Below are 461,373 nucleotides of genomic sequence, written 5' to 3'. Positions count from 1 at the left end.
AGCTGCTGCACCGGGATGCCCAGCCCTGCGGAGAGGGCGTGGAGCTGCTTGCCGACGAGCGTCGTCACTTCGTCGTTGCGGATGCGTGCGACGTTGGACTTGCTGAGCTCGTGTCCGCGTGCCTTGGCTCGGTTTGCGACATCGATGTCAGACCAGCCGTTGGCTTTCTTGGCCTGCTCGATGAGGGCTCCGAGTGGGTGCTTTGCGTTCACGATGATCAGTTCAGCCTCTCGCTCATGCGACGTCTAGGAGTGCGGCCACCTGCCCAGGAATGATGGCGGCCACTAACCGGATTGAACTCTACTTTCCCATCGCTGCACGTCAGCCCACCACGTGCGCAAATGTAATCGACTTGCCACTTGCGCTATGGACACCGGCGTGCCTACTATTTCCAGGAATCCTGGACACCACGGACCAATTGAGGTAACTTCAATGACGCAAGTAACGCCCATCCGAATCGGGGAGCTGTACATGATCCTTCAGGACCGAAAGCGCCTCGCACGGCTGATGGCTATCCAAGACGTCTCCCAGCGAGAGTTGGCCCGAGCCGCGGGCTGGAAGGCCCACTCGTACTTGGGCCGACTTCTGAAGGGGGAAGTGAAGACCTTGGAGCCAGAGCCCGCGCTCCGCATTGCGAATTACTTGCAGGTCGCTGTCGATGATCTTTTTTTGGTCAAGGTGGACAGCAATCCTGGGAAACATGCCCAGGAACGCAAGAAGCAAGCGGCATGAAAAAGGCCCTCGCCTGATGCCACAGGACGAGGGCCACGACACAGAAGGGAATCCAATGTCTGTCATCCAGAATAGCCGCACCCTCCGACTGGACAGTGACGAAGCGGTCACGGTCATCGAGTACGGCGTCGGTGTGGACGGTAAGCACCTGGCGATCGTGGAGATCGACGGGGACCTCGAGTACGAGGACGGTCTCGGTTCGTTGCGTCTCGCGGTCGAGACATCGCGTCTGGTGGTGGCCGCATGAACGCCATCGACATCCCGGGACAGTCCCCGTTCGACGCCATCCGTCAGGTCCGCTCTGACGGCTCGGAATTCTGGTCCGCCCGCGACCTCTGCAAGGCCGTCGAATACGAGACCTGGCGCAACTTCGCTGCCGCCATCGACCGGGCGATCCTCGCTGCAAAGAACTCCGGCGCCAGCTCCACGGAAGAGTTTGTGCAGGTCACCCAGCTTGTCGACGCCGGCAATCTGGGGAAGAACTCCCGCGAGGACTACGAACTCTCCCGCTTCGCCGCCTACCTCGTCGTGATGAACGGTGACCCCCGCAAGCCTGCCATTGCCTCCGCGCAGTCCTACTTCGCGATCCGCACCCGGCAGGCCGAGGTCGTGGAGTCCAAGCTCGCTACCGCACTGGACGTGTCCAAGCGGCAGATGGAACTCATGCAGCTCGCACAAGGGCTCATCGACCCGCGCCACCTCGAAGCGAAGGCACGGCTCGTCCTGGCCCGCGCGCTCGGCGAGGCGCCGGAGCTCGACCCCGCGACGACGCCGCTCTACGCGCAGACCTACCTCGAGGAGAAGGGCCTGACGCGCGACGAGGTCAAGTCCGTCTCGCCCGTGTTCGGTAAGCGACTCAAGGCGATGTACCAGCTGGAGCACGGCGAGGATCCGAAGCAGTACCCGCTCGAAACGAAGTCGGGGCAGATCCGTCCGGTGAACGCCTACACCGAGGCCGACCGCGACCTGTTCGATCGAGTGTGGGCGAAGTACTACGGCGGTGCGGCATGAGCATCCGAGACGAACTCGCCAAAGTCATCGCGGTGGCGCTGGCGGAAACGAACCCGAGCGGACTCGGAGCATTCGACGAGCTGTCGCCGAACCGGCAGAAGCAATTGCTGAGCAGAGGCGGGCACGCAGCCGACACAATCCTCGCCCGCTACGCCGTCGTCGAACTCCCCGAGCCAGACGGTGATGGCACGTGGCTGCGAGGTTCGGTCTACGCCATCGATGGCGAGGTCGAGCACTTCATACGCGGGATGGCCAGTGTCGTACGAAGCCCAAAGGCAGCACGCGCCGTAGCGGCAGCCTTCCTCGCCGCCGCGAACCGAGCGGAGGCACAGTCATGAGCGGGCAGTTGGGTCCGAAGTTGCTCCTCAACGCTCTCGAAGCGGCCGAACTCCTCGGAGTCTCGGACACCACCATCCGTGAACTGTGGGGTGCAGGACACCTCAAGTTCGTGCGCATCGGTAAAGGCCGGAAGGTGACCCGCGCTGAGCTGGAGCGGTTCATTGCTGAGCGTGAGGAGTTCGCGGCATGAGCCGTGCCCGTGTGTCCCTGTTGCTGGCCGCAATGTCTGCCGGCGCTGTCCTCGTCAACTTCGTCCCGTGAAGGGGAATCCCATGAAGCTCACTGTGAACAGCCCGAACTATTCGAAGCATGGCGCGGAGATCCTGTCCGTGTGCAAGAAGGCGGAAGACGAGTCCGGTGGTGTGTGGCGCGTCGTGTACGTCGATGGTGCTACCGATGTGTTGCTCGGCGACGCGATCCTGGTGTCGGCATGACGGCCCGGCCGGATCGGAATGCGATCCGCGGCAGCGTGTTCGCGTTGCCCGTGTCGCTGCTGGTGTGGATGGTGGCGGTGGCGGTCACGTCGATCCTGCTGGCGGTGACCGCATGAGCATCCGAGACGACCTCGTTGACCTTATTGTGCAGGCAGATGCTGACGTTGACGAGAGGTCGTTCCCCGACCGGATCATCGACGCGATCCTCGCCCGCTACGCCGTCGTCGAACTACCCGCCCTGAGCGAGCCTGACGACGACGGCCAGATCTACACCTACGTAGCCGACCTGCGCATCGACACGTCAGGCCCCGGCGGCAACGAGGTGTTCCTCCCGGGAGGGCACCGGATTTCGCCCTCCTGGCTGCGTCAAGAAGCCGCTGACTACCTCGCTGCCGCGAACCGAGCGGAGGCCGCTGATGTGGACCTCTGAATACCGCGCCCTACTCCGCGCCATCCGCTGGTTTCTGGTCGCCGCAGAAATCGAGCGTGCCTACAAACCCATGCCATCGGATCTACCCCGAACCAATGGCATGGCCGATGCCTGACCTTGCTTTCTCTCTGACTACCGGTGGCCCCGTACGGGGATGCGGGGCCACCGGTCATCACTCGAAGGACCACACCATGACCCTCCCGATCTACCAACAGGTTCGCCGCGATGTGCCGTGCGAATGGCTGTGCGACGACGAACAGGATGAGCCGACACCGCCGTCCCAGTGGGACACCTACATCGGCTACGTCTGGGCCACCGCACTCACGGCCATGATCGTCGGCCTCGAATACATGGCCCTGATGGGGGTGCAGCCGTGACCGATCCGATGACACCCGAAGGCCGCGCAGAACTGCGGAAGCTTCTCGCCAAGGCCACTGATCGTCCGTGGATTGCCGAATACAGCGGGCCGACCGGGAACTGCGTCATCCCGCACGATGCCCAATCGACCCTGGAGGCAGTGGCCTTCACACGAATCCTTCCGGCCTGGCACGACGCCGAGCTGATTGCGGCCGCGGTGAACGCCCTCCCGGCGCTCCTCGACGCACTCGACCAGGCTGACGACCACGCCAAGTTCCTCGAGTCAGTTGCCGATATCAACGACACGCACGCGGGACTTTGGCAAGCCCGCGCCACGAAGGCTGAGGCCGCGCTCGACCGCGTGCGCGAGCTCTCGGAAGAAGGGAAGTGCTGGGGCGGGGCCGACGCGATCGAGGAGTTCATCCGGCGCCTCGACGAGATCCTGGACGGTGACTCGTGACCCCGCCGCAGTTGGATGCCGGCGCCGCCCGCGAATCCGCCGATCGGCTCGCCAACCTCGCCGACACCCTCGCGATCAAGGCCGTCGAAGACTCCACCCACCGCATGGCCTGGCTGCAAGAAGCCGAACTCGCCGCCCTCACCGCCTGCCACATGCGCACCTACGCATCACTCGTCGAAGGCGACGACTTCACCGAACCACAAGGAACCCGACCATGACTACCATTGACTTCACCTGGTCCACCCCAGAGTGGACCGAATCGGACTCCGACGCTCTCGACGCCGCGATCATCGCCGAACGTGAACGGTCCGTCGTGGGCCGATGCGTTGGCTGCCTGCGCCCCTTCCCGTCCTCCAAGTTCGGGGTTCACGGAACGGTTGAGCACGGAGGGCGCAGCCGTTGTCGAACCTGCTACAAGCGAGCGCAGCGGCGAGGTGAGTTCTGATGACCGCGATCCTGTGTGACTGCGGTGATTGCCGCCAGTGCCGGCGGGCAATGGGATTCGACCGTCCCGCACCCGTCGAGCCGGTGAAGCTGTCGGAGTCGACTCTGCGTCTGCTCGCCGATCTGGACAAGCCGAAAACGGAACGCTCCGAATCGAAAGACCGGCCCAAGGCTGTCGTCCGGCACCGCCCCACCGCTCCTCGTCGTGACTACTGCAAGAAGGACCTCCACAAGATGGAGGGCGACAATGTGCGGGTTGCGACACGCCCAAACGGTCGTGTGACCCGCGAGTGCCGTGAATGCATCCGGGATCGAATGCGTGCCCAGCGTGGCGCGACGCCCCGCGTTACCGAGAAGCCCACTCCAGTGCCCTGTGTGGAGTGCAGCGAGCTGATTGGTGCCCGCCGCAACGGATACGCGGGATGGGTGCTGGCCGGGTCTGACGGCAAGTGTGAACTGTGCGTGGACCGACCGAAGTATGAGGCGTTCCTCGAGAAGTATGCGGCGATGACGTCGGAGGAGCGTACGGACAAGGTGCGCAGTGCGGCGTTGAAGGCCCGAAAGCATCTGTCGCGCATCTTGAAGGACGGTCGGGCTTATCACCCGGAGTCCCCTGGTCATGGTGGCGGGCAGTCGTATTTGAAGTACGGGTGCCGCTGTGAGCCGTGTGTGGCGTGGAAGACCGAGGACAACCGTAAGCGCCGGGAGGCGTCGTGACGACGTTTGCGGGCCGCCATGTGTGTGCGAGTGAGTGCACGTGCGCTGGCCCTGCCCCAGGTTTCCCACAGCACGAGTCGGGCTGTGGACGCGATGACGACAGAACTCCGGGCCGGCACTGCTGCAAGGCCCCCATTCGATGCGAGAACTGCTGCGAGGAGCGGGACATGAACAAGTTTCACGATGGTCACAACGTGGGGACGGTGGATACGGATCCATGGGATGGGCGGGTGATCCTCGAGTGGTCGTATGACGAGGTGTTGCAGACGCGGGTGTCGTGGTCGCCGGATGCTGCGGAGTTGTATGCGAAGGCTGTGTTGGCTGCGGTTGCGGAGGTGCGGCGATGAACCTGTGGCAGTGCAATGCGTGCAATGCGATCCGTCAGGCCCCGTGCGGGCGTGTGTGTCTTCCCGCTGATCATTACGACCCCCGCGATGCGCGTGAAACCGCGGCGGTCCTGGACTTCGAGGACGGTTTCCATGAGTGATGTCGAGCAGATCGTGAAAGATCTCGCCGCGATCACCGCGGTGAAGAAGATTCTCGCGGACGCCGAGAAGGAGCGGAAGGCGGCGCTGCAGGAGCAGTTGTCTCGCGGCACTGTGTACGCCTTCGCCGGTGAGCAGGAACTTGGGTATGCGTCGGTGCCGAAGCCTTCGAAGCAAAAGCCGAGCATCGATGTCGTCAATGAGGCGGAGTTGTTCGCCTGGATGGTCGATCAGTTCGGCGACGAGGTCATCGAGACCAAGGTGCGGCTGACCGAGCAGGGGTTGCGGTCACTTTTTTCGCACGTTGAATCGGCGATTGCTCTCGCGGAACCGTTCGAGCCGACGCTCCCCCCTGGCGTAGAAGTGACCACACCGGAGCCTCGTCCTGCGACCCCGCGGTTCGTGCCGGCGAAGAACGTCGTCGAGCTGGTGCGCGGCATGGCTCAGCGTGGCGAGTTCTCGTTCACGTCCCTCCTCGAGATCAAGGAGCGACCATGAGCCAGAAGTTCGCCACCGATTACATCGACGTCGCTACCCGCATAGTGGAGTTCCGAGAGAAGTACCCCGACGGGTCGCTGCAGCCCGCTGTGATCGAGAAGCCGTACAGCATTGAGGAGATCGGCGGCCAGACGTACATCGTCGTGGTGGCAGCCGCGTACCGCAACGCTGAGGACACCCGTCCGGGCATCGGCATGGCGTACGAACTGTTCCCCGGCAAGACGCCGTACACCCGCGGTTCCGAACTGCAGAACGCCGAGACTTCAGCGTGGGGTCGTGCAATCGTCGCGGCCTTGGCTGCTGACACGAAAAAGGGCATCGCGTCGGCTGAGGAGGTGCGGAACCGCCAGGCGGAACGTGAGGTCACGTCGAAGCCGGAGTCGCCGGCGGACAAGGCTCGCGCCACCCTGCTGGAGACTCTTCGGTTCAAGCAGATTGCCCCTGCTGAGGCTGCCGAGATGTTCGTCGAGCAGAACCCTGGTGACACTCTGCGGGGCACGTCGAATGTGGCGGCGATCCAGAAGCTCATCGACCACTACCGGAGCCAGTCATGAACCCGGTAGCGATCGAAGAAGCCATCCGCGACTGCGCGAACCGTATCGCCAAAGGCGTGACGGTGTGCTCGAACCGGTACTCCGAGTTCCTCGACGCCGACCGCGCATACGACCAGGCGTTCGCCCGTGCCTACATCGAAGCGGATGGGGCTGCGCATGAGCGGAAGTACATCGCTGAGTTGGCGACGGCTGATGAGCGTGCGAACCGGGATCTCGCGGATGCCGCGTACAAGTATGCGGATCGCACCGCGAAAGCGCTTGAGGCTGAGTTGAGGGCGTTGCAGTCGGTGGGTGCTTCGGTTCGCGGCATGTATCAGGTGGCTGGTCGTGGCGAGTCGTAAGACGGGTCCCTCGTCGGCGCAGGCGGATCTTGTGTCCGCCCGCGCCGGCGGGGTGTGCGAAGCCATGTTCGTTGAGGACTGCAACGGCCGTACCGAGCAGATGCATCACCGGCGGGCCCGGGGCATGGGCGGCAGCCGCAAACAGGACACGAATTCGCCGGCGAACCTTCTGTACATCTGCGCACCGTGCCACATCGCCATCGAATCGTTGCGGGCGGTCGCTCGTGCCAGAGGTTTGCTGATTTCCCAGCACAACACGGACCCGGTGTCGCATGTCGGGGTGTGGCGCCGCGGGGAATTGGTGCTGTTGGACGACTTTGGCGGCATCACGTGGCAGGGGGTGCCGTTTTGATGGTCTCGTGCCCGGTGTGCAAGCGGTTGGCTCCGGTGGGTGAGGAGTCGGGTCGGGTGTTTCGGCATCGCGACGGCATCAACAACGTGTGCGTCATGACAGGCCGGCGCTACCCAATCGAGAACGTCAGGAAGGAGGTGGCGTAGTGCCACGCATCCGCACGGTGAAGCCAGAGTTCTTCCGATCGCCGTCGACAGCGAAAGCATCGTTCCCTGCCCGGATCCTGTTCGAGGCGATGTGGTGCTGGGCTGACGATTTCGGGATCGGCGAGACGAATCTGTACGGTCTGCTCGGTTTCGCGTTCTGTGATGAAGATCAGATCACTGTCTCTGAACTTCAGAGTCTTCTCTCTGAAGTTCATTACGCCTACGACGTGACGTTCTACGAGGTCGATGGACGGCAGTTTTTCGCCATTCCGACGTGGGATAACCATCAGAAGACGCAGCGGCGTGCTGGTCGGCGGAACCCGAACCCGGATCATCCGAATGCCCGTCCTGACCTGCGTTTTCAGGGAAGTAAGGAAAAGCGAGGAACTTCAGAGTCAACGCAAGGAAGTTCAGAGCGTACGCAAGGAAATTCATTCCCTGGAACAGGGGAACAGGGGAACAGGGGAACAGGGGAACAGAAACGTGCGTCGGCTTCGCCGAGCGCATCGAAGTCCCCGGAGCAGATCGCTACGACCAACGCGTACGAGCGAGTCGGCAAAGCACTCAACTACGTGGCTGTCCTCAAGATCGCCAAGTGGGCCATCCACGACCGCGGCGAAAGCAGCGAAACCGTAGAGGACGCCATCGTCGCCCTCTACGAGATGGGCAAGCCCATCACCAAGCAGCTCCTCGGCCAATACCTCGACGGCCATCTCCCACGACCAGGGCTCCGACCACTCGAGGGCGGCATGTCTCGAGCTGACCAGAAAGTCCAAGGCTGGCTCGACATGGGCGCCCGACTCACCTCTCAGAACGAACCGAAGGGAATCGCATGATCACCGACCGCGACATCGCGACCGCCACCAAAGTCCTCGCGAAGTGCTCCGCGAACGACCCGTGGTTCCCGAACGGTGGCGAGGCCACGATCATGGCGTGGGCTGAATGCTTCGCCGAATCCGGCCTCTCCGAAGAAGACTTGCTTGCCGGTGTGGCTCGGGCGTATCGGATGGCTGAGGACGGGTTCCGTCCGTTGCCGGCCGCGATCGTCAAGCACGCCCGTGCCGCGTATTTCGAGCAGTTGCAGTCGTTGCCGGAGGAACGCCGTCAGGTGATGGAGGAGGCGAATCACATCCTGCAGGACATGGGGATCGCCCCGCCTGATGCGCACAGGTTCGCTCGTCGGGTGGCGTTGGGTCGTTCGACGCCGTTCCGGTTGACGGATGAGCAGGACGCCGAGTTCCGGCAGCGGCTCGCGCAGCGGCAGGCACTGCAGGCGGATCCGCGGAAGGCGATCGTCGGCAGCTCGTGGTTCAAGGGGGCCGCGAAGTGACTCGTTCTCGTGCATCCGCTAAGGCCGCCGGCGCCCGCTTCGAACGCCTCATCGCAGACGGTCTCGCCGAGGCTCTCGACGATGACCGCATCGACCGGCGCGTCAAGACCGGCGCGAAGGACCGCGGTGACATCGGAGGCGTCCGCATCGGCCACCACAGGCTCGCAATCGAATGCAAGGACACTGCCACCCAGAAACTCCCCGAATGGACCCGTGAAGCCCAATTAGAGGCCCGCAACGACGGCGCCCTGATCGGCGTCGTCATCGCGAAACGACGAGGAACCACCGATCCCATGTCCCAGTGGGTGCATCTCACTGTCGGTGATCTCGTCCGGTTGATCCGAGCATTCCAAGTCCCCGAACCCACCCACCCGCCGTACACGCCCGGTGATCTCGCGCCCGCCCGCTACAAGGAGACCCAGCCATGACGATCTGCTCCACATGCCAGTCCGAATGGGGCGGCGCGAACACCTGCCACTGCTCCGGATGCCACACCACCTTCACAGGAATCACCGCATTCGATGCACACCGCCGTGGAGGGCAGTGCATTCCCGCTGAATCAGCCGGTCTCACGCTCACAAAAAGGGCGTACCCCTGCTACGGGTACCCCTCGGACGATTCGGGCGCCTGGTGGGCCGACAGTGCCGAAACCGAAGGCGGACAACTCACGATCGGAACCCGGCCATGAAGACCGTTGTCACCATCGCGGGTGTCACCACCCTCTGCACCGCAGGCTGGCTCACATTGGCCGCCATCGTGTGCGACATGGCCGGCACCGCCCTCATCCACCTCGGAGAAGACGAATGAGCGAGCTCGAGTTCAAGCCCGGAACCATCCGCCGCATCGACTGGATCATCGACGGCTACGTGTACGGCGAATACGACCTGTTCGAGTGCGGGGCGCGTATTGGACGCACGCTCACGGCAAACGTCAAGTCGATCGGAGGGGACGAATGAGCAAGTATGCGATCCGCATCTGTGGCGGCGACTACGGCTTACTCGACCGTCGCGATCCCTGCGCGAGCACCCTGCACAACTGGCCTCTACCGGCCGGGTACGTCGATGCCGCCGAAATGGCTGCATCCCGCCTCGCACACGGTTGGGGAAACCCGAAGTGCCCTGACTGTGGCCTATACGGGTGGACACCCGGCCAATTTAAAGGCACCGCGGCGGAATCGGTGGAAGTGAAGGTGAGGCCATGAGCACGGAACGTTTGGAGTCGGGTCTCGCTGTGACCGTCCGGCAGATCGACGAACTCACCGCCACCATCGGACGAGTGCGTGCAGTCGTTGACCAACTCCACGTCGAACGCGATGTCTATGTCCGGCTCGGGCAGCACGGCATTGCCCAACTCCTCGGCACGTACGCATCGATGTTCGACAAGGCGATAGGAGACAAGCCATGACCGCGCCCCGTGACCTCGCCGACGCCCAAGCCCGCCTCGACGCCACCGAAGCCGCCCTCGCCGGACTGGTCCACGAAAACAACGAACTGCGCGCCGAAGTCCGCCAACTCGCCGACGAAAACGAGTTCCTTGACAGCGCGCTTGAGATGAACATCATGCACGCCGAGAAGTGGCAGCAACGGGCACTCGAAGCCGAGTCCTCACTCGCCGAACGCAACGACAGCTACGACCACCTCGCACGCAACTACCGACAACTCCGCGCCGACATCAACCGCATGATCGCCAGCCACAAAATGGCCGCCGAATACTCGGACAACGAGGCGCTGAGACGCGCCTACGGGCGCATTGCAGGGGAGTTGGCTCACGCCCTCGAACGGCCACTCGAAGGAGACAAGCCATGACCGCGTACTGCCCGAACAAACTCCCCGGCAACGCACACACCTGCCTGTGCACCGCCCTCGCACACCACCCCGGCGGCCACCTGTGCGCCTGCGGACACACCTGGGGCGACCCCTGGCACACCATGACCTACGACCAGCAACGCGCATGGCTCGGACTACCCACACCCGAACCAATCCCCACCTACATGGACGTCGCCCGCGCCATCAGCGCAGCCGTCACCCTCCTCGGAGACCTGTGCAGCGTCGAAATCAGACCCGGCGAATGGGACTTCACCGAAATGGGCCGCAAAGCGGTCGACGGATTTCTCAAGCAGATCGAGCAGGAGGCGTCATGACCCACACCCTCGAGCTCTACCGCGCGAAGGACGGTTGGCGGTGGCGACGACGCGCCAACAACCACAAGATCGTGTCAGACAGCGGTGAAGCCTACGTCGACCGCCGAGACGCCATCCACGGAATGCACCTTGCGAACGGTGACTGGCGCGACTGCCGACTCATCGACGACGCCGACAACCTCACACTCACCGACGCCGACATCGACGACGAGGAACGACCATGACCGACCGGGACGGCTACTACCTCCCACGCCACGACCAGGACAAGCTCATCGAACTCCTCGACCAAATCCCCGACCTCATCGAAGACCTCACTATCGCGATTTCGCGCCAAGACCGCATCGCCGGCGGCGGCCCCCGCACCCGCAACGGATCCGACGAACAACCCATCCCCATCGGCCTCCACGCCATGGAAGCCGCCGACCTCCTCCACCACACGCTCACTGCCTGGACCAACCACGTCTGCGAACAACGCAACTACCCGCGACCACGCAACGACACACTCACCCTCGCCGCCTGGCTCAAACGATGGATCATCGCCCTCGCCCTCACCGAAGGCAGCGAAGAAGCACCCCACGACATCCGCCTCGCCGTACGCCAAGCACGACAAGCCGTAGACCGCCCACGCGAAAAACACATCGAACGACCACCAGACGAATCACTCGACGCCGTAGGACTCACCAAGGACGAACTCCGAGAAGCCATCTACGCCCGCACCGGTCAACGCATCCCCCGCAAACACATCGACAACTGGATCAGACGAGAACACATCACCACCATCGAACCCGGCTACTACTCGCTACCCTCAGCACTCGACTACCTCGCACGGCGAGACCAGGAGAAAATGAGCGCATGAACGCCATCGAACAAGGTGCCCGCGCCCGCGTATGGGACCACGACTTCAACCTCATCGGCGAAGTCCAACCCAGTGCGATACAAGACGAAGAGGGAGTCATCACCCTCGACAGGAATGACCCCATCGCCAAAGCGCTTACCTCGAAAACCGCAGCACCGAAGTGGCTGACCGTCGACAGCCGAAGCGGGCGATGGACCGGAAGGCTTCGGTTCACCGAGCGCACCACCCGCAACCCGAATGTCACCTTCACATTTGAGCCGCTGCCTCCCGACGAATATGGTCGGCAATGGTCCCAGTGCGCACAGTGCGGTGACGTCATCTACGACGGAATCTGGATACCCGAATCAGATCTCAACGATCTCGTTCGAATCCACAACACGCATTGCGGCACAACCACGTGACCAGCAGTGAGCCAAGCGTGTGATACGCTTCGCGCGAAGCCGAGTGTGACCGACAAGGTCCCTCGGCTTTCGTCGTCGAGAGGGGACACCCGATGATGCTCCGACCCTGGATCCACACACTCCTCACCACCCTCGCCATCCTCGGCATCAGGTACACACGATGAGCATCACCGAACTCCACAATCGATTCGCTGACCTCAACGCACGACTCAGACGCGCACGATTCGACAACGATGACGAAGCAATCACCGTCATCGAAGCGGAGATGAATCGCATCCTCGACCTGTACAACGCAAGTCGTCCACCCTCGCAGCAGCCATAGGCGCTCGGGTGGCCGCGGCCCCGCGCTGATCCAAGGGTGGTGACAGCGCGGGGCCACCAACCATCAAAGGGGTGACGATGAGCCGAGCATGGGCCGGCGGATCAACCCGCCAATGGCGCAACCAACGCCAACGAGCACTCAAGCGAGACAACCACCGATGCGTCCAATGCGGAGCATCAGCAGAAGAAGTCGACCACATCCTCAGCAAGCAAGAGGGTGGCACAGACGAACTACACAACCTGCGTTCCCTGTGCAGACAGTGCCACATCCCGTACACCCGCCAACAATCGGCAGTAGGCCAGGCAAGGCGTAGCCCTAAGAGGCTACCTCCCTGTCACCCCGGCCTGATATGAAGATCAGACAAGAAGGCCCGACGAGTGTTGGAGCACTCGCCGGGCTGATGCCAACCTGATGGAAGCAGGCTGACATGCCCAGTCTTACATGCCAGACCGACGGATGTGAACGCCCCATCCTCGGCCGCAAACTCTGCGCAACCCACTACAGCAAGTGGTACCGAACGCAGCGGAAGTACACCATCGTGTGCCTCGGATGTGGAGAGACCGTGAAGGTCCCCCGAAACACCTCCACCACATGCTCCCGGGAATGTGCTGCGACAGTAGCCAACGCCGCATCCCAATTGGCGCAAGCGAGCAATGGAACCACCACGAGACTGACCCAATGCGAATGGTGTTGGGAACTGTTCGCAGCTACCTCGATCAAGAAATTCTGCAGCGATACGTGCGCCAACAATTCGGCGACCGAGCGCGCAAGACTTCAACGCTCACCCCTGCGAGCGGCCATAGAAGATGGAGACCACGACACTGCCATAGCCCTCATCGGAGCCAGGGCAGACCGAACCGAACGGGGGTGCTGGGAGTGGCCTAAGGTACGAGACGGGTACCCCTATATCCGAGTGGGGAAGAGGGATATCGGCCTACATCGGATGGTCCTCGAGATCAAAGAGGGGCTCCCCCTGGGGGTGCAGTCAGCGCACCACATATGTGCCAACACCAAGTGCGTCAACCCCGACCATTTACAGCCTGTGACCCACAGGGACAACACAGCTGAGATGCTGGCCCGCCGCACCTACCTCGACCGCATCGAAGAGCTTGAGGGGGCACTGATGGCCCTCGACCCCAATCACCCACTCCTCGATCGGGTAAGGGTGGCCTAAGACCCTCCCCTGGTGGGGGTTCGGCCACCGGAGGGCATAGGGACCGCCGGTCTGTAGGAGTTCCAAACCGTTCTCACCCGCGTACACGAGGAGGTGCCTCATGCCCGTGCCTGGACGGAAACCGTCGGCCGACGGCCAGAAGCGCCACCGCGGCAAGTCGGACGTTGACTGGGTCGAGGTCCCGGACGTGCCGTACGACGGTGAGCGCCCGAAGCTGCCGACTACCCGAACTGTCGTCACCCGCGACGGTCAGGAGAAGGTGCGGCTGCAGACGATGACCCGCAAGTGGTGGGACACGATCTCCCGGATGCCGCACTGCGTTATGTGGACCGACTCGGACTGGATGTTCGCGATCACCACCGCGATGGTCGCTGACGCCGCGTACTGCGGGATCGCCTCGGCCGCGGTCGAGCTCCGCAACCGCGAGAAGGTGCTGGGGACGACCGCGGACTTCCGGCGGGACCTTCGGATCCGGTATGTGCCAGTGGAGGAGAAGTCGGAGCCGGCGAAGGTGACGAACATTGATCGCTTCCGAAACCTCTGAGCTTCCGCCCGGCTACTGGCTGGATCCGGAGACCGGTGCATGGATGACGATTCCGTGGCCGGCCGATGAGGACGACAAGGCGTTCCTGATCGAGAACTCCCTCGGCCCGGATCTGATCGATTGGGCGGAGTGGCGCACGGACGAACCTGGCTTGGTCGACTATCTGACCGGAAAGCCGTGGCGGTTCACTGCGGGGCAGGCCCGGTTTCTGATTCTCTGGTACGCCTACGACCCGCAGCGGGGTCGCTGGTTGTATCGGTCGGGTGTGAAGCGTGGCGCGAAGGGAACCGGCAAGGACCCGTTCGGTGGCGCACTGTGCGACATCGAGCTCGTCGGCCGCTCACAGCTGGTGTTCGACGAGGACACCGAATCGTGGACCGGTCAGCGGCACATGCTGCCGTTGGTGCAGATCGCCTCGAACTCGGAAGCGCAGTCGAAGGACACCCTGCGGATCGCGAACGCGATGTTCAACCATGAGGCCCGCGAGTACTTCGGCATCGACTGCGGTGAGACCCGCACGATCCTGAAGGATGGTGGCCGCCTCGAGGTGCTGACGGCGTCGGAGCGCACGTCGGAGGGTGACCCGGCGACGTTCATTCTGCTGAACGAGTCGCATCACATGACGGAGTCGTCTGGTGGGCACAAGCTCGCCGCGGTGGCTCGTCGCAACGTCGGTAAGTCTCCGGCCACCTTGCAGGCCCGGATCTGTGAGATGACGAATGCTCACCAGTCGGGTGGGGATGCGGTGGCGGAGCGCACGTTCGAGGCGTGGCAGGCGCAGGTGTCGGGGCGCGCGAAGCGTCGGGACATCCTGTACGACAGCATCGAGGCGGATCCGTCGACGGATCTGTACGACGACACGGCTCGGATGCGAGCCTTGTCGCAGGCTTATGCGGACGCTCCGTGGGCGGACCTCGAGCGGTTGTCGGACGAGATCCTCGACCCTCGCACGTCGGTGGCGGATTCGATCCGTTACTACCTGAACGGTCTGGCCGCGGCGGAGGACGCCTGGATCGATCCGCGCAAGTTCGATGCGTTGGCGCGGCCGGAACTGTCACTCGCTGACGGCGATCAGATCGCGATGTTCCTGGACTGTTCGAAGTCTGAGGACGCGACTGGTCTGGTCGCGGCCCGGTTGTCGGATGGCCTGGTGGTGACGCTCGGCATGTGGCAGCGCCCGCACGGCGACCGCGGCAAAGGATGGTTGGCGCCACGGCACGAGGTCGATGCGGTGGTTCGTCAGGCGTTCGCAGCGTGGCGCGTGGTGTGGTTCGGCGTCGATCCGTCGCCGGCCCGCGACGACGAGAACGAAGCCTTGTACTGGGCGGAGACGATCGACGGTTGGCATCGGGACTTTCACCGGAAGGTGAAGGTGTGGGCCACCCCCGGCGCGCAAGGACATTCGGTGAAGTTCGATATGCGCCTGTCCGAGCGTGGCGGCAAGGAACGCAACAAGTTGTTCACCGAGCAGGCCGAATTGGTGCAACGCGCCATCGATGAGGACGGTTCGTTGATGCATGACGGGGATCCCGGGTTGCGGACGCACACCCACAACGCGAAACGGCGTCCGAATCAGTGGGGGATCACGTTGGGCAAGGAGAACCGTGATTCGAAGCGTCTGGTCGATCTGGCGGTGTGCATGGTCGGTGCCTTGTTGGGTCGCCGGTTGGCGTTGAACAGCACGAAGATCCGTTCTGGGTCTCCGGGTAGAGGGAAGGTTGTGGTGATGTGACTGCTCCTGCGCTGATCCGCAGCTCACTTCTGTCCGGTGACGAGGCGGAGCTGACGCGGTACCTGTTCGATCGCCTCGGGAAGTTCCGGGGCGAGAACGAACTGAAGGAGTCCTACTACACGGGCACCCAGTTCGTGAAGCAGCTCGGGATCGCGATCCCGCCGCAGATGCAGAACGTGCGCACCGTCTCGGGCTGGGCCGGCACCACCGTTGATGTGCTCGAGGAGCGTCTCGACTGGCAGGGCTGGATCGAAACCGACGTGGACCTCGGGCTGTCGGAGATCTACCGGGCGAACGACCTTGATGTCGACTCCGGCCCTGGGCATCTGGACGCTCTGGTGTACGGCATCGCGTTCGCGGTTGTCGGTTCCGGCGCTGAAGGGGAGCCGTCGCCGCTGGTGACGGTGGAGTCCCCGAAGGACGTGACGGGCATCTATTCGCCGCGGACCCGACTGCTGTCCTCTGCCGTCAAGCAGTGGGTGGACGAGGAAGGCCGCGTAATGGCGGCGACCTTGTACCTGCCGAATGAGACGGTGCACGTCGAACGCAAGACCGACGGCGGGGCGTGGCATGTCGTCGATCGCGATGAGCATCGGCTCGGTCGGGTTCCGGTGGCGCGGATCGTGAACCGGCCTCGTGCCGGCGCTTTGGGTGGCCGCTCGGAGATCACCGAGGCGGTCCGCTACTACACCGACAATGCGGTGCGCACGATGCTCGCGATGGAAGTCAACCGCGAGTTCTACACCTCGCCGCAGCGCTACGTGCTCGGCGCCGACGAGGACGCGTTCGTGGATCAGGCCGGGAATCCGGTCCCCGGGTGGCAGACCATCATGGGCCGTGTTCTCGGGTTGGGCCGCGACGAGAACGGTGATGTCCCGGAGGTGGGGCAGTTCCCGCAGTCGACGCAGGGCCCGTATGTGGAGTCGGTGCGGTTGATGGCGCAGCAGCTCGCTGCCGAAGCCGGTATCCCGTCCACTTACCTCGGCATTGCGACGGACCAGGCGTCCTCAGCGGATGCGATCAAGGCGCTCGAGGCGCGGCTGGTGAAGCGTGCTGAACGTCGTCAGGTGCTGTTCGGCAAGGCATGGCTCGAGGTTGCTCGCCTGTGCCTGCTGGTCCGTGACGGTGTTGTTCCTGCTGAGTTCTCGTCGGTGTCGACGAAGTGGCGGGACGCATCGACACCGACCCGGTCGGCGGCCGCAGATGAAGCGCTCAAGTACGCGTCTGCGGGCATCGTGCCGCCGGAGTCGACGGTGCTGCTGGACCGGGCGGGATTCTCTCCGACGGAGCAGCGGCAGATCGCCGCGGACCGCCGGCGCCTGAACACCCAGCTGGTGATGCAGAACTTGGCGAACGCCGCGGCGAACGTGGATTCGGAGGCGCAGCAGTTGGCGGCGAGGCGTGTCGATGCTGACACCGAATGAACGACAGAAGATCCTCGAGCAGCTGCACACCTTGGCTACGGCTGACGTGGTGCGGCTGTGGCGGGCCTCGTCCGGCGCCGACCTCGATTCGCAGGCGTTCCGTGAGCTGATCGTCCAGGCGTATCCGGAGATCGCTTCGCAGTACGCGACGATCGCTGCGGACCTGGCGACCGAGTGGTACGACGCGTCCGGACCGGAGTTGTCCTATCAGGCGACACCGGCCCCGGCTGCTCCGGTGGAGCAGTACGCGGCGAACGCGCGATTCGCGCTGACCGCGACCGGGGAGATCGCGTTGACCCACCTCACCGGCGCGGTGCAACGTGCGGTGTGGAACGGTGCCCGGGACACGATCGCCACCAACGTGGAGATCGAGGCCGGTGCACGATGGGCGCGGTATGCGTCTGCCAATGCGTGCGCGTTCTGCCGTGTCATGGCGAGTCGTGGCGCTGTGTACGCGTCCGAGGCGGCTGCGACCACGGTGGTTGGCCGCGGCAAGGAGATGTCCGCGTCCGACCGTCGCGCTCGAGCTCGCGGAGAGACCCGGGACAGCCGACGCAGGTTCATCGCCGGCGGCCGCCGCAATCGTCGACCAGACGGCCAGAGTCTCGGCGACAAGTACCACAACTCGTGCCGCTGCATCTCCGTCGAGGTGCGGCCAGGCAAGTCGTACGAGCCGCCATCCTACGTCGAACGGTGGCAGCAGGACTACATCGACGCGTCCCGGGCTGTGCAGCCCGGCGCCGGCGCAGGCGATTTGAAGGACATCCTCGCTCACATGCGTGCCAACACGAACGTGCGCCGCTAACAGACTTCCCGCACTCGCGGGGCTACGCCCACATCCAGCGGTCAATGGGTGGTTCATGCCGACGGGCTTACGGAAAGGGAACCAACGATGAGTGAAGAGCAGGACCCGACACCGACCCTCGAGGGGGACGAGTTCGAGCCGATCACCTCGCAGGAGGACTTCGAGAAGCGTCTCGGATCCAGGCTGCAGCGTGAGCGGGCGAAGTATGCGGACTACGACGACCTCAAGTCGCGGGCTGCGAAGCTCGACGAGATCGAGCAGGCCAATAAGTCCGAACTCGAGCGTGAACGTGAGCAGCGTGAAGCGCTCGCCCGGGAGAACGAGGAACTTCGGCTCGGCAAGCTGCGATCCGACATCGCAGCCGAGAAGGGTGTTCCTGCCGCGCTGCTGACCGGTTCGACGAAGGAAGAGATCGAAGCGGCAGCGGAAGCGCTCATCGAATTCCGTAACGAGGCAACCAAGCCTCGATCCCCGAAGCCGGACCCGTCGCAGGGTCGCGGTGACAACAACACCCCCAGCGGCGACTGGCTGCGTGACAGCCTCGCCCGGAAACCCTGAGAGGAACCACAATGGCCGGATACGCCAACGTCCTCGGCCGGGCCGACCTCACCGATGTGCAGGTCCCCGACCAGGTCATCAACGAAGTTCTGCAGGAAGCGCCGTCGCAGTCGGCGATCCTGCAGCGTGCCCGCACGGTCCGCATGTCGTCGAAGAAGACGAAGCAGCCCGTTCTCGCATCGCTGCCCGACGCCTACTGGGTCGACGGCGACACCGGTCTGAAGCAGACCACCAAGAGCGACTGGGACAACATCGTCATGACGGCCGAGGAACTCGCCGTCATCGTGCCGATCCCCGATGCTGTCGTCTCCGACGCCGGTGTGCCGCTGTGGGACATGGTGCGGCCGCTGCTCGTCGAGGCCATCGGCAAGAAGGTCGACCAGGCATCGATCTTCGGTGTCGACAAGCCCGCCTCGTGGCCCACTGCTCTCGTCCCCGCGGCGATCGCTGCCGGCAACGTGATCGAGGAAGGCACCAACGCCGACATCGGTGCTGACGTCGCAGCTCTCGCCGGCCTGGTCGGTGACGACGGATTCTCCGTCAACGGCTTCGCTTCCCGTCCGGGTCTGCAGTGGAAGCTCGTCGGCCTCCGCAGCGCGCAGGGCGCCAGCATCTACACTCCCGGCCAGTCCCTCGCGGTCGGCCAGCCCAGCGGCCTGTACGGGTACCCGCTGAACGAGGTCACCAACGGTGCGTGGGATTCGGACGCTGCGACTCTGATCGCCGCGGACTGGAACAAGGTGATCGTCGGTATCCGCCAGGACGTCACGTTCGACCTGTTCTCCGAGGGCGTCATCTCGGACGCCGACGGCAAGGTCGTGCTGAACCTGATGCAGCAGGACTCGAAGGCTCTGCGCGTCGTGTTCCGCGTCGGCTTCCAGGTCGCGAACCCGCTGACCCGCCTGAACCCCACCGCGGCCTCGCGCTACCCGGTCGGCGTTCTCACCCCCGCCGCTGTCACCCCGTAATCGGGAGGAGACGTCATGAAGATGATCTCTCCGCAGGGTGAGGAACTCGAGATCCCCGGCGCCGGCCGCCGATCGCTCGAAGCGCTCGGATGGTCGGTCGTGGGAGGCGAGCCAGAAGCCCCGAAGCGGCGGACGAGCACTCGGAAGAAGTCCAACGACGACGAGGAGTGATCGATGGCCGCAGTGCATTTGACACCCGACGACCTGGCACCGTTCGCTCCGGATATCGATACGGAGAAGGCTCAGGTGATGATCGAGGATGCGATCGCTACTGCGGCTGTCATCGCTCCGTGCATCCTCTCCGAGGATTTCGTGCATGAGGCCGCGGCGAAGGCGATCCTGCGAGCTGCGATTTTGCGGTGGAACGATTCGGGTAGCGGGGCAGTGACTCAGGTGTCGGCTGGTTCGTTCCAGCAGACCATCGACAACCGCAACCCGCGCAAGTCGATGTTCTGGCCTTCGGAGATCGTGGATCTGCAGAAGCTGTGCAACATCTCCCGTTCCGGGAAGGCGTTCACGGTCGATACGACACCGCCGGTGCCGTTGCAGCATCCTCTCTACGGCGCGATGGTCAACGGTCCGCAGGGTTGGGCGCCGGGGGAGACATGAGCTTCCCACTACGGTTCCCGATCGAACTGGAACGATACGACGGCGGTGGTGAGGACGAGCTCGGTAACGAAGTCGAGTACTGGGGTGCTCCCGAGGAACACATGGTGTTCGGGTGGGAGCCCCCCGTGTCGGCGGAGCCCGAGTTGGCCGGCCATGACCGGGTGATCGTGGATATGAAGCTGTACGCGCCGCGGTCGTTGAACCCGGGGCCGAAGGATCGTCTGCATCTCGATGGGCAGCGGTTCGAGGTGATCGGATATCCGCAGGATCCGAACAACAATCCGTGGTGGCAACCAGGTTTGGTGACGATCCTCCTTCGCAGAGTGGAGGGCTGATGGCGAAGCAACTTCGTGTTACCCACGCCGAAGGTGTGGACACCTTCCCTGACGAACCGGCCTTCGGGGTCGAAGAAGGTGTCCTGCTGGTGTTCTCCGATCGCCGCCAGAACGTGGTGGTGAAGGCCTACAACCGCGATGTGTGGGCGTACGCCGAATACGAGGAGGCGTGATGGCAGGTCGTTTTCAGTGGAGACCTGGTGCGCTCTACGAGATCCGGCGCCTTACCGGTGTGCAAGCCGAGGTGGAACGCCACGCATCCCGCATCGCCACCGCAGCCGGTGCGGGGTTCTCGTGGTCGTCTCGTCAGGGTGCGAAACGCCCCCAGGGTCGGTGGCGTGCCATCGTCTACCCCGACACGTGGGCAGCCCGGCGACGAAACGCCACACAGAACACCCTCGTCCGTGCTCTCGGTGGTGGTCGTTCGTGAACAACTACGGCACCATCCCCGCCGCACAACCCGTCGTCGTGGCTGCCTTGAAGGCAGGTCTGCAGCGGCATGGTGATGCGGCGACGGTGGGCACCAAGTTCCGGGAAGGCCGACATGTTCGGATCTCCCGGATCGGTGGTGACGGCACGTTCGCGACCGACACCGCAGGGTTCCTGTTCGAATGCTACGACCCCAACGAGGCCGCGGCGGAACGGCTGTCGCTGCTCGTCGAACGGGTCATGAAGGAATCACGCGCCCAGTATTTCGCCGGCGGGTTCATCACCGGCTGGCGTCGCACGAACGGGCCGGTGAACTTTCCGGATCCGGACACGTCGAATCCTCGTTTCCAGTTGACCGGCGATATCACCGTCCTCATCGACTGACAGTTCTCTACCCCCCTAGGCCCGGTGCAACGTATGCCTGAAAGGGGCAATCAATCATGGCTGTGAACGTCAACAATGCGTTCGTCGGCACCCCGCCGATCGACGGCGGTGTGTTCTTCCGAGCGCCGCAGGGCACCGATCTTCCGACCGACTCGCTCGAGGCGCTGGACCCCGCATTCGCGGACCACGGTGCGGTCGGCGAGAACGGTGTCACTGTTGCGCAGACCCGCGACAACACCGACATCAAGATGTACGGCGGCAAGACCTTCATCAACGTCCAGACGAGCTACGACGAGCAGGTCACGATCACCCTCCTCGAGGATGACAACGAGGCCGTTCTGCGGTCCGCGTTCGGTGATGCCAACGTCGAGGTCACCCCGGCGACCACGACCGCCGGCACCAAGAAGGTCATCTACCACACGGCGGATCCGTTGCCGATCTCCAGCTTCGTCATCGACTCGATCTCGGGTTCGAAGACGAAGCGGTATGTCATCGAGAACGGGCAGGTGGTGAACGTCGCGGAGATCGTCGACGTCCACAACAACGTCACTTCCCGCACGATCACGGTGAAGACCTACGCGCCGACCTCCGTGGAGCTGCGCGGCGGCAACGTGGTCGAGTACCGCGACGACGGACGGTTCGCTCCCGCGGGCCCGTAATGATCTCACCCGGAGGGGTGCGATTACCCCCTTTGCACCGGGCCGCCCCCCCGGGTGGGCCTAAAGGCCCGGTGCGCATATCTCTCATACGTTCGAACGAAAAGGCCTGGTGCAATGGCATTCCGTATCACCCCCGCTCACGACGCGTCGAAGCAGATCGAGTTCGAGATCCCGCGTGAGGACGGCACGATCCTGACCTTCAAGGTCCGCAAGCTGCATTACTTCTCCCCGGACACACAGTCCGAGTACAACGAATGGTTCGAGAAGCAGGTCAAGGCCAAGAAGGCCACCGACCGGGCCTGCACCCTCAAGCTGCTCGAGATGCTCGTCCCCGAACACTACGAGGAGCTCAGCAAACTCACGAACGGTGAGCTCGCCGAGATCTCGAAGTACTGGGAGGAGCAGTCCCGGGTGAACCTGGGGGAATCCGAGCCCTCGCAAGACTCCTAGACGATCGGGAGCTTTGCGGGGCGCTGCAGTTCGACCTCCTCGAGCGCGGGCTGTCCCTCGACGATTTGGGGGACACCCTCTCGTGGTGGGATCTGTATGTGATGCTGCGCTGGCACCGGCATGATTCGGCGGTGTCGCGGTTGAAGTTCCCGGAGACGTGGTGGCGCACCATCGAGGTGGATCTGGCTGCGTTGCAGGTTGATGCGCTGCGGGGTGGGAATTGGCAGCGTGGCGGCGGCCAGGGGCAGAAACCGGACCCGATCCTGGGGCCGTGGCCGACCGATCAGGAAGCCGTGTCGGCGGAACCGGCCAAGCCGAGGATGACCGCGACCGAGATCCGCGACGAGCTCGCCAAACGGCGTGCACTGCGCGAATCCCGTGCCGGGTGACTGTGAAACAATCCCGACATGAAACGCATGATTCCGGCATTGCTGATCGCAGTTGTCGCCCTCACAGCGTGCGGGGAAGATGAACCTGACTGGGAAACGCAGGCTCAAGCAATGTGCCTCGAAGCGGTCGCGGACAAAATGAAGGATCCGAACTCGACCGAATTCAGGAACGTGACCGTGGAATATGCAGGCGACGCGGCCACGATCAATTTCGAGAACGAGGACGGCACAACCGACGAAGACGTACAAGGCGAGTACTGGAAGGTGCTCGGCGAGGTGAACGCCAAGAACGGCTTCGGCGCAATGGTTGGATTCCGTGACTTTGAATGTGAGGCCAACAAGTACGAAGGCCGAGACATGGACACGGGCTACGTCAACGTCGCGAAACGTTGAGGTAGTGGTAAACCCAGATAACTGAATAGAAAATCACAAAGAGAACCCCGGAAGGCGAATACGCCACTGGGGTTTTCTCATGCGCGAAGGAGGCCTAATGGCGGGCACCGAACTGGGTACCGGCTACATCTCCATCGTCGCGGAAACCAACCGCATCCCCGGTCAGCTGCGACAGGCGTTCTCCGGCGCAGGCAGCGTTGGTGAGGCTGCGGGCCGCGACGCCGGTGGTCGCATGTCCGGCGCCCTCGGCAAGGCACTGAAGATCGGTGCGGGGACCGCAGCCGCGGCGATCACCGGCACTCTCGGTGTCGCGATCACCAAGGGCATCGGACGCCTCACCGCCATCGACGACGCACAGGGCAAACTGTCCGGCCTCGGCCATTCAGCGCAGTCCACCGCGAAGATCATGGACTCGGCGCTCGACTCCGTTCGAGGCACCGCCTACGGACTCGGTGACGCCGCCACAATCGCCGCTTCCGCTGTCGCCGCTGGCATCAAGCCCGGTGCAGAGTTGACGAAGTACCTGTCGATGACAGCTGATGCCGCGGCAATCGCCGGCGTTGGTTTGTCGGAGATGGGGGGTGTGCTGAACCAGGTCCAGACCGGCCAGGTCGCCTACACCGACAGCCTCAACCAGCTGTCGGACCGCGGTATCCCGATTTACCAGTGGCTCGCCGAAGAAGCCGGTGTCGCAGCCGGTGAAGTCAAGGACATGGCTTCCGAGGGCAAGATCTCCTCGGAGATGTTCTTCGCAGCGATCCAGAAGAACATCGGCGGCGCCGCACAGGAAGCCGGACAGACTGTCACCGGCGCCATGCAGAACGCGGGCGCCGCCCTGGGTCGCTTCGGTGCTGTGGTGGCAGGGCCAGTGTTCAATCGGGCCGCCGGCGGATTCGGCAGCATCACCGAAGCGATTGACGGTGCGACCGCGGCGATCACGCCGTTTGTCGACAAGTTCGATCGCTGGCTGGACTCGGACGGTATTCCGAAGGCTCAGGAATTCGGTCGCACTATCGCTGAGATGTGGGGCGAGTTCACCGGCTCCGGTCTCGTGGTGGGATCGATCACCCAGGTCAGTGCCACGTTTGGAGAGTTGCTCGATACCGGGCGTGAGTTGGCTCCAGCGATTCAGGCGATCGTCGAGTCTCTCGTGCAGGCGTCGGCCGCAGTGGGTGTGTCGACGTGGCAGGTGTTGCTGAATACGCTGGATGCTGCCGCGCAGGTCGCTGATGCGGTTCTGGTTCCGGCGCTGTCCACGCTGTCTGAGTTGATGGTCGAGAACCAGGGAGCAGTTACTGCCCTGGTGCTTGCGTTTGCCGCATTCAAGACGTTGCCGGCGTTGGGCGCTGCCGCGGCGGCAGCGTTCGCTCCGCTGCGGACGTCGCTGGCTGCGACGTCGACATCGACGGCTGGGGTTCGGGCGTCGTTCGCTGCGATGCGCGGCGATTTCCGGAATCTGTCTCCGCAGATCGGTCGTGTGGGCGCTGCGATGCGTGCGCTGGGGAACAACTCGGCGACCATCCGAAACATGCAGAACGCGTTCATCAACTCGTCGACTGCTGCAGGTGGTTTCGCCGGTGCTATCCGTGCCGGTGTGACCCCGGCTCTCGGCGGGTTGCGGGCCGCGGCGTCGGGCGTCCGGAATCTGTTCTCCGGTGGCCTCGGCATCGGGTTGGCTATCGTTGCAGCGACGCAGTTCGTCGGCGCGATGGACGACATGGAGGATTCGCAGAACGCGAACCTCGAGTCCGCGAACAAGCTCGCTGAGGCTCAGCGTGACGTCGGGAAGGCGCTGCAGGAGAGCCGCGGAGTCATCAACGAGGACGTCTTCGACGCGCTCACCCAGCAGATGGAGACCTACCGCCAGGGACTGGAGCGCACCGCGTCCGAAGCCCCAGGGTTGATGAATGACATCACCAACTGGGTCATGCCGAAGTGGGAAGACGGCATGTCGCTCGGTGAGCGGTGGGATGCCTGGTGGGGTGGCGCGAACGACGACCTGCAGGAAGCCGGCCGCGTCGCTGAAGAGACCGCTGACGCGCTTCGAAAGGTCGGTGCGTCGAACCGCGATATCGCGGATGCGATGTCCGGCTCGGATCTTGGGTGGAGCAGCTTCCTCGAAAAGATGCGTTCGGTTGGTGGCGCATCCGATGAGGCGATTGAGTCTCTCGAGCGGCAGCGTGAAGAGCTGCAGCGACAGCAGGGAGCTGCACGGGATCTCACCCCTGGCATTGGAGAGCTCGCTGACAGCTTCAAGACCCTGGCTGATTCAGCAGCTTCGGCTGATGACAAGTCGAGCGCGCTCAAGCGAACGTTGGACATCCTCGCGGGGGTGCCGCCGTCACTCGGCGACGCCATGCAGGATTACAACGAGCTCGTCCGGGACACTGCTGAGGCTACGGCTGAGGCGTGGGACCAGTCGAAGGGGTGGGCTGATGCCCTCATCGGCCAGAACGGTTCTGTCGATACGAGCACCGAGAATGGTGCGAGGCTCCGCGATTCGATCCTGGATATCAAGAACGCCACCGCTGACGTAGTTGCGTCGGGCGGCGATCTGGATGCCACGCTCGCGGCGAACGAGGACATGTTCCGTGCCCTCGCCGAATCGGCGGGCTTATCGTTCGACGAGATCATGAAGATCGCCGCGGCCGAGGGATACCTTCCGGAGGCGTTCGATATCGGCGTCCGACTCGACGGCGATGGTGCGGTCGTTGCTGGTCTCGATCTGATCAGGACTTACCTGGAGAATTTTCCGGACAAGCCGATCGAGATCGACCCGGCTGATATCGATCCGCAGGTTCTTGCCACCTTGCGGGAGATGGGCTTTGAGGTCGAGAAGCTCCAGAACGAGAACATCCGGATCTCTGCGGATAACAGTCTGGCTATCGCGGCGTTGGACGCGGTGCTCGACAAGGTTCATGAAGTGGGCGGCGAGTCCGCTGTACCGGAGATCGGCGCCGACGACACGATGTTCCGCATCGTCGACCAGAACACTCTGGACTCGCTCGGAAACATCGACCGCACACAGGTCTCCCCAGAAATCGGGGCGATCATCGACCAGTTCCTCGCAGGTGAGAGTGTCACCCTCGAGAAGCTGGCAGCACTCGACACCTCGAAGGCCAACCCCGAGGTCCTGCTGCAGATCCAGCAGGCCCTCGCGAACGCACAGGTCGTCAACGCGGCCATCGACGACGCGGCCCGGAAACGGACCGCCGAGATCGCCGTACAGTTCGCAGTCGACTACGGCGCAGCACGCAACGCCAACCCCGGCTTCGTCGGCCCACTCTCGGTCACACCCCGCGCAAACGGTGGTATCGACCGCCTCCCCGAGAATGCACGCATCGAACCGGGCCGCGGCGCCGGACTGGTGCAGTGGGCCGAAGGCGAAACCGGCGGTGAAGCGTTCATTCCGCTGGCCGAGTCAAAGCGGGCACGTTCGACGGCGATCCTCGGGGACGTCGCAGAACGGTTCGGTTATCGGCTCGAGAAGTTCGCCGACGGCGGTATCCGACGAGCATTGGATGCGGCGACCGCAGGCAACGGCATCAAGTACGTGTGGGGTGGGACCGGCCCGAACGGCTGGGATTGTTCGGGTTGGGTCGGTTACCTGCAGCAGATCCTGATGGGCGCGACCCCATCGGAGGCTGCAGGGCGACGGCTCTACACCACGTACTCGCTGCTCGGTGGATCCACAGCCGGGCTGCAGCCGGGCTCCGGTCCCGCCGGGACGGTGTTCGTTGTCGGTACGTCGGACGAGCATATGGCGGCCACGCTCAACGGTCAGCCCGTCGAGTCCGGTGGTGCACATGGCACCTCGAGGATCGGCCCGCCGGCGGTGGGGGCGTTCGACTCGCAGTTCCACAGCATCTTCCATCTGCCGAACGAAATGATCGACGGCGGCACGGAAGGTATCAGCGGTATCGGGGCGTACGCGGTCGAGCGTGAGCCGTGGACCGAGAAGGACCAACTGGATCTCGAATCGGCTCGTATCGCTGTGCAGCAGGCCAAGGAGGCACGCGACAAGACGTACGCGAACGAGAAGAAGTCCGACGCCGACAAGGCACAAGCGGATCTGAAAGTGCAGCGCGCCGAACTGAAAGTCCGCGAACTGGAGAACAAGCGGGACGGTGTCGGGGTTGCTTCGGCGATCTCCACGGAACCGGCCCCGCCTCTCACCGGCGACATGGACGAATCGGCGATCCAGCTCCGGCAGGCGGAGATCTCCGTCCTGGATGCACAGTTGGCGCGCGACAAGGTCTACAACGATCCGGACTCGACCTCGCTCGACAAGGAGAAGGCAGACCTGCAGGTGCACTCGGCGAAGAACTCGCTCGAGGAAACCAAGAAGCGCATCGCTGAGGAAGAGGAAGAACTCGCGACCGGCGGCGGCAAGGACGGATCGTCCGGCGGCGAGTTCTCACTGAAGGACCGGCTGAAGAAGTTCGGTTCGGATGTGTTCGGGATCATCGTGGACTCTGTCATCGAGCAGGCCTCACCGTTCGGTGAGTCCCGCTGGTTGTCTATCCCGTTCCCCGACTTCACGCCCCCCAAGGAGGGGGAGACCGTCAGCAAGAAGGGCGGCAAGAAGTCGAAGGACTCGGACAAGAAGCCGATCGACGAGTTGAGCATCCCGGCCAACTTCCCGGGCGCAGACGAGCAGCTCGGTTTCGATCCGGGGCAGGGCATACCGAAGTGGGTGCAGCAGCATCTGAAGAAGTTGCCGTTGAAGGTGTTCGATACGGGCGGTTGGTTGAAGCCGAACGAGATGGCAATCAACCTGTCGAACAAGCCTGAGCCGATCTTCAACAGTCCTCAGCAGTTGCTGCAGTTCGCCGGCGCCCAGTTGGACTCGTTGGTGCCGGCCGCCGGTGGTGGCAACGACTACTCGGTGCACATCTACAGCCCGCATTTCGTGAACGAGTCGAAGATGATGCGCGCTGCGCGTGACAAGCAGGAGTTGGCGCGGATGCGCAATGGAGGGAGGCCGTTCTGATGCTGTCGTCGATGACCATCAACATTCATGGGCAAGATGGCAGCTTCTGGCCGGTCCACGGTGAAGACGAGGGCGCGGAAGGTGTAGTCCTGGGACAGGGGCAGGTCAAGGGCTTGTTCCCTGTCCCGGGCCGCACCTTCTGGAAGTCCACGCAACGTCAAACCGGCGGCACCATGAAGGGCCTGTGGTACGACCCGCGGGACCTTCTGCTCGGATTCCATATTTCGGCGCAGCGAGTTCGGGGTGGGGACCAAGAGGACATCATGTCCAGGTTCCGTCAGGCTCTCGATTGGCGTGAGGATCAGTGGGATCACGATGCGTCGCTCGCGAAGATCGAAGTGATCGCACCTTCGGGTTCGCAACGCTGGCTGGATATCCAGCTGTACGAGATGGACGACTTCAATCCTGATATCGATCCGCTCGTGACGCAGCACGCGAACCGGGTGTTTCCGTTGCGGGCTGGGATGCCGTTCTACTACGAGGAACCCGAGATCACCGCGGTGGAGTTCACCACGGACGGTGTGAAGTACATCGAGGTCGAAAACCCCACCGACCAGCCGATGTTGCAGAAGTGGAACGGCACCCGCGGCAACTGGTCCCTGCCGGACTTCTCATGGGAGGGTCCGCCGTACAACCGGCGTCCCGGGGTGTCGAAGATGACGGGCCGCGACGACAGTAATCGGATGATCGCTTTGCCGGCGATCGGCACGCTCGAGGGCGGCGTGACCGTCGACTTGGACGGCCAAGAGTTGATGATCCGGGACGCGGGCAATACGAACCTGCTCGGCCGGATGCCGGTCCCGGGCAGGTTCTTCGAGTACTGCATTCCCCCGAAGACGCAACGGCAGTTGCTTCCGGTGTCGGTGACGAACGTGCCGGCCGGTGGCGCCCGCATGGAACTGATCCAGCCGCGCTGGTGGTCGGAACCGATAGGTGGCCAGTGAGATTGAGGAGGTGACTCGTTGACTGTTATCGACCAGGAACTATCGCTCGAAGAGCAGTGCCGGGCCATCTGGAACGCGACACAGGAGCACGCCCGCAAAGAACAGCGTCTCCGGGAGATCCCGCCGCTGGTACGCCTGTGGGACGGCGAGATGCGGCTGCAGCACGTCGTGCAGGCCGAGTATTCGGTGCAGGCCGAATTGATCGATGGCGACTCGGGTGTGTTCGAGATCAAGCATCCGTTCGATCATCCGGTCGGGCAGTGGCTGTGGGACGAGCACGGCCGGCTGGAGCGTGGCGAGAAACGCAACGTCAACATCACCATCGACTACTGCGAATCCCGCCTGTCGGGGCTGCTCGAGTATGTCGAGCTTGAAGGTGACGAGGATGGGGACCAGGTCATCACGGCCCGGTTCCTGTCGGACTATGAGCGGCTCAAGTGGTATCACGTCTGGGCCAATCCGTGGCTGCCTGAGTGGATCCAGTTTCCGCGGATTTTCATCTCGGCTGGTCCCGCGACCTGGCTGTTGTCGCTGATTCTCGATCTGCAGCTGCAGCGTGAACGCGAGTCGACGTGGGCGCTGCCGTCGGATCCGATGGACCCGGCGCAACGCACCGACCTGAACCAGTCGACGTGGTCGATGGTTGTCAAGCCGATCAGCTTCGCGCAGGCCATGAACGACGGTGTGCTCTGGTCGATCGCGGCCTCGCGGTTCAAGAACTTCCATGAGTTGGCGCAGCCGATCATGCAGGACTCCGAAGTCTCGCCCGTGATCCGCTGCTATCTCGAGGGTGATCCGCCGCCGTGGCCGGGTGCGAACCTGCGTCACGGCACCCGGGTCGTCAGCTTCGAGGACCGGTCCGGTCGGTTCACCACCGGTGCTGCGACCGGAGGCACGATCTGGGACGGATTGATCCGGACCATCTCCGAGTTCGTCGGGGACTTCATCGATTCGACGTCGAAGCTCGCAACGGACACGACGATCCCGGTGGAGTACTTCGAGCCGGGGAACCGGCGGCCGGCCCGCGGTATGCCGCTTGCGGTGTGGCGGGACGGTGAGATCACCGGACTGGATACGTACCGGATGCGTAAGACCGGGTCCAAGGGGATCCAGGTCATCACAGGCGGGCACTCGATGCCGGGGGTCGCCTAGCCCCCCTGGGGAAACCTAGGGGGGCTAGGCGATCTCGAATCTGCCAATGAACTAATAAACGCAACGATTCAGCTAGCCGGCGATTTGCTCGCGATGATTCCTGGCGTCCCTCCGGTTGGCGGAGCCGCTTCGGCGATCTTGATGCCTTTCGTGGAGGACACGATCTTGGCGTGGATGGTCGCGAGAAGCGCGGCCCGGGCGAACAATCAGGGCTGGACGAGGTACTTCGAGTACTTGTCGTCGGATGGTTCGAAGGCGTACACGATTTCGTCGCTGATGGTGCTGCGTGCTGGTTTCTGGGCGACAAGATCGTACGAGGCCCACGAGTTCTCGGCGCGAGACGGGGCACCCTTCCTGATTGGTGAGACCGGGCACGTGTGGCTGTCCGACCGGGCGGGTTACACGGTGCGCGGTGACAAGACCGGACGCATCTATGTCGACCGGGTCCACAAGGTGCAGTTGTCGTGGGATCGCGAGACCCCACCGACCTGGACGATGACGATCGGCGACGGCTCCGAGCTCGAGGATCCAGTGGCCCAGGCATGGCGCAAGTTCGAAGCCCTGGTGTCTGCGTTCCAGCAGCTCGGGTTCTAGGCAGGAGCACTCTTGGACATCAGCGAATACCCGCCTATCGAAGGCAAACGATTTGACCAGTGGGAACCATGGAGCGGGCGCGGGGTTCCGACCCGCGAGAACTGCGACGAGTCGAATCCCCGGACCCGGTTCCTGTGGATGTTCACCGCGGCGCCGGGGCAGAAGGGTGCTCCGCTCATCATGCCCGTCGAGTTCTACGAGATGCAGTCGTATCACATGTGTGTCCTCGGGGCCGGTATCAAGTCGGAGCCGGAGTTGAAGTGGCGTCCGCCGAAGAACATGGTGGCGAACCAGTGGGGTGCACAGGGCGAATGGGTGGACAAGGACGAGCCTGACGTGCCGCAGCAGACGATGGCCGACATCGTCGCGAAGCTTCCCCAGCAAGACAAGGCAGAACTGAAAGAACTCATCAATTCCAAGCTCGGTATGGAAGATGTGGCGGATCCGGCGGTGCCGTCGGGCTGGTTGCGGGTCGATGATCTCGCGCAACGCCTGAGTCTCGATGTGGATCGGGTGCGGGATTTGCTCGCCGACTTCGGTATGGAAGTCAACGCGTTCGATCTGGTGTCACGTGACATTTCGGAGCGCATCACAGCACACCTGGGGTTGACGTGAATCCGGATCCGGATCTGATTCGGATCCCGATGCTGGCACGAATGTTGGGTGTGTCGCGCCAGGTGTGTGAGGACGCGGTGATGGCGGCGGGCCTCGATCCGGTGACGGGTGTGCACCGCACTCGCGTCGAGCAGGTCCGCGAAATCGTCGTCGAATGGATCAGAGAGGGCAGAATCTGATGACTAATCGATATTGGCCTCTCAAACGCGGCCACGTGGTCACCTCCGGTTTCGGGCCCCGATGGGGCGGAATGCACTTCGGCGTCGACTTCGGATGGGACGGCGGCTCCGGTGGTCTACCCATCTACGCCGTGCAGGGCGGCACCGTCGTCAACGTCGGACCGGCTTCCGGGTTCGGGCAGTGGATCGTGATCGACCACCCCACCGAGGACGGCTCGGGCACCACGGTGTACGGGCACATCATCCCCGAGGTCCGCTACGGCCAGCGCGTCGAAGCGGGCCAGCGGATCGGGCACATCAATCCGGACTCCCGCACGAACGGCGGCGTCGCTCCGCACTTACACCTCGAGTGGCACCGGGCCGTGTGGTCACCTCCCGGCCCGAATCGACTCGACCCACTCCCACTCCTCGCCGGGGCGCTGTTCCCGGACGAGGTGCCCCCGGCGCCGGCACCCACTGCGCAGCGTGAGGGTTACTCCGACTACGTGCGGGAAGGGTTCGCGCAACTCGTCCCGCCGAAGGGAAACCGATGACCATCTACGGCATCGACATTTCGAACCATCAGCGTGATTTCGACTTCGCGGCGGCCAAGCGAGAAGGATTTGTCTTCGCCACCCACAAAGTCACCGAGGGCGACGGCTACCGCGACCCGTACTGGCCCCGCGCCCGAGACCAGATGCGCCAGCACTTCCGGGGCCTGTTCGGCGGATACCACTTCGCACGCAACAACGTCGACGTGAACCGTCAGGCCGACGCACTCCTCGCACACCTTGGCGACCCGAGCATTCCGGTGCAGCTCGACTACGAGGACACCAGCAACCGAGGCTCCATCGACAATATGAAGGCCCTCATCCGGGCCATCGAAGAGCGCGGGATGCGGGTGTTCGCGAACTATCTGCCTCGCTGGTACTGGACCGGCCACATGGGCGCACCCCGACTGGACGGCACGCCGCCGATCTGGAACAGCCACTACGTGAACGGAACCGGCTACGCCTCCGTCCTCTACCCGGGCGACGGGCACGCCGGATGGGCCGAGTTCCACACCGGCGCACCCCCGGTCGTCCTCCTGCAGTTCTCCGAACGCGGACAGGTCGCCGGCCAAGCCGTCGACGTCAACGCCTTCCGAGGCACCGAGCACGAACTTCGCGCGCTGTTCGGCAGCGCCCAACCCAAGGGGGAACCCGTGGCAGACATCGTCGAGCAGGGAGCAGGGCAGCTGCATCCGCAGCCGGGCCGCCTGCGCCCGATCAACCGGCAGCAGAACGTCAACCCGTCGACACGTACCCCGGCCGAGCCGTGGCCCTACGACATCTGGTGCGACATCTGGAACGAAACCGTGTTCGACGGCTACGACATCCGCCCCGAATACGCCGACGTCCCCGACGACGTCGGCCGCTCCCTCGTGGCGCTGGTGCAGACCGTCGCGGCGCGGCAGGTCCGCATCGAGTCCAAGCTCGACCAGTTGCTCAACCGGAAAGAGGGCGCATGATGACGTTCGCAGAGATCCGCAAAGCGATCATCGCCGCGGCAGCACTGATCGCCACCGGCGGCCCGCAGCTGCTCGTCTACGGCGACCTCCTGCCCCAGTGGGCGGCCATTGCCATCACGATCACCACGATCATCGCCGGCATCATCGGCGTCTGGGCGGTGCCGAACAAGCCGCTCGCCGCGAAGGTCGGGCAAACCATCGACTCACTGCAGGATCTCGCGCCGATCCTCCGGCAGATCGTCCGCGAGGAAGTCCGGCCGACGCCGGTAGCCGCACCCCAGGGCACGAGCCCAGCCATCACACACGCCAGCGATCTGCGGGAGCAGTACGTCGATCCATTCATCCGCAGGGGGTAGCGCATGGAGCAGTTCTCGGCGTTCTTCACCTCCGACATCGGCCTCGGCGGCATCCTCTCGGCAGTCATACTGCTCATCATCTTCGGCGGCCTCGTCCCATGGAGGCAGCACCGAGCTGCACTCGCCGAGAAGGACCGGCAGATCGAAGAGCACCGCGAAGACAAGCTGGTGCAACGCAAGATCATCGACGAGCAGGCGTCTCAAATCTCCCTGCTCATCCCGAAGATCGAACTGTCGGTGCACATGGCCGAAACGCTGAAAAAACTCGGTGCAGGGGAGGGGCTGTGACGTGGTGGAGAAAGAAGCAGAAGCCCGAATCCACGGCGGTGAAGAGGGCGCGGGCGGAGCGGATCGTGACCGAGCAGCGGCTCGAGCAGGTGCAGGCGCAACGCGAGTATGTGGAGCGCTTGGCCGAACTTGCGGAGAAACACATCAGGGTGAACGGGTTTGGTGCGTCTGCCGCGGCGGCGATGAGGAGGCGGAACGCATGAGACGGATCATTCTGCCGGTGGCTGCGGTCGCCTGCGGTGTGGTGGTTGCGGTGTTCGATCCGCAGGAGGAAGCCCGCATTCTGCTGACGACCATGACAGTCCTGGCGTGGCTGTTTGTCGCACTGTACGGGTTCCGTTCTCCGTGGCGCACCACCGAGGCCGGCAAGACCCTGATGTACACGGCGGCCGCTCTCGGTCTGATCGGGCTGCAGCTGATATCGGTGTGGTGGCTCGGCGACTACACGTGGCGCAACGAAGTACGAGCTGTCACCGTCATTGTGCTGTTGCTGGCGTTGCTGCATCGGCTGATTGTGCTGTGGGAGTTCCAGCATGAGGACGTTGAGGAGGAGCGGTGACTTCACCTGATGGCGCCTCACCCGACGGATCGCTGGGCGTAGGAGCATTCGCTGCTCGGCAGGCGCAGACCGAAGAACAAGCGAAGAACGAAGCCACCAACGGAGCTTGGAAAGGCTCATGGAACGGCGCCCAGAACAACATGAAGTCGGAGTTCATCTCCGCACCCCTGTTCAACGGTGAAGTGGTTCGCCTCGACAACCGGATCGACGAGGTCGTGTTCGGATCAGAGCGGGCTTTCCTCTACACCTACTCGGAATCCGATGTGTGGGAGAAGCATCCGGCCGCGTACAAAGTCGTGGTCGATGCTTTTTCTGGATCGTCCGGTGGCCGCAACGGCGTAAGCAACACCCGAGGTGGCGCCGGCGGATACAGCGGTGGGTGGGACCGAGCCACGTTCACCGGATCCGAACTGGAAGACCTCCCAAATGCGGTGTCGGTCACCATCGGTCCCGGCACCACCGGAGGTTCCCCGGAGCAGGCTGGTTCAACATCGTTCGGAAGCTACCTGACCGTTTACGGGGCCACCGCCGACAACTACGGTTCCGGTGCACGCACCTACAAGATTCGCGGCGGTGACGGCGGAAACGAAACCCTCAACGGCTCGGCCGGTGGTAACGGACCCTTCAACCCCGGTGGATCCGGTGGACTCCGAACCGGAGGCAACGGCGGTAACGGCGGGCATGGTTTCAGCGTCGGCGTAGGGCAGATCGGTGTCGGCTCCGCTGGCGGCGGCGGTGCTGGAGGCACCAGCATCTTCGGCCGCGGCGGCAACGGCGGACATGGCGGATGGCCATCTGCGCCCGGAGGCGGAGGTGGTGGTGGATACGGGGGCGTCGGCACCGGAGGAAACGGCGCCGCGGGTGCCGTGTTCGTGACGGTGTATGTGGCGGACGAACTCGGTGTTGCCCCCTCGACCCCCACGAACCTCGCGATTGCCAATCTGACGGCGACGTCAGCGAAGGTGACGTGGACGGCGTCGATCGATGACGTGATGGTCAAGCACTATGTGCTGTTCCTGGACGGCACACGTTATGGGGTGGTCAACACCACGTCGAATGACTTCGTGAACTTGACGCCCGCGACCACGTACACCGTCAGAGTGCAGGCCGTCGATCTCGGTGATAACGCTTCGGAATTGTCGGCCCCCCTGCAGTTCACCACTTTGGTGTGAAGGAGATTGTGTTGCCGACAGCAAAAATCGTGGCGGACGGTATCGCAGGGTTCGCCGGTCTGGCGACCTTGTACCAGATCGACCCGCCCATTCAAGGAACCGACCACATCATCGTTTACCACCGTCCCCGCATCTACGGTCAGCCCGGGCAGATGACAGTGGTGTTGTCGACCCCAGACGGCGGTGTGTACGGGCGGGAAGTGCGTGCTCAGCCCGGCACGTACACCACGGACGAGCCGAATCACTATCTAGCGCTGCAGTTGGCCGGCGGTTATTCGCTCGTTGGGCCTGGCGCGGAGAACCCTCCAGAATCGGACATGTTCGACCCGGCCGCGCACACAGTGACCGAAGTCAACGACTACCTCAACAACGCCGACCCTGCCGAGCAGGCGCGGGTTTTGGAAGCAGAGCGTGCCGGCAAGGCCCGCAAGGGAATTCTGGGAGGAAACTAGATGGCAGGCTACTCCCCGGTGCGCGAGAACCTGATCCTCACTCGCGGCGCCGACTTCATCCACATCTACCGCAAACACCCTTCAGATCCGGACTTTCCAGCAGGAACGACAGCGGAAATCGTGATCACCAAATCGAATGCGATGAACGCAGAAGTGTTAGCAACCTGGCCGGCCGAGGACGTATCCGCCGATGAGGTGTCGTTCTGGGTGCAGTCCACATCGACGGATGCGATCCCGGACCGGCCAGCACCGTCATGGCGTCTGCTGGTGCACTATCCGCCGCCGATCGACGGCGCGGAGATTCAGGACTGGTGCTGGTACCGCGGCACGGTCAAGCGAGAACAGTAGGAGACACCCATGGCGAAGATGACCAATGCGTTCCGCGAATCCGTGGCCCTCGCCGCGACCGCTCAGGGCGCATATATCAGCTTGCACACATCAGATCCGACGACGACCGGCAACGGAGAGGTCACCGGTGGCACACCGGCGTATGCACGGAAACAGACAACTTGGACCGGTGGCGCTTCGGATGGCAGCGTGGTGGGCACCGAGGTGTCGTTCGATATTCCGGCAGGAACATACACACACATCGGGTGCTGGACGGCAGCGACAGGCGGCACTTACTTGTGGTCGCAGGCGATCAACGGCATCACGTTCCCCGGTCAGGGTGTGCTGAAGATTTCACCGATCTTCCAGGTTCCTCAGGGGTCCTGATGACGTACCCGGGTCTTCTTACCTTCCCGGGGTCGTTGACGTTCCCGGGTGGCTGGTCGTTGGTGTGGCCACCTCCAGGGGTTGTGTCGATGTCGGTGGCGAAACGCCCCCTGGTAGGGGTATCTGCAGCATCGCGGGGCACGGTACCTTCGGTGATGCCGTGGCGTCCGAAACTCGACATCGAGATCCCCGTGTCGATTGGGGTCTCGGCGACTGCGATCGGGGTGATGTCGGCTGCTGTGACGATTCCGCTGGATATGCGGGTCGACTATGTGGCGGACGCGATCGGCGGGTCGGTGGCGATGACTGTGGATGTGTCGTTGCCTGTTGAGGTCGGGTTATCGAGTTTCCCGAGTTTCAGCCCGGTCGTGGATATTCCGGTCGAGGTGCAGGCGTGGACGACGATCGCGGGGAGCTCGGACACATTCAACCGTGCCGATGGCGCGTTGGGCGCGGGGTGGCAGTCGTTTTCGATGGCTCCGGTCATTGCTGGCAACAAGGCTCAGGCTGGCTCCGGCGGCAGCAACAACACCACGAACATACACGCATCGCTCAATTCGGTGTCGCTACCTGGGATTGACCAGGAAGTGCAGTTCACCATTGTTGCTCCGACGGGCACGCTCGACGCCGATCGTGGTGTGGGAGCGATCGTTCGCGGCACCGGTATCACGCAGCGCACCTATGTGGTCGGAGGTGTCACCGGTTCTGCGGCATACATCAACACCTATCAGAACGGTACTGCGACGCAGGTTGCGAACCGCACCAGCTTGACGTTCTCGGCTGGGAACACGCTCGTGTTTCGTGTCCAGGGCAACAAGTACGCGCTGCTGCGAGACGGTGTGGAGATTTTGGTGTGGACCGATTCGAGCAATGCGTTCCCGGTGGATTCGACGTTCACCCGGTGGGGGTTCGAGGTGGCGAACGTCAAGTCGTTTTATTCGACGTCGTACGGCTACGCGGTTGACACGATTTCTGGCCGAACTATATGAGCGAAGGGGCCGTGATGGCTTACAGCAAGTTTCATTCGCAGTGGCGGGACCGGCCGAACTATACGACGCCGGTCACTGCGGCGGCGCTCGATCATATTGAGGAAGGGATCGTTGAGGCGCATCGCCTGGCCGAGGCCGGCGCCGGCGGGGGAGGCGGTGGGATCTTCCTCGACTCCGACGGCGTCCCCTACTTCGATACCTCGGCCACCGGTGGTGGCTCGATTGCTCTGGACGTCGACGGCGTCCCCTACGTGACGGGAGTCTGATCCATGACATCACCAGGTACTCGGCCGGCGTCACAGCGCCTGGTCACCGAGGAGACCGTCGACGACCACATCACACGGGTCGGGGATTCCACTTATGGGCGGGCGTTCCCTGCCTCGCAGACCATCGGCTATGCGAACGGCAACGTCACCTCTGTGACCGAGGACGGCATCACCACGACGTACACGTACAACGCGGACGGCACGGTCGACACCGACACCCGCGCCGGGGTCACCCGCAAGTACACATACACGAATGGCAACCTGACCAAGATCGAGGTGCAGTAACGATGGACCCTGTGACCCTCGGTATGGCGAAGGCTGCCGCAAAACGCAACCACGCCCCACTCTTCACCGAAACCCAATACCGCCGCCGTGGTGGCCCACGCGACATCTTCTTCATCGGCTCGTCCTCGATCGCTCGTGGTTCCGAAGCGTCCTACGTCGGGCACAACAAGGTCGGGTTTGGGTACTTCACCGACGCCGCCTACGTCGGATGGGCGCAGATCCAATCGAACGGACTGTGGCGATACGCAGGGCAGGCCGCGACCGGTGGATACTCCGCGATGCAGGTACGTGACGAGCACCTACCCGTCGCGATGGCAGCGAAGCCGTGGGCGTGTGTGGTGCACTGCGGGCAGAACAGCATCGACATGTTCGCTGACACTCTTGCCGCACTCGATACCGTCTACACCCAGCTGATCGCGGCGAACATCATGCCGATCATCGTCACAGTGCAGCCCCTCGACAACATCGTCGACGCGTCGCTCGTGAACAAGCTGAACGTGTGGCTGCGCCGTCGCGCACGCGAACTGGGTGTTCCGCTGATCGACTCACACAAACTGTTCACCGACCCCGCCACGAACAAGTGGCTTCCCGCATACAGCGACGGCGACAGTGTGCACTCGAACGCGGCCGGAGCGAAGGCGTTGGCGAAACTCTTCAACGACACACTCGCGCCGTGGCTGCCCACATTCGGGGCGTTCGACTTCGCGCACTCCGAACCCGACGCCTCACTACTGATGCAAAAGCCGATCATGATGAACAAGGTCGGCACCTTCGTCGAGTCCTGGTCGGGCAGCCTCGGCACCGGGGCTGTAGTGACGCAGGCCGATCATGCCGACGTCGCTGGAAAACTGTTGACGATCACCTATGACGGATCAGGTTCGGGAGTCACTACATTCGTTGGCGCCACTCAGACGCTTGTGGCGGGACGCAGGTACCGACTCGGATTCAAGTCCAAGTTTGTCCGTCCCGGTGCAGGTCGAATCACGTTCCGGCTCGCGCAGCAGCCCGTGTCCACGGAGGACAAACTTTTCGGGTTCCGAGTGGAGCAAGGGTACGAACTCGGCAGTTACGTGCAGGAATGGACGATGCCGGCGGGGTTGTCGTCGTACACGTTCCGGCCTGCCTTCACGCTCGATAACTCGCCCGCATCGGGAACGGTGTTTCAAATGGGGCAGTTCACGTGGCAAGACCTGACCGGTCAGGGAATCGTCTAGGGCATTGCATCGCGGCTCAGCCAGACAAAAGTGACTGAGCCGCGATGCGCTCGAGCGCCTAGACGGGTAGGGGCTTCTTCGCCTCTGCCGGGACGCCGGCGTACAGGGTGTGGTCCTCGCAGTCGCTGCGCACCACCGAACATGCGCCGACAATCACGCCCTCGCCGATGGTGACGCCGGGAAGGACTGTCGATCCCACAGCGATCCGGGAGCCGTCACCGATGGTGATCGGCGATCCGAAGCCGCGCCCCGACCGCCGCTTAGGGTCGGAGCTGTCGTGGTCCGATGTCAGGAACCGGGCGTCGGCTCCGATGGAGACGCGTCGGCCGATTGTGATTCCCTCTCGGGTATCGAACATCACCCGGTAGGAAACCACAGTCCCCGGACCTATCCGCACGTTGCTCGACTTGAATATGACATGCGCGCGGATGATGGCCCGGCGGTCGATGCCGGGAATGAAGAGCCGCAGTAGCTGTGTGCGGATTCGGGCGGGGAAGATGAATAGTCCGAGTACATCGTTCACGATGAACAGCCACAAGACCGAGTGGTGATCGCCGGCCTCGCGCCACAAGACTTCGCGAATTTTGGAGGCGAGGTTCATCACTGCGAAATGCGGATGGGGTATTCGGACTCAGCGACGGCGGCGAGTACCGCTTCACTGAAAGGCTCCGGTGCGAGGTCAGGGTTCTGTTCTGCGACTGTTCGGAGAAGTGACCATGCGCGGTCGAGTGCCATCCCTTCTCTGATCGGGATAGCCAGGTACGGAGCAAGCTCGTGGTCAGTCATGTACCGGATTGTCCCGCATCTACGCCGAGTCGCAATCCGAAGCCGCTCGTAACGCATCCCGCGGCCCCGCATGAAATGACCCCCGTTCTCTTCGGAGAGCGGGGGTCATTCGTCGTCTCGGAACCAAACCAGCAACCGTCGCGTCCAACCTCACATGAACGTCGACGAGGTTCGCGACCTACTGTCCGTTATGGGGATGCTCGAGCACTTAGGAATGAGGAGCGCGGGCGGTGCTTCCCGGAACCGTAGTCCCCACCGCCCGCGCAGCGAAGAGTCTACGACGACGCACCGACACTCACCTCCTCAGCAGCCTTGATCCACCGTCGCACCGTCGTCTCGGTCACCCCGACTGTCTTTGCGACGGCGCGCTGAGACATGTCGGTGGTGGCGAGCAGCTCAAGCGCCCAGGCGCGACGGTCGACTGTCTCGGGTTCCGATTCGGGTGCGACCTCCTCGACTACCGGCGGCGCAGGCTCGACCTCGGGGACGTCGCACTCGGGTCGCACCTCCTCAGCCTGTGACAGCTGGACGGCAAGGTGAGGTGCGACCAGAAGGCACAGCGGCGGCACGACCGACACCGCGGCGGCGGCGAAGGGGGGCAGCGGCCCCGGCGGCAGCAGCTGAGTCGCGACGGCTGCGACCATGGACATGAGAGTGCCGGCGGCCAACAGCGTCCAGGCGTAGCTGCGGCCGGTGTCGAGTCTCAGGACGCCGCGGGTTGCGACGATGGTGAGTCCGTCGACTATGAGCGGCCATGCGTGGGCGGCGTAGGTGCCGTAGCCGGCGCGCTCCGCGAGGTCGACGAGTTTGGTGTAGGACAGCCCGAATGCGAGGACCGCGATGGCGATCGTCGCCCAGCTGTCGATGGTGTGGACACGTTTCATGGGTTCCTCCGGGGAAGAGCGAAGGGAGACGAAAGTTGTCACGGAGTTGTCACAACTCACGCCACATGAGCAAGGTCCAACCTGTGCCACACGGCGAATAACACCAGGTGGCGGCATCACACTATGCCGCACTACGGGTATCGAATGGACTTAAAATCCGCACAGTGTGGGTTCGAGTCCCACTGGGGGCACAGGTCCGGGGTCGTCCCCGATGCATCCGCTACCGCTCTCGCTATCCGCTACAACAATTTGCCGTAGCGGATAGCGAATCTTGTAGCGGATGCACTGGTGGCGAACAGTTCGGCCGGCGACTATCCCGAGGGCAACCTCTGCTGCTCCTCGTGTCGTGACCGGTGCAGGACCTCCATGAGCTCGTGTTCGAGCGCCACGAACTCGCTCGACACGCACGTCTCCAGGGTTCGAGGTCGGGGCAGGTGCACACGCACCTCGTGCTGCACCCGCGTCGGTCGCGGACCGAGGACGACGACCCGATCGGACAGCAACACCGCCTCGCGGACGTCGTGCGTCACCATCAGCACCGTCCACCGATGCTGCTGCCACACCTGCTGCAACCACAGTTGCATCTCGGTGCGGGTCAGCGAATCGAGTGCGCCGAACGGCTCGTCGAGCAGGAGCACGTCGCGCCCCTGCAGCACCGTGCGTGCGAGCGACGCGCGTTGACGCATACCGCCCGACAGTTGGTGCGGGGCAGCGTCCTCGAAGCCGGCCAGGCCGAAGGTCGGCAGCAGTTCGCGGGCGCGGGCACGAGCGTCGGATCGCTGTACACCCTGCACCTCGAGCCCGAGTGTGCAGTTGTCGAGCACCGTCCGCCACGGGAACAGCAGGTCCTTCTGCGGCATCAGCGCGACCTGCGCGGGTGCCGCGGGGGAGTCGCCGACGAGAACCTCTCCGGTGTCGGGTTGCTCGAGTCCCGCGACGATCGAGAACAGCGTCGACTTGCCGCACCCACTCGGCCCGATGAGGGACACGAACTCGCCGGGCTCCACAGCACAGTCGATGCCGTCGATCACCGCCCGGTCGCCGTACGACTTGTGGACCGAGGCCACCGTCACCGCATTCATCTCTCACCCCTCGTGAGCGCCCACGGCGCGACCATCCGTTCGACGACGAACGTCAGCGCGTACAGCAGGAGTGACAGAGCAGCGGTCACCACTACGGCAGCGAGCACGAGATCGGTGCGGAACGAGTTCTTCTGCGTGCTCATGTAGATGCCCAGACCGGATGTCGCGCCGACGTATTCGGCGAACACCGCACCCACGACGGCGTAGGTGATGCCGATCCGCAGGGCGGTGAAGAAGCGGGGGAGCGCGGATGGCAGGCGCACGTAACGGAACTGCTGCCACCGCGACGCGCCCATACTGCGTAGCAACGCGCCCGCCTCCCGGTCGGCCGCCGCGAACCCTTCGAGCAGCCCGATCGCGACGGGGAAGAACGTCACCAGCGCGATGACGAGGATCTTCGGTAGCAGTCCGAAACCGAACCAGATGATCATCAACGGCGCGATCGCGATGATCGGCAGGGTCTGCGACACCACGAACAACGGCACGAGGGCCCGCCGCAACCAAGGCGAGAAGTCTACGACGATCGCGAGGGCCCACGCCAGTGCCAGCGACACGGCGAACCCGACCATCGTGACCTGCAGAGTGGACCAGGCGTGCCCGGCGATGTCGACGCGATGAGACCACCCCTGCGTGAGAACGCGTGCGGGGGAGGGCAACACCTGCGGGCGGACACCGCTCACCACGACGTACGACTGCCAGATCGCGACCAGAGCCCCGGCGATGAGCAGCGCGGGAAGGAGCCGACGTGCGCGGCCGATGCTATCGGTCTTCGAGGTAGTCATCGGTGACATAGGTCGACCAGTCCGGCTCGGTCGTCAACGGGCTGCCGTCGGGTCCGGACAGCACGCCGTTCTCGTACAGGAACCGGGCATAGCCCGACCATTTCCCGGCGTCGAGGACTCCGACGGCGCCGGAGGCGTCACGCATGTACTCGGCGGCGAGCATGCGCTGGCTCTCGTAGACGAGTTCCTCGTCGGGGAAGGCCCCGGGGTTCGCCTCGAGCAGCGCCCGGGCTCCACGATCGGGGTCGTCGGCGGCGATCCGGTAACCCTGGTGCAGCGCCTGCACGAAAGCGCGTGCCTGCTCCGGGTTCTCCGTCATCCAGTCCTCGTTGCCGTCGACGACGATCGCGTACGCGTCGGGGAAGCCGTAGTCGGTGAAGCCGAAGTACCGCATGGGCAGGCCGCGGTGCTCGGCCTCGAGACCCTCCCACGCCAGGTACGACACGGTGAAGTCGGCGGTCGACGAGTAGACGGCCTCGTACGACGACGTCCCGAGCGTCACGTTCTCGAACTCACCGCGACCACCGTCGTTGCGGATCACTTCGGCGAGCATCTCGTCCTCACCAGGGTTGGCGAAGCCCGCGAAGGTCTTGCCGTCGAGATCCGCCGGCCGCGTGATCTCGGCGTTGTCGGCCCGCACGGCGATCCCCGTCGCCCAGTGCTGCAGCGGTGCGAGGACCGCGACGGTCCGGGACCCGGCGGCTCTGGCGATGGTCGATGTGGCGTGCGTGGAGATTCCGAACTCGGCGCTACCCGCGTCGACGAGGGTGTCGGGGGTCGCGTTGTTGTACGGCAGGATCTCGACGTCGAGACCCGCATCGGCGAACAGACCTTCCTGCTGCGCCACGTACAGGCCGGTGTGATTGGTGTTGGGCGTCCAGTCCAACGCGAATCGGATGGTGTCGCTCCCGGAATCGGACGAGCACCCGACGACCGCGGAGAGTGCGGCGACGAGGGTGAGCAGTCCGGCGAGAGTCCGCCGCGCCTTCACTGCGCGGGCAGGGGACGGATCGATGTGGGTACAGGCGTGGTCATGTCGGGACATCCCTTCGTCAGCATTACCTGGTCAGGTTCGACGGGTGTGATCTCAGCCCCGCTCGTGCGGAGCACCCCGTGTCACGGGCGACCCTAGCACCATGCCCTCCTGGGGCCGCCGGGACGGGAGCAGAACGGAAGATGTGACCCGAAGTTACGGAAATGCCCAGGTCAGGATGTCACCCTCACATTTCACCCGCAACGGAAGGATCGAAGATCCCGACTCTTCGAGTGATGGTCCCTGCCACCTCCCCCGAACGGCAGGGACCGTCGCTCTGCGCATGTCTCTCCCTTGCGCGGACGATGAAGGGCCGTCGGTGAACTCCGACGGGTCCGTTCTTCTGTTGTTTCCGTAGACCCGACTCCCGCAACGGTGTTCAATACGCACGAACCGATCGGGGGATGGGATGCGCGCAATGATGGGCGCCGCGATGGCTGCGGCGGTGATGGGAAGTGTCCTGACGGCATCGGTGGTGTCGGCGGAGACGAGCGGACGCACCGAAATGCCGTATGACTCGTCGGCGCCGCTGGCCGGCGAGGTGCTCGGGTCCGTGGTGTCGATACCCGTGCCGCTGCCGGCGGAAGCGGGACCGCGACCCGCCGCGTGCGACCGGTTGTCGTATCTGCGGTGGCGGTCGGCCGACGGACCGGAGAGTTCGGCCGACGCCGACCGGATCCTCGTCGCCCAGCCCGGGATCTTCGAGGGAGCGGGCGCGTTCGAGAGCGTCGCGCGCAACACCGTCGTCGCGGCCGCGGCCCGTGGTGCCCACGTCGAGTTCTGGGCACTCGACCGGCGATCGAACTGCCTCGAGGACCACACCGGTACCCGGGCGGCACTGCGGACGGGTTCGCTCGACACCGCGACCGACTACTACTTCCGCGGTGCCGAAGTGGACGGGCGACGATTCGCCGGCCACGCGAGCGGCGCCGACGTCGCGTGGCTCTCGCATGTCGGCATCGAGCAGACGCTGCGCGACCAGTACGACCTGCTGCGTCACGAACTCTCCGACCCGGAACTGCGGAAACGGAAAGTGTTGTGCGGCGGACATTCTCTCGGTGGTTTCATCACCGGCTACTTCGCGGAATGGGACTTCGACGGAGATCCCGCCACCACGGGCGACGCCGGTTACAACCAGTGCGGCGGGTACTTTGCGCTCGATACGGTGATCGAGGCGGGAGCGCCCTCCCCCGGGCAGAGTGCCCTCCCGGATCTGCCCGAAGCGGTCTCGGCGCCAGTCGATGCGTTCTTCGGCTCCATCTCGACGGCATCGCCGGTGCTGGCACTTCCCACGGTCATCAATCCCGAGACGACGAATCTGCTCGCACTCACCGGACTCGCCGCGCGACTGGACCCGGACAGCACCGACGGCATTGTCCCGCGCATGCCCGACAACCCGAACATCGACTGGACGTTGCGCACTCTGTTGTCGGGGGACTACGCGATGTTCGCGACGGGCGACCCGGATGTGCGGACGTTGAACGCGACCAACGAGGCGGTGCTCGGCGCGATCCTCGACGACAATTCGCAACCGCTGGGGTTCCTGCAGGTGAGCGTCGGATTCATTACCGGGGCGCCCGTGCGCGACAAGCTGTTTCCTGTTCCCGCCACGCCGGAGGTGCTCGGGTCGGGATTCTTCGGCGATGCGCTCAAGGCGTCGCCGGCGGTGTTCGCGGATCCGGGAGTCGTCTACCGGTGGCTCGACTACGACGAGGTGGGCACTGGGGCGTCGTCACCCGACGAGGCGCGGTACACCGATCGGGGGAGCGAGGTGACGTCGATCGCGGAGCTGGCGCGGAATCTGTCGGAGCCACCACTGGATTTCACCGAGTGGTACTTCCCGTCGAGGCTTCCGTTCGACCTCGCATCGGCGACCCGCTTCGAAGGGCATCTCCACCGCGACGGTGTCGCGCGCAATCCTGTGGTGACGCTGGTGGCGAGCGGCGGGATCCCGTTGCCGGAGAGGGATCATCCGAACGAACGCAGGTGGGTGCTGCCCGGATACAAGCACATCGATGTACTCACTGCGGCCGCTGATCAGAACGACGGGCGGCCCGAGCAGGTATCGCAGACGCTCGCCGACTTCGCAGCCGACCGAGTCGGTAGCTTCACAGTCGGATGAGGCGGGATCAGGCGCCGCGCGCGGAGAAGATCGAGGTGTAGTCGTGGGGACCGCCCACTTCGGCGACAGCGGTGACGGGTTCGGTCTCGGCGTCGGTCTCCGGAGTGGTGGGCGCGAGGAAGAGGGGTCCGTCGAATTCTTTGTTCTGGCTCATGGCCGTCCTTTCGGGTGCGGCCGGGTAGACCCGGCCGTGGGGCAGTGCGAAGAAGAGGGGCCGCGGTACACGCGGCGGGGAACTCTCACGTCCGGTTCGGAACCTTCGGGCACTGTGGTGCGAGGTTGCTCATCATGTGCGAGCCGAACGATGTCTCCACCCTACACCAGAAGGTTCGCGCGACGTTTGACCGGCGAGTCGCGTGGGAAGACACTCGGCATGGCTACCTACAGAGTGATCGACCCGACCGGGAACGTCGTGGATACCAAGGAAATCGAGAGCGCGGACGACGCGCACGCCTGGTTCGTCGACCAGCGCGCCGACAACAGCGAACTCGGCTGGCGTATGGAGGCGCAGAACGAGCAGGACGGTACCTGGCACTTCTTCGACGACACCGAAGGCACCTCCTCGAAGTAGTCCCGGCAGCACCCCGTGAGAGCGGGGTGCTGCACGCACCGACACAGCGCGGTGCCGGTAGTCGCAACTACCGGCACCGCGCAGTTCAAGGGCTACTTCTTGAAAGCGTCCTTGACGTTCTCGACGGCGTCCGAGACCTTGTCGCCTGCCTGCTTCAGACCGCTGGAGGCCTGGTCGCCGCGACCCTCGGCTTCGAGATCACGATCGCCGGTCGCCTGACCGGTGTTCTCCTTGATCTTGCCGCCCGCTTCTTCTGCCTTGTGCTTTGCCTTATCGACGAAGTCGGCCATGGGGTCCTCCTGTGTCATCGAACGTTGCTCTGACGGAGTACCCCACCCGAACAGCCTGAAACCGAACACGACCGGCTCGTCCGTGTCAGACTTCGACACAGACAGCCAGGAGGAGACCGATGTCGCATCCCACCAACTCCGGTCCCGAGAACAACGACCCGATCGGGGACGCGCCCGACGCCGATCCCGAACTCGTCCGCGACGGGCCGGTGCAGCGCCGGCGTTCGGCGGGTGCGGTGATCGCAGCCGTCGCGGTGGTCGTCGTGATCGTCGTGCTGCTCGTAGTTTTCCTCTGAACAGAGCCGTTCACCGAGCAACGCGGGGTTCACAACCAGTCGCGGCGCTTGAAGAGCACGTAGAGAACGATCGCCGACACGACCATGATCCCGACCCCACTCATCAGTCCCCAGGCCTCGCCTACTCCGGGATAGGGCACGTTCATGCCGTACCAACCGGTGACGGCCGTGGGGACGGCGATGATCGCGGCCCATCCCGTCAGTTTCTTCATGACGATGTTCAGGCGCGCGTCCTGCAGCGACAGGTTCGTCTCGAAGACGGTGTTCACCATCTCGCGCAGTGAATCGGTCCACTCTGCAGCACGCATCACGTGGTCGTAGAGGTCGTTGTAGGAACTGTCGAGTTCGGGGTGGTGGTTGCTCTCGGCGCGGGTCCGCAGGACGGCATTGACGACCTCGCGCATCGGCAGCACGACCCGCCGGAGCTGCACGAGTTCCTTGCGGAGCCGGTAGACGCGTCGCTGGATCTGCCGGGTGGAGGCGCCGTCCTCGAAGAGGCAGTCCTCGAGGTCCTCGGCGGCGTCGTCGAGTTCCTGGATGGTCTCGAACTGCCCGTCGACGACCGTGTCGAGCAGGCCGTGGATCAGCGCACCCGGTCCGTACTGCAGCAGGTCGGTGTTCTCGTCCCACCTGCGCACCGCCTCGTCGATGTCGAAGGGAGTGCCGCGGCGAACGGTGACGACGCCGCGGGGCAGGACGAAGGCGGAGATCCGGGTGGTGCGGAGCCGGGACTCGTGCGCCTGATTCTCGTCCTCGGAATCCGGAAACAGGTGTGTCGCGTAGACCGTGAGGAAGGTATGGGTGGCGTAGCGGGTGGCCTTCGTGCGCTCGCCGTGTGCGAGCGAATCCTCGACGGCGTGCGGGTCGAGGTTCCATTCCTCGGCGAGTTCGAGCAGAGCCGTGTGCTCGGGATTCCACAGATCCACCCAGACGAGGGCCTCGGGATCGGCGAGATGCTCCGAGACGGCTGAGAGCGGGAAACCTTCGTCGGCGAGTTTCCCGTGGGCCCACCGCCGGGTCCGGATGGAGTTGTCGTATCGGTCCGTCACCTCGGCAGTGTCCCCGAAATCGGCGGGCTTCACACCGCGTTCCCGTCACGACCGGGCTCACACGACAGGACGATGCTCGGTGTCCACCAATCGCAGCACCTCGTCGACGAACCCGAGGTCGATCCGTGGCCGATCGTCAGGCCGCAGACCCTGTTCGATCCGTACCCGCATCGAGGTGAGCGTGGCGATCACGTGTGGCCCGCCGTCGGTCAGATAGCGCACCATTCCGCGCGCCGCGCACGCGTCGACCACGACGGCCAGGGTCTCCTCGGCCTCCTCGATGCGTCCGGCCGCGTGCAGGCAGGAGGCGAGCAGACGGTGGGCCTGCAGGTGGGCGCGGGGACGCGAGGTGGTGCGCTGTACCCACATCCGCGCCCATCCGACGGCCTGTTCCGACGCCTCGGGCTCCCCGTTCTCGCTGAGCAGCCGGATCGCGGTGGAGTCCTCGATCTGGAGGGTGATCTCGACGGTTCCGTCGGGGTGGGGTGTGGTGTTCTCCGGCATCGTGCGTGTCGAGGGGCCTGGAGTGGCGATTCCGAGCCGGACCCGTTCGTTCTCGATGCGTGCCCGCAGGCGCGGCAGGTCGTGCAGCGCCGCGACCCGCAGTCCTTCGGTGAGCAGGGCGACGGCTTCCTCCCGGTTGCCCTGCAACATCTTCAGGCGCGCAGCGGTACCGAAGCGAGCGATGAGGAAATCCGTTCCACCGCCTTCTATTCCGAGCAGGTTGCTCTCGTCGAGCAGTGCTTCGGCCTCGGCGGTCCGTCCCTGTTCGTAGAGCAGCTCTCCGAGCATGGCAGCGGCGAGACGCCCTCCGTGGGTGTGGATTCCGCCGTTTCGTCGCGCTCGGCGCAGCGCTGTGCGGAAGTACTTCTCGGCCGAGGCGACGTCGAGTCGTTCGTTCGCGGCGATGCCGCACAGGCACTGACCGTAGATCGACGCGAACGGTCCGCGGGTCTCGCGGTGGTAGGGCTCCGCCCATTCCTGCCGCCGGATCGCTGAGGTGAAGTCGAAGCGGAAGATGTCGGCGTACGAGGCGAAGTCGGCTGCGGCCGCCACCACCCACGGGTGCACGGAGGTCGGATTCTCCAGGCACGGCGCGATGAGTTCGTAGATGCCGTCGATGCGGTCGGAGTTCATCAGGATCGACGCCTCGACGGCATCCGCCTCGATGTGGAGTGCTTCGACGTCGTAGCTGTCCGTCACCCCACGGTCGAGCAATTCCCTTACTGCCGCGAGGGTTCTGCGGCATCGGTCCAACCGCAGCAGCGCACTGTTCGCCCAGGCCTGCGTGAGCAGCAGGCGCGGATCGTTTGCGACGGCCCGCGGCGGCAGTTTGTCGATCAGGGCGAGCAGCGTGGCGATGTGCCCGTGCTCCATCAGGTACATGCCGTCGTCGGCGAGCAGGTCGACGGCGAAGTCGGTGTCGTTGGCGGCGAGGGCGTGGTCGACGGCCTCCTGCAGCATGCGGTTGCGGGCGAACCAGTCGGCGGCGGTGCGATTCAGGTCCGCGACCTTCTCGGGATGGTCGCGTTCGAGACGTCGACGCAGAAAGTCGAGGAACAGGTGGTGATAGCGGAACCACACGCGTTCGTCGTCGACGTGCCGCAGGAACAGGTCGCGTTCCTCCGCCTCCTCGAGCATCGCCTGGCTGCGCGGATCGCCCGTGAGCGCCGCGGCGAGGCTGCCGCTGATCGATTCGGTGATGCTCGTCGCGAGGAGGAATTCGTACATCCGGGGTTCGAGACCGGCCAGCACGTTGTCGGCGAGGAACTCACCGATCGCGTGGTGCCGACCCGTGATGTTCTCGATGAGCCACGACGGATCGTCGCTGTCGCGCAACGACAACGACGCGAGCTGCAGGGCTGCGGCCCAGCCCTCCGTGGTGCGGGTGAGATCCTCCACGTCCTCGGGGCCGAGGTCTATCCCGCCGATGTCGCGCAAGAAGGCGTTCGATTCGTCCACCCCGAACCGCAATGCCGTCGAATCGACCTCGACCAGCTCGTCGCGAACACGCATGCGGCTGAGCGGAAGTCCGGATCGGTTGCGGCTCGTCACCACGAGCTGCAGGTGATGGCATCCGCGGTCGAGCAGGAACTCGAGGGCAGCGACGGTCTCCGTCGACGTGACGCGGTGCCAGTCGTCGATCACCAGCGTCGCCGCGGTGTCGGTGCGGTGCAACTCGTCGATGAGCGTGCACAGTACGTACCGTTCGGCCTCGTCGCCGTGCGCGTCGAGGATCTGGCCCAGTTCGCGCGCGAGGACCGGCCGGATCTGCTTCATGGCCTCGACGAGGTGCGCGAGGAACCACAGGACGTTGTTGTCGTCGCTGTCCACCGTCAACCACGCGACCGGCACTCCCTCGGCGGCGAGTACGTTGCGCCACTGCGTCGCGAGGGTGGACTTACCGAAGCCGGTGGGGGCGTGGATGGCGACGAGACGGCGTCGTCCGCCTGCCCGCAGGAACGAGATCAGACGGCTGCGTTCGATCAGGGGACGTGAGGTCGAGGGCGGCCGGAACCTGGTCGACGGTGCGGTGGACGGACCGGTGCGTCCCGAGACCGTGGACGACCGGCCGGAGACCGTCGAGGCCGGTCCGGTGAGCGGTGGCGCCGAACGCGGCGGGAGCGGGCCGGACGGCGGTGACCCGGGCAGCGCCATCTCGTCGATGGGCAGGTTGTGGGCGCGCTGGACGTCGCGGAGCAGATCGCCGAACTCGGCGGCCGTCTGCGGCCGGTCCTCGGCATCGGTCGCCATGCCGCGCTCGAGGGCCTCGCACACGTCGTCGGGGATGCCCTCGCCGCGCAGGTCGGGGACGGGCTCGGAGGTGATGCGCACGAACTGCGCGACGATCTTCTCGCCCTCCTTCCGCTCGAAGGCGGCGTGACCGGTGATCGCCGCGAACAGGGTCGCGGAGAGGCCGTAGACGTCGGCGGCCGGAGTCGCGGCATGACCGCGCAGCACCTCCGGTGCCGTGAACGCGGGGGAACCGGTGATCTCACCGGCAGTGGTGCGGAAGCCGCCGCCGACGCGGGCGATACCGAAATCCGTCAGCTGCGGTTCGCCGTACTCGGTGAGCAGGATGTTGCCGGGCTTGATGTCGCGGTGCAGGACGTCGGAACGATGCGCCGTCTCGAGTGCACCGGCGACCTTCACCCCGATCCGGACCGCCTCCGGCCAGGCGATCGGTCCGTGCCGCCGGATGCGGGTGTCGAGAGAGTCGTGCGGGTGATAGTGCATCACCAGATAGGGCAGGCCCGTGTCCGTCGCGCCGGCCTGCAGCACGGTGACGATGTTGGGGTGGCCGGAGAGCCGCCCCATCGCGCGTTGCTCGCGTAGGAAGCGTTCGAGATCGGCGGGTTCGGGGGAGCGGCGCAGCACTTTCACCGCGACGTCGCGGTCGAGTTCGGCCTGCCGGCAGCGGTAGACCACACCGAAGCCGCCGCGGCCGATCTCCACGGCGTCGGTGAAACCGGCATCGTGCAGCGCGCGCACGATGTCCGTCTCTGCGACGTCGACAATCGGCGCGCGCTGAGTGGCGGCCGGATCGTTCTCGGTCATCGGCGCAATCACCTCGGGAAGCCGTTTCCCCAGGATAGTCTCGAAATGTGCACGCCCGCCGCAGATCGTGCGTCGCCCCTGTTCTAACGTGGTCCGGCCGGACCACGGTGCCTCACCGGGAACGGACGAAACGACACTGCGACCAGAAGTGGGACATAGATGAAGAAGACTCTCGCGGCGCTGTTCGGTGCAGGTGTGGTCCTGCTTGCGGCGGCGTGTGGATCCTCGGACGGATCCGACTCGGCCGAGGAGACCACCACCACGACGAGCACCTCGGCTTCGGCGGAGGCCGGCACCTCGGGCACCAGCGTCGAACTCGGTAAGAGCTACGAGGAGAACTGCGAGGCTCTGCTGCCCTACCTCGACGAGCTCGAGGAGTGGGGCCAGGACCGCGTGGCAGCGGCCCAGGCCGTCGCCGACGCCCAGCAGCAGCTCCCGGCCTGGCAGGATCTCAGCAAAGAGGAGCAGGCCGACACCCTGCGTGCCATCGAGAACGCCGGAAAGGGCGAGTGCTGACGGTCGAGTGGTGATCGACGAGTTGTACGACAGGTTGAGGCGCTTCCCGGATGTGGAAGCGCCCAACCTGTTCGCCGTCGACGGGGCCGATCGCTTGCTCCTCGACGAAGCCGCGCCCGCACTGGAATCCGCAGCGCCGGGCACGATCGTGGTCGTCGACGACCAGTACGGCGCCCTGACCCTGGGTGCGGCCGTCCGGTTCGGCGCGGAGCGGATCCGGGTGCATCAGGACTCGGTGGTGGCCGAACGCGCCCTGGCTGCGAACGCCGAGCGTGAGGATCTCACCGACCGCTACCGTTCCTGCGGACTCGACGCGGACCTGCTCGCCGGTGCCCGAGTGGTACTGCTGCGTCTTCCCCGTTCGCTGTCGGCGCTCACCGAGATCGCCGAGATCGTGGCCCGCCACGCCGACCCCGAGGTCGTCGTGTTCGCCGGTGGCCGCGACAAGCACATCAGCCTTGCGATGAACGACGTCCTCGCTGCGTCCTTCGCAGAGGTCCGCGCGTCGCGGGGACGGCAGAAGTCGCGTGTGCTCACCGCGCGCCGAGCAACGCCCGGACCGGCCTCGTATCCCGTCCGTGAGAGGCTCGACGAACTCGGCCTCACCGTGGTCGCGCACGGGGCCGCCTTCGCCGGCCCGCGCCTCGACATCGGTACCCGTTTCCTCCTCGACTTCTTCCCCCGTCTCGACTTCCCCCGTAACGACACGGACGAGCAGATCGCGGTGGACCTCGGCTGCGGCACCGGCATCCTCGCCGCGATGCTCGCCCGGCAACTGCCCGACGTTCGCGTGATCGCGACCGATCACTCCGCCTCCGCCGTCGCCTCCGCCGCGGAGACGGCCGCCGCGAACGGGCTCGCCGACCGGATCGACACGCTCCGCGACGACGCCGCGAGTTCGATCGCCGCCGGGTCGGTCGACCTCGTGGTGTGTAATCCGCCCTTCCACATCGGCGCCGCCGTGCACACCGGCGCGGCCCACAAGATGTTCGACGCCGCAGCCCGGATCCTCCGCCCGGGAGGACAGATGTGGACGGTCTACAACCGCCACCTCGACTACCGCCCCGCGCTGTCGGGCATCGTCGGGCCGACCCGCGTCGAGGGCCGCAACCGCAAGTTCACGGTGACCAGGTCGGTACGGAGCCGGTAGAGTCCGATTAGTCCGAGCTTTCTCGACGAAACGGGAACTCGTGAGGTTACTGCCTCGTTGAACGGACAGAAGCGACCACGAGAAGGGAAGTGCACGGTGCGCACCACCAGTAACCCGGTGTTCCGCAACCTGCCCAAGCAAGAGGGCGGCGGATACGCCACGTTCGGCTCTGCGACGGCGGGCGCCGCGCAGGCCACCCAGCAATTCGGTCAGCCCCAGACGGATCCGTGGGCACGTCCCACCGACCAGCGGACCATGACGATCGACGATGTCGTCACCAAGACCGGCATCACGCTCGGCGTGCTCGCCGTCTCGGCACTCATCTCCTACGTCCTGGTCAACTCCAACGTCGGCCTGGCAGCTCCGTTCGTCATCGGCGGCGGTCTGATCGGCCTCGTCCTGGTGCTGGTCGCGACGTTCGGCCGCAAGATGGACAACCCGGCGATCGTCCTCGCCTACGCGGTGGCGGAAGGCTTCTTCCTCGGCGCGCTGTCGTTCATGTTCACCGACATCACGTTCGGTGGCGCCGGCGGCGCGACTCTGATCGCGCAGGCCGTCCTCGGTACCTTCGGCGTGTTCTTCGGCATGCTCGTCGTGTACCGCACCGGCGCCATCCGCGTCACGCCGCGCCTGACCCGCATGATCGTCGGCGCCCTCGTCGGTGTCCTGGTCCTGGCGCTGGGCAATCTCGTCGCCGGCTTCTTCATCGACGGTGGCCTGGGCCTGCGCGACGGCGGCCCGATCGCCATCATCTTCAGCCTCGTGTGCATCGGCATCGCGGCGTTCAGCTTCCTGCTGGACTTCGACTCCGCCGATCAGCTGATCCGCGCACAGGCCCCCGAGAAGGCCGCCTGGGGCGTCGCCCTCGGCCTGACCGTCACCCTGGTGTGGCTGTACGTAGAGATCCTGCGACTGCTCAGCTACTTCCAGAACGACTAGCAGTACGCCATGAAGACCCCGGACCACGGTCCGGGGTCTTCGTCGTTTCTCAGGGGGTGTTTTCCCGGGGGTGTACACCTTCACCCTGTCGGAAAGCCACGACGTGGGAACATGGAGTCATGCGCATTGCGGATTCCGTCATCGACCTCATCGGAAACACCCCCCTCGTCAAGCTCAACACGGTGGTGAAACCCGGATCGGGGCTCGTAGCGGCGAAGATCGAATACCTCAATCCCGGCGGCAGCTCCAAGGACCGTATCGCGGTGAAGATGATCGATGCGGCCGAAGCGTCGGGCGAACTGAAGCCGGGCGGGACGATCGTCGAGCCCACCTCCGGCAACACCGGCATCGGCCTGGCCCTGGTCGCGCAGCAGCGCGGCTACAAGTGCGTGTTCGTGTGCCCCGACAAGGTCGGCGAGGACAAGCGCAACGTGCTGCGGGCCTACGGTGCCGAGGTGGTCGTGTGTCCGACCGCGGTCCCGCCGGAGCACCCCGACAGCTACTACAGCGTCTCCGACCGTCTCGCCCGTGAGCTCCCCGGTGGCTGGAAGCCCAACCAGTACTCCAACCCGGGGGGCCCGGCGAGCCACTACGAGACCACCGGCCCGGAGATCTGGAACGACACCGACGGCAAGATCACGCACTTCGTCGCTGGCGTCGGCACCGGCGGCACCATCTCGGGTACCGGCCGGTACCTCAAGGAGGTCTCCAACGGTGCGGTGAAGGTCGTCGGCGTCGACCCCGAGGGCTCGGTGTACTCGGGCGGCACCGGCCGGCCGTACCTCGTCGAAGGTGTCGGTGAGGACTTCTGGCCCTCGGCCTACGACCCGTCGATCCCCGACGAGATCATCGCCGTCTCCGACGCCGACTCGTTCGAGATGACCCGTCGCCTCGCCCGCGAGGAAGGCCTGCTCGTCGGTGGCTCCTGCGGCATGGCCGTCGTCGCCGCACTGCAGGTTGCCGAGCGCGAGGGCCCCGACGCGGTCGTTGTCGTGCTGCTGCCCGACGGTGGTCGCGGCTACATGTCGAAGATCTTCAACGACAAGTGGATGGCCAGCTACGGCTTCCTCCGCGCGCCGCTCGACGGCAAGCCCGACGACTCCACCGTCGGCGACGTGCTGCGCGGCAAGAGCGGCGACCTGCCCGACCTCGTGCACACCCACCCGTCCGAGACGGTGCGCGACGCCATCGAGATCCTTCGGGAGTACGGCGTCTCGCAGATGCCGGTCGTGGGTGCCGAACCGCCCGTCACCGCAGGTGAGGTGGCTGGTTCGGTCAGCGAGCGCGAACTGCTCAGCGCCGTCTTCGAAGGTCGCGCGAATCTCGCCGATCCGGTCGAGAAGCACATGAGCCCGCCGCTGCCGAACATCGGCGTGGGCGAGTCGATCGACTCCGCCACGAAGGCGTTCGGCGACACCGACGCGCTCATGGTGATCGACGACGGCAAGCCCGTCGGTGTCATCACCCGCCACGACCTGCTCGGATTCATCTCTCAAGGCCGATAGGACACAGATCTTCATGACAGACCAGAACCAGCACGGTTTCGCGACCCGCGCCATCCACGCCGGGTACGAGCCCGACCCCCAGACCGGTGCCGTCAACGTGCCGATCTACGCGTCGTCGACCTTCGCCCAGGACGGCGTCGGCGAGATGCGCAACGGCTTCGAGTACGCCCGCACCGGCAACCCCACCCGTCGTCCCCTCGAGGCGAACCTCGCCGCGCTCGAGAACGGCACCTACGGCCGGGCGTTCGGCTCGGGCATGGCCGCTACCGACTGCCTGCTCCGTTCGGTGCTGCGTCCGGGCGACCACCTCGTCATCCCCAACGACGCGTACGGCGGCACCTTCCGTCTCATCGACAAGGTGTTCACGCAGTGGGGGATCGAGTACACCCCGGCCGCGATCAACGACGCCGACGAGGTGCGCGCGGCCGTGCGCCCGAACACCAAGCTCGTGTGGGTGGAGACGCCCACCAACCCGCTGCTCAACATCGGCGACATCTCGGCGCTCGCCGACATCGCGCACGAGGGTGGTGCCAAGCTCGTCGTCGACAACACCTTCGCGTCGCCGTACCTGCAGCAGCCGCTCACCTTCGGTGCCGACGTCGTGCTGCATTCGACCACCAAGTACATCGGTGGTCACTCCGACGTCGTCGGTGGCGCGCTGGTGACGAACGACGAAGAGCTCGACGCCGCCTTCGCGTTCCTGCAGAACGGTGCGGGCGCCGTGCCGGGCCCGTTCGACGCCTTCCTCACGCTGCGCGGCATCAAGACGCTCGCGGTGCGGATGGAGAAGCACTCCGACAACGCCGAGAAGCTCGTCGACTTCCTGTCGGGACATTCCGCCGTGACCAAGGTGCTGTACCCGGGTCTCGAATCGCATCCGGGCCACGAGTACGCGGCCAAGCAGATGCGTCGCTTCGGTGGCATGATTTCCGTGCGCCTCGCCGGTGGCCGCCAGGCCGCGCTGGACTTCTGCAAGCGCACCGAGATCTTCACCCTCGCCGAGTCGCTCGGTGGTGTGGAGTCGCTCATCGAGCATCCGGGTGCGATGACCCACGCCTCCACCGCCGGGTCGCTGCTCGAGGTCCCCGAGGATCTCGTCCGGCTGTCGGTGGGTATCGAGGACGCCGCCGACCTGCTCGCCGACGTCGAACAGGCGCTCGGCTGACACACCGGTCGTAGAAGACAGGAGAAGAAGGCGTCCCGAAGGACGCCTTCTTCTCGTGTCGATCGGGAAAACACCGACGGCGACGTGCGGAAGGAACCGCATAGCCCCCGGAAGCACTGCCGGGCGCCGTACGATCACGTGGTGACGGACAACGAACATCCCGAATCCGCCCTGTGGGACACCGTGCTCGACACGGTACGGCGCCATGGACCCATGACGATCGACGAGGTGGCCGATCATCTCGAGGAGCACGGATTCGGCTCGGCCGAGCAAGTGATGATCGATCTCGAACAGTCGGAACCGCATCCGCTGTTGATGTGGTTGTCCGACGACCGTGTCGCGGCGACGGATGCGCTGTTCGAGGGCAGGATGCTCACACACCGCCTCACCGCGGACGAACTCGACCGGCACGCGATCCCGGTCGACGACATCGAACCGCTCCTGCTGCTCGTCTCCGAGGACGACGAGTTCGATCTCGTGCAGCCCGGTGGATTCGAAGCTGCTGCCACGCAAAACGATCCGGATTCGGATGAGATCGTCCGCAAGGAGACGATCGTCTTTCCCGAAGGAGCCCTGGCGGGTCACGAGGCGGGAGACCTGCTCGCACTCACCGTGCGGGACGGTCGCTTGTCGTTCGCTCCGGTCGACGACGAAGTCCGAAGTAGTGAGGCCGAATTCGTGCACGCGCTCGAACAGGCCATCGCCCGCCAGCAGGTGGCGAGCCTCGGGGGCGCCTTCCTCGACGTGCTCGCCGATGTACCGGACGCGTTCTCCGCGCCGTCCCTGCCGCTCGGGGACTTGCTCGCCGGAGCCGGTCTGGTCCGCAGCGGAGACCTGGTGGCACCGAACGGTTTCGACTTCGACGGATACTCCGACCGGGCAATGTTCGAGATCTATGCCGAACAGCTCGGGATCCCCGTCGACGCCGTGCCCGGCGTGGCCCTGTTCGCGTCGCTGGTCGAAGCCCTCGAACGCGGCGACGACGCCGAACTCGACGAGCGTTTCGCCGTGGGAAAATCCGGTCTGTACTCGGTGCTGTCCGATCCCGAGATCGCCGAGACCGTCTACGACGAACTGGTGGGGGAGAAGCTCGCGCCCGAGGCGATCGAACAGGCCGCGCTGTGGCTGCTCGACCATGCGCCGCGACGTGCGGCGGGGGCAGCGCACTGGATCGCCGGTCGCGCGGCCGAATCGACCGGACGCCTCACGGAAGCCGAACGGCACTACGAGCGCTCGGCCGACCTCGACTCCGCCTTCGACCTCCCGTTGTTCGACCTCGCGCGCTTCGCTTCCGATCGCGGGGACGCGATACGGGGGCTGTCTCTGCTCGCCCGGGTGCCGGGCGGCGACGAACATCCCCTCCACGAAGTGCTCGAACGGTACCGGCCGAAGGAGGTCCCGGGGCTCGGCCGCAACGACCGCTGCTGGTGCGGGTCGGGCCGCAAGTACAAGGCGTGCCATCTCGGGCGCGCCGAGCACTCGCTCGAGGAACGCTCCGACTGGCTGTACATGAAGGCGGCCATGCACGCCCTCGAACCCGGATGGGCCGAACAGCGGGTCGCGCTGGCGGAGGCGCGTTCCGGCTACGGGGACGACGACGCGGTGGCCGAGGCCGTCGCCGATCCTCTCGTCGAGGACGTCCTGCTCTTCGATGCCGGCGCCTTCGCGGATTTCGTCGAGCGTCGCGGTGAGTTGCTGCCCGAGGACGAGGCCGAGCTCGCCCGCTCGTGGCTGGCGGTCGAGCGTTCGGTCTTCGAGGTCGAGGCGAGTGCGCCGGAGGAGTCGCTCACGCTGCGCAACGTCCGTAGCGATCGGGTGGTGGAGGTGTCCGCGCCCTGGCTCGCGGGTGAGGTGCCCGCCGGGACGTTGCTGTGCGCCCGTGTGATGCCGGTGGGGGAGGACCGGTGGGTGATGCCCGGCGGCTGCGAACCGGTGACGAAGGATCAGCGGGACACGCTCGTCACGCTGCTGGACGAGGACGCGGTCGATGCGGTGGACATCATGGACGTCCTGACCCAGCCGGACGCCGCAGACTTCTATCCGGAACCGTAACTCCGGACCCTCAGGAAGCACCGGTCCCACTGGTCCCAGTACTAGAACGTGTTCTTGAATATATGTGATAAGAACATCCGGAAGCCGCACTGGTGATCGACCTCACAGCTACGGTGAGAGCGGTTGATGGATGGATGTGGGGGTAGCGGATGTCGGTGGACCCGTCTGCGGTCATCGTGGCAGTGGCTACGGCAGCAAGTGCGCTCGTTCAGGGCGTGGACCTACCAGCAGAGATCAAGGATCAGATCAACGGGGCGATCGAGTCGTTCGAGGCAACTGCCGAGAACGCCGACACGGATGTGGCGAATCTCGTCGCGTCCTTGCCGGAACCGATGCAGCAGGGAGCACAACAGGCGGTCGCGGATGCGACGACGGCGGTCGCGGGAGCGATCGAGCCGCATCTGCCCGAGGACGCGGCCGCGGCCCTGCACCCCGCCGATCCGCAAGCAGCTCCGCCCGCTCTGGCGCCCGAACCGCCGGCCGCGCGTCCCGGGCCCTTCGGAATACCGGTCCAACCCCCGGCGACCGGTGTGGTCGGGAACCCGCAACCCGGTCCCACGATCCCGGGCACCGGGATCACGTTGCCGTCGATCCCGGCGATCCTTCCCGGAACGCGACTCGCACCCATCGGTGCGATCGCAGTGTTCGCGCCGTGGCTGAAGAAGGCCGGCGAACTGTGCGAAGGGGTCTCCGCGCCGGTCCTCGCGGCCCTCTACTCCGCCGAGAACGGTTTCCGGTACGGCCCGACCGCGCCGGTCTCGCCGGTCGGCGCCCGCGGCCCGGGACAGTTCATGCCCGGCACCTGGGACCAGTACGGCAAGGACGCCGACGGTGACGGCAAGGCCGACGTCCTCGGCATCGCCGACCCGGTCATGGCGTCGGGCAACCTCCTGTGCGACAACTACAAGCTCATCGACGACTGGAAGAAGCGCGGACTGGTCGAGGGCGACACCCTCGATCTGACCCTCGCGGCCTACAACGCCGGCGTCGGCGCGGTGAAGCGCTCGGGTGGCATGCCGTCCGGTCATCCCGACTACGAGAACCAGACGAAGCCCTACGTCGCGAAGATCCGCGCGACCGAGCACGTCTTCGCCCGCATGCTCTCGCCGTTCCTGGGTCTGGGTATCGGAGGCGGAGCCGGCGACGTCGGTAATCGCATCGTCGACCTTGCCTTCAAGTACCTCGGCCTGCCGTACGTCTGGGGTGGCGGCAATATCAACGGGCCGTCCGGCGGCGGTTTCGACTGCTCCGGCCTGACGTCGTACGCGGTCTTCGCCGCGACGGGCATCACGCTGCCGCGCACGTCCGAGACACAGTGGCACATCGGCACCGAGGTGCCGCTGTACGCGGCGCGCCCCGGCGACCTGCTGTTCGGCAACTGGCAGGCCGGGGGACCGGGTCACGTCGCCATCTACATCGGTGGCGGGCAGATGGTGCACGCACCCACCACCGGCGACGTCGTGCGGGTGGGGCCGGTCTTCCCCGACATGAAGGCGCGGCGCATCTTCTGGCACCTGCCGTGAACACGCGAAAGGCCCGACCGAGAGAATCCGGTCGGGCCTTTCGGCTGCAGAGGGACTGCCGCGGTGCGGCACTCGGCGATCAGCCGCGGTAGGGTTCCGCGCTCACCAGTGTCACCTTCATGGTGTTGCCGTTGGGCAGCGTGTACTCGCGGGTCTCGCCGACCTTCGCGTCGATCAGGGCGCCACCGAGGGGCGAGCTGGGGGAGTAGGTCTCGAGCTCGCTGTTGCGGGCACCTTCTTCGCGGGTCGCGATCAAGAACGTCTCCGTGTCGGTCTCGTCGCCGGCGTAGTAGACGGTGACGACGGAACCGGGGAGGGCGACACCCGACTCGGTCGGAGCGACGCCGACCTTGGCGGTGCCCAGCAGCTCCTGGAGCTGACGGATACGGGCTTCCTGCTGGCCCTGCTCCTCGCGGGCCGCGTGGTAGCCACCGTTCTCCTTGAGGTCGCCTTCCTCGCGACGCTCGTTGATCTCGGCGGCGATGACAGGACGATTCGCGATGAGCTGGTCCAGCTCGGCCTTGAGCCGGTCGTACGACTCCTGCGTCAGCCAGGTCACCTGGGTCTCGGTCATCCTCGATCACTTCCTTCGGGTTGGAGCCCCCGGCTCCGTGGACAAGTCGTGCACATGCAACGACCGCGACAGCACGACCCCCGTCGTCCCCCCTTGTTGTCAGGCTGAACGGAAGTCGTACTGTCTGTTGATGCTCTTATGCAGCAATACACGGCCCCAAAGGGTGGAACCGTGTATCCGGCTATTTTAGCATCACTATCGTCGCTGCTCCGGAAAAGAGCAGGAAGCCGCTGGTCGCGGTAGATTCCTAGGGTGCGCGGAGGTAGTCGGGAGCCTCGGTGCTGCAGCCGTAGGTATCGCCCATTCCGGGGCGTTGTGACGTCTTGACCGTGGATGTCAGCACGACCGTCTGCGAATCGGACGCCGGGATGAGGACCTCGCGCCGTCCGGTCTCGCTGCCGTCCTTCGACCGCGCCCGGATGATGCAGACGGCATCCTCGGACGGATCGTCCCGTGTGACCTTGAGCTGGATGTCGATGGTGCTGTCGTCGATGATCTCGAAGGCGAGGACCTCCGACTCGATCGGAGCCGAGTTGTTCTGGAACAGCACGAACGCCACGACGAGCCCGGCGAGCAGACCGGCGATGGTGAAACCCCAGCGCTTGCCGCGTGTCGACACGCGGGGCCCGGGGTACCGGGAGGAGGGGTACCGGTCGGTGGGCAGGGTGTTGCTCATCACTTTGCTTTCACAGCGGAACGATGGATCGGGCGTCGCCGCAGGGTCACGGCTGACGTCGGAATTATCAGGTGGAACTATAGAGGACGGATCCGTAGCGACCGCGACGCGGGCGCAGGGTCGGTTCCGGCGAAGCAGACGACGTGAGGTGGAGGAATACACGTGAGCGGACTACGGCTCATGGCCGTGCACGCCCATCCCGACGACGAGTCGAGCAAGGGCGCGGCCACGATGGCCCGGTACTCGGCCGAGGGACACGAGGTCCTGGTGGTCACGCTCACGGGCGGAGAGCGCGGCGACATCCTGAACCCCGCCATGGACGTGCCCGGCATTCGCGAACGCATGAGCGAGGTGCGTCAGGAGGAGATGGCCGAGGCCGCCCGCATCCTCGGGGTGCGGCACCAGTGGCTCGGCTTCGTCGACTCCGGACTGCCCGAGGGCGACCCCAAGCCTCCGCTGCCGGAGGGCTGCTTCGCTGCGATCCCGCTCGACGAACCGGTCCGCCGGCTCGTGCAGTCGGTGCGCGAGTTCCGCCCCCACGTCATGACCACCTACGACGAGAACGGTGGCTACCCGCATCCCGACCACATCCGGTGCCACGAGGTGTCGGTCGCGGCCTACGAAGCGGCCGCGGATCCGGATTTCCATCCCGAGCTGGGCGAGCCCTGGGCGGTGAGCAAGCTCTACTACTCGCACGGTTTCATCCGTAAGCGGCTCGAGCTGTTCCGCGAGGAGTACGAGCGTCGCGGGGAGCCGTTCCCGATGGAGCAGTGGCTCAACAAGTGGCGCACCGAGCAGGGCGACATCATGGGGCGCGTGACCACCCAGATCACCTGTGGCGACTACTTCCCGAAGCGCGACGACGCGCTGCGGGCCCACGCCACCCAGATCGACCCCAACGGATCCTTCTTCGCGGTGCCGTTGGACATCCAGCAGAAGGTGTGGCCGACCGAGGAGTTCGAGTTGGCCAAGACCCGCGTGAGCACGGTACTTCCCGAGACGGATCTGTTCGCGGGCATCGAGGACGGACAGGGCAAATGACGATAGGCACGCTCGCGGTCGATGTTCTGGCCGTCGAGATTCTGGCCCAGGAGCCGACCGGCCCCGAGTTCGGCAAGGCGTCTCCGCTCGGACTGGCCATCGTGGTGGTCCTGCTGGTCGCGACCGCTCTGCTGATCTGGAACATGAACAAGCGGCTGAAGAAGCTGCCCGAGAACTTCCAGCCGGAGCATCCCGAACCCGACCAGGCCGTGGACGACGGCACGCTGCCGGGTGCGATGCCCGGCGGAGCCGAGGAGAAGGCCGGCGGCACGAAGGCCACCGGTCCGGAACGTCCGGAACCCACCAAGGGAAGCTGACGACCGGCCGTCACCGGCGGTGCTCCTTCCGTAGCGTGGGGGCATGGCGAACCGACTGGCCGACGCCCTGAGCCCTTATCTGAGGCAGCACGCCGACAATCCGGTCCACTGGCAGGAATGGGGCGACGACGCGCTCGCGGAGGCGCGCGAGCGCGACGTGCCGATCCTGCTGTCGATCGGGTACGCGGCCTGCCACTGGTGTCACGTCATGGCACACGAGTCGTTCGAGGACGAGGCCACGGCCGCTGTCATGAACGAGAACTTCGTGTGCATCAAGGTCGACCGTGAGGAACGGCCGGACATCGACGCGGTCTACATGAACGCGACCGTCGCCATGGCCGGTCAGGGCGGATGGCCGATGACCTGCTTCCTCACCCCCGACGGCTCGCCTTTCTACTGCGGCACGTATTACCCGAACACGCCGCGCGGCGGCATGCCGTCTTTCGTCCAACTTCTCGAGGCCATCACCCAGACCTGGCGCAACCGGCGCGATGAGGTCTCGCAGGCCGCCGACGCCGTGGCCACCGAACTCCGTCGCAGCAGCGGGGGACTGCCCGTCGGGGAGGCCGCTGTCGAGGCGGTCCTGCTCGACGCGGCGGCCGCTGCGATCGCCACCGACGAGGATCGCGAACACGGCGGCTTCGGGGGCGCACCCAAGTTCCCGCCGTCCAACCTGCTCGAGGGCCTGCTGCGCGGATACGAGCGCACGCGCTCCGCCGACACGCTCGGTCTCGTCGAGCGCACGACCGACGCGATGGCGCGAGGTGGGATCTACGACCAGCTCGGTGGCGGTTTCGCCCGCTACAGCGTCGACTCCGCCTGGACGGTGCCGCACTTCGAGAAGATGCTCTACGACAACGCGCTGCTCCTACGGCTGTACGCGCACCTCGCGCGGGTGACCGGCGCGGAACTGCCGACGCGGGTCACCCGGGAGACCGCCGAATTCCTGCTGCGCGACCTGCTCACCACCGACGGCGGATTCGCCTCGGCGCTCGACGCCGACACGGACGGGGTCGAGGGCCTGACCTACGTGTGGACCCCCGATCAGCTCGTCGAGGTGCTCGGCGCGGACGACGGCCGGTGGGCCGCGGAGGCCTTCACCGTCACTCCCGGCGGAACCTTCGAACACGGCACCTCGGTGTTGCAGCTGCTCGACGAGCCCGACGATCCGGCCCGTCTCGCCGACGTGCGGGCACGCCTGTTCGCGGCCCGGCAGGATCGCGCGCAACCCGGACGCGACGACAAGGTCGTCACCGCGTGGAACGGCTTCGCGATCACCGCACTGGCAGAGGCCGGCATCGCACTGGGCGAACCCGCCTGGATCGACGCGGCGGCGAGGTGCGCGCGGTTCCTGCTCGACCGGCACCTCGTCGATGGACGACTGCGCCGCGCGTCGCTCGGAGGTGTCGTCGGATCTCCGGTGGGCGTGCTCGAGGACTACGGAGCACTCGTCACCGCGCTGCTCGCCGTCCATCAGGGGACCGGGGATCGGAGCTGGGTCGAGCGCGCGCGAGAACTCGCCGACGTCGCGCTCACGCAGTTCGCGGATCCGGAACGTCCCGGGAGCTGGTTCGACACCGCGCACGACGCCGAATCGCTGGTCGCCCGGCCGCGCGATCCGGTCGACGGGGCGACGCCGTCGGGGGCGTCGCTGATCGCCGAGGCGTTGCTCGGTCTGTCCGCGCTGGTGCACGACGACCCCCGCTACGCCGATGCCGCCGCGCTGTCGCTGTCGGCGGCCTCGATCCTGCTCGAGAAAGCGCCGCGTGCCGGAGGGCACTGGCTGACCGTGGCCGAGGCGTCGGTGCGCGGTCCGCTGCAGGTCGCCGTCGCGGGTGGCGGCGCACTCCTCGACCTCGCGCGCCGGCTCGCACCGGGGGGAGCGATCGTGGTGGGCGGCGAACCCGACTCGTCGCCGCTGCTCGATGGTCGGCCGCTCGTCGACGGAGCATCCGCGGCCTACGTGTGCCGGGGCTTCGTGTGCGATCGGCCGGTGACGACGGAGACGGATCTGCGCGAGGTGCTCGCCGCGCTCTGACTCGTCGGGGCCAGGCGGTGCCAGGGGCGGTGAATCGGTGCGCTCGGTCCTCTACTTCGAGGGTCTAGCTGCTCACGGCGGCTGCGACCGCGACGTTCGGCGACTCGATGCCGTTCTGATCGAACGCCTCGAGCACCGCGCGGGTGAGACTGCGGCGGATCGCCCACTGCTTGCCGGCGCGCACGCGCACGGTCAGCCGCAGCGTCACCGCACCCGCCGTCACGGAGTTGACCCCGAGCAGTTCGGGCTTCTCCAGGACGTCGGGTGCGATGTCCTCGCGTTCGACGCCGTCGAGTACGGCCCGCATGGCGATCTGGCAGGCGCGGTCGACATTGGAGGTCGGTGCGATGGGTACGTCGATCACGGAGACCGCGTGGCCCTGGCTCATGTTGCCGACGCGCAGGATCTCGCCGTTGCGGCAGAACCACAGGGTGCCGTCGATGTCGCGGACGGTCGTCACGCGCAGGCCGACCGACTCGACGGTGCCCACCGCGTCGCCGAGGTCCACCACGTCGCCCACACCGTACTGGTCCTCGAGCAGCATGAACATGCCCGAGATGAAGTCCCGCACGAGGTTCTGCGCACCGAAACCAAGAGCAACGCCGGCGATACCGGCCGAGGCGATGAACGGCGCGACGTTGAAGCCGAGCGTGTCGAGCGTCTGCAGCACCACCCAGACGAGCACGACGACCGACACACCGGACTTGAATACCGAGCCGATCGTCTGGGCACGCTGGATCCGGCGTTCGCGCGCGTAGGGATCACCGATGGCGCGTTCGGCGCGTTCCTGCAGCGGTGCGAGGAACGATCGGCGGGGCTTGCCGGATTTCTCACGCGGCTTCGTCATGCGGTCGATCAGTCGGTGGAGGACGAAGCGGAGCACGATCGCGACGACGATGTAACTCACGATCGCGAGCGGCCGGTGGATCAGCCAGTCCCTGTTGGTCTCGGTCAGTTCGAAGGCGAGCAACGGAATAGACATCCCCCGCGAGTCTACAAACGGGTGCCGGAGGCTTCAGGTGGTGTGAGAAGTTGCACGAAGCGGTCGGTGAGGTTTCAACCGAGAATCACGAGCCACACCGCTATCGCGTGACACAGTGCCGCGATGACCGTGGCCGCGTGAAAGAACTCGTGGTGCCCGAAGGTCGCGGGCCACGGATCGGGCCAGCGGGTCGCGTAGAGGATCGCTCCTCCGCTGTAGAGCAGCCCTCCGACCAGCAGGAGCAGCATGGGAGCGAGACCGACTTCGGCGACCAGCTGTCCGGCAACGGGCACGATGGCCCATCCGAGCAGCAGATACAGCGGCACACCGACCCAGCGCGGCGCCGTAGGCCACAGCATCTTCAGGGCCACGCCCGCCAGCGCGCCCGCCCACACGACGATCAGCAGCGGTCGCCCGGACTCCGGGGGCAGGGCGAGTGTCGCGAACGGGGTGTAGCTGCCGGCGATGAACACGAAGATCATCGAATGGTCGGCGCGCTTCATCCACACGCGGGACCGGGGCCCCCAGTTCAGGCGGTGGTAGAGCGCGCTGACGCCGAACACACCGCACACGGTGAGGCTGTAGATCGTCGCGGGGAGTACGGCGTCCGGGCGGTCGGCGAGGAAGGCGGCGGCCGAGACGAGGGTGACGCCGGCGATGACGGCCACACCGAAGGCCCAGGCGTGGATCCATCCGCGCATCCGCGGTTTGACGGGTAGTTCCTCGAGGCCGAGTGCCGTCATGCGTGCGCTCCTCTCGGTACCGATCAGTAACCTACGCACCCGTAGGTTTGTTCCGTCGTCACGTTACAGCCCGTGAGGGCGCTCCGGGAGACTCTGTGACCACCGACGCGACCGTCCGTACGCCTGGGCGTAATGTGACTCGCGTGGTGATGACGGGGTGAGCGTCCGCGGACTGCTGTACCGGCTCTACGAGCGCAGGCTGCTGAAGGAACTCGACGGAGCACGGCATCCGCGACACGTCGCGGTCATGTGCGACGGCAATCGGCGTTGGGCGCGCGAGAACGGCTTCACCGACGTCAGTCACGGCCACCGCGAAGGTGCCAAGAAGATCGCCGAGCTGCTGAGCTGGTGCGACGCGGCCGGTATCGAGACGGCGACGATCTACCTGCTGTCCACCGAGAACCTCCGGCGCGACCCGGAGGAGCTCGATGCTCTGCTCGAGATCATCTCCGACGTGGTGGAGGAGATCTCCGCGCCCGGCCAGAACTGGGGCGTGAAGATCGTCGGCACCACCGACCTGCTCCCGGCCGACCACGCCAAGCGGCTGCACGAGGCCGCGGCCGGCACCGCGGGCCGGACGGGCACGCACGTCAACGTCGCCGTCGGGTACGGCGGTCGCCAGGAGATCGTCGACGCGGTGCAGTCGCTCCTGCGGGTGCGCTACGCGCAGGGGTTGCGTGGAGAAGAGCTCGTCGAGTCCGTGACGGTCGACGGTGTCGACAGCCACCTCTACACGTCCGGTCAACCCGATCCGGACCTCGTGATCCGTACCTCCGGCGAGCAGCGACTGTCCGGATTCCTGCTCTGGCAGTCCGCCTACTCGGAGATCTGGTTCACCGAGGCGTACTGGCCCGAGTTCCGCCGGGTCGACTTCCTGCGCGCGCTGCGCGACTACGCCGCCCGGCACCGCCGGTTCGGCGCCTGACGGCACCCGCCGGTTCGGCGCCTGACGGCACCCGCCGGTTCGGCGCCTGACGGCGCCCGCCGGTTCGGCGCCTGGAACAGGGCCGAGCGGCGGGGCGCGTCAGAGCTTGCGCAACCGGAGCCGGTTGATGGCGTGATCCGAGTCCTTGCGCAGGACCAGGGTCGCGCGGGGACGCGTCGGCAGGATGTTCTCCACCAGGTTCGGCAGGTTGATCGAGTGCCAGATCTCCTTCGCGGCACTCATCGCGTCCCGGTCCGACAGGTTCGCGTAGTGGTGGAAGTGCGCCTCGGGATCCGCGAAGGACGTCTTACGCAGCGCGAGAAAGCGTTCCACGTACCACTTCTCGATGTCCTCGATACGCGCGTCGACGTAGATCGAGAAGTCGAACAGGTCGGAGACCATCAACCGCGGACCGGTCTGCAGCACGTTCAGGCCCTCGATGATGAGGATGTCCGGCTGCCGCACGATGTGGTACTGACCCGGGATGATGTCGTACGAGATGTGGGAGTAGATCGGCGCCGCAACCTCTTTCGCTCCCGACTTGACCTCGGTGACGAACCGCAGCAGTTTGCGCCGGTCGTAGCTCTCGGGAAAACCCTTGCGGTGCATGATGTTGCGCCGCACCAGTTCCTTGGTGGGGTAGAGGAACCCGTCGGTGGTCACGAGATCCACCCGCGGGTGATGGTCCCAGCGTGCCAGCAACGCCTGCAGCACACGGGCCGTGGTGGACTTGCCGACCGCCACCGAACCGGCCACACCGATCACGAACGGCACCTGCTGGTCGGGATGCTTCTCCCCGAGGAAGGTCGCGGTCGCGGCGAACAACCGCTGCTTCGCTGCGACCTGCAGGTGGATCAACCGGGCGAGGGGGAGATACACCTCCGCGACCTCCGCGAGGTCGATCTGCTCGCCCAGGCCCCGAAGCCCGATGAGTTCGTCCTCGGTGAGGACGAGGGGAGTCGACTTCCGCAGCGTCCGCCACTGCTTGCGGTCGAACTCGACATACGGGCTCGGTTCGTTCAGACGAGCCATCGGCACGGCTTCCCGGTGGCGCGGCGGATGCGGCGTTGCATGTCCATGTAACGGATTGTGCTCGCTGACACAGGAGGATGCCTCCCCGGGGTCCCCACCCCGGCGGGTTCTCCCGTGTCGGGTCGCCGACGAGCGACTACGCTCGGCCGGTATGGGAGCCGACGACTTCGTGAACGAATATCTGCTGCTGGGCCTGGCTTTCGACCGGCTCGAGGACGGGTACGTCGACGCCTACACCGGCGATCCCGCGCTGCGGCGGAAGGTCGAGAACGCCCCGACCCCCGATCCCCGTGATCTATCACACACCGCGCGACGCCTGCGGGACGAACTTCCCGGTGCGGCACTGTCCGACGAGCGCACCCGTTTCCTCGACGTGCATCTGCGCGCCCTCGACTGCTCGGCCCGCAAGTTCGCGGGGGAGGAGATCGGTTTCGTCGACGAGGTCGAGGCATACTTCGACGTCCGCATCGCGCCCGGCGACGAGGACACCTACCGCGACGCGCACCGTCGCCTCGATGCGTTGCTGCCCGGCACCGGATCGCTCACCGAACGGATGCAGGCCCACCGCAAGTCCGATGTGATCCCCGCCGATCGTCTCGCCGAATGCGTCGACGCGTTCTCGAGCGCTCTACGGGAGAAGGTGCGGGCGGTCTACCCATTGCCCGACACCGAGCGTGTCGAGTACGAGATCGTCGGCGACAAGCCGTGGTCGGGCTTCAACTACTACCTCGGCGACTACCGTTCGCGGGTCGCGATCAACTCCGATCTCGAACAGACGATGGCGCACCTGCCGCGGCTGATCGCGCACGAGGCGTATCCCGGGCACCACACCGAGCACTGCCGCAAGGAGGCCGGTCTCGTCGCCGGCGGTCAGGCCGAGCAGACGTTGTTCCTCGTCAATACCCCGCAGTGCCTCATGGCGGAAGGGCTCGCCGATCTTGCGCTCGAAGCGATCGTCGGCCCGGGCTGGGGGGAGTGGGCGCAGGACATCTACGCCGATCTCGGGCTCCGGTTCGACGGCGAACTGGCCGAGCAACTGTCCGAGGCGTCCGAGCAGTTGCTCTCGGTGCGGCAGGACGCCGCGCTGCTGCTCCACGACCGCGGGCGCAGCCACGACGAGGTCGTGGAATTCCTGCAGCGCTGGTCGCTGTCGAGCCCCGAACGTGCCCGGCAGTCGCTGCGGTTCCTGTCGTCGCCGTTGTGGCGCGCCTATATCAGCACCTATGTGGAGGGCTACCGGCTCCTCGGCAGCTGGCTCGGGCAGGTTCCGGCCGGAGCCGAGCGCGCCGACCGTTTCCGGCGCCTGCTCGACGAACCCCTGGTGCCCAGCAGCCTGCGGTGAACCGCAGGTCGCTCGGGGACCGGCTTCCGGAGCGGTGGACGGCCTTCGTAGACTGGAGGACGTATCCCTGACGTCCTCTGCTTGGAGAAACCTCGATGACCGCTGCGCCCGGCGCCGACGTGAACACTGCCGCACTGAACGACCTCGATCCCGAGGTCGCCGAGGCCATGGCCGGCGAGCTGTCGCGTCAGCGCGACACGCTCGAGATGATCGCGTCGGAGAACTTCGTGCCGCGCGCCGTCCTCCAGGCCCAGGGCAGCGTCCTGACCAACAAGTACGCCGAGGGTTACCCCGGTCGTCGCTACTACGGCGGCTGCGAGAACGTCGACGTCGTCGAGGACCTCGCCCGTAACCGCGCCAAGGAGCTCTTCGGCGCCGATTTCGCGAACGTGCAGCCGCACTCGGGTGCGCAGGCGAACGCGGCGGTGCTCATGGCGCTGATGACCCCCGGCGAGAAGCTGCTCGGTCTCGACCTCGCGCACGGCGGCCACCTCACGCACGGCATGAAGCTCAACTTCTCCGGCAAGCTGTACGACGTCGCGTCCTACGGGGTCAGCAAGGACGACCACCGCATCGACATGGACGAGGTCCGCGACATCGCGCTGCGCGAGAAGCCGAAGGTCATCGTCGCCGGCTGGTCCGCCTACCCGCGCCACGAGGACTTCGCCGCCTTCCGCTCCATCGCCGACGAGGTCGGTGCCTACCTGTGGGTCGACATGGCGCACTTCGCCGGTCTGGTCGCCGCAGGCCTGCACCCGTCGCCGGTGCCCTACGCCGACGTCGTCTCCACCACCGTGCACAAGACCCTAGGTGGCCCGCGTTCCGGCCTGATCCTCGCCAAGCAGGAATGGGCGAAGAAGATCAACTCGGCCGTCTTCCCCGGTCAGCAGGGCGGACCGCTCATGCACGCGATCGCCGCGAAGGCCGTCGCGCTGAAGATCGCCGCGAGCGACGAGTTCAAGGACCGCCAGCGGCGCACCCTCTCCGGTGCCCGGATCATCGCCGACCGCCTGTCGCAGTCCGACGTCGCCGACAAGGGCATCTCGGTGCTCACCGGTGGCACCGACGTGCACCTGGTCCTGGTCGACCTGCGCAACTCGCAGCTCGACGGCCAGCAGGGTGAGGACGCCCTCCACGAGGTCGGCATCACCGTCAACCGCAACGCCGTGCCGTTCGATCCGCGTCCCCCGATGGTCACCTCGGGCCTGCGCATCGGCACCCCGGCGCTCGCGACCCGCGGTTTCGGCGACGAGCAGTTCACCGAGGTCGCCGAGATCATCGCGCAGACGCTCGTCGGTGGCGCCGACGCCGAGTCGCTGCGGACCCGCGTGAGCGCCCTGGCACAGTCCGTGCCGCTGTACGAGGGCCTCGAGGACTGGCGTCTGATCTGACGGCTCCCTACTGTCGCCGACCGGCCCGCACCGATCTCCGGTGCGGGCCGGTCGGCGTATCAGGGGTCGAGACATCCCACCGTAGGGCTGGTTAGGGTAGCCTACGCATGCCGACACTGTCGGTGCCCGAACGCGTACCCCGAACAGCAGAAGGAAGTCGCATGGCCATCCCGAGCATCGATCCGTACGAGTTGCCTACCAGCGACGAGATTCCCGCTGCTCGGGTGGACTGGATGATCGATACGTCCCGCTGTGCACTGCTGATCCACGACATGCAGAAGTACTTCATCGACGCCTACCGGCGCGATGCCGAACCCCTCGCGACCGTGGTGCCCAACATCGTCCGCCTCCGCGAGGCGTGCCTGGCCGCCGGTATCCCCGTCGTCTACACGATGCAGCCCGGCGACCAGCATCCGTCGCGTCGCGGCATCCTTGCCGACTTCTGGGGCGTCGGGCTGAGCACCGGCCGCGACACCGAGGTCATCGACGAACTGACCCCCGGCCCGGACGACATCCAGGTCACCAAGTGGCGCTACTCGGCGTTCCAGCGCACCGACTTCCGTCAGCTGCTCGCGCACAACGGCCGCGACCAGCTCATCGTCACCGGCGTCTACGCACACATGGGCTGTATGCTCAGCGCCGCCGACGCCTTCATGAGCGACGTCGCGCCGTTCATGGCCCTCGACGCCACCGCCGACTTCTCCCGCGACGAGCACCTCATGGCGCTCCAGTACGTCGCCAAGCGGGTCGGCCGGGTCGAGACCACGGACGCGCTGATCGAGTCGATCACCGCGTCAGCGCGTCGCCGCGACCGCGAGACCGAAGAACTCACCGCATCGCTGCGCTGACCGGCACGGTCCGAGAATCGGGAACTTCAGCACATGCAGCGAATTCTTCTGTCCGGCAAGATCCATCGCGCGATCGTCACCCACGCCGATCTGCACTACGTCGGATCGGTGACGATCGACCGCGACCAACTCTCACCGCGCTGACGCGGGAAGCGATTTCGGTGTTCTCGACTTCGCCGGGCGCTGTCGAGAACACCGAAATCGTCCGGATCGTCTAGGTGGTGCCGCGACGACGCGCCTCGAGCGTCTCGACGGCCTGCTCGCGCAGCAGCCGCAGGCGGGCCAGCGGACGATCGGACTCGGGGCTGCGCCAGTAGCCCGACGCGTCGAGCATCGGCTTGGCGATGCCGAGTCGCTTCGACACGGCGCGCAGTTCCTTCACGATCGACGCCTCACCGGCGATCCACATCCACCCCTCGCCGCCGCGCGGCGCACCCGACTCGACGGCCTCGGCGAGCACGGTGGCGTCGGAGACGCCGGGGCGGCGGTGCACCCACGTCACGCCCGCGAGATCGGACTGTTCCTCCTGCGGACCGTCGACCAGCGCGAAGACGTGCATCGGCACCGTGCCGCCGTAGGTCTCGACGAAGCGACCCAGCGCGGGAAGCGCGGTCTCGTCGCCGGCGAGCAGCCACCAGTCGGCGCCCTGCGGCGGGATGATCGCGACCTTGGGTCCCGCGAGATGGAGCACACTGCCGGGTTCGGCGGTGCGGGCCCAATTGCCGGCCGGGCCGTGGCCGTGCAGGACGAAGTCCAGATCGAGTTCCCCGGCCACGGGATCGAAGCGACGCACCGTGTAGGCGCGGGCCACGGGTGCGGGTTTGCGAGGCCAGTGCAGGTGCCCGTCGTGCTGTTCGGGCAGGGCCGGGGTGTCGCTGCCGGGTTCGGGCAGGAAGATCTTGACGTAGTCGTCGGCACCCTCGGTGGTGAACGCCGGGGCGTCGTAGTCGCCGCTGCGGAAGGCACCGAGCTGCTCGCCGCCCAGGGTGATCCGACGCATCCGCGGTGTCACGTCCACCGCGCGGAGCACGGTCAGGCGCCGCAGGACGATGGGCAGGGAGACGCGGGTCGGGGGCGTCGTCACCGGCATGGTGAGCTCCTTCCGGACGGGACCGGCCGGACAATTCGGGCGGGCGCGTCGCTGCTGGTATGGTTAGGCGGCCCTAACTATATCCGGACGGAGGGGCGGATCCGAGGGGGCGGGTCCAGGAATGCCGAGGAGTACCCGTGGAATCGATCGTGCCTCTGCCGTTGACCGCTGCCCAGGCGGGAATGTGGTTCGCGCAGACGATCGACCCCTCGAACGCGACACTCGTCACCGGGCACTTCCTCGAGATCGACGGCGCTATCGATCCGGACGTGCTCGCCCGCGCCGTCCACACGGTCTTCGACGAATCCGCCGGACTGCGCGCCCGGATCGCCGTCGTCGACGAGGTGCCCGTCCAGTTCCCCGGTGCCCATCCGGCGCCGGAGATCGAGGTCACCGACCTCACCGCCGACGCCGATCCGCGGCGGACGGCCGTCGACACGATGCGCGCGATCCTGCGCGTGCCGATGGATCCGACGGCCGAAGCCGGCATCGGCGCCCGGGTGTTCGTCCTCGGACCGGACCGTGTCCTGCTGTTCCTGCGCGCCCACCACGCCTTGCTCGACGTCTACGGCTACAGCCTGATCGAACGCCGCATCGTCGCCGTGTACACCGCACTCGTGCGCGGCGAGGACGTCCCGCCCGCGACCTTCGGCTCCGTCGAGCAGGTCGTCGCCGAGGACGAGGAGTACCGCAGCGGCGAGCGCATCGTCGCCGACCGCGACTTCTGGACCGAGACGCTGCATGGTGCACCCGACGCGCTCGGCCTCGCGGAGGCCGCGGTGCCGGCCGCGTCCTCGCTCGCCCGCGCGGTGGTCACCGAATCGGTGCAGGTCCCCGGGGGCGTCGCCGAGGCGCTCGACGTAGCGGCACGCCGCGCCGGGGTGGGCTGGCCCGACCTCGTCACCGCCGCGACCGCCGCCTATCTCGGCCGGGTCACCGCGGTCCGCGACGTGGTGCTCGGCTTCCCGGCCATGAACCGGATGGGCAGCGTCGCCGCGAAGGTGCTCACCACCGCCGTCAATGTCGTGCCCCTCCGCATCGAGGTCGCTCCGGAGGCGAGTCTCGCGGCGCTCGCCGCCGACGTGCGCGCCACCGTCGCTGCGCAGGGACGCCACAGTCGCTACCGGGGCGAGGACATCCACCGCGACCTGCGTCTGCCCGCGACCAGTCCCGGTCCGGTGGGCCCGACGGTCAACATCAAGCCGTTCGGCGACACCGTGCGATTCGGCGACGCGACCGCCACCGTGCACTCGCTCGCGCGCGGTCCCGTCCACGACCTCGCGGTGGTCGCCCGTCGTGTCGACAGCACCCGCGCACTCGAACTGACCCTCGACGCCGACGCCGACCGGTACACCGCCGAGGAGGTCGCCGGTCACGCCGCGGCCATCGCGCGACTGCTCACCTTCGCCGCCCGGGAGGACGCGGACGAACGTCCTCTCGCCCACGCCGACCTGCTGAACCCGGATTTCCGCGCCGATCTCGAATCCCGTTGGCACGGAGTCGTATCCGAGTCTGTCGCGCCCGACGCGATGGATCTGTTCGACGCGCAGGTGGCCGCCGCCGGTGCCGCACCCGCGCTCGTCGCCGGCGCCGACCGTCTCACCTACGCCGAACTCGACGCGCGCATCGATGCCGTCGCAGGCGAACTCGCACGGGCTGGTGCGCGGTGCGAGGTGACGGTCGCGCTCGCCCTGCCACGCACCGCCGACATGGTGGTCGCGCTCCTCGCCGTGCTGCGGACGGGCGCGGCGTACCTGCCGCTCGATCCCGCCTTCCCCGCCGAGCGACTCGAGTACATGCTCGACGACGCGCGACCGGCGATCCTGCTCACCACCGACGACTTCGCCGACCGTCTCGGCGCATCGACCCCGGACGCCACGGCGGTCTTCCGTGACGGCGTCCTGCACTGGCGCGGCGACGTCCCCGTCGGCACCACGCCTTCCGAGCGAGTCGTGCCCGACCAGTCGGCATATGTCATCTACACCTCGGGTTCGACCGGCCGGCCGAAGGGTGTCGTGCTCTCGCGCGGCGCACTCGCCCGCTTCGTCGACGCTGCGACCGATCTCGCCGGAATCGGCACGCACACTCGGCTTCTCGCCCTGACCACCCTGTCGTTCGACATCTCGGTGCTCGAACTGATCGTGCCGCTGTGCCGCGGCGGGGCCGTCGTGCTCGCGGGCGACGACGAGGCGCGCGATCCGGCAGCCCTCGCCGCGCTCGCCGCCACCGAGTCGGTGGACTGCATCCAGGCCACCCCGTCGCTGTGGGGCGCGATCGTCGAACACGACGGTCTGGATCTCGCCGGTACGGGCGTGCTCGTCGGCGGCGAGGGCCTGCCCGCCGTCCTGGCCGGAACCCTCGCTGCGCGAGCGTGTTCGGTCGTCAACATGTACGGCCCCACCGAGGCGACGGTGTGGTGCACCTCCGCTCCGGTCGCGCCGGATCTGCCGTGGACCGGGTCGGTGGGCCGCCCCTATCCGGGAACCGGTGTGCGCGTGCTCGACCGGCAGCTGCAGCCCGTGCCGGTCGGCGCGGCCGGTGAGCTGTACGTCGTGGGGCAGCAGCTCGCGCGCGGCTACCGCGGCCGCCCCGACCTCACCGCGGCCCGCTTCGTCGCCGATCCCTTCGGCGCCGGCCGGATGTACCGCACGGGCGATCTCGTGCGCTGGACCGCCGACGGCACCCTGCAGTATCTCGGACGCGGCGACGACCAGGTCAAGGTCCGCGGACACCGCATCGAACTCGGTGAGATCGAGACCGCCGCAGCGCAATTCGTCGGCGTGGCGCAGGCCGTCGTGGTCGCCCGGCCCGACGCCACCGGTGCGGCCCGCCTCGTGGGCTACGTGACCGGCACCGACGTCGACACCGCAGCACTGCACGACTTCCTCCGCACACGTCTGCCCGAGTACATGGTGCCGTCGCTGACGGTCGTGCTCGACGAGTTCCCGCTCACCGCGAACCTCAAGGTCGACCGCAAGGCACTGCCCACCCCGGAGATCGGCGCCCCCGACACCGGTCGCGATCCCGAGACCGCCACCGAACACACCCTCGCCGGTGTCTTCGCCGACCTGCTCGGACTCCCGGCCGTCGGTGTCGACGCCGACTTCTTCACCCTCGGCGGAACGTCGCTGTCCGCCACCCGTCTCGTCGCCCGGATCCGCTCGGCGCTGGACGTCGAGGTGTCGCTGCGCGACGTCTTCGACGCTCCCACCGTGGCCGAATTGGCCGTGGTGGTCGACGGCGCGAGCCCGGCACGTCCCCGCTTCGTCGCAGGACCGCGACCGGCGCGGATCCCGCTGTCGTCGGCCCAGCAGCGCCTGTGGTTCCTCGACCGTGCCCAGGGACCGTCGCCGACCTACAACATCCCCTTCGCCCTCGAACTGCGCGGCCGGCTCGACGCCGGCCTGCTCGACCGTGCGCTGGTGCACGTCGTCGCCCGGCACGAGGTGCTGCGCACCGTCGTCGACGTCGTCGACGGTGAGCCCGTGCAGGTCGTCGCCGACACGCCGTCGACGGTCCTGCAGGTCGCGGAGGCGCGCGACGGGAATGCCACGGCACTTCTCGACGCGGCCGCGCGGGCATCCTTCGATCTGGGACAGGACCGTCCGTTCCGTGCGCATCTCGTGCGACGCGCACCGGATGACGCGGTGCTGCTGCTCGTCGTGCATCACATCGCCGGCGACGAGTGGTCGGCCGAGACGGTCTTCGCCGACCTCGCCGCCGCCTACGCCGATCTCTCTGCGGGTCGTGTGCCCGACGACGCGCCGCGTCCCCAATACGCGGACTTCGCGGTGTGGCAGCGCGGTCTCGCCGACGACCCCGCCGCCGCCGTGCTCCGCGACCGCGACCTCGCGTTCTGGTGCTCCACCCTTGCCGGAGCACCGGAGGAACTCGCCCTGCCACACGACCGTCCGCGACCCGCGGTGCCGAGCCACCGCGGCGGCGAGGTACACGTGCAGGTGGATTCGGAACTGTCTGCGGCCCTGCGGGGTACGTGTTCCCGTTCCGGGACGAGCATGTTCATGCTCACCCACGCCGCCGTGGCCGCCCTGTTCACCGCGCTCGGGGCGGGCGACGACATCGTGCTCGGCTCGCCCGTCGTGGGTCGCGCCGACAGCGGACTCGAGGACATCGTCGGATTCTTCGTCGACACCATCGCCCTGCGCACCGATCTGTCCGGCGATCCCGATACCGCCGAGATTCTGACGCGCGTACGGCACGCCGACCTCACCGCCCTGGCCCACCAGGAGGTGCCCTTCGACGAGGTGGTCGACGCCGTCGGTGTCACCCCGTCGCTCGCGCGGCACCCGCTCTTCCAGACGGTGGTGCAGTGCCGCACCGAACCGGTCGTCCCGCAGATCGGCGACACCACCGCGACCGTGTCGTATCTGTCCACCGGCACGTCGAAGTTCGATCTCACCGTCGACTTCGTCGACGCGGCCGACGGCCTGTCGATCCGCTTCGAGTACGCCGAGGACCTCTACGACCGTACGAGCGTACAGACCCTCGGGCAGCGTCTGCTGTCGGTGCTCGCGGCCTTCGCCGACCCCGAACCGCGACACCTCTCATCGATCGACGTGCGCACCGACGAAGAGCGCGCCGCCGACACCGTCGCGACGGTGCCCGCCACCACGCAGCTGCTGCCGGACCTGCTCGCGGCGGCCTTCGCCGCCCGCCCGGATCACCCGGCGCTCGTGTTCGGCACCGAGACGTCGAGCTATCGGGAATTTGGGGCGCGCGTGCACCGTTCGGCTCGCGCGCTCGCCGAACGGGGTGTCGGGCCCGGCAGTGTCGTCGCGGTCGCGGCGGCACGGTCCGACGCCGCCGTGGTGGCGCTGGCCGCCGTCGTGGTCTCCGGTGCCGCCTACCTGCCCGTCGACCTGTCGTACCCGCCGGCGCGCATCGAGTTCATGCTCACCGACGCCGCACCCGATCTCGTGCTTGTGGATACGGAAGGCGCCGTGCCCGGAGAGGCACCGGAGCTGACCCTCGCCGCACTGGCCGAAGCGGCGCAAGGCTACTCGGACGCACCGATCACCGACCTCGACCGCAGCCGCCCGCTGCATCCGGCGGACGGGTCGTACGTCGTATACACCTCCGGTTCGACGGGTGTGCCCAAGGGTGTCGTCGGAACCGCTGCGGCGCTGGCGAACCGGTTGGTCTGGCAGGCGGCACGCGTCCGCCCGGCCGGCGACGACGTGCGCCTGGCCAAGAGCTCGCTGAGCTTCATCGACGGATCCACCGAGCTGTTCGCCGGTCTGCTCTCCGGTGCGACGATGGTCCTCGCCGACGACGCCGCCTCCCGTGACGCCGAGGCCCTCGCCGATCTCGTCGTCCGGCACCGCGTCCGGATGCTCACCGCGGTGCCGAGCCTCGCCGAGACCCTCGCCGCCCTGCGCCCCGAGGCCGCGGAACTCGTCGACACGTGGTTCCTCAGTGGAGAACCCCTCGGCACGAGCGTGATCGCGGCACTGCCGGGCGCACGGGTGATCAACTCGTACGGTTCATCGGAGGTCGCCGGCGACGTCACGATCTGGACGGCGCCGGGCTCCGACGTCGACCGCGTCCGCATCGGTGCCCCAGTCGACGGCGTGACCGCGCGCATCCTCGACCGGCACCTGCGTCCCGTCCCGGACGGGGTGACCGGCGAACTCTACGTCGGGGGAGTGCAGTCCGCCCGCGGCTATCTCGGCCGCCCGGATCTGACCGCGGCGCGGTTCGTCGCCGACCCCACCGGCAGCGGCACCCGGCTCTTCCGCACCGGGGACCTGTTGCGGCGCAACGCCTCCGGAGAACTCGAGTTCGTCTCGCGCGCCGACCACCAGCTGAGCCTGCGCGGTTTCCGCATCGAACCCGGCGAGGTCGAAGCCACATTGCTGCGGCACCCGGCGGTGACCGCGGCCCTCGTCACCGTGCGCCCGTCGGCGTCCGGGACCGATCTGCTCGTCGGTTACGTCGTCGCCGATCCGGCCGCGCCGCGTCCGGCGGCCATCGACCTGCAGGACCATCTGCGGACCGTGGTGCCGGACTACATGATTCCCGCGGTCTTCGTCGTGCTCGACGCCATGCCGACCCTGCCCAGCGGCAAGGTCGACCGCGCGTCCCTGCCCGATCCCGCCCGGAGTCACAGCACACGCGAGGCCACCGATGACGAACGCGCCGTGTGCGAGGTGCTCGCCGAACTCCTCGGTGTCCGCCAGGTGGGCCCCGACGACGACTTTTTCGCCCTCGGCGGCAATTCGCTCCTCGCGACACGTCTGTCCGCGGCGCTGCGCATGCGCACCGGCCGGAACCCGTCGATCCGCGACATCTTCGATCTGCGCACCCCCGCGCGACTCGCGGCGACGGTCCCGGCCACCGCCGTCGGACCCGAACTCGTGCGCCGCGACCACGCCGATCTCGTCCCGATGTCGGCGGCGCAGCGCCGGCTGTGGTTCCTCTTCCGCCTCGAGGGCGCGTCGGCGACCTACAACATCCCGTACACGATGCGGCTGCGCGGCGCGCTCGACGTCGACGCTCTGCGGGGTGCCCTGCAGCACCTGATCGCCGGGCACGACACGCTGCGCACGGTGTTCACCGAGCCGGACGAGGGCGACGTCGAGCAGATCGGCTACCAGCGGGTGCTGCCCGCCGAGGACTGCACCGTCGACCTGCGGATCGTCGACGCCGCCCCGGCGGATCTCGACGTGCTGCTCACCGAGGAGGCGGGCCGTCCGTTCGATCTCGCCCACGACCTGCCGATCCGCGCGACGCTCGTGCGCACCGCTCCCGACGACGCGCGCCTGTTGGTGCTCGTGCACCACATCGCCGCCGACGAGTGGTCCGCCACGCCGCTCGTCGCCGACCTGTCCGCCTGGTACGCGCACCTGACCACCGGGGCACCCGCGCCTGCGCCGCTGCCGGTGCAGTACCGGGACTTCACTCTCTGGCAGGACGAACGTCTCGGTACCGGGGACGAGTCTCTGCGTGAGGTCCAGACCGAGTACTGGGCACGCGTCCTCGACGGCGCACCCGAGGAACTCGCCGTTCCGCACGACCGGCCGCGCGGGGCCGTCAGCAGTTACCGCGGCGGCGCGGTCCCGTTCACCGTCGACCCGCGCACCCGGGAAGCACTCGCCGACATCGCCGCCGAATCCGGCGCGACGATGTTCATGCTCACCCACGCGGTCGTCGCAGTACTGCTGCGCGCGCACGGCGCCGGGGACGACATCGTCCTCGGCACTCCCGTCGCGGGTCGTCCCGACGCCGCCCTCGACCGGATCGTCGGCTTCTTCGTCAACACGCTCGTGCTGCGCACCGATCTGTCCGGCGACCCCACCGTCCGCGACCTGCTCACGCAGGTCCGGGAGGTGGACCTCGACGCCTATGCTCACCAGGACCTGCCGTTCGAGGTGCTCGTCGAACGACTCGCCCCGGCACGGTCGCTCGCACGCCAGCCGCTGTTCCAGATCATGGTGCAGTACCGCGACCGCCTCGACGAGATCCGCATGCCCGGACTCGACGCCGAACCGGTCTTCGTCGAGACCGGCACGTCGAAGTTCGACCTGACCTTCGACCTCGCCGAGACCGACGACGGCGGGATCCGCGGTCGCATCGAGTACGCGACCGACCTGTTCGACCGCGGCACCGTAGACGGATTCGTGCAGCGACTCACGGCTCTGTTGGCGGAGATCGCGGCGAATCCGGACGCCTCGCTGTCGCAGTTGAGCGTGCTCACCGTCGACGGCCGGAAGGCATTGGTGGCAGTGGAGATCGGCACGGTCCGAGACGACGGTCCCGATCGCACGGTCCCCGAGCTGTTCTCGCAGCAGGTCGCTGCGACACCGGATGCCCTCGCGCTCGTCGACGACGCCACCGGACGGCGGTGGACCTACGCCGAACTCGACCGTGCCGTCGCCGCTCTGGCCGGGCATCTGCGTGCCGTTCCCGGAGTAGGAATGGATGCCGTCGTGGCCGTGGCGATTCCGCGCAGCACCGCTCTCGTGATCGCCCTCCTTGCGGTCCACCGCGTCGGTGCGGCCTATCTGCCGCTCGACGAGAACTATCCCGTCGAGCGACTCGCGTACATGCTCTCCGACGCGCAGCCCGTCGCGGTCGTGGCGGCCGCCGGTGTGGCGATGACCTTCGACTCCGGTGTGCCGGTGCTCGAGGTCGACGAATCCGGTTCCGTCGGAACCGATCCCGCAGATTCGGTCGCAGCACCGACCGTGATGCCCCTCGACTGCGCGGCGTACGTGCTCTACACCTCCGGATCCACCGGAACCCCGAAGGGTGTCGTCGTCGGCCATCGCGCCGTGGCCAACCGGCTGCGGTGGATGCAGGACGAATACGGTCTCACCGCCGAGGATCGGGTGCTGCAGAAGACCCCGTCCGGATTCGACGTGTCGGTGTGGGAGTTCTTCTGGCCGCTGATCACCGGCGCCACGCTCGTCGTCGCGACCGCCGACGGTCACCGCGACCCGCATTATCTGCGCGATGTGATCGCCCGGCAGTCGATCACCACGGCGCACTTCGTGCCGTCGATGCTCGCGGCGTTGCTCGACGTGCTCGCCGCCGAGCAGGACCGGGCACTGCGCCTGACCCGGGTGATCTGCAGTGGTGAGGCGCTGACCGCCGACCATCGCGACCGCTTCCACACCCTCGTCGACGCCGAACTGCACAACCTCTACGGCCCCACCGAGGCGGCCGTCGACGTCACCGCGGCACCGATTCCGGCGCAGGGCATTCCGTGGGTCCCGATCGGACGGCCGATCGACAACACCCGCACCCTCGTCCTCGACGAGCGGCTCCGGCCCGTGGCGCCGGGCGTCGTCGGCGAGTTGTATCTCGGCGGTGTCCAGCTCGCCCGCGGCTACCACCGGCGCGCGGGCCTGACGGCGGGCCGGTTCGTCGCCGACCCCTACAGCGACGCGGGGGAGCGGCTCTACCGCACCGGCGACCTCGTGCGGTGGCGCGACCGGGGCGCGGGCCTCGAACTCGACTACATCGGCCGCGCCGACGGGCAGGTCAAACTCCGCGGCCTGCGCATCGAACTCGGGGAGATCGAGGCGACGCTGGTCGCGCATCCGAACGTCGCGCAGAGCGCCGCCGTGGTGCGCGACGGCATGCTCGCCGGCTACGTGGTGCCCCTGTCCGGGCGCACCGTCGAACCGGCCGATCTACTCGCGCACGCCGCGACCTCCCTGCCCGATCACATGGTCCCGGTGACCGTGACCGTGCTCGAGGTACTGCCGCTCGGACCGAACGGCAAACTCGATCGCAGGGCACTTCCCGATCCGCAACCGACCGCGACGACGCGCCGCGACCCGGAGACCCCCGCCGAGGCCGCACTGTGCGAATTGTTCGAGGAGGCACTGCGTCTCGACGTCGTCGGACCGGACGACGACTTCTTCGCGCTCGGTGGCGACAGCATCGTCTCGATGCAGGTCGTCACGGCCGCGCGCCGCAAGGGCATCGAATTCGGCCCGCGGGAGATCTTCCGGTGGCGCACCCCGGCCGGTCTCGCCGCCGTCGCGCAGTTCGCCGAGACGGCTGTTGCTCATTTCGCCGAGACGGCGGGGCAGCCGGCCGGTCTCGTGGACGATCGGGAGCCGGGCCCGGTGCCCGTGCCGCCGGCCGTGCACGCACTGCGAGAGATCGGTGCAGAGCCGGCCGGAGCCGCACTCGTGTTCGCCGTCGACACCCCGGCGGACGAGGAGAAGGCGACGGGTGCCGTGCGCACGGTGGTCGCCGCTCACGATGCGCTGCGCATGCGGCTCACCCGCGTGGCCTCGGTGCTGTGGTCGCTCGACACCCACCCCGCCGGCGACGAGGTACCGGTACGGGTCGTCGAGACCACCGACCTCGCAACAGCGCAGCAGCAGGCCCGCACCGAGGCCGCCGAGGCTCTCGACCCCGAGGCCGGACCGGTGCTCTCGGCCGTGTGGCTGACCACCGGGCAGACCGGTCGACTCGTGGTGGCGGTCCACCCGATCGTCGCCGACGGTGTCTCCGTCGGCGTGCTCGCCGCCGACCTGGCTGCGGCGGTCACCGGGGGACCGGTTGCCGTTCCCGCAGCCACCGCGCAGGGACTCGCGACCCGCATCAACGAGCGCGCGCAGGACCCGGCGCTGCTCGGGGAACTGGCGCACTGGGCGCAGGTCCTCGCCCCGGGCGCCGCGCTGAGCACCGCGGTGCTCCCCGTCGGCGATCCGGTCGAGATCGCCGCAGTCGAGGTCAACGCCGGTCCGTCCGGTGGGCAGGACCTCGCTGTCGCGGCAGTGACCGCGTTGGCAGTCGCCGTCGGACGCGTCCGCGAGGCCGCGCCGGCACATTTGCTCGTCGAGATCGAACGCGACGCACGTGAATTCTCCGACGGCGAGCCGGACTGCACCCGGACCGTGGGTCCGTTCGCCGTCGGTGTGCCCGTGCGGGTTCCCGTCGCCGACGATCCGGACGCGGTGTCGACCGGTGTGGCCGCCGCCGTGGACGGGGTGCCCGGGGACGGGTCCGGTTACGCGCTGCTGCGGCACCTCAACGCCCAGGCCGCACCGGCCTTCATGGCACTGGCCCGGCCCGACGTCCTCGTCCGGATCGACACGGTGCCGACGGAGCGGCGGACCCCGTGCGGGCGCGCCCTCGAGCTGTCGGTGCGGATCGAGGAGAAAGCGGGCGGTCGCATCTTCACAGCCACGATGCGGTCGGACGGACGAATTTCCTGCGAGGAGATCCGAGGGCTGTCCGAGGCCTGGACGACGGCGATGAACGCGCCGGTGGGAGCAGGTTTCAGCACCCCCTCGGGCGCCTAGTATGGTTAGCCTAACCATTAGCTAGTCGGTATGCGCCCGCGGTTCGTCGCGGCATCCGTGGGAGAGAGAAAATTCGATGCAGTCGGTGTATCCCGTCACGCGCGCGCAGCGGACCATCTATTTCGGTCATCAGCTCGACGCCACCGGGCACCTCTACAACACCGGCATGTACACCGAGACCATCGGTGACGACATCGACATCGACCGGATGATCACGGCGATCCACTCGGTCCTCGACGCCGCCGAGACCCTGCACGTCAACTTCGACGTCGACGCCGACGGCAATGTCGTCCAGATCCCGCGCGCGACCCGCGAGTGGGACCTGCCGGTCATCGACTTCCGCGGCGAGAACGACCCGGCCGCGGCGTCCGACCGCTGGATGCGCGCCACGATGAACGAACCGCAAGATCTAGCCCGCGACCTGCTGTTCCGATTCGCCATCCACCGCCTCTCCGACAACACGATGCGGCTGTACCAGCAGTACCACCACATCGTGAACGACGGCTACGGCATCGGTCTCGCGACCACCGCGATGACCAGGGCGTACGTCGAAGGCAAGGGTCCCGACCGCGCCACGGAGTGGACCCTGGAACGGTACGTGCGCGTCGACGAGGAGTACGTCGCGAGCGAACAACGCGAACTCGACCGCCGCTACTGGCTCGACGAACTCGCCGACCTCCCGCAGGTGACGCGCCTGCTCGGCTCTGGTCGCCTGTCGAGCCCCGGAGAACTCGTCGCCTGGTCGCACATCGACGCCGACGGACGCGGCCGGCTCGAGCGGTACGCCAAAGCCCACGGCACCCGGCCCGCCACCGTGCTCATCGCCCTCCTCGGCACCTATCTGGCCCGGGCCACCCGCCGCCGTGACGTGGTGATCAGCCTGCCCACGACCGCGCGCGGCACCCGCGAACTGCGCACCGTGCCCGCGATGGTCGCCAGCGTCCTGCCCCTGCGCTTCGACGTTCCCGACGACGCGCGCCTGGCCGACGTCGCCGAGGTGATCGACGGCAAACTGCTCGGCCTGCTCAAACACGGCCGGTACCGCGGTGAGGATCTCGGTCGCGAACTCGCCGAGATCGACCCGGACTGGCGGCCCCCGACCGTCGGCGTGAACATCATGCCCGCAGCTGCCTCGCGGTACTCGGTCGGGCGGGAATCGCAGGCGCACATGCTGTCCTCCGGGCCGGTCGGCGAACTGGAATTCATCCTCGTGCTCGAGAAGGCCGGGCACCCGATCGAGATCGGACTGCGCGGTCATGCCGACGACGCACCGCTCGCGCAGCGCTGCGCCGCCGATCTCGACGACTTCCTCGCCGCGATCCTCGACGACCTCGACGCGCCGCTCGGCACCTTCGACGTCGCCTCGGCGCCGGCCCTCGGCGACAGCTCCGAGACCGACCACGAGGACACCGCCGCCGGACCGCTCGCGCTGCTGCCGGCCACCGCGCGACGCCGCGACGCCGGACTCTCCGTGGACGCCGACCTGCGCGAATACCGCGTCCCGGCTCCGGAGGATCTCACCGACGACGCCGTGCTCGCCGCGGTCGCCGCCGTGGTCGAGCACCACCCGGCGCTGCGGACGACCCTCACCGCACCGGCCCCGGTGCTGTGGCTGCTGTCGGTGAACGACACCGCCGCCGTCGACGTCCGGACCCTCGTCGCGGACGCCGCCCTGCCGGTGGGAACCGCGACCGCCGACCTGCCCCTGCGCCCCGACGCCACCGCCGGCCGGGTCCTGACCGCGGGGCGGCTCACCGCTGCGGACGAGAGCGCCGGGGAACTGGTCTTCCTCGCCCCCGCCGGGCTCGTCGACGAGACGTCCTGGTCGATCGTCACCGCCGACCTGCACCGTGCCCTGCGCGCCGCCCGGCGCGGCACGCAGATCGTGCTGCCGCCCGTGCCCACCTCGCCCGCGACCCACGCCCGCGTCTTCACCGAGCAGGCCGCCTCCCCGCAGCGACTCGCCGAGCTTCCCGACTGGATGACCACCGTCGCACCCGGTGCCGAGTTCGCCGCAGCGGTGGCCACCGGCCGCACACGGACGCCTGTGACCCTCACCCTGACCGACGACGAATTCTCCATGGCGACCACCGCAGTGGCCGGTCTCGTCTCGGGCGTCTCGACCGATGTGTGGACCGCGGTGACCGCAGCCGCGGTCGCGAACACCCGCGAGAGCGGCGACGGTGAACTGCTCGTCGACATCGTCCGCGACGGCCGCATCGCACTGGCCCCCGACGCCGACCTCACCCGCACCGTCGGCGCGCTCGACTGGACGACGCCGGTGCGGCTGGCGCTCGCCACCGATCCGCTCGACGCCCTGCGCACCGCGAAGGAACGCCTGCGCGCAGCCCCCGACCGGGGCATCGGCTGGCCGATGCTGCGTTACGCCAACGTCCAGGCCGGACCGGCCCTCGCGCCGCTCGGACAGCCGCAGGTGCTCGTGCGGAGCGGCGGAGACCGCATCGGCAACTACCTGCTCGATATCCACGTCGAACGGGGAACCGGCGGCGCAACGGTGCATCTGACCGCCGACGAGGCGCTCGACCCCGATCTCGTGGCCGGGCTCGCCGAGGCATGGCGCGCGGCATTCGACGATCTCCTCGGCCGCGCCGACGCAGCTTTGGGGCGGACCTGTCTCACTCCGTCCGATCTCGGGCACGTCACGCTCACGCAGACCGAGATCGACCGCGTCGCACGGATCGCGCCCGTGCGGATCGAGGACATCTGGCCGCTGTCGCCGCTGCAGCGCGGCCTGTACTTCCAGTCGGTCTTCGACTCGTCGAAGGACATCTACACCGCCCAGTTCTCGCTCGACTTCGGCCACCGCCTCGACGTCGAGCGCCTGCGCCGCGCCGCCGCACGTCTGCTCGCCGAGAACCCCACCGTGCGTGCCGGTTTCACCGACGACGGTCTGGCCGATCCGGTGCAGTTCATCGGCGCGGCGGATCTCGAGGTGCCGTTCACCGAGGTCGACCTCACCGACCTCGACCCCGCCGAGCAGCAGGCCCGCGCCGAGAAACTCATCGAGGAGGATCGGCTGCAGCCGTTCGACCTCGCGTCCCCGCCGCTGTGGCGCATGCTGCTGCTGCACCTCGACGGCATCGACCGTCTCGTCGTCAACCGCGAATTCATCCTGTGGGACGGCTGGTCCGGTGCGCTGTTCGTCGACGAACTGCTCGCCCGCTACGCCGGTGACGAAATCGCGGCGCCCGAAGCGGGTTTCACCGACTACCTGCAGTGGCTCGCCGCCCGCGACCGCACCGCCGCCGAGCAGGCCTGGCGCGACGAGTTCGCCGGTTTCGACAAGCCCACGCTGCTCGCCGGATCCACCCGCGACCGCGCCGCCATCGTGCCGCTGCGCATCGAGTCGTACATCGACGAGACGCTCACCGCGACACTGCGCGATCGGGCCCGCAGCACGGGCGTCACCCTCAACGCGTTGATGAACGCCGTCGTCGGCCTGCTGCTCGCCGCCGAATCCGGCAGCACCGACGTCGTGTTCGGCTCCACCGTCGCCGGGCGGCCCACCGAGATCGTCGGACTCGACCGCGTGGTCGGCATGTTCCTCAACACCGTCCCGGTGCGGGTGCGCCTGTCCGGCGCCGAGACCGTCGCGGACCTGCTGCGCCGCATGCAGGACGAGTACGCCGACCGCATGGAGTTCGAGTATCTCGGACTCGGCGACATCCTCCGCGCCGTCGGTCATTCCGAACTGTTCGACACCCTGTTCGTACTGCAGAACTTCAAGGACGCCGACGAGATGGCCCGGCAGTCCGCGCGGCACGACATCCTCGCCGAGGACAGCCTCGACCACACGCACTATCCCCTCGCGATCGTCGTGTCGCCGGGGCGGACCATGCACGTCAAGATCGACTACCGGCCCGACGTCGTCGACGGTGCGCGTGCCCGGGCCCTGCACGACCGCTTCGTGGCGCTGCTCGACTTCGTCGCCCGCGGAGTCGATCTGCCGGTCGCGTCCGTGCCCGCACTGACGGCCGCCGAACACACCGTCACCGACGCCCGGCTGCGCGCCGAGATCCCCGAGGTCGAGGACGTCACCGTCGCCGAGATGCTCATCGCGCGCGCCGCGACCGACGCCGACCGCATCGCCCTCGTCTCCGGTGAACAGAGCAGCACCTACGGCGAACTCGCCGGCCGCGTCGAAGCGCTCGCCCGCACCCTCATCGCCGGGGGAGCGGGACCCGAGACCATCGTGTGCCTCGGTCTGCCCCGCAGCATCGACACCGTCGTCGCGCTCTTCGCGATCCTGCGCACCGGTGCCGCCTACCTGCCGCTCGAACTCGACCAGCCCGACGAGCGTCTGCGCACCGTCATCGACGACGCGCTGCCGGCGCTGTTCCTCACCACGACCGCGGTGCAGAACCGTCTCGGCCTGCCCGCCGACCGCAGCATCCGCCTGGACGGGCCCCTCGCCGCGAGTACCGCGCCGTTGACCGACGCCGAACTCGGTGCCTTCGCCCCGGGTCGCCCGGGCCGGCTCGAGCACCCCGCCTACGTCATCTACACCTCGGGGTCCACCGGCAAGCCGAAGGGCGTGGTCACCCCCTATCGTGGCCTGACCAACATGCAGCGCAACCACCAGGACGAGATCTTCGATCCGGTGGTCTCGTCGGTGGACGGACGCCGGATGCGGGTCGCGCACACCGTGTCGTTCGCTTTCGACATGTCGTGGGAGGAACTGCTCTGGCTCGTCGAGGGCCACGAGGTGCACGTCTGCGACGAGGACCTGCGTCGCGACGCCACCGCGCTCGTCGAGTACTGCAACACCCACGCCATCGACGTCGTCAACGTCACCCCTACCTACGCGACGCAGCTGATCGCGGACGGCATGCTCGACGAGGGTCCGGGACAGCACCGCCCGCCGCTCGTTCTGCTCGGCGGTGAGGCCGTGTCGGATTCGGTGTGGACGCGCCTGCGCGAGACCGATGGCACCCTCGGGTACAACCTGTACGGCCCCACCGAGTACACCATCAACACCCTCGGTGGCGGCACCGACGACAGCGCGACCCCCACGGTCGGCGTCCCCATCCGCGCGACCCGCGCCTACATCCTCGATCCGTGGCTGCGACCCGTCGTCGACGGTGTCGTCGGCGAGTTGTACATCGCGGGTGTGGGTCTCGCGCGCGGCTATCTGAACCGTTTCGGGCTCACCTCCGACCGCTTCGTCGCCGATCCGTGGTCGGCCGGTGGCCGCATGTACCGCACTGGCGACCTCATGCGCCGCCGCACCGACGGCAACCTCGACTATCTCGGCCGCGTCGACGACCAGGTCAAGATCCGCGGTTACCGCGTCGAACTGCACGAGATCGCGGCTGTGCTCGAGGAGCACCCCGAGGTCGGTACCGCGGCGGTGATCGCCGTCGACGACCCGCTCGTGCCCGGCACGAAACGACTTGCTGCCTACGCCGTTCCGGTCGGAGACGGCGATCCGTCCGACCTGTCGTCGCGGCTCGTCGCCCACCTGCGCGCCCAGTTGCCCGACTACATGGTCCCGGCCGGGGTACAGCTCATCGATTCCGTGCCGATGACCGTCAACGGCAAGCTCGACACCCGCGCCCTGCCCGAACCGCAGGCCGCCACGGGCCTCGGTGGACGCGCCCCGCGCACCGAGACCGAGAAGGTCCTGTGCGAGGTCTTCGCCGACGTCCTCGGGGTCGACGAGGTCGGCGCCGACGACGACTTCTTCGAACTCGGCGGGCACTCGATGATCGCCATGCGGATCGTCGGCCGCATCCGCTCCGAACTCGGTGTGGACGTCACCATCCGTGACCTGTTCGAGGCTCGCAGCGTCGAGGAACTCGCCCGCCGCATCCCCGGCGCCGCAGCGGCGCTCCCGCCGATCACCGCGCGGACGCGCCCCGACCGGGTGCCGCTGTCGGCCGCCCAGGAACGCCTGTGGCTGCTCCAGCAGTTGCAGGACGACAGCCTCGCCTACCACTACGCGCACGTCGCCCGCCTCGACGGCGCGGTGGACGCCGATGCCCTCGTCGCGGCGGTCGCCGACGTCGTGGAACGTCATGAGAGCCTGCGCACCGTCGTCGATTCCGAGGACGGCACGCCCTACCAGCGGATCCTGGACACGCCCGAGGCCGTGCGCTTCGAACTGCACGAGACAGAGTCCGAGGATGCCGTCCGGGCGCTGCTCACCGAGCGGCTCACCGCGTCGTTCGATCTGCACACCGACCCGCCGCTGCGCGTGGTGCTGGTGCGCGTCGCGCCCGACCGGCACGTCCTCGCAGTGGTGCTGCACCACATCGCGACCGACGAATGGTCGGATGCGCCGCTGCTCGGCGACCTCACCCGCGCCTACCAAGCCCGGGCGGCCGGCGCGACACCCGAATGGTCTCCGCTGCCCGTCCAGTACGCCGACTACACGCTGTGGCAGCGCGAACTGATCGAGGCCGGCCGGATCGACACCCAGATCGACTACTGGACCGACACTCTCGCGCAATTGCCCGACGAGATCGTCCTGCCCACCGACCGGCCCCGCCCCGCGCGGCCGACCGGAGCGGCGGGCAACACCACCGCGACGGTCCCCGCCGACATCGCCGCCCGCCTGCGCGCGGTCGCGGATGCCCGCGGCGGCACGATGTTCATGGCGCTGCACGCGGCCGTCGCGGCACTGCTCTCCCGGCTCGGCGCGGGCGACGACATCGTCGTCGGCACCCCCGTCTCGGGCCGTTCCGACACCGCACTCGACGAACTCGTCGGTTTCTTCGTCAACACCCTGGTGCTGCGCACCGATCTGTCCGGCGAGCCCACCTTCGCCGAACTCCTCGACCGGGTGCGCGAGACCGATCTCGCGGCGATGGCGCACCAGGAGGTGCCCTTCCAGCAGCTCGTCGAGCGACTCGCACCGCCGCGCGTCGAGGGACGGAACCCGCTGTTCCAGGTGATGATGAGCTACCTGCAGCGCCCCGCGCAGCTGCCCGACCTGCTCGGTGTGCCCACCCGCTGGGAACCGCTGAGCAACGTCCGCGCCAAGTTCGACCTCAACCTCACCTTCGTCGACGCCCCGGACACCGGCGAGGTCGCCGTATCGGTCGAGTACGCGACCGACCTGTTCGACGCCACCATGGCCGACACGCTTCTCGCCGCGCTGCTCACTCTGCTCGATCAGGTCGCGAGCGCACCCGCGGCCCGGATCGGCGACGTCGCGATCCTCGACGCCGACGAGGCCGCGGGACAACTCGCCGTCGGCACCGGCGAGCGCGTCGACTTCGCTCTCGCCCCGCTGAGCGAGGTGCTCGCCCGCAGCGCCGCCGAGCACGCCGAACGGCCGGCTCTCGTCGCGGCCGACCACACCCTCACCCATGCCGCCCTCGACGCCGCCTCGAACCGCCTCGCCCGCGAACTCGTCGCGCTCGGCGCCGGTCCGGGTGCGATCGTCGCGGTCGCGGTGCCCCGCTCCGTGGGGCAGGTCGTCGCGATCCACGCCGTCGTGAAGTCCGGTGCGGCCTACCAGCCGATCGACACCACGCTGCCCGAAACGCGCATCGAGTACCTGCTCGGCGATGCGCATCCGCGAGTCGTGCTGACGCGCAGCGACATCGAACTGCCCGGCGAGCATCCGCGACTCGACCTCGACGACACCGAGGTGCGTGCCCGTATCGACGCCCGCAGCCCGGAGTCGGTCACCGACACCGACCGGATCGCGCCGCTCACCCTCGACCACCCGCTCTACGTCATCTACACCTCGGGGTCGACGGGTCTGCCCAAGGGCGTCGCCGTGTCGCACCGCGCCGTGGCGAACCGGCTCGAATGGGTGCGCCGCGAACTGCCCGCCTCGCCCGACGACCGGGTGCTGCTGCGCACACCCGCGACCTTCGACGTGTCGGTGTGGGAGTTGTTCGCGCCGTTCGTCGACGGTGCGAGCGTCGTCGTCGGCGGACCCGACGCGCACCGCGATCCCGTCGAATCGGCGACCCTGCTGCGCGACGGGAACATCACCGTCGCCCACTTCGTGCCGTCGATGCTCGAGGAGACCCTCGCCGTGCCCGCCACCGCGGACGCCGCGAGCCTGCGCCGCATCGTGTGCAGCGGTGAAGCACTGTCGCCGCGCACCGTCGCACGCGCGGCGACGGTGCTCCCGCAGGTGAAGGTCCACAACCTGTACGGCCCGACCGAAGCCGCGGTGGAGGTGACCCTCGACGCCGACCCGGGTGCCCGGATCGGTTCGCCTACCCGCGGTTCCGTCATCGGGCGGCCGGGCGCGAACGTGTGCCTGTACGTGCTCGACCGGTATCTGCGCCCCGTGCCGGCCGGCACCCCCGGTGAGCTGTACATCGGGGGAGTACAGGTTGCGCAGGGCTACCTGCGGCGCCCGGCGCTCACCGCCCAGCGGTTCGTCGCCGACCCCTACGGCGATCCCGGCGACCGGCTCTACCGAACCGGCGACCTCGCACGCTGGGACGCCCACGGCGACCTCGAATATCTCGGCCGCGGCGACGACCAGATCAAGCTGCGCGGTCTGCGCATCGAACTCGGCGAACTCGAGGCGGCTCTCGATGCCGTCGACGGTGTCGCCCGTGCTGTGGCCGCGATCAAACCCCGTCCCGCAGGCGATTCGGTGCTCGTCGGATATATCGTTCCCGCAGCGGAAGTCGCGGTGGATCCGGTGGCGGTCCGTGACGCACTCGTCGGACGTGTGCCCGAGTATCTGCTGCCCGCACGGGTTCTCGTGATCGACGCGGTCCCGACGACCTTCAACGGCAAACTCGATCGCGGTGCCCTTTCGGCACCGGAGTTCGACACCGGATCCGGACGGCAGCCGCGTACCGAACTCGAGGCGACGATCGCGACTCTGTTCGCCGACGCACTGGGACTCGACGAGGTCGGTATCGACGTCGACTTCTTCGCGCTCGGTGGGCATTCCCTCGCTGCGATCCGGCTCGTGAACGCGATCCGTTCGGAGCTCGGCGCGGATCTGGCCCTGCGCACGGTCTTCGACGCCCCGACGGTGGAGTCGCTCGCGCAGCGGTGCGCGGCCGCCGGGCAGGCGTCGCCGCGACCCGCGCTGGTGGCGGCCGACCCGCGACCTGCGATGGTGCCGCTGTCGTACGCGCAGCAACGCCTCTGGATTCTCGACCAGCTCGGGGCCCGCGGCGGCGTGTACAACGTGCCTGTCACGTGGCGGGTGCACGGGCGCGTCGACGTCCCGGCACTCGAAGCGGCCGTGCGCGACGTCGTCCTGCGTCACGAGTCGCTGCGCACGGTCTTCCCGAGCGCGGACGGACAGGCCTACCAGCAGGTGCTCGCGCCGGACGAGGTCCGCGTGGTCGTCGACCACCGCTCGGTCGCCGCGGCCGATGTCCACGATGCGCTGGCCGAGGCGATCGATCACCGCTTCGATCTGTCGGCCGAACTGCCGGTGCGGCTGTCGGTCCTCGACGCCGGGGACGGCACCGTGGTGGCGCTGGTGATTCACCACATCGCCGTCGACGAGTGGTCGACCAAGGCGCTGCTCACCGATCTGGCGACCGCCTACGCGCTGCGGGAGGTGGGGCAGGCACCGGAGTGGATGCAGCCCGCCGTGCAGTACGCCGACTTCACGCTGTGGCAGCGCGACCTGCTCGGCGACCCGGCGGATGCGGAGTCGCTCGCCGCGCGTCAGCGCGCCTACTGGCGCGACGCCCTCGCCGGCCTGCCCGAGGAACTGCCGCTGCCGACCGACCGGACCCGTCCGGCCCGCACCTCCTATCGCGGTGGCGCGGTGCCATTCGCGCTCGACGCGGAGGTCGTGCGCGCACTGCGGGAACTCGCACGCGCACACGACCTCTCGATGTTCATGGTCGTGCAGGCCGCCGTCGCGGTGCTGCTCGCCGCCTACGGCGGCGGCGAGGACATCCCCCTCGGCACCCCGGTCTCCGGACGCGGCGACGCGCAACTCGAGGATCTCGTCGGTTTCTTCCTCAACACCCTCGTGCTGCGCACCGACCTGTCCGGCGACCCCACCGTCGCCGAACTGCTCGACCGGATCCGCCGCACCGACCTCGAGGCGTTCGACCACCAGGACCTGCCCTTCGAGCAGGTCGTCGACGCGGTGCTCGGCTCCGACCGATCCGTCTCGCGCGCCCTGCACCCGCTGTTCCAGGTGATGATCGTCTATCTCGTCGAACCCGATCCGCGCAGTGCGGGTGGGCTCACGGCGGGTGTCACCCCCGAACCGCACCCGATGGAGACCTCGAAGTTCGACCTGTCGTTCGACCTCGTCGAGTATGTGGGCACCGACACCCTCGTCGGCGTCGTCGAGTACAGCTCCGACCTGTACGACCGCGGCACCGTCGAACGTCTCGTCGCCGGACTCGACCGGGTGCTGCGCACGCTGGCCGGGGGAGAGGCGCACCGGCGCCTGTCCGCCATCGACGTCCTGCCGGCCGACGAACGCGCCCGGCTCGAACAGTGGCGGGCCACACCGGCACCGGTCGCCGAAGCCGTCACCGTCGCGGACCTGTTCGACGACGCGGTCGCCCGTCACCCGCACGAGACCGCGCTCGTGGCAGGCGATCTCGAATGGAGTTTCGCCGACCTCGCGTCCCTGGTCCGCCGGTGGGCGCGACTGCTCGTCGACCACGGTGTCGCTCCCGAGACCCGCGTGGCGCTCGTGCTGCCCCGCACGGCCGACACGATCGCGGCGATGCTCGCGGTGCTCGTCTCCGGCGGTGCCTACGTCGCGCTCGAACCGCGCACTCCCACCGAGCGTCTCGCGACGATCCTCGGCACCGCGGAGCCGGCCGTCGTGCTCACCACCCGAGAACTCGCGTCGTCGCTGCCCGCGGTGGACGCGCCGGTGCTCGCGCTCGACGACGAGACGCTCGCGGCGCGGGTCGCCGGCTACGACGACGCCCCGCTGACCGACGCCGACCGGCTCGCACCGCTGCGCGCCGACCACCCGGCCTACGTCGTGTACACCTCCGGCTCCACCGGCACACCCAAGGCGGTCCTCGCCCTGCACCGCGGCCTGACCGCGCTGTTCTACAGCCACCGCGCCGACCTCTACGCGCCGACGCAGGCACGGACCGGACGCGACCGGCTCCGGGTCGGCCACGCGTGGTCGTTCGCCTTCGACGCGTCCTGGCAACCGCAGCTGTGGCTCTTCGACGGGCACGCGGTGCACGTCGTCGACGAGAAGGTCCAGCGCGATCCGGCCGAGATGGTCCGCGTCGCCCACGAATCCCGCTGGGACTTCGTCGAGGTCACCCCGTCGCACCTCGCGCAGCTGCTCGATCACGGACTCGCGGACGACGGACGGTGCCCGGCCTCGCTCGGCTTCGGCGGCGAGGCGGTCTCCCAACCGATGTGGGACCGGTTGCGCGGGCTGGACGGCGTGAGCGCCTACAACCTCTACGGGCCGAGCGAGAGCACCGTCGACGCGCTCGTCGCACGGGCTTCGGACGCCGAGGCGCCCGTTGCGGGCCGACCGGTCGCCGGCACCCGGGCCTACATCGTCGACCGGTGGATGCGTCCCGCGCCGATCGGTGTGGAGGGCGAGCTCTACCTCGCCGGTCGTGGACTGGCCCGCGGCTATCTCGCCGACCCGGGTCGCACCGCCGACCGTTTCGTCGCGGACACGATCGATCCGGAATTCCCCGGAGACCGCATGTACCGCACGGGTGACCGGGCCCTGTGGACGCCCGACGGACACATCCGCTACCGCGGACGCGGCGACGACCAGGTCAAGATCCGCGGATACCGGATCGAACCGGCCGAGATCGAGACCGTGCTCTCGTCGCGACCGGACGTCGCGACCGCAGTGGTGCTCGCCCGCACCGATCTCGGTGCGACGGCACGTCTTGTCGCCTACGTCGTCCCGGCCGCCGGGCACACCCTCGACGCCGAGACGCTGCGACGCGCGGTCGCGCGGGTGCTGCCCGACTACATGGTGCCGTCGGCGACGGTCGTGCTCGACGCCCTGCCCACGCTTGCCAACGGCAAGATCGACCGCGCAGCGCTGCCGCGACCGGAACTCGCCCCGCGAACGCACCGGGCACCGTCCACACCGGCCGAAGAGCTGCTGTGCGCCCTCGCCTCCGAGGTCACCGGCGTCGAGCAGGTCGGCGTCGACGACGATCTGCTCGAACTCGGATGCGACAGCATCTCGGTGATGCGGATCCTCGGCGGACTGCGGGCGGCCGGATACGTGATCGACGCCGAGTCGATCTTCACCGCCGGGTCGATCGGCGAACTCGCCGCGACCCTCCACGAGGACGAGATCCGCGGCGCCGGGAACGGACACCCGGACGACGGACCTACGAAGTGTTCTACAGCAGAGGAGAATCGATGAGGATCCACAAGCGACTGCGCCGGATCGGCGTCGCCCTCGCCGCCACCGCCATGCTGGTCGGTGTCACGGCGTGCGGCTCGGACACCGACAGCGGCAGCTCGTCCGGCAGCGCGACGGCGGCGAACGGCGAGTTCCCGGTCACCGTCTCCGGCAAGTTCGGCGACACGACCGTCGAGTCGGCCCCGACCCGCGCCCTGCCGCTGTCGCCGCAGGACGCCGACATCCTGCTGTCGTTGGGCGTCACCCCGCTCGCGCTCCCCGTCGATGCCCAGAACCTCGCGGCGACCGGCGGCACCGGCGTGTGGCCGTGGGAGGCCGAAGCACTCGGCGCCGACGTCCCGCCGCTGCTGAACATGGACGGCGGTGCCACGGTGATCGCCGAGCAGATCGCCGCGCTGCAGCCCGACATCATCGTCTCCACCGGCTTCTGGGGACTCGAACAGAACACCTACGACCAGCTCGCCGAACAGTTCCCCGTCGTCCACTTCGACTACCGCGCCAACGGTGAGCCGTGGCAGGACTCCACCCGCAAGATCGCCTCGGCCCTCGGCATCCCCGAGAAGGCCGAGGAGGTCATCGAGCAGGCCGAGGTCGATCTCGACGCCGCCAAGGAGCAGTACCCCGCACTCGAGGGCGCGACCTACAACGCGATCATCGGCGACACCGGTGGCCAGCTGTCGGTGCTCGCCGCCGACGACCGCGGCATCGGGCAGTTCCTGAACTCGCTCGGCCTCGAGCTCAGCGAGTACGCGAACACACTGCAGGTCGATGCGGACGGACGCGGTGTGCTGTCCTACGAGGAGATCTCGCAGCTCGACGCCGACCTGCTCGTGGTCGTCTCGCCCACCGGCGATCTCGGATACCTGACCAAGTTCGAGGCGTGGAACCGTCTTCCGGCCGTCGAGCGCGGCGCGGTCGTCTCGCTCGCCCGCAACACCGGCATGCCGAACGCCGTGGGCTTCCCGTCGGCGTTGTCGCTGAAGTGGGCCACCGACGAGATCGCTCCGATGCTCGCCGACGCCGCCGCGAAGTCCGAGTGACGGCCCGGCAATGAGCAACGGCGCCCTCTTCGATCTGCGGCCGCTGCGCGAGAGCGCGGCCTTCCGCCGGATCTTCATCGCTCGCACCATCTCGATCTTCGGTATCGGGATGCTCATGGTCGGCGTACCGATCCAGGTCTACGACCTGACCGGATCGTCGCCGATGGTGGGTCTGGTCTCCGCGCTCGAAGGGGGCGCTGCGATCGGCGGCATGCTGCTCGGCGGCATGCTCGCCGACCGCTACAACCGCAAGTTCCTGATCCTGTTCGCCCGCACCGTCTCCGGTCTCACCTTCGTCGGACTGGCCGTCAACGCCGGTCTGTCGTCGCCCTCGGTGCCGGCGATCATCGCCCTGACGGTCGTCAACGGCCTGATCGGGTCGATCAGCATCGCGGCTCTGCTGGCAGTCGTGCCCACGCTCGTCCCCAAGGACCAGCTCGTCGCCGTCGGTGCGCTCAACGTGCTCAGCGCCCGCGCGGGAGCCGTCCTGTCCCCGGCGCTCGGCGGTCTCGTGATCGCGACGTTCTCGGTGGCGTGGAACTACTGGGTGGCCGCGATCGGCACCGCCGTGACCGTCACCCTGCTCTCGGGCCTGCCGGCGCTGAACCCACCGACGGCGGACGCCGGGCACGACGCCGACGCACCCGCGGAGACGGTGACCGGCTTCCTGCGCCGCGAACGCGTCGTCGGCGGGGTGATGATCGCCGGCGTCGTCGCCATGCTCGGCGGCGGTGTGCTCGTGCTCGTGCCGGCCTTTGCCGACGCGCGTTTCGAGGGCAATGCGGTCGCCATCGGCGTCATGTACGCGGCGATCGCGCTCGGCGCCGCCGCGGCCACGGTCACCAGTGGATGGCTCGGCCGTTCGGTGCGGCCCGGCCGCGTGCTGCTCACCGCCCTGGTCCTCGGATTCGTCGTCCAGGCACTGGTCGGCTTCACGTCCGTCCTGGCGCTCACCGTCGTGCTGCTCGTGATCGTCGGTGTGTTCGGGGCCGTGCAGGAGGTGCTGCGCTACTCGCTGATCCAGACGCACACGCCGCACACGCTGCTGGGCCGGGTGAACGGTCTGTGGTCCGCCCAGGAGGTCGCGGGCATGTCGGTCGGTGCGCTCGTCGCGGGTCTGTTCGGCGGCATCTTCGACGCCCCGGACGCGGTCGTCTGGTACAGCGCCGCGATGGCCGTCCTCGCGCTGCTCGTGACCCTGGTGCTGCGACGACTGCGCGGCGCGACGGTGGAACCGAGCGCGCATCCGGTGACGGTCGAGTGACCGTACGCCGCGCGATCCACGGGTTCGCGTTCCTGACGCAGCGGAGCCGACCGTGTTTGCTGGGGTTCAGGGGTACTTATGAGGTGTCGTTAACGCGATCTTCACCGACACGCTTCCTCCGCCATCGAGCGAATCGCCCGTATCGGGGTTAGCGTCGGGGGTGTAGGCGGCGCAGGTGCCGTCTACACGGGAGGTCCCTGATCGTGTGGCTGACACAGTCCGAGCGAGGGGGCCGGCACCGGGCCTCCGTGGTCGTGACGACACCGGGGACCCACCGGCCCACCGAATACGTCCGGGCGGTGCCGTCCGGGCCGAGGAGCCCCACGTGAACGCAACACGCTCCGTCCCCACCCGCTCCGGCCACGCCTCCGGTACCGCCGCTGCGAAAGAATCCGCTGTACGCACCTACGTGCTGGACACTTCAGTGTTGCTCTCCGACCCTTGGGCGGTCACCAGGTTCGCCGAGCACGAAGTCGTCCTTCCGCTGGTCGTGATCGGCGAACTCGAAGGGAAACGGCACCACCACGAACTCGGCTGGTTCGCTCGCGAATCGCTGCGCCTGCTCGACGACCTGCGGCAGCGGCACGGACGCCTCGACCAGCCCATCCCTATCGGGGACGAGGGTGGCACCCTCCACGTGGAGCTCAATCACACCGACCCCATGGTCCTGCCCGCGGGATTCCGCACCGACACCAACGACTCCCGCATCCTCGCGTGCGCCCTGAACCTGGCCACCGAGGGACGCGACGTGGTGCTCGTCAGCAAGGACATCCCGTTGCGCGTCAAGGCCGGTGCCGTCGGCCTCGACGCCGACGAGTACCACGCCCAGGACGTGGTGATCTCGGGATGGACGGGCATGACCGAACTCGAGGTCGACCGGACCCTCATCGACGAGATGTTCACCGAGGGCATCGTCGACATCGACGATGCGCGGGATCTGCCGTGCCACACGGGGATCAGGCTTCTCGGTGGCTCCTCCAGCGCGCTCGGCCGGGTCACCGCCGACAAGCGGGTGCAGCTCGTCCGCGGCGACCGGGAGGCGTTCGGACTGCACGGGCGCTCCGCCGAACAGCGCGTCGCCCTCGACCTGCTGCTCGACGAATCCGTCGGCATCGTCTCCCTCGGCGGCAAGGCCGGAACCGGAAAGTCCGCGCTGGCACTGACGGCGGGACTCGAGGCCGTCCTGGAAAGACGAACCCACCGCAAGGTGGTGGTCTTCCGGCCGCTCTACGCGGTGGGTGGGCAGGAACTCGGCTACCTGCCGGGTACCGAGGCCGAGAAGATGAATCCGTGGGGGCAGGCGGTCTTCGACACCCTCGAAGGACTCGCCAGCCCGGCGGTGCTCGAGGAGGTGCTCAGCCGCGGAATGCTGGAAGTGCTGCCGCTCACGCACATTCGCGGCCGGTCGCTGCACGATTCGTTCGTCGTCGTCGACGAGGCACAGTCGCTCGAACGCAACGTGCTGCTCACCGTCCTGTCGCGGCTCGGTGCGGGATCGCGCGTCGTGCTCACCCACGACGTCGCCCAGCGCGACAACCTGCGTGTCGGCCGGCACGACGGTGTCGCGGCGGTCATCGAGAAGCTCAAGGGACATCCGCTGTTCGCGCACGTCACGCTCACCCGCAGTGAGCGGTCGCCGATCGCGGCGCTGGTGACGGAGATGCTCGAGGAGTTCGCTCCGGGCGCCTGACGCCCGGGCACGGCCGACACGGCGCGTCCGGCAATGCCGGACGCGCCGTCGTCGTCAGGCCTCGTCGGAGGTGTCGGTGTCCTCGGGGAGAGGGCCGAGTTCGGTCTCGAGCACTTCCTGGACGACGCGCATCGCAGCGAGTCCGGCGGGAGCGCCGCAGTACGCCGAGCAGTGGATGACGGATTCGACGATCTCCGTGCGGTCGAGTCCGTTGCGCAGGGCACCGCGGACGTGTCCGCGCAGTTCGTTCTCGGCACGCAACGCGATGAGCATGCCCAGGTTGAGCAGGCTGCGGCTGCGGCGGTCCAGGCCGGGGCGCGACCACACGGCGCCCCAGGCGTGCTCGGTCACGAACTCCTGCATCGCCTCGGAGTCGGTGCCATGGGAACTCTCGAACGCCCGCTCGACGAAGTCGTCACCCATCACTTCGCGCCGGATCTCCAGACCCGTCGTGAATCCCGGAGTGTGCTCGGCGTCGGACATGTCATCGCTCCCTGCTGATCCGTCGCCGAACGGTTCGGCGACGAACGGATTCTATGCGGGCAGCCTCGGGAAGCGGTGAGGGCGAGGAGCGTCAGGAGCGACGCAGGACGGCGCGCAGGACGCCCACGACGGTTCCGCGGAGGAAGGTGAGGACGTCGAAGTGGTCGTCCCACACGGCGATCCGTCCGCCACGCACTTCGAAGGTGCCGCACACCCAGAACTCGATGCGCACCGGCCCGAAGCGCAGGATGTCGGTGCGTTCGGTGAGCACGATGTCGTCGTCGGCCGCGATGTGGTGGACGACGACGCCGAAGCCCATCGAAGGTCGCGCGAGACCTGCGAGGATCTTCCGGACCCGGGAGCCTCCGCGGATGGTGGGGAGCCAGGTGTTGTGCCATGCGATGTCGTCGGTGATCAGCGAGGCGGCGCGGTCGATGTCCTCGGCGGCCGTTGCCTCCAGGAAATCGGTCACCGTGGCGACGGCGTCGTGCGCGGTGACGGTCTGTGTGCTCATCGTTCTCCTCGGCGTCGGCTGCGTCGCATGGTAACGGCAGGAGACCTGGGGTGGGGCGGAATGGTGCACGGCACGGAATCACCGGAAACCGGGTTGTGTCGCCGAGGAGTCGGGCACCCTGAAATCAGGTACCCGTCCTCTCAGTGACAGGAGCGAACCGATGAATCGAATTCCCCGACGCAGAGCAGCGTTGGTGGCGGCCGCAGCGGCGATCGGACTGGTGGTCGCCGGTTGCAGCGACGACCAATCCGCGGAGGACACGGTGGGCAGCGCGACCAGCGCGGTCCAATCCGCCGCGGAGAGCGTGGCATCCGGGGCGGAGAGCGCCGTCGAATCGATCACGCAGGGCGACGATTCGCCCGAGGCCGACGAGCCCGCGGCGGATCGGTCCAGTGCGGTGCCGGGACCGGACGGCGAGCAGGTCGAACTCAGCGGGCCGATCCTGCAGAAGTACGCCGAGGTCGGCGGTGCGTCCAGCCCGCTCGGCGCCGCGACCGGCCAGCAGGAGGAAGTCGGCGACGGTTACGTCGCGGAGTTCGAGGGCGGCATCATCGCGTGGAGCCCCGACACCGATTCCCACATCGTGTGGGGTGAGATCCGCACGGCCTGGGAGGCCGCGGGTGGTGCCGGTGGCGACCTGGGCTTCCCGATCACCGACGAGGAACAGACCCCCGACGGTGCGCGAAGCAACTTCCAGTTCGGTTACATCACGTGGGCGCCCGGCGCCGGGACCGAGGTGGTCCAGGAGTGAGGTGACTCCCGGCTCGCTGAGCCCTCGCTATCCGCTCACGTTTTCGCCATCCGCTACAGCAATTGCTGTAGCGGATGGCGAAATTCGTAGCGGATGCAGGCGGGGGCCGGCCGGGACCCTGCGGGTCAGGACTCCTCGTCCACCCGCGTCATCGCCAGGACGTCGAGGCGGCGGTCCAGTTCCTCCTCGCTCAGGCGGTCGCCGACGAGGCCGCGGTCCACGACGGTCTGACGGATCGTCTTCTTCTCCTTCAGCGCCTCCTTGGCGACGGCGGCCGCCTCCTCGTATCCGATCGCGGAGTTGAGGGGAGTGACGATCGACGGCGACGACTCCGCCAGTGTGCGCAGATGTTCGACGTTCGCGACCAGCCCGGTGATGCAGCGATCGGCGAACAGTCGGGAGACGTTGGCGAGCAAACGAATCGACTCGAGGACGTTGCGGGCCATCACCGGGATGTAGACGTTGAGTTCGAACGCCCCGGCCGCGCCGCTCCACGCCACAGTGGTGTCGTTGCCCACCACCTGCGCGGCGACCTGCGTAACCGCTTCGGGAAGAACGGGATTGACCTTGCCCGGCATGATCGAACTACCGGGCTGCAGATCGGGGAGCTGGATCTCGGCCAGACCCGTGAGCGGACCGGACCCCATCCAGCGGATGTCGTTGGCGATCTTCGTCAGCGACACGGCGACGGTGCGCAGCGCCCCGGACACCTCGACCAGAGCGTCACGCGCGGCCTGAGCCTCGAAACTGTTGCGGGCCCCCTGCAACTCGTCGAGCCCCGTGGTCTCGACGAGCACGGCCACGACACGCGCCCCGAAATCCGCCGGTGCGTTGAGGCCCGTGCCCACCGCGGTACCGCCGATCGGCAGTTCGCCGAGGCGGGGGAGGGTCGCGCGGAGACGTTCGATCCCGGCCTCGATCTGGCGGGCGTAACCACCGAACTCCTGGCCCAGGGTCACCGGGACCGCATCCATCAGGTGCGTACGACCCGACTTGACGACCGCGCGCCACTCCTTCGCCTTCTCGGCGAGGGCACCGTGCAGGTGCTCGAGGGCGGGGATCAGATCCTTCACCGTCGCCTCGGTCGCGGCGACATGCGTCGCGGTGGGGAAAGTGTCGTTCGACGACTGCGACATGTTGACGTCGTCGTTGGGGTGGACCGTGACGCCGGCCTTCGCGGCGAGCGACGCGATGACCTCGTTGGTGTTCATGTTCGAGCTCGTGCCCGAACCGGTCTGGAAGACGTCGATCGGGAACTGGTCGTCGTACTCACCCGCGGCGATGGCATCGGCGGCCGCGACGATCGCGTCGGCCTTGTCGGGGTCGAGCAGACCCAGGTCCTTGTTCACCCGGGCGCAGGCGCTCTTGAGCAGACCCAGCGCGCGGATCTGTGCGCGTTCGAGTCCACGGCCCGAGATCGGGAAGTTCTCCACGGCGCGCTGCGTCTGGGCGCGCCACAAGGCGTCGACCGGAACCTGGACCTCGCCCATCGTGTCGCGTTCGATACGGAACTGCTGAGAAGACTGTTCGGTGTCGGTCATGTCCTCCACGTTATGCCGCCGGAACGAATGAGGAGGGGCACTGCACCAGAACTCGGTGCAGTGCCCCTCCTCGGAAGGATCGGTGACGATCAGGGCAGTGATGATCAGGGCAGTGATGATCAGGGCAGTGATGATCAGGGCATGGGCGGCGGGGAGCCGGCGACACCGTGGAAGTCGATGGACGAGAACTCGCTGAGCTTCTGCAGGCGGTGGTACGCCTCGATCATGCGGACCGTGCCCGACTTGCTGCGCATCACGATCGACTGCGTCTCCGCGCCCCCGGCGGAGTAGCGGACGCCGCGGAGCAGCTCACCGTCGGTGACGCCGGTCGCGCAGAAGAAGATGTTCTCGCCGGTGACGAGATCGGTGGTGGTGAGGACACGGTCGAGATCGTGTCCGGCGTCGATCGCCTTCTGGCGCTCGGCGTCGTCCTTCGGTGCCAGGCGACCCTGCAGCGCACCACCCATGCAGCGCATCGCGGCCGCGGCGATGATGCCCTCGGGGGTACCGCCGATGCCGAGCAGCATGTCGACACCCGAACCCGGACGTGCAGCGGCAATCGCGCCGGCGACGTCGCCGTCGGAGATCAAACGGATGCGGGCACCCGCCTCGCGCACCTCCCTGATGATCTGCGCGTGGCGCGGACGGTCGAGGATCGTCACGGTCAGGTCGGCGTGCGCGATGTTCTTCGCCTTCGCGACACGGCGGATGTTCTCCGCGATCGGGGCGGTGATGTCGATGACGTCGGCGGCCTCGGGACCGACGGCGATCTTCTCCATGTAGAACACGGCGGACGGATCGAACATCGCGCCCCGCTCGGCCACGGCGAGCACCGCGATCGCGCCGGGAGCGCCCTTCGACATGAGGGTCGTGCCGTCGATGGGGTCGACCGCGACGTCGCACAGCGGACCGTCGCCGTTGCCGACCTCCTCACCGTTGTACAGCATGGGCGCTTCGTCCTTCTCGCCCTCACCGATCACGACGACACCCTGCATCGACACGGAGCTGACCATGTGCCGCATCGCGTCGACGGCGGCGCCGTCGCCACCTTCCTTGTCGCCGCGTCCGACCCACCGGCCGGCCGCCATCGCCGCGGCCTCGGTGACGCGGACCAGTTCGAGCGCGAGGTTGCGGTCCGGAGCTTCGCGGCGTGGGGTGCTGGCCGTCATGGGCTACTGCCTCCTGGAGACTTTTCGGTCGACGCGGGTTGCGCCGGCAGGGGGAGCGGGCGCCGAGGGCGCCCGCACGATCCGTGTGTGTCGCGTGGCTATTGTCTCATCACGGCCGATGGTGTGGGCTGTCGGACCCGCCCGGCCTGAGCCTGCCCGTTTCGTAGCTGTCAGACTGGACGGGTGGCATCCAAGAAACCTCGCATCCTGCAAGACGGTCGAGATATGGCGTGGTCGCTGATCCCGCTGCTCGTGCTGATCCTCTTCATCGCGGCGATCGCCAGCCAGTGCGAGTTCAAGCCCGGCGGACCCACGGCGGGTCCCGTGCCGAGCTTCGACATCGATGCCGGCCTGAAGTACGACGCGGCGGAACTCGGATTCCCGATCCGCCACCCCGAGGTGCCCGAGGACTGGCAGCCCAACTCCGGTAGCCGCAGCATCGTTTCCGGTAACCAGGGCGGCGATTCGAGCACCGTCGGTTTCATCACTCCTGCAGGTCGCTACGTGCGCTTCACCCAATCGGATGCCGGTGAGGACGAACTGGTGCGATTCGTCGCCGGAGGTGCCCGCACCGCCACCGACACCAGGTCCGTCGAGGGCCACGACTGGGTGGTCTACGGCGGCGAGGGCGTCGAAGCGCTCTGGGTGTCGGACTTCGGCGACGTGCGCATCCTGATCGGTGGCTCCGGCGACGAGGCCGAGTTCACGACCCTGGCCACCGCCGCGGGCAGGGCCGAGCCCCTCGAACCCTGATCCGGGTCGGAGCGACCGAGCCCTGATCGTGAGCTCGGTCGAGGTCAGTCCTCGTCCTCGTACTCGTCGTCTTCGTCCTCGTCGTCCGCGAGGGAGAGCGCCTGCTCGACACGTTCGCGGGCGCCGGCGAGATGTTCCTCGCAGCGCTGCGCGAGTGCCTCGCCGCGCTCCCACAGCTGCAACGAGTCGTCGAGGTCGAGTCCGCCCTGCTCGAGCATCTTCACGACGTTGACGAGTTCGTCCCGAGCTCGCTCGTAGCCGAACTCCCGCACATCGGCGTTGGCGTCGTCGGTTCCCGCGTTCGTCACTGTCCTGATCTTCCTTGTCGTTCGTGTCCCATGACGGCGGCGCGGGCCGCGCCGTCCGCCACGCGCACTCGCAGCTGGGTGCCGATGGGCATCTCGTCGAGTGTGCGTACCACTTCGGGGGCGCTGCCCGGCACGATCCGCTGGACCACGGCGTAGCCACGCGCCAGGGTCGCCGCGGGCCCGAGGGTCGCCAACCGTGCCCGCAGGTGTTCGAGCGTCGACGATTGCGACGAGATCAATCGCGTGACGTCGCGTCGTGCCGCGTGCTGCAACCGCTCGATCTCCTCGTTCCGCCGGTCGAGATCGCGGAATGGATCGGCCAGGACGGGACGGTCGCGCAACTGTGCGATCACGTGTTCCTCGCGCCGGACCCAGTTGCGCAGCGCCGCCGCCGACCGTGCTCTCAGTTCGTCGACGAGATCGAGTTCGGCAACCGCATCGGGTACGACGCGCTTCGCGGCGTCGGTCGGGGTCGCGGCCCGCAGGTCGGCGACGTGATCACAGAGCGGACTGTCGGGCTCGTGGCCGATCGCGCTGACCACGGGCGTCGTACACGCGGCGATCGCGCGGCACAGCGCCTCGTCGGAGAAGGGCAGCAGATCCTCGACGCTGCCGCCGCCGCGGGCGAGGACGATCACGTCGACGTCCGGGTCCTTGTCGAGTGCTTCGATGGCGTCGATGAGTTGCGTGACCGCGGTCGGGCCCTGCACCGTCGCGTGGCGGACGTCGAACTGCACGGCCGGCCAGCGACGCTGCGCGACCGACAGCACGTCGCGTTCGGCCGCGCTGCCGCGGCTGGTGACCAGACCGACGCGGCGCGGCAGGAAGGGGAGGGGGCGCTTCAACCGCGGGTCGAACAGTCCCTCGGCCGCGAGCAACGCACGCAGTCGTTCGAGCCGCGCGAGCAGTTCACCGATACCGACGGCCCGGATCTCCGTGACTCGCAGCGCCAGACTGCCGCGGCCGGGCCAGAAGGTCATCTTCCCGAACATGATCACGCGGCTGCCCTCGGTGAGCGGCACCCCCGATTGCTGCAACAACTGGGGTGAACAGGTCACCTGCAGGGACATGTCCACCGACGGGTCGCGCAGGGTCAAAAACGCCGTCCGCGTCCCGGGGCGGGCGTTGATCTGCGTGATCTGCCCTTCGACCCAGATGGTGCCGAGCTTGTCGATCCACCCGGCGACCTTCTGCGCCACGGTGCGGACGGGCCAGGGCTGCTCCGCGGAGTTCGGGCGTGCCGCGTTCTGTCCGATCGTCACTTGTTACGCGCGCTCGTGATCCGGTTCGACAGCATCGTCACGAACGGAGTACGCGCGGCGTGAGCATTCTCGTATTCGAGCACCGCTGTGAGCTCGTCCACCGACAGTGCGCGCAGGCGGGCACGCAGTTGGGCGAGGGTCAGCGAGTCGTAGTCGAGGTATTCGACGATCTCGGAACGATCGTCGGAGGCGACCTTCGTGTCCGTGGTCTCGCCGATCTTCGTGACCTCGGCGTCTGCGGACTTCGCGGCGGCCTTCTTCGGAGCAGACTTCTCGGCTGCCGTCTTCTTCGCGGGCCCCTTCGTCGTCGCGGTGCCGGCCTTTACCGGTGCGGCCTGCTCGGCCACGGGTGCGTCGGCTTCGGTGGCCGGCGGGATCGAGTACAGGGCGAACCGGCCGGGAGCGCCGTTCGCGGCGCTGTTCGTCGAGGTCGCGGTCTCGTCCGAAGGGGTCGAGCCGTCGTCGTCGAAGGTCGCCCACTGTGCGGTCTCGGCGGGCTCCGCTCCGAAGATCTCGAAGAACTGGTCGCCCTTGATGGCGAACGAGGTCATGACCTGCTGCACTCGCATCGTCGTCTGCAGGATCTGGCTCACCGTCGTCATCGGCAACGAAACGGCTGTGCTCGGCAACTTGAGGGTCTCTTCGTACGCGGTGACAGCAACGCCGGCAGCCACCCGTGCCAGGAACGGTGGACGGATCATGCCCCAAGACTGCCCGATGATCGGCGTGATTGGTAGCCGGGGAGCACGTCGGCTGCGAGCTGGAAAGCCACACTCCGACGCGCCCCGTACTCTGGAGGTATGTCTGCGCCTGTTCCTCTCGAAGTCGGGATCACACGGTCCGCCGGTCTCTCCACCTCCGGAAAGCGCGTCCTGCTCGCCGAGCCGCGCGGCTACTGCGCCGGCGTCGACCGCGCCGTCGAGACCGTCGAGAAGGCGCTCGACAAGTACGGTGCGCCGATCTACGTCCGCAAGGAGATCGTGCACAACCGCCACGTCGTCGACACGCTCGCCGACCGCGGCGTGGTGTTCGTCGACGAGACCGACGAGGTGCCCGAGGGTGCCGTGCTCGTGTTCTCGGCGCACGGTGTGTCGCCCGCGGTCCACGAATCGGCCGCTGCCCGGCAGCTGCGCACCATCGACGCGACCTGCCCGCTGGTGACGAAGGTCCACCAGGAGGCCAAGCGCTTCGCCCGCGACGACTTCGACATCCTGCTCATCGGTCACGAGGGCCACGAGGAGGTCGAGGGCACCGCAGGTGAGGCCCCCGACCATGTGCAGCTCGTCGACGGTCCCGACGCCGTCGATTCGGTGACCGTGCGCGATCCGTCGAAGGTCATCTGGCTGTCCCAGACCACCCTGAGCGTCGACGAGACGATGCAGACCGTGCAGCGTCTGCGCCAGAAGTTCCCGCAGCTGCAGGATCCGCCGAGCGACGACATCTGCTACGCCACGCAGAACCGCCAGGTCGCGGTGAAGGCGATGGCGCCCGAGTGCGATCTGGTGATCGTCGTGGGGTCGCGGAACTCGTCGAACTCCGTGCGGCTCGTCGAGGTCGCCCTCGGTGCGGGTGCCCGGGCAGCGCACCTGGTCGACTACGCCAAGGAGATCGATCCGGCCTGGCTCGAGGGTGTCGAGACCGTCGGCATCACCTCCGGCGCGTCGGTCCCCGAGATCCTCGTTCAGGGCGTCGTCCAGTTCCTCGACGAGCGCGGTTTCCACGACGTGCAGTCGGTGACGACCGCCAACGAGACCCTGGTGTTCGCTCTCCCGCGCGAACTGCGCGCGTCGCGTCGCTGAACCGGGTAGTTCCGTAGAGCGAAGACGACCGGTCACCGCCGTGAATCGGCACGTGACCGGTCGTCTTCGTCGTGTGGGTCAGTCCTCGTAGCGGTCGCGGTACCGCACGCGCGGCGGCTCGTAGCCCTGCGTGGGTGCGGGGGAGGGCGCCGGTCGACCGGTGTCCGGCTCGGGTGCCGGACGGCGCCGCGGCTCGCGGACCTCCGGCTGCACCGGGTCCGCAGGTCGGGGAGCGCGGGTACGCCGGGGAGCGGGCTGCTCGGCGGCCGGGGATTCGGGACGGACGCGGCGACGGGATCGGGTGTCGGCGACCTCCCGGACCGACGCCTTCGCGGCCGGCGTCCCGCGGCCCGAAGCGGTGCGACGTGCATCCGCAGGGGTGGCCGTCGCCGGTCGCCCCCGGCCCGCACGCCTGGTCGGCCGGTCGTTTGCAGCGCGTGTCGGCCGGTCGCCCGCGGCGCGAGCGGGGCGGTCCTTCGCGGTTCCGGTCTTCGCTGCCCGCGGCTTCGCCCGCTCTCGCGGCGCACGGGCACGTACTCCCGTGTTCTGTCGGGTCACGAAGATCCGGAAACCGCCGATGGCCAGTGCCAGGAGTGTCGCCACCAGCATCGCCGGGAAGCGGTTCACCAGCGGATAGGCGACGTTGAGCGCGAGATCCTTCAATCCGCCGGTGCTGGCGGAGGAGACGATCTCCTGACCGATCGGCACCGCGAGGAGCAGCAGCAGAGGCGGCTGGGCCATGGCCGTGAACAGTCCGCGATAGCGCACCGCCACCACGGCCGCGACGCAGCCGAGCACGTAGAAGACAGTGAACGCAGAGGTCAGCTCGTTCCCGCGTGCGCTGTCGAGCAGCACCCCGAGAAGCGTCGTTCCGGCTGCGATCGCCACGGCACCCCACCAGGGCACACCGGGCACCGTAGGCACCAACGACCGCATGTCGAGCGGCACCGCCGAACGTGCACGTTGGGTTGCAGACACAACGTAGACATTAGCGTGGCGATGTCAGCTCGCTTCGTCGACAGGACCGTCCGCCACTGCTCTTTCTGCCAGAGTGCTGCGTCGCGGCCAAGCGTCGACACGCTGCACCTCGGGCACCTCACCGTCGAATATTTCCAGGTCGTGGAGTTTGCGGGCCGTCACGCCCACCCGGGTGTCCATCGACGAGACCGTCATGTTGAACGAATCGACGGCCTTGCCGAGCTGGTTGCCGAGCCGATCGAGGTGGGAACCGACCACACCGAGCCGTTGGTACAGTTCACGGCCCAATCGGTGGATGGTCGCGGCGTCGCGGGAGAGCGCCTCCTGCCGCCAGGTGTGTGCGATCGTGCGCAGCAACGCGACGAGCGTGGTCGGTGTGGCGAGGATGACGTTCCGGGCGAAAGCGTGCTCGAGCAGATCGGGATCGGCGCCGAGCGCGGCATCGAGGAACGGATCGCCGGGGACGAACAACACGACGAACTCGGGCGTCGGGTCGAACGACTCCCAGTAGGCCTTCGCCGCCAGTTGGTCGATGTGGGTGCGCAGTTGGCGTGCGTGGCGCGTGAGGTGCTGGTCGCGCTCGTCGGGCTCCTCGGCCTCGGCGGCATCCAGATAGGCGGCGAAGGGCACCTTCGCGTCGACGACGATCTGTTTGCCACCGGCGAGGTAGACGAGCAGGTCGGGGCGCACCCCGTCCTTGCTCACCTGGGTGTCGAAGTCGCAGTGCCGGACCATCCCGGCGAGCTCGACGACGCGTTCGAGCTGGATCTCGCCCCATCGTCCGCGGATCTGCGGCGCGCGCAGCGCGGTGACCAGCTGCTGGGTCCGCGTGGACAGCAGCTGCGACGCGCGGTGCATGCCCTCGACCTGCTCGCTCAGCCCGGCGTAGGCGTGCACGCGGTTGCGTTCGACGTGTTCGACCTGCCGGGCCAGCGCTCCGACGGCCTCGTTCAACGGGCCGACGAGCCGCGAGACCTGGTCGCCGATGGCACCGGACTGCCGGCGCGCGGCATCCTCGCTCACCGCTGCCAGCGACTGACGCAGCTGCTCCTCGTTGTCCCGCAGGGCTGCCAGCTGCGCCTCGGCACGGGCTGCGCGTTCGCCGTCGCGGGTGGCCCGCAACAGCCAGCCGAGCACCACCCCGAGACCGAGCGCGACGAGCAGGCCGAGTGCCGTGAGTGCTGTCATGTGGCGGATGATGCCTCATCGATGCGACATCCACCCGACATCCGGGGATGTCGGTCCTCTCCTCTACCGTCTGTCCCATGCGGATCCTGCACACCTCCGACTGGCACATCGGCCGCACCTTCCACGGTGTCGACCTGCTCGCCGACCAGGCGCGTGCGCTGCGGGCCATCGCCGATCTGGTGGCCGAACGCCGGATCGACGTGGTGGTCGTGCCGGGCGACGTGTACGACCGGTCGATCCCGAGTTCCGACGCGGTCGCCGTGTGCAACGCCGGCCTCGAGGCCATCCGTGAGGCAGGGGCGATCATCGTCGCCACCTCCGGCAACCACGACTCGCCGGTCCGGCTCGGTGCCGGCGCTGCCTTCGCCGCGCACGGGGGTCTGCACCTGATCACCCGCGTATCTCAGATCGACAGCCCTGTCGTCCTGCACGACGAGCACGGCCCGGTCCGCTTCTACGGCATCCCGTATCTCGAACCCGAGATCACCCGCGCCGAGCTCGGCGTGCCCGAGGCCCGTTCGCACCAGCAGATCCTCGACGCGGCGATGGAACGCGTGCGCGCCGATGTCGCGGATCGGCACGGCCGCACGGTCGTCCTGGCGCACGCCTTCGTCGTCGGTGGCGAGCCCAGCGACTCCGAGCGGTCCATCTCCGTCGGCGGGGTCGAGACGGTCGCCGCGTCGTCGTTCGACGGTGTCGACTACGTCGCGCTCGGTCACCTGCATTCCCCGCAGACGGTGAGCGAGACGGTCCGGTACTCGGGATCGCCGTTGCCGTACTCCTTCGGCGAGCGCTCGCACCGCAAGGCGGTCTTCGTCGTCGACCTCGACGCCTCGGGTGCGGCGTCCGTCGAGCGGGTCGATCTCCCGGTGATCCGCGAATTGACTCGTCTCGAAGGCGAACTGGACGATCTGCTCGCCGATCCGGCGCATGCCGCCGTCGAGGAGCACTACGTCTCCGCGGTGCTGACCGACGCGATCCGCCCGCTCGACGCCATGCGTCGCCTGCAGGAGCGGTTCCCGTACGCCGTGCACGTCGAATGGCAGCGACCGGCCGGGTCCACGGAGGGCAGTTACCGCGACAAGGTGCGCGGGCGCAGTGATCGCGACATCGCCGCGTCGTTCCTCACCGATGTGCGTTCCGAGCCGTCCGAACGCGAGCGCGGCTGGATCGACGAAGCGTTGAGGGAGGTCGACCGTCGTCGTGGCATCGGCGACGAGACCGACACGCAGTGGCGGACGGACGTGCCGGCATGAGACTGCACCACCTCGAGATCACGGCCTTCGGTCCGTTCGCCGACACCGTCGAGATCGACTTCGACGAGCTCGGCGCCGATGGGTTGTTCCTACTGCACGGGCAGACGGGCGCGGGCAAGACGTCGATCCTCGACGCGGTCGCGTTCGCGCTCTACGGCACCGTCCCCGGTGCTCGCTCCGAGGGGCGCCGGTTGCTGTCCGACCACGCACGGGTGGGTGCTGTGCCGACGGTCCGGCTCGAGGCGACCATCGCGGGTCGCCGTCTGGCCATCGAACGCAGCCCCGAGTTCGAACGCCCGAAGAAGCGCGGCACCGGCACGATCAAGCAGCAGGCCAAGGCGAATCTCACCTGGCTCGACGGGTCGGGGGAGAACCTGTCCCGCGCCCAGGAGATCGGCGACGTCGTCAAGTCGTTGCTCGGGATGAGCGCCGAACAGTTCTTCCAGGTGGTGCTCCTTCCGCAGGGCGACTTCGCCCGCTTCCTGCGTGCGAACAGCGAGGAGCGCGGCAGGCTGCTCGAGCGTCTGTTCGACACCACCCGTTTCGGCGACGTCGAGCAGTGGTTCCGCGATCGGCGCGGTGCCGGAACGAAACTGCTTGCCGAGCAACAGAAGAAGGTCGAAGTGCTCGCGGCGAAGGTGGCCGCGTCGGCCGGGATCGAGGCGGGAGCCGACGCCGATCCGGTGGAATGGGCGGGCCGCCTGCTCGCCGAGGCCGCCGAGAGCCGCGACGACGCCGCCGCAGCGCTTGCACGAGTCCGCGCCGTCGACGAGGTCAACCGGCGCAGGCTCGACGAGACCGTCGCTCTCGCCGACCGACTCCGCCGCCGCCGCGACGCCCTGAACATCCTTGCCGAACTCGAGCAGACGCAGACGCAGCGCGTCGCCGTGACAGCCGAACGCGACGCCGCGCATCGCGCGGTGAGCGTCGCGGTCGTCGATCGGGAGGCCGACCGCCTCGCGCGCGAGGCCGATGCCGCCGCAGCGCGCGCCGAGACGGCCGCCGCGCCGCTCCGCAACGACGACGAAGGACGTGATCTCCTCGACGCTGTCGGGCCGATGTCGTCCGCCGCCGACCGCGACATCATCCGACCTCGATGCGAGGAATGGTCCTCGGAGGCAGCGCGACTCGACGTCCTACTCGATCGCCGTCGTCGTCTCACCGAGCTCGAGAACGAACGCGAGAAGTTCGCCGGACGTCGCCGTGCCCTCACCGACGAGCGTCGGCAGGTGATCGACGAGCGCGCCGCGCTGCCCGAACGATCGACCGCCGCTGCTGATGCGGTCGCCGAGGCCGAACGCGCAGCCGCGATGCTCCCCGGCCTGTCCACCGCACGCGACCGTGCCGCCGACGCGCTCGACGCCGCCACCGAACTCGCTTCGCGCCGAAACGAACTCGAACGGCTCGAAGCCCGGGTACTGCAACTGCACTCCGAATACAACCACGCACGCGACGCGCACCTCGACGTCCGGCAGCGCCGGATCGACGGAATGGCAGCCGAACTCGCCGCGCGTCTCACCGACGGCGAACCGTGCGTGGTCTGCGGTTCCACCGAACATCCCGAGCCTGCCCGCCCGGCGCCCGACACCGCGACGAAGGCCGACGAGGAACGCGCCCACGCCGCCGAGCAACGCGCCGCCGCCGCGCTGAGCGAAGCACGCGAGGCCGTCACCGAACTCTCCGGGATCGCGGCCGTCCTCCGGCAGCGTTGCGGCGATGCCGAACTCGCCGAACTCACCACCGCCCACGCCGAGGCGGTCCGCGTCCACAACGAGGCCGCTACCGTCGCCGGTCGGCTCGACCATCTGCGCGCGACGGTCGAGGATCTGCGCAAACTCGACACGGTGCTGGCCGAACAGGAGAAGCGGCTCGACGCCGAACTGTCCGAACTCGCCCGCGAGGACGCGGTCCGCGCAGCCGAGATCACGGAGATCCGCGAGCGCATCGTCGAGGCCGTCGGCGACCTCGACCTGCTCGCCCCGCGACGGAGGACGGTCGCGGCACTGTCCGCCGCCGCCACCGCGCTGCTCGACGCCCGCACCGCCGCCCTGCAGGCGCGCACGGCCGCCGACGAACGCGCCGCCGACGCCCGCACCGCAGCCGCGGAGGCGGGCTTCACCGACCTCGACAGCGCCCGCGCAGCTGTCCGGACACCCGAGCGGCTCGCCGAGATCGACCGCGTCCTGCGCGCCGCCGACGACGAACGCGCGGTGGCTACCTCCACGCTGAACGACCCGGCGATCGCGGCCCTCACCGGCGACGAGGTCGCTGACGTGACGGCCGCGCGCGCAGCGGTGGACGACGGTGCCGCGGCGGTCGAGGCCGCCCTGAGCGCGGCCACCGAGGCCGAGCGCCGGCACCTCGACATCGAGAACTACTCCCGGCGACTCGAGCGTGCCTGCGCCGAACTCGTCCCGCTGCTCGACGAACACGCCGAACTCTCCGCGCTCGCCGACGTCGTCGCCGGAATGGGGTCGAACGCCAAGAAGATGTCGTTGCGCTCGTACGTGCTCGCGGCGCGACTCGAGGAGGTCGCCGACGCCGCCTCCGAACGCCTGCGCAGGATGTCCGGCGGTCGCTACGAGTTCGTGCACTCCGACGCGGCCGAAAGCAGGGGGCGTCGCGGCGGTCTCGGTCTCGACATCCACGACGAGTACACCGGCGCCGTGCGATCGACGAAGACACTGTCGGGCGGCGAGTCCTTCCAGGCGTCCCTCGCCCTTGCCCTCGGCCTCGCCGACGTCGTCGCCGCCGAGGCCGGTGGGCTCGTACTCGACACGATGTTCATCGACGAAGGGTTCGGTTCACTCGACGCCGACTCCCTCGAAGCCGTCATGGGTGTGCTCGACGAACTGCGCGCGGGAGGCCGTGTGGTGGGCGTGGTCAGTCACGTCGACGAGATGCGGCAGCGGATCCCGAGCAGGCTGCACGTCATCCGTGGCCGCTCGGGATCCACCGTCCGCGTCGCGAGCTGACCGCCCCTCAGTCCTCGGAGGCGGCGGGTGCCGGAGAGGCCGGCTTCGGATCGGGCACGGAGGTGTCGCCCGGAGCCGGGAGTGCCTTCGTCTCGTCGTCGTCGCCATCACTGGCGCGTTCGTCGATCTGTTCGCCGATGTAGCGGATGACCACCGCGGCCACCGCCGCGACCGGCACCGCCAGGAACGCACCGATGATCCCGAACAGCGACGATCCGGCCGTCACCGCGAGCAGCACCACGGCTGCGTGCAGGTTCATCGACCGCGACTGCAGCACCGGCTGCAGCACGTTCCCCTCGATCTGCTGCACGGCGATGATGAGGACCAGCACGATGATCGCGGTCGTGAAACCGTTGGCGACGAGTGCGACCAGCACTGCCAGCGCACCGGCGACGAACGCACCGACGATGGGAATGAACCCGCCGATGAAGGTGAGGATCGCCAGGACGGGTGCGAGCGGGACTCCGAGGATCAGCAGGCCGATACCGATGAAGAGGGCGTCGATGAAGCTCACGAGGGCCTGCGTGCGGATGAACCCGCCCAGCGTGTCCCACATGCGGCCGAGTACCGCTTCGAGGTGACGTCCGGCGCGGCCACCGCTCACGCGGTGCAGCCACGGCACGAAGCGCGGGCCGTCCTTGATGAAGAAGAAGGTCAGCACGAGGACGAGAGCGAGTGTGACGAGCAGCGAGCCCGCCGTGCTCACACCGGAGAAGACACCGCCCGCGATGGTGGCAGCACTGCCCTGCACTCGTTCGACCACCGCGTGGACGGCGTTGTCGAGTTGTTCGTCGCGCAGGTTGATCGGGGGTCCCTTCACCCATTCCTGCACGGTGTTGATGCCTTCGGTGGCCTTGTTGGCCAGGTCGGGCATCTGGGAGACCACCGACGGGACGATGCCGGCGATGATGCCGCCGACGATCGCGAAGAACATCACGAGGGTCAGGCCGGCCGCAGCAGCCGGAGGAACGCCGCGTTTGGTCATGAAGCGGGTGGGCGGCCACAGGATGGTGGAGACGACGATCGCGAGGGCGACCGGCAGCACGATCACCCACATCTTCTCGATGATCCAGCCGATCACCACCGCACCGGCGGCGATGACGACCAGGCAGGCCGACCACTTGGCGAGCCAGATTCCGCCCGTGCCCAGCAGGCTCCCGCGGTCGGGTTCAGCCGACGGCTTCCCGCTGCTGTTTGCGCTGGGCGCGGTCTTCGATTCGGTCAACGACGGTCCTTCCGACATGTATCGAGCTCGATACCGATCGACAGTCGCCAATCTACGGTCACCGAGCGCCGCGCGTGGTCCGGACGACACGCCGGAAACGGCGCTGAAGGGTCCCCTGCCGTGGCATTCTCGAAACGTGACGAACCGAACGAGCACGACCCGACTCCTGCGTGTGTCCGCTGCGACTGTGGCGATCGCCGCCGCCTTCGCGCTCACCGCGTGCAGCTCCGACGACACTCCCAGCGACGAGGACGTGCGCTCCTCGGCGGATGTCGCGGTCACGAGCGTTCAGGAGCAGGCAGAGGGCGCCATCTCGTCGGTGCAGAGCGTCGCGTCCAGCGCGGCCGAGCGGGCCGGCGACATCTTCGACAAGGCGAAGCTCGATGTCTTCGTCGCGGCCTTCCGCACCGGTTACCCGCAGCTGTCGGCCGACCGGGAGACACAGGACATCGAGTCCATCGTCACCGAGACCTGTCCGCTCATCGACGAGGGTGCGTCCGACCAGGAAGTGAACGCGAAGGTCCAGGAGGTCGCGACCAACGGATCGACCGTGCCCGACGAGGACCAGGCCGCGCGCATCGCGCAACTGGTGCGGGTGGCGTGCGGGTGAAGTGAGCCGTGCGGGTGAAATGAGCGGCGGGCGGCCGCGTAGAATACCGATTCCGTGAGCCTTACCCTCGGAATCGTCGGTCTTCCCAACGTCGGCAAGTCGACGCTGTTCAATGCGCTGACCAAGAACGATGTGCTGGCAGCGAACTATCCGTTCGCCACCATCGAGCCCAATGTCGGCGTCGTCGAACTGCCCGATCCGCGGCTGAACCGGCTCGCCGAGATCTTCGGTTCCGAGCGCATCCTTCCGGCCACGGTGTCGTTCGTCGACATCGCCGGCATCGTCAAGGGCGCCTCCGCCGGTGAGGGCATGGGCAACAAGTTCCTCGCCAACATCCGCGAGGCCGACGCCATCTGCCAGGTCGTGCGAGTGTTCGACGATCCCGACGTGGTCCACGTCGAGGGCAAGGTCGACCCGATGGCCGACATCGAGGTCATCGCGACCGAGCTGATCCTCGCCGACCTGGAGACGATCGAGCGGGCACTGCCGCGGCTCGAGAAGGAGTCCCGGAAGAACAAGGAACTCGTCGCTCAGCTGGAGGAGACGAAGAAGGCGCAGGCGATCCTCGAGGACGGCCGCACCATCTTCTCCGCCCAGGCCGAGGTGAAGGGCGAGCTGCTGCGCGACCTGCACCTGCTCACCGCCAAGCCGTTCCTGTACGTCTTCAACGCCGACGAGGCCGTCCTCACCAACGAGGAGCGCAAGGAGGAGCTGCGCAAGGCCGTCGCACCGGCAGACGCCGTCTTCCTCGACGCCAAGGTCGAGTCCGAGCTCCTCGAGCTCGACGAGGACGAGGCGATGGAGCTGCTCGAATCCATCGGTCAGACCGAGGCCGGTCTGAAGCAGCTCGCGCGCGCCGGTTTCCACACCCTCGGTCTGCAGACCTACCTGACGGCGGGTCCGAAGGAATCGCGTGCCTGGACCATCCGCAAGGGCGACACCGCTCCCAAGGCGGCCGGCGTGATCCACACCGACTTCGAGCGCGGTTTCATCAAGGCCGAGATCGTCTCCTTCGCCGACCTCGACGCGGCCGGTTCGATGGCCGAGGCGAAGGCCAAGGGCAAGGTCCGCATGGAGGGCAAGGACTACGTCATGGCCGACGGCGACGTGGTGGAGTTCCGCTTCAACGTCTGACGAACGCCGTCGGGGCGTTCCTCCGTAGTCATCCGCATTTCGGTGTTCTCGACCCCGTATATCGAGGTCGGGAACACCGAAATCGTTATGCCGACGGAATCAACCGTGCCGGGCGACGTCCTCGCAGAGGATGCTCGGCCACTGCGCGAGATCGGCCGGGGTGTGCGCGATCTCCAGCTTCGCGTGGGGGAGCAGACCCACGAGCGTTTCCGCCGTGGACACCGGATGGGCGGGGTCGTCGATCCACGCCAGCACCGTCACCGGAAAGTCGATGCCGGACACGTCTTCCGGATCGGGCAGGTCGCTCAGCGCGGCGCCCCGGAACAGCGACGGCAGCAGTTCTTCGGTGACGTCGGGGGCGGTCTCCGGCGCGTCGACGGTGGCCGGTGGACGTGGTGCATTCAGATCGCGCATGAGGAACGCCGCCAGTCCCTGCTGCTCGATGAGATCGGCGGCGGCCCGGTACTCGGCGGCCTTCGCGGTGCGGGTGGCCCAGGCGGTCGCCGGCACCAACAGCGTGAGGCTGCTGAACCGCTCCGGATCCTTCACCGCCGCGTGCAGCAGGGTCCCGGTGCCCATCGACGGCCCGACCCCGTGCACCCGCTCTCCGGGAAAGTAGTGATCGAGCAGCCGCAGTAGGTCGTCGGCGAGCACCGGCCAGCGGTAGTCCTCCGGCACCGCACGCCCCGTCGAGTGGCCGTGCCCCCGCGCGTCGTAGCGCAACAGTCGAGTGCCGCTGAGCCCGCGGCCCAGGTCGAGGTCCATGAGGCGGTCGCGGTGGCGGCTCGAGGTCAGTCCGTGGAGCTGGACGACCGGGTGGCCACCCTCGTCGCTCAGCTCCACGTCGAGTTCGGCTCCCGGCACACTGAAGGTCGGCACGTCGTCTCCCGATGTCGGAAAGCAGTTGCTGGAGAAGGCGCCTAGGATACCCGGCATGCGGCTGACAAATGTGGCGCACCTGCGCCTGCCGTTCGGCCGACTGCTCGGTTACGACGTCACCGTCGCGGGGCTCGGCCGGGCGCTTCCCGTGTCGTTCGACCAGCGGCGGCACGTCGGCGCAGGCGATCGTCCCGGCTCCTGGATGGCTCTGTCCTTCCGTCTGTTCGAGCCGGTTTCGCCCGACGACCTCGCGGCCGCGTGGCTGGCGGTGATCGCGCGGCACGGCACCCTGCGCTCGGTGTTCACCCACGGCGACGACGGTGAGCCGCGCCTGCACGAGGCCGAGTTCCGCCCGGGCGGCTGGGTCGAACATCCGATCGGCCCCGGTCAGGCCGTCAACGACGCCCTCCGGGACGTCCTCGACAGCGCATGTTCGCCCTACAATCGGCCGTCGCACCGACTATGCGTGCTCGAGACCGCTACGGAACCGACCGTCGTGGTGGCCGCCGATCACTCGCACGTCGACATGTGGTCGATGCTGGTGATGGCCCGCGACCTGCTCGCTGCCCTCGCCGCCGTGCGCGCGGGACGGGAACCGTCCCTGTCGCCGACACCGGCCTTCGCGGAACACACCCGGGCACTGCAGGACCGTCCGGCCGCACCCGCCGAAGTCCACGAGCGCTGGGCCGAGGTGCTCGCCGCCAGCGGTGACGTGATGCCGCGCTTCCCGCTCTCCCTCGGAGTGGCGAGTCTCCAACGCGAACGCGTGGAGGTGCGCGACGTGCTCGACGTCGACGACAGCGCCGCCTTCTCCTCCCAGGCCAAGGACGACGGGGTGTCCACCCTCGCGCTGGTGGTCGCGGCCATGACCGAGGTGACCCTCGAACTGGCCGGAGTCCCGTTGCGGGCGGTGTTCCCGGTGCACAGCCGGTACGACGCCACCTGGCACGACTCCGTCGGCTGGTTCATCACCAATTCGGTGCTCGAATCGTCCGTCCCCGAACCTCGCGCGGCCGCGGACGCCGTCAAGGAGGCGGTCCGGCTCGGATCCTGGCCCCTCGAGGACATCCTGCGCCCGTGGGGCGGTATGCCGGAGGTCCCGGGCATGTTCGCGATCTCCTGGCTGGACCTGCGCAGGCTTCCCGTCCGGGTCGACGCCACCGGCCTCGAGGCGCAGTACGTCGGCGCGACCATCCGCACCGACGGGGTGATGCTGTGGTTCATCCTCGACGACTCGGGTCTGCACCTGCGGTGCCGCTATCCCGATACCGTCGAGGCTCGACGGCACGTCGGTGGCTGGCTGGACCTGCTCATCGCCCGGTTGCAGGCCCGCGCCCGCGAATCGGTCGGCGGGCAGATCCGGTTGGGCGACAGCAGCTATCGGGTGCAACGTGCCGGTCGATCCGACGTACCGGCGATCGTCGCATTGCTCTCCGACGACGAGCAGACCCCCTGCGACGGTGCGGAACTCGCCCGATACGAAGAGGCCTACGACGCCGTCGCCCGCGACCCCTCGCACTACCTCGCGGTGGTGCGCGACGAGGTCGGCCGGATCGTCGGCACGATGCAGTTGACGATCGTGCCGGGTCTGTTCCGTGGTGGTGCCACCCGCCTGCTCGTCGAAGGAATCCGGGTCGCCTCGTCCGAACGTTCCCGCGGCATCGGCACAGCCATGCTCGAGTGGGCCCACGATCACGGCCGGAACCGGGGTGCCACGCTCGCGCAGATCGCCGTGGACGCGTCCGACGAGCGGGCTCGGATGTTCGGGGCGCGGCTCGGCTACGGCTGCACCCAGGTTGGACTCGAACGGGCGCTCTGACGTCGGCCGACTCGATGGCCGAGGACTACGTCGTAGCCGACGGCGACGCGGTGGATCCGCTTCGTCGTGTAACGCGTCCTGTGCCGATCCGGATCCGTTCCGGGGGACGTGGGTGCGCCGTGTGCGACGAGGTGACGGACGACGTACTCCGCGTCCGCGCCGGCGCCGCCGACGAGCATCGACCGGAATGACGACTGGAAGCACAGACCGGTGAAGTACAAGCCGGGCACCGAGGGAACCACGCCGTGTTCCTCGCGCGGCCAGCCATCCGTGTCGAGCACCGGTAGGTCGATCCAGTCGTAGTTCTGACGGAATCCGGTGCACCACACAATATTCGTCACGTCGAGAATCCGGCCGTCGGACAGTGCGGGGCGGAGTTCGTCCACGCCGGTCACCCGCTCGGTGATCCGGGTGACGCCGCGCGCGGCCAGCTCCCGCCGGCGGATTCGCAGCAGCGGCGCGCCGTGATGCCGTTCGTCCTCGCGAGCACGTCGTCCCATCGGGGTGCGTACGGACAGTACATGTCCCCACACGAACCACAGGACCGGGAACAGCACGCGCATGGCGGGACTGTCCACACGCACCGGCAACTGCCCGGTGTCGCGTCCGCACAGGATCGTCGGATGGGACGCCGCCAGCTCGTAGGCGATCTCACTGCCGGAATGAGAGGCTCCCACCACGAGTACCGGACCGTCACGCAACTGCGACGGATCGTGATATCCACTCGAATGCAACTGCACGATTTCGGGATCCAGTTCGGAAGCGAAGTCGGGGACGCGTGGGGTTCGACCGAACGTGCCCGTGGCCACGATGACGTTGTTCGCCTCGATCCGCGTGTCGCCGCAGTCGAGGGCGAACCGGTCACCGTCGTGGGAGAGTCGGCGCACCCGGGTGTTGCCGAGCACGGGCAGGTCGAAGCGGGAGGCGTAGGACTCGAGGTAGTCGGCGAGCTCGTCCTTGGTGGGGGAGCGGTGCGGGTCGCCCGGGAACGACATGCCGGGCAGTCCGTCGTAGCCGGCGGGACTGTACAGGCGTAGCGAGTCCCAATGGCAGCGCCAGTTGTCGCCGATGCGTCCGTACGTGTCGACGATGAGGAACGGACGGCCACGACGGGCCAGATGGTAACCGGCGGACAGGCCTGCCTGACCTGCGCCGATGACGGCGGTGTCGATCTGCTGGGGTGCGCTGTGGACGGTCATGACGACTCCCCGGGGTGAGGGAACTACACCGACGACGTTAGCTACTGCTGTCCGTCGGCCGCGTCGGAAGGAATTCGCAATCGAAGGTGGCGGCGTATGGGCAGTTCTACCCAGTCAGAGCAGGCGATGCTCGTACGCGTAGGCCGTCGCTGCCGCTCGTGAGGACACCTCGAGCTTGGTGAATATGTTGCTCAGGTGCCGGGCCACCGTCTTCTCGCTGATGACGAACTCGTGGGCGATGGCTCGATTCGTCTTGCCCGTGGCAACGGCGCGCAACACCTGGACCTCCCGGGGCGTCAGCCCGTTCGGTGCGTCGGCGAGTTCGGGACCGCGGAGCTCACGCAGATCCGGCAACGCGTGCAGATCGTGGAAAACCGATGCTGCCGAGTCGAATTCGAGCCGGGCGTCATCGTCGTCGCCGAGTGCGGCGCAGCATCGACCCTGTAGCACTCGTACCCGGGCACGTTCGTAGGGTGCACCGAGGTCACGCCAGCGCCTGCCGGATCGCCGCAGCCGTTCGAGGGCGCCGCAGGGGTCACCTTCGGCGAGCAGGACCGAGCCCTGCGCGTGGTCGGCCATCGCTGCCAGTGCAGGGGCGTCCTGCGTCCGGGTCAGCGTCTCGAGTTCGTCGGTGCTGCGCCGGGCTGCGGCGACATCTCCGGTGGCGAGCGCGATCTCCGTGTGGGCGGCGAGCATCCGCGGCCGGTCGAGATTCGAGGCTTCGCCGAGACCCCGGAGGATTCCGGCGACCGCTGCGGTGGTGTCGCCCTGTCTCAGACGCAGCAGAGCAAGACCCGGCTGTACCTCCTGCCCGTACATGCCCGCTGACCTGTAGGCGGCTTCCGCCTCGGCGAACTCACCGCGTAGACGATGCAGTTCGCCCTGCTCGTACAGGGCCATTCCCATCGCGGGTTGACCGGGCGGATCCGACAGCCGCTGCAGTGCGAGGCGGGCGAGGTCCATCGCCTGCGACCAGTCGCCCTCGAGTTGCAGCATCTGGGCGCGATGGACCAGGCACTGTCCCCGGAAGGGCACGAGTCCGGACTGATCGTCGCACCAGCGGCCGAGGGCCCGAGTCCACTCTTTCGCCCGTTGCAGATGATATGTGCCGTAGCAGGTCTCGATGACCGCGCAGTACACCAGGCCGGAGACGACGGGCGAGACCTCGCCCAATCCGACGGCGACGAGCACCTCGTCGAGTGTCCGCAGCCCGCCGTCGACGTCGCCGAGCAGGACTCGGCACTGTCCGATGCCCAGTGAGCCGAGAGCGAGAAGGTCGGCGTCGTGGCAGGCCCGTCCGATGCGCTGAGCTGCGGTGAAGATCGGCAGTGCCTCGGTCGGCCGGTTCGCGTACATCTGCTGCACTGCTCCGGGGATCATCAGGAAGCCGCTGGTCGCGCAGTCCGGTCGGTCGGCGACACCCGACTGTCGGGCTCGCTCCAGCCAGCCACCGGCCCGTGCCACCTCTCCGCGTCCCATCAGGAGGAAGCACAGCCAGAAGGCGCTGCGGCCCGCACTCTCGGTTTCTCCGGTTTCGAGATGCGGCGAAGGCGCGCTCGTACAGTGCGACGCTGTCGTCGTCGTGACCTGCGAGGTACGCCGCTCGGGCGAACAGATCGAGGTCGTTCGCGGACAGGGCAGCGAGTGTGTCGGCGCTGCGGAATCCGTCCAGGGCACGTGGCCACTCGCGCGCGCGGAACGCTGCCCGCGCGTGGTCCAGGACCGTCGACCTGCCCATGTCCGCTCCCGCGATCGAGCGCCGCCGACACCGGCTGATTGTGATCCTACGCCCGCGGATACGAAGGGACGCCGGTGTGCGCGCGGCTCACGACGGTCGCATGCCCGCCAGGACGATCGACACCAATCGCGGAACGAGATCCGGGGTCGCCGCGCGGATCGCCTCGGGTAGGGGGCGGGTGATCAGTCCGATGGCCAGGACCAGTTCCAGTGCGTGGAGGTCGGTACGCACGATGCCGGCGGCCCGCACCGCGTCGAGCAGCTCCTCGACCCCGGTGAGCGTCTGCGCCTGGGCGTCGCGCACCGATCCGGAGATCTCGTCCGTCACGAACTCGGCGAGGGTCGCGGAGAGGGCGCCCAGGTCGAGTTCGACCAGCCGCTGTACGTAGCCCACCCAGGCGTCCTCGGGGGATGAGCCGACCCGCTCCAGGGCTTCGGTGCCCGCTGCACGCATGTCGCCGAGGATCGCGAGCGCGACCTCGTCGGCCAGCGCGGCCCGGGACTCGAAGTTCCGGTAGAGGGTGGCGATGCCGACTCCGGCGGCCTCCGCGACCGCTTCGAGTGCGACGTCGCTGCCGTGGGCTGCGAACAGTCGACGCGCCTCCTGGACGATCAGCTGACGACGCTTCGCGGCATCGGCGCGCATCGGTTCCCTTCCTTCCGGACCGGGCTGTGAGGAACTTCGCTTGACATGTCCATCCTAACCGGAGGAATATTCTCCGATAGAAGTGGAGGAAAATCATCCACTTAACGATGGTCGGACAAGGAAGACGCGATGGCAGACGCCGCTACGACGACAGTTCCCGACGCGGGTGACTCCACCGCGCGCAAGCCTCACCCCGCGCTGGCGCTACTGGGGATGACATGCGGGCTCGGGGTGATCCTGGTACTCATGCTGCTGGTCTTCATCATGCCGTCGCTGAAGAGCGGACCACACGACCTGCAGGTCGGCATCGTCGGAACCTCCGCGGCAGCAGATCGATTCGAGACGTCGCTCGCGACGGCCGCCCCCGACGCCTACACCTCGCAGCGGTTCGCCTCCGAACAGGAACTGCGCGACGCCATCCACGACCGCGACGTCATCGGAGGGTTCGTCGTCGACGAGTCGGGCGTCCGCACGCTGGTCGCCGGCGCGGGCTCGACCGCCATCTCCGGTTCGCTCGCCGGCACCGCGCAGGCGGTCGGCGGAGCGATCGGGACCGACGTGACCGTCGAGGACGTCGTCCCGCTGCCGGAATCCGACCCCACCGGTGTCGGTATCGGTGGCCTCGCCTTCCCGCTCGTCTTCGGTGGCATCGTCCCGGTCGTCGCATTCCGGAAGATCCTGCCGCGCAGCGACGGCTGGTACCTGACCGGCCTGCTCGTCTTCGCCGCAGTCGGTGGCATCGTCGTCGCGTCCATCCTCACCTTCGCCTTCGGAAGCATCGAATCGACCTTCGGGCCGGTCGCGGGATCCATGGCCCTCGGTATCGCCGCCCTTGCACTTCCGCTGGCCGGACTCCAGAAGTCCTTCGGTGCCAAGGGGTTCACCATCGGTGCGATGGCCATGATGTTCCTCGGCAATCCGCTGGCCGGTATCGCGACGACGTCGGCATGGTTGCCGTCCGGACTCGGCACCTTCGGTCAGATCCTTCCCCCGGGTGCTGCCGGAACCCTCGTGCGCTCGGCCGCATACTTCGACGGCGCAGGCGGACTCGCGGCACTCCTGACCCTCGTCACGTGGATCGTCGTGGGAGTGCTGCTCTACGTGGTCGGTATGCGACGTGCGGTGGGTGAGGAACCGGCAGAGCGTCCTTCCGCGCAGCTCGCGGCCTAGCGGACCACGTCGAGCGGTCCTTCCTCGGGCGTCGGCGGCTCGAACCGCTCGAAGTACTCCGTCGCCGTCTGCTCGGTCAGCGGCCAGTCGTCCGCCCACCTCCCGTGCCGGTTGCCGACCCGGCTCAGGATGGTCTCGAGATCCGTTGCGATGTAAACGGTCTCCGGCACGATGCCCTGCGGTGCGAGAAGTGCGCGGAACTCGTCACGTTGTCGCCGGAACCAGAATCCGAAGTCGAGCACGACATCGTTCCCCGCCGTGACATAGCGAAGCAAGCGCGCCTTCAGGTCTGCTGATACCTCGGCCACCACGTCGGCGGAGGGCATGGTCGTGATCCCGCGATCCCAGAACTCCACCTCGTACGACAGACGCGTCCAGCCCGCGCGCTCCAGGCGCTTGGCGTAGGTGGTCTTGCCTGCACCGGCCGGGCCGCACATCATCACGACGCGAGACACTCGGGTCCTGTTCGCTGCCACCGGCCCGACGGTACACACCGCCACCGAGATCGAGACCGATAATGCTCATCGCTGATCCGAATCGAATCGGGCCCGATCCGCACCCCTGGGCGCCAGGGCACCGCGTCACGTGGAGGCCTTCTCGGTCTTCGGTGAGAGTCTGCCGATCACGGCGCTGCCGATGATGCCGACGACGATCATGCCGATCCCGACCGCGTCCGGTATCGAGTCGGTGACCCACCCGAAGATCCCCGCGACCAGCACGAACGTCGGTATCCAGTCGATCAGCTTCAGGAGCGACGGCGCGGGTTCGGACTCGCCCTGCGACGCCGCGAACTTCGCTCCGGCGTAGTCCGGGTAGAACTCGGTGAAGGAGACCGCGAAGAAGATCGCCGCGAGCTGGAGCACCCAGCCGGTCCAGAAGTTGCCCGGGTCGTGCATCACGGCGTCGCCGATGAATCCGACGATGGCGGAGAAGGTGAACGCACCGGCCCAGACCGCGGAGATCACGTAGTTGATCTTCATGAACAGGGGAGACGTCCAGTATTCCTGGGGCGTGTCCTCTTTCGCGTAGGGGAGTGTGAACGGTCTGCGCGCGATCAGGGTGGCGACGACGAACACCGCGAGCGCGATGTTGGTGAGTTCACCCGCCCAGATCTCCATCCAGTCGATGACACCGTCCGACGCGATGAGGCCCACCGCGGCCAGCACGACGAAGAACGCCGCGCCGAACACGTCGAGGGCGTGTATCTTGATGCCGCGTCGCGCGCCCACCCACATCGTCAGCAGGACGAGGCCGAGAGCGAAACACACCGCTTCCTCGAACCGTCCCGGGGCCGACAGGACGGACATGAGGATCCACGGTGCGATGCCCGACAGTGGCGACCGGAGGTAACCGTCGACGACCTTGGTCATGCCTACCAGCGTATTTCGTGAAGCCGGGCATGTCGGAGTTTTCGGAGGATCGAGCAGGATCCGTTCGGGCGCCTTCAGTCCTGCGTGGTCGGTGCTTCGGCCAGGCTGCGCCGGGTGGAAAAGTGACGCTCGACCCCTGACAAGGGGTCGACGAATTCGAGTTCGCGCGCGAGCAATTGGAGGGGGAGCGAATGGTCATCCGGTGTCTCGGGCAGCAGCATGGGATACCAGTGGTCGCCGAGGATCCCGATACCGAGCGCCGCCAGGTGTACTCGCAGCTGATGCATCCGACCGGTGTGCGGGCGCAGCAGGGTGTGCAGGACGGCCCGTCCCGACCTGTTCAACCCGGATCCGAGCACCTCGATCAGGGTCTCGGAGTTGGGTTCGCGGGTGTCGTCGGCGACGACGCGCAACTCACCGCGTCGCGCCTCGATGTGATTGCGGTACAGCACGGGGACCGGACGTCCGGCGATCTGCGGCGCTGCCGGATCCCATTCCGCCGGCAGTGCGGACACCGCCTCGTACACCTTGGTGACCCGGCGCTTCTCGAACAACGACTGGTAGGCGCCGCGCGTCTCGGGCCGGGCCGAGAACATCACGAGCCCGGCGGTCGCCCGGTCGAGCCGGTGGATCGGTGTCAGATCGGGGTTGTCGAGGCGGGTCCGCAGTCGGACCAGTGCCGATTCGCGCAGGTAGCGCCCACCCGGGGTGGTGGGCAGGAAGTGCGGTTTGTCGACCACGACGAGGTCGTCGTCGATATGCAGGATCTCCTCGTGGAACGGCACCGGTTCCTCGACGGGCAGATCGCGGTAGTACCAGACGAACCGGTGCGCTCCGAGTTCGGTGCCGCGACCGATGGGTTCTCCGTCGATCCCCACGATCTCGCCGGCGTCGAAGCGGCGGTAGAGATCGTCGGCGTCGAGATGGTCGAAGCGTGCGACGACGTACTCGGCGACCGTCGACCACGGACCGGAGGTCGGAACACGCAGTCGCGTGGGCCCGACCCCGTTCCTGACGGGCAACGGTGAGGGCATCGGCACGGGCACCATCCTCCCATCGGCCGCGACGTGAGCTGCGCCTCGGGTGATCGGCGGTGGCGCGATCGGAGAGCGAGGCGCGGTTCACAGATGCTCGTCGGGGACGGCCGACACCGTTCTGCCACCATGTCCGCATGACTGCACCGGCCCGGCTCGGCATCCCGACCGGCACGCTCGCGCTGCTGGCTGCTCTGTACTTCGCGCAGGGCCTGCCGTACGGGTTCTTCACCCAGGCGCTTCCGGTGGTGCTCCGCGAGTCCGGCTTCTCGCTGATCGCGATCAGCGCGACGGGTGTGCTGTTCGCACCGTGGGCGCTGAAGTTCCTGTGGGCGCCGTACGTCGACCACTACGGAACGCGGCGGCAGTGGTTGCTCTCGCTCCAGCTCGCGGCGTCGGCGGTGTCGTTGATCCTGGCGTGCCTCGACCTGTCGTCGACGCTGCGGTGGCTGCTCGTCGGCATCGCGGTGGTCAACGCCCTCTCGGCAACGCAGGACGTCGCGACCGACGGTCTGGCCGTGCAACTGCTCGGACCGACACAGCGCGGGCTGGGGAACGGCATCCAGGTCGGCGCGTATCGCATCGGCATGATCGTCGGCGGAGGAGCGCTGCTGTGGGTGTTCTCCCTCGCGGGTTGGCGCAGCCTGTTCCTCGCGATGGCGTTCCTGCTGGTGCTGACGACGATCCCGGTGTGGCGACTGCCGCGCACGGAGCGACGAGCCACGACGGATCGGGAACCGCGAAGCGCGACCCGCATGACGGTCGCGTGGTGGACGCGTCTGCACCGCCCCGGGATGCTCGCGTTCATCCTGCTCATCGGCGGCTTCAAGTTCGGTGACTCGATGGGCTCGGCGATGGTCGGTCCGTTCATGTCCGACTCGGGACTCACCCTCGGGCAGATCGCGCTGGTCAAGGGTGTGCTGTCCTCGGCAGGCGCTCTCGGCGGTGCCGCCCTCGGTGGGTGGCTGTGCTTCCGTCGCGGTCGTCGGCAAGCCCTGCTGATCGGTGGCGTGACCCAGACGGCGAGCCTCGCCTTGTACGTCGTCGCGTCGCTCGGCTACGGCGGGTTCGGGCTCATCGTCTCCGCGAGCCTGGCCGAACACGTCCTCGGCGGTGCCGCGACGGTCGCGGTGTTCACGCTCATGATGGACGCCGCGGACAGGGACCACGCCGGCAGCGACTACACCCTGCTCGCGTGCGCGATCGTCGTGGTGCAGGGCATCGCGGGCTTCACCGCCGGTGTGGTCGGAGACGTGTTCGGTTATCCCGCGCTGTTCGGCACGAGCCTGGTGCTGTCGGGAATCGGATGTGCCGTCCTGCTGCTCGCTCTTGATCGAGGCATCGGGCCGAGCGGGGTGCACGGTGTGTGGCAGAGCGGCGCGGGGCGGGCGGCCTCGCGTCCCCGGTGATCACCGGTACCGCCGATCACTGCGACCAGTACTGCAGCATCGGCTCCTCGGCGAGCACCGTCGACCCCTCGGAGATGACTAGAGCGCGCGACGAGATGCTGTACTGCACACCGGCGTTCGTGACGGTGAAACCGTCGCCCGAGGGCACGGGGTCGTCGATCTCGATCGCCGCACCGTCGTTCGTACGAACGCCCTTGTAGTAGTACCGGCCGGCCCCGGTCTCGCACACCACGACGAGCGAGTCGGCCGTCTGGCCGATGGCGACGGCGGGATTCGTGTGGTTGCACCGCGCCTCGGGGATGCCGACGAAACCTTGGGGGTCGGTGTCCTCGGAGGCCGACACGGGCGGTAGTGGACGTGCGGGTCCGGTCGCGGGCGCGGGATTGCCGGTTGCTGTGAGTTCGAGATCCTCGATCCGCAGGGCCAGGTCGCCCGGCAGCACGGTGACGTAGCTGTTGCCCTGCACGATGCTGTTGGCCGTGATGCACTCGAAGTCGCCCGTGAGGCACGACAGCCGCTCCCAGTAACCACCGAGCGAATCCGTCGGGCGTAGCGCGTATTCACCGGGAGCGATGTCCACCCCGACCTTCAGGGTGCCGTTGGTCGGGAAGCCGCTCGGGGCGGACCGGCTCGCCTGTGTTCGCGGGGCGGGCGGATCCGTCTCCGTCGGCGGGGCCGCGGACGGCGACACGGTGACCGTCACGGTCGACGGGGACGGACTCGCGGCGACAGCGCTCTCCGATCCCGGATCGGACGAGCGGGTCAGGACGACGACCAGAGCGGCGACTGCGGCGACGACGGCGACGAGCAGGGCACCGCCCACGAGCCACGGCCACTTCGGTCGTCGCGGCGGGGCCGGTGTGGGCCAGGGTGGCGGGGGAGCGCCGTAGCCGTAGCCGTATCCGTCCGGCGGAGGCTGCATGGACATTCGGGTCCCTTCGCTGTCGCGGTGTTACGCCTCCTGATATCGCTGCCGATGTCTGCTGCTGTTACGTCATGCGGGGTGGGATCACCCGGTTTGCTGCAGGTCGTCACAGGGAAGGGTCAGTTCGGCCAGATCGTCGAGGGAGACGGGCAGCACCCGTGCGAGGGCGGCGATCGTCGCGAAGGCCGGCGTCGCCAGTCGTCCGGTCTCGATCTTCCGAAGGGTCTCCGGCGAGATGTCGGCGGCCTGAGCCACCTCGGTGAGCGTCCTGCTGCCTCGGGCATCGCGCAGCCGTCCACCCAGGCGTTTGCCGGCGGCCAGCTGTTCCGGGGTCAGGGGGAGTCGCACCATGACCCGCAGTCTAACCGCGTCGGTATGAAAATACCGATCGTCGCGATAGGGTGGTATTTAAATACCGTCTCGTGATCCTGAGGAGTGCCCACGTGTTGGAACTGAAGACCCCCGGTGAGATCGCGGCAATGGATGTGACCGGTACGTTCATCGCCGAGTTGCTCGACGACCTGACGGGCCGCGCCCGTCCCGGCGTGAACCTGCTCGACCTCGAACAGCGCGCACGGGACATGATCGAGGAACGTGGCGCGGTATCGTGCTACTGGGATTACGCGCCGTCGTTCGGGAGCGGACCGTTCCGCAACGTCATCTGCCTGTCCGTCAACGACGCAGTGCTGCACGGACTCCCGCACGACTACGAGCTCCGGGACGGCGACCTGCTCAGCATGGACATCGCGGTCTCGATCGACGGCTGGGTCGCCGATTCGGCGCGCAGCATCATCGTCGGCGCGGAGCGTCCCGAGGACCGGCATCTCGTCGAGGCGACCGAGGTGGCGCTGGCCGCGGGTATCGCCGTCGCGCTCCCCGGCAACCGCCTGGGCGACATCTCCGCGGCGATCGGCGCCGTCGCCGCCGAGTACGGCTATCCCGTCAACACCGAATTCGGTGGTCACGGTCTCGGCCGCACCATGCACGAGGATCCGCACGTGGCGAACGCCGGGCGTAAGGGGCGTGGGCTCGTGCTGCGTCCCGGCTTGACGCTCGCCCTCGAACCGTGGTTCGCGGCGGGGACGGACAAGATCGTCTACGCCCCGGACGGCTGGACCATCCGCTCCGCCGACGGCTCGCGTACCGCGCACAGCGAACACACGATCGCGATCACCGAAGGTGAACCGCTGGTGCTGACGAAACGGGAGCGCGTCACCGAATAGATCCGGACGGCAGGAAGATTCGGAGTAGACACGCGGGTTTCCGCTCGGTCCGTTATGGTCGGTGCACCGACGCGCGAGAGGCGATGCAGATGCCGCTGTACGAGTTCCGATGTGCCGACTGCGGGCCCTTCGACGTCTCCGTTCCCATGAGCGAAGTCTCCGCATCGGCTCCGTGCCCGCGGTGCGAGCAACAGTCTCGTCGCTCTCTCACCCCACCGCGTCTCGGTCGGGGAGATTCGGCAGCGATGCGCCTGCACGACGCGACGGCCCGTACCGCTTCCGAGCCCGACGTCGTCTCGGGTTCCCTCCCAGGCGTGTCGAGGCGTCCGTCGCGGCCGGTCACGACCGATCCCCGACATCGAACGTTGCCCCGCCCGTGATCCGACACCGCCCGTGATCCGACACCGCCCGTAATCAGACACCGCTCCAGGAGGTCCCGTGCCCGACGTCGTGTTCCCCCTCGATTCGACCCGCCGGTTCACCGATCAGGACAAGATCGGCCACAACCGTTGGCACCCGGACATCCCGCCCGTCGCGATGCTGAAACCGGGGGATTCCTTCCGCGTGCACTGCCGCGAATGGTTCGACGGCGAGATCCACAACGACGACTCCGCCGACGACATCCGCAATGCCCCGCTGCACATCGTGCACGCGTTGTCGGGACCGTTCGCAGTGGAGGGTGCCAAGCCCGGCGACCTGCTGATCGTCGACATCCTCGACCTCGGCCCGATTCCGCAGGAGGACTCGGGTCCGCTCGCCGGGCAGGGCTGGGGCTACACGGGCATCTTCGCGAAGACGAACGGCGGGGGATTCCTCACCGACCAGTTCCCCGACGCCTACAAGGCGATCTGGGACTTCTCCGGGCAGAAAGCGACGAGCCGCCACGTGCCCCACGTGTCGTTCACCGGCATCGTGCATCCCGGCCTGATGGGCACGGCGCCGTCGCACGAACTGCTGTCGACGTGGAACACTCGGGAAGCTGCTTTGATCGCGACGGATCCCGACCGCGAGCCGGCGCTGGCGCTGCCGCCCGAGCCGAACGGCGCGATTCTCGGCAGCCTGTCGGGCGCCGATTTCGACCGGGTCGCGGCCGAAGCGGCGCGCACCGCTCCACCGCGGGAGAACGGCGGCAACCAGGACATCAAGAACCTCACGAAGGGAAGCCGGATCTTCTATCCGGTCTTCGTCGACGGCGCGAATCTGTCGGTCGGCGACCTGCACTTCTCGCAGGGTGACGGCGAGATCACCTTCTGCGGTGCCATCGAAATGGGCGGGTTCATCGACCTGCGCGTCGATCTGATCCCCGGCGGTATGGAGACCTATGGGGTGAGCGAGAACGCCATCTTCATGCCGGGCAACACCGACCCGCAGTATTCCGAGTGGCTCGCGTTCTCCGGCACGTCCGTGACGCTCGACGGCGAACAGCGGTATCTGGATTCGCAATTGGCGTACCAGCGGGCGTGTCTGCACGCCATCGACTATCTGACGAAATTCGGATACAGCCCCGAGCAGGCGTATCTCCTGCTCGGGGCCGCACCCATCGAGGGACGTTTGTCGGGTGTCGTGGACATCCCGAATTCGTGTGCCACGGTGTATCTTCCGACGGCGATCTTCGACTTCCCGGTCGCGCCCACCGCATCCGGTCCGGTGACGATCGATCCGGGTATCGGAGCACCGCGTTCGTCGGCGTGAGGGCCGCGAAAATCGTTTGCCCGGTGTGAGCGGTGCGCGTACCGTCCTCGGGTCGGTACATACGCGAACGAAAGGTGGTCCCCGCCATGGACCCGCTCACCGAACGGGACATTCGAACATCCTTCGTCAACTGCTCCAAGGGTGATGCGAAGCGGCTTCCGGTGCCGCGCGATCTCGACGACCGGCCGTGGGACGAACTCGACTTCCTCGGCTGGACCGACCCGTCGTTCCCCGGTCGCGGCTACATCGTGGTCCCCCGCGACGGCGAACTCGTGGGTGTCGCCATGCGGTTCGAACAGCAGGGCTCGGGCAAGACGCAGATGTGCACGATCTGCTTCACCACCCACACCCGGGGTGGCATCGCTTTGATGACGGCGAACAAGGTCGGCGATGCGGGTCGAGCGGGCAACGCGGTCGGAACCTACATGTGCATCGACCTGCAGTGCTCGCTGTACGCGCGCGGCAAGAAGAAGCCCGCACTGGGCAGCCGGTACCGCGAGGATCTCGAGCCGGAGGAGAAGACCGAGCGCGTCCGCGAGAATCTCGGCGCGTTCGTCGATCGCCTGTACGCCTGACGGGCGAACCCGGCCCTTTCAGTGCGATGCGGGGTTGCGCAGGTGCGCACGCTCCCCGTTCTGATCGAGGATCGTGAGGATCTCCACCGGTCCGTCGTGCGCGCTGATGGCGTGCGGTGTCATCGTCGAGAACTCGGCTGCGTTGCCCTCCTGGATGAGGATCGTCCGTTCGCCGAGTTGGAGCCGGGCGGTGCCGGTCAGGACGGTGAACCATTCGTGCCCCGGGTGCACGGGGAGCGTGTCGGCCGGCACCGGCTCCTGCTTCGTGATCCGCATCTTGGCGATGGTGACGCCGCCCAGTGATCGTTCCCGCGACAATAGCCAGGTCGTGTACCCCGGGGTGTCGCACGCCTGGGGCCTGATCACCACGTCCTGGTCCTCGCCGGATTCGACGAGCTGGTCGATCGTGGTGTCGAGTGCCCGCGCGATGGGAACGAGCTGGTCGAGTGCGATCCTGCGACGGCCCGTCTCGATGCGGCTCAGGTTGGACGGGCTGATGTGGCACCGGCCTGCGAGAGTGTCGAGGGTCCACCCCCGCGCGAGCCGCAGGCTGCGGATGCGCTGACGGATGAGTTGGTCCAGATCGGACGATTCTTGCTCCATAGGCAAGAGTATATGCCGAAACTGGATGACGCGTCCTAACGTGGAGTCATGCACCACCACGCCCACCACGCACCGCACGACCACGCGCACGACGAGTCGATGGCCGAGGTGCTCGACCTCGACGCCGCGATGAACCGGCCCTACTTCGAGTCGTTGCTCGACCGGGTCGCCGGACAGCTCGAGCGCGAACCGCGCACCGTCGTCGACATCGGCGCCGGCACAGGAACAGGCACACTCGCCCTGGCGCGCCGGTTCCCCCACGCGCAGCTCGTCGCTCTCGACCGGTCCGCCGGGATGCTCGAACGACTCCGGAAGACCGCCGCGTACAACGGGTTCGGTGATCGGATCCGGACCGTCGAGGCCGACCTCGATGCAGGACTTCCGGCCGTCGGTGCGATCGACCTCGCCTGGGCGGCGCTGTCCCTGCACCACATCGAGGATCCGGATGCAACGCTCCGGCAACTCGCCGAGGCGATGGCACCCGGGGGGACGGTGGTCGTCACCGAGATGGAGTCGCAACCACGATTCCTGCCCGACGACATCGGTATCGGTACACCGGGACTCGAAGCGAGATGTCACGAGGCCGCGGCGTCCCGAGGGTGGAACAGGTGGCCCGACTGGAGCGACAACCTGCGTCGCGCCGGGTTCGGGATGGTCGAGATGCGCCGCGACGAACTCGGTGCCGACGTCGACGACACCGCACGCCGATACGCCCACGCGGTGCTGAGCCGGATGCGGACCGGCCTCGACAACGCCGTGTCCGACGAGGATCTCGACACGCTCGATCGACTCGTCGGCGACGGTCCCGACTCGGTGCTGCACCGGGCAGATCTGGTGGTGCGTGGATCCCGAACCGTGTGGATCGCACAGGCAATCAAGGAGGAGAACCGATGAACACCCAGGAGAACCCCACACAGGACGGTTACGACGTCGTCGTGATCGGCGGCGGCTCCGCCGGACTGAGTGCCGCCACAGCGCTGGCACGCTCACGCCGCTCGGTGCTTGTCGTCGATGCCGGAGAACCGCGCAACGCCCCTGCCGCGGCCGCGCACAACGTGATCGGACACGAAGGCATCGCGCCGACCGAACTGCTGGCTCTCGGACGGAAGGAGGCCGCCGGATACGGCGCCGAAATCCTGTCCGCACGAGCAGAATCCGCTCGTCGCAGCGACACGGGATTCGAGATCGGTCTCTCCGGCGGCACCACCGTGCAGGCACGTCGACTGATCCTCGCGACGGGACTGGTCGACGAGCTGCCCGACCTGCCCGGAGTCCGCGAACTGTGGGGGAAGAGTGTCCTGCACTGCCCGTACTGCCACGGCTGGGAGGTTCGGGACCGGCGCGTCGGCGTGATCTCGTCGGGGCCGATGAGCGTGCACCAGACCCTGTTGTTCCGTCAGCTCAGCGACGACGTCGCCTTCTTCACCCACTCGGCGCCCGCCCTGGAGAGCGAGGCCCGCGACCAGCTCGAGGCGCGCGACGTGCGGATCGTCGACGGCACCGTCGCGGAACTGCGAGCGGACGGCGAGGAGGTCCGTGCCGTGGTGCTCGAGGACGGCACCGAGGTCGAGGTCGACGCCGTGGTGGTCGCACCGCGTTTCGTCGCCCGCGCCGACCTGTACGAGCAGCTCGGCGGAACGGTCACCGACCATCCCGTGGGGACCCTCATCGAGACCGATCCGACGGGGAAGACCGCTCTGCCCGGCGTATGGGCGGCGGGCAACTCCGCCGACCTCTCCGCGGTGGTCGTGGTCGCTGCAGGCGCCGGCGTGATGACAGGGGCGGCCGTGAACGCCGACCTGATCGCGGAGGAGACGGCCGCGGCGGTGGAGGAACGAGCCGCCCGCGGACTCACCTTCGCCGAATAGTCCTGTCGGGCATACGAGAACGGCCGGGCGAGCACACGCTCGCCCGGCCGATTCGCGATCTGCGTCAGAACGGGTAGGGCGCGATGTCGGGACGCACCGTGACCCACTGGGTCTCGGTGAACGCCTCGATGTTCGCGGCTGGACCGCCGAAACGGGAACCGGTACCGGATGCCCCGACCCCGCCGAAGGGAGCGTTGGCCTCGTCGGCGACGGTCATCTCGTTGATGTGGATCTTGCCCGAGTGGATCCGGTCGGCGATCTTCATCGCTTGTCCCACGTCGCCGACGATGCTCACCGACAGGCCGTACTCGGACGCATTGGCCAGTTCGACGGCCTCGTCCGGGTCGGAGAACTTCAGCACCGGCGCGACGGGACCGAAGATCTCCTGGCCCCAGGCGGGCATCTCGGTGGTCAGATCGGTCAGGACGGTGGGCCGGTAGAACAACCCCTCGTGCGTGCCTCCGGCAGCGAGAGTGCCGCCCGCGGCGACGGTGTCCTGCACGATCGTGTCGATGTTCGCCAGCTGACGCTCGTCGATGATCGGGCCCAGGTGAACCGGGCCGCCTGCGGGATCGCCGACGACGAGCGCATCCGCCTTCGCGGCGAGGGCGCGCACGTAGTCGTCGTAGACGGACTCGTGCACCAGGTGCCGGCCGGTGGTCATGCAGATCTGGCCCTGGTGGAAGAACGATCCCATCGCTCCGACACCGGCAGCGAGATCGACGTCGGCGCCGGGGAGCACGATCATCGCGTTGTTGCCGCCGAGTTCGAGGTGGGTGCGCTTGAGATGTTCCGCGCCGGCCTTGCCGACGTGGCGTCCGGCGGCGGTGGATCCGGTGAACGAGACCACCCGCACCTCGGGAGCATCGACGGTTGCGGCGCCGACGTCACCACCACCGGGCAGCACCTGCAGCACACCGGCGGGTAGTCCGGCCTCCTCGAAGATCCGGGCCACGGCGACACCACCGATGACGGTGGTCCGCGGATCCGGCTTGAGCAGCACCGCATTGCCGAGGGCGAGAGCCGGGGCAACCGAGCGCATCGCGAGCAGCAACGGGAAGTTGAACGGTGCGATCACCGAGACGACGCCGGCGGGCAGGCGGCGCGCGATGGACCAGTGACCGTTGTCCGACGGCAGGTACTCACCGTGCGGATGGGTGGGCAGCGCCGACGCCTCGAAGCACTCGGTGGCGGAACCGAACACCTCCATGGCGGCCTTGTCCGGAATGGACCCGGTCTCGCGGAGTCCCCAGCCGATGAGTTCGTCGGCGTGCTCACGGAACTTCTCGCCGGCGCGACGGAGGATCTCCGCACGCTCGGACGGCGCCGTGGCGGCCCAGGACTTCTGTGCGGCGGCGGCAGCGCGGGCGGCGGCGTAGACGTCATCGGGGTCGGCCAGGCCGATCTCGGCGATTTGTTCCCCGGTCGAGGGGTTGGTGACCTTCGTGGTGCCGCCGTTGCCGGGGCGCCAGCCGTCGAGATGGATCTTTCCCGTCCACAGGGCTTCGTCGAGCAAGGCCATAGGGTTCTCCTCAGCGTGGTCGTCGCCGTCCCGCGCGCGTGGGACACCGATGTGTTCCACGAGTGTGGGAGCGATGACGGCTCGTAGGATCGATTCTTCTCATTCAACGAGAAAGCCCGCGATATCCGTCTACGCACGACGAACACCACGTGCACCGCTCCGCGGCCGAGGGGTCATGAGCGAGCACGATGATCCGAATGGATCTGGCCCTCATGGCAGTGGTCGGCATCGCCGGCACCGTGAGCATCGCGGCTGTACTCGGCCGCGCTGAGCATGCCGGCCCAGGACTTCCGCCGGAACTTCAAGGCCATCAGCGGACTCGGGGTCCTTCTCGTCGTCGTGACCACTGCGGCTGCTCACCATCGCGGCCGAACGCGGGGCCCTGCTCGAGGGCCGGGCGCGCGGTACCTACAGTTCGCAGACGCTCGGTGCGGCCCAGCGCCGCCTCGACCTCGAGGAGACCCGATTGCAGGCGCTGAGCGAACAACCCTGACGGTCGTCTCGCGGCGCGGACGCCCCGCCCGAGAACCCGCATCCCGCCGCACTGTTTGACATGATCGTTCGGTCCGGATCCGCCCGGGCGCGTCGTGACCCGGGTAGGAGTGACAGGTGTCGGAGGGCAGTACGGACAGAGCGCCGCGTCGGCGCGTCGGTCGATGGATCCTGATCGTCTTCGTCGTGGTGCTCGTCGGCGTGGCGGCGGCGTTCGTCCTCACCCCTGTGCCGGGATCACTGGTGGTGCGGAAGGTGTTCGAACGCGACGCGCGGGAGCAGACCGCGAAGCTCGCGGTGGACGCTCCGGAGACGGACTTCGTCGCCGACCTCCACTATCGGGAGGACGACCCGGACGCCTATCTCGACGTGTACACACCGCCGGGGACCACCGAGGCGCTGCCGACGATCGTGTGGACGCACGGTGGCGCGTGGTTGTCGGGTAACCGCACCAACTACGCGGGCTACTACAGGCGTCTCGCGGCCGCCGGATTCACCGTGGTGTCGGTCGGCTACTCGCTCGCACCGGGCCACCGCTATCCGACCCCGGTGCGGCAACTCGTCGATGCACAGCGCTACTTGCTCGAGCACGCCGACGAACTGCACATCGACACCGAGCGGATCGTGCTCGCCGGTGACTCGGCCGGGGCGCAACTGTCCGCGCAGATCGCCGCGGCGATCACCGACCCCGACTACGCCGCGACCCTCGGTGTCGACCCGGCGTTCACTCGGGAGAACGTTCGCGGTGGCGTGCTCAACTGCGGCATCTACGACGTGTCCGCGATCGGTGGGAGCGGCGGGCTGACCGGATGGGGCGTGGAGCAGGCGATGTGGGCCTACACCGGCGCCCGGGAGTTCGCCACTTCGGATGCGGCGGGCCAGATGTCGGTATTGAACTCGGTCACCGAGAACTTCCCGGCCACCTACATCTCCGGTGGCAACGCCGATCCGCTCACCGCCACCCAGTCCGAGAGGCTCGCGCAGCGGCTCACCGGACTGGGTGTGCAGGTGGATGCGTTGTTCTATCCGGACGACCACACACCGGAACTGGCACACGAGTACCAGTTCGATCTGTCGACACCGGATGCGCGTGCCGCGCTCGAGCGGACGATCGATTTCGTCCGCAAGGTCACGACGTAGCGCGCGCGGGGATCTCAGCGACGATGCGTTCGGCGAGCGGCCGCGAGGAGGCCGGGTTCTGACCCGTGTACAGGACGCGGTCGACCACCACGTGCGGCTGCCAGGCGTCCGTGGACGAGAAGACGGCCCCGGCCTCCTGCAGGCGGTCCTGCAGCAACCAGGGTGCCTTGTCGGCCAGTCCCGCCTGGACCTCCTCGACGTTCGTGAACGCAGTCAGGCTGTAACCCTCGAACAACCAGCGACCGCCGGACTCGTGGGCGGGAAGCAGGGCAGCCGGGGCGTGGCACACCATCGCGACCACTTTGTCGGCCTCGACGAAGTGCCGGACGAGTTCACCGAACCGCTCGTCGACAGCCAGATCCTCCATCGGGGCGTGGCCACCGGGCACGAACAGCAGGTCGAAGTCCTCGGCTCGCTGGTCCTCGAGCACCGCCGCACCGGTGAGCACCGGCTGCAGCTTCTCGAGCGACGACTTCAACTCGGCCACGCGGTCCTCACCGCCTGCGGCGTCGGGTTCGAGGCTGGCCTGGTCCACGACGGGCGTGCGGCCGCCCGGAGTGGCAACGGTGATGTCGTAGCCGGCTTCGTCGAAGACGGTGTACGGCTCGACGAGTTCCTCCGCCCAGAAGCCCGTGGGATGGCGGGTGCCGTCCTGCAATGTCCAATGATCGGCGGAGCTGACGACGAACAGGATGCGGGTCATGGTGTGTCCTCTCTGATGAACGCAGAGGCCGGGTACCCGCTGTGAGCGGGACCGACACCGGCGGTGACGACGGTCGCCGGGTCCGCGACAGTGACGATGGGTCGCCGCGCCCGCGACAGTGACGACGGTCGCCGGGTCCGCGACAGTGACGACGATCGCCGGGCCCACGAGGGACCCGGCGATCGTGTGACGTGACTGGGGTGCGGCGGATCAGATGCCGACCACCTCCTGCGCGATGGCGGCCAGACGGGTCTGGGCCGCGGAGATAACACCGTGTCGTGCCTTGTGCGCTTCCTCGTAGGCGACGATCGCCCGGATGTCCGCGGGCTCGGTCAGTTCCTTGACCGCCGCCACGGCCTTCGGGACGGTGAGATCGTCGTAGTTCCGGATCGGCAACTCCTCCTCGGTGAGGACACCCGAGGCGCTGCGTGCCTTGTGTAGAGCGTCGGCGGTACCGTCGGCGCCTTCACGACGGCTCACGCGCTCGGCCGTCTCGAGAGCCGCATCGCGCGAGGCACCGATGGTCTTGGCTGCGACGTCACCGGCATGCGCGCCGCGCGAGAGCAGCGACTCGATGCGGGGACGCGTCGAGCGGGCGACATCGATCGCTCGATCGATGCTGCGCGCCGACCAGGTGACCGGCGTGTTGACCAGGCGCACCGCTGCGCCGGCCGCGGCCTGCAGAGGAGTGCGACGCAGAGCGGCAGGACCACCGAGCGCCTCCTCCGCGATGACGGTGGTGAGCCACTCGACCGTCGCCGTGTGAGCCGTGATCAGACGGTCCGCCAGCGACACGATCGACTTGTGTCCGCCCGCGATGGCCAGTGCCTTCACGTAGCGGGCACGGTCGAGGAGCTGATGTTCGAGGGCGAGGTCCGACAGCAGTGCTTCGTCGAACGGCTGCGCCTGCTCGGTGAGGGCCTTCACCATGATGGCGGCGCGGCCGATGAACGGCCCGACCACATCGGGAAGTCCGCCCAGATCGCGGATCGCCTCTTCGATCGCCACCGCACGGATGCGGCAGTTCTCGGCGTTCTCGGTCAGCTCCTTGCGTACCGCTTCGGTTCGGGCCTGCGCGACACGCGTTTCGGCGACCTGGGTCTCTGCATGGGTCAGTTCGTGGAGAGTGCGCAACTGGGTGAGCAACGCGGGAGTTCGGTTCTCGGTCATCGTGCGTTCGCCTCCTTCGCACTGGAAGAGTCGGTGATCTACCGACGAATTCACATCCATCGAGAAATGACGTGACAACTGTCGGCTACCCGACCCCCGTAACTGCTAACGTCTATGTGATCCATAACACACCCTCTGGTCGGGTTCGTTGCTGCAGTGACCACTCGGCGCACGCGAGTCGCACGGGTCTCGGTTTGAGCCGGTTACTCGCGGGGAAACTTCGGAGCACACCTTGACGTGAGAGATCGAGGCCGGGACGAGACGCGGTCCGCCTGACTCCTCAGGTTGATCGGCGACCGTGAGACGGCCGCAAGCAGCACAAAGGAAAGCGGGGACGACACGATGACCACGGCAGCACCCGTCATGCCCACGGACGTGATCACCGCTCCGGCGACGGTTGCTCCGTCGCAGTCGGCCGACATTCCGGCGCAGACGATCGACGCGCGGTCCGTCGAGGCCCCGCCGTCGGCCGCCGTGGCGTCGAGGGAGGTGGAACCTCCGGTGACGGAGGAGATGCCGGCCCTGCTCGAGCACCCGATCGCGGGCATGCTGATGTTCGTCGTCCTCGCCGTCTGCGGATTCGCAGCCGCCGCGGTGGTCGCAGGATCCCTGGCGGCCGGGCTCGCTCTGGTGGGTGTCGTCGGAGGAGCGGCGGCGACCCTCGTCGCTGTTCTCTGACGTGGCAGAACGACACCGGTAGGCCCGTTTCGTCCAGATCCGAGCGGGAGGATATCGTCTCCGGTCATGTCCAAGGAATTCGTTTTCACGTCTACGCTCGACCACAGCGTCGAACGCGTCCACGGCGCTTTGACCAGCGAGGACTTCTGGAACAGCCGACTGGCTGCGAGCCAGACCGGCGTGGCGCAGCTCGAGGTCGGCTCCGGTCCCGGGACCTTCCGCGCGAAGGTCTCCGACCAGATCGACACCTCCGCGCTGCCCGCGGTCGTCCGGGGCGTGGTGCGAGGACCTCTGATCATCGAGCGCACCGACGAATGGGGCGGACTCGAGGACGGTACGGCGCAGGGAACCCTCGCCGGCAGCACGTCGGGGCTGCCGATCACGATCGCGGCCCATTCGGAGCTTCGTGGCAACGCGGACGGCGGTACCGAGATCGAGGTGCGTGGCGAGGCCACCGTCAAGGTTCCCGTCGTCGGTGGGCAGATCGAGGGCCTCATCGTCCAGCTCGTCGAGAACATCGTCCAGAACGATCGGATCGACCTCGACAAGTGGCTCACGGAGAACTGATTCGCAGGGGCGCCCGATCGATCGGCTTCCGATCCACGGATCATCTGGTCCGATGCCGTCGTTCCTCTTCCGAGGTACGGCGGCATCGTCGTTCTCGCCGGATTCGTCGGCGACACACCGGGTCAGGTCGTTGAAGAGGGGTGTGACCCAGGCCACCATCGGATCATGTCGATGCCGTGGGACGAGGACGGCGGCTACGCGTGGGAACGCCGCGAGGCCGGATACACCTGGGAGCAGATCGGCAGCGAACTCGGTTGCCCTGCCCATGTCGCACAGAATCTGGGGGAGCGCTACCGCGCGGATATCACTGCCGAGATGACGAGGAACCAGTTGTCGTTGTTCGATATCTCGACCGAGACCTGAATCCCGGCCGCCGGTGTTCGCCGTGTGTTCATCGGATGTGCACCCGCACGGACCCCGTGTGAGGAGGCATCGTCGCCTCCGGAGGGGACCGTAGGTGTCATGGAGGCACTCGTGCGCGACTCCCTGTTCGGTTTCCTCCAGGAGAGCGGACTGGCCGGCTCGGGCGGTGAAGCGGCGGCGCTGCTCATGGAAGGTCTCGTCCGCGTCAATCATCGCCAGGTCCGCAGTCCCCGTACTCCACTTCGTGCCGGGGACGTCGTCTCGATCGCGGGTACGCGATCGATGGCGGTCTTCGGAGTCTCTCCCGGCGGGGTTCGTCCCGTCCTGTAGCTCGTCCGTCGCACGGAGCGCCCGCAACCTCCGGCACGGAGCACTCGCGACCTGCGACGCAGTCGCCTGTCCGGGCGGTGTGATAAGCCGTACCGGACGGGAACGAGCGACGACGAGGGGGAGCGACGCGTGCTGATACTGCACCGTGCCGAGCGCACCGGCATCCTGGCGGATGCGCTGGCCGAGGTGCTCGCCGAGCCCCTCGACGATCCGTTCGCGCGGGAGGTCGTCGCGGTGCCCGCGCGCGGTGTCGAAAGATGGCTCACCCAGCGGTTGTCGGGAATGCTCGGTTCCTCCGCCGGCGACGGGGTGGCCGCCAACATCGACTTCCCGTCCCCGTCCCGCCTCGTCGACGAAGCGCTCGCCGCGGCCTCCGGCATCACCGCCGACGACGATCCGTGGCATCCCTCCCGCATGTTGTGGTCGCTGCTCGGGGTGATCGACGAGTGCGTCGGCGAACCGTGGTGCGCCACCCTCGCGCGGCATCTCGGTCACGGCGCCGACGACCACCGGGCCGGACGCCGGTACGCCACCGCAGCGCATCTCACCGGCCTTCTCCGCAGTTACGGACTCCAGCGCCCCGGGATGATCTCCCAGTGGGCGGCGGGGAACGACACCGACGGCACGGGTGCGCCTCTCGACGACCATCTGCGTTGGCAAGCCGAGCTGTGGCGACGGCTGCGCGCCCGCATCGGCGTCGACAGCCCGTCGCAGCGACTCGACGAACTGTGCGGCCGGCTGCGAGACGACCCCGACGTCGTCGACCTGCCCGAACGACTCTCGATCTTCGGTCCCACCCGCCTCGACACCGTCCTCGTCGAGGTGCTGACCGCGCTCGGGCACCACCGCGACGTGCACATCTGGCTTCCGCATCCGAGCCCGGTGATGTGGGACGGACTGACCCGGCGTCCGGAGTCGATGCGTCGCGCCGACGACCACAGCGCTCTCGGGGTGCAGCACCCGCTGCTGGCCGCGCTCGGCCGAGACGTGCGCGAACTTCAGAGCCGGCTCTCCGGCCTCGAGTGCACCGACCTTCCGCATCCCTCACCCCGGCCGCCGGCGACGCTCCTCGGCCGGTTGCAGGCCGATCTCCGCGACGACCGCGCCCCCGCACACGGATCGGCCGCGCCCGACGGGACCGTGATGATCCATGCCTGCCACGGCCCCACCCGGCAGGTCGAGGTGCTCCGAGAGTGCCTGCTGCACCTGTTCCGCGATGACCCCACGCTCGAACCGCGCGACGTCGTCGTCATGTGCCCCGACGTCGAGACGTACGCGCCGCTCGTCCATGCCGCCTTCGGTGCCGGGGTCGGCGAGCATCCCGGCCACACGCTGCGGGTCCGTCTCGCCGATCGCGGCCTGCGCCGCACCGATCCGATCCTTGCGGTGGTGTCCGAACTGCTCGCGCTCGCCGACGGCCGGGTCACCGCCAGCGAGGTTCTCGACCTCGCCGCGTCGGCTCCGGTGCGCCGGAAGTTCGGATTCGACGACGATCAACTCGAGCGCCTGCAGGAGTGGACCACCGAGACCGGTGCCCGCTGGGGTCTCGGGCCGTGGCAGCGCAAGAGCTTCGGTCTCGGCGACTTCATGCAGAACACTTTCGGCGCGGCACTCGACCGTATCCTGCTCGGTGTCGCCGCAGACGGCGCGGACGGAGAGTGGCTGTCCCTGTCGTTGCCCCTCGACGACGTCGACAGCAACGACATCGACCTCGCCGGGCGGTTCGCCGAGTTCATCGACCGGTTGACGGTGGTGCTGCTCCGGTTGCGCGGCCCGCACCCGGCGGCGCGGTGGTCGGACGAACTCGGTTACGGCATCGACCTGCTCGCCGACGTTCCCGCCGCCGACGCATGGCAGCTCACCCGCGCGCGTCGCGAGATCGGCGAGGCCGTCGAGCATGCCGGCGACACGCAGTTGTCCCTGAGCGATGTCCGGTCCATGCTCGGCTCCCGGCTCGCCGGGCGTCCGTCGCGCTCGAACTTCCGTACCGGCGAACTGACCGTGTGCACGATGGTGCCGATGCGCTCGGTGCCCCATCGCGTGGTGGTTCTCCTCGGTCTCGACGACGACGTCTTCCCTCGCACGGCCCACATCGACGGCGACGATGTCCTGACCCAGAACCCCTGTGTGGGAGAGCGTGATCCGCGCAGCGAGGACCGGCAGCTGCTGCTCGACGCGCTGATGGCCGCGGAGGAGCGTGTGCTGTTGTTCCACACCGGCGCCGACGCCGTCACCGGAGCACTGCGCCCACCGGCGATTCCGCTCACCGAGGTGCGCGACGTGGTGTCGACGATGACGGGAGTCGACGTCGACGACGAGCGCATCGTGCGGCGACATCCCCTGCAGCCCTTCGATCCGCGCAATTTCCGGGCCGACGACCCGTTCGGGTTCGGTGTCACCGCACTCGCGGGAGCCCGTGCCGGACAAGGAGGTTCGGTGGAGCGCGACCGGTCGGGTGCGCTCCTCGTCGACGACCTTCCGGCCCCGGCACGCACCGATGTCGATCTCGACGAACTCGTTTCCTTCCTGACACATCCGACGCAGGGATTCCTCCGGCAGCGACTCGGTCTGCGGATCCCCGACACCGACGAGGGCATCGCCGACGCACTCGACGTCGAACTCGACGGTCTCGCCCAGTGGCAACTGGGCGACCGCATGCTCGAAGCGCGATTGGCGGGCATGTCCGCGGGTGCCTTCCAGGACGCGGAATGGCGTCGCGGCACGCTCCCGCCGTTCGCGCTCGGCCGCAGGACCCTCGACGCGGTGAGCGACAACGTCGACCGCCTCGTGCACGCCTGCGCCGGTGTGCACACCGGGCAGGCCCGCACCGTCGACATCCGCGTCGATCTCGGCGACGGTCGTCGGCTCACCGGCACCGTCGGAGGTGTACACGGCGAGGTACTGGCCCGCAGCACCTATTCCAAGCTGTCCCCGAAACACCGGCTGGAAGCATGGATCCGGTTGCTCGCCGTCGTCGCCTCGGGTCATCCCGGACAGTGGCGTGCGGTGACCACCGGGCGCAGCCGTTCGCGCTCGTATCCGGCCTGGCGCTCGACCCTTCTGGCTCCCGCCGATCCCGTCGCGCTGCTCGCCGCACTCGTCGATCTGCGCGATCGTGGACTGTGCCGGCCGCTGCCGCTCGTGACGGGCGCGTCGGCCGAGTACGCCGATCGCCGCCACCGCGGTGATTCCGTGGAGATGGCACTGTCGGCCGCCGGGAAGGCGTTCGGTGGCGCGTTCGGCGACGGCAAGGACCGTCACGTGCAGTATCTGTACGGGCCCGACGTCACGTTCGGGCAGCTCACCGCCGACGCACCGGAGGGTGTCGAGGCCGGCTGGTTCGACGACCCCACCCGTTTCGGTGTGCTCGCCCGACGGTTGTGGGAACCCCTGCTCGCCTCCGAGAACCAGGGACGCCCGTGAGAGAAGGACGCAGCGTGCCCGATACCGCCATCACCGATCCGCGCGCCGCGGGCGGTCCGCCGCCGGCAGGCTTCGATCTGCTCGGCCGGCTGCCGAGCGGCACCACCGTTCTCGAGGCCAGCGCGGGAACGGGGAAGACGTACGCGATCGTCGGGCTCGCCACCCGGTTCGTCGCCGAAGGGCGCGCCCACCTGTCGGATCTGCTGCTCGTCACCTTCAGCCGGGCTGCGACGCAGGAACTGCGCGAACGTACCCGGAACCGGTTCGCGCAGGTCGCCACCGCCCTCGCCGATCCCGAGAGTGCGCGGGCGAGCACCGACATGCTCGTCCGTCATCTCGCGAGCGAGGACGTCGACGCGCGGCGGGCCCGCCTACGACAGGCGTTGTCCGACTTCGACTCCGGCACCATTTCCACCACGCACGGCTTCTGCCGCCGCATGCTCGACGAACTCGGGATCGCCGGTGAACGCGAACCCGACGTCACGGTCGTCGAGGACGTCGACGACCTGCGGGTGGAGGTCGTCGACGATCTCTACCTGCGGCGCTACGGCAGGGGACAGGCCCCCATCACCTACGCCGAGGCGGCCGTCGCCGCGAAGGAGGCGATCTTCGACCCGCAGGCCGAACTCGCACCGAACGACGCCGACGGCACCGCGGCAGGCGAGCGTGTGGAATTCGCGCGTGCGGTCCGCGAGGAGGTCGAACGGCGCAAGCGCCGGCTCGGACTGCGCGACTTCGACGACCAGTTGTCCCTACTGCACGCGGTGCTCGGCGATCCGGAGCACGGCGACGCCGCCTGCCGGCGGATGCGTGCGCGCTTCTCCGTCGTCCTCGTCGACGAGTTCCAGGACACCGACCCCAAGCAGTGGGAGATCCTGCGCCGGGCGTTCCACGGGCACAGCACGCTCGTGCTCGTCGGCGACCCGAAACAGGCGATATACGCCTTCCGCGGCGCGGAGGTGCTCAGCTATCTCGACGCCGTCTCCGAATCCGACACCTACTGCGAGCTGACCACCAATTGGCGCAGCGACGGCGATCTCGTCCGGGCGCTCGAACACGTCCATCTCGGTGCGGCTCTCGGTGATCCCCGCATCGTGGTGAACCCGGTGAAGGCGGCAGCCGCCGATTCCCGGCTCTCGGGTATCGCGTCCCTGCGGGTGCGTCACCTGCCCCGCGCCGGTGCCGGTCCGCTCAACGACTGGGGTTTCCCGCAGAACCTCGACGGCTTACGTGGGCGGGTCGCTCGCGACGTGGCGGCCGACATCGTGCGCCTGCTCGACGACGAGAACGTCACCGTCGACCTCGGTTCCGGTCCCGAGCGTGTGCAACCCGGGCACATCGCGGTCCTCGTGCGCAAACACAAACAGGTGACGCTCGTCCACGACGCGCTGACGAAGGCGAACGTGCCGTGCGTGGTCGCCGGGGGCACGAGTGTGTTCGCCACACCGTCCGCACAGCACTGGCTGTGGGTTCTCTATGCGCTCGAGCAGCCCCACCGCGCCGATCGCGTCCGGCTCGCCGCGCTCACCCCGCTGCTCGGCCGCACGATGACCGACATCGATTCGGAGGGCGAAGCGCTGGTCGTGGAGGTCGGCGGACTGCTCCGCGAACTGAACGACGTCTACGCCCGCACCGGCTTCGCCGCCGTCTTCGAACGCCTCGCGTCCTTCGGTTCGGTCGAGGCCCGCCTCCTCGATCAGCCGTCCGGGGAACGCACCCTCACAGACATCCGGCACGTCGCACAGCTGCTCGAGGACGTCGCCTCGGCACAGTCGCTGGGGCTGGCCGCACTCACCCGCTGGCTCGAGGATCGCATCAACGACCCCGACCGAGGTGGAGCCGACCGGGTCCGGCGCCTCGACAGCGACGCCGCGGCGGTCCAGATCCTCACCGTGCACGGCAGCAAGGGACTCGAATTCCCCGTCGTCCACGTCCCGTACGGGTGGGATGCCGCGAAGAACCCCGAGCCCGACAAGCTGCTGCTGCACGAGAACGGCCGACGCATCCTCGATGTGGGCGGCAAGAGCGGTCCCGGTTATGTCGCGCGGCGGCGTCAGCACGAACTCGAGGAGGCGGGAGAGGAACTGCGCCTGCTGTACGTGGCGGTGACGCGCGCGCAGTGTGCGCTCACCCTCTGGTGGGCGCCGTCCACCCCCACCTCGCGGTCTCCGCTGCACCGGTTGCTGTTCGCCCGCGATCCCGGTTCGGCAGAGGTCTCCGCGGAAGGCCGGATCGGCCACGACGAGGCCATGGCCGAGGAATTCGACCGGTGGGCCGCGCGCGCCGATGGGGTCATCGCCGCCGAAGCGGTCGGGCCGCACCCGATTCCGGTGTTGCGCTGGACCCGCCCCCGCGTGGAGACCGGCCCACTCGCCGCCGCGCGCTTCGATCGGGTCGTCGACGAGAACTGGCGCAGGACCTCCTATTCGGCGCTCACCGCCTCGGTGCACGATGCGCCCGTGGTGAGCGGTGAGGTGGAGGAACCGGTGACGACCGACGAGCCTGCCGAGCCTCCGCTGAGCGCACCGGAAGCGGCGCGCGAAGGCATTCCGTCACCGATGAACGGACTGCCCGGCGGCACGATCTTCGGCACGCTGGTGCACGCCGTCCTCGAGGTCGTCGACACCTCCGCCGCCGACCTCGAGGCCGAACTACTCGACTGCTGCCACGAGACGGTGCGACGCCAGATGTCGCCGATCGACCCCGTCCAGCTCGCGGCGGCGTTGCTCCCGGTGATGCGCACCCCGCTCGGGCCACTCGGCCGGACCCTCGCCGACTTCACGCCGTCCGACCGGCTCTCCGAACTCGACTTCGAGTTGCCGCTCACCGGAGGCGACAGCCCGGTGCCCGTCACCGTCACCCTCGACGCGGTCGGTGGGTTGCTGCGCCGGCACCTGCCCGCCGACGATCCGATGGCGACCTACGCCGATCTGGTGCGCACCCTCGAGTCCGTGCCGCTGCGGGGTTACCTCAACGGCAGTATCGACGCCGTGCTGCGCACCGACGGTCCGCGATTCGTCGTCGTCGACTACAAGACCAACCGGCTCGCGCCCGTCGACGAACTGACCACCGCCCACTACACCCGCGAGTCGATGGCGGCGGAGATGCTCCGCGCGCACTATCCGATGCAGGCTCTGCTCTATTCCGTTGCCCTGCACCGTTATCTGCGGTGGCGGATGCGCGACTACGACCCGCACGTCCACCTCGGTGGTGTGCAGTACCTGTTCGTCCGCGGCATGGCCGGACCGGACAGTCCACCCGGCAGCGGCGTGTTCGACTGGCATCCGCCGGCCGATCTCGTCACCGACCTGTCCGACCTCCTCGCCGGAAAGGCCATGATTTCGTGATCGAGTCCATGACCGACGTTCGGATCGCCCAGCGCGGCAAGGGCGCTCTGCGGCAGTTCAACGAGGTGGGCGCACTATCCGCCGCCGACGTGCACGTCGCCCTGCGACTCGCGGCGCTCGGCGGCGAGGACGACCCGCACGTGCATCTCGCCACCGCGCTGGCAGTGCGTGCCGTGCGATCCGGGTCGGTGTGCCTCGACCTCACCCGTTTCCGCGAGGTCACGGTCGACGAGGACGCGGACGGCCATCCCGTCGTCGACCCCGCGAGCCTGCCGTGGCCTCGCGACGAGGACGTGCTCGCGGCGCTGCGTCGCAGCCCCCTCGTGGTCGGTGGCGACCGCGGACCTCTGCGTCCGCTGCGTCTCGTCGATACCGCGGAAGGTCCGCTGCTGTATCTCGACCGGTACTTCCGGCAGGAGCAGACGATCCGCCGGGTGCTCGCCGAGCGCACGGCGACGTTCCCCGACCTCGACGAGGAGCGCATCGCGGCGACACTCGACGAGCTGTTCCACCATCCCGACGATCCCTCCCGGCCCGCGCCGGCACCCGATCGTCAGCGCGTCGCGGCGGCACTCGCCGCCACCCGACCGACCACGGTGATCGCGGGCGGGCCGGGCACCGGCAAGACCCACACCGTGGCGCGGATCCTCGCGCTGCTCACCCGCCTGTACGGACACGAACTGCGCATCGGCCTGGCCGCTCCCACCGGCAAGGCCGCTGCGCGCCTCCAGGAATCGGTGCGCGAGCAGGAGACCGAGCTGGGTCTGCCGCCGAATCTCACCGCCATGACCGTGCACCGGATGCTCGGCTGGCAGCGCGGCCGCACCCGCTTCCGCTACCACGCGGGCAACCACCTGCCGTACGACGTGATCGTCGTCGACGAGACGTCGATGGTGTCGCTGACGATGATGTGCCGCCTGCTCGAGGCGGTGCGGCCCGACACCAGGCTCGTCCTCGTGGGCGACCCCGACCAGCTCGCCTCGGTCGACGCCGGTGCTGTGCTTGCCGACCTCGTGGGGCGCCCGGTCAGCGGCACCCTCGATCCGGTCTTCGAACGGGTCGTCGCCCGCGATGTGGCGGCCGCCGACGACCCCGCCGAGGCGGCCTTCACTCCGGCCCAACGCGCCCGGCTCGGTGGCGGTGTCGTGCGGCTGAGTCGCGGCCGCCGCTTCGGTGGTGCGATCGCCGAGCTGGCGGTGGCCGTCCGTAAGGGCGCCGGCGACGAGGTGCTCGACATCCTGCGCAGGGGCGACCCGGAGGTCTCGTTCGTGGCCCCCTCCGACCTCGACGCCCTACGCGACGACATCGTCCGCTCCGCCGCCGAGGTCACCAAGTCCGCCGAGACGGGGGACGTCGAGACGGCGCTGAAGCGGTTCGAGGAACATCGGTTGCTGTGCGCGCACCGCGACGGCCCGGCCGGCGTGCAGTGGTGGGCGCGGCAGGCCGCCGAGTGGATCGGGGAGGCCGCGGGGCAGCGACTCGATCCCGAGAGCTGGTATCCGGGCCGGCCGTTGCTCGTCACCGCGAACGACCATGACATGCAGATCTACAACGGCGACACCGGCGTGGTCGTGCGGCGCGGCGACGAACTCGTCGCGGCGTTCGCACGCGGCGAGACGCCGTTCGAACTGCGCCCGAGTCAGCTCCCGGCGGTGAGCACCGTCTACGCGATGACGATCCACCGCAGCCAGGGCAGTCAGTACGGCACCGTCTCGGTGGTGCTGCCCGATTCGGGATCGGCGCTGCTCACCCGCGAACTGCTGTACACCGCGATCACGCGTGCGCGGTCGCACGTGCGGATCATCGGGACCGAGGATGCGGTACGCGCGGGCGTGGCACGGCAGGTGCTCCGAGCGAGTGGGCTGCGGCGGGAGATCCGCGTGTAGCCTGTCGGTCTCCGCACCCGTATCGAGTGAGGACGAGGCCCGATCCCGTCGACCCATCGTCGCAACACTGTCTCCGTCGGCGAACCGGACGTGGCATGCTCGAGATGGCGCGCACGACAGACGACGAACGAGCCGAGCGATGGACTGGTTGGACGCGGACGGGTACACGATCGGGCGGCTGCTGGTCACCCGTGGACTCGCGGTGCTGTACGCCGTGGCTTTCCTCGCGGCCCTGCTGCAGTTCCGGGCGCTGATCGGCGAACGCGGCATCCTTCCCGCCCCGCGCTTCCTGGCGCTCACATCGTTCCGGCAGTCGCCGAGCCTGTTCCACTGGAGATACTCCGACGCTCTGTTCACCGCGGTTGCCGCGGTGGGTCTCGTGTTGTCGGTGGTGACGGTGCTCGGTGTCACCGAGCAGTTGCCGCTCGTGGTCTGCATGCTCGTGTGGTTCGTGATGTGGCTGCTGTACCTGTCGATCGTCAACGTCGGCCAGGTCTGGTACTCGTTCGGCTGGGAGTCGCTGCTGCTCGAGGGCGGTGTGCTCGCGATCTTCCTGGGCAACGCCGATACCGCGCCTCCGCTGCTCGTGCTGATCCTGCTGCGCTGGTTGCTGTTTCGCCTGGAGTTCGGTGCCGGACTGATCAAGATGCGCGGCGACCGGTGCTGGCGCGATCTGACGTGCCTGTACTACCACCACGAAACCCAGCCGATGCCCGGCCCGCTCAGCCGCTACTTCCACCTGATCCCGCGGCCGCTGCACAAGGTGGAGGTGGCGGGTAACCACTTCACCCAGCTCGTCGTGCCGTTCGGATTGTTCCTGCCGCAACCGGTCGCCGGGATCGCCGCACTGATCATGATCGTCACGCAGTTGTGGCTGGTGACGAGCGGCAATTTCGCGTGGCTCAACTGGATCACCATCGTCATCGCGCTGTCGGTGGTGCCCGACAGCTTCTACGGGTTGCTGATCGACTCCACCACGACCTACGGTCCGACACCGATCGCGTTCACCGTCGCCGTGGTGGCGCTGACCGTGCTGGTCGCGGTGCTCAGCTACTGGCCGGTGTCGAATCTGATGTCGCATCGGCAGGCGATGAACGCCTCGTTCAACAAATGGCACTTCGTGAACACCTACGGCGCGTTCGGCACCGTCACACGCACCCGGCGGGAAGTGATCGTCGAAGGCACCACCGATGCGGTGGTGACACCGGCGACGGAGTGGCGCGAGTACGAGTTCAAGGGCAAACCGGGCGACGTGTATCGCAGGCCTCGTCAGTACGCGCCGTACCACCTGCGTCTGGACTGGTTGATGTGGTTCGCGGGGATCTCGCGCGACTACGCCGCGGGGTGGTTCCCGCGGTTCGCGGGAAAACTGCTGGAGAACGATCCGGCCACCGTGAAGTTGCTCCGGCACAACCCGTTCCCGGACGAACCGCCCCGTCTGGTGCGGGCCCGCCTGTTCCGCTACCGCTTCGCCACGCGCGCCGAACGACGCGCGACGCGCCAGTGGTGGATGCGGGACGAGATCGGCGATTTCATGATGCCGATGGCGCGGGACGACCTGCCCTGACCGCGCTCCTTGATCGCCGATGCGGTCACCACACCTCGCCACCGGTCTCCGACACGGTGAAGCCATGGGTGTCCGTCTCGCACGTGACAGCGGTCTTCTCGTCGACGGTGCACGTGAACGGATCAACGGTGAGAGTGCTGCCGTGGGGCAGCGTATTCGGGGCACCTCCGAGATCCGTGAACGCGATGTCGCCGATGCTGACCCACTCTCCGGGGCCGTCCCCTTCGAGCATCAGGGCGTTCGCGGGCACCAGCACGTCGGGCGCGCCGCTGCCGGGGACCCGGGGCGCACTCGCCGGCATCGTGCCCTGGCAGCCCGTCAGGGGAGCGGTGTGGACGAGGATGGCGCATCCGAACTGCCCGCCCGGCGAGGCGAAGTAGTACACGCCCTCGCTGGTCGCCGCGTAGTCGTCGGGGTCGACCGGCTTCGGTGCGGCCGTGGCGGTCGCGGTCGTGGTCGGCGCCGACGAAGTCGCCGTGGTGCTCGACGGCTCGGGGGGTGCTTCGGATGCGGTGGCCTCACCCTCCACGCTGCGCGAACACCCTGCCGCGACGAGTGCCGCACCCGCGACGACGACGAAGCTGACGAGGCGTGCGCGGCGACTGATCATGCGGGGCAGCATAGCGAGCGTCGGGATCGACGCAAGTTCCGCTCCGATCGACTCGGAGGCGGTGGCTTCGATCGGTTCAGAGCCGGCGCGTCACCCGAGCAGGTACGCCCGTCGCCACGACGTTCGGCGGCAGGTCGCGGGTGACCACCGCGCCGGCTCCCACGACCGTGTTCTCGCCGATCGTGACGCCCGGTCCGACGATTGCGCCACCGCCGAGCCACACGTTGTCGCCGATCGTGATGGGTTGCGCCGATTCCCACTTCGCGCGGCGGAGATCGGGATCGAGGGGATGAGTGGGGGTGAGGAGTTGCACGTTCGGGCCGATCTGCACGTCCGAGCCGATCGTGATCGGCGCGACGTCGAGCATGATCGCGCCGAAGTTGACGAATGTCCCGTCCCCCACGGTGATCCGATACCCGTAGTCCACCTGCAGTGGCGGCCGGATCTCCACGTCGTCACCGATCGCGTCGAACAACTCCTCGAGGAGTGCGCGACGCGCATCCGTATCCGCTGCGCTCGACGCGTTGTACTTCTCGGTCAGCAGCGCTGCCCGCAGCGCGTCGGCGGCGAGTTCGGGGTCGTCGGCGATGTAGAGTTCGCCGGCCAGCATCCGTTCCTTCTGCTCGCCCACTGAGGATCCTTCCGTCGCCGGGTCAGTCGCCCACTCGCTCTCCGGTGTCGACGTGGAACAGGTGCACCGTACCTTCGCGCTTGCGCAGGTGCACGGTGTCGGCGAGGCGTGCGGGGGTGCGGACGAGGGCCCGCGCGACCACCTGATTGCCGGTGCCGGGCACCCGCGTGTACAGGTACGACTCGCTGCCGAGTTCCTCGACGAGTTCGACGACGGCTTCGACGCCCTCGTCGGCGATCTCGAAGTCCTCCGGCCGGATCCCGGCGGTGACCTCCTCGATGCCTGCGGAGTGCAGTCGCGCGATGCGGTCGCGTTCGACGGGGATGACGGTGCTGCCCACGACGACTCCGTCGTCGACGACCTTCGCGCGGAGCAGGTTCATCGACGGTGAGCCGATGAAACCGGCGACGAACGCGTTGGCGGGACGGTCGTAGAGTTCGGTGGGGCTGGAGAACTGCTGCAGCACTCCGTTCTTCAGGACGGCGACGCGATCGCCCATCGTCATCGCCTCGACCTGGTCGTGGGTGACGTAGACGGTGGTGGTGCCGAGACGGCGTTGCAGCGCCGCGATCTCGGTGCGAGTCTGCACGCGCAGCTTCGCATCGAGGTTCGACAACGGCTCGTCCATGCAGAACACCTGTGGCTCGCGCACGATCGCGCGTCCCATCGCGACGCGCTGGCGCTGACCACCGGACAGCTTGGCGGGCTTGCGGTCGAGGAACTGGGTCAGGTCCAGGATCTTCGCCGCTTCCTCGACCTTGCGGCGCCGCTCGTCCGCGCTCACACCGCGCATCTTCAGAGCGAAGCCCATGTTCTCGGCGACCGTCTTGTTCGGGTACAGCGCGTAGTTCTGGAAGACCATCGCGATGTCGCGGTCCTTCGACGGCACACCGGTCATGTCCTTGCCGCCGATGGAGATCGACCCCTCGTCGATGTCCTCGAGCCCGGCGAGCATGCGCAGCGCGGTGCTCTTGCCGGATCCGGACGGTCCGACGAGGACCACGAACTCACCGTTCTCGATGTCGAGGTTCAGCGAATCGACCGCGAAGGTGTCGGAGTTCTCGTAGATGCACGAGGCGTTGCGGTAGGTGATGTCGGCCATGATGGAAGTCCTTGCTGTAAAAGGAATCGGGTCTACTTGATGGCGCCGAACGACAGGCCGCGCACGAGCTTGTTCTGGGCGAGCCAGCCCGCGAGCACGACGGGCAGCGCCGCCATCGTCGCGGCGGCGGACAGCCGGGCCCAGTACAGGCCCTCACCGGTGATGAAGCCGACGAGGAAGACGGGAATTGTCTGCGCCTGAACAGCGGTCAGGTTGACGGCGAAGAAGAACTCGTTCCACGAGAAGATCACGCAGATCAGGGCGGTCGCAGCGATGCCGGGGGAGACGAGCGGCAGGATCAGCTCGCGCACCGCCGTCCACAGGCTCGCGCCGTCCATGCTCGCCGCCTCGAGCAGCTCGCCCGGGACCTCGAGGAAGAACGACCGCATCATCCACACCGCGATGGGCAGGTTCATCGCCGTGTACAGGATGATCAGGGCCCAGATGTTGTCGAGCAGGCCGACGTTCGCGACGATCACGTACAGCGGGATGATCGCCGCGACGATGGGCAGCATCTTCGTGCTGATGAAGAAGAACAGCACGTCCTTGGTCTTCTTCACCGGCCGCAGCGACAGCGCGAAGGCCGCCGGCACGCCGAGCAGCAGGACCAGCACCGTCGAGACGATCGTGGCGAAGGCCGAGTTGAGCAGGGCCGTGCCCACTCCGGTCTCGAACACCGCCCGGAACTGGTCGAGGGTGGGGGTGAAGAAGAACTTCGGTGGGTCGGAGTAGGCGTCGGCCTCCTGCTTGAAGGCGGTGAGCACCATCCAGAAGACCGGGAAGAAGAATCCGATGGCGGCGATCCACGCGACCACACCCCAGGGATTGAACTTGCGGTTCTTGCGCTTCCGGGCCGTGCGCATGACACGGCCGGTGGGTGCCGTGGTGTCCGAAGCCTGCGGCTGCGTGGCCGTGGTGCTCATGCCGCTTCCTCCTTGCCGGTGAACGATGTGAAGATCAGGCGCAGCGCGAAGGTGGCGATGACGATCGTGCCGATGACGACCACGACACCCATTGCCGCGGCCTGGCCGATGTCGAAGCCGAGGAACGCGCGCTGGTAGATGTAGAACGGCAGGTTGGAGCTGGCCGTGCCGGGTCCGCCCTGGGTCATCATGTAGATCGCGTCGAACGTGTTCACCAGGTAGATCGCGCCGAGAACGGTGCCGAGTTCGATGAACCGGCGCAGATGCGGCAGCGTCAGTTCGCGGAACAGTGCGAAGGCTCCGGCGCCGTCGACGCGGCCGGCCTCGAGGATGTCGCGGGGCATCGACTGCAGGCCGGCGAGGATGAGCAGCATCATGAACGGCGTCCACTGCCACACCAGCGCGACCATCACGGCCGGGAGCGGGAACCGGCTGATCCAGTCCACCTCTCCCAATCCGAAGGGGGAGAGAACGAAGTTGACGATGCCGAAAACGGGATCGAACATCGACGTCTTCCAGATCAGTGCACTGGCGACCGGGGTGACGAGGAACGGCGTGATGAGCAGGGTCCGTGCGATACCGCGCCCGAGGAACGCCCGGTCGAGCAGGAGCGCAAGAAGCAGCCCGAGTATCACGGAGATCAGGACCGTGCCGACGATGAGGATCACCGTGTTCAGGGTGACCTGCCAGAACTGGCTGTCCTGGAAGACGTCGACGTAGTTCTGGAGTCCGACGAACCGGCGGGAGCCGGGGCTGACGAGGTTCCAGGACTGGGTCGAGTAGTACAGCGTGAACAGGAACGGGATCTGTGTGACAACGATCGTGAAGATCAGGGCCGGGAGCAGGGGGCCGCGCCGGCGCCATCCCTCGGCGCGGGAGATCTGCTCCTCCTTCGCTTCCCGTACGGCGCGGATGCGCTCGTCGGCGTCCGGTGCGGGACGCTGCGCTGCAGGTGCGGTCATGACGTCTTCTCCCGGTAGGTCGCGCCGACGGCCTCGGCGTACTTCTGTGCCTGGTCGAGGGCGTCCTCGACGCTCTGCCGTCCGGCGATGGCGGCGCTGATCTGCTGGCTGACCCGGGTGCCGAGATCCTGGAACTCGGGGATGGCCACGAACTGGATGCCCGTGTACGGGACGGGGTCGACCGTGGGGTTCTGCTGGTCGGCTCCCTCGATGGATTCGAGGGTGATCGGGCCGTAGGCCGCGGCGGCCTCGGCGTATTCGGGGATCTCGTAGGTCGACAGTCGGCTGCCCGGCGGCACCCGCTCCCAGCCGAGTTGCTCGCCGACGGTGCGCAGGTACTGCTGGTCGGTCATCCACGAGATGAACTTCCAGGCGTCCTCGGTGTGTTCGCTGCTCGCGGGGATGCCGAGCGACCAGGTGTAGAGCCAGCCCGAGGGGTCCTTCTCCTGGACGGGCGCGGCCGCGTAGCCGATCTTCCCGACGACGTTGCTCGACGCGGGATCCTCGAGGGTCGAGACGGCGGAGGTGGAGTCGTACCACATGGCGACCCGGCCCTGCGCGAGTTGCGTGGCGCACTCGCTGAATCCGCTCGTCGCGGCACCGGGCTGACCGTACTCGCGGACGAGGTCGACATAGAACTGCACCGCTTCGCGTACCTCGGGACTGTTCAGCTGTGCGTTCCAGTTCTCGTCGAACCACCGTCCGCCGAAGGTGTTGATGACGGTGTCGAGCGGTGCGAGCAGCTCACCCCAGCCGGGCTTGCCGCGCAGACAGATGCCGTTGATGTCGGGGCTGTCGAGTTGCGCTGCGGCCTCGGCGACCTCGGTCCAGGTCGGCGGGTCGGACAGCGTGATGCCGGCCTGTTCGAACAGGTCCTTGCGATACATGAGGAACGACGATTCGCCGTAGAAGGGCACCGAGTACAGATCGCCCTCGTACGAGAGTGCTTCGCGCAGCGAGGGAATGATGTCGTCGGCGTCGTAGCCGTCGGTCTGCTCGATGTACGGTGACAGATTCGTGAGCCAGCCGTACTCCGCCCACTGGGGAGTCTCGTAGTTGCTGATCATCACGACGTCGAACTCGCCACCGCCCATCGCCGTGGACGCGGTGATCTTGGCGCGGGCCTGGTTCTCGGAGAGGGTGACGAACTTCAGGTCGATCTCCGGGTTCTCGGCCTCGAACTGCGACGCGAGTTGCTGTGCGTCCTGCATCTGGGAGTTCGACACCATCGCGATGGTGACGGTGCGGCCGGACGTACCGATTGATCCTGCACCGGCACAACCGGTCAGTGCGACGCTCAGGGCCACGGCTCCTGCCGCGGCCGCGCGGATGGATCTTCTTGCTGTAGGCACGATGGTCTACCTCATTTCGGTGGTGCCTCGTCCTTCGGGGTGCCGTTCTCGAGGGCGTTGGTCGGGATGGTCGAGCAGGTACTGGGCGCACGCGATGTCGCAGACGAGCATGTTCGCGAGACCGCCTCGGAGAGCACCGAGTACAGCGCGGTGCTTGGACTGTCCGCCGGTGACGAGAATCGTGGCGGGGCAGTCGCGGACGTCGTCGAGAGGTACCGACATGGTGCGGCTTTCGAGTTCGCCGTGCACGGCGGTGCCGTCGGCACGGAAGAACCGGCCGCCGATCTCACCGACCGCACCGAGGCCGTCGAGTTCGTTGAGCATCGTGGTGTCGAGGAAGCTGCCCTCGAACAGGGTGGTCGAGGTCGACACGGCGCCCACACCGAAGATCATCGCCTCCGCGCGGCGCCCGACCTCGAGCGTGCGGGAGATCAACGAGTCGGCGCGCATCGACGCGACCGTGGACGGATCGGCGTACAGCGGTGCGGGAAGCCGGAGCGGTTGCGCCCGAAGCTGTTCTGCGCAGCGGCCGAGGACGAACTCGGTACCTGTCTGGTAGGCGCTCATGGAGATGGAGCCGTCGAGTTGGACGATCGTGGCGCAACTGGCGACACCCGACGGGATGGCCTGTGCCACGGCGACGGTCTCCGGACCCCACGTGAATCCGAGGGTGTCGGAGGGGTGGAGACGGCGGGTGAGCAGGCCGGCGGCGGCGCGCCCGAGGGCGGTGAAGCTTGCGGAGTCCTCGATCGGACCCGCGTCGTCGACCCGGCGCCCGACCACCACGGCCTCGACGAGCCCGTATCGCTCTTCGAGTGCCCGTTCGGTCTCGGCGTGCAGGTCGTCGCGCCAGGCGGGTGGCACGGTGACCTCGATGCGCACCAGGCCCTGGGCGCGAGCGCGCGCGACGAGCCGGCCGGCGGTGGGACGGGAGACGCCGAGACGCTGCGCCACCTCGGCCTGCGTGAGTCCGTCGAGGTAGTAGAGCGTTGCGGCCCGCACGGCGAGACGGAGATCATCGGTGGATACCGGGCTCTCCGTGTCCGGGATGTTGGTGGGGCCGGGGGCGGTCACGAGCTCTCCTTGGTGTGAGCAGTATTCGGACGCTCCGTGAGCATCTGCTCAGGGGTGCGTGCATCTGCTCAGTACGTTAGCATCACAGTGTGACCCACACAACAGTTCGCCCGCCGCTCCCGGACACGATGCGTGCCGCCGTACTTCTCGAACCGGGCCGCATCGAGATGCAGGAAAGGCCACTACCTGCACCGGAGCCCGGCGACGTCCTCGTCCGGGTGACCACCGTAGGGGTGTGCGGTTCGGACGCGCACTACTACCGCGAAGGACGTATCGGCGAGTTCGTCGTGACCGATCCGATCGTGCTCGGCCACGAGGCTTCCGGGGTCGTGGTCGCGGTCGGGGACGGTGTTCCGCAGAGCCGGATCGGCGAGCGGGTCTCGATCGAACCGCAACGCCCCGACCCGCTCACCGAGGAGACGCGCCGCGGCGACTACAACCTGTGCCCGCACATGCGCTTCTTCGCCACACCGCCCGTCGACGGCGCGCTGTGCGAGTACGTCACCATCGGGGCGGCCTTCGCGCATCCCGTTCCGGACACCGTGTCCGACGATGCCGCCGCCCTGTGCGAGCCGCTGTCGGTCGGTATCGCGGCCGTCCGGAAGGCCCGTGTCACCGCCGGCTCACGAGTCCTCGTCACCGGTGCCGGGCCCGTCGGCATCGTCGTCGCACAGGTCGCGCGCGCCTTCGGTGCGGTCGAGGTCGTCGTCACCGACCTCGACGAGCGACGACGCGAGACCGCACTGTCGTTCGGGGCGAGCGCTGCGCTCGATCCCAGCGTCGACGACCCGTCGGCCCTGCGCGTGGACGCCTACGTCGACGCGTCCGGCGCCCCCGCCGCCGTCGATTCGGGCATCCGCGCGGTCCGTCCCGGCGGCACCGTCGTCCTCGTCGGATCCGGCGCCGAGACCATGACCCTGCCGGTGCAGTGGGTCCAGAACCGCGAACTGATCCTGACCGGCGTGTTCCGTTACGCGAACACGTGGCCGACCGCGCTCGCGCTCCTCGGGGCGGGACGGGTCGATCTCGACTCGATGGTCACCGCCCGGTTCCCCCTCGACAAGACCGCCGACGCACTCGAATCCGATCGGACACCCGGAAACATCAAGGCCGTCGTGGACGTGACCGATCCGGCGGGAAAGGACTGAAGATCCATGCACGTGAACGAGCAGACGCTTCCCGAGTTGGGTGTGCCCGTCCCGACCTACCGTCGGGACGACGTCTCCGTCGGCATCGTGCACTTCGGTGTGGGCGGATTCCACCGCGCGCACCAGGCGATGTACGTAGACCGGCTCCTCGAACAGGGGAAGGCGAAGGAATGGGGTATCTGCGGCGTCGGGGTGCTCCCCGGTGATCGCCGTATGCAGGAGGCGCTCGCCGTCCAGGACCACCTGTACACGCTGGTGCTCACCCACCCCGACGGCACCTGGGAGCCGCGGGTGATCGGCTCCATCGTCGACTATCGTTACGCCCCAGACGATCCCGAGGCGGTCGTCGAGCTCCTCGCGGCCCCGACCACCCGGATCATCTCGCTGACCGTCACCGAGGGCGGTTACAACATCCGTCACGACACCGGTGAGTTCGACGTCGACGATCCGGCCGTGCAACACGATCTGCGGTCCGGCGAACCCCCGGCCACCGTCTTCGGTCTCGTCACCGAGGCTCTCGCCCGGCGCCGGGAGCGAGGACTGCGCGCTCCGACGGTGATGTCGTGCGACAACATCGAGGGCAACGGAACCGTCGCGCGTCGCGTCTTCAGCGAATACGCGCGCCTTCTGAATCCCGATCTCGCAGAATGGATCACCGAGCACGTCCGTTTCCCCAACTCGATGGTCGACCGGATCACCCCGGTGACCACCGACGAGGTGGTCTCGGCGCTCTCCGAACGCTTCGACGTGCAGGACCGCTGGCCGGTCGCCGCCGAACCCTTCACCTCCTGGGTGCTCGAGGAGGACTTCGCCGACGGGCGACCGCCCTTCGAGGATGCGGGAGTCCAGATCGTCGACGACGTCGCTCCCTACGAGCTGATGAAGTTGCGTCTGCTCAACGCCGGTCACCAGGGACTCTGCTATTTCGCGTATCTCATGGGATACCGCCTCGTCCACGAGGCCGCGCAGGATCCGCTCCTCGCCGGATTCGTCCGTGCGTACATGGACACCGAAGCGACACCGACCCTGAAACCGGTGCCGGGCATCGATCTCGACGAGTACAAGACCACCCTGATCGAGAGGTTCGCGAACCCCGAGATCCGGGACACGATCGCACGCCTGTGCGCCGAGTCGTCCGATCGCATTCCGAAGTGGCTGGTGCCCGTGATCCGGGAGAACCTTGCCGCCAATGGGCACGTGCGGTTGTCCGCGGCGATCGTCGCTTCGTGGGCGCGCTACGCCGAAGGCATCGACGAACAGGGACAACCGATCGAGGTGGTCGACCGGCTCGCCGACACGCTCGTCCCGATCGCGCGAGGACAACTCACGCATCCCACCGCCTTCATCGAGAACGCCGAGGTCTTCGGTGATCTCGCGCAGAACCACCGTTTCGTCGACGCCTACACCTGGGCGCTCAACGCCCTGCACAGCGACGGCGCACGCGCCACCCTGAAGGAACTTCCGGGGGAGCCGGAATGAACGGCCACGCCCTCGTCGTCGGAGAAGCCCTCGTCGACATCGTCCACCGCGGCGGCGCCGAACCCGTCGAGCACGTGGGCGGGAGTCCGCTCAACGTCGCGCTCGGTCTGGGCCGGCTCGGCCGGCCCGTGCAGTTCACGACACGCGTCGGCACCGACGCCCGCGGACGGCGGATAGTCGATCACCTCGCGGCCTCCGGGGTGTCGCTGACGCCGGGGAGCGCAGCAGCCGAGCGCACGGCGACCGCGCAGGCGGAGATCGACGAGAAGGGTTCCGCGACGTACGAATTCGACATCGTCTGGGATCCTGTCGAGCCGCCGCCGTCGGTGGACGCCGTGCTCGTGCACACCGGGTCCATCGCGACGGTGCTCGAACCCGGCTGCGATCTCGTCGCCGAACTCGTTGCGCAGCAGGCAGGAACATCCACGGTGAGCTTCGATCCGAACGTCCGACCGGCGCTGATCGACGACCCGGCGCGCGGACGGGAACGGATCGAACGTCTGGTCTCGCTCGCCGACGTGGTCAAGGCCAGCGACGAGGACCTGACGTGGTTCGCGCCCGATCGTAATCCCCTCGACACCGCGCGGGATTGGCTCTCGCGAGGGCCGGCGATCGTTGCGGTGACCCGTGGAGAACAAGGTGCGGTGGCGCTGTGCGCGGCCGGGACTGTCGAGGTACCCGCCGTGCGGGTCGAGGTGGTCGACACGGTCGGCGCCGGCGACGCCTTCACCACCGGTCTGCTCGACGGATTGTGGACCTGCGGTCTCCTCGGGGCCGACCGTCGGGAACGACTGCGTGGCATTGGGATCGACGATGTGCGCGATGTGTTCGACATCGCCGCGTGGACGTCCGGTCTGACGGTGGCCCGCGCCGGTGCCGACCTGCCCACGCTGGCCGACCGCACCGCGGCCCGGGAGGCGGCGCGATGACGCTCGTCGCCGGGATCGATTCGTCCACCCAGTCCTGCAAGGTCGTCGTGTGCGACGCCGACACCGGGGCCGTCGTGCGCGAGGGTCGCGCTCCCCATCCGTCCGGCACCGCGGTCGACCCGCTGGAGTGGCGTGCTGCCTTCGAGCGGGCGTGTTCGGAAGCGGGCGGACTCGACGACGTCTCGGCGATCTCGGTGGGAGCGCAGCAGCACGGCATGGTGTGCCTCGACGAGCGCGGCGACGTGGTCCGCGACGCGTTGTTGTGGAACGACACGAGATCCGCAGCGGCAGCGACCGATCTCGTCGACGAGGCCGGTGGCGCGGGCGCGTGGGCCGAGGCCGTGGGGGTGGTCCCGCTTGCCGCGATCACCGTCGCGAAGGCACGCTGGCTCGCCGACCACGAACCCGGCAATGCCGACCGCACGGCGGCGTTGTGCCTGCCGCACGACTGGCTGACGTGGACGATGCGCACCGACCGCGACCTCGACCGGCTCGCCACCGATCGCAGTGACGCGAGCGGCACCGGCTACTTCGACGCATCCACCGACACCTACCGACACGATCTGCTCGAACAGGCCCTGCGCCGGCCGAGCCCATTCCTCCCGCGGGTCGCCGGGCCGGCCGAGAGTGTCGGGGAGACGGTCGCCGGTGCCCTGCTCGGTCCGGGGGCCGGCGACAATGCGGCGAGCGCGCTGGCTCTCGACGTCCGCGAAGGCGATGTGGTCGTCTCGATCGGCACGTCGGGCGTGGTGTGCGCGGTGTCCACGACACCGGCCCGCGACGCAGACGGTTACGTCGCGGGATTCGCCGACGCGACCGGCCGGCATCTGCCACTGGTGTGCACGCTCAACGGGGCCCGGGTACTGGACGCCACCGCGACGATGCTCGGGGTCGACCACACCGAGCTCACGCGGCTCGCATTCTCGGCGCCGGCGGGCAGCGACGGACTCGTGCTGGTCCCGTATCTGGAAGGGGAGCGTACCCCGAACCGTCCCGGCGCGACGGGCGCCCTGCACGGGCTGCGGCTCGGAACGGCGACGCCCGCGCATGTCGCCCGCGCGGCGTTCGAGGGCCTGCTGTGTTCGCTGGCCGACGGCATCGACCACATCCGGGCTCAGGGCACCGAGGTCCGGCGGGTGCTGCTCGTCGGCGGTGGGGCGCGCTCGCAGGCGGTGTGCGAGATGGCACCGGCGGTGCTGGGCATGCCTGTCGACGTTCCCGAACCGGGGGAGTATGTGGCGCGGGGCGCCGCCAGGCAGGCGGCGTGGGTGCTGCGCGGAGGCGACGAGCCCCCGGCGTGGGAATCCGGCGCGACACGCCGCTACGAGGCCGACCCGACCCCGCACGTGCGGGAGCGCTACGCGGAGGTGCGGGACCTGACGGACGGTTCGGACATCGCCCTGGAATCACGCTCGGTGGGATGAGAACACTCGCTCGGCACCGGGGTCATGCGATCGGATCGGTGAGCAGGTCGAGGAAGAGTCTCGCGGCCCTACTGGGGGACGCGTTGGTGCGGCCGACGAGTGCGAGAGTGCGGCACCGGTTTCCGGTGTTCATGCGAATCCGCCGAAGCCCGCTGCGCTGCGCGATCGGTTCGGGCACGACCGCCACTCCGAGGCCGTAGCGGACCAGTTCGAGGAGCCGGTCCATGTCGCCGACCCGGAACGTGATGTGCCGGTGCACTCCCGCAGCCGCGAACAACGACTCGATCGTGGTCTGCAGACCGGTGCCCGCGTGGAAATCGACGAACGAACAGGACTGCAGGTCGTGCATCTCGATGTCCGTCACCGCAGCGAGCGGATGATCCGGGGCCGCGACGACGGTCAGTTCCTCACGGTAGGTCCGGAGGGCGGTCAGCCCCGACCGGAGCGGGCGTGCATCGAGTGCGACGAATGCCAGGTCCAACTCCGCTGTGATCACGGCATCGAAGAGTTCGTCCGTGGTCGCTTCTCTCAGCGTCACTCCGATTCCCGGAAACCTGCCGTGCAGGCGCGCCAGCAGTGCGGGGAGGTCCACTGCGGTGAACGTCTGCACCGTCCCCAGCGTCAGTGTGCCCAGTTCTCCGGTCCGCAACCGGCCGACGGCGGCCACCGCGTCCTGTGCTTCCCCGAGCATTCTCTGCGCATATGGATAGAGCACCTTGCCGGCATCGGTCGGGACCACCGAGCGGGTGGTGCGTTCGAACAACGGTGTTCCCAGCTCGTTCTCCAGCGCGCGGACGGAGGCGCTGAGGGCCGACTGGGACAGGTGCACGGATTCGGCGGCACGGGTGAAGTGACCGTGCTCGACGACCGCCAGGAAATGGCGGAGCTGACGAAACTCCATTGATCGATTCTACTTCTGGGATCGATCAATTTATCCCGTTGGACAGATCGGTGGACGGCGTTCGACGATCGGATCCATGTCACGCACCGATATCTCGACGCCTCGCATGGATCGCCGACTCGTCGCGGTGATGGCCCTTGCCTCGGGGTTGGTGGTGGCCAACAGCTATTACGCGCAACCGCTGGTCGGCGCCATCGCCGAGACCTTCGACGCCTCCACTGCCGAGGTCGGGCTCGTGGTCACGGCAGGACAGATCGGGTACGCGCTCGGCCTGGCGTTCCTCGTTCCCGTCGGGGACATGGTCGAACGACGGACACTCCTACGCTGGATGCTCCTCGTCACCGCTGCCGGTTTGCTGGTCATGGCGTGGTCGCCGGACTGGCGGATCCTGGCGGCGTGCGCCGTCCTGGTCGGTACGGGATCGGTCGTGGGCCAGGTGCTGGTGCCTTTCGCGGCGAGTCTCGCCCGCGACGACGAGCGCGGACGTGTCATCGGCAACGTCATGACCGGTCTGTTGCTGGGCATCCTGCTGTCCCGCGTGGTGGCAGGACTGATCGCCGAGGTGGCAGGCTGGCGGGCGGTGTTCGTATGCGCAGCGGTGCTGATGCTGCTCACCGTGCTGTTGATCCGCACCCTGCCGGAGTCGGTCCCCACCACCGATGCCGGGTACCGTGCGGTGCTGGCCTCGGTACTCCGACTGATGTCCGCCGAAGCCGTTCTGCGGCAACGGATCGCGTACGGCGCACTGACGTACGCGTCGTTCGGGGTGTTCTGGACGAGCGTGGGATTCCTCCTCTCCGGACCGGGATACGGGTGGTCCGATGCGCGCATCGGGATGTTCACCCTCTTCGGGGTCGCGGGTGCGTTGGCCGCCCGTGTGGCGGGTGCTCTCGCCGACCGGGGATATGCGCGTCGCCAGACCGGATTCTTCGTCGCCGTCACCGCGGCGAGTTTCGTGCTGCTCGCCGTCGGGGAGCGTCACGTCGTCGCGCTGGCGATCGGGGTCGCACTGCTCGATCTGGGGATCCAGGGAACACACATCAGCAACCAGAGTCTGATCTACCCGCTTCGGTCCGACGCTCGAAGTCGCCTCAACACCGCCTACATGACCTGCTACTTCCTCGCAGGATCGCTCGGGAGTGTGCTGTCCACCCTCGCGTACTTCGGTGGAGGCTGGAAAGCGGTGTGCGTGCTGGGGGCAGTCTTCCCCACCTGTGGTCTCGGGCTCTGGATTCGCGAGATGCAGGGCGTGAGGCGTGCGCGGACATGCGTTCCCGTCGAACAGGCCGGGAACGCCTGACACCGCAGTGATCCCCCCGAGATTCCGGACGTGCGGCCGGCGGGTCTAGTGTTCGGCGATGTGAGTAGACGCACCGAAGTGGTGTCCGCGCCGATCCGGCGCCTCGCGAACCGGTTGACGCACAGCCCGGCCAGGGTGGTGGCGCTGGGCTTCGCCGCAGCGATCGCGGTGGGCACGGTGCTGCTGCTGACCCCGGCCGCGACGCAGTCGGGTACCGGAGCAGGCGTGATGGCGGCGCTGTTCACCGCGACCTCCGCGACGTGCCTGACCGGCCTGATCGTCGTGGACACGCCCACCCACTGGTCCGGATTCGGGCAGGGTGTGATCGTCGGGCTGATCCAGGTGGGTGGACTCGGCATCATGACGATGGCCTCGTTGATCGGTTTGGTGCTGGCCGACCGGATCGGCCTGAAGGCCCGGCTCAACGCTGCGGCGGAGGTTCGTACGTCCGGACTCGGCGACGTCCGCAGTGTCGTCGTCGGTGTGGTGCGTACCAGCGTGCTCATCGAAACCGTCGTGGCGTCGGCCCTGGCGCTCCGTTTCGCCGTGGGCTACGACGAAACCCCGGCCCGAGCGGTGTGGCTGGGGGTCTTCCACGCGATCTCGGCGTTCAACAACGCGGGGTTCGCTCTCTATAGCGACAACATCGTCGGGTTCGCCGCCGATCCGTGGATCTGTGTGCCGTTGATGATCGCGGTGATCCTCGGTGGCATCGGGTTTCCGGTGCTGTTCGAACTCGGCAGGCACCTGAGAGGACACCGGAAGCGCTGGTCGCTGCATACCCGGTTGACGGTGGTGGTGACCGCGGTGCTTCTGGTGGTGGGCCCGCTGCTGGTCCTGGCGCTCGAATGGAATCACACTCTGCAGGGGCACGATTGGGGCGCGAAGCTTCTCACGGCCACCTTCCAGGGCGTCATGCCGCGCACCGCGGGGTTCAACAGCGTCGACTACGCCCAGGTGGACAACGCGACATTGCTGGTGACCGATGTACTGATGTTCATCGGAGGCGGGAGCGGCGGCACCGCCGGCGGTATCAAGGTCACGACGTTCGCCCTGCTGTTGTTCGTCATCGCCGCCGAGGTCCGGGGCGAGAAGTCCGTGACGGTGTTCGATCGGCGCATCGATCCGCGTCTCCAACGCCAGGCCCTGGCGGTGGCGTTGATCGGTGTGGCGCTGGTGATGGTGCCGACACTCGTGCTTCTCGCCGGTACCGCATTCGACCTCGACGTACTGCTGTTCGAGGTCACCTCGGCGTTCGCGACCGTGGGGCTGTCCACCGGCATCACCGCTCAGTTGCCGTCCTGGGGACAACTGATCCTGGTGGCGCTGATGTATCTGGGCCGGATCGGACCCATCACGCTCGTCAGTGCATTGGCGGCCCGAGACCGTGGTCGCCGCTACGAACTACCCACAGAAAGGCCCTTCATTGGCTAGGAAACCGGCCGCCGATGTCGTCGTCGTCCTGGGGCTCGGACGATTCGGCAAATCGCTTGCGCTCGAACTGATGGCTCAGGGCACCGAGGTGCTCGGTATCGATGCGAGCGAAGCGGTGATCGAGAAGGTGTCGGGCCGGCTCACACACGCCGCCGTCGCCGACACCACCGACGAGGAATCACTTCGGCAGTTGTCGGTGCACGAATACGGCCGGGCGGTCGTGGGGATCGGGTCCGACCTCGAGGCGAGCCTCCTCACTGCCTCGGCGTTGATCAACATGGCGGTACCGAACGTGTGGGCCAAGGCGATCAGCAACGCGCACGCCCGGATCCTCACCCAGATCGGTGTGCATCACGTCGTGCGACCCGAGCACGACATGGGCAAACGCGTTGCGCACCTGGTGCGTGGGCGGATGATGGACTACATCGAGTTCGACGACGGCTTCGCCATGGTCAAGACGGTCGCACCGGCATTCGCCGTAGGAAAGCCTTTGTCGCAGACGACGATCCGAAGCCGTTACGGCGTGACGGTGGTGGCGATCAAGCGACCGGGGGAGGGATTCACCTACGCCACGGCCGACACCGTGATCTCTCCCGGCGACACGATCATCGTCTCCGGGCAGGCGCGCGAGACCGAACGGTTCGCCGAACTGGCGTGAGGTCGGATCGGGCGACGGGAAAGGGTGTCGGCCGTCACGCCCCCACGTGTCATACTTTTGGTATGACGCCGGGTAACGCCTACGTTCACCACGATGTGGTCGTCATTGGTGCCGGTATCTCCGGTCTCGGTGCCGCGGTCCACCTGCGCCGACACGGTATCGACTTCGTCGTCCTCGAGAAGGCCGACGCGATCGCCGGAACCTGGCGGGACAACACCTACCCCGGCTGTGCATGCGATGTGCCGTCGGCGCTCTATTCCTACTCCTTCGCGCCCAACCGCGAGTGGTCCCGCTTGTTCGCCGGACAGGCCGAGATCCGGCGGTACATCGAAGGCGTGGCCGAGACGAACGGAGTGCTCCCGCACATCCGGTTCGGCACCGAGATGCAGCGCGCCCGGTGGGACGACCGTGCCGGGTGCCCACGAAATGTTGCGACGATCCGAGTACGCGATCATGGAAATGCTGGGGCTCGGCTTCCGGAACCCGGTGTTCATGAAGGCGCTGCAGCAGGTCGGCCGGGCATGGTTGCGTCTGCAGGTGCACGACCGGCGACTACGCGACCTCCTCACACCGGAGTACACGCCGGGTTGCAAACGCATGCTGTTCTCCAACACCTACTACCGATCCCTGACCCGGTCGAACGTCGAAGTACATCCCACCGCCGTGGCGTCGGTGCGGGGAAATGTGGTGATCGGCGGCGACGGTGTCGAACGCGAGGTGGACGCCGTCATCTTCGGTACGGGTTTCCACATCCTGGACATGCCGATCGCCGGGCGGATCGTCGACGGGCAGGGTCGTAGCCTCGACGATCACTGGAGTGGCAGCCCCCAGGCGTATCTCGGAACGACGGTCGCCGGTTTCCCCAATGCCTTCGTGCTGCTCGGCCCCTCGTTGGGCACCGGACACACGTCCGCCTTCACGATCCTGGAAGCGCAACTGGGATACGTCATGCAGGCGCTGATCCGAGCGCGGCAGGAGGGATGGACCCGGATGGAGTCGCGACGGGCCGTGCAGGATGCCTTCAACCGGACGGTGCAGGACGCACTCGACGGGACGGTGTACAACGCCGGCGGTTGTCGTAGTTACTTCTTCGATGTCAACGGCCGCAACAGTTTCAACTGGCCGTGGTCCACGGACCGGATGCTGCGGGAGCTGTCGACGTTCGACGAGGCGGCGTTCGATGTCTCCTCGGTCCCACCCGTACGAATGTGATCGGTCGGGCGGGGAATCGTCCTCAGGAGGGGTCTTCGATGCGCAGACCGAGATGAGCGGCGAAGTGTCCTGCCAGTTCGACGGCCTGATGGGCGCTGATCGTCGCACCCTTCATACCGCCCATGTTGCGGATCGTGTCGATCCGCAGGCCGCGCAGATCCACCTGGTCGAGGGTTGCGCGGTCGACGTCGAGGACGCCGACGGAACAGTCCTCGAAGGCGACGCGGGTGAACGTGCCGCCTCCCAGATCCAGTTCGTCGAGGATGCAGCCGCGGAAGAGCACGTCGCGTCCCGTGGCGGCCCGCAGATTGACCAGGCCGAGTTTCGAATCCGCGATCGTGACGCTGCGCAGATCCGCGTCGAAGAGGTCCAGCGCACCGATCCGGCTGTCCCGGATGTGCACGCGGTGCAGGCCGCTGCGCGGCGCGAACAGATTTGGTGCCTGCATGCGCTCGACCAGAGTGTCGCGCAGGCGTGCGCTCGTGAGGTCGCTGTCGGCGACGATCGGTGCGACGAGCGAACATTCGGACAGGATGATCCCGGCCAGATCGCGACCCGTCAGGTCGGTGTCGGTGTAGCGGCTGTTCTCGAAGATTCCGTGCGCGAGCAACTCGTCGCCGTCCGCGTCGGTGAGGACGCCGAGGTCCGGGGCGTCGATCCTCGGCGGGCGGGTGGTGGAACGAGCAGCCATGGTTCTCGGGGCCTCCGGATCGGTGGGGTGTCTGCGGTCCAGCTTCCCAACCCGTCGGGTTCGCGGGAACGTGGGGGACAGGCCCGTTCCCGATTGCGATGTGCTACTCGGGCTATGCGGGTCGACGCTGCTGGGCCGCTCGCGCTCGGTGCCGGCGCACTGCAGCGCGGTTCGCGCAGCGCACGGAGCAGTACTGCTGGCGGCCGTTGCGGGTGATGTCGACGACCACGGCCGAGCACGGGTTGGTCGGGATGTCCGCTGCGGCGCACCGGTGGAGGCGGTGCATTCCACGAGTGGTGAGGTGCAGTGCCGTGCCGACGCTGATCACCGCGCGCAGTACGTCGGGGAGCGGTTGGACCTCGTCGCGGTAGTGCAGGTGCCACCCCTCGCCGTCGTGATCGGTCAGCCGGGGATAAGCCGCTGCGGCGGCCATCTGCTCGTTGAGCAGGCGCGCACGTTCCCTGGGGTCGGACGCGTCGACGACGGCGAGCCAGTCGTCTATGACCTCACGGGTGCGCTGATGGTCGTCGGGCGCGGTCGGGAAGTCCATGGTCATGCCCACCTCGCGGGTACGGGCCATGATGCCGGCCCGATCGTCGGGCCAGTCGCCGGCCAGTGAGGCCGCGAGGAGGACCGCATACTCGCCGTAAGGGTTGAGATGCATAAGGGCATTACATCATGGTGGTGGGCATGGCCGCCATCGAAGCTCGGAACCCACAGGAATGCCCGACCTCGACCCGTCCTCACGAACACGCATGGAGTGTGGAGTCGAGCCACGCCACGTCGATCGGACAGGTGCTGTACGTGCGCTGTGTCGGGTGCGGGACTCGGCGTGTCGATCTCGGCGCGGCCCCGTTCGTTCCACCGTCCACGCTGAGTGCCGAAGTGTCCCAGCATGATTGAAACATCGTTCGAGAACCGGGTATGCGCCGGTGCTCGTCAGAAGTCGCCCTCGGCGACCTGGAAGCACACCAGTCCCATCCGTCGCCACATGCGCACCACCTGATCGCGATCGTCGAGCACCGCGATGATGCGATAGCGGTGCCGGATGTGACGGTCGAACAGCTCGGCCTTGACGATCGAATCCTTCCGGTTGTCGCCGGCCGGACGCATGTACAGCTCGTCGTAGGGGATGTCGTGCCGGGCGAGCCACTCCTCGGTTTCCGGTCGGCACACGCCGTCGCGTCCCGAGAGCAGCACGATCACAGCCCTGTCGGGTGCGGCGGCGAACGCGCGCACCGCGGCCTCGACCGCCGGGGAGACGGTGTCCTCGCCCACCCTGTGCCAGTGGAAGGGACTCCGGTCGCTCATGTGCGCGAGCGTTCCGTCGATGTCGACGAGCCAGGCCGCCGGCAGCGTCGGATCCTCGACGTATCCCGCCGGTGGTGGGGGCGCGGTGCTCGGCGGCCGGTGCCGTTGCCGCCCCGGTTTCCTGCGATCGCGCGTCTTCTTCGTCACGGACGATGCATACCCACTCCGACGACTACGTGTGCATGCGCCCGGCCCGCGAGAGGGACGAAGATCGTGCGGCCGGACCGGCGGGTCCCGGAGACGACCGGCGAGGCGGCATCGCGGATCCGTCGGCTCGGCGCCACGGCCACGCGACCGAATGCGAAATGTTCTGTCGGACAACACGTGCCATGATTCCTGGGCGCATCAATGCCGATGGGGGATCCAGCAGTCCGGACACCCGGGCGAACGCTGTGCCCACCTTCGTGTCGTATGCGGCTGCCGCGTGCACCATTGGTACGTATGCATTGCCGATCCTCGTCTTCGGATCCCGCCGGCCCTCGACACCGGGGAACGCGAGATCGCCACCGGTGGACATCGCCCAGGCATCGTCGACGACACGTGCGAGCTTCCGCTGAACGGCAGCGGACGGCCCGTGGTCGTCGAGGAGGCGGCCCATTGCGGTGGCTTCGAGGGCGGCGACCGTCATCCCCTGGGCATAGATCGGATCGAAACTGCAGAACGCGTCGCCGAGGACGAGGAATGCGTCGGGAAATCGGTCGAGAAGGTCGTAGCGATGCCACGTGCTCGCCCGGAAGCGATACCGGACGACATCCTCGACCCATTCGGCATCCGCGATCGCGTCGTACACGTCCGGGTACCTCAGGGACCGTGCGAATTCGAGATAGTCCCTCCGGGTCGCCGGCACGGTTTCGCCGCGGACCCCGATCAGGGCCACCATGCACCGATCTGATTCGAGGGTGAGCAGGGCGGCACCGCGTGGATGTTCGGGCGTGGGCGCCATGACGATGCCCCGGTCGCTGCCGAGTGCAACCGAAGACGCACGGAACACCGCGGTGGCGTAGCCGACATCGAGTTCGACGGTGTCGACCCGGGGCTGCGGGCAGCCCTGTCTCCCGAGCCATTCGGAGGCGCGGGATCCGCGTCCGGTCGCATCGACGACGAGGTCGGCATCGAGCACCTGCTCGGCGCTTCCGTCGGCATGGCGGATGATCCGCGCACCGACCACCCGGCTCCGGTCCGCGGTCGCGACGAGACCCGCGGCATCACACCGTTCGACGATCTCGACGTTCGCCAACGCGGCCACACGGTCACGAATCCGGCGCTCCAGCAGCGAGCGGCCGGCTGCCAGTACTCGAAGACCGCTCGGCCCCTGACGAATCCGGTGACCACTGAGAATCCACCGTACGTCGCCCAGGTGGTCGAGGGTGGGAACGCCTGCAGCGGTCAGCTCCTGTGACAACCCGGGGAACATCTCCTCGAGGAGTTGCTGTCCCCCGAGATCAGCACGTGGATGTGCCGTCCCTGGGGCACCCCACGGCGTGGTTCGTCCGTGGACGGCAGCCGGTCACGATCGATCACCGTCACCTCGGCGAACCTGTCCGACAGGACACGGGCCGCCGACAATCCGCTCATGCTCGCGCCGAGAACCACGGCGCGCTCTCCGATCGGCATGATCACACCTCCTCCTCGGAATCGATCGTCGCTGCGGAAGGTGCTCGGTCGACAGGCCGGAACCTCCTCACATGTGCTCACGGCCGGACGGTGCCTCGCCGTACACCTCCAGATCCCACAGCCATCCGACGACGCGGGTGACGCCGCGGGTCAGATGTCGGCGGTACGTACTGAACGGCAGCCCGAGTCTGGCTGCCGCTGCTTCCTGTGTTGCTGCGCCGCGCACGTACGTGCGGTCCACCGCGCGGAAGAGCTTGTCGTCCCGAGGGTCGCTCGCCAAGGAATCGATCGCCTCACGAAGGAGCGCGCGCAACACCACCGGATCGGGATCGTCGGGAGAGGACCGTTTGTGGAGGACCCTCGTGTGCAACAAGGGATTACGAGAGAGGAGATCGGGCCGACGGAGGTCGTGCAGCGCATTTCGGACTGCCCCCGCGAATTCTTTCTCCGACAGCGCGAGAGGCAGGGACATCGTGGGCTCGGGACCGCTGTGCCCCTGAGCCAGAGCACGATCGGTTACGACGGTGAGCCACTCGTCGACATCCCGACGGCGGAAGTCGTGAGCGAACAGTCCGTAGTGACGATCGCCGACCGTGAAATCCGCTCCTTCGGCACGGGGGAGATCTGCGACCGCGAAGTACTCGTTCCACCGGTCGGGCTCCGCCAGCGCCAGGAAGTCCCACGACAGATGCGGCAGGGTGAAATAGCGCTGGAAGGTGAGCACCGGAACCGAGTTCATTGTCGGAGAAGGATTCTGGTAGTCAGCGCGGTCGATGACGATGCGTGTGATCGCGACACACTCGCCGGGACGGGAAGGCGCTGTCCGCCGGGCGAAATCCCACGCGGCTCGCGTCGCCGGGTCGGCACGGACATCCTCGGGTGACGCTCGCGAGAGTTCCAACAGACCGAGCACACCACGTATCGATCCGTCGGTGTCGCGCAACACGAAGAAACCCTCGGGTTGTCGCTCGAGCCATCGTCGCGCGTGCACCGCGGATTCGTCTCCCTCCGACGTCCGCACGAGATCGACGATCGCGGAGTGATCGGCCTGCTCCGCACGTTCGGGTTGCGCGCTTCCCCACGACTGCCAATCCACCGGCGACAGCACACCGGGGAGATTGCGGAACACGAACTTCAGGTCCACGATGGCCTGCTGCTGTTCGCATTCTCCTGCAGAATCGAGACCGCGGCGAATGCCCTTCCACACGCGGTGGAAGGTGTACCGGTAGGCATCGGGATCGCGCCAGCGCAGATCGGCGTCGAGGACATCGCGTGCCAGATCGTGGGGAAACAATCCGTCCGGCCCTGCTTCGACGAACGACAGCTCACGGAGCCATTCGAACTCGGCGTGTGCATCGGTGAGCTCGAGGGCGTCACGCAGCAGGGCTTCGGTGGTCACCCGGGCGAGCGCACACACTTCCAGGGCGCGGCGATGTGCGATCTCCGGCTCGGTATCGAGAAACCGTCGGAGCAACATCCCGACGAGATCCGGAGGCCACGGCACACGTACATCGCCTCCTCGGACGAAGACATCCGTGAGCAGACCGAGCCCGAGCGGATGTCCGTGCGTTGCCCCGATGATCTCGTCGTGCAGTTCCTCGGGAACCCGCGCAGCGGTGAGGTAGGCAGCGCTCGTAGCGGGGTCGAAATTCCTGAGAGACACGATCCGGAGCAGATCACCCCAACCCGGATCGGTGCGCCATCCCGCGGAGGGCGGTGACCTATCGGCGATCACCGTCAGCATCGTCGCAGGAAGGCCGGGAAGAAAATCGGTTCGGATCCAGTCGTCGAGCACGCGTAGCCGCTCGTACGAGTCCAGGAGGAGCACCCTCGGCCGGTCGCCGATGTAGCGATCCACCGACGCGAGGACCGAGCCGGGCGACGCATCCGTGTTGCGCCCGTCGATCACAGTCACCGCGCGATGGCTCCGTTCCGCAAGATCGGAGATCGCGCCGAGCAAGCAGGTCTTGCCGATGCCTCCCGGACCGTACAGGTACAGCACGGCGATCGAGGGTTCGGGGGAGTCCAGTGCGGAGCGAACGATCTCGAGTTCGGCATCGCGACCGACGAACACACGTCGCGCCCGTGCGGCGAGACGATCGCTGAGAGGCCGTGAGGACCGCGAGGCGCTCCCCATGCCACCCGATACTACGCCCGGGGGACCTACACCTAACGGTCGGGCAGTCCGACGAGCCGTGCGCTCTCGCGCCACGACCGTTCGGCCTGCTCGTCGCTGCGAGCGAGCACCGACGGTTCGCCGCGGCGCAGTGCGAGATAACCCCGGCCGTCCGGAACGTCGATGTCACCGAGAACGAGGTCTGCGAGCGTGTTCCCGGCTTCGGTCTGCGTGTTGAAGGTGTCCTGCACGATGCGGAGGAACATGCCGGCCCGCGTCCCGAGGCCGCGCCACGCCAGTCGCATCGGAGTGGGGAGTGCTCGTGCCAGACCGGTTCCGAAGACCTGGCCGGGATCGAAGGCGACCGCGGTGATCCGTCCGGCTCGAACCGTGTCGTCCTTCGACAACCTCCGCATCGTGAGGACGGTGCACAGTTTCGAGGCGGTGTAGGCGTGCTGTCCGGCCTTGCGGGGATGCGTATCGAGGTCGGGATCCCGTTCAGGGTGGGCGAGCAACCCGGCGTCGCCATGTCGTGGCGGTACCAGTCCCGCACCGGTCGCGGGGTCGCGTGTGCCGCTGGTGGTCGCAACGACGACGGCCCGGTCCGCCAGAGCCGGAAGCAACGGGCGCAGCAGCAGGTAGTGGGCGAGATGGTTGACGACGAAGGTCGTCTCGAAACCGTCGACGGTCCGCGCGGCGACGTCGCTCCGGATCATCCCGGCGTTCAGCACGAGCCCGTCGATCCGGTCGCTCCGCTCGCGAACCGTCGCCGCGAAGGTACGAACGGAATCGAGGGAGGACAGATCGAGCGGTAGTGCCTCTCCGGTGGATGCGGCGTGCCGGGCACTGTGGACGAGGCGAATCCCGTCTGCGCCCGAGATCCGTTCGGCGGCGATCGCCCCGAAACCCGACGTGCCTCCGGTCATAACCGTTGGGGCATGCGTTCCCCCTACGAGCACGGGAGCCCTGCGGCTCGGCCTGCGAGTGCGCACGGCGATGAGAATCCGGGCCGGACAGGGTCTGCCTTCGTGACAGTGGAACACATTCGACGACACGAGGAGTCACGATGCCCAGGATCACTCCGTGGTTGTGGTTCGACATGAACGCCGAGGAGGCCGCGAACTTCTACATCGGCATCTTCCCCAACTCCGAGATCGGTGAGATCACCCGCTACACCGAAGAGTCCACCGGAGTCGACATCCCGGTCCCGCCCGGGACCCCGATGACGGTCGAGTTCTTCCTCGACGGTCAGGTCTTCTACGGACTCAACGGGGGACCGCAGTTCCGGTTCTCCGAAGCGGTGTCCCTCCAGATCGACTGCGCCGATCAGGAGGAGGCCGACCACTACTGGTACGCGCTGACCGCCGACGGCGGCGAGGAATCCGCCTGCGGATGGTTGAAGGACAAGTACGGCCTGTCGTGGCAGGTGGTACCGAAACGGCTGAACGAACTGCTCGCCGACCCCGATCCGGAGGTCGCGAAGCGCGTGACCGCCGCGATGATGAAGATGCGCCGGATCGACGTGTCGGCGCTGGAGGCCGCCGCGCGCGGCTGATCGGCGCCCGAGCGCTGCGGTACGTTTCGGTGCATGACCACTCGCACCCAGCGGCTCGACGACCTGCCGTTCACCGGCAGACATCGCCGCCTGCTGACCGGCTCCGGCGTGGGCTGGGCCCTCGACGCCATGGACGTCGGGTTGATCTCGTTCGTCATGGCAGCCCTGGCCGTGCAGTGGGATCTGTCGTCGACGCAGCTCTCGTGGATCGGATCCATCGGCTTCGTCGGCATGGCGATCGGTGCGTCCCTCGGTGGTCTGCTCGCCGACCGCATCGGACGCCGGCAGGTCTTCGCCGCGACGCTGCTCGTCTACGGTCTCGCGACCGGCGCGGCGGCGCTGTCGACCTCGGTGGCGATGCTCATCGTCCTGCGGTTCGTCGTCGGACTCGGTCTCGGCGCCGAACTGCCGGTCGCGTCGACGCTGGTCAGTGAGTTCGCGCCCCGCAAGGTGCGAGGACGCGTGGTCGTGGCCCTCGAGGCGTTCTGGGCGGTCGGCTGGCTCCTGGCCGCTCTCGTCGGTTATCTCGTCGTTCCTGCCGGCGACAACGGGTGGCGGTGGGCGCTCGCCGTCGGGCTCGTCCCGGCTGCCTACGCCCTCGTCGTCCGGTTCGGCCTACCCGAATCGGTGCGCTATCTCGAGAGTCGCGGACGGCACGCGGAAGCCGAGGCGATCGTGCGCGACTACGAGCGCTCGGCCGGTGTCACGTCCGTTCCGGAGGACGAACAGCCCGTCCGGACCGTCGCGGAAGTCGAGCGCGCACCCCGAGGCTCGGTGTGGGCGCCGAACCTGCGCCGCCGCACGGCGGCGCTGTGGATCGTGTGGTTCGGCATCAACTTCTCGTACTACGGCGCGTTCATCTGGCTGCCGAGCCTGCTCGTCGCGCAGGGCTTCGACCTGGTCACCTCGTTCGGCTACACGCTGCTCATCACGCTCGCCCAGCTACCGGGCTACGGCGTCGCGGCGTGGCTGATCGAGGTGTGGGGACGCCGCCTGACTCTGGGGGTCTTCCTCGCCGGATCGGCAGTCTCGGCGGGGCTGTTCGGGCTCGCCGAGACTCCGTCGACGATCGTCGCGGCGGGCATGGCGCTGTCGTTCTTCAACCTGGGCGCGTGGGGTGCCCTGTACGCGATCGGACCCGAGCTGTATCCCACGCCGGTGCGGGGCGCGGGCACCGGTTCGGCGGCGGCCTTCGGGCGGCTCGCGTCGATCATCGCGCCGCTGCTGGTGCCGGTGCTGCTGGGCGCCGGCGGCAACGGTCTCGTCTTCGGTGCGTTCGCGGCATCGTTCGTCGTCGCCGCGGTCGCGGCATTCACGCTGCCCGAGCGGGCCGGGACGGTTCTCGACGAGAGGTGACGTCGGGAACCGCCCCGGCCGGTGCTCAGAGACGCTCGCGCAGTTCGACCTTGCGGATCTTGCCCGAGGCGGTCTTCGGCAGGGCACCGAAGACGATGCTGTCGGGAACCTTGAAACCGGCGAGCTGCGAACGCACATGCGCGCGCAGTTCCGCTTCGTCGGCACTCGCGCCGCTGCGCAGTGCCACGTAGGCGACGGGACGTTCGCCCCACTTCTCGCTCGGCGCCGCGACGACGGCGGCCTCGAGAACGGCCGGATGGCTGATGAGCGCCGCTTCGACCTCGACGGACGAGATGTTCTCGCCACCGGAGATGATGACGTCCTTCGCGCGGTCGCGGATCTCGATGTAGCCGTCCGGATGCATGACGCCGATGTCGCCGGTGCGGAACCAGCCGTCCGGCACGGCGCGGGCGGTCGCGTCCGGGTTGTTGTAGTAACCGAGCATCACGTTGTTGCCGCGCAGCGCGATCTCACCGGTCGTCTCACCGTCGGCGGGAACGTCGGATCCCATCGGGTCGACGATGCGGAGTTCGCCGGCCACGACGTTGCCCACGCCCTGCCGCGAGCGCAGCCGTGCCTTCTCGTCCTCGGGGAGGACGTCCCATTCCGAACGCCACTCGCAGATCGCCGCCGGGCCGTACGTCTCGGTGAGCCCGTACAGGTGCGTGATGTCGAGTCCGAGCGCGGTGCACCGCTCGATGAGGGCGGGCGCCGGCGGTGCGCCACCGATCGCCGCGACGACACGATGGTCGATGCCGCCCGCATTCGGGGCGTCGACCAGCGACGCGAGAACGGTCGGCGCGCCGCACAGGTGCGTGACGTTCTCGGTGCGCACGAGATCCCAGATCCGCTCGGGGTCGACCTTGGGCAGGCACACGTGCGTGCCACCGGCTGCTGTGACGGCCCAGGTGAACGTCCAGCCGTTGCAGTGGAACATAGGCAGCGTCCACAGATAGGTGGATCCGCTGTCGAGCCCGAAATGCGCGACCATCGCCAGGGCCTGCAGGTAGGCGCCGCGCGCGTGGTACATCACGCCCTTCGGATCACCCGTCGTGCCGGACGTGTAGTTCAGGGCGATCATGGTGCGCTCGTCGGCGAGCGGCACGCACCGATGACGGGCGGCGGCGAGCTTGTCCTCGTAGTCGTCGCCGACGACCGTGATCGACGGCAGATCGGCCGTGGCCTCGCGGGCCAGGTCGGCCAGCGACTCCTCGACGAGCAGGACCCGGCTGCCCGAGTGCTCGAGAATGAACCGCAGTTCCGGCGCGGTGAGGCGCGTGTTGAGCGAGACGAGCACGGCGCCCGCGTAGAGCACACCGTAGTGCGCCTCGAGCATCAGCGAGGTGTTCGGCGCGAGTACTGCGACACGGTCGCCGGGCTCGACACCGAGAGCGTGCAGCATGCCCGACTGTCGCAGGCACCGATCGCGCAATTCGGCATAGGTGCGACGGATGTCGCCGTCCACCACTGCGAGGTCGTCACGGAAGACCCGGGCGGAACGGTCGAGAAATGCCGTGGGCGTGAGTGTTTCGAAACTGAATTGCTCGGTCACGTCTGTCGGTGCTCCTTCGGATTACGTCGCGCGCGCACTCCCCATCGCGAACGATGATGCGCACACCTCCCCGTGTGCTGTGAGGGCGATGACCATTCTTCCAAGAGCCGTTACCGATCTTGAACAGGGTCCACCCCTTTTTCCGTACCGGCTGAACGCTCCGTCTGCCGTTGACCGGACCCGGAATCCGGCGTTCACTGAAAGGCACCGTGCTCGTCCACGAGAGAAGGCGAGTGGTATGAGTGCTCGGCAGAACGAAGCCCGCCGAACCTCCCGTCCGGCGCGGCGGCCGACCGCGACGCGCGCGAGGGCCACGGAGACGGAGACTCCCGTCGAGCCTGTGCGGACGCGCAGCCGTCGACCTCGCGAGCCCGAGCCCACCGCGCGGCGTCGCACCCGCGAACCCGAACCCGCTGCACGGCGTCGGGACCGCGACCCCGGAACCGGCTCGCGGCGCACCTCGACCCGAACCTCATCCCGATCGACCACTCGGACATCGACCCGTTCGGACGCCACGCCCCGCTCTCGTGTGAAGCCGGCGCCTCCGAAGGAGAGACGACGACCGCGTCCGCCGGCGAACGACGCCCGGGCAGGGAAACCCACCCGCCCCGGACGTGAGCGGACACGATCCGAGCAGACCCGACCCGAGCAGGCACAGCCGGAACCCACATCGCTCCTCGAGAGGTTGAAGGATGCGCTGCGGGCCGGTGTCCGCAGCGCACTGGCCGAACTCCGGGGACTCGGGGCGAGACTGATCCGGAAGATCCGCGGATGGGTGGACTCGCTCCTCGGCGAGGTCACCAGCGGCGGCGTGGGATTGCAGGCGGTCCTCGCCGGCATCCGAGCCGCGCTGGAGGGTCGCAATCCGGCCCTCGCCGCGCTGGGCGGGCTGATTTCCGGACTCAGCACCAAGGCGAAGATCGGCCTGGCCGTCGTGATCACGCTGGTGCTGCTGCTCGGACCGGTCCTGCTCGTGCTCCTTCTGCTGGCCGTCCTCGTCGCGGTGGTGATCAGCGCCGTCCGGTCCGCGGGGGACTGATCTGCCGGAACGACCGGTCCGTCTGCCGTGAGCAGACGAACCGCCGGTTCGCACCCATCGGGGGTCAGGCTGGCTGCATGACGACCACCGAACCATTCTCGTACCGGGACCAACTGGCCGACAGGCTCTTCCGTCAGCGCATCCTGCGACTGACCGGAGAGGTGGACGACGAGATGGCCGAGCGCGTCTGCTCGGAACTCGTCCTGCTCGCCTCCGCCGACGACCGGCGCGACATCGTCCTGCATATCAACTCACCCGGCGGATCCGTCTTCGCCGGCCTCGCCATCTACGACACGATGCAACTCGTCCCCAACGACATCGTCACGGTGGCAGCGGGATTCGCCGCCAGTATGGGCCAGGTCCTGCTCGCGGCGGGCACCAAGGGCAAACGCGCGAGCCTCACCCACAGCCGGATCATGATGCACCAACCCTCGGCCGAATTCTCGGGGACGGCCGTCGACATCGCGATCCAGGCCGAAAATCTCGAGTACATGAAACTGCCGTCGCAGCAGATCCTCTCGGACGCCACCGGGCATTCACTCGAAGAAATCGAACGCGACAGCGACCGCGACCGGTGGTTCACCGCCGAACAGGCACGCGAGTACGGCATCGTCGACACGGTCGTCGGTTCGCTCGCCGAACTGGCGCCGTTCGTCGCGGGACGACAGATGGGACTGGGACGATGAGCACCTACACGATCCCCAACGTCATCGAACGCACCCCGGCGGGCGAGCGGTCGTTCGACGTCTTCAGCCGGTTGCTCAACGAACGCATCGTCTTCCTCGGCACCGAGATCGACGACGGGGTCGCCAACGTCGTGATGGCCCAGATGCTGCATCTCGAGGCCGAATCTCCCGACCGGGAGATCGGCCTGTACATCAATTCGCCCGGTGGATCGTCCACCGCGATGCTCGCGATCTACGACACCATGCAGTTCCTGCGTCCGAAGGTCGCGACCTATTGCATGGGACAGGCCGCTTCGGCGGTCGCCGTGCTGCTCGCGGCCGGAGCCCCCGGTCGCCGGCACGTGCTCGCACATTCGCGGGTGCTGCTGCACCAGCCGTCGGCGCAGGGGCAGGGCACCATCTCCGATCTGGCCCTGCAGGCGGCGGAGGTGATGAGGGTGCGGGCCCAGACCGAGGAGATCCTGGCCACGCACACCGGGCGCGACATCGACCGACTGCGCCGCGATACCGATCGCGACCGGATCTTCTCGCCGACCGAGGCGGTGGCCTACGGCCTCGCCGATCACGTCGTCGTCGACCGGGACGGATGTGTAACGGGCCCGTAACCGCAGTTAACCGAGCACATGACCTGGCGCCGATAACGTCGGCGCACCACGACGTATACAGCCGTGGATTCAGGACAGGAGTTCGGGTGCCGACAGGATTGCACAGGCTTGCGGCTGCGCTCGACGCGCAGCTCGCGGACACCGACGCGGCATACACTGCGACCTATCCCGGGACCGACGGTGCCCGCCAACCAGTGCACACCGTCTACGTCCCGGCCGACCGCTACGACGCCGGGATCGCGGCACGATGGGGAGCCGACGCGCTCGACGTCCTCGACACCCACATCGACGGTCCCGCGGACCTCGCCGCGGTCACCGGCATCGAACCCGAACTGGCCGACGCCGTCCTCCCTCTCGTGGAGGCCAAACTGCGCACCGAACCGATCGAGGATCTGCGCATCGACTTCGAGGACGGGTTCACCCGCCCCGGCATTCCGGAGCACGAACGGGACGCCGACGAGGACGCCCACGTCGCCCGCGCCGCCGCCGCGCTCGCGACCGATCCCACCGCGACACCCTTCGTCGGCATCCGGTTCAAGTCCTTCGAGGCCGCCACCCGGCGCCGCGGACTGCGCACGCTCGACTCCTTCGTCGCCGAACTGACCGGAAAGTGCTCTCTCCCCGACGGATTCGTCGTCACGCTGCCCAAGGTCACCGCGCCCGAACAGGTCGCCGCTATGGTGACCGTCTGCGAGCATCTCGAGTCCACCTACCCGCTCGCCGCGCCCCTGCGGTTCGAGATCCAGATCGAGACGCCGCAGGCGATCTGCGGACCCGATGGCACCGCTGCCGTCGCCACCATGATCCGAGCGGCCCGGGGCCGCTGTTCGGGACTGCACTACGGCACCTATGACTACTCGGCCGCGTGCGACATCGCCGCCGAGTACCAGGCGATGGACCACCCCGTCGCCGACCACGCCAAGGCCACGATGCAGGTTGCGGCAGCGGGCACGGGAGTGCGGTTGTCCGACGGCTCCACCAACCGCCTTCCCGTCGGCACCCGCGACGAGATCCGCGCGGCATGGGGGCTGCACGCCCACCTGATCGACCGGTCGCTGCGCCGCGGCTTCTACCAGGGATGGGACCTGCATCCGGCGCAACTGCCCACCCGCTACGCCGCGACCTTCGCGTTCTACCGCCGGTCGCTGTCCACCGCCGCGGGACGCGTCGCGGCCTACATCGACCCGGCCCTGTCGTCGGGATACCTCGACGAACCCGCCACCGCCCGTGCTCTCGCCGCCTTCCTCCTGCGGGGAACGAGCTGCGGGGCCCTCACAGAGAAGGAAGTATGCGATCGCACCGGCACGAATCTCGACCACCTGGCCCGGCTCGCGGGTCGACCGACGGCGGTGACGCGATGACCACCGTGATCCGCGCGCGACGCGCCGTAATGGGGGACGACGAACGCGGCTGCGCCGTCCACGTGCGCGACGGCCGCATCGTCGCGATCGAGGAATACGACGGTGCCGCTCCGGCCGATGTACGGGAGATCGTCCTCGCCGACGACGAGGTGCTGCTCCCCGGTCTCGTGGACACGCACGTCCACGTCAACGAACCCGGCCGCACCGAATGGGAGGGTTTCGCGACGGCCACGCGTGCCGCCGCGGCCGGGGGAGTGACGACGATCGTCGACATGCCCCTCAACTCCATCCCGTCCACCGTCGACGTGGCGGCCCTCGAGGTGAAACAGAAGGTCGCGGCCGAGCAAGTCACCGTCGACGTCGGATTCTGGGGCGGTGCGATCCCCGGCAACCTCGCCGATCTCGAACCGCTCTGGGAAGCGGGGGTGTACGGATTCAAATGCTTCCTCGCGTATTCGGGTCTCGACGAGTACCCGCCGCTCGATCGTGAGCAGATGATCGAGGCGATGCGCGTGATCGTCGGCTTCGGTGGCCTGCTCATCGTGCACGCCGAGGACGGACCGACCCTCGACGCGCAGGACCCGCCGGCCGGACCCCGCTACGACGACTTCCTGTACTCGCGACCACCGGTCGCCGAGTCCCGTGCCGTCGCCCAGGTGATCGACGGTGCGCGGCAGACCAGATGCCGCGTGCACATCCTGCACCTGTCGGACGCGGGAAGCCTTCCGCTCGTCGCCGCGGCGAAGGCCGAGGGCCTGCCCGTCACCGCGGAGACCTGCCCGCACTACCTGTCGCTGTTCAGCGAGGAGATCCTCGACGGCTCCACACATTTCAAGTGCTGTCCGCCGATCCGTGAGGCCCGCAACCGGGAAGCGCTGTGGCGCGGCCTGGCCGACGGCACACTCGACTGCATCGTCTCCGATCACTCGCCGTGTCTGCCGGAACTGAAGAAGTTCGTCACCGGCGACTTCGGTGAGGCATGGGGCGGTATCTCGTCGCTGCAACTCGGACTGCCCATCGTGTGGTCGGAGGCCCGCAAGCGCGGGCACACACTCGTCGACGTGGTGCGCTGGACGGCCGGTCGCACCGCGGCTCTCGTGGGCCTGGCCGACCGCGGTGCGATCGCTGTGGGCAACAGTGCCGATCTGTGCGTCTTCGCGCCCGACGACGCCTTCGTGGTCTTCCCGGAGCGACTGCACCACCGCAATGCCGTGACGCCCTACGCCGAACGCGCGCTGTCCGGGGTCGTGCGGCAGACCTGGCTCGCCGGTGAACCGCTCACCGTCACCCTCGGCGCCACCGACCCCGCACCGCGTGGTGCGCTGCTCTCCCGAAAGGAAAACCGTTGACCGAAGCAGCTTTCCTGCAACTGCCCGATCTCGCCGCGCGATCGCTGGGCGGGGCCGTCGTGTACGCGAACGACGAGTTCTTCGCGAGTCGCGAGAATTTGATCTCGCCGGGCGCACCGGATTTCGATCCGTCGGAGTTCGGGCACAAGGGGAAGGTCTACGACGGGTGGGAGACCCGGCGTCGCCGCGAACCCGGGCACGACTTCGCGGTGGTCCGGCTCGGAGTTCCTGGTGTCGTCGAGGGCGTCGTGATCGACACCGCCTGGTTCACCGGCAACTACCCGCCCTACGCGTCCGTCGACGGGGTGAACCTCGACGGCCATCAGACTGACCGAGCACTCCTGGACGCCCCGTGGGAACCGGTCCTCGAGCGGGTGGCCCTGAATGGCGACACCGCGAATGCCTTCGCGGTGGACGACGACCGGCGTTGGACGCACCTGCGCCTGAACATCTTTCCAGACGGCGGTGTGGCCCGCTTCCGGGTGCACGGCCATGCTCGCCCGGACCCGGCCTTCCTCACGGGCACAATCGATCTCGCGGCCCTCGAGAACGGTGGCGACGTCGTCGCGTGTTCGAACCGCTTCTATTCGTCGCCGCGCAACATCATCGGTCTCGGTCGCTCGCGGCACATGGGAGAAGGCTGGGAGAACGCCCGTCGCCGCGACGACGGCAACGACTACGTCGTGATCCGCCTCGCCGGGCAGGGCTGCGTCGACCACGTCGAGATCGACACCTCCTATTTCGTCGGCAACGCACCGGGGGCGGCGCGTCTGAGCGGAATTCCCGGTGAGGACGCGATGTCCGACGAATCGTCCTGGGTCGAACTCGTGCCGCGGACAACGTTGCTCCCGGACTGTCGGCACCGTTTCCGTGTCGATTCGCCGACACCGGTGGAGTTCGTGCGGCTCGACGTCTATCCCGACGGCGGCATCGCCCGTCTGCGTGTGAACGGACGACTGACCTAGCCCCGACGCGGGTGCGGTGAGTGGTTTCTTACCCGCGCGAAACACGATGACTCGAGCCCGAAAACTTCGGCCCCCAAGCTGTATCCCGCACCGTATACAGCACTGCATCCGAAATGGGAGCGTTCATATGACCTCACCGCACCCCGTCGACGCGCGGCTGCCGTTCGTCCGGCAGTTCACGTTCGGCCTCCAGCATGTCCTGATCATGTACACCGGATGCATCACCGTCCCGTTGGTCTTCGGCGCGGCCGTCGGACTCGACCGCGACACCATCGCGATGCTCATCAGCGCCGACCTGTTGATCGCCGGTCTGATCACCATCGTCCAGAGCCTCGGTGTCGGCAAACTCATCGGTGTCCGCCTACCCATCGTCTGCGGTGCGACCTTCGCCGGCCTGACGCCGATGATCCTCATCGCGAAGGAATACGGCCTGCAGGCCGTCTACGGCTCCATGCTGATCGGCGGCATCGTCGGTCTCGCCCTGGCCTGGCCTTTCGCCAGGATCATCCGTTTCTTCCCGCCGCTCGTCACCGGTGCCGTTCTCACCGTCGTAGGAATCTCGCTCATCGGCGTGGCCGGTGGGTTGATCGTCGGTACCGACCCGTCGTCGCCCACCTTCGCCTCGCCCACCAACATCGCCCTGGCCGTGCTGGTGATCGGCGTCGCCGTTGCCTTCCTGTGCCTCGGTCGCGGCATCTGGGCCCAGCTCGGGGTCTTGATCGCCCTCGCCGTCGGCACGGTCGTCGCGGTCCCGCTCGGCCTGATCGACCTCGGCGGCGTGACCGGTTCGTCGTGGGTGGGTCTGCCCGCGCCCTTCCACTTCGGTGCGCCGGAATTCCCGATCACCGCGGTCGTCGCCATGAGCATCGTCATGGCAGTGGTCTTCGCCGAGTCCACCGCGAGCATGCTCGCCGTCGCCGAGATCACCGGCAAGCGCGTCAGCAAGGGCGACATCGCTCGTGGACTCGCCGGCGACGGAGCGTCCGCCGTGCTCGCGGGTGTCTTCAATGCCTTCGTCGACACCGTCTTCACCCAGAACGTCGGTGCGGTCGCCACCACCCGCGTCTACAGCCGCTACGTCACCGCCACATCGGGTGCGATCCTCGTGGTCCTCGGCGCGTTGCCCAAGGTGAGCTCGGTGGTCGCGGCGCTGCCGAAGCCGGTGGTCGGCGGTGTCGGCCTGATCCTGTTCGCCACCGTCGCCCTCGTGGGCATCAACACGCTGCGCTCGGTGGACCTGTCCGACCGCATCAACTCGACGATCGCCGCCGTCGCGGTGGGTGTGGGTCTGCTGCCCGAACTCGCCGAGGGCATGTTCGAGCGCTTCCCGTCCGCTGCGCAGATCCTGCTCGGCAGCGGCATCACGCTCGCCGCGATCGCGGCGTTCTCGTTGAACCTGCTGTTGAACCACACTCGTCTCGGGACACTGGCTCGCGCGTCCCGGTCCGGCACGCCGGCCCCCGTCACCTCGGCCGGTACCATCTCTCCCAACGGAGTTGCCCATGAACCAGTCGCCGTCTGACGCCTTCGTCGTTCCCGCCGTCGACATCGGCCCGTACGTTCGGGCCGGCGACGAGGCCGAACGAGCTCGTGTCGCCCGTGAGATCGACGAAGCCTGCAGCCGTGTGGGATTCGTTCAGATTCTCGGACACGGCATTTCCGATCCGGTGGTCGACGGCCTCGCCGATGCCCTCGACGACTTCTTCGGTCTGCCGATGGACGACAAGCAGCAGTATCGGGTGGTGGGTGCGAACCGCGGGTACAGCCCGCCGAAGAGCGAGTCGCTGAGCCTGAGCCTCGGCGTCGAATCCGCCAGCCGTATGAACGATTTCTTCGAGGCATACAACGTCGGCGTGGAGGCCCGGTCGTTCCCCCACCTGGACCTGTCGGAGGACGACTACGGACTCAACGTCTGGCCCGACGTCCCCGGCTTCGAGGACCGCGTGCAGACCTACTTCACCGAGGCCTCGCGGGTCGCGCGGACCCTCACCCGGATCTTCGCCGACGCGCTCGGGCAGGCCCCCGACTACTTCGAGCGGCTCACCGACCACTCGATCGACGTGCTGCGCATGAACAACTACGCGCTGCCCGAAGGCACTGTCGACCTCGACGGCGACCTCACCGGCATGGGCGAGCACACCGACTTCGGGATCGTCACCGTGCTGTGGGCCGACCGGGTCGCAGGGCTGCAGGTGCTCGGCACCGACGGCATCTGGCACGACGTCGAACCGCTGCCCGGCGCCCTGCTGGTCAATCTCGGTGATCTCACCGCCCGCATCACCGACGACCGGTGGATGTCGACGCTGCACCGCGTCAAGCCGCCGATCGTCGACGGCAGGATCCGGCGCCGTCGTTCGGTGGCGTTCTTCCACGACGGCAACGTCGACGCGGTGGTCTCCACGCTGCCCGAGTATGCGGGCCCGGAGCCCTACGAACCCATCCTGATCCGCGATCACATCAAGGCGAAGCTCGCCGGGTCGCGGCACGGCAAGGCCAACACCGCTGCCGTGCGGGAAGCCGCCCGTGTGCTGGCGGCGACGGGGGAGAACCGCGCGTGAGTCATGTCGTGCTCGTGCACGGCGCATGGGCCGGAAGCTGGGTGTGGGACACGCTGCTCGAACCGCTCCGCCGGGCCGGGCACGTCCCGCACCCGCTGGCGCTGCCCGGTGTCGGATCGTGGGGCGCCGACGACGTGACGCTCGACGACGTCGCCGCGGTCGTGGCCGATCGGGTGACCGGGCTCGACGGTCCGGTGATCCTCGTCGGCCATTCCGGTGGCGGCATCGTCGTCACGCAGGTCGCGGAGATGCTACCCGAGCGTGTCACCGGGGTCGCCTATGTGGCGGGGATGATGCTTCCGTCCGGGGTCGACTTCGGGATGCTCTGCGACGGAATCGGTCTCGAATCGCCGGTGGGCATCTCGCGATGGCTCGAACCCACCGAGGACGGTCGCGGGACGATCGTGCCCCCGGAGGCCGGTGCGGCGGTGTTCTTCCACGAGGCGGATTCGGCCGACGCGATCGGTGCCGCGCGCCGACTCGTGCCGCAACTCGAGACCACCCGGCTCATGGCGCCCAGCTGGACACCGGAACGATTCGGGCGCCTGCCACGCCTGTACGTCGAAGCGACACTGGATCGTTCGGTTCCCCTCGTCACCCAACGGGGGATGCAACGCCTCACCCCGGGTGCGCAGGTCGTGTCGCTCGAGTCCGACCATGCGCCACAGCTGTCCGCCCGCGACGACCTCGCGGCGGCGCTGGTGGAGTGGTGCGCGGAGCGCGTCCGAACATAGGTCGGATCGTCACAAAGGTCGAAGCTACGGAACGAGACCGACGTTGTGTGCGAAATCCGGTGGGAAATCGCGCACAAGGTCGGTCTCGTTCGTTCTACAGGAGGTGCTCCGGGTCAGTCGCCGCCCTTGTACTCGACCTCGAACTCGCCGGCCATGATCCTCTCGCGGTACTCCTCGAACAGCGCCATCGCCTCGGGCGAGATCTTGTCGGCGAAGGCCGGATTGATGACGACGTCCAGGCCGCCTTCGGTGATGTCCACCTCGTAGTACTTCGCCGGGTCGACGTTGCCGGCCTCGACGTCGGCGATCATCGCGCGGAGGACCTCGTCGAGATTCCACACGACGGAGGAGACGACGTTCTGGGGTGCCAGCGGGGTCTGATCCATCGTGTAGCCGGCGACGCCGACGCCGCGCTGCTTGGCGCCCTCGATGGTGGCCGCGTCGACACCACACGTGGAGAACTGGTCGGCGCCCTGGTCGACGAGGGCGTTGACGGCCTCGATGGTCTGGGCCGCCGCGTCGGACCATCCGCCGATGTAGGACGGACGCAACTGGATCTCACCGGGGCCCTTGTAGGTCAGGCGCGCGCCGTCGGCGAACGCCTCGATCTGGGCCTTGCACACCGGGATCTCGAAACCGGCGGTGCCGGCGAGGATGCCGGTCTCCGTCAGGTCGCCGGCGAGGATGCCGGTGAGGAACGAACCCTGATAGAACGGCTGGCTGTAGTCGGCGAGGTTGGCGGTGATGTCGCCGAAGCCGCCGGGATAGGCGAACAGCACGTCGGGGTAGTCGGCGATGATGCCCTTGATGGGTTCGCCGTAATTGAACGAGTGGCCGACGATGAGCTGGTTGCCGTCCTCCGCGAGGTCGGTGACGATCTGGGCGATCTGCTCCGAGGTCGCGCCCGAATCCTGCTGCACCACGGTCAGGTCGATAAGACCTTCCGCTTCGAGTTTCTCGGCGCCCTCGACCATGCCCTGGTTCCAGCCGACGTCGTTGACCGGACCCGAGGTGATGATCGCGGCCTTGACGACCCCGTCGGCCGAGCCGCTCCCACCGGGGTCGGAACTCGAACACCCGGTCACGGCGGCTCCGACGACGGCGGCGGCCGCCACAGCGGTACCCAATTTCTTCACGTGGTTCTCCTCGGGGAAGGGAGGGCTCGCGACTGCGAACCCCAGGACTGACGGGAAAGCTGACGGAACGCTATTTCGCGGGCACGAACGGGATGCCGAGCGCCTTCGGGGAATTGCTGCGCGAGAACCACACGGTTGTGGCGATGACCGCGAGCAACGTCACCGCGTACGGCATGGCCTGGAACAGCTCGTACGGTACCGACGTGGCCTGTCCACCGGACGCGGCCTGTACGCGCAGCTGGAAGGCGTCGACGAGACCGAACATGAAGCCACCGACGATGGCGCCGAGCGGATTCCACCGGGCGAGGATGACGACACCGAGCGCGATCCAGCCGCGACCACCGGTGATGCCGTCCTGGAAGAAGCCCAGGCTGTCGATGACGAGCGCGCCGGCCATACCTGCTGCGGCGCCGGAGATCAGCAGCGTGCTCCATCGGGTGCGGGGGACGGAGACGCCCACCGAGTCGGCGGCCTCGGGGCTTTCCCCGGCCGCGCGGATCGACAGGCCGAAGGCCGTGCGGGTGAGCACCCACCACAGGGCGACGACGAGTGCGAGCGCGAGGTAGACGAGCGGGGACTGCGAGAACACGATCGGGCCGAGCACCGGCAGGTCGGACAGCACCGGAAGGTCGAGGGGAATGGTGCCCTGGATGCGCGGCGGTGTACCGGTCATGCCGAACACCTGCAGGTACAGGAAGGACGCGAGTCCGGTCCCGAGGATCACCACCGAGATCCCCGTGATGATCTGGTCGACGGCCATCGTGATCGTCAGGTAGCCGACGATCGCGGCGATCACGAGGCCCGCGGCGGCGCCGGTGGCGGCGCCGAGCATCGGTTGCCCGGTGTAGTACACCGTCACGAACGCGATGATCGCGCCGACCATCATCTGTCCCTCGATACCGAGGTTCATCAGCCCCGAGCGCTCGGCGAGGCACGCGCCGGCGGCGGCGAGGATGATCGGCACCGCCAGCCGCAGCGCAGCGGTGAACAGCGGGACGAGCGCACCGGCGCCCAGGACATCGGACCAGTTCATCGAGCACGCTCCACGATTCGGTTGGCGAGCAGCACCGTCAGGATCATCACTGCCTGGACGACGGTGCCGATGGACGCGGGGATCTCCTGGGTACGCTGCACCGCCTGACTGCCGAGGGTCAGCCCGGAGACCAATGCTGCTGCGAGCACGATGCCGAACGGATTGCGACGCCCGAGCAGTGCTACCACGATCGCGGTGAACCCGATCCCGGAGGAGATCGCCAGCGACAGTCGGAACTCGCTGCCCAGCAACATGATCGCGCCGGCGATACCGCCGAGTGCGCCGCTGATCAGAGCGGAGGTGACCACGGTGCGGGCGACGGAGATGCCATTGGCCTCGGCGACGCTCGGGCTCCCACCGACGATCTGCGACGCGAAACCGAACCGGGTCGAACGCATGAGCCACCACACCAGCGGCACCGCCGCGATCGCGACGAACACACCGATGTGGATGCGGGTGCCGGGAATCGTCGCGAGTGCGGCCCAGTCGGGAATGCGCTCGGACTCGGGGGTGAAACCGTTGGGATTGGCGAGGGGTTTGCGCACCGCCCACGCCAATGTGTAGAAGACGAGGTAGTTGAGCATGAGCGACGAGATGATCTCGTTGACCCCGAGCCGCGCCTTCAGCACGCCTGCGATGCCGCCGATGCACGCACCTGCGGCCGCGGCGGTGACGGCGACGATCGGGATCGCGATCCAGCTCGTCCCCAACGGCATGCTCAGCACCACGGCCGTCGCGGTGATCGCGCCGACGTCGTAATGGCCCTGCGCGCCGATGGTGATGAAGCCGGTGCGGTACGCGATCGCGTAGCCGAGACCCATGAGGACGAGCGGCGTCATACCCGTGAGCAGGCGGCCGAGCTGCGTATCGCCGCCGAGAGCGGCGTCGAGCATCGTCGCGTAGGCCTGCCCCGGATCACCGCCCGCGAGGACGATGAGGATCCCGCCCGCCGCGAGACCGACGGCGACGGCGAGTAGCGGCACCCCGATAGTGGTCGTGAGACTCCGGATCCGCGACGCGGTGGGCGGCTCGGGTGGCGTCGTCACCGGTGGGCTGAGCGTGGCGGTCATGCTGCGGCCTCCTGGAATCCGCCCATGGCCGAGCCGAGGGCTTCGCGGTCGAACGGGCCTTCGTCGAACTCGGCGACGATCCGTCCGCGGTAGAGCACGACGATCCTGTCGGCGAGGCTGCAGATCTCGTCGAGATCGGACGAGATGAGCAGAATCGCGGCGCCCCGGGAGCGATGGTCGACGAGCGTGTCCCAGACGAACTCGGTGGCGCCGATGTCGAGACCGCGGGTGGGCTGGGCGACGACGAGGACGTCCGGCTCACCGTCGAGGACCCGGCCGAGCACCACGCGCTGGGCGTGCCCACCGGACAGGGTGCCGGCGAGCGTGCGCGGGCTCTGGGCCTTGACCGACAGGGCGGCGATGATGCGCTCGGCGCGTTCGCGGACGGCTGCCCGCGACAGGCGGCCCCAGTGACGGGCGAGCGGGGGATCGGTGTAGCTGTCGATCGCGAGATTGGTGTCGATTCCCAACGACTTGATCAGTCCCCGGGTGTAGCGGTCGGCGGGGACGATGCCGACACCGGCCTCGCGCATCGCGCGGGGGGACGAGGAGTCGATCTCCCGTTCGGCGACGACCACCGCACCGGTGGAGTCGGGGGAGAGCCCGGACAGGACGTCCTCGAGGGCGGACTGGCCGTTGCCCTCGACTCCGGCGACGGCGACGAGCTGCCCGGATGCGACCCGCAGGGTCACGTCGTGCAACTGACCGGGGACGGACACACCGACCAGTTCGAGCATCCGGTTCCCGGCCGGTTCGGTGGCCGCACGGCGGATACCGAGCCCGACCTCACGGCCGACCATGTCGCGGGCGAGTTCGGCGGTGGTGACCCTCTCGGCGCCGTTCCCGCGGATGGGGCGTTCGGCGACGAGCCGTCCTCCCCGCAGCACACCGACCCGATCGGCGGCCTCGAGGACCTCTTCCAGATGGTGAGTGATGAGCACGATCCCGACGCCGCGTTCGGCGGCGAGTCGGCGGACCTGTGCGAGCAGTGAGTGCACCTCGGCCGGAGCCAGATTCGCGGTCGGTTCGTCGAGCAGCAGGTAACGGGCGCCCAGGTGCAGGGCTCGGAGGATCTCGACGCGCTGCTGCTCGCCGACCGACAGGTTCTCCACGCGTGCGGTGGGGTCGCAGGCGAGACCGGTGTTCTTCGCGAGGGCGGCGATCTCGGCTTCGTTGCGCCGCAGGCGCTTCCGGCCGATCACTCCGCGGGACCGGCCGAGCAGGAAGTTCTCCGCAACCGTCATGCTCGGCACGAGCATGAAGTGCTGGTGGACCATCGCGATCCGTTCCCGGCCTCCGTCGATGAGCGACTCTCCGTCCACCGCAATGGAACCGGAGTCGGGCGGGAGAAGCCCGGTGAGGATGCGCATCAGGGTCGACTTGCCGGCGCCGTTCTCGCCGAGCAGTGCGTAGACCTCGCCGGGGCGCACATGCAACGACACGTCGCGCAGGACGGTGTTCTCACCGAAGGACCGGTGGATACCGCGCATCACGACGCCCTCGGCGGGAACCGATTCTGTCACTCCCGCAGTGGTGGTGATGCTCGCGGTCGAAGTTGCTGTCACCATACGGTGGGGCCTTCCGAGTAATCGCTATGTGTCGAGTCGAGACGATCCAGGTTGGTAGTTGAGCGGTCGTGTCCGATTCATGACGATTGTGTTTCGGGCGGCGGAAGGGAATGAAGTTCGTGATGCCGACGGAGAATGCAGTGCCGGAACAGGATCGCGTCGCTCGGACGGTCGCCGTCGGACTTCCTCGATCCGGCTCGCCCGGTGCTCTGCGTCGGGGCGCGGTCCGGGAACCCGTAACACGGTCCTCACCTCAGCGAGACGGATCCGCAGTATCGCAGGAGTTGACTCGGAGCGATCACCCGTCCGCTCTGTCCAGGAGTCACCTATGGAAGCCCTGCCTCTCATCGATCTGCGTCCGCTGCGCGACGGGAGCGACCCGCACGCCGTCGTCGGCGCGCTCGACGCCGCGTGTACCGACCTCGGGTTCTTCGTCGTCACCGGTCACGGACTCGACCCCGACCTCCGCGCGGCGACGATGGAGCAGGCGCGGCGCTTCTTCGCGCTGCCTTTCGAGGAGAAGATGGAGATCGCCATCGCGAGATCCACCTGTCACAGCGGATATGTGCCGCCGAAGACCGAGGCACTCGACCCCACCGTCGGAGCCGACGGCAAGGAGGCCCTCGACATCACCACCGACCGTGCGGCCGATCATCCGGAGGTGATGGCGGGTACGCCGCTGCACGGTCCGGCACAGTGGCCCGCCTCGCTGATGCCCGACTTCAAGAGTGTCGCCGACGAGTACGCGAAGGCGTGTCTGGACATCAACGCCCACCTCATGCGCGGTCTCGCACTCGCTCTCGGCCTCGACGCCGACGCCTTCGTGCCGATGTTCACCGACCCGCTCGGGTCGCTCCGTATGCTGCACTACGCACCCGTTCCTGTCGGCGATACCACACTCGGCGTCGCGCCCCACACCGACTACGGCTCGTTGACACTGCTCGCCCAGAACGACATCGGTGGGCTGCAGGTCGCCGCGCGAGGCGGCGGATGGATCGACGTCGTGACCCCGCCCGACGCGCTGATCGTCAACCTCGGCGACATGATCGCCCGGTGGACCAACCACCGCTACGTCTCCACCCGCCATCGGGTGCTGAATCCCACACACGGACACCGTTATTCGCTGCCCTATTTCGTCACCCCGGACTACCACGCCGTGATCGAGGCGATCCCGACCTGTGTCGAACCGGGCGCGGAGCCGATCCATCCACCGATCGGGGCCGGCGAGTACCTTCAATCGCGGTTCGAAGCGACGCACGCATACCTCGGGGCCCCGACCGACGGTCAGATCGACAAGCACACCGTCTTCGTCTCCAAGTAGTTCTCCGGCCCGGCGGCGCCGTTCTCGTAGTCCCAGACGACAGTCTCCTCTCGGTTCCGGTGATCAGCGAGGCCGCGCGCTCGGCGAGGGCGATCACGGGGGCGTTGGTGTTGCACGACGGGAGCACCGGGATGACGGAGGCGTCGACGACGCGCATTCCGTCCACGCCGTGGACCCGCAGGTCCGGGTCGACGACGGCGTCGGATCCCACGCCCATCGCGCACACAGCGTGATGAGTCGAATCGACCCCGCTGCATCAACTTCGTGTTACGGCTGCGTTGCGTGTCCGGCCGTACAACGAACGAGACCGATGTCGTGTGCGAAATCCGGCCGGAAATCGCACACAACATCGGTCTCGACGGGTCGGGCTCACTGCATGAGGCGCCAGATGCGGTCGCGGGAGAGCGGCAGCTCGTGCGGCCGCACCCCGATGGCGTTGCGCACGGCGTTCGCCAACGCCGGGGCCACCGGGTTGAACGGGGCCTCGCTCATCGACTTCGCGCCCATCGGCCCGAGTTCGTCGTAGGTGTCGGCGAAGTAGACCTCGGTGCGCGGGACGTCCGCGAACTGCGGAATGTGGTAGTTGCGCAACACATCCGTCGTCACGCGACCGGCGTCGTCTGTGATGATCTCCTCGTACATCGACGCACCGAGCGCCTGCGCAGTGCCGCCTTCGATCTGCCCGCGGCACTGCTCGGGGTTGAGGACGGTGCCGGCATCGGCGGCCTGGACCGAGCGGAGGATCTGCACCTCACCGGTACGGGTGTCGACGGCGACGCGGAAGGCCTGCACGTTGAACGACAGCGATCGCGGCAGCCCGCCGTGCCGGCCCTCGGCGCGCAACCGGCCACCCGCGACCTCCAGCAGCTCACCAGGCGTGACGAGACGATCGCCGCACCGCACGCCGTCGGCCTGCAGCTCGGCCTGCTCCGGGTCGAGGCCGGTCAGCTCCGCAGCGGCCTTGGCCATCCGCCGTCGCAACTCGTGGGAGGCCGCCAGCAGGGCCTTCGACGCGACGACCGTGCCCGACGACCCGAACGCGCCGGTGTCGTGGGTGGTGACGTCGGTGTCGGACTGCTGGACCACGATGCGGTCGGGAGTGGTGCCGAGCGCGGTGGCCGCGATCTGGGTGTGGACGGTGGTGGTGCCGTTGCCGAACTCCGCGGTGCCCACCCGGGCAAGATACCGGCCGTCGGGCAGAAGTTCGATCGACGCTTCGGAGATGTGCCCGTTGGGCGGGTTGGTCGCGATCATCGCGAGCGCCATCCCCTCGCCGATCCGCCAGTGATCACCGGTCGGCGTGGGCCGGCCGCCGGTGCGCGCCATCGCCCGTTCGGCAAGATCGAGACACTGGTCGAGTCCGTAGCTGCCGTACGTCAGGTCGACGCCCTCGGGATGCGCCGCGACCAGGGGCTCTCCCGGCGCGATGATGTTGCGGCGCCGGAACTCGTACGGGTCGATGCCGAGCTTGATGGCGAGTTCGTCCATGGCCGACTCCACGGCGAAGATCACCTGGCCGAGGCCGTAGCCGCGGAAGGCGCCCGACGGCCGGTTGTTCGTGTACACGGATTCGGCGTCGACCCGCTTGTTCGGGCATCGGTACACCGCGATCGACTCCGTGCAGCCGTGGAACATCACCCCGGGGCTGTGGTTGCCGTAGGCGCCCGCGTCGGCCAGCACGTCGATCGCGAGGGCGGTGAGGACACCGTCGGCGTCGGCGGCGAGGGTGACGTCGACCCGCATGGGATGCCGGCACGGAGCGACGGTGAGCTGATCGGAACGGGTGAACTCCCACTGCACCGGGCACCCCGTCTTCAGGACCGCCGCCGCGACGACATCTTCGACCAGCATCTCCTGCTTGGCGCCGAAACCCCCGCCCACCCGGGCCGTGTGCACGCGCACCCGGTCCCGGTCGAGTCCGAAGATATGGCACAGCTCGTCGCGCACCAGGAACGGAACCTGTGTGGAACTGCGGATGACGAGCCGTCCGGCCTCGTCGAGATGACCGATGGCTCCGTGTGTTTCGAGATGGGTGTGTTGGACGCGGTGGGTCTGCCAGCGTCCCTGCACCACCGCCGCAGCGGACGCGACCGCCGCGTCGACGTCCCCGCTGCTGCCGTGGATCGCGGCGACGACGTTGCGTCCGGGATCGGCGATGCGCGCGTCGGCGGACTTGTCGGCGTGCAGGAGGGGAGCCCCAGGCTTCCGGGCCTCGTCGGGATCGAGGACGAAGGGCAGTTCCTCGTACTCGACGTGGATCGACGCGAGCGCCCGGTGTGCGATTGCCGGACTCTCGGCGACCACCGCGGCGACCCGCTGTCCGCGGAAGCGCACGACCCGGTCGAACAGGTATGTGTCGTCGGGATCGTCGTTGCGGTTCTCGTGGCGAGCGGTCGAATAGGCGGTGGCCGGGGCGTCGCGGTGGTACAACACAGCGTGGACACCGGGGAACGCCTCGGCGGCCGAGACGTCGACGGAGAGGATCCGCGCATGGGTGTGCGGGCTGCCGAGGACGGCGATGTGCAGCAGACCCTCGACGGTGGTGTCGAGGGTGTACGGCTCGGTGCCGGTGACGACCCGCGTCGCGGCCGGTGCGCGCTGCGAGCGACCGCATGACGGGCCGTCGACCTGCTCGACGTTGGTGCGCGACCGCAGGGCATCCTCGATCGATCGGTAGCCGGTGCACCGGCACAGGTTGCCCTTCAAACGTTTCGGCAGGTCGTCGAGATCCTCGTCGGTGAAGGTGGACGCGGTGACGATCATGCCTGCGGTGCAGAAGCCGCATTGGAAACCGGCGGCGTCGGCGAATCGCTGTTGGACGGGATGCAGGTCGTCGGGGGTGCCCAGTCCGGCGACCGTGGTGACCTCGCGGCCCTCGACCCGCACGGCCGGGACCACGCACGAGTGGACGGGTTCGCCGTCGAGCAGGACCGAGCACGCGCCGCAATCGCCGGCGTCGCAGCCCTTCTTGACCTCGAAGTGTTCGGTCTCGCGCAGCAGGGTGCGCAGGCACTGGCCGGGCCGGGGGTCGACGTCGCGTTCGCGGCCGTTGACGGTGAGTTTCACGGCTGGACCTCCGTATTCGACAGCGCAGCATTCGACAGCTCGGTGCGGATCTCTTCGGCGAGAATCGCGGTGACGGCACGTCGCCAGTCGGCGGCGCCGTGCGCATCGGTGTAGTAGCTCGTTGCCGGGACGAGACGGGCCAGTGCGTCGGACAACGCCTGTGCCGACGGGATCTCCGTGAACCGCAGGAGACAGGGACGCACCGTCGACGCGGTGATCGACAGCGTGACACTGCCGTCGTCGTCGCGGCGCCCGATCACGACCGCTCCCGAGCGCCCCAGCGGCGACAGGGCGATCTTGCGGAAGGCCGTGCGGGAATTCAGAGCATGCAACGGGATCCGGATGCTCCGCAGGAGCTCTCCAGGTGCGAGGGCGTTGGAGGCAACCCCGAGAACGAAGTCGGCCACCGGGATCCGCCGTTCGCCGCCGTCGATCGTCCAGATCACCGCGTCCGCGTCGAGCGCGGTCGCCAGCGAGATCATGGCGCCGGCGGGGAAGGACAGGCAGATGTTGCCACCGACCGTGGCGCTCTTCCAGATCTTCCACGACGCCAGCAACGCCTCGGCGCACTGCCGGAACAGCGGTGCCGCACACCATTCCGGTTCGTCCGAGAGTGCAGCCAGGCGTTCGACCGTGCAGGTCGCGGCGATCTCCAGGGCGTCGGGATGCCGGGTCACCGCGGGCCAGTCGAGGCCGGACAGATCCACGAGTCGGTGCAGGTGCGGTTGCGGTTCGGAGAACAGCCAGGTGCCGCCGCCGAGCGGGGCCGCGCCGTCCTCGAAGGTCAGATCGGCGCGGTCGCGGGCGATGTCGTAGGCGGTGATGTTGTGCAGATCCATCGCCTTCACCCCGCCTTGGCGACCAGCGCGGCGTGTTCCGCCGCGACCTGCCGTGCCACGACGTCCTCGTCGACGGTGCGGACCTCGTCACGGACGACCACCTCGCGACCGTTGATCAACAGCAGTTCGAGAGGCGGGGTGCTGCCGAGGACGAGGGCCGCGACCGGGTCGGCGATGCCGGAGTGGGCGAGGCCGTCGATCCGCCACAGCGCCAGATCGGCGAGCTTGCCGGCCTCGATCGATCCGATCTCGTTCTCGCGCCCGAGGACTCGGGCACCGCCGATGGTGGCGAGTTCGAGGCTCTGCCGCACCGTCATGGCGCGGGGGCCGCTGCGGGCACGGGCGAACAGGGCGGCGTGGTGGGCCTCTTCGAGCATGCAGCACGACTCGTTGCTCGCGGCACCGTCGACACCGAGGCCGAGCGGCACGCCCGCGGCGTAGAGGTCGGCGGCGCGGGCGATGCCGGCACCGAGCCGGGCGTTCGAGGTGGGGCAGTGGGCCGCACCCGTACCCGACGCGGCGAGCACACCGATGTCACGGTCGTCGAGGTGCACCGCGTGCGCGTACCAGACGTCGGGGCCGGTCCACCCCAGCGACTCCATGTACTGCACGGGCTTGCATCCGAACTTCTCGAGGCAGAAGTCCTCCTCGTCGAGGGTCTCGGCGAGATGGGTGTGCAGCCGCACCCCGAGATCGCGGGCGAGCAACGCGGACTGTTTCAGCAGCTCACCGGTCACCGAGAAAGGCGAGCACGGCGCGAGCGCGACCCGCAACATCGAATCGAACGACGGATCGTGCCAGCGGTCGACGGCCTCGCTGCTGCCCTCGAGGATCGCGTCGATGTCCTCGACGATGTGATCGGGCGGCAGACCCCCGGCGCTCGCACCGAGGTCCATCGACCCGCGGCAGAGATGGAAGCGGATACCGACCTCGGCCGCTGCGGCGATCTCCGCGCCGAAGACGTCACCGCCCTCGCGAGGCACGACGTAGTGGTGGTCGGTGCTGGTCGTGCATCCGGTGCGCACCAGATGCGCGAGTGCGCCCTTGGCCGCGACGTGCACGGCGTCGGCGTCGATGCCACCCCAGACTGGATAGAGGGTGGTGAGCCATTCGAACAGGGTGTGGTCGGCGGCGAGCCCACGCGTGATCCATTGGTACAGGTGGTGGTGGGTATTGATCAGGCCGGGGGTGAGCACGCACCCGGTGCCGTCGACGATCTGCGCGTCGTGTATGGCTGTGCCGTCCTCATGGGCGGGTTCGCCCGACCCGACCGCGACGATCCGGTTGCCGGAGACGACGACATATCCGTCGCGGTGTTCGGCGCGGGCGGCGTCCATGCTCACCACATGTGCGCCGCGTATGAGGAGCGGCCGGGTGGTGGGATGCGCGTGCATAGTCGACTCCTCGGATCGTCGGGAGTCTTCAGTCAACTGCGCCGACAGATGTACCTCTGCGGCAGCACGCACGAAACACCTCGGAAATCCGCGCCTCGTACTGTGCGATCGTCCAAGACCGTCACCAGGAGGTGAACATCGTGCTTCTTCGAGATGTGGTGGAGGCGCCGGGGCTGGGAATCGGTGTACTGCACGGCGACGTGGAGGCCCTGAGCCGTCCCGTGCTGCGCGCGTGCACCACCGACATGCCCGACCCCACGCGCTACGTCAGCGCAGGCTCGATCGTGTTCACGGGCCTGGTGTGGCGGCGCTCCGCCGAGGACTCCGACCTGTTCGTCAAACGGCTCGTCGGAGCGGGGGTGACGGCGATGGCCGCGGGCGAGGCCCTGCACGGACGGGTACCCGACGACGTGGTCGAGGCGTGTGCACGACACCGCATGCCGCTGCTGGTCGTGCCCGACGAGGTGCCGTTCAGCCGGGTCATCGAGTACATGACCGGGCAGATGGCCGGAGCCCGGATGGATCGTTTGCAGACGGGACTGGCGCGGCAACGGCAATGGCTCGCCGCCGTCGCCGACGGTCGGAGTGCGGGGGAGTTGCTCGACGGACTCGCGCAGCAGCTCGGGGTGGAATCGGCGCTGGTCACCTCCACGGGCGTGACGGTGGCGGGAAACGCCGAGCTCGACGAGACCGAACTCGACCGGATCACCGCAGCAGCGCTGACCGCCGACCGCTTTCCACTGCGGCTCACGGGCGACCTGACCGTCCTGCCGGTCGGACGCGGACTGACGGACCGGATCGACGCGTGGTTCCTGGTGATCCGGCACGATGAGAGCGGACCGGAGTGCGTCGAGGCGTTCTCCGAGCTCGCCTCGGTGGTCGCGCTCGATCGGATCCGGCGCGACGAACGGCGCCGGGTGGCATGGGAGATCACCGACCGGACCCCGACCGTGCGCGCTGCGGACCTGCGGGTCGCGGTGGTGGCCGAGGCCGAGGGCCGGATCTCGCCGGACGTCCTGCGTGGTCTCGTCGAGGACGTCCTGGACGGAGCGGTCACGTCGATCGACGCGGCGAACAGGGTGGTCGCCTCGGCGGCCGGCAGCGACGTCGACGTGGCACGGCTGTTGAGCCGACGCCTCGGCCGTCTCGCGCCGGCGCTGCGCGGCGCCCGAATGTTCGTCGGTGTCGGCGGGCAGAGTTCCGACGACGACCCGGCCGGCGCGGTCCGCGCAGCAGCGTCGGCATGCGCTGCCGCACACAACGATCCGGGCTCGGTGTCGGTGCGACGTGCCGAACTCGATTCGGCGCTCGACTTGTTGTCGACCCTGCCCGACGAACTGCGTCGCGCGTACGCCGACCGACTGCTCGGGGACGTCGTCGAACACGACCGACGCACCGACGCGGGTCTGCTCGCGACCCTCGAGGCATTCCTCGATTGCGACGGATCGTGGCGGCGCACGGCCGATCGACTGCACGTGCACCTGAACACGGTCCGCTACCGCATCGGGCGGGTCGAAGCGCTCACCGGGCGTTCCCTCGCGCGCACCGGTGACCGCTTCGATCTGTATCTCGCGCTGCGTTCGTTGGAACCCGCTCTCGCGTGAGCGTCATCCATTGTTGCGCCGCGTGAGCGGTCACATGGCGCCGGTGTAGGGCTCCCATGCGATGCCGGCATCGGGGGCGTCCTCGCGCAGCACGCTCGCCTGGATCAGTCCGTAGGGCCGGTCGTCGGCGTGGAAGACCTCACCGGCGTTCTCGACTCCGAAACGTGCCAGGTCGTAGAGGAAGTGGTGCTTGTTCGGTGCGGACAGGCGGATCTCGGCGATCGATGGGTACCGCTCGAGCACGGCGCGGCCCATCTCGTACAGGCTCTGCTGCAGGGCCTTCGAATGCAAGTTCGCGAACACCTCGAGGAGGGTGGCACGTACACCCGTGTAGACGGTGTCCCAGTTGACGTCGGTCGACGCGAACCGCCAGTGCGCCTGGAGGCTCGTCGCCATGATGCGATCCTCCGCCGGTTCGAGAACCGTGTACGGGTCGGTGAGGAAGCCCTGGAACTCCGAGCCGGTGGACTTGAGGACGACGAGATCCTTCAGGCCGCCGACCACCCATTCGCGTCGGTCGGTCCCGGTGCGCTCGACGGTGATCGCGGCGGTGCGGACCTCGGATCCCTTGCGCGTCCAGGTGTGGTCGTGCTCGGCGCCGTCGACGACGACCCGCTCCCAGGCGTACTCCTCGATCTCGATGCGCGCCGAGCGGACGGGTTCGACGTCGTCGACGAAATGCCGCGCGAGCGCGAGGCCGTACTCCTCGACGAACTCGACGCCCTTCTCCTTGGCGTAGGAGTAGATGGTCTGCTTCTGGCTGTCGGTGGGCAGTACCGTGCCCTGATCTCCCTCGAGATGTGCGGCGTCGAAATCGCCGTGCAGGCAGGACGAGACGTTCAGGTCGCGGATCTCGTGCCGGTCGGTGTCGCGCACGATGCGCACCACCCGGTTCTCGGCCTTGCCGTAGCGGTGCGGTCCGAGGACGATCTTGCCGGTCAGTTCGGTCATGGTGGTCAGCTCCCTCGGTAGGTGGAATACGAATAGGGCGACAGGAGGAGCGGCACGTGGAAGTGGCTGCTGCCCTCTGGGATACGGAAGGTGACGGTCACCTCCGGATAGAAAGACGCGACTCCACGGCGCGAGAACCAGTCGTCGGTGGCGAAGGTCAGGTGGTAGGTGCCGTCGGGCAATGGATCGGTGAAACCGGTGAGACGACCGTCGTCGTCGGTGACACCGGCGCCCAACGAGGCGCCGTGCGTATCGGTGAGGGCGACGTGCAACCCCACCGCGGGGGCACCGGCCGTCGCGTCGAGCACGTGGGTACTCAGGGTGTTCATGCGCGGCTCCCTGCGGTCTCGATGACGATCCGCTCGAGTCGGAGTCGGGTGATCTCGGCGAGCGCCGCACGCATCTCGGCCTTCTCGCTCTCCGGGTCGTTGTCGAGGCGACGCTCGAGGATCTCCAGCAGTTCCGGCGCCGTGCGGCCGGCGGCGCGGACGAGGTAGACGTGCCCGAACCGTTCCTCGTATTCACGGTTGCCGGCGGCGAGCCGGTCGAGGATGTCGGCGTCGGCCGTGGCGACGGCGGACTGCTCGCGACGGGAAGCAGCGTGTTCGCTGCGTTCGCCGATGCGCGGGTGGCCGGCGAGGGCGTCGGTGAGGTCGTCACCGTCGAGGTTCTCGGCCGCGGCAGCGGCGGCGGTGAGCAGCACGGTGCGCGAACCGAACGGGCGCGCTGCGACGACGGAGTACGCCCAGGTCCGGCTCGAACAGCAGTCGAGCAACAGAGCGACGGCCTCGTCCTCGGGCATCGCATCGAACCGGGCCGTTGTGAGCTGCACGGACCCTCCTTTCGTCGGTGCATTCGATACTGTCCGGTGGGCGTGCGGCGGGGGAGGTGCAAGCGCTACAGAGTTCGGTTCGCCGCGGGTGCGCCGGTTGGATGATCGGCCAACGAGGTGGTTGCGTCTTGAACGTTTTTCTGGAATAGTTCCAGTTATTGGATTTATTCCAGAAGAAGTGGGCGACCCGGGTGGGGTCGCAGGGTTGAAGGAGTGATCACATGTTCACCGCCGACCGTCCTCGAGCAGTGACGCTTCCGCCGGTCGTGCTCGGCGGACTGCGACCTCTCTACCGGCAGATGGTCCGCAACAACGTTCCGGCCGCATCGTTCGAGCACACCGCCGGACGGGCCGTCTTCGACGTCTGCCTGATCGCGGGGGAGCACGGTCCGCAGCTGCAGGTCCGCGCCCGCGACTTCGGGATCGACTTCACGCTCGCGATGACGACGCATTTCCGTATCGCGCCCGTGATGAGCGACGACCAGTACCGCGCACTGTGCGCGGTGCTCGCACCCGGCGCCGAACCGGCACCAGGCATCGTCCTCGACTTCCTGCAGCAGGTGGTCGTGCAGTCGCCCGCGGTGCTCGCGCGGACGCACACTTGCGCTGCTTGAGTCCGAATTTGCTCGTCCTGTGGACATGAGCACACGCTCCGGCAGCGTGTTTCTGTCCGCACGGTGTGCACATCCACCCGAACGCGAACGGCCCGGCAGAAAATCCTGCCGGGCCGTTCGGGATAGTGCGTCTACAGCGAGTCGGGTCTACAGACCGGGGCGCTTGCCGACCGTGAGCGTGACCTCGCCGGTGTGCGCGAAGAAGTCGTTGCCCTTGTCGTCGACGACGATGAATGCGGGGAAGTCCTCGACCTCGATCTTCCAGACCGCTTCCATGCCGAGCTCTTCGTACTCGACGACCTCGACGTTCTTGATGCAGTCGAGCGCCAGACGCGCGGCCGGACCGCCGATCGAACCTAGGTAGAAGCCGCCGTACGTGTGGCATGCGTCGGTGACCTGCTTGGAGCGATTGCCCTTCGCGAGCATCACCATCGAGCCACCGGCGGCCTGGAACTGGTCGACGTAGGAGTCCATACGACCGGCCGTCGTCGGGCCGAACGAACCCGACGCCAGACCCTCGGGGGTCTTCGCCGGACCGGCGTAGTAGACCGGGTGATCCTTCAGGTACTGCGGCATCTCCTCACCACGGTCGAGGCGCTCCTTGATCTTCGCGTGCGCGATGTCGCGCGCGACGACCAGCGGACCGGTGAGCGACAGGCGCGTCTTGACCGGGTGCTTGGACAGCTCCGCGAGGATCTCCGGCATCGGCCGGGTGAGGTCGATCTTGACCGCGGCACCCTTGCCGGTGCCCGAGACGCCCGACGTCTCGGAGTCGAGCTGGCTGTCGGTGACCTCGGGCAGGAACTGACCGGGGTTGAACTCGAGCTGCTCGAGGAAGACACCCTCGGGCGTGATCTTGGCCTTGGCCTGGCGGTCGGCCGAGCAGGAGACGGCGATCGCGACGGGCAGCGACGCGCCGTGGCGCGGCAAGCGGACGACGCGGACGTCGTGGCAGAAGTACTTGCCACCGAACTGCGCGCCGATGCCGATCTTCTGGGTGAGCTCGAAGACCTTCTTCTCGAGTTCGAGATCGCGGAAGCCGCGGCCGGTGATGGCACCCTCGGTGGGCAGCTCGTCGAGGTAGTGCGCCGAGGCGTACTTGGCCGTCTTGAGCGCGAACTCGGCGGAGGTGCCGCCGACAACGATCGCGAGGTGGTAGGGCGGGCACGCCGCGGTGCCGAGCGACCGGATCTTGGCCTCGAGGAACTGCATCATCGAGTCCGGGTTCAGGATCGCCTTCGTCTCCTGGTACAGGTACGACTTGTTGGCCGATCCGCCGCCCTTGGCCATGAACAGGAACTTGTAGGCGTTCTCGTGGCCCTTCGCGGTGTCCGCGTACAGCTCGATCTGCGCCGGCAGGTTGTTGCCCGTGTTCTTCTCGTCCCACATCGTCAGCGGGGCGTTCTGCGAGTACCGCAGGTTCAACTTCGTGTACGCGTCGTACACACCGCGCGCGATGGACTCCTCGTCGTCACCCGGGGTGAGCACCTGCTGGCCGCGCTTGCCCATGACGATGGCGGTGCCGGTGTCCTGGCACATGGGCAGCACGCCGCCGGCGGCAATGTTTGCGTTCTTCAGGAGGTCGAGCGCAACGAACTTGTCGTTGTTCGACGCCTCGGGGTCCTCGAGGATGCTCGCCAGCTGCTTCAGGTGATCCGTGCGCAGGTAATGGGAGATGTCGTGCAGCGCGGTCTCGGTGAGCAGGCGCAGGGCCTCGGGTTCCACCTTCAGGAAGGTGCGGCCGTCGGGTCCTTCGACGGTGGACACCCCCTCGGTGGTCAGCAACCGATACTCGGTGGGGTCTTCCCCGATCGGCAGCAGGTCCTCGTAGAGGAAGTCGGCCATTGTTTCTCCTGGAAGAGGGCTGGTGATCGCCGTACACGTTAGCGGCGCCGGCGCAAGGCCTTGACAACGGGGCATGTGACGGACTCGACCTGCAAACTCGATGTGACCTGCGTCTCGCGACTTTCGGCGGCGTGTTTATGTCGCCGACGACCGGAAATCCCGCAAGGGAGTCGAGGCCGGAGTGTTCGCCGTCACGGCGGCCGGCAGGCCCCGATCCGTACACTTGACCGGATGTTCGAGAGTTTCCGGAGGGATCGCACGTGACCGTAGAAATCGAACGGTTGCCCTCGCCCGAGACCGGACGCCTGCCGTCGCTGGCCTGGCTTCCCCGTTTCCACGCCTGGATCGATCTCGCCGTCGTGATCGCGGTGCTCGTCACCACCAACCTGATCGCCCACTTCACCACGGCGTGGGCGTCGATCGCGACCGTGCCGATCGCAGCATGCGTGCTGGTCGCGATGATGCGTCGACGCGGCATGCGCTGGTCGGAACTCGGCCTCTCACCCCGGCACTGGAAGAAGGGGACGCTCTACTCGGTAGCAGCCGTGGCCCTCGTCCTGGCGGTGGTGGCGATCGGCATCGCCCTGCCGTTCACCAGGCAGTTCTTCCTCTCCGAGCGCTACGCCACGATCTCCGGTGCCCTCGTCGCCTCGATGATCATCATCCCGCTCCAGACCGTCATCCCCGAGGAACTCGCCTTCCGCGGGGTGCTCCACGGAACCCTCGAGCGAGTGTGGGGCGCACGCGGGGTCTTCGCCGCGGGATCCCTGCTGTTCGGGCTGTGGCACGTCGCCTCGTCGTTCGGTCTCACGGCGGGTAACGCCGGCCTCAGCGCCTTCCTCGGTGCCGGGCTGCTCGCGCAGATCGCCGGCATCGTCGGCGCGGTGATCGCGACCGCCGCCGCGGGCTTCGTCTTCACGTGGCTGCGTCGTCGCAGCGGCAGCATCCTCGCGCCCATCGCCCTGCACTGGTCGCTCAACGGCGCCGGTGCCCTCGCCGCCGCGCTCGTCTGGCACGCCACACTCAACTGATGGCGCTGGCGGTCTGTCTCCTGTTCGACCCCGAGACCGACCGCGCGATCCGGCGCCTGTGGGGCCGGGATGTTCCGGCGCGGCCGGGCGTCGCTCGTGCCCGCCCCCTCGTCCGAACTCGTGCAGCGACAGGACCGCGTCGTGCGGGTCGTGGAGACGACGGGAGCGGACCTGCACCGCTACTACGTCCCGGGACGCTGGACCCCGCACTGTTCGCTGAGTCCCCGAACCCGGCGTGAGGAACTCGACCGTCTGGGCGCGGTCGTCTACGACGTGCTGCCCATCGACGCGACGCTCGATCGCGCGGTGCTGATCGACACCGCCACCGGCGAGCACACGCCGCTACGGATGATCCCGTGAGGGAAACTCACTCCTCGGGGTTCTCCACCCACGGTCCGTACGGAGGTGGGCCCTCGCTCTGGATCTGCAGGCCGAAGTGCGGACAGTGCTTCCACACGTAGCCGTGCAGGACGTGTTCTTCCGACGTCGCGGTGTTCATCAGTACGAGGTCGCCGCTGGGGCGGTGTTCGAGGGCGAAGCCGGACTCCCGCTGATCGAGAACCCACCATTTCGCAGTGCTCATGTCGGTGTCCTCCGCATGATCCGCTCGGCAGACGCGCACCTCCACATTAGCGCGGAAACCATTCGTGATCGGCCGATTCGGCGATCACGATCCGGTTCAGGACCCGGGCCGTCGCCTCATCGGCGGGATAGAACGCCTCGATCGCCAGTTCCGACACCGTCACGTCGAGCGGGGTCCCGAAGAGGGTGGTCGTGCTGAAGAACGACAACTCGCCGGCCTCGGTCCGCAACCGCATCGGCACGACCAGCGAATGCGGTTCGATCTCCTCCACCGGATCGTCGCAGGGATAACCGGCGAGTTCGTCGTACAGGCGCAGCAGGACAGGGTCGGCGGTCGCACCGATCTGGTGTTGCAGCCGGGCGAGCAGATGACCGCGCCACTGCCCGAGATCGACGATGCGCGGCGCCAGTCCCCGCGGGTGCAGAGTCAGTCGCAGCACGTTGATCGGCGGTTCCAGCAGTTCCGGAGCGCACCCCTCGACGAACACCCCGACGGCGTCGTTGGAATCGACCATCGTCCAGTGCCGGTCGACGACGAGTGCGGGAAAGGGGTGGTGCGACGACAGGATCCGCGTGATCGCGTCGGAGATCGCCGCCATCGGCATATCGCCGAGGTGATGCTCGGGGTAGACAGGCGCATGTCCCGCCGCGACCAGAATGGTGTTGCGTTCGCGCAGCGGGATGTCCAGCCGGTCACTCAGCTTCAGCACGGTCGCGCGTGACGGGCGGGACCGGCCGGTCTCGACGAAGCTGAGATGCCGCGACGAGATGCCGGCGGTATGGGCCAGGGTGAGCTGGCTCAGGCCGCGGCGCTCGCGCCATGCCCGCAGCAGGGCGCCGGCGTGGGGAGTGTCGACCGTGGTCATGCACCCGACAGTAGAGCCGGCCGGGAACGGTCACCATTACTTCCGGGGTAAATTCCCCGACGTCGACCGTGCCCGGTCCTGGTACGAATCCCCGGAGTACCAGGCGATCCTCCCGCTGCGCACCGAGAACTCCGAGGGATGGGCGGTCGTCGTGCAGGGCACACCGCCCGGCTACCGCGCCACCCACTTCCTCGACAAGGTGTTCGGCGCTCAGCGGTAGTTCAGGACAGGATGCCGGCCGCCCGGGCCGGTTCGGCGTAGGCCCGCGCGAGCGACTCCACCGTCTCGTGGGCGTTCAACCCGCTCGGATTGGGCACCACCCACAACGGGACGTCACCGATCGTGTCGTCCTGCCGCCCGGCCTTCGCCTTGCGCCGGCCGAAGGCCGCGCGGTAGGCGGTGATGCCCGCGACCGCCACGGCGCGAGGGCGGAACTGCGCCACCACGTGCGCCAGATGGCGTCCGCCCTCACGCAGTTCCTCGTCGGTGAGCTCGTCGGCGCGGGCCGTCGCACGCGGCGCCAGGTTCGTGATGCCGACACCCCGCTCGAGCAGGTGATCGCGGTCGGCGTCGCTCATACCGGACGACGCGTCGATCGGCCGGTCGACGATGCCGGCACGGAACAGGGCGGGGTAGAAGCGATTTCCGGGCCGCGCGAAGTGGGCTCCCGTCGCCGCGGTCCACAATCCCGGATTGATGCCGACGAACAACAGGCGGCAACCGGGCGCGACGAGATCGGGGATCACCGCATCGCGGAAGGACTCGAGTTCGGCTCGTGTGAAACCCATCCACCCAAACTAGCCGGAGCGACGCTCAGTCCGGCGGGAGCCAGGCTCCGTGCAAGCCGGCCGGGACACGGATCGGCAGACGGACCCGCGCGATCGGCCCCGAGGCCGGGTCGGTCTCGGGGAAGACGAGGAACCAACTCGTCATGTCCGCCCGATCGGTCGCGATCGCGCCCCAGTAGCCACCCGAATCACCCGAGAGATAGGCGGGTTCGCCGGGGGAGAGGGTCTCGTGTGCCCAGACTGCTTCGGTCCCGGACGCCACATCGAACCAGAAGAGCGAATCAGCTGCTCCCGCTGGGAGTTTCTGCGACCTGCTGCGCCCGATGGTCGCGACGACGGAGTGGCCGAGGGTCATCGACCGGTCGTCGATGCGGGGGAACTCGATGTCTCGTTCGTGCAGGGTCGTGCGGGTCACCCCGTCGCGACCGATCACGGCGCGTCGCAGGACGGACCGGTTCGGACCTGCCTTCTCGGTCAACGCGCCCGGATACGCCCACTCCACGTAGTCGAGCGCGACGTCGCCGTCGGGCAGGTCGAAGGCGTTGGCGGTGTGCCACATCCAGAACGTGTCGGTCGAGAACCACCGCACCGCGCCGCCGTCGCGGGGGACGAGCGCGACACGCGTTCCGAGATCCGGCTTCCAGTCGAGAGGCGACCCGCCGGAGAAGATCTGCGAGAGATCGAACACGAGCGGGGCCAGGACCAGGACGACATAGGTCGGCGTCAGTGCCATGTCGTGGATCATCAACGGCCGGTCCATGCCGTCGATCGGGGTGGGCGCTCGCGTCACCGTCCCGTCCGGTGCGACCACCGACCAGGTCAGATACGGCGGGTCGAGCATGTAGCAGAAGGCGACCATCTCGCCGGTGTGCGGATCGATCTTCGGGTGCGCCGTCAGCCCGACCGGCAGGGTTCCGTCGAAGGTCTCGCGTCCGAGCGTCTCGAGGTCGGAACCCAAGGTGTACGGTGGCGCCGCTTCGGCCATCGCCATGAGCCGCCCGCCGTGCCGGACGATGTTGATGTCCGGCAGCTCGCGCATGGTGTTCGCCAGGTCGGGCCCGACCTCCTCCTCGGGAGGGAAGTACGGATCGGTGATGCCGGCCCACAGCGCGCGACCGGCCTTCTCCTCCGCGACGACCTGCGGGGTCCGCACGAACCTGTTCGTGTAGCGCGCGGTGCCCCCGGCGATCTGCACGCGGTGGACCATGCCGTCGCCGTCGATCGGGTAGACGTAGTGACCGATCGGGTCGAAGCGCGGATTGGGTCCGTTGCGGAGATAGCTTCCGTGCAGATCTGCGGGCAGTTCCCCGTGGACCTCCAGCTCGCGGACGTCCACTTCCTCGCGTTGAGGCGCGAACAGGCCACTGAGATGCGGATGGTGTGCCAGGTCGACAGGCGCCGGACGTTGCATGACGACTCGCTTCGGTGGAGGCGATTCTTCTGTGGGGCAATCGTAGGACCGGGAAGGGCGATCGGTTCGTGATTCGGCGCGCCCGATCCCACACCCACGGACGGGGACCGTGCATCGGATAGGGTTGTTGCCTACGTGCAGGACTGATAGTGCGGCCGCACGGCCGCGACGTTAGGGGAAGGTGTGCAGCGCCGGAACGCGATCGGAAACTCCGTCCGGAACACCGGAGGTGACGAGGCCACGTTGCCGCCGTACACGGAACTTCTCTGGCCGACCGTGCAGGCGGTGATCGAACTCGGCGGATCCGGTGTCATCGAGGAGATCGATTCCGCCGTGATCTCCCGGACGGGACTGTCCGAGGCCGCACAGGCGGTACTCCACGGTGACGGCCCCGGAACGGAGATCGAATACCGGCTGGCCTGGGCCCGGACCTACCTCAAGGGCATGGGTCTGCTGTCGAATACCCGCCGCGGTGTGTGGAGCGTGACCGACCGTGGCCGCGCCGTGCGCGAGTCGGAGATCAAGCCCATGCAGGTCGCGTACACGGCCGAGAAGCGTCGCAAGCGCATGGTGCGGAACGTCTCGCAGGGTGCCCAGGTCGTGCCGCTCGCAGCCGCCCCCGAGGATCCCGAACTGTGGCGCGAACCCGTCCTCGGTGCCGTCGCCGACCTGTCGGAGGACGGTTTCGAACGGCTCGCCACCGCGGTACTGCGCGCGGCCGGATTCACCACCCTGACGATTCCGGCCCCGGGCGGATCCCACGCCCCCGAGGGCGCCGGTCACGTCGAGGGCACCGGTGTCCTGCGCGTATCGCTGCTGAGCTTCTCGGTGTTCTTCCGTTTCCTGCGGGCACCGGAGAAGGCGGGTGCCGACGTGGTCCGCGAGTTCCGCGCCGCGATGGTCGGGCGGGGCGAGAAGGGTCTGCTCGTCGCCACCGGATCGTTCACCGAGGACGCGCGCGCCGAAGCCCACCGGCACGGCGCCCCGCCGATCGATCTCGTCGACGGCGACGGGTTGTGCGATCTGCTCAAGGAGCACGGTCTCGGTGTCCGTTCCACGGTGCGGACGGTCGAGGACGTCTCCCTGGTGCCGGCCTTCTTCGCCGAACTGTCCGGCCGCTGACCTCGTAGCGCCGTTGCGGATATCGCCTGCCGCGACCTGTCGAATTCTCGGTGTGGCCGGTGGGACGGCTGTGATTGTGATGCAATACGGCGGACGTACAGACGGCAATACGAAGGACAGGTTGCGATGAGCCTTTCGCGGCGGGACATGTTGCGGTACGCGACGCTCGGATCGGGCGTCGCGTTGATCTCTGCGCTCGGCGCACCGGGTCTGGCCCAGGGACGCCCGGTGCTCGGGACCATCATCGACTACTCGGCCGCCGTACCGTCGCCGTCGTCGATCCGCGCCGCCGGCCATATCGGCGCCATCCGGTACGTGTCCGATGCGCGACCCGATGCCGCCTGGATGCGCGCCAAGCCGCTCACCGGACGGGAAGCGGACGCGCTGCTCGACAGCGGACTCGAAGTGGTCTCGTGCTACCAGTACGGCAAGGCCGCGACCGCCGACTGGCTCGGTGGTTACGAGGCGGGGCTGAAGCACGCCCGGCGCGGCCTCGACCTCCACTACGCGGCCGGTGGCCCGGAGAACCGGCCGATCTACGCCTCGATCGACGACAACCCGACCTTCGAGCAGTTCACGCTCCAGGTCGTGCCGTACCTGCTGGGCTGGCAGGAAGTGGTCGGCGCTGGAAATCTCGGTGTGTATGCCAACTCGCCGACCATCGACTGGGCGTCGGCGATCTCCCTCGGGTCCTTCTACTGGCAGCACGACTGGGGCACGCCCAACGGGTACGTGCATCCGCGGGCGAACCTGCACCAGATCCCGGGCGAGGTCCGGATCGAGGGCATCGGCGTCGACATCAACCACGTCCTCACGCCCGACTACGGCCAGTGGTCGCTCGCCGGCAGCGCACCGAGTTCGGACCCGGGACTCCTGGGAAGTTAGCGCTCGGGTCGGGTCTCGTCGACGGGTCGCACGGAGCGGCCCGGCGGCGGGATGAGGACCGTGAAGACCAGCGCCACCACTGCCGCGCCCATCGCCACCAGGAAGCTGACGCGGAACCCTTCGAGGGCGGGCACCACGGAGTCGCCGATGCGCTGGGTCATCGCCGCCAGCATCACACCCACCACCGCTGCGGCGCTCGTCGTGCCGATCGACCGCATCAGGGTGTTGAGGCTGTTGGCCGCGGCGGACTCGCGCAACGGCACGGCGCCCATGATGAGCGCGGGCATCGCCGCGTAGGCGAGACCCACACCGGCGCCGATGAGCATCGAGGCGCCGACGATGTGCCAGACCTCCTGGTACAGCACGTACGCCATCAGATAGCCGAGGCCTACGAGCACTGCGCCGCAGCCGAGGGTCACGCGGGCGCCGAACCGCGTCGTGATGCGCGCCGAGACGGGGGACAGCGCCATCATGACGAGTCCGGCGGGGGCGAGCGCGATCCCGGCGGTGACCATCGTCTGCCCGAAACCGTAACCGGTCTCCGTCGGCGCCATCAGCAGCTGCGGGAACGCCAGGATGTTCGAGTACATCGAGAACCCGAGCGCGACCGACGCGAGATTCGTCATGAGGATCGGCCGGCGGGCGGACAGTCGAAGGTCCACGAGCGGACGCGATATCCGCAGTTCGTACAGGCCCCAGCCGACGAACACCACGAGTGCCCCGGCGAGCATCCCGAGGGTGGCCGGGGCGGTCCAACCCCAGTCGTTGCCCTTGGTGACCGGCAGCAGCAACAACACGAGGGCGACGGAGAGCAACAGTGCCCCGGCGACGTCGAAGCGTCCCGGATTGCGGTGCGACGATTCGGGCACGACGAACAGGATCGCGGTGATACCGATGAGCCCGAGGACCAGCGACGCGACGAACAGCATGTGCCAGTCGGTCGCCTGGGCGACGAAGGCCGCGGCGGGAAGGCCGATCGCGCCGCCGACACCCATCGTGGCGCTGATGGTGGCCATGGCGCCCGGGAGTCGCCGGGAAGGCAGCTCGTCGCGCAGGATCGCGATACCGAGCGGGATCGCGCCCATCGCGGCGCCCTGGAGAGCCCGGCCGACCACGAGCGGGACGAGGGTCGTCGCGAGCGCGCAGACCGCCGAACCGAGCACCATGAGCGAGAGCGAGGTCAGCAGCATCCGGCGTTTGCCGAACATGTCGCCGAGGCGACCGCTGATGGGGGTGACCACCGCGCCGGCGAGCAGAGTCACCGTCACAGCCCAGGACGTGTTCTCGGGTGACGCGCCGACGAGCACCGGCAGCCGCGGGAGGATCGGGACGATCAGGGTCTGCATGAGCGCGACGCTGATCCCGACGGTCGCGAGGACCGGCACGATGCCGCGCGGGGCAGGAATCTCCCGGGTGGAGAGCGGTGTCTCTACGGCCATGCGGCTCCTCGGTCCGGGGCCGGGGTGACGCGGCCTACAACGACAATTTGTGCGCAATACGAACGACGCTGCCATCGTGTCTAACACGGCAGGGCCGTCGATCCCTAGTACCCTCCCGCCGTCCGGTCCTGCGTGGCCGTTCGACCGGCGTCCGGTGTCAGGACTGACAGTGCTTGTCGGGCTCGGATTCGTCGACGGTGATCGAGAGCGGCGGATGCTCGTCGGGCGCGGAATGATCGCCGCGCCACGCCAGCAGCGACCAGCGCGACAGGCCGGACAGTGCCGAGCCGAGACTCGCGAACGACAGTGAGGACAACGCCGAACCGAACGACCCGACGGAGCCGATGGACAGAACCGACCCGCAGCTACCGATCGACAGGATCGAGTACGAGGAACCGATCGACAGGATCGACCGCTCCGAGGCGATCGACAGGATCGAGCGGTGAGAGAGGAGTGAGCGGCGGGAATTCACGGACGCGGCGCCGGCCGGGTGCCGCAGACGACGCTGCTTCGACGGGATGCGCGACGCGGTGAAGGCCATGCTCCGGTCTATCACGCCCGGCGTCGACGGGGGAAGACACGAAGGCCGCCGGGAGAAACTCCCGGCGGCCTTCGGTGAGTACGTGAATCAGGGAACGGCGACGAGACCCACGGTGGGCAGGAAGGTGCACGAACGCGGATCGGCGCCCTCGTCCTGCGTGGTGATTCCACCGGAGATCACGGCAAGGACCTGACCCGAACCGGTGTCGGCGATCGCGCTCAGCGTGGTCGGGCCGTCGGGGTTGATCTTCGCGTCGTTGGTGAGCGGTTGCGTGCCCGTGCGTCCGTTGGAGACGTTGACCCAGCTCAGGGTGAGCGGCTGTTCCTGTTCGCCGGCGGCGGGTGCGGTGCCCAGCGCGGTGAAGACGAAGCCGGTCTGGCCTGCGCCCGGTCCGGGAGGGGGAAGGTGCGACGGACCCGCGACCGCGAGGGCGGTGCCCACGGAGTCCTGGCTGTCGCCGATGCAGCCCTTGCCGATAGTCGGGTAGAGGAACTGCGAGATCACCACGGCGCCGGGCTCGGGGATCTCGGGTCCGCCGCCGCCGCTGCCATCGAGGAAGGTGATGACGCGCTGGAGCGTGCTCTTCACCGATTCGGGGAGCTCGGAGTTCGCGAGCAGTTCCTTGGCCTGCGCCAGCAGGTCGTTCTTGCCGTCGGCCGCGTCGGCGACATCGGCGGGGCCCGCGGCCGCACCGATGATCGCGGGCGCGAGGGAAGCCAGGGCCTCGGCCTCTTCGGGGTTCGCCCGGACCCCGGCGAGCAGGTCGGTCAACGACTCTACGGAAAGATCAGCGGGAATCTCGAACTGGGGCAGTTCGACGAGCCCTGCCAGGTCCGGCAGTACGGGTGGCGCCGGTTGCGCGACGGCCTGCGTAGGCACGGCCAATCCCGCGGTGGCGGCGAGTGCGCACAGCGTGAGCGCCCGTCGCATTCCTCGAGTACGAAGCACTGTTCCCCATCCTTGTCGTTGAAGCATCCGGTTGTTCGGGACGAACGATCGGATGCTGACGGCTCGAGGAGACACTCTATGGACCCCCCGCACACGGGACAAGCCTGCCGTTTCGGAACGGCGCGCCCATCGCTGGTTCGGGATTCTAACCACGGGGTGTTCCGTCCCTCGGATCCTGTCGAACATAACGCGTTCGACCTGAGAAGATTGTGACTGTAGATGAAATCGTTACGGGAGTGAACTCCGGTTCGTTTGCATGCCTATCGGAACGGTAATCTCCTTCGCCGGGTCCGGTTCACCGGACGGACGTTCGACGGGAGAGGCCGCACCGCAGTGCCACGAGGGTTTCCTTCGCACCGGATGTGGTGGTGCGCGGCGTTACTGGCGCTGTCCGTCGTCGTCCGGATCGCCTGGGGATTCATCACTCCCAACGGCATGAACCTCGTCGACCTGCACGTCTACGTCGACGGATCGGCCGCTCTGCTGCAGGGCGACCTCTACGGGTTCACCTATTCGGAGGACACCCCCGACTTCCCCCTGCCGTTCACCTATCCGCCCTTCGCCGCGCTCGTCTTCCTGCCCCTGCACCTGATCCCGTTCGGAATCCTGGGCGTGGCCTGGCAGCTGCTGACGGTCGCGGCGCTGTTCGCCGTCGTGTGGATCTCGCTCGAACTCGTCGTGGACGCGCGGGCACGGAGCCGGTCTTGGGTCGGTGTCGCGATGCTGTGGACGGCTGCGGGCATATGGACCGAGCCGGTACGCACGACCCTCGACTACGGCCAGATCAACGTCTTTCTCGTCCTCGGCGTGATGCTCGCGGCCCGCAGTTCCCGGTGGTGGCTGTCGGGTGGGCTCGTCGGCGTGCTCGCCGGGATCAAGCTCACGCCTGCCATCACCGGCCTGTACTTCCTCGCGCAGCGACGCTGGCGCGAGGCGGTGTTCTCCGCGGTCGTCTTCGTGGGGACCGTCCTGGTGAGCCTGCTCGTGCTCGGCTCCCAAGCCGCCACCTATTTCGGGTCCCTCTTCGGCGACGCGGATCGGATCGGGCCGGTCGTGTCGGTGTGGAACCAGTCGCTGCGCGGAGCGCTGGGTCGTCTCGCGGGTGAGGACGTCGGACTCGGGCCGGTGTGGCTGGTCGGCGTCGTGGTCTGCGCGGTCCTCGCGTTCGCGGCGTGGCGGTCGCTGGAACCGCTGCCCGACGGAACGCGCGACCGTCTCGGCACGCTGCTGATCGTGCAGTTGTTCGGTCTGCTCGTCTCGCCCATCTCGTGGGTCCACCACTGGGTGTGGGTGGTCCCTTTGCTGCTGTGGCTTCTCTACGGACCCTTGGCGCGGTCGCTCGGAGCCCGCATCGTCGCCGCGTGCTGGGCCGCGGTCACGCTGATCGGCGTTCCGTGGGTACTGAGTACGGCGCAGAACTCGATCTGGGATGTCGAACGTCCCGCTCCGCTCGCCTGGCTCGGCGCCGTCAACGTGGTCGGTGTCCTCGCCGTCTACGTCGTCGTGATCCTCGCAGCCCGAGGACGTGAGGGGCAGGACGAACGGGTGACTACAGACCCGAGCGCCGTGCCTCCTCGTCGATCCGACGCGCAAGAGCCGGATCCGACTCCGTGATGCCACCGGCGGAATGCGTGCTCAACGCGAAGGTCACCTTCCGCCACCTGATGTCGATGTCCGGATGGTGATTCGCCTCCTCGGCGACGACGGCCACCCGGTCGACGAGTGCGATCGCGTCGGGGAAGGTGGGCGCCTCGATGGTGCGGACCAGCGACTGTCCCGCGCGGTGCCAGTGCGGCAACTCGGCCAGCGCGGCGTCGATCTCTCCGTCCGTCAGCAGCTGGGACATGACTCATTCTGGGACGATGCACGTCATGTCTGCAAGCACATCGTCCGCGAGTACACCGGCGCCCGACGGGCACGTCGTGGCCGGCGCCGTCATCCGGGACGGACGCGTGCTGCTCGCCCAGCGCACGCGGCCCGTCGACCTCGCGGGCCTGTGGGAGTTGCCCGGAGGCAAGGCGGAACCGGGGGAGAGCGTGGAGGCGGCGCTCGTGCGGGAGCTGAGGGAAGAGCTCGGTGTCGAGGTGCGCGGTGCGGAGCGACTGGGGGTCGCGGTGCCGTTGGCCGGAGGTCGCGAGTTGTGTGCCTACAGGGTCGAACTCGTCTCGGGTGATCCCGAGCCGCTGGACCACGCGGCGTTGCGGTGGGTCGACGCGGACGAACTCGGGGAGGTCGATCTCGTCCCGGCCGATCGTGCGTGGATTCCCGATCTACGCGAACATCTGCGGCGCTGAGGTCATACGGCGCATGCCTGGTGGTCAGGCGGCGCGGGCCTTGTCGAGATACTTGCGCAGTTCCTTCTTGCTGAGCCCGTCGTTCTCGACCTACTTCATGCGCATGACGACGACGGGGCATTTGAGGCACCGCGTCTTCTTGCGGCAGCACTTCTTCTTCGGCTTCAGGCCTGCGACCTTGCTCGCCTTCACCTTCCCCATACGTCCCGCCTGCCTTCCACGGTCCTGCGCGCGGCGAATCACCGGCGGGCGAAGGTTAGCATCCCCTTACTCGTGGACCCAGGGGGTGCATGTGGTGCCGGATTCGGCGGTTACGTCTCCTGGGGGAGTGTCGAGCGTCACCCCGATCGTCGCCGACCTGCGGGTATCTGATGAGGTAGAAGCGGCGACCGACGAACGGCCTGTAAAGTGTATTGACGGCCGCAGTGCCTGCACGCCGAGAATCGGACGGGGCAGGTAGCTCGCAATCTCGCGTCGCGGCCATCGAGACGAACGCCGTACGGGCGAGGTGCCGACCGGGTCCAGTGCCGTGTGGCCGGACTACAGCCAGGAGAGCTATCGCGTGAGCACCGCTGATTTTCGGAACGTCGCCATCGTGGCGCACGTCGACCATGGAAAGACCACTCTCGTCGACGCCATGTTGCGCCAGTCGGGCGCGTTCGCCGAACGTGCGGAACTCGTCGACCGGGTCATGGACTCGGGCGACCTCGAGCGCGAGAAGGGCATCACCATTCTCGCGAAGAACACCGCGGTGCACCGTCACCACCCGGACGGCACCGTCACTGTCATCAACGTCATCGACACCCCCGGCCACGCCGACTTCGGCGGTGAGGTCGAGCGCGGCCTGTCCATGGTCGACGGCGTCGTCCTGCTGGTCGACTCCTCCGAGGGCCCGCTGCCGCAGACCCGCTTCGTGCTCCGCAAGGCGCTCGCCGCGTCGCTGCCGGTGATCCTCGTGGTCAACAAGACCGACCGCCCGGACGCCCGCATCGCCGAGGTCGTCGAGGAGAGCCAGACCCTGCTGCTCGACCTCGCGTCCGACCTCGACGACGAGGCCGCCGAAGCCGCCGAGCTCGCCCTCGAGCTGCCCGTCCTCTACGCCTCCGGTCGTGAGGGCAAGGCCTCGAAGAAGCAGCCCGAGAACGGCCAGGTCCCCGACGCCGAGAACCTCGACGAGCTCTTCGAGGTCCTCATGGAGTGCATCCCCGCACCCAAGGGTGATCCGTCGGCGCCGCTGCAGGCCCACGTCACCAACCTCGACGCCTCCGAGTTCCTCGGTCGTCTCGCGCTGCTGCGCATCCACCAGGGTGAGCTGCGCAAGGGCCAGACCGTCGCGTGGATGCACGCCGACGGCGTCAAGAACGTCAAGATCACCGAGCTGCTCAAGACCGTCGGTGTCGAGCGGCAGCCGGGCGAGGCCGCGGTCGCCGGCGATATCGTCGCCGTGGCCGGCATCCCGGAGATCATGATCGGCGACACGCTCGCCGATCCGGAGAACCCGGTGGCGCTGCCGCGCATCACCGTCGACGAGCCGGCCATCTCGATGGTCATCGGCACCAACACCTCGCCGCTCGTCGGCCGGGTCAAGGGCCACAAGCTCACCGCTCGCATGGTGAAGACGCGGCTCGACTCCGAGCTCGTCGGCAACGTCTCGCTGCGCGTCCTCGACATCGGACGCCCCGACGCGTGGGAGGTGCAGGGCCGAGGCGAACTCGCCCTCGCCATCCTCGTCGAGCAGATGCGCCGTGAAGGCTTCGAGCTGACCGTCGGCAAGCCGCAGGTGGTCACCCGCACCATCGACGGCAAGCTCCACGAGCCCTACGAGGAGCTGACCATCGACAGCCCCGAGGAGCACCTCGGCGCCATCACCCAGCTGCTCGCGAACCGCAAGGGCAAGATGGTCCAGATGACCAACCAGGGCACCGGCTGGGTTCGTATGGAGTTCATCATCCCGTCGCGCGGTCTGATCGGTTTCCGTACCGACTTCCTCACGGAGACCCGCGGCACCGGCATTTCCAACGCCATCTTCCACGGTTACGCGCCGTGGGCCGGCGAGATCCGCGCCCGCCACACGGGTTCGCTCGTCTCCGACCGTGCAGGCTCGGTCACCCCGTTCGCGATGATCCAGCTCGCCGACCGCGGCACCTTCTTCGTCGAACCGGGCAGCGACACCTACGAGGGCCACGTCGTGGGCATCAACCCGCGCGCCGAGGACCTCGACATCAACGTCACCCGCGAGAAGAAGCTCACCAACATGCGCTCTTCGACCGCCGACGTGATGGAGACCCTCGCCAAGCCGATCGAGCTGACCCTCGAGGCAGCGCTCGAGTTCTGTGCTGCGGACGAGTGCGTCGAGGTCACGCCGGAGGACGTGCGCGTGCGCAAGCTGCACCTCTCGCAGACCGACCGTGCGCGTGCGCGGTCGCGGGAGAAGGCCCGTAACAAGTAGTCCAGGTGTGGGGTGGCCCCGGCGAGCGCATGCTGGCCGGGGCCACCCACGTACCACCTGCCTCACGGAAGGAGCCCGAGTGTCGCGTACGCGCGCTCGTCGCCGACTGATCGGGGCGACGGCCGGCCTGGCCGTGGCTGCGCTGGTCCTCACCGGTTGCACCGCCGACCCGCCGCCGCCCATCGAGCAGACAGAGCCGACCACGACCCCGGCTCCCGCTCCGAAGCGCAGCACGGTGGTGGTCGCGATCGACGAGGTCGGTTCGGGCTTCAACCCCCACCTGCTCGCAGACCAGTCGCCCGTCGCGAACGCCGTTGCCGAACTCGTGCTCCCGAGTGCCTTCCGGGCCGTGCCCGATCCGGAGAATCCCGCTGCAGCACTGTGGGTTCCGGACGACTCGCTGCTGCTGTCCGCGGAGGTCACCGACGAGGCGCCGTTCACCATCACCTACCGCCTGCGCGACGAGGCCCAGTGGTCGGACGGAGCGCCGATCGTTGCCGAGGACTTCCGGTATCTGTGGCGGCAGATGATCACCCAGCCCGGCGTCGTCGATCCTGCCGGCTACCGCCTCATCGACGACATCCGATCGTCGGGCGGAGGCAAGATTGTCACCGTCACCCTGCGCGAGCCGTATCCGGCCTGGCGCGAACTGTTCACGAATCTCTTGCCCGCGCACCTGGTCAAGGACACTCCGGGTGGCTTTTCCACCGGCCTGTCCGAGACGATTCCCGTGTCCGGCGCGCGATTCCACGTCGACAACGTCGATCGGGGGCGCGCCGAGGTGCTGCTCGAACGCAACGACCGGTTCTGGGGCACCCCGGCCGGACCCGACGAACTGATCATGCGCCGCGCCGGCACCGACGCCCAGGTGACCGAATCGGTGCGCAGCGACGACGCCCAAGTGGTCCAGAGCGCGGGCGGTGTCGCTCTCGAGGCGCAGCTCGCCGCCGTGCCGGGTGTGCGGACCGGCGTCCAGCTCCAGCCGCGCACCCTCGATCTGACCCTCAACACGCGCACCGCCGAACTCGCCGACCCGGTCGTCCGGCGAGGCATGCTCGACCTGCTCGACCCCGAGCTGCTCGGACTTGTCGCCACGGCCAACAGCACCGGGGTCGTGCGGGCGCGGGCCCAGGTGCTCGCGCCGTCCGATCCGGGATACACCGACACGATGCCGGCGCGTCTGTCCCGGGAGCAGGCCCTCGGACGTCTCGCCGAGGCCGGATATCTACCCGTCCCGCCTGCCGTGCCCCCGGTGCCGACGGACCCCGGCGCACCCGGCCCCGAAGCGCCGGAGGCCGCTGCACCGGAGACGGGGGCATCCGAGACGGCGGCGCCGACGAGCGCGACTCCCGGACCGAGAACCCCCGACGGGCCGGCCCTGCCCGAGGGCACCCTGGCCCGGGCCGGCGTGCCGTTGACGCTGGTCGTGGGCGTGCCGGAGGGTGACGAGACCGCCCGCGCCGTCGCACGCACCGCCGTCGACCTGTGGCGTGGCGCCGGGATCGACGCATCGGTCGACGAACTTCCCCCCGACGAGCTGTACGGCGAAGCCCTCGTCGAGGGCACCGTGCACGCGGTCGTCGGCTGGATGCGTGCCGGTGGAGACCCCGCCACCGCCGCGCTGTCCCGATTCGGATGCGTCCCGGTGGCCGCAGCACCCACCGTGGCGGGGGAGGACCTGCCGACCGTGCCCGAGTCCGACCTCCCGGCGCAGCCCGACGCCCCCGGGACGGCGGAGGCGGCACAGTCGTCGGACCCCGCGACCACCACGCTCGACGAGGACGACGTCGAGGAACGTGAGGATGCGCTCGCAGCGCAGCTCGAGGCTCCGAGCAACCTCTCGGGTGCGTGCGATCCCGGTCTCGAACCCGATCTGCTCGCTGCACTGAACGGCACCACCGACCCGGCGAAGGTCGTCGCCGACGCGCAGGCCAGGCTGTGGGATCTCGCGGTGAATCTGCCGATCCTGCAGGACCGGGCCGTTGTCGCCGCCGGTCCGGGCGTCGAGAACGTCTCGCTGACAGCCGCCGTCGCCACCGGTATTCTCGGCGACGCCCATCTGTGGGGAAGGACCACACCGTGACCGATGCTCCGGGAGCTCTCCCCGACGTTGCGGATCGACGACTTCTGCTCGTCCACGCCCATCCCGACGACGAAACCCTCACCACCGGCGGCACCATCGCCCGGTACGTCGCCGAGGGCGCCGAGGTCACCGTCGTGACCTGCACGCTCGGTGAGGAGGGCGAAGTGATCGGCGACGAGTGGGCCCAGCTCACCGCCGACCGCGCCGATCAGCTCGGCGGATACCGCATCCTCGAACTCACCCGGGCGCTCGACGCGCTCGGCGTCGAGCGACCGCGTTTTCTCGGCGGTGCCGGGCACTGGCGCGACTCCGGGATGGCGGGCACCCCGTCCGCCGACAATCCTCGCGCCTGGGTCAACGCCGACCGCGACGAGGCGATCGAGACGCTCGTCGCCGTGATCCGCGAGACGCGTCCGCACGTGGTCGTCACCTACGACCCGTTCGGTGGCTACGGGCATCCCGACCACATCGCGGTGCACGAACGGGTGACCGCGGCCGTCGAAGCGGCCGGCACCGAGGACTATCCGTCCGCCGGGGCGGCGTGGACCCCCGCGAAGGTGTACTGGACCGTCGCCGAACGGTCCGCGCTCGAACGCGGCATCGCCGCCATGGGCACGCTGCCCGACGGCTGGCGCCGACCGGAGGCCGGCGAACTGCCGAGCGTGCCCGACGACGAGGTCACCACCGTCGTCGACGTCCGCTCGGTTCTCGACGCGAAGCGGACCGCGATGGCCGCGCACACGACCCAGGTGCTGGTCGCGGAGGACGGCGAGCAGTTCGTGCTCTCCAACCTCGTCGCCCAGCCCGTCTTCGACCAGGAGCACTTCGTGCTCGTGCGCGGGCAGCTCGGCCTGACCGACTCCACGGGACGAGAGGACGACCTCTTCTCCGGCATCGGCTAGTGTGACCCGAGTCATCAACGAGGCTGTGGGTGGTTCGCGTCACCCGGCCTCGCGTACCACGCAGGCACACCGTCAGGGGGTTGTCGATGTACAACTGGTCCGTCCAGAACCAGATCGTCGCGTTCGTGGAGTCGTTGAGGCCGTACGCCGACGAGATCCGGGCCGACTACTGGCACGCTCTGTACTCCTTCGCCGACCAGCAGAGCGCGCTGCTCACCATGCTCGGATACCCGCCGGTTCCCTGACGTCCCGTGCGTGGGTCGCGGATGGTTCCGCGGACCCCGGTTGTGCTCGGGCGCGTCCGGTAGCGCACCATCGAAGCATGACGGTCGATCCAGCAACCGCTGCACCCCTCGCGTCACCGGTGGACGTCCAACCCCGCCGGGGGCTCGTCGCGCTGCTCGTGCTCGACGGTGCGCTGTGCGCCCTGTTGTCGGTCTTCTATCTCGGCGTGTACATCGCCGGAGTGCCCTTCCCGATCACCATCCTGCTGGCCGGCCTCGTCAACCTGCTGCTGGTGATGGCCCTCCGCGCCGAGACCGGATCCCTGCGCAGCGCGACCCTGCCGCTGCTGGCCTGGGCCGTCGTCTTCCTCGTCTGCCTCGTGGGCGGTCCGGGCGGCGACCAGCTCGCGCTCGGCGACTGGCGGACCCTGCTGCTGCCCGTGGCCGCGCTCGCCCCCGCCGGCGGCTACCTGTTCTCGGCCCGCATCAGGGAGATCACCCAGGCAGTGGGAGGGACGCAGCCCGCGCCGCGTCCCTGAGCACCTCGGTCACCATCTCCTTCGTCAACCGGCCGGTGAAGGTGTTCTGCTGGCTGACGTGATAGCAACCGAACAGGTGCAACGGGTGCTCCCGCGCCTCGGTGGCAGCGAGCAGCACATGTGCGCCGTGCCCGAACTTGGGGCGGGGAACCGGAATCGTCCACCCCGCCGCCGACAGGACCGGCAGTAATGCCTGCCAACCGAACCCGCCGAGCACGACGACCGACCTCAGCGTGGGGGAGAGCAGGTCGAGTTCCTGTTCGAGCCAGTGCCGGCAGGTGTCGCGTTCGACGACCGTGGGGCGATTGGCCGGTGGCGCGCAGTGCACCGGCGACGTGATGCGCGTGCCGAACAGTTCGAGGCCGTCGCCGATGTGCGTCGCGGTCGGTTGCGACGCCAGTCCCGCGTCGTACAGGGCCGCGTACAGCACGTCGCCCGACCGGTCGCCCGTGAACATCCGTCCTGTGCGGTTCCCGCCGTGCGCGGCGGGCGCCAGCCCGACGATCAGCAGGGACGCATCGGCCGGGCCGAAGCCCGGGACGGGCCGGCCCCAGTACTCCTCGTCGCGGAAGGCCGCTCGTTTCTCCCGCGCGACCTGCTCACGCCATGCGACCAGCCGCGGACACGCGTGGCAGTCGACGAGCGCGTCGTCGAGCTCGGCCAGCGTCGCCGGGGGAGTGCCGTGCAGGGGGCCTTTGCCGGATGTCGGCTTCATCGGTCGATCCATGCTTCTCCCATACCCGGTGTGACCTTCTGGACAAGCGCCCACGCCTCGTCCACGGGGATGTCGATCACCTCGTAGCGTCCCGCACCCGCCGGCGTCGCCGCGACGACGGTCGCGAGACCGACACGGCGCTGGAAGAAGGTCTGCCGCACCGTCCAGCCGATCACACCGTCCGCATCGAGACAGATGCGCTGCCGGTCGATCGAACCGCTGCGGGCGACGAGATGTCCGTCGACGACGGCGTGGCCGAGACCCCGGTAGCGGTCCTGCGCCAGCGCGCACGCCCCCGCGACCAGCACCACGACCACCGTGGCGATCACGGCGAACGGCACGTGCCGGTCGGTGACGGTCAGGGCGACGAGCCCGGCGGCGACCACGACGGCCACCGGCCACAGCGTCCGCGTGTAGCGGCGACGACGGGCACGGGGACCGTGACTGCGCAGCGGAACGTCGAGCGGCAGCCCCCCGGTGAGCACCTCGGCCGCGACCCGCCGGACCTCCCCGTCGGGCGCCGACGGCAGGACCAGTGACGAACCGCCCTGTTGCGCGGTCCTGCCCGTCATGACGGCGTCGAGCCGTGCGGCGCCGACGAGCCGCAGCGCCAGCGGTTCGTGCAGCGCGATCCCGCGCAGCCGCGCCCGGTCGAGGGTGGTGTGACGGGTCGTGAGCAGGCCGTGCGCGATGCGCAGGACCCGTTGGTCGTCGGTCACCCGCAGATCGCCGTAGAGCAGCAAGTACCGCACGCACGCGGCCGGGCTGGCGACGAGCACGACGACCAGCACGAGGATCACGAGCGCGACCACCAGGCCGAGGTCTTCCGCGGTCTCCACCGCGCGGCGGACGACCTGCGATTCGGCGATCGACCGGCCGAGCCCGAACTGGAAGGCGGCACCGGCGACGGCCGCGACGGCGAGCAGTCCCGTCGTGGAGAACGGCGCGTAGCGCACCCAGGCCGGGTCGAATCGCGCCAGCTGACGCTCGGTGACGGCAGCGGTCGAGGTCGTCTCGGCCGGCACGTCGTCCTGCTGCCCACCCCTCAGGAGAACGGCACGGAGCTCGGGGACTGCTGCGATCGGAAGGCCGTTGAGTTCGAACCGGTTGCGATCGGCGCCCCCGCTCTGACCCGTGCCGATCTTCACGACCGCGAGGCCCAGCACGCGATGCAGGAGGCGTTGCTCGACGTCCACCGACCGGATGCGGCTGCGGGGGATCGACAACTCGCGTCGTTGCAGCAGGCCGCGGCGGAGTTCGACGTGCTCTGGTCCTACGCGGTAGGTGGTGGTGAACCAGCGCAGCAGACCGACCAGCACGAGCACGCCCGTCGCCGCGAGGCCCCACACGGGATTGCCGCTGGTGGACCCGATGACGAACGAGCCTGCGAGGACGGGCAGCAGGCGCAGGATCTCCTCGATCGGGTGGATCAGCAGCATCCGGCGATCGAGACGCGACCACGGCACCTCCTCGTCCGTCCCGGCCACGACGGCGTCGTTCATGTCGCGTCCGTCTCCGAGCTCGCCGCGAGTGCGGTCAGGCGAGCGACGGTCTCGTCGGCGACCCTGCTGTCGAGCCCGACGATCTCCACCGCACCCGCCGCCGAGGCGGTGGTGACGGTGACGGTGGTCAGGCCGAGCCACCGGTCGAGCGGTCCACGCTCGGTGTCGACGGTCTGGATCCGGGAGATCGGTGCGATGCGGTGCTCCTGCGTCCACCAACCCGAACGCGTGTAGACCGCGGTCTCGTCCATCTCCCAGCGATGGACGCGGTATCGCCAGACCGGCACCACCGCGACGTGCAGTCCACCGAGGACGACGGTCGCGGCCGCGGCGGCGACGTGCCACCCGGCGCCCACCGGCGTGACGAGCACCCACACGACCTGCGCGACGACCAGCGGCAACCACATCAGCGCTGCACTCACGGCCCACAGCACACGCGCCTTCGGGCTCGGCCGCCACGACGGTTCCCTCATCACCACGCTCGTCGCTGCCGTGTTGTCGGCCGACCCCGCCGGCGAACTCTCGTCGTCCTCCACCCGCACCTCCTGCTCCATCGGGCCCCGTGTCCGGTTCCACGCTAGGCTGGGATCCGTAGAACCCGGCCGGACTCGCCCGATCCGATCTCACGATCGGGCCCTATCAGGAGGAGATCGCAATGACGGAGTCGAATGCGCTCGGCATCGAGATCCAGTCCGACAACGATTCCGAGGCCGACCGGCTCGAGCAGGCCATTCCCGTCTACGACGATCCTGCCGACGACCTGCCTTCGGACGTGCCCCTCGAAGCCGACCCGGCAGACACCTACGAGCAGTCCCGCGAAGTCCCGGCGGACGACGACTACCCGCGCGGATAGACCCCGAAGTGGCATGGGGGTGCTCGTAGGCGCATGATCGGGCCCATGACCGATTCCGCAGACGACACCCCGCAGTCCGCGATGCTCCCGACCCCCACCGTGCGTCCCGGCGCTGCGCACCGATCCACGGCGACTCCCTCGGGAATGCGTCGAGCGTTGCGCCGGGCTCGCGACGGGGTCGCACTGAACGTCGACGAAGTGGCGGTCCTGCTGCAGGCCCGGGGTGCCGATCTCGAGGATCTCTGTGCGTCGGCGGCGCGGGTGCGCGATGCCGGCCTTCTCGCGGAGGGTCGACCCGGCACGGTCACCTATTCGCGCAAGGTCTTCGTCCCCATCACCCGGCTGTGCCGGGACCGATGCCACTACTGCACCTTCGTCACCGTCCCCGGCAAGCTCCGCGCCGAGGGTCACGGCATGTATCTCGAACCCGACGAGATCCTCGAGATCGCCCGTCAGGGAGCCGAACTGGGTTGCAAGGAAGCCTTGTTCACACTCGGCGACCGGCCCGAGGACCGGTGGCCCGAAGCGAAGCAGTGGCTCGACGAGCGCGGCTACGATTCCACCCTCGACTACGTGCGAGCGATGGCGATCCGCGTCCTCGAGGAGACCGGTCTGCTGCCGCACCTCAATCCCGGGGTGATGAGCTGGGCCGAGATCTCGCGGCTGAAGCCGGTCGCCCCGTCGATGGGCATGATGCTCGAGACCACCTCCGAACGGTTGTTCACCGAGAAGGGGCAGTGCCACTACGGCAGCCCCGACAAGGATCCGGCGGTGCGGCTGCGGGTGCTCACCGATGCGGGCCGACTCGCGGTGCCGTTCACCACCGGCATCCTCGTCGGCATCGGTGAGGACTTCACCGAGCGTGCCGAATCGATCCACGCGATCCGTAAGTCGCACAAGGCATTCGGTCATATCCAGGAAGTAATCGTCCAGAACTTCCGCGCCAAGGACGACACCGCGATGCGCGAGCACGACGACGCCGATCTCGGCGAGTTCCTCGCCGCGATCGCCGTTGCGCGGCTCGTCCTCGGGCCGGGAATGCGCATCCAGGCCCCGCCGAATCTCGTCTCGCTCGACGAGTGCCGCGCGCTGCTCGGGGCGGGTGTCGACGACTGGGGTGGTGTCTCGCCGTTGACGCCCGATCACGTCAACCCCGAACGGCCCTGGCCGAATCTCGACACCCTGGCGCGCCTGAGCTCCGAGGCCGGCTTCGAGCTCACCGAGCGGATCGCCGCGCAGCCGAAGTACGTGCTCGCCGGGCAGCCGTGGATCGATCCGCGCATCACCGCGCACGTGCACGCCCTCGCCGATCCGGCCACGGGCCTCGCGCGCGAGGTGATCCCGTCCGGACTGCCCTGGCAGGAACCCGACATCGACTGGGAGTCGTCGGGTCGCGTCGATCTGAACTCCGAGATCGACGTGACCGGACGCAACACCGAGCACCGGTCCGATCTCGGGAGCGCTTTCGGCGACTGGGAGACCGTCCGCGAACAGGTGCTCGAGCTGGGCGCCTCCGCACCGGTGCGGCTCGACAGCGACGTGCTCTCGGCGCTGCGCTCCGCGGAACGGGATCCGGGCGGTTGCACCGAAGCGGAGTACATCGCCCTCGCCAACGCCGACGGCGCCGGTCTCGAAGCACTCGTGGCGCTCGCCGACCAGCTGCGCCGCGACACCGTCGGCGACGACGTCACCTATGTCGTCAACCGGAACATCAACTTCACCAACATCTGCTACACCGGCTGCCGGTTCTGCGCCTTCGCGCAGCGCAAGGGCGACGCCGACGCGTTCACCCTCTCGGCGAGCGAGGTCGCCGACCGGGCGTGGGAGGCGCACGTCGCCGGCGCCACCGAGGTGTGCATGCAGGGCGGTATCGATCCGGAACTGCCGGTGACCGGCTACGCCGATCTCGTCCGCGCCGTCAAGGCGCGGGTGCCGTCGATGCACGTCCACGCGTTCTCGCCGATGGAGATCGTCAACGGTGTCGCGCGCAGCGGCACGTCGATCCGGGACTGGCTCACCGAACTGCGTGAGGCCGGGCTCGACACCATCCCGGGCACCGCCGCGGAGATCCTCGACGACGAGGTGCGGTGGGTGCTCACGAAGGGCAAGCTCCCGACCGCCGAGTGGATCGAGGTGGTGACCACCGCGCACGAGGTGGGCCTGCGATCGAGCTCGACGATGATGTACGGGCACGTCGACCAGCCGCACCACTGGGTCGGCCACCTCGAGGTGATCCGCGGGATCCAGGACCGCACGGGCGGATTCACCGAGTTCGTGCTGTTGCCCTTCGTGCACCAGTCGTCGCCGCTGTATCTGGCCGGCGCGTCGCGTCCCGGCCCGACCATGCGCGACAACCGTGCCGCGCACGCCCTCGCCCGGGTCATGCTGCACGGCCGGATCGACAACATCCAGACCAGCTGGGTCAAGCTGGGTGTCGCCGGGACGCAGGCCATGCTCGAGGGCGGGGCGAACGATCTCGGCGGCACGCTCATGGAGGAGACGATCTCGCGCATGGCGGGCTCGCAGCACGGTTCGGAGAAGACCGTCGCCGAACTGGTCGCGATCGCCGAGGGCATCGGGCGGCCGGCGCGCCAACGGACCACCGCGTACACGCCGATCGAGCTCCCGGTCACCGCGGGCTGACCCGCCTCGACGGTCTGCACTCTGAAGTAGGGGACCCTTACTCCGGTGTGTGGCACGGGCACGGGGGATACTGGAGGACCGTGGGCGCCGAGGGTGCCCGCTCGGGCGAGACCGCGCAGGTCGGCGGGCTTACAGAGAGGCAGGGAGAACAGCAGTGACGTACACGATTGCGGAACCGTGCGTGGACGTGTTGGACAAGGCATGCATCGAGGAGTGCCCCGTCGACTGCATCTACGAGGGCGGTCGCATGCTGTACATCCACCCCGACGAGTGCGTCGACTGCGGTGCGTGCGAGCCCGTGTGCCCCGTCGAAGCGATCTTCTACGAGGACGACGTCCCGGACGAGTGGTCCGAGTACGTCAAGGCCAACGTCGACTTCTTCAACGATCTCGGCTCGCCCGGTGGCGCCGCGAAGCTCGGCAAGGTCGACTACGACCCGCCGTTCGTCAAGAATCTCCCTCCCATGGGCGAAGAGTGACGAACGGACCGGTGGAACTTTCGTGAGCACGCGTGTCCGCCGTTCGGTGGCGAAGAGCCTGCCGGACTTCCCCTGGGATTCCCTGACCGACGCGAAGGCGAAGGCAGCGGCGCATCCCGACGGCATCGTCAACCTGTCGGTGGGCACACCGGTCGACCCGGTCGCCCCCGTGATCCGGGAGGCGCTCGTCTCCGTCGCGGAGGAGCCGGGCTACCCGACCACGCACGGCACCGCCGAACTGCGGCGGGCGGCCGTGGGTGCGCTCGAACGTCGCTACGGCATCACCGGTCTCGACGACTCGGCGATCCTGCCGGCGATCGGCACCAAGGAGATGATCGCCTGGCTGCCGTCGCTGCTCGGCCTCGGTGCCGACGATCTCGTCGTGATCCCCGAACTGGCGTACCCGACCTACGAGGTGGGCGGGCTGCTCGCCGGTGCCCGCATCATCCGCGCCGACGGGCTGACCCGCCTCGGCCCCGAGGTCGCGTCGCTGGTCTTCGTGAACTCGCCGTCGAACCCCACCGGCAAGGTGCTCGGACCCGACCACCTGCGCAAGGTCGTCGACTGGGCGCGCAGCCGCAACGCGATCGTCGTCTCCGACGAGTGTTATCTCGGGCTCACCTGGGAGTGTGAGGCCCTGTCGATCCTGCACCCGAACGTGTGCGGGGGCGACCACACCAACCTCCTCGCGGTGCACTCGCTGTCGAAGACCTCCAATCTCGCGAGCTACCGGGCCGGTTTCGTCACCGGCGACGCCGACCTCGTCGCCGACCTGCTCGAGGTCCGTAAGCACTCCGGCATGATGCTGCCGCTGCCGATCCAGGCCGCGATGACCGCGGCACTGAACGACGACGAACACGAGAACGCGCAGCGCGAGAAGTACCGCAAGCGTCGCGAGGTGCTCCTCGAGGCCGTGCGCGGCGCCGGCTTCACCGTCGACCATTCGGAGGCGGGCCTGTACCTGTGGGCGACGCGCGGTGAGGGATGCCGCGCGACCGTCGACTGGTTCGCCGACCGCGGCATCCTCGTCGCACCCGGCGAGTTCTACGGTCCCGGAGGTGTCCTGCACGTCCGGATCGCGCTCACCGCGACCGACGACGCCATCGACGCCGCCGCTGCCCGACTGCGCCGATAGAGCGCGCCGACGCACCGCTCAGCGAGCAGCTCGCCGGTAGATTGGCCCCGTGAGTTCGTCCGGTGAGGATCCGCTGCTGTGGGTGCTCTACGTCGCCGTGGTGGCCATCGCTGCGGTGAGCGCGTCACGCTCCCATGCGGGAAGTTCCGCGCACGCGACGACGCGATCGTTCTGGTGGCCTCCGCCGGTCGCGGCGACGATCCTGTGGTCGGTGGTCGCGGTGGCCTCGCTCGCGCCACTGGTCTTCCCGGGACTGCTCGACGCCTTCCGGCGGCAGCCGGTCCGCACCCGGGACTCGGGGGAGTGGTGGCGTGTCCTCACCGCAGGTCTGATCGAGGACGGCGGCGTGCTCCTCACCGTCGTGAACCTGCTGTTGCTCGCGGTGGTCGCCATCGCGATCGTGCGGGTGTGGGGGTGGTACCGCGCACTCGGGTTGTTCCTGGTCGGCCAGGTGCTGTGGGGGTTGTTCACCACCTTCGTCTTCCCGTCCGACGGCGCGGGAACAACCGGCGCGACGCTCGCGGCGGCCGCGACTCTCGCGGGACTGTGGCCGGTCGTCGGAGCGACACGCTCGCTGCTCGTCGCCTCCGCGGCGACCTTCCTTCTCGGTGTGGTCCTCGTGATCGCGGGCGATGCGCACGGCGTGGCCGTCCTCGTCGGAATGCTGCTGGGCGCGGTCCTGGCCACCGTGCTTCCCCCGGCACATCTGGCGCGGACATCGATATCCGCGGCGCGCGGCGGCATCCACACCTGACCGCCACACCCGACCGCCCCCGCGAGGCTGCGGCATCGATATGGAATCGTGGCTGTCGTGTCTGCACTGCTTCGTTCGCTGAATCCGCTGGCCGTCGCGCGGGGCGACGATCTCCCGGACGTCGTCCGTATCGACGGCCACACCTTCTCCCGCAGCGATCTGCTCGGCGCGGCCACCGCCGTCGCGGCGCGGGTGGCGCGCGCCGATCGGGTGGCCGTGCTCGCGACTCCGAGCGCGACCACCGTCGTCGCCGTGACCGGTGCCCTGCTCGCCGGGACGACCGTGGTGCCGGTGCCACCGGACTCGGGGCCCGCCGAACTCGCCCACATCCTGACGGACTCGGACGCGCAGGCCTGGCTCGGTCCGGCGCCGGAGGTGCAGCATCCCGACGTTCCGCAGTTGCCGAGCCTGCCGGTCCGCCTGCACGCCCGCGACTGGCACCACCTGCCCGAGCCGAACCCGGCGCGAATCGCGTTCGTGCTCTACACCTCCGGGACCACCGGCGCTCCGAAGGGTGTGCTGCTGAGCCGCCGGGCGATCGCCGCGGGCATCGACGCGCTCGCCGAGGCGTGGGCCTGGACCGAGCGCGACACGCTCGTCCACGGGCTGCCGCTGTTCCACGTGCACGGACTCGTGCTCGGTGTGGTCGGAGCCCTGCGGGTGGGCAGCCGGCTGATCCACACGGGGAAGCCCACTCCGCAGGCCTACGCCGAAGCGCAGGGATCCCTCTACTTCGGGGTGCCGACGGTGTGGACACGCGTCGTCGAGGACGAGGACTCCGCCCGCGCGCTCAGCGGCGCGCGACTGCTCGTCTCCGGCAGCGCGCCGCTGCCGGTGCCGGTCTTCGAACGACTGCGTGAGCTCACGGGACTGGTTCCGATCGAGCGCTACGGCATGAGCGAGACGATGCTGACGCTCAGCACGCGCGTCGACGGCGAGCGCCGTCCCGGCTGGGTCGGCACGCCGGTGGCCCGGGTCGAGACGCGCCTGCGCGACGAGCAGGGCCGCGACGTGCCCCACGACGGGGAGAGCATCGGCGTCTTGCAGGTGCGTGGACCGATGCTCTTCGACGGCTACCTGAACAGGCCGGAGGCCACCGCGGCCGCGTGGACCGAGGACGGATGGTTCGTCACCGGCGATGTGGCGGCCGTCGACGAGGGCGGATTCCACCGCATCGTGGGTCGCGAGTCGACCGATCTGATCAAGACCGGTGGGTTCCGGGTGGGTGCGGGGGAGATCGAGACCGTTCTGCTCGGTCATCCCGCGGTGCGGGAGGTGGCCGTGGTGGGCCTGCCCGACGACGACCTCGGTCAACGGATCGTCGCGTTCGTGGTGCCCGCCGCCGACGGCCCCCAAGTCGACGGGTAGGAACTGATCGACCTTGTCGCACAACAGCTTTCCGTGCACAAGCGGCCCCGGGAGGTGCGTGTGGTGGGTGACCTTCCACGCAATGCGATGGGCAAGGTGCAGAAGAAGAAACTGGGCTGACAGGGTCGGTGGGGAGCGCCCGCGGGCAGGTTCCTGTCACCGGAACTTCGTGGAAAATCGGTCACAGGGGTTGCATGTGTCACACTGCGAGGCGGATTCTCTACTGCACCGTATGTAGATCTACTCACTTCGATGGGGGTTCGAGGGATGTCTGTAACGGATCAGGTCCGGGTGACCGGGCACGATCGTCGGGGGGACGGTGACAACGCTCCGCTCTTCCTGGTGGACGGGAAGCCCGCGTCCGTTCCGCTGCGCGATCTGCCTGCCGTGGCTCGCAAACTCGTGGCGCACTTCGCCGACAACGTGGCGCCGTGTTCGCTGCGACCGGGCGAATCGCTGCGCGGTGACGTCACCGAGGTCACCGTGCGCTGCCTGCGCATCGCGATCCATCTCCTCGACTCCGGAGAACTACCCTCCGACGCGGAACTCGCCGACCTGCGCAGCAGCGCAGCCCAGTGGGCCCGCGCCGGCTTCCGGCTCGAATACATGCTCCGGATCTATCACGAAGGCATCCGTCTCGGGTGGGAGCTGGTCACCGATCGGGCCCGGGAGGGCGATGTCTCCTCCGTCGCCGACGCGTCCCGCCTGTGGATGGCGCTGCTCGAGAAGGTCACCGTCGCCGCGACCACCGGTTTCGTCGCCGAACTCGACGCCATCCGCCGTGAACGCGACGTCGCCGCGCAGGAACTGGTCGCCGCGCTGCTGAGCGGGCAGGACGCCGCGGCCGTGGCGCAACGCTCCGGGTTGGTGCTCGCCGACACCTACACCGTGCTCGCGGTCTCGCTCACCCGACATCCCGACGAACGCAATCCGCACGTGCGGCCGGAGGTCGTCGCGCGGCGCACCCTGCGCCGGGTCGAGACCGAACTCGAGGCGATCTGCGAGGGCCGCCACCTCGCGATGCTCGGCCCCGAGGGCGGCACCGTCCTGCTCCCCGAATCGCCCTCGACCGAGGCGATCGAGGAATTCCGGCAGCGCATCGAGACCGTCGCGGGCGTGTCCGTCACGATCGCTCTCGTCCACGCCCCCGTCCGGGAGGTGCCCACCGCGGCGAAGCAGGCCCACGAACTGCTCGATCTGGTGCGACGGCTCGGCCGTGCGGTCGGGGCCTACGGTATGCAGGATCTGGCCCTCGAGTACCAGCTCACGCGGCCCGGACCGGCGCGCCGTCACCTCGCACGCGTCCTCGACCCGCTCGACGAATCACCCGAACTCGTCGAGACGCTGGAAACGCACATCGCCCACGACCTGAGCCGCCAGCTCACGGCCAAGACCCTGCACGTCCACGCGAACACTGTCGACTACCGCCTCAAGCGGGTCGCGCAACTCACCGGATTCGACCCCACCCGGCCCTCCGGACTGCGCCAGCTGCAGGCGGCGCTGATCGCTCGACGACTCGAACTGGAGAGCTCCGAACAGGGCTGATATCGCGTCGGATTCGGCTTCCCGAGGCGTGCCGGTCTATATCATCGGTCTCGGGCGACCGAGGGGCGTCACCCGGAGTGAGCACGAGGGGGCCGACGCATGGCGGGGGAGTTCGGACCGTCCGAGTCGGGTCCGCCGAGCCGTCGTGGCGGCGTGAGTGGGGATGCACGGCCGGGCGGGGGTCGGGCGCGCTGGTTTGTCGTCGCCGTGATCCTCGTCCTCGCGGCCGGATCCGTCGCCTTCCTGTTCGTGGAGCGGCGGAGTGGGTGCGACGACTCCGAGCACTACACCGTGGCGGTCACCGCCGACCTCGCACCGGTGATCGAGGGGACCTCGGTATCCGGATGTACGGAGTTCGAGGTCGTCGAACAGGAACCGGGGGAGGTGTCGGCGCGACTGGCGACCGACGACGTTCCCGACCTGTGGCTCCCGGCGGGCGGTTGGTGGGCGTCGTGGGCGGGTGAGACCGCCACGGGCCCGGTGCGCACGGTGTCGACACCGCTGGCCACCACGCCGCTCGTGATCGCGGGTGCGCCGGGCACCGTCGAACCGGCGGCCGACTGGCAGGAGGCCCTGTCCGATCCCGGTCTCGTCTTCGGCAATCCATTGCGCTCCGGTCCCGCGGCAGGTGCCATCCGCGCCGTGCTGGCCGAGGCCGCCGACGATCCCGTCGCGATGGGCACGGTCCGTCCCGTCATGGCGCCGCTCGCCGAGCGGGAGGGGGTTCGCGACGAGGAGGTACCTACCGGATCGACCTTGCTCGAGGAGACCGTCGCCGATGGTGGGACGGTGGTGAGCACCGAACAGCAGGTCGAGACCTATCGCAGCGTCCACAAGCGCGAACTGGGCATCGAGGTACCCGCCACCGGGACGCTGCTCGTGGACTATCCGGTGGTCGTGACGGCGCGCGGAGAACGGCACGACGCCGCGGCGGCGGCCGCCACGGCGCTGACCGACGCGCTGCACACGTCCGAAGGACTCGACAGGCTGACCCGTCACGGCTTCCGGGACGGAGGCGGACGACCCCTGCCCGACGGCCGCGGTGTGGGAGCGGTGCCGGTGCTCGAACTCGACGACGAGACCGTCGCCGAGGAGGCGATGAACGTGTGGGCGTTGCAGGCGCTTCCCGTGCGCACCGTGTTCGCGGTGGACGTCTCCGCGTCGATGAACCGTAATCTCGGCGACGAGAGTCGGATCGAACTGGTCCGGCGCGCCGCGACCGCCGCCAACGAGGTCCTGCCCGGGAACGTCTCAGCGGGCCTGTGGTTCTTCGGTGGGGGAGTGAGCGACTACGCCACATTGCCGAACGACCGCGCCGAGGCAACGGGGGACTACATCATGGCGGCACCGATCCGGCGCTTCGATGCGGTGGTGGACGACGGTACCCAACGCGACCTGCTCACCTCGCTCGTCGCGCAGATGGCCGGTACGGCCGACGAGACCACCGCGCTCTACGACACGATCCTCGCGGCCTTCCGGTACGTGCAGGACAGCTACGATCCGCGCGCGGCCAACAGTGTCGTCGTGGTGACCGACGGCGCCGACAACGGTTCCGCGATGTCGAAGGACGAACTGCTCGCGGTCCTCTCGAACGAGAACGATCCGTCCAGGCCGGTACGAATCGTGACGATCGGACTCGGTGAGGACGTGGACACCGCAACCCTCGAGCAGATCGCCGCGGCGACCGGAGGGGTGAGCTACCGGACGAGCGATCCGCTCGACATCACCGAGCTGGTGCTCACTGCGCTGGCCGATCGGACGGGTGGCTGACCGTCTTGTCGTCGTGGGTGCGGTGCCAGAGCAAGCCGAGCGCCGTGATGATCAGGAACAGCACGAAGGTCGACGCGAGCTGGACCCGGGCCGCGCTGTCGGACAGCATCAGCACGATGAAGCCGATGAGCATCGCGAGCGTGAACCAGCTGAGATAGGGGAACAGCCACATGCGCAGGCGGATGGTGCCTTCGCGCTCGAACTTGCGGCGCAGTCGCAGATGCGAGACGACGATGAACAACCAGATCGCGATGAGCGCCGATCCGACCGCGTTGAGCAGGATCCCGAGGATGGTGTCGGGCAGCAGCCAGTTGAGCCACACGCTGACGAAGCCGAAGAACACCGAGACGAGCACCGCGTTGCGGGGCACTCCGTGGTGGGTGAGCTTACTGAGCCAGGCCGGTCCGTCGCCGCCGCGTGCCAGCGAGTAGGCCATGCGGGAGGTGCCGTAGACGTTGGCGTTGAACGCCGACAGCAGCGCGATCACCACGACGAGTTCCATGAAGCCGGACACGTAGGGGATGCCGGCGATGTCGAGCACCGAGACGAACGGGGAGGTCTCACCGCTCGCCGCGGTCCACGGCAGCACGAGCACCATGATCGAGATCGACCCGAGGTAGAAGACCGAGATCCGCCAGACGACACTGCGCACGGCCGTCGCGATGGACCGTTCCGGATCCTTCGATTCGGCCGCGGCGATCGTGACGATCTCGATGCCGCCGAACGCGAAGGCCACCGCGAGCAGACCGGCCGCGACACCGGCGATCCCGTTGGGCGCGAAACCGTCGCCGTCGCCGAGCAGGTGCGTGGTGCCGACGGGTTCGGTGCCCGGAAGCAGACCGAACACGAGCAGGATGCCGATCACCAGGAACCCGAGGATGACCGCGACCTTCAGTGCCGCGAACCAGAACTCGAACTCACCGAAGTTGGCGACCCTCGCCAGATTGACCACCGCGAAGAAGGTGACGAACACCAGCGCGACCACCCATTGGGGTACGCCCGGCAGCCACGACTGCACGATCGCGGAGGCACCGGTGATCTCGACACCGAGCACCATGATCAGCATGAACCAGTACAGCCACCCCATGCTGAATCCGGCCCAGCGGCCGATTCCGATGCGCGCGTAGTGCGAGAACGAACCGCTCACCGGCAGCGCGGCACCCATCTCGCCGAGCATGCGCATCACGAAGATGATCATCACGCCGGCGAGCAGGTACGAGACGATGATGGCAGGACCGGCTGCGGCGATACCCACTCCGGAACCGAGGAACAGGCCCGCGCCGATGGCGGAGCCGAGTCCCATCATGGTCAGATGGCGGACCTTCAGGCCGCTCCCGAGATGTTCGGCCTCGGACGCGGGCCGCTGGGTTTCACTCACAGTTTCTCGGTTCCGAATCTGTTGTGGGTGCAGAGTCAGTCGTTGGCGTGCAGAGCCGCGTTCAGTTCGACTCCGCTGCCCTTGTTCGGCACGACCTCGACCGCGCCGCTCACCGAGTTGCGTCGCAGCAGGAGGTTGGACGCGCCGCTGAGGGTCGCGGCCTTGACGACGGTGCCGTCAGGTCCGGTGACCTTGGTACCGGCGGTGACGTACAGGCCGGCCTCGACGATGCAGTCGTCGCCGAGCGAGATGCCCACGCCCGCGTTCGCACCGAGCAGGCAGCGCTTGCCGACGGAGATGACCTCCTTGCCGCCACCGGAGAGGGTGCCCATGATCGAGGCGCCTCCACCGACGTCGGAACCGTCGTCGACGACGACACCCGCGGAGATGCGGCCCTCGACCATCGAGTTGCCGAGCGTGCCGGCGTTGAAGTTGACGAAGCCCTCGTGCATCACGGTGGTGCCGGACGCGAGGTGCGCACCGAGGCGGACGCGGTCGGCGTCGGCGATGCGGACACCGGCCGGAACGACGTAGTCGACCATGCGGGGGAACTTGTCGACACCGAAGACTGTCACCGGTCCGCGGATACGCAGACGGGAGCGCACGGTCTCGAAGTTCTCGAGCGAGCACGGGCCGTAGTTGGTCCACACGACGTTCGCGAGCATGCCGAAGATGCCGTCGAGGCTGAGCCCGTGCGGCTGGACGAGACGGTGCGACAGCAGGTGCAGGCGCAGGTAGACGTCGTGAGTGTCGACGGGCGGCTTCGACAGGTCCGCGATGTCGGTGCGCACCACGACCTGCTGGACCTCGCGCGCCTCGTCGTGACCGGCGAGCAGGGCGAGATCGGACGGGATGTCCGTGCCCTCGAGTCGCGTCGTTCCGGTTTCGCTCGGCTCGCCGAGGGCGGGTGCCGGGTACCACGTGTCGAGGACGGTCCCGTCCTCCGTGATGTTCGCGATGCCTACTGCTGATGCTCCGTGTGCACTCACGGGTGAGAAGCGTACGCGAGGCGGTCCTGCGCCTGTGTCCCCCCTGAGAAAATCGTGTGCGGGGTCTGAGGAACAGGCGCGTTTCGTATCGTGCAGGTATGCCCGTACCGCAGCTGGACCTGCACGCCGACCCCGTCGAACTGACCGCCGCGCTCGTCGACATCCCGAGCGTGTCGCAGAACGAGACGCTCATCGCCGACGCCGTGGAGACGGCCCTGCGCGAGCAGACCGACGGCTTCGAGGTCGTGCGCAACGGCAACTGTGTCCTGGCGCGGACGAACCGCGGACTCGGCAGCCGTGTGATGCTCGCCGGCCACCTCGACACCGTCCCGATCGCCGACAACGTGCCGTCGCGGCGCGACGGCGACCTGATGTGGGGCTGCGGCACCTCCGACATGAAGGCCGGCGACGCCGTCTTCCTGCACCTCGCGGCGACCGTCACCGATCTCGCTCACGACCTGACGATCGTGATGTACGACTGCGAGGAGATCGCGGCCGCGTACAACGGGCTCGGACGGATCGAGACCGAACTGCGCGACTGGCTCGACGCGGACGTCGCGATCCTCGGCGAACCCACCTCGGGTGAGATCGAGGCCGGTTGCCAGGGCACCCTGCGGGTGCGCATCACGACCGACGGTGTGCGGGCGCATTCGGCGCGCTCCTGGCTCGGCGACAACGCGATCCACAAGCTCGCTCCCGTGCTCGACCGTCTGGCCCGCTACGAGGCACGGTCGGTCGACATCGACGGTTGTGTGTACCGGGAAGGACTGTCGGCCGTGCACATCGAGGGCGGTGTCGCCGGCAACGTGGTGCCCGACGCCGCTGCGCTCGACGTGAACTTCCGGTTCGCCCCGGATCGCAGCCCCGACGACGCACTCGCGCACGTCCGCGAGGTCTTCGACGGTCTCGCGATCTCGATGGAACTCACCGACATGTCACCCGGCGCGCTGCCCGGACTGTCGAACCCGGCCGCGGCGGCGCTCGTCGAGGCCGCGGGCGGGAAGTTCCGGGCCAAGTACGGCTGGACCGACGTCTCGCGGTTCGCCGCGCTGGGGATTCCGGCCGTCAACTACGGGCCGGGCGACCCGAACCTCGCGCACAAGCGCGACGAGCACGTCGAGGTCGGGCGGATCACCGAGGTGACCTCCGTTCTGCGCTCCTATCTCACCCGATAACGTGGCCGCCATGTCCGGCGACAACTCCTCCTCCGAACGCGGCTCCCGGCGCGAGGTCGTGCACCAGGGCCCGGTGCAACTGCGCGGCTCTCTCGCCCGCGAGGCGACGACGATGGACCAGCGGCTGCTCGATCGCCGCGGCCCGTCCGACTGGGTGCACACCGATCCGTGGCGTGTGCTGCGGATCCAGAGCGAGTTCGTCGAAGGCTTCGGTGCGCTCGCCGAGGTGCCCCGCGCCGTCACCGTCTTCGGATCGGCGCGCACCCCGGCCGGTCACGAGGAGTACGAGATCGGCCGCGAGCTCGGCGCCGCACTCGTCCACGCCGGATACGCCGTCGTCACCGGTGGCGGTCCGGGCGCGATGGAGGCGGCCAACCGCGGTGCCAGCGAGGCCGGGGGACTGTCGATCGGACTGGGGATCGAGCTGCCCTTCGAACAGGGCCTCAACGAGTGGGTCGATCTCGGCCTGAACTTCCGGTACTTCTTCGCGCGCAAGACGATGTTCGTGAAGTACTCGCAGGCGTTCGTGTGCCTGCCCGGGGGTTTCGGGACGCTCGACGAGCTGTTCGAGGCACTGACCCTCGTGCAGACCAGCAAGATCACGCAGTTCCCGATCGTGCTGTTCGGTTCGGAGTACTGGAACGGTCTGGTGGGCTGGCTGCGCGAGACCCTGGTCCGCGGCGGCAAGATCTCGCCCGCCGACCTCGACCTGCTCTTCGTCACCGACAGCGTCGAGGAGACGGTGGACATCATCCTCGAGGCGCATCGCGGCGAGGACGAGAACGAACTGTACGGAAACGGGAGTGGATGGTAACCGAAGCTCTGTCGGTCTGTGTGTACTGCGCGTCGGGCCCTGTCGACCAGAAGTTCCTCGAACTCGCCGCCGCTGTCGGTACCGAGATAGGCCGACGGGGCTGGCAGCTGGTCTCCGGCGGCGGCAACGTATCGATGATGGGCGCGGTCGCCGACGCGGCCCGCGCGGCCGGCGCGCACACGATCGGGGTCATTCCGAAGGCACTCGTGCACCGCGAGGTCGCGGACGTCGACGCCGACGAGTTGATCGTCACCGAGACGATGCGCGAGCGCAAACGCATCATGGAGGACCGCGCCAACGCCTTCCTGACCCTGCCCGGCGGCATCGGAACCCTCGAGGAACTGTTCGAGACGTGGACCGCGGGGTATCTCGGTATGCATGACAAGCCGGTCGTCCTGCTCGATCCCACGGGCCACTTCGACGGCCTGCTCGGCTGGCTCGGGTCGATGGTCGACACCGGCTTCGTCGCGCAACGCGCACTCGACGGTCTCGCGGTCACCACCGACCTCGCCGACGCGCTCGACCGTTGCGCTGCGCCGTACGCGACGGTCTGAGGTGTTCCACTTCGCCGCGCGCTTATCTACTCTTCGGTAAGTTCGGGGGAACGCCGTGGGTGTCGCCCGAGCGAGCCCGCCCGTCCCCAACGTCGCCGTGAGGAAATCTGTCGTGACCACTCGATCCGATCGAGGCAATGTCCCCGTCGTGTCCCTGCCCGGACTCGTCTCGAAACTGCCCCGGATGGCTACCGATCTCCCCATCGTGCTGCGCGGAGCAGCCGGGATGACCCGGAAGCCGACCGCCCGCGAGACGATCGGGTCGGTCTTCCAGAAGCTCGCCGAGCGTCACCCGGAGCGGCCCTTCATCCGGTTCGAGGGAGCCTCCATCGGGTACGGCGAGGCCAACACGCAGGTCAACCGGTACGCAGCGGTGCTCGCCGATCGCGGTGTCGGCATGGGCGACGTCGTGGGCATCCTCATGGGCAACCGGCCCGAGACCCTGCTGGTCGCGCTGGCCGCGGTCAAGCTCGGTGCGGCCGCCGGCATGCTCAACATCAACCAGCGTGGTGAGGTGCTCGAGCACAGCCTGTCGCTGCTCGACAGCGCCGCCCTCGTGATCGGGGAGGAGTGCGAGGAGGCCGTCGACTCTCTCGGTGGCGAGCCGCAGGCCCGCACCGTGCTGCGCTTCGACGATCTCGACACCGCCGCCCGCGACGCCGACGCGTCGAATCCCGCAGTCACCGAGGAGCTGCAAGCGTCCGAGACGGCCTACTACATCTTCACCTCCGGCACGACAGGACTGCCGAAGGCCAGCCGCATGACGCACTTCCGGTGGCTGAAATCGATGTCGGGCCTGGGCAGCCTCGGCGTGCGCCTGCGCCGGACCGACGTCCTGTACTCCTGCCTGCCGCTCTATCACAACAACGCCCTCACGGTCGCGTTGTCCTCGGTGCTCGCCGCCGGCGCCACGCTCGGGCTCGGCCGGAAGTTCTCGGCGTCCAACTTCTGGAACGACGCGCAGCGCAACGGCGCCACGGCCTTCATCTACATCGGCGAGATCTGCCGCTACCTGCTCAACCAGCCGCCGCGGGAGGACGACGCCGACCACGGGATCCGCCTCGCCGTCGGCAACGGTCTGCGCGCAGAACTGTGGGACGAGTTCACCGAACGCTTCGGTATCGACCGCGTCGCGGAGTTCTACGGTGCGAGCGAATGCAACATCGCCTTCATCAACGCGCTCGACCAGAAGCGCACCGCCGGCATCTGCCCGCTGCCCTACGCCGTCGTCGAGTACGACCCCGATTCGGGCCAGGCACGTCGCGGCGACGACGGCCGGTTGAAGAAGGTCGGCAAGGGCGAGGTCGGACTGCTCCTCGCGAAGGTCACCTCCCGCGCACCCTTCGACGGGTACACCGATCCCGAGGCCACCGAGAAGAAGCTGCTCCGCGACGCGTTCTCCGACGGCGACGTCTGGTTCGACACCGGCGACCTCGTCCGCAACCAGGGATGGATGCACGTCGCGTTCGTCGACCGGCTCGGCGACACCTTCCGGTGGAAGGGCGAGAACGTCGCGACCACGCAGGTCGAAGCCGCGGTGTCGTCGCACGAGACGATCGCCGAGGCCGTCGTCTACGGCGTCGAGGTCGACGGGGCCGACGGCCGCACCGGGATGGCCGCGATCACCTTGAAGGAGGGCGCCGAGCTCGACGGAGCGGCGCTCGCGAAGTCGCTGCACGACGCGTTGCCGGACTACGCGGTTCCGCTGTTCGTCCGCATCGTCGACGAGCTCGAGTACACGACGACCTTCAAGAGCAGGAAGGTCGATCTGCGCAAGCAGGGCTACAGCGAGACCGGTGAGGACGAGGTGTACGTCCTCGCGAGTCGCAGCGAGGGTTACCGGCCGATCTTCGACGGCTTCGTCGACGGCGTCGCGCGAGGAGAATTGCCCGGTCGCTGAGCATGTCAGGATGGGATCATGAGCGGCCCCGCGACCGATGTCGACGAGCAGACCCCCGTGACCCGTCCCGGTCCGGCACCGTCCACCCTGTGCGGGCGCCCCGTCGCCACCGACAGGGCGCTCGTCATGGCGATCGTCAACCGCACCCCGGACTCGTTCTACGACCGGGGAGCGACCTTCGAGGACGACATGGCGCTCGCGGCCGTCGACCGCGCAGTGGCCGAGGGTGCCGACCTCGTCGACATCGGCGGGGTGAAGGCCGGGCCGGGTGAGGTCGTCGGCAGCGACGAGGAGATCCGGCGCGTCGTGCCGTTCGTCGCCGCGATCCGCGAGCGCTATCCGGATGTGCTCATCAGCGTCGACACCTGGCGCAGCGAGGTCGCGCGTCGCGCTGTGGGCGAAGGCGCCGATCTGATCAACGATACGTGGGCCGGTGCCGATCCCGAGCTCGTCGCGGTCGCCGCGGAACTCGGGGCCGGCATCGTCTGCTCCCACACGGGCGGCGCCGTCCCGCGCACCCGCCCGCACCGTGTGCGGTACACCGACGTCGTCGGGGAGGTGGTGCGGGAGGTCGTCGCGGCCGCGGATGCCGCCGCCCGCGCCGGCGTCGCGAGCGACTCGATCCTCATCGACCCGACCCACGATTTCGGAAAGAACACCCATCACGGACTCGCTCTGTTGCGGCACGTGGACGTTCTTGTAAAAACCGGGTGGCCTGTGCTTATGGCGCTGAGCAACAAGGACTTCGTGGGGGAGACTCTGGGAGTCGAACTCGCCGACCGGTTGGAGGGCACATTGGCAGCGACAGCTCTGGCGGCAGCGGCCGGCGCACGAATGTTCCGGGTACACGAGGTGGCAGCCACACGTCGGGTGGTCGACATGGTCGCGGCGATCGCGGGCACACGCCCGCCGGCGCGCACGGTGAGGGGGTTGGCATGAGTGCACCTGCACGCACGTGGAACGAAGCCAACAGCTGGGATCGGCCCGCCTGGGCGATCGACGAGCTGATCGCGGCCAAGGCCGGCCGCACAGTGACCGTGGTGCTGCCCGCCCTCAACGAGGAGGAGACCGTCGCGAGTGTGATCGACACGATCCACCCGCTGCTCGGTGGTCTCGTGGACGAACTGGTGGTCCTCGATTCGGGTTCCACCGACGAGACCGCCACCCGGGCGCGGGCGGCGGGTGCCCGTGTCATGTCCAGGGAGGAAGCGGTGCCGGGCATCGAACCGGTCCCCGGCAAGGGGGAGGTGCTGTGGCGGTCGCTTGCGGCGACCTCCGGCGACATCATCGCCTTCGTCGACTCCGATCTGATCGATCCCGATCCGGCCTTCGTGCCGAAACTGCTCGGACCCCTGCTGCTCGGCGACGGTGTGCACCTCGTCAAGGGGTACTACCGGCGCCCGCTGCGCACCGGTGGGGGCGAGGACGCCCACGGCGGTGGCCGCGTCACCGAGCTTGTCGCACGGCCGCTGCTCGCGGCACTGCGACCGGAGCTGACCTGCGTGCTGCAACCGCTCGGCGGTGAGTACGCGGGGACGAGGGAACTGCTCGAGTCGGTCCCGTTCGCACCGGGTTACGGGGTGGAGATCGGGTTGCTGCTCGACACCTACGACCGGTTCGGTCTCCACGCGATCGCGCAGGTCAACCTCGGGGTCCGCAAGCACCGCAACCGGCCGCTGTCCGAACTCGGGGCGATGAGCCGGCAGATCGTGGGCACGATGCTCGCGCGCTGCGGGATCCCCGATTCGGGTGCGCCGCTCACCCAGTTCCTGGTGGAGGGCGATGCGTTCGTGCCGTTCGACACCTCCGTCGATCTCACCGACCGCCCCCCGATGGTGACGGTCACCGGCTGACCCGACCGTCCGGCACCGGTCCCGGCCGGTGTCGGCCGCTCGTGCCAAGATCGGAGCATGCTCACGGTTCTGCTGTACGTGCTCGTGATGGCGGGCGTCGCCGCGGTGCTGTTCTTCGTCGCGAGCGCCGTCTTCGGCCGGGGCGAGACGTTGGCGCCGCTGCCTCCGGGCACCACCGTCACGGTGTTGCCGGCCACCGACGTCACCGGCACCGACATCCGCGACCTGCGGTTCCAACAGACCGTGCGGGGTTACAAGATGAGCGAGGTCGACTGGGCGCTCGATCGTCTCGCCCGCGAGGTCGACGATCTGCGGGTCCGCCTCGCCGACGCCGAGGCCCGCGCAGAGGAGCCGCCGGTCGACGGCACCGGAAAGGTCGACGGCACCGGAAAGGGCGGCGGGGCAGAAGACGTCGGAGCAGAGGACGTCGGAGCAGCCGACGTCGATGGGGAGAACGTCGCCGAGCGGGCTTCGTCGGAGTCGACGGGGGAGTCACGATGACGGCAGACGGGCAGGGTCCCGTGGTCGATACCGACGGGCAGGGTCCCGTGGTCGATACCGACGGGCAGGGTCCCGTAACCGATACCGACGACCGCGTGCGGTGCCCGTGGGCCGTCGACGGTCCCGGTTCGTCGCTCTACCGCGACTATCACGACTACGAGTGGGGTCGGCCGCTCCACGGCCGCGACGAGATGTTCGAGCGGCTCTCCCTCGAGGCATTCCAGTCGGGACTGTCGTGGCTGACGATCCTGCGCAAGCGGGAGGCCTTCCGCGCGGCTTTCCACGGCTTCGACGTCGAGGCGGTCGCCCGCTTCACGGAGGCCGACGTCGAGAGGTTGCTTGTCGACTCCGGCATCGTGCGCAACCGCCGCAAGATCGAGGCGGTGATCGCCAACGCGCGGGCCGTGCTCGAACTGTCCACCGATCTCGACGAGCTGCTGTGGTCGTTCGCACCGCCGCGACGCGCGCGACGTTCGGTGACGGTCGAGGAGATTCCGGCGGTGACGCCGGAGTCCACGGCGATGGCCCGTGAGCTGAAGCGCCACGGCTTCCGTTTTGTGGGCCCTACCACTGCGTATGCGCTGATGCAAGCTACCGGAATGGTCGACGATCACCTCGAATCGTGCTGGGTGTCACTCGACTCGTAGAACCCGGAGGAGTGTCTTACCCAGGAGTCAGCTACGCGCACGTATTCCGGATAGGGAAGAATGAGAAGGTGCGCGTCGCCGCGACCGGCGATGCAACCACACGGTAACCCACGCGCCCGGCGGTCGGGTGCAGATTTGGAGGGAGCAGAGGATGGCGGCCATGAAGCCCCGGACCGGGGACGGTCCCCTCGAAGCAACCAAAGAGGGACGAGGAATCGTCATGAGGGTTCCACTCGAGGGCGGCGGACGTCTGGTCGTCGAGCTCACGCCGGAAGAGGCTGCGGCACTCGGCGACGAACTCAAGAGTGTCACCAGCTGATCGGCCCCTCTCAGGGCACTCCGGGCCCCGCGCTCCTCGGCGCGCGGGGCCCGGTGTCGTCCTGAGAGCAGGATCGGAGGCGCGATGCTCGCCGACGTGATCGATCTTCTCGCGTGCCCTCACTGCGAGTCCGCGCTCGACCTCGACGACAACGTCGTGGTGTGCGATCGCGGGCACAGCTTCGACGTTGCACGTCAGGGCTACGTGTCGCTGCTCGCCGGCGGTTCGACGCCGTTCACCGGCGACACCGCCGACATGATCGCGGCCCGCGCCGATTTCCTCGGTGCCGGGCACTACGACCCGATCCGGCGCGCGGTGGCCGACGCATGCCTCGACACCGCCGATACGGTGGACACCGATGCGGTAGTCGCAGCCGCCGACGCTGTGATCCTCGAGGTCGGGGCCGGTACGGGGCAGTACCTCGCGTCCGTGCTCGACGCCCTGCCGGCGGCGCGCGGCATCGGGCTCGACGTCTCCAAGCCCGCGGTGCGGCGCATCGCCCGCAGTCATCCGCGGACCGGAGCGATCCTCGCCGATGCGTGGCAACGACTGCCTGTGAAGTCGGCATCGCTCACCCACGTGCTGTCGGTGTTCGCGCCCCGCAACGCCGCCGAGAGTCATCGCGTGCTCGTCCCCGGAGGAACGCTCGTGGTTGCTACACCCACCTCGGAGCATCTGCGCGAACTGGTCGCGTTGCCCGGCATGGTGAGTGTGGACGGCCGGAAGACGGAGCGGCTCTCGTCCGCGCTGTCGGGACGTTTCGAGCGAACGGGACGGACGGACGTGCGCTTCACGGCCGCACTCCCGTGCGAGGCGCTCGGTCTCGTCGCGGGGATGGGACCGTCCGCCCATCATGTGACGTCCGACCGGCGTGCGGAGTTGCTGGCCTCCCTGCCCGATCCGTTCGAGGTGACGGTCTCGGTCACCGTCACCTCGTGGCGACGGGTCGAGACGGCCGACGAACCTAGCGCGTCGTGAGCACCTGCTGGTAGACGGCGACGGTCTGGCGGGCGATCTGCGCCCACGAGAACTCGTTGACAGCGCGGTCGCGTCCGGCCCGGCCCCACCGGGCGGCACGGTCGCGGTCGCGCGCGACGTCGTCGATCGCATCGGCGAGCGCACGCTCGTAGGTCTCGGTGTCGAAGGCGTCGTAGTGCACCAGTCGCCCGGTGACCCCGTCCTGCACGACCTCCGGGATGCCTCCGACGTCGGACGCCACCACGGCGGTCTCGCAGGCCATCGCCTCGAGGTTGACGATCCCCAGCGGCTCGTACACCGACGGACAGACGAAAACCGTTGCAATCGAGAGTAGTTCGCGGACCGATTCGGTGGGCAGCATCTCGCGTACCCAGTGCACCCCGTCACGGGCGTCCTGCAGGGCGGTCACCGCCCGTTCGGTCTCCGCGGCGATCTCGGGGGTGTCGGGCGCGCCGGCACACAGGACGAGCTGGATGTCGGGGTCGAGATGGTGCGCCGCGGCGATCAGGTGCCCGACGCCCTTCTGCCGGGTGATGCGGCCGACGAATACGACGATCGGACGATCCGGATCGAGACCGATGCGGGTGACGACGGACTCGTGGCCGGGCTCGGCCGGGCCCGGATGCCAGACGGTGGTGTCGATCCCGTTGCGCACCACGTGGACCCGAGCGGGATCGACGAACGGATAGGCGTCGAGCACGTCGAGGCGCATCCCGTCGCTGACCGCGATGATCGCGTCGGCGTACCGGACGGCGTTGCGCTCGGACCAGGAGGAGATGCGATAACCGCCCCCGAGTTGCTCGGCCTTCCACGGCCGTCGGGGTTCGAGGGAGTGCGCGGTGAGGATGTGCGGGACGTCGTGGAGTTCGGCGGCCAGATGACCGGCCAGCCCGGTGTACCAGGTGTGCGAGTGCACCACGTCGACTCCGGCCGCGGCGTGCGCCATGCGCAACCCGGCCGACAGGGTCGTCAGGGCAGGATTGGCATCGCGCAGTGCCGGGTCGGGGGAGTGCACGAACGCGGTATCGCGCGGTGCGCCCGTGCAGTGCACGTCGACCTCGACCAGTCGACGCAGTTGTTCGACGAGTTCGGTGACGTGGACCCCTGCCCCGCCGTACACCTCAGGCGGATACTCCCGCGTCATCATTGCCACCCTCACCGCCTCAAAGTAGCGGGCCGCGCAGGTTCCGGCCACCCGGCCCCGACACTCCGAAGGGCGTCGAGATCGCGCTTCGCTGGCGGCGGCCTGGGTCGGGGGATAGGTTGAAGCGTGTGAGGAGCCAGCCCCATGTGCTTGGAATCGTTCTCGCCGGCGGCGAGGGCAAACGTCTGTATCCGCTGACCGCGGACAGAGCCAAGCCGGCAGTGCCGTTCGGGGGCGCATACCGCCTCATCGATTTCGTGCTCAGCAATCTCGTGAATGCCGGTTACCTGCGCATCTGCGTTCTCACGCAGTACAAGTCGCACTCCCTCGACCGGCACATCTCGCAGACCTGGCGCCTCTCCGGCTTCACCGGTGAGTACATCACCCCGGTGCCGGCCCAGCAGCGGCTCGGTCCACGCTGGTACACCGGCAGCGCCGACGCGATCCTGCAGTCGCTCAACCTGGTCTACGACGAGGATCCCGAGTACATCGTGGTCTTCGGCGCCGACCACGTGTACCGGATGGACCCCGAGCAGATGGTGCGCCAGCACATCGAGTCGGGCGCCGGTGTCACCGTCGCCGGTATCCGCGTCCCGCGCAGCGAGGCATTCGCGTTCGGCTGCATCGACAGCGACGAGAGCGGCAGGATCACCCAGTTCCTCGAGAAGCCCGCTCATCCGCCCGGGACACCCGACGACCCCAACGTCACGTTCGCGTCCATGGGTAACTACGTCTTCACCACGAAGGTCCTCGTCGAGGCGCTGCGGGCCGACTCGGAGAATCCCGACTCCGACCACGACATGGGGGGCGACATCATCCCGGCGCTCGTCGAGCGGGGCGAGGCTCACGTCTACGACTTCAACGACAACGTCGTCCCGGGCGCGACCGAACGCGATCGTGCCTACTGGCGCGACGTCGGTACGCTCGACGCCTTCTACGACGCTCACATGGACCTCGTGTCGGTCCACCCGATCTTCAATCTCTACAACCGGCGCTGGCCCATCCGCGGTGCCGCCGAGAACCTGCCGCCCGCGAAGTTCGTGCAGGGCGGTCTGGCGCAGGAGTCGATCGTCGGCGCCGGCAGCATCCTGTCGGCCGCCACGGTCCGCAACTCGGTGCTCAGCTCGAACGTCATGGTCGACGACGGCGCGACCGTCGAGGGCAGCGTGCTCATGCCCGGTGTGCGCATCGGCAAGGGTGCGGTCGTGCGACGAGCGATCCTCGACAAGAACGTCGTCGTCGGCGACGGCGAGATCATCGGCGTCGACCTCGAGCGCGACCGTCAGCGGTTCGCGGTGAGCAACGGCGGTGTCGTCGCCATCGGCAAGGGCATCTGGATCTGAGAGCGTGCTGCCCGCCCGGAGGCGGCTGCGCGGATCAGCTGAGGCGCACCGCGCAGAGCAGGCCGTCGCCGAGCGGCAGGACCACCGGAGCGAGACGCTCGTCGTCGGACACCGCGCGGGTCGCCTCGCGCACCGCGAGCACCGTTGCGTCGCGGGCAGCGGGGTCGGCGACGCGTCCGTCGAGCAGGGCGTTGTGCAGCACGATCACCCCACCCGGCCGGAGCAGACGCACCCCTTCGCGCACGAAGTGCGGATGGTCGGCCGGGGTCGCATCGACGAAGACCATGTCGTAGCCGGAGTCGGCGAGTCGCGGCAGCACGTCCAGCGCGCGGCCGTTGATGAGCCGGGTGCGCGACGCCACGACACCCGCCTCGCGGAAGGCGATCTTCGCGGCCCGCTGATGCTCCGGCTCGCTGTCGATGGTGGTGAGCACGCCGTCCTCGCGGAGGCCGTGCAGCAACCACAGTCCGCTCACACCCGCACCGGTCCCGATCTCCACTACCGTCCTGGCGTCGAGCATGCGGGCGAACATCGCGAGGGCGGCTCCGACGGAGGGGGACACCGGGTCGGCGCCCAGATCTTCGGCACGGTCACGCGCCGCGGCGAGCTCGTCGTCCTCGACGACGATGTTCTCGGCGTGGGTCAGGATGCGATCGGCGTTGGTCTGCACCTCACTGAGGCTATCCTCGGCGATTCGTTCGCGCAGGCAGGCGCGCACGGAGTGGTGCCGCCAGTTGTGTGATTCAGGCGGATGACCACGCCCGAACCGATTTTCTCAGGGACGTTTCAGGTTACTCATACGGCGGCCACATCGCCGCGAGGAAAACTGACAATCGGCGAACCGGACGATCGCACCGGTTCACGACTTCGAGGACGCACCGCTCTCGGGGAACGCTCCTGTGAAGGAATATTCCCTGCAGATCGAGTGTTGATAGGCCCTGAAGCCAGTACCACTGCGGTCCCGACGAGGAGGATCCACCGATCCACATGACCCGAGCCCACACTGTTCCCGAGAACGACGCCTCGGCGCTCGAGGCGGACCTGAGCGGCACCGCGGCGCTCGAGGTGGACCTGAGCGGCACCGCGGCGTTCGACGCCACCGGGGACCACGCGGCCATGCCGTCGTGGGACGAACTCGTTCGTGAGCACGGCGACCGCGTCTACCGCCTCGCCTACCGTCTTTCCGGCAACGCCCAGGACGCCGAGGATCTCACGCAGGAGACCTTCATCCGCGTCTTCCGGTCGTTGCAGAACTACCAGCCCGGCACTTTCGAGGGTTGGTTGCATCGCATCACCACGAACCTCTTCCTGGACATGGTGCGCCGCCGGAACCGCATCCGGATGGAAGCGCTCCCGGAGGACTACGATCGTGTACCGGCCGCAGGGCCGAACCCCGAGGAGATCTACCACGACGCGCGTCTCGGCGCCGACCTGCAGTCCGCTCTGGACTCGCTCGGACCCGAGTACCGTGCCGCGGTGGTGCTCTGTGACATCGAAGGTCTGTCCTACGAGGAGATCGGTGCCACACTGGGGGTGAAACTCGGTACGGTGCGTAGTCGTATCCACCGAGGCCGCCAGGCACTCCGCGAGTACCTGCGCGAGCATGGAAAGGTCGAAAACGGTCGCGTCGATGCGGGGTAGCCGCCGGGAGGTAGTGATGACGATGGTGCAACCACCTCGCAGGTTCGGCTCCACGGAACACCTCGCCAGCGAGGCAATTGCCGCATTCGTCGACGGCGAACTGCGCATGGCGGCCTACATGCGGGCCGCCCAGCATCTGTCGATGTGTCCGGAGTGTGCCGCCGAGGTCGAAGCCCAGCAGCAGGCCCGCCACGCACTGCGGGCCGCTGCCGATCACATACCGCGTATGCCGAGTTCACTGCGCGGTACGCTCAGCAACATCCCGTCCCACCTGTGCGACCCGACCCCGCGCCCTCAGGCGGAGGAAGGCTTCGCCGCGCGCCGCTGGTCGATTCTCCGGCGCCGGTGACCGGACGGGCGGTAACAGGTGATCCGATGCCATCGGTGATACTGGGCTGCGTGACGGACCTAGACGGGGGAGACGGGCACGCGTGACGGCCGAATCTGCGCAGCACACCGGACGGCGGGGCGGCGACGATCGTCGTCGCGACGACGAGCTGCCCCATGCCTCGTCCGGTAAGGACTCCTCGGGCGGAGACTCGTCCGGCAGAGGCTCGTCCGGCAACGCCTCGTCGGGTCTCCCCGACGGAGCGATCGCGCGCCCCGACGACGCTCCCCGTCTCGAACCGCGGCCCGTCTACCGGCCCACCGTCGACCCGGCATCGGCCCGTGTCTTCGGGCGCCCGGCCGGCGCCGAGGGATCGTTCGACTCCTCGGCCCATCCCCGCGTCGTCGACCCGCGCGTCCAGCAGGCACCTCCGACCGATGCGATCCTGGCCGAGGCCTACGGACGGCCGTCCGACGTCGACGAGACGCTCCAGCGTCCCCCTTCGCAGCCCGCGGCCGAGACCGAGGACGACACCGAACCCGATCCCTGGCGCGACCCCGACTCAGCGGTGCGGCTCGGTCCGCCCCTGGCCGGGCAGACCGAGGAGAAGGAACTTCCTCCGGCTCCCGGACTGACCCTGCGTGAGGTGTTGTTCGACCGCCGCGTCCAACCCCGCGCACTCGCGACCCTGGCCGCTGTGGCTGTCGTGATCGGCATGGTCGGCGGACTCGTCGTCGCGCTCGCGACCGCCGACAACGGTTCGCTGACCAGTCGCGGAGTGACGCTGAGCCAGTCGGGTCCCGACGAGGAACTGCCCACCGGCGCGGTCGCGCGTGTCGCCGACACCGTGCTGCCCGCGGTCGTCTCCATCCAGACCACCGTCGGCGGCGACGCCGGCACCGGCTCGGGCGTGGTGATCGACGGTGCCGGTTACATCGTCACCAACAACCACGTCGTTTCGATGGCCGCCGGCAATCCCGATGCGAAGGTACAGGTCACCTTCGATGACGGCACGAAGGTGCCCGCCTCGATCGTCGGACGCGACATCAAGACCGACTTGGCCGTGCTCGCCGTCGAGAACGTCGACAACCTGGTCGTCGCCGAGCTGGGCCGCTCCGAGGACGTCCAGGTGGGCGAGGACGTCGTCGCGGTCGGTTCGCCGCTCGGCCTGAGCAAGACCGTCACCCGCGGCATCGTCAGCGCGCTGCACCGGCCCATGCGGCTCAGCGGGCAGGGCACCGACACCGACGCGGTGATCGACGCAGTCCAGACCGACGCCTCGATCAACCCCGGCAACTCCGGCGGCCCCCTCATCGACATGGAGGGTCGCGTGATCGGTATCAATTCCGCGATCAAGTCGGAGACCGGCGGTTCGGTGGGCCTGGGCTTCGCGATCCCCATCGACGACGTCACCGAGGTGGCGCAGGAGCTGATCCGCACCGGCGAGATGCGGCACCCCGACATCGGCGTGAACGCACGCTCGGTGGTCAACGACGTCGCGAGCGGCGCGGAGGTCGCCAACGTCCGTCAGGACAGCCCGGCCCAGCGCGCCGGCATCGTCGAGGGCGACGTCATCGTCAAGGTCGGCGACCGCGAAGTCACCAGCGCCGACGAGCTCGTCGTGGCGGTCCAGCAGCAGGAGATCGACGAACCGATCACCGTCCAGCTCGTGCGCAATGGCCGTCTCGTCGACGTCGAGGTCACCCCAGTCTCCGACTGAGCGGCCCCTGTCTCGGACAGAACGTCCCAGCCGTGTGATGTGACCTTCCACGTAGGTGCTGCGATCCGGACGAGACCACGTACCCTGGATGCGTGTTCGGCAACATCGGTTGGGGCGAGTTCCTGGTACTCATCGTGGCGGCCCTCGTGGTCCTCGGCCCGGAGCGCCTCCCCGGCGCCGTCTCGTGGGTGGCCAAGTCGCTGCGTCAGGTACGCGACTACGCCACGGGTGCGCGCGACCAGCTCGAGCAGGAACTCGGACCGGAGTTCGACGACCTGCGGCAACCGCTGTCCGAGCTGAACCAGCTGCGCGGCATGACACCGCGGGCCGTGATCACGAAGCATCTGCTCGACGGCGACGACTCGATCCTCACCGGCAATTTCGACAAGCCGTCCTCGGCGGCTCCGGGAACGCCCACCAACGGCGCGGCCCGGCCGAACCTGTCGAAGCCGCTCGCTCCGGACGAGAAGCCGCCGATCGATCCCGACGCCACCTGACAGCTTTCCTACGATCGAGCCCCCGCCGTGAAGCACGGCGGGGGCTCGATCGATATCGGGTTCTTACAGGTGACGCGTGGTGTCGATTCCCAGCGACATGCCGGCCAGTCCGCGCCTGCGCACGGCGAGCTTGTCGGAGATCTCCTCGAGCGCCACGGCGGGTGCCGAGTCGGGCGCCGCGAGGACGATCGGGGTACCGGAGTCGCCGGCCTCGCGCACTGCAGGGTCGAGCGGGATCTGGCCGAGCAGCGGCACCGTCGCGCCCACCGCGCGGGTGAGCCGCTCGGCGACGGCCTGACCGCCGCCGCTGCCGAAGACGTCCATTCGGGTGCCGTCGGGCAGCTCGAGCCACGACATGTTCTCCACCACGCCGGCGATGCGCTGACGCGTCTGCAGCGCGATGGAACCGGCGCGCTCGGCGACCTCGGCGGCTGCCTGCTGCGGCGTCGTCACGACGAGGATCTCGGCGTTGGGGATCAGCTGCGCGACGGAGATGGCGACGTCACCCGTGCCGGGCGGCAGGTCGAGGAGCAGGACGTCGAGGTCGCCCCAGAAGACGTCGGCGAGGAACTGCTGCAGCGCGCGGTGCAGCATCGGGCCACGCCACACCACCGGGGTGTTGCCGTCGGTGAACTGGGCGATGGAGATCGTCTTCACGTCGTGCGCGATCGGCGGCATGATCATCCGCTCGACCTGCGTGGGCTTGGCGGACGTGCCGAGCATGCGGGGGATCGAGTGACCGTAGATGTCGGCGTCGAGCACACCCACCGACAGTCCGCGCGCGGCCATCGCCGCGGCGAGATTGACGGTGACCGACGACTTGCCGACACCACCCTTGCCGGAGGCCACCGCGTAGACGCGCGTGAGCGAACCGGGCTGGGCGAACGGGATGACGGGCTCGGTGGAGTCGCCGCGCAGCGACTTGCGGAGCTCGGTGCGCTGCTCGTCGCTCATCACGTCGAGGGTCACCCGGACCTCGCCCACGCCGGCGACGTCGGCGACGGCCTTGGTGACGCGCTCCGAGATCTCGGTGCGCATGGGGCACCCGGCGGTGGTCAGATAGATCGCCACATCGACGCTGCTGTCGGCGCCGATCTCGATGCTCTTGACCATTCCGAGATCGGTGATGGGCTTGCGGATCTCCGGGTCCTGGACCCGTGCGAGCGCACTGCGGACGTCGGACTCACTGACTGCCATGACGCCCATGGTAGGCGGCACGCCGCTCGCGACCGGATACGGGTCGACGGTGACCCGACGACCGCCTTCGGTCCGGGGTGACCCGACGACCCTCTCCGGACCTCAGTGGATGCGGGGGAGATCCGCGGGGCTCGGGTCGATGCCGGTGGAGTAGGCCGTCGACCAGGCGAGCACGTTCGCCACGTAGGCCATCGAGTTGTTGTAGCGGTGGATCGCCTTCGTCGAGTGCGCGAGGTTGCGCATGTCGAGGCCACCGTCGCACAGGTACTTCGCGGTGGTGAGCGTCGAATCGTACAGGTTCTGGGGATCGGAGACTCCGTCGCCGTTGCCGTCGCCCGCGTACTGGTTCCACGTGGTGGGGATGAATTGCATCGGCCCGACCGCGCGGTCGTAGACGGTGTCGCCGTCGAGGGCGCCGCCGTCGGTGTCGTGGATGACGGCCTGGCCGGGCAGGCTGCCGTTGAGCGGCAATCCGATGACGGGCTCGAGCAGGTTGCCCTTGGCGTCGGCATGACCACCGTTGGCGTGTCCGGACTCGACGCGGCCGATGCCGGCGAGGAGCGTCCAGTGCATGCCGCAGGCGGGATTCTCCTCGGCGAGGATGCGCTCGGCGTTGCGGTAGGCGGCGTAGTTTATGCCGGGGATGCCGAGGGGGCCCTCGTGGAGGACCTCGGGCTCGGGTTCCGGCTGGGGGGCGGCCTTGAAGGTGCGCACGGGTGCCGGTTCGGGCTCGAGCATGATCGTCTGCACGGCGGCGACCGCTTCGGGAATCGCGTTCGCGAGGTCGGCCGAGTCGGTCGACGACGCCGTCGGCTCGGTCTCGTGGTGAGCTGCACCCATCAGCGCTCGCGGCGACGCACCCGCGGTGGTCGCGGCTGCGGCGACCAGTCCGACCGGAACGAGTCCGGTCATCGCGATGACGGAATTTCGCCGAAGCTTCGAATCCGACGGTTTGGCGTGGCGGCCCAATGGATAACCCTCCCTCGGGTGCCTCGGAACGAGACACCTTCGTTACGTGCCGGGCCGAGGCTACAGCATTCGATGCCTTTCCGTTACTCAAACGTGATGTAACGGGGGTGTATGCGTACTGCTGTGGCCCGTCCGTGCTGGTCCGGTGGGTCGGGTGGGGTGAAAGAAAAAGATGACGACACGCGTGTCGCGCGTGGCGTCACCTCACGTGTGTGCCGGGAGTTACTCGCAGAAGGCGGGCACCAGGCAGGGGAGTTCGGGCAACTCCGGCATCGGCGGCGGAGCCGGGATGTTCTGTTCGGGTGCCTGCTGAGCCGGAGTGTCGGCGGGCGCTTGCTGGGCCGGCTGAGGTGTCGCCTCCGGAGCGGGCGCGGTGACCGCCGGAGCCGGCGCGGGGGCCGCGACATCCGCGGCGTTCGGAACGGGCCGCGCCGGGATCGGAGCGAGATCGGCGGGAGCCACCTCGGCGGCCTTCGAATACGCACCGGACCAGTGCCGGACGTTCGCCAGATAGTCCGGTGACGGATCGACCGACGCCACCGCCCGCGCCTCCCCGTCCGGCTCGCGCAGGTTTCCGCCCTCCGCGCACATCCGGGCACCGGCGGCCAGGGTCGCGTCGAAGATGTTCTGTGGATCGGCGGTGCCGTCCGCGTTGCCGTCGGCCGAGTACTGCTCCCACACCGCGGGGGCCAGGCGCATCGGCCCGAGCAGCCCCTCCGGGGTGACGACCGGCGCGGTCAGCGTGCCCAGGATGTCGGTGCGTCCCCCGTCCGCGTGTCCGGAGTTCAGGCGCCCGACGGCGGCGAGCAGATTCCACGGCAGGCCGCACTCGGGAGAGTCGATGGCCAGCTGCATCTCGGCCGCGCGATAGGCGTAGAAGACGAGTTCGGGGATCGCGAGCGGCCCGTCGCCGAGGGCCGCCGCACCCCCTGCCGCGGCCACGGCGTCGGGCGGAAGCTGGGTGAGCGGGTCGCTCGGGCTGCGCAGCGGTTGCGCCTCGCGCATCTCGCCGGGGAGCACGCCCACCGCCGGAGCGGCGCTCGGCTCGGTCTCGGCGGACGTCGTCTCCGCCACCACCGTCGCCGACGACGCTGTCGCCGCGAGTCCGGCAGCGACGATCACCGGCATCGCCAGCGCGACCTTCCACCGCACGCGATCACCCTCCTCCGATCGTCCGTCCGACTGATGTGACGAAGGTTACAGAAGGGTGTCGGGTTGTGTGCAACGGGGCGTGCCGGACAACAGGACGGGGTCCCTCAGCGACGGGGCCCGCGGGTGCGCGGAGTGCCGGCGTCGTCCTCGTTCTCGTCGTCGATCAGCAGGGCGCGCAGATCGTCGAGTTCGCGACGCAGATAGTCGCGGGTCGCGACCTCACCCACCGCGAGTCGCAGAGCCGCGAGTTCGCGTGCCAGGAACTCGGTGTCGGCCTTGGTCTGCTCGGCGCGGGCGCGATCCTCCTCGAGAGACACGCGGTCGCGGTTCTCCTGCCGGTTCTGCGCCAGCAGGATCAACGGCGCCGCATAGGCGGCCTGCGTCGAGAAGGCCAGGTTGAGAAGGATGAAGGGATAGGGATCCCACTGCAGTCCGACCGCGGCGATGTTGAGGGCGATCCACACGATGACGACGATCGTCTGGATGGCGAGATAACGGCCCGTTCCGAGGAACCGGGCGATCGACTCGCTGACCCGGCCCACCGCCTCGGCGTCGAAGTTGAAGCGGAACCTCGACGCCTGTGGGGTCTCGAGGCGCGAGCGGCCCTGCGTGCTGCGGTCACTCATCCTCGATGTCCTCCTCGCGCCAGTCCTCCGGCAGCAGATGGTCGAGCACGTCGTCGACGCTCACCGCGCCGAGCAGGTGCCCCTCGTCGTCCACCACCGGACCGCAGACCAGGTTGTACGTCGCGAAGTACCGGGTGACGGTGGTCAGGGCGTCGTCGGGGGCCAGGCGCGGCAGGTCGTCGTCGACGACCCCTCCCACCAGGCTCGCAGGCGGTTCCCGGAGCAATCGTTGCAGATGGACACAGCCGAGGTACTTGCCGGTGGGCGTCGCGGTGGGCGGCCGCACGACGAAGACCATCGACGCCAGGGCGGGACTCAGATCCGGATTGCGGGCGCGGGCGAGCGCTTCGGCCACCGTGGTCGCCGGCGTCAGCACGACCGGCTCGGGGGTCATCAGACCACCGGCGGTGTCGGGGGAGTGCTCGAGCAGGCGGCGCACCGGCTCGGAGTCCTCGGGGTCCATGCGTTGCAGGAACGACTCGGCATCCGTCGCAGGCAGCTCACCGAGGAGGTCGGCGACGTCGTCGGGATCCATCGCCTCGAGCACCGCGACCGCCCGGTCGAGGCCGAGCTGGGTGAGCAGGTCGGTCTGGTCGTCGGAGGGCAGCTCCTGCACGATGTCGGCGAGGCGTTCGTCGTCGAGCGCCGCGGCGACCTCGGTGCGTCTCTTGATCGGCAGGTCGCGCAGGGCGTTCGCGACGTCCGGCGGGCGCATGTCCTCGAACTGCAGGAGCAACTGCGCGACACCCTGTCCGGGCATCGACAGTGTCTGCTGGGTGAGTCCGTGCACGTGCGGCCATTCCACGATGTGGATGGGGGAGCGGCGCGCGAGCCGGCCGCGATGGCGACGCACCGCCACGCGGGCGACGACCCAGTCGCGGGTGCGCATGAGCTCGAGCCCCAGATCCACCACGACGGCGTCGACACCCATCAGGTCCGGCAGCTCCGGGTCGTCGACGCGCACACGCGAATCGAGGACCTGACCGAGGGCGAGCACCTCCGAGGGTCGCTGCGTGAACCGGCGCAGACTGACGTTGCCGGTGACGAGGGTGACCGCGCCGGGTTCGATCGCGGTCACGCGCAGCATCGGGACGAAGATCCGCTTGCGGGTGGGCAGTTCGACGACGAGCCCCAGCGCACGAGGCGGCTGACGTCCCACTCGTATGGTCAGCACGACATCGCGGACGCGGCCGATGGACTCGCCGTCGGGGCCGAGAACGACCAGTCCGGCCAGCCGCGCGACGAAGACCTTGCTCACTGCTGCCATGATTGCCAGGCTAGAGCGTGCCCACGCTGTTCCCGGAACTCGGAGGTCTGGTCAGGTCATGTCGTTCTCGTTCAGGCCCCGAAGATCGGTACTCGCGGTTCCCGGCAGCAACCGGAAGATGATCGACAAGGCCAAGGGCCTTCCCGCTGACGAGATCTTCCTCGATCTCGAGGACGCGGTGTCGCCGCTGGCCAAGGAGCAGGCCCGCAGCACCATCGTCGAAGCTCTGAACGAGGACGGCTGGGGCGACCAGATCAAGGTCGTGCGCGTCAACGACTGGACCACGGACGCGACCTATCTCGACGTCGCGGCGGTCGTCGGTGGTGCCGGAGCGAATCTCGACGCGATCCTGCTGCCGAAGGTGCCCGACGCGAGCCACGTGAAGGCGCTCGACCTGCTCCTCACGCAGGTCGAGAAGGCCCACGGTCTCGAGGCGGGACGGATCGGTATCGAACCGCAGATCGAGAACGCCATCGGGTTGACGAACATCAACGAGATCGCGACGGCGAGCCCGCGCGTGCAGACACTCGTGTTCGGTCCGGCAGACTTCATGGCGAGCATCAACATGCGCACCCTCGTCGTCGGTGAGCAGCCCGAGGGTTACGACGTCGGCGACGCCTACCACCACATCCTCATGACGATCCTCATGGCCGCGCGTGCGCACGGGCTGCAGGCCATCGACGGTCCCTACCTCCAGATCCGCGACGTCGACGCCTTCCGCCGGTCGGCGCAGCGCACCGCCGCCCTGGGCTTCGACGGCAAGTGGGTGCTGCACCCGAGCCAGATCGACGCGGCCAACGAGGTCTTCAGCCCCCGGCAGGAGGACTACGACAAGGCCGAGATGATCCTCGACGCCTACGAGTGGCACACCTCGGCCGAGGGCGGCGCCCGCGGTGCCGCGATGCTCGGTGACGAGATGATCGACGAGGCGAGCCGGAAGATGGCCCTCGTGATCTCCGCGAAGGGCCGGGCCGCGGGGTTGCAGCGCACCCAGAAGTTCGAGCCGCCGGCCTCCTGACGGGAACGACCAGGGAAAAGAACATATCGGGCGAACCATCGCGGCGTGCCGGTCCCTGTCGAGGCAGAATGGAGACCGGCGCCGCGACCGTCGGCGTGCATCGCGAAGGAGCCGAAACGACATGACGAATCCCCTCGGACCCGGTCGCCAGGTACCCGGTCTGCCGACACCTCCCACGGGCTGGCCCGTCGGTTCGTACCCGACCTATGCCGAGGCGCAACGGGCGGTCGACCACCTGGCCGATCAGAACTTCTCCGTCGAGGACGTCACCATCGTCGGTGTCGATCTCATGCAGGTCGAACGGGTCACCGGTCGGCTCACGTGGCCGAAGGTGATCGGCGGCGGCATCGTCTCGGGCGCATGGCTCGGCGTGTTCTTCGGTCTCCTGCTCGGCATCTTCTCCACCGACTTCCTCGGCCCGCTGCTCGTCGGCCTCGTCGGCGGCATCATCTTCGGCCTCATCTCGGCGAGCATCCCGTACGCCGCGACCCGCGGTCAGCGCGACTTCTCGTCCACCATGCAGCTCGTCGCCGGCCGCTACGACGTGCTGTGCCAGCCGCCCACCGCCGAGAAGGCGCGCGACATCCTCGCCAAGCTCGCCATCTGATCGTCTCGCGGTCGCGCGTTCGCCGAGAACGGCACTCGTCGTGATCGGCCTCGCGCCACTACTGTCGATCCCATGCCCGACCTCGATTCGGTGGCCGATGCCCTCTACGGCCTCGACCCAGGAGACTTCGTGGCGGCCCGCTCCGAATTCGCGGCGCAGGCACGCGAAGCGGGCGACCGCGAGCTGACGGCGGCCATCGGCAGACTGCGCAAACCGACGGTCGCGGCCTGGATGGTCAACCTGCTCGCCCGCGAACGGGCCGACGAACTCGCGGCGTTGCTCGACATCGGATCCGCCCTGCGCACCGCGCAACGACGACTGTCCGGCAGCGAGATGCGGAAACTGTCGGAGCAGCGTCGCCGGGTGGTCGCCGCGCTCGAGCGCGACGCGGGTCGGCTCGCCGCCGACCGCGGCCGCACCGTCTCGGAGAGCGCACTGCGAGAGGTGGGGCGCACCCTCAACGCCGCGTTGTCGGATCCCGACATCGGGGAGCAGGTCCGGCAGGGCCGGCTCGACGCGATCGTCGAGTCCGACGGTTTCGGCGACCTGTCGGCGATGCCGCTCACCGTCGTCCGCGGAGGGTCGGAGGAGGACGACGAGGACGACCGGACGGCAGCGGGCAAGTCTGCACGCAAGAGCAAGGGCGAGCGCGAACCCACGGAGCGTGAGAAGGCGGACCAGGCGGCTCGCGAGGCGGAGATCGACGAGGCCGCTGCCGCTCTCGACTCGGCGCACAACGCGGCCGAGGAAGCGCGCGAAGCCGCGTCGGCGGCAGAGCAGGAGCTGGCCCGTCACGAGGAGGAGGTCGCCGAGCTGCGGGCGAAGCTCGAACACGCAGAGCAGCAACGCACCTTCGCGCGCCGCGCCGCCGCCGAGGCGAAGAAGCGGGTGGTCGCCGCCGAACGTGCCGTCTCGGCCGCCGAGGTCGACCTCGCCCGGACGAAGAACTGAGCTGTCAGGAATGCGCCTTCGCGTGCGCGACGAATTTGCGCTGCCAGGGCGTCTCGACCGCGCGCGGATGGTAGTGCCGCCGAACGAAGTCGACCGCCTCCTCCGGGGAGAGCCCGTCGAGGACGGCGAGGCACGCCAGTGCGGTGCCGGTGCGGCCGCGTCCACGCCCGCACGCGATCTCCACCCGCTGTCTTCCCGCGCGGATCCACGCCTCGTACAGGATGGCGAGAGCGTCCTCCGGGTCGCGTGGCGTGCGGAAGTCGGGCCAGTGGATCCACCGCGACTCCCATTCGAACGGTGCTGCCGGGGGGCGGCCGAGGAGATACACCCCGAAGTCGGGAAACGGCTCGCCGAACACCGGTCTGCGCATCCCGCGTCCCCGCACGAGTCGGCCGGAGGGCAGCTGCAGCACCCCGGTGTCTGCTGGATCCCACTCGCGTCGCACGCTGGAAACCTACCCGCCCGGAGCCGGTGTACCGAACGTCACGGCCGTTCACCCGCGGTGCAAGTTCGCGGTCGATAGTGTCGTTCCATGGGTGAGCGAACGGAACCGGAGATCAGAGTTCTGGAGTCGGAAGCCGAACTGCGGGAGGCGTCCGCGCTGTTCCGCACGGCGATGGTGGGTCTGCCCTCGTGGCCCGAGGTTCCCGACGGGACGGTGAGCCGCTACCTCGAGGCCGGCCGCACGTGGGGTGCTTTCCTCGACGGCATGCTCGTCGGGACAGTCGACGCCACGAGCGGAAATCTCACCCTGCCCGGCGGCGCCCGGGTGCCGCACGCGGCGGTCACCCACATCGGTGTGCTGCCCACCCACACGCGTCGCGGCGTGATCTCCGGACTCGTGCACCGGCAGTTGAGCGACGCGCGCGACCGCGGTGAGATCCTCGCGACGCTGCGTGCCTCCGAAGCGACCATCTACGGCCGGTTCGGCTACGGCGTCGCCTCGACTTCGGTGTCCGTCGACGTCGACGTGCGTGGTGCCGCACTGCGTCCCGACGTGCCCGAGTCCGGAGCGGTGCGTCTGCTGACCTATCCGGAGGCGTGGGACGTGCTGGCGCAGATCCATTCCCGTCATCTGCCGCCGCGCCCCGGCATGATCGATCGGTCGGAGTACTGGTGGAACTCGCGCCGGTGGCGGGCCGACTCGCTCACCGATCCGATGTACGTGGCGGTGCACGGCGAACCGGGACAGGAGGACGGTTTCGTCCGGTACCACCCCGTCGACACGCAGGGGTGGTTCACCAGTCGCAACCGCACCGTCGTGGTCGACGACTTCTTCGCCCCCTCGCCCGCGGCGTACGCCGGCCTGATCCGGTTCCTGCTCGACCTCGACCTGGTCGACACCTTGCGGTTCGCGGCACTTCCGCAGGACGACCAACTCCCGCTCATGCTCGGCGACGCGCGTGCCGTGCACTTCCGCTCGGTCTCGGACGAGACGTGGTTGCGCATCCTCGACCTCGATCGGGCGCTGTCGGCGCGGAGTTACCGAGGCTTCGGCTCGGTGACCGTGGAGGTGACCGATCCGGTGCTGACCGACAACGCCGGTGTCTTCGAGATCTCCGCCGACGGCGTGGCGCGCACCGCGGGACCGGCCGACCTGACGATCGACATCGCCGACCTCGGTGCGCTCCTGCTCGGCCGGCAGGGCTGGCACCGGATGGTCGACGCGGGGCGCGCCCGGGTGCACCGGCCCGAGGCCGTCGACACCGCTGACCTGCTGTTCTCCTGGCCCCAGGCACCCTTCTCGGGGACCTCCTTCTGACCTCGTCGTCGTGCCGATTCCGTTCCGGATGTACGCCCTGCTCGTTTTGCTACGGCTGGCCGGTACGGGCGTTATCGTCGGATCACGAGGTCCCCGATGCGAGCGGAGTCGCGCATGAGACGGTCGGGCAAGAGTCGGCGGACGAGCCGAGCGGTCACAGCTTCCGCGGCTGCTGTGCTCCTGGCGTCGGGGCTGGCCGCGTGCGGCAGCGACGACGAGGGTGTCGTCCTGTCCTTCTACACGGCCGCCGACGGTGCCGAGCAGTACGCGCAGGCCGCGGAGGTGTGCACCGCGGAGGCGGGCGGCCGATATCGCGTGCAGCAGAGGACACTTCCGAAGAACGCCGACGACCAGCGACTGCAGTTGGCGCGGCGGCTGACGGGTAACGACCCGGGGCTCGACCTCATGACCCTCGACGTCGTGTGGACGGCCGAGTTCGCCGAGGCCGGGTGGGCGCTGCCGCTGCCCGACGATGTTGCAGCTGCGGTCTCCGAGGGCACCCTCGAAGGTCCCCTCGAATCGGCGACCTGGCAGGACCGGCTGTACGCCGCACCGCTCAACACCAACACCCAGTTGCTCTGGTACCGAAAGGATCTCATGCCGGACGGGCAACCTCCGGAGACCTGGGACGAGATGATCGAGATTGCGAGCGGCCTCGCCGAGGAGGGCCGGCCGTCGTGGATCGGTGTGCAGGGCCGGCAGTACGAGGGGCTGATGGTGTGGTTCAACACCTTGCTCTCGAGCGCCGGAGGCTCGGTGGTGGGGGAGGACGGTGTCACCGTCACCCTCACCGACAACGACGCGGCGGTGACCGCGCTCGACATCATGAAGCGCGTTGCGACCGCGCCCGGCGCCGATCCCTCCCTGAACCAGGCCGACGAGGCGGCCGTCCGTCTCGGTATGGAGAGCGGGCGCACCGCGTTCCAGGTCAACTGGCCGTTCGTCCTGCCGGGCATCATGGAGAACGAGGGGGCCCTGCCCTTCATCGACGAGAACGGCAATGTCACCTCGGAGAACACCGGCAACACGGTCCTCACCGTCGACGGTGAGCAGAATTTCCTTCCCGCGCCGTACCCCTCGGTGACCCCCGGCGAGCCCGCCCAGGTCACCATCGGCGGGTTCAACATCGCCGTCGCCCGCACGAGTACCCACCCGGATCTCGCGTTCGAAGCGATGCAGTGCCTGCGCAACGAGGAGAACCAGCGCAACAACGCCATCGGTGGCGGCGTGCCGCCGACGCTCGCGGCGCTGTACGACGACCCCGATTTCCAGGAGGCCTATCCGGCCTGGCGTGAGGTCCGCGCCGGTCTCGAGAACGCCGCGGTGCGTCCCGCTTCACCGGCCTACCAGAGCATTTCGACACTGGTGACGGCCACCCTCAACCCGGTCGACCAGATCGATCCGCCCCGCACCGTCGAGGAACTCGCCGAGCAGGTGCGCAAGGCGGTCAATTCGGAAGGACTGATCCCGTGACCGCCGTCGAATCGACACCGACCGACGAGACCCCGAAGGAACCGTCGACGAAGACGAAAGCAGCGCTGTCCGAGGGGAAGAAGGCCGAACGGCGACTCGGTCTGCTGCTCGTCGCACCCGCCGCGATCGTGATGCTCGCCGTCACGGCCTATCCGGTGGGATACGCCGTCTGGCTCAGTCTGCAGCGTTACGATCTGCGCTTCCCCGACGAACGGCGCTTCGTCGGACTGTCGAACTATATCGCGGTGCTCAGCGACGGATTCTGGTGGCAGGCCTTCATCGTCACCTCGCTCGTCACCCTGGTCTCCGTCGCGATCGAGTTCGTGCTCGGCCTCGCGATCGCACTCGTCATGCACCGCACCATCGTCGGCAAGGGCATCGTGCGCACGGTGGTGCTGATCCCGTACGGCATCGTCACCGTCGCCGCCGCCTACAGCTGGTACTACGCGTGGACCCCGGGCACGGGCTATCTCGCGAACCTGCTGCCCGACGGCAGCGCCCCGCTCACCGACCAGATCCCGTCCCTGGCGATCATCGTGCTCGCCGAGGTGTGGAAGACCACGCCGTTCATGGCACTGCTGCTCCTCGCCGGCCTCGCACTCGTCCCCGACGATCTGCTCAAGGCGGCGCAGGTCGACGGCGCCGGAGCGTGGACACGTCTGGTGCGGATCATCGTGCCGCTGATGAAACCGGCGATCCTCGTCGCCCTGCTCTTCCGCACGCTCGACGCCTTCCGCATCTTCGACAACATCTACGTCCTCACCCGCGGTGCCAACGGCACCGGATCGGTGTCGATCCTCGGTTACGACAATCTGTTCCGGGCCTTCAACCTCGGCATCGGGTCGGCGATCAGCGTCCTGATCTTCCTGTGCGTCGCGATCATCGCGTTCGTGTTCATCAAGTTGTTCGGTGCATCCGCGCCCGGCTCGGACGAAGGGGGCCGATGATGGCCGAGACCAGGAAACGGACCCTGTCGTGGTCGGCGGTGAACCTGATCGTCCTGCTCTACGCACTCGTCCCGGTGCTGTGGATCGCGAGCCTGTCGTTCAAGCCGCCCGGCACCATCCAGGACGGCCGGTTCATCCCGCAGCAGTGGACGCTCGACAACTACCGCGGCATCTTCCGCACCGACGCGTTCACGAGCGCGCTGATCAACTCCATCGGCATCGGCCTGATCGCCACGGTCATCGCGGTGATCCTCGGGACGATGGCCGCCTACGCGATCGCCCGGCTCGACTTCCCCGGTAAGAAGATTCTGGTGGGCGTGGCGCTGCTCATCGCGATGTTCCCACAGATCTCCCTCGTCAGCCCGCTGTTCGAGATCATGCGTGGCCTCGGACTGTTCGACACGTGGGCGGCGCTGATCCTGCCGTACATCACCTTCTCGCTACCGCTCGCGATCTACACCCTGTCGGCCTTCTTCAAGGAGATCCCGTGGGAACTCGAGAAGGCCGCGAAGATGGACGGCGCGACACCGGGTCAGGCGTTCCGGAAGGTCGTGGCCCCACTCGCCGCTCCCGGCATCATCACGGCGGCGATCCTGGTGTTCATCTTCTGCTGGAACGACCTGCTGTTCGCGATCTCGCTGACCTCCACCGAGCGGTCCATCACCGCACCCGCCGCGATCGCGAACTTCACGGGTGCATCGCAGTTCGAGGAACCGACCGGCTCGATCGCGGCGGCGGCCGTCGTCATCACGATCCCGATCATCGTGTTCGTCCTGATCTTCCAACGTCGAATCGTCGCCGGACTGACCTCCGGCGCAGTGAAGGGATAACTACCGTGGCCGAGATCGTGCTCGACAAGGTGACGAAGGAATATCCGGACGGAGCGAAGGCCGTCAGCGACGTGGATCTCGAGATCGCCGACGGCGAGTTCATCATCCTCGTCGGCCCGTCCGGGTGCGGAAAATCCACGACGCTCAACATGATCGCCGGCCTCGAGGACATCTCCGACGGCGAGCTGCGCATCGCGGGTGAGCGTGTCAACGAGCGGGCACCGAAGGACCGCGACATCGCGATGGTCTTCCAGTCCTACGCGCTGTACCCGCACATGTCGGTGCGCGACAACATCGCGTTCCCGCTCACCCTCGCGAAGGTGTCCAAGGACGAGATCGCCCGCAAGGTCGACGAGGCGGCCCGGATCCTCGATCTCACACAGCATCTCGACCGCAAGCCCGCCAACCTGTCGGGCGGTCAGCGGCAACGCGTGGCCATGGGTCGTGCGATCGTGCGCAGCCCCAAGGCGTTCCTCATGGACGAGCCGCTGTCGAATCTCGACGCGAAGCTGCGCGTGCAGATGCGCACCGAGATCGCGCGCCTGCAGAAGCGTCTCGGGACCACGACGGTGTACGTCACGCACGACCAGACCGAGGCGATGACGCTCGGCGACCGCGTCGTCGTGATGCGCGGTGGGATCGTGCAGCAGGTCGGGGCGCCGCAGGAGTTGTACGACCATCCGCGGAACCTGTTCGTCGCCGGCTTCATCGGATCGCCGTCGATGAACTTCGTTCCGGGGCAGATCGAGAACGGTTCGATCCGCACCTCGTTCGGCGAGTTCCGGTTGCCCGACGAGCGGTGGGAGACCGTGCGTCGCAACAATCCGTCGCGCGAGGTGGTCGTCGGTATCCGTCCGGAGCACTTCGAGGACACCGACCTGCTCGACCCGACCCAACGGGAGACGGGCGTGACCTTCTCCGCCGAGGTCGACGTGCTCGAGTCGATGGGCTCCGACAAGTTCGCGTACTTCACGGCCGAGGGGCCGGGCGTGCACTCGAAGGACCTCGACGAACTCGCCGCCGACGCCGGCGCCGACATGTCGGCCGAATCGCTGGTCGCGCGATTGTCGGTGGAATCGCAGGCCACCAAGGGCGGGACCGTGCAGTTGTGGTTCGACAGGGCGAAGATCGCCTTGTTCGATCAGGAGACCGGCGCGAACGTCACCCTCTGACAAACCGGCTTCGGTGGATCCGACCCCGGAAAACGGGTCCGGATCCACCGAAGCCGTCAGCGGGGTGCGCGGCTACGGAGCTCGTCGACGATCTCCTCGCTCCACACGTGCCGCCGCACGAGCCGGTACCGCTCGCTCGCGATCCACAGATACACCTCGGCGTCGGTGCGTGAGCGCAACATCCCCGCTTCCCGGGCCATCGCGACGACGGGGACGAATTCCTCCTCGTACCAGCGCCGCGCGACCTCCTCGCGGGTGAGGTACTCGCCGAGATCCTGCATCAAGCGGAAACCCCACGCCTCGACGGCCTCGGCCAGTTCGGCGTATCCCCACGGGTCGGACACGCGGATCGTGTCCTGGGCCGCGCCGTGCAGGGGAACGCGGCCGAGAAACATCCTGAAGTGGTCCTTGCGCACGAGATCGGGACGGGCGGTGATGCCCTCCGCGGGCACCTTCGTGGTGATCTCGGTGACGTAGGCGTCGATGGTGCGGTCGCCCTGCGCGTAGGCGATGGACACACGGTGGTGCCCGTCCTGCACGAAATGCATCGGTCCCACCCGGTACACGGAGATCGGGGGCATGGCCTCGCCGCGCCGCCGCGCGGCCGCGATGCGTTCCCACCTGGCGCGCAGGCGTGCCGAGGTGGGGCGGAAACGGCGGTCGAAGTCGTCGGCACGGTCGACGCTGCCGACGATCGAGGCGACCTCGATGATCTGCAACCCGAGTCGCCGTTCACCGAGGCGTCCGAGGGCTGCGACGACGTCGTCGAAGGGCAGCACCGTGTTGACGTCTGCCGGTTCGCGGCGCAGCCATGCGATCAGCCGGGCGTACTCGGCGCGCCGGCGTTGCCGGGCGAAATCGTCGCCGGCATCGGAGACCGGAAAACCGGTGTCGCGAGCCACGCTTCGACGGTACCGCGCGGTGCACAGGTCCGGGTGTGAACCGCATGTGCGGGGACGGGGACTACATTGCAGGGGTGACCGACGCAGTTCTCGCCACCGTCCGCAGCCACCTCACCGAGCATCTGACCGTGCCGGGGGATCCGGAGCCGGAATCGGCGTCGGTGACCTTCCTCGGTCTCGAACCGATCGAGGTCCTCCGCTTCCGTGGTGCAGAGCTCCTGCGGTACGCCACTCTGGGGTGCTCACGGCATCCGATGGGCGATCCGACCGACATGGTGGCCGACCCGACGCGCGGGCCGCGGGCCGAACTGGTCCTCAGCCTGCGCGACAACGAGGGCGTCACCGCCGGTGTCCACCGCACCCTCGCGGTGCTCGCTGCGCTGCCCGCCGTGGAGGGCGTGGTCCTCACCGACGACGCCCTGCTCGATCTCGGGGAGCCGCTGTGGCCGGGCGCTCCGTTCACCGCGGTGTTGCTCGAGACGGCCGACGTGCCGTCGCTGGAGTTGCCCGAGCCCTCCGATCCGGTCCACTTCTTCGAGGCCCGCCCGATCACCGGTACCGAGGCGGCCTGGAAGCGGCTGAAGGGAACCGAGGCGCTGCGCGAGGCGTGGGAGGAAGCGGGCATCGACCTGAGCGACCCGCGCCGGGCGCAAGCACGTCTGTGACCGTCCCGGTTCTCACGGACCGCGCGCTCGGACGCGCCACGCTGGCCCGCCGTCACCCCCGCGGCACGACCACTCCGAGCGATCCGGCACCGAGGCACACGGTCGTGCCGGGGGTGGACGAGCGCGCCTGCAACGCCGACCCGTCCCCGGAGACGCGGACGTACACCGTCCCGAGTCCTTCGGTGACGGGGACCGGAACGGATGCGCGGCCGGGGAAGCCGAGGTCGATCGTGCCGTCGGCGGAGGCCCGGTAGTTCACCTGCACGGTCCACTCCCAGTCACCCGCGGGGGAATCGAGCGGCACGGCCGTGACGGCGTCGGTGGTGACGCGATGGCCACAGTCGGGCTCGGGGCCGGGCGGGACGAGGCGCAGCGGCAGCAGGTCGGCAGGAGTGCGGTGACCGAGATCGTCGAGGACCCACAGGTCGGTCGCGTGGTCGCGGATGTCGGACCGGACGGGCAGCGCGGAGAAGACGGACCCCACCAGGTTGTGCGGGTAGGTGACGGGCAGCAGGATCCATACCGACACCGGGTGATCGAGCACGGGCTCGTCGGGCCGGGCCGTGAGCGCCGCCTTCGCCGCCCCGAGATAATCGCCCGTCGGATTGTCCGACCAGCTGCGCGCGAACGTCACGGTCGACCACAGGGAGCCGACGGTGAACACGGCCGCGCAGGTCCAGGCGGCCGCACGCACGGCACGAGGACGGGACGTCGTGCCTCGTCGCGGGGCGCGCAGGATCAGCGCCGCGGCGATCGCGACGACCACGGCGGAGTCGGCGAAGTAGCGCAGAGTGCGCGCGAGTTCGTAGGTGGTCTCCGGACCGAAGCGGGTGCTGATCATCGCCGCGAGCGAGGCCAGGATGTAGGCGATCACAGCGAACCACACGGGCCCGGTCCGCCGTCGCCGGCGCACCGTCCACGCTGCGGCGCCCGCGACAGCGAGCCACGCGACCACGACGAGCACGAGCGGGGGATCGGCCCAGGGCGGGCTCGGATTCCACCGCTCCCATTCCCAGGGACCCCCGAGCAGCGACGGCAACAGCCCGTAGGAGATGCCGTGATGGGTCAACCCGGCCACCATCGACCACGGCGGGATCCCGAACCGGGATTCGACGATCGTCGAGTAACAGACCGCCCACACGACCAGCACGGCCGCCGAGCCGAGCCACAACGGCCGGGCCTGCGCCCACGTGCTGCGGATCGGCCGAACGAGTCCGTCGACGTGGTGTGCGAGGGCGACCGTCGCGAACGCGGCGAACGGAACGAGGACCGACTTCTCGAAGAACACCAGCGCCACAGCGGTGACGACGAGGGCGCTCACGATATGACGGCGCCGGCCGGTCCTGCTGTACTGCAGCGCATCTCCCGCCACCCAGGCCAGTGCGGCCTGCAGCGGCAACGCGTTGAGCGCGGCCGACCACCACGCGAAGGCCGGAAGCGTCAGCGGCGTGAGGAGATAGAACAGCAACGGTCCCCACAGAGCGCGTCGCGGGCCGAGCAGCAACCAGAGCACCCGCAGCACCGCCAGCGAGGCGAGCAACTGACCGATCACGAGCGAGGCCGCCGCCGGCCACCATTCCAGCGGCGCGATCGCCGTGGCGATCCCCGCCACGAGGAAGGCGGCGGGCATCAGGTGACCGTCGTGGTCATACCGCAGGAAGGCGTCGGACAGCAGCGGATACGACCCCGCGCGCCCGACGAGGATCAGGTCGTCCCAGTAGAACTCGCCGGTCGCGGCCACCACGGTCCGGAGGATCGTCTGCAGCAGGATCAGCGCGAGGGCGACGGCGAGCACGTGGCGCCGAGGAGATCGCGCAGCCTGCGCAGCGCGTGTCGAGGGGCGGTCGAGTTCGGTGGTCACAACCAGTTGTTGCGCCTGAAGGTGACGAACAGTCCCACGGTGATCGCGACGATCGCGGAGAGCACGACGTAATAGCCGTATTGCCAATGCAGTTCGGGCATGCGATCGAAGTTCATGCCGTAGATCCCGGCGATCATCGTCGGCACGGCGGCGATCGCGACCCACGCGGAGATCTTGCGCATGTCGGTGTTCTGCTGCACGGTGACCTTCGCGATCGCCGCGTCGAGCAGCGTGCCGAGCGTCTCGTCGAAGGCCGCGATGCGGTCGGACACCGTGGTGTGGTGGTCGGCGACGTCGCGGAAGTAGCGCCGGACGTCCTTCGGGATCGGGTTGCCCGGCGCCCGGATGAGTTGCTGCAGTGGTTCGGCGAGCGGCACGACGGCGCGGCGCAACTGCACGATCTCGCGCTTGAGCATGTAGATCTGGTCGACCGCGATCCGCGTGTCGGGGGTGAACACGAGTTCCTCGATGTCGTCGACGTCGGGTTGCACGGCCGTGGTGACGGCGAGATAGGAGTCGACCACGTGGTCGGCGATCGCGTGGAGCACGGCCGCCGGACCGCGGGACAGATGATCGGGGTCGCGTTCGAGGCGCTTGCGCACGTGCGAGAGCTCGGAGTGGTCGCCGTGCCGCACGCTCACGATGAAGTCGGGGCCGGTGAACAACATGATCTCGCCGGTCTCGACGATGTCCTTGGTGGTCGTCACCGACTCGTGCTCGATGTAACTGACGGTGCGCAGCACCAAGAACAGCACGTCGTCGTAGCGCTCGAGCTTCGGGCGCTGGTGGGCGTGGACGGCGTCCTCGACCATCAGCTCGTGGAGTCCGAAGGTGTGCGAGACGTTCGTCATCTGCTTCTCGTCGGGGTGGTGCAACCCGAGCCACACGAATCCCGTACCGCGCCGACGTACCTCTGCCACCGCCTCGGTGTGGCTGTAGCGGCCGGGCAGGCGGTGCCCGTCGACGTAGACCGCGCAGTCGACCACCGCTTGCTCGGTGGGGACCGGGGGAGTGGGGCCGCGACGGGTGGCACGAGAAGGCTGGTGCGGCATGTTGTCCTTCCTCACGGCATGCCGCTGGGACGCGGCCCGGTCGCAGGCCCGCGGCGCGGCGGTCGCCCGTCGACGGGGACCGGGCGGGGCAGCTCCAATCATGCTAGCCCGCCGACCTGACAGACTGGTGGCGTGCGTATCGATCTCCACACCCACTCGTCCGCATCGGACGGCACCGACCGTCCCGCGGAACTGGTCCGTGCCGCTGCCCGGGCGGGTCTCGACGTCGTGGCCCTGACCGACCACGACACGACCGCGGGATGGGACGAGGCCGCAGCGGCCCTGCCGACGGGCCTGCGTCTCGTCCGGGGAATGGAGATGTCCTGCACGGGACGCGGGGAGGACGGCGCCCCGGTCGCCGTGCACCTGCTGGCCTATCTGTTCGACCCGCACGATCCGGTCTTCGTCGCCGAACTCGAGCGGCTCCGTGGCGAACGGGTGTCGCGGATCCGGGCGATGGGTGTGCGGATGGCGGACGACGGTCTGCCGATCGACATCGACGCAGTGATCGCCGAGGCGGGCCCCGCCGCGGGCCGGCCCCATCTGGCGCGGGCGCTCGTCGCCGCCGGTGTGGTGCCCACGGTGGCCGACGCATTCACCGAGCTGCTGTCGCCGCGCGGCCGTTACTACGTACCGAAGGCTGATACCCCGCTCGCCGACGCCGTGAAGATGGTGACGGCCGCGGGCGGTGTGCCGGTGGTGGCGCACGCCCGGGCACGTGCGCGTGGGCGGCTCCTCGCCCTCGACCACATCGAGGAACTCGCCGAACTCGGGCTCGGCGGTGTCGAGGCCGATCATCCCGATCACGACGAGCAGGATGTGCGGACGATGCGCGATCTCGCGCGGTCGCTCGGGGTCGTCGTCACGGGATCGTCCGACTATCACGGCGACAACAAGACCATCAGGCTCGGCAGCTTCACCACGGCTCCGGCGGCGTACGAGGCGTTGCTCGACTGCGCGACCGGTGTGGAGGTGCTCGAGGGATGAGGCGACGGGGTGCGCGGTATCCGGACGAGGAGTACGGGTCGCCGAACGACGAAAACTACTACGACAGTGAGTACTACAACGAACCGTATTACCCGGACGAGGGGTACTACGCCGATCCGTACGAACCCGCATCGCGCCGCGCGAGTCTGCCCGTCCGCGCCCTCCGCGCTCTCTCCGGTGTGGTGTGCGGGGCGGTGCTGGTCCTGACGTTCGTGGTGTGCGGGGCCCAGTACCTCGCCGGCGACCGCGGTTTCCCCGGCCCGGGCGCCACCTCGGTCGCCGCGCACGTCGTCGCCGCGCTCGTGGCCGTGATCGCCCAGGTGACGGCGGATCGACGCTCGGGTGGCACAGCACTCCTGTCGAGCCTTGTGGTGATCTTCACTGCATCGATTCTGATGATCACTCAGTGGTGGGGATGACGGCCCCGAGTGCCGTCTCGGCTACCCGTCGGTAGCCATCGTGTAACTGCGGAAATTCATCGCGGTGCGCCCGCGGCGCGGTGTTCACGGCACGTAAACTCACAGGTGAGGCGACAAAACCGTGAGACCTTCGCAATCGATGCCGATTTGATTGTTCGTCTGCGAAGGTGGCAAACTTGCGGCAATCCGAAAGCCGGAATACCCCGGAATCGGACGAAGGATGGCAGACCCACCCAGGGCTAGATCACCCAGGGCTCGATGCCAGGGCCACCCGCCCCGGCTCCATCACGTTCCGGAAGCCGTACAGCGTTGTACAGCGGCAGTCGTGATCGCGCCCGGAAGCTTCAATCCAATGTCCTTGGCGAAGCGCTGCAACTCGATGCATGCACGTGTGTGAGATGCATCGAACTGCGGTGTTTTCGCAGCAACCGAGTCCAGAGGTCGACTCGGAACACGCAGGAGTGTCATCGTGTCAATTGTGTCTGATGCACCTACCCCTCAGAAGCTCGAGTTGACGGACGAGGAGATCTTCTCGAGTCACGTCGACGGCAAGCTGTCGGTCGAACTGACCGCGCCGCTCGAGAACCAGCGCGATCTGTCCATTGCATACACCCCCGGTGTCGCCCAGGTCTGCCGGGCCATCGCCGCCGACGAGACCCTCGTCGACCGTTACACCTGGACCAACCGCCTGGTCGTCGTCGTCTCCGACGGCACCGCGGTCCTCGGTCTCGGCAACATCGGCGCACGTGCCTCGCTGCCGGTGATGGAGGGCAAGTCCGCGCTGTTCAAGAAGTTCGCGGGCCTGAACTCCATCCCGCTGGTGCTCGACACCACCGATCCCGACGCGATCGTCGAGACCCTCATCCGGCTGCGTCCGTCCTTCGGCGCCGTCAACCTCGAGGACATCTCGGCTCCGCGCTGCTTCGAGATCGAGAAGCGCGTCATCGAGGCGCTCGACTGCCCGGTCATGCACGACGACCAGCACGGCACCGCCATCGTCGCCCTGGCCGCCCTCAAGGGTGCGGTGAAGGTGCAGGGCCGCGACATCGCCGACCTGCGCATCGTGATCTCCGGCGCCGGAGCTGCCGGCGTGGCGTGCACGAACATCCTGCTCGCCGCCGGTGCGCGCGATGTGGTGGTGCTCGATTCGAAGGGCATCATCTCCTCCGACCGCACCGATCTCGGTGAGATCAAGGCCGATCTGGCCTCCCGCACCAACCCGGAGGGCCGCAAGGGCGGCATCGCCGAGGCGCTCGACGGCGCCGACGTCTACCTCGGCGTGTCGTCGGGCACCGTGCCCGAGGAGATCGTCGCGACGATGGCCGACGACGCCATCATCTTCGCGATGTCGAACCCGGATCCGGAGATCCACCCCGACATCGCCCACAAGCACGCCGCGATCGTGGCGACCGGTCGCAGCGACTTCCCGAACCAGATCAACAACGTGCTGGCCTTCCCCGGTGTGTTCAAGGGCGCTCTCGACGCAGGTGCCCGCCGCATCACCGAGGGCATGAAGCTCGCCGCCGCCGAGGCCATCCTCTCGGTCGTCGGTGACGAACTGGCCGCGGACAAGATCGTCCCGAGCCCGCTCGATCCGCGCGTGGCGCCCGCCGTCGCCGAGGCCGTCGCGGCCGCGGCGAAGGCCGAAGGCGTCACCGACTAGGGATTCGCTCCCGGCGAGATCGCACCGAACGCCCCGATCCGAACCGCACAAGGGTTCCGGACCGGGGCGTTCGGCGTCTCGGCGGGCCGGACGGTCGGGCACGTGCGGACCGTGGCGCACCGGTGGGCGACAATGACCGCCGTGGCGAACGAAGCGAGACGGATCCGGCCGGTCGCGGCGACGGTGCTCACCGCATGCGCGGCGGCGGCCGTGCTCCAGGGGTGTGCGTCGCCCGTTCTCGACGAGGCGGCACCGTCGACGACAGTGATCGTCGGGGCGGGGGAGCGGCCCGACGAGGAACTGCTCGCGCAGCTGTACGCGGGAGCGCTGCGCAGTAGCGGGATCGACGTGCAGGTCCGCTCCGGTGTCGCCGATCCGACCCCAGCGCTCGACGCCGCCGATCTCACGCTGATCCCCGGCTACACGGGACGGCTGCTCGCGTCCTACGATCCCGGTGCCGACGCGACCGACGCCGAGGACGTCTTCGAAGCGCTGGCGCGCGCACTGCCCGACGAACTGACCATCTCCGATTACGCCTCGGCGCAGGACCGCGCGGTGCTGCTCGCCGACCGCGAACGGCTCACGCAATGGTCGGTGAGCCGCGTGGCCGACCTCGCCGGCCGCTGCGCCGACCTGACCTTCGCGGTGACCGAGGACTTCGACACCGCCGGTGGACTCACCGCCCTCGAACGCGCCGACTGCCGCCCGCGCGAGGTGCGACGGATCGAGGATGCACAGTCCGTCGCCGTCGCGTCGGAACCCGACACGGTCGTCGGAACCACCACGACGTCGTCCGCCCTCGCGGAGATCGACGCGGATTCGCCCGTGAGCACCGTGCCCGACGCACCCGACCGCAGCCCGCAGGACGACACGAACGCCGACGATGCGCCCGCCCCGGTCCTGCCGGCCCAGAACGTCGTCCCGGTCTTCCGCAAGGGCACCCTCGACGAGGCACAACTCGACGCGTTGCGGACCATCGCGGGTGAACTGACCACGAGCGATCTCACCGAACTGCGTGCGCGTGTCGAGGAGGGAGACGATCCCGAGACCGTGGCCCGCGAATGGATCGACGAACACGCCGGAGCGTGAACGGCACCCCGCGAGTACTCAGCCCGCGCGGGTGCCCATCCGGTCGCGGAGGAACACACCGAAGTCGGAGATCGCCGCGGCGGCCTCGGGAACGAGCGACGCCTGCAACGGCGCGACGTGCCACAGCTCGGGTTGTTCGACGAGGGTGACCTCGACGCCCGCCGCCCGGAGCTTCTCGGCGTACTGCCGCACCTGTGGGTGGAACATCTCCGCGGTGCCCACCTGGATGAGCGTCGGCGGCAGACCCGTGGGATCGGCGTGGATGGGCGCGTAACCGGGATCGGTGGGATCGCCTCCGGCGAGATACGCCTCGGCCGAGGAATACACCCAGCCCTTGTTCAGAACGACGTCGTTCACGTCGGGCAGGTCGCGGGCGGCCGGATCGGTCCACGGCGACAACAATCCGAGCGCCGGCGGGGTGATCCCGTGACGGTCGACGAGCCGGTGTGTGGTGGCCGCGGCGAGGCCACCGCCGGCCGAGTCGCCGGCGATCGCGATGCTCGACACCTCGAAGCCGTGCTCGCTGACGAGTTCGAGATAGGCCGCCTCGGCGTCGTTCAACGCCGCCGGATAGGGATGCTCGGGCGCGAGCCGGTAGTCGAGGACGTACACGGCCGCTCCGGACGCGGCGGCGAGATGCGCCGCGAGCGAGCGGTGCGTGGCGAGCGACCCGCCGGTGTACGCCCCGCCGTGCAGGTACAGGATCGCCGTGGTCCGCTCGGTGGCGCCCACCGTGATCCGCTCGGCGGGGCGTCCTCCCAGACCGATCGGGCGCACCACGGTGTCCTTCGGGAGGAACTGCAACGGCGCCGCGAGGTCGAGCAACCGGCGCTGCGTGGCGAACGACCAGCGCGGCGACAGCAGGGCACGGAAGAGAGGACGCAGGGCGGTACGCGCCACCCGCGGTGACAGCTGCGGTGTCGGAGGCATGCCGCAGCCTATCCCCTCGGCACGACCCGGGAGGTCACGGTGGCGACGACACGCTGATAGGCCGGTCCGGCAACGCGGACGAAGGCGTCGAGCAGCTTCGCATCGGCGCCGATCAGTACACGCGCCTTGTTCTTCCGCACACCGGAGAGGATGGTCTTCGCCGCGTCCTCGGGGGTCGTGCGTGCGAGCTTGCGGTCGAAGAACTCCGCGAAGGTCGCCTGGTCGTCGCCGTCGGGGACGGCGGCGTTGCGCGCGATCGCGGTTTTGATACCACCGGGATGCACGCACGTGACCTGTACGGGATGCCGCGCGACGAGCATCTCCTGCCGCACCGCCTCGGTGAAGCCGCGCACGGCGAACTTCGCCGAGTTGTACGCCGCCTGACCCGGGATGCTCAGCAGACCGAACAGGCTCGAGACATTGATCAGGTGGCCGTCGCCCGACGCGATGAGATACGGCAGGAAAGCCTTGGTGCCGTTGACGACTCCCCAGAAGTCGACGTCCATCACGCGCTCGATGTCCTTGAACTCGGTGCGCTCGAGGTCGCCGTGATAGGCGATGCCCGCGTTGTTGTACACCTGGTGGACCGCGCCGAAGTGGGCGGCGACCTGCTCGGCGTACTCGAGGACCTTCTCGCGCTGGGTGACGTCGAGATGGTCGGCCTTCACCTCGGCGCCGAGTTCCCGTGCGCGACGCGCGGTCTCCTCGAGCCCTGTGGTGTCGACATCCGAGATCGCCAGGCGGGCGCCTCGGGCCGCGAGGGCGAGGACGAGGGCCCGGCCGATCCCGGAACCCGCGCCCGTGACGACGACGACCCGGCCTGCGACATCACTCATCGAACTGCTGCCTCTCGGGACGTGCGCTCCTGCGCGGGACGGTCGGTGGCGACGGGGAGATCCGATTCGGCGACGCTACGGTACGCCTCGAGGTCGAATCTGCGGGTGATACGGCGGAATTCGAAGGTGAATCCCGGCCACAGCGTGGTGTTGTTGCCGTGCTTGTCGAGATACCAGCTCGCGCACCCGCCGTTGTTCCACACGCTCGACCGCATCGCGCGCTGCAGGTCGCGGTTGTACTCGTCCTGCACGTCCTCGCGGACCTCGACCGTGCCGATGCGGTTGCGATCGATCGTGCGAATGGCGTCGACGACGTATTCGAGCTGCGACTCGATCATGTACACCATCGAGGTGTGGCCGAGTCCGGTGTTCGGTCCGACGAGGAAGAACAGGTTCGGGAAGCCGGCGACCGAGCTGCCCTTGTACCCCCGCATGCCGGTCTCGTCGAAGACCTCGGCGAGCGAACGGCCTTCCTCGCCGAAGATGCCGGCGAAGGTCGGCGAGTCGGTGACGTGGAAGCCCGTCGCGACGACGATCGCGTCGACCTCGCGTTCGGTGCCGTCCTTCGTGACGATGCCGCGCGGGGTGACGCGGGCGATGCCGTCGGTGACGAGGTCGACGTTCGGCCGGTCGAGCGCGGGGTAATAGTTGTTCGAGATCAGCATGCGCTTGCAGCCGATACCGTAGTTCGGCGTGACCTTCCGGCGCAGTTCCTTGTCGCGGATCTGCCGCCGGACCTGGATGCGCGCGGCGAGCTCGAGCGGCTTCATGAAGGCCTGCGCCTTGGCCAGACCCACGACCTGCGTCTCGCGGGCGGTGTACTGCAGGGCGCGTGAAAGGCGCTGGAAGCCGGGGATGAACCGGAAGGCGAACCGCTCGGGAGCGGTGTACTCGCGGTCGAAGCGGGGGAGGATCCACGGTGCCGTGCGCTGGTAGACGTCGAGATGGCCCACGGTGCCGGCGATGGCCGGCACGATCTGGATGGCGGAGGCGCCGGTGCCGATGACCGCGACGCGCTTGCCGGCGAGGTCGGCGTCGTGGTTCCACCGTGCCGAGTGGAAGATCTCGCCCTCGAAACCGGAGATGCCCTCGATGTCGGGCAGCGACGGCTCGCACAGGGCGCCCACCGCGGAGATCACGACCTTGGCGCTGTACTTCCCGCGCGTGGTGGCCACGTCCCAGCGGTGCGTCGCGGTGTTCCAGCGGGCCGTCTGCACGTCGCACTCGAAGACAGTGCGTCGCCGCACGTCGTACCGGTCGGCGACCGAGCGGATGTACTCCTGGATCTCCGGCTGCGGCGAGAACGAGCGCGTCCAGCCGGGGTTGAGGGCGAACGAGTAGGAGTACAGGTTCGACGGCACGTCGCACGCCGCGCCGGGGTAGGTGTTGTCGCGCCAGGTGCCGCCCACCTCGGAGGCGCGTTCGAGCACGAGGAAGTCCTTGCCCGCCTGCGACAGTCGGATGGCCGCACCGAGCCCGGCGAACCCGCTGCCGATGATCAGCGTGTCGACCTGACGGATCTCCGCGTCGGCGACGGTATCTGTAACCGGAAGACTCATGTACTTGAGGTTAGAGCGTTCCAGTGACCTGGTCAACACTTGTTGACCATAATTCAATAACGGTGTTTGCATGGTGGACGTGACAGACGACAGTCCCGGACCCCGCCGGACCCGCCTCGGTCCCGCCCAACGCCGGGCCCAGCTGATCGAACAGGGTCTCGAACTGCTCGCCGACCGGCCCCTCGAGCAGATCTCCGTCGACGAGGTCGCCGACCGGGCCGGGGTCTCGAAGGGGCTGCTGTTCCACTACTTCGCCTCGAAGCACGACTACCACGTCGAACTCGTGCGATGCGTCGGCCAGGATCTCGTCGAGTACACCGCACCGGACGAAGGTCTCGAACCGATCGAGATGCTGCGCGGCACGCTCGTCGCGTACGTCGACTACGTCACCCGGCGCCGCGACATGTACGTCTCGATCCTGCGCGGCGCCACCAGCGGCGACCCCGACATGCGGGCGGCCTTCGAGGACACCCGCACAGCGCTCGTCGACCGGACCGTCGCGCACCTGCCCGCCATCGGGATCGAGCCGACGCCCGCCGTGCGGCTCGCCGTGCGCGGCTGGGTGGCCTTCGTCGAGGACACGACCATCGCGTGGCTACGCGATCCCGAACTCACCCGCGACGAGTTCGTCGAACTGGCCATCGCGGCGCTGTCCGGCGTTGCGCTGGCGGCACATTCGCTCCACTCATCGGCTGGTGACGCTGCTCCGGCCGGTGGGTTTCTCAGCGATCGTTTCCGGGAAGGTACTCCTGCAGCTTCGTCTTGACGCCCTGTTTCACGAAGCCCCAACGGTTCTCGTCACCGGCGAGCACGGCCTTGGCGACATCGGTGAACTGCTCCCACGTCGCGTGCGGCGGGATCGGCGGCATGTCCGGATCGGTGTACACGTCGAGCACCGTCGGACGGTCCGCGGCCAGCGCGCGATCCCAGGCCGAGCCCATCTCGTCCGAGGACTTCACGGTTTCGCCGCCCAGCCCGAGACTGCGCGCGAAGGCAGCGTAGTCGACGTCCGGAAGCGACTGGGACTCCGCGAATTTCGGTGCCCCACCCATCGCACGCATCTCCCAGGTGACCTGGTTGAGATCGTTGTTGTGGATGATCGCGACGACGAGCCGCGGATCGGTCCACTGCTGCCAGTACCGCTGGATGGTGATCAGCTCGGCCATGCCGTTCATCTGCATCGCCCCGTCGCCGGCGAACGCGACCACCGGACGACCCGGATGCGCGAACTTCGCGCCGATCCCGTACGGCACCGCCGGACCCATCGTCGCGAGGGTGCCCGACAGCGAACCGCGCATGTCACCGCGGAACTGCAATTGGCGCGCATACCAATTGGCGGCCGAACCCGAGTCGGCGGTGACGATCGCATCGTCCGGCAGTCGTGGTGAGGCCTCGGCGAACATCCGCAGCGGATTGACGAACTCCGTCTCGACCTCCGCCTGCTGTCCCATGGTCTGCCACCAGCGCTGCACGTTCTGCTCGATGCCCTCACGCCATGACCGGTCTTCCTTGCGCTGCAGCAGCGGGACGAGCGCGTCGAGCGCGGCGGCGGCATCCGCGACGAGGTTGACCTCGTTCGGATAGCGCATCCCGATCATGTTCGGGTCGATGTCGATCTGCACGCAGCGGGCCTGGCCGTATTCGGGCAGGAACTGGCTGTAGGGGAGGGACGAACCGACGATGAGCAGCGTGTCGCAGCCGGTCATCATCTCGTGGGTGGGCCGCGTGCCCAGCAACCCGATCGATCCGGTGACCACGGCAACTCGTCCGACAGCACGTCCTTGCCCAGCAGGGCTTTCGCCACCCCGGCGCCGAGCAGATCCGCGACCTGCTCGAGTTGCGTCCGCGCACCGCGGGCGCCGCTGCCGACGAGCATCGCCACCTTGTCCCCGGCGTTGAGGATCTCCGCGGCCCGCCGGATCGCGTCGTCGTCCGGTGTGATCCGGGGACGGTCGAAGCCGACCGCCCATCGCTGAACGGTCGGTCTGGCCCACGATCGCCACCACCGGAACGTGGTCGAGTTTCGCGTCGTACAGGCCGTTGAGCAGATGGATCGCGCCCGGGCCGGAGGTCGCCATGCACACCCCGGGCCGGCCCGTGAACTTCGCATAGCCCACGGCTTCGAAGGCGCTCATCTCCTCGTGCCGGGACTGCACGAAGACCGGATCGTTGCCGGTGCGCGTCCAGGCGGCGAGGATCCCGTTGATGCCGTCGCCGGGATATCCGAAGACGTGGTCCACCCCCCACGCGCGCAGGCGGTGCAACAGGTAGTCGGCCACGGTCGGATTTGCCATCGGTAGCTCCTCGCAGGACACGATCGGGGGTCCTCCGGAGGGTGCCCGTCGTGCCCGGTCCGAAACACACCGGAAAAAGGCGTGAGCCGGGTCGATCGCCCCTCGCGGGGACGAACCGACCCGGCTCACATGAGAACCGTCAAGGACCCGAAGGATCCGAAACGGAGCTTCTAGCGACCGAAGGCCTTCTCGATGATCTCCTGCTGCTCGACAGCGTGGACCTTGCTCGAACCGGACGACGGTGCCGACATCGCGCGACGCGACACGCGCTTGATACCGCTGAGCTTGTCGGGCAGCAGTTCCGGCAGCGCGAGGCCGAGGAACGGCCAGGCACCCTGGTTCGCCGGCTCCTCCTGGACCCAGAAGAACTCGGTGGCGTTCGGGTACTGCTCGAGCGTCTCGGCGATGCGGCGACGCGGCACCGGGTACAGCTGCTCGATGCGCACGATCGCGACGTCGTCACGACCTTCCTTCTGCTTCTTCGCCAGCAGTTCCCAGTAGATCTTGCCGGAGGTGAGCAGCACACGAGTGGCCTTCGACCGGTCGGCCGTGCCCTCCTCGTAAGGAACCTCTTCGAGCAGCGAGCGGAACTTGCCCTGCGTGAAGTCCTCGATGTTGCTGACCGCGGCCTTGTTGCGCAGCATCGACTTGGGCGTGAACACCACCAGCGGGCGGCGGATGCCGTCGAGGTGATGGCGGCGCAGCAGGTGGAAGTAGCTCGCCGGGGTCGACGGAACCGCGACCGTCATCGAACCCTCGGCGCACAGCTGCAGCCAGCGCTCGATGCGGCCCGAGGTGTGGTCGGGACCCTGGCCCTCGTGGCCGTGCGGCAGCAGCAGCACGACGTCGGAGAGCTGACCCCACTTGGCCTCACCGGACGAGATGAACTCGTCGATGATGGGCTGCGCGCCGTTGACGAAGTCGCCGAACTGCGCCTCCCACAGCACGAGCGCGTCGGGGTTGCCCACCGAGTAGCCGTACTCGAAGCCCAGACCCGCGAACTCGGTCAGCGCCGAGTCGTAGACCATGAAGCGGCCGCCGTTGCCGGCCTGGTTGGCCAGCGAGGCGAGCGGGTTGTACTCGTCGCCCGTCTTGCGGTCGATGATGACCGAGTGGCGCTGCGTGAACGTGCCGCGACGCGAGTCCTGACCGGCCAGGCGCACCAGGGCACCTTCCTCGGCCAGCGAACCGAACGCGAGCAGCTCGGCGAACGCCCAGTCGATCTTGCCGTTGCGTGACATCTCACGACGCTTCTCGAGCACCGGCTTGACGCGCGGGTGGACGGTGAAGCCCTCGGGCGCCTCGGCGAAGGCGTCGCCGATCCGCTCGAGCACCGGCCGGTCGACGGAGGTGTCGAGACGCTTCGGCGGGGTCTGGTCGAGCTCGACCGACTCCGACGGCTCCGGCGGGTACTTCTCGAGTTCGCGGACCTCGTTGAAGACCCGTTCGAGCTGTCCCTGGTAGTCGCGCAGGGCGTCTTCCGCTTCCTTGAGCGAGATGTCGCCGCGGCCGATCAGGGCCTCGGTGTAGCTCTTGCGGACGCTGCGCTTGGTGTCGATCACGTCGTACATCGCCGGCTGGGTCATCGACGGGTCGTCGCCCTCGTTGTGACCGCGGCGGCGGTAGCAGATCATGTCGATGACGACGTCCTTGTGGAACTTCTCGCGGAAGTCCACGGCGAGCTTCGCGACCCACACGCAGGCCTCGGGGTCGTCGCCGTTGACGTGGAAGATCGGCGCGCCGATCATCTTCGCCACGTCGGTGCAGTACTCGGACGAACGCGAGTGCTCCGGCGCGGTGGTGAAGCCGACCTGGTTGTTGACGACGATGTGCACGGTGCCGCCGGTGCGGTAGCCGCGCAGCAGCGCGAGGTTGAGGGTCTCCGCGACGACGCCCTGACCGGCGAACGCAGCGTCGCCGTGCAGGAGCAAGGGCAGGACGGTGAAGCCGTCCTCGCCCTTGTCGAGGATGTCCTGCTTGGCGCGGACGAGGCCCTCGAGCACCGGGTTGACCGCCTCGAGGTGCGAGGGGTTCGCGGTGAGCGAGACCTTGATGTCGTTGTCGCCGAACATCTGGATGTAGGTGCCCTCGGCGCCGAGGTGGTACTTCACGTCGCCGGAACCGTGCGCAGCGGCCGGGTTCAGGTTGCCCTCGAACTCCGAGAAGATCTGCGAGTACGGCTTGCCGACGATGTTCGCGAGCACGTTCAGGCGACCGCGGTGCGGCATCGCGATGGCGACCTCGTCGAGCGTGTGCTCGGCGGCCTGGTCGATGATCGCGTCCATCATCGGGATGACGGACTCGGCGCCCTCGAGCGAGAAGCGCTTCTGACCGACGTACTTGGTCTGCAGGAACGTCTCGAACGCCTCGGCGGCGTTGAGGCGGCTCAGGATGTACTTCTGCTGGGCGACCGTCGGCTTGACGTGGTGCGCCTCGACCCGCTCCTGCAGCCACTGCTGCTGCTCGGGCTCGAGGATGTGGGTGTACTCGACACCGACGTGGCGGCAGTACGCGTCGCGCAGCACCGACAGCACGTCGCGCAGCTTCATCTTCGGGCGGCCGTGGAAGCCACCGACATTGAACTCGCGATCGAGATCCCACAGCGTCAGGTCGTGGGTCGTGACATCGAGATCGGGATGCGACCGGAACTTGTCGCGCACGAACTGCAGCGGATCGGTGTCGGCCATGAGGTGGCCGCGGCTGCGGTAGGCGGCGATGAGCTCGAGCACACGGGTGTGCTTGTCGACGAGACCTTCCGGCACGTCCTTGCGCCAGCGGACCGGCTCGTAGGGGATGTGCAGGGTGTGGAAGATGCCGTCGTAGAAGTCGTCGCTGATGAGCAGCTCGTGGATCTTCTTCAGGAACTCACCCGACTCCGCGCCCTGGATCACGCGGTGGTCGTAGGTGGAGGTGAGCGTCAGCAGCTTGCCGATGCCGATCTCGGCGAGCCGCGCGTCGGACGCACCCTGGAACTCGGCCGGGTACTCCATGGCGCCGGCGCCGATGATCGCGCCCTGGCCCTGCATCAGACGCGGGACCGAGTGCACGGTGCCGATACCGCCCGGGTTGGTCAGCGAGATCGTGACGCCGGAGAAGTCGTCGCCGGTGAGCTTGCCGTCGCGGGCGCGGCGCACGATGTCCTCGTAGGCCGAGTAGAACTGCGCGAAGTTCATCGTCTCGCAGTTCTTGATGGCCGCCACGACCAGCGAACGCTGGCCGTTCTTGCCGGGCAGGTCGATCGCGAGACCGAGGTTCGTGTGCGCGGGCACGACGAGGTTCGGCTTGCCGTCGACCTCGGCGAAGTGGTTGTTCATGTTCGGGAACGCCTTGACCGCCTGGACGATCGCGTAACCGAGGATGTGGGTGAACGAGACCTTGCCGCCCCGGGTGCGGGCGAGGTGGTTGTTGATGACGATGCGGTTGTCGAACATCAACTTCGCGGGCACCGCGCGAACACTGGTGGCCGTCGGGATCGACAGCGAGGAGTTCATGTTCTTCGCAACGGCAGCAGCGGCGCCGCGCAGAACCTTCTTCTCCTCGGTGGCCTGGCCCGACGGGGCCGCGGCGGGCTTGGGAGCCGGCTTCGCGGGCGCGGCCTGGGCCTTCGGCTGCGTCGCAGGCTTGGTCTCCGCCTTCGGTGCAGGCTTGGCCGGCGCGGCCTCGGCCTGCGGTGCGGGCTTCGCCGACGCGGTCTCGGTTTTCGGTGCAGGCTTGGTGGGGGCCGAAGCGGAGGAACTCGGCGCAGATGCTGTGCTCGGCGCGGGCTTCTCGGTCGTGGCGGTGTCGGAGCCGTTGGTGCCTCCGGCCACCGCGGCTTCCGGCGAATAGTCGGTGAGGAATTCGTGCCAACTCGCGTCCACGGACGAAGGGTCGTCCTGGAAGCGCTGGTACATCTCGTCAACCAACCACTGGTTCTGTCCGAACTGTGATGTAGAGCTGCTGCTCACGGCAGTTGTTCGCCTCGTTTCTTTCTTCGGTACCCGATCGGAGCGCCTGTGAATATGAGGCTAGCCCGTGGCATGTGACGATCCGAACTGACCGCGCATGTCGGTGGGCTACCTCACAATCTGGTGCGATGGGGTCTCCATCGATGACGGTTCTCGAGAGCCGATTATTCCCTCTAAGGTGCATCGGCGCAGCGCGCACCCCGTTACAAACGTGAGGACGATCTCATGTTCGATCCTTCCGTCGTCGAAGTGAGCAGGACCTCGGGCTCCTCCGGAACGAGACCACCGGTAGCGAGTTGCCACAAAGTGGTGTACAGACCTCCCGCTCGGCGGAGCTCGTCGTGGGGCCCGCACTCGACGATACGGCCGTCGTCGACGACCACCACGAGATCGGCGCGTGCGGCAGTCGCGAGACGGTGCGCCACCACCACGGCCGTCCGCGAGCGGGCCACCCGCGCACCCGCCTCGAGCACCGCCTTCTCGGTGGCGGGATCGAGGGTCGCGGTGGCCTCGTCGAGCAACAGAAGATCGGGGTCCACCAGTTCGGCGCGCGCGAGTGCGATGAGCTGACGCTGCCCTGCCGACAGACCCTGACCGCGCTCACCCACCGGATGGTTCATGCCGCCGGCGAGTCCCGCGATCATGTCCAGCGCCCCCACGGCGCGCGCGGACGATTCGATCTCCTCGCGCGTCGCCTCGGGCCGGCCGTAGGCGATGTTGGTCGCCACCGTGCCCGTGAACAGGTGCGCCTCCTGCGGCACCACCCCGAGCCGGCCCCGATAGTCGCGCAGACGGTAACGGCGCAGATCGGTGTCGTCCACCCGCACCGAACCGGAGGTCGGGTCGTAGAACCGGGCGAGCAGTTTGACGACCGTCGACTTCCCGGCACCGGTGCGGCCCACCAGGGCGACCGTCGACCCGGCCGGGATCGACAGGTCCACATCGCTCAACGCGTCACGGTCGGCCTCGCTGTACCGGAAGCCCACCTGCCGCAGGTCGACGTCGCCGCGGAGGTGCCCGGTGATGGCGACCGTGCCCTCCTCGGCAGACTCGAGCGAGCTCTCGGTCCGCAGCAGGTCGCCGATCCGGCGCAGACCGACCCGCGCCTGCTGGTAACCGTCGAAGACCTGCGACAACTGCTGGATGGGTGCGAACAACAGGTTCAGATACAGCACGAACGCGATCAGCACACCGGGGCCGACCGCGCCCGACGCCACCTCGCGGGCGCCGACGAAGACGACCGCCGCGAGCGCCAGATCGGACAGGAAAGTGATGAACGGGAAGTACAGCGAGATGGCCCGCTGCGACCGCAGGCGACTGCGCCGATAGGCCTCCGCGCGCTCGGCGAACCGCCGCGCCGCGGTCTCCTCCCTGCGGTAGGCCTGGGCGGCGCGCAGACCCGTGACGTTCTCCTGGAAATCCGCGTTCACCAGGGAGATGCGTTCGCGGGACTGCGCGTACGCCGTCCCGGAGACCTTCCGGAACCACAGGGTCGCGCCGACCAGCACGGGCAGCACCGCCAGCACTACCAGGGCCAGCGACAGATCGGTGGCGATCAGCGCGATCGAGATACCGGTGAGCGTCAGCACCGCCACGACCGCGGTGGACAGGCCGGTCTGGATGAACTGCGACAGCGCGTCCACATCGGTCGTCATCCGCGTCATGATCCGGCCCGACAGTTCGCGTTCGTAGTAGTCGAGCCCGAGCCGTTGCAGGTGCGCGTACGAGCGCACGCGCAGCCCGAACAACACCCGTTCGCCCGCCCGCGCGGTGAGCACCGTGAGGATCGCGACCACGAACCAGCCGAGCAGCGCGAGCACCACACCCGCGGCGGTCGCCTGCCACAGCCGGGACGGATCGCCCGGGGTCACCCCGCGGTCGACGGCGTACCGCACCAGCGACGGGAACGCGATGCTCGTCAGCGACTCCACCGCCAGGCACAGCACGACGACCGCCAGCAGTGCGCGCACCGGGCGCAGCGTCGTCCACAATCGGAACTGCGGGTCGGGCAGGCGCAGGGCCTCGGACCGCAGGGCCGGATCGCGTCCGGGGGTCTCGGTGGCCGGGGGAAGCGCGTCGACGGCCGCGCGCAGTTCCGGGGTCGGGGCCACCGCGCCGAGCGCCCCGGACACCGGCCCGCCGCGGCCACCACTGCCCGCCGGTCCGCCGCGACCTCCACCGACCGCCGGAGGATTCCGGACGGTACCGGACGGCTCATCGTCGTCCGGTTCCTCGGGCCACAACTCACCGGCGGGAACCGGGCGTTCCGGTGCCGGTGCGGCGTCGTCGTCGGTCGAGAGCAGACGCCGGAAGACGGGACTGCGCTCCTCGAGTTCGTCGACCGTCCCGATGTCGACGATGCGTCCCTCGTCGAGCACGGCGACCCGGTCGGCGAGTGCGAGCGTCGACCGCCGATGGGCGAGCACGAGGGTCGTGCGGCGCCGACCCGCCCGCAACGCGCCGTAGATCGCAGCCTCGGTCTCGGCGTCGACCGCAGAGGTCGCGTCGTCGAGGATCAGCACCCGCGGATCGACGAGCAGTGCCCGCGCCAGCGCGACCCGCTGCCGCTGCCCACCGGACAGTGTCAGGCCGCGTTCACCGACGACCGTGTCGTAACCCTCGGGGAGGGCCTCGACGAAGTCGTCGGCGCGTGCCGCCGCGGCCGCGGTGCGGATCTCGTCGTCCGACGCGTCGGGCCGGCCGAGCGCGATGTTGGACGCGACCGTGTCGGAGAACAGGAACGGCTCGTCGAAGACGAGGCCGACCGCCCCGCGCAGATCGTCGGCGCGGAGCGTGGCGACGTCGATGTCGCGGCCGTCCGCGGTCAGGCACACCGACCCGCGGTGTGGCGCGTAGAAGCGGGGGAGCAGCAGCGACAGCACGGTCTTGCCCGACCCGGCCGGGCCGACGATCGCGACGGTCTCGCCGGGCGCGATCTCCAGGTCGAGGCCGCGCAGTACGTCCCGGTCGTCGTCGAAGCCGAACGTCACGTCCTCCAGGTGCACCCCGAGCGGACCGTCGGGCAGTTCGACGGGATGCGGGGGATCGGCGACGTCGGGTTCGGTGTCGATCACCTCGTACACCCGCTCGACGGCGGCGCGGGACAGCTGCGCCATGATCACGACCTGCGAGAGGGTGCGGGTCGTCCCCGTCATCGTCGCCACATAGGCGGTGAACGCCACGAAGGTGCCCACGGTGATTCCGCCCTCGAGGGCGAGCCAGCCGCCGAGAGCGATGGTGGCGACGAGCCCGAACTGCGGGATCGCACCCATCGGCGCCGAGAACCACGCGTTGATCCGGGCGGCACGCAGACGCTCCGCGTACAGCCTGCGACCGTGCTCCTCGAGTTGGTCGACCGCGTGCGATTCCTGCCCGAATCCCTTCACGACCCGCACGCCCGTGACCGTCTCCTCGACGTGCTGGGCGAGATCGGCCGCGCGCTGCTGCGCCGACCAGGTCGCGGCGAACAGCCTCGGGCGCACGACCCGCACGAGACCCGCGATGATCGGGACGATGACCACCGCGACCAGCGTGAGCAGCGGCGAGAGGGTCGTCATGATCACCAGCGCGAGCACGAATTGCAGCAGCGCACCCGCCGACATCGGCACCATCGCGAGCAGCCCTTGCACGAGCTGCAGGTCGGTGATGGACCGCGAGACCACCTGACCCGTGCGGATGCGGTCCTGACCGTGGCCGTCGAGACGTTGGAGTGAGCCGAGCAGGCGCAACCGCAGGTCGTGCTGCACGTCGAGCGACAGGCGTCCGGCGAGCATGCGGCGCCCGTACTGGCAGCCGAACCGGATCACCGCACCTGCCGCGATCGCAGCCGCGGCCAGCCCGATCAGGTGCAGGTCGTCGGCGGGCACGTCGCCCTGCCCGGTCGCGCTGTCGACCGCGACCTTCGTCAGCAGTGGGAAGGTGATGTCGATCAGGGCGGCGACGACGGTGACGGCCAGCGCCCCGACGGCTGTTCTGCGGTGTTTCAGGCATTCGGCGACGAGCCGGGAAATCCATCCCGGCGAGCGCGGAATCGGGTCGTGTGCCATCGAACCGACATTAGCGTCGAGCGCCGACAGGGCACGTCGAAGCCGCTCGGGAAGGGCCGGTGACGCAGGTGATCGAACGTGTCAGACGACGTCGGCGGTGCGGGCGCGCCACCAGCCGAGGCCGCCCAGCACCACGGTCCAGAGGAGCAGGAGCAGCGGGGCCGCCGGCCACGTCATCTCGAGTGTCACGTCCTCGGGCATCGACACCGCGGAGAACAGCACGTACCAGGTCACCTGCGCCGGCAGGTACGACGCGATCGCGCCGAGACCGAGACCGTGCAGGACGACCGAGACCATCAGCTCCCCGAACGGCACCCACGCGCAGATCGCGAGCACACTGCCCGTCGTCGACCGTGTGAGCAGACCCAGCCCCGCTCCGATGAGCGACCACATCAGCGCGCAGAACAGACCGATGCCCATCACCTTGGCGACCGATCCGAGGTCGGCACCGTCGAAGCCCCCACCGAACAACACGAGCGTCGCGGCCGCCGCGACTTCCGTGACGATGCAGTACAGCAGCCCGATCACGGCGACGGTCGCGAACTTCACGCCGACGACCCGGTCGCGTCCCCGCGCGGTGAGGAAGGTCGTCACGATCGTTCGGTGCGCGAACTCGCTGCCCGTCGCCACCGCGCCGAAGATCGCGGCGAACAGGAACACCAGCGACAACGAGAGGGAGATGCCGACCGCGGCGGCGACGGCCTCGGCGAAACCGTCACCGAAGCCGAGTTCGAGTTGCCGCGCGACCGGCAGCGTCAGCGCCCCGCAGAACAGTCCCACCAGCAGCGGTGCGATGCCGAGGATCCACCAGTAGCGCAGGCTCAGGACCTTGCGGAACTCGGCGGTGAGAAGCGCGGTCATGCGGTGGGACCTCCTTGCCCGGTCGGCGGTCGGTTCGGCTGTCCCCACTGCGACTGCGGGTACTGCTGTGCGGTCGGGTACTGCTGATACTGCTGGCCGTTCGGATACGGCTGGGCCTGCGGGTGCTGCTGGGCACTCGGGTACTGCGGGCCCTGCGGATACTGCCCGCCCGGCGGATGGTGGGCTCCGTGCCCCGGATACTGCACGACCGGCGCGGCCGCGTAGCGACCGGCCGTCATCGCCAGGTAGACCTGCTCGAGATCGACGTGCTCGACACTCGTCCCGAACAGCGTCACCTCCGCGGTCGCGGCGATCTCGGCGATGCGGTCGGAAGTCACACCCACGACCGCGAGCCGTCCGTCCTGCTGCACCTGCGCGTCGGTGTGCCCGGCCGCGGCGAGTGCGGTCGCGAGGCGGGCCGGGTCGGAGGCCGCGGCGAACACCCGCGAGCGGTAGGCGTCGCGCAGATCGGTCATCGAGGTCTCCGCGACCAGGTGACCGTTCGCGATGATCACGAGGCGGTCGGCCATCTGCTCGATCTCCCGCAGGATGTGGCTCGAGACCAGCACGGTCCCGCCGTTGGCGGCGAATGCGCGGAGGAAGTCGCGCAGCCAGGCCATGCCCTCGGGGTCGAGTCCGTTCGCCGGTTCGTCGAGCACGAGATAACGCGGTTGTCCGAGCAGGGCCGTCGCCAGGGCGAGTCGCTGCCGCATGCCGAGGGAGAACTCCCCGATGCGACGCCGCGCGACCGACCCCAGGCCGACGAGGTCGAGCATCTGCCTCGCCCGTTCGTCGGGCACGCCGATCGCGGCACAGTAGATCTGCAGGTGTGTCAGCGCCCGGTGTTTGGGGTGGGCGCTGCGCGCGTCGAGCACCGCTCCGACGACCTTTGCAGGCTGCTGCAGGGAGGTGAACGGCACGCCGTCGACGAAGGCGTTCCCGGCGCTCGGCCGGACGAGGCCGAGCATCATGCCGAGGGTGGTGGTCTTGCCCGATCCGTTGGGTCCGAGGAAGCCGGTGATCGAGCCCGGCGGCACCGTGAACCACAGATTCGATACGGCCGTGTGGTCACCGAACGTCCTGTTCAGGCCGTGGACGGCGATCCCCGCGCCCGGTGCCCCCGAGGGCACCCGGGGATCGGGTGTGCCGTACGGCGGTTGCGTTGACGGTGCTGTCACGGATTCGGACCCCCGCGTCGTCGAGATATGGGTGCGGCTTGGTGCCGCGGTCGCCGTGAGCTTACGGGTCAGTCGAGGAAGGGCAGGACGGCGTCGAGGAATTCGCGGGGCGCGTCGAGCTGAGGACAGTGCCCGGCATCGGGGATGATCACCACCCGTCTCCGGCCGCCGGCCTGCACCCGTCGCGCGGCGTGAGCGGGCGTCAACCGGTCTTGTGCACCCCACACCAGCAGGGCCGGCATGTCGAGGGCGTGCACCATCTCCGGGATCGGCAGTCGGCCGAGCTCACCGATCGCGTGCCGGCCCACGGTCAGCAGCGTGTCGACCTGCTCGCGGGTCGCGTAGTTCGCCGCGAACGCCGTGCGCGCCGCCCGGTCGAAGGTGCCGCGCCGGTGCACGGCGGCCCGCGCGTACAGGGCACCCATGGCCTGCTGCATCACCGGAGCGGGCAGCAGGCGCGACAGTTCGACCGGCATGCGTGCACCCTGCGTCCACCACCGGGGGATCCCGGCGAGACCCGGCATGTCGGCGAGCACCACGCGGTCGACCCGGAACGGGTGGACCGACGCGAACACCAGTGCGGTGACCGCACCGAGCGAATTCCCGACCAGCGACACCGGTTCGGGAACGTCGTCGACGAGGTCGGCCAGGACGTCGACATAGTGGTCGAGCACGGGGGTCTCCCAGTGCTGCGCGCTACGTCCGAAACCGGGCAGGTCGACCGCGAGCACCCGGTGCCGTTCGGCGATCGCCGGCGCGACCTTGCACCACGTACCGCCGTGATCGGAGAAGCCGTGCAGCAGAACGACGGTGCGTGGTCCCGCACCGGACTCCCGTACGAACACCTTCCCGTCGGCCGGCACGGTCAGTCCTTCGGGACCGGAACACCGGTGTCGAGCGCCGGTGCCTCTCCGCTCGCCGGGAGGACGGGACGTGCGACGGGCCACGCGGCCGGCGGTGGACCGAAGGCGTCGCGGGCGTTCTGGATCGTGCGCTTGCCCAGCGCACGGTTGCCGACGCCACCGATCGCGGCGCCGATACCAGCGGGGACGAGCTTGCCGATCAGCAGCGGACTGCGCTTGGCGAAGTACCGGCGGATGAATTTCTTGACCAGGGAATTGTTCAGCGTCTTCAGCTGGGTGCCGCCCGCGCCGGTGGTCAGCGCCTTGGGCCAGTTGCGCAGCGACGCGCCGGTCGCGGTCGCGACGACCTCCCGGCCGGCGTCACCGAGGGAGACGGCGAGCACCAGCGCGCGGCGCTGCTCGTGGTTGTGGGGTTCGATCCCGTGCACCGATGCGATGGCCAGGGTGAGCAGCGCGGACGCCTCGAAGAAGAAGGCCGTCTCGGCGCCGACCGCGCCGATGGCCGCGAGTGTCCCGATGCCGGGGAAGGCTGCGGTCGCGCCCGCCGCGGACCCGCTGCCGGTGACGGTCAGCAGGAACTGCTTCTCGAGTCGCTCGATGATCTGCGCCGGGGACTCGTCGGGGTGCGAGCGCCGCATGAGATCGACGTACTTGGCCACCGCAGGGCCCTGCAGCCTCGCGCCGTTGTCCAGCATCTTGACGATAAAGGCCTCTGCGACGCCTGCCTTGTTGCTCATCGTGCCCCTGTTCTCCGGTGCTCTTGTCTTCCGGACTGCTCTCACTACGCTGGTGCCATGACCGGGTCCGCAGTCGGTGAGTCTGACGGCGCCAGGCGGCGTCCGACACCCCTGCTGACACCCTACGTACGGTCGTACGAGGGGTATCGGCTCGACGGTTTCCCGTCGGGGACCCATCTGGGTATGCCCTCTCCGGAGGTCACCGTAATCCTCACGATCTCCGAACCTGTCGAACTCTCGCGGGGCGACGGACGGTGCCCGGAACGTTTCGACGCGCTCGCCGGAGGGTTGTCGACGCAACCGGTGCCCATCGTCCACCACGGCCGGCAGCACGGGATCCAACTCGCGCTCACCCCCGCGGGTGCGCGCGCCCTGCTGGGTGTGCCCGCCGCCGCGCTCGGGCCGTGGGCCGTCGATCTCGAGGACGTCATCGGCGCCGACGGCCGGGAGTTGTTCGACCGGATCTCCGCGGTCGAATCGTGGGACGAGCGGTTCGCCGTCCTCGACCGGATTCTCACCCGCCGCCTGGTCGCCGCACGGTCGACGAGTCCGGACGGGCACCTCGTCCACGCCTGGCACCTGCTCGTGACGCACCCGGCTCGCCCGGTCCGCGCTGTTGCGGACGAACTCGGATGGAGCAGGCGACACCTCGCGAACCGGTGCGCCGCCGAGTTCGGACTGTCCCCGAAGGACGTGGCCCGGGTGGCGCGCTTCGACCGGTCGCGACGGATGCTGCGGGCCGACCCCGGCCGCCGCCTCGCCGATGTCGCCGCCGAGTGCGGCTTCTACGACCAGGCGCATCTCGCCCGCGACTGGCGCGATCTGGCGGGCGTCCCGCCGTCGCGGTGGCTCGAGGACGAGGTGTTCCCATTCGTCCAAGACGACCGGGGGGTTCCGGGCCGACACTCGGAGACATGACGAACACAACGAATTCCACGCAGCAGTCGACCACCCTCACACCCACCGTCGACACGGTGTGGCCGTGCTTCGCCTACACCGACGCCCGGGGCGCGATCCGTTTCCTCGTGGACACCCTCGGGTTCGCCGAAGCGGAGGTCTACGGGGAAGGGGATCGCGTCGACCACGCAGCCCTGCTCTGGCCGCACGGCGGAGGGGTCATGCTCGGCTCGACCGGTCGCGGGTCGCCGCTCGACCAGCACGCCGACAGGGGCGCCGCCTATCTCGTGCTTCCCGACGACGTCACCGTCGATGCCCTGTACGAGAGGGTGCTCGCCTCGGCGCAGGCGGAGGACCCGGCGGTCCGCGCGACCGTGACCGTCGAACTCCGCGACGAGGACTACGGATCGCACGGGTTCACCTGCCGGGACCCGCACGGTGTGTACTGGACGATCGGCACCTACCGGCCCCGCCGGCCGTAGGAACCGTCGCAGGGGGGTCAGCGTCGCAGGGGATCAGCGGGCGACCGTGCCGTGCCCTTCGGGGACCACCTCGCTCGGACGCGGCGGGGGCGGCGGTGTGCCGTCCCCGAACGGCCGCCCGCCGAGCGCCTCACGGCCGTGCGGATCGAGCCAGTTCGACAGGTCCGGTCCCTTCGGCACGATGCCCGTGGGATTGACGTCGGTGTGCACGAGGTAGTAGTGCTGCTTGATCTGAACGAAGTCGATGGTGTCGCCGAAGCCGGGTGTCTGGAACAGATCGCGCGCGTAGGCCCACAGCGCCGGGAAGTCCGCGAGCCGGTTCCGGTTGCACTTGAAGTGCCCGTGGTAGACGGGATCGAACCGGACGAGCGTGGTGAACAGGCGCACGTCGGCCTCGGTGATGGTCTCGCCCACGAGATAGCGCTGCGCCCCGAGGCGTTCCTCGAGCCAGTCGAGGCGGGCGAAGAGACGGTCGAAGGCCTTGTCGTAGGACTCCTGCGAACCGGCGAAACCGCACCGGTACACGCCGTTGTTGACGTCCTGGTAGACGAGCTCGGCCACCTCGTCGATCTCGCCTCGTAGCTCCTCGGGATACAGATCCGGGGCGCCCTCGCGGTGGAACTGCGTCCACTCGGTGGAGAAGTCGAGGGTGATCTGCGGATAGTCGTTCGTCACGACCTGCCCGGTGGGCACGTCGACGACGGCCGGGACGGTGATGCCGCGGTCGTATCCGGGGAATCGCGCGAAGTACGCGTCCTGCAGTCGCGGGATGCCGAGGACGGGGTCGACCCCGCCCGGGTCGAGATCGAACGTCCAGCTGCGCTCGTCGTGCGTCGGGCCGCACAGTCCCAGCGACAGAGCGTCCTCGAGACCGAGCAGCCGCCGCACGATGAGGGTGCGGTTGGCCCACGGGCACGCCCGGGCGGCGACGAGCCGGTACCGCCCCGACTCGACGGGATAGCCGTCGCGCCCGTCCGCGGTGATGCGGGTTCGGATGTAGTTGGTGTCGCGGGCGAACTCCGCACCCGGCTCGACGTACTTGTTCTCGGTCACCTACGCATCCTTCCGTGCACACTCGTCACTTCCCGGGTGGAACCCGAACCGTCACGAGGGTTCCCCAGATGTCGTATCCCGACACCGCCGCGACCGTCCGGGCACCGCGGTTGTCGCGGCGCATGCGGGCCAGCGGGACGAGTCCGGCGTCGAGCGCGTCGTGGGTCGCCAGCGTCGCGACCGTCGAGGCGAGCCCGAGCCGGCGCGCCGGCGGTGTCGTCAGCACCCGCACATCGGCCAGCAACGACCCGAGTTCGCTGTAGGCCGCGCCGGCGAGGGGACGGTGATCGTCGTCGAGCAATACGAACACGCGCGACGGCCCGGTCGGCGACAGTTCGGCCTCGGTGACGTCGTCGGGCGGGCAGCACCGCAGCAGTTCGGCGAGGTCCTCGGGGTCGTCGGAGATGAGCGGGTTCTCGACGCGTGTCGCGTCGATCCAGTCGGTGCACAGGGCGAGGATCTCCGTGCGACCCGCGTGGCCTGCGACGACGAGCTCGGCGTTCGGGGCATCAATCTCGGCCGGGTCGGGTTCGGCCGCGAGGCGGGAGACCGCGGCGTCGGGTCCGACGATCGCGGTGGCGCGCCCCACGGCGAGCAGTCGGACGTCGCGGAACGAGTCGTCGACACGCGTCACGCACCCGGGTTCGACGAGTGCGCCGTCGGGTAGGCCCAGTGCACGACACCACGCGAGGGCGGCGATGCTCGAGATGTGCGGGTCCACCCCGCTACCGTAGACCGCCGACGAGGGGAGAGGTCCGGTGAGCGACGACAACGGGGTGGACACGCGCGAACGCGGGTCCGATGTGGCGGTGGAGATGTCCGACGGTGCCCGCTGGGCGGCGTTGGGCGCTCTGTGCCTGGGCTTCTTCATGATCCTGGTGGACAGCACGATCGTCGCCGTCGCCAACCCGGCGATCATGCGGACCTTCGGGGCCGACATCGCCGCCGTCGTGTGGGTCACGAGCGCCTATCTGCTCGCCTACGCGGTGCCGCTGCTCGTGACGGGCCGCCTCGGCGACCGCTTCGGTCAGCGCCGGGTCTACCTCTGCGGGCTGGTGCTGTTCACGATCGCGTCGTTGTGGTGCGGTTTCTCGTCGACGATCGAGATGCTCATCGTCGCCCGCGTGTTCCAGGGATTCGGCGCGGCGCTCATGTCGCCGCAGACCATGGCCGTGGTGACCCGGATCTTCCCGCGTGAGCGGCGCGGGACCGCGATGGGCCTGTGGGGCGCCGTGGCCGGGGTCGCGACGCTCGTCGGGCCGCTGGCCGGCGGTGTCCTGGTCGACGGGCTGGGCTGGGAATGGATCTTCTTCGTGAACGTGCCCGTCGGGATCGTCGGGTTCGCGCTCGCAGTGCGGTACGTGCCGGTGCTGCCCACGAGCCCGCACCGGTTCGACGTGCTCGGCATGCTGCTCAGCGGCGCCGGCCTGTTCTGCCTCGTGTTCGGGATACAGGAGGGCAACTCGTTCGAGTGGACCGCCCGCGTGTGGGTGCTGATCGGGCTGGGCATCGTGTTGCTCGTCGTGTTCGTCGTCCAGCAGTCGCGCAACCGCGGTGAACCGCTCGTACCGCTGTCGCTGTTCCGGGACCGCAACTTCGGGTTGGCGAACATCGGTATCGCGACGATGGGTTTCGCCATCACCGGCGTCATGCTGCCGATCATGTTCTACGCCCAGTCGGTGCGCGGTCTGAGCCCGACCGGCGCCGCGATGCTCATGGTGCCGATGGCGGTCTTCAGTGGTGTGCTCGCGCCGCTCGTGGGCAGGCTCGTCGACCGGGTCCATCCGCGGCTGATCGCCGGCACCGGCTTCTCGCTGCTCACGATCGGGCTGGGTTGGCTCGCGCTGGTGATGACCCCCGACGCGGAGATCTGGCAGTTGCTGCTGCCGATCGCCCTGATCGGGGTGGCGAACGCGGGCATCTGGTCGCCGCTCTCGGTCACCGCGACGAACGGTCTCGCACCGAGCCGGGCCGGGGCGGGTTCTGGTGTGTACAACACGACGCGTCAGGTGGGCGCGGTGATGGGGAGTGCCGCTCTCGGTGCGATCATGGCGGCGCGGTTGAGCGCCAACGGTGTCGGCGGGGGAGGAGGGGCGCCGGAGATGGAGACGTCCGGCTCCGTCCTGCCGGAGCCCCTGCACGAACCGTTCGCCGCGGCGATGGCCGAATCGTTGTGGCTTCCCGCCGGCATCCTGCTCATCGGGCTCGTGGCCGCGCTCGCCTTCGACCGTCCCGCGAGCCAGAAGGAACAGCGTGCCGCCGAGGAGCGTTCGGCGGCAGCGAGCGCCTGACGGACGTTCCAGCGACCACCCTGCGGCACCTTCCCCGGTTGTCCGTGACCCGCCGTTTCCTCACATGGCTGTGATCCACGCCATATAGTGCAGGCACGCACGCCGGGTGGGAGGTGGCATGTCGGTGGCCGTAGTGGAAATTCCGGCAGGGAGTCGTTGGCTCCGGGACGATCGGGTCACTCGCCGCGACAGCGGCATCCTCCAGTACGACTGCCTGGAGCCGTGCATCGCCGAGCTGCTCGATCGGAGTGCGTTGCGTTTCGCGAACCGCGTCGCGGTGGTCGACCGATGCGGCCGCGCACTCACCTACCGCGAACTGTGGGCCGCCGCCGCCCGCGTCGCGGGTGGTCTCCTCGATCAGGGGGTCGGCCCCACCGACCGGGTGGTCGTCTGTCAGCCGAACGGGGTCCGTTGGCTGATCGGGTTCCTGGGCGTGGTCCTTGCCGGAGGTGTTCCGGTGCTCCCCGACCCGAGCTGCAGCCCCGAGGAAACGGCGGAGATCGGGGTCCACAGCGGTGCGGTTCTCACCCTGGACTCCGATCTGCCCGACGGTGTCGCCTTCCTCGACGGAGGTGCGTCACCGGACGAGCTCGCGGTGCTCTACTACGTGCGCGTCGCCGGTGGTGGACTGCGCGGCGTCGAACTGACGAACATCAACGTGCTGTCGACGATCGAGGCCGTCGCCCACGCAATGGATCTCGTCGGCGACGGCGTACGGACCGTGCTGACGGCGCCGCTGTCCACGGCGGTCGGATGCAGCGTCCAGTTGCTGCCCACCCTCGCCTCCGGGGGAACCGTCGTGGTCTCGGGATCCCGCGTGATCCGCGCACCGTGGCGGCACCTCCGCGCAGCTTTCCCCACCTCGCGGTGTGTGCGGGGCTGGGGAGTCGCCGAGACGGGAGGGATCGGTCTGCTGCTGCCTTCGGAACACCGCTCCCGCCATCCCCGCAGTGTCGGAGTGCCGTTCGGAGGGATCGAGATCGCGCTGCTCGGGCCCGATGCCGAACACGGTGTCGGCGAACTGCTCTGTCGCGGACCGAGCGTGGCCCGCCGCTATTGGCGCGATCCGTGCGCCACGGACGAGACGTTCACGGAGGACGGCTGGTTCCGCACGGGCGATCAGGTGCGCATCGACGACGAGGGCTTCGTCGATCAGATCGCCGTCCGGGTGTCGTGAACCCTGCAACGGGTTCCCGTCCGGTATACAGCCTGTAACCCGATGAACCGGCATTTTTCGTAGTGGAGAGGTGTGTCCATGTCCGACGTAGTCCTGCTCGAACGACGCGATCGCGTTCTCGTCATCACCATCAACCGGCCCGAGGCGCGCAACGCCGTCAACGCCGCCGTGAGCCACGCGCTCGCCGAGGCGGTCGACCAGCTCGACAGCGACGACTCCCTGTCGGTCGGTGTGCTCACCGGCGCCGGCGGCAACTTCTGCGCGGGCATGGACCTCAAGGCGTTCGTCGCAGGCGAGAACGTGGTCGTGCCCGGTAAGGGTCTCGGCTTCACGGAGGCGCCGCCGCGCAAGCCGCTCATCTCCGCCGTCGAAGGATTCGCCCTCGCCGGCGGAACCGAACTCGTCCTGGCCACCGACCTCGTCGTCGCCGCGAAGGACGCGAAGTTCGGCATCCCGGAGGTCAAGCGCGGCCTCGTCGCCGGTGGCGGTGGCCTGCTGCGCCTGCCGTCGCGTATCCCTTACCAGAAGGCCCTCGAACTCGCCCTCACCGGGGACGCGTTCACCGCCGAGGAAGGCTACGGATACGGTTTCGTCAATCGTCTCACCGAACCCGGTGGGGCACTCGAGGGTGCATTCGAACTGGCCGAGCGCATCACAGCGAACGGACCGCTCGCCGTGGCGGCGACCAAGGAGATCATCGTCCGCTCGGCCGACTGGTCGAGCGACGAAGCATTCGCGAAGCAGATGGAGATCATGGCGCCCGTGTTCACCTCGGAGGACGCGCGTGAAGGCGCCACCGCATTCGCCGAGAAGCGACCCCCTGTGTGGAAGGGTCGCTGAGCTCCGGTGTGGAAGGGTCGCTGAGCTCCGGTGTGGAAGGGTCGCTGAGCTCCGGTGTGGAAGGGTCGCTGAAAGACCGAACGAGAGATGACGAGGATCAGGTGACCGACGGGTTCGCAGAACTGCACGTACACATCGAGGGCACGCTCGAACCCGAGCTGATCCTCGCCCTCGCCGAGCGGAACCGCATCGAGTTGCCCTATCGCGATCTCGACGATCTGCGCAGCCGCTACGAGTTCACCGATCTGCAGTCGTTCCTCGACCTGTACTACGCGAACATGGAGGTCCTGCGCACCGCGCAGGACTTCGCCGACCTCGCCCGCGCCTATTTCGCTCGTGCGGCGCGGGCGGGTGTCACCCACGCGGAGTTCTTCTTCGATCCGCAGGCCCACACCTCGCGCGGTGTCCCGCTGCCAGAGGTCGTAGCCGGGCTCTCCGACGCGGTCGCCGGGGCACACCGGGAGTTCGGGGTCGATGCGGCGATGATCGCGTCGATCGTGCGCGATCGCCCCGTGCCCGAAGCGCATGAGGTGTTCGGCGAACTGCTGCGCCTCGGTGCGCCGATCATCGCTCTCGGCCTGGACTCGGCGGAGGTCGGTCACCCGCCGTCACTGTTCGAGGACGTCTTCGCGCGGGCGCGGGCCGAAGGGCTGCACATCACCGCGCACGCGGGGGAGGAGGGACCTCCGGAATATGTTTGGCAGGCGCTCGATCTGCTCGGCGCCGAGCGCATCGACCACGGCATCCGCTCGCTCGAGGATCCCGAACTCGTCGCGCGCCTGGTCGACGAGAGCATTCCCCTCACCGTCTGCCCGTTCTCGAATGTCCGCCTCCGCGTGGTGGATACGCTCGCCGACCATCCGCTGCGCCGCATGCTCGAGGCGGGCCTGTCGGTGAGCGTGCACTCGGACGATCCCGCCTATTTCGGTGGTTACGTCGACGACAACCTCGCAGGGCTGAAGGATCAGCTCGGTCTGACCGATGCCGAACGGGATGTGCTCCGGCGCAATTCGTGGGACGCCGCCTTCCTCTGAGTCCGTCCGGGTGAGTCGGCTCGGGCGTCATTCGCCCAGGACGCGGCGCAGATACGGGTTCGTGAAGGTGCGGTGCGGATCCACGCGGTCGCGCACGGCGAGGAAGTCGTCGAACCGAGGGTAGAGCTCGCGTAGAGCGTCCGCGGTCAGGGAATGGAGCTTGCCCCAGTGCGGGCGTCCCTGCGCGGCGCGCAGGATCGGCTCGACACCGTCGAAGTAGGGCGTGTGGTCGCGCCGATGGTACTGGTGCACGGCCACATAGGCGGTATCGCGGCCCTGCGCCGTGGACAACCAGACATCGTCGCCCTGCGCGAACCGCACCTCCACCGGAAAACCGACACGAACGTCCGTGCGCTGCAGCCACGCATCGATCTCGCGCAGAACCGCTGGAAGGTGCTCGGCGGGGAGCGCGTACTCCATCTCCCGGAACCGCACCCGGCGGGTGGAGGCGAACACCCGGTAACTGCGGTCGACGAAGGTGCGCGGGGACAACGCCCGGGACGCGACCCGGTTCAGCGCCGGGATGGTGGCGGGAACCCGCGTCCCGACCTGCTGGAGGAGTGCGAAGGCGCCGTTGGAGAGCAGTTCGTCGTCGAGGAGGGTGCGCACCCGCCCGACCGGCTGCACCGGTGCCTCACCGGGGAGGCGGGTGTTGCGTTTGATGAGCACGCCGTCGGTGTGTGGAAACCAGTAGAACTCGAAATGGTCGACACCGCTTCGCAGTTCGTCGAGGACATCGAGTGTGGTGCGGAGCGACGAGGGGGCTTCTTCTGCGCGCAGGCGGAATGCGGGGACACAATCGAGCGTCACGGTCGCGAGCACGCCGAGGGCGCCGAGGCCGAGCCGGGCGGCCTCGAACAGGTCGGGCTCGTGCTCGGGGGAACAGTCGACGATCCGGCCGTCGGCGAGCACGATCGTCGCGCCGCACACGGCTGCTGCCAGTCCGCGGAAGGTCGCGCCGGTGCCGTGGGTGCCGGTCGAGATCGCGCCGGCGACGGACTGCACGTCGATGTCGCCGAGATTCGGTACGGCGAGGCCCTGTGCCCACAGCAGGTCGCCCAGGCCGCGCAGTCGCGTCCCCGCCCGCACGGTGACGCGCGCGCCGGTGGCCGACGGTTCCACCGCGACGAGACCGGACATCCGGTCGAGTGAGATGAGCGTGCCGTCGGTGACGGCCGCGCCGGTGAACGAGTGCCCGGCGCCCACGGCCTTGACATGTTCGCCCTGCTCGGAGGCGCGGACGACGACGCGCGCGAGGTCGTCGGTGCTGCCGGGGGTCTCGAAACGGCGAGGTGCCGCACTCTCGGTGCGAGCCCAATTGTGCCAGGTGGCCATGCCTCATCTTCGACCTGGACAAGCGTCCAAGTCAACACCTGCTCGTGAACCTTTCCCGACCTCTACCATCAGGGTCATGCCGAATCGGTTGCCTGCTGACGAGCGCCGCGCCCAACTCGTGGCAGCAGCACTGGAACTGGCGGAGGGCGGGGGAGTCGGAGCCGTCACGGTCCGCGCCGTCGCCGAGAAGGCCGGAGTGTCACTGGGCGTTGTCCACTACTGTTTCGACAGCAAGGAAGCCCTCGTCGTCGCCATGGCGAACGCCGTCGTCGGCGAACTCGCCGGAGCCATGCACGCGGCCTTCGATGTGCCCGAGGACGCGCAGCAGACCGGCGGAGTCGACTGTCTCCGCTCGATGCTCCACACCGGCCTTCGCTCCATGTGGTCGACGATCGAATCCACGCCGGGGCTGCAGACCCTCACCTACGAGATCACCGCCTACTCGCTCCGGCAGCGCACCGATGGCAGTCCCGCCGGCGGCGACATCGCAGTGGAGCAGTACCGCCTGATGGACAAGCAGGCCCAGTTGTTCCTCGACACCTGCGCCGAGCGGTGCGGCGTCGAATGGTCGCTGCCCACTTCGACGCTCGCACGACTGTCGTTGTCCGTGCTCGACGGCGTCGTGCTCCGGTGGCTCGTCGATCGCGACGGCGAGGCGGCCACGGCCGAACTGGGAGTCGTCGCCGACATCATCGCGACCCGTGCCGTAGAACGTTCCTGACCCGACCCGACCTTTTCGAAGGGATCGCCCGTGCTCCGTGCTGCTTCCGTTCACGACGCCGCCCTCGACCGGGTGCACGCGGCGACGGCCGACCTCGACCCGCCGTTCGCCGCCGTCGATCTGCCCACCCTGCGGCGCAACGCCGACGACCTGATCCGCCGCGCGAACGGTGTGCCCGTGCGGGTCGCGAGCAAATCGGTGCGCTGTCGTGCCGTCCTCGCCGAGGTCCTCGGCCCGGAACTGACCACCCGCGGCGGTTTTCGCGGCATCATGGCGTACTCGCTACGGGAGGCGCTGTGGCTCGTCGAGCACGGAGCGCGCGACATCCTGATGGGCTACCCCACGGTCGACCGGGCGGCGCTCGGGAAGCTCGCGGTGTCGCCGGACGCGGTGCAGGCGATCACGCTCATGGTCGATTCGGCCGAGCACCTCGACATCATCCGTACGGCTTTGGGGAAGAACACTTTCCGGACGAAGGTCTGCCTGGACATCGATGCGTCGTTGCGGGTGGGTCCGCTCCATCTCGGTGTGCGCCGTTCTCCGCTGCGCGACCCGGAGGCAGCCTCCGGCCTGGCCCGTCGCGCCGACGCCGCCGGATTCGACGTCGTCGGAGTGATGTTCTACGAGGCCCAGATCGCGGGCCTGCCCGACTCGTCGCTGCCGGTACGGCTCGTCAAGGGACTGTCGGCGCGGGATCTCTCCTCGCGCCGCCGCGCCGTGGTGGAGGCCGTGCGTGCGGTCGTGGGTGACCTCGAACTGGTCAACGGTGGCGGAACCGGCTCGCTCGAGGTGACCACCGCCGATCGTGTCGTCACCGAGGCCACCGCGGGATCGGGGCTGTATGTGCCCACCCTGTTCGACGGCTACCGGGCGTTCACCCCGAACCCGTCGATGTTCTTCGCGCTGCCTGCCGTACGCAAACCGTCACCGTCGGTCACGACGTTGTTCGGCGGCGGGTACATCGCGTCCGGCCCGACCGGCGCCTCGCGGGTGCCGCGCCCGGTCCGTCCTGCGGGATTGAAGTTGCTGGGGACGGAAGGTGCCGGCGAGGTGCAGACCCCGGTGCGCGGTCGCGCTGCCGCGTCGATCCCCGTCGGGGGACGGGTGTGGTTCCGCCACGCGAAGGCCGGCGAACTGTGCGAGAGGTTCGACCGGGTGTACCTCGTCGACGAGAACGGACGCACCGAGGTTCCCACCTATCGCGGTGAGGGCGGCTGCTGGTGACCTTCCGGCTCCGGCCACAATGAGGCCATGCCGTTGACGTTCTTCCCCGGGTCGGTCGGCCGGGTCCACTGGCGGTGCCGGACCGTCGACGACGCGAGAGCCGGTGTGGTGTTCGCGCACGGTTTCGGGCAGCACACCGGGCACTACCACCGTTTCGCCTCCGGCCTCGCCGCCCACGGCATCGCGTGGTGGGGACTCGACCTCGCCGGACACGGGCTCTCCGAAGGAGAACCCGGCTCACCGGGCAACGTCGAGTTCCACGCCGAGGACTTCGGCGTGCTCACCGGCCTCGCCGCCGAGTCCGGTCTGCCGCTGGTGGTGATGGGCCATTCGCTGGGGGCGGCGACGGTCCTGACGGCGCTGGATGCCGATCCCTCCGGTGGTAGCCGCCTCGCGGGCGTCGTGCTGTGCGGTACGCCGCGCACCGCGGCCCTGCCGGAGACGGCCGAAGCGCTCGGCGCGAGCGACCTGCCGGTCCTGCTGGTCCACGGCGTCGACGACCGGCTGGCCCCCATCGACCCGGTACGCGAGTGGGCGTCGTCGCTGCCCGGGGCACAGTGGTGCGAGTATTCCGATGCCGGGCACGACCTGTTGCACGAACCCGTACATCGCAGGGTGACTTCGGATATTGCCGCGTTCGTGGGCGACGTGGCCGGCCGGATTCCCAGATTCCCCGAGAAACGACCGGGCCCCTCGCGGTGACGAGGGGCCCGGTCGACGGTGTGGAACCTCAGTTGTAGATCGCTGCGATCTCGGCGCCGTGCTTGTCGTGGATGATGTTCCTCTTGAGCTTGAGCGTCGGGGTCAGCTCGCCGCTCTCGACGCTGAAATCGGTCTCGAGGAGGCGGTACTTGCGGATCGCCTCGGCCTTCGAGACCTTCTTGTTGGTCTCGGCAACCGCCTCGTCGATCTCGGCGATCAGGTCGGGGTTCTTGATCAGATCGGCGACCGTGGTTTCCGCCGGCAGACCGTGTCGCTCGAGCCAGCCCGGCAGCGCCTCCGGATCGAGGGTGATCAGCGCGCCGACGAATGGCTTGGAATCACCGACCACGATGACCTGGCTGATCAGCGGGTGGGCGCGCAGCGAATCCTCGAGGACGGCCGGGGCGACGTTCTTGCCGCCCGCGGTGACGATGAGTTCCTTCTTGCGGCCGGTGATCGAGATGAAGCCGTCCTCGTCGATCGCACCGATGTCGCCGGTGTGGAACCAGCCGTCGCGGATGGCTTCGTCGGTGGCCTTGTCGTTCTGCCAGTAGCCGTCGAACACCTGGGGGCCCTTGAGGAGGAGCTCGCCGTCCTCGGCGATCTTCGCGGCGCAGCCGTTGAACGGCGTGCCGACGGTGCCGATCTTCTGGGCGGCCGGGGTGTTCATGATGATGCCGCCGGTGGTCTCCGTCAGGCCGTAACCCTCGTAGATGGTGACGCCGACACCGCGGAAGAAGTGGCCGAGACGTGCGCCGAGTGCGGCGCCGCCCGAGACGGCCCGGGTGACGTTGCCGCCGAGCGCGGCCTTGAGCTTGCCGTAGACCAGCTTGTCGAAGACGAAGTGCTGGATCTTCAGGCCGAGGCCGGGGCCGCCGTTCTCGAGGGCCTTGCTGTACTCGATCGCGACCTCCGAGGCCTTCTCGAAGATCTTGCCCTTGCCGCCGTCGTAGGCCTTCTGCTTCGCCGAGTTGTAGACCTTCTCGAACACGCGGGGCACCGAGAGGATGAAGTTCGGCTTGAAGACCGCGAACTGGTCGAGCAGCGTCGTCAGGTCGGAGGTATGACCGACGGTGACCTTGCTGTCGAATGCCGCGAACGAGATCAGGCGCGCGAAGACGTGTGCCATCGGGATGAACAGCAGGGTGCGCTGGCCCTCGTGCATCGAGTCGGGCAGGGCCAGGCCGCAGGCCGCGGACTCCGAGGCGAAGTGGCGGTGCTTGAGCTGGACGCCCTTCGGCCGGCCTGTGGTGCCGGAGGTGTAGATGAGGGTCGCCGCGGATTCGGCCGTGACCGAGTTGCGCCGTTCCTCGACCTGCTCGTCGGTGACCGCTGCGCCGCGTGCGATGAGCTCGTCGACCGCGCTCTTGCCGCCCGGCGCCGGCTCGATCTGCAGGACCTCGCGCACGGTCGGGGCGTTCTCGGCGACCTCGCGGACGGTGTCGACGTGACCGGAGTTCTCGACGATGAGCAGCTTGGTCCCGGAGTCCTCGAGGATCCACTGGGCCTGGTCGGCCGACGACGTCTCGTAGATCGCCACGGTGGCACCGCCCGCGGCCCAGATGGCATAGTCGAGCAGGACCCATTCGTAGCGCGTCGCCGACAGGACCGCGACGCGGTCGCCGAGCTCGATACCCGACGCGATCAGGCCCTTCGCCACGGCGCGCACCTCGGATGCGAACTGGCGGGCGGTGACGGGAACCCACTTGCCGTCGACCAGTCGCTCGAACGGCACGAACTCCGGCGACTCCTTCTCGTGCCGGAAGACGCTGTCGGCCATCGACGTGTTCTCGGGAATCGAGAACGACTGTGGTACGGCAATCTCACTCACTGTGACCCCTCCATCGTTAGGTGCTGTCGGTGTGCATTGCATCACACGTCGTTGGGAAATGCATTACCCTCGGACCGCTTTGCCCCCTTTTTACAGTCCGATAGGCAGTGATCCAGGTAACAATGCTACCCGCCGGTAACGAGGATTGCCACTATCGGATCGTTTCGTCGGATTTTCCGGTACCGGAAGTACCAGTATTTCGGAGAAGGAGAATCGCTTCGTCGTCGCCGAGCTGATGGAAGTCGTCGTAGGCGGCGCCGACGCTGTCGGTGTCCACCGGCGTCCACGGGCAGATCACCTCGTCGGCCGTCCGGCCGGCCCGGCGCAGTGCGTCGGGGGAGGCCACCGGCACCGCGAGGACGACCCGGGTCGCTCCGGAGGCGCGCGCGGCGAGGCATGCCACCGCGGCCGTCGCACCTGTGGCGATGCCGTCGTCGACGACGATCGCCGTGCGGCCCTCCAGCGGCACCCGGGTGCGACCGGCACGCAGGCAATCGGCACGTCGAGCCAGTTCGGCCAGCTCGCGTCGCTCGACGGCCGCCACGGATTCGGGGGCGATCCGCCCGCGCCGGATCACGTCGTCGTTGAGGACCCGGAAGACGGCGTCCTGCGTGGTCGATTCCCCGGCGGTTCCGGGACCCGGTCCTTCGGCGATCGCGCCCATCGCGAGTTCGGGATGCCAGGGCACGCCCAGTTTGCGCACCACGAGGACGTCCAGGGGCGCATCGAGGGCTGCGGCGAGTTCACGGGCGACGGGAATGCCGCCGCGAGGTAGTGCGAGGACCACCGGGTCGGCGTCGCGCAGGTGCCCGGCCGACCGGGCGAGTCGCCGGCCTGCCTCCTCGCGTGTGGCGTACCCCACACCTCCAGTATGGGACGGTCCGCCCGGGCGGGCGAGCACTCACCGCCCGGACGGATCGAGGGGATCTCGGTCGAGCTCGCCCGACAGGTACGAGTGGTAGGCGGGCAGATCGAGCTGGCCGTGGCCGGACAGGCCGATCACGATGACCTCGGGTTCGGTGAGGCCCCGCGCGTACTCCGCGGCCGCGGCGATCGCGTGCGACGACTCCGGCGCCGGCACGATGCCCTCGTTCCGGGCGAAGAGCACCGCCGCGGAGAAGGCATCGGTCTGTGCCACGGACTGTCCCTGCACGTAGCCGAGCTCGACGGTGTGGCTGAGCAACGGCGCCATGCCGTGATATCGCAGCCCGCCGGCGTGGATCGGATCCGGGATGAAGTCCTGGCCGAGGGTGTGCATCTTCAGCAGCGGGGTCAGACCCGCGATGTCACCGTGGTCGTAGCGGTACTCGCCGCGGGTGATCGACGGGCACGCCGCGGGCTCGACGGCGACGACACGCGTGGTCGCCCGCTCGTGGATGACCTCGCGCAGGAACGGGAACGACAGGCCGGCGAGGTTCGAACCGCCGCCCGCGCAACCGAAGACGACGTCGGCCTGGTCCTCACCCGCGGCCCGCAGTTGCTCCACGGCCTCGAGGCCGATGACGGTCTGGTGCAGCACCACGTGGTTGAGCACGCTGCCGAGGGTGTAGCGGGCGGCGGCGTCCTTCACTGCGACCTCCACGGCCTCCGAGACCGCGATGCCGAGCGAGCCGGGTGTGTCCGGGTGCTCGGCAAGGACGGCGCGACCGGCCTCCGTCAGGTCGGACGGGCTGGGATGTACTGTGCCGCCGTAGGTCTCGATGAGGAAGCGGCGGTAGGGCTTCGAGTCGTAGGAGGCGCGGACCTGCCACACCTCGAGATCGATACCGAACTTCGCGCACGCGAACGACAGGGCCGAACCCCACTGTCCGGCACCGGTCTCCGTCGTGAGCCGGGTGACGCCGTCGAGCGAGTTGTAGTAGGCCTGTGCGACCGCCGAGTTCACCTTGTGGCTGCCCACCGGGCTCACGCCCTCGTACTTGACGTAGATGCGGGCCGGGGTGCCGAGTGCCTTCTCGAACGAGCGGGCGCGGAAAAGGGGCGTGGAGCGGTAACCGGCGTAGACCTCGCGCACGGCCTCCGGGATCTCGATGTCGGTCTCGGTCGACAGTTCCTGCTCGATCAGTCCCGAGGCGAACAGAGGTGCGAGATCGTCGGCGGTGATCGGTTCGCGGGTGCCGGGGTGCAGGTGTGGCGGCGGGGCCACCGCGAGGTCGCCGACGATGTTGTACCAGTGCGTCGGAATACCCGAATCGGCGACGGACGGGGGTGTCGCGGACGCGTGCGCGGAGGGGGAAGCCGTCACTGTGGAATCCTTCGGTCGAGGACGGTGAACCTGCCCAGTGTGACGCGCCCCGGGTGCCGGCGACGGGGTGGGGTGGGTCATTGTTCGCGCGCTCGAGCCCAGGTCGCGGCCGGGTCCGGGCGCGAAGAGGTGAGTTCATCCGATAAACTGCTGGTCAAATGAGTGATATTCAAGACGCCCCCGACCAGGAGACCGCAGCTCTCACGTTTGCCGATCTCGACATCGATGCACGTGTGCTGCAAGCTCTTTCGGATGTGGGTTACGAGTCCCCGTCGCCGATCCAGGCGGCGACCATCCCACCGCTGCTGGAGGGACGGGACGTCGTCGGTCTCGCTCAGACCGGCACCGGCAAGACCGCCGCCTTCGCGGTGCCGATCCTCTCGCGTATCGACACCTCCGTGAAGCGGCCCCAGGCGCTGGTGCTGGCGCCCACCCGCGAGCTCGCGCTGCAGGTCGCGGAGGCTTTCGGTAAGTATTCCGTCCATATCCCGGGCCTGTCCGTCCTGCCCATCTACGGCGGTCAGGCATACGGTGTACAGCTGTCCGGCCTCCGCCGCGGCGCCCAGGTCATCGTCGGCACCCCCGGACGTGTGATCGATCACCTCGCCAAGGGCACCCTCGACATCTCCGAACTCGAGTTCCTCGTCCTCGACGAGGCCGACGAGATGCTCACCATGGGCTTCCAGGAGGACGTCGAGCGCATCCTCGCCGACACCCCCGACACCAAGCAGGTCGCGCTGTTCTCCGCGACCATGCCGGGCGCGATCCGCCGGCTGTCGAAGCAGTACCTGAAGGATCCGCAGGAGATCACCGTCAAGTCGAAGACGACGACGTCGGCGAACATCTCCCAGCGCTGGGTTCTCGTCTCCCATCAGCGCAAGCTCGACGCGCTGACCCGAATCCTCGAGGTCGAGACCTTCGAGGCCATGATCATCTTCGTGCGCACGAAGCAGGCCACCGAGGACCTGGCCGAGCGCCTGCGCGCCCGCGGTTTCTCCGCCGCCGCCATCAACGGCGACATCGTGCAGGCCCAGCGCGAGCGCACGATCAACCAGCTCAAGAACGGCACGCTCGACATCCTCGTCGCCACCGACGTCGCCGCGCGTGGTCTCGACGTCGAGCGCATCAGCCACGTCGTCAACTACGACATCCCTCACGACACCGAGTCGTACGTGCACCGCATCGGCCGCACAGGCCGCGCCGGCCGCACCGGCGACGCGCTGCTGTTCGTCGCTCCGCGCGAGCGTCACCTGCTCAAGGCGATCGAGCGGGCCACCCGCCAGCCGCTCGCCGAGATGCAGCTGCCCACCGTCGAGGACGTCAACGCCCAGCGCGTATCGAAGTTCAACGACTCGATCACCGAGGCGCTCGCCTCCGATCACCTGCAGCTGTTCCGCACCTTCATCGAGGACTACGAGCGTGAGCACGACGTGCCGCTCGCCGACATCGCGGCCGCGCTGGCGGTGCTGTCTCGCGACGGCGAGTCGTTCCTCATGGAGGCCGAACCCGAGCCGGTCGCACCGCCGCGCCGCGAGCGCGAACCGCGCGAGCGTCCGCCGCGTCGCTTCGACGACGGGCCGAAGGTCGGTCGCGACGGCCAGGAGATGACCACCTACCGCATCGCCGTAGGCAAGCGTCACCGCGTGCAGCCCGGTGCGATCGTCGGTGCCATCGCCAACGAGGGCGGACTGCGCCGCGGCGATTTCGGGCACATCAGCATCCGTGCCGATCACAGCCTCGTCGAGCTGCCGAAGGATCTGTCGCCGCAGACCCTCGACGCGCTGCGCTCCACCCGAATCTCGGGCGTGCTCATCCAGTTGCAGCCCGACTCCGGCGCACCGTCCGGACGTCCCAGCTCGTATCGCGGACGCGACGACCGTCGCGGCGACGATCGACGCGGGGGAGACCGTCGCGATCACGGCAAGCGCGATCGTGGCGGCAAGCGCGAGTACGGCGACAGCCGTGGCGGCCGCTCCGGCGACTTCACGCACCGCAGCGACCGCAACGATCGTGGTGGTCGCGGCGGATACCGCGACTGAGACCGCCGGCCGATCCACTCGGCCGGGACGTCGGCGGTGGCACCGTCGACGTCCCGGCGCTCATGCGTCGAGTATGGGGGCTCCCACCGATACCTTCGGTCCCGAATCGGCGAACTGCGTGCGGTACAGCTCCGCGTAGCGGCCGCCCGCCGCCAGGAGATCGTCGTGGTTGCCGCGTTCGACGATGCGCCCGGCCTCGACGACCAGGATCTCGTCGGCGGCGCGGATGGTCGACAGGCGGTGCGCGATGACCACCGACGTGCGACCCTCGAGCGCCTCGGTCAACGCCTCCTGCACAGCGGCCTCCGAGGTCGAATCGAGATGGGCGGTGGCCTCGTCCAGGATCACCACCCGCGGATGGGCGAGCAGCAGTCGCGCGATCGTCAGCCGCTGACGCTCACCACCCGAGAGCCGGTAGCCGCGTTCGCCGACGACCGTGTCGAGTCCGTTCGGCAACGACGCGATCAGGGGCTCGAGGCGTGCGCGACGTAGGGCGTCCCACAGTTCGTCCTCGCCGGCTTCGGGGCGGGCGAGCAGCAGGTTGTTGCGGACCGTGTCGTGGAACAGGTGACCGTCCTGGGTGACCAGCCCGACTGTCGCGCGGATCGAGTCGGCGGTCAGTTCGCGGACGTCCGCTCCGCCGAGCAGCACGGCGCCGGAATCGACATCGTACAATCGCGGGATCAGTTGTGCGATGGTCGATTTGCCCGCGCCGGACGATCCGACCAGTGCGACCATCCGGCCCGGTTCCACGCGGAACGACACGTCGCGCAGCACCTCTTCGCCGCCCCGCGAATCGAGCACCGCGACCTCCTCGAGCGATGCGAGCGAGACCTTGTCGGCGGACGGATACGCGAAGCCGACATCCCGGAGTTCCACCGAGACCGGACCGCCGGGCACCGGCCGGGCGTCGGGCGACTGCTCGATCAGCGGCTTCAGATCGAGGATCTCGAAGACCCGCTCGAAGCTCACCATCGCACTCATGACGTCCATGCGGGCACTGGCCAGCGCCGTCAGCGGCGAGTACAGGCGCGTGAGGAGCATCGCCATCGCGACCACCGAACCGGGATCGAGCTGGTCGCGCAGGGCATAGAAACCGCCGAGGCCGTAGACGAGCGCGAGCGCGAGTGCGGACACGAGTGTCAGAGCGGTGACGAACACGCTCTGCAGCATCGCGGTGCGCACGCCGATGTCGCGGACCCGCGTCGCCCGGACGGCGAACTCCCTCGACTCCTGTGCCGGACGGCCGAACAGCTTGACCAGGGTGGCGCCTGGAGCCGAGAACCGTTCGGTCATCTGCGTGTTCATCACCGAGTTGTGGTTGGCGGCCTCCCGGCTGAGCTGCGCGAGCCGGGCGCCCATGTGCCGGGCGGGAATCACGAAGATCGGGAGCAGCAGCAGTGCGAGAAGGGTGATCTGCCAGGATATCCCGATCATCACCACCAGGGTGATCGCGAGGGTGACGATGTTGCCGACCACGCCGGACAGGGTGTCGCTGAAGGCACGCTGCGCACCGATGACGTCGTTGTTCAGGCGCGAGACGAGCGCGCCCGTACGAGTTCTCGTGAAGAAGGCGACCGGCATGCGCTGCACGTGGTCGAAGACCGTGGTGCGCAGATCGAGGATGAGATCCTCGCCGATGCTCGCCGACAACCAGCGGTTCGCGATCCCGAGGCCGGCCTCGATCAGTGCGATCGCGGCGATGATCACCGCGAGCAGTACCACGACCGAGACCGCAGCGCCGTCGACGATCGCGTCGATCACCCGGCCCGCGAGTACCGGTGTCGCGACGCCGAGCGCCGCGATGGTCACGCTCAGGACGAGATAGAAGGTGATGTTACGGCGGTGCGGCCGGGCGAACTCGGCGATCCGCCGTAGGCTCGCTCGGGAGAACGGCCTGCGGTCGCTCTCGGCGTGCATCGCGTTGTACATCGCGTTCCACGCGGTGACTTCCATGCTCATGGTGTCGGCCTCCTCGGGTCGCAGCCGAGGCTAGGACCTCGAGTGCGCTCGAGGTCAAGCCTAGGCTCGCACCACGACAGGACGAGGCGTCAGCGAGCCACGTCGATCACCACGCGGGTCGGTCCGGTGAGGGAGTACACCGAGAACGGCGTGCCGTGCGCGGCGACGCCGATGAACGACTGGGTGACACCTTCGAAGACGCCGGACCCGCTGACCTCCACCACGGATCCGCCGGCATCGGCGAGCACGGGATCCGGGCCGGCGTACTGCTCGACACCGCTGTCGAACGGATAGGCCGAGCCGTCGATGAGCACCTGCAGCACGGCGTCGCCGGCGACGGGGACCTCGTTGCCGCTGCCCTGCTGGAGTGCCTCGTCGACGTAGCCGACCCGCCACCCCGGTGTGCCCTCGCCGCCGAGTTCGTAGACCACGCGGTCGAAGCCCTCGTGACGTCCGGTGCGGATGTCGACGACCGTGAGTTTTGCGCCCTCTCCGGCCGGGGAGACCTTCTCGCGCGCGTCGCGCGGGACCTCGTCGGAGGTGGTGGTCTCGGGAGCCGAGGACGTCGGCGTGTCGACCGAGACGGCGGGGGAGGGTGCGGGCTCGTCGGCACCGGCGGAGCATCCCGCCAGGACCAGTGCTGTTGCGGTGACGGCCAGGGCGAGACGCGTGTGCTTCATGGGACTCATGGTACGTCGGAGCTCCCGTCGGCCACTGGCGACGCTCGCGGGGGTTGACCGGATCGAGACGTGAGGCGCACAATTCATCCAAGGATGATTTCAACACTCGATGAATTGAGTGGATCATGGCCATCGACCACATCTCCGACGCTGTCGACATCCGCGATCTGCACGTTCGGCGTGGCACCCATCGAGCTCTCGAGGACGTGAGCGTGCGCGTCCCGCGCGGGGCGATCACCGGACTGCTCGGCCCCTCGGGCTGCGGGAAGACCACCCTGATGCGCACGATCGTCGGCACCCAGATCGTCGAATCCGGCACGGTCACGGTGCTGGGCCTGCGCGCGGGCAGCGCCGAACTGCGCCGCCGCATCGGTTACGTCACCCAGTCGCCGAGCGTCTACCCCGACCTGACCGTCACCGAGAACGTCTCCTATTTCGCCTCCCTCTACGGGCGGAAGGGCGCCGCGGTCGCCGACACCCTCGCGGCGGTCGGGCTCACCGACCACGCCGGCAACCGGACGGCGGCCCTCTCCGGCGGTCAAATGGGCCGGGTGTCGCTCGCGTGTGCGCTGGTGGGCGATCCCGAACTGCTCGTGCTCGACGAACCCACCGTCGGACTCGATCCACTGCTGCGCGCCGAGCTGTGGGAGCACTTCCGCGCGCTCGCCGACCGCGGCACCACCCTGCTCGTGTCGAGCCACGTCATGGACGAGGCCGGCCACTGCGACGAGCTCGTCCTCCTGCGCGAAGGCCGACTGGTGGCCCAGCTGACCCCGGTCGAACTGCGCGAACAGACGGGGGAGACGGGCCTCGAGAACGCTTTTCTCCGACTCATCCGGAACCGGACGGGAGCACGACCGTGAGCGCCGTCATCTATGCCACCACGACCACCCGCATCCTGCGTCAGTTGCGAGCCGACCATCGCACCGTCGCGATGATCGTGCTCGTCCCGAGCCTGTTGATGACGCTGCTGTACTTCATGTACCAGAACGCGCCCACCGGCCCGGGCGGAGTCTCGCTGTTCGACCGGATCGCCGTCACGATGCTCGGGATCCTCCCGTTCGTCGTGATGTTCCTGGTCACCTCCATCGCGATGCAACGCGAACGCAGTTCGGGCACCCTCGAACGGCTTCTCACCACACCGCTGACGAAACTCGACCTGCTTGCCGGTTACGGCAGCGCCTTCTCGCTCGCGGCGGCCGTCCAAGCCGGTCTCGCATGCGTGGTGGCCTTCTGGCTGCTCGACGTCACCAGCGCCGGATCCGTGCTGTGGGTGCTGGTCGTCGCGGTTCTCGTCGCCGTCCTCGGGGTCTCCCTGGGGCTGCTGTGCAGCGCCTTCGCCCGCACCGAGTTCCAGGCCGTGCAGTTCATGCCGGTGATCGTCATTCCGCAGTTCCTGCTGTGCGGGTTACTCGTCGCCCGGGACGATCTGCCCGACTGGCTGCGCTGGATCAGCAACGCACTGCCGTTGAGCTACGCGGTGGAGGCGCTGCAGGAGATCACCGTGAATCCGGGGGTCACCGCCGTCATGGTGCGGGATCTGATCGTCGTCGCGGCGTTCACCGCCGCGGCCCTCACACTCGGTGCGGCGACGCTGCGCCGTCGCACCCCGTGACGAGCGAGGCCGGGACGCGGCGCCCCGGCCGCCGTCCCGGGAACTCGGGCGCGCGCGGCGACATCCTCGCGAGCGCCCGGGAACTGTTTGCCGCCAACGGTTTCGACAAGACGACGGTGCGTGCGGTAGCGGCCCGTGCAGGGGTGGACCCGGCGCTCGTGCACCACTACTTCGGCACCAAGCTGCAGCTGTTCACCGCGTCCATCGCGCTGCCGGTCGATCCGCGCGACGTCCTCGCCCCCGTCTACGCGGCCGAACCCGAAAATCTCGGCCGTGCCCTCACGACCGCCCTTCTCGGTGTGTGGGACTCCCCGCACCGCGACGCGGCCGTGGCGATGTTCCGTGCGCAGATCGCCGGGGGCGACAGCGGTCTGATCCGCTCGTTCCTGCTGGAAGTCGCGCTCGCACCGCTGTTCGAGCGTATCGACCGTCCCGTCGGCACCGGCCGGCTGCGGGCCGAACTGGTGGCCACCCAGATGACCGGGATCATGCTGGTGCGCTACATCATCGGACTCGAACCGCTCGCGTCGATGTCGTCGGAGCAGCTCGTCGAGATCGTCGCCCCCACTGTGCAGCGCTATCTGACCGGCGACCTGCCCGGCATGTGACCGCAGCTTCGGGGGCGTGCGCTTCGGTCGGAGACAGAGGCGCGCCGTCGACACGGTGCATCGGTCCGCGCACGACGCAAACGTAGAACGGAGTGTGTCGTCAGGTCGAGTGCTCCCGCAGGAAGGCGATGTCCTCGGCGAGTCCCTCCGCCGGGGTCTCGAGCACGATCGGTGCGTCGGCCTGCACCGCGATCTCCGCGAGCAACTGCGGATCGATCTGCCCGTCGGCGAGATTGGCGTGCCGGTCGCGGGCCGAATCGAACTCGTCACGCGAATTGTTCAGGTGCACCAAATCGATCCGGCCGGTGACCGCACGCACCCGTTCGACGACACCGACGAGATCCTCACCGCCCGCCCAGGCGTGGCAGGTGTCGAGGCAGAAGCCGGGACCGTAGTCGCCGATGGCGTCCCACAGACGTCCGATCGCGTCGATGTAGCGGGCCATCGCGAAGTCGCCGCCCGCCGTGTTCTCGACGAGGATCGGCACCCCGAACCCGCCCTTGTCCTCCTGCCGTTCGAACAGCTTGCGCCAGTTCTCCACCCCGGCGGCGACATCCTCACCCGCGCGCACGTGCCCGCCGTGGACCACCAGCCCGAGCGCACCGATACGCGCGGCCGCCTCGGCGTGGTCGGCGACGGCCTTGCGCGACGGCATCCGCACCCTGTTGTTCAGGCTCGCTACGTTGATGACGTACGGCGAGTGCACCACCACGTCGACGTCCGATGCGAGGATCTCCTCGGTGCGCGGATGCTCACCGGGCTTCGTCCATTTCTGCGGGTCCGACAGAAACACCTGCACCAGATCGGCACCGAGATGTTCGCCCTGACCGATGGGATCGTCGTCCTGCCGGACGTGCGCACCTATCCGCATGTGCCACAGGTTAGGGCAGTGTCCCGCCGACCGGGACCGCAATACCCGGACGTGCCCGGAATCTGCTCGACTCCTCGCATGGGCACACTCGAAGGCGGCAAACTCGACGGCAGGGTCGCGCTGATCACCGGCGCAGGTCAGGGGGTCGGTCAGGGGGTTGCGTTCGCGCTGGCCCGCCAAGGTGTGGCCATCGCGGTCGCCGGCCGGACCGAGTCGAAGCTGATCGACACCGCCGAGCAGATCCGCGCCTTCGGTGGCACCGCCGAGCCGGTCGTGTGCGACATCGCCGATCCGGATGCGATCGCCGCCGCGGTGGACCGCACGGTCAGAGCCTTCGGAGGTGTCGACATCCTCGTCAACAACGCGAGCTTCAATCCGCTCGGGCCGCTGCTCGACCTGAAGCCGGCCGTGCTGGAGAAGGCGTACCGCTCGGGTCCGCTCGCCGCGCTGCACGCCATGCAACTCGTCCACCCGATCATGAAGGAACGCGGTGGCGGGTCGATCGTCAACATGGTCACCTCCGCCGCGGTGCGCTGGGACGCGAGTGGTTACGGCGGCTACGCCTCGACCAAGGAGGCACTGCGGTCGCTGACCCGCACCGCGGCATCCGAATGGGGAGTCGATGGCATCCGAGTCAATGCCATCGCCCCGCACGCCCTTTCGCCGGGCCTGAAATGGTGGACGGAGAAGAACCCGGAGGAGGCCGCCGAGTTCGTGCAAACCATCCCGCTCCGCCGCATCGGCGACCCCGAAGAGGACATCGGGCGCGCCGTGGCGTGGATTGTGAGCGACGACGCACGCTATCTCACCGGCGCGACGATCCCGCTGGACGGGGGTCAGGCACGCTGGGCCTGAGCCACCGCCCCGGCATACACCCGTATCCCCGAATCGAAGATCGGGGTCATCCCCGATGGTGCGGTGGTCCCGGCACCGGGAAGATGGGTGCATGCCACTGCACTCGGCCCCAGCAGCCCGCGCCCAGGACCTGAAGAAGATCTACGGAACCGGAGAAACCGCGGTACACGCCCTCGACGGTGTGACCGCGGATTTCGCCGCCGGTGAGTTCACCGCGATCATGGGTCCCTCCGGATCGGGCAAGTCGACCCTCATGCACTGCCTCGCAGGTCTCGACAGCGCGACCTCCGGAGCGGTCTTCATCGGCGACACCGATCTGACGACCCTGTCCGACAAGGGGATGACCCAGCTGCGGCGCGACCGCATCGGCTTCGTCTTCCAGGCGTTCAACCTCGTCCCCACCCTCACCGCGCTCGAGAACATCACCCTGCCGGTGGACATCGCGGGCCGCAAGATCGATCAGGAATGGCTCGACACCGTCGTCACCCGTCTCGGTCTCACCGACCGTCTCGGACACCGCCCCGGCGAATTGTCCGGTGGCCAGCAGCAGCGTGTCGCGTGCGCGCGTGCCCTCGCGGGCCGGCCGGAGATCATCTTCGGCGACGAGCCGACCGGCAACCTCGACTCCCGCTCGTCCGGTGAGGTGCTGTCCATCCTGCGGGCGGCCGTCGACGAGTTCGACCAGACCGTCGTGATCGTCACCCACGACCCGCGTGCCGCCGGCTACGCCGACCGCGTGGTGTTCCTCGCCGACGGACGCATCGTCGACGAGATGCGCGAACCGACGGCCGAACGAGTGCTCGACCGGATGAAACAGTTCGATCCCGCCTCCGCGGCTCCCGTGGCGGAATAGGAGACACCGCGATGAGTGGGAATCCCATCCGCAGGGTTGCCCTGCGCAACCTCGCCGCACACAAGGTGCGGCTCGCCCTGACCGTGCTCTCCGTGGTGCTCGGCACGGCCTTCATCACCGGTTCGTTCGTCTTCACCGACACACTGCAGCGCACCTTCGACGGCATCTTCGGCGACGTCGCCCAGGGCGTCGACGTCCGCGTCAGCACCGAGCAGTACGGCACCAGCGGTGTCCCGATCGAGGCCGTCGACCAGGTCGTCGCCCTCCCCGGCGTCGAGCGCACGTCCCCGTCGATCGGTGGCGGCATCATCGTCCTCGACTCCGAGGGCGCCGCGATCCAGACCGGAGGCGCACCCGCCGAGGGTTACGCCTACATCCCGCCCGACCGTCTCGTCGGCGAACCGGAGACCTTCGTGGCCGGTGGACCACCCGCGGAGAGCGGGCAGATCGCGCTCAACGAGAGCGCGGCCGAACGCGGTGATCTCTCGATCGGCGACAGCACGACCGTGCTCACCATCTCGCAGGGCATGGTGCCGGTGACCGTCAGCGGCATCTACGAACTCGAGACCGACACCGGCGGCTACATCGGTGCGTTGTTCACCGAGGAACAGGCCTCCCAGCTGTTCACCGACGGCCGGCACATCGGCTTCCTCGACGTCGCAGGCGACGGTTCGCTCTCGCCCGAGCAGCTGCGTGACGAGATTGCGGCAGCGCTGCCCGAGCTGAAGGTGCAGACCGGAGCCGAGGTCACCGAGGAGACCAAGTCGCAGGTCGCCGAGGCCCTGAACTTCCTCAACTACTTCCTGCTCGCGTTCGGCGCGATCGCACTGCTCGTCGGCACGTTCATCATCTACAACACCTTCTCGATGATCGTCGCCCAGCGACTACGCGAACTCGCCCTGCTCCGCGCGATCGGCGCGAGCCGCAAGCAGGTCGGCCGGTCGGTCACCCTCGAGGCCTTCGTCGTCGGTCTGATCGGCAGCATCATCGGTATCGCCGCGGGCGTCGCGCTCGCCTACGGCCTGCGCGCGGCACTGAACGCCGCGGATCTCGGACTGCCGTCGGGCCCGCTGCAGTTGTCCCCGCGCACCGTGATCGTCGCGCTGCTCGTCGGCGTGGTCGTGACGATGGTCAGCGCCTACGCCCCGGCGCGGCGCGCGACCCACGTTCCGCCCGTCGCCGCGATGCGCGAGGAATCCACAGCGACCGTCGAGTCGCTGCGCATCCGCACGATCATCGGTGTGCTCTGCGCGATCGTCGGTGCGGCACTCGTCGTGGTGGGCGCACAGCAGGTCGGTGGCGGCGCGGCCTCGACCGTCGGTATCGGCGCCTTCCTGCTGATCCTGTCGGTGCTGTTCGCGGCGCCGGCGTTGTCCCGGCCCGTCGTGAACGCGCTCGGTGCGGTCTTCGCTCGGCCGTTCGGGGCGATCGGCCGGCTCGCGCGCACCAATGCGACCCGCAATCCGCGTCGCACCGCCGCGACCGCGTTCGCCCTCACCCTGGGGCTGATGCTCGTCTCCGTCATCGGGGTATTCGGGTCGTCGGCGAAGGCCAGTGTCGACGCGCTCGTCGACAACGGGGTCGAGGCGGACTTCATGCTCACCGGGCCGCAGATGTTCGGTGTCCCGGCCCCCGCCGCCGAGGCGGTCCGCGGAGTGGACGGCATCGAGGAGGTCGTGCCCGCCTACGGCGTGCAGGCCAAGATCGACGAGGACTTCGAGTTCGGCACCGGAGCGGGCGGGCCCCTCCAGGACGTTCTCGACCTGGACATGGTCGCGGGAGCCTTCGAGGTGACCGGGAACGAGATTCTCGTCTCGCAGGCCTCGGCGGACGACCACGGCTGGGAAGTGGGCTCCACCGTTCCGCTCACCAGTCGCGACGGCGACACCGTCGACACCACGGTCGCCGGCATCTTCGCCGACAACCAGCTGATCGGTCCGTGGGTCGTCTCGCAGGAGCTGTTCGAGCAGTTCACGCCGCCGAACAACCGGTCGGCGCTCGTCGTCCTCATGAACACCGTCGACGGTGCCGATCCGGAGACCGTGCGCGCGTCGATCGAGGAGGCCGTCAAGGACTACGTGATCGTGCAGGTCCTCGACCGTGAGCAGTTCAAGGGTCAGCAGGCGCAGCAGATCGACATGCTCCTCGCGATCCTCTACGGCCTGCTCGCCCTCGCCGTAGTCATCGCCATCCTCGGCATCGTCAACACCCTCGCGCTGTCGGTGGTGGAACGGCGGCGGGAAATCGGCATGCTCCGCGCCGTCGGTATGCAACGCGCCCAGGTGCGTCGCACGATCTACCTGGAGTCGCTGCTCATCGCGGTCTTCGGCGCGGTCGTGGGTGTCGTGCTCGGTCTCGCGTTCGGCTGGGCGTTCGTACGCACCCTCGCCGATCAGGGACTCGACATCATCTCGGTGCCGTGGTCGCAGGTCGTCGGCATGCTCGTCGCGTCCGGCATCATCGGTGTCCTCGCGGCGCTGTGGCCCGGCCAGCGTGCGGCGAAGACGCCGCCGCTCGAAGCGATCAGCGACATGTAGGCAGAAAGTGCAGGTGGACACGAGTTGTCCACAGGCAGTGGAGTTGTCCACAGCGGCCGGCCCGCGGAGCATTTCGCGGGCCGGCCGTCGTCGGTGCCCCTTATGCTTCCGCGGCAGGGGGTGGTGGTGTGCAGGTGGACGATCTGGCGGGGTGGGATCCGGATGCGCTCGAGCGCACGGCGACCGAGCTCGCGGCATGTGCCGATGCCGTCGACGCCGTGGCCGGCGACGTCGCGCGGTCGGCGTCCTTCGGCGACGCCTGGAGCGGTGCGGCGCATGACGGAGCGACGTCCGCATTCGCCTCGTACGGGCGGGATCTCGCGGCACAGGCCGAGTCGTATCGGCGAGTGTCCGCATGTGCGCGGTTCGTCGTGCCGCGACTGCGGGCACTGCACTCTGAACTGGGCGAGCTGCAGACCAGGGCCGCTGCGCGGGGTTTCCCGCTCGACGCCGACGAATTGCTCGCGGCGTCGCTGCGATCGCTGCTCGTCCGTGCCGATGGGCTCGACCGCGAGGCCGCCGCTCGCCTGAGTGTCGAATCCGAGCCGCCGGGAACGGTTCTCGGCGAACAGGGTCGCCTACATACCGCGATCGCGCGGTCCGGATCGACGACGCTGCCGGTCCTGCCGGATCCGGCCACCGATCCCGTGCAGGTCGCGCAGTGGTGGAACGGTCTCGACGACACGGCACGCACCGCGCTGGTCGCCGAACATCCCGAACGGATCGGCGCCCTCGACGGACTACCCGCTGCGGTTCGCGATCTCGCCAATCGTGCCCTGCTCGACGACGAACGTCGCCGCCTCGAATCCGTCGCGACACAACTGCGGGCCGAACTCGACGCGATGTTCCTCGGTGGCACCGTGATCGACAGTCTCGGCGTCACCGGACTGTTCACCGACGCCGATGCCGGGCTCGAACAGACGGTGTGGAAGATCGAGGCCCTCGCCGCGATCGACGCGACCCTCGCCCACGGCGACCGGCAATTGCTCGCCCTCGACCTGTCCGGACGCGAAGCGATGGCGGCGGTGGCCGTCGGGGACGTCGACACCGCCGAGCATCTGGCCGTCTTCGTCCCCGGCGCCGGCTCGACCGTGCAGGACAATCTGCAGGGCTACGACACGCAGGTCGCGGCGCTGCGCGACGCCGCTCGGCTCCACCTCACCGGCGGCGATCCCTCCGTCGCGGCGGTCACCTGGCTGAATTACCAGGCGCCCCAATGGGGATGGGGTCTCGCGTTCACCGAGCGCAGTCCGGTCTCCGACCTCGCCGCCCGGATCGCCGCGCCTCGCCTGGTCGACTTCCTCGACGGCATCGCGGCCTCGCGTCCCGACGACCCGCGTATCACCACGGTCGGGCATTCCTACGGGGCCGTCGTCTCTGGTCTGGCGCTGAGGGAGACCGGTGCGGTCGATGCCGCGGTGTTCGTCGGGGCTCCGGGGATCGGGACCGGCGACGTGACCGACCTGCGGATCCCACCCGGCTCCGCCTATCTCGTCGAAGCCGAGCGCGACATCGTCGCCGACGTCGGAACCTTCGGTGGCGACCCGAGCTTCCTCGACGGCCTGACGCATCTTCCCGCCGGTCCGGGCACCACCACCGCCGGAGTCCCGCTCGCGGGCATCACCGGCCACAGCTCGTATCTCACCCCCGGAACGTCGAGTTCCCACCACATCGCCGGTGTCGTCGCGGGCACCGCAGAACGGAGTACGCCGTGACCTCTGTGTGGAGTTTTCGGCTCGGGGCGTGCGTCGTCGTTCCGGCAGCACTGCTCGCGGCGTGCACCACCACGGTGACCCCGGTCGCGATGCCCGAACCGGTCGCCACGACCAGCGCGGGCGCGGTCGAGTTCTACACCGCCGTGCAGCGCGACGTCCTCACCGCGCTGTCCGCCGAGTTCCCCAGCGTGCGCTTCGAACCGAAGTACGCGAGCACCACCGCGGGATGCACGCTGCCCGACGGCACCTCGGGCCTGACGGTGCACCTCCCGATCCACGGCTCGGGCAGGCCGGTGCCGGTCGACGAACTAGACCGTGCGGCCAGGGTCTTCGAGGACACCGCCGCGCGGGCGGGCTTCCACGGTCGTCATGTGCTGCCTCCGGATACCGGTCTCGCCGTCCGGATGTTCGCGGCCGACGGCTCGTACATCACCTTCGGCAGTTACGTCGCCGCGACCGTCGGACTCACCGTCGGTTGTTACCCGGAGTAGGCCCGGTAGTCGGCTAGGCTCGTCCGAGCGACGGCCGCTCGGGCCGTCGTGATTCGTGCTGGCAGCCGTGGAGGGACGAACAGATGCGCCCGATGCTCGGCATCTCCGTCGACGACGGTGAAGTGTGCGCGGTCCTCGTCGATGCCGACGTTCCGAGTCTCGGTCCGTTCGACTCCCAGCGAGGCTTCGGCGCACCCGGGGACACGCCGGCGGAGGCCGCTGCCGCTGCCGCCTCCGCCATGGCGGAACGTGCCGCCGCGGCGTCGCTGACCCTGTCCGCGGCCGCGGTGGTGACCGGTCCCGAGAACGACGAGGACGCCGAACCGGTCACCGAGGCGGTGCGAGCCGTGCTCGGTATCGACGTCGACACGGTCCTGCTCGACGACGCGCGACTGGCCTTCCTCGCCGGAGCACCCGAACTCGCGGAACTGCCGGTCCTGGCCCTGCACACCCGTACCTACGGCGTCGAATCCGCATCGATGGTCGACGTCCCCTCGCGCACGGTGCTGTCCACGGTGAGTCCCGACGGCGACGAGTTCGGTCCCTACACGCAGTCCCTGCCCGAGGCGATGGACGAAGCGGTCGCCCGCGCCGGCACCTCGCCCGACGCGGTGGTCTTCCTCGATCTGCGTCCCGGCGACGCCCGTCCGGCACGAGAGCTCGCCACCGTCCTCGGTGTTCCCTTCGTGACTCCGCACGGGGTGCCCTGGCATCGCGCGACCGGTGCCGCGCTCGTCGCAGCCGCCCGCCGCTCCCCGACGGTCGTCGCCGCGCCCACGAACCGTCGTCGCGGCACCGTCCTGCCGGCCATGCTCGTCGCGCTCGTCGCCCTGCTGGGTGGGGGACTGGCCGTCGCGGTGAGCAGCGGCGTGCAGGCGGAACGCTCCGCGCCCGGACTGCAGACGGCCGTGGCGCCGCCGCCGTCGCCGGTGCCGTCGCCCGATCGCGCACCCGTCGCCGACCCGTGCTCCGAGGCGCGACCGGCATCGTGGCCGGCCCACGCGTCCGATCCGGTCGACCCGGTGCCGACGCCCGAGACGCCCACCGAGATTCCCTGCGGCAGCGCACCTCCCACCGCTCCGTGATCGGCCGGTGATCGGGCGCATTTCTCAGGTGCGCAGTGCCGAAAGGCGCATCTCTCAGGTGCGCAGTGTCCGACCGGCGCGCGTCAGCGATTCCGCATCGGATGCGACGACGACATCGGCGAACCGATCGCGGTAGTCGCCGAGGTCGTCGCCGACCGAACCGACCACCGCGACCACCGGAACGTCGCTGCAGCGCGCGAGGATCGCCGAGACGATCTTGCCCGCCCGCGACTGGCCGTCGAGCCGTCCCTCGCCAACCACGACGAGATCGGCGGTGCGCACGGCGTCGTCGAATTCCACTGCGTCGAGCACGAAGTCGGCTCCCGACCGCAGTTCTGCACCGAACCGCGACCACATCCCACCGGAGAAACCCCCGGCCGCTCCAGAGCCGTCGACCTCCCGCGGGTCGCGGGGGAGGGTCAGCGCCCTCTCTTCGAGGCGGCGCGTGAGCAGCGCGACGGCTGCCGTATCGGCGCCCTTCTGCGGCCCGAAGATCCGTGCCGCATCGGTGTAGCGGGTCGTCACGTCGGACAGCACGGTGACGCGGGCGTCGTCGAGCCCACCCCGCTCGTCGATCGCGGCGATCGCACCTGCGCCCCCGTCGGTCGTCGCCGACCCACCGGCCGCGACGACGATGTGCCGTGCTCCGCGCCGGACGGCTTCGGCCATGACCATCCCGGTGCCGTAGGTGTCGGCGGTGACGGCGTCGCGCGGACCGTCGTGCGGAGTGGTGATGCCGCTCGCCGTCGCGAGTTCGACGACGGCCGTGCCGTCCGGCGACATCCCCAGCAGTCCGCGGCACGGTGCGCGCCACGGGTTCACGGCCTCGACCTCGATCCGGGCGAGACCGAGCGGCCCGGCGAGCGCGTCGAGAGTGCCCTCGCCGCCGTCCGCGACGGGCATCCGGATCGCGGTGTGCCCGGCGCTCTCCACACCGGAGGCGATCGCGTCGGCGACCTCGACGGCGGTGTAGGTGCCCTTGAAGCTGTCGGGGGCGATCAGGATGCGGGTCACCGGAGGGCCCAGTCGAAGGCCTCGGCCTCGGAGCGGGCGCCCTTCCGGGCACGCGACCGGTTCGGTTCGTCCAGTTCGGCGACGATGTCCTCGCCGAGCCGGACCAGGGCGCCGAAGACCTCCGGGTCCAGCCACGACGGGCGGGTCGCGAACAGCAGGTCCTCGCTCGCGGTGTTGCCGCTCGCACCCGGTGCGAACGGGCACCCGCCCAGGCCGGCGAGTGCGCCGTCGACGACGGTCGCCCCGGCGTCGATCGCGGCGAGGCTGTTGGCGACACCGAGACCCCACGTGTCGTGACCGTGGTAGACGATCCGTCGGTCGGGGGATTCGGCGGCCAGGCGCGCGACCAGCGACGACACCTGGCCGGGCACGGCCTGGCCCAGGGTGTCGGCGACGACGATGTCGGCGGCCCCGTCGGTGCGCGGATCGCATGCGATCTCCACGACCCGGTCGGGATCGACCGGCCCGTCGAACGGGCACGTGAACGCCGTGGCCAGGCACAACTGGATACCGCCGCCGACGGCGTGGGCGCGTTCGATCGCCGCCGGCATCGCGGCGATGCTGTCCGCGGTGTCGCGGCCGATGTTGGCGCGGTTATGGGCGTCGGAGACCGAGAAGCAGTACTGGAACCGTCGGGCACCGGCCGCGATCGCCTTCTCGACGTGGCGCGGCGTAGCGACCCAGATCCAGCAGCGGTCGAGTTCCTCCTCGGTCAGCGCTGCGACGAGGTCGAGGGTGTTCGCCATCGGCGGCACGAGGTCGGCGCGGGCCAGGGACCCGATCTCGAGTTCGGGCACGCCCGCGGCGAGCAGCGCCCGGACGATCTCCACCTTGCGTTCGGTGGGGAGCAGTTTGCCGGTCAGCTGCAGTCCGTCGCGCAGCGTCACGTCGCGCAGGATCACGTCCGTGCATGCTCGGTCACTCGTCGGTTCCGCCACTGTTTCCGCCTCCCCGTCGTGTTCCTGCCGACCCCACCGTCTCGAACCGCACCAGTATGCCCCGGTCACCGTGCGGGCACGATCCGTCGACACACCGATGGACTTTCGCGAGGACTGTGACAGATGACACTATCCTCACCGTTCTGATCGTGAATTGCCGGAAGGTGCGGGGAAATGGCTTCGGTCCTGGGAAAAGTACTGCTCTGGATCGCTCTGCTGGGGGGACTGGCCGGGGCGGTGATCGCCGTGTGGGCGCTGCACGTGAACGGGCTGGTGGCCTCGCTCATCGTCGCGTCGGTGACGGGACTCGTCCTGCTGCGGCTGCGCCCGGAGGCGCGTGACGACTCCGACATTGCGCTCACCTGAGCGGTCGACCTCGCGATCACCTGAGCGGTCGACCTCGCGATCACCTGAGCGGTCGACACCGCCCTCACCTGACGGGAAACGGGGCGTTCGGACTGTAGGGTGAGAACCGGCGTCCGGGTCGAGGGCGCCTCGCGTGGACGCGCTGCACGAGCGCGGCGTCGACGCCGGAGAGGGGGCCCGCGGCCTCCGCCGGGCGTGGAAGAGGAGCATCGGTCAGTGTCGCTGTGGTCTCGTGCCTTGTCGTCGGACGAACTCGACAGTCGTCGCTGGGTGGATCTGATGCCGTGGATCGACCGCTACGGATCGGCCCGCACCGCCGCCCTCGGGGCACTCGTATCGTCGTCCCGCTGGTGGGAGAACGAGTCGCCCGCCGAGACCTGTGAGCACACCGAGATCCCCGAACTGTGCGCCGAACTCGCCCACATCTACGTCACCGACCACCCGGAGCTACGCTTCGCGGACGGTCTGCTGCGTGAGGACGAAGTGCCTGTGGCCGCACTCGATCTCGGTCCGGCCGCCGCGACCCTCGTCGCGCGCCTCCCGCACGCACCCACCACCGCCGAATTGTTCAGTCGCAGTCCGGCCGATCTGCTCGGGATCCGCGGCGCCGACCGCGACGCGGTGGAGGAGATCGTCTGCGCCGCGCTCGTCGCGACGGTGCTCCGCGAACTGGCCACCCTCGAAGCCGATCCGCGTGCCGCGCGGGTGCCCGCCGCGGCGCTGCTCCTCGACGACCTGGCGGCGCTGGCGCGGTGGAGTCGCGTGTGCGGCCGCGACGATGCTCCTCTCCTGCTGGCCGTGATCGACGACGGGGCGCCGGAGGAGATCCAGGACGCCGCGGCCCGGTTGCGGGCACTCACCGCCCGCGACCTGCCGGTGGCGGCGCCGGCCGATCCGATCGCCGAACTCACCGACTACCTCGAGGGCTTGCCCGACGCGGAACGCACGGCCTTGCGGCGCCGCGTCCACGACGGCGTCGACGACCCGGCCGGGCCGTCCACCTTCCCATTCGGCACGGCGGTCGGCGACCTGCTCGCGGCGTTGCGCGTCGACGTGCGGCCGGTGGCGGCCTTCGACCGGATGGTGCGCACCCACCCGGTGCTGGGCCGGACCGTCCAGGGTTTCGACGTGCCCCTGTGGCGGGTGTTGCACCGTCTCGACGACCGTTTCGAGGTCGCGGACGGGTGGATCGCGGTACCGGATCTGCCCGACGCCGAGAAGCAGACCCGCGGACTGCTCTCGGAGTTCGAATCACCGAACGGTGTGGTCGAGCCCGCCGCCGTGAAGGCCGTGTGGTCGCTTCCCGACGACGAGTTCGAGGCGTGGACCCGGTACTGCGGCACGACGACCTTCGAAGGCCGTTTACTGTCCCCGCCGGACGGGCTCGCCGGGCGTGCCGCTCAGGTCCTCGAGGTGCTCGGCGATCCCCTGACCGCCGACACGCTTGTCGCGCGCATGGGGGTCAATGCCGACGTCCACACCCTCGTCTCCGAACTCGCCGACGACGAGCGCTTCACATCCGACGGTGAACGTTGGGCGCTGGCCGAGTGGGACGTCGACGTGGTCACCGCCATCCGCAACCGCATCGCACGGCTGGTCGATGCCCGCGGCGGAAGCGCCGATCGCGACATGGTGGTCGCCGCGCTCGTCGACCGATTCGGCATCTCGGAGGATTCCGCCCGGACGTTCACGGCCGGAGGGGATTTCGAGGTCGTCGACGGCCGTGTCCGGCGTCGTCACCGCTCGCACGTCCCGATCGCCCTGCCCGAGCGCACACGCCGCCTCTACCGGCTGGGGGAGGCCTGGCGCCTGCGCATCCCCGCGACCCGCGACCACCTGCGGGGAGCCGAGTTCACGGTTCCGTCCGCCGTCGCCGCGATCGCCGGGTGCGCACCGGGTGGGCACGTGATGCTCCCGTCCCGCCTGGGCGGCCAGACCCTGCGCTGGACGGGACCGGTGCCGCGTCTGTCCTCGATCCGCCGGTTTCTCGAGGACGTCGGGGTGGAGGAGGACAACGAGCTGCTGCTCGAGGTCCGCACCGACGGCCGGTTCGACGTCCTGCCGCTGCGCACCGTCGCCGACAACGCCGAACCGCTGCGCAAGGCGCTCTCGCTCATCGGCCACACCGAACCGGAGACCGTACCCGAGGAGCGGATCGCGTCGGCGTTGGCGTCCGCTCTCGGCCTCGACGGGGAGTCGCGCCCGCGCCGGATCCTGTCGGCCTACCGGGCCCGCAGGGAGACCGAAGTGGTGGCCCTGCTCGAACAAGCGTGGGTCCGTGTCCCGAACTGAGCGGGAAGTGGGTGCGCGTCCCGAACTGAGCCGGAAGACGTGATGCATCCGGCCCTTCGACGTAGCACGATTGGGGTATGGCCGACACGTCGAAACCCACCGCCGCAGTCCCCACCGCCCCCGACGCGGTCCTCGAGGCGTTGCGGGGAGCAGTCGCGTCGGTGGAGGCCGCCGTCGTGCGTCTCGAAGGCGACGATGCGGCGCCCGGAACCGTCGACCGCGTGCTCGACCTGGCCGGGGCGGAGCCGGCCGGCGACATCGTCGCGACCCACAATGTTCTGACCAGGGCGGCATCAATGGTCGACCACACCGGCGGTCTTCCCGACCGGGACTGGCAGTCGATCGCCGACCTCGGTGAGGTCCTCGCCCGGACGGTGACGCGTCTGCGCGGGCACGTCTCTTCGTCGCTCGACGATCTCGGACTCGACGCGGCGGTGGGTGAGCACGTCGAACTGCTGCAGAAGGTCGCGGTGGAGGAGGCTCTGGGGGAGACGCTGCAGTTGCTCGTGATCGTCGAGGACTGCCTGTTCCTGTGGCATCGCGTGCACCTGGCACGCACGCCCGACGACGAACTGCGCGACGCGCTGACCTCCGCCCGTCAGGTCCTGGCCGACCACTTCACGCAGGACGCCGAACTGCTGCGCCGCGCCCGTGCCGCGCTCGCCCGGTTCGCGGAGGGCACCCCGATCGAGGTCGTACGCCGCTTGTCGTCGGGACGGACGACGAAGGTGCTCGCGGGTCTGCGTCAGGACTTCGACGACTTCCGGTGGGCGTGCCGTGCCGACGAGGCGGGTTGGCTCGACGACGAGGACCCGGTGATCGCCGAGGCCCTGGACTCGATGAGCAGTCCGCTCAAGGCGGTCGGGGGAGTCCTCGGAGACGTGTTCGAACGCGGCCGGGCGCGGGTGACGGAGACGTGGAGTCGCTCCGAGGCTTCGGAATCTGCCGCTTCGGGATCTGCCGCTTCGGGATCTGCGGATTCGGGATCTGCGGATTCCGGATCGACCGCCTCCGGCTCCGACGAATCCACAACCGCCGGATCCGACGACCGGCAGTAGACGCCACCGCACCACCTTGCGAAGAGCGCTCGGTCCTCATACCTAGATCTGCTAGGGTCACCGTTATCCATAGAACCTCTAGGTATGAGGACGACATGTTCATCGAGAAGGATTTGGTGGCCGCGTCCGCCACCCCGCTCGTGCTCGGCATCCTCGCCGAGGGCGAGTCGTACGGGTATGCGATCATCAAACGCGTCAACGAGCTGTCGCAGGGCCGGATGCAGTGGACCGACGGGATGCTCTATCCCCTCCTGCACCGTCTCGAGCGGGCGGGGCACGTGTCCGCCACCTGGCGTGTCGCCGACAACGGGCGGCGCCGCAAGCACTACGCCATCACCGACGCGGGCCGGGAAGTCCTCACCGAACGGGCGGCGCAGTGGACGGTCGTCGCCGAGGCCCTGCACCAGGTGTGGCAGTCGGCCCAGTTGCCTCCCGCCGTCGCGCCGGGGTGGTCGTGATGACACTCGACGCACATCTCGAGGACCGGATCGCCGGCTGGCGCAACTACGTCGCCGACTATCGGGTCATCTCGTCCTCGGACATCGACGAGATGGAAGATCATCTGCGGGAACAGATCTCGGACCTCGCGTCGGTCGGACTGACGGCCGACGAGGCATTCCTCGTCGCGGTCGGCCGGATGGGTGGTCTCGACGAGGTCTCCCGCGAGTTCGCCCAGGAACACTCCGACCGGCTGTGGAAGCAGCTCGTCCTCACCGGTGGCGGTCGCGGTGAGGAGTCCGGAACCCCGCGTCGCCGTAGGGAACTCGCGGTCGTCCTCGCCTGCGCGCTCGGTGCCGGTCTGGCCGTCCGGGCCGGATTCGAGTGGCTCTCCGATAACGCACTGGTGCGCAACGCCGCCGTGCTCATGCTGCCCTTCCTCACGCTGTATTTCGCGTGGAAGCGTCAGATGAGTCCGAAGAGCAGTGCGCTCCTTGCCGTTCCGTTCGTCCTCGTGGCGATCGTGCTCAACGTCTTCCCGTTCGAACCGGGCGGCGCCACCGAGATCATCGCGGCGATCCACGCCCCGGTGGTCCTGTGGTTCGTCGTCGGTGCGGCCTATGTCGCAGGGCAGTGGCGATCCCATCGCCGTCGCATGGACTTCGTGCGCTTCACCGGGGAGTTCGCCGTGTACCTGGCGCTGCTCGCGCTCGGCGGCGGCGTGCTCATGGGGCTGACCGCGGGTGCCTTCAGCGCCCTGGAGATCGATATCGAACCGTTCTTCGAACAGTGGATCGTCCCGTTCGGGCCGGCCGGAGCGATCGTCGTCGCGGCCTGGCTCGTCGAGGCGAAGCAGCAGGTCGTGGAGAACATCGCTCCCGTTCTCACCCGGGTCTTCACGCCCGTCACGATCCTCATGCTGATCGCGCTGTTCGTCGCGGTGATCGCGGCCCACAGCGTCGTCGACGTCGACCGGGGCCTGCTGATCCTCATGGACCTGATCCTCGTGCTCGTCCTCGGACTTCTGCTCTACTCGATCTCTGCCCGCGACCCGCACGCCGCACCGGACGTCTTCGATCTGCTGCAGGTGATGCTGATCGCCGCGGCGCTCGCTGTCGACCTGCTGATGCTCACCGCGATGGCCGCCCGCATCGCCGAGTTCGGCTTCACCGCCAACAAGGTCACCGCCCTCGGTCTGAACCTCGTCCTCCTGGCGAACCTCGTGTGGGCGGCGTGGCTCGGCATCTCGTTCCTGCGGGGCCGCACCGGTTTCGCGGCGGTCGAGCGGTGGCAGATGCGCTACCTGCCCGTCTACTGCGGGTGGGCGGCACTGGCGGTCGTCGCGATCCCGCCGCTCTTCCGGTTCGTGTGAGCGCTCTCGACTCGGGACTACCATGCCCAGGACGGACGCGATGCCCACGTACACGATGAGGCAACTCGCTCTCGTCTGCGATCACCGACCAGAAGGCCCTCGCGGTCAAGTTCCTCGTCCGGCAGCGCGCCCAGGGCGTCAAGCTCACACCGACCGGTCACGCGGTGCTCGAGCGGGCGAAGATGCTGCTGCACCACGCGAGCGAACTCGAGAGCGACGCGCGGTCGGAGGCGGGCGACATCGTCGGTCCGGTGGCGGTGGGGTGTTATCTCTCCCTCGCGCCGACATCGACTTCCGCGAGGACACCCAGAACCGTTTGCGGATGCTGCTCGACGCGCCCGATCTCGTCGAGGCACTCGGCGCGACGGCCGGTGAGGCCTTCGTAGCCCGCCCCGACGGTCTGCTGCTGTGCCGTGTGCCGGTCGCCGACCTGGACAGTGTCGCCGCATCCCTGCGCTCCGGTGCCGCTCCGGCCGGCGCGGAGCTCCCGGCTCGGCCCGCCGAGCAGGTCACCGAGGACGACCAGCGTCGTGAGAACGTCTGGCTCGGCCTGTCGATCACCCTGGACCAGGCCCCTGAGGACGACCGCGAGGGCTTCCTGGCGCGACCCGCGCTGGTGCTCGGCTCGCAGGTCGACCGCCGGCAGTTCGAGGAGGCCATCGCGGCCGCCGCGGACACGTCGCCGCTGCGCGTGGAGGAACTCGCCCCGCAGGCCTGAGCGATCACATCGCTCGTATGTCCGCCCCCGATCACCCCTGCTACCGGGGGCGGACTGCTGCGCGGGGAGCTACCTCAGCGCGTCGAGTGCCTCGTCGATCGGGACGTCACCGTTGTTGAACTCGATGGTGCGTCCCACCGTCTCCGGTCGCTCGAGCACCGCTGCGGCGACGGCCGCGACGTCGGCGCGCGAGACCTGCCCCTTGTCGCTCGCCCCGTGCCCCTCGATCTCGATGCGGCCGGTGGGCGGGTCGAGGGTCAACGCGCTCGGACCGAGGATCGTCCAGTCGAGGTCGGTACCCCGCAGATGGGTGTCCGCGGCCGACTTGGCCTCGGCATAGGCATAGAAGCTGTTGTCCTCGGGGACGCCGTGGTCGGGGCGGGCCCCGAAGTACGACACCATCACGTACCGGCGGACCCCGGCCTCCTGCGCGGCGGTCATCGAGGCGATCGCCGCGTCGCGGTCCACCGCGTAGGTGCGTTCGGGATTCCCTCCGCCCGCGCCTGCAGACCAGACCACCGCGTCGTGGCCGCGCAGCAGCTCGGTGATCTCGGCGATGTCCATCTTCTCGACGTCGGCGACGACGGGCGTGCCACCGGCAGCGCGGACATCGTCGGCGTGATCGGGATTGCGGATGAATGCGCTGGTCTCGTGACCGGCATCGGCCAGCAGCCGCTCGAGATGCAACGCGACCTTGCCGTGTCCTCCGAAGAGTGCGATTCGTGCCATGGAGACCTCCTGACGATGAAGTGTTTCCCATGCAGCATGCCCGGAACCGGTCACCGCGAACCATGACGTCCGCCGCCGGGTGACCCGATCAGGCGATGCGTTCGAGTGCGTGGTCGACGAGATACTCCGCGATCGCCATCGACGAGGTGGCTCCGGGCGACGGGGCGTTGCGCAGGTGCACGACCCGTCCGTGCCCGGTGACGACGAAGTCGTCCTCGAGACCTCCGTCGGAGTTCATCGCCTGGGCGCGGATGCCGCGCGGACCCGGCCGCACGTCGTCGACGGTCAGCCCGGGCATGTACGCGGCCGCATCGGCGACGAACCGCCGAGTGCTGCTCGCGGTGCGCAGTTCCCGGCCCGCTGCGGGCAGGTTGTGGGCGGCGAACCGCCAGAAACCGGGCCAGGCGACGGCATCGCGCAGATCCCGCCACGATCCGCGCCCGCCGCGATAGGCCTCGCGGCCGGGGGAGAGGAAGGCGTTGGGTCCCACCATCACCTCACCGTCTATCCACCGGGTGAGATGCACACCGAGGAACGGATAGCGGGGATCGGGCACCGGATAGATCAACCCGCGCACCTTCGCCGCCGCGTCGGGTTCGAGTAGCAGATAGTCGCCGAGGAACGGGACGATCCGCGGGTCGCGGGTGTCACCCGAGGTGTGGGCGAGGCGGTCGGACTGCAGTCCCGCGCACGTGATCACCAGGTCGAAGGCCAGTTGATCGCCCGGGATGCCGACGACGACCTGCTCGCCCGCCTCACGGATCGCCGTCACGGCGGTACCGGTCCGCACCGTGCCGCCCGCGGCAACGACGTCGTCCGCGAGCGCGCGGGTGACGGCGACGAAATCGATGATCGCCGTGTGCGGGGAATGAAGGGCCGCGATCCCGACGGCGTGCGGTTCGATCGCGGTGATCTCGTCGCCGCCGATGCGTCTGATGCCGGGGACCCCGTTCGCCGTGGCCCGCGAGAAGATCGCGTCGAGCCGGCCGAGGTCCGATTCGTCGAGGGCGACGACGACCTTGCCGCACTCGTCGTAAGGCAGGCCCTTGTCCGTGGTGAACGTCTGCAACAACTCCACCCCACGCCTGCACAACCGGGCCTTGAGGCTGCCGGGTGTGTAGTAGAGGCCGGCGTGGACGACACCACTGTTGTGCCCCGTCTGATGCGCGGCGAGCCGATCCTCCTTGCAGGCCCTTGTCCGTGGTGAACGTCTGCAACAACTCCACCCCACGCCTGCACAACCGGGCCTTGAGGCTGCCGGGTGTGTAGTAGAGGCCGGCGTGGACGACACCACTGTTGTGCCCCGTCTGATGCGCGGCGAGCCGATCCTCCTTCTCGAACAGAGTGACGTCGGCGTCCGTGAGGGCGAGTCGCCGGGCGGTCGCGGCACCGATGATTCCCCCACCGACCACCGCGACGCGAAGGTTGCGAATACTCAAGGGCCGCTCCCTGTTCTCCGCGGATCGTGACGTCTGTCTGCAGTCCGGCGAGTATATGCCGCGACGCTGTGAGGACGAGCTCTTCTGTCGGATCGCTCGGCGAAATCCCCCGAATGAGGGATGGCCGGGGTGACGAACACCGGTCGAGACTGGACCCACGGAATGGAGAGGTTCACCGAGAACCCTCGGCGATCGGATATCACCATGAAGAAACATCGAGCATCTCGTTCCATCGCAGTGCTCCTCGCCGCGTGCGTCGCCGTGGCGGTCGGCGGCGTGGCGTCGGCGGTGCCCACACCTGCCCACCTGCACTTCGGTCAGGCAGTGAGCGTCGGTGACGGAACCGCGCGTGCGTACGCCACCGTCGATGCGAACGGGGCCCCGACCGCCGTCGGTATCCGCTTCTCGCCGGCGGCCCTCGACGGACTGCCCGATGTCGACGAGATGTACATGCTGCACCTGCCCGTTCAGGCATCCGACACGGTGTTCGACCACGTCATGCTGAACTGGAACCCGCGCGGACACGATCCGACCGTGCTGTTCGGGAAGCCCCATTTCGACATGCACTTCTATATGACCGACATGGCGGCGATCGAAGCAATCGACCCGACCGCACCGGATTACGCCGCTCGCGCGGAACGACTCCCGGACCCGAAGTACATGCCCGGCGACTACGTGACCCCGCCGGGGATGCTCGCATCGCAACTCGCGGTGCCGTTCATGGGTGTGCACTGGCTCGACATCACGGAAGGAATGGTTCCGGGCGTTTACAACTTCACCGAGACGTTCGTCAACGGTTCGTGGGACGGCGACTACACCTTCATGGAGCCGATGATCACGCGGGAGTGGCTGCTGACCCGTCCCACCATCCGCGAACAGATCAAGTTGCCGGCCGCCTATCAGCACTCGGCCTGGTATCCCACCGTCTACAGCGTCGGATTCGACGAGCAGGCGCAGGAATACGACATCGCCCTCGGAGGGATGGTCCCGCGCCAGGAATCCTGACGCGTACCCCATGAGAACCATTGCGGTACAGCAGGAACAGTCACTGCATCTCAGGTGAGGGCGGCAAGGAGGGATCCGTCTCGCGCGCCACCGTCAAGTTTGCCGGACGGCGAATCGAACTCACCGAGGAACTGGCCCGCGTCGAGCCCGGCAGAGCCCAGCACCGCCGCAGCGTGAAGAGTCCGATCCGGTACGAGACCGTCTATCGCTTCGAGTCGGAGGAGACGGGAACCCGCGTCACCTTCCACCAGGACACCGAGGACGTCGGGAACTTCTTCGGCAAGTTCACCCAGCCGGTCGTGGAGAAACTGTAGGCGCGCGATGTGCGGAACAACCTCGAACATGCGAAACAGCTTCTGGAGGAGGGAGATGCGATCGAAGGGTGATGCGAAGGATCGACCCGCACCTACCGGACAGGTGCCGGTCCTTCGCGTGCTCGTCAGTGGTCGACGAGCGTCAACACCCGGTCGGCCGCAGCCGACGCACCGTCGACGGTTCGGAGACGGGCGCCGAGCTCTGCTGCCGCCGTGCGATGACCGTCGTCGGTCAGCAGCCTCTCCAAGGCCGCGCGTATCTGCTCGGGCGAGGCGGTCTTCCGCAGGCGGATTCCAGCCCCCGCCTTCGCGACCTCACGACCGATGATCGCCTGATCCGTCACCGCCGACATGGGCATGATCAGTATCGGAAGTCCGTGTGCGAGAGCCCGGAAGGCCGTCGCGTGCCCGCCGTGCCCGACGACCGCCGAACAGGTCGACATCAGCTCGTGGTGCGGGACGTACCGGTGGACGGTCGCATTGGATGGTACGCGCAACCCGGTAGGGTCGATCGCCGGCCCGGTCGTGACGACGAACTCCGCGTCCATCTCCGCGGCGGCGTCGAAGATGTTCTGGTAAGTGCGGCGCTGACCCGGGAAGCCGGCGGTGCTCAGACTGACCAGCACGCGCGGCGGTGTTCGACCGACCGCCGCGGCCTTCGCGTCGTGGATCGCACCGGTCCAGGTCATCGAGCCGTCCGTGCGCCGTCGCGCGGCCGGGTCGAGCACTCGGTCCGAGCACACGAGTCGCATGTCGGCCTGTTCCCACAGTCGCTTCGGACCCAGGCCGCGTAGTCGCGAACCGATCCCGAACGGTCCGTGCCGGAAGGCGCCGTCGAATGCGGCGAAGAAGGAATGGAACAGCACCACGTGCGGCACCCCGGTGCGCGCCGCAGCGTCCTGGGCGTTGAACAGCATGCAATCGACGATCACCAGATCGGTCGGCTCCCCGGCGATCTCGTCCCCCACATCCCGTGCGACGGCGGGGTCGGTCATCATGGCGTAGGCCATGGTCAGCACTTTCGGGGTGCTCAGTTCTACGTGCGGGGTCCAGGTCGGCGAGTGCCGGTAGCCGCAGAAGACGAGGCAGGCATCCTCCGCGACCTTCCGTTGCGATTCGTGACCGAGAACCCGAACGTGATGTCCGCGGCGGTGCAACTCGCATCCGAGCGCTGCTTCGAGCGGGTAGTTCCCGCCGCCTTCCAGTGTGACGATCAGGATGCGTGCCACGGCTCACCTCTTCCGATGTGCACCGACCGGGACGCTCGTCGGCGCCGGTTTCTCGACGAACCACCCGTCCGGCCCGATCTCCGTACCGACCCGGGGGAGGCAGTGCGTGAAGAACAGTCGTGCGACGAGTTCCTGCCGACTGTTCACGCCCGTCTTCGCATAGATGCTCTTCAGGTGGTCCTGCGCGGTGTACGGGCTGACGAACAGTCCACGCGCGATCTCGGTGCGTGTCTCTCCCGCAAGAACGCGGGCGAGGACTTCGGTCTCCCGTTCGGTGAGACCGTGAAGGGCGGCGGTCAGAGCCACGAGCTGACCGGGCTGCGCGGGTTCGATCACGACGACGATCCGGGCCGATTCTCCTCGGCCGTCCAGCGACCCGGCCCGCAGGACGAGCCACTGACCGTCCTCCGTACGGACACGGACGACGCGCGCGGCGGCCCCTTCGTAGCGGAAACGGACGGCGACCACTACGGCCGGGAGCATGAAGGCGCCTTCGGCACCGAGTCGCTCGAGATACTCCACCGCCTGCGGAGTAGCCGATTCGATCTCGTTGTCCGCGCCCACCACCACGACCGCGGGACCGGAACCGCCGGGTGATGCGTCCGCCGCGAGTCGAGGGGATTCGCGGAGCAACGACAACCGCAGTCCGTCGCCGATCTCGCCCACGCATCCTGCGAGTGCTGCCACATCGTCGGCGTCGAAGCGTCGGCCGGGGGCGCGCATGAGAGTGCCGCCGCCCCAGACGCGCCCGTCACGGCCCCGGAAGACGAGGCGCACCTCGTCGTCCATTCCCTGCGGTTCGAGGATCTCGCTGTAGGGCAAGGAATCGCGGATGTCGCAGTCGATCGCCTCGCGGATCGTCTGGACACCGGTGCGCGTCCGGGCGAGCTTGCGGTAGGTGTTCGCGAAGCGCGACGTGCCGTACTCGATGTGTGCCACCGTCTTCGCGGCACGACCGGGCGGGGCGTCGGCGCCGAGCATGGTCACGGACGTGAACAACATGCTCGCCGGATCGACGAGAGCGATGCATCCGATGTCGTAGTGGATACGCCGCCGGATCGTGTCGAGGACGGCGTGCCGGAACTCGACCGGGTCGGCGGTTCCGAGTGCGATGTCCCGAACCTCGCTGCGGAGCGCCGACGCCTGCCGTGACGCGGTCATATTTTCAGTATGTGCTGGTCACGGTCGCTCCGGTACCTTTCGGTTGCGGGACGAACGACGTATATACGGCGAATGCCGTCCCCGATCGGTGATCGGGGACGGCATTGTCCGGAACGGGACGAATTGCTCTGCGGCGCTGTGTGAGTGCTCAGCGGTTGCGGTCGGAGCTGTAGCCCCGGAGCCAGTCGGTGTACTTGTAGCTCGAGGTGTCGCGGGTGCGGAACAGCTCGTTGCGGGCCTCGCGACCGGCACCGTCGAGGTGCCACAGGTCGCCCCACATGCGTCCGGTGGTGAGGATGCGGTCGGTCGCGGAGCCGTCGGCGTCACCGGCGGAGAACTCACGCCGCCGCGCTGGCTCTGAGGTTTCCGCACGTACGAACGACGAAGGCTCTTCCATCCCGGAGAGGATGGAAGAGCCTTCGCTCTTTTACCGGACGGACCGATCAGCGCGGATCGCGCTCGCAGCCGATCCCGTCGTTGTCGCGGTCGAGACGCGGAGCGTATCCGGGGTCGTTGCGGTGGACCGGAGCAGCGCCCGCATTCCATGCCTCGGTGCAGTTCTCGAACCCACCGCTCGGTACGGCCGGAGCCTGACGGGCCGGGGGAGCCGGCGCGACCTGCGGAGCCGCCTGGGGTGCCGGCGGGGCAGGGGGAGCCGGAGGTGCCGGCGGCGGAGCGAACGGATTGAACGATCCGCTCGGAACGAGATCGGCGATGCCCTTCGGGAGCAGGTCCACGAGAGGGAAGGCGGTGGCGGTCGACGGTGCGGCGACCGTCAGAGCCACACACCCCAGCGTCGCAGCGACGATGCGGCGGAACTTCATGCGCGAGGCCTTTCTGTACTTCGTCCGGATCCGATTTGCCGGATCCGATCGAAATGTCGGCCTGGGCGTCGCGGGTGTTACGTCGCCCGCTCGCAGACGACGATCGGCCCGCTCGCGATCGGATGTCGCGAGCGGGCCGATGTACTCCGGGCCTGCCGGGGGACGGCCCGGATGCCTGTCGTACGCCGGGATCAGCCGGCGTGTGTCATCTGCCGGCTCAGCCGGCGGCAGTCTCCTCGAACGGCACGACCACCTTCGGGTCGATCCGCATGACGGTGTACCCCGCCACCGCTCCGGCACCGAAGCCGGGAGCGAAGATGCGCACCGGTTCGGTGATGACCCCGTCGCGGACCGCGTCGTGGATCGCGAGCGGGATGCTCGCCGACGACGTGTTGCCGACCTTCTCGATGTTGAAGTACAACCGGTCGGCCGAGAGTCCGGCGTTCGCGGCGAGCTCGATGACCATCGTCTTGTTCGCCTGATGGGGAACGATGAGATCGATGTCGTCGAGCAGCGAACGCTCGGCGTCGTCGGGAGACGGGAGGGCCTTGATCTCGTCGAGCATCTGCGCCAGATAACGACCGGCGAGCGTCTTCACCTCGGGTCCGTAGACCGTGATGAAGTTGTCGAAGTCCGGGTTCGGCCAGATGATCGAGTTGACCTCGCTCGTCGGGCCGCTCGCGTAGCTGTTGAAGAACTCGAGATCGGGTGCCTCGCCCTCGGCGGCCGGAGAGATGACCATCGCCGCGGCGCCGTCACCGAAGATCATCCGGGACGGCCGGACGGTGCCGATCTTGTCCGAGAACTTCTCGACGCACACCACGAGGACGGGGCGCTTGACCTGCTGCAGGATGCGGGTCGCCTCGGCCAGGCCGTAGGGCATTCCCGCGCACGCCGCGATCAGGTCGAACGAGGCATGGGTCTGCCCGATGCCCAGTTCGCCCGAGATCCACGTGGCCAGCGACGGGATCAGCCGACCGCTCGTGCACGTGCAGGTGATGACCGCGCCGATGTCCTGCGGGCCGACTCCGGCGTAGGTGATCGCCTGCTTCGCCGCCGTCAGGGCCAGGTCCTCGAAGGTTCCCGAGGTGTACCGGCGCTGCTCGATCCCGGTCTTGGCCGTGATCTCGTCGGCCGACATGGGCGACCAGTTGTAGGCGGTGTTACGGATCAGGTCCTCGTTGGTGCACACCTGGTCGCCGTGCGCGACCGCGATCGCATCGATGCGGGGTGCGATCGCGAACTCCGAGCGCACGTCGACGGCCGGGTAGGGCGCAGACGGTGCCACCGGTTCGTGCCGCGTGTACGAGGTGGCCTTACGGGTCTTGCCCGACATGACCCGGTTGATGAACCGCTGGACCTCGCGATTGCGCGGATGGGAGGCCACGACGTAGTCGTCGTCCTTCAGGTCCGCGACCCGGACGAGTTCGGTTTCGCTTCCGTCCCAGGGCTGCTGGTTGTGCAGAACCATCGACCAGCGGCTCAGTGCCTCGAGTTCGGCGACGTCCTCGTGACAGTCGAGGATCTCGTCGTATCCGAAGACGGGGTGGTTCGGATCGTAGTGGCGAACACGCAGGGTGATGTTCTCCGGATCGGAGATCAGCTGTGGCACGGTCGGTTTGACCGTGGGCAGGTCGCCGGCGAAGTGACGACGCGAACCGAAGACCGCGAAGAGTCGATCGAAGATGCGGTCCTCGGCGGCACTGTCCCATGCGCGGGGGAGAGCGCGGTAGGCCTCCTCGACCGCCCCCAGCCGCTCTTCGGCCTCGGGCCAGGGAGTCAGACGAGGCATGTAGACGTCGTCGCGGTTGCGGGGAACGTCGCCCCAGCGAATGACGCGCCGCTCGAACATCATCAGCGGGAATCGGTCGGCCCAGAAGACGTTCAGGGCCATGTCCCGCATGATCTCGAACTTCGAGGCGTACTTGCCCAGTTCGTGCCGGGAGAGGATCTCCGAGACCGTGGGTGCCTTGGTGTCGAAGTCGCGTCGGATGACGGCGTCGAGGTGGTCGACGCTGCTCAGCGTGGAGAAGTCGAGTTCGGGAACGAAATTGGAGGGGAAGACAATTCGGCCGTGCCGATTGAGCTCGAATGGCTGCATGTGCGAGGGGACCGTTCGATTCGAAGTAGTGGGTGGGGAGACCGGATCACATGTCCAGGCCGCCGTTGACGCCCCATACCTGACCGGTGATGTACGAGGAGGCGTCCGCGGCGAGGAAGTGCACGACCCGGGCGATCTCCTGCGGGTCGGCCAGTCGTTTCACGGGGATGGTGTCGGTGATGCGTGCGAGAACCTTCTCGGGGATGGCCTCGACCATCTCGGTGGCGACGAAGCCCGGGGTGACGGTGTTGACGGTGACGCCGATGCCGTTCGGGTCCAGCTTGTCGTTCTTGGCCAGGTAGAAGGCCGCTTCCTTGGCGAGGGTCTTGGTGAGACCGAACAGGCCGGCCTTCGATGCCGCGTAGTTGGCCTGGCCGATGTTGCCGGTCTCGCCGATGACGGAGGAGACGTTGACGATGCGTCCGGTGCCACGCTCGAGCATGTGGCGCAGTGCGGCCTGCGCCAGGTAGAACGCACCCGAGAGGTTCACGCCGATGACGGTGTCCCAGTCCTCGTCCTGCATCTTCAGCACCGTGCGGTCGATGGTGATGCCGGCGTTGTTGATCAGGATGTCGAGACGGCCGTGCGTTTCGATGACCTCGTCGATGGTGCGTCGGCAGTCGTCGGCGTTCGCGACGTCACCGCGGTGCACGGAGTAACGGACGTCCTTGCGGCCCGTCTCGTTCAGGTCTGCGAGGAACTGATCCGCCTGGGCGGTGTTGCGTCCGTAGCCTGCGGCGACGGCGGCGCCCTGGCTCGCCAGGCTGCGGCTGATCGCCGCACCGATGCCGCGTGTGCCGCCGGTGACGAAGGCGACGCGTCCGCGGAGTTTGTTTCCGCCGGCAGCGATCTGCGAGCTGGGTTCGATGGTGCTGGTCATGCTGATCTCCTCGCTGTGCGAGGGGGCGACGGGCGCGGCTGTTCGCCGACGTCGCACAAACGCCCCTTGCGCGTTGATTTCTCTGTGGAGGAGCACGTTTCGAATCCCCCTGACTCGAACGCGTGTCCCCCGAAACGAGCCTTCATTGGCTCATAACTCCCTGCGGCACCAATCATGCACTACCTCGATGATGTTGTCACCAGAAACAATTCGAGTCTCGAATTTCGTCAATTTGTCCAAGTAGTTCGAGAAGTATTGGAGCACAATCATATTCGACGAAGGTTCGGGGTTACCCCACGGTACGAACATGCTGAATGTTCGTATCCATCCGGACGTACAGCCTGCACGAATCGGACTGCTCCAGAATGGCACAACGTGCTACCGGGGAGTCAGGTACAACTGTGTGCACATGGCGTGGACGCGAACGTGTTTCGCGCATGGTCCCGAAAGTAATTGCAGATGAAGGGATTCGGAGTCGATTTCCTACCGTGGGCGGTCGCTTGACGCCTGTCGGGGAGAGACGCACTCCGTGCCGCCGAAGCTCGACCAAGACGAGCTCGTTGGTACTCCCCGTTCGAAAACGCGCCACACCTGGCGTCGGTGTGATTCTCGACACTGCAGAGGGTCGTTGTGGCGAAGCACAGGTCTTTCCGGCGATGAGAGGATGGCCCCGTGAGCAACACTCGTCTTGTCGAAACACCGGTGGCCGAACTCGAGGTACGTCTCGACGGGGAAGGGCCGGCAGTCGTCCTGCTGCCCTCCCTCGGGCGCGACTCCTACGAATTCGATTCGATCGCGAGCGACCTCGCCGCAGCGGGATTCACCGCTCTGCGACCGCAACCCCGGGGTATCGGCAGCAGCCGCGGACCCATGACCGGTCTCGACCTGCACGATCTCGCGGGCGACGTCGCCGCCGTCATCGAGCATTTCGACGCCGCACCCGCTGTTGTGGCCGGTCATGCGTTCGGGCACTACGTGGCCCGGGTACTCGCCGCCGACCGGCCCGAACTCGTCCGGGGGGTCGCCGTGCTCGCCGCCGGGGCCCGCCGGTTTCCGGCTTCGCTGACCGAGCGTGTCGCCAAGTGCTCCGACCTCTCGCTTCCCGACCACGAACGACTCGTGCACCTGCGCGACGTCTTCTTCGCCGCAGGACACGATCCGGCGGTGTGGCTCGACGGGTGGTGGCCCGACGCGATCGTGTCGCAGCGGGCAGCGATGGCCGCGACCGACAAGGAATCGTGGTGGACGGTGGCGCCGTCACCTCTGCTCGACGTACAAGCAGGAGAGGACGTTTTCCGGCCCGCGGAGACCCGAGGTGAGCTCGTCGACGAGTTCGGGAGCGAACTCGTCTCCACGGCCGTCGTGCCGGCTTGCGGGCACGCCCTCGTCCCGGAGGCTCCTCACGAGGTAGCCAGGATCCTGGTCGAGTGGATCCGTACGCGTCTCGGATGAAGGTTTCGTCATCTTCGGCTCATCGACCCCTCATCGTCGTGCGCCAAAGTTACCGGTGACCAGGACGAACACCGAGTCGAGGAGAACGATCATGGCGATGAGCCGCACCGCATGGGCCGTGACCGCTGTAGCGGTCGCGATGACGGCCGGCACCGTCGGTTTCGTGTCGGCGAACCGAGGTGAGTCCGCTCCCTCCGAACCGTCGTCGTTCACCGTCGCCCGCGTGGTGGACGAGACGACGACCGGCGGCCCGGATGGAACTGTTCGGGCGGGCGTCGACCCGGCCCGGGATGCGGGGCCGGGTGACCTGCCCACCGACATCCCCTACATCGACGTCACGAGCTGCGACGCGTGGTTCGAGGACTGGGACGACACGGTGCCGGACCACGTCGAGGACTTCTACGACGCGTGGGACGACCGCTGTGACGATGTGCACGACGACGACCGGGACGACGACCGGGACGACGATCACGACGACTGACCCGCACGACGGCCCCACGACGACGAGACCCCACCGGAAGTGTTCCGGTGGGGTCTCGCTCTCGTTGCGTGGGTTACGCGAGCGTGCGTGCCATGCCGCGCTCGACGGCCGCGATGATCTGCGGCCGCAGCTCGACCGCCGGCACGATCGCGTCGACCGAGCCGACCTGCTGTGCGCGCTGGATGTTGTGGATCGCCTCGAACTCGGCTGCCACCTCACCGAGCTTCTCCGACCGCACCGCGGTGCGCAGAGCGGTGAGCTCGACGCCCAATCGTGCCTTGTCGCCGTCCTCGGCGGCCCGCAGCTGCGCCTCGAGTTCCACGACCCGCGGATCGCTCGCGGTGCGCTTGTTGACGTCGCGGGTGAAGACCACCGCAGCCGCCGGAGCGCCACCGAGCACCGAGGCGAACGAACCCTCCACGGCGAGGACTTCCATGTTCTCGTTCAGTGCGCCCGAGAACACCACGAAGGCACCACCGTGGTAGCGGGAGACCACGACGAACACGATCGGACCGTCGAAGTTGACGATGGCCCGGCCGATCTCGGCGCCGTACTCGAGCTGCAGGTTGCGCAGCGACTCGGGGGAGCCGTCGAAGCCCGACAGGTTGGCGAGCACCACGAGCGGACGGTTGCCGCTCGCCGCGTTGATCGCCCGTGCCGTCTTCTTCGACGACTTGGGGAACAGCGTGCCCGAGGTCCACTGGTCCGGTCCGTCGGCGGGGAACCAGCCCTTGCGCGGGATCGCGCGGGACTCGATGCCGATGACCGTCACCGGGTTTCCGCCCAGGTGCGCGTCGAACACGACCGAGGTGTCGGCGTCGGCCATGTCGGCCCACCGTTCGAGCACAGCGTGGTCCTGGTCGACCACCGAGCGCATCACCGTACGGATGTCGAACGGCTTCTTGCGATCCGGGTTGGTCTCGGACGAGAAGATGTCGCCCACGGTGGTGAAGTCGCTGGACGGATGCACGTGCGGGTACACGCACACGTTGCGGTCGACCGGGTCGGTGGACGCGGCCTTGCGCGGGAAGCGCTCGCCCGGCGCGACGTAGGCGTGGGCGTAGTGCGCGAACAGCGTCTCGATGGCGGCCCTGAGGTTGGGGGCCCAGTACTGCGCCTGACCGTTGGGGCCCATGACGCGGTCGTAGCCACCGATACCGAAGTTGTCCTCGGCGGAGACGCCACCCGAGTAATCGAGCGACTGCTTGCCGGTGAGCACCATGGCGCTGTCCGGGGTCATCACGAGGATGCCCTTGGTGTGCATGAGCATCGTCGCCTCGGCGTTCCAGTACGGCTGCGCGCCGACATTGATGCCGGTGACCACGACGTTGATCTCGCCGCCGTTCTGCGTGAATGTGATGATGCGACGCAGACCGCGCGACACCCAGTCCATGTTCTCGGTGCCCGAGTCCATGGAGATCGTCGCGCCGGACGACAGCGCGAACCACTCGACGGGAGCGTTCAGGCTCTCCGCCAGGTCGATCGCGGCGACCACACGGGAGCACTCGGCCTCCGCGACGGTGCCCAGCGCCTTGGTGGGATCACCGAACAGCGTGACGCGCTTCATGCCCTCGGGGTACCGCGGGGTCGGGGTGTCGACGACGCCGACGATCAGACCCGCGGTGTTGCGGCCGTAGGGGCGGTCGACGGGCACGAGGGTGCCCTGCTCGTCGAAGTCGTACTCGACGAAGGTGCCCTCGCCGCCGGTGAGCAGCGGGATCAGCTCGTACGGGTAGACGGTGCCGCGGGCACGGGACCGCTGGACCTTCTGGGTGTACTCGTCGAGCGGCTTCAGCGGCTCCTTCGGCGGCTCGGTGACCCGCACGATGACGCCCGCACCGGAGCGGTACGAGAAGCGCAGGGCGACCTCGCGTGCCGGCTCGTCCTGGCGATCACGCCACGACCCGATGACGGTGATCTCCTCGAGTCCGGCACCCACGGTCAGCGGCGCGGCGTTGCGGCCGATGCGGCGTAGGTCCTCCATGTCGAGATCGACGGCGGGCCACACGTAGAGCACCACGCGGTTCGCGTCGAGACGTCGCCCGCCGCGGTTGGCCTGGGCGCGTCGCATGCCGTCGAGCGAGCTCGCGAGAGCGCGTTCGAAGGCCGGCAGTCCGACGATGCGACCGGACTCGTCGCGCTGCGGCGTCAGGTCGCGCACCTCGGCGAGGGCGATGAACCGCTCATCGGACGGATTGTCCTGCGACACCAGGTGATACAGGTAGGTGTCCGGGTTGGCGGGCAGGCGGGTGCCGTCGAAGTTCTTCAGGCGCCACAGATCCAGACGCTGACCCGTGAGCGGGTGGATGTCGCGGATGTTGGTCTCCTCCGCGTATCCGGTCTCGTAGGGGCGGAAGGTGAACACGTGCTCTTCGGCCGTGTCGGTGTGGCAGACCGTCACGGTCACGCGACGGGCCACGCCGGTCACCGGGCGTGCGGCGAGTTCAGCGCGCAGCGCGTCGGCCTGGGCGTCGGCATCGGCCGGAGCGTCGTCCCACGCGAGGTACAGGTCGATCACGAGGTTCTTCGTGTCGGGAACCGAGGCCGCCGACTCCTCGACGGCGTCGAGCAGCGACGCGAACTCGGCCTGCGGGGCCTCGGCGGAGATCAGGTACAGGCGCGTGCCGCGCAGATCGAAGTTGCCGGTGACGAACTGGTGTCCGCCGACGGTGCACGAACGCACGTCCTCGAGGGTGCGGATCTTGTACGCCCGGCGAGCGATGACCTCGAGCAGCGGGCCCGGAACGGTCTCCGGACGCGTGATCTGCTGTGCGAGAAGGTCGATCAGCGGCTCGGGTGTGGCGACCAGCGAATCGATGCGCTGCGCGTAGTCCGTCGCCTGCGGATGCTCGGCGAGGTACGCGAGCGAACCGCGGACCCCGTCGTAGACCTGCTCGCGGGCCTTGCGGATCACCGGCTCCTCGAAGTAGCGGTACCGCAGGTTGCGGGCGGTGTCGCCGATGACCGGGAAGCGGACCTGGGTCGCGACGATCAGCCGGTCGAGGACTTCGTTGAGCTCGTGGGAGATCCCCACCTCGGTGTCGTCGCGCTCGACCCAGCGGTCGAGCAGCGAGGTGACCACGGGGACGTGGGCCTCGATGCGCTCGAGCGCGAGGAACAACCGGTAGACGGCCTCCTCGAGCTCCGGGGTGCGATCGAGTTCCAGGACGTCGTAGTGCCGCAGGGCACGGGCGAGACGCGCGCGGAAGCTGTCGGGCAGACCCCCGACCTCCACGTCGAGCGACTGCAGGTAGCCGTGGAAGAACTCGCGGGGGCTGTGGACCCGGTCGTCGCTGTTCTTCTCCTCCTCGGTCGGACGGTTGCGCGACAGTTCGCACACGTCCGCGAAGGTCGTCAGCAGCGAGAGCTCGGCGCGGACGAGCGCGCACGAGTCGACCGAGCCGGAGAGACGCTCGTACTCGGCGAGCAGTGCCGCGGTGCGCTCGGCGGACACGTCGTATCCGGTGACCAGAGCGGCGAGCGAGTCGAGGCGAGCGAGTGCGTCGGCGGCGACATCGTCGCTGAGCGAGGGCGCCGGTGCAGCGAACTCCACGCGCTCGACGGTCTCGGTGACGACCTCCTCGACGATCTGGTCGACCCGCAGAAGCGGGGCGCCCGCGTCGACCTGCGCGTTGACGACGGCGAGGATCTCGCGGACCTTGCCGGCGAAGGGAGCGCGGACCGCGGTCTCCATCTTCATCGACTCGAGCACGACGAGGGTCTGACCGGCCTCGACCTCGTCACCGACGGCGACGGGAACCGCGACGACCACGGCCGGGGCAGGGGTGCGCACCACGCCGGCCTCGTCCTGGCTGATCTGGTGGCTGATGCCGTCGACCTCGACGAGGAAGTGGGCCGGACCGGCGATCGACACCACGTTGTGGCGGCGTCCGCCGAGGGTCAGGCGCGACTCGTAGTCGCCGAGCCGCTCGACGTCGACGTCGAACTCGGCGGAACCGGTGTCGACCCGGTAGCGGTGCGGGCCGACCTGGCCGACGACGAGCTCGTAGGCCTGGCCCTGGTAGCTCAGCTCGATCTTGCGTCCGACGGCGTGTCCGGCACGCGGCCGACCGCCGCGGGCGGAGGCGAGGAAGGCGGAGCGCTCGTGGGCCTCGTCGGTGTCGTAGACATCGACGGCCGTCGCGATCAGAGCGACGTCGGCGACCTTGGACGGACCGGTCTCGGCGCCGGCGCCGGTGCGGTCGAGCCAGCCGGTGTCGGCGGAGGCGTCGATGACCTCGGGACGGTCGAGCAGGTCGAGCAGGAACGACTTGGTCGTCGTGCCGCCGTCGAGGACGACGGTGGTCTCGCGCAGAGCGGTGCGCAGGCGGGCGAGTGCCTCGTCGCGGTCGCGGCCCCACGCGATGATCTTGGCGACCATGGAGTCGTAGTCGGGCGGAATGACGTCGCCCTGGGCGATGCCGGTGTCGACACGCAGACCGGAGCCGAGCGGGAACTTGAGCAGCTGCACGGTGCCGGGAGCGGGTGCGAAGCCGTTGGCGGCGTCCTCGGCGTTCAGGCGGGCCTCGACGGCGTGCCCGAACTCGCCGGGGCACTCGCCGGGAAGCTTCTCGCCGGAGGCGACGAGGATCTGCAGCTTCACGAGGTCGATGCCGGTCGTGGCCTCGGTGATGGGGTGCTCGACCTGGAGACGCGTGTTGACCTCGAGGAAGGTGAAGATCTTCAGGTCGGGCTGGTAGAGGTACTCGACGGTGCCGGCACCGGCGTAGCCGGCGGCGCGGACGAGATCGGCCGAGACCGTGCGCAGGTGGTCGGACTGCTCCTTGGTGAGCAGCGGCGAGGCGGACTCCTCGATGACCTTCTGGTTCTTGCGCTGGATCGAGCAGTCGCGCACGCCCGGGGCCCAGACGTTGCCGTGCTTGTCGGCGATGACCTGGACCTCGACGTGGCGTGCGTCGGTGACGAGACGCTCGATGAACACGACGGGGTCGCCGAAGGAACGCTCGGCCTCACCCTGGGTGCGCTCGAGGGCGAGCTCGAGCTCGTCTTCGGCGTAGACCTTGCGGATGCCACGGCCACCGCCGCCGGAGCGGGCCTTGATGATCAGCGGGTAGCCGATGGCCTGCGCGTGGCGTCGCGCGTCGGCGCGGGAATCGACGGGTCCACCGGACCACGGTGCGACGGGAACGCCGACCTTCTCGGCGAGGAGTTTCGCCTCGACCTTGTCGCCGAGCAGACGCATGGCGTCGGCGGAGGGACCGATGAAGGTGATCCCGAGGCGGGCGCACAGCTCGGCGAAGGCGGGGTCCTCGGCGACGAAGCCCCAGCCGACCCAGACGGCGTCGGCCTTCGCCTCGAGGAGCGCACGCTCGAGTTCTGCATGATCGAGGTAGGGGGTCGCCGCCGTCGTCGACGGCCGGAGGGTCACTCCTTCGTCGGCCTGACGGACGAACATCGCCCGTCGCTCGGCATCGGTGTGCAGAGCGATCGTCTTGATGTCGTAGCCGTGCTCGGAGTTGAGCTCCCGGACTGCCCGGATGAGGCGTACGGCCGCCTCACCGCGATTGACCACTGCGATCCGCTTGAACATACTCGTTGCCACCGTTCTCCATGGTTTGTGCACGCATCGGGCGCGCGTCTCGAAGCTCCACCCCAATGAGGAAGTCAAACTAACCGGTCCTACCTTCCACGCCTCGTGTTGGCGACGCGAGCGGGAACATGTAGCGGTCGGCTCCTCGTGGTTGGCATGGGCATGCGTGTTCGTCGTCGATCCACCGGGCAACATCCGCGGTGTCCGAAGGACCGTTTCGAACAGGTCTCCGCAGCTACGGCCGTCGGTTGCGACGGTCACGTCCCCCTGGGCGAAGGCTCCGTTCGGATTACAGCATGGAGGAAACATGAGGGTTTGTCACGTTTTGCTTCCATGCGGGGCGATCGGCGGCGCGCTCGTGGCCGACTTCTCTCACGGGCATTCGCGCGCAGAGGATTTCGCTCGGGAACGGGTGTCGGGGAGGGGGTCTCCGGTCCCGGAGGCCGCCGGTACTGTGCAGTAACACCGATCGGTAACTTCCTGAGGGGTCAGGGACCCGTCGCCGGCTTCCTCTCGCTTCTGCTGGTACGCAACGGTTTTCGCGCGCCCCCGTCTCGGGCGCGATCCGGGATCGGGCAAATCGTTCGGAGCTACCTCGATAATGCTGTGACATCCGTCACGAAGGGCGAAAAGGTGAAGGTCTCAACCGAACCGGAGCGCGGCCGTGGACGTGTGGGATCGTGCCCGTCGAGCGCCCGGGATCGGGGCCGTTACCGGGCATTTCTCCGAGCCCGCGCGGAATCTGGAACAGTGGACGGTGCATGCCTGCGGACGAGCCGCGAGGAGGATCCCCGTGTCCGAAGCCGATCGACCCCACCTCCCGGGGCGCGACGACGCGCCCGGCCGGGACATCCCGTCGGTGGACCGGCGGACACGTATCGCCGGGCAGGTCCGCCGGTGGTGCGAGACCGGCAGTATCGAGGGCGGGCACGCTCCTCTGTCGGACGCCGCGGCGGTCGCACTGGCCGCCGGCTACCTCGACGAATCGGCACGTGCTGTGCTGGCGAACCGCCGGCGCGTCGGGCGCCGGTTGCCCACCCTCGACGGATTCGGTGAGCTGCGCCGCCTGTCCGACGAGCACGCCCGCCTCCGCACACGGATCGACGGCCTGCGTCCCGGCGCTGCACGACTCGCACTCGAATACCGGGCCAATGAGCTCGGCAAACGCATCCGGGCGGCGCGACAGACCGTCGTGCACTCGCCGCTGCACTACGCCCAGGGCGTCCGCGCCGTGCGCCGCGACCGACGCGACGGGCTGCATCTCGAGATCGAACAACGCGAGGCGCTGTTCGCTGCACTGCGACGCACCCCGGCGCCCCTGCCCGTCACGCCCGTCGAGCAGGCCCGGGGAGTGGTGCTCGGTGTCGCCGTCGACCGCGTGGGTCGCTGGTCCGAACGCACCCCGCTGGCCGAGACGGGGCGTCGCGTCGCCGAACGGCTCGGACGCGAGGTGCCCTCCGGCGACGACCGCTTCGTCGACCGCTACGACACCCTGCTCTTCCTCGCCGGTTCCCTGTACGACCGCGTCGAGGCATCGGCGGCGTGGCGTTCGGAGTACTTCGAGGTTCAACGAGCCCAGCTCGATCTCGCCGAGGAGCTCACCCAGATCGCGGTGGACACCGTCGCCCTGCGCGACCTGCTCGACGAGTTGCAGTCCGCGATCCGATCGGCGCCCGAGGCGCGGTCCGATCTCGAATCCCGGGTGGCAGCGCTCGAACCGGTATGGGACCAGATCCTTGCGCGCGTCACCGCGCTCGCGCGCATCGGCGACCTGCTCACGCGCGCGGAGGGCCATCTGCATCTCACACACATCGCGCAGCGGACCGCGAGTCTCGACCAGCGGATCGACGACCTGATCGGCAGATCGGGTGCGCGCGAGTTGTCCGCCGAGAACACCGATTTCGTCGGCGACCAGCTCGGCGCCGCAGCCGAACCGATGGTCGCGCTCCGCAGTGCTCTGTGGACGGACATCGCCGAGCTCACCGCAAAGGAGTAACTCGGAGTTACTGTAATCTGTCACATCGATTCGGCTGCGTTTCGGGTCGTATCCCCGAACTCGTGGAAAGTGACCGTCTTCACTGGTGTATTCGTCCGAACCGGTGGTAGCTTCCTCGCGTCCTATCGGGGGTCGATACACAGGGGGGTGCGGTGGCGTCGCGGTTCGTGCGTACGGGTTTCGCGCTGGCTGTCGCTGCGGTGCTGGGGGTTTCGGGTTGTTCGGGGGCGACGAGCGTGTCCGTCGTCGACGACCCGCAACTCGAGGCCGAGTTCGAATCGGTGCTCGTCTCCGGACAGTCCCGCACGCTCGGGGAGGTCGCGGCCGCAGCGGGTGTCGAGTCGTGGGACCGGATGTACTACTTCCGCGTCCCGGTGCTGATGAGCGAACTCAACCGCGTGATGCACACCCCCGGAGTCACCTGGCGGAACATGCCGGGATCCGATGCCGAAGGGCTCATCGTCTTCGTCTCGGAGGGGCAGATCGTGCGCGCGGTCGCCGACCGCAAGCCGCCGCTGTACCTGAGCGGTTTCGCGACCTCCGATTCGTACGTCACGCCCGACGAACTCGCCGGCATGCCCCGTCTCGCGGTCGAGTCGAAGGGCCGATGATCCGGTAGCTGTCACCCGGCTGCCTCGTATGTCCGCCTTCGGGTAGTTTTGCTCGCGATATCGAGTAATGAATTTCTTTCCCGAAGAGGTGTGGGGTGGCACGGGTAATCGCGACGATCAACCTGAAAGGTGGCGTCGGCAAGACCACGACGACGGCCGCTCTGGGCGAGTTCATGGCGGCGGAGTTCGGGCAGCGGGTGCTGATGATCGATCTCGACCCGCAGACCAACCTCACCACGATGATGGTGGGGGAGGAGCGCTGGCAGGAACTGAACGAACTCGGTCTGACCCTCGCGACGCTCTTCCGTAAGGCGATCACGCCCCACGCCGACGCGTTCGACATCGAGAAGGCCGTCCAGAAGAACGTCTCGCCCGTGCGAGCGGTCCGTGATCTCGACCTGCTCGCGTCGTCGCTGGATCTCATGGACATCCAGGAGGGGCTCACCCACCAGCAGTACGCCGATCCCGGCTCGCACCGTCCCGTCGAGGTGCTGCTCTCCGCTGTCCGGCCCATCGCCGACCGGTACGACTACATCCTGATCGACTGCCCGCCGAATCTCGGGATCCTCACCCTCAACGGATTGCGTCTCGCCGACGGCTATCTCATCCCGACGATTCCCGACATCCTGTCCACCTACGGAATTCCGCCGCTGCAGACGAAGATCCAGGAATTCGCGACACGGACCGGGCACACCGTGCGGGAGATCGGTCTCGTCATCACGAAGTACCGCAGTGCCTCGAATCTGCACCGCACGATCATCGAACAGCTCCAGCGCGACCCCCGGATTGCGAGCGTCGTTCCCGCCTGGGTGCCCGAGGCCAATCAGATCGCGGCGTCCGCCGAGTTCGTGCCCTACGGCACGCTCAAGCGAAAGTACGGCAACACCGGCCAGTACGACGCACTGCGAATCCTCACCGAGACGATCATGATGAATGCGCAGGTGTACCTGTGACGAATCCCGACCCCGATACCGACATGGCACAGGCGCGTCTGCGGGTGCGCATCGGCGAGGCGAGTTCGGCGTTGCTCCGTCTCGACGAGGCGGCACCCGGCACGGCCGGCGCGCTCGTCGCTCTCGTCCAGGTGATCGCCGATGAGGCGGCGCGCACGCCGCGGTTCGCGAGGGCACTCGCGGGAGCGCTCTCGGTTACCGCGGACGCAAGCGCCCCGACCCCTGCTCCCGCTCCTGCTACGCGCCCGGCCGCGGCCCGAATGTCTGCGCGTCGCAGTCGTCGCGCACCCGGGGCCTTCGACCCGTTCGTGGTGTTCCGCGAGAGCGGCGAGGCGACTCTGCGGGAGAGGCTGTCGACCCTCGGGGTCGAACAACTCAAGGACATCATCGCCGAGCACGCCATGGACTACGACAAACTCGCGATGCGCTGGCGCACCCCGTCCAAACTTCAGGACCGCATCGTCGAACGGGTCAAGGCGCTCACCACGAAGGGTGATGCTTTCCGGTGATCGGTCACATGCAGTTCTTCTTCTGCTCGTAGCCACGTATGGTCGCACCAGACCTCCGGTCTCGATGAGACCGCGCAGGACGTGGGCACATCGCGCGTCGATCCCGATTCACTGCTCGATGTGCGCACCGAGAAGAGGAGTCGATATGGGGGACATCGTTCGACAGGGAGTCGCGGCCTTCGTGGCCGAGGTTCTGGCGCGAGGCGGCCGGGCCGAGCCGATCCCTGGACAGCGGGACGTCCGCGTACAGGGCGCGGACGGATCCGAACGTGTGGTGCGGGTGTGCTCGACGGCGAGCGATCCGTGGCTCGCGCGACGCCGCGACGGAGTTCCCGCCGCCGACGGTGCGGGCGTGTCGTACTGGGTGTTCGTCGATCTCGCACCCGAGCTACCGGAGTTCTACGTGGTGGACGCGGACGACATCGAAGGGGGAATCGAGGAGGAGGTCGCGCTCTGGCTCGCCGACCGCCCCGGCCGGACACCGACCGGCAGTCACCCGATTCAGCGCAGCAATGTCGTTCACGGTCAAGATCATTGGGATCTGCTCGGTCTCGACGCGGTCAAGGATCCCGACCACGACGCGGCGCCGGTGCCGGCAGCGGCCGTCCGCGTAGCACGTCCGGCCACACCGGCGGTCGCCGAACCCGACACCGACGACGGACGGCTCGCGGTGGTCGCCGACATCGGGGGATACCGCGTGCAGGGGCGCGTCGATCCGGTGTCCGGGACGCTCGAGATCAACCGGGGACCGATGGAGGGGCGTCGCTTCCCCGACGCCGCGGCAGCCGCACAGGCGCTCGTCACCTTCTTCGACGACCACGAGACCGTCCCCGACGGCGACACCTTCTGGCGGAGCGAGATCCTCGAGTGAGAACGCACTCCCGATAGCGGCTTCGGCTCGTTTCGATCTCCCGTAAGCGAGCTCGGCTCGTTTCGATCTCCCGTAAGCGAGCTCGGCTCGTTTCGATCTCGCTGACCACAACCGTCGACTCTGCCGACGGATGGCGGTGAACTGAATCGGCGCAAGCGACAACGCCAGGTTCAGATCATCGAAGGAGAGATCGCATGACCATCACCGAACTCGATCGCGATACGACCACCGCCGAATCTGTCTACACCGCCGGGGGCATCGTCGTCACCAAGCTGGGGGAGCACATCGGTGCGCGGATCGACGGGGTGCGGTTGTCCGGCTCGTTGGCGTCCGAGACCGTCGAGGCCATCCGCTACGCACTCGCCGTGCACAAGGCGATCGTCTTCCGCGACCAGCATCACCTCGACGACGAGGAGCAGTGGGCCTTCGCCGGCCTGCTCGGCACGCAGACCCAGTCGCACCCCACGGTCCACTCGAAGGGTAAGCGGCTGTTGCCCATCGAGGGTGCTGCGAACAGCTGGCACACCGACGTCAGTTTCGTCGACCGCATTCCGAAGGCGTCGATCCTGCGGGCGGTGACCCTGCCGCCGTACGGCGGTGCGACGACGTGGGCCTCCACGACCGCGGCCTACGAGCAGTTGCCGGATGCGCTGAAGGCGCTCGTCGACAACCTGTGGGCCCTGCACACCAATCTCTACGACTACGCCGAGAAGCTCGACGCGGGCAGCTCCGATCCGGCGCTGACCGAGGAGCGACGCCGCTACCAGGACGAGTTCCGCCGCAACACCTACGAAACGATCCACCCGGTGGTGCGGGTCCATCCCGAGACGGGTGAGCGCACCCTGTTGCTCGGTCACTTCGTCAAGGAGTTCGTCGGTCTCGAGCCGTCGGAGACCGCCGCGCTGCTCCAGCTGCTGCAGAGTCGGATCACGAAGCTGGAGAACACGTTCCGCTGGTCGTGGGAGAGTGGCGACGTCGCGATCTGGGACAACCGCGCCACGCAGCACTACGGCATCGCCGACTTCGGCGACCACACCCGCCGCCTGCATCGCATCACCCTCGCCGGCGACATCCCCGTCGGCGTCGACGGCTCGCGCAGCAGGGTCGTGCAGGGCGACGCGAGCGAGTACTCGGTGGTCGAGGAGCCGGCGCGACTGCCCGGCTTCGACGGGCACTGACACAGCAGAGCGCGAAACGGTCATAGGAGCGCGAAACATCCCGCGCCGAAGACCGTTTCGCGCTCCTCAACGTCAGGCCACGACGTACTTCTCGTTCTCGCGGACCCACAGCACGCCGTCGCCCGCTGTGGGTCCTTCCTTCTCGAATTCCTCGGGTACGAGCGACGTCTCGTCGCGCAGCACGATCGCGGTCATGATAGGGGCGGCGGCGAGGTTCTCGCCGTCCACGCGCATCCAGTCGGCCGTGCGACCGGCGAGGTAGATCCAGCCGTCCGCGTCCTTGTAGGCCACCCGGTGAGGATCGCGTTGGAGTGGAACAACGGCATCGACAGGTAGATTACGTCGTCGCTCGTGATCGAGAACTGCGGGACGAGCGTGCTGCCCGAGAACAACACCATCATGTGGGCGAGCATCACCGGCTTCGGATCGTCGCTCGTCCCCGAGGTGAAGATCAACATGAACGGATGGTGGGCCCGACCTTCCGGTACGGCTCGAGCGGACAGGCCCCGTCGACGAGCGCCCGCCACTCGGGGCTCGCGACGTCGAAGACGGCGACGTCGCCGAGATCCAGGCCGTCCAGCAGAGGGGCGTGCTCGGCATCGGTCAGCAGGATCTGGCAGTCCGCACGCAGGATGTCGCGTGCCAGACCCTCACCGCGTCGGGTGTTGTTGAGGCCGACGAGCGGGAAGCCCGCGAGCCCGGCCCCGGCGATCGCGTGGACGACGGCCGCGGTGTTGTTCTCGAACAGGTCACGGAGTGCCTGCTGGACGGTCTCTGCCATGGCTACCTCGGATATATGGAGAACACGTTCTCTTCGCCGTACACGAGTCGTTCGGGTCGCTCGTCGTCGCGTCACAATTCGGTCCGCGAACCCGGTGCGCGTGTGAGGTGGAACGCCTACTCTGAGTTCACCTGCAGCATCGCGGGTGGTGATCGCCGTGCGCCGTCGATCCCGTCCGCGCCGCACCGTTGCCGCCTCACGGCGGCTCGAGGAGGCCCGATGAACGCGGTTGTCGCTCCCGTCAAGCCCACGCGGCCGTATCCGCCGCGTTATCACTCCAAGGGCGCGGTCCTCTACGACCTGATCACCACAACGGACCCGAAGAAGCTCGGACTGATGTACATCTTCACATCGTTCTCGTTCTTCCTGTTCGGTGGTGTGCTCGCCCTGCTGATGCGCGCGGAGCTGGCGGTGCCCGGTCTGCAGTTCCTGTCGAACGAGCAGTACAACCAGCTGTTCACCAACCACGGCGGCATCATGCTGCTGATGTATGCGACGCCGATCGTCTTCGGTTTCGCGAACTACATCCTGCCGCTGCAGATCGGTGCCCCCGACGTCGCCTTCCCGCGCCTGAACGCCTTCAGCTACTGGCTCTTCCTCTTCGGCGCACTCACGGTCGCCTTCGGATTCATCACGCCCGGCGGCGCTGCCGATTTCGGCTGGACGTCCTACATGCCGCTCGCCGACGAGATCCATTCGCCGGGGATCGGCGGCAATCTGTGGTTCCTCGGCCTGATCGTCATGGGTCTCGGTACCATCCTCGGCGGCGTCAACATGATCACCACCGTGGTGTGCATGCGCGCGCCCGGCATGACCATGTTCCGAATGCCGATCTTCACCTGGAACATCTTCATCACGATGATCCTCGTGCTCCTCGTCTTCCCGCTGCTCGCCGCGGCCTTCATGGGTGCCTTCGTCGATCGGGTGATCGGCGGCAACATCTACGACCCCGCGACCGGCGGTGTGCTGCTCTTCCAGCACCTGTTCTGGTTCTTCGGTCACCCCGAGGTGTACGTCATCGCGCTGCCGTTCTTCGGCATCGTCTCGGAGATCTTCCCGGTCTTCTCCCGCAAGCCGATCTTCGGATACAGCGGCCTCGTGTACGCGACCATTGCCATCGCCGCGCTCTCCATCGCGGTGTGGGCGCACCACATGTACGCCACCGGCGCCGTGCTGCTGCCGTACTTCTCGTTCATGACCTTCCTGATCGCCGTCCCGACGGGCGTGAAGTTCTTCAACTGGATCGGCACGATGTGGAAGGGCCAGATCACCTTCGAGACGCCGATGCTGTTCGCGGTCGGCTTCATCGTGACCTTCCTCTTCGGTGGCCTGACCGGTGTCATCCTCGCGAGCCCGCCGCTGGACTTCCACCTGCACGACTCGTACTTCGTGGTCGCGCACTTCCACTACGTGCTCTTCGGCACCATCGTGTTCGCGACCTACGCCGGCATCTACTTCTGGTTCCCGAAGATGACCGGCAGGATGATGGACGAGCAGCTCGGCCGCTGGCACTTCTGGCTGACCTTCATCGGTTTCCACACCACCTTCCTGGTGCAGCACTGGCTCGGTAACGAGGGCATGCCGCGTCGCTACGCCGACTACCTGCCCTCCGACGGGTTCACCACCCTGAACACCATCTCCACCATCGGGGCCTTCGTCGTGGGCGCGTCGACGCTGCCGTTCCTGTGGAACGTCTTCAAGAGCTACCGCTACGGCCAGGTCGTCACGGTCGACGACCCGTGGGGTTACGGCAACTCGCTCGAATGGGCGACGACCTGCCCGCCGCCGCGGCACAACTTCTACGAGCTGCCGCGGATCCGCTCGGAGCGTCCCGCCTTCGAGCTGCACTATCCCGACATGGTCGAGCGGATGCGTGCCGAGGCGCACGTGGGTCCGGGTAGCGACAAGCACGAGGTGAACGTGCTCGAAGGTGCCGACCGCACGCCGGGCGACATCCCCCGGGAGTGATCGACCGCGATAGCTCCGCGCATCGAACGAACCCCGCCGAAGGACGGAGTCGAGCGAACATGACCGCAGTCGAACCCGACGGGAGCGTGCCCGCCGAGGTGGATGTCCTGATCGTCGGTGCCGGTATCTCCGGCATCGGCACGGCCTACCACCTGAAGATGAAGAGACCGGGGACGAGCTTCGCGATCGTCGAGGCGCGTGACGCGCTCGGTGGCACGTGGGACCTGTTCCGATATCCCGGCGTGCGCTCCGACTCCGACCTCCACACCCTCGGGTACGAGTTCAAGCCGTGGCGGAAGAAGCATGCGTACGCCGGAGGCGGCGAGATCCTCGGCTATCTCCACGAGACGGTGGACGAACACGGACTCCGTCCCTACCTGCACCTCGGGCACCGCGTCGTCGGCGCGTCCTTCTCGTCCGATACCGGCAGGTGGACGGTCACGCTCCTGCGCACGAGCGACGACACCATGCTTACGGTGACCTGCTCGTTCTTCTTCTCCGCGACCGGCTACTACGACTACGACGAGGGGTACAGCCCGGAGTTCGAGGGCAGCGACGACTTCCGCGGCACGATCGTCCATCCCCAGCACTGGCCCGAAGATCTCGACTGTGCGGGCAAACGCGTCGTCGTCATCGGCAGTGGCGCCACCGCGGTGACGCTCATTCCCGCCCTGGCCGGCGTCGCCGAGCACGTGACGATGCTGCAGCGCTCTCCGTCCTACGTCCTGGGGTGGCCGAAGGAGAACAAGGTCGCCAACGCGCTGCGACGTGCACTCCCGACAGCGGCGGCCGACCGCGCCGTCCGTTCCCTGAGCATCCGGATGCTGCACGAGATGTACCGGACGAGTCGCCGGGCGCCGAACCTTTTCCGCCGTCTCCTGCGCCTTCGGATGACGAGCGTGCTGCCCGACGACTATCCCGTCGACGTGCACTTCAACCCGTCCTACGACCCGTGGGATCAGCGCCTGTGCGTCGCGACCGACGGTGACCTCTTCCACGCCATCGCCACCGGCGAGGCGTCGGTGGTCACCGATCGGATCGCCCGGTTCACGCCCACGGGGATCGCCCTCGAATCGGGGCGCGAGATCGAGGCCGACGTCATCGTCACCGCGACCGGCCTGAAACTGGTGCCGTTCGGGAGGATCGAAGTCGACGTCGACGGCGTCCCGGTCGACTGGCACGAATGCGTCACCTACAAGGCGACGATGCTCACCGGCGTGCCGAACTTCGCCTTCGCGTTCGGCTACACCAACTCGTCGTGGACCCTCAAGGTCGACCTCACCGGCCATCATCTGTGCCGGTTGCTCGACCACATGGACGACCAGGGCTACGACGTCGTCACCCCGATCTGCGACGATCCGGCCGTCGGCGGAGGGCCGTTCTGGGACCTCACGTCGAACTATCTCCGGCGCTCGGCCGACGTGTTCCCCACATCCGGGGAAGGCGGCCCGTGGTCGATGGAGCAGAACTACTATCTCGACCGCAGACGGCTGCGCCGCGAACCGGTCGACGATCCCGCCCTGCGTTTCACGCGGGTGGCCGAGCCGGCGGGTTCATCGAGCCCAGCAGGTAGCCGGGAACCCCCACCACGAGTGCCCGGGCCGCGCTCGTCACTGCCGCAAGGTCGCTGACACCGAGCACCGTCAGCGATGCCGTCGCCAGCGCTTCGGGGAGCCCGGCGTCGACGTCGCCGTCGTCGGCTCGCATGCCGATGACCGATTCGACGACCCGGAACGGCAGATGGGTGCGAGGATCGCCGTCGCCCACGATCTGCGCCGCCAGGGTCCGGTAGCGCTCCATCAGGTGCCGACGTTCCTCCCGGAACCGATCGAACGGTTCGGTGCGAACCTCCGGAAGGTGGTAGAGCGCACCGAGATTCCATCTGCCCGCGGACAACTGAGCCGTGTCGAACCAGGCGAGTGTGCACAGGCGCACCTCGGGCGGCAGCGCGGGGTCGAGATTGTCGTCGAAGTCGAGGGTCGGTTCGACGGTGTCCTCGAGCAACGCGACGAGGATGTCGTTCTTCGTCGCGAAGTGGTTGTACAGCGATGCCTGCCGGATCCCCACGGCCTCGGCGATCGTGCGTGTCGATGTGGGGGAGAACCCGCGGGTGGTGAACAGCTCCGCGGCGGCGTCGAGGATCTCGGCACGCGCGGTCGGCCCGGGCCGTCGCGGGGCGTGGAGGCGGGGGCGTCCTGGTCCTGCATGGGTCACGCCTCCACTGTGACACGACGAAAGGTGCTGCAGCGCCACCGTCTTCGTGCGTGAAGTTTTTGTCACACGTACGAAACACGCGTCACGGACTCGTTACGCCATGGACATTCCCCGAAGATGCGCGATGGGAAAACTGTCGATCGACAGTTTCCCCGGACCGCCGATCGGAGCACCATGACCGAGACCCTCGCGACCGCCACCACGCACGCTGCTCGTGCCCATGCCCGAGCGCAGGCAGGAACCGTCACCGACGCCATGCCGATCGTCCCGGCATCGTCGTGGCCGGCTCCGCCCAGCGGTCGCGCAGCGTCGATGACCTGGGCCGAGACCGTCCCCGGTGGCCGCTACACCAGCAAGGTCCTCGCCCGCGGCACCCGCCTGCGCCTGCGGGACGTCCACGGCACCGCCTGCGCCAACATCCTCCTGTTCCGCGCCGACGCCCCGCACGAACGGCTCAACGTCGCCGACACGGTGAAGGTGCCGTGGCAGGCCTATCTCGGTGTCGGGCACCCACTGCTCTCCGATCAGGGCCGCGTCCTCGCCACGATCGTCGCCGACACCTCCGGACGCCACGACGCGCTGTGCGGCACCACCCACGTCGCGGGGAACACTGCGAAATACGGTGAGGGATCGCTCCATTCGAGCTCTCCTGCGGGTCGCGAACTGTTCACCGTCGCCGCCGCCAAGCACGACCTGCAACCGCGCGACCTGCCGCCCTCACTGTCCTTCTTCCACGGTGTCCGCGTCGAGGAGGACGGCAGCCTCGTCAGCACCGGCAACGCCGGTCCCGGTGCCGCCGTCGACCTGCTGATCCACCTGCCGGTGATCGCCCTGATCGCCAACACCGCACACCCGCTCGATCCGAATCCCGAGTTCACCACCGGCAGCCTCGAAGTCCTCGCCTGGCGAGCACCCGGCGAACTGAACTCGCTGCCGAACACCGACCCCGAGTGCCAGCGCGCCGTGCTCAACACCGACGACGCCTGGGCCGCCGCCACGTCCGAAACGGAGATCCACCGATGACCATCACCGCCGACACCGCAGACCTCGCCCTCGTTCCCGGTCGCGTCGTCCTCGACGAGATCGTCGGACTCCGTGGCCCGTGGTCGGCCGTCGTCGCCGCCGGCGACGTACTCACCATCGTCGACCTGCACGGCAACCAGGCGGTCGACACCCTCGTCTACGACGCCGCCGACCACACCCGCCGCTACAGTGCCGCTGCCACCGTGGCCGCCCAGCGGAACCTCTTCCTGTCCACCGGTTCGGTGTTACGCGACGCCGACGGTGAGCCGCTGATGACGCTCGTCGCCGACGAGGTGGGCAACCACGACACCGTCGGCGGTGCCTGCTCGCAGGAGTCCAACACCCTCCGCTACGGGCACCACACCAAGCACCAGCACGCCTGCGTCGAGAACTTCCTCATCGAAGGCACCAAGTGGGGACTGGGCAAGCGCGACCTCGTCTCCAACATCAACTTCTTCATGAACGTGCCGGTCGAGGCCGACGGCACCCTCGGCATCGTCGACGGCCTGTCCGCACCCGGCAAGCGACTCGCAATCCGCGCCGAGCGCGACGTGCTCGTCCTCGTCTCCAACTGCCCTCAGATCAACAACCCGTGCAACGGCTTCGACCCCACGCCGGTCCGCATGATCGTCACCCGCGGGGAATGAGGTAGTCATGACCACGAAGATCACCGTCGAACGTCCCGGAATGCTCACGACCGTCCAGGACTATCCCGGACGCACCGGTTACTGGCAGATCGGTGTGCCACCCTCGGGCCCGATGGACGACCTGTCGTTCCGCCTCGGCAACGTCGCGCTCGGCAACGACGAGGGCACCCCCGGTCTCGAGACCGCCATGGCCGGCCCCGCCCTGCGGTTCACGGAGGAAACCGAGGTGTGCGTGACGGGTGCGCCCGTCACCGTGCGCGTCGACGGGGCCGCCGTCCCGCAGTGGCGCCCGGTCACCGTCCCGGCGGGCGGCCTGCTCGACGTCGGAGCTGTCTCCGGGCCGGGGTTGCGCGTCTACGTCCTCATTCGCGGTGGTCTCGACGTTCCCGAATTCCTGGGCAGCGCAGCGACCTTCACGCTCGGAACGTTCGGCGGTCACGAGGGGCGCACGCTGCGCGAGGGTGACGTCCTCGTCGTCGGGGAGAACGCTCCCGGCGCGAGCGCCCCGGTCCCGTCCGAGCACGTGCCCGCACTGAGCACGCGCTGGGAGATCGCGGTCACCGAAGGTCCGCACGGCGCACCGGAATTCTTCACCCGTGCCGACATCGATGCCCTCTACGCCACCGACTACGAGGTGCACTTCAACTCCGACCGCACCGGCGTGCGGCTCATCGGCCCCAAGCCCGAATGGGCGCGCACCGACGGTGGCGAGGCGGGCCTGCACCCGTCGAACATCCACGACAACGCCTACTCCGTCGGCGCACTCGACTTCACCGGCGACACCCCGATCCTGCTCGGCCCCGACGGTCCCAGCCTCGGCGGGTTCGTGTGCCCGGTGACCGTCGTGGCCGCCGACCGTTGGAAGCTCGGCCAACTCGCTCCCGGCAACACGGTCCGGTTCGTGCCCGTGAAGTCGCAGCACACCGCGTCCCGCCGCGAACTCGGCGTCGCGCGTCGCGCCGGACTGTCGCTGGTCACCTCGGCCGGTGGCGACGGTGACGACGGAGTGCTCACCCGCCGTGACGGCCACACCGCCGTCACCTACCGCCGTAGCGGCGACGACAACGTCCTCATCGAGTACGGCGACATGACCCTCGACCTGGCGCTGCGGGCCCGCGTGCACGCGCTGCACCAGCGCCTCGAGGCCGACCGTCCTGCGGGTCTGCTCGAACTCACCCCGGGAATCCGGTCGCTGCAGGTCAAGGTCGACCCCGACGTCCTGCCCGTGCCGACCCTGCTCGGCCTGCTCGGCGAGGTCGAGGACACCATCGGCGACAGCGACGAACTCGAAGTCCCCAGCCGGCAGGTACGACTCCCGCTGTCCTGGGACGACCCGGCGACCCGCGAGGCCATCCAGCGCTACATGCACGGCGTGCGCTCCGACGCCCCGTGGTGCCCGTGGAACATCGAGTTCATCCGCCGCATGAACGGCCTCGACACCGTCGCCGACGTCTTCGACACGGTCTTCGCCGCCGACTACATGGTCCTCGGCCTCGGCGACGTCTACCTCGGCGCCCCGGTCGCGACGCCGCTCGACCCGCGGCACCGCCTCGTCACCACCAAGTACAACCCCGCGCGCACCTGGACCCCCGAGAACGCCGTGGGCATCGGCGGCGCCTACCTGTGCATCTACGGCATGGAAGGCCCCGGCGGCTACCAGTTCGTCGGCCGCACCACCCAGGTGTGGAACCACCGGCACCCGCAGCCGGCCGGCCCGTTCGAGGACGGCACCCCGTGGCTGCTGCGCTTCTTCGACCGCATCTCGTGGTACCCCGTCGATCCCGACGAACTGCTCGATCTGCGAGCGGATCTCGCTGCGGGTCGCGGTGGGGGAGTGGAGATCACCGACGGCACATTCTCCCTGACCGAGCACCGGAAGTTCCTCGCGGACAACGCTGCTTCGATCAGCGGGTTCCAGGCGACGCAGTCCGTCGCCTTCGGCCAGGAACGCGCGCGGTGGAAGGCGGACGGCGTATGACGGCCGCCGAACGGATCCGTCCGGTGGGAACCCGTTTCGAGCGAACACTGTTGGCTCGGCCGGGAGCAATCCCGGACACCACCACCCGCGTCACGTGGCTGCAGGGTGAGCGGTTGTACTGCGACCTGCGACGACCGGCGACACTGCAGACGGTGACGGCCTCTACTCTCGCCGAGATGGAGATCGACGACCTCGTCGCTCTCGCGAGCCAGGACGGATTCGCCGGCCGACTGCTCGACAGCAGCAACCATGTCGAATGGGAACGGGCCGTGTCGTTCCACCCGCTCGGACCGACACCCGACGCCGGCACCCTGGAGGCCCTCGACACCGACACCCTCGTCGAACACGGTGTGTTCGAGGAGTACACCGAGCACTGGCGCATCACGGATGTCTCGCCCGACATCGAGGAGTACCTACTCGAGGACGTCGAGACCGGAGCGACCGCAGTGCTCGTGCGGGTCGGAGAGTGCTTCGCATTCGGGCGGAGTCGCGATCACGCGCTCGGATCCGAACCCCTCGTCGAACAGATCCTCGGCGCAGCGACGGTGTCGGATGCCCGAGCGTTGCTGGACTGCGAGATCGCGGTGGGTCGCATCGAAGACAGCCGGTGGACCATCTCCGCATCGACCCTCCCGTACCGAAGCGGGCGCAATCTCCACCCCGTCTTCGGTCACGAGATCCGCACCCGAGACACAACATTCGACGGAACGTCCATCACCCGTCGGTGGCGTTCCGTCCACCCGACCCCGAGGGGTGACACATGACGTTCACGAGTATTCCCATCGTCGATGTGCATGCGCTGGTGTCCGGCGACGAAACCGGACGCGACGCCGTCGTCGCCGAACTCGGGCGCGCCGCGCGAGAAGTCGGCTTCGCGCAGATCGTCGGACACGGAGTCGACCCCATCCTCGTCGACGGATTGAAGGACGCGGCCGAACGCTTCTTCGCTCTTCCCGACGACGCGAAAATGGATGTGTACATTGGTAATTCCACCAACCACCGCGGCTACGTGCCGCCCGGTGAGGAAGTGTTCGCCGGAGCCACACCGGACCACAAGGAAGCATTCGACCTGTCGATCGACCTTCCGTCCGATCATCCCGAGTATCTCGCCGGCAACCCGCTGCTCGGCCCGAACCAGTGGCCCGACCTGCCGGACTTCGACGAGCCCGTGAATGCGTACTACGAATCCGTCTTCGCTCTGGGACGTGTGTTGTTGCGTGCCTTTGCCGAAGCGCTCGGCGAGGCGGCGGATCGGTTCGACCGCTATGTGACCACGCCGCCTGCTCAGCTTCGAATGATCCACTATCCCTACGATCCCGACGCCTCGGACCGTCCCGGCATCGGTGCCCACACCGACTACGAGGTGTTCACTCTTCTGCTCCCCACGGCGCCGGGACTCGAGGTCCTCAACGCCGACGGCGACTGGATCGACGTGCCCTACCGCGAGGATGCCTTCGTCCTGAATATCGGTGACCTGCTGGAGATCTGGACCAACGGAGTATTTACAGCGACGTCACATCGGGTGCGTAAGGTTGCCGAGGAACGTTACTCGTTCCCCTTGTTCTTCAACGTCGATCACGACACCCGGGTCGACCCGCTGGAGAGGTTCGTCGACGCCGACGGACCGCGCTACGGCGGAGTCACTGCCGGCGAGCACCTGTTCGCCCAGACGGCCCAGAGCTTCACCTATCTCCGCAAGCGGCTCGCCGCGGGCGAGATCACCCTTCCCGACAATGCACGCCCCCTCTACTCGCTCGGACGCGAAGCCCAACGCAGCGCTCCTGCCGTCTGACCCTCTCCATACGGAGCAGCCATGATCATCACCGGTGTCGCCGTGTGCCTCGTCGTTCTCCTCGGGGCCGGCTTCTACTCCACCCGCAAGGTCCGCGGACAGGCCGGGAACTTTCTTCTCGCAGGTCGCTCGCTCGGTGCCCCTGTCCTTGCCGTCCTGCTCATGTCGCAGGTCATCGATTCCAACGCGACCCTCGGTTCCGCCGACCTCGCGGCCGGATTCGGATTCTGGGCGGGTGCGGCGATGCCGCTGGGTGTCGCATCGAGCGTGCTGCTCGTCGGACTGTTCTTCGCGAAGCGCCTACGCGCGACGGGCGTCGTGACCCTGCCCGAGTTCTTCGCCCGCCGCTTCGGCCGCAGCACCGAGATCACCGCGTCCGTGCTCACGGTCGGCAGCTTCGGCATCCTCCTCGCCGGCAACCTCGTCGCCCTGGGCTACCTGCTCCAGTACTTCCTCGGCCTGAACTACACGGCGGCGGTGCTGGTGATCATCCCGTTCGTGCTCGCCTACACGGTGGCCGGCGGCATGTTCGCCAGCGTCTACACCGGCATGGTCCAGTTCGCGATCATGGCCGTCGGTATCGTCTCGCTCCTCGTGTGGACGGCCTTCGGACCCGGCTTCACCCACGGGGACGGCCTCGGCATCGGCGATCTCGGACAGCTCACCGATCCGGCGCAGGGGGCCGCGGTCAACTGGGCCACCATCGTCGCTCTCGGTCTCGGCAACCTCGTCGCGATCGACCTGATGCAGCGCGTGTTCTCCGCCAAGTCCCCGATCGCTGCGCAGCGCGCCTGCTTCTCTGCGGCGACCGGCATTCTCGTCCTGTGTGTGCCGCTGTCCTTCGTGGCCCTTGCTGCCGTGTCGATCGTCGGTGACAGCGCAGCCGACGCCCCGATCCTCTACGTTCTGCTGGGCGAGTACACGCCGCAGTGGTTGTCGATCCTTGTGCTCTCCGGTCTGGTGACGGCTTCGCTGACCACGATCAGTGGTGTGCTGCTGTCCACCGCGACGGTTCTGGTGCGCAACGTCTTCCGCGTAGGCGGCGAGAACGCCGCGATGTCGTCGGACGTCATGAAGGCCACCCGCCTGCTCATGCTGCCGATGGCTGCCTTCGGTGCCCTCGTCGCGCTGCGGGTCCCGCAGACCGGCATCCTGCTCACCCTCACCTTCGACCTGCTGCTCGCCTCGCTGGTAGTGCCGTTCATCCTCGGACTGTTCTGGTCGCGCGGTGACGGTCGCGCTGTGGCTGCCGCAGCGATCGCCGGTATCACGGTGCGCGCCGGCTTCTTCGTCCTCACCCCGACGATCTACGGCGTCGACAACACCCTGCTGTACATCCCGAACTCTCTGGTCACCTCGAGCGTCGACGGCTGGACGACCTTCATCGGCTTCCTCGTCTCGCTGGTCGCGTACGTGACCGTGGCGCTGGTGCGCAGCCCGGTCCCCGCGATCACGGCGCCGGAGCCCGTCGTCGTCCCCGTGAAGCAGCCGGCTGCGGTGTAGTTCGCGCGCCGAACCGGGGTTCGCCACCGCAACACGCGGGGCGAGCCCCGGTTCACCGCGTCAGCTTCGCAGCACGACGCGCAGCTTGCCGCAGTCTCTCCGCCACGACGTCGAACCGCTCGAGTTCCGCCCAGGTCCAGCGCACCACCTCGTAGCCCGCGTCGCGGATCGCGTCCTGCCGGAGCTTCTCGTCGAACACGTCGCGCGGAGCGGAATACTTGATCCGTCCGTCGAACTCTCCGACGACGCCGTTCTCCCAGAAGAAGTCGACGCGATAGCGTCGACCGTTTCCACCCACGATCTCGTACTGGAGGATCGGCCGCGGGAGGCCCGCCTCCGCAATACGTAGACGCGACAGCGACTCTCCTGCACTCTCGCTCCGACCGTCCAGGAACGGAACGACGGCGCGGGCCTTCGCGAGACCGTGCCTGTGTCCGGATCCGGCGAGCACCCGGAGCAAGTCCGCCGCGGCGTCCGGATACAGTCGCAGAGCCGAGTCACCCACGACGACGGCCTGATCTCTCGGCAACGTCCGGGCGAGGTCGACGACCGTCCGGGCGACCGATGTCACCGGCAGGCCGTCGAGGAGAACGACGTCGTCACCGACTTCGGTCGGGTGCACATGGATCTGCGACGTCATCCGCCCGTGCCGGTGCGGTGGCCTGGAGACGTGTACGTGTTCGAGCGAGGCCTTCCACAGATCCAGCCCATGAAGGGACGCCGCAGAGACGTGGCTCAGGACCGATCCTGCGGAGAGTTGCCGACCGAGATGCCGTGCCCGGACCCGGTGCACCCCGACCTCGCCGAGCGCCTCGACGTCCGATCGGTGCAAGAACATACCGCGTCCGAGGCGGACGAGGTCTCCGGCCCTGGTTGCTCTGCGGATGTCGTTGTCGGACATGCCGGATTCCGTCAGTGTCGCGGTCGTGAGTATAGGTGGATCGCCCATGAGTCGATCGTCGCAGCCCGTGCGGGTGCCGAAACGCCGCAGAAAGGCCACAGGCGCATTCTGTGGATGAATGCTTCCTCTGTGGAGAACCCGTGCCCTACAGCAGTTCGCCCGCCGAACCGTACTTCGCCCGTGCTATAGGCGGGGTGAAGTGCGGTTCGGCGGGCGAGGTTCTGCCGAGTATCCGTGTTCGCTCACTATGCGCGGATCGATGAAGCCACCCCGACCGACGTCTCCCAGAACCGCGCATAGCGGCCGCTGCGACGCACCAGCTCTTCGTGGATTCCCTGCTCGACGATCTGCTCGGATGGCACCCTCACCGCCGGTACCCCTCACACCCTCCCGGTGTACCCGAGCGACGAGATCGACACCGTGCTGCGGGATGCGCTGGGTACCGGTGCTCCTGTCGATCAGAATTATGATCCAGATCACCGATGAAGGTCGGATTGTTCGTTTCCGCAGGTCACCACGTAGTAACGGACTGTTCTCCGCAGGTTCGGGGTCTCTATGTGAGCCGGAAGTCGTGGAGCCGTAGAAATACACTCGCTACCGTTGAAAGCGACGAAGTGCCCCGAAACGGGCGAATGGAAGTGAGAAATCATGGGCAGTTCTCCGGCCCCTGAACGAATTGCCGAATACCCCAGACCTTCGCACACGCTGCTCCACCTCACCGACACCCACCTCGTCGGTGGAGACGAACTCCTCTACGGCACCGTCGACGCCGACACCCGCCTCGGCCTGATCCTCGACGACATCCGTGCCTCCCGGGTCCGACCCGACGCCCTGGTGTTCACCGGCGACCTCGCCGATCGCGGCCAGCCCGACGCCTACCGCAAGCTCCGCGGACTCGTCGAACCACTGGCCGCAGCGCTCGACGCCGAGATCGTGTGGGCGATGGGCAACCACGACGACCGCGCGACCTTCCGTGAAGAGCTGCTCGACGAAGCGCCTCTCGGCGCACCGATCGACGCCGTCCACACCGTGGGCGGACTTCGGATCGTCAGCCTCGACACCTCGGTCCCGGGCCATCACCACGGTGAGGTGACCGACGACCAGCTCGCCTGGCTCGCCGACGAACTCTCGACACCCGTCCCGTTCGGTACCGTTCTCGCACTGCATCATCCGCCCGTGCCGAGCGTGTTCGACATGGCTGTCCTCGTCGAACTGCGCGACCAGGCCGGTCTCGCCGAAGTGCTGCGCGGCACCGATGTCCGCGCCATCCTCGGCGGTCACCTGCACTACTCGACCTCGGCCACGTTCGCGGGCATCCCGGTGTCCGTCGCCTCGTCGACCTGCTACACGCAGGACCTGAACGTCCCGGTCGGTTCGCAGCGCGGGCACGACGGCGCGCAGGGTTTCAACCTCGTGCACGTCTATCCCGACACGATCGTGCACTCCGTGGTGCCCAGCGGAAGTTACGCCACCGCCGGGCAGCCCCACACGGCCGAGGACGCGGCGCGGCGTCTGGCCGAAGCCGGCATCCGCATCCCCGAGAACCCCGACCTCACCGTTCGGATCTAACCGACGTCCGGTCGGCCCGGGTGGCCGGTCTCCCAGGGTGCCGGGATCGGGTAGTACCGCTCCAGGAACTGCGTGACCTTCGCGGTGCGCAGCTCCAGGTCGACCTCGGGCGTGCTGCCGTCGTTGAGGCAGAACAGGTCGAGATTGCGGCGCGCCAGGATCGTGTCCAGATGTCGCAGACCGGACTTCACAGTGGTGTCGACGTACTCCACCTTCGCCGTGGTCTGCTGCACCGCGCGGCCGGTCAGCAGCGTGTAGTAGTGGTAGAAGGAGTTCGTCACCGAGATGTTGTCGGCCGCCCGGAACGGGCTCGCCGCCGTCGCAGCGAACTCGTCCCCGAACTCGCGTTCCATCTCCGCCATGATCGACCTGCGCAACGGGACCGGGGTGTGTTCGAGGTGCCGAGTGATGGTGACCCCGAAGCGATCCTGCAGGAGCTTGCGGTTCATGCGGGCGGAGTTCTCGAATCCGCTGCGCGACGGGTCGTTCCGACCCAGCCCGATCCGCACGTCGCACTCGATGAACTTGCTGACACCCCCGCCGGAGAAGAACAGGCTCGGGCTCACCCGGCGACCGAAGAACATGTCGTCGTTCGAGTACAGGAAGTGCTCGGACAGCCCCGGGATGTGGTGCAGTTGCGACTCGACCGCCATCGAGTTGTAGGTGGGCAGCGCTGACGGGTCGGCGAAGAACTCCTCGCTCCGCACGAACGTCACACGCGGGTCGTCGGCGAGCCACGCCGGTCGCGGCGAGTCGGTGGCGACGAAGATCCGCCGCACCCACGGCGCGTACATGTGGACCGAACGCAGGGCGTACTTGAGTTCGTTGATCTGCCGGTAGCGCGCCGGCGTGTCGTCACCTTCGCCGACGACGTAGTTCTGCATCAGCTTTGCGCGCTTGGCCTGGAACGACTTCGACGACCCGTCCACCCACGAGAACACGAGGTCGATCTCGAACGGGATGTCGCCGGGGTGGCGGTCGAACATGCCCTCGATCGTGGGCCACAGCTGTCCGTACCGCTCGACCGTCGTCCGGCGCATCTCGTCGCGCAGGGCGACCGTGCGGGTGAGGGCGTTCGGACGAGGCATGATCACCTCGTCGTCGGTGTAGGTCCACAGCTCGATGTCCACACCGTTCGACGCGCCGTACCGCAACCCGCTGGTCAGCTCGACGCGCGGGCGGAACAGCCGGAACACCCGGTCCTTCCTGTCGCGCGAGAGCCGACCGTCCGCCACCGGAACCGGGCGTCGCTTGGAGCCGACAGCCTTCGAGTAGAACGGCTCGTCGGCGCATCCCTCGGCGAGCGCGGCACGCAATCTCTTCCGATCGGCACGGTCGATCGCCAGGATCGGGCGGTCGCTGTCGTCGCGGACGAGCAGGTAGTCGATGTGCGCCCGGTCGAGGGCGCGGCGCAGGAGCAGTACGTCCTCGATCTGCGCTTCGTCGGGCGTCGTGGTGGTGATGGGGATCGCGTAGCGATCCTCGAACCATACGACGTCCTCGTGGCGCGCGGGTCCGCGGACCGGGGCACGGTCGAACGGCGGGGCGTCTCCGACCTGCTGGGAAAGGGAGACGTAGGGAGCGTTGTAGGGGGCCGGCGTGTGCGTCGGAATCTCCTTTCACGGGTCGGGGCAGGAAAGGCTCATTTTAACGCCGATCTGAGCTAAGTTCCCGGGTCGGTGATGTGACGATCCGATGAATGCCGACGCCGACAGTCTCGACGGGGTCGAGATCCCGAGGTGTAACCTGTGCGCAGGACTCGACACGGGGTGCCGGACACGGCTGAGAGAACACCCGTCGAACCTGATCTCGATTATGCGAGCGAAGGGATGCCGAGCCGGCGACAGGCCTGAGGTCTGTCGCCCTCACGCACCCTTCCCGACACAGGGAAGGCACAGAAGATGTCATTGCAGAACCAGGTCGTCCTCGTCACCGGTGCCGGTCGCGGCCTCGGCCACAGCATCGCGCAGGCGTTCGCCGACGAAGGAGCCGCCGTCGTTCTCGACTACCGGCGCAGCGGCGAGAGCGCGCACGAACTGGCCGACAAGATCGGACCCGAGCGGGCCGTCGCTCTGAAGGCCGATGTCACCGACCGCGCCGACGTCGAGTCGCTGTTCGCGCGGGCCCGCGAGCACTTCGGGCGACCCGTCACCACGGTCGTCAACAACGCCCTGCCCGACTTCTCGTTCAACGGCGACGCCCGCGCCAAGGCGGACGAGATCGGATACGCCGAATTCGGTGCCCAGTTCGACGGGGTCGTCGGTGGTGCCGTCAACGTCATCCAGGCCGCGCTGCCGGGCATGCGGGAAGCCGGCGGCGGCAGCGTCGTCAACATCGGCACCAATCTGTTCCAGCATCCCGTCGTCCCGTACCACGACTACACCGCCGCCAAGGCCGCGCTGTTGTCGCTGACCCGCACCTTCGCCGCCGACCTCGGCCCCGACGGGATCCGCGTCAACATGGTCTCCGGCGGTCTGCTGCGCACGACCGACGCATCGTCGGCGACCCCCGAAGCGGTGTTCGACCTCATCGCGTCGTCGACGCCGCTCCGGAAGGTCACCACCCCCGAGGATTTCGCGGCCGCGGTGCTGTTCTTCGCATCCGACTGGTCGCGGGCCGTCACCGGGCAGAACCTGGTGGTCGACGGAGGACTGGTGATGAACTGATGCCCGGACCACGCACCCTCCACCTCAACGCCTTCCTCTACGGCGTCGGGCACCACTCGTCGGCATGGCGGCATCCCGACTCCGCGGTCGAACGCATCGGCGACATCACGTATTTCGAGGAACTCGCACGCACCGCCGAACGCGGATGTCTCGACGCGGTGTTCTTCGCCGACGGTCACAGCGTCAACCCGAAGTACACAGCGGGCACCACCTGGTTCCTCGAACCGCTCACCACACTGTCGGCGATGGCCCGCGCGACCGAGCGCATCGGTCTGGTCACCACCGTTTCTGCAAGCTTCTTCACGCCGTTCCACGCGGCACGGATGCTGGCCTCACTCGACCACATCAGTGGTGGCCGCGTAGGAGCCAACATCGTCACCTCGATGTTCGACGAGGAAGCGCGCAACCACGGATTCGACGCGCTCCCGCCGCACACGGAGCGATATGCCCGGGCGGAAGAGTTCATCGAAGTGCTGTGCGCACTGTGGGATTCGTGGGACGACGGCGGTGTCCTCGTCGACCGGGCCGGCGGCAGGTTCCTGGACTCCTCCGCGATCCGTCCGATCCATCACCGGGGCAAGCACTTCCGCGTCGACGGTCCCCTGACCGTGCCGCGGTGCCCGCAAGGCCGACCCGTGCTGTTCCAGGCGGGGGCGTCGGAGACCGGGCGCAACCTGGCGGCCCGCCACGCCGAGGCCGTCTACTCGGTCGCGTGGGACATGACCGCGGCGCTCGAGTACGCCACCGACCTGCGTGCACGCATCGCCTCCGTGGGCAGGGACGCCGGTTCGGTCGCCATCCTGCCCGGGCTCGTGACCTACGTCGGTCGCAGCGAGGAGGAGGCGTGGGCGAAGAAGGCGGAACTCGATGCGCTCCTCGACGTAGATGCTGCCATCACCCAGCTCGGCGTGTTCACGGGTCAGGACTACACCGGCCACGACCTCGACGCCCCCGTCGCCGACCTGCCACCCATCGAGGAGTTCAGCGGGCCGCAGGGTCGGTACGCGACGGTGCAGCGCATCATCGAGACACGCCGCCCGACCTTGCGCGAGCTGCTCGGTTACCTCGCAGCGGGTGGTGGCCACGCGACGATGATCGGCACCCCCGAATCCGTCGCCGACAGCATCGAGGAATGGTTCACCGCGGGCGCCTGCGACGGTTTCAACCTGATGTGTCCCGCCTATCCGGATTCCCTCGACGACTTCGTCGACCTCGTGGTCCCGGAACTGCAGCGCCGCGGCCTGTTCCGGACCGAATACCCCGGGTCGACCCTGCGCGACTCGCTCGGTCTGAAGGCGGTGTAACAGAGCGCGAACCGGTCATCGGAGCGGGTTGTAGAGCGCACCGATGACCGTTTCGCGCTCTGGAGCTCCCGACGACGGTACGAGCGAGCGACGTGACGCGCAGACCGTCCACGTCGACGACGTCGCCGTCCAGGTCGGCGGTGTGGATGTGCAGATCGTCGCTCGCCCGGCAGCTGCGCGTCGGCGGACGCGCGACGTGGATGCGGCCCAGCGGCGCGTCCCACACGTCGAGGCCGTGGACGACCGCGGCCGTCACATGACCGAGCGCCTCGTCGGCGTCGAGACGGGAAGCGACGAGGCGTGCCCGGGCGAGGTGAACTCCGGCGGGGCCGAGGCCGTGCCTGCCCACCGGACGCCGGTACGATCAGCCTCCCGGCGTCGGCGCGGGTGCGCTCTCCTCTGCGTCGGGAGCGCGTGCCGGATCGTCCGGCGCCTGATAATCGGAGCCGTAGAAGATCGGCAGGATGCCCTTGACGAGGGTCAGCGCCGAACCTTCACCCGACGGCACCGTCGACAGATTCGTGGCGATGACGATCGTCAGATCGGTGTCCGGGTCGTGGCCCATGAAGGTCATGAAGCCAGGAAGCTGCCCGTCGTGTCCGAGCAGCGGACCGAACCGGGCCATGCCGAGCCCGTATCCGGCGGTTCCCCCGCCCACCGACTGCACGCTGTCGAGCCGGGTCTGCTGCATCTGTTGGTCGAGCAACCCACCGTCGACCAGCGCCTTCACATAGCTGGTCATGTCGTCGACGGTGGAGATCGCAGCGCCCGCCGTCCACGCCCAGGAGGGATTGTCGTCGGTCACGTCGTTCGGCTTCAGTGTTCCTGCGACCGCCGCGGCCTGCTGGTCGTCCGGCAGTTCGAAGGTGTCGATGGTGGAGACGTTGGTGCCGAACATGTAGCCCTGCGGATGCGGATCCGGGATCGACGCGTCCTCGATCGCCGGGAACGAGGTGTTCCCGAGTTCGAGCGGAGCGAAAATGCGCTCGTCGAACGTATCCGCCACCGGCATGCCCGTCAGTTTCTCGATGACGAGTCCGAGCAGCACCGTATTGGTGTTGCTGTATTCGAACTGTTCCCCGGGCGGGAAGTTCACGGGTCGAGAGAACGCGATCTGCAGCAACTCCTCCTGCGTCCACGCTTTCTCGGGTTCGCGGTCCAGTGTCGCGTTGAACTCCGGGTCGAAGGTGTAGCTGTACAGGCCGCTCCGCATCTCGGCGAGCTGAGCGATGGTGATCGTGTCGCCGTTCGGGACACCGTCGATGTACTTCGAGACCGGGTCCTCGAGCGACATGCGACCTTCCTGCACCAATTGCAGGATGGCGGTGACGGTCATCGTCTTCGTGTTGCTGCCGATACGGACATGGTCGTCGGCGGAGATCGGATCGTCGGTGTCGAGGGTGGACGTGCCGAAGGTACCGGTCCAGTCACCGCGGTCGGGGGAGCTGATCTGTATCACCGCGCCGGGAATGGCGTTGTCGCGCATCAACTGGTCGATGGTGGATTCCAACTCGGCCACGTACGCGGGTTGCGCTTGATCCGCCGGGGTGGAGGAAGGATCCGTACCGGACTCGGTGTCGCCGGAGCTACACGCCGAGGTTGCCAGTAGGGCGACCGCCGTGATCGACGCTGCGAGTGTCTTCATAGGTCGTCTGCTTTCGGGATCTGAGGCCCAGAGAACGGGGTTTCTGTGATGTTGTCACGGAATTCGTGTATTTCCCGATGTGGAGACGAATTTTCACCCTCTCGAAGGAGGGCGGTCGATTTTCGAATGCGGAGAGCGATCAGATCTTTCCGAGATCCGGTGCCACGGCCTTCTGCATGTCCTCGTACGCGCGGTCGGCGTCGAGCGTGGGCGCGATGATGAGCAGGCGGAGACGGAGTTCGCCGCTGCCGTAGACGTACATCAGGCCGGAAGGTTGATCCGGAGCGGGGCCGACGATGTCGATTCCGTCCGGAGCATCGATGCCTCGCTGGGACACGCTGAGCGCATTCCAGTCGAACGCGATCCGCTCGGTTCGTCCCAGGCGTGGGGTCAGTGCGGACACCAGATCGTGCAACTCGGCGGTGAGATTGTCGCCTCGCGGCCACCATGCACCGTCGACGCCGGGGGAGTGCTCATCGGGGTCGCGGAGAAGCAGACGCACCGTGCGAGTCGGGACGTCGAAGGGCTGTCCGCCGTCGGCGGCGGCCTGGAAACGTCCCAGGCCGCGGCCGGTGAACGGGTGTCGTGGGCTTTCTGTCATGTCACACTCCGGTGCGGGAAACGGATCGAGGTCAGTAGAGGCATCCGATGTCCGCTTCGGTGGGTGAGGCGTGACCTCCCTCGCTGTCCCAACTCTGCAGTGCTTCGGAGGTGCCGGAGACGGCTCGGCTCGCGGCGGTCAACAACTCCTCCGCAGTGAGCATGTTCGACCGTTCCGACGCTCGATAGAGCAGCGCCCGAGCGGATACGGGGTCGGTCTCCGGCGGTACGACCACCAGAATGCGACGAGTTCCGTCCAGGCTGCGGACACCGAGTGTGCCGACGGACTGGTAGTGATACCCGTCGAGACGGACGGGATAGTCCTTGACGCGTCTGCGCCCTTCGATGGGCTGCCACGCAGTCATGCAGTAGGTGAGACGGGCGAGTACGCCGGCTCGGCCCGCCAGCAGCGTTTCGAGTCCGTCGAGTTCGGCGGACAGGTCGTCCGAGTGCGGCCACCAAGCCCCGTCCACGGGACCCATGGTCGGGTGCCCGGGTGTCAGCGACAACCGCGCCGGAGGCGTGGATGCGTGGTGAGAGTGCGAAGAAATGGGTCGATCCGAACGGAGTCGGTCGTGGTGCAGCGTCATGGCGACGCTCCTGACTAGGCCGCTCAGCGGCCTGCTCATTGGACGGTGACGACGAGAGCGGATGGTCTCGTGCTCACCGACATCTCCCAGCCTACCCGCGTCGCGATCGCGAGCGGTCGGTGCATGCTCGAACATTACGGGGCTCTCCGCATTTGAGCGGGGCGTGTGCTGATTTCATGCTGCTGGTCTCTGCCCTCGGGTGAGGGCGATGTGGACCATGATGCGCCTTCGGTAGTTGTCCATGTTGGTGAAGCCGCATCCGACACGCTTGGTTTGCTTGATGATCCGGTTGAAGCCCTCGGTGCGGGCGTTGGTCACGTCCTCGGTGAGCGCGACGAGCACCGCTGGCCACCAGGTGTCGATCGTGGTCGCCAGGCGGCTGGTTTCCTCCATGTCGGCGCGGGCGGCGGCGTCGTAGAAGTCGTACAGCCTGCGCCGGATCTGGTGCGGCTGGTGTTCGGCCAGCAGCAGGCGCAGGCGTTCCTTGACGGCATGCGCGGCGGCGATCTCGTTGGTCGGATCCTCGGCGGCGAGGGCGGCGTTGAACCGGGCCTTTTGCTTCACGGTGAGGTGCTCGTAGCCGGTGAGCAGCAGTTGCCGGCTGGCCCAGACTTTGTCGGTGGCGGTGCCGCGGCGGCCGTGCAGTTGCCGGGTGATCCGTTGACGGACCTGGGTGACCATGAGGTTGGCGAGGGCGACGAGATGCCACTTGTCGACTGCGATCCGCGCGTCCGGCAGGGCGGTGCGGATCCCGCCCGCGTACGGCGCGGACGGGTCGATCACGACCAGGTCGATGCCGGCCCGGAACGCGGGTGTCTGCAGCGCGAGCCAGTCGATCACGCACGCCCCGGAGCGTCCCGGGGTCAGCCCGAGAAGGTGCCCGGGCAGGGTGGGGTCGGCGTTGACGAACGAGGTCATCCACGGGTTCGACCGTGTCCAGCCGGCCTCTTCGAGCACCCAGCGCACCGACCGGGCGCGGGTCTCGTCGATGCCGAGCACGCGGGTGGGTTCCGGCTCGGGCAGCCACTGGTTGGCCAGTGCGATGAGCGCCCGGTGCGCGGTCGACCACGCCACCTGGTACTCGCTAGCGACCGTCGCTGACGGCGCGGTTGCCGACGCGATCGCCGAACCGATCTTCTCTCGTAGCCGGGTCGTGAGCCGCGACCGTGCCGGCACAGCGCGGGACTGCTGCGTGAATGTCGCTGTCCCACAGTCCGGTTCGCGGCACACCAAGCGCCGTTTGAGCCACCACAGATCGGTTCTTTGGCCGGAGGCAGGCAAGTCCTTGACTCGAACCAGTGGCCGCTCCTTGATCCTTGAGGTGAGCACCCCGCACTCGGGGCAGGCGCCCTCCGGGTCGATGACCTCGATGACGACACGCACCGTGTCGGCATCGATTCGTTCGAGCTGCAGGACGGTGAACTCGTCCTCCAGCCCGAGCAGCACTGACGTACCCTCGTTCATGCTCGTGGCCTCGCTGTTGTCGCGTTGTGAGAGACCAACAGCATGTCGGGGCCACGAGCCCCATCAACTACCGGGCACCCCGCTCAAGCGCGAAGAGCCCATTACGGTTGCCGTCGATGGATCCGTGCAGCTTGCCGAGACCATCGACTCTGCAGCCACCGGACTCGACCACATCCACGAAGCGGCCGCTCGTGGACGCGGCATGGTGCTGGCGTTGCTGCACAGCGGTAACTGGGACCTGGCGGGAGTGTGGATTGTCCAGAGGGCCGGCACACCGACCGTCGTGGCCGAGCGGTTACAACCGGAATCACTGTTCCGGCGCTTCGTCCGGTTTCGTGAAGGCCTGGGATTCGAGATCGTTCCGCTCACCGGTGGCACACTGCGCCACCGTTGGAACAGCTGACCGCCCGGGTTCGACAGGGACGGATAGTCGGGCTGCTCGGTGAGCGTGATCTGTCCGGAACCGACGTGCCGGTTTCCTTCTTCGGTGAACCGGTGTGCATGCCGCCCGGTCCGGCTCGGCTTGCGATCGACACCGGTGCGCCTCTGCTCCCCATGCGCTGCTGGTTCACCACCGACGGGTGGGGGTTCCACGTCGACGCGCCGATTGCGACCGTCGGCGGTGTGCAGGCCACGACCCAGGCCCTGGCCGACCGGTTCGCCGCCCATCCGGCCGACAGACGCATGCTGCAACCGGTATGGACCGCCGATCGGCGTGTCCACGGCGATGCGCGATCCGGATCGAGTCGATTCTGCTGCACTCCGGTCGCGTACACGGAGGCGTAGGCTCGGCTGTATCCGACGGCATCATGCGCAAACCACCCAGTTGCGCCATGCCGGAGTCGACGAGCCGGTCTTCCCGGAGGCCACGACGGGAGCGTCCCATGACGCCAGCACCTCGGTCCACGCCATCCCTACCGCCGCGCACGCCTACCCCGACCCCGCGAGTGCATCTACGTACGGACCCGAAGGATTACATCGACGCCACCTGGTGGCCGCGAACGAACAACCTTGCCACCGAACTTCCCGATCTGATCACCGCACTGCAGCTACGGACAGGCCCGATATCCCGCGTCGTCTACGACCCGAGTGCCTGGTCTCCTACCGACTCGCCGTTGATCGTGGGCGAGCGCCGCGTCCGCCTCGACCCGTACCCGTTCGAGTTGTCCGACACCGTGTATGTCTACGGAGTCAACGGCAGTGTGATGGTGCTGCAGGCCGTTCGCCCGATCGGCTCGATCGAATCGTAGCCTCCGAAGGCAACGGCCGGAGATGCTCGTTGCCCCGAAAGGTTCCGATCCCTGTATCGCTCGTGGCACCCTGAAATAGGACCGAAACCGTCGGCGAAAGGCCTGACTGTGAAGGCACTGGTATTTCACGGACCGGGAAAACGATCGTGGGAGGACGTTCCCGCCGCAACCATCCAGGACAGTACCGACGCGGTGGTGCGGGTCGACGCGGTCACCATCTGCGGCACCGACCTGCACATCCTCGGAGGGGATGTGCCCGAGGTGACCGACGGCCGGATCCTCGGCCACGAGGCCGTCGGCACCGTGGTCGAGGTGGGGGACGGAGTGCAGACACTCGCTCCCGGCGACCGAGTGCTCGTCTCGTGTATCACCGCGTGCGGTACGTGCCGCTTCTGTCGCGAGAGCCGGTACGGGCAGTGCCTCGGAGGCGGCGGCTGGATCCTCGGGCACCTGATCGACGGCACCCAGGCCGAACTGGTCCGAGTTCCGTACGCCGACAATTCGACCCACCGCATTCCCGACGGCGTGAGCGACGAGCAGATGCTCATGCTCGCCGACATTCTGCCCACCTCCTACGAGGTCGGCGTCCTCAACGGCCGTCTCCGGCCGGCGGACGTCGTCGTCATCATCGGAGCCGGCCCCATCGGGCTCGCTGCGATCCTCGCCGCACGACTGTTCAGTCCGAGCCGCATCGTCGCCGTCGACCTCGCCGACAGCCGGCTCGACGCGGCGAAGGCATTCGGGGCGAACATCGTGGTCAACAGCGGTCGCGACGACGTCGCGACGGTCGTTCGCGATCTCACTGGAGGTCTCGGCGCAGACGTCACGATGGAGGCCGTCGGCTATCCGGAGACGTTCGAACAGGCGGTCGCGCTCGCTCGGCCGTGCGGACACGTCGCGAACATCGGCGTGCACGGCAAACCTGCGACCCTGCACCTCGAGGACATCTGGATCAAGAACCTGACGATCACCACCGGCCTGGTCGACACCTACTCGACGCCCACACTGATCGGTCTCGTGAGCACTGGTCAGCTCGACACGTCGCCGATGATCACGCACCGGTTCGCGCTCGACGAGTTCGAACAGGCCTACGACGTGTTCTCTCGCGCCGGCGAAACCGGTGCGTTGAAGGTGCTCCTCACCGCCGGTTCGTGACCGGCTCTGCCTTCACTCCTGCTGGTTGACCACATCGAGAAGTTGCTGGATCTGTTCCGACTCGACCCCTGGAGCGAATCCGGCGAGGCGACCGAGCGGCATCGACGCTGCCATCTTCAGAACACTCTCGTCGACCCCGACCTCGCCGCCGAGCGAACCGAACGCCTGCAGGACGATCTCGGCGGCCGCGGGGTTCTGGAACAGTTCTCCGAGAGACGACTCCATCGTCAGCGGAATTCGCACCGCGTCGCCCGTCATGTCGACGGTGAACGTCTGCCGGATGTCGCGGCTCGACGCACCGATGTCGATGCTGTACGTGCCACCTTCGACCACCCAGGAATCGACGCGGGTGTCCCAGTAGGCGAGGTCGTCGCGTCGGATACTCACGGCCACACGTTGCGATTCGCCGGAATCCAGACGGACCTTGGTGAAGCCCTTCAACTCTCGCGGCGCCCGAGCAACGGACGAACCGGGTGCACCGGCGTACACCTGCACGACCTCGGCGCCCGCACGCCCACCCGTGTTGGTGACGGTGACGTGCACCGTGAGATCGCCGTCGGATTCCACAGCGGCATCGGAGTATTCGAACGTCGTGTACGACAAGCCGTGACCGAAGGGGAAGGACACGTCGAGGCGACGCGCGTCGTACGAGCGGTATCCGACGAACAATCCTTCTCCGTACCGCACGTGGCCGTGTTCGCCCGGGAAGTTCGTGTGCGCCGGGGTGTCCTCGAGCCGGATCGGGACGGTCTCCGCGAGGCGGCCGCTCGGATTCGCGTGCCCGTAGAGCACGTCGGCGACGGCGCCCCCACCGGCCTGCCCGAGCAGCCACCCTTCCACGATCGCAGGAACACGGTCGGCGAAGCCGCTGAGCCGCACGACACCGCCGTTCGACAACACGACGACGACGTTCGGGTTCGCCGTCAGCACAGCATCGAGCAGCGCGGTTTGACGCTGCGGGAGTTCAAGGTCGTCGCGGTCGAAACCTTCGGATTCGAGTTCGGCGGGTACACCGAGGAACACGACCGCGATATCGGCGTCTGCGGCACGCTTCACTGCCTCATCGACGAGTTCGGCCGAGTCCGATCCGTCGAGCGCGTAACCGGCGGCGAAGGGAACGTCCCGGCCGGACAGCGACCGGATCTCGTCGAGCGCGTTGTCGAGGCGCGTCGGTTCGATCCGGGACGATCCAGCGCCCTGGTAGCGCGGCGTGCGGGCCAGTTCGCCGATCACCGCAATGTTCGCGTCGGTGGCGAGGGGGAGCATGTCGTTCTCGTTGCGGAGCAGCACGATGCTCTGCGCGGCCACCTCGCGTGCGAGGGCGTGATGGGCATCGGCGTCGAAGGTCGCGCCGGGATCGGACGCAGCGACGGCCTTCTGCACCAGTTCGATCACCCGCGCGGCTGCCGTGTCGAGGACCGATTCGTCGACCGTGCCCGCCCGTACCGCCGCGACGATCTCGGCGTCCGTACGACCTCCTGTGGACGGCATCTCGAGATCCAGACCTGCCGCGAGGGACGCGACGCGGTCGTCGACAGCACCCCAGTCGCTCACCACCAGACCCTCGAAACCCCACTCGCCGCGCAGGACGTCGGTGAGCAGCCACGGGTTACGGGACGAGTACACCCCGTTGATCCGGTTGTACGAGCACATCACCGTCCACGGCTGCGCGTCGCGCACGACCCGCTCGAAGGCACGCAGATAGATCTCCCGCAGTGGACGCGGGTCGATGTCGGCGGAGACCCGCATGCGGTCGGTCTCCTGGTTGTTTGCCGCGAAATGCTTGAGCGACGCGCCGACACCCTGCGACTGCAGGCCGCGCACGAGCGCGGCGCCCAGAACACCGGAGAGCAGCGGGTCCTCAGACAGGTACTCGAAGTTCCGCCCGCACAGCGGGGAGCGCTTGATGTTGATACCGGGCCCGAGCAGGACACCGACCTGCAGTGCACGGGCCTCCGCGCCCAACGCCGCGCCGACGCGCTCGAGCAACTCCGGGTCGAAAGAACATCCCAGGGCGACGGCAGGCGGGAAGCAGGTCGCGGGCACGGACGAGTGCAGACCGAGATGGTCGCCCTCGGCGGTCTGCTTCCGCACACCGTGCGGCCCGTCGGTGAGCATGATCGAGGGGATGTTCTCGCGCGCAACCGGTTCGGTGTGCCAGAAGTCGAGGCCGCTGGTGAGCGACGCCCTCTCCTCGACGGTCAGTCGCGCCACGATCTCGAGGGGTGGGCGGAGGGCCGGTTCGGTCATGAGACTCCTTCTCCAAGCGCGGTCGGATCCATCCTGGTCGAGTCTCGATCATGTCCGATCGCGCCGGTGAAGGCGCGGGCAAGTTCCTCCATCACGTGCGGCCACGGAATCCGCTCCTGCTCGAGGCGGAGTCGTTCCACGCGCAACCGCGTGAAGACCTCATTTTCCGCGGGCGTCAGTCGCATCGGCACGTGCGAGCTGGGGGACGGTTCCTCTACCGCGAGAGCACTCCACGCTTCCAGGGTGTGGAGGTCCATGAGGAAACTGCGCACGTCAGGCAGGTAAGCGCGGAAACGGTCGAGAATCACGAAGCCGTGCGTGTCGAGATCACCCCAGTAAACGACATCCGAGTCGGCGAGCCAGGATAGTGCGGCCAGTTCGTGCACTGCGTAACCACTGCCGTGTACGGCCACGGTGCCCGGCAGATCAGGCAGCGCATGGAGGCCCTCTTTGTTCTCGAGGACCAGTATGCGCTCCGGGTGGAGCGGCAACTCGGCGAGCTCGTCCAGCGGCGCTGCACAATGTCGCGGTGCCGTGGGTAGCAAGGTGCGGTCACAAACCGCAATTTCGCACAATCGAGGCACCGAACGCACACCGAGGTCACGATTCCCCACAGCGCCTTCGAGAAGTACCTCGACCAGTCCGCGATGCCGCGAAATCCACTTGGTATCCACACCGGGCACCGGAAGCTGCCGAATGAAAACGTCCGAAGCCGGATGGTCGGCCAGCCACCGGACCACGCCGACAAGGCGCACGAAGTCGGCTTCGCCGAGTTCGAGCCACCGTGAAAGCGTCGAGCCGATCGCGTCGGCAAGCGCGGGGGTACCGGGTGCCAGAATCTCCACCAACTGCACCCGCCGGGCGGTGAGCCTGTGCCATTCGGACATCCGGCCTGCCGCGGTGGCAATCTCACCGGGACCTGCAAACACGACCCGCACCGGCACATCCTGCGTGCCGAAGCTCGGCCAGCGCCGCGTCTCCCAGTGCACGCGACCGATTCCGCGGTGCATCTGCCAGGCGCGCACCCATGCGACCACGGCGTCGGGATCCTCCGCGACCTGCCGTTCCGAGGGTGGGTGCAACGAAATCGACAGTGAATCGGATTCGGCTGCAATTGGATCGGCCACCCACTTGCTGCGACGATTCCGGTAGGCCGTCTCTGCCCTGGTACTTACGGCTGACGGCGGCACGCACACTGTACTCACTCGCGGGGCTCCTCCGCGCTGCGGATCGGCAACAAGGCCAGCTGCGAGTACTTCTTGTCCCTGATGCTCACCGCGGCCACCCCATCAATGTAATCGTCGAGGGTTTGCAGCAACTTCAGCGGCGTCGCGAGCACCATATGGAAACCGAATCGGGTGAACACGTCGAGTGCTCGCCGCGTGTACGCAGGATCTGCACGGTCGAATGCCTCGTCGAGGATCACCGTGCCGTAGCGCGGCAACTCTTCCCCCGATGCCGCCAGCTGATAGCGCAGGGCGGCGGCGAGACAGAAGAACACCAGTTTCTGGGCCTGCCCACCCGACAGGCCGGAGCTGGAGTCGTGGAAATTGACGTCCACGCCCTCCCCGTCGACCTCGACTCCGATGAAGCCGACGTGCAGGCGGGTGTCCAGTACCAACTGCCGCCAGCGCCGGTCGGCGGGTTCGCCCGAGTCGAGGCGTTCGAGGATCCGCTCCATCTGTTCGAACCGTTGCTCGGCGGCGACCCGGTCCTCTTCCTTGAACGAGCCGCTGACAATGCGCTGCAGTTCCGCGAGGAAATCGGCCGCGGCAGGCGAACGCCGATCCTTCACATCGATCCGCAGAGTCCGGTCGGTGTCGAACGGAGAACGCCGGAGCGATTCGTTCACCGGCTCGATACGGGAACGGATCTCGCCCGGTGCCCTGCGGATCGCGCGGGCCAGCTCTCCGATGTTGCGGCTCGATTGGTCGTTGAGTAGCCGGAAGAACTCGTCCTCGTATGCGGGTAATCCGTCGTTGCGCAGTCGAGTGAGCACCGCGAGAGCATCGTCTACGTACTCTGCGTCGGAGCGCATCTCGGCGCGTCGTGACTCCCATTCGGCGAGATAGGCGGTGAGGATCGCGGTGATGCGCCGCTCGGCGTCCGTGGTTCTCGTGAGCGCCGCACGGTGCTCGTCCGTGATGGTTCGTCCGACGGTATGCAGTAACCGGTCGATGTTCTCGCTCGTCGGTCGACGTGCGGCAGCATCGAAGCGTGCGCGGATGCGCTTGTCGATCCCGTCGGGAACCGCCGAATCGGCGTGTGCTTCCACTTCTGCAAGCCGCTGCCGAGTGTGCTCCACATCGCCACGGTGGCGTTCGAGACCGGATCCGGCTGCGGTATACGCTGCGCGGGCCTCCTTCTCCTCGGTTTCCGCACGGGCAAGATCGAGCGTGAGCGAGGCGTACTCGGCATTGCCCTGCAACCATCCCTCGAGTCGATGCTCGATCGCGCCAACCGCTGCCTCGGCCGCTTCGACGTCGATGTCGGCCCAGGTCGTGTCGAGGATGATCTCCGCCGCGTGTCGACGCTGCTGTACCGTGCACTCTGCGTGCTCGAGCAACTCCTGCCGACGTTGCAGGCGGGCGATCTCGGATTCGACCTCGCCGATGCGGCGACGCAGATCGGAGAGCTTGGTTTCGTTGTCGAACCCGAGCACCCATCGGCTGCGGTCGTCGACGCGGTACCTGTCGTCCTTCTCGTGCCGCTCGCCGCCGTGCTTGACCTGACCGGCCCGGGTCACGCCGCGCGGCACACCTCTCAGGTCGTCGACGGTCGCCACGCACGCATAGTCGAAACGCTCGGCGAGGTGGTGCTGCAGCCACGCTGCCAGCGGTCCCGGCCGCACGTCCAGTTTTCGAACCAGCGATTCGTCACCGCTCGCCGGGGTGGCAGGTCGGCCGGAACGAGTACGCACCCGGCGGTACACCAACCGGGTGCCGAGATGCTGCGCGTCGACCACTGCTGCAACGCGTGAATAATATTCGTCGGGTACGAGCATCGTGCGAGCAAGCCCGCCGAGTACGCGCTCGATGGGGCCGGTCCACTCGGCATGCTCGGAGCGCACTTCGAGGAGTTCGCCCGCGAAGTGCAACATGTCTTCGCTGAGACCAGCTGCGGTGCAGACCAGTTCGCGTATCCGCAGTAGAGCGGGATCGAGATTGGAGCGTCGCCGGGCGAGCAGCTCTCGGTCGGCGATGAGTTGTCGGTGTTCGGAACGCAGTGTGCCGAGTGCTCGCACCACCTCGTACACATCGTTTCTGCGTGTACCGACTGTCGCGTCGAGCTCACGCAACTCCGTTTCGAGCTGGGCTCGCAGATGCGCGAACTCCTCAGCGGTGGTCGGTGCCTCTGCTTCCCACGATCCGACGGCGGTGTCGAACCTGCTCCGTGACTGTACGGTCCGAGTCAGGTCGGCTTCCGCCGCGTCGCGTTGCAGCCTGAGAGTGGACAACCGTCCACCGTCAGCGGTTTCGAGCCGCACCCGCAGATCGAGGGTGCGCTCGGCCGCGCGCTCGGCTTCGACCGAGGTCTTGTCGACGGCAGTCTGCAACAGTCCGATCTGTGCGTAGGCCTCGTCGAGCTTCTCTCGCAGCAGATCCACCGTCATCCGGGCATGCACGGCGTCGAGGTGGTCGTTCTCTTGCTGTAGTTCGCGTTGTTGCTGGAGGCCTCGGCGGCGAACCTCCGCGAGACCGACAAGGGGATCGAGTGCCTCGACTTGCCGACGCGCGTCGACGACGACACGGTGCGCCTCGCGCAGGTCGCGGAACTGGGACGTCGCGCGATCGGCCATCGCGAAGGTGTCGGGTTCGTCGAGCATGTAGTCGCGCAGCAACTGATCGAGACTGTTCAGACTCTTGGCCGACAGTGTTCGGTGCAACAACCGTTGGGCCGCCTCCGACGAAATGCCCAGCTTCGCGCGGAAGGCGCGAGCGAACGCCGTGTAACTGGGATTGACAGTAGCCCCGGGCCAACGCTTTCGGATGCCCCGGGTGTCGATACCGCGGCCGGCGAACGGCTCGAGATCGATCAGGTCGAAATCAAAATCGAAGATCAGATGCAGGTGAGAGACATCGTTGTTCGCGTTGGCTCCACGCCGCAGGTGCATGAGCTTGACGAGCGTCACGGGCGCGGCACCGTCGCCGGTGCGGTAGGTGAGCGCGACGGCACTCCAGGTGGCGCCCGTACGTAGATAGGAAGCGGTCAGGGAGTCGGTATCGACATCGGCTTCGCGCCGCCACGCACCGCGGATGTAACTGACGAAGTTGCGCCCGGAACCGGCCGCGGATTCCTGCGCGGCCGCGTTGAATCGGACACTGCCGCCCGGCATGAGCACCGTGGAGATCGCATCGATGAGAGTGGATTTTCCGGATCCCGACGCGCCGGTGATCAGGAAACCCTTGCGCGCAATCGGAATGTCGTGGTGACCGTGTAAGGTTCCCCAATTCACCACCTGCACGCGGGCAAGCCGGAACTGGGACGGGTGGGGAGGGGTGGCCGTCACGGCTGACTCTCCGCGACGATGTGCCGGAACTCCGCTTCCACAGCAGCAACCTGATCGGCATCGAACAACTGCCGCAACACCGGAGAGACTTCCATCCGACCCTCCGTCGACGTCGACGCGAGAAGGCTGTACTTCTTCAACTTCTCCCACGAAGCGTTGACCCTGCGCCGGAAACCGGCCGGGTCGGTACTCGTGGCCGCACGGTACATCTCGAGCTGCCCGGCCATTTCGTCGAAATCGACGATGACCCGATCACCGGGTTGTGCGCGGAGGAGCAGCTGCCGCAGCGACAACAGCATCACGGTGTCCATGAATGTCAATCGCTCGGTGCGCAACACTGCGGGGGCCTTGTGATCGCCGGTTTCGGCGGGACGGGTGAATGCGAGCTGTTCGTCCTCGTCGACGACGAGATCGAGAAACACATCGGCCAACCGAGAACGCAGCACGCGCTCGTCGCGGATCACCGTCCGCCACACCTCGGGATGCTTGCCGGCGGTAATGAGCGGACCCTTGAGGAGCTGGACCAATGCGCGCCGGGTGTCGAGTTCGAGTTCGCCGGTGTCGCCGGGATACAGCCCGGTCGTGGTGTCGGTCATAGGCTGTCCTGTTCCAAGGTGGTGAAGGCAGGATCGGTGGGATCGAACAGATGCCGGCGTACCGTGGCCACCCGTTCGACGCCGGATGGGGAGCTCCAGCAAATCTCCTCATCGCCCTCCACGCGGTGTCCGTGCTCGACGGCGAGAACCAGAAGCCCGATGGCGCTTGCCAACCCTTGGGTTGCGGGATGTTCGCGCAGGACCTCGCCGATCGTCGCGCTACCGCGCACGCGCAGTGTGGCCGCTATGCTACCGACCAGCTCGTCCATGTCGATTTCCGATTCGCGGACGATGCGCCGCAGATCGTCGAGGTCGACCTCACCTGGCGTCTGCGACACCACCGGTTCGGACACCAGATCGTCTGCGGGATTGTGCAACTGTAATGCCGCGACCGATTCGATACTCATGCCGATCCGCACCAGGTCGAGGTCGAGCGGTTCATAAGGCTTGCGGTGGGGTGCCACCTGCAGAGCGTGCTGTTGCGCCGAGCGCAACAGACGTTGCAATCGGCGATGTTCCTCGTAATGGCGGGACTGCACGAAATGCCGCAGTGAGCGTGACAGCGACGTCATCGTCGCATGCACTTCGCCACCTGCGTCCTCCATCTCGGTGAGCAAGGATCGGAACCGATGACGTTGCTCGGGAGACAGGCTTCGGGCGAACGGACGAGTCAGTACCGCCTCGATCCAGTCGTCGAGCTGTGCAGACCGTTCAGGATCGATGATCATGTCGTAGAACCCGGTGAAGCTGCGTCCTGCATCGGAACTGCCGATGAGGTCGACACCTCGGAAGACCTCGCCCAGAGTGTCGCCGCGGTCGCCTTCGTCGTCGAGGATCCGTGCGCGCAACTCGCGATTGAGCCCTTCGAGTTCGGCCCGTACTCGTGCGAAATCCCCGGGGATCTCGCCGGCAAGCGCGAGGATCTCCGACACGCGTTCCGCGGCCCGTGGGCCATCGAGGACAGGGAAGTCGCCGGATTCCACCGCTGCGATCTGCCGGTCGAGTGCGTCGCGCTCGGCCCGCAGCGTTGCCAGACGGGTTTCGCTCCGTGGGTCCGAATCGCGAGCCAGCGCCTGCAACTGGCTCGACAGGGTTGTCAGTCGTGATTCCGTGATCGAACTGGTGTCGGTCGTCAGTTGCGCAACGAAATTCAGTGCGACGAATGCGGACTCGGTCGGCTCCAGCGTCTCTTCGCGCGAGCCCGTATCGGCACGTCGGAGCAGAAATCCGGCGCGCACCCAATCTGCGCAGTAGGCCTGGGCGGTGCGTGGAAGGTCGAATCCCTGGTCGCGGAGGTCCTGCAGGTCTGCGTCGAGGCGGGCGAACAGTTCGGGGGCGGGAAGTCGCCGGGTTCCCCGATCGAAGTGTCGTCCCAGCATCCCGAGGATTGCGGGGGCGTGGTCGGCGCGCAGCAGCGTCCACGCGGCGTGCTGATCGCGCAGCCGCGTCAGGCGGTACAGGTCGGCAGTCGACACAGCTTCCCTCTCGCTTCGATCGCGCCCATGGTGGCACACGCCTACGACAACCGTCTCCTACGGGATCGGCTCGATGTCGGGGCGGTGACGACAGTGTCGGTAACAAGGGCCACAATGTCCGACCGTGTCGGTTTTCGTCGGGGGATGAAAGCGATCGGAGGATGACGTGATCGAAGTGCACGCACCCGCGGAGGGCGCCGTGACGTTGCCCCGCGACCATCGATGGGTGGTGGTCGACGTCGAAACCTCGGGTGTGCGGTCCAACGCCCACAGGGTCCTGAGCGTGGCCGCCCTCGTGTTGCGCGAGGACGGCTCTGTCGAGCAGGAGTTCTCGACCCTCGTCGACCCCGGCTGCGACCCGGGACCGGTGCACATCCACAACCTCACGCGGGAGCGCCTCACCGGGTCGCCGCGCTTCGAGGACATCGCCGGTGAACTGGCCGGGATTCTCGACGGCGCCACGATCGTCGCCCACAACGCGTCGTTCGACTACGGATTCCTCGACGCCGAGTTCCGTCGGGCCGGCGCGTCGCTGCCGGCGGAGCACCGTCTGTGCACGCTCGCGTTATCGCGCCGGCTCGAACTCGACGTCCCCAACTTCCGATTGGCGACCCTTGCGCAGCACTGGCAGGTCCACCAGCTGCAGGAGCACGACGCCTACGACGACGCGCGCGTCCTGTCGGAGATCTTCCTGCGCAGCGCCGCCATGGCCGACAACCTGCAACTGCCGCTGCCCGTCGTCAACTGCCGCAGCCGCAAATCGGTGTATCCCGCATCCGTTCCGCGGGTCGCGTGCCAGTGGAAGAACCCGGGTCGCCTCGGCAACGATGGGCTCGTCCAAGGCATGAAGGTCGTGATCAGCGGCTCCACCGTCACTCCGCGGGTCGCACTCGCGAACCGGCTGACCGACGCCGGACTCGACGTGATGAACAACGCGAGCAAACAGACCAGCGTCGTGGTGTGCAACGACCCGACCGTGCAGACCGCCAAGGTCCGCAAGGCGATGGCCGAAGGCATTCCCGTGATCAGCGAACAGCAGCTCGGGGAGCTGTTGACGCGGGTGAGTCCGGGCGAATCGAAGGTTGCGACCGTCGTCGACATCATCCCGCCACCGGAACCGCAGGTCGCGGTGGTGCCCCCGGTCCGGCCGCCGACCGGGGAGAAGCCCAAGCTGTGGACCGGACGTAAGGTACTGCTGCTCGGCGGCACGCACCTGCAGGCCGTCATGATGCGCTCGCGTCTCACCCAGCTCGGTGCCCGCCCGGCCCTCAACTTCACGGCCGCCGTCACCGACGTGCTGGTCCTCGAAGGGGGAGAGGCCGACAAGCGGATGGCGCGGGTCGCGGCGCGCGAGCTGCCCGTCCGGCGACCCGACGACGTCGATGCCGCAGTGGAGAACGGAGTGGTGCCCCCGCACATGCGGGCGGAGTCGCGGCTCACGGCGCCGGTGCTGTCCCGCGGTGAGGTGACCGACCTGCCGTCCGACAGTCACCGCTGGGCCGTGAACGTCGCCTGGAAAGCCGAAGCCGTCGGCGACGAATTCGATCTCGACATTGTGGCCTTCCTGCTCGGCGCCGACGAGAAGGTCGACACCGACGACGACTTCGTCTTCTACAACAACCCGCTCTACGACGACGGCGTCATCGAACTGACCATCGACGGTTCGAGTGAGCACTGCATCCGCGTCGACCTCGCGGAACTTCCCGCCGAATGCGAACGCATCGCCATCGCAGCGGCCATCGACGGCAACCGCACCTTCGGCGAACTCGGCGCAGTGTCGGTCGGAGTCGACAGCGACAGCGGTACCGCCGCGACGTTCGTGCTCGACGCCGGCACCACCGAACGCACCATGGTGCTCACCGAGATCTACCGCCGAGCCGACAAGTGGCGGCTGCGCGCGGTGGGGCAAGGATACGACGACGACCTCGCAGCCCTCGCACGCCGGTACGGGGTGGAAGTCGACGACTGATCTCTGCTTCGTCGCGCGGGTGGGGATCGACTGAGCACTGCAGAGCGCGAAATGGTCATCGGCGCGTGTTATTGCCCGCTCTGATGACTATTTCCCGCTCCGCTGTCGGGGTCGGTGGCGGCGAGTTGGCGGGCCCAGTCGGATTCGGTGTCGAGGAAGGCTTCCCCGCCGGTGGCGAAGGCGTCGGGGAGTTGCTTCAAGGCTTGGCTGAACTGCTCGATGCGTTCCATAGCTGACTCAGGCGTCCCCGAGGCCTTTCGACGGTAACCTGCAGCGAGTTGCTGCGCAGAATCGAAGTCGCCAAAACCGTGGACTGCAGTGAGTCTGGAAGCGGTCCGTGCTGCGGTCTCGAACTCGTCCAACATGACGTTGCAGATCTGCAGAATCTCATCGATCACATGTGGTTCGAGTCTGGTGAAGTCAGGCATACGTCCTCAGCTCTCACTCGGGAATGTAAGGCTCGAGCGAGGTGACGAATTGATCCATACCCGAGCACCATTCACTCTCGGGCGCCGGTTCTACCGTGTCAGTGTAGTAAAGCCGGTTGAACAGCACGACTCCGAATTCCGTTTGCAATGCGTACGTGCACTCGTTGTTCCCGCTCGGTCCCACCTCGCGTAGTCCGGCTCTGCCGTTGATCGTGATCGGGGAAGCCACATGGGCGTTCTTCGAGTGCTCTTCCTCGAGGGTGACGTTCCCGGACAAGATGTTGAGCCCGTATCCACGGCGCACGCCTGGGATGTGGTCCCGTTTGTCGTAAGCGCAACCGAGGAAGGTGTACGTCCCCATCGGCATGTCCGCGATTTCCTTCTTGGCCGCGTCGTACCCGGCCGCGTTCATGACGTCGTCGGGGATGTCGTAGCAGGGGTCGAAGGTGACGGGGGGTCTGCCGGAGTCGTCGGTGATGCGCGGGGTCCGGGTTGTCGTGGTGGTGGTCTCGTCTCCAGCGGCGTCGTCCGCGGCGCTCGGGCTGCACGCCGTCACCACTGCCGCGACTGTTGCGAACGTGACGATGCCCCACCTGCCCATGCGACCCCCCGATCGATTGTCGGGCAGACGCTAACACAACCGTCCCGGGCACTGCTCCGGAGCGCGAAATGGTCAGAGGTGCGCGTTATTGCGCGCCCTGATGACCGTTTCCCGCTCCGTTGTCGGGGTCGGTGATGGCGAGTTGGCGGGCCCAGTCGGATTCGGTGTCGAGGAAGGCTTCCCCGCCGGTGGCGAATGCGTCGCGGAGTTGGGTGAGGGCATCGATGAACTGCTCGACGCGTTCCTTCGCCGATTCCGGAGTGCCCGCAGCCTTCCGTCGGTATCCCGCGGCGAGTTGCTGGGCCGATTCGAACTCGCCGAAACCATCGGTTCTTGTGAGGTTGTTGGCGTTCTTTCGTGCAGCTTCCATCTCGGAGATCATGACTCCGCAGATTCTGAGGATTTCCGTGAGTACTTCAGGTTCAAGCCGTGCGTAGTCGGCCAATGTTCCTCCCGTACGTTGACTACTTTGCGATGAATGGTTCGATCTCTATAACGAGTTCTTTCATGCCCAAACACCATTCACTCTGAGGCGCTGGCCCCACATGATCTGCGTTGTACAGACGGCTGAAGATAGCAATTCCGAAGTCAGTCTCTAGGGCATACGCGCATGCGTCCCGGTCGCTCGAATCGACTTCAAGGAGTGCCCGGCGTCCGTTGATCGAGGTTTCAGTCGCGATATGGCCGTTCTTCGCAAGTTCCTCATCGAAGGAAACATTTCCCGACAGAATGCTCAGGTTGAAGCCACGTCGGACTCCCGGAACGAAGTCGTCCTTACGATACGAGCATCCGAGGAACGTGTAGGTACCCATCGGATAATCCGCAAGCTCTTTCTTCGCCGCGTCGTACCCGGCTGCGTTCATGACGTCGTCGGGGATGTCGTAGCAGGGATCGAAGGCGACCGGTGGTCGGCCGGAGTCATCGGTGATGCGCGGAGTGCGGGTGGTCGAAATTGCGGCCTCGTCGCTCGTGGCCGTCTCCGCGGCGCTCGGACTGCACGCCGTCCCCATGACAGTCAGTGCTGCGAGCGCGACGATGCCCCACCTGCCCATGCGACCCCCCGATCGATTGTCGGGCAGACGCTAACACAACCGTCCCGGGCACTGCTCCGGAGCGCAGAATGGTCAGAGGTGCGCGTTATTGCGCGCCCTGATGACTATTTGGCGCTCCGTTGTCGGGGTCGGTGGCGGCGAGTTGGCGGGCCCAGTCGGATTCGGTGTCGAGGAAGGCTTCTCCGCCGGTGGCGAAGGCGTCGCGGAGGTGGGTGAGGGCATCGATGAACTGCTGCATGCGTTCGCTCGCTGATTGTGGCGTTCCAGCGCCTTTGCGGCTATAGCCCGCAGCAAGTTGTTTGGCGGACTCGAAATCTCCGAATCCACGCGCGTCGTAGAGTCCGTCAGCGAGCGTCTTGGACTCTCGGAGTTCATCCAGCATCACCTCGCAGATTCGAAGTATCTCCGCGACCACACCCGGTTCGAGCCGCACGAAGGGCGACGACATCATCTCTCCTGACGATTCGACAGTTCAATCGGTGACATACGGCTCGATCGAAGACACCAACTCCTCGAAGTCGGTGCACCACTCTTCGATCGGCGGGCCCCCGGGATAATCCGGGTGGTAAAGCCTGTTCAAGATGACGACCCCGAAACTTGTTTGCAACAGGTAGCTGCATGTGAGGCTTCGATCGGGATCGACCCTCATCGCAGCAGGGCGACCGTTGATGGTCGTCGGTGTCGCTCCGGTCGGATTCTCCGCAAGCTGCTCGTCGAGAGACACGTTTCCTGACAACAAAGTGAGGTCGTAGCGAGCGAGCACCCCCGGGATTTTGACAGTGCCTTTGTATCGGCACCCCAGGTAGGTGTACGTCCCCATCGGCATGTCCGCGATTTCTTTCTTCGCCGCGTCGTACCCGGCCGCGTTCATGACGTCATCGGGGATGTCGTAACAGGGATCGAAAGCGACGGGCGGGCGGCCGGAGTCGTCGGTGATGCGCGGAGTGTGGGTGGTCGAAGTAGCGGCCTCGTCGCTCGTGGCCGGCTTCGCCGAACCCGGACTGCACGCCGTCCCCATGACAGCCAGTGCTGCGAGCGCGACGATTCCCCACCTGCCCATGCGACCCCCCGATCGATTGTCGGCCAGACGCTAACACAACCGCCAGCAGTACTCCGGAGCGCGAAATGGGCATCGGTGCGCGTTATTGCGCGCTCTGTTGACCGTTTCCCGCTTCGCTGTCGGGGTCGGTGATGGCGAGTTGGCGGGCCCAGTCGGCTTCGGTGTCGAGGAACGCTTCTCCACCGGTGGCGAAGGCGTCGCGAAGTTGTGCGAGAACGAGGGTGAATTGTTCAATGCGCTCGATTGCAGATTCAGGGGTGCCGGACGCTTTGCGTCTATAGCCAGCGGCAAGTTGTTGGGCGGACGCGAAGTCGCCGAAGCCGCGAACGTCAGGGAGCTTCGCTGCGGTCGTTTGGGCGTCCTCGAACTCCCGAAGCATCACCTCGCAGATACGGACAATTTCGTCGACGACATGCGGTTCGAGCCTGGCGAAGTCACTCATCGAGGGTCCTTCGAATAGTTGTGGTTCACGTGGGGAGGAAAGGCTCAATCGAGTTGGCAAGCTCCTCCAATCCTGTGCACCATTCCCCGATCGGAGCAGATCCTGGGTAGTCCGTGTGGTATATCCGGGTGAGCATGAGGAGACCGAAGCCAGTTTCTACGACGTATTTACAGGTGTCATTCCGATTTGGATCGACTTCGAGGAGGGCGCGTCGGCCATTGATGGAAACTGCTGTAGCGATGTGCGCGTTGTTGCTGTGTTCTTCATCGAGTGTCACGTTTCCAGCAAGAATGTTGAGACCATATCCGCGTCTGGTACCAGGAATTTTGTTGTCATCGCGATATGTGCATCCTAGGAACGTATAAGTCCCCATCGGCATGTCCGCGACTTCCTTCTTTGCCGCGTCGTACCCGGCTGCGTTCATGACGTCGTCGGGGATGTCGTAGCAGGGGTCGAAGGTGACGGGCGGTCGACCGGAGTCATCGGTGATGCGCGGGGTGCGGGTGGTCGACGTCGTCGTCTCGTCTCCTGTGGCATCGTCCGCGGCGCTCGGACTGCAGGCCGTCGCGACTGCCGCGACTGCTGCGAGCGTGACGATTCCCCACCTGCCCATGCGACCCCCCGATCGATTGTCGGGCAGACGCTAACACAACCGCTCCGCTACCGCGTCAGCCCTGCTCGACCCCGCGCCAGAACTCGGGTAGTTCCGAGTTCAGTCGATCCTTTGCCTGCATGGGGAGCGAGTGCGTCGTGTCGGGAAAGACCAGAACCTCGGCATCAGCGAGTTGCCGTGCTCGATCGGCTGCTTTCTCGCTTCCGACGAGTGAGTCACGCTCCGCGATAGCGACATAGGTGGGCATAACCAAAGCCGCAAGCTCGTCGTCGCTCAGGGGCGACGGGGTCGGTAGTGCGGCGGAGAAATGCTCCGAACCCTCCGAGATCATCGTCGCCATGGCGTCATCGGAGTCATAGTCGTCGACACCCCCGACCTTCGCGAGTGCCGTGTCCCGCCAATCGGTCGGAAGGCCCGGCAGTGTCGACACCGACGCCCAGAACAACATTCGGGCAGGGGGATAACCGAAGGTGAACACAGGCTCGAGCAGCGTCAGCGACCGGACTTTCTCGGGGAACTGCTTCGCGTAGGACGCTGCGCTCGCCCCGCCGAAGGAATGTCCGACGACATGAGCGGTCTCCACTCCGAGACCTGAGAGCGTGTCATCGATCCACAGCGCCTGGTCGTCCGTGGAGGTCAGAGGTGCCGCCTGGACGGACAAGCCTGCGTCGCCGAGAGCATCGAACGCGAGAACGCGGTGCTCGGGGAGGAAGCCCGGAAGGTTCTCGCCCCACATCGGCACACCCGACGCGCGGCCCGGGACGAGAACGACGGGCACCGAGTCGACCGTCCGAGGCGACGTCCATTCGTAGACGCGGACCGTGCCGAACCGAGTAGGAACGTCGTGAACTGCAGAAGGTGGCGGCAGCGCAGACATCGCTCTCTCGTGGGCAGCGACGTAACCGGCCCGACCGGAATCACTGCGGAAGTGGCCGACGCCCGGCGCGCCGACGAAGAACTGATAGGAGGCAACCAGGCCGACGGCTGCGAGTATCGCGACCAGCGCCGTGCCGACGCGTCGAAGAAATCTGTTCGATCGAGTGCGCTGGGTCATCGGGAGCCTCTGATCGTCGACGTTGCAATATGTTCATATTGTATCGTGGGGATCATGCCGAGAGTCGTCGACCATGCGCAACGCCGTAGGGAGATCGTGTACGCGCTGTGGGCGGTCATCCACGAGCGAGGAATCGAGGGCGCGACCTTCCAGGCGGTGGCGGCCGCCGGGGGAGTGTCGATCGGCCGTATCCAGCACTACTTCGATTCCAAGGAACACCTCATCCGTACGGGCGCCGAATTCATGGTCGCCGAGGCCGAAAAGCGCTACGAAAGAGCAGAATCCGATCCGCAGGCAGCGCTCGTCGCGCTTCTCGCTCAACCTGTACCGACGGACGAAGCCGGACGTCTCGGGGTGTCCGTCTGGTATGCCTACCTCGCCAAGTCCGCGAGCGACCCCTGGATCCGTGCGTTCCTGGAAGAGTCGACAAGAGGCACAACAGAGGAGGCCCGGCGACTCCTCGAAGAACTGGGCATGCCACCCGACAAAGCGCGAACGGAAGCCCTACGCCTCGTCGCACTCGGCAACGGCATCACACAGGCCGTCCTGGTCGGCGTCACGGAACCGCCCGACGGCATCGCTCTCATCACCGACGAGGTCGCACGCACCACCAGCTGAACCCATGTGATTGCCGCACGGCGGAACGGGCTACCCATTCGGGTAACCACCGGAAACATCGCAGTCGGGAGGCACGTTCATGAGTGACGACAGTTTCGGCACGCGCGACACCCTGAAGGTCGACGACACCGACTATCGCATCTATCGCATCGACAAGGTCCCGGGCTCGGAGCGATTGCCCTACAGTCTCAAGGTCCTGCTGGAGAACCTGCTGCGCACCGAGGACGGGCGACTGGTCACCCGGGAGCAGATCGAGGCCGTCGCGGGTTGGGATCCGAAGTCGACGCACAACCCGGAGATCCAGTTCTCCCCGGCACGCGTTCTCATGCAGGACTTCACCGGCGTGCCGTGCGTCGTGGACCTCGTCGCCATGCGCGACGCCATGACCCAGCAGGGTGGCGACCCGAAGCGCATCAACCCGCTGATCCCCACCGAACTGGTCATCGACCACTCGGTGATCGCCGACGTCTTCGGCACCGAGGACGCCTTTCGGATCAACACCGACCTCGAGTTCCAGCGCAACCGCGAACGTTATGAGCTACTGCGCTGGGCGCAGGGAGCGCTCGACGACTTCAAGGTGGTCCCGCCCGGCACCGGCATCTGCCATCAGGTGAACCTCGAGTACCTGGCCCGCGTCGTCTTCACGCGGGAGGACGAGGACGGCGGGCTCGTCGCCTATCCCGACTCGCTTGTCGGCACCGACTCGCACACCCCCATGATCAACGGCCTCGGTGTCGTCGGCTGGGGTGTCGGCGGCATCGAAGCCGAGGCGGCGATGCTGGGCCAGCCGGCGTCGATGTTGATCCCGCAGGTCGTCGGCTTCAAGCTCACCGGCGAACTGCAGGAGGGCACGACGGCGACCGATCTCGTGCTCACCGTCGCAGAGATGCTCCGCAAGACAGGCGTGGTCGGCAAGTTCGTCGAGTTCTTCGGTCCCGGCGTGGCCAACGTGCCGCTCGCCAACCGCGCGACCATCGGCAACATGAGCCCCGAGTACGGCTCGACGATCTCGATCTTCCCGATCGACGACGCGACCCTCGACTACCTGCGTCTCACCGGTCGCGACGACCAGCAGATCCGCCTCGTCGAGGCGTATGCGAAGGAACAGGGTCTGTGGCACGACCCCGATCGCGAACCCGACTACAGCGAGGTCGTCGAACTGGATCTGTCGAAGGTGCGACCGTCCGTCGCCGGCCCGAAGCGACCGCAGGACCGCATCCCCGTCGCCCTCGCGCCGAAGGCCGTGACCTCGCTGCTCAACGGTGAGGAAGTGCCCGACGTCGTCTCCCGCGTCCAGGACTCGGGTGTCGACGAGGGCGTGCTCGAATCATTCCCTGCCAGCGACCCGGTGTCGGTGCGCAGCGAGGACTCCCGCGACGAGCCGCGCGACCCGGTGCCCGACGACGCCGACACCTCGGCGCCGCCGTCGAAGAAGGTCCCGGTGCGGGTCGGGGACGGCGACGAGTTCGAACTCGACAACGGACATGTGGTGATCGCGGCGATCACATCGTGCACGAACACGTCGAACCCGTCGGTGATGATCGGTGCGGCGCTGCTCGCCAAGAAGGCCGTGGAGAAGGGGCTGCGGAGCAAGCCGTGGGTGAAGACCACGCTGGCTCCGGGGTCGCGGATCGTCACCGACTACTACGAACGTTCGGGTCTGACGCCCTATCTCGACAAGCTCGGCTTCAACCTCGTCGGTTACGGCTGCACGACCTGCATCGGCAATTCCGGCCCGCTTCCCGACGAGATCGCGGCCGCGATCGACGAGCACGACGTCAACGTCTCGGCCGTGCTGTCGGGCAACCGCAACTTCGAGGGACGCATCCATCCGCAGACGAAGATGAATTTCCTCGCGTCGCCGCCGCTGGTGATCGCGTATGCGCTGGCCGGGTCGATGCTCGTCGACCTCTTCAGTGACCCACTCGGCACCGACAGCGAGGGCAACGAGGTCTACCTGCGCGACATCTGGCCCACGACGCAGGAGATCCAGGAGGTCATCGACGACGCGGTGCGCGCGGAGATGTTCGAGACCGGTTACCAGGACGTCTACACCGGTGACGAGACGTGGCGGAACCTCGACGTGCCCGACAGCGAGGTGTTCGAATGGAAGGACGAGTCGACCTACGTGCGACGTCCTCCCTACTTCGAGGACATGTCGTCGGAACCCGAGCCGCTGCGCGACATCGAGGGCGCGCGGGTACTCGCGCTGCTCGGCGACTCCGTGACCACCGACCACATCTCGCCGGCCGGTGCGATCCGACGCGACAGCCCCGCCGGTCGCTACCTGCAGGAGCACGGCGTCGAGCAGGCCGACTTCAACTCCTACGGGTCGCGACGCGGCAACCACGAGGTGATGATCCGCGGCACCTTCGCCAACATCCGACTGCGCAACCAACTGGTGCCGGACGTCGAGGGTGGCGTCACCCGCTATCTGCCGACCGACGAGCAGATGAGCATCTACGACGCCGCGCAGAAGTACGCGGAGGACGGCACACCGCTGGTCGTGCTCGCGGGCGCGGAGTACGGGTCGGGCTCGTCGCGTGACTGGGCGGCCAAGGGCACGTTGCTGTTGGGGGTGCGCGCGGTGATCGCGCAGTCGTACGAGCGCATCCACCGCTCCAACCTCATCGGTATGGGCGTGCTGCCGTTGCAGTTCCCGGAGGGCGAGTCGGCGCAGAGCCTCGGCCTGACGGGGGAGGAGGAATTCACCATCACCGGTCTGGCGGACAGCGACGAGATCCCCGAGACCGTGCACGTGAAGGCGGGGGACACGGAGTTCGACGCGACGGTGCGCATCGACACCCCCGCCGAGGCCGAGTACTTCCAGCACGGCGGAATCCTGAAGTACGTGCTGCGTAAGCAGCTCGCGCAGTAGGCAGCGACAGACGGGGGCTCGTGGCTACTGCGCCGCGAGCCCCCGTTCCGCTGCGGCGGTGCGCACCGCGTCGATCACGAGGCGCAGCGGCGGCCGTTCCGACGCGACCCCGCGATGCGCGATGGAGATCGTGCGCACGAGCGGTTCGGTCAGCGCCACCACCTCGACCCCGGGTGAGCTCAACGTCAGCCCGAGATCGGAGACGAGCGTGACACCCAGCCCCGCGGCGACCATCGCCAGCGCCGTCGCCTGCTCACCGACCTCGTGGTTGATCCTCGGCTCGAACCCCGCACGTTGACACGCGAGGCTCACCGCGCGGCCGAAGTGCGAGTTCGGGCCGGCCAATACCCACGGATGCTCGGCGAGGTCGGCGAGTGCGATGGTGCCCGCCGGCACCGTCCCGGGCGGCACCGCGGCGTGCAGTCGCTCGACCGCGATCACCACCTTGGTCAGCTCCGGATCCCACAACATCGGGTAGCCGGAGTATTCGATGACGAACGAGAAGTCCAGCGATCCGTCACGGACGGCTCCGGCGGTCTCCTCGGGGGCGAGCTCTCTCGTGCGGACCTCGATGCCGGGGTGCTCGGCAGCCAACAACGCCAGCGCGCTGGGGATCAGAGTGGATGCGACGGAGGCCCACACACCGGCGGTCAGGCGCGCGCTGACCCCGTCGCGGGACTGTTCGAGCGCGGTCGTCGCCCGCTCCACCGACTGCAGGATCTCCTCGGCATGTTCGGCGAGCAGCACGCCCGCCTCCGTCAACTGGACCCGACGTCCCCGGCGCTCGAAAAGCTTTGCGCCGACGTCCCGTTCGAGCTGGGTGAGCTGCTGCGAGACCGCCGAGGTGGTGTAGTGCAGGGCGAGCGCGGCGGCCGTGACGGTACCTCGACGATGCAGTTCTCGAAGCATCCGTAACCGGCGCAGGGACAACTCCATGCCGTCAGCGTAGGGCGCGCCCGGGGACCTGCAACCGCTGTGAGCTCGCGTTGTGTAGAAATCGTGAACTCTCACCTTCGAGTTTCGTAACTGGACGCCCCGCGCTACCCCCGGGCACGCTGGCGTCACCGGCCGAATCGACGTAACGACGGCTCTGACGAACGGGGGACCGCATATGACCACCATGGCAGCACGCGTCGACGCGGTGGACACCCGCAGGGACGAACCTTTCATGCGTCTCACCTGGACGGATCCGGTGACAGGTGCGCACGGTTATCTCGTCGTCCACACCCTGGTGGGCGATCTGGCGACCGGCGGCACCCGCATGCGGGCCGGGTGCACGATGTCGGAGGTCGAGGACCTGGCGCGCGGCATGGCCGCGAAGACCGCGGTGTTCGACCTGCCGGTGGGCGGCGCGAAGGGCGGGATCGACTTCGACCCGAAGGATCCCCGTGCCGTCGACGTGCTGCAGCGCTTCTGCCAGGCGATGCGTCCTTGGTTGAACGCGCACTGGGTGACCGCCGAGGACCTGGGCGTTCCCCAGCATCTCCTCGACGAGGTCTTCGAGCGGCTGGGATTGCATCAGTCCTTCCACGCCGCGATCAGCCGTGCGGCGGACCCGGCGATCACCCTGGACCGGGTGCGCACCTCCCTGAATGCGCCGGTCGACGGCGGTTTCCTGCTGGGCGACGTGATCGGTGGTTACGGCGTCGCGCAGGCCTGCATCGCCACCGCGAACGCATACCGCTGGGCGCCGGCCGAGACCACCGTGGCGATCCAGGGAATCGGCACGATGGGCGGCGGCGCCGCCTGGTACCTGCACGAAGCGGGCATGCGCGTGACCGCCGTCGCCGATGCCGCCGGAACACTGTATTGCGCTGACGGATTGGATATCCCGGCACTGCTCGACCTTCGGGACGAGTACGGGGAGATCGACCGGTCCCGCCTCCCGTCGCACCTCGAACAACTGCCGCGCGACGCGGTGATCGGCATTCCCGTTGACATCTTCGTCCCCGCCGCCATCTCCTACGCCATCACGGCGGAGAACGTCGGCCGGGTCGCCGGACGGGTCGTCATCGAGGCCGCGAACTCCGCGACGACGCCGGACGCCGAAGCCGTGCTCACCGGACGCGGTATCCCGGTGATCCCGGATTTCGTCGCCAACGCCGGCGCGGTCGCGTGGGCGTGGTGGGTGCTCCTCGGGTGGGTGGGGACCGATCCGGAGGATTCGTTCCAGCGCCTGCGCACCGAGATGCTCACCAAAATCACGCTGCTGGTCGAGCGGTGGGCGCTCGATCGGGTGCCGCCGCGACAGACGGCACGGGAACTCGGCGCGAACAATCACGGCGTGACGACATCGCGCACGGTCACCATCCCCTGACGCCTCCACACAGCACCGTCGCCGTCGATGCAGCTCAGCGCATCGGCGGCGACGGCGCGTCGAAGTGTCGCGAGCGTCACGTGGGACCGGAAACGGGCATGTCGATCGGTACTTCTAAGGTGGACATGCCCGTATCCGTCGACGGGCGGAAGGACGTCCGCAGGGGTGAGTGGAGTGCGAGTGGAGTCAGGCGAGAGCGAACCCGAATTGAGGGATCGCGTGCAGCGCCTGCTTGCCTTCCTGGCCGAGCTCGTCAAGGCCCGCAGCGCGCCCGTCCGCGTCGTCGACAAACACCGCGCCGTGATGTCCCTCGAGGAGGGAAATATCAGGGCCGGCCTGCGTGCCCATGCCGCGTCGGGCGACATCGTCCTGCGCGCGCGTCGCGCTCAGCTCGAAGAGCCCCCGCGCCCGCCCGCCGAGCTCGCGAACTACATGCACGGGGACATCGCGGATTCCGCCGTCGAGCCCGAACTCGACCCCCAGGCCATCGGCATCGACGGTCTCGACGCGTGGCTGACGGAATGGCGCACGTGGGCGGTCGTCGACCGCGAACGGCAGGCCGCCTCGCATCTGTATTCCTTCCTGCAGCGAGCGATGCTCGACCTCGAGGACCAGCCCGAATCGCTGGAACTCGTCGTCGCGTCGGGTCTGCTGCACCTCTCCGAGGGTGTGGCGGGCGCGCGGGTCCACACGCACCTGATCACCCAAGCCGCGCTCATCGAGCGACAGGGCGATTCCGGCGACCTGGTGGTCCGGCTGAGTCCCAGCGCGGGGCCGTCGCTCGAGGACGTCCAGCTCCTCACCGGTCTGGAGGTCTTCGACCCGACGAGCGTCCGTGAGCTGCACGACGCCCTCGTCACCCAGGTCGCGTCGCCTCTCGACCCCGCGGCTCGCGCGTTCCTGAAGAGTTGGGCCGAGCGTGCGCTCACCGTGCCGGTCGACGTCGTCGATCGTGCGGACGAAGCGTCGTCGTCGGATGCCTTCGTGACGCCGTCGCCGGTGCTCGTGCTGCGCAAGCGCGGCGCGCACGCGCTCATCGAGTACTACAGCCGCATGACCGAGGCGGCCGCCGACGAGTCGAACCCGGTGCCGCTCGGGCTGGCGCAGCTCGTCGAAGCGATCGAACCGGCCGACCGGGTCGCATGGCTCGACCGCATCGGCACGCCGTCGACCGAGTTCACCGGCGAGCAGCTGTTGCCGCTGCCCGCGAACGAGGAACAGCGCGACATCATCGACCGGCTCGCCGGCGACAGCGGTGTCGTGGTCGAGGGACCTCCGGGTACGGGTAAGACCCACACCATCGCCAACATCGTCGCGGCGCTGCTCGCGCGCGGGCAGCGGGTGCTGGTCACCAGTGAGAAGGCGCAGGCGCTGCGCGTGCTCCGGGAGAAGCTCCCGTCCGAGCTGCAGGAACTGTGCGTGGCCGTGACCGACCCGGTGCACGGCGGCACGGTCGAACTCACTCGCAGTGTCAGCGAAATCGCCATCCGCAAGGCGCAATTCAACGTTCGACGCGCGCAGGAACGCATCGACGAGCTCACCTCGCAACGCAACGACGCTCTCGACCGTCGCGCGACGCTGATGGAACAGATCCGGCAGGCGCGCGCGGAGGAGACCGAGGTCCACGCCGACGTCGCCGCCGGTTACGAGGGGACGGCCGCGTCGATCGTCCGACGGGTCCGCGCACACGAAGCCAAGTACGCGTGGTTGCCCGCGCCTCTGCTCACCGACACCCCACCGCTGACGGTCGACGAACTCGTCACCCTCCACTCGTTGCACCAGCGGTCGAGCGTCGAGCGCGCGCGCCGTCGCCAGCAGCGTTTCCCTGAACTGTCACTGCCCACCCAGAGGGAACTGCAGTACGCGTGCGCCGCCGTCTCCCAGGCGTCGAGCGGCACGACCAACGGCGAGACGCAGGGGCTGCTGCGGATCCTCGAGGGTGCATCGCTCGAAGCACTCGGCCGTATCCGCGATCTGTGCGAGCAGCTGCAGGGTGCCCTCGAGGACGCGGACCGGCTCGACGCCCGGATCCAGCGCGTCGCCGACGACGTCCTGTCGGGCCGGGCCCAGCACCTGTGGGGGAAGACCGCCGAGCTCGCCCGGCTCGTGCAGGCCGCGCAGGAGGCCGACCGGATCGTCGGTGCCAGCTCGGTGGACATCGCGGTGACGGGACGACAGGCCTTCGAGGCGTACGACGCGCTCGCCCGCAAGCTCGAAGCAGGCGACACGTGGCGCAGTGGCTTCACCCGGTTCCGGCGCAGCGACGAGCAATCCGCCGTCGAAGCGCTCGGGGAGATCGCGACCGTCGACGGCGTCGCCGCCACTACCGCCCAGACGGCGCGCATCGTCGCCGAGCACCTCCGTGCGCTCGAGGCGATCCGGGTCGCGCGGGTGGTCCTTCGCGACCTCGGAATCGACATCGAGCTCGACGAGTCACGCAGCCGCGCCGTCGGCACCCTCGCATTCCTCGACCGGGATCGCGCCATCGTCGACAATCTCGTGGCCCGGGTGCACGACGTCGAATCCGCACTGCGCGAAGTCCATCCGGGGGCGCCGCGGATCACGAGCATCGAGCAGGCGCGGTCCACCGCCGAGTCGGCACGGACCATCGCCGCCGCGGGCACCGCGGAAGCGAGCAAGAACTGGCTCGAATCCATCGGCATGTACGTGCGGGGACAGATCTCCGGGGGAGCATCGCCCGAAGGACGCGCGCTGGCCCGTGCCTTCCACGACGCCGACTTCGACGCCATCAATGCGGCCCTGGACGCGTGGGACCGGGCGGCGGGGGAGCAGCGTGAGGAGCTGGAACTCGTCTCCCTCCACGCACGCCTGACCTCCGCGGCACCCGCACTCGCTCAGGCCCTCGCGGAGAATCCGTTGAGCCTCGCCTGGCCGGTTCGTCTCGCCGACATCGACGAGGCGTGGGCGTGGCGACGCGCGGACGAATGGGTGCGACGCTTCCACGAGCGCACCGACGACGGGCAGTTCGAACGCGACCTCGACGCACTCGAGAAGGACATCGCGCGACTCACGACCGAGCTCGTCGAGGAGAAGGCATGGAGCGCGTGTCTCGACCGCACCACGGCCGAGCAGGTGCAGGCGCTCCATTCGTACCGCGATCACATCGCGAGCATCGGTAAGGGCACCGGCCGCTACGCGGAGCGCTATCGGGCCGCGGCACGCGAGGCCATGCAGGTCGCGCAGGGGGCGGTGCCGGCCTGGGTGATGCCGCTGCAGCAGGTGCTGGCTTCGATTCCGCCCGAACAGGATTCGTTCGATGTCGTAATCGTCGACGAAGCGAGCCAGACCGACATCAGCAGCCTGTTCTTGCTGTGGCTGGCGCCGCGCGTGATCGTCGTCGGCGACGACAAGCAGTGTGCACCGAGCGCGGTGTCGCTCGGTGCGCTCGACGGGGTGTTCAGCCGCCTCGATTCGTATCTGCCCGACATCCCGAACTACCTGCGCGACAGCTTCACTCCGCGGTCGAGTCTGTTCTCGTTGCTACGGTCGAGGTTCGGCAGCATCGTCCGGTTGCGCGAGCACTTCCGGTCGATGCCGGAGATCATCGCGTGGTCCAGCGACCAGTTCTACGCCGACGACCCGCTGGTTCCCATGCGGCAGTACGGCTCCGATCGTCTGCAGCCGTTGCGCACCACGCTCGTCGAGGACGGGGCCGTCACCGGCCAGAACTCGACGCTGACGAACTACGCCGAGGCACATGCCCTGGTCGACACGCTCGTGAAGTGCGTCGAGGACCCGGCCTACGACGGCAAGACCTTCGGTGTCGTGGTGCTGCAGGGGCAGTTGCAGGTCGACATCATCCAGAACGAACTGCTGGACCGCCTCACGCCGGAGCAGTGGGACGAACGCAGGCTCCGCGTCGGCACGCCCCCGGACTTCCAGGGCGACGAACGGAATGTGGTGTTCCTGTCGATGGTCGTCGCGCCCGAACAGAACATCGCGGCGTTGACCCGGACCGAATACCAGCGACGCTTCAACGTTGCGGCCTCGCGTGCCCAGGACCAGCTGTGGCTGTTCCACTCGAGGACAATCGACACGCTGCGTCGCACCGACCTGCGGTACTCGCTGCTCACCCACATGCGGACGACGTCCCCGCGGCCGGCCGAGCCGATGCCCGACGGCGTGACGCGCGACGAGCGGCACGAAGCGTTCGACAGCCTCTTCCAGCAGGACGTCTTCCTCGACGTCGCCGCTCGCGGCTATCACGTGAACCCGCGGGTCGAGGTGAACGGTCACTTCATCGATCTGGTCGTGACCGGGGCGGCTGGCAAGCTGGCAGTTGCCTGTGACGACGAACAGTGGCACACCAGCCCCGAACGGCAGAGCGCCGATCTGGAGCGGGAGCGCGAACTGCACCGCAGCGGTTGGAAGTTCTGGCGGGTCCGGGAATCGGAGTACTACCTCGACCCGGTCGCGGCCATGGCCGGGCTGTGGGAGGAGCTGGAGCGTCGCGGAATCACGCCGGGCCGGGTGGATGCAACGGTCGTCGACGACACCGTGGATGCGGGTACACGAACGATGACGGGGATCGACGACTACTGAGACGACTCGGCCGCCCCAGCGTTCGCGGTGGCCATCGGATGGAGAAAGATCCCCGAAGGCAAGGCATCCGGGGATCTTTCGTGTGCAGATCTATGACGGCATCGCGATGAACGTCAGCGGATCCGACTTCTCGAATCGGCCGCTGACATTGCCCGCGAGGCCACCTTCGAGTGCCGTGTCGCCCAGGAGATCGAGCTTGCCCTCCGGTGCGCCCTCCGAGAGGTCGAGATCGCTCAGGTCGACCCACACGATGTTGGGGCGCGTCGTCGACTCGAACACGTAGCGCTTCTCGGCGAGGTCGGCCACCGTCTGCCAGATCGTCTGCGAGGCATACGGTTTTCCGGGTTCGGGCACGCGGAACGGCTGCGCGGCATTGCGGATCACGCTGAGAACGCCCGCGATCGCCTGCACCTGGCTCTGCGGTTCCGGCAGACTGCCGACGTAATGCGCTGCGCGAGCGAACCTGTCGGACGCATTGCCGGTGCCGGGGAGTGGTGCGTCACCGCCGAATCCCTTCACCTTCTTCAGCAGTTCCAGCTGTTCACCGTAGGCGGGAGAGTTCGTCATGACGGCGTAGTCGCGGCTGTGCCAGACCGTCGGTGTGCCGTCGAGGTATTCGATGATCGCGGAGTCGCCGGTCGCGTCGTCGAGTGCGAGATGCACGGCGGGTACCTCACCGGTCGCCGGGTCGCTCAGCGGAACGACCTGCACGCCGGTCTTCTCGATCCAGTCGACGGCCTCGGCGACGGTCGCGAAGTTGTCGAGGAAGTACTGCATCCACACCGCGACACTGAGCGCGGGTCGGCTCTTGTCGTGGGTGCTGTAGTCCGATTCGGTGAGCCACAGGATGTGTCCGCCGAGGCCGGCCTCGTTGAGTCCGTCGACGGTCATCATGTCGTAGGCGCCCGCGACCACACTGCCGTACTTCGAGGTCCACGAGAGTTGTCCACCGACACCGTCGTCGCGGGTGATGCCCCGGGGGAGCGCCCACAGATTGGTGGCGGTTTCGCGGTGGTAATCCATGTTGCGTCCCACGAGCACTTGACCGGACGGGCCGTTCCACACAACTCGTGTGCACATATGCGCCACCTTCAGGCGGTAGATCCGTGTCGACGAATTATCTCCTCGTGAATCGACGTACTCCGGTTCGCATTCCTGTGTCGATTCACAAGCGATATCGAGGTTGTATCACGAGGTGGTGCGAGAAATCTGGAGAAAACTCGGTTCGCCGGATTAAGCGGGAGGGTGAATTCTTCTCGTCACCCGTCCGACGACAGTGCGTCGAAGACCGCCTTCACGCGCACCTCGTCCTCGATGCCGAGAATGTCCGCCCAGAAAAATCCCGCCTCGGTCGTGTAGGTGTGGCCGTGCCCGCCGGGGACTTCGGCGGCAAACACCATGTCCAGGGTGACCTGCCAGAACGTCACGAACGGAATCCACGTCATCCCCTTGTCGATGTCGGCGCCGCGTTCCTCGCGCAGCCAATCCGGGCGGTGCCGAACAAGCTGGGAGGACCACCACACGATCGGATCGCTGGGATGCTGCCAGTACACGATGCGGGGAGATTCCCAGTCGCGCAGGCCGTCGAGATCGGTGAGGTCGTCGGGAGTCGCAGCGAATCGCACGTTCTGGCCACCGTAGATGACCGGAAGAATTTCGCGGCTGCCGGGATCGCGCGAATCGGTGATTCGTCGCCATTGCTCCGTGAAATTCGGTGTGCCCACCCACAGTGCGCCGTCGGTTCGGGTGATCATGTCCTGCACGCCGGCGAAGGCCGATTGACCTCCGTACGAGCCCAGCGATTCGCCGAAGACGAGCAGCTTCGGCCGGGTTTCCGGATCGAGAACACTCCACCTCGCGTACACCGCCTCGAACAGCGCGCGACCTGCATTGCGCGGTGAGACGCGATCGGCGAGAAAAGCCAAGGGGCTGGCCAGGAACGAATACTGCATGGCCGCGATGGCCGAATCTCCGTCGGAGAGGTATTCCAGTGCGGCGGCGACGTCCTGGTTGACCCAGCCACGACCGGTCGTCGTGGCCACGGCGAGGTACTCGCGGTCGAAGGCACCGGTGCGGTCGAGTTCGGCAACGACATGCGAGGCGAGCACCTCCATCTCGTCGTAGTCCGTGTAGCCGTCGAGACTGTCGAGGGAGCGGTAACCGGCGTAGACGCGGATCGGCATCATCGCGGGTTCCCCGGTCACCGCGGTGATCTCTTCCGGAGACGGACCGCCTGCGACGAACGTGCGCCCTTCGCGTCCCAGCGAATCCCACGGTTCGAGCGACGCGTCCGACCCGGATCGTTCCGGTGCCTGCGGTTGCTCGACTCCATCGGCGGTGCCTTCGTCGACGGCCATCGCCGATCCGTTGGCGATACGGGCGATCTGCACGGACAGCAGACCTTCCACCGCCCAGAACACGATCAACCCGACCAGCACGACACTCACGATGCGCGCCAGGGGAGCCGGCAACACGCGGACGACGAGTCCGGTGACCCATTGCGCCACGTGCCGCAGACCGCGGCCGATGACGAGCAGGAGCAGCGTCACCACCACGGCGACGAGCAGCACACCCGGATAGTCCCAGCTGCTGCCGGGTTCCATCCCGACGAGTTCGCGGCTGATGTCCTGCCACCACGAACCGAGGACGAGGAAGGTCGGCACCACCACGACGGCGACCGCTGCGAGCAGGTACCAGCCGACCTTCTTGACGGTCGCCGACCAGTTCGTCTCGAAGCCGCACTTGCGGACGATCCACGCAAGGAGCACGCCGATCCCGTACCCCGTGATGACGCTGATACCGGTCGCCACGCCCTGCAGGTACCAGGGGCGGGGAAGCAGGGACGGCGACAGCGACCAGCAGTAGAACAGCAGCGCGACGGCGAGGCCGACCGGATGGAACCGTCCCAGCCATCGCAGGATTCCGCCCCTCAACCGAGCCGCGAACGACGGGGAGGGCTCAGGAGGTGCGGGCTGTGTATCGAGGGTCGTGGTCATCGGCGGTCGCTTTCGTCGGTACCAGGGCGCAGGAAGGCATGGCGAAGAGACGGAATGCGAAGCCGTAGGGGAGAAGCTAGCTGTATGAGGCCATGACGTTGGTGACACCGGTCCGGAGCTTGCTCGCGGGCGGCCGGTTTCCGACGGCAGCATGCGGCCGATGATAGTTGTAGTGCACATTCCACACCTGTAGGGCCTGGGCGCGTTGCCGTTCGCTGGCCCAGACGCGGGCGTAGAGGAACTCCTCGGCCAGGATGCGGTTGTAGCGCTCCACTTTCCCGTTGTGACGAGGGGTGTACGGGGTGATCCGTTGATGCCGGCCACCGTGGAGCACTTTCGCGAAGTCCTTCGCCCGGTAGCAGGACCCGTTGTCGGTGACCACCCGGTGGATGTGCACGATGCCGTGGGCGGCGAAGAACACTCTCGCCCGGTGCATGAACCCGATTGCCGTGGCGGCTTTCTCGTCGGATAGCGCCTCGGTGTAGGCGAGGCGGGAGAACCCGTCGACCGCCGAGTGCAGGTAGACGTAGCCGGCGCGGGCACCGGCGGTCTTGGCGCGCTCGACTTTCTTGGCCTGATCCGAGCCCTTGCCGTGGACCCGCCAGCCACCGCCGTCGGGGATTCGGCCGACTTTTTTGATGTCGACGTGCACCATGTGGCCGGGCCAGCGGGCGATGATCCGGCGTGGCTGGCGGTTGTTCTCGCCGTTCGGATCGAGGAACTTGCGCCGGTTCAAGCCGAGGTGAGCGAGGTGCCGGCTGACGGTGCGTACCGAGATGCTGATGCCGTCGGCGGCGAGCTCGTGTGCGATACGAGCCGCGGACCACTTGTGCTTCCGTCGCAGGGTCTCGATCCGCGCCACGGTCTCGGCCGGGGTCGCGGTGGGCTGATGGTGCGGGACGCTGGGGCGGTCGAGCAGGCCGAGTTCACCGTGTTCGCGGTAGCGGGCCATCCATTTGCTGGCGCAGGCCCGGGAGATCCCCATCTCGGCGGCGACATGGGACAGCGGACGAGTCTGGCACCGCTCGACGAGACGGCGGCGACCTTCGACGGACAGCGGGGCGTTACGGTGGAGCACGGACGGGTTCTTTCGTTCGGCGGATGAGTTGGTGGTACTTCCCATCCTGCCGTCGGGAGGCCCGTCCGCCTTCGTCAGCCCCTGGTGGTGTCTACAACGTCATGACCCGCAACAGCTAGCAGAGCCTCGGGCAGCGTGCCGTGCTCGACTACTCGTCTGCGGTGTTCAACTGTTCGACGGCCTCGGCGATCCGCTGCGTGTCGGTGAGCGTCCACCCCTCTGGGGACGTCACGGCGGCCCAGCCGTAGGGGATGAGGTCCTCGTAGTTGTGGCCGTGACCGACGGGTGGCGACGTGCCGACCATGATGTCGGCCGCGACCTGAGCGAAGGTGACGATGGGGTACCACCGCATCGACGGTGAGCGATCCGCGCCCGGAGGTTCGGCGAGCCAGTCGGGTCGCTCGAAGAGCAGTCCCGGTCCCCACCACACCACCGGATCGGACGCATGCTGCAGATACAGGACCCGCGGGTCGTTCCACGGTCCTTGCTGGTCCTCGAGCGTCTGCAGGTCGGAGGCGAACCGCACCGCGACGCCGTCTTCGTAGACGGGCAGGATTTCGGGGCTGCCGGTGTCCCGATGGTCGGCGATGCTGCGCCACAGCTGGTTCGAACTCGGAGGTCCGACGAACAGCGCGCCGTCGATCTGGCTGCGCATGTCAGTGAGGTCGTCGAAGGCGGCTTCGGCGGATTGCGAGCCGAGGCTCTCGCCGTAGACGACGAGCTTCGGGCGCTGGTCCTCCGGCAATTGCGACCAGCGTTCGTGAACCCCGTTGATCAGTGCATTGCCGGCGGCCTTTGCAGCGGAGCCGTCGACGAGGAAGGAGATCCAGCTCGGCAGGAAGGAGTACTGGATCGCTGCGATTGCCGAGTTGCCGTTGTAGATCGCCTCGATCGAGTCGGCGGCGAACGGATTCACCCACCCCGTTCCGGTGGTGCCGGCGACCACGAGGAGTTCGCGCTCCCACGCCTTCGTGCGGTCGAGCTCGTCGAGGATCAACTGCACCTGTTCGTCGGTAGTGCCGTCGGCCTCGAGTCCCGCGTACACCCGTATGGGTTCGAGCGCAGGTGTGCCGTTCAGTTCGGTCAACTGCTCGGCGTCCATCCCGCCGGCGACGAACGAACGTCCCTGACGGCCGAGACTCTCCCACGACGACGGCGACGCCGGGCTGCCCGACCGCTCGGGAATCTGCGGTTGCTCCACACCTGGGTCGGTGCTGTTGTTGTCGTCGGCGAACACGATGCGTGCCGCCATAGAACTGCTCGCGAGCAGAACCTGATCGACGAATACCACCACCGCGAGCACGAGGATCACCGGCGCGAGGACACCGGCCGCGACGACCGGAACACGCAGGCGGGTCGCGAGGAACTCCGCGAAGCATCGTCCGACCCAACGCAATCCGCGTGCGATGTAGAGGAGGGCAGCGAAGACCGCGACGCTCACCAGTCCGGTGCGGAGATACGCGAAACCCGTTGTGGTCTCGATGCACATAAGGACACGGATTTCGTTCTGCCATCCCGCTGCGGCGAGCAGACTCCCCAGAAGTGTTCCCACCGCGATGAGAGCGACGACCACCTCAGCGATGCGCCGGACAGTGTGGCGCCGGCGCCACCACGCGAGACGCGGGGCGATCCACCGCCGAGCGGGGAAGGCGACAAGCACGCCGATGCCGTAACCGACGATGCCCGTCACGCCACTGATCAGACCCTGGAAATACCACTCGCGGGGGATGAGGGAGGGACTCAGGCTCCACGCGAAAAAGAACAGGGCGACGACGAGACCGAGAAAGTCGAGGCCGAAGACGGCGAGGTGGCGCCGACCCGTATTGCCTTCGCGCGGAGTTGTCTCGTCTGTATCGACTTGCGTGCTCACGGGAGCGACCCTAACCCGGTCGGTGACCCACCGCGGGCCGAGCGAAGCCGGCCTCTCGTCGCCTTTGAGCTCAGGTTTGTGCGCTGCTGGGCGCGACGTATCCGGGTCCTGACGCCGCTGCCAGCGCCGTAGTGAAGGCATTCCGGCTTGGTGATGAGGGTCCGTCCGCCGGCTGGGACCCATGGAAAGTAGACGACACTTCCATGCAATCGCTGGGTGAGGCCACGAGGAAGGCGTTCTAGTTGCTAATGGTTCAATAGGGATCATTCGACTGATGCGCCGAAATATCGCCGGCGCGTGGTCTCTGATGGGGTAATCAGGAGGATTTGTGAGTGACGGTTCGTGGAGCGGCGACGATTTCGATGCTCGTCTCCGCCGCGAGGCAATGGCATGGTTGACCATCCGCACGAATGACGGTCTCGATCCGATCAGTCGACAGGACCTCCTCGACTTCACGATCGATGGGGAGATGTTCCGGCTCATGGACCCGACGCGCGGGATCCGGAAGCCGAAGGAGCTTTCGTCAGCTCTGTCCATCAGTACGACGTATCGCGCGCCCGGTGCGAAGCGTCCGTACGAGGATCAGGTCGGCTCGGACGGACTCTTGCGCTACAAGTGGTCGACGACCGACCCGAACAACATGGACAATCGTGGTTTACGCGCGGCCATGAACGAGGGCGTGCCACTGATCTGGTTCTACGGCGTCGGTCCGAGCTTGTTCCAGCCCATCTATCCGGTGTTCATCATCGGGGAAGAACCTGACGAACACCAGTTCGTCATCGCCACCGAAGTCGCTCGCGATCTTCATCGTCCCGATTCCCGAGCGGAAGAGCAGCTTCGGCGATATGTCGTAGCAGAGACAAAGCGTCGGCTCCATCAGCCGGTTTTTCGTGCAACTGTGATGCGTGCGTACGAAACGCGATGTGCGGTCTGCGCTCTCGGTCATAGTGAGCTGTTGGATGCTGCGCATATTGTGCCTGACTCACACGAGGCAGGTATTGCGTCGGTGACTAACGGGCTCGCTCTGTGCAAGATCCACCACGCTGCGTACGACGTGAACATCCTTGGCATTACGCCGGACTTGGTCGTGGAGATCCGGAGGGCCCTTTTGGACGAGATCGACGGCCCGATGCTCGAGCATGGCTTGAAGGAGCGGCATGGACAGAAGCTGATGGTGGTTCCGCCGTCTCGTAGTGAGCAGCCTGACCGAGAACTCCTGGAAATTAGTTACGTCCGCTTTCTCAGCGCAGGCTGAGAGCTGACAGCAGCAGTCCCGCGTAGACCAGGACGATTGGACCTGGTGCACGACTCGGTGACAGTTTCGATCACGCAGCCTGTGCGGTTGGTGTAGTCATGATGTCTCGAACTCGACAGGCGTCAATCTGCCCAGTGGGAGCTGACGTTTCCAACGGTGATAAGTCCGCGCGATCCTCTTACCGCAAGCGGGTGGTGCCCCAGTGACGATCGCGACGCGCAACTGCTCGCAAGTGACCCAACGCTGCCGGTCGAGGACGTTGCGCTGGAGCAGCGCAAAGAACGATTCCATCGCGGCGTTGTCGCCGGCCGCCCCGACCCGGGCACATCGTCCTGACCAAGCCGTGACAGCCCCAGAACGCGAACGAATGCCGGCTGCGAAATTGCGATCCGCCATCGGGATGCACCACGTACCCGGCGACCGAACCTCGCCGAGCCACTGCGGATTCGAGGGCGGCCACAGCGAGTCGAGACTTCATCCGGTCACCAATCGAGTAGCCGACGATCTGGTTCGAGCAGACGTCCTTGATCACACAGGCGGAGCTTGCCCTCGTCGGTGCGGTGCTCGGCGGGGGTACTTCCCTTCGCGCAGTTCAGCGCTCTCACCGGCGGTGGTGCCGGGTGTGATGCGGTCTTCGACGTCAGCCTTTCGCATCCAGTTGGTCGAGCAGGATGCGCTGATGCCGAAGTCCGCGGCGAACTGCCGCAAGTGCTGGCCTGGTTCGCGGTGGCGGGCCACGCGCACGACGTCGTCGCGGAACTCTTTCGTGTAGGGCTCGGGCACGGGGTCGATCCTTCCAGCAGTGCCTGACGACACCGCAGTTCAGATGTCATCGATCCGTGCAGCAGTCCCGGTGCTCTGGCAACGCTGCCGAGAAATTCAAACCCGCAGTGCGCCGGCATCCATCGCAGAGAGCAGCTTCGAACTCGGGTGCGTAACGCGGGCAGTCCGTCACGGATATCAGCGACCGTCAGGTCGACGTGCAAGCGCAGCCATCCAGGCCCGATCCGTTGTCGCGGCGGAACCAAGCCCAGGGTCCACGCCGCGAGGTGCGGCTGGCCTTCGAGCCGGCCCACGTCCACCAGCGCCGGTCGTTCCGATCGTCGCGCATGATGACCAACGCGCCGTCGGTGACTTGGTCGGAGCGGTGCACCCGCTGACCGTCAAACGCCGCTACGGCTCGCCGCGTCAACGTGACTCCGGAGGGTATTGCACCCAGCAGGATATCGCGAATGTCGCGCGCGATCTCGAACGATGCACCGTCGGGCAGGGGATCCCACTTGGCGTGGTCTTGGATATGGGTTGGCTCGACGAACACGTGCCGTCGCTTCCAGGCGATGCGGGTGACCTTCTACGACCGTCCGCCGAGTAGCAGTATATGGGGCCCTCGACGTCGTCGGTGAGCACGCTGGTCTCCACAGAATCGATCTCTTGCCGGCCCGGCCTATACCGTGAACTCTGGGGCAGTGGCAACGCGGTGCGGTGCGCCAACTCGGTCGGTCCCTTGATGAGCTCCACTACAGCAGGCACCGGCGGTGCACTCTTACTGCGACCCGCCGCTGGGCGGACCCGGTAACAGTGCTCGCTTGCATGCCGATTAGTCCAACAAATCCCAGTCGAGAATGGACAAGTGATGAGCACGCAAGCGGGATGGTACGCGGACGGCAATAGCCCGGGCGTCGAGCGGTGGTGGGACGGAAATCAGTGGACAGAGCAGACTCGTCCCATGACGGGGCCGGGATTCGGAGCACCGGCTCCCGTCAATCCGGAGAGGAATGGGATGGGTCTGGCCTCGCTGATTCTGGGGATCGTTGGTCTCCTGTTCTGCCTGATGCCGATCACCGGGTTCATCGGCTTCATTCTCGGCATCATCGGGCTCGCTCTGGGTCTGGCGGGTATCAGCCGTTGCCGTAAGAACAAGGCGACGAACAAGAAGACCGCAATTTCGGGTACCATCCTCAGTGCTCTTGCTGTGATCTTCGGAATCGTTGGCATCGTCATGTTCTTCACCGCCGTCGACCAGCTCGGGAGCGATCTCGACCAAATCGGGACCGACCTACAGGACTACAGCGATTGCATCAGTGAGGCCGAGAATCTCGACGAAATGAACCAGTGCGAGTAGCCGCTGTCGGTCCTCACGCTGCCTGAGGAGTTCGGCAAGGACACCTCACCGCCCTGCCGTGCGCGTCGTCCGGTAGCCACCCGTACTCGTCACACTCACCGCACTTCACCGGTCGAATCCGTGGAATAGACAATCCCTGCCACATCGGCAGCCATGCGTGCGCGTATCGCATCGGATCACTGGGGCGATGCGCTGCCTTCGCTGCTGCCACCAGCGTCGGGACGCCGTGCGTCGCGATCAACGCTTCGATCGCGGCTACGGCATCCAGCCTGAGGTACGCGAATGTCGCTGTCAGCCCGGATTGCTTACATGCCGCCGCCAATCGTGCGACCTGAGGACTGTGCGATGCGTTCGAGAGTCGCGACGTGCGGTTGGTTTCGGTCCTTGGTGAATCAGTACTTAAAAGACCGCCTGGCTCTCCGACGTCCGCGTTGCCGCGGGTCGGTTTTTCAGGCCCCGGCTGGACATGTGGCTCCTCGTAGATCGTCTGAATGGTGATCCACTGACCGCGCTCGTTCTGGATCTTCTCGCGGATCAGGTAACCGAGTTCGGCGAGCTCCCGGAGAGCGGAGCGGATGGCATCGCGACCGTCCTTCGGCGACTGGCCGGCGATCGAGTCGGACCGGGTACGCCAGTCATCCGGTTTGGACAGCATCCAGATGAGTACGCCCCGAGCCCGGAAGGAGAGGCGCTCGTCGTTGATGACGGCATTGCTGAGAATGGTGAAGTTGCTGGCCAGGCGCGGTCCACGACGCACGCCGCCAGCCAGGGTATTCTGGCCCACGTTCGACTCCTCGATAGTCGGACATCCGGCCCGTCGGGAGTTGCCGCTCCTGGCGGGCCTTCTTCACTTGTGACGTCACGCGGATCGGTGACGATCTTGAGATCTTGGCACTCGTTCTACCGTATGCGCAAGGAAAATCTTCGAAGAGGCTTCAGCGCAACGGGTTACATGCACACGCCAATCTGCGGCACGGCCGAGTCGGTCGCCATAATGCTCTTCTGCCAGAGTTATGAAGACGATCGGACCCAGTCGCACGCTTCTCGATGCCGACCGAGCGCCGCAGCGTCCGGGCGATGAGCGGAGCTTTTCGGTATTCGAATCCGCTTGCCGGCGAATGCTGGGTACTCGCTGCTCTCGAGCTGGGGAGCCACTTCGACGGTGAGGTCGCTGCGCACTGTCCACAGCTGCAGATCGAACAAGGTGTGGAGGTCGGCGCGAAGGAGCAGACCATTGGTCACATGGTTGCTGTGCTCGCCGAAGTAGCGGTCGATATGAGCTGCTTCCAATACCGCTTCGACGTCGCACCCCGTAACAGCACAGCGGCGTTCGTACGCGGACAGCAGTGCGCGCCGGAACTTCGGCTGGCCGTATCGCACCGCGATGGCTCGTTGTGCGCGCTTACGGACGTCGTCGCCCTTCTCGTACGTCGGGAGGCTCTTGGGTAACTCGACGTCGACGACGGGGAAGTGGGCGAAAGCGAGATCGGCTTCGGTGCCGAACAGTGAGCGTAGGCGACTTTCGGCAGACGGGTCGGACACCTGGTTGGCTCCGGCCTGCGCCGCGAGATTTTTGCCGAGTAGCTTCTGTAGCTGTGCCCAGGTGGGCGATGAAACTACGTCCTCACTGATTGTTTCGAACTCGAATCGGTGTGTGTAGCCGCCGGTTTGAACGTCGCTCCAGTGCGCGGGTTGCGAGCTCGGGGTGATTTCGTATAGACCGGAAGTCGCTCGTGCACGTGCAACAAACCCATTGCCCTGACCCGTGATCCAGAAGTAGATGTCGTCACCGGGCACAATCTTCCTGAAGTACGACGGGCTACGGACGTCCCAGAAGCCGTCGTCTCGTGCGTAATCCCAGTGCTGTGGTGTCTTCTCGTTGATCTTTACGATCCAGCTGGTCATTGCCCATGCGCCTTCTCAGGTTCGCATCGGGTGGGGGCATGTCCTGCTGCGGAAGCCCGTCGGGCCGTGCTCGGTGTTCGGTAGTCGTCGTGAGGGTCAGTCGGAGATCAGTTGACGGAGCGCATCTCGCGTTTCGGCATCGGTCGAGTAGATGACGGTGCCGATCATTCCGCGGGTAAGCAGCACCTTGTAGACATTGCGGACCAACCGGTCGAAGCGCACGTCGGAAATTCGTGTGCGGTTCTTGAAATCGGGATCGCGGTTCGCCTCGCGAATCGTCGTGAATCGTCCGTTACGCCAGACCAGATCGGGTCCGAGGATGACTCCGTTCCAGTCGTATTCGAAACCCTGGGCCGTGTAGACGCAACCGACCTGCCCGAACCCGCCGTCCTCAGTGGCCCAGAGTGCAGATGGGGGAGCGTCACCGATTCTGCGGTCGCTCTTGCTATTCCACGGGCGTGCCCAACTACCGATCCGAACGTCGGGCACCAGATTCCCGTTCTTGTCTGCGTTGCTCCACGGCCAGCAGTAACCGGCCGTCATCCGCGCCGAATATCCGAGATCCCTCTGCTGGGAGAGAAGGTGCTCCATCTCTTCGGGGCTGTCGGCAACGCGAACGGTGAACTGGGGATCGCCTCTCCACTCGAACGGCCCTCCGTCTTCGAGGTCGAGTAGCCGCTTCACCCACAGCAAGTACTCTTCGCTGCCTCCGCAGCGGAATTGGTCTCCCAGGTGGATGTGCTGTGTCTCGAGACCCAGTGAGGCTGCGTAATGTTCGATCTGGGCATAGGATCCCATCTCCCCGGGGCGTACAACCTGGTGCTCGTCGAGAAGGAAAACAGGGACGCGCGCGGCCGCGATGAGTTCGTCGACCTGCGGCCGGTCTGTGCGGAGTTCGGCTCGTGTGTACCGGTCGACGGAGGTCTCACGGATGCGGTGCGCCTCGTCGAGGATGAGGACGTCCAGTCCGTTGCGATCCGCCGTCATGAACTGGTTGAAGTACTTGAACATCTTCTGCACGCGCGGCGCGCGGTGCCCCGCAACCTTCCGCAGGGTTTGTGTGAACGATCGGGACCCTGTCGCATGCAGCACGGTTCGGCCGCGCCGGGCGAGCTCACCGAGTAGCGATAACGCCACGACGCTCTTGCCGCTACCGGGACCACCGGTGACGATGATGACGCGCTTTCGATCGGCGGCGCGAGACTGCTCCACCTCGTGAAGCACGAGGTCGACGGCGAGTTGTTGATTGCCGAGCAGATGAAACTGTGGCCGGTCGCGTACTTCTGCAGCGGCAACTTTGAGCAGTTGCTGCGACGGTGCGATTGCGGACTTCATCAGAGCGTCGGCGGCGGCGTAGCCGGGCGTGGGTGCGAGGCGACTCCGGAGAAATTCGATCATGTCCCCGCGCTCGCCAGCGGTGAACATGCGCCCGGTGACGCTCATCGGATAGGAACGCAGATCGGCAACGGCTCCCGGATCGGTCGCATTGTGCAGATAGGCGATGCCTGCAAGAGCGTCCGGTTGATCGGACACCGTACGGGCGAAGTCCGCGAGGTAGTCGCAGTAACCCTTCACCTGCGCGGCAGGATGCAGCTTCGGTCCTCCAGGCATCCCGGATACCTCGACAAGTTCGGGGTTGTCCTCATATCGGCGCGCTGCCGACCATTGCTTCAGTTCGACGACCACGTACGAAGCCGCGCCGGTCTGTGGATGCGTCCCCGCCAGGACGACGTCGGCTCGCTGGGACGTCAACGGCAAGTGATATTCGAGCAGCATCTCGACGTCGTGGAGACCGGCGTCGACGAGATCGCGAGCGAGAACAGGCAGGCTCCGTGTCCAGGACCTCTGCTCGGCTTCCCCGGCACGTCGTCCCGTGCGGAACAGCATTTGCTCCAACAACTGCTCCGCGAGTGATTCAGGACGATCGAGGTCGACGATCCGGCGGGCGGTAGTACGAAGCAGCGTCACAGTCAGGTCCCCAAGGCAGCACGAATCCACTCGTGCGGGTGGGGGCATGTCCGTGGCTGCTCATCGCAGCGGAAGTCCGTCGGGCCGCAGGACAGAACTATATCGGTGAGAGCGGCCGCGGGTCGTTCAGGGCGCGTGCGGTTGGTACGTCCCGGACGATCTCCACAGCAACGAGCCGGCAGGCAAGGCCGCATACACGCCGTGAGCAGCCGACGCCGTCCGCTTGTGCAGGACCGGGATGCGGGTAAGGCTGGAAATCTCGGACAAGGATTGTCGTTCCAGGGCTCGTGTCACGTGGTCCTGCACCGGGATGCTCGCCGACTTGTCGAGGTTGCATCGTGCGTCGGTTGCCACCAGGTTGGCAACACCGTCGATGGGGATCATCGACCAAGGCACAACGTGATCGATGTGGACATCGGATTGCAGACGGCCGTCGCAGTAGAAGCAACGACCTGACTGCAGGTCACGGAGTGGGTCGACGAGAGCACGCAGTGCTGTGCGGTCGGTGCCGAAGAGAAACCCGTCGATGTCCTCGGCGTCGAGTTCGGCGCGATTGAGGTCGATGACGTCGTGCGCCCACACGGAGCGCACGAAGGTCCTGAGCAGTACGGATGTCCGTCGTAAGCCTTCGGGAACTCCTGGTCGCAGCACGATGACGGCGATTCGGTCGACGTCGCTCATGGTCATCTTCTTGTGGAAGCCCGCCGCGTCGTACATGAACTCGTCGCGGGTAGCGCTGTGAGGAACGCTCTGCAGGTGCGTAAGTGGCTGTTGCGCGATCGTCAGCCGTACGGAGCGAACGAGTCGTCGATAGACCGGATGGGCGGACTCGCGAGCTACCTCCGCGGTGCGAAGCCCGTCGAGTATCAGGACGTCTCTGGCTTCTGCGATTCGATCAGGGATCGAACGTCCGCGCCTGACCTGAGTAAGCCGTCCGTGGCGGTGGAACGACCGGACCTGATTCCAGTAATAGCCGATGACCCGATGAGTGATCTCGTCGATCGGAACAGTGAGACTCCCGTCGGGAGCAGCGGTGTTCTCGACGCAGATGTCGACGAGCGCCATGACGGTCGCGAGCTTGTACGTCGAATTGCGGCGGCCGGCCTCGACCAGTTGCACGACACGGCCGGCGACGTCGAGGGGGTCAAGTGCCGCAAAGCTCATCCCGGCACAATATCCGCCGCTCGAGCCTGAGGCTTTCGCGCTACGAATTCTGAACCGAAGGTCGTGCGGTGAGAGCGTTCGGTCGATGCGGTTCTTCTGTCAATCCGAATCGTTCATCGAAGATGTCCTGCGACGTGAGAGCGATCTATTGCTCGGCTCAAGCATGGGCGAGCAGCATCGTGGCGTTGGCCACTGTATGGGGGCGGATCCGAATGGAGACAGGGACGACGAGCGACCGGCAATGATCGAACTCGAACCCGAATTTGATATGTGGACGATAGGGGATTGCAATGGGCTTCCTCGCGCGCCGAACCCGGGTTTGCTCACGCTACACGCGGGGCAAGCCTCGGGTCAGCGCGCGAGAGTTGTGGGGGCGCACGCGGCCTGGAGACAGGATCCCGGGCCTTCTGGGCTACGACCCCTTCCACTACGTCGTGTACACCCGACCGTCGTTGCCGCAAATGACTGCGTCGAGATTCTTAGCCTGAATCCACTGACGTGATGCCGAAGCCCATTCCGGCCGGGCGAGTGGATGTATGGGCAGTTGCGGACATGCGGTGACCGCTGGTTTGCCGAGCTTTTCCACGGTGCGGTTCCGGTCGTGCCGTCTCGGCGGGTCGGTCGGTGTTCAGGCGATAGCTGGCGGGCTGTGGCCGATGGTATTGGTCCACAATCGAAGCCATGCGTCCGACCAGGGCCAGTGCGTGGGTAGCCGCGAGATCGGTTCTCGTTGCGGTCGACACAATCGGGCCGGGATATCGACGATCTTGCGCCGTAGCGTCGCCCCACGGGCGCGAACATGCCCACCACCTGCAAGAAGGCCGGTGGCGCGCAGCAGGTTGTGGGCGATCGCCGCGCAGAGCACCCACGCGGAGTTCGCCCCGAAGCGCCCCGATGGCATGTGCGCCAGGGGTCCGTCGATGAGGTCGGCGAAGACGGTTTCGATGATCGCGTGCCGGCGATGGGTGACATCGGCGTCGGTGGCCGAGGTAGTGGTGTTGGTGAAGAACGGATGATGCCGCCACACCGGGAACAACGCGTCGGGGTAGCGGGCGTCTTTGACGCGGCGCACGATCAACCGGGCGGTAACCGGAGTCGTGGTGGAAGCAAAAGCGGTGTAGGTGGTTTCGGCGACCTCGGCATCTTCAGATCCACGCTCCGGTGTCCGGGTCGCGGACCGCTCCGGGGTACTTCACCGGGGTCCACGCCTCGTCGGCGATGGAGTCGATCGCGCACCGGACCGCGGTGTTCTTGTCCAGGACCAGCGAGAAGCACACTTTCGCGCGCAGGCACGCCGAGATGACCGAACGGGTGCCGTAGGCGGAATCACCGCAGGCCGTGATGGCACCGGCCGCGCCCGCTGCCCGGGCGGTGACGATGGCCTGGGTGACCATCCGACCTGCACCTTTACCGGATCCGGCTTTCCCGGCGCGTAGTCGCATGCCGGTGATGATCGGTGTGGAGTCGGCTGTGCTGATGGTGGTGGCCAGCGGGGACAGGCCTTTGCGCAGGATCTGTTTGCCGGCGATTTTCGTGTGTCCGTAGCTCGCGCCTTGTTTGGCGCGGTCGTAGACCGGGCGCAGCAGCGAGTCGATGTCGAGGAACGCCTGCTTGGCCAAACCGGGCAGGATCTCGACTCGGGCGGTGAGTGCGATCAGGTGTTCGCGGAGCACGGATTCGAGCTGACGGGCATGACCGAAGCTGAACTCGCGTAGCAGTGTTCCCACAGTCGAGGGTGCATAGACACCTGCGAACAGGTGTGTCATGCCGCCCGAGCGCAGCAGGTCGATATCGTCGATGCTGTCGGCGCCTGCGCACATCCCGGCGATCAGGGTGAGCAGTTTCGGTGCCGGGTTCGCCGCTCCGGAGGCGACCTTGGTGGTGGTGATCGAGATCTTCTCTGAGAGCAGGTCCGGCAGGCGGGTGTGCTCGGCCAGGGTCATGATCGGGACCAGGCCGGCGCACGAGACGAGGTTGTCCTCGTCGAACATCGCGGAGCCGTCGATGAACTTGTGGGGCACTTTCACCGGAAGTGCCTTTCGTGAACTGGTGGATTTGTTCTGTGAGAACTCCAATCTTCCCAGTTCAGGGGGCACTTTCTTCAGTTCGACACGCTGCTACGCAGTCGGTCTTTCGGTGGAATCAGGGTAAGGGCAGGAATGAGATCGGTGTTGCCGAGGCGCGTCACACATGTGCGACAAAGTACCTCCCGCAGGTGGTGTCGGCTGCGTCAGAAGCTCGCGTCTTTGCTGTCATCGGCGTGCATGCAGCTCGGGAGGTTTCACAATTGTTCCACCTGGGTCTCGACGGAGAGCACCGATACGCCGAGTTCGTTCACGACGGCCGTCCGCGAGCGTTCGTCTATCTCGACCATCCGTCGAGTGGCGGCAAGAAAAAGCGATTCGCGACGGCCGTGACACCAGAGCAGCTCGATCGCCTACGCACTGAGTTGGCGGCCACCACGATCTGACGCTGCGCGAGATCCTGGCCGTCGATGCCGACGCGACAACGACTTGGGTGTTCCAGCCCCGCTATCCGGGGGTGGAACCACCCAAATCAGGAGGAGCTGCACCAGCTCGCAATCCACGTCCGCAGGGATAGCTCTACAACGAATGGACGTGATGGTCGATCATCGCTGCCAGGGAATTCTGTACGGCCCTGGCTCGTCCTCGACCGGAGTTGCGACAGGTGGCTGATGATCCCAACACCAGCGGTAATGCTTCGATGCTTTCAGTTCGATCACTTCCGGTGGGAGAGTGCGAAGGATCCGTTCGATGTCGCGCCATTCGGCTGTGCCTGCGTCGACGCGGGCCGCGAAGGCTCGGAGCGCGTCGGATGCGGCGTCGGTTTCGGCGAGCCGGCTCATCAGTGCTTCGTCGACGTCGATGCGCGTATCCCAGTCACCGTTGCTCACCTGGTCGGCGCGGATGCGGCGGGTGTCGATGGCCTGTCCGGCGTCCTGGATCCTGCGGACGGCTGCTTCCAGGTGGAGCGGGACGTCCCTCATACGGCATCCGCCCAGGGATCGTCGCCGACGGCATAGCCGGATTTGGGGGCGTTGTACGTATCGCCTGCATCGGCCACGCGGGCGATGTCCATGGCGAGTTCGGCTTTCGTCTTGGTGTCGGTGTAGGCGTCGGTTATCGGTGCAAGCTTCTCTTCGAACTTCTCGTTGAGATAGCCGGACGGAGATGCCATCGCCGCAAGGAATCCTTCGAGCGCCTCGACGATCTCCCGCACGCTATCGACGAGATCATCGATCTGCGAAGCCGCTTGTCTGATGATCTCGACAATGGCGTTCACCTGGATGTACGTGCCGATCCAGGGGATCTTCTTGACGGCGAACTTCAATGCCTGGGTGGTGTTCTCGAGTGAGACTTCCGCTTCCAGCATCGTGGCGAGTCGCTGAACCCCGCTGATAGCCGCCTGTCTGACCTTGTCGGAGGTGAAGAAACACATCTCTTTCGCTACTCGGCCTACCGAGCCTTCCCACTCCATAGCTGCTGCCTGGCGTTCGGCGTGTTCGGTGAAGCTTTGAGCCGCGGCGCCGTCCCAATGCGGATCGAGTTGTTCATAGCCGGCGCGGACGTTGGAACCGCACGTCTCCATACCTTCGGCTGCGATGCGGTATGCGTCGCCGATACGCTTCAGTTCGTTCCAGTTTCCCGTCAATGGCTCCACGAACTGCAGGAGCGGACTCCATCCCGTTGCAGCGTGAATCGCGTCGTCTACATCTCCGAGCCAACCTGCTGCGTCCGCGATGACTTGCCGAACATCCTCGGCTCCTACTTCGGACAGCGGAAGGTCTACTTCCTCTGCCTTCCGGTAAGTCACCGGGTCGAGGAACGGAGCTGCGGGGCCGGGCGCTGGGGTGTACGGGTCGTAGTGGGCGTCGATCAGCTCTTCGAACAATATGTTCGCGTTGAGAGCGTCATATGTTTGGGCCTCTTGGTCTGCGTACATCCACGCAACTCGGTTGAGCTCCACACCGGTCGACCGAGTAACCGCCGCCAAGCCGCCGTACCGGGAAGACATGAAGTCCGCGGTCGCTGCCAGAGGGGCGCTCAATAGTGCAAGTACACCTGCGCCCAATCCTTGCTGAACACTGCATTCCGCACGTATGTAGTCGGTGGAGGCCGAGGCGTCGTCGGCAATGTCATCGAATAACACAGCGGCTCCGGCTACTTCTTCGGGAGCTGCCTTGAATGTTTCGCCCATGACACTTTCTGTCTTCTTGATGCGCTTCGTTTGGTGGGTCGAAGCGTCGAAATGATGTCGTCTGCAACCCCGCCCTCGTACGCGCCATCGATATCCTGGTGGACTTCGACCATCAACACCATGGTTTCTGCGGTGGCGTAACCTGGCGTCGCCACGACGTCGAAGCGGGCCGAGCCTGGTTCGCACGAACTGATTCGCGGGATATCGGTAACGAGGGCTGAGACGCGGACCGCGGGCCGCCCTGCGACTTCGAACCATACGGGGCCGGTGTACTCGACCGTCGGCAATGTTCCGGCATTGTCGTCGAAAATCCACTCGACGGCGCGGACCTCTTGTTGCGCTACCGATTCGAGGTCCAGGTCCCGCGAACCTGCCGCGCCGGAGATCGCAAGCCAGCCCCCGTCTTCCTCCGGGCAATAACCGTAACCGAAGAACCCGACAGCTCCATAACTGGCCTTGTCGTTCTCGTTGGACCATCCGGCGATAGAACGGTAGTCGTTGGTCCAGTCCGCCGGAATATCGTATGTAAGACCGTATCTCGTGCCGATCGGTTGCGGCGCACCTGGAGCGGCGGTCATCTGAGGCGGTGGGCGCAGCATCGAGGGGAACCCCTCCGGCAATGGCGGGGGAGAGGTTCGTGGACCCACCGGTGCCGATGGCGCGGAGGTAGTCGGCACCAAGGTCGGAACCGAGGGGACGTCAGGGCCGACAATCGAGGACACCCGCGGTAGCAGCAGGATTGCTGCTATCCCTCCTGCAATAGGCAGTACGGTGCGCAACAGAAACGACTTCACGTGCCCCCTCCCGACTGGATCTCGACCCCCTCGAGATCAGCGCGGAGACTGTAACAGGTGCCGCGGTTCGTCTCGTCGAGTGCACTCGACGAGAGCTCCATCGACTGGGATCTGCACAGTGCTGCGGTGTCAATGAGTCCAAAAGTCGATCAAGACGGTCGGAGCGTTGCGATGATGTCGTCGGCGACGTCGACGTCGTACGCGCCTTCGTTGACCTGCACCATCAACACCATGGTCTGCGCCGTCGCATAGCCCGGGGTGGCAACGATGTCGAACCGGGCGGCGTCGGGTTCGCAACCGCTGACCTGTGGAATATCAGTGATACGGGTGGAAATTCGAACGGCGGGGCGGTCAGCGATCTCGAACCATACGGGGGCGGCGTACTCGACTGTCGGCCGCGTGCCCGCGTTGTCGTCGAAGATCCACTCGACGTCTCGGATCCTCTCGGTAGCTACGGTTTCGAGGTCGATACCTCGCGAGCCCGCCACGCCGGACATCGCCAGCCAGCCTCCGTCCTTTTCGGGACAGGACCCGTAGCCGAACGAACCGACGCTGCCGTAGACGGCATGACCTTCCTCACCGGACCATCCGGAGCTAGCGCCGTGGTCGTTCTTCCAGTCCGCCGGAATCTCATAGGTGAGGCCGTATCTGGTGTCGATCGGTTGCGGTTGCCCTGGCTCGACGTCGATCTTCGGTGGGGGAAACAACATGGAGGGAGAACCCTCCGGAAGGGGAGGTCGCGTGGTCTGCGGTGTGGAAGGGTCCGATGCCGCGACGGTGGTCGGCACCAAGGTAGATACGGACGGGACTTCGGGACCGAGAAACGAGGACACCCGAGGAAGTAGCAGCAGCGCCGTTATCCCGCCGACTATCGGCAGCACCCTGCGCAGCAGAAAAGATTTCACGTGCCCCCTTCGACTTGATCTCGACCCCCTCGGGACCGGCGCGGAGACTGTAACAGGCGCAACTTGACGCGCTGAACCGAGGTTCGCTCGCGCTACACGCGAGGCGAGCCTCGGTTCAGCGCGCGAGAGTTAAAGGGACGCAACCGCTCCCGCGCCTATGCGAGACGTCACCAGTGGATGGCGGCCACCGAATCCAGTGGCTCGGCGATCGTCTCCGCCGCGACCTGCAGATCCGCATCTCGCAACGCCTGCGGGAACCGCAGCCGGGCGCGTTGTTCGATCTCGGCCAGCGGAACCTGGAAGACCCGGAACTCGTCGAGGTCGAGCACCTCGAGCTGGTCGAGGTTCTGTCTCAGTAGGAAGCCTCGGGCCTCGAGCTCGCCGTTCTCCATGAACACGAGCACCTTCCAGAACTCGCGGGGGATCTTCACCCTCCTGAAATCGCGGTCGTCGTCCGCGAACACGGGGCCGCCGAACGCCGACACCTTCAGGTCGTCGACCTCCACATCTGCGAAGACCGCGTCCTCGAGCTTGCCCCAGACGCCGTCGCGGGCGCTCTGGTTGAAGTCGTCCATCTGCGGGGTGATGTTGGTGTAGAAGAACGAGTCTCTGTTCGCCTTCGTTGCTTCGCTCGTGCTGCCCCACAGCAGGTCGGCGCGTCGTGCGAGGTGCCCGCGATCGAGTCGGTTCGCTCGGTACAGTTCGTTGCCGACCTGGACGTCCGCCGCCAGACGTGGATCCTTGACGAAGTCGATGTTCTTTCGGCTGAGCTTCTTCCTCGAACCGCCGTCGATGTTCCACGCCACCCATGCCGCGAACCGACGCGACTTGCGCATCGCCAGCGAGAAGTGCGTGTAGTGCAGGACCTCGGAGCCGTCGTTCGCCTTCGCGATGTCGGGCTTCACTTCGGGAAGCGGGACGGGCGTCGACAGGAAGTTCGGGTCGTAACCGACGTTCGCGACCGCCTCTTCCGGGCCGGCGGGGTGAGGGTCACACCCAGCTTCTCGAAGACGGATTGCGGCAGGCACGCCAGCGCGTGCTCGTCGGAGCTGCCGTTCGCTTCGCCGGCGAAATGCAGCCCGGCCAGGACGGTGATCGTTGCCGCACCGGTTCCGGATCGGAACATCCACGCCGCTCCCGAGTCGCCGCCGCTGCTGATCTCACCGTCGGCTGCCGGGTGCTTCGGAGCGGGTCCGATCTCGAACGCACCGATGGACTTCGTGCCGAGCCCGCAGATCTCCGGATCGAACTGCCGATCCTTGACCGTCGCCACGGCACAGTCCCCGGCCGGCCCAGGTGCGACCGCACGAGTCGTCCTATCCGGTTGTCGTCGCGTCTTCCGGGGCGGCGTCGCTGCTTCCGGGGCGCGATGGAATGCGGGTTCGTACGACCGCTCGATCACATCGGTCGGGACCTTCACACCGTTCACGGTGATGCTCTCGGGAAGCGGGGAGGCCCCAGTGCTTCGAGAGCTTCGGGCTCCGATACCTTCTCATTCACTGTGAACTGCACGGCGAGCCCGCCGGTGGGTTTGCCGTCCACATGCTTGTATCCGACGCCGACAGACGAGACGTTCGGATCATCGAGGTAGTCGGCGCCCTTGTTGCGGAAGAACTTTCGCACAGCGACGGTGAGTTCGTCCTTCTCGGGGCGGGGTGTGCGATTCGTCGGACAGGGAGAGTGCAGCGGCCTCGGCTTCGTCCAACAGCCGCCACTGTCCGGGTTGCGTACTCATTCTCGGGACTCCGAAGCGCGGGTAGTGGTGTACTCGAATTCGAGATGACCCATCACTCGATTTTTGTGGAATGAACCCCGCTGAACGGGTCGAATCCACCGAGGATCGTCGAAGGAGCGACCGCATGCGTCCGACCGGCATCACCACGAACATCAACGTCCCGGACATCGGGGAAGCGCGGAGCTTCTACGCAGACTATCTGGGGCTGAGCGTCGAAGAGATGAACCTCGGATGGGTCGCGCGGTTCACCACTCCCGACGGTCGTGCCGTCGTCCAGTTGGTCAGCGGTGACGAATCGGCTCCCGTGGACTCGGCGATCTCCGTCCACGTCGGCGACGAGGTGGAAGCCGCCTACGAGGAGGCGCAGCGTCGCGGGTTCGAGATCGTGTATCCGCTGACGATGGAACCGTGGGGAGTGCGGCGGTTCTTCGTCCGTGCACCGGACGGCACGGTCGTCAACGTCGTCAGCCACTCCGACGACACGCGGTAGGGGGACGAGGACGCCGTTCCGATCCGGTGTTCTCGACGGCGTGTATGACGGTCGAGAACACCAGATCTTCCGGCTCGTCGCGCCGTCGCGTGCGGAGGCGAGGAAGTACCCAGTCCTGTAGTACGTCGGCATACATCTGGCGCATCGTCTGGTGCGGACACTGATTTGTGTGGGTTCGACCCCGGAAAGCGGGGGCAGATCCACATTAATCAGCTCAGGCCGAGGTCGATGGCGGCGAGTCCTGCCTGCGTGCGGTTGTGGACGTCGAGCTTGGTGTACACGTGCTCGACGTGATTGCGGGTCGTCTTGTGCGCGATGCCCAGCTCGTCGGCGATCTGCCGGTTCGAATAACCCAGAGCGACGAGTCTGAGGATCTCCACCTCGCGACCCGTCAGTCCCGCAGGCCAGGGGGCGCGTCGCTTCGTCGGATGCCCCGCCGCGAGCAGCACGGCCTCGACCGCTTCCGTGTCGAACAGGCCGGCCTGCGCGTCGCGGCACATCCTGGCCGCCGCGGCCTCGGCCGTCAGTGCTCTACGGTGCGGTCTAGCTTCTCGTAGCCGCTGATAGGTCTCCGCGGCGGCGAGGATTCGCGCGGTCACGCTCAGGTCGGCAGCCCGGAGCCCGCCGGGATATCCGGAACCGTCGAGTCGCTCGCGGTGCGTCACCGCGACGGCGACGACGGGTTCGAGCCCTGCGACGCGGCTGAGGATCCGTCCGGTCAGATACGGATACAAGCGGACCCGTTCCCATTCCGCGGTGGTGAGCGGGCCGACCTTCTCCCAGATCTGATTGGGCACACCCATCCGTCCCAGTCCGTGCACGAGACCCGCGCGGTAGAGGAGTTCGACCTCCGCGACCGGAAGTCCGCGATGCCGGCCCGCGGCCGCCGCCAGATCCGCCACGCGTCTCGAATGTCCCAACAGGTAAGGACATTTGAGGTCGACGAAATCCGCCATCGCACGCAGCATCTCGTCCAGCTCGGGTCTGCTCAGGGTGTAGTCGTGATCGGATGCCTGCGCGAGCGCCGTAGACCACGCGTCCTGTTCGAGCACACCCGCCGTGATGGCGTCGACGTCGTCGACGAACACCTGCGCCACGCGCGGGCCGAACTGGGTTCCGCTTCGCGCACGAGCGACAGCGACCGCCTGCGCGGACCCACCGAGACGGACGTACACCTCGGCGACGTCGGCCAACTGCACGATCTGCATCTCGACAGGAATCTCGTCACCGCGAACGCCAGAAGGTAGCCCCGCACCGTCCCAGCGCTCGAAGGTGAAGGTCAGCATCGCGCTCACCCGAGGGTCAAGCCCGACGCGATCGGAGAGAACACTCGCGGACCCGCAGTGGGACCGGATGAGATCGGACACCTGCCGGCGCGCGGTGAACAGGAAGGCCGTGGCGTGGAGGAAACGCTCCGCGTACGGCAGTCCCCGCCCGCTGTGCCCCATCAGCATGCGGAAGAAGGGGAGTCCCGTCATGTCCAATGCATAGGTGTCGGCGCGGAACGCGATGTCGTCGCCGAACATCCGTGCCAGTTCGTGGGAGTCCGCGTGACATCCGATCCAGGCCACCAGGTTCGCGTAGAAGACGACGTCCCTCTGGTCGGCGCTCAGCTCCATCCGGTCGGCGATGCGCGTGGCGATCACCGCCGAGCGCAGCATGTGCTCCATCGGCTGACCGAGACCCAGATCGATCGCGAGGGACAGCGCGGCGACCAGCTCCGCCCGTCGCGGACCGTCACCCGTGGACGTCATGGACTCAGTGTCCTCGCACGATGCCCGGTCCGAAAGATGAGGCAGCGGCCTCATGACGTGCGGAGGCGGCGGGCACAGGATCGAAGTACCCGCAATCGAGGAGGACGACATGACCATCACCCCGCAGGCAGCCGCCCAGCAGTCCTGCGAACTGCCCCGGGTTTCCGGAGAGCGTTTCGCCGGCTACGCCGTGATCGGCGCGCCGTTCGCGAGCGGCCACTATCTCGCGCTGCGCAGATTCCCGACCAACAGCATCGGCGCCGGCTTCACGTCCGTGTGGCACCGCGACCCGGACGGCGCATGGACGGTGTACAGCGACGTCCCGGCCGAACTGAGCTGCCCGCGCTATCTCGGTCGCGCGCTGAGCCGCACCGAGCACACCGACGTGCGCGCCGAGTGGACCGACCCCACGGACCTGCACGTGACCGTCGGTACCGAACTGGAGTGGGATCTCCGGATGACCACCTCGCCGGCGACCACCGTCATGAACGCAGCGGGCAGTCTGATGCCCGACGCCCTCTGGCACAGCCCGACGGTGCTGGCCGCGATGGGTCGCGCCGCCGGGCCGGTGCTCGGCGCCGGCCGGATGCGGCTCGGTGGGCACCTGCCGAACGGGCAGTGGTTCCGGGCCAACCCGCGGCAACTGTGGGTCGCGCACACCGAGCGTGCCGTCGTCGGTGGAGTGGATCTCGGACCGGAAGGTCCACTGACTCACCAGGACCGCTTCGGCGACTTCCGGCTCCCGCAGCGCGGCCTGTTCGCGACGGTGCAGGTCTGGCTCGAACCGTTCGACGCCCGGCGCCACCACCCGGCACGTCCCGACACGGTGTATGCGGACGGCGAGTGATAGGTGGGTGTTCCCGGCGGTAACAGCCTCTGGGGCAGAAGTGCCGCAAGGTTTCGTTCGAAAGTCGAGGCAACTCTTGCGCAAATGACACACAATGGATTTCGGTAACGAGTCGTCAAGTGGGAAAGGCAATTCAAGGTCAATTCACCCGCCCGCTCCGGTCTGGCTGACACTTGCGGGAGGCCTGGCGTTTTCGGGATGCGCGATGATCGAAGCAGTCTTGGGAATCCATGCGAGAGACTACGAGCCCGTCGAGGTTCGATCCGTCCCGCCCACACGGACGGACGACGACGCAGGGGGCGGCGTAGAACTCGGAAGACTGCTTGCCGTAGCGACTTTGACGCCTGCGCAGGCCGCGCTGCTCGTTACCGATACGGTCGATCAACTCGAACTCGCGCACACCCGGGGCCACCATCCGATCCGCCTCCGAGGCGACGCCGTGATGGTGTCCGAGAACGGTCAGCTCACCATCGACTGCGTCAAGAACGCGGGCTCCTGGGACGAGGTGCGCGACGCGACGGCCGGACTTCTTCGCCGAATCGTGACGAACTGCCGCAACGAAGCGCTCGAGGAGAGAGTGGACGCGGCGATCGCCGAGTCGACGGATTTCGTCGTCCTGGCGAGACGCGTTCGTTATGCTGCCGCAACCGAATTCGACGAAACCGAGGTAGGAAGGAAACGATCGCAGATCGCCGCGCTCGTCTCGGTGGTGAAGGGGCATGCTCGTCCGGTGGACGGTACGGCGGAACGGGCAGACGTGCCGCGCGTGACGGAAGAGAGGACCTTCGTCCCGAATCGACGTCGCCCGCCGGCCGGGACGGTGTGGCATCGCAAGAAGCGACGGCTGCCGCGACGCCGGACGGTCATCGCGCTGGTCGCGATCATCGCGCTCGTCGGGCTGGCGTGGGTAGCTCCCGCAGCGTGGTCGGAGCTGAATCGGGGCTGGCACACCCTTCTCGACCCGGTGGACTCGTCGATGGACGACCGGATCGATCCGGTCTCACCACCGCCGCCGGTGCCCGAAGCGGCACCAGAGGCGGGCGTGCCGGGTCCCGTCGACACCGGTCTTCCCGCGAACGCCGGACCGATCACGCAGGTCGCCGCGAGCTTCGCGAACGGTCCGTGCGAGCCGGGACGATCGTGCACCGTCCGCGTCGACGTCGGGCTCGACCCTGCGGCGAATATCGGTGCGGTCACATGGAATCTGACCGTCTACGACCGATGTACGGGCGTGACACTGCCGGGCCGGGCGATCACCCTGCCGGTGCCGGCGGGAAGCCCGGAGGCCTACGGCATCGGAAGCGTCGACCTGCCACCCGGGTCGGCGCTCGCCGTCGCCGCGGTCACCACCGTTCCTGCAGAGGCCGCGTCCGAGCCGGTGTACGTTCCCACCGAGAATGCCGCCTGCGTGCCCGGGGGCTCTCGTGACGGCGGATAGGCACCCATCCGATCCCTGGCTCGTCACGGCGGCCGTCGCCCTGGTGGCTCTCGGCATGCTCAACATGATCTCGACGGGCATGTCGTCGCTCGCAGTGCGTCACGCCGCGCTCGCGGCCGTGGGGCTCGGTGCGATGTGGGCGACCTCGCGGATGCGGATCGCCGCCCTGGGGCGTTTCGGGTGGGCGCTGTTCACCGCGTCGGTGGTCCTGCTCGCGGCGGTGCCGCTGGTGGGTATTGCGACCAAGGGCGCTCAACGCTGGCTGGATCTCGGCGTGTTCACCCTGCAGCCCTCCGAGATCGCCAAGCTCGCGCTGGTCATGGTTCCCGCCGCGATACTGGCCGGCGGGTACACGCTCGGCAGGTTCGTCGGTGTCCTGATCGTGTCGGCGGTGCCGATCGCCCTGGTGGCGCTGCAACCCGACCTTTCGACCGCCGTGGTGCTCGTGGCGACCGTGCTGCTCATGCTGATCCTGGCGAGAGTCCCGCTGCGGTCGCTGTTCCCGCTGTTCGCGCTCGGGCTCGCCTCGCTGCCGATGGCCGTGCTGTTCCTGCGTCCGTACCAGCTCGAGCGGATCCACGTCTTCCTGTCGAACGACGCCGACCCGCAGGGATCGGGTTGGGCCGCATGGCAGGCGGACATCGCGATCGGCAGTGCGGGGTGGTGGGGTCTCGGGCGCGAACCGGACTACGACCTGCGGGCCCAGTACCTCCCCGAATCGGAACACGACCTCGCCTTCGCGAGTCTCGTGTACGGGTGGGGCCTGGTCGCCGGCATCGCTGTGGTGGCGGCCGTCGTGATCATCGTGTGGCGTTCCGTGGTCGCCGCCCGCGTCGCACGCACCCGGGAGGCGGCACTCGTCGCAGCGGGTATCGGCGGTGTGTTCGGGCTACATACCGTGGTGTCGGTGGCCCAGAGCCTGTCGCTGTTGCCGCACACCGGCATGCCGATCCCGATCTTCAGCTACGGAGGCACCGCCTCGATCATCGGGTTCGTCTCGATCGGCTTGGTGCTCGCGGTGCGCCGCGACGGCGTGACCCGGCCGCTGTGGGTGGCCGAACCAAAGAAGCGCCGTCTGCCGCGCGGAGTGTCGGTGGGTGCGCTGACGCTGACGGCCTCGCTCGCCGCGATGTCGGTCTTCGCGTGGCAGATGCAGACCGCGCACGGCACCGAGTTCCGCGCGACGAGCGACACGCAGATGCTCCGCTGCATCCGTTTGCCCGCCGAGCGTGGTCAGATCCTCGACCGGACCGGCGTTCCCGTCGCGACCAACGTCGCCGAGTACACCGTCGCGGTGGTCGCCCGGATGTTCGCCGAAGGTGCCCCGTCGGCGCGCTACGAACTCGCGGCGCTCCTCGGCATGCCACTGGAGAAGCTCGACGAGGAACTGCGGAGCAGTACCAGCGGGGAGATCCAGGTCGTGCTCGGACGTGTCGGGCCCGAACAGGCCCGGGCGATCGTGGACGCTCGGCTGCCGTGGGTGCTCGTCTACCCGACGGGCCGCAGACAGTACCCGCACGGGGAGATGCTGGCGCCGCTCCTCGGATACGTCGGGATCGCGGACGAGCAGGACATGGAACTCTGGCCGACCCTCGCGCTCGGATCACGGGTCGGCAAGGCCGGGCTCGAGCGGCAGTACGACGCGTTGCTGCGCGGCGTCGACGGCAAGCAGTGCGTGTACGTCGATCCGTCAGGACGTCCGGTGGGCACGGGGGAGCGGGTGGATCCGATCCGCGGCCACGACCTGCGGTTGCATCTCGATGTCGGCATGCAGCGGGCCGCGACCGACGCGCTCGCCCAGACGGTGCGCACCAGCGGAGGCGACCTCGGCGCCGCGGTCGTGATGGACGCCCGCACCGGCGCGGTGCTGGCGCTGGCCAGCGTTCCCGGCTACGACAACAACGTCTACGGACCCCCGGCCGACCTCGCCGCGATCGCGGCGCAGACCGCGGCATCGGGTCCGGGCCGCATGCTCAACCATGCGGTGCAGACGGCAGCGCCACCGGGGTCGACGTTCAAGATCGTCACAGCGTCGACGAACGCGGCGTTCGACGTGCTGTCCCCGGATGCCTTCCTGGCGGGCGGCGCGGCCTACACCTACGGCGGTCACACCTTCGCCAATTGGCAGCCGATGGGCCCGAACAACCTGCTCGGGGCGATCCAGTGGTCCGACAACGTCTACTTCTACCAACTGGCCGACCTTCTCGGTCCCTACCGCATCGCGCAGATCGCTTCCGAGCTCGGCGCGGGTGCCCCCTCGGGGATCGATCTGCCGGCCGAGTCCGCAGGCTTCCTCGGTACCCCGGACAACGTCGAGAGCATCGGAGGTGCCTGGTATCCGGGTTCGACCCTGCTCATGGGTATCGGCCAAGGCACCGTCACGGCCACGCCGATCCAGGTCGCGCGGTGGACGGCGGGTATCGCGTCGGGTCAGATGGTGACCCCGAAGCTCGCTGCCGCCTACGGACCCGGCGACGCGGTCCCGATTCCCACCGAGCAACCTCGGCCGTTGTCGTTCGCCGACAAACTCGAACCGGTGCGCGCCGGCATGCGGGCGTCGGCCTCGGCCGGCACTGCTGGTCAGCTCGCGAGCCTGCCGGTCACGGCCGCCGCCAAGACCGGCACGGCAGAGGATCCCTCGGCACCGGGCAAGGGACTCAACGCCTGGTTCTCCGCGGTCGTGCCCGCCGAGTCGCCGGAGGTCGTGGTGACAGCGCTGGTGCGCGGTGGCGGTTTCGGATCGGCCACCTCGGGACCGGTCGTCAAAGGTCTGCTCGAGCGTTACCTCGCGCAGCTCCGGACGCCGAATCCCTGACAGGTCAGGCGGCGTAGGCGGCGATCACGTCGGCGTGCTCGATGCACGAGGTCGCGCCCTCGGCGACGCAGGTGAGCGGACGCTCGGCGGTCTTCACCGGCAGGCCGAAGGCCTCCTCGAGCAGTTGCGGCACGCCGCGCAGCATCGATCCGCCGCCGATCGCCAGGATGCCTTCGGCCATCACGTCGCTGATCGCGCGCGGCGGCAGGTCGTCCAGGCAGCTCGACAGCGTCTGCACGATGCTCGTCGTGGTGGGCCGGACCGCATCCATGATCTCTTCGGTCTCGAGTGTCACCAGACGCGCGCGGCCGGTCGCGGCGTCGCGACCTTCCACCACGAGCGACCGTTCGTCGGCGGTCTCGGGCGCACCCACCTTGGCGCGCTCGGCAGTGAGTTCGCCGACGATGATCTGGTGTTCGGCGCGGAGATACCGGAGGATCGCGCTCGTCAGGTCGTCCCCGGCGATGCGGCAACTGCGGTGCGACAGGACACCGCCGTAGCAGAGAGCGGTGACTTCCGCAGTGCCGCCGCCGATGTCGACGACGAGATGGGTTCGGGGCTCGAGCGGGTCGATCCCGCACCCGATGGCACCGGCGACCGGCTCGGGAATCAACCCGACCTTCCGCAGACCGGCCTCGTGCCCCACCTCGAGCAGCGCACGACGCTCGAGCGGCGTGGCCCCGGCGGGAGCTGCGATGACGCCCACGGGCCGGATGCCGTAGCGACGTCGGGGCGCGAGCTGGGCGAGCACGGCCGTGACGAATGTCCGTGCCGTGTCGAGATCCACGATCACCCCGTCGCGTATCGGGTGGACGGGAGTGATCCCACCGGGTGTGCGGTCGACGAGGTCGCTCGCCTCCTTGCCGATCGCGAGCGCTCGGCGCGGTTCCTTCGTCCGCACCATCATCAGCGACGGTTCGTTGAGCACTATGCCCTCGTCGGGCGTTCCGACTACGGTGTTGGCTGTTCCGAGATCGATACCGAATCCACGCACGTCGGCCTCCGAGGGGATCCCAGCGAAATTTTCCGGATGGTGTCCAACGGCATCGTGATGATGTCGTGTACCGCTCAGATTACCGCCGCCGAATTCTGTTACGCGCGTTGTTCACCGGAATGATATGCCGCGTTGTGCCGCTGAGTGCCCCGCTCGTCTCGGATGACCGGATCAGGCGGGATCGAGTTGCAGCACAACCTCGACGCGACCGCGTTCGTCGCGTGTCGCGACGGCGTGGCCGGTGCGTTCCTCGTCGTCGAGTTGGATGCTCATGGGAGCACCGGCGCCGAGAAAGTTGCGCCACCAGGACTTCTCGTCGGGCATCGCGACGCCGATCATCACGGAGTCGCCCGAACGTCGGTAACTGATCGGCAACGTGATCGTCCTGCCGGATTTTCGACCCGTGTACCTGATCGGTGCGACATAGCTGCGGATCCGGTTACCGATGACGGGTAGACCGGCGGCTGCCATGACCATGGAGTTGAAGGGGCCTGCGAGACGGAACAACGTACCGGCAACTGTCATGTCTACCTCCCGCAGACACGGTACGGGAAGGCGTAACCGTCCGACATCGGTTCGACTTCGGCCGGCCCACGACGATCTTCGCGCAGTGGGCCGACGCGCACGTCGACGAGTTCCGCTGAGGTCTGTTCCTCTGCCGAGCCCTACCCCTCTTCGGACGCGGTGCCAGGAGGAACCGGTATCACCGCGGTCGTCAGGGTGATGCGCATCCGGTCGTCACCGGTATCCGTGCGATACGGGGCGAGGATGTCGGCGAGCCTGCTCTGGATATCCGCGAGATCGTCGGTCGTGACGTAGAGCGGGGTGGTCCCGAAACCCAGATAGTCCCGCAGGCTCCGGTCGTCGTCCCCGATGAACTTGTCGAAGCTCTCGCCGAGCGCACCCAGGAAGGTGACGAAGGCATTGCGCAGTTCGGCGTCGCTCATCGCGGCGAGGTCGTCGTGGCCGACGTGTGCCATGCGGTCGCCGAGCGCGAGGGTGCGTTCGACGGTTCCGCGCACGCGACGTTCGTCGACGACGGTGACGATCTCGGCGTCGATCAATGCTGCGACGTGCCGGTAGAGCGTGGCTTGGGTGACGTCGGGGAGTGCCGACCGGAGTTCGCTCGTGGTCAGCTGCCGTCCTCCGAGTTGCTGCACGATCCGCAGTCGAACCGGGTGCAGCACGACTTCCGCGATCGGGGACGTCTTCGCCATCGGTACCTACCCATCATTGTTATCACCGTGATAATGTTCTCAGTGCTGTAGTTAGTTTACCGTCGACGGAAGGTCCGACGTCATGGCCCAAGCGACATACGACAACGCAACCCTCCACCTGTCCTTCTCTCGGTGGGAAGCCTTCATGGTCCGCCGAACCGCGATGGAGGTGCCGATCTCGGCGATCACCGGCGTGGAGGTCCTTCCGGGATGGACGTCCGAGATCCTCGGCATCAGATCGGGCATGGTGATCTCCGGCTTCTTGAAGGTGGGCACCTTCCGGCACCCGCGCGGCCTCAAACGCCTGGTCGTCATGAAGCGAGGCCATCCGGTGCTGCGCGTCGCGCTGGGCGGCCCGGGCGTCGAGTTCGACGAACTTCTCCTGAGCTCTGCGGAGGCGTACACCCTCGCGGACGGCCTGCGTTCGGCCGGGGTTCGATGAGCGGCGGCGTCAGTCGGTGAGTTCCGCGAAGAGCCCCTGCGCCGCCTCCACGGTGGCGTCCTCGTCGCCGGCGATGACGGCGGCGACCAAGGTGGTGTGTTCGGGTTCGAAACCCAGGCCCGTGACGCGGACGTGCCGGTCGATGGTGCGGCGGATCGACGGAAGCAGCGAGTCGTAGAACTCGAGGTACACCGCGTTGTGGCTGGCCTCGACGATGCCGCGGTGCAGGGCGACGTCGGCGGCCACCGCGGCGTCGATGTCGGATCCGGCGAACAATCGGTTGCGCTCGGCGAGCAACTGTTCGAGCCGGGCCACGTCGTCGGGGGTGCGCCGGCGCGCGGCCAGGACGGCGGCGGTGACGTCGAGGGCCTGCCGCAGTTCGAGCACGTCGCGTTCGTGAGCCGTGGCGAAATACTTGCCGAGGGTGCCGGTGACGTCGGAGGTCGCGAGGACGTAGGTGCCCGAGCCCTGGCGACGTTCGAGCATGCCGGTGTGGACGAGGGCCTGCACGGCTTCACGGACGGTGTTGCGGCCGGTGCCGGTGAACTCGCACAGGTGCGGTTCGGTGGGGATCTTCTCACCGACCTTCCAGCGACCGCTGCAGATCTCACTGCGCAACTGCTCGGTGACCTGCTCGATCAGGTTCGTTCGCTGAACAGGTTTTCCCGAAGTCATCCCATCATCCTATGATTTCCGGTGTGAGTCTTCTGCGTGGCCGGCTGCTGGTGTTCTGTGCGATCGCGATGTCGGCCCTCGTGCTGAGAGTTGCGGTCACCTCGTTCAGCCCGCTCGCCGCGCAGATCAGTGAGGAGATCGGCTTCTCGTCCACGGTCGTCGGTGTCTTCGGCATGATCCCGACCGCGATGTTCGCGGCCTTCGGCCTCGCCACCCCGGCGCTCGGCCGACGATGGGGACTCGAACGCACCGCGCTGATCGCCATGCTCATGGCCGGCGTGGGCATGGCGACCCGCGCGCTCATGACCGATACCTGGTCGCTGCTGCTCCTGTCGGGGCTCGCGCTCGGTGGGATGGGCATCGGCAACGTCGTCATCCCTCCTCTGGTCAAGCGCTACTTCTCCGACACGCTGGCACTCGTCAGCTCGGTGTACATCGTCGGCGTGCAGCTGAGCACCATCGTGCCCGCCTTCGTCGCGGTTCCTCTCGCCGACGCCTTCGGCTGGCGCGTCTCGCTCGGAGTGTGGGCGCTCGTCGGATTCGCTGCGGCCGTTCCGTGGGTGTGGGTGCTGCTGCGGCATCGGAATGCCGATGCCGGAGAAGTGGCTCCCGTCGACCGGAACGTCGACGGCAGGGTCTGGCGGTCGCCGGTGGGTTGGGGGATGGTCGGCATGTTCGGCATGACGTCGCTCGTCACCTATTCGATGTTCACGTGGATCCCGGACATCCTCGCCGACGCCGGTGCCAGCCCCGCTTTCGGAGGCGCGATGGTGGGGCTGTTCGCCCTGCTCGGACTGGTCTCCGCATTCGGCGCTCCGTCGCTGTGCGCGCGGATGACGAATCCGTTCCCCGTGGTCGTGGCGTGCGCGTCGTGCTTCCTCGTCGCCTTCGCAGGCCTGTGGATCGCGCCGATGAGCGCACCGATCCTGTGGATCGTGCTGCTCGGACTCGGGCCGAGCACGTTCCCGATGGCCCTGACCCTCATCAATCTGCGCTCCCGCAGCCACGCCGGATCCGCAGCCCTGTCGGGATTCACCCAGGGTGTCGGCTACACCGTGGCGTGCCTGGGCCCGCTGCTGTTCGGTGTCTTCCACGACCTCACCTCGGGCTGGGCGGCCTCGTTCGCCTTCATGACGGTCGCCGTCGCGGTACTGGTGGCCGGCGCCTATCAGGCCTGCAAGCCGCGGGTGGTCGAGGACAGCTGGAACACCCGCCCGATCTCGGTGGGTTAGACACCGCTCAGCGGGGACGAACCCACCCAAGTCGTATGGCTGCTCTACTGGAAGGAGATACCGAGAGCAGAGGAGGACCTCGATGAGCGACACGAAGCCGAACACCGTCTCCGCGGAGTGGCTGTACGAGCAGTTGGGGGACGAGGACCTCGTCATCGTCGACGCCACCGTGCACCTGAGCACGCCGCCGGACGGGGCCGTGCACATCGAACCCGGGTTGGCGACCTACCTGGAAGAGCACATTCCCGGCGCGGTCTACGCCGACCTGTTCACGGACTTCTCCGATCACGAAGCACCGCAACCGTTCACCGCGGCGTCGTCGGAACGGTTCGCCACCGCCGCCGGTGCGGTCGGCATCGGTGAAGGCCGCCGCGTGGTGCTGTACGACCAGAAGAACGGCATCTGGGCCGCGCGACTGTGGTGGCAGCTGCGGCTCGAAGGCGGACTGCCCGCCTGGAAGGCTGCCGGCTATCCGCTCTCCGACGAGCAGGTGGTCCCGCACGGCGCGACCTTCACCTCGCAGCATCGGCCCGAGCTCGTGCGGTCGACGGAGGAGATCGCGGCGTCGCTCGACGACCCGAACACGCTGATCATCAACGCCCTGGATCCTGCGACCTACCGCGGTGAGAGCCCCTCCTACCCGCGGCGAGGACACATCCCCGGCAGCATCAACATCCCCTTCGGCGACCTCGTCGACCCATCGACCGGACGCTTGAAGCCGGCGGCGGAACTGCGCGAGATCTTCGACAAGGCGGGTGCCCTGAATCCGGACGTCAAGCCGGTGACCTACTGTGGCGGCGGCATCGCGGCCTCCGGACTCGCGCACGCGCTCGCAGCTGCAGGTCGGTCGGACGTTGCGGTGTACGACGGTTCGCTCAACGCGTGGACCGCCGACGAATCCCTGCCGCTCGTGGAGGGCCCCGACCCCCGCTGATCCTCCGAAACTTCGGTGTTCTCGACGTCGTATAGCGCCGTCGAGAACACCGAAGTCGATTTCACCGTTGCATCAGTTAGAGCAAACATGATCTAATCGCTGCCACAAGCGAAAGGCGGCGATGATGATCGCATTTCTGAACTCGACGGCATTCACCGCACTCGGTACGCCCACCACCTGGGCCGAAGTGTTCGGCTTCGTCAGCGGCGCGTGGTGCGTGTATCTGGTGGGACGGCAGTCGATCCTCAACTGGCCGATCGGGATCGCCAACAACCTCGTGTGGATCCTGCTCTTCGCGACCGCCGGACTCTACGCCGATTCCGGACTGCAGGTCGTGTACATCGTGCTCGCCGTGTGGGGTTGGAGCAACTGGGCGCGGGGCAGGGACGGGGATGCCCTGCCGGTGACGGGCACGAACACGACCGAGTGGAGCGTGCTCGCGGTCGTCGGTGTCGCTGCGGTGATCGGGCTGACAGCGTTGCTGGAGGTCGCGACGAACTCGACCGTCGCGTTCTGGGACGCGACCACCACCCTGCTGTCGTTGCTCGCGACGTGGGGGCAGGCGAAGAAGCGGTGGGAGTCGTGGCTGCTGTGGATCGTCGCCGACCTGATCTACATCCCGCTCTACCTGCACAAGGGACTGACACTCACGGCGTTGCTGTACGCAGGTTTCCTGCTCCTGTGCGTTCGGGGCCTGGTTGCCTGGCGACGCTCCATGGCGGTCGAGCGGCAACTGGTGGAGGTGCAGTGATGTATCGGCACGCACTCGTCATCGGGAAGTTCTATCCACCTCACGTCGGTCACCATCACCTCGTCCGGCGCGCTGCGGAGATCGCCGAACGCGTCACCGTCGTCGTCATGTCCTCTGCAGCAGAGACGACTCCGTTGGGTGACCGCGTGTCGTGGATGCGCGAATCACACGCCGTCGACACGACGGTCACCGTGACGGGAATTCCGTGCGACGCACCGATGGACCTGGAATCGGACACCGTATGGGCCGCGCAGGTCGCCTGTATGAAAGCAGCCGCGCGCACCGTCACCGATGTTCCGGTCGACGCGGTGGTCTCCAGCGAGAGGTACGGCGACGAGCTCGCGCGACGCTTCTCGGCCACGCACGTATGCGTCGACCCGCTGCGTGTCGCGCATCCCGCCTCCGGCACAGCCTGCCGTAATGATCTCGCCGGGCGCTGGGACGATCTCGACGCACCGGCCCGTGCCGGCCTCACGACCCGCATCGTCGTCCTCGGCTCCGAATCCACGGGCACCACCACCGTGAGCCGAGAGTTGGTGCGTCGATTCCGAGATCGCGGTGGTGTGTGGGAACGAACCGGCTGGGTGCCGGAATACGGACGACAGGTCACCTACGACAAGCTCCGCACCGGAGAAGTGAGCGACATCTTCTGGACCGGCGACGATTTCGAGAACATCGCCGTCGAACAGACGCGACTCGAGGAACGGGCAGCACGGGAAGGGTCTCCGCTGCTCGTCTGCGACACCGACGCGTTCGCAACCACCGTGTGGGAGCGACGCTATCTCGGCAGCAGTGAGCGGGCGTGGCGCGGTGTCCGCGACCGGCGAGCGCTGTACTTGCTCACCGACCACAACGGTGTTCCGTTCGTGCAGGACGGCATCCGGGACGGCGAACACATCCGCGCGCAGATGACGGAGTGGTTCGTCGACGCGCTCACTGCCACGGGACGCTCGTGGGTGATGCTCACCGGCAGTCTCGAGGAGCGGGTCGACCTGGCGGAACTGGTGGCGGACCAGACATTGCGGCTGGGCTCGCAGTTCGGCGCGCCGCTGTAGCGTCGAAATTCGTCTTCCCCTTCTCACGTTATACCGGATCTTTGGCCCTCATGAGGATCGAAAAGTGGGTTCATACTCGCCCACACAGCATTGAATTCGCAGGTGGGGAGCTGGAATGGGTTACATACAGAATTTTCGGGAGATCGACCGCACGGCGGTGTCGATCGTGGGTGGCAAGGGAGCGAGCCTGGGGGAGTTGTGGCGCCTCGTGCCGCTCCGCGGCAATACGTCCGCCGCCGACGTCGACGTGCCCGACGGGTTCTGCGTGACGACGGACGCCTATCGAACGGTGCTCTCCGAGCTACCGTGTGTCGACGACCTGCTCGAGCGACTCGCGAAGGCCGAACCCGACGACATCGCAGCGCTGAGCACGCAGATCCGTACGGCGATCGAAGAGTGCACGATCCCCGGTGACATCGCGGAGGAGATCGCCGCGCGGGTCCGCGAACTCGGGGAGGATGTGCCCGTCGCGGTGCGCTCGTCCGCGACCGCCGAGGATCTGCCGACGGTGTCGTTCGCCGGGCAACAGGACAGCTACCTGGACATCCGGGGTGTCGAGGACGTTCTCCGGCACGTGAGCAGGTGCTGGGCCTCGTTGTTCACCGAGCGTGCCGTCGCCTACCGGGTGAACAACGGTTTCGACCACCGGAAGGTGTACATGGCCGTGGTCGTGCAGAGGATGGTGTTCCCGCAGGCATCGGGTGTGCTGTTCACCGCCGATCCCGTCACTTCGGACCGCACGGTGTCCCGCGTGGATGCGGTCGCCGGGCTCGGTGACGACCTGGTGTCGGGCTTGGTGAACGCCGACGCGTACGCGGTGCGTGCCGACGAGGTCGTGGACCGGACGCAACGGCAGGAGACACCGGTGCTGAGCGACACGCACCTCGTCGAACTCGTCGGGTTGGGCAGGCGCCTCGAAGCGCACTTCGGGCGTCCCCAGGACATCGAATGGTGCCTGGCCGACGGCGTCTTCCACATCGTGCAGAGTCGACCGATCACCACGCTGTTCCCCGTCCCGGAGGCCGGCGACGACGACAATCACGTGTACCTGTCCGTCGGACATCAGCAGATGATGACCGATCCGCTGAAACCGTTGGGAATCTCCGTGTGGCAGTTGACCAGCCGTGCGCCCATGCGACACGCGGGTGGGCGGCTGTTCGTCGACGTCACGCCCATGCTGGCCTCACCCACCCAGGGACCGGGCATCGTGGACATGATCGGCAGGTCCGACCCGCTCTTCGGCGACGCGCTGCGAACCGTGCTCGATCGAGGATTCGTCCCGACGCGCCCGGATGACCCTGCCGCCTCGCGGGTCGGCCTGCCACCCGCTCCGGACGAGATCGACCCGGCCGTCGTGCCCGAACTCGTCGCGCGCAACGAGGCCGCGATCGCCGAATCGGCGCGTCGCATCGAGAACGAAACCGGTTCGGCACTGCTCGATTTCATCCGCGCCGACATCCGCGAGCTGCAAGATTCGTTGTTCGGTAAGGAGGTCGGAGAGGTGCTCGCCGCCGGTATGCAAGCGGCCGAGCGGCTCAACGAGGTGGGGCAGAAATGGTTGGGGGAGAAGAACGTTGCGGACGTCGTCTCGCGCTCGGTGCCCTACAACGTCACTTCGGAGATGGGGTTGGCGCTGCTCGACGTCGCCGATGCCGCGCGCCCGTACCCGGACGTCGTGGCGTTCCTGCGGCAGGTCGACGCGGAGGGCTTCGACGACGCACGCTTCCTCGACGAACTCGGCGCGCGTGAGGGCGGACCGCAGGTACGAGCGGCACTCGAGGACTTCCTCGGCAAGTACGGCAGGCGGTGTGTCGGGGAAATCGACATCACCCGGCCCAGATGGGGTGAGCGCCCCACGATGCTGGTCCCGATGATCGTGAGCAATCTCGACAACTTCGAAACCGGTGCCGCGACACAGCGTTTCGACGATGGTCGCCGCCAGGCGGAGGAGAAGAAGCGCGAACTCCTCGAACGTGTGCGGGGTCTGCCCGACGGAGAGCAGAAGGAGCGGGAGATCGAGAGGCTCGTCGACCGGGTCCGCGCTTTCGCGGGATATCGGGAGTATCCGAAGTACGGCATGATCGGCCGCTACTTCGTCTACAAGCAGGCATTGTTGCGGGAGGCGGAACGTCTCGTCCGAGCCGGGGTGATCGACGACGAGGAGGACATCTTCTTCCTGCGGTTCGACGAACTCGAGGACGTGGTTCGCGCGCCACAACCGGTCGGTGACCTCGTTGCAGAGCGGAAGCGGGAGTTCGCATCGTTCGCCACGCTCACGCCGCCTCGGGTGCTGCTGTCGACAGGTGAGACGCTCACCGGTGCGTACAGCCGTGACGGCCTGCCCGACGGGGCGCTACCCGGTATCGCGGTGTCCACCGGTGTCGTGGAGGGCCGCGCCCGCGTGGTCACCGACATGGACCGGGCCGATCTCGAACCCGGTGACATCCTGGTCACGGCGTTCACCGACCCCAGCTGGACCCCGGCGTTCGTCACCGTCAGCGCGCTGGTGACGGAGGTCGGCGGCGTGATGACCCACGGCGCGGTCATCGCGCGCGAGTACGGGCTGCCGGCCGTCGTGGGTGTCGAGGACGCGACCCGCATCATCCGCGACGGACAGCGCATCCGCGTGCACGGCACGGAAGGGTACGTCGAGATCCTGTCCTGACCGGCGCCTCGGCAGCGCGACGTGTGAGGATTGTCGTCGTCGTGCAGCGGAGGAGGCCGAGTGAAGAGTGTCGAGGCGGCGGAGAGCAGGACGTTGCCGGTCTACGAGGCCGGCGAGATCGACGTGCCATTCGTCATCGCAGGCATGGACGAACTCGTCTCCCGCGAGACCCGCTTCGAGCCGCATTCGCACCCGACGCACGAGCTGCTGTGGAACGACCGGGGCGCGTCCAGCGCGACCATCGGGTCGCGCACATGGACCATCACCTCGACGATGGGACTGTGGATTCCGGCGGGCCTGCTGCACTGGGGTGTCATGCCCGCCGGAACCTGGTACCGCACCGCGCATTTCGGGATCGACTCCGCTCCCTCGCTGTCCGACGGTCCGGTCGCGGTGGAGATGGCACCCCTGCTGCGACTGCTGCTCGACCGGCTGGCGGACGATCGTCTCGGCGACGAGTCGCGGTCGTTGACCGAGCGCATGGTGCTCGACGTGCTCACCCCCGCCGAGCACGAACTGATGGTGCAGGTGCCGTCGTCGACGGTCGTGCGACCGATCGTCGAGGCGATCGCCGAGGACCCGAGCGATCCGCGGACGCTCTCGGATTGGGCGGCCGAACTCGGGGTGAGCACCCGCACCATCACCCGCACCTTCCGGGCGGAGACCGGCCTGAGTCTCGGACGCTGGGTCGCGGCGGTCCGTGCGCAGCGAGCGGTGATGCTGCTCGGCCACGGCACGGATGTCGACGACGTCGCCGAACAGGTGGGCTACCGATCGGCGAGCGCGTTCGGCGCGGCCTTCCGCAGGGTCACCGGCACGACACCGGGAATGTTCCGGGTGGGCTGATGTCCCGATCGCTACAGGGGATGTCCCGATCGAGCGATTGCGTCGGATTCGGGCGAACATTACGGTTTAGGCAAACCTCGCCTAACTGCCGCCAGTGGTAAGGCCGAGCCCCCACCCCGTACGAGAGTGAGTTCTGCCTCCATGCGTTCGAAGCGCCTCCTGACGATCGCCGCCGCATCCGTCGCGGTCGCCCTCGGTCTCACCGCCTGTGGATCCTCCGACTCCTCGGACACCGCCGACTCCGGCTCCGCCGGTTCGGGCGAGTACCCGATCACCATCGAGCACGCGCTCGGCACCGTCACCCTCGACGAGAAACCCGAACGCGTCGCCACGGTCAACTGGGCCAACCACGAGGTGCCGCTCGCGCTCGGCGTCGTACCCGTGGGTATGGCAGCCGCCAACTTCGGTGACGACGACGGCAACGGCATGCTGCCGTGGGTCGAGGAACGTCTCGAGGAACTCGGCGCCGAGACCCCCGTGCTGTTCGACGAGACCGACGGCATCGACTTCGAGGCCGTGTCCGACACGAACCCCGACGTCATCCTCGCCGCCTACTCCGGTCTGACGCAGGAGGACTACGAGACCCTCAGCGAGATCGCTCCCGTCGTCGCGTACCCGGAGGCTCCCTGGGCCACCTCGTGGCGCGACATGATCGAGCTCAACAGCGCCGGCCTGGGCATGGCCGAGGAGGGCGAGGAGCTCGTCGCGAGCCTCGAACAGGAGATCGCCGACGCGGCCGCCGCCCACCCCGAACTCGAGGGCAAGGCGACGATGTTCCTCACCCACGTCGACACCGCCGACCTGAGCCAGGTCAGCTTCTACACCGCCAACGACACCCGCGCCGCCTTCTTCGAGGACCTCGGACTGGCCACCCCGAAGAGCGTCGCGGACGCCTCCACCGACGACGCCTTCTCCAAGAAGGTCAGCGCCGAGCAGGTCGACGTCTTCGACGACGTGCAGATCATCGTCACCTACGGCGACCAGGAACTCGTCGACGCGCTCGAGGCCGACCCGCTGCTGTCGCAGATGCCCGCCGTCCGCAACGGCTCGATCGTCTTCCTCGACGGCTCCGGGCCGCTCGGCACCGCAGCGAACCCGACGCCGCTGGCGATCTCCTGGGTTCTGTCCGACTACGTCCAGCTGCTCTCCGACGCAGCTGCCAAGACGAACGCGGAGTGACCGCACTACACGACGAGTCGATGCCGAGCGCCTCCGAGAAGGGGCGCTCGGCCATCGGCAATTCCGTCTGGCTTCTCGTTCTGCTCGGTGTGCTCGTCCTGCTGGTGATCGCATCGATCACGATCGGTTCGCGCAACGTCGACTGGGCCGACATCGTCGCGGCTCTCGGCGGCGCCACCGACAACATCGGTCAGGGCGCGATCGCCAAACGCATCCCGCGCACGGTGCTCGCGATGCTGGTCGGCGCTGCGCTCGGTCTCGCCGGCGCCGTGATGCAGGGGGTGACCCGTAATCCCTTGGCGGACCCGGGCATTCTCGGCGTCAACATGGGTGCCTCGCTCGCCGTCGTGATCGGCATGGCATGGTTCGGATTGTGGACGCAGACGTCGATGATCTGGGTCGCGATCATCGGTGCCGCCGCCGCTGCGGTGTTCGTCTACACGATCGGGTCGCTCGGGCGCGGGGGAGCGACACCCCTCAAGCTCGCCCTCGCCGGTGCCGCCACCTCGGCGGCGCTCGCGTCGTTCGTCACCGCAGTGATCCTGCCGCGCGGCGACATCGCCGGCAGCGTGCGGTCGTGGCAGATCGGCGGCGTGGGTGGAGCGAACTTCGACGCCATCTCCCAGGCGTTGCCGTTCTTCGTCCTCGGCTTCGCCGTCTGCCTGCTGTCGGCGCGCAGCCTCAATTCGCTCGCGCTCGGCGACGACATGGCCGCCGGTCTCGGCGAACGGGTCGCTCTCGCCCGCGGCATCGCCTCGCTCGGTGCGGTGCTGTTGTGCGGGGCGGCGACCGCCATCGCCGGCCCCATCGCGTTCGTCGGCCTCGTCGTGCCGCACCTGTGCCGGTTGCTCATCGGCATCGACAACCGGTGGTTGCTGCCGTTTTCCGCTCTCGTCGGCGCGGGATTGCTCACCGCCGCCGATGTCGTCGGCCGCATCGTGGCGCGACCCGCCGAAATCGACGTCGGCATCATCACCGCGCTCATCGGAGCGCCTTTCTTCGTGTACATCGTCCGACGGCAGAAACTGCGCGAACTGTGACCGCCACACTCGAGACCATCGACACCGGCATCGACGACCTCGCCGCGAGCCGGATACGGCGCGGACGCCGACGCCGTCTCGTCATCGCCGTGCTCGCAACCCTCGTGGTCGCGGCCTTCGCGGCGAGTCTGATGTTCGGCCGGACGTTCTATCCGCCCGCGGACGTGCTGCGCGTCGTCCTCGGACAGGACGTGGCCGGCGCGAACTTCACGGTCGGCCGCCTGAGGCTTCCCCGCGCGGTCCTCGCGGTGGTCGCCGGCATCTGTTTCGGCCTCGGTGGCATCACCTTCCAGACGATGCTGCGCAACCCGCTCGCGAGCCCCGACATCATCGGCATCAGCTCCGGCGCGAGCGCCGCGGCGGCCTTCGCCATCATCGTGCTCGGACTCGGTGGCACCGGGGTGTCGGTCGTCGCGATCATCGCCGGTCTCGCCGTGGCTCTCCTGATCTACGGACTGTCCTATCGCGGCGGGGTGGCGGGCACACGCCTGATCCTCATCGGCATCGGTATCGCCGCCATGCTCGACAGCGTCACCTCCTACCTGCTGAGCACCGCGGCGACCTGGGATCTGCAGGAGACGATGCGCTGGCTCACCGGCAGCCTCAACGGTGCGACGTGGGGTGCGACGGTGCCCGTCGTCGCCGCCCTCCTGGTGCTAGGGCCCGTGCTGCTCGTGCAGACACGCAACCTGTCGATGGTCCAGCTCGGCGACGATGCCGCGCAGGCACTCGGCGTGCGGGTCGAACGCACACGCGTGTTCGCGATCGTCTCCCCGGTCGGACTCATCGCGTTCGCGACCGCCGCGGCCGGACCCATCGCATTCGTCGCCTTCCTGTCCGGCCCGATCGCCGCGCGGATCGTGGGGCGGGGCACGTCGCTGTTCGTCCCGGCGGCACTCGTCGGGGCGCTGCTCGTGCTGGTCGCGGATTTCGTCGGCCAATACGCCTTCGGCACGCGCTACCCGGTGGGGGTGGTGACGGGTGCGCTCGGCGCGCCCTATCTCGTCTACCTCATCATTCGCTCCAACCGCGCGGGAGGCTCGCTGTGACCGCAATGCACGCCCTGATCGCCGAGAACCTCGAACTCGGCTACGGCAACCGCACCGTCGTCGAGAACCTCGACCTGCAGGTGCCGCCGGGGCGGATCACGTGCATCGTCGGCGCCAACGCGTGCGGGAAATCGACGCTGCTGCGGTCGATGTCGCGACTGTTGTCGCCGCGCGGCGGCCACGTCCTGCTCGACGGCAAGGACGTCCACCGCTTGCCCGCCAAGAAGCTCGCCCGCACGCTCGGGCTGCTGCCGCAGTCGCCGATCGCCCCCGAGGGCATCGTCGTCGCCGATCTGGTGGGCCGCGGCCGGCATCCGCACCAGCGGGTGCTCTCGCGCTGGAGCCGGGAGGACGACGCGGCAGTGGCCGATGCGCTCGCCGCCACCCACACCACCGAACTCGCCGAGCGTTCCGTGGACGAACTGTCGGGCGGTCAGCGGCAGCGCGTGTGGATCGCGATGGTGCTCGCGCAGCAGACCGACCTGCTGCTACTCGACGAACCCACCACCTTCCTCGACGTCAGCCACCAGGTGGAGGTGCTCGACCTGCTCACCGACCTCAACCGCGACCGCGGGACAACCATCGTCATGGTCCTGCACGACCTCAACCTCGCCGCGCGCTACGCCGACCACCTCGTCGCGATGGCCGACGGCAGCATCTATGCGTCGGGGGATCCCTCCGAGGTGCTCACCGGGGAGACCGTGAAGGCGGTCTTCGGTCTGGACAGTCGCGTGATCTCCGATCCGGTCTCCGGCAAGCCGCTGGTGCTGCCGGTGGGTCGGCACCACATCATGTGACCGTCCATCCGCTACAGGAATGGTCATCCGCTACGGAAACTTCTGCAGCGGATAGCAGAAGTCGTAGCGAATGCGCGGGAGAGGCCGGAGGTTCGCCCTGTTCTCCGCGCGAACTCTGCTCTCCCTGTCTCGTGTCCCTACAATCCGGGAATGGGGAACAGGTCGGTCACCAGTTACGACGTCGCCCGCCGCGCGGGGGTGTCGCAATCGACGGTCTCGCGCGCCCTGCGCGACGACCCGCGCGTCGTGGAGAAGACCCGCCTGCGCATCCGGGCTCTCGCGAAGGAGATGGGGTATGTCCCGCACCTCACGGCCCGGAGCCTGATCACCCGGAAGTCGTCGACCATCGGGATCGTCAGCGGCGACCTGCACAATCCGTCGTACCCGACGCTGGTCAACACTCTGCAGGATTGCTTCGCCCGCAACGACTACCGGGTCCTGCTCATGAGCGACCGCACCGAGGGATCTCTGGATAAGGACATCCTCGCGTTGCGCGGGGGACTGGTGGACGGCGTCGTGTTCATCTCCTCGCGCCTCGATTCACCGATGGTGTCGGAGATCATCGACTGGAAGATTCCCCTCGTCATCCTCAATCGCGACGTCGACGGTCGGTATGCGCACCGGGTGGATCGGGTCACCTCCGACAACATCGGTGGTGGCAGGCTTGTCGCCGACCATCTGGTCGACATGGGACACACCCGCATCGCCCTGATCTCCGGTCCTCTGGAGAACCCCAGCATCCGATTGCGTGAGAAGGGCTTCCGCGACCGGCTCGAGGAGCGCGGTATACCGATCGACGAGGGGTGCGTCCATCGCGGTGCCGTCGATGCGGCCACGGGTCTCGCCGGTGGGTTGATGCTGCTGACCGGGCCGGATCGTCCCACGGCGGTGTTCTGCGCGACCGACTACATCGCCTACGGCACTCTCGACGCGGCCAAGCGGCTCGATCTGGATGTGCCCGGTGAGGTCTCGGTGGTGGGATACAACGACCTGCAGCAGTCGAGCTGGTCGATCTTCGATCTGACGACCGTGCGCCAGCCGCTCGAGGACATGGCGGTGGCCGCGGCGGAGCTGCTGCTGGCGCGGATCGACGGGGACGAGGGACGGCCGGTGCATCGGAACTTCGACGTCGAGTGGGTGCCGCGGGGGAGTGCGGCACCCTGTTCGGTGCCCTTTGCGCAGTCCGTCGCCGATCGTTAACGCGGGCAACAATCCCGTTACCCGTCGACACACATCCGGCAACAACTCCTGAATACATTCGAAGTCACAGCGAGCCAGGCAGTGCCGCCGGATCGCTTCCTCGAATCTCCCCGCCCCTCAGGAGTGAGTGACATGGAAATCGGCGTCTTCATCCCCATCGGCAACAACGGCTGGCTCATCTCCAAGAGCGCCCCGCAGTACATGCCGTCGTTCGAACTCAACAAGACGATCGTGCAGAAGGCCGAGAAGCACGGCCTCGATTTCGCCCTGTCGATGATCAAGCTCAAGGGTTTCGGTGGCGAGACCGAGTTCTGGGACCACAACCTCGAATCCTTCACGCTCATGGCGGGTCTCGCGGCCGTCACCGAGAAGATCAAGCTGTTCGCCTCCACTCCGATCCTCACCCTGCCGCCGGCGATGGTCGCCCGGATGGCGTCGACGATCGACTCGATCGCTCCCGGCCGGTTCGGTGTCAACATCGTGACCGGTTGGGCGCCCAACGAATACACGCAGATGGGTTTGTGGCCCGGCGACGAGTACTTCGGCTACCGCTACGCGCAGGCCACCGAGTACGTGACGGTGATGAAGCAGTTGTGGGCCGACGGCGTCAGCAACTTCAAGGGTGCGCACTACACGATGGACGAGTGCGTGCTCTCGCCGAGCCCGTCCGGCGGCGGGGTACCGATCGTCGCGGCGGGACAGTCCAAGAGCGGCATGAAGTTCGCATCCGAGATGGCCGACTTCAACTTCATCATGGGCACCGGGATCAACACCCCGACCGCCATCTCGGACTCCGTGGCGAGCCTCGTCGACGCGGCCGCTGAGACCGGCCGGGACGTCGGTGCGCTGACCCTGTTCATGATCATCGCCGACGAGACGGACGAAGCGGCACAGGCGAAGTGGCAGGACTACCACGACAACGCCGACCTCGCCGCACTCGGCTACATGGCCGATCAGTCCGCTGCCGATGCCACCGCCGACGATTCCTCCACGGCGAAGACCATCTCGCTGCCCGAGGGCGCGGTCAACTTCAACATGGGCACCCTCGTCGGCTCCTACGAGACCGTCGCGAAGATGCTCGACGAGGTCGCGGAACTCGAAGGCATCAAGGGCATCATGCTCACCTTCGACGACTTCGTCGAGGGCATCGAGAACTTCGGTACCCGCATCCAGCCTCTGATGAAGAGCCGCAACACCATCCAGGCCGCCGCAGCCTGACACGAACGACGGGTGGGAGCGCGAGCGTCGAGCCGCGCTCCCACCCGTCAACCCATTTCCAGGAGGTTTCTCTTGACTTCGCGCACCCTCGACGTCGCCATTGTTCAGGCCGGCGAACTGACCGAGGACCTCCTCGGCAACCTTGCCGGACTCGCCGCCCTCGTGCGCGCGGCAGCTGCACCCGACGACGGCACCACACCCGACCTGGTGGTCCTGCCCGAGCTGATCACCACTCCCTACTTCTGCACCAGCCACGAGGTCGACCGCACGTCCTGGGCCGAGACCATCCCCGGCGACGCCACCGACCTGTTCGGCGCACTCGCGCGAGAACTCGGATGCGCCATCGCCTTCGGTGTCTTCGAACGTACCGCCCACGACGTCACCCACAACTCCGTCGTCATGATCGACGCCACCGGCGAGATCCTGAGCTGGCGCACCCCCGACGGCGGAACACTGCCCGCCTACCGGAAACTGTCGCTGCCGGCGAGCAAGGTCGGCGACGTCGACATCGACGAGAAGTATCACTTCGCGCCCGGGCAGGCGCCCGCGACCGTCGACGCCTTCGGCACCCGCTTCGGTTGCGTCATCTGCTACGACCGCACGTTCCCCGAGAACTGGGCGGTCGCCCGTGCACTCGGCGCCGAGGTGATGCTCGCGATCGTCTCGTCGCTCGGCACCCGCGAGGACCTCTTCCTCGCCGAACTGCAGACCCGCGCCCTCGAATCTCAGATGTGGATCGTCGCGGCCAACCGCGCCGGCCCGGAGACCCTCAACGGGGTCACGGTCGACTACTTCGGCCTGTCGTGCGTGATCGCCCCCAACGGTGCGATCGTCGCCCAGGCCCCGGCCCATCGTGCGGGGGAGACGTTGCGGTTCACCCTCGATCTCGACGCGGTCCCCACGCAACGCGCCGCCTTCCCGCTGATGCGGGACCGGCGCCCGGACGTGCTGCGCCTGCTCGCCGACCTCACCACCGGCACGGTGCGGCCGGCCCCGCTGCCTCGGCCGGCCTCCGCGACGACGGAGGTGCTCCGATGACCACCACCGACTATCCCGACCTCACCGCCGCATCGGCCACGACCGTCGACGACCTGCTCCCGCAGGCTCGCGCCGACATGGAGCCGCTTCTCGCGGCAGGGCGACGCACGCCCCTGGCCTCGGTGCCGGACGGTCCGGCCTGCGAGCCGGCGCATTCCACCGCGTTGCTGGCGGCAAGTCCCGTCCCGGCCTCGCCGATCGAGGCACCCGCCCACGCCGTCCGTACCGACACGCCCGTACACGAACTCGGCGTCCTCGACCTGCTCGCCGCCTACCGGTCCGGCGCGACCACCCCCACCGACGTTCTCACCGCGCTGCGGGCCCGATGGAGCGACCCGGAACTGTCCGGTGGGGCCGTCCTCGCCGTGATCGACGGTGCCGACGGCGCGGCCGCGGACTCGGACCGACGGTGGAGCACCGGCACCGCACGCCCGCTCGAGGGCGTCTTCTTCGCCGTCAAGGACATCATCGACGTGGCCGGGGCGCCCGTCACCGCGGGCTCACGCACCACCGGCGACCGCATCGCGGCGACCGACGCGACCGTCGTAGCCCGCCTCCGCGCGGCCGGAGCCATCCCCGTGCTCATGACCGCCACCACCGAGTTCGCCTGCGGTGCACCGCACAACGCACGCTACGGTGCCGTGACCAATCCGTGGGACCGGAACCGATGGACGGGAGGATCGTCGACCGGTTCGGCCGGCGCCCTCGCCGAGCGACTCGTCCCGCTCGCCCTCGGCACCGACACCGGTGGATCCATCCGGGTGCCCAGCGCCCTGTGCAATCTCACCGGAATCAAGCCCACCTACGGTCTCGTGCCGCGCACCGGCGTCGCGTCGTTGTCGTGGACCCTCGACCACATCGGTCCCATGGCACGTTCCGCGGCCGACCTGCGGCTCGCCCTCGAGGTGCTAGCCGGGCCGGACGGTTACGACCCGGCTGCCGTACCGGACGAGACAGCACAGCAGGTGCAGGACGGACTCGTCGCCGCGGGAACCGCCGCGGCACCGTCCCTGGCCGGTGTTCGCCTCGGTGTCCCTACGACCTGGTTCACCGAGCTGTGCGACGCCGGCGTGCTCGCCGCCTGGGAGACCGTCGTGGACACCTTCCGCACCCTCGGCGCGGAGATCGTGTCCGTCGACATCCCGGAGGCCCACCAGCTCCACGACGACGTCACGATCGTCATGACCTGCGAGCTCGCCTCCAATCAGGAGGGCGCCCTCGAGAAGTTCGCCCTGTACGACGTCGGCACGCAGGTGCGGATCGCGCGCGGACTCGTGCCCTCGGCGGTGGACTATCTGCGGTCGGTGCGCCGGCGCACGCTCGCCCAGCAGGACGCGATCCGCGCTTTCGACACCGCGGGTATCGATGTGCTCGTCACGCCGGGTATCGGCGCCACGGCGGCGCGATTGTCGGACGTGACGATGGAGATCGACGGCGTGCGGTACCCGATGCAGTCGATCGTCGGCCGCAACACGGGGCTGTTCGACTATCTCGGCCTGCCCGCCGTCATGGCGCCCGCGGGTTTCTCCGACGGGATGCCGGTCGGTGTGCAATTGGTGGGACGGCCGTGGGCGGACGACACGTGCTTGCGCCTGGCGCAGGTGCTGCAGTCCGTCACCGATGTCCACGACCGCCGTGCCGATGGATAGCCGTGCCGATGGATAGCCTGGCCCCGCAGCGTCATCCGCATCCGTGGCGGGTATTTTCGGCGACGAGCATCGGGGTCGTCGCGGTGTTCCTCAGCCTGAGCGGGTTGACCGTCGCACTGCCCACGGTCGCACGCGAACTCGATGCCTCCGGCGCCCAGTCGACGTGGATCCTGCTCGGCTACATGCTCGTCACGACCGCCCTGATCCTGGTGTTCGGCCGGCTCGCCGACATCATCGGACGACGACCGCTCTACCTCGCAGGACTGATCACCTTCACCGTCGCGACGGGACTGTGCATGCTGGCGCCCTCGGCGGGTTGGCTCGTCGCGGCTCGCGTGCTCCAGGGAGCCGGGGCGGCTGCCATCGTCACGAACAACACGGCGCTGCTCACCGACACCTTCCCGCCGCGGACCCTCGGTCGGGCGCTGGGCTGGAACGCGACGGTCGCGGCCGTCGCGCAGGTGGTGGGACCGGTGATCGGCGGTGCCGCCACCGCGGTCTTCGGGTGGCGTGGGTTGTTCGTCGTGGTGCTGCCCGTGGGGTTGCTCGCGATCGCCGCGTCGATCGCGGTGATTCCGCGCAGTCCCTCCAGGGCGGTGACCCGGGAGCCCTTCGATGTCTCCGGCGCGGTGCTGTCCACTGCGCTGCTCGCCGCGGTCGTCCTGGCTCTCACCCCGGGCGTCGGTTCGATGCCCTGGTTGCCCTGGACGTGCGGCACGGCGAGCCTCGTCCTCGCCGGGGCATTCGTCGCGGTGCAGATCAGACGGACCCATCCGCTCGTCGACCTGTCGTTGTTCCGCGACCGAGGTATCGCGCTCGTTCTCGCCGCGGTGCTCGTCAATGCGATCGCCACCTACGCCGTGACGCTGCTCGTGTCGCTGTACGGGCAGGCGGTGAGCGGAATTTCCGCGGTCGCCGCGGGTGCGCTGGTGATGCCGGTCGCGATCGGCACCGTCGTCGCCGCGGCAGCAGCGGGATCCCTGATGCTGCGTTTCAGTCCTCGCACGCTCACCGCGACCGGCATGGGACTCAACGCCGTCGGTCTGCTCGGAGTGGCACTGTTGTTGTCGCCGGACGGCGGCCCGCTCGGGGCGACCGCGCCTTTCCTGTTCGTACTCGGTTGCGGCACCGGACTGTTCATGACACCGAGCACCAGCGCATTGATGCTCACCGCCCCCGCGGACCGCCGTGGCATCGCCAACGGGCTGCGCTCGACCCTGCAGAACGTCGGCTACCTGCTCAGCACCGCGCTGGCGCTCGTCTTCGCTACTGCCGGCCTCAGCGCCGCTGCCCGCCAGGCTGCCTACGGCGGGACTCTCGGCACGCTCGGCAGTGCGGAGGTGGCGCGGTTCGTCGACAACGTGCGAGCGGTCGGCATCGCGCTCGCCGTCGTC

The 461,373-nt window shown here is 67.8% G+C and carries 420 protein-coding genes, 13 pseudogenes and 2 riboswitches (2 of these 435 only partly in view); of the genes and pseudogenes, 261 read left to right on the top strand and 172 right to left on the bottom strand.

Annotation, left to right across the window (positions count from 1 at the left end; all coding sequences use genetic code 11):
• On the bottom strand, positions 1-212 hold the beginning of the coding sequence (locus BLV31_RS24815) for a hypothetical protein (protein WP_064061935.1). The gene continues 454 nt to the left of window position 1, outside the view; the window shows 212 of its 666 coding nt (coding positions 1-212); it begins with the start codon at positions 210-212; its stop codon lies off the left edge, out of view.
• A gap of 259 nt (positions 213-471) precedes the next feature.
• Between BLV31_RS24815 and BLV31_RS20340 the strand changes: the two genes are divergently transcribed.
• From BLV31_RS20340 to BLV31_RS20035, 65 genes and pseudogenes are all read left to right on the top strand, one after another.
• Positions 472-732 (top strand): helix-turn-helix domain-containing protein, encoded by a 261-nt coding sequence (locus BLV31_RS20340; RefSeq protein ID WP_248846315.1) that lies wholly within the window; start codon positions 472-474, stop codon positions 730-732.
• A 55-nt stretch (positions 733-787) separates the two neighbouring features.
• Entirely contained in the window at positions 788-979 is a 192-nt protein-coding gene (locus tag BLV31_RS20335; RefSeq protein ID WP_064061937.1) for a hypothetical protein, read from the top strand.
• A complete protein-coding gene (locus tag BLV31_RS20330; RefSeq protein ID WP_064061938.1) occupies positions 976-1,743 on the top strand; it encodes a BRO family protein in 768 nt (255 codons plus the stop codon). The genes BLV31_RS20335 and BLV31_RS20330 overlap by 4 nt, the downstream gene beginning before the upstream one ends.
• On the top strand, positions 1,740-2,081 hold the full coding sequence (locus BLV31_RS20325) for a hypothetical protein (RefSeq protein ID WP_064061939.1): 342 nt from the start codon (positions 1,740-1,742) through the stop codon (positions 2,079-2,081). Before BLV31_RS20330 ends, BLV31_RS20325 begins: the two co-directional genes overlap by 4 nt.
• A complete protein-coding gene (locus BLV31_RS20320; protein ID WP_064061940.1) occupies positions 2,078-2,272 on the top strand; it encodes a helix-turn-helix domain-containing protein in 195 nt (64 codons plus the stop codon). Before BLV31_RS20325 ends, BLV31_RS20320 begins: the two co-directional genes overlap by 4 nt.
• A gap of 82 nt (positions 2,273-2,354) precedes the next feature.
• Complete coding sequence (locus BLV31_RS25135) at positions 2,355-2,516, top strand: hypothetical protein (RefSeq protein WP_155738872.1); 162 nt, start codon at positions 2,355-2,357, stop codon at positions 2,514-2,516.
• Positions 2,517-2,628: 112 nt separating this feature from the next.
• On the top strand, positions 2,629-2,946 hold the full coding sequence (locus BLV31_RS20315) for a hypothetical protein (RefSeq protein WP_064061941.1): 318 nt from the start codon (positions 2,629-2,631) through the stop codon (positions 2,944-2,946).
• Positions 2,947-3,137: 191 nt separating this feature from the next.
• Positions 3,138-3,323 (top strand): hypothetical protein, encoded by a 186-nt coding sequence (locus BLV31_RS20310; protein WP_064061942.1) that lies wholly within the window; start codon positions 3,138-3,140, stop codon positions 3,321-3,323.
• Positions 3,320-3,763 carry a hypothetical protein gene (locus BLV31_RS20305; protein WP_064061943.1) on the top strand — a complete coding sequence of 148 codons (444 nt, stop codon included), beginning with the start codon at positions 3,320-3,322 and terminating at the stop codon, positions 3,761-3,763. The genes BLV31_RS20310 and BLV31_RS20305 overlap by 4 nt, the downstream gene beginning before the upstream one ends.
• Positions 3,760-3,981 (top strand): hypothetical protein, encoded by a 222-nt coding sequence (locus BLV31_RS20300; protein ID WP_064061944.1) that lies wholly within the window; start codon positions 3,760-3,762, stop codon positions 3,979-3,981. Before BLV31_RS20305 ends, BLV31_RS20300 begins: the two co-directional genes overlap by 4 nt.
• Positions 3,982-4,207: 226 nt before the next feature.
• Entirely contained in the window at positions 4,208-4,924 is a 717-nt protein-coding gene (locus BLV31_RS24810; protein ID WP_139192985.1) for a hypothetical protein, read from the top strand.
• Positions 4,925-5,091: 167 nt separating this feature from the next.
• The gene (locus tag BLV31_RS20290) at positions 5,092-5,271 is read left to right on the top strand and encodes a hypothetical protein (RefSeq protein WP_064061946.1); all 180 of its coding nucleotides are present in this window, start codon (positions 5,092-5,094) and stop codon (positions 5,269-5,271) included.
• A 132-nt stretch (positions 5,272-5,403) separates the two neighbouring features.
• A complete protein-coding gene (locus tag BLV31_RS20285) occupies positions 5,404-5,907 on the top strand; it encodes a hypothetical protein (protein ID WP_064061947.1) in 504 nt (167 codons plus the stop codon).
• Positions 5,904-6,461, top strand: a complete 558-nt coding sequence (locus tag BLV31_RS20280; RefSeq protein ID WP_064061948.1) for a hypothetical protein — start codon at positions 5,904-5,906, stop codon at positions 6,459-6,461. Before BLV31_RS20285 ends, BLV31_RS20280 begins: the two co-directional genes overlap by 4 nt.
• On the top strand, positions 6,458-6,802 hold the full coding sequence (locus BLV31_RS20275; protein WP_064061949.1) for a hypothetical protein: 345 nt from the start codon (positions 6,458-6,460) through the stop codon (positions 6,800-6,802). The genes BLV31_RS20280 and BLV31_RS20275 overlap by 4 nt, the downstream gene beginning before the upstream one ends.
• Positions 6,789-7,154: an HNH endonuclease gene (locus BLV31_RS20270; protein ID WP_064061950.1), complete on the top strand. Its 366-nt coding sequence runs from the start codon at positions 6,789-6,791 to the stop codon at positions 7,152-7,154. Before BLV31_RS20275 ends, BLV31_RS20270 begins: the two co-directional genes overlap by 14 nt.
• A gap of 145 nt (positions 7,155-7,299) precedes the next feature.
• A complete protein-coding gene (locus tag BLV31_RS24805) occupies positions 7,300-8,136 on the top strand; it encodes a hypothetical protein (RefSeq protein ID WP_139192984.1) in 837 nt (278 codons plus the stop codon).
• Positions 8,133-8,630 carry a hypothetical protein gene (locus BLV31_RS20255; protein ID WP_064061953.1) on the top strand — a complete coding sequence of 166 codons (498 nt, stop codon included), beginning with the start codon at positions 8,133-8,135 and terminating at the stop codon, positions 8,628-8,630. The genes BLV31_RS24805 and BLV31_RS20255 overlap by 4 nt, the downstream gene beginning before the upstream one ends.
• Positions 8,627-9,058: a hypothetical protein gene (locus BLV31_RS20250; RefSeq protein WP_254778515.1), complete on the top strand. Its 432-nt coding sequence runs from the start codon at positions 8,627-8,629 to the stop codon at positions 9,056-9,058. The genes BLV31_RS20255 and BLV31_RS20250 overlap by 4 nt, the downstream gene beginning before the upstream one ends.
• Complete coding sequence (locus BLV31_RS26050) at positions 9,055-9,318, top strand: FDXHR family putative zinc-binding protein (RefSeq protein WP_072740602.1); 264 nt, start codon at positions 9,055-9,057, stop codon at positions 9,316-9,318. Before BLV31_RS20250 ends, BLV31_RS26050 begins: the two co-directional genes overlap by 4 nt.
• Positions 9,315-9,437, top strand: coding sequence for a hypothetical protein (locus BLV31_RS25745; RefSeq protein ID WP_255312761.1), 123 nt, complete (start codon positions 9,315-9,317; stop codon positions 9,435-9,437). The genes BLV31_RS26050 and BLV31_RS25745 overlap by 4 nt, the downstream gene beginning before the upstream one ends.
• Positions 9,434-9,586 (top strand): hypothetical protein, encoded by a 153-nt coding sequence (locus BLV31_RS25130; RefSeq protein ID WP_155738867.1) that lies wholly within the window; start codon positions 9,434-9,436, stop codon positions 9,584-9,586. The genes BLV31_RS25745 and BLV31_RS25130 overlap by 4 nt, the downstream gene beginning before the upstream one ends.
• A gap of 241 nt (positions 9,587-9,827) precedes the next feature.
• Positions 9,828-10,034 carry a hypothetical protein gene (locus BLV31_RS20240; protein WP_064061888.1) on the top strand — a complete coding sequence of 69 codons (207 nt, stop codon included), beginning with the start codon at positions 9,828-9,830 and terminating at the stop codon, positions 10,032-10,034.
• Positions 10,031-10,435 (top strand): hypothetical protein, encoded by a 405-nt coding sequence (locus BLV31_RS20235; protein WP_064061887.1) that lies wholly within the window; start codon positions 10,031-10,033, stop codon positions 10,433-10,435. The genes BLV31_RS20240 and BLV31_RS20235 overlap by 4 nt, the downstream gene beginning before the upstream one ends.
• On the top strand, positions 10,432-10,770 hold the full coding sequence (locus BLV31_RS20230; RefSeq protein ID WP_064061886.1) for a hypothetical protein: 339 nt from the start codon (positions 10,432-10,434) through the stop codon (positions 10,768-10,770). Before BLV31_RS20235 ends, BLV31_RS20230 begins: the two co-directional genes overlap by 4 nt.
• Positions 10,767-10,994 carry a DUF1508 domain-containing protein gene (locus BLV31_RS25250; protein WP_064061885.1) on the top strand — a complete coding sequence of 76 codons (228 nt, stop codon included), beginning with the start codon at positions 10,767-10,769 and terminating at the stop codon, positions 10,992-10,994. The genes BLV31_RS20230 and BLV31_RS25250 overlap by 4 nt, the downstream gene beginning before the upstream one ends.
• Positions 10,991-11,626: a hypothetical protein gene (locus BLV31_RS20220; RefSeq protein WP_064061884.1), complete on the top strand. Its 636-nt coding sequence runs from the start codon at positions 10,991-10,993 to the stop codon at positions 11,624-11,626. The genes BLV31_RS25250 and BLV31_RS20220 overlap by 4 nt, the downstream gene beginning before the upstream one ends.
• On the top strand, positions 11,623-12,027 hold the full coding sequence (locus BLV31_RS24795; protein ID WP_064061883.1) for a hypothetical protein: 405 nt from the start codon (positions 11,623-11,625) through the stop codon (positions 12,025-12,027). The genes BLV31_RS20220 and BLV31_RS24795 overlap by 4 nt, the downstream gene beginning before the upstream one ends.
• Positions 12,028-12,187: 160 nt before the next feature.
• Positions 12,188-12,349 carry a hypothetical protein gene (locus BLV31_RS25125; protein WP_155738866.1) on the top strand — a complete coding sequence of 54 codons (162 nt, stop codon included), beginning with the start codon at positions 12,188-12,190 and terminating at the stop codon, positions 12,347-12,349.
• A 77-nt stretch (positions 12,350-12,426) separates the two neighbouring features.
• Entirely contained in the window at positions 12,427-12,702 is a 276-nt protein-coding gene (locus BLV31_RS25950) for an HNH endonuclease (protein WP_081263528.1), read from the top strand.
• A gap of 74 nt (positions 12,703-12,776) precedes the next feature.
• Positions 12,777-13,523 (top strand): HNH endonuclease, encoded by a 747-nt coding sequence (locus BLV31_RS25945; protein WP_081263525.1) that lies wholly within the window; start codon positions 12,777-12,779, stop codon positions 13,521-13,523.
• 100 nt (positions 13,524-13,623) lie between these two features.
• Positions 13,624-14,067: a phage terminase small subunit gene (locus BLV31_RS20200; RefSeq protein WP_064061881.1), complete on the top strand. Its 444-nt coding sequence runs from the start codon at positions 13,624-13,626 to the stop codon at positions 14,065-14,067.
• Positions 14,045-15,799: a terminase gene (locus tag BLV31_RS20195; protein ID WP_081263524.1), complete on the top strand. Its 1,755-nt coding sequence runs from the start codon at positions 14,045-14,047 to the stop codon at positions 15,797-15,799. The genes BLV31_RS20200 and BLV31_RS20195 overlap by 23 nt, the downstream gene beginning before the upstream one ends.
• A complete protein-coding gene (locus BLV31_RS20190; RefSeq protein ID WP_064061879.1) occupies positions 15,796-17,223 on the top strand; it encodes a phage portal protein in 1,428 nt (475 codons plus the stop codon). The genes BLV31_RS20195 and BLV31_RS20190 overlap by 4 nt, the downstream gene beginning before the upstream one ends.
• On the top strand, positions 17,207-18,028 hold the full coding sequence (locus BLV31_RS25115) for a VG15 protein (RefSeq protein ID WP_162273080.1): 822 nt from the start codon (positions 17,207-17,209) through the stop codon (positions 18,026-18,028). The genes BLV31_RS20190 and BLV31_RS25115 overlap by 17 nt, the downstream gene beginning before the upstream one ends.
• An 87-nt stretch (positions 18,029-18,115) precedes the next feature.
• Positions 18,116-18,586, top strand: a complete 471-nt coding sequence (locus tag BLV31_RS20180; protein WP_064061877.1) for a hypothetical protein — start codon at positions 18,116-18,118, stop codon at positions 18,584-18,586.
• An 11-nt stretch (positions 18,587-18,597) separates the two neighbouring features.
• The gene (locus BLV31_RS20175; RefSeq protein WP_064061876.1) at positions 18,598-19,554 is read left to right on the top strand and encodes a phage major capsid protein; all 957 of its coding nucleotides are present in this window, start codon (positions 18,598-18,600) and stop codon (positions 19,552-19,554) included.
• Positions 19,555-19,569: 15 nt separating this feature from the next.
• Positions 19,570-19,725, top strand: a complete 156-nt coding sequence (locus BLV31_RS25110; protein WP_155738865.1) for a hypothetical protein — start codon at positions 19,570-19,572, stop codon at positions 19,723-19,725.
• 3 nt (positions 19,726-19,728) lie between these two features.
• On the top strand, positions 19,729-20,163 hold the full coding sequence (locus BLV31_RS20170) for a hypothetical protein (protein WP_064061875.1): 435 nt from the start codon (positions 19,729-19,731) through the stop codon (positions 20,161-20,163).
• Complete coding sequence (locus tag BLV31_RS20165) at positions 20,160-20,498, top strand: hypothetical protein (protein WP_064061874.1); 339 nt, start codon at positions 20,160-20,162, stop codon at positions 20,496-20,498. Before BLV31_RS20170 ends, BLV31_RS20165 begins: the two co-directional genes overlap by 4 nt.
• On the top strand, positions 20,498-20,671 hold the full coding sequence (locus BLV31_RS25105) for a hypothetical protein (RefSeq protein WP_155738864.1): 174 nt from the start codon (positions 20,498-20,500) through the stop codon (positions 20,669-20,671). Before BLV31_RS20165 ends, BLV31_RS25105 begins: the two co-directional genes overlap by 1 nt.
• A gap of 253 nt (positions 20,672-20,924) precedes the next feature.
• Complete coding sequence (locus tag BLV31_RS20155) at positions 20,925-21,311, top strand: hypothetical protein (protein WP_064061872.1); 387 nt, start codon at positions 20,925-20,927, stop codon at positions 21,309-21,311.
• A gap of 56 nt (positions 21,312-21,367) precedes the next feature.
• The gene (locus BLV31_RS20150) at positions 21,368-21,970 is read left to right on the top strand and encodes a hypothetical protein (RefSeq protein ID WP_064061871.1); all 603 of its coding nucleotides are present in this window, start codon (positions 21,368-21,370) and stop codon (positions 21,968-21,970) included.
• A gap of 114 nt (positions 21,971-22,084) precedes the next feature.
• A complete protein-coding gene (locus tag BLV31_RS20145; protein ID WP_064061870.1) occupies positions 22,085-22,420 on the top strand; it encodes a hypothetical protein in 336 nt (111 codons plus the stop codon).
• A 98-nt stretch (positions 22,421-22,518) separates the two neighbouring features.
• Complete coding sequence (locus BLV31_RS20140) at positions 22,519-22,809, top strand: hypothetical protein (RefSeq protein ID WP_139192982.1); 291 nt, start codon at positions 22,519-22,521, stop codon at positions 22,807-22,809.
• Between the two features lie 18 nt (positions 22,810-22,827).
• Positions 22,828-23,202: a hypothetical protein gene (locus BLV31_RS20135; RefSeq protein ID WP_139192981.1), complete on the top strand. Its 375-nt coding sequence runs from the start codon at positions 22,828-22,830 to the stop codon at positions 23,200-23,202.
• Positions 23,203-23,299: 97 nt separating this feature from the next.
• Positions 23,300-28,195, top strand: a complete 4,896-nt coding sequence (locus BLV31_RS20130; protein WP_064061867.1) for a tape measure protein — start codon at positions 23,300-23,302, stop codon at positions 28,193-28,195.
• An 11-nt stretch (positions 28,196-28,206) separates the two neighbouring features.
• Positions 28,207-29,139, top strand: coding sequence for a hypothetical protein (locus BLV31_RS20125; protein ID WP_139192980.1), 933 nt, complete (start codon positions 28,207-28,209; stop codon positions 29,137-29,139).
• A gap of 18 nt (positions 29,140-29,157) precedes the next feature.
• Positions 29,158-30,885: pseudogene (locus tag BLV31_RS20120) on the top strand (Gp37-like protein).
• A 12-nt stretch (positions 30,886-30,897) separates the two neighbouring features.
• Complete coding sequence (locus tag BLV31_RS20110) at positions 30,898-31,500, top strand: phage gene 29 protein family protein (RefSeq protein ID WP_072740600.1); 603 nt, start codon at positions 30,898-30,900, stop codon at positions 31,498-31,500.
• A 41-nt stretch (positions 31,501-31,541) separates the two neighbouring features.
• Positions 31,542-31,679 (top strand): hypothetical protein, encoded by a 138-nt coding sequence (locus BLV31_RS25100; RefSeq protein WP_155738863.1) that lies wholly within the window; start codon positions 31,542-31,544, stop codon positions 31,677-31,679.
• Positions 31,679-32,212, top strand: a complete 534-nt coding sequence (locus BLV31_RS20100) for a M23 family metallopeptidase (protein WP_064061861.1) — start codon at positions 31,679-31,681, stop codon at positions 32,210-32,212. The genes BLV31_RS25100 and BLV31_RS20100 overlap by 1 nt, the downstream gene beginning before the upstream one ends.
• Positions 32,209-33,168 carry a glycoside hydrolase family 25 protein gene (locus BLV31_RS20095; protein ID WP_064061860.1) on the top strand — a complete coding sequence of 320 codons (960 nt, stop codon included), beginning with the start codon at positions 32,209-32,211 and terminating at the stop codon, positions 33,166-33,168. The genes BLV31_RS20100 and BLV31_RS20095 overlap by 4 nt, the downstream gene beginning before the upstream one ends.
• On the top strand, positions 33,165-33,524 hold the full coding sequence (locus BLV31_RS20090) for a hypothetical protein (protein ID WP_139192978.1): 360 nt from the start codon (positions 33,165-33,167) through the stop codon (positions 33,522-33,524). The genes BLV31_RS20095 and BLV31_RS20090 overlap by 4 nt, the downstream gene beginning before the upstream one ends.
• Before the next feature lie 3 nt (positions 33,525-33,527).
• Positions 33,528-33,812 (top strand): hypothetical protein, encoded by a 285-nt coding sequence (locus tag BLV31_RS20085; RefSeq protein ID WP_064061858.1) that lies wholly within the window; start codon positions 33,528-33,530, stop codon positions 33,810-33,812.
• The gene (locus BLV31_RS20080; protein WP_064061857.1) at positions 33,809-34,015 is read left to right on the top strand and encodes a DUF7620 family protein; all 207 of its coding nucleotides are present in this window, start codon (positions 33,809-33,811) and stop codon (positions 34,013-34,015) included. Before BLV31_RS20085 ends, BLV31_RS20080 begins: the two co-directional genes overlap by 4 nt.
• Entirely contained in the window at positions 34,012-34,371 is a 360-nt protein-coding gene (locus BLV31_RS20075) for a putative phage holin (RefSeq protein WP_064061856.1), read from the top strand. Before BLV31_RS20080 ends, BLV31_RS20075 begins: the two co-directional genes overlap by 4 nt.
• Positions 34,368-35,543 carry a fibronectin type III domain-containing protein gene (locus BLV31_RS25740; RefSeq protein ID WP_139192977.1) on the top strand — a complete coding sequence of 392 codons (1,176 nt, stop codon included), beginning with the start codon at positions 34,368-34,370 and terminating at the stop codon, positions 35,541-35,543. Before BLV31_RS20075 ends, BLV31_RS25740 begins: the two co-directional genes overlap by 4 nt.
• A complete protein-coding gene (locus BLV31_RS20065) occupies positions 35,540-35,995 on the top strand; it encodes a hypothetical protein (protein WP_064061854.1) in 456 nt (151 codons plus the stop codon). The genes BLV31_RS25740 and BLV31_RS20065 overlap by 4 nt, the downstream gene beginning before the upstream one ends.
• Complete coding sequence (locus BLV31_RS20060; RefSeq protein WP_064061853.1) at positions 35,996-36,343, top strand: LtfC-like domain-containing protein; 348 nt, start codon at positions 35,996-35,998, stop codon at positions 36,341-36,343. It abuts the gene before it with no gap.
• Between the two features lie 9 nt (positions 36,344-36,352).
• A complete protein-coding gene (locus BLV31_RS20055; RefSeq protein WP_064061852.1) occupies positions 36,353-36,709 on the top strand; it encodes a phage tail fiber protein in 357 nt (118 codons plus the stop codon).
• A 152-nt stretch (positions 36,710-36,861) separates the two neighbouring features.
• Positions 36,862-37,698 (top strand): DUF7257 domain-containing protein, encoded by an 837-nt coding sequence (locus BLV31_RS20050; protein WP_064061851.1) that lies wholly within the window; start codon positions 36,862-36,864, stop codon positions 37,696-37,698.
• 14 nt (positions 37,699-37,712) lie between these two features.
• Positions 37,713-37,964, top strand: a complete 252-nt coding sequence (locus BLV31_RS20045; RefSeq protein WP_139192976.1) for a hypothetical protein — start codon at positions 37,713-37,715, stop codon at positions 37,962-37,964.
• Between the two features lie 3 nt (positions 37,965-37,967).
• On the top strand, positions 37,968-38,249 hold the full coding sequence (locus BLV31_RS20040; protein ID WP_064061849.1) for a hypothetical protein: 282 nt from the start codon (positions 37,968-37,970) through the stop codon (positions 38,247-38,249).
• 2 nt (positions 38,250-38,251) lie between these two features.
• Positions 38,252-39,463, top strand: a complete 1,212-nt coding sequence (locus tag BLV31_RS20035; RefSeq protein ID WP_064061848.1) for an SGNH/GDSL hydrolase family protein — start codon at positions 38,252-38,254, stop codon at positions 39,461-39,463.
• Between the two features lie 58 nt (positions 39,464-39,521).
• Here the strand turns inward: BLV31_RS20035 and BLV31_RS20030 are convergent, their stop codons facing one another.
• The 6 genes from BLV31_RS20030 to BLV31_RS20010 all read right to left on the bottom strand — a co-directional run bounded on the left by BLV31_RS20030 (position 39,522) and on the right by BLV31_RS20010 (position 44,042).
• Entirely contained in the window at positions 39,522-40,064 is a 543-nt protein-coding gene (locus BLV31_RS20030) for an acyltransferase (RefSeq protein WP_081263521.1), read from the bottom strand.
• A complete protein-coding gene (locus tag BLV31_RS24785; protein ID WP_139192974.1) occupies positions 40,064-40,249 on the bottom strand; it encodes a hypothetical protein in 186 nt (61 codons plus the stop codon). Before BLV31_RS24785 ends, BLV31_RS20030 begins: the two co-directional genes overlap by 1 nt.
• A gap of 275 nt (positions 40,250-40,524) precedes the next feature.
• Entirely contained in the window at positions 40,525-41,133 is a 609-nt protein-coding gene (locus BLV31_RS20025; RefSeq protein WP_064061847.1) for a DUF2637 domain-containing protein, read from the bottom strand.
• Positions 41,134-41,444: 311 nt separating this feature from the next.
• Entirely contained in the window at positions 41,445-42,215 is a 771-nt protein-coding gene (locus tag BLV31_RS20020; protein WP_064060088.1) for an ABC transporter ATP-binding protein, read from the bottom strand.
• On the bottom strand, positions 42,212-42,997 hold the full coding sequence (locus BLV31_RS20015; RefSeq protein WP_019288745.1) for an ABC transporter permease: 786 nt from the start codon (positions 42,995-42,997) through the stop codon (positions 42,212-42,214). The genes BLV31_RS20020 and BLV31_RS20015 overlap by 4 nt, the downstream gene beginning before the upstream one ends.
• Complete coding sequence (locus BLV31_RS20010) at positions 42,975-44,042, bottom strand: ABC transporter substrate-binding protein (RefSeq protein WP_259443599.1); 1,068 nt, start codon at positions 44,040-44,042, stop codon at positions 42,975-42,977. Before BLV31_RS20010 ends, BLV31_RS20015 begins: the two co-directional genes overlap by 23 nt.
• Positions 44,025-44,121, bottom strand: a riboswitch (TPP riboswitch). It overlaps the preceding gene by 18 nt.
• A gap of 318 nt (positions 44,122-44,439) precedes the next feature.
• Here BLV31_RS20010 and BLV31_RS20005 point away from each other — a divergent pair.
• On the top strand, positions 44,440-46,152 hold the full coding sequence (locus tag BLV31_RS20005) for a hypothetical protein (protein ID WP_248846167.1): 1,713 nt from the start codon (positions 44,440-44,442) through the stop codon (positions 46,150-46,152).
• A 7-nt stretch (positions 46,153-46,159) separates the two neighbouring features.
• On the opposite strand, the gene BLV31_RS25095 is transcribed toward BLV31_RS20005, so the two are convergent.
• On the bottom strand, positions 46,160-46,306 hold the full coding sequence (locus BLV31_RS25095) for a hypothetical protein (protein WP_162836409.1): 147 nt from the start codon (positions 46,304-46,306) through the stop codon (positions 46,160-46,162).
• A gap of 219 nt (positions 46,307-46,525) precedes the next feature.
• On the opposite strand from BLV31_RS25095, the gene BLV31_RS20000 reads away from it, so the two are divergent.
• Positions 46,526-46,723 (top strand): hypothetical protein, encoded by a 198-nt coding sequence (locus BLV31_RS20000; protein WP_006553868.1) that lies wholly within the window; start codon positions 46,526-46,528, stop codon positions 46,721-46,723.
• Between the two features lie 92 nt (positions 46,724-46,815).
• On the opposite strand, the gene BLV31_RS19995 is transcribed toward BLV31_RS20000, so the two are convergent.
• Positions 46,816-47,013 carry a CsbD family protein gene (locus BLV31_RS19995; protein ID WP_019288742.1) on the bottom strand — a complete coding sequence of 66 codons (198 nt, stop codon included), beginning with the start codon at positions 47,011-47,013 and terminating at the stop codon, positions 46,816-46,818.
• A gap of 119 nt (positions 47,014-47,132) precedes the next feature.
• Between BLV31_RS19995 and BLV31_RS25090 the strand changes: the two genes are divergently transcribed.
• The gene (locus BLV31_RS25090; protein ID WP_162836410.1) at positions 47,133-47,309 is read left to right on the top strand and encodes a hypothetical protein; all 177 of its coding nucleotides are present in this window, start codon (positions 47,133-47,135) and stop codon (positions 47,307-47,309) included.
• A 29-nt stretch (positions 47,310-47,338) separates the two neighbouring features.
• Here BLV31_RS25090 and BLV31_RS19990 read toward each other — a convergent pair whose 3' ends face one another.
• Positions 47,339-48,358 (bottom strand): magnesium transporter CorA family protein, encoded by a 1,020-nt coding sequence (locus BLV31_RS19990; protein ID WP_064060089.1) that lies wholly within the window; start codon positions 48,356-48,358, stop codon positions 47,339-47,341.
• A gap of 57 nt (positions 48,359-48,415) precedes the next feature.
• Positions 48,416-51,916, bottom strand: coding sequence for a serine/threonine-protein kinase (locus tag BLV31_RS19985; RefSeq protein ID WP_072740532.1), 3,501 nt, complete (start codon positions 51,914-51,916; stop codon positions 48,416-48,418).
• Positions 51,917-52,075: 159 nt separating this feature from the next.
• Between BLV31_RS19985 and BLV31_RS19980 the strand changes: the two genes are divergently transcribed.
• The 7 genes from BLV31_RS19980 to BLV31_RS19950 all read left to right on the top strand — a co-directional run bounded on the left by BLV31_RS19980 (position 52,076) and on the right by BLV31_RS19950 (position 60,766).
• The gene (locus BLV31_RS19980; RefSeq protein WP_064060085.1) at positions 52,076-52,432 is read left to right on the top strand and encodes a hypothetical protein; all 357 of its coding nucleotides are present in this window, start codon (positions 52,076-52,078) and stop codon (positions 52,430-52,432) included.
• Between the two features lie 7 nt (positions 52,433-52,439).
• Positions 52,440-53,582 (top strand): class I SAM-dependent methyltransferase, encoded by a 1,143-nt coding sequence (locus BLV31_RS19975; protein ID WP_064060084.1) that lies wholly within the window; start codon positions 52,440-52,442, stop codon positions 53,580-53,582.
• A 96-nt stretch (positions 53,583-53,678) separates the two neighbouring features.
• Positions 53,679-54,521: a Bax inhibitor-1/YccA family protein gene (locus tag BLV31_RS19970; protein WP_006553873.1), complete on the top strand. Its 843-nt coding sequence runs from the start codon at positions 53,679-53,681 to the stop codon at positions 54,519-54,521.
• Between the two features lie 119 nt (positions 54,522-54,640).
• Positions 54,641-56,026: a cystathionine beta-synthase gene (locus BLV31_RS19965; protein WP_006553874.1), complete on the top strand. Its 1,386-nt coding sequence runs from the start codon at positions 54,641-54,643 to the stop codon at positions 56,024-56,026.
• Between the two features lie 13 nt (positions 56,027-56,039).
• Positions 56,040-57,191 carry a cystathionine gamma-synthase gene (locus BLV31_RS19960; protein ID WP_019288736.1) on the top strand — a complete coding sequence of 384 codons (1,152 nt, stop codon included), beginning with the start codon at positions 56,040-56,042 and terminating at the stop codon, positions 57,189-57,191.
• Between the two features lie 141 nt (positions 57,192-57,332).
• Positions 57,333-59,243, top strand: coding sequence for an SEC-C domain-containing protein (locus tag BLV31_RS19955; RefSeq protein WP_248846166.1), 1,911 nt, complete (start codon positions 57,333-57,335; stop codon positions 59,241-59,243).
• 149 nt (positions 59,244-59,392) lie between these two features.
• A complete protein-coding gene (locus BLV31_RS19950) occupies positions 59,393-60,766 on the top strand; it encodes a C40 family peptidase (protein WP_064060082.1) in 1,374 nt (457 codons plus the stop codon).
• A gap of 79 nt (positions 60,767-60,845) precedes the next feature.
• On the opposite strand, the gene greA is transcribed toward BLV31_RS19950, so the two are convergent.
• Together greA and BLV31_RS19940 are read right to left on the bottom strand one after the other, a co-directional pair.
• On the bottom strand, positions 60,846-61,340 hold the full coding sequence (gene greA, locus BLV31_RS19945; RefSeq protein ID WP_006553878.1) for a transcription elongation factor GreA: 495 nt from the start codon (positions 61,338-61,340) through the stop codon (positions 60,846-60,848).
• A 247-nt stretch (positions 61,341-61,587) separates the two neighbouring features.
• Entirely contained in the window at positions 61,588-62,016 is a 429-nt protein-coding gene (locus BLV31_RS19940; protein WP_039584586.1) for a DUF4307 domain-containing protein, read from the bottom strand.
• A 162-nt stretch (positions 62,017-62,178) separates the two neighbouring features.
• Here BLV31_RS19940 and mca point away from each other — a divergent pair, with 162 nt between their 5' ends.
• Genes mca through BLV31_RS19925 form a run of 3 tightly spaced genes read left to right on the top strand, consistent with a single transcriptional unit; the run spans position 62,179 to position 65,412 of the window.
• The gene (gene mca / locus BLV31_RS19935) at positions 62,179-63,057 is read left to right on the top strand and encodes a mycothiol conjugate amidase Mca (protein ID WP_006553880.1); all 879 of its coding nucleotides are present in this window, start codon (positions 62,179-62,181) and stop codon (positions 63,055-63,057) included.
• Positions 63,054-63,374: a hypothetical protein gene (locus BLV31_RS19930; protein ID WP_006553881.1), complete on the top strand. Its 321-nt coding sequence runs from the start codon at positions 63,054-63,056 to the stop codon at positions 63,372-63,374. Before mca ends, BLV31_RS19930 begins: the two co-directional genes overlap by 4 nt.
• 43 nt (positions 63,375-63,417) lie before the next feature.
• Complete coding sequence (locus BLV31_RS19925; RefSeq protein ID WP_064060081.1) at positions 63,418-65,412, top strand: thioredoxin domain-containing protein; 1,995 nt, start codon at positions 63,418-63,420, stop codon at positions 65,410-65,412.
• Between the two features lie 64 nt (positions 65,413-65,476).
• Here the strand turns inward: BLV31_RS19925 and BLV31_RS19920 are convergent, their stop codons facing one another.
• Both BLV31_RS19920 and trhA read right to left on the bottom strand, forming a co-directional pair.
• A complete protein-coding gene (locus BLV31_RS19920) occupies positions 65,477-66,394 on the bottom strand; it encodes a mechanosensitive ion channel family protein (RefSeq protein ID WP_064060080.1) in 918 nt (305 codons plus the stop codon).
• Between the two features lie 74 nt (positions 66,395-66,468).
• On the bottom strand, positions 66,469-67,137 hold the full coding sequence (trhA, locus tag BLV31_RS19915; protein WP_064060079.1) for a PAQR family membrane homeostasis protein TrhA: 669 nt from the start codon (positions 67,135-67,137) through the stop codon (positions 66,469-66,471).
• A gap of 157 nt (positions 67,138-67,294) precedes the next feature.
• On the opposite strand from trhA, the gene BLV31_RS19910 reads away from it, so the two are divergent.
• A complete protein-coding gene (locus tag BLV31_RS19910; RefSeq protein ID WP_006553884.1) occupies positions 67,295-68,062 on the top strand; it encodes an isoprenyl transferase in 768 nt (255 codons plus the stop codon).
• Between the two features lie 99 nt (positions 68,063-68,161).
• On the opposite strand, the gene coaA is transcribed toward BLV31_RS19910, so the two are convergent.
• Positions 68,162-69,094: a type I pantothenate kinase gene (coaA, locus tag BLV31_RS19905; protein ID WP_006553885.1), complete on the bottom strand. Its 933-nt coding sequence runs from the start codon at positions 69,092-69,094 to the stop codon at positions 68,162-68,164.
• Between the two features lie 151 nt (positions 69,095-69,245).
• Here coaA and BLV31_RS19900 point away from each other — a divergent pair, with 151 nt between their 5' ends.
• The 4 genes and pseudogenes from BLV31_RS19900 to BLV31_RS19885 form a co-directional block, all read left to right on the top strand.
• Complete coding sequence (locus BLV31_RS19900) at positions 69,246-70,436, top strand: hypothetical protein (RefSeq protein ID WP_064060078.1); 1,191 nt, start codon at positions 69,246-69,248, stop codon at positions 70,434-70,436.
• 95 nt (positions 70,437-70,531) lie between these two features.
• Complete coding sequence (glyA, locus tag BLV31_RS19895) at positions 70,532-71,827, top strand: serine hydroxymethyltransferase (protein ID WP_006553887.1); 1,296 nt, start codon at positions 70,532-70,534, stop codon at positions 71,825-71,827.
• 161 nt (positions 71,828-71,988) lie between these two features.
• Positions 71,989-72,675 carry an isochorismatase family protein gene (locus BLV31_RS19890; RefSeq protein WP_064060077.1) on the top strand — a complete coding sequence of 229 codons (687 nt, stop codon included), beginning with the start codon at positions 71,989-71,991 and terminating at the stop codon, positions 72,673-72,675.
• Between the two features lie 33 nt (positions 72,676-72,708).
• A pseudogene (locus BLV31_RS19885) lies at positions 72,709-72,810 on the top strand (aspartate 1-decarboxylase); the annotation flags it as partial.
• A 79-nt stretch (positions 72,811-72,889) separates the two neighbouring features.
• Here BLV31_RS19885 and BLV31_RS19880 read toward each other — a convergent pair.
• Positions 72,890-73,765 carry a siderophore-interacting protein gene (locus BLV31_RS19880; RefSeq protein ID WP_064060075.1) on the bottom strand — a complete coding sequence of 292 codons (876 nt, stop codon included), beginning with the start codon at positions 73,763-73,765 and terminating at the stop codon, positions 72,890-72,892.
• Positions 73,766-73,902: 137 nt separating this feature from the next.
• Between BLV31_RS19880 and BLV31_RS19875 the strand changes: the two genes are divergently transcribed.
• The 5 genes from BLV31_RS19875 (at position 73,903) to phoH2 (ending at position 100,850) form a co-directional block, all read left to right on the top strand.
• Complete coding sequence (locus BLV31_RS19875; RefSeq protein ID WP_072740533.1) at positions 73,903-84,552, top strand: non-ribosomal peptide synthetase; 10,650 nt, start codon at positions 73,903-73,905, stop codon at positions 84,550-84,552.
• A gap of 76 nt (positions 84,553-84,628) precedes the next feature.
• On the top strand, positions 84,629-96,856 hold the full coding sequence (locus tag BLV31_RS19870; RefSeq protein ID WP_064060526.1) for a non-ribosomal peptide synthetase: 12,228 nt from the start codon (positions 84,629-84,631) through the stop codon (positions 96,854-96,856).
• On the top strand, positions 96,853-97,896 hold the full coding sequence (locus BLV31_RS19865) for an ABC transporter substrate-binding protein (RefSeq protein ID WP_006553897.1): 1,044 nt from the start codon (positions 96,853-96,855) through the stop codon (positions 97,894-97,896). Before BLV31_RS19870 ends, BLV31_RS19865 begins: the two co-directional genes overlap by 4 nt.
• 10 nt (positions 97,897-97,906) lie before the next feature.
• Positions 97,907-99,160, top strand: a complete 1,254-nt coding sequence (gene entS, locus BLV31_RS19860) for an enterobactin transporter EntS (RefSeq protein ID WP_006553898.1) — start codon at positions 97,907-97,909, stop codon at positions 99,158-99,160.
• Positions 99,161-99,485: 325 nt separating this feature from the next.
• The gene (phoH2, locus tag BLV31_RS19855) at positions 99,486-100,850 is read left to right on the top strand and encodes an RNA 5'-3' helicase PhoH2 (protein WP_024103276.1); all 1,365 of its coding nucleotides are present in this window, start codon (positions 99,486-99,488) and stop codon (positions 100,848-100,850) included.
• A gap of 54 nt (positions 100,851-100,904) precedes the next feature.
• Here the strand turns inward: phoH2 and BLV31_RS19850 are convergent, their stop codons facing one another.
• Together BLV31_RS19850 and BLV31_RS19845 are read right to left on the bottom strand one after the other, a co-directional pair.
• Positions 100,905-101,333: a carboxymuconolactone decarboxylase family protein gene (locus BLV31_RS19850; protein WP_064060525.1), complete on the bottom strand. Its 429-nt coding sequence runs from the start codon at positions 101,331-101,333 to the stop codon at positions 100,905-100,907.
• Positions 101,334-101,424: 91 nt separating this feature from the next.
• The gene (locus BLV31_RS19845; protein ID WP_064060524.1) at positions 101,425-101,847 is read right to left on the bottom strand and encodes a limonene-1,2-epoxide hydrolase family protein; all 423 of its coding nucleotides are present in this window, start codon (positions 101,845-101,847) and stop codon (positions 101,425-101,427) included.
• 160 nt (positions 101,848-102,007) lie between these two features.
• Here BLV31_RS19845 and BLV31_RS19840 point away from each other — a divergent pair, with 160 nt between their 5' ends.
• Positions 102,008-102,598 carry an LGFP repeat-containing protein gene (locus BLV31_RS19840; protein ID WP_232238033.1) on the top strand — a complete coding sequence of 197 codons (591 nt, stop codon included), beginning with the start codon at positions 102,008-102,010 and terminating at the stop codon, positions 102,596-102,598.
• Between the two features lie 125 nt (positions 102,599-102,723).
• Here the strand turns inward: BLV31_RS19840 and BLV31_RS19835 are convergent, their stop codons facing one another.
• Both BLV31_RS19835 and glpX read right to left on the bottom strand, forming a co-directional pair.
• Complete coding sequence (locus BLV31_RS19835) at positions 102,724-104,139, bottom strand: class II fumarate hydratase (RefSeq protein ID WP_064060533.1); 1,416 nt, start codon at positions 104,137-104,139, stop codon at positions 102,724-102,726.
• 134 nt (positions 104,140-104,273) lie between these two features.
• Positions 104,274-105,308, bottom strand: a complete 1,035-nt coding sequence (gene glpX / locus BLV31_RS19830) for a class II fructose-bisphosphatase (RefSeq protein WP_006553904.1) — start codon at positions 105,306-105,308, stop codon at positions 104,274-104,276.
• 183 nt (positions 105,309-105,491) lie between these two features.
• Between glpX and BLV31_RS19825 the strand changes: the two genes are divergently transcribed.
• Entirely contained in the window at positions 105,492-106,061 is a 570-nt protein-coding gene (locus BLV31_RS19825) for a DUF4245 domain-containing protein (RefSeq protein ID WP_024103281.1), read from the top strand.
• Positions 106,062-106,105: 44 nt separating this feature from the next.
• Here BLV31_RS19825 and BLV31_RS19820 read toward each other — a convergent pair whose 3' ends face one another.
• Genes BLV31_RS19820 through BLV31_RS19810 form a run of 3 tightly spaced genes read right to left on the bottom strand, consistent with a single transcriptional unit; the run spans position 106,106 to position 108,332 of the window.
• Positions 106,106-106,369, bottom strand: coding sequence for an exodeoxyribonuclease VII small subunit (locus BLV31_RS19820; RefSeq protein ID WP_033097244.1), 264 nt, complete (start codon positions 106,367-106,369; stop codon positions 106,106-106,108).
• Complete coding sequence (gene xseA / locus BLV31_RS19815; protein WP_064060523.1) at positions 106,366-107,631, bottom strand: exodeoxyribonuclease VII large subunit; 1,266 nt, start codon at positions 107,629-107,631, stop codon at positions 106,366-106,368. The genes BLV31_RS19820 and xseA overlap by 4 nt, the downstream gene beginning before the upstream one ends.
• Positions 107,628-108,332, bottom strand: a complete 705-nt coding sequence (locus BLV31_RS19810; protein ID WP_006553908.1) for a lipid droplet-associated protein — start codon at positions 108,330-108,332, stop codon at positions 107,628-107,630. Before BLV31_RS19810 ends, xseA begins: the two co-directional genes overlap by 4 nt.
• A 99-nt stretch (positions 108,333-108,431) precedes the next feature.
• Here BLV31_RS19810 and BLV31_RS19805 point away from each other — a divergent pair, with 99 nt between their 5' ends.
• Positions 108,432-109,430, top strand: a complete 999-nt coding sequence (locus tag BLV31_RS19805; protein WP_006553909.1) for a 4-hydroxy-3-methylbut-2-enyl diphosphate reductase — start codon at positions 108,432-108,434, stop codon at positions 109,428-109,430.
• A gap of 78 nt (positions 109,431-109,508) precedes the next feature.
• Here the strand turns inward: BLV31_RS19805 and BLV31_RS19800 are convergent, their stop codons facing one another.
• Positions 109,509-110,408, bottom strand: a complete 900-nt coding sequence (locus BLV31_RS19800; RefSeq protein WP_248846201.1) for a DUF6542 domain-containing protein — start codon at positions 110,406-110,408, stop codon at positions 109,509-109,511.
• Positions 110,409-110,432: 24 nt separating this feature from the next.
• Entirely contained in the window at positions 110,433-111,596 is a 1,164-nt protein-coding gene (locus tag BLV31_RS19795) for a DNA recombination protein RmuC (RefSeq protein ID WP_064060521.1), read from the bottom strand.
• A 77-nt stretch (positions 111,597-111,673) separates the two neighbouring features.
• Here BLV31_RS19795 and BLV31_RS19790 point away from each other — a divergent pair, with 77 nt between their 5' ends.
• Together BLV31_RS19790 and BLV31_RS19785 are read left to right on the top strand one after the other, a co-directional pair.
• Positions 111,674-112,852, top strand: a complete 1,179-nt coding sequence (locus BLV31_RS19790) for an exonuclease SbcCD subunit D (protein ID WP_006553912.1) — start codon at positions 111,674-111,676, stop codon at positions 112,850-112,852.
• Positions 112,849-115,827 carry an AAA family ATPase gene (locus tag BLV31_RS19785; RefSeq protein ID WP_064060532.1) on the top strand — a complete coding sequence of 993 codons (2,979 nt, stop codon included), beginning with the start codon at positions 112,849-112,851 and terminating at the stop codon, positions 115,825-115,827. Before BLV31_RS19790 ends, BLV31_RS19785 begins: the two co-directional genes overlap by 4 nt.
• 7 nt (positions 115,828-115,834) lie before the next feature.
• On the opposite strand, the gene BLV31_RS19780 is transcribed toward BLV31_RS19785, so the two are convergent.
• The gene (locus tag BLV31_RS19780; RefSeq protein WP_064060531.1) at positions 115,835-117,052 is read right to left on the bottom strand and encodes an AI-2E family transporter; all 1,218 of its coding nucleotides are present in this window, start codon (positions 117,050-117,052) and stop codon (positions 115,835-115,837) included.
• 172 nt (positions 117,053-117,224) lie between these two features.
• On the opposite strand from BLV31_RS19780, the gene BLV31_RS19775 reads away from it, so the two are divergent.
• Complete coding sequence (locus BLV31_RS19775) at positions 117,225-117,662, top strand: hypothetical protein (protein WP_081263397.1); 438 nt, start codon at positions 117,225-117,227, stop codon at positions 117,660-117,662.
• A 54-nt stretch (positions 117,663-117,716) separates the two neighbouring features.
• On the top strand, positions 117,717-118,796 hold the full coding sequence (ychF, locus tag BLV31_RS19770) for a redox-regulated ATPase YchF (RefSeq protein WP_016693933.1): 1,080 nt from the start codon (positions 117,717-117,719) through the stop codon (positions 118,794-118,796).
• 99 nt (positions 118,797-118,895) lie between these two features.
• Here the strand turns inward: ychF and BLV31_RS19765 are convergent, their stop codons facing one another.
• Positions 118,896-119,675, bottom strand: coding sequence for an alpha/beta fold hydrolase (locus BLV31_RS19765; RefSeq protein ID WP_064060519.1), 780 nt, complete (start codon positions 119,673-119,675; stop codon positions 118,896-118,898).
• Positions 119,676-119,730: 55 nt separating this feature from the next.
• On the opposite strand from BLV31_RS19765, the gene BLV31_RS19760 reads away from it, so the two are divergent.
• Positions 119,731-121,494 (top strand): GNAT family N-acetyltransferase, encoded by a 1,764-nt coding sequence (locus tag BLV31_RS19760; protein ID WP_064060518.1) that lies wholly within the window; start codon positions 119,731-119,733, stop codon positions 121,492-121,494.
• On the opposite strand, the gene BLV31_RS19755 is transcribed toward BLV31_RS19760, so the two are convergent.
• The 3 genes from BLV31_RS19755 to BLV31_RS19745 form a co-directional block, all read right to left on the bottom strand.
• On the bottom strand, positions 121,455-122,693 hold the full coding sequence (locus BLV31_RS19755) for a flavin-containing monooxygenase (RefSeq protein WP_248846200.1): 1,239 nt from the start codon (positions 122,691-122,693) through the stop codon (positions 121,455-121,457). The two genes, BLV31_RS19760 and BLV31_RS19755, sit on opposite strands and share 40 nt — an antisense overlap.
• A 114-nt stretch (positions 122,694-122,807) precedes the next feature.
• A complete protein-coding gene (locus BLV31_RS19750; protein ID WP_248846199.1) occupies positions 122,808-124,172 on the bottom strand; it encodes a helix-turn-helix transcriptional regulator in 1,365 nt (454 codons plus the stop codon).
• Between the two features lie 346 nt (positions 124,173-124,518).
• The gene (locus tag BLV31_RS19745; protein ID WP_039586379.1) at positions 124,519-125,076 is read right to left on the bottom strand and encodes a TetR/AcrR family transcriptional regulator; all 558 of its coding nucleotides are present in this window, start codon (positions 125,074-125,076) and stop codon (positions 124,519-124,521) included.
• A 129-nt stretch (positions 125,077-125,205) separates the two neighbouring features.
• On the opposite strand from BLV31_RS19745, the gene BLV31_RS19740 reads away from it, so the two are divergent.
• Positions 125,206-126,246: a hypothetical protein gene (locus BLV31_RS19740; protein WP_064060517.1), complete on the top strand. Its 1,041-nt coding sequence runs from the start codon at positions 125,206-125,208 to the stop codon at positions 126,244-126,246.
• Here BLV31_RS19740 and BLV31_RS19735 read toward each other — a convergent pair.
• The 3 genes from BLV31_RS19735 to BLV31_RS19725 all read right to left on the bottom strand — a co-directional run bounded on the left by BLV31_RS19735 (position 126,243) and on the right by BLV31_RS19725 (position 128,665).
• Positions 126,243-126,722, bottom strand: a complete 480-nt coding sequence (locus BLV31_RS19735) for a P-loop nucleotide/nucleoside kinase family protein (RefSeq protein ID WP_248846198.1) — start codon at positions 126,720-126,722, stop codon at positions 126,243-126,245. The genes BLV31_RS19740 and BLV31_RS19735 overlap by 4 nt on opposite strands.
• Positions 126,723-126,827: 105 nt before the next feature.
• A complete protein-coding gene (locus tag BLV31_RS19730; RefSeq protein ID WP_064060515.1) occupies positions 126,828-127,616 on the bottom strand; it encodes a DUF3159 domain-containing protein in 789 nt (262 codons plus the stop codon).
• Between the two features lie 74 nt (positions 127,617-127,690).
• Positions 127,691-128,665 carry a pseudouridine synthase gene (locus BLV31_RS19725; protein WP_064060514.1) on the bottom strand — a complete coding sequence of 325 codons (975 nt, stop codon included), beginning with the start codon at positions 128,663-128,665 and terminating at the stop codon, positions 127,691-127,693.
• A gap of 122 nt (positions 128,666-128,787) precedes the next feature.
• On the opposite strand from BLV31_RS19725, the gene BLV31_RS19720 reads away from it, so the two are divergent.
• Complete coding sequence (locus tag BLV31_RS19720) at positions 128,788-130,059, top strand: MFS transporter (RefSeq protein WP_064060513.1); 1,272 nt, start codon at positions 128,788-128,790, stop codon at positions 130,057-130,059.
• Between the two features lie 16 nt (positions 130,060-130,075).
• Here BLV31_RS19720 and BLV31_RS19715 read toward each other — a convergent pair whose 3' ends face one another.
• On the bottom strand, positions 130,076-130,987 hold the full coding sequence (locus BLV31_RS19715) for an Rv1352/Rv1906c domain-containing protein (RefSeq protein WP_139192972.1): 912 nt from the start codon (positions 130,985-130,987) through the stop codon (positions 130,076-130,078).
• A gap of 81 nt (positions 130,988-131,068) precedes the next feature.
• Complete coding sequence (locus BLV31_RS19710) at positions 131,069-131,335, bottom strand: helix-turn-helix domain-containing protein (RefSeq protein WP_006550664.1); 267 nt, start codon at positions 131,333-131,335, stop codon at positions 131,069-131,071.
• A 92-nt stretch (positions 131,336-131,427) separates the two neighbouring features.
• Between BLV31_RS19710 and map the strand changes: the two genes are divergently transcribed.
• From map to BLV31_RS19690, 4 genes are all read left to right on the top strand, one after another.
• A complete protein-coding gene (map, locus tag BLV31_RS19705; RefSeq protein ID WP_064060530.1) occupies positions 131,428-132,207 on the top strand; it encodes a type I methionyl aminopeptidase in 780 nt (259 codons plus the stop codon).
• 83 nt (positions 132,208-132,290) lie between these two features.
• Positions 132,291-132,587 carry an FmdB family zinc ribbon protein gene (locus tag BLV31_RS19700; protein ID WP_308257054.1) on the top strand — a complete coding sequence of 99 codons (297 nt, stop codon included), beginning with the start codon at positions 132,291-132,293 and terminating at the stop codon, positions 132,585-132,587.
• A 58-nt stretch (positions 132,588-132,645) separates the two neighbouring features.
• Positions 132,646-133,899: a formamidase gene (fmdA, locus tag BLV31_RS19695; RefSeq protein WP_006550661.1), complete on the top strand. Its 1,254-nt coding sequence runs from the start codon at positions 132,646-132,648 to the stop codon at positions 133,897-133,899.
• Positions 133,900-133,985: 86 nt separating this feature from the next.
• On the top strand, positions 133,986-134,474 hold the full coding sequence (locus BLV31_RS19690) for an FBP domain-containing protein (RefSeq protein ID WP_064060511.1): 489 nt from the start codon (positions 133,986-133,988) through the stop codon (positions 134,472-134,474).
• Positions 134,475-134,492: 18 nt separating this feature from the next.
• On the opposite strand, the gene BLV31_RS19685 is transcribed toward BLV31_RS19690, so the two are convergent.
• The gene (locus BLV31_RS19685; protein ID WP_019287984.1) at positions 134,493-135,077 is read right to left on the bottom strand and encodes a helix-turn-helix domain-containing protein; all 585 of its coding nucleotides are present in this window, start codon (positions 135,075-135,077) and stop codon (positions 134,493-134,495) included.
• A gap of 48 nt (positions 135,078-135,125) precedes the next feature.
• On the opposite strand from BLV31_RS19685, the gene BLV31_RS19680 reads away from it, so the two are divergent.
• The gene (locus tag BLV31_RS19680) at positions 135,126-135,971 is read left to right on the top strand and encodes a class I SAM-dependent methyltransferase (RefSeq protein ID WP_019287985.1); all 846 of its coding nucleotides are present in this window, start codon (positions 135,126-135,128) and stop codon (positions 135,969-135,971) included.
• Positions 135,968-136,945: an NAD(P)/FAD-dependent oxidoreductase gene (locus BLV31_RS19675; protein ID WP_006550657.1), complete on the top strand. Its 978-nt coding sequence runs from the start codon at positions 135,968-135,970 to the stop codon at positions 136,943-136,945. The genes BLV31_RS19680 and BLV31_RS19675 overlap by 4 nt, the downstream gene beginning before the upstream one ends.
• Positions 136,946-137,009: 64 nt before the next feature.
• On the opposite strand, the gene BLV31_RS19670 is transcribed toward BLV31_RS19675, so the two are convergent.
• The gene (locus BLV31_RS19670; protein WP_064060529.1) at positions 137,010-138,467 is read right to left on the bottom strand and encodes a benzaldehyde dehydrogenase; all 1,458 of its coding nucleotides are present in this window, start codon (positions 138,465-138,467) and stop codon (positions 137,010-137,012) included.
• A gap of 609 nt (positions 138,468-139,076) precedes the next feature.
• Here BLV31_RS19670 and BLV31_RS19660 point away from each other — a divergent pair.
• Positions 139,077-140,099, top strand: a complete 1,023-nt coding sequence (locus BLV31_RS19660; RefSeq protein ID WP_064060510.1) for an alpha/beta hydrolase — start codon at positions 139,077-139,079, stop codon at positions 140,097-140,099.
• Here BLV31_RS19660 and BLV31_RS19655 read toward each other — a convergent pair.
• Together BLV31_RS19655 and BLV31_RS19650 are read right to left on the bottom strand one after the other, a co-directional pair.
• Positions 140,089-140,802, bottom strand: a complete 714-nt coding sequence (locus BLV31_RS19655; protein WP_006550654.1) for a type 1 glutamine amidotransferase domain-containing protein — start codon at positions 140,800-140,802, stop codon at positions 140,089-140,091. The genes BLV31_RS19660 and BLV31_RS19655 overlap by 11 nt on opposite strands.
• A gap of 210 nt (positions 140,803-141,012) precedes the next feature.
• Positions 141,013-141,972, bottom strand: coding sequence for a hypothetical protein (locus BLV31_RS19650; RefSeq protein WP_064060528.1), 960 nt, complete (start codon positions 141,970-141,972; stop codon positions 141,013-141,015).
• 342 nt (positions 141,973-142,314) lie between these two features.
• Here BLV31_RS19650 and BLV31_RS19645 point away from each other — a divergent pair, with 342 nt between their 5' ends.
• The 8 genes from BLV31_RS19645 (at position 142,315) to BLV31_RS19610 (ending at position 154,133) form a co-directional block, all read left to right on the top strand.
• Complete coding sequence (locus tag BLV31_RS19645; RefSeq protein ID WP_006550652.1) at positions 142,315-142,650, top strand: hypothetical protein; 336 nt, start codon at positions 142,315-142,317, stop codon at positions 142,648-142,650.
• Between the two features lie 66 nt (positions 142,651-142,716).
• On the top strand, positions 142,717-143,217 hold the full coding sequence (locus tag BLV31_RS19640; protein ID WP_064060509.1) for a DUF2505 domain-containing protein: 501 nt from the start codon (positions 142,717-142,719) through the stop codon (positions 143,215-143,217).
• 165 nt (positions 143,218-143,382) lie between these two features.
• Positions 143,383-143,580, top strand: coding sequence for a hypothetical protein (locus BLV31_RS19635; RefSeq protein ID WP_019287992.1), 198 nt, complete (start codon positions 143,383-143,385; stop codon positions 143,578-143,580).
• Between the two features lie 99 nt (positions 143,581-143,679).
• Positions 143,680-143,910 (top strand): RNA-binding S4 domain-containing protein, encoded by a 231-nt coding sequence (locus tag BLV31_RS19630; protein WP_019287993.1) that lies wholly within the window; start codon positions 143,680-143,682, stop codon positions 143,908-143,910.
• A 129-nt stretch (positions 143,911-144,039) separates the two neighbouring features.
• On the top strand, positions 144,040-147,333 hold the full coding sequence (gene recC, locus BLV31_RS19625; RefSeq protein WP_064060508.1) for an exodeoxyribonuclease V subunit gamma: 3,294 nt from the start codon (positions 144,040-144,042) through the stop codon (positions 147,331-147,333).
• A 14-nt stretch (positions 147,334-147,347) separates the two neighbouring features.
• Positions 147,348-150,680 carry a UvrD-helicase domain-containing protein gene (locus BLV31_RS19620; RefSeq protein WP_064060507.1) on the top strand — a complete coding sequence of 1,111 codons (3,333 nt, stop codon included), beginning with the start codon at positions 147,348-147,350 and terminating at the stop codon, positions 150,678-150,680.
• A gap of 8 nt (positions 150,681-150,688) precedes the next feature.
• The gene (recD, locus tag BLV31_RS19615) at positions 150,689-152,566 is read left to right on the top strand and encodes an exodeoxyribonuclease V subunit alpha (RefSeq protein WP_024103308.1); all 1,878 of its coding nucleotides are present in this window, start codon (positions 150,689-150,691) and stop codon (positions 152,564-152,566) included.
• A 139-nt stretch (positions 152,567-152,705) separates the two neighbouring features.
• On the top strand, positions 152,706-154,133 hold the full coding sequence (locus BLV31_RS19610) for a lipase maturation factor family protein (protein WP_019287997.1): 1,428 nt from the start codon (positions 152,706-152,708) through the stop codon (positions 154,131-154,133).
• Between the two features lie 25 nt (positions 154,134-154,158).
• Here BLV31_RS19610 and BLV31_RS19605 read toward each other — a convergent pair whose 3' ends face one another.
• From BLV31_RS19605 to BLV31_RS19575, 7 genes are all read right to left on the bottom strand, one after another.
• Positions 154,159-154,743 carry a hypothetical protein gene (locus BLV31_RS19605; protein WP_254707568.1) on the bottom strand — a complete coding sequence of 195 codons (585 nt, stop codon included), beginning with the start codon at positions 154,741-154,743 and terminating at the stop codon, positions 154,159-154,161.
• 76 nt (positions 154,744-154,819) lie between these two features.
• Positions 154,820-155,374, bottom strand: coding sequence for a sugar O-acetyltransferase (locus BLV31_RS19600; protein ID WP_064060669.1), 555 nt, complete (start codon positions 155,372-155,374; stop codon positions 154,820-154,822).
• A gap of 22 nt (positions 155,375-155,396) precedes the next feature.
• Positions 155,397-156,476: an ABC transporter ATP-binding protein gene (locus BLV31_RS19595; protein WP_006550642.1), complete on the bottom strand. Its 1,080-nt coding sequence runs from the start codon at positions 156,474-156,476 to the stop codon at positions 155,397-155,399.
• Positions 156,477-156,508: 32 nt separating this feature from the next.
• Complete coding sequence (locus BLV31_RS19590) at positions 156,509-157,399, bottom strand: carbohydrate ABC transporter permease (protein ID WP_006550641.1); 891 nt, start codon at positions 157,397-157,399, stop codon at positions 156,509-156,511.
• A complete protein-coding gene (locus BLV31_RS19585; protein ID WP_006550640.1) occupies positions 157,396-158,361 on the bottom strand; it encodes a carbohydrate ABC transporter permease in 966 nt (321 codons plus the stop codon). The genes BLV31_RS19590 and BLV31_RS19585 overlap by 4 nt, the downstream gene beginning before the upstream one ends.
• On the bottom strand, positions 158,358-159,713 hold the full coding sequence (locus tag BLV31_RS19580; RefSeq protein WP_228044940.1) for an ABC transporter substrate-binding protein: 1,356 nt from the start codon (positions 159,711-159,713) through the stop codon (positions 158,358-158,360). Before BLV31_RS19580 ends, BLV31_RS19585 begins: the two co-directional genes overlap by 4 nt.
• Positions 159,714-159,719: 6 nt before the next feature.
• Complete coding sequence (locus BLV31_RS19575) at positions 159,720-160,787, bottom strand: sugar-binding transcriptional regulator (protein ID WP_064060668.1); 1,068 nt, start codon at positions 160,785-160,787, stop codon at positions 159,720-159,722.
• Between the two features lie 128 nt (positions 160,788-160,915).
• Between BLV31_RS19575 and BLV31_RS19570 the strand changes: the two genes are divergently transcribed.
• Genes BLV31_RS19570 through BLV31_RS19555 form a run of 4 tightly spaced genes read left to right on the top strand, consistent with a single transcriptional unit; the run spans position 160,916 to position 165,767 of the window.
• Positions 160,916-161,935 (top strand): NAD(P)-dependent alcohol dehydrogenase, encoded by a 1,020-nt coding sequence (locus tag BLV31_RS19570; protein WP_064060667.1) that lies wholly within the window; start codon positions 160,916-160,918, stop codon positions 161,933-161,935.
• A 6-nt stretch (positions 161,936-161,941) separates the two neighbouring features.
• Complete coding sequence (locus BLV31_RS19565) at positions 161,942-163,414, top strand: mannitol dehydrogenase family protein (RefSeq protein WP_064060666.1); 1,473 nt, start codon at positions 161,942-161,944, stop codon at positions 163,412-163,414.
• Entirely contained in the window at positions 163,411-164,343 is a 933-nt protein-coding gene (locus tag BLV31_RS19560; RefSeq protein ID WP_064060665.1) for a carbohydrate kinase family protein, read from the top strand. The genes BLV31_RS19565 and BLV31_RS19560 overlap by 4 nt, the downstream gene beginning before the upstream one ends.
• On the top strand, positions 164,340-165,767 hold the full coding sequence (locus BLV31_RS19555) for a xylulokinase (protein ID WP_064060664.1): 1,428 nt from the start codon (positions 164,340-164,342) through the stop codon (positions 165,765-165,767). The genes BLV31_RS19560 and BLV31_RS19555 overlap by 4 nt, the downstream gene beginning before the upstream one ends.
• A 22-nt stretch (positions 165,768-165,789) precedes the next feature.
• Here BLV31_RS19555 and BLV31_RS19550 read toward each other — a convergent pair whose 3' ends face one another.
• Positions 165,790-166,668 (bottom strand): LysR family transcriptional regulator, encoded by an 879-nt coding sequence (locus tag BLV31_RS19550; RefSeq protein ID WP_064060663.1) that lies wholly within the window; start codon positions 166,666-166,668, stop codon positions 165,790-165,792.
• Between the two features lie 76 nt (positions 166,669-166,744).
• Here BLV31_RS19550 and BLV31_RS19545 point away from each other — a divergent pair, with 76 nt between their 5' ends.
• The 4 genes and pseudogenes from BLV31_RS19545 (at position 166,745) to BLV31_RS19530 (ending at position 171,272) form a co-directional block, all read left to right on the top strand.
• Complete coding sequence (locus BLV31_RS19545) at positions 166,745-167,968, top strand: MFS transporter (RefSeq protein WP_064060662.1); 1,224 nt, start codon at positions 166,745-166,747, stop codon at positions 167,966-167,968.
• Positions 167,969-168,046: 78 nt separating this feature from the next.
• Positions 168,047-169,402: a TrkH family potassium uptake protein gene (locus BLV31_RS19540; protein ID WP_064060661.1), complete on the top strand. Its 1,356-nt coding sequence runs from the start codon at positions 168,047-168,049 to the stop codon at positions 169,400-169,402.
• On the top strand, positions 169,395-170,060 hold the full coding sequence (locus BLV31_RS19535) for a potassium channel family protein (RefSeq protein ID WP_072740535.1): 666 nt from the start codon (positions 169,395-169,397) through the stop codon (positions 170,058-170,060). Before BLV31_RS19540 ends, BLV31_RS19535 begins: the two co-directional genes overlap by 8 nt.
• A gap of 62 nt (positions 170,061-170,122) precedes the next feature.
• Positions 170,123-171,272: pseudogene (locus BLV31_RS19530) on the top strand (flavin-containing monooxygenase).
• A gap of 22 nt (positions 171,273-171,294) precedes the next feature.
• Here BLV31_RS19530 and BLV31_RS19525 read toward each other — a convergent pair.
• From BLV31_RS19525 to BLV31_RS19495, 7 genes are all read right to left on the bottom strand, one after another.
• Positions 171,295-171,963, bottom strand: coding sequence for a pentapeptide repeat-containing protein (locus tag BLV31_RS19525; protein ID WP_064060660.1), 669 nt, complete (start codon positions 171,961-171,963; stop codon positions 171,295-171,297).
• A gap of 112 nt (positions 171,964-172,075) precedes the next feature.
• On the bottom strand, positions 172,076-172,627 hold the full coding sequence (locus BLV31_RS19520; protein WP_006550632.1) for a CGNR zinc finger domain-containing protein: 552 nt from the start codon (positions 172,625-172,627) through the stop codon (positions 172,076-172,078).
• Positions 172,628-172,902: 275 nt separating this feature from the next.
• Complete coding sequence (locus BLV31_RS19515) at positions 172,903-173,421, bottom strand: phosphatase domain-containing protein (RefSeq protein ID WP_006550630.1); 519 nt, start codon at positions 173,419-173,421, stop codon at positions 172,903-172,905.
• 25 nt (positions 173,422-173,446) lie between these two features.
• Positions 173,447-174,520, bottom strand: a complete 1,074-nt coding sequence (locus BLV31_RS19510; protein WP_064060659.1) for an NAD(P)/FAD-dependent oxidoreductase — start codon at positions 174,518-174,520, stop codon at positions 173,447-173,449.
• A 140-nt stretch (positions 174,521-174,660) separates the two neighbouring features.
• The gene (locus BLV31_RS25590) at positions 174,661-174,888 is read right to left on the bottom strand and encodes an NAD(P)-binding protein (RefSeq protein WP_248846210.1); all 228 of its coding nucleotides are present in this window, start codon (positions 174,886-174,888) and stop codon (positions 174,661-174,663) included.
• Between the two features lie 67 nt (positions 174,889-174,955).
• The gene (locus BLV31_RS19500; RefSeq protein ID WP_064060657.1) at positions 174,956-177,025 is read right to left on the bottom strand and encodes an ATP-binding protein; all 2,070 of its coding nucleotides are present in this window, start codon (positions 177,023-177,025) and stop codon (positions 174,956-174,958) included.
• Between the two features lie 32 nt (positions 177,026-177,057).
• Complete coding sequence (locus BLV31_RS19495; protein ID WP_064060656.1) at positions 177,058-177,930, bottom strand: SDR family NAD(P)-dependent oxidoreductase; 873 nt, start codon at positions 177,928-177,930, stop codon at positions 177,058-177,060.
• A 140-nt stretch (positions 177,931-178,070) separates the two neighbouring features.
• Here BLV31_RS19495 and BLV31_RS19490 point away from each other — a divergent pair, with 140 nt between their 5' ends.
• Both BLV31_RS19490 and BLV31_RS19485 read left to right on the top strand, forming a co-directional pair.
• On the top strand, positions 178,071-178,559 hold the full coding sequence (locus BLV31_RS19490; protein WP_064060655.1) for a VOC family protein: 489 nt from the start codon (positions 178,071-178,073) through the stop codon (positions 178,557-178,559).
• Between the two features lie 33 nt (positions 178,560-178,592).
• Positions 178,593-179,915: an MFS transporter gene (locus BLV31_RS19485; RefSeq protein ID WP_064060654.1), complete on the top strand. Its 1,323-nt coding sequence runs from the start codon at positions 178,593-178,595 to the stop codon at positions 179,913-179,915.
• Positions 179,916-179,940: 25 nt separating this feature from the next.
• On the opposite strand, the gene BLV31_RS19480 is transcribed toward BLV31_RS19485, so the two are convergent.
• Entirely contained in the window at positions 179,941-181,467 is a 1,527-nt protein-coding gene (locus BLV31_RS19480) for an acyl--CoA ligase family protein (protein WP_006550623.1), read from the bottom strand.
• A 685-nt stretch (positions 181,468-182,152) separates the two neighbouring features.
• On the opposite strand from BLV31_RS19480, the gene BLV31_RS19475 reads away from it, so the two are divergent.
• The 9 genes from BLV31_RS19475 to BLV31_RS19435 all read left to right on the top strand — a co-directional run bounded on the left by BLV31_RS19475 (position 182,153) and on the right by BLV31_RS19435 (position 190,764).
• Positions 182,153-182,506 (top strand): hypothetical protein, encoded by a 354-nt coding sequence (locus BLV31_RS19475; RefSeq protein ID WP_006550622.1) that lies wholly within the window; start codon positions 182,153-182,155, stop codon positions 182,504-182,506.
• Between the two features lie 77 nt (positions 182,507-182,583).
• Positions 182,584-183,192, top strand: a complete 609-nt coding sequence (locus BLV31_RS19470; protein ID WP_064060653.1) for a ClpP family protease — start codon at positions 182,584-182,586, stop codon at positions 183,190-183,192.
• Positions 183,189-183,797 (top strand): ATP-dependent Clp protease proteolytic subunit, encoded by a 609-nt coding sequence (locus BLV31_RS19465; RefSeq protein ID WP_064060652.1) that lies wholly within the window; start codon positions 183,189-183,191, stop codon positions 183,795-183,797. Before BLV31_RS19470 ends, BLV31_RS19465 begins: the two co-directional genes overlap by 4 nt.
• Positions 183,798-183,883: 86 nt before the next feature.
• A complete protein-coding gene (locus BLV31_RS19460) occupies positions 183,884-185,158 on the top strand; it encodes a DUF6986 family protein (protein ID WP_064060651.1) in 1,275 nt (424 codons plus the stop codon).
• The gene (gene allB, locus BLV31_RS19455) at positions 185,155-186,507 is read left to right on the top strand and encodes an allantoinase AllB (protein WP_064060650.1); all 1,353 of its coding nucleotides are present in this window, start codon (positions 185,155-185,157) and stop codon (positions 186,505-186,507) included. Before BLV31_RS19460 ends, allB begins: the two co-directional genes overlap by 4 nt.
• Complete coding sequence (gene alc / locus BLV31_RS19450; RefSeq protein ID WP_064060649.1) at positions 186,504-187,472, top strand: allantoicase; 969 nt, start codon at positions 186,504-186,506, stop codon at positions 187,470-187,472. Before allB ends, alc begins: the two co-directional genes overlap by 4 nt.
• Before the next feature lie 127 nt (positions 187,473-187,599).
• Positions 187,600-188,994: a uracil-xanthine permease family protein gene (locus BLV31_RS19445; protein WP_064060648.1), complete on the top strand. Its 1,395-nt coding sequence runs from the start codon at positions 187,600-187,602 to the stop codon at positions 188,992-188,994.
• On the top strand, positions 188,975-190,030 hold the full coding sequence (locus BLV31_RS19440) for an isopenicillin N synthase family dioxygenase (RefSeq protein WP_064060647.1): 1,056 nt from the start codon (positions 188,975-188,977) through the stop codon (positions 190,028-190,030). The genes BLV31_RS19445 and BLV31_RS19440 overlap by 20 nt, the downstream gene beginning before the upstream one ends.
• Positions 190,027-190,764 (top strand): alpha/beta fold hydrolase, encoded by a 738-nt coding sequence (locus BLV31_RS19435; RefSeq protein ID WP_064060646.1) that lies wholly within the window; start codon positions 190,027-190,029, stop codon positions 190,762-190,764. Before BLV31_RS19440 ends, BLV31_RS19435 begins: the two co-directional genes overlap by 4 nt.
• Before the next feature lie 113 nt (positions 190,765-190,877).
• On the opposite strand, the gene BLV31_RS19430 is transcribed toward BLV31_RS19435, so the two are convergent.
• From BLV31_RS19430 to BLV31_RS26045, 5 genes and pseudogenes are all read right to left on the bottom strand, one after another.
• Positions 190,878-191,900 carry a BMP family protein gene (locus BLV31_RS19430; RefSeq protein ID WP_228044946.1) on the bottom strand — a complete coding sequence of 341 codons (1,023 nt, stop codon included), beginning with the start codon at positions 191,898-191,900 and terminating at the stop codon, positions 190,878-190,880.
• 70 nt (positions 191,901-191,970) lie between these two features.
• The gene (locus BLV31_RS19425; RefSeq protein ID WP_006550611.1) at positions 191,971-192,933 is read right to left on the bottom strand and encodes an ABC transporter permease; all 963 of its coding nucleotides are present in this window, start codon (positions 192,931-192,933) and stop codon (positions 191,971-191,973) included.
• Entirely contained in the window at positions 192,930-194,003 is a 1,074-nt protein-coding gene (locus tag BLV31_RS19420) for an ABC transporter permease (protein ID WP_006550610.1), read from the bottom strand. Before BLV31_RS19420 ends, BLV31_RS19425 begins: the two co-directional genes overlap by 4 nt.
• On the bottom strand, positions 194,000-195,043 hold the full coding sequence (locus tag BLV31_RS19415) for an ATP-binding cassette domain-containing protein (RefSeq protein ID WP_428839083.1): 1,044 nt from the start codon (positions 195,041-195,043) through the stop codon (positions 194,000-194,002). The genes BLV31_RS19420 and BLV31_RS19415 overlap by 4 nt, the downstream gene beginning before the upstream one ends.
• Positions 195,032-195,442: pseudogene (locus BLV31_RS26045) on the bottom strand (ATP-binding cassette domain-containing protein); the annotation flags it as partial. The gene BLV31_RS19415 and the pseudogene BLV31_RS26045, both read right to left, overlap by 12 nt.
• A 457-nt stretch (positions 195,443-195,899) precedes the next feature.
• Between BLV31_RS26045 and BLV31_RS19410 the strand changes: the two are divergent.
• Positions 195,900-196,892: an isopenicillin N synthase family dioxygenase gene (locus tag BLV31_RS19410; protein WP_006550608.1), complete on the top strand. Its 993-nt coding sequence runs from the start codon at positions 195,900-195,902 to the stop codon at positions 196,890-196,892.
• Between the two features lie 94 nt (positions 196,893-196,986).
• Here BLV31_RS19410 and BLV31_RS19405 read toward each other — a convergent pair.
• The 4 genes and pseudogenes from BLV31_RS19405 to BLV31_RS19390 form a co-directional block, all read right to left on the bottom strand.
• A pseudogene (locus tag BLV31_RS19405) lies at positions 196,987-197,118 on the bottom strand (GMC oxidoreductase); the annotation flags it as partial.
• Between the two features lie 143 nt (positions 197,119-197,261).
• Complete coding sequence (locus BLV31_RS19400) at positions 197,262-199,958, bottom strand: molybdopterin-dependent oxidoreductase (protein WP_064060644.1); 2,697 nt, start codon at positions 199,956-199,958, stop codon at positions 197,262-197,264.
• Positions 199,955-200,797 (bottom strand): FAD binding domain-containing protein, encoded by an 843-nt coding sequence (locus BLV31_RS19395; protein ID WP_064060677.1) that lies wholly within the window; start codon positions 200,795-200,797, stop codon positions 199,955-199,957. Before BLV31_RS19395 ends, BLV31_RS19400 begins: the two co-directional genes overlap by 4 nt.
• Positions 200,798-200,802: 5 nt before the next feature.
• Positions 200,803-202,191, bottom strand: coding sequence for an 8-oxoguanine deaminase (locus tag BLV31_RS19390; protein ID WP_064060643.1), 1,389 nt, complete (start codon positions 202,189-202,191; stop codon positions 200,803-200,805).
• Between the two features lie 140 nt (positions 202,192-202,331).
• On the opposite strand from BLV31_RS19390, the gene BLV31_RS19385 reads away from it, so the two are divergent.
• Entirely contained in the window at positions 202,332-203,795 is a 1,464-nt protein-coding gene (locus BLV31_RS19385) for a PucR family transcriptional regulator (protein WP_248846209.1), read from the top strand.
• Positions 203,796-203,825: 30 nt separating this feature from the next.
• On the opposite strand, the gene pucL is transcribed toward BLV31_RS19385, so the two are convergent.
• The 3 genes from pucL to uraD are packed head-to-tail and all read right to left on the bottom strand — an operon-like array spanning position 203,826 to position 205,578.
• A complete protein-coding gene (pucL, locus tag BLV31_RS19380; RefSeq protein WP_064060641.1) occupies positions 203,826-204,746 on the bottom strand; it encodes a factor-independent urate hydroxylase in 921 nt (306 codons plus the stop codon).
• A 5-nt stretch (positions 204,747-204,751) separates the two neighbouring features.
• Positions 204,752-205,075 carry a hydroxyisourate hydrolase gene (gene uraH / locus BLV31_RS19375; RefSeq protein WP_064060640.1) on the bottom strand — a complete coding sequence of 108 codons (324 nt, stop codon included), beginning with the start codon at positions 205,073-205,075 and terminating at the stop codon, positions 204,752-204,754.
• Positions 205,072-205,578 (bottom strand): 2-oxo-4-hydroxy-4-carboxy-5-ureidoimidazoline decarboxylase, encoded by a 507-nt coding sequence (gene uraD / locus BLV31_RS19370; RefSeq protein WP_072740536.1) that lies wholly within the window; start codon positions 205,576-205,578, stop codon positions 205,072-205,074. Before uraD ends, uraH begins: the two co-directional genes overlap by 4 nt.
• A 221-nt stretch (positions 205,579-205,799) precedes the next feature.
• On the opposite strand from uraD, the gene BLV31_RS19365 reads away from it, so the two are divergent.
• Entirely contained in the window at positions 205,800-206,192 is a 393-nt protein-coding gene (locus BLV31_RS19365; RefSeq protein WP_064060639.1) for a DUF6037 family protein, read from the top strand.
• Between the two features lie 147 nt (positions 206,193-206,339).
• Here BLV31_RS19365 and BLV31_RS19360 read toward each other — a convergent pair whose 3' ends face one another.
• Positions 206,340-208,037, bottom strand: coding sequence for a fumarate hydratase (locus BLV31_RS19360; RefSeq protein WP_019288028.1), 1,698 nt, complete (start codon positions 208,035-208,037; stop codon positions 206,340-206,342).
• Positions 208,038-208,318: 281 nt separating this feature from the next.
• Between BLV31_RS19360 and BLV31_RS19355 the strand changes: the two genes are divergently transcribed.
• Together BLV31_RS19355 and BLV31_RS19350 are read left to right on the top strand one after the other, a co-directional pair.
• Complete coding sequence (locus BLV31_RS19355) at positions 208,319-209,068, top strand: CPBP family intramembrane glutamic endopeptidase (protein ID WP_085989295.1); 750 nt, start codon at positions 208,319-208,321, stop codon at positions 209,066-209,068.
• A 69-nt stretch (positions 209,069-209,137) separates the two neighbouring features.
• Positions 209,138-209,428: a 2'-5' RNA ligase family protein gene (locus BLV31_RS19350; RefSeq protein WP_248846208.1), complete on the top strand. Its 291-nt coding sequence runs from the start codon at positions 209,138-209,140 to the stop codon at positions 209,426-209,428.
• 7 nt (positions 209,429-209,435) lie between these two features.
• Here BLV31_RS19350 and BLV31_RS19345 read toward each other — a convergent pair whose 3' ends face one another.
• Together BLV31_RS19345 and BLV31_RS19340 are read right to left on the bottom strand one after the other, a co-directional pair.
• Complete coding sequence (locus BLV31_RS19345) at positions 209,436-209,651, bottom strand: hypothetical protein (RefSeq protein ID WP_026061451.1); 216 nt, start codon at positions 209,649-209,651, stop codon at positions 209,436-209,438.
• 46 nt (positions 209,652-209,697) lie between these two features.
• On the bottom strand, positions 209,698-210,516 hold the full coding sequence (locus tag BLV31_RS19340) for a helix-turn-helix domain-containing protein (RefSeq protein ID WP_019288031.1): 819 nt from the start codon (positions 210,514-210,516) through the stop codon (positions 209,698-209,700).
• On the opposite strand from BLV31_RS19340, the gene BLV31_RS19335 reads away from it, so the two are divergent.
• Positions 210,515-210,736, top strand: coding sequence for a DUF1330 domain-containing protein (locus tag BLV31_RS19335; RefSeq protein ID WP_019288032.1), 222 nt, complete (start codon positions 210,515-210,517; stop codon positions 210,734-210,736). The genes BLV31_RS19340 and BLV31_RS19335 overlap by 2 nt on opposite strands.
• 1 nt (position 210,737) lies before the next feature.
• Here the strand turns inward: BLV31_RS19335 and mug are convergent, their stop codons facing one another.
• Together mug and BLV31_RS19325 are read right to left on the bottom strand one after the other, a co-directional pair.
• Positions 210,738-211,304: a G/U mismatch-specific DNA glycosylase gene (gene mug, locus BLV31_RS19330; RefSeq protein WP_033097284.1), complete on the bottom strand. Its 567-nt coding sequence runs from the start codon at positions 211,302-211,304 to the stop codon at positions 210,738-210,740.
• A gap of 25 nt (positions 211,305-211,329) precedes the next feature.
• The gene (locus BLV31_RS19325; protein WP_064060637.1) at positions 211,330-212,715 is read right to left on the bottom strand and encodes a carotenoid oxygenase family protein; all 1,386 of its coding nucleotides are present in this window, start codon (positions 212,713-212,715) and stop codon (positions 211,330-211,332) included.
• A gap of 183 nt (positions 212,716-212,898) precedes the next feature.
• Between BLV31_RS19325 and BLV31_RS19320 the strand changes: the two genes are divergently transcribed.
• Entirely contained in the window at positions 212,899-213,837 is a 939-nt protein-coding gene (locus BLV31_RS19320; RefSeq protein WP_064060636.1) for a restriction endonuclease, read from the top strand.
• Positions 213,838-213,963: 126 nt separating this feature from the next.
• Positions 213,964-214,722: a DUF1906 domain-containing protein gene (locus tag BLV31_RS19315; protein WP_006550591.1), complete on the top strand. Its 759-nt coding sequence runs from the start codon at positions 213,964-213,966 to the stop codon at positions 214,720-214,722.
• Here BLV31_RS19315 and BLV31_RS19310 read toward each other — a convergent pair.
• The 3 genes from BLV31_RS19310 to BLV31_RS19300 form a co-directional block, all read right to left on the bottom strand.
• Entirely contained in the window at positions 214,719-216,161 is a 1,443-nt protein-coding gene (locus BLV31_RS19310) for an MFS transporter (protein WP_064060635.1), read from the bottom strand. The two genes, BLV31_RS19315 and BLV31_RS19310, sit on opposite strands and share 4 nt — an antisense overlap.
• Before the next feature lie 157 nt (positions 216,162-216,318).
• Positions 216,319-216,702, bottom strand: a complete 384-nt coding sequence (locus BLV31_RS19305) for a hypothetical protein (protein ID WP_174556298.1) — start codon at positions 216,700-216,702, stop codon at positions 216,319-216,321.
• Positions 216,703-216,789: 87 nt separating this feature from the next.
• Positions 216,790-217,632, bottom strand: coding sequence for an Rv1157c family protein (locus tag BLV31_RS19300; RefSeq protein WP_064060634.1), 843 nt, complete (start codon positions 217,630-217,632; stop codon positions 216,790-216,792).
• 378 nt (positions 217,633-218,010) lie between these two features.
• Here BLV31_RS19300 and BLV31_RS19295 point away from each other — a divergent pair, with 378 nt between their 5' ends.
• Entirely contained in the window at positions 218,011-219,264 is a 1,254-nt protein-coding gene (locus BLV31_RS19295; RefSeq protein ID WP_033097288.1) for a mannosyltransferase, read from the top strand.
• On the opposite strand, the gene BLV31_RS19290 is transcribed toward BLV31_RS19295, so the two are convergent.
• Positions 219,200-219,496, bottom strand: coding sequence for a 4a-hydroxytetrahydrobiopterin dehydratase (locus BLV31_RS19290; RefSeq protein ID WP_006550586.1), 297 nt, complete (start codon positions 219,494-219,496; stop codon positions 219,200-219,202). The genes BLV31_RS19295 and BLV31_RS19290 overlap by 65 nt on opposite strands.
• Before the next feature lie 25 nt (positions 219,497-219,521).
• Here BLV31_RS19290 and BLV31_RS19285 point away from each other — a divergent pair, with 25 nt between their 5' ends.
• From BLV31_RS19285 to BLV31_RS19265, 6 genes are all read left to right on the top strand, one after another.
• On the top strand, positions 219,522-219,944 hold the full coding sequence (locus BLV31_RS19285; RefSeq protein WP_024103420.1) for a (deoxy)nucleoside triphosphate pyrophosphohydrolase: 423 nt from the start codon (positions 219,522-219,524) through the stop codon (positions 219,942-219,944).
• Positions 219,945-220,506: 562 nt separating this feature from the next.
• Positions 220,507-222,393: a translational GTPase TypA gene (typA, locus tag BLV31_RS19280; RefSeq protein WP_064060675.1), complete on the top strand. Its 1,887-nt coding sequence runs from the start codon at positions 220,507-220,509 to the stop codon at positions 222,391-222,393.
• Between the two features lie 79 nt (positions 222,394-222,472).
• A complete protein-coding gene (locus BLV31_RS19275; RefSeq protein WP_072740537.1) occupies positions 222,473-224,476 on the top strand; it encodes an ABC transporter family substrate-binding protein in 2,004 nt (667 codons plus the stop codon).
• Complete coding sequence (gene mshB, locus BLV31_RS19270) at positions 224,455-225,378, top strand: N-acetyl-1-D-myo-inositol-2-amino-2-deoxy-alpha-D-glucopyranoside deacetylase (protein ID WP_064060633.1); 924 nt, start codon at positions 224,455-224,457, stop codon at positions 225,376-225,378. Before BLV31_RS19275 ends, mshB begins: the two co-directional genes overlap by 22 nt.
• An 86-nt stretch (positions 225,379-225,464) precedes the next feature.
• Positions 225,465-225,623 carry a hypothetical protein gene (locus tag BLV31_RS25085; RefSeq protein WP_006550580.1) on the top strand — a complete coding sequence of 53 codons (159 nt, stop codon included), beginning with the start codon at positions 225,465-225,467 and terminating at the stop codon, positions 225,621-225,623.
• A 77-nt stretch (positions 225,624-225,700) separates the two neighbouring features.
• Positions 225,701-226,141, top strand: a complete 441-nt coding sequence (locus tag BLV31_RS19265) for a hypothetical protein (RefSeq protein ID WP_006550579.1) — start codon at positions 225,701-225,703, stop codon at positions 226,139-226,141.
• Here the strand turns inward: BLV31_RS19265 and BLV31_RS19260 are convergent.
• The 3 genes from BLV31_RS19260 to BLV31_RS19250 are packed head-to-tail and all read right to left on the bottom strand — an operon-like array spanning position 226,098 to position 228,912.
• The gene (locus BLV31_RS19260) at positions 226,098-226,856 is read right to left on the bottom strand and encodes a uracil-DNA glycosylase (protein ID WP_019288045.1); all 759 of its coding nucleotides are present in this window, start codon (positions 226,854-226,856) and stop codon (positions 226,098-226,100) included. The two genes, BLV31_RS19265 and BLV31_RS19260, sit on opposite strands and share 44 nt — an antisense overlap.
• Positions 226,853-228,358: a PH domain-containing protein gene (locus tag BLV31_RS19255; RefSeq protein ID WP_064060632.1), complete on the bottom strand. Its 1,506-nt coding sequence runs from the start codon at positions 228,356-228,358 to the stop codon at positions 226,853-226,855. The genes BLV31_RS19260 and BLV31_RS19255 overlap by 4 nt, the downstream gene beginning before the upstream one ends.
• Positions 228,355-228,912, bottom strand: a complete 558-nt coding sequence (locus tag BLV31_RS19250) for a PH domain-containing protein (protein ID WP_006550576.1) — start codon at positions 228,910-228,912, stop codon at positions 228,355-228,357. Before BLV31_RS19250 ends, BLV31_RS19255 begins: the two co-directional genes overlap by 4 nt.
• A gap of 101 nt (positions 228,913-229,013) precedes the next feature.
• Here BLV31_RS19250 and BLV31_RS19245 point away from each other — a divergent pair, with 101 nt between their 5' ends.
• The 8 genes and pseudogenes from BLV31_RS19245 (at position 229,014) to BLV31_RS19210 (ending at position 238,904) form a co-directional block, all read left to right on the top strand.
• Positions 229,014-229,211 (top strand): Rv3202a family protein, encoded by a 198-nt coding sequence (locus BLV31_RS19245; RefSeq protein ID WP_006550575.1) that lies wholly within the window; start codon positions 229,014-229,016, stop codon positions 229,209-229,211.
• Positions 229,212-229,256: 45 nt separating this feature from the next.
• Positions 229,257-231,854 carry a bifunctional FO biosynthesis protein CofGH gene (locus tag BLV31_RS19240; protein ID WP_064060674.1) on the top strand — a complete coding sequence of 866 codons (2,598 nt, stop codon included), beginning with the start codon at positions 229,257-229,259 and terminating at the stop codon, positions 231,852-231,854.
• A gap of 154 nt (positions 231,855-232,008) precedes the next feature.
• A complete protein-coding gene (gene fdxA / locus BLV31_RS19235; RefSeq protein ID WP_006550573.1) occupies positions 232,009-232,332 on the top strand; it encodes a ferredoxin in 324 nt (107 codons plus the stop codon).
• Positions 232,333-232,354: 22 nt separating this feature from the next.
• Entirely contained in the window at positions 232,355-233,467 is a 1,113-nt protein-coding gene (gene dapC, locus BLV31_RS19230; protein WP_217636625.1) for a succinyldiaminopimelate transaminase, read from the top strand.
• A gap of 49 nt (positions 233,468-233,516) precedes the next feature.
• Positions 233,517-234,221, top strand: a complete 705-nt coding sequence (locus BLV31_RS19225) for a hypothetical protein (RefSeq protein ID WP_064060631.1) — start codon at positions 233,517-233,519, stop codon at positions 234,219-234,221.
• 57 nt (positions 234,222-234,278) lie between these two features.
• Positions 234,279-235,709, top strand: a pseudogene (locus BLV31_RS19220) (acyl-CoA synthetase).
• Between the two features lie 171 nt (positions 235,710-235,880).
• A complete protein-coding gene (locus tag BLV31_RS19215) occupies positions 235,881-237,134 on the top strand; it encodes a PucR family transcriptional regulator (protein ID WP_006550569.1) in 1,254 nt (417 codons plus the stop codon).
• A gap of 153 nt (positions 237,135-237,287) precedes the next feature.
• Positions 237,288-238,904, top strand: a complete 1,617-nt coding sequence (locus BLV31_RS19210) for a substrate-binding domain-containing protein (protein WP_248846206.1) — start codon at positions 237,288-237,290, stop codon at positions 238,902-238,904.
• Here the strand turns inward: BLV31_RS19210 and BLV31_RS19205 are convergent.
• A complete protein-coding gene (locus BLV31_RS19205) occupies positions 238,873-240,210 on the bottom strand; it encodes an amino acid permease (RefSeq protein WP_220577881.1) in 1,338 nt (445 codons plus the stop codon). The genes BLV31_RS19210 and BLV31_RS19205 overlap by 32 nt on opposite strands.
• A gap of 107 nt (positions 240,211-240,317) precedes the next feature.
• The gene (gene dapD, locus BLV31_RS19200; protein WP_006550566.1) at positions 240,318-241,271 is read right to left on the bottom strand and encodes a 2,3,4,5-tetrahydropyridine-2,6-dicarboxylate N-succinyltransferase; all 954 of its coding nucleotides are present in this window, start codon (positions 241,269-241,271) and stop codon (positions 240,318-240,320) included.
• A gap of 98 nt (positions 241,272-241,369) precedes the next feature.
• Here dapD and dapE point away from each other — a divergent pair, with 98 nt between their 5' ends.
• The 10 genes from dapE to BLV31_RS19150 all read left to right on the top strand — a co-directional run bounded on the left by dapE (position 241,370) and on the right by BLV31_RS19150 (position 250,012).
• Complete coding sequence (dapE, locus tag BLV31_RS19195) at positions 241,370-242,446, top strand: succinyl-diaminopimelate desuccinylase (protein WP_006550565.1); 1,077 nt, start codon at positions 241,370-241,372, stop codon at positions 242,444-242,446.
• 10 nt (positions 242,447-242,456) lie between these two features.
• On the top strand, positions 242,457-243,260 hold the full coding sequence (locus BLV31_RS19190; protein WP_064060673.1) for an LOG family protein: 804 nt from the start codon (positions 242,457-242,459) through the stop codon (positions 243,258-243,260).
• Positions 243,254-243,814, top strand: a complete 561-nt coding sequence (locus tag BLV31_RS19185) for an LOG family protein (protein ID WP_019288053.1) — start codon at positions 243,254-243,256, stop codon at positions 243,812-243,814. Before BLV31_RS19190 ends, BLV31_RS19185 begins: the two co-directional genes overlap by 7 nt.
• Before the next feature lie 148 nt (positions 243,815-243,962).
• On the top strand, positions 243,963-245,714 hold the full coding sequence (locus tag BLV31_RS19180) for a long-chain-acyl-CoA synthetase (RefSeq protein ID WP_064060629.1): 1,752 nt from the start codon (positions 243,963-243,965) through the stop codon (positions 245,712-245,714).
• An 18-nt stretch (positions 245,715-245,732) separates the two neighbouring features.
• Positions 245,733-246,653 (top strand): dihydropteroate synthase, encoded by a 921-nt coding sequence (gene folP, locus BLV31_RS19175; RefSeq protein ID WP_064060628.1) that lies wholly within the window; start codon positions 245,733-245,735, stop codon positions 246,651-246,653.
• Entirely contained in the window at positions 246,650-247,567 is a 918-nt protein-coding gene (locus tag BLV31_RS19170; protein ID WP_024103435.1) for a glucosyl-3-phosphoglycerate synthase, read from the top strand. The genes folP and BLV31_RS19170 overlap by 4 nt, the downstream gene beginning before the upstream one ends.
• Before the next feature lie 57 nt (positions 247,568-247,624).
• Entirely contained in the window at positions 247,625-248,068 is a 444-nt protein-coding gene (locus tag BLV31_RS19165) for a DivIVA domain-containing protein (protein ID WP_024103436.1), read from the top strand.
• Positions 248,065-248,715: a DNA-3-methyladenine glycosylase I gene (locus BLV31_RS19160; protein ID WP_248846205.1), complete on the top strand. Its 651-nt coding sequence runs from the start codon at positions 248,065-248,067 to the stop codon at positions 248,713-248,715. The genes BLV31_RS19165 and BLV31_RS19160 overlap by 4 nt, the downstream gene beginning before the upstream one ends.
• Before the next feature lie 151 nt (positions 248,716-248,866).
• Positions 248,867-249,034: a DUF3117 domain-containing protein gene (locus BLV31_RS19155; protein WP_006554284.1), complete on the top strand. Its 168-nt coding sequence runs from the start codon at positions 248,867-248,869 to the stop codon at positions 249,032-249,034.
• Positions 249,035-249,118: 84 nt separating this feature from the next.
• Positions 249,119-250,012: a putative RNA methyltransferase gene (locus tag BLV31_RS19150; RefSeq protein WP_064060627.1), complete on the top strand. Its 894-nt coding sequence runs from the start codon at positions 249,119-249,121 to the stop codon at positions 250,010-250,012.
• On the opposite strand, the gene glgA is transcribed toward BLV31_RS19150, so the two are convergent.
• Positions 249,999-251,171, bottom strand: a complete 1,173-nt coding sequence (gene glgA / locus BLV31_RS19145; protein ID WP_006554286.1) for a glycogen synthase — start codon at positions 251,169-251,171, stop codon at positions 249,999-250,001. The two genes, BLV31_RS19150 and glgA, sit on opposite strands and share 14 nt — an antisense overlap.
• Before the next feature lie 113 nt (positions 251,172-251,284).
• On the opposite strand from glgA, the gene glgC reads away from it, so the two are divergent.
• Positions 251,285-252,499, top strand: a complete 1,215-nt coding sequence (gene glgC / locus BLV31_RS19140; protein ID WP_006554287.1) for a glucose-1-phosphate adenylyltransferase — start codon at positions 251,285-251,287, stop codon at positions 252,497-252,499.
• Between the two features lie 34 nt (positions 252,500-252,533).
• Here the strand turns inward: glgC and BLV31_RS19135 are convergent, their stop codons facing one another.
• A complete protein-coding gene (locus BLV31_RS19135; protein ID WP_006554288.1) occupies positions 252,534-253,169 on the bottom strand; it encodes an O-methyltransferase in 636 nt (211 codons plus the stop codon).
• 317 nt (positions 253,170-253,486) lie between these two features.
• Between BLV31_RS19135 and sigE the strand changes: the two genes are divergently transcribed.
• The 4 genes from sigE (at position 253,487) to tatB (ending at position 256,685) form a co-directional block, all read left to right on the top strand.
• Complete coding sequence (sigE, locus tag BLV31_RS19130; RefSeq protein ID WP_064060626.1) at positions 253,487-254,140, top strand: RNA polymerase sigma factor SigE; 654 nt, start codon at positions 253,487-253,489, stop codon at positions 254,138-254,140.
• 16 nt (positions 254,141-254,156) lie between these two features.
• Positions 254,157-254,489 (top strand): anti-sigma factor family protein, encoded by a 333-nt coding sequence (locus BLV31_RS19125; protein WP_064060625.1) that lies wholly within the window; start codon positions 254,157-254,159, stop codon positions 254,487-254,489.
• Between the two features lie 82 nt (positions 254,490-254,571).
• The gene (locus BLV31_RS19120; RefSeq protein WP_039586307.1) at positions 254,572-256,188 is read left to right on the top strand and encodes a S1C family serine protease; all 1,617 of its coding nucleotides are present in this window, start codon (positions 254,572-254,574) and stop codon (positions 256,186-256,188) included.
• A gap of 92 nt (positions 256,189-256,280) precedes the next feature.
• Positions 256,281-256,685 (top strand): Sec-independent protein translocase protein TatB, encoded by a 405-nt coding sequence (gene tatB, locus BLV31_RS19115; RefSeq protein ID WP_064060624.1) that lies wholly within the window; start codon positions 256,281-256,283, stop codon positions 256,683-256,685.
• A gap of 63 nt (positions 256,686-256,748) precedes the next feature.
• Here tatB and BLV31_RS19110 read toward each other — a convergent pair whose 3' ends face one another.
• The 5 genes from BLV31_RS19110 to BLV31_RS19090 all read right to left on the bottom strand — a co-directional run bounded on the left by BLV31_RS19110 (position 256,749) and on the right by BLV31_RS19090 (position 261,896).
• Positions 256,749-257,882, bottom strand: coding sequence for an Mrp/NBP35 family ATP-binding protein (locus BLV31_RS19110; RefSeq protein ID WP_064060671.1), 1,134 nt, complete (start codon positions 257,880-257,882; stop codon positions 256,749-256,751).
• Between the two features lie 102 nt (positions 257,883-257,984).
• Entirely contained in the window at positions 257,985-258,851 is an 867-nt protein-coding gene (locus BLV31_RS19105) for a lytic transglycosylase domain-containing protein (RefSeq protein WP_006554294.1), read from the bottom strand.
• Between the two features lie 222 nt (positions 258,852-259,073).
• Positions 259,074-260,003, bottom strand: a complete 930-nt coding sequence (locus tag BLV31_RS19100; protein ID WP_064060623.1) for a lysozyme family protein — start codon at positions 260,001-260,003, stop codon at positions 259,074-259,076.
• Between the two features lie 104 nt (positions 260,004-260,107).
• Positions 260,108-260,629: a DUF1003 domain-containing protein gene (locus BLV31_RS19095; RefSeq protein WP_024103444.1), complete on the bottom strand. Its 522-nt coding sequence runs from the start codon at positions 260,627-260,629 to the stop codon at positions 260,108-260,110.
• A complete protein-coding gene (locus BLV31_RS19090) occupies positions 260,622-261,896 on the bottom strand; it encodes a magnesium transporter MgtE N-terminal domain-containing protein (protein WP_064060622.1) in 1,275 nt (424 codons plus the stop codon). The genes BLV31_RS19095 and BLV31_RS19090 overlap by 8 nt, the downstream gene beginning before the upstream one ends.
• A 58-nt stretch (positions 261,897-261,954) precedes the next feature.
• On the opposite strand from BLV31_RS19090, the gene BLV31_RS19085 reads away from it, so the two are divergent.
• From BLV31_RS19085 to BLV31_RS19075, 3 genes are all read left to right on the top strand, one after another.
• The gene (locus tag BLV31_RS19085) at positions 261,955-262,914 is read left to right on the top strand and encodes an HpcH/HpaI aldolase/citrate lyase family protein (RefSeq protein ID WP_064060621.1); all 960 of its coding nucleotides are present in this window, start codon (positions 261,955-261,957) and stop codon (positions 262,912-262,914) included.
• Positions 262,915-263,035: 121 nt separating this feature from the next.
• Positions 263,036-263,521, top strand: coding sequence for a YflT domain-containing protein (locus BLV31_RS19080; RefSeq protein WP_006554299.1), 486 nt, complete (start codon positions 263,036-263,038; stop codon positions 263,519-263,521).
• Positions 263,522-263,593: 72 nt separating this feature from the next.
• Positions 263,594-264,472: a hypothetical protein gene (locus BLV31_RS19075; RefSeq protein ID WP_006554300.1), complete on the top strand. Its 879-nt coding sequence runs from the start codon at positions 263,594-263,596 to the stop codon at positions 264,470-264,472.
• Between the two features lie 4 nt (positions 264,473-264,476).
• On the opposite strand, the gene BLV31_RS19070 is transcribed toward BLV31_RS19075, so the two are convergent.
• On the bottom strand, positions 264,477-264,917 hold the full coding sequence (locus BLV31_RS19070; protein ID WP_019288067.1) for a protein-tyrosine phosphatase family protein: 441 nt from the start codon (positions 264,915-264,917) through the stop codon (positions 264,477-264,479).
• Between the two features lie 87 nt (positions 264,918-265,004).
• On the opposite strand from BLV31_RS19070, the gene BLV31_RS19065 reads away from it, so the two are divergent.
• The 5 genes from BLV31_RS19065 (at position 265,005) to BLV31_RS19045 (ending at position 270,656) form a co-directional block, all read left to right on the top strand.
• On the top strand, positions 265,005-266,234 hold the full coding sequence (locus BLV31_RS19065; RefSeq protein ID WP_006554302.1) for a GNAT family N-acetyltransferase: 1,230 nt from the start codon (positions 265,005-265,007) through the stop codon (positions 266,232-266,234).
• A gap of 114 nt (positions 266,235-266,348) precedes the next feature.
• A complete protein-coding gene (locus BLV31_RS19060; protein ID WP_064060620.1) occupies positions 266,349-267,707 on the top strand; it encodes an ABC transporter substrate-binding protein in 1,359 nt (452 codons plus the stop codon).
• 65 nt (positions 267,708-267,772) lie between these two features.
• A complete protein-coding gene (locus BLV31_RS19055; RefSeq protein ID WP_138845484.1) occupies positions 267,773-268,654 on the top strand; it encodes a carbohydrate ABC transporter permease in 882 nt (293 codons plus the stop codon).
• Positions 268,654-269,484, top strand: coding sequence for a carbohydrate ABC transporter permease (locus tag BLV31_RS19050; protein ID WP_006554305.1), 831 nt, complete (start codon positions 268,654-268,656; stop codon positions 269,482-269,484). The genes BLV31_RS19055 and BLV31_RS19050 overlap by 1 nt, the downstream gene beginning before the upstream one ends.
• Positions 269,485-269,489: 5 nt before the next feature.
• A complete protein-coding gene (locus BLV31_RS19045) occupies positions 269,490-270,656 on the top strand; it encodes an ABC transporter ATP-binding protein (RefSeq protein ID WP_024103451.1) in 1,167 nt (388 codons plus the stop codon).
• A 56-nt stretch (positions 270,657-270,712) separates the two neighbouring features.
• Here the strand turns inward: BLV31_RS19045 and BLV31_RS19040 are convergent, their stop codons facing one another.
• Positions 270,713-271,558, bottom strand: coding sequence for a hypothetical protein (locus BLV31_RS19040; protein ID WP_006554307.1), 846 nt, complete (start codon positions 271,556-271,558; stop codon positions 270,713-270,715).
• Positions 271,559-271,632: 74 nt separating this feature from the next.
• Here BLV31_RS19040 and BLV31_RS19035 point away from each other — a divergent pair, with 74 nt between their 5' ends.
• A complete protein-coding gene (locus BLV31_RS19035) occupies positions 271,633-272,223 on the top strand; it encodes a suppressor of fused domain protein (RefSeq protein ID WP_024103453.1) in 591 nt (196 codons plus the stop codon).
• Positions 272,224-272,275: 52 nt separating this feature from the next.
• On the opposite strand, the gene BLV31_RS19030 is transcribed toward BLV31_RS19035, so the two are convergent.
• Entirely contained in the window at positions 272,276-274,084 is a 1,809-nt protein-coding gene (locus tag BLV31_RS19030; protein ID WP_006554309.1) for a hypothetical protein, read from the bottom strand.
• Entirely contained in the window at positions 274,081-275,136 is a 1,056-nt protein-coding gene (locus BLV31_RS19025) for a magnesium and cobalt transport protein CorA (protein ID WP_037215783.1), read from the bottom strand. Before BLV31_RS19025 ends, BLV31_RS19030 begins: the two co-directional genes overlap by 4 nt.
• A 132-nt stretch (positions 275,137-275,268) precedes the next feature.
• On the opposite strand from BLV31_RS19025, the gene BLV31_RS19020 reads away from it, so the two are divergent.
• From BLV31_RS19020 to BLV31_RS19005, 4 genes are all read left to right on the top strand, one after another.
• Positions 275,269-276,123, top strand: a complete 855-nt coding sequence (locus BLV31_RS19020; RefSeq protein WP_064060618.1) for a PHP domain-containing protein — start codon at positions 275,269-275,271, stop codon at positions 276,121-276,123.
• Positions 276,120-276,542, top strand: coding sequence for a hypothetical protein (locus tag BLV31_RS19015; RefSeq protein WP_006554312.1), 423 nt, complete (start codon positions 276,120-276,122; stop codon positions 276,540-276,542). The genes BLV31_RS19020 and BLV31_RS19015 overlap by 4 nt, the downstream gene beginning before the upstream one ends.
• Before the next feature lie 469 nt (positions 276,543-277,011).
• Positions 277,012-278,205 (top strand): NAD(P)-dependent malic enzyme, encoded by a 1,194-nt coding sequence (locus tag BLV31_RS19010; RefSeq protein WP_033097302.1) that lies wholly within the window; start codon positions 277,012-277,014, stop codon positions 278,203-278,205.
• A gap of 132 nt (positions 278,206-278,337) precedes the next feature.
• Complete coding sequence (locus BLV31_RS19005; protein WP_019288076.1) at positions 278,338-279,294, top strand: glycine betaine ABC transporter substrate-binding protein; 957 nt, start codon at positions 278,338-278,340, stop codon at positions 279,292-279,294.
• A gap of 18 nt (positions 279,295-279,312) precedes the next feature.
• Here the strand turns inward: BLV31_RS19005 and BLV31_RS19000 are convergent, their stop codons facing one another.
• From BLV31_RS19000 to BLV31_RS18990, 3 genes are read right to left on the bottom strand one after another with little or no spacing between them, the layout of a single operon-like run.
• On the bottom strand, positions 279,313-280,224 hold the full coding sequence (locus BLV31_RS19000; protein WP_064060617.1) for an alpha/beta hydrolase: 912 nt from the start codon (positions 280,222-280,224) through the stop codon (positions 279,313-279,315).
• Positions 280,225-280,232: 8 nt separating this feature from the next.
• Positions 280,233-281,060 carry an SDR family NAD(P)-dependent oxidoreductase gene (locus BLV31_RS18995; protein WP_064060616.1) on the bottom strand — a complete coding sequence of 276 codons (828 nt, stop codon included), beginning with the start codon at positions 281,058-281,060 and terminating at the stop codon, positions 280,233-280,235.
• Positions 281,057-282,619 (bottom strand): flavin-containing monooxygenase, encoded by a 1,563-nt coding sequence (locus BLV31_RS18990; RefSeq protein ID WP_006554318.1) that lies wholly within the window; start codon positions 282,617-282,619, stop codon positions 281,057-281,059. Before BLV31_RS18990 ends, BLV31_RS18995 begins: the two co-directional genes overlap by 4 nt.
• A gap of 70 nt (positions 282,620-282,689) precedes the next feature.
• Between BLV31_RS18990 and BLV31_RS18985 the strand changes: the two genes are divergently transcribed.
• Positions 282,690-283,385, top strand: a complete 696-nt coding sequence (locus BLV31_RS18985) for a TetR/AcrR family transcriptional regulator (RefSeq protein WP_033097304.1) — start codon at positions 282,690-282,692, stop codon at positions 283,383-283,385.
• Here BLV31_RS18985 and BLV31_RS18980 read toward each other — a convergent pair.
• The 7 genes and pseudogenes from BLV31_RS18980 to BLV31_RS18945 all read right to left on the bottom strand — a co-directional run bounded on the left by BLV31_RS18980 (position 283,342) and on the right by BLV31_RS18945 (position 296,545).
• A pseudogene (locus BLV31_RS18980) lies at positions 283,342-284,913 on the bottom strand (thiamine pyrophosphate-binding protein). The gene BLV31_RS18985 and the pseudogene BLV31_RS18980 overlap by 44 nt on opposite strands.
• Before the next feature lie 170 nt (positions 284,914-285,083).
• Entirely contained in the window at positions 285,084-288,860 is a 3,777-nt protein-coding gene (locus BLV31_RS18975; RefSeq protein ID WP_071934582.1) for a multifunctional oxoglutarate decarboxylase/oxoglutarate dehydrogenase thiamine pyrophosphate-binding subunit/dihydrolipoyllysine-residue succinyltransferase subunit, read from the bottom strand.
• Between the two features lie 203 nt (positions 288,861-289,063).
• A complete protein-coding gene (locus BLV31_RS18970; RefSeq protein ID WP_072740538.1) occupies positions 289,064-292,906 on the bottom strand; it encodes an ABC transporter ATP-binding protein in 3,843 nt (1,280 codons plus the stop codon).
• An 81-nt stretch (positions 292,907-292,987) separates the two neighbouring features.
• A complete protein-coding gene (locus tag BLV31_RS18965) occupies positions 292,988-293,767 on the bottom strand; it encodes an ABC transporter permease (RefSeq protein ID WP_024103462.1) in 780 nt (259 codons plus the stop codon).
• Positions 293,764-294,897: an ABC transporter ATP-binding protein gene (locus tag BLV31_RS18960; protein ID WP_064060613.1), complete on the bottom strand. Its 1,134-nt coding sequence runs from the start codon at positions 294,895-294,897 to the stop codon at positions 293,764-293,766. The genes BLV31_RS18965 and BLV31_RS18960 overlap by 4 nt, the downstream gene beginning before the upstream one ends.
• A 116-nt stretch (positions 294,898-295,013) precedes the next feature.
• Positions 295,014-295,808 carry an alpha/beta fold hydrolase gene (locus tag BLV31_RS18950; protein ID WP_064060612.1) on the bottom strand — a complete coding sequence of 265 codons (795 nt, stop codon included), beginning with the start codon at positions 295,806-295,808 and terminating at the stop codon, positions 295,014-295,016.
• A 2-nt stretch (positions 295,809-295,810) separates the two neighbouring features.
• Positions 295,811-296,545, bottom strand: coding sequence for a hypothetical protein (locus tag BLV31_RS18945; RefSeq protein ID WP_064060611.1), 735 nt, complete (start codon positions 296,543-296,545; stop codon positions 295,811-295,813).
• A 57-nt stretch (positions 296,546-296,602) separates the two neighbouring features.
• On the opposite strand from BLV31_RS18945, the gene BLV31_RS18940 reads away from it, so the two are divergent.
• Together BLV31_RS18940 and BLV31_RS18935 are read left to right on the top strand one after the other, a co-directional pair.
• Complete coding sequence (locus BLV31_RS18940; protein ID WP_033097311.1) at positions 296,603-297,463, top strand: AraC family transcriptional regulator; 861 nt, start codon at positions 296,603-296,605, stop codon at positions 297,461-297,463.
• Positions 297,460-297,924: a VOC family protein gene (locus BLV31_RS18935; RefSeq protein WP_006554329.1), complete on the top strand. Its 465-nt coding sequence runs from the start codon at positions 297,460-297,462 to the stop codon at positions 297,922-297,924. Before BLV31_RS18940 ends, BLV31_RS18935 begins: the two co-directional genes overlap by 4 nt.
• 33 nt (positions 297,925-297,957) lie before the next feature.
• On the opposite strand, the gene BLV31_RS18930 is transcribed toward BLV31_RS18935, so the two are convergent.
• Together BLV31_RS18930 and BLV31_RS18925 are read right to left on the bottom strand one after the other, a co-directional pair.
• On the bottom strand, positions 297,958-298,977 hold the full coding sequence (locus tag BLV31_RS18930; protein WP_006554330.1) for a glutathione S-transferase family protein: 1,020 nt from the start codon (positions 298,975-298,977) through the stop codon (positions 297,958-297,960).
• Between the two features lie 25 nt (positions 298,978-299,002).
• Positions 299,003-299,698, bottom strand: a complete 696-nt coding sequence (locus tag BLV31_RS18925) for a hypothetical protein (RefSeq protein WP_024103467.1) — start codon at positions 299,696-299,698, stop codon at positions 299,003-299,005.
• A gap of 94 nt (positions 299,699-299,792) precedes the next feature.
• Between BLV31_RS18925 and BLV31_RS18920 the strand changes: the two genes are divergently transcribed.
• The 4 genes from BLV31_RS18920 to BLV31_RS18905 all read left to right on the top strand — a co-directional run bounded on the left by BLV31_RS18920 (position 299,793) and on the right by BLV31_RS18905 (position 304,319).
• Positions 299,793-301,268 (top strand): MFS transporter, encoded by a 1,476-nt coding sequence (locus tag BLV31_RS18920; RefSeq protein ID WP_064060670.1) that lies wholly within the window; start codon positions 299,793-299,795, stop codon positions 301,266-301,268.
• Between the two features lie 133 nt (positions 301,269-301,401).
• On the top strand, positions 301,402-302,445 hold the full coding sequence (locus BLV31_RS18915; protein ID WP_081263404.1) for a class I adenylate-forming enzyme family protein: 1,044 nt from the start codon (positions 301,402-301,404) through the stop codon (positions 302,443-302,445).
• A gap of 78 nt (positions 302,446-302,523) precedes the next feature.
• Complete coding sequence (locus BLV31_RS18910) at positions 302,524-303,285, top strand: crotonase/enoyl-CoA hydratase family protein (RefSeq protein ID WP_024103470.1); 762 nt, start codon at positions 302,524-302,526, stop codon at positions 303,283-303,285.
• 101 nt (positions 303,286-303,386) lie between these two features.
• Positions 303,387-304,319, top strand: coding sequence for an adenosine deaminase (locus BLV31_RS18905; protein ID WP_024103471.1), 933 nt, complete (start codon positions 303,387-303,389; stop codon positions 304,317-304,319).
• 27 nt (positions 304,320-304,346) lie between these two features.
• Here the strand turns inward: BLV31_RS18905 and BLV31_RS18900 are convergent, their stop codons facing one another.
• The gene (locus tag BLV31_RS18900; RefSeq protein WP_033097315.1) at positions 304,347-305,654 is read right to left on the bottom strand and encodes a D-arabinono-1,4-lactone oxidase; all 1,308 of its coding nucleotides are present in this window, start codon (positions 305,652-305,654) and stop codon (positions 304,347-304,349) included.
• Positions 305,655-305,730: 76 nt separating this feature from the next.
• Here BLV31_RS18900 and BLV31_RS18895 point away from each other — a divergent pair, with 76 nt between their 5' ends.
• Genes BLV31_RS18895 through BLV31_RS18885 form a run of 3 tightly spaced genes read left to right on the top strand, consistent with a single transcriptional unit; the run spans position 305,731 to position 308,301 of the window.
• Complete coding sequence (locus tag BLV31_RS18895) at positions 305,731-306,375, top strand: TetR/AcrR family transcriptional regulator (RefSeq protein ID WP_024103473.1); 645 nt, start codon at positions 305,731-305,733, stop codon at positions 306,373-306,375.
• A 30-nt stretch (positions 306,376-306,405) separates the two neighbouring features.
• Complete coding sequence (locus tag BLV31_RS18890) at positions 306,406-307,599, top strand: alanine racemase (protein ID WP_006553919.1); 1,194 nt, start codon at positions 306,406-306,408, stop codon at positions 307,597-307,599.
• Between the two features lie 27 nt (positions 307,600-307,626).
• On the top strand, positions 307,627-308,301 hold the full coding sequence (locus BLV31_RS18885) for an alpha/beta hydrolase (RefSeq protein ID WP_019288094.1): 675 nt from the start codon (positions 307,627-307,629) through the stop codon (positions 308,299-308,301).
• A 28-nt stretch (positions 308,302-308,329) separates the two neighbouring features.
• On the opposite strand, the gene BLV31_RS18880 is transcribed toward BLV31_RS18885, so the two are convergent.
• From BLV31_RS18880 to BLV31_RS18870, 3 genes are all read right to left on the bottom strand, one after another.
• Positions 308,330-310,132: an AMP-dependent synthetase/ligase gene (locus BLV31_RS18880; protein WP_039586272.1), complete on the bottom strand. Its 1,803-nt coding sequence runs from the start codon at positions 310,130-310,132 to the stop codon at positions 308,330-308,332.
• Positions 310,133-310,283: 151 nt separating this feature from the next.
• Positions 310,284-310,994 carry a phosphoribosyltransferase gene (locus BLV31_RS18875; protein ID WP_024103477.1) on the bottom strand — a complete coding sequence of 237 codons (711 nt, stop codon included), beginning with the start codon at positions 310,992-310,994 and terminating at the stop codon, positions 310,284-310,286.
• A 39-nt stretch (positions 310,995-311,033) separates the two neighbouring features.
• The gene (locus BLV31_RS18870) at positions 311,034-312,377 is read right to left on the bottom strand and encodes a TrpB-like pyridoxal phosphate-dependent enzyme (RefSeq protein ID WP_064060609.1); all 1,344 of its coding nucleotides are present in this window, start codon (positions 312,375-312,377) and stop codon (positions 311,034-311,036) included.
• A gap of 158 nt (positions 312,378-312,535) precedes the next feature.
• Between BLV31_RS18870 and BLV31_RS18865 the strand changes: the two genes are divergently transcribed.
• On the top strand, positions 312,536-314,416 hold the full coding sequence (locus BLV31_RS18865) for a DEAD/DEAH box helicase (RefSeq protein ID WP_006553923.1): 1,881 nt from the start codon (positions 312,536-312,538) through the stop codon (positions 314,414-314,416).
• A gap of 60 nt (positions 314,417-314,476) precedes the next feature.
• Here the strand turns inward: BLV31_RS18865 and BLV31_RS18860 are convergent, their stop codons facing one another.
• A complete protein-coding gene (locus tag BLV31_RS18860; protein ID WP_064060608.1) occupies positions 314,477-316,378 on the bottom strand; it encodes an ABC transporter ATP-binding protein in 1,902 nt (633 codons plus the stop codon).
• An 89-nt stretch (positions 316,379-316,467) separates the two neighbouring features.
• Positions 316,468-317,058, bottom strand: coding sequence for an AMIN-like domain-containing (lipo)protein (locus tag BLV31_RS18855; RefSeq protein ID WP_006553924.1), 591 nt, complete (start codon positions 317,056-317,058; stop codon positions 316,468-316,470).
• 125 nt (positions 317,059-317,183) lie between these two features.
• Between BLV31_RS18855 and BLV31_RS18850 the strand changes: the two genes are divergently transcribed.
• From BLV31_RS18850 to BLV31_RS18840, 3 genes are read left to right on the top strand one after another with little or no spacing between them, the layout of a single operon-like run.
• Entirely contained in the window at positions 317,184-317,921 is a 738-nt protein-coding gene (locus BLV31_RS18850; RefSeq protein WP_019288102.1) for an ABC transporter ATP-binding protein, read from the top strand.
• The gene (locus BLV31_RS18845; protein WP_064060607.1) at positions 317,918-318,673 is read left to right on the top strand and encodes an ABC transporter permease; all 756 of its coding nucleotides are present in this window, start codon (positions 317,918-317,920) and stop codon (positions 318,671-318,673) included. Before BLV31_RS18850 ends, BLV31_RS18845 begins: the two co-directional genes overlap by 4 nt.
• Entirely contained in the window at positions 318,670-319,281 is a 612-nt protein-coding gene (locus tag BLV31_RS18840; RefSeq protein WP_006553927.1) for a TetR/AcrR family transcriptional regulator, read from the top strand. The genes BLV31_RS18845 and BLV31_RS18840 overlap by 4 nt, the downstream gene beginning before the upstream one ends.
• 100 nt (positions 319,282-319,381) lie before the next feature.
• On the opposite strand, the gene BLV31_RS18835 is transcribed toward BLV31_RS18840, so the two are convergent.
• On the bottom strand, positions 319,382-320,152 hold the full coding sequence (locus BLV31_RS18835) for a deoxyribonuclease IV (protein WP_006553928.1): 771 nt from the start codon (positions 320,150-320,152) through the stop codon (positions 319,382-319,384).
• Positions 320,153-320,230: 78 nt separating this feature from the next.
• On the opposite strand from BLV31_RS18835, the gene BLV31_RS18830 reads away from it, so the two are divergent.
• From BLV31_RS18830 to BLV31_RS18805, 6 genes are all read left to right on the top strand, one after another.
• Complete coding sequence (locus BLV31_RS18830; protein ID WP_006553929.1) at positions 320,231-321,007, top strand: SDR family NAD(P)-dependent oxidoreductase; 777 nt, start codon at positions 320,231-320,233, stop codon at positions 321,005-321,007.
• Between the two features lie 91 nt (positions 321,008-321,098).
• Positions 321,099-321,860: an ABC transporter ATP-binding protein gene (locus BLV31_RS18825; protein ID WP_006553930.1), complete on the top strand. Its 762-nt coding sequence runs from the start codon at positions 321,099-321,101 to the stop codon at positions 321,858-321,860.
• A gap of 11 nt (positions 321,861-321,871) precedes the next feature.
• Positions 321,872-324,397: an ABC transporter permease gene (locus tag BLV31_RS18820; protein WP_064060606.1), complete on the top strand. Its 2,526-nt coding sequence runs from the start codon at positions 321,872-321,874 to the stop codon at positions 324,395-324,397.
• A 134-nt stretch (positions 324,398-324,531) separates the two neighbouring features.
• Positions 324,532-326,112 (top strand): alpha/beta hydrolase, encoded by a 1,581-nt coding sequence (locus tag BLV31_RS18815; RefSeq protein ID WP_232512366.1) that lies wholly within the window; start codon positions 324,532-324,534, stop codon positions 326,110-326,112.
• The gene (locus tag BLV31_RS18810; RefSeq protein ID WP_019288108.1) at positions 326,109-326,603 is read left to right on the top strand and encodes an LppA family lipoprotein; all 495 of its coding nucleotides are present in this window, start codon (positions 326,109-326,111) and stop codon (positions 326,601-326,603) included. The genes BLV31_RS18815 and BLV31_RS18810 overlap by 4 nt, the downstream gene beginning before the upstream one ends.
• A gap of 83 nt (positions 326,604-326,686) precedes the next feature.
• The gene (locus BLV31_RS18805) at positions 326,687-327,688 is read left to right on the top strand and encodes a hypothetical protein (protein WP_039586261.1); all 1,002 of its coding nucleotides are present in this window, start codon (positions 326,687-326,689) and stop codon (positions 327,686-327,688) included.
• Positions 327,689-327,742: 54 nt separating this feature from the next.
• Here the strand turns inward: BLV31_RS18805 and BLV31_RS18800 are convergent, their stop codons facing one another.
• Positions 327,743-328,702, bottom strand: a complete 960-nt coding sequence (locus BLV31_RS18800) for a glycerate kinase family protein (RefSeq protein WP_064060604.1) — start codon at positions 328,700-328,702, stop codon at positions 327,743-327,745.
• Positions 328,699-329,604: a hydroxymethylglutaryl-CoA lyase-like TIM-barrel protein gene (locus BLV31_RS18795; RefSeq protein ID WP_064060603.1), complete on the bottom strand. Its 906-nt coding sequence runs from the start codon at positions 329,602-329,604 to the stop codon at positions 328,699-328,701. The genes BLV31_RS18800 and BLV31_RS18795 overlap by 4 nt, the downstream gene beginning before the upstream one ends.
• A gap of 210 nt (positions 329,605-329,814) precedes the next feature.
• On the opposite strand from BLV31_RS18795, the gene BLV31_RS18790 reads away from it, so the two are divergent.
• The 6 genes and pseudogenes from BLV31_RS18790 to BLV31_RS18765 form a co-directional block, all read left to right on the top strand.
• Positions 329,815-330,006 (top strand): hypothetical protein, encoded by a 192-nt coding sequence (locus BLV31_RS18790; RefSeq protein ID WP_006553937.1) that lies wholly within the window; start codon positions 329,815-329,817, stop codon positions 330,004-330,006.
• Between the two features lie 216 nt (positions 330,007-330,222).
• Entirely contained in the window at positions 330,223-332,298 is a 2,076-nt protein-coding gene (locus tag BLV31_RS18785; RefSeq protein ID WP_064061906.1) for a hypothetical protein, read from the top strand.
• Positions 332,299-332,375: 77 nt separating this feature from the next.
• Positions 332,376-333,356, top strand: a complete 981-nt coding sequence (locus BLV31_RS18780) for a hypothetical protein (protein WP_072740595.1) — start codon at positions 332,376-332,378, stop codon at positions 333,354-333,356.
• Between the two features lie 95 nt (positions 333,357-333,451).
• On the top strand, positions 333,452-333,814 hold the full coding sequence (locus BLV31_RS18775) for a PadR family transcriptional regulator (protein WP_024103494.1): 363 nt from the start codon (positions 333,452-333,454) through the stop codon (positions 333,812-333,814).
• The gene (locus BLV31_RS18770) at positions 333,814-335,166 is read left to right on the top strand and encodes a permease prefix domain 1-containing protein (protein WP_064060122.1); all 1,353 of its coding nucleotides are present in this window, start codon (positions 333,814-333,816) and stop codon (positions 335,164-335,166) included. Before BLV31_RS18775 ends, BLV31_RS18770 begins: the two co-directional genes overlap by 1 nt.
• Before the next feature lie 325 nt (positions 335,167-335,491).
• Positions 335,492-335,884: pseudogene (locus BLV31_RS18765) on the top strand (aromatic ring hydroxylase); the annotation flags it as partial.
• 69 nt (positions 335,885-335,953) lie between these two features.
• Here BLV31_RS18765 and BLV31_RS18760 read toward each other — a convergent pair.
• From BLV31_RS18760 to BLV31_RS26040, 3 genes and pseudogenes are all read right to left on the bottom strand, one after another.
• Positions 335,954-336,613: an SDR family oxidoreductase gene (locus BLV31_RS18760; RefSeq protein ID WP_006553946.1), complete on the bottom strand. Its 660-nt coding sequence runs from the start codon at positions 336,611-336,613 to the stop codon at positions 335,954-335,956.
• Positions 336,614-336,701: 88 nt separating this feature from the next.
• Positions 336,702-337,844, bottom strand: a complete 1,143-nt coding sequence (gene lhgO / locus BLV31_RS18755; protein WP_064060116.1) for an L-2-hydroxyglutarate oxidase — start codon at positions 337,842-337,844, stop codon at positions 336,702-336,704.
• A 91-nt stretch (positions 337,845-337,935) separates the two neighbouring features.
• A pseudogene (locus BLV31_RS26040) lies at positions 337,936-338,268 on the bottom strand (FAD-dependent oxidoreductase); the annotation flags it as partial.
• Between BLV31_RS26040 and BLV31_RS18745 the strand changes: the two are divergent.
• Together BLV31_RS18745 and BLV31_RS18740 are read left to right on the top strand one after the other, a co-directional pair.
• The gene (locus BLV31_RS18745) at positions 338,257-339,057 is read left to right on the top strand and encodes a DUF5602 domain-containing protein (protein ID WP_064060121.1); all 801 of its coding nucleotides are present in this window, start codon (positions 338,257-338,259) and stop codon (positions 339,055-339,057) included. The pseudogene BLV31_RS26040 and the gene BLV31_RS18745 sit on opposite strands and share 12 nt — an antisense overlap.
• Positions 339,058-339,077: 20 nt before the next feature.
• The gene (locus tag BLV31_RS18740; RefSeq protein ID WP_248846170.1) at positions 339,078-339,371 is read left to right on the top strand and encodes an SRPBCC family protein; all 294 of its coding nucleotides are present in this window, start codon (positions 339,078-339,080) and stop codon (positions 339,369-339,371) included.
• A 125-nt stretch (positions 339,372-339,496) separates the two neighbouring features.
• On the opposite strand, the gene BLV31_RS18735 is transcribed toward BLV31_RS18740, so the two are convergent.
• The 6 genes and pseudogenes from BLV31_RS18735 to BLV31_RS18710 all read right to left on the bottom strand — a co-directional run bounded on the left by BLV31_RS18735 (position 339,497) and on the right by BLV31_RS18710 (position 345,566).
• A complete protein-coding gene (locus tag BLV31_RS18735) occupies positions 339,497-340,600 on the bottom strand; it encodes a glycosyltransferase (RefSeq protein ID WP_064060115.1) in 1,104 nt (367 codons plus the stop codon).
• A gap of 3 nt (positions 340,601-340,603) precedes the next feature.
• Complete coding sequence (locus BLV31_RS18730) at positions 340,604-341,761, bottom strand: helix-turn-helix transcriptional regulator (protein WP_064060114.1); 1,158 nt, start codon at positions 341,759-341,761, stop codon at positions 340,604-340,606.
• Positions 341,762-341,909: 148 nt separating this feature from the next.
• Positions 341,910-342,065 (bottom strand): annotated as a pseudogene (locus BLV31_RS25585) (salicylate monooxygenase); the annotation flags it as partial.
• 139 nt (positions 342,066-342,204) lie between these two features.
• Positions 342,205-342,585, bottom strand: coding sequence for an excalibur calcium-binding domain-containing protein (locus tag BLV31_RS18720; protein ID WP_064060113.1), 381 nt, complete (start codon positions 342,583-342,585; stop codon positions 342,205-342,207).
• 217 nt (positions 342,586-342,802) lie between these two features.
• Entirely contained in the window at positions 342,803-344,686 is a 1,884-nt protein-coding gene (locus tag BLV31_RS18715; protein ID WP_064060112.1) for a 3-oxoacyl-ACP synthase III family protein, read from the bottom strand.
• Between the two features lie 46 nt (positions 344,687-344,732).
• On the bottom strand, positions 344,733-345,566 hold the full coding sequence (locus tag BLV31_RS18710; RefSeq protein WP_064060111.1) for a 3-oxoacyl-ACP reductase family protein: 834 nt from the start codon (positions 345,564-345,566) through the stop codon (positions 344,733-344,735).
• A 672-nt stretch (positions 345,567-346,238) separates the two neighbouring features.
• Between BLV31_RS18710 and BLV31_RS18705 the strand changes: the two genes are divergently transcribed.
• Together BLV31_RS18705 and BLV31_RS18700 are read left to right on the top strand one after the other, a co-directional pair.
• The gene (locus BLV31_RS18705) at positions 346,239-347,018 is read left to right on the top strand and encodes an alpha/beta fold hydrolase (protein ID WP_064060110.1); all 780 of its coding nucleotides are present in this window, start codon (positions 346,239-346,241) and stop codon (positions 347,016-347,018) included.
• Positions 347,019-347,115: 97 nt separating this feature from the next.
• Positions 347,116-347,499, top strand: coding sequence for a hypothetical protein (locus BLV31_RS18700; RefSeq protein WP_006553957.1), 384 nt, complete (start codon positions 347,116-347,118; stop codon positions 347,497-347,499).
• A 73-nt stretch (positions 347,500-347,572) separates the two neighbouring features.
• On the opposite strand, the gene BLV31_RS18695 is transcribed toward BLV31_RS18700, so the two are convergent.
• Entirely contained in the window at positions 347,573-353,050 is a 5,478-nt protein-coding gene (locus tag BLV31_RS18695) for an ATP-binding protein (protein ID WP_064060109.1), read from the bottom strand.
• 793 nt (positions 353,051-353,843) lie between these two features.
• Here BLV31_RS18695 and BLV31_RS18690 point away from each other — a divergent pair.
• The 6 genes from BLV31_RS18690 to BLV31_RS18665 all read left to right on the top strand — a co-directional run bounded on the left by BLV31_RS18690 (position 353,844) and on the right by BLV31_RS18665 (position 359,168).
• Positions 353,844-355,046, top strand: coding sequence for a hypothetical protein (locus tag BLV31_RS18690; RefSeq protein WP_064060108.1), 1,203 nt, complete (start codon positions 353,844-353,846; stop codon positions 355,044-355,046).
• A 152-nt stretch (positions 355,047-355,198) separates the two neighbouring features.
• Entirely contained in the window at positions 355,199-355,657 is a 459-nt protein-coding gene (locus BLV31_RS18685; RefSeq protein ID WP_248846169.1) for a hypothetical protein, read from the top strand.
• 95 nt (positions 355,658-355,752) lie between these two features.
• Positions 355,753-356,610, top strand: a complete 858-nt coding sequence (locus BLV31_RS18680; RefSeq protein ID WP_006553961.1) for a ParA family protein — start codon at positions 355,753-355,755, stop codon at positions 356,608-356,610.
• Positions 356,607-357,119 (top strand): hypothetical protein, encoded by a 513-nt coding sequence (locus BLV31_RS18675; RefSeq protein ID WP_064060107.1) that lies wholly within the window; start codon positions 356,607-356,609, stop codon positions 357,117-357,119. Before BLV31_RS18680 ends, BLV31_RS18675 begins: the two co-directional genes overlap by 4 nt.
• A gap of 145 nt (positions 357,120-357,264) precedes the next feature.
• Positions 357,265-357,990 carry a hypothetical protein gene (locus BLV31_RS18670; protein ID WP_033097347.1) on the top strand — a complete coding sequence of 242 codons (726 nt, stop codon included), beginning with the start codon at positions 357,265-357,267 and terminating at the stop codon, positions 357,988-357,990.
• A gap of 194 nt (positions 357,991-358,184) precedes the next feature.
• Complete coding sequence (locus BLV31_RS18665; protein WP_019288129.1) at positions 358,185-359,168, top strand: TauD/TfdA dioxygenase family protein; 984 nt, start codon at positions 358,185-358,187, stop codon at positions 359,166-359,168.
• A gap of 72 nt (positions 359,169-359,240) precedes the next feature.
• Here the strand turns inward: BLV31_RS18665 and BLV31_RS25580 are convergent, their stop codons facing one another.
• The 3 genes from BLV31_RS25580 to BLV31_RS25570 are packed head-to-tail and all read right to left on the bottom strand — an operon-like array spanning position 359,241 to position 359,949.
• The gene (locus BLV31_RS25580) at positions 359,241-359,459 is read right to left on the bottom strand and encodes a hypothetical protein (protein WP_006553967.1); all 219 of its coding nucleotides are present in this window, start codon (positions 359,457-359,459) and stop codon (positions 359,241-359,243) included.
• On the bottom strand, positions 359,360-359,626 hold the full coding sequence (locus BLV31_RS25575) for an AMP-binding protein (RefSeq protein WP_230810126.1): 267 nt from the start codon (positions 359,624-359,626) through the stop codon (positions 359,360-359,362). Before BLV31_RS25575 ends, BLV31_RS25580 begins: the two co-directional genes overlap by 100 nt.
• Complete coding sequence (locus BLV31_RS25570) at positions 359,620-359,949, bottom strand: hypothetical protein (protein WP_064060106.1); 330 nt, start codon at positions 359,947-359,949, stop codon at positions 359,620-359,622. Before BLV31_RS25570 ends, BLV31_RS25575 begins: the two co-directional genes overlap by 7 nt.
• Before the next feature lie 219 nt (positions 359,950-360,168).
• Between BLV31_RS25570 and ctaD the strand changes: the two genes are divergently transcribed.
• Together ctaD and BLV31_RS18640 are read left to right on the top strand one after the other, a co-directional pair.
• Positions 360,169-361,917, top strand: a complete 1,749-nt coding sequence (gene ctaD / locus BLV31_RS18645; protein WP_024103513.1) for an aa3-type cytochrome oxidase subunit I — start codon at positions 360,169-360,171, stop codon at positions 361,915-361,917.
• A gap of 59 nt (positions 361,918-361,976) precedes the next feature.
• Complete coding sequence (locus BLV31_RS18640) at positions 361,977-363,548, top strand: flavin-containing monooxygenase (protein ID WP_064060105.1); 1,572 nt, start codon at positions 361,977-361,979, stop codon at positions 363,546-363,548.
• Here the strand turns inward: BLV31_RS18640 and BLV31_RS18635 are convergent.
• Positions 363,445-364,131: a TetR/AcrR family transcriptional regulator gene (locus tag BLV31_RS18635; RefSeq protein ID WP_071934601.1), complete on the bottom strand. Its 687-nt coding sequence runs from the start codon at positions 364,129-364,131 to the stop codon at positions 363,445-363,447. The genes BLV31_RS18640 and BLV31_RS18635 overlap by 104 nt on opposite strands.
• Before the next feature lie 174 nt (positions 364,132-364,305).
• Here BLV31_RS18635 and BLV31_RS18630 point away from each other — a divergent pair, with 174 nt between their 5' ends.
• The 6 genes from BLV31_RS18630 to BLV31_RS18605 are packed head-to-tail and all read left to right on the top strand — an operon-like array spanning position 364,306 to position 371,074.
• The gene (locus BLV31_RS18630) at positions 364,306-365,154 is read left to right on the top strand and encodes an urea amidolyase associated protein UAAP1 (RefSeq protein WP_024103516.1); all 849 of its coding nucleotides are present in this window, start codon (positions 364,306-364,308) and stop codon (positions 365,152-365,154) included.
• Positions 365,151-365,801, top strand: a complete 651-nt coding sequence (locus tag BLV31_RS18625; protein WP_064060103.1) for an urea amidolyase associated protein UAAP2 — start codon at positions 365,151-365,153, stop codon at positions 365,799-365,801. Before BLV31_RS18630 ends, BLV31_RS18625 begins: the two co-directional genes overlap by 4 nt.
• Positions 365,802-365,808: 7 nt before the next feature.
• Positions 365,809-367,779 (top strand): 5-oxoprolinase/urea amidolyase family protein, encoded by a 1,971-nt coding sequence (locus BLV31_RS18620; protein ID WP_006550406.1) that lies wholly within the window; start codon positions 365,809-365,811, stop codon positions 367,777-367,779.
• Positions 367,776-368,543 carry a hypothetical protein gene (locus tag BLV31_RS18615; protein WP_064060102.1) on the top strand — a complete coding sequence of 256 codons (768 nt, stop codon included), beginning with the start codon at positions 367,776-367,778 and terminating at the stop codon, positions 368,541-368,543. Before BLV31_RS18620 ends, BLV31_RS18615 begins: the two co-directional genes overlap by 4 nt.
• A complete protein-coding gene (locus BLV31_RS18610; RefSeq protein ID WP_039586230.1) occupies positions 368,540-369,571 on the top strand; it encodes an isopenicillin N synthase family dioxygenase in 1,032 nt (343 codons plus the stop codon). The genes BLV31_RS18615 and BLV31_RS18610 overlap by 4 nt, the downstream gene beginning before the upstream one ends.
• 21 nt (positions 369,572-369,592) lie before the next feature.
• On the top strand, positions 369,593-371,074 hold the full coding sequence (locus BLV31_RS18605) for a high affinity choline transporter 1 (protein ID WP_064060101.1): 1,482 nt from the start codon (positions 369,593-369,595) through the stop codon (positions 371,072-371,074).
• Between the two features lie 52 nt (positions 371,075-371,126).
• On the opposite strand, the gene BLV31_RS18600 is transcribed toward BLV31_RS18605, so the two are convergent.
• Positions 371,127-372,023 (bottom strand): type IV toxin-antitoxin system AbiEi family antitoxin domain-containing protein, encoded by an 897-nt coding sequence (locus BLV31_RS18600; protein WP_064060119.1) that lies wholly within the window; start codon positions 372,021-372,023, stop codon positions 371,127-371,129.
• A gap of 197 nt (positions 372,024-372,220) precedes the next feature.
• Positions 372,221-372,343, bottom strand: a complete 123-nt coding sequence (locus BLV31_RS25735) for a hypothetical protein (protein ID WP_255312760.1) — start codon at positions 372,341-372,343, stop codon at positions 372,221-372,223.
• 280 nt (positions 372,344-372,623) lie between these two features.
• Here BLV31_RS25735 and BLV31_RS18595 point away from each other — a divergent pair, with 280 nt between their 5' ends.
• Positions 372,624-373,544: a phosphodiesterase gene (locus BLV31_RS18595; protein WP_064060100.1), complete on the top strand. Its 921-nt coding sequence runs from the start codon at positions 372,624-372,626 to the stop codon at positions 373,542-373,544.
• Here BLV31_RS18595 and BLV31_RS18590 read toward each other — a convergent pair.
• Entirely contained in the window at positions 373,541-375,013 is a 1,473-nt protein-coding gene (locus tag BLV31_RS18590; protein ID WP_064060099.1) for a stealth family protein, read from the bottom strand. The two genes, BLV31_RS18595 and BLV31_RS18590, sit on opposite strands and share 4 nt — an antisense overlap.
• A 286-nt stretch (positions 375,014-375,299) precedes the next feature.
• Positions 375,300-375,391, top strand: a riboswitch (TPP riboswitch).
• A gap of 54 nt (positions 375,392-375,445) precedes the next feature.
• Between BLV31_RS18590 and BLV31_RS18585 the strand changes: the two genes are divergently transcribed.
• Positions 375,446-376,210, top strand: a complete 765-nt coding sequence (locus BLV31_RS18585) for a 3-oxoacyl-ACP reductase (RefSeq protein WP_033097362.1) — start codon at positions 375,446-375,448, stop codon at positions 376,208-376,210.
• Positions 376,210-377,514, top strand: a complete 1,305-nt coding sequence (locus BLV31_RS18580; RefSeq protein WP_064060098.1) for an LLM class flavin-dependent oxidoreductase — start codon at positions 376,210-376,212, stop codon at positions 377,512-377,514. Before BLV31_RS18585 ends, BLV31_RS18580 begins: the two co-directional genes overlap by 1 nt.
• Positions 377,515-377,878: 364 nt before the next feature.
• On the opposite strand, the gene BLV31_RS18575 is transcribed toward BLV31_RS18580, so the two are convergent.
• The 4 genes from BLV31_RS18575 to BLV31_RS18560 all read right to left on the bottom strand — a co-directional run bounded on the left by BLV31_RS18575 (position 377,879) and on the right by BLV31_RS18560 (position 381,813).
• Positions 377,879-379,159, bottom strand: a complete 1,281-nt coding sequence (locus BLV31_RS18575; protein ID WP_064060097.1) for a serine hydrolase domain-containing protein — start codon at positions 379,157-379,159, stop codon at positions 377,879-377,881.
• A gap of 139 nt (positions 379,160-379,298) precedes the next feature.
• Positions 379,299-379,760: a DUF5994 family protein gene (locus BLV31_RS18570; RefSeq protein WP_064060096.1), complete on the bottom strand. Its 462-nt coding sequence runs from the start codon at positions 379,758-379,760 to the stop codon at positions 379,299-379,301.
• Between the two features lie 31 nt (positions 379,761-379,791).
• A complete protein-coding gene (locus BLV31_RS18565) occupies positions 379,792-380,349 on the bottom strand; it encodes a DUF5994 family protein (protein ID WP_064060095.1) in 558 nt (185 codons plus the stop codon).
• Between the two features lie 174 nt (positions 380,350-380,523).
• Entirely contained in the window at positions 380,524-381,813 is a 1,290-nt protein-coding gene (locus BLV31_RS18560; RefSeq protein WP_081263349.1) for an ISL3 family transposase, read from the bottom strand.
• Between the two features lie 127 nt (positions 381,814-381,940).
• Between BLV31_RS18560 and BLV31_RS18555 the strand changes: the two are divergent.
• The 3 genes and pseudogenes from BLV31_RS18555 to BLV31_RS18545 form a co-directional block, all read left to right on the top strand.
• Positions 381,941-382,599: pseudogene (locus BLV31_RS18555) on the top strand (phosphatidylinositol mannoside acyltransferase); the annotation flags it as partial.
• 161 nt (positions 382,600-382,760) lie between these two features.
• Complete coding sequence (locus BLV31_RS18550) at positions 382,761-383,063, top strand: DUF5994 family protein (RefSeq protein ID WP_064060094.1); 303 nt, start codon at positions 382,761-382,763, stop codon at positions 383,061-383,063.
• A 108-nt stretch (positions 383,064-383,171) separates the two neighbouring features.
• Positions 383,172-384,218 carry a zinc-dependent alcohol dehydrogenase family protein gene (locus BLV31_RS18545; protein WP_064060093.1) on the top strand — a complete coding sequence of 349 codons (1,047 nt, stop codon included), beginning with the start codon at positions 383,172-383,174 and terminating at the stop codon, positions 384,216-384,218.
• 12 nt (positions 384,219-384,230) lie between these two features.
• Here the strand turns inward: BLV31_RS18545 and BLV31_RS18540 are convergent, their stop codons facing one another.
• From BLV31_RS18540 to BLV31_RS18520, 5 genes are read right to left on the bottom strand one after another with little or no spacing between them, the layout of a single operon-like run.
• Positions 384,231-386,468 (bottom strand): glycoside hydrolase family 3 C-terminal domain-containing protein, encoded by a 2,238-nt coding sequence (locus tag BLV31_RS18540; protein WP_064060092.1) that lies wholly within the window; start codon positions 386,466-386,468, stop codon positions 384,231-384,233.
• Complete coding sequence (locus BLV31_RS18535; RefSeq protein ID WP_248846168.1) at positions 386,465-387,658, bottom strand: DUF3322 domain-containing protein; 1,194 nt, start codon at positions 387,656-387,658, stop codon at positions 386,465-386,467. The genes BLV31_RS18540 and BLV31_RS18535 overlap by 4 nt, the downstream gene beginning before the upstream one ends.
• Before the next feature lie 11 nt (positions 387,659-387,669).
• On the bottom strand, positions 387,670-390,978 hold the full coding sequence (locus BLV31_RS18530) for an ATP-binding protein (protein ID WP_064060090.1): 3,309 nt from the start codon (positions 390,976-390,978) through the stop codon (positions 387,670-387,672).
• On the bottom strand, positions 390,975-391,574 hold the full coding sequence (locus BLV31_RS18525; protein ID WP_033097366.1) for a DUF4194 domain-containing protein: 600 nt from the start codon (positions 391,572-391,574) through the stop codon (positions 390,975-390,977). The genes BLV31_RS18530 and BLV31_RS18525 overlap by 4 nt, the downstream gene beginning before the upstream one ends.
• Complete coding sequence (locus BLV31_RS18520; RefSeq protein ID WP_064061965.1) at positions 391,571-393,049, bottom strand: DUF3375 domain-containing protein; 1,479 nt, start codon at positions 393,047-393,049, stop codon at positions 391,571-391,573. The genes BLV31_RS18525 and BLV31_RS18520 overlap by 4 nt, the downstream gene beginning before the upstream one ends.
• A 166-nt stretch (positions 393,050-393,215) precedes the next feature.
• Here BLV31_RS18520 and BLV31_RS18515 point away from each other — a divergent pair, with 166 nt between their 5' ends.
• Complete coding sequence (locus BLV31_RS18515; protein ID WP_064061964.1) at positions 393,216-395,018, top strand: TerD family protein; 1,803 nt, start codon at positions 393,216-393,218, stop codon at positions 395,016-395,018.
• A 68-nt stretch (positions 395,019-395,086) separates the two neighbouring features.
• Here the strand turns inward: BLV31_RS18515 and BLV31_RS18510 are convergent, their stop codons facing one another.
• From BLV31_RS18510 to BLV31_RS18470, 9 genes are all read right to left on the bottom strand, one after another.
• Positions 395,087-395,446, bottom strand: coding sequence for a hypothetical protein (locus BLV31_RS18510; RefSeq protein WP_064061963.1), 360 nt, complete (start codon positions 395,444-395,446; stop codon positions 395,087-395,089).
• Between the two features lie 13 nt (positions 395,447-395,459).
• The gene (locus BLV31_RS18505) at positions 395,460-396,047 is read right to left on the bottom strand and encodes a DUF3558 domain-containing protein (protein ID WP_064061962.1); all 588 of its coding nucleotides are present in this window, start codon (positions 396,045-396,047) and stop codon (positions 395,460-395,462) included.
• An 85-nt stretch (positions 396,048-396,132) separates the two neighbouring features.
• Positions 396,133-396,429, bottom strand: a complete 297-nt coding sequence (locus tag BLV31_RS18500; protein WP_371850712.1) for a hypothetical protein — start codon at positions 396,427-396,429, stop codon at positions 396,133-396,135.
• Between the two features lie 82 nt (positions 396,430-396,511).
• Positions 396,512-397,099 carry a DUF3558 domain-containing protein gene (locus BLV31_RS18495; protein WP_064061960.1) on the bottom strand — a complete coding sequence of 196 codons (588 nt, stop codon included), beginning with the start codon at positions 397,097-397,099 and terminating at the stop codon, positions 396,512-396,514.
• 85 nt (positions 397,100-397,184) lie between these two features.
• Positions 397,185-397,550 (bottom strand): hypothetical protein, encoded by a 366-nt coding sequence (locus BLV31_RS18490; protein WP_371850711.1) that lies wholly within the window; start codon positions 397,548-397,550, stop codon positions 397,185-397,187.
• 21 nt (positions 397,551-397,571) lie between these two features.
• Positions 397,572-398,159 carry a DUF3558 domain-containing protein gene (locus BLV31_RS18485; protein ID WP_064061959.1) on the bottom strand — a complete coding sequence of 196 codons (588 nt, stop codon included), beginning with the start codon at positions 398,157-398,159 and terminating at the stop codon, positions 397,572-397,574.
• Positions 398,160-398,241: 82 nt separating this feature from the next.
• Positions 398,242-398,601 carry a hypothetical protein gene (locus tag BLV31_RS18480; RefSeq protein ID WP_033098787.1) on the bottom strand — a complete coding sequence of 120 codons (360 nt, stop codon included), beginning with the start codon at positions 398,599-398,601 and terminating at the stop codon, positions 398,242-398,244.
• Between the two features lie 25 nt (positions 398,602-398,626).
• Positions 398,627-399,214 (bottom strand): DUF3558 domain-containing protein, encoded by a 588-nt coding sequence (locus BLV31_RS18475; RefSeq protein WP_072740593.1) that lies wholly within the window; start codon positions 399,212-399,214, stop codon positions 398,627-398,629.
• A gap of 55 nt (positions 399,215-399,269) precedes the next feature.
• On the bottom strand, positions 399,270-400,268 hold the full coding sequence (locus BLV31_RS18470) for an alpha/beta fold hydrolase (protein WP_064061958.1): 999 nt from the start codon (positions 400,266-400,268) through the stop codon (positions 399,270-399,272).
• 54 nt (positions 400,269-400,322) lie between these two features.
• Here BLV31_RS18470 and BLV31_RS18465 point away from each other — a divergent pair, with 54 nt between their 5' ends.
• A complete protein-coding gene (locus tag BLV31_RS18465; protein WP_064061967.1) occupies positions 400,323-400,886 on the top strand; it encodes a TetR/AcrR family transcriptional regulator in 564 nt (187 codons plus the stop codon).
• A gap of 79 nt (positions 400,887-400,965) precedes the next feature.
• The gene (locus BLV31_RS18460) at positions 400,966-403,764 is read left to right on the top strand and encodes an aconitate hydratase (protein WP_064061957.1); all 2,799 of its coding nucleotides are present in this window, start codon (positions 400,966-400,968) and stop codon (positions 403,762-403,764) included.
• 24 nt (positions 403,765-403,788) lie between these two features.
• Here BLV31_RS18460 and BLV31_RS18455 read toward each other — a convergent pair whose 3' ends face one another.
• Positions 403,789-404,700, bottom strand: a complete 912-nt coding sequence (locus BLV31_RS18455) for a LysR family transcriptional regulator (protein ID WP_064061956.1) — start codon at positions 404,698-404,700, stop codon at positions 403,789-403,791.
• Between the two features lie 175 nt (positions 404,701-404,875).
• Between BLV31_RS18455 and BLV31_RS18450 the strand changes: the two genes are divergently transcribed.
• Together BLV31_RS18450 and BLV31_RS18445 are read left to right on the top strand one after the other, a co-directional pair.
• Entirely contained in the window at positions 404,876-406,081 is a 1,206-nt protein-coding gene (locus tag BLV31_RS18450) for a glutamate dehydrogenase (RefSeq protein WP_072740592.1), read from the top strand.
• A gap of 180 nt (positions 406,082-406,261) precedes the next feature.
• Positions 406,262-410,644 (top strand): PDDEXK-like endonuclease domain-containing protein, encoded by a 4,383-nt coding sequence (locus tag BLV31_RS18445; protein WP_254778514.1) that lies wholly within the window; start codon positions 406,262-406,264, stop codon positions 410,642-410,644.
• Positions 410,645-410,734: 90 nt separating this feature from the next.
• On the opposite strand, the gene BLV31_RS18440 is transcribed toward BLV31_RS18445, so the two are convergent.
• The 4 genes from BLV31_RS18440 to BLV31_RS18425 all read right to left on the bottom strand — a co-directional run bounded on the left by BLV31_RS18440 (position 410,735) and on the right by BLV31_RS18425 (position 416,588).
• Complete coding sequence (locus tag BLV31_RS18440) at positions 410,735-411,724, bottom strand: linear amide C-N hydrolase (RefSeq protein ID WP_064061360.1); 990 nt, start codon at positions 411,722-411,724, stop codon at positions 410,735-410,737.
• Between the two features lie 179 nt (positions 411,725-411,903).
• Positions 411,904-413,640 carry an alpha/beta hydrolase gene (locus BLV31_RS18435; protein WP_064061361.1) on the bottom strand — a complete coding sequence of 579 codons (1,737 nt, stop codon included), beginning with the start codon at positions 413,638-413,640 and terminating at the stop codon, positions 411,904-411,906.
• 76 nt (positions 413,641-413,716) lie between these two features.
• Positions 413,717-414,718: an IS481 family transposase gene (locus BLV31_RS18430; RefSeq protein WP_139192970.1), complete on the bottom strand. Its 1,002-nt coding sequence runs from the start codon at positions 414,716-414,718 to the stop codon at positions 413,717-413,719.
• A gap of 148 nt (positions 414,719-414,866) precedes the next feature.
• The gene (locus BLV31_RS18425) at positions 414,867-416,588 is read right to left on the bottom strand and encodes an alpha/beta hydrolase (protein WP_064061363.1); all 1,722 of its coding nucleotides are present in this window, start codon (positions 416,586-416,588) and stop codon (positions 414,867-414,869) included.
• A gap of 328 nt (positions 416,589-416,916) precedes the next feature.
• Between BLV31_RS18425 and BLV31_RS18420 the strand changes: the two genes are divergently transcribed.
• On the top strand, positions 416,917-417,843 hold the full coding sequence (locus BLV31_RS18420) for an HNH endonuclease (RefSeq protein ID WP_039584755.1): 927 nt from the start codon (positions 416,917-416,919) through the stop codon (positions 417,841-417,843).
• 96 nt (positions 417,844-417,939) lie between these two features.
• Here the strand turns inward: BLV31_RS18420 and BLV31_RS18415 are convergent.
• A pseudogene (locus BLV31_RS18415) lies at positions 417,940-418,409 on the bottom strand (transposase); the annotation flags it as partial.
• A gap of 404 nt (positions 418,410-418,813) precedes the next feature.
• Complete coding sequence (locus BLV31_RS18405) at positions 418,814-419,161, bottom strand: hypothetical protein (RefSeq protein WP_039584756.1); 348 nt, start codon at positions 419,159-419,161, stop codon at positions 418,814-418,816.
• A gap of 315 nt (positions 419,162-419,476) precedes the next feature.
• On the opposite strand from BLV31_RS18405, the gene BLV31_RS18400 reads away from it, so the two are divergent.
• Positions 419,477-419,965, top strand: a complete 489-nt coding sequence (locus BLV31_RS18400) for a DUF2510 domain-containing protein (RefSeq protein ID WP_072740571.1) — start codon at positions 419,477-419,479, stop codon at positions 419,963-419,965.
• 13 nt (positions 419,966-419,978) lie between these two features.
• Here the strand turns inward: BLV31_RS18400 and BLV31_RS18395 are convergent, their stop codons facing one another.
• The 5 genes and pseudogenes from BLV31_RS18395 to BLV31_RS18375 all read right to left on the bottom strand — a co-directional run bounded on the left by BLV31_RS18395 (position 419,979) and on the right by BLV31_RS18375 (position 427,029).
• Complete coding sequence (locus BLV31_RS18395; protein WP_081263472.1) at positions 419,979-420,749, bottom strand: helix-turn-helix domain-containing protein; 771 nt, start codon at positions 420,747-420,749, stop codon at positions 419,979-419,981.
• A 227-nt stretch (positions 420,750-420,976) separates the two neighbouring features.
• A complete protein-coding gene (locus tag BLV31_RS18390; RefSeq protein ID WP_064061365.1) occupies positions 420,977-421,870 on the bottom strand; it encodes an HNH endonuclease signature motif containing protein in 894 nt (297 codons plus the stop codon).
• Between the two features lie 96 nt (positions 421,871-421,966).
• The gene (locus tag BLV31_RS18385) at positions 421,967-423,838 is read right to left on the bottom strand and encodes a DUF2075 domain-containing protein (RefSeq protein WP_064061366.1); all 1,872 of its coding nucleotides are present in this window, start codon (positions 423,836-423,838) and stop codon (positions 421,967-421,969) included.
• Positions 423,839-423,964: 126 nt separating this feature from the next.
• Positions 423,965-425,002 carry a DUF8808 domain-containing protein gene (locus tag BLV31_RS18380; RefSeq protein ID WP_064061367.1) on the bottom strand — a complete coding sequence of 346 codons (1,038 nt, stop codon included), beginning with the start codon at positions 425,000-425,002 and terminating at the stop codon, positions 423,965-423,967.
• Positions 425,003-425,630: 628 nt separating this feature from the next.
• Positions 425,631-427,029, bottom strand: a pseudogene (locus BLV31_RS18375) (IS1380 family transposase).
• 188 nt (positions 427,030-427,217) lie between these two features.
• Here BLV31_RS18375 and BLV31_RS24755 point away from each other — a divergent pair.
• Positions 427,218-427,472 (top strand): hypothetical protein, encoded by a 255-nt coding sequence (locus BLV31_RS24755; protein WP_139192969.1) that lies wholly within the window; start codon positions 427,218-427,220, stop codon positions 427,470-427,472.
• A gap of 159 nt (positions 427,473-427,631) precedes the next feature.
• Here BLV31_RS24755 and BLV31_RS18370 read toward each other — a convergent pair whose 3' ends face one another.
• The 6 genes from BLV31_RS18370 to BLV31_RS25560 form a co-directional block, all read right to left on the bottom strand.
• Positions 427,632-428,009, bottom strand: a complete 378-nt coding sequence (locus BLV31_RS18370; RefSeq protein WP_064061368.1) for a hypothetical protein — start codon at positions 428,007-428,009, stop codon at positions 427,632-427,634.
• Positions 428,006-429,220, bottom strand: a complete 1,215-nt coding sequence (locus BLV31_RS18365) for a hypothetical protein (protein WP_064061369.1) — start codon at positions 429,218-429,220, stop codon at positions 428,006-428,008. Before BLV31_RS18365 ends, BLV31_RS18370 begins: the two co-directional genes overlap by 4 nt.
• Complete coding sequence (locus tag BLV31_RS25075; RefSeq protein WP_254707560.1) at positions 429,184-429,819, bottom strand: DUF8017 domain-containing protein; 636 nt, start codon at positions 429,817-429,819, stop codon at positions 429,184-429,186. Before BLV31_RS25075 ends, BLV31_RS18365 begins: the two co-directional genes overlap by 37 nt.
• A gap of 344 nt (positions 429,820-430,163) precedes the next feature.
• Positions 430,164-430,724 carry a DUF8017 domain-containing protein gene (locus BLV31_RS18355; protein WP_072740569.1) on the bottom strand — a complete coding sequence of 187 codons (561 nt, stop codon included), beginning with the start codon at positions 430,722-430,724 and terminating at the stop codon, positions 430,164-430,166.
• 362 nt (positions 430,725-431,086) lie between these two features.
• Complete coding sequence (locus tag BLV31_RS25565; protein WP_248846272.1) at positions 431,087-431,824, bottom strand: DNA/RNA non-specific endonuclease; 738 nt, start codon at positions 431,822-431,824, stop codon at positions 431,087-431,089.
• Positions 431,821-432,192 carry a hypothetical protein gene (locus tag BLV31_RS25560; protein ID WP_248846273.1) on the bottom strand — a complete coding sequence of 124 codons (372 nt, stop codon included), beginning with the start codon at positions 432,190-432,192 and terminating at the stop codon, positions 431,821-431,823. Before BLV31_RS25560 ends, BLV31_RS25565 begins: the two co-directional genes overlap by 4 nt.
• 586 nt (positions 432,193-432,778) lie before the next feature.
• Here BLV31_RS25560 and BLV31_RS18345 point away from each other — a divergent pair.
• The gene (locus tag BLV31_RS18345; protein WP_064061388.1) at positions 432,779-433,144 is read left to right on the top strand and encodes a VOC family protein; all 366 of its coding nucleotides are present in this window, start codon (positions 432,779-432,781) and stop codon (positions 433,142-433,144) included.
• A 209-nt stretch (positions 433,145-433,353) separates the two neighbouring features.
• Here the strand turns inward: BLV31_RS18345 and BLV31_RS18340 are convergent, their stop codons facing one another.
• Positions 433,354-434,898, bottom strand: a complete 1,545-nt coding sequence (locus BLV31_RS18340; RefSeq protein WP_064061370.1) for an HD domain-containing phosphohydrolase — start codon at positions 434,896-434,898, stop codon at positions 433,354-433,356.
• A 109-nt stretch (positions 434,899-435,007) separates the two neighbouring features.
• Between BLV31_RS18340 and BLV31_RS18335 the strand changes: the two genes are divergently transcribed.
• From BLV31_RS18335 to BLV31_RS18325, 3 genes are all read left to right on the top strand, one after another.
• Positions 435,008-435,745 (top strand): hypothetical protein, encoded by a 738-nt coding sequence (locus tag BLV31_RS18335; RefSeq protein ID WP_064061389.1) that lies wholly within the window; start codon positions 435,008-435,010, stop codon positions 435,743-435,745.
• Between the two features lie 337 nt (positions 435,746-436,082).
• Positions 436,083-437,183 (top strand): hypothetical protein, encoded by a 1,101-nt coding sequence (locus BLV31_RS18330; RefSeq protein ID WP_064061371.1) that lies wholly within the window; start codon positions 436,083-436,085, stop codon positions 437,181-437,183.
• On the top strand, positions 437,170-439,998 hold the full coding sequence (locus tag BLV31_RS18325) for an FtsW/RodA/SpoVE family cell cycle protein (RefSeq protein WP_064061372.1): 2,829 nt from the start codon (positions 437,170-437,172) through the stop codon (positions 439,996-439,998). The genes BLV31_RS18330 and BLV31_RS18325 overlap by 14 nt, the downstream gene beginning before the upstream one ends.
• Before the next feature lie 4 nt (positions 439,999-440,002).
• Here the strand turns inward: BLV31_RS18325 and BLV31_RS18320 are convergent, their stop codons facing one another.
• The 3 genes from BLV31_RS18320 to BLV31_RS18310 form a co-directional block, all read right to left on the bottom strand.
• Complete coding sequence (locus BLV31_RS18320; protein ID WP_064061373.1) at positions 440,003-440,992, bottom strand: rod shape-determining protein; 990 nt, start codon at positions 440,990-440,992, stop codon at positions 440,003-440,005.
• A gap of 171 nt (positions 440,993-441,163) precedes the next feature.
• Positions 441,164-441,517 carry a hypothetical protein gene (locus BLV31_RS18315; RefSeq protein WP_006552824.1) on the bottom strand — a complete coding sequence of 118 codons (354 nt, stop codon included), beginning with the start codon at positions 441,515-441,517 and terminating at the stop codon, positions 441,164-441,166.
• A gap of 140 nt (positions 441,518-441,657) precedes the next feature.
• A complete protein-coding gene (locus tag BLV31_RS18310; RefSeq protein ID WP_019288188.1) occupies positions 441,658-442,209 on the bottom strand; it encodes a helix-turn-helix domain-containing protein in 552 nt (183 codons plus the stop codon).
• Between the two features lie 82 nt (positions 442,210-442,291).
• Between BLV31_RS18310 and BLV31_RS18305 the strand changes: the two genes are divergently transcribed.
• Positions 442,292-442,651 (top strand): hypothetical protein, encoded by a 360-nt coding sequence (locus BLV31_RS18305; protein WP_064061374.1) that lies wholly within the window; start codon positions 442,292-442,294, stop codon positions 442,649-442,651.
• A gap of 9 nt (positions 442,652-442,660) precedes the next feature.
• Here BLV31_RS18305 and BLV31_RS18300 read toward each other — a convergent pair whose 3' ends face one another.
• A complete protein-coding gene (locus BLV31_RS18300; RefSeq protein ID WP_006552827.1) occupies positions 442,661-443,326 on the bottom strand; it encodes a FadR/GntR family transcriptional regulator in 666 nt (221 codons plus the stop codon).
• Positions 443,327-443,337: 11 nt separating this feature from the next.
• On the opposite strand from BLV31_RS18300, the gene BLV31_RS18295 reads away from it, so the two are divergent.
• The 15 genes from BLV31_RS18295 to BLV31_RS18225 all read left to right on the top strand — a co-directional run.
• Positions 443,338-444,558: an MFS transporter gene (locus tag BLV31_RS18295; RefSeq protein WP_006552828.1), complete on the top strand. Its 1,221-nt coding sequence runs from the start codon at positions 443,338-443,340 to the stop codon at positions 444,556-444,558.
• An 82-nt stretch (positions 444,559-444,640) separates the two neighbouring features.
• Complete coding sequence (locus BLV31_RS18290) at positions 444,641-445,492, top strand: sulfurtransferase (protein ID WP_064061375.1); 852 nt, start codon at positions 444,641-444,643, stop codon at positions 445,490-445,492.
• Positions 445,493-445,613: 121 nt separating this feature from the next.
• Positions 445,614-446,243: a nicotinamide riboside transporter PnuC gene (gene pnuC / locus BLV31_RS18285; RefSeq protein WP_064061376.1), complete on the top strand. Its 630-nt coding sequence runs from the start codon at positions 445,614-445,616 to the stop codon at positions 446,241-446,243.
• Positions 446,243-447,298, top strand: a complete 1,056-nt coding sequence (locus BLV31_RS18280; protein ID WP_064061377.1) for an AAA family ATPase — start codon at positions 446,243-446,245, stop codon at positions 447,296-447,298. The genes pnuC and BLV31_RS18280 overlap by 1 nt, the downstream gene beginning before the upstream one ends.
• Positions 447,299-447,413: 115 nt before the next feature.
• The gene (locus tag BLV31_RS18275) at positions 447,414-449,963 is read left to right on the top strand and encodes a phosphoenolpyruvate synthase (RefSeq protein ID WP_064061378.1); all 2,550 of its coding nucleotides are present in this window, start codon (positions 447,414-447,416) and stop codon (positions 449,961-449,963) included.
• 60 nt (positions 449,964-450,023) lie between these two features.
• Positions 450,024-450,809, top strand: coding sequence for a helix-turn-helix transcriptional regulator (locus tag BLV31_RS18270; RefSeq protein ID WP_064061379.1), 786 nt, complete (start codon positions 450,024-450,026; stop codon positions 450,807-450,809).
• A 141-nt stretch (positions 450,810-450,950) separates the two neighbouring features.
• The gene (locus tag BLV31_RS18265) at positions 450,951-451,988 is read left to right on the top strand and encodes an iron-siderophore ABC transporter substrate-binding protein (protein ID WP_039583813.1); all 1,038 of its coding nucleotides are present in this window, start codon (positions 450,951-450,953) and stop codon (positions 451,986-451,988) included.
• A gap of 20 nt (positions 451,989-452,008) precedes the next feature.
• Positions 452,009-453,028 carry a FecCD family ABC transporter permease gene (locus BLV31_RS18260; protein WP_064061390.1) on the top strand — a complete coding sequence of 340 codons (1,020 nt, stop codon included), beginning with the start codon at positions 452,009-452,011 and terminating at the stop codon, positions 453,026-453,028.
• Positions 453,025-454,077 carry a FecCD family ABC transporter permease gene (locus BLV31_RS18255; protein WP_064061380.1) on the top strand — a complete coding sequence of 351 codons (1,053 nt, stop codon included), beginning with the start codon at positions 453,025-453,027 and terminating at the stop codon, positions 454,075-454,077. Before BLV31_RS18260 ends, BLV31_RS18255 begins: the two co-directional genes overlap by 4 nt.
• Positions 454,074-454,874, top strand: a complete 801-nt coding sequence (locus BLV31_RS18250) for an ABC transporter ATP-binding protein (RefSeq protein ID WP_019288197.1) — start codon at positions 454,074-454,076, stop codon at positions 454,872-454,874. Before BLV31_RS18255 ends, BLV31_RS18250 begins: the two co-directional genes overlap by 4 nt.
• A 150-nt stretch (positions 454,875-455,024) precedes the next feature.
• Complete coding sequence (locus BLV31_RS18245) at positions 455,025-456,074, top strand: LacI family DNA-binding transcriptional regulator (protein ID WP_064061381.1); 1,050 nt, start codon at positions 455,025-455,027, stop codon at positions 456,072-456,074.
• A gap of 132 nt (positions 456,075-456,206) precedes the next feature.
• A complete protein-coding gene (gene rutA / locus BLV31_RS18240) occupies positions 456,207-457,292 on the top strand; it encodes a pyrimidine utilization protein A (protein WP_064061382.1) in 1,086 nt (361 codons plus the stop codon).
• Positions 457,293-457,364: 72 nt separating this feature from the next.
• Positions 457,365-458,330, top strand: a complete 966-nt coding sequence (locus BLV31_RS18235; protein WP_019288200.1) for a carbon-nitrogen hydrolase family protein — start codon at positions 457,365-457,367, stop codon at positions 458,328-458,330.
• A complete protein-coding gene (locus tag BLV31_RS18230; protein WP_064061383.1) occupies positions 458,327-459,979 on the top strand; it encodes an amidase in 1,653 nt (550 codons plus the stop codon). Before BLV31_RS18235 ends, BLV31_RS18230 begins: the two co-directional genes overlap by 4 nt.
• 8 nt (positions 459,980-459,987) lie before the next feature.
• A protein-coding gene (locus tag BLV31_RS18225; RefSeq protein ID WP_033098057.1) for an MFS transporter crosses the window boundary here: on the top strand, positions 459,988-461,373 show its 5' portion. Its footprint extends 102 nt past the window's final position; the window shows 1,386 of its 1,488 coding nt (coding positions 1-1,386); the start codon lies at positions 459,988-459,990; its stop codon lies beyond the right edge, outside the window.

The organism is Rhodococcus pyridinivorans, from assembly GCF_900105195.1.
In the GTDB taxonomy this organism is placed as follows: domain Bacteria; phylum Actinomycetota; class Actinomycetes; order Mycobacteriales; family Mycobacteriaceae; genus Rhodococcus; species Rhodococcus pyridinivorans.
This window is presented reverse-complemented; position numbering and strand designations above follow the sequence as displayed.

Excerpts from the sequence above, each read along its gene's own strand:
- BLV31_RS20340 (WP_248846315.1), top strand. The coding sequence starts at position 472 with ATGATCCTTCAGGACCGAAAGCGCCTCGCACGGCTGATGGCTATCCAA.
- BLV31_RS20335 (WP_064061937.1), top strand. The coding sequence starts at position 788 with ATGTCTGTCATCCAGAATAGCCGCACCCTCCGACTGGACAGTGACGAA.
- BLV31_RS20330 (WP_064061938.1), top strand. The coding sequence starts at position 976 with ATGAACGCCATCGACATCCCGGGACAGTCCCCGTTCGACGCCATCCGT.
- BLV31_RS20325 (WP_064061939.1), top strand. The coding sequence starts at position 1,740 with ATGAGCATCCGAGACGAACTCGCCAAAGTCATCGCGGTGGCGCTGGCG.
- BLV31_RS20320 (WP_064061940.1), top strand. The coding sequence starts at position 2,078 with ATGAGCGGGCAGTTGGGTCCGAAGTTGCTCCTCAACGCTCTCGAAGCG.
- BLV31_RS25135 (WP_155738872.1), top strand. The coding sequence starts at position 2,355 with ATGAAGCTCACTGTGAACAGCCCGAACTATTCGAAGCATGGCGCGGAG.
- BLV31_RS20315 (WP_064061941.1), top strand. The coding sequence starts at position 2,629 with ATGAGCATCCGAGACGACCTCGTTGACCTTATTGTGCAGGCAGATGCT.
- BLV31_RS20310 (WP_064061942.1), top strand. The coding sequence starts at position 3,138 with ATGACCCTCCCGATCTACCAACAGGTTCGCCGCGATGTGCCGTGCGAA.
- BLV31_RS24810 (WP_139192985.1), top strand. The coding sequence starts at position 4,208 with ATGACCGCGATCCTGTGTGACTGCGGTGATTGCCGCCAGTGCCGGCGG.
- BLV31_RS20290 (WP_064061946.1), top strand. The coding sequence starts at position 5,092 with ATGAACAAGTTTCACGATGGTCACAACGTGGGGACGGTGGATACGGAT.
- BLV31_RS20285 (WP_064061947.1), top strand. The coding sequence starts at position 5,404 with ATGAGTGATGTCGAGCAGATCGTGAAAGATCTCGCCGCGATCACCGCG.
- BLV31_RS20280 (WP_064061948.1), top strand. The coding sequence starts at position 5,904 with ATGAGCCAGAAGTTCGCCACCGATTACATCGACGTCGCTACCCGCATA.
- BLV31_RS20275 (WP_064061949.1), top strand. The coding sequence starts at position 6,458 with ATGAACCCGGTAGCGATCGAAGAAGCCATCCGCGACTGCGCGAACCGT.
- BLV31_RS20255 (WP_064061953.1), top strand. The coding sequence starts at position 8,133 with ATGATCACCGACCGCGACATCGCGACCGCCACCAAAGTCCTCGCGAAG.
- BLV31_RS26050 (WP_072740602.1), top strand. The coding sequence starts at position 9,055 with ATGACGATCTGCTCCACATGCCAGTCCGAATGGGGCGGCGCGAACACC.
- BLV31_RS25745 (WP_255312761.1), top strand. The coding sequence starts at position 9,315 with ATGAAGACCGTTGTCACCATCGCGGGTGTCACCACCCTCTGCACCGCA.
- BLV31_RS25130 (WP_155738867.1), top strand. The coding sequence starts at position 9,434 with ATGAGCGAGCTCGAGTTCAAGCCCGGAACCATCCGCCGCATCGACTGG.
- BLV31_RS20240 (WP_064061888.1), top strand. The coding sequence starts at position 9,828 with ATGAGCACGGAACGTTTGGAGTCGGGTCTCGCTGTGACCGTCCGGCAG.
- BLV31_RS20235 (WP_064061887.1), top strand. The coding sequence starts at position 10,031 with ATGACCGCGCCCCGTGACCTCGCCGACGCCCAAGCCCGCCTCGACGCC.
- BLV31_RS20230 (WP_064061886.1), top strand. The coding sequence starts at position 10,432 with ATGACCGCGTACTGCCCGAACAAACTCCCCGGCAACGCACACACCTGC.
- BLV31_RS25250 (WP_064061885.1), top strand. The coding sequence starts at position 10,767 with ATGACCCACACCCTCGAGCTCTACCGCGCGAAGGACGGTTGGCGGTGG.
- BLV31_RS20220 (WP_064061884.1), top strand. The coding sequence starts at position 10,991 with ATGACCGACCGGGACGGCTACTACCTCCCACGCCACGACCAGGACAAG.
- BLV31_RS24795 (WP_064061883.1), top strand. The coding sequence starts at position 11,623 with ATGAACGCCATCGAACAAGGTGCCCGCGCCCGCGTATGGGACCACGAC.
- BLV31_RS25125 (WP_155738866.1), top strand. The coding sequence starts at position 12,188 with ATGAGCATCACCGAACTCCACAATCGATTCGCTGACCTCAACGCACGA.
- BLV31_RS25950 (WP_081263528.1), top strand. The coding sequence starts at position 12,427 with ATGAGCCGAGCATGGGCCGGCGGATCAACCCGCCAATGGCGCAACCAA.
- BLV31_RS25945 (WP_081263525.1), top strand. The coding sequence starts at position 12,777 with ATGCCCAGTCTTACATGCCAGACCGACGGATGTGAACGCCCCATCCTC.
- BLV31_RS20200 (WP_064061881.1), top strand. The coding sequence starts at position 13,624 with ATGCCCGTGCCTGGACGGAAACCGTCGGCCGACGGCCAGAAGCGCCAC.
- BLV31_RS25115 (WP_162273080.1), top strand. The coding sequence starts at position 17,207 with ATGCTGACACCGAATGAACGACAGAAGATCCTCGAGCAGCTGCACACC.
- BLV31_RS20180 (WP_064061877.1), top strand. The coding sequence starts at position 18,116 with ATGAGTGAAGAGCAGGACCCGACACCGACCCTCGAGGGGGACGAGTTC.
- BLV31_RS20175 (WP_064061876.1), top strand. The coding sequence starts at position 18,598 with ATGGCCGGATACGCCAACGTCCTCGGCCGGGCCGACCTCACCGATGTG.
- BLV31_RS25110 (WP_155738865.1), top strand. The coding sequence starts at position 19,570 with ATGAAGATGATCTCTCCGCAGGGTGAGGAACTCGAGATCCCCGGCGCC.
- BLV31_RS20170 (WP_064061875.1), top strand. The coding sequence starts at position 19,729 with ATGGCCGCAGTGCATTTGACACCCGACGACCTGGCACCGTTCGCTCCG.
- BLV31_RS20165 (WP_064061874.1), top strand. The coding sequence starts at position 20,160 with ATGAGCTTCCCACTACGGTTCCCGATCGAACTGGAACGATACGACGGC.
- BLV31_RS25105 (WP_155738864.1), top strand. The coding sequence starts at position 20,498 with ATGGCGAAGCAACTTCGTGTTACCCACGCCGAAGGTGTGGACACCTTC.
- BLV31_RS20150 (WP_064061871.1), top strand. The coding sequence starts at position 21,368 with ATGGCTGTGAACGTCAACAATGCGTTCGTCGGCACCCCGCCGATCGAC.
- BLV31_RS20145 (WP_064061870.1), top strand. The coding sequence starts at position 22,085 with ATGGCATTCCGTATCACCCCCGCTCACGACGCGTCGAAGCAGATCGAG.
- BLV31_RS20135 (WP_139192981.1), top strand. The coding sequence starts at position 22,828 with ATGAAACGCATGATTCCGGCATTGCTGATCGCAGTTGTCGCCCTCACA.
- BLV31_RS20130 (WP_064061867.1), top strand. The coding sequence starts at position 23,300 with ATGGCGGGCACCGAACTGGGTACCGGCTACATCTCCATCGTCGCGGAA.
- BLV31_RS20125 (WP_139192980.1), top strand. The coding sequence starts at position 28,207 with ATGACCATCAACATTCATGGGCAAGATGGCAGCTTCTGGCCGGTCCAC.
- BLV31_RS25100 (WP_155738863.1), top strand. The coding sequence starts at position 31,542 with ATGTTGGGTGTGTCGCGCCAGGTGTGTGAGGACGCGGTGATGGCGGCG.
- BLV31_RS20100 (WP_064061861.1), top strand. The coding sequence starts at position 31,679 with ATGACTAATCGATATTGGCCTCTCAAACGCGGCCACGTGGTCACCTCC.
- BLV31_RS20095 (WP_064061860.1), top strand. The coding sequence starts at position 32,209 with ATGACCATCTACGGCATCGACATTTCGAACCATCAGCGTGATTTCGAC.
- BLV31_RS20090 (WP_139192978.1), top strand. The coding sequence starts at position 33,165 with ATGATGACGTTCGCAGAGATCCGCAAAGCGATCATCGCCGCGGCAGCA.
- BLV31_RS20085 (WP_064061858.1), top strand. The coding sequence starts at position 33,528 with ATGGAGCAGTTCTCGGCGTTCTTCACCTCCGACATCGGCCTCGGCGGC.
- BLV31_RS20075 (WP_064061856.1), top strand. The coding sequence starts at position 34,012 with ATGAGACGGATCATTCTGCCGGTGGCTGCGGTCGCCTGCGGTGTGGTG.
- BLV31_RS20060 (WP_064061853.1), top strand. The coding sequence starts at position 35,996 with ATGGCAGGCTACTCCCCGGTGCGCGAGAACCTGATCCTCACTCGCGGC.
- BLV31_RS20055 (WP_064061852.1), top strand. The coding sequence starts at position 36,353 with ATGGCGAAGATGACCAATGCGTTCCGCGAATCCGTGGCCCTCGCCGCG.
- BLV31_RS20045 (WP_139192976.1), top strand. The coding sequence starts at position 37,713 with ATGGCTTACAGCAAGTTTCATTCGCAGTGGCGGGACCGGCCGAACTAT.
- BLV31_RS20040 (WP_064061849.1), top strand. The coding sequence starts at position 37,968 with ATGACATCACCAGGTACTCGGCCGGCGTCACAGCGCCTGGTCACCGAG.
- BLV31_RS20035 (WP_064061848.1), top strand. The coding sequence starts at position 38,252 with ATGGACCCTGTGACCCTCGGTATGGCGAAGGCTGCCGCAAAACGCAAC.
- BLV31_RS20030 (WP_081263521.1), bottom strand. The coding sequence starts at position 40,064 with ATGAACCTCGCCTCCAAAATTCGCGAAGTCTTGTGGCGCGAGGCCGGC.
- BLV31_RS24785 (WP_139192974.1), bottom strand. The coding sequence starts at position 40,249 with ATGACTGACCACGAGCTTGCTCCGTACCTGGCTATCCCGATCAGAGAA.
- BLV31_RS20025 (WP_064061847.1), bottom strand. The coding sequence starts at position 41,133 with ATGAAACGTGTCCACACCATCGACAGCTGGGCGACGATCGCCATCGCG.
- BLV31_RS20020 (WP_064060088.1), bottom strand. The coding sequence starts at position 42,215 with ATGAATGCGGTGACGGTGGCCTCGGTCCACAAGTCGTACGGCGACCGG.
- BLV31_RS20015 (WP_019288745.1), bottom strand. The coding sequence starts at position 42,997 with ATGACTACCTCGAAGACCGATAGCATCGGCCGCGCACGTCGGCTCCTT.
- BLV31_RS20010 (WP_259443599.1), bottom strand. The coding sequence starts at position 44,042 with ATGTCCCGACATGACCACGCCTGTACCCACATCGATCCGTCCCCTGCC.
- BLV31_RS20005 (WP_248846167.1), top strand. The coding sequence starts at position 44,440 with ATGCGCGCAATGATGGGCGCCGCGATGGCTGCGGCGGTGATGGGAAGT.
- BLV31_RS25095 (WP_162836409.1), bottom strand. The coding sequence starts at position 46,306 with ATGAGCCAGAACAAAGAATTCGACGGACCCCTCTTCCTCGCGCCCACC.
- BLV31_RS20000 (WP_006553868.1), top strand. The coding sequence starts at position 46,526 with ATGGCTACCTACAGAGTGATCGACCCGACCGGGAACGTCGTGGATACC.
- BLV31_RS19995 (WP_019288742.1), bottom strand. The coding sequence starts at position 47,013 with ATGGCCGACTTCGTCGATAAGGCAAAGCACAAGGCAGAAGAAGCGGGC.
- BLV31_RS25090 (WP_162836410.1), top strand. The coding sequence starts at position 47,133 with ATGTCGCATCCCACCAACTCCGGTCCCGAGAACAACGACCCGATCGGG.
- BLV31_RS19985 (WP_072740532.1), bottom strand. The coding sequence starts at position 51,916 with ATGACCGAGAACGATCCGGCCGCCACTCAGCGCGCGCCGATTGTCGAC.
- BLV31_RS19980 (WP_064060085.1), top strand. The coding sequence starts at position 52,076 with ATGAAGAAGACTCTCGCGGCGCTGTTCGGTGCAGGTGTGGTCCTGCTT.
- BLV31_RS19965 (WP_006553874.1), top strand. The coding sequence starts at position 54,641 with ATGCGCATTGCGGATTCCGTCATCGACCTCATCGGAAACACCCCCCTC.
- BLV31_RS19960 (WP_019288736.1), top strand. The coding sequence starts at position 56,040 with ATGACAGACCAGAACCAGCACGGTTTCGCGACCCGCGCCATCCACGCC.
- BLV31_RS19950 (WP_064060082.1), top strand. The coding sequence starts at position 59,393 with ATGTCGGTGGACCCGTCTGCGGTCATCGTGGCAGTGGCTACGGCAGCA.
- greA (WP_006553878.1), bottom strand. The coding sequence starts at position 61,340 with ATGACCGAGACCCAGGTGACCTGGCTGACGCAGGAGTCGTACGACCGG.
- BLV31_RS19940 (WP_039584586.1), bottom strand. The coding sequence starts at position 62,016 with ATGAGCAACACCCTGCCCACCGACCGGTACCCCTCCTCCCGGTACCCC.
- BLV31_RS19930 (WP_006553881.1), top strand. The coding sequence starts at position 63,054 with ATGACGATAGGCACGCTCGCGGTCGATGTTCTGGCCGTCGAGATTCTG.
- BLV31_RS19925 (WP_064060081.1), top strand. The coding sequence starts at position 63,418 with ATGGCGAACCGACTGGCCGACGCCCTGAGCCCTTATCTGAGGCAGCAC.
- BLV31_RS19920 (WP_064060080.1), bottom strand. The coding sequence starts at position 66,394 with ATGTCTATTCCGTTGCTCGCCTTCGAACTGACCGAGACCAACAGGGAC.
- trhA (WP_064060079.1), bottom strand. The coding sequence starts at position 67,137 with ATGACGGCACTCGGCCTCGAGGAACTACCCGTCAAACCGCGGATGCGC.
- coaA (WP_006553885.1), bottom strand. The coding sequence starts at position 69,094 with ATGGCTCGTCTGAACGAACCGAGCCCGTATGTCGAGTTCGACCGCAAG.
- BLV31_RS19900 (WP_064060078.1), top strand. The coding sequence starts at position 69,246 with ATGGGAGCCGACGACTTCGTGAACGAATATCTGCTGCTGGGCCTGGCT.
- glyA (WP_006553887.1), top strand. The coding sequence starts at position 70,532 with ATGACCGCTGCGCCCGGCGCCGACGTGAACACTGCCGCACTGAACGAC.
- BLV31_RS19890 (WP_064060077.1), top strand. The coding sequence starts at position 71,989 with ATGGCCATCCCGAGCATCGATCCGTACGAGTTGCCTACCAGCGACGAG.
- BLV31_RS19880 (WP_064060075.1), bottom strand. The coding sequence starts at position 73,765 with ATGCCGGTGACGACGCCCCCGACCCGCGTCTCCCTGCCCATCGTCCTG.
- BLV31_RS19870 (WP_064060526.1), top strand. The coding sequence starts at position 84,629 with ATGCAGTCGGTGTATCCCGTCACGCGCGCGCAGCGGACCATCTATTTC.
- BLV31_RS19865 (WP_006553897.1), top strand. The coding sequence starts at position 96,853 with ATGAGGATCCACAAGCGACTGCGCCGGATCGGCGTCGCCCTCGCCGCC.
- entS (WP_006553898.1), top strand. The coding sequence starts at position 97,907 with ATGAGCAACGGCGCCCTCTTCGATCTGCGGCCGCTGCGCGAGAGCGCG.
- BLV31_RS19850 (WP_064060525.1), bottom strand. The coding sequence starts at position 101,333 with ATGTCCGACGCCGAGCACACTCCGGGATTCACGACGGGTCTGGAGATC.
- BLV31_RS19845 (WP_064060524.1), bottom strand. The coding sequence starts at position 101,847 with ATGAGCACACAGACCGTCACCGCGCACGACGCCGTCGCCACGGTGACC.
- BLV31_RS19840 (WP_232238033.1), top strand. The coding sequence starts at position 102,008 with ATGAATCGAATTCCCCGACGCAGAGCAGCGTTGGTGGCGGCCGCAGCG.
- BLV31_RS19835 (WP_064060533.1), bottom strand. The coding sequence starts at position 104,139 with ATGACCGACACCGAACAGTCTTCTCAGCAGTTCCGTATCGAACGCGAC.
- glpX (WP_006553904.1), bottom strand. The coding sequence starts at position 105,308 with ATGACGGCCAGCACCCCACGCCGCGAAGCTCCGGACCGCAACCTCGCG.
- BLV31_RS19810 (WP_006553908.1), bottom strand. The coding sequence starts at position 108,332 with ATGATCCGTCCACCGTTCCTGGCACGGGTGGCTGCCGGCGTTGCTGTC.
- BLV31_RS19805 (WP_006553909.1), top strand. The coding sequence starts at position 108,432 with ATGTCTGCGCCTGTTCCTCTCGAAGTCGGGATCACACGGTCCGCCGGT.
- BLV31_RS19795 (WP_064060521.1), bottom strand. The coding sequence starts at position 111,596 with ATGACAGCACTCACGGCACTCGGCCTGCTCGTCGCGCTCGGTCTCGGG.
- BLV31_RS19790 (WP_006553912.1), top strand. The coding sequence starts at position 111,674 with ATGCGGATCCTGCACACCTCCGACTGGCACATCGGCCGCACCTTCCAC.
- BLV31_RS19785 (WP_064060532.1), top strand. The coding sequence starts at position 112,849 with ATGAGACTGCACCACCTCGAGATCACGGCCTTCGGTCCGTTCGCCGAC.
- BLV31_RS19760 (WP_064060518.1), top strand. The coding sequence starts at position 119,731 with ATGCGGCTGACAAATGTGGCGCACCTGCGCCTGCCGTTCGGCCGACTG.
- BLV31_RS19755 (WP_248846200.1), bottom strand. The coding sequence starts at position 122,693 with ATGACCGTCCACAGCGCACCCCAGCAGATCGACACCGCCGTCATCGGC.
- BLV31_RS19750 (WP_248846199.1), bottom strand. The coding sequence starts at position 124,172 with ATGGGACGCGGAGAGGTGGCACGGGCCGGTGGCTGGCTGGAGCGAGCC.
- BLV31_RS19745 (WP_039586379.1), bottom strand. The coding sequence starts at position 125,076 with ATGCGCGCCGATGCCGCGAAGCGTCGTCAGCTGATCGTCCAGGAGGCG.
- BLV31_RS19740 (WP_064060517.1), top strand. The coding sequence starts at position 125,206 with ATGGCAGACGCCGCTACGACGACAGTTCCCGACGCGGGTGACTCCACC.
- BLV31_RS19730 (WP_064060515.1), bottom strand. The coding sequence starts at position 127,616 with ATGACCAAGGTCGTCGACGGTTACCTCCGGTCGCCACTGTCGGGCATC.
- BLV31_RS19725 (WP_064060514.1), bottom strand. The coding sequence starts at position 128,665 with ATGGTGCCCGTGCCGATGCCCTCACCGTTGCCCGTCAGGAACGGGGTC.
- BLV31_RS19720 (WP_064060513.1), top strand. The coding sequence starts at position 128,788 with ATGACTGCACCGGCCCGGCTCGGCATCCCGACCGGCACGCTCGCGCTG.
- BLV31_RS19715 (WP_139192972.1), bottom strand. The coding sequence starts at position 130,987 with ATGTCCATGCAGCCTCCGCCGGACGGATACGGCTACGGCTACGGCGCT.
- BLV31_RS19710 (WP_006550664.1), bottom strand. The coding sequence starts at position 131,335 with ATGGTGCGACTCCCCCTGACCCCGGAACAGCTGGCCGCCGGCAAACGC.
- BLV31_RS19700 (WP_308257054.1), top strand. The coding sequence starts at position 132,291 with ATGCAGATGCCGCTGTACGAGTTCCGATGTGCCGACTGCGGGCCCTTC.
- BLV31_RS19690 (WP_064060511.1), top strand. The coding sequence starts at position 133,986 with ATGGACCCGCTCACCGAACGGGACATTCGAACATCCTTCGTCAACTGC.
- BLV31_RS19685 (WP_019287984.1), bottom strand. The coding sequence starts at position 135,077 with ATGGAGCAAGAATCGTCCGATCTGGACCAACTCATCCGTCAGCGCATC.
- BLV31_RS19680 (WP_019287985.1), top strand. The coding sequence starts at position 135,126 with ATGCACCACCACGCCCACCACGCACCGCACGACCACGCGCACGACGAG.
- BLV31_RS19675 (WP_006550657.1), top strand. The coding sequence starts at position 135,968 with ATGAACACCCAGGAGAACCCCACACAGGACGGTTACGACGTCGTCGTG.
- BLV31_RS19670 (WP_064060529.1), bottom strand. The coding sequence starts at position 138,467 with ATGGCCTTGCTCGACGAAGCCCTGTGGACGGGAAAGATCCATCTCGAC.
- BLV31_RS19655 (WP_006550654.1), bottom strand. The coding sequence starts at position 140,802 with ATGACCCGCATCCTGTTCGTCGTCAGCTCCGCCGATCATTGGACATTG.
- BLV31_RS19650 (WP_064060528.1), bottom strand. The coding sequence starts at position 141,972 with ATGACCGAGAACCGAACTCCCGCGTTGCTCACCCAGTTGCGCACTCTC.
- BLV31_RS19645 (WP_006550652.1), top strand. The coding sequence starts at position 142,315 with ATGACCACGGCAGCACCCGTCATGCCCACGGACGTGATCACCGCTCCG.
- BLV31_RS19640 (WP_064060509.1), top strand. The coding sequence starts at position 142,717 with ATGTCCAAGGAATTCGTTTTCACGTCTACGCTCGACCACAGCGTCGAA.
- BLV31_RS19635 (WP_019287992.1), top strand. The coding sequence starts at position 143,383 with ATGTCGATGCCGTGGGACGAGGACGGCGGCTACGCGTGGGAACGCCGC.
- BLV31_RS19630 (WP_019287993.1), top strand. The coding sequence starts at position 143,680 with ATGGAGGCACTCGTGCGCGACTCCCTGTTCGGTTTCCTCCAGGAGAGC.
- recD (WP_024103308.1), top strand. The coding sequence starts at position 150,689 with ATGACCGACGTTCGGATCGCCCAGCGCGGCAAGGGCGCTCTGCGGCAG.
- BLV31_RS19610 (WP_019287997.1), top strand. The coding sequence starts at position 152,706 with ATGGACTGGTTGGACGCGGACGGGTACACGATCGGGCGGCTGCTGGTC.
- BLV31_RS19605 (WP_254707568.1), bottom strand. The coding sequence starts at position 154,743 with ATGATCAGTCGCCGCGCACGCCTCGTCAGCTTCGTCGTCGTCGCGGGT.
- BLV31_RS19595 (WP_006550642.1), bottom strand. The coding sequence starts at position 156,476 with ATGGCCGACATCACCTACCGCAACGCCTCGTGCATCTACGAGAACTCC.
- BLV31_RS19590 (WP_006550641.1), bottom strand. The coding sequence starts at position 157,399 with ATGAGCACCACGGCCACGCAGCCGCAGGCTTCGGACACCACGGCACCC.
- BLV31_RS19585 (WP_006550640.1), bottom strand. The coding sequence starts at position 158,361 with ATGACCGCACCTGCAGCGCAGCGTCCCGCACCGGACGCCGACGAGCGC.
- BLV31_RS19570 (WP_064060667.1), top strand. The coding sequence starts at position 160,916 with ATGCGTGCCGCCGTACTTCTCGAACCGGGCCGCATCGAGATGCAGGAA.
- BLV31_RS19565 (WP_064060666.1), top strand. The coding sequence starts at position 161,942 with ATGCACGTGAACGAGCAGACGCTTCCCGAGTTGGGTGTGCCCGTCCCG.
- BLV31_RS19560 (WP_064060665.1), top strand. The coding sequence starts at position 163,411 with ATGAACGGCCACGCCCTCGTCGTCGGAGAAGCCCTCGTCGACATCGTC.
- BLV31_RS19555 (WP_064060664.1), top strand. The coding sequence starts at position 164,340 with ATGACGCTCGTCGCCGGGATCGATTCGTCCACCCAGTCCTGCAAGGTC.
- BLV31_RS19550 (WP_064060663.1), bottom strand. The coding sequence starts at position 166,668 with ATGGAGTTTCGTCAGCTCCGCCATTTCCTGGCGGTCGTCGAGCACGGT.
- BLV31_RS19545 (WP_064060662.1), top strand. The coding sequence starts at position 166,745 with ATGTCACGCACCGATATCTCGACGCCTCGCATGGATCGCCGACTCGTC.
- BLV31_RS19525 (WP_064060660.1), bottom strand. The coding sequence starts at position 171,963 with ATGGCTGCTCGTTCCACCACCCGCCCGCCGAGGATCGACGCCCCGGAC.
- BLV31_RS19520 (WP_006550632.1), bottom strand. The coding sequence starts at position 172,627 with ATGCATCTCAACCCTTACGGCGAGTATGCGGTCCTCCTCGCGGCCTCA.
- BLV31_RS25590 (WP_248846210.1), bottom strand. The coding sequence starts at position 174,888 with ATGCCGATCGGAGAGCGCGCCGTGGTTCTCGGCGCGAGCATGAGCGGA.
- BLV31_RS19500 (WP_064060657.1), bottom strand. The coding sequence starts at position 177,025 with ATGGGGAGCGCCTCGCGGTCCTCACGGCCTCTCAGCGATCGTCTCGCC.
- BLV31_RS19495 (WP_064060656.1), bottom strand. The coding sequence starts at position 177,930 with ATGACCGGAGGCACGTCGGGTTTCGGGGCGATCGCCGCCGAACGGATC.
- BLV31_RS19490 (WP_064060655.1), top strand. The coding sequence starts at position 178,071 with ATGCCCAGGATCACTCCGTGGTTGTGGTTCGACATGAACGCCGAGGAG.
- BLV31_RS19485 (WP_064060654.1), top strand. The coding sequence starts at position 178,593 with ATGACCACTCGCACCCAGCGGCTCGACGACCTGCCGTTCACCGGCAGA.
- BLV31_RS19470 (WP_064060653.1), top strand. The coding sequence starts at position 182,584 with ATGACGACCACCGAACCATTCTCGTACCGGGACCAACTGGCCGACAGG.
- BLV31_RS19465 (WP_064060652.1), top strand. The coding sequence starts at position 183,189 with ATGAGCACCTACACGATCCCCAACGTCATCGAACGCACCCCGGCGGGC.
- allB (WP_064060650.1), top strand. The coding sequence starts at position 185,155 with ATGACCACCGTGATCCGCGCGCGACGCGCCGTAATGGGGGACGACGAA.
- BLV31_RS19445 (WP_064060648.1), top strand. The coding sequence starts at position 187,600 with ATGACCTCACCGCACCCCGTCGACGCGCGGCTGCCGTTCGTCCGGCAG.
- BLV31_RS19440 (WP_064060647.1), top strand. The coding sequence starts at position 188,975 with ATGAACCAGTCGCCGTCTGACGCCTTCGTCGTTCCCGCCGTCGACATC.
- BLV31_RS19425 (WP_006550611.1), bottom strand. The coding sequence starts at position 192,933 with ATGAACTGGTCCGATGTCCTGGGCGCCGGTGCGCTCGTCCCGCTGTTC.
- BLV31_RS19420 (WP_006550610.1), bottom strand. The coding sequence starts at position 194,003 with ATGACCGCCACGCTCAGCCCACCGGTGACGACGCCACCCGAGCCGCCC.
- BLV31_RS19410 (WP_006550608.1), top strand. The coding sequence starts at position 195,900 with ATGGAAGCCCTGCCTCTCATCGATCTGCGTCCGCTGCGCGACGGGAGC.
- BLV31_RS19395 (WP_064060677.1), bottom strand. The coding sequence starts at position 200,797 with ATGGATCTGCACAACATCACCGCCTACGACATCGCCCGCGACCGCGCC.
- BLV31_RS19390 (WP_064060643.1), bottom strand. The coding sequence starts at position 202,191 with ATGCACGCGCATCCCACCACCCGGCCGCTCCTCATACGCGGCGCACAT.
- pucL (WP_064060641.1), bottom strand. The coding sequence starts at position 204,746 with ATGACCGAACTGACCGGCAAGATCGTCCTCGGACCGCACCGCTACGGC.
- uraH (WP_064060640.1), bottom strand. The coding sequence starts at position 205,075 with ATGAACACCCTGAGTACCCACGTGCTCGACGCGACGGCCGGTGCCCCC.
- BLV31_RS19365 (WP_064060639.1), top strand. The coding sequence starts at position 205,800 with ATGTTCACCGCCGACCGTCCTCGAGCAGTGACGCTTCCGCCGGTCGTG.
- BLV31_RS19360 (WP_019288028.1), bottom strand. The coding sequence starts at position 208,037 with ATGGCCGACTTCCTCTACGAGGACCTGCTGCCGATCGGGGAAGACCCC.
- BLV31_RS19350 (WP_248846208.1), top strand. The coding sequence starts at position 209,138 with ATGTTCCGGCGCGGCCGGGCGTCGCTCGTGCCCGCCCCCTCGTCCGAA.
- BLV31_RS19345 (WP_026061451.1), bottom strand. The coding sequence starts at position 209,651 with ATGAGCACTGCGAAATGGTGGGTTCTCGATCAGCGGGAGTCCGGCTTC.
- BLV31_RS19335 (WP_019288032.1), top strand. The coding sequence starts at position 210,515 with ATGCACCCGACAGTAGAGCCGGCCGGGAACGGTCACCATTACTTCCGG.
- BLV31_RS19340 (WP_019288031.1), bottom strand. The coding sequence starts at position 210,516 with ATGACCACGGTCGACACTCCCCACGCCGGCGCCCTGCTGCGGGCATGG.
- mug (WP_033097284.1), bottom strand. The coding sequence starts at position 211,304 with ATGGGTTTCACACGAGCCGAACTCGAGTCCTTCCGCGATGCGGTGATC.
- BLV31_RS19325 (WP_064060637.1), bottom strand. The coding sequence starts at position 212,715 with ATGCAACGTCCGGCGCCTGTCGACCTGGCACACCATCCGCATCTCAGT.
- BLV31_RS19315 (WP_006550591.1), top strand. The coding sequence starts at position 213,964 with ATGAGCCTTTCGCGGCGGGACATGTTGCGGTACGCGACGCTCGGATCG.
- BLV31_RS19310 (WP_064060635.1), bottom strand. The coding sequence starts at position 216,161 with ATGGCCGTAGAGACACCGCTCTCCACCCGGGAGATTCCTGCCCCGCGC.
- BLV31_RS19305 (WP_174556298.1), bottom strand. The coding sequence starts at position 216,702 with ATGGCCTTCACCGCGTCGCGCATCCCGTCGAAGCAGCGTCGTCTGCGG.
- BLV31_RS19300 (WP_064060634.1), bottom strand. The coding sequence starts at position 217,632 with ATGCGACGGGCGCTCACGCTGTGCGCACTCGCCGCCACCGCGGGATTG.
- BLV31_RS19295 (WP_033097288.1), top strand. The coding sequence starts at position 218,011 with ATGTGGTGGTGCGCGGCGTTACTGGCGCTGTCCGTCGTCGTCCGGATC.
- BLV31_RS19290 (WP_006550586.1), bottom strand. The coding sequence starts at position 219,496 with ATGTCCCAGCTGCTGACGGACGGAGAGATCGACGCCGCGCTGGCCGAG.
- BLV31_RS19285 (WP_024103420.1), top strand. The coding sequence starts at position 219,522 with ATGTCTGCAAGCACATCGTCCGCGAGTACACCGGCGCCCGACGGGCAC.
- BLV31_RS25085 (WP_006550580.1), top strand. The coding sequence starts at position 225,465 with ATGTACAACTGGTCCGTCCAGAACCAGATCGTCGCGTTCGTGGAGTCG.
- BLV31_RS19265 (WP_006550579.1), top strand. The coding sequence starts at position 225,701 with ATGACGGTCGATCCAGCAACCGCTGCACCCCTCGCGTCACCGGTGGAC.
- BLV31_RS19260 (WP_019288045.1), bottom strand. The coding sequence starts at position 226,856 with ATGAAGCCGACATCCGGCAAAGGCCCCCTGCACGGCACTCCCCCGGCG.
- BLV31_RS19255 (WP_064060632.1), bottom strand. The coding sequence starts at position 228,358 with ATGAACGACGCCGTCGTGGCCGGGACGGACGAGGAGGTGCCGTGGTCG.
- BLV31_RS19250 (WP_006550576.1), bottom strand. The coding sequence starts at position 228,912 with ATGGAGCAGGAGGTGCGGGTGGAGGACGACGAGAGTTCGCCGGCGGGG.
- BLV31_RS19245 (WP_006550575.1), top strand. The coding sequence starts at position 229,014 with ATGACGGAGTCGAATGCGCTCGGCATCGAGATCCAGTCCGACAACGAT.
- BLV31_RS19240 (WP_064060674.1), top strand. The coding sequence starts at position 229,257 with ATGACCGATTCCGCAGACGACACCCCGCAGTCCGCGATGCTCCCGACC.
- BLV31_RS19205 (WP_220577881.1), bottom strand. The coding sequence starts at position 240,210 with ATGATGGGACTCGGCTCCGCCATCGGCGCGGGCCTGTTCCTCGGTTCC.
- dapE (WP_006550565.1), top strand. The coding sequence starts at position 241,370 with ATGCCCGTACCGCAGCTGGACCTGCACGCCGACCCCGTCGAACTGACC.
- BLV31_RS19190 (WP_064060673.1), top strand. The coding sequence starts at position 242,457 with ATGTCCGGCGACAACTCCTCCTCCGAACGCGGCTCCCGGCGCGAGGTC.
- BLV31_RS19185 (WP_019288053.1), top strand. The coding sequence starts at position 243,254 with ATGGTAACCGAAGCTCTGTCGGTCTGTGTGTACTGCGCGTCGGGCCCT.
- folP (WP_064060628.1), top strand. The coding sequence starts at position 245,733 with ATGAGCGGCCCCGCGACCGATGTCGACGAGCAGACCCCCGTGACCCGT.
- BLV31_RS19170 (WP_024103435.1), top strand. The coding sequence starts at position 246,650 with ATGAGTGCACCTGCACGCACGTGGAACGAAGCCAACAGCTGGGATCGG.
- BLV31_RS19165 (WP_024103436.1), top strand. The coding sequence starts at position 247,625 with ATGCTCACGGTTCTGCTGTACGTGCTCGTGATGGCGGGCGTCGCCGCG.
- BLV31_RS19160 (WP_248846205.1), top strand. The coding sequence starts at position 248,065 with ATGACGGCAGACGGGCAGGGTCCCGTGGTCGATACCGACGGGCAGGGT.
- BLV31_RS19155 (WP_006554284.1), top strand. The coding sequence starts at position 248,867 with ATGGCGGCCATGAAGCCCCGGACCGGGGACGGTCCCCTCGAAGCAACC.
- BLV31_RS19150 (WP_064060627.1), top strand. The coding sequence starts at position 249,119 with ATGCTCGCCGACGTGATCGATCTTCTCGCGTGCCCTCACTGCGAGTCC.
- sigE (WP_064060626.1), top strand. The coding sequence starts at position 253,487 with ATGACCCGAGCCCACACTGTTCCCGAGAACGACGCCTCGGCGCTCGAG.
- BLV31_RS19125 (WP_064060625.1), top strand. The coding sequence starts at position 254,157 with ATGACGATGGTGCAACCACCTCGCAGGTTCGGCTCCACGGAACACCTC.
- BLV31_RS19110 (WP_064060671.1), bottom strand. The coding sequence starts at position 257,882 with ATGGCAGTCAGTGAGTCCGACGTCCGCAGTGCGCTCGCACGGGTCCAG.
- BLV31_RS19095 (WP_024103444.1), bottom strand. The coding sequence starts at position 260,629 with ATGAGTGACCGCAGCACGCAGGGCCGCTCGCGCCTCGAGACCCCACAG.
- BLV31_RS19090 (WP_064060622.1), bottom strand. The coding sequence starts at position 261,896 with ATGGCAGCAGTGAGCAAGGTCTTCGTCGCGCGGCTGGCCGGACTGGTC.
- BLV31_RS19085 (WP_064060621.1), top strand. The coding sequence starts at position 261,955 with ATGTCGTTCTCGTTCAGGCCCCGAAGATCGGTACTCGCGGTTCCCGGC.
- BLV31_RS19080 (WP_006554299.1), top strand. The coding sequence starts at position 263,036 with ATGACGAATCCCCTCGGACCCGGTCGCCAGGTACCCGGTCTGCCGACA.
- BLV31_RS19075 (WP_006554300.1), top strand. The coding sequence starts at position 263,594 with ATGCCCGACCTCGATTCGGTGGCCGATGCCCTCTACGGCCTCGACCCA.
- BLV31_RS19065 (WP_006554302.1), top strand. The coding sequence starts at position 265,005 with ATGGGTGAGCGAACGGAACCGGAGATCAGAGTTCTGGAGTCGGAAGCC.
- BLV31_RS19060 (WP_064060620.1), top strand. The coding sequence starts at position 266,349 with ATGAGACGGTCGGGCAAGAGTCGGCGGACGAGCCGAGCGGTCACAGCT.
- BLV31_RS19050 (WP_006554305.1), top strand. The coding sequence starts at position 268,654 with ATGGCCGAGACCAGGAAACGGACCCTGTCGTGGTCGGCGGTGAACCTG.
- BLV31_RS19025 (WP_037215783.1), bottom strand. The coding sequence starts at position 275,136 with ATGCCGCACCAGCCTTCTCGTGCCACCCGTCGCGGCCCCACTCCCCCG.
- BLV31_RS19015 (WP_006554312.1), top strand. The coding sequence starts at position 276,120 with ATGAGGCGACGGGGTGCGCGGTATCCGGACGAGGAGTACGGGTCGCCG.
- BLV31_RS19005 (WP_019288076.1), top strand. The coding sequence starts at position 278,338 with ATGACCGCCGTGGCGAACGAAGCGAGACGGATCCGGCCGGTCGCGGCG.
- BLV31_RS19000 (WP_064060617.1), bottom strand. The coding sequence starts at position 280,224 with ATGCCTCCGACACCGCAGCTGTCACCGCGGGTGGCGCGTACCGCCCTG.
- BLV31_RS18995 (WP_064060616.1), bottom strand. The coding sequence starts at position 281,060 with ATGAGTGATGTCGCAGGCCGGGTCGTCGTCGTCACGGGCGCGGGTTCC.
- BLV31_RS18990 (WP_006554318.1), bottom strand. The coding sequence starts at position 282,619 with ATGAGTCTTCCGGTTACAGATACCGTCGCCGACGCGGAGATCCGTCAG.
- BLV31_RS18985 (WP_033097304.1), top strand. The coding sequence starts at position 282,690 with ATGGTGGACGTGACAGACGACAGTCCCGGACCCCGCCGGACCCGCCTC.
- BLV31_RS18970 (WP_072740538.1), bottom strand. The coding sequence starts at position 292,906 with ATGGCACACGACCCGATTCCGCGCTCGCCGGGATGGATTTCCCGGCTC.
- BLV31_RS18965 (WP_024103462.1), bottom strand. The coding sequence starts at position 293,767 with ATGACCGCGCTTCTCACCGCCGAGTTCCGCAAGGTCCTGAGCCTGCGC.
- BLV31_RS18945 (WP_064060611.1), bottom strand. The coding sequence starts at position 296,545 with ATGAGCAACAAGGCAGGCGTCGCAGAGGCCTTTATCGTCAAGATGCTG.
- BLV31_RS18940 (WP_033097311.1), top strand. The coding sequence starts at position 296,603 with ATGACCGGGTCCGCAGTCGGTGAGTCTGACGGCGCCAGGCGGCGTCCG.
- BLV31_RS18935 (WP_006554329.1), top strand. The coding sequence starts at position 297,460 with ATGACGAACACAACGAATTCCACGCAGCAGTCGACCACCCTCACACCC.
- BLV31_RS18920 (WP_064060670.1), top strand. The coding sequence starts at position 299,793 with ATGTCCGACGGTGCCCGCTGGGCGGCGTTGGGCGCTCTGTGCCTGGGC.
- BLV31_RS18910 (WP_024103470.1), top strand. The coding sequence starts at position 302,524 with ATGTCCGACGTAGTCCTGCTCGAACGACGCGATCGCGTTCTCGTCATC.
- BLV31_RS18900 (WP_033097315.1), bottom strand. The coding sequence starts at position 305,654 with ATGGCCACCTGGCACAATTGGGCTCGCACCGAGAGTGCGGCACCTCGC.
- BLV31_RS18895 (WP_024103473.1), top strand. The coding sequence starts at position 305,731 with ATGCCGAATCGGTTGCCTGCTGACGAGCGCCGCGCCCAACTCGTGGCA.
- BLV31_RS18885 (WP_019288094.1), top strand. The coding sequence starts at position 307,627 with ATGCCGTTGACGTTCTTCCCCGGGTCGGTCGGCCGGGTCCACTGGCGG.
- BLV31_RS18865 (WP_006553923.1), top strand. The coding sequence starts at position 312,536 with ATGAGTGATATTCAAGACGCCCCCGACCAGGAGACCGCAGCTCTCACG.
- BLV31_RS18860 (WP_064060608.1), bottom strand. The coding sequence starts at position 316,378 with ATGAGCATGGAAGTCACCGCGTGGAACGCGATGTACAACGCGATGCAC.
- BLV31_RS18855 (WP_006553924.1), bottom strand. The coding sequence starts at position 317,058 with ATGAAGCACACGCGTCTCGCCCTGGCCGTCACCGCAACAGCACTGGTC.
- BLV31_RS18850 (WP_019288102.1), top strand. The coding sequence starts at position 317,184 with ATGGCCATCGACCACATCTCCGACGCTGTCGACATCCGCGATCTGCAC.
- BLV31_RS18835 (WP_006553928.1), bottom strand. The coding sequence starts at position 320,152 with ATGCGGATAGGTGCGCACGTCCGGCAGGACGACGATCCCATCGGTCAG.
- BLV31_RS18830 (WP_006553929.1), top strand. The coding sequence starts at position 320,231 with ATGGGCACACTCGAAGGCGGCAAACTCGACGGCAGGGTCGCGCTGATC.
- BLV31_RS18825 (WP_006553930.1), top strand. The coding sequence starts at position 321,099 with ATGCCACTGCACTCGGCCCCAGCAGCCCGCGCCCAGGACCTGAAGAAG.
- BLV31_RS18820 (WP_064060606.1), top strand. The coding sequence starts at position 321,872 with ATGAGTGGGAATCCCATCCGCAGGGTTGCCCTGCGCAACCTCGCCGCA.
- BLV31_RS18805 (WP_039586261.1), top strand. The coding sequence starts at position 326,687 with ATGCGCCCGATGCTCGGCATCTCCGTCGACGACGGTGAAGTGTGCGCG.
- BLV31_RS18790 (WP_006553937.1), top strand. The coding sequence starts at position 329,815 with ATGGCTTCGGTCCTGGGAAAAGTACTGCTCTGGATCGCTCTGCTGGGG.
- BLV31_RS18780 (WP_072740595.1), top strand. The coding sequence starts at position 332,376 with ATGGCCGACACGTCGAAACCCACCGCCGCAGTCCCCACCGCCCCCGAC.
- BLV31_RS18775 (WP_024103494.1), top strand. The coding sequence starts at position 333,452 with ATGTTCATCGAGAAGGATTTGGTGGCCGCGTCCGCCACCCCGCTCGTG.
- BLV31_RS18770 (WP_064060122.1), top strand. The coding sequence starts at position 333,814 with ATGACACTCGACGCACATCTCGAGGACCGGATCGCCGGCTGGCGCAAC.
- BLV31_RS18760 (WP_006553946.1), bottom strand. The coding sequence starts at position 336,613 with ATGGCACGAATCGCACTCTTCGGAGGACACGGCAAGGTCGCGTTGCAT.
- BLV31_RS18745 (WP_064060121.1), top strand. The coding sequence starts at position 338,257 with ATGAAGAAACATCGAGCATCTCGTTCCATCGCAGTGCTCCTCGCCGCG.
- BLV31_RS18730 (WP_064060114.1), bottom strand. The coding sequence starts at position 341,761 with ATGACCGCGTCACGGCAGGCGTCGGCGCTCCGCAGCGAGGTTCGGGAC.
- BLV31_RS18720 (WP_064060113.1), bottom strand. The coding sequence starts at position 342,585 with ATGAAGTTCCGCCGCATCGTCGCTGCGACGCTGGGGTGTGTGGCTCTG.
- BLV31_RS18715 (WP_064060112.1), bottom strand. The coding sequence starts at position 344,686 with ATGCAGCCATTCGAGCTCAATCGGCACGGCCGAATTGTCTTCCCCTCC.
- BLV31_RS18710 (WP_064060111.1), bottom strand. The coding sequence starts at position 345,566 with ATGACCAGCACCATCGAACCCAGCTCGCAGATCGCTGCCGGCGGAAAC.
- BLV31_RS18700 (WP_006553957.1), top strand. The coding sequence starts at position 347,116 with ATGAGCCGCACCGCATGGGCCGTGACCGCTGTAGCGGTCGCGATGACG.
- BLV31_RS18695 (WP_064060109.1), bottom strand. The coding sequence starts at position 353,050 with ATGTTCAAGCGGATCGCAGTGGTCAATCGCGGTGAGGCGGCCGTACGC.
- BLV31_RS18670 (WP_033097347.1), top strand. The coding sequence starts at position 357,265 with ATGGGGGACATCGTTCGACAGGGAGTCGCGGCCTTCGTGGCCGAGGTT.
- BLV31_RS18665 (WP_019288129.1), top strand. The coding sequence starts at position 358,185 with ATGACCATCACCGAACTCGATCGCGATACGACCACCGCCGAATCTGTC.
- BLV31_RS25575 (WP_230810126.1), bottom strand. The coding sequence starts at position 359,626 with ATGTTGATCTTCACCTCGGGGACGAGCGACGATCCGAAGCCGGTGATG.
- BLV31_RS25570 (WP_064060106.1), bottom strand. The coding sequence starts at position 359,949 with ATGGCAGAGACCGTCCAGCAGGCACTCCGTGACCTGTTCGAGAACAAC.
- ctaD (WP_024103513.1), top strand. The coding sequence starts at position 360,169 with ATGAACGCGGTTGTCGCTCCCGTCAAGCCCACGCGGCCGTATCCGCCG.
- BLV31_RS18640 (WP_064060105.1), top strand. The coding sequence starts at position 361,977 with ATGACCGCAGTCGAACCCGACGGGAGCGTGCCCGCCGAGGTGGATGTC.
- BLV31_RS18630 (WP_024103516.1), top strand. The coding sequence starts at position 364,306 with ATGACCGAGACCCTCGCGACCGCCACCACGCACGCTGCTCGTGCCCAT.
- BLV31_RS18625 (WP_064060103.1), top strand. The coding sequence starts at position 365,151 with ATGACCATCACCGCCGACACCGCAGACCTCGCCCTCGTTCCCGGTCGC.
- BLV31_RS18620 (WP_006550406.1), top strand. The coding sequence starts at position 365,809 with ATGACCACGAAGATCACCGTCGAACGTCCCGGAATGCTCACGACCGTC.
- BLV31_RS18615 (WP_064060102.1), top strand. The coding sequence starts at position 367,776 with ATGACGGCCGCCGAACGGATCCGTCCGGTGGGAACCCGTTTCGAGCGA.
- BLV31_RS18610 (WP_039586230.1), top strand. The coding sequence starts at position 368,540 with ATGACGTTCACGAGTATTCCCATCGTCGATGTGCATGCGCTGGTGTCC.
- BLV31_RS18605 (WP_064060101.1), top strand. The coding sequence starts at position 369,593 with ATGATCATCACCGGTGTCGCCGTGTGCCTCGTCGTTCTCCTCGGGGCC.
- BLV31_RS18600 (WP_064060119.1), bottom strand. The coding sequence starts at position 372,023 with ATGGGCGATCCACCTATACTCACGACCGCGACACTGACGGAATCCGGC.
- BLV31_RS18595 (WP_064060100.1), top strand. The coding sequence starts at position 372,624 with ATGGGCAGTTCTCCGGCCCCTGAACGAATTGCCGAATACCCCAGACCT.
- BLV31_RS18585 (WP_033097362.1), top strand. The coding sequence starts at position 375,446 with ATGTCATTGCAGAACCAGGTCGTCCTCGTCACCGGTGCCGGTCGCGGC.
- BLV31_RS18580 (WP_064060098.1), top strand. The coding sequence starts at position 376,210 with ATGCCCGGACCACGCACCCTCCACCTCAACGCCTTCCTCTACGGCGTC.
- BLV31_RS18575 (WP_064060097.1), bottom strand. The coding sequence starts at position 379,159 with ATGAAGACACTCGCAGCGTCGATCACGGCGGTCGCCCTACTGGCAACC.
- BLV31_RS18570 (WP_064060096.1), bottom strand. The coding sequence starts at position 379,760 with ATGACAGAAAGCCCACGACACCCGTTCACCGGCCGCGGCCTGGGACGT.
- BLV31_RS18565 (WP_064060095.1), bottom strand. The coding sequence starts at position 380,349 with ATGACGCTGCACCACGACCGACTCCGTTCGGATCGACCCATTTCTTCG.
- BLV31_RS18560 (WP_081263349.1), bottom strand. The coding sequence starts at position 381,813 with ATGAACGAGGGTACGTCAGTGCTGCTCGGGCTGGAGGACGAGTTCACC.
- BLV31_RS18540 (WP_064060092.1), bottom strand. The coding sequence starts at position 386,468 with ATGACCGAACCGGCCCTCCGCCCACCCCTCGAGATCGTGGCGCGACTG.
- BLV31_RS18525 (WP_033097366.1), bottom strand. The coding sequence starts at position 391,574 with ATGACCGACACCACGACCGGGCTGTATCCCGGCGACACCGGCGAACTC.
- BLV31_RS18510 (WP_064061963.1), bottom strand. The coding sequence starts at position 395,446 with ATGCCTGACTTCACCAGACTCGAACCACATGTGATCGATGAGATTCTG.
- BLV31_RS18505 (WP_064061962.1), bottom strand. The coding sequence starts at position 396,047 with ATGGGCAGGTGGGGCATCGTCACGTTCGCAACAGTCGCGGCAGTGGTG.
- BLV31_RS18500 (WP_371850712.1), bottom strand. The coding sequence starts at position 396,429 with ATGATCTCCGAGATGGAAGCTGCACGAAAGAACGCCAACAACCTCACA.
- BLV31_RS18495 (WP_064061960.1), bottom strand. The coding sequence starts at position 397,099 with ATGGGCAGGTGGGGCATCGTCGCGCTCGCAGCACTGACTGTCATGGGG.
- BLV31_RS18490 (WP_371850711.1), bottom strand. The coding sequence starts at position 397,550 with ATGATGTCGTCGCCCTTCGTGCGGCTCGAACCGGGTGTGGTCGCGGAG.
- BLV31_RS18485 (WP_064061959.1), bottom strand. The coding sequence starts at position 398,159 with ATGGGCAGGTGGGGAATCGTCGCGCTCGCAGCACTGGCTGTCATGGGG.
- BLV31_RS18480 (WP_033098787.1), bottom strand. The coding sequence starts at position 398,601 with ATGAGTGACTTCGCCAGGCTCGAACCGCATGTCGTCGACGAAATTGTC.
- BLV31_RS18475 (WP_072740593.1), bottom strand. The coding sequence starts at position 399,214 with ATGGGCAGGTGGGGAATCGTCACGCTCGCAGCAGTCGCGGCAGTCGCG.
- BLV31_RS18470 (WP_064061958.1), bottom strand. The coding sequence starts at position 400,268 with ATGACCCAGCGCACTCGATCGAACAGATTTCTTCGACGCGTCGGCACG.
- BLV31_RS18465 (WP_064061967.1), top strand. The coding sequence starts at position 400,323 with ATGCCGAGAGTCGTCGACCATGCGCAACGCCGTAGGGAGATCGTGTAC.
- BLV31_RS18460 (WP_064061957.1), top strand. The coding sequence starts at position 400,966 with ATGAGTGACGACAGTTTCGGCACGCGCGACACCCTGAAGGTCGACGAC.
- BLV31_RS18455 (WP_064061956.1), bottom strand. The coding sequence starts at position 404,700 with ATGGAGTTGTCCCTGCGCCGGTTACGGATGCTTCGAGAACTGCATCGT.
- BLV31_RS18450 (WP_072740592.1), top strand. The coding sequence starts at position 404,876 with ATGACCACCATGGCAGCACGCGTCGACGCGGTGGACACCCGCAGGGAC.
- BLV31_RS18440 (WP_064061360.1), bottom strand. The coding sequence starts at position 411,724 with ATGTGCACACGAGTTGTGTGGAACGGCCCGTCCGGTCAAGTGCTCGTG.
- BLV31_RS18435 (WP_064061361.1), bottom strand. The coding sequence starts at position 413,640 with ATGACCACGACCCTCGATACACAGCCCGCACCTCCTGAGCCCTCCCCG.
- BLV31_RS18400 (WP_072740571.1), top strand. The coding sequence starts at position 419,477 with ATGAGCACGCAAGCGGGATGGTACGCGGACGGCAATAGCCCGGGCGTC.
- BLV31_RS18390 (WP_064061365.1), bottom strand. The coding sequence starts at position 421,870 with ATGACCAGCTGGATCGTAAAGATCAACGAGAAGACACCACAGCACTGG.
- BLV31_RS18380 (WP_064061367.1), bottom strand. The coding sequence starts at position 425,002 with ATGAGCTTTGCGGCACTTGACCCCCTCGACGTCGCCGGCCGTGTCGTG.
- BLV31_RS18370 (WP_064061368.1), bottom strand. The coding sequence starts at position 428,009 with ATGAGGGACGTCCCGCTCCACCTGGAAGCAGCCGTCCGCAGGATCCAG.
- BLV31_RS18365 (WP_064061369.1), bottom strand. The coding sequence starts at position 429,220 with ATGGGCGAAACATTCAAGGCAGCTCCCGAAGAAGTAGCCGGAGCCGCT.
- BLV31_RS25075 (WP_254707560.1), bottom strand. The coding sequence starts at position 429,819 with ATGCTGCGCCCACCGCCTCAGATGACCGCCGCTCCAGGTGCGCCGCAA.
- BLV31_RS18355 (WP_072740569.1), bottom strand. The coding sequence starts at position 430,724 with ATGTTGTTTCCCCCACCGAAGATCGACGTCGAGCCAGGGCAACCGCAA.
- BLV31_RS18345 (WP_064061388.1), top strand. The coding sequence starts at position 432,779 with ATGCGTCCGACCGGCATCACCACGAACATCAACGTCCCGGACATCGGG.
- BLV31_RS18340 (WP_064061370.1), bottom strand. The coding sequence starts at position 434,898 with ATGACGTCCACGGGTGACGGTCCGCGACGGGCGGAGCTGGTCGCCGCG.
- BLV31_RS18335 (WP_064061389.1), top strand. The coding sequence starts at position 435,008 with ATGACCATCACCCCGCAGGCAGCCGCCCAGCAGTCCTGCGAACTGCCC.
- BLV31_RS18315 (WP_006552824.1), bottom strand. The coding sequence starts at position 441,517 with ATGACAGTTGCCGGTACGTTGTTCCGTCTCGCAGGCCCCTTCAACTCC.
- BLV31_RS18310 (WP_019288188.1), bottom strand. The coding sequence starts at position 442,209 with ATGGCGAAGACGTCCCCGATCGCGGAAGTCGTGCTGCACCCGGTTCGA.
- BLV31_RS18305 (WP_064061374.1), top strand. The coding sequence starts at position 442,292 with ATGGCCCAAGCGACATACGACAACGCAACCCTCCACCTGTCCTTCTCT.
- BLV31_RS18300 (WP_006552827.1), bottom strand. The coding sequence starts at position 443,326 with ATGACTTCGGGAAAACCTGTTCAGCGAACGAACCTGATCGAGCAGGTC.
- BLV31_RS18295 (WP_006552828.1), top strand. The coding sequence starts at position 443,338 with ATGATTTCCGGTGTGAGTCTTCTGCGTGGCCGGCTGCTGGTGTTCTGT.
- BLV31_RS18290 (WP_064061375.1), top strand. The coding sequence starts at position 444,641 with ATGAGCGACACGAAGCCGAACACCGTCTCCGCGGAGTGGCTGTACGAG.
- pnuC (WP_064061376.1), top strand. The coding sequence starts at position 445,614 with ATGATGATCGCATTTCTGAACTCGACGGCATTCACCGCACTCGGTACG.
- BLV31_RS18280 (WP_064061377.1), top strand. The coding sequence starts at position 446,243 with ATGTATCGGCACGCACTCGTCATCGGGAAGTTCTATCCACCTCACGTC.
- BLV31_RS18275 (WP_064061378.1), top strand. The coding sequence starts at position 447,414 with ATGGGTTACATACAGAATTTTCGGGAGATCGACCGCACGGCGGTGTCG.
- BLV31_RS18265 (WP_039583813.1), top strand. The coding sequence starts at position 450,951 with ATGCGTTCGAAGCGCCTCCTGACGATCGCCGCCGCATCCGTCGCGGTC.
- BLV31_RS18260 (WP_064061390.1), top strand. The coding sequence starts at position 452,009 with ATGCCGAGCGCCTCCGAGAAGGGGCGCTCGGCCATCGGCAATTCCGTC.
- BLV31_RS18245 (WP_064061381.1), top strand. The coding sequence starts at position 455,025 with ATGGGGAACAGGTCGGTCACCAGTTACGACGTCGCCCGCCGCGCGGGG.
- rutA (WP_064061382.1), top strand. The coding sequence starts at position 456,207 with ATGGAAATCGGCGTCTTCATCCCCATCGGCAACAACGGCTGGCTCATC.
- BLV31_RS18230 (WP_064061383.1), top strand. The coding sequence starts at position 458,327 with ATGACCACCACCGACTATCCCGACCTCACCGCCGCATCGGCCACGACC.